The sequence below is a fragment of the Gottfriedia sp. ABJ_BB2_2 genome, from assembly GCF_055484705.1.
The window spans coordinates 1-461,373 of the sequence record NZ_JBVFKR010000002.1 but is presented as its reverse complement, the minus strand read 5'-3'; the positions used below and the strand labels follow the sequence as shown (position 1 = coordinate 461,373).

Annotated in this window: 443 protein-coding genes, 1 tRNA gene, 7 pseudogenes, 3 riboswitches and 1 other annotated feature (1 of these 455 only partly in view); of the genes and pseudogenes, 305 read left to right on the top strand and 146 right to left on the bottom strand. The window is 32.4% G+C overall.

The window, feature by feature from the left end; all coding sequences use genetic code 11:
• The 3 genes from ACX6U0_RS07235 to ACX6U0_RS07225 form a co-directional block, all read left to right on the top strand.
• A protein-coding gene (locus ACX6U0_RS07235) for a methyl-accepting chemotaxis protein (RefSeq protein ID WP_464959283.1) crosses the window boundary here: on the top strand, positions 1 to 820 show its 3' end. It extends 881 nt beyond the left edge of the window; the window shows 820 of its 1,701 coding nt (coding positions 882-1,701); its start codon lies beyond the left edge, outside the window; it ends in the stop codon at positions 818 to 820.
• A gap of 145 nt (positions 821 to 965) precedes the next feature.
• Positions 966 to 1,292 carry an antibiotic biosynthesis monooxygenase family protein gene (locus ACX6U0_RS07230; RefSeq protein WP_464959282.1) on the top strand — a complete coding sequence of 109 codons (327 nt, stop codon included), beginning with the start codon at positions 966 to 968 and terminating at the stop codon, positions 1,290 to 1,292.
• Positions 1,293 to 1,401: 109 nt separating this feature from the next.
• Complete coding sequence (locus tag ACX6U0_RS07225; protein WP_464959281.1) at positions 1,402 to 1,770, top strand: hypothetical protein; 369 nt, start codon at positions 1,402 to 1,404, stop codon at positions 1,768 to 1,770.
• A gap of 236 nt (positions 1,771 to 2,006) precedes the next feature.
• Here ACX6U0_RS07225 and ACX6U0_RS07220 read toward each other — a convergent pair whose 3' ends face one another.
• The 4 genes from ACX6U0_RS07220 to ACX6U0_RS07205 form a co-directional block, all read right to left on the bottom strand.
• Positions 2,007 to 2,162: a DUF1540 domain-containing protein gene (locus ACX6U0_RS07220; RefSeq protein WP_464959280.1), complete on the bottom strand. Its 156-nt coding sequence runs from the start codon at positions 2,160 to 2,162 to the stop codon at positions 2,007 to 2,009.
• 119 nt (positions 2,163 to 2,281) lie between these two features.
• Positions 2,282 to 4,249 carry a methyl-accepting chemotaxis protein gene (locus tag ACX6U0_RS07215; protein ID WP_464959279.1) on the bottom strand — a complete coding sequence of 656 codons (1,968 nt, stop codon included), beginning with the start codon at positions 4,247 to 4,249 and terminating at the stop codon, positions 2,282 to 2,284.
• Between the two features lie 258 nt (positions 4,250 to 4,507).
• Positions 4,508 to 4,711 carry a hypothetical protein gene (locus ACX6U0_RS07210; RefSeq protein ID WP_464959278.1) on the bottom strand — a complete coding sequence of 68 codons (204 nt, stop codon included), beginning with the start codon at positions 4,709 to 4,711 and terminating at the stop codon, positions 4,508 to 4,510.
• Between the two features lie 536 nt (positions 4,712 to 5,247).
• The gene (locus ACX6U0_RS07205; protein ID WP_087999823.1) at positions 5,248 to 5,490 is read right to left on the bottom strand and encodes a YkuS family protein; all 243 of its coding nucleotides are present in this window, start codon (positions 5,488 to 5,490) and stop codon (positions 5,248 to 5,250) included.
• A gap of 103 nt (positions 5,491 to 5,593) precedes the next feature.
• Between ACX6U0_RS07205 and ACX6U0_RS07200 the strand changes: the two genes are divergently transcribed.
• The 9 genes from ACX6U0_RS07200 (at position 5,594) to ACX6U0_RS07160 (ending at position 11,473) form a co-directional block, all read left to right on the top strand.
• Positions 5,594 to 5,722 carry a YuzL family protein gene (locus ACX6U0_RS07200; RefSeq protein ID WP_087999824.1) on the top strand — a complete coding sequence of 43 codons (129 nt, stop codon included), beginning with the start codon at positions 5,594 to 5,596 and terminating at the stop codon, positions 5,720 to 5,722.
• A 174-nt stretch (positions 5,723 to 5,896) separates the two neighbouring features.
• On the top strand, positions 5,897 to 6,811 hold the full coding sequence (locus ACX6U0_RS07195) for a DUF1835 domain-containing protein (RefSeq protein ID WP_464959277.1): 915 nt from the start codon (positions 5,897 to 5,899) through the stop codon (positions 6,809 to 6,811).
• 59 nt (positions 6,812 to 6,870) lie between these two features.
• Positions 6,871 to 7,845 (top strand): DMT family transporter, encoded by a 975-nt coding sequence (locus ACX6U0_RS07190; protein ID WP_464959276.1) that lies wholly within the window; start codon positions 6,871 to 6,873, stop codon positions 7,843 to 7,845.
• A 112-nt stretch (positions 7,846 to 7,957) separates the two neighbouring features.
• Positions 7,958 to 8,899 carry a DNA-3-methyladenine glycosylase family protein gene (locus tag ACX6U0_RS07185; protein WP_464959275.1) on the top strand — a complete coding sequence of 314 codons (942 nt, stop codon included), beginning with the start codon at positions 7,958 to 7,960 and terminating at the stop codon, positions 8,897 to 8,899.
• A 133-nt stretch (positions 8,900 to 9,032) separates the two neighbouring features.
• Positions 9,033 to 9,662 (top strand): thermonuclease family protein, encoded by a 630-nt coding sequence (locus tag ACX6U0_RS07180; protein WP_464959274.1) that lies wholly within the window; start codon positions 9,033 to 9,035, stop codon positions 9,660 to 9,662.
• Between the two features lie 220 nt (positions 9,663 to 9,882).
• Positions 9,883 to 10,233: a VOC family protein gene (locus ACX6U0_RS07175; RefSeq protein ID WP_464959273.1), complete on the top strand. Its 351-nt coding sequence runs from the start codon at positions 9,883 to 9,885 to the stop codon at positions 10,231 to 10,233.
• Positions 10,234 to 10,359: 126 nt separating this feature from the next.
• Complete coding sequence (locus ACX6U0_RS07170) at positions 10,360 to 10,701, top strand: cupin domain-containing protein (RefSeq protein WP_464959272.1); 342 nt, start codon at positions 10,360 to 10,362, stop codon at positions 10,699 to 10,701.
• An 83-nt stretch (positions 10,702 to 10,784) separates the two neighbouring features.
• The gene (locus ACX6U0_RS07165) at positions 10,785 to 11,036 is read left to right on the top strand and encodes a hypothetical protein (protein WP_464959271.1); all 252 of its coding nucleotides are present in this window, start codon (positions 10,785 to 10,787) and stop codon (positions 11,034 to 11,036) included.
• A gap of 17 nt (positions 11,037 to 11,053) precedes the next feature.
• A complete protein-coding gene (locus ACX6U0_RS07160) occupies positions 11,054 to 11,473 on the top strand; it encodes a hypothetical protein (protein ID WP_464959270.1) in 420 nt (139 codons plus the stop codon).
• Between the two features lie 41 nt (positions 11,474 to 11,514).
• On the opposite strand, the gene ACX6U0_RS07155 is transcribed toward ACX6U0_RS07160, so the two are convergent.
• Together ACX6U0_RS07155 and ACX6U0_RS07150 are read right to left on the bottom strand one after the other, a co-directional pair.
• Positions 11,515 to 13,035, bottom strand: a complete 1,521-nt coding sequence (locus ACX6U0_RS07155; protein ID WP_464959269.1) for a flavin monoamine oxidase family protein — start codon at positions 13,033 to 13,035, stop codon at positions 11,515 to 11,517.
• A gap of 255 nt (positions 13,036 to 13,290) precedes the next feature.
• Positions 13,291 to 13,431 carry a lmo0937 family membrane protein gene (locus ACX6U0_RS07150; protein ID WP_464959268.1) on the bottom strand — a complete coding sequence of 47 codons (141 nt, stop codon included), beginning with the start codon at positions 13,429 to 13,431 and terminating at the stop codon, positions 13,291 to 13,293.
• A 172-nt stretch (positions 13,432 to 13,603) separates the two neighbouring features.
• Here ACX6U0_RS07150 and ACX6U0_RS07145 point away from each other — a divergent pair, with 172 nt between their 5' ends.
• Positions 13,604 to 14,518: a sensor domain-containing diguanylate cyclase gene (locus ACX6U0_RS07145; RefSeq protein ID WP_464959267.1), complete on the top strand. Its 915-nt coding sequence runs from the start codon at positions 13,604 to 13,606 to the stop codon at positions 14,516 to 14,518.
• Between the two features lie 72 nt (positions 14,519 to 14,590).
• Here ACX6U0_RS07145 and nadE read toward each other — a convergent pair whose 3' ends face one another.
• Genes nadE through ACX6U0_RS07125 form a run of 4 tightly spaced genes read right to left on the bottom strand, consistent with a single transcriptional unit; the run spans position 14,591 to position 18,051 of the window.
• A complete protein-coding gene (gene nadE, locus ACX6U0_RS07140; RefSeq protein WP_464959266.1) occupies positions 14,591 to 15,412 on the bottom strand; it encodes an ammonia-dependent NAD(+) synthetase in 822 nt (273 codons plus the stop codon).
• Positions 15,409 to 16,041 (bottom strand): nicotinate-nucleotide adenylyltransferase, encoded by a 633-nt coding sequence (gene nadD, locus ACX6U0_RS07135; RefSeq protein WP_464959265.1) that lies wholly within the window; start codon positions 16,039 to 16,041, stop codon positions 15,409 to 15,411. Before nadD ends, nadE begins: the two co-directional genes overlap by 4 nt.
• Positions 16,034 to 17,503, bottom strand: coding sequence for a nicotinate phosphoribosyltransferase (locus ACX6U0_RS07130; RefSeq protein WP_464959264.1), 1,470 nt, complete (start codon positions 17,501 to 17,503; stop codon positions 16,034 to 16,036). The genes nadD and ACX6U0_RS07130 overlap by 8 nt, the downstream gene beginning before the upstream one ends.
• The gene (locus tag ACX6U0_RS07125) at positions 17,500 to 18,051 is read right to left on the bottom strand and encodes a cysteine hydrolase family protein (protein WP_464959263.1); all 552 of its coding nucleotides are present in this window, start codon (positions 18,049 to 18,051) and stop codon (positions 17,500 to 17,502) included. The genes ACX6U0_RS07130 and ACX6U0_RS07125 overlap by 4 nt, the downstream gene beginning before the upstream one ends.
• A 344-nt stretch (positions 18,052 to 18,395) precedes the next feature.
• Here ACX6U0_RS07125 and ACX6U0_RS07120 point away from each other — a divergent pair, with 344 nt between their 5' ends.
• From ACX6U0_RS07120 to ACX6U0_RS07105, 4 genes are all read left to right on the top strand, one after another.
• A complete protein-coding gene (locus tag ACX6U0_RS07120; RefSeq protein WP_464959262.1) occupies positions 18,396 to 18,848 on the top strand; it encodes an N-acetyltransferase family protein in 453 nt (150 codons plus the stop codon).
• A gap of 49 nt (positions 18,849 to 18,897) precedes the next feature.
• The gene (locus tag ACX6U0_RS07115) at positions 18,898 to 19,752 is read left to right on the top strand and encodes a GNAT family N-acetyltransferase (protein ID WP_464959261.1); all 855 of its coding nucleotides are present in this window, start codon (positions 18,898 to 18,900) and stop codon (positions 19,750 to 19,752) included.
• A 71-nt stretch (positions 19,753 to 19,823) separates the two neighbouring features.
• Entirely contained in the window at positions 19,824 to 20,843 is a 1,020-nt protein-coding gene (locus ACX6U0_RS07110) for an NAD-dependent epimerase/dehydratase family protein (RefSeq protein WP_464959260.1), read from the top strand.
• A 140-nt stretch (positions 20,844 to 20,983) separates the two neighbouring features.
• Positions 20,984 to 21,520: a hypothetical protein gene (locus tag ACX6U0_RS07105; RefSeq protein ID WP_464959259.1), complete on the top strand. Its 537-nt coding sequence runs from the start codon at positions 20,984 to 20,986 to the stop codon at positions 21,518 to 21,520.
• A gap of 205 nt (positions 21,521 to 21,725) precedes the next feature.
• Here the strand turns inward: ACX6U0_RS07105 and ACX6U0_RS07100 are convergent, their stop codons facing one another.
• Together ACX6U0_RS07100 and hpt are read right to left on the bottom strand one after the other, a co-directional pair.
• Positions 21,726 to 22,985: a TolB family protein gene (locus ACX6U0_RS07100; protein ID WP_464959258.1), complete on the bottom strand. Its 1,260-nt coding sequence runs from the start codon at positions 22,983 to 22,985 to the stop codon at positions 21,726 to 21,728.
• A gap of 583 nt (positions 22,986 to 23,568) precedes the next feature.
• Positions 23,569 to 24,096: a hypoxanthine phosphoribosyltransferase gene (hpt, locus tag ACX6U0_RS07095; protein WP_464959257.1), complete on the bottom strand. Its 528-nt coding sequence runs from the start codon at positions 24,094 to 24,096 to the stop codon at positions 23,569 to 23,571.
• A 169-nt stretch (positions 24,097 to 24,265) separates the two neighbouring features.
• On the opposite strand from hpt, the gene ACX6U0_RS07090 reads away from it, so the two are divergent.
• Both ACX6U0_RS07090 and ACX6U0_RS07085 read left to right on the top strand, forming a co-directional pair.
• Complete coding sequence (locus tag ACX6U0_RS07090) at positions 24,266 to 25,804, top strand: FAD-dependent oxidoreductase (protein ID WP_464959256.1); 1,539 nt, start codon at positions 24,266 to 24,268, stop codon at positions 25,802 to 25,804.
• A gap of 28 nt (positions 25,805 to 25,832) precedes the next feature.
• Complete coding sequence (locus ACX6U0_RS07085; RefSeq protein WP_464959255.1) at positions 25,833 to 26,600, top strand: SDR family oxidoreductase; 768 nt, start codon at positions 25,833 to 25,835, stop codon at positions 26,598 to 26,600.
• 414 nt (positions 26,601 to 27,014) lie between these two features.
• Here ACX6U0_RS07085 and ACX6U0_RS07080 read toward each other — a convergent pair whose 3' ends face one another.
• On the bottom strand, positions 27,015 to 27,551 hold the full coding sequence (locus ACX6U0_RS07080; RefSeq protein ID WP_464959254.1) for a GNAT family N-acetyltransferase: 537 nt from the start codon (positions 27,549 to 27,551) through the stop codon (positions 27,015 to 27,017).
• Between the two features lie 215 nt (positions 27,552 to 27,766).
• Here ACX6U0_RS07080 and ACX6U0_RS07075 point away from each other — a divergent pair, with 215 nt between their 5' ends.
• The 9 genes from ACX6U0_RS07075 (at position 27,767) to ACX6U0_RS07035 (ending at position 35,187) form a co-directional block, all read left to right on the top strand.
• Positions 27,767 to 28,192, top strand: a complete 426-nt coding sequence (locus ACX6U0_RS07075) for a cytidine deaminase (protein WP_464959253.1) — start codon at positions 27,767 to 27,769, stop codon at positions 28,190 to 28,192.
• A gap of 13 nt (positions 28,193 to 28,205) precedes the next feature.
• On the top strand, positions 28,206 to 28,649 hold the full coding sequence (locus ACX6U0_RS07070) for a DinB family protein (protein WP_464959252.1): 444 nt from the start codon (positions 28,206 to 28,208) through the stop codon (positions 28,647 to 28,649).
• Positions 28,650 to 28,840: 191 nt separating this feature from the next.
• Entirely contained in the window at positions 28,841 to 29,512 is a 672-nt protein-coding gene (locus tag ACX6U0_RS07065) for a VOC family protein (protein WP_464959251.1), read from the top strand.
• Positions 29,513 to 29,874: 362 nt separating this feature from the next.
• Positions 29,875 to 30,786 (top strand): AEC family transporter, encoded by a 912-nt coding sequence (locus ACX6U0_RS07060; RefSeq protein ID WP_464959250.1) that lies wholly within the window; start codon positions 29,875 to 29,877, stop codon positions 30,784 to 30,786.
• An 89-nt stretch (positions 30,787 to 30,875) separates the two neighbouring features.
• The gene (locus tag ACX6U0_RS07055) at positions 30,876 to 31,454 is read left to right on the top strand and encodes a nucleotidyltransferase family protein (protein ID WP_464959249.1); all 579 of its coding nucleotides are present in this window, start codon (positions 30,876 to 30,878) and stop codon (positions 31,452 to 31,454) included.
• 60 nt (positions 31,455 to 31,514) lie between these two features.
• Complete coding sequence (locus tag ACX6U0_RS07050; RefSeq protein ID WP_464959248.1) at positions 31,515 to 31,976, top strand: Gmad2 immunoglobulin-like domain-containing protein; 462 nt, start codon at positions 31,515 to 31,517, stop codon at positions 31,974 to 31,976.
• A gap of 276 nt (positions 31,977 to 32,252) precedes the next feature.
• The gene (locus ACX6U0_RS07045) at positions 32,253 to 32,921 is read left to right on the top strand and encodes a response regulator transcription factor (protein WP_464959247.1); all 669 of its coding nucleotides are present in this window, start codon (positions 32,253 to 32,255) and stop codon (positions 32,919 to 32,921) included.
• A 14-nt stretch (positions 32,922 to 32,935) separates the two neighbouring features.
• On the top strand, positions 32,936 to 34,327 hold the full coding sequence (locus ACX6U0_RS07040; RefSeq protein ID WP_464959246.1) for a HAMP domain-containing sensor histidine kinase: 1,392 nt from the start codon (positions 32,936 to 32,938) through the stop codon (positions 34,325 to 34,327).
• 398 nt (positions 34,328 to 34,725) lie between these two features.
• A complete protein-coding gene (locus ACX6U0_RS07035) occupies positions 34,726 to 35,187 on the top strand; it encodes a hypothetical protein (protein WP_464959245.1) in 462 nt (153 codons plus the stop codon).
• Between the two features lie 83 nt (positions 35,188 to 35,270).
• On the opposite strand, the gene ACX6U0_RS07030 is transcribed toward ACX6U0_RS07035, so the two are convergent.
• The gene (locus ACX6U0_RS07030; RefSeq protein WP_464959244.1) at positions 35,271 to 35,822 is read right to left on the bottom strand and encodes a DUF4269 domain-containing protein; all 552 of its coding nucleotides are present in this window, start codon (positions 35,820 to 35,822) and stop codon (positions 35,271 to 35,273) included.
• 133 nt (positions 35,823 to 35,955) lie between these two features.
• On the opposite strand from ACX6U0_RS07030, the gene ACX6U0_RS07025 reads away from it, so the two are divergent.
• Both ACX6U0_RS07025 and ACX6U0_RS07020 read left to right on the top strand, forming a co-directional pair.
• Positions 35,956 to 36,597, top strand: coding sequence for an alanyl-tRNA editing protein (locus ACX6U0_RS07025; RefSeq protein ID WP_464959243.1), 642 nt, complete (start codon positions 35,956 to 35,958; stop codon positions 36,595 to 36,597).
• A gap of 61 nt (positions 36,598 to 36,658) precedes the next feature.
• Positions 36,659 to 37,204, top strand: a complete 546-nt coding sequence (locus ACX6U0_RS07020; protein ID WP_464959242.1) for a hypothetical protein — start codon at positions 36,659 to 36,661, stop codon at positions 37,202 to 37,204.
• 58 nt (positions 37,205 to 37,262) lie between these two features.
• Here the strand turns inward: ACX6U0_RS07020 and ACX6U0_RS07015 are convergent, their stop codons facing one another.
• The gene (locus ACX6U0_RS07015) at positions 37,263 to 38,087 is read right to left on the bottom strand and encodes an aldo/keto reductase (RefSeq protein ID WP_464959241.1); all 825 of its coding nucleotides are present in this window, start codon (positions 38,085 to 38,087) and stop codon (positions 37,263 to 37,265) included.
• A gap of 237 nt (positions 38,088 to 38,324) precedes the next feature.
• Between ACX6U0_RS07015 and ACX6U0_RS07010 the strand changes: the two genes are divergently transcribed.
• Positions 38,325 to 38,888, top strand: coding sequence for a beta-class carbonic anhydrase (locus ACX6U0_RS07010; protein WP_464959240.1), 564 nt, complete (start codon positions 38,325 to 38,327; stop codon positions 38,886 to 38,888).
• Between the two features lie 39 nt (positions 38,889 to 38,927).
• Here the strand turns inward: ACX6U0_RS07010 and ACX6U0_RS07005 are convergent, their stop codons facing one another.
• Positions 38,928 to 39,707 (bottom strand): carbonic anhydrase, encoded by a 780-nt coding sequence (locus tag ACX6U0_RS07005; RefSeq protein ID WP_464959239.1) that lies wholly within the window; start codon positions 39,705 to 39,707, stop codon positions 38,928 to 38,930.
• 98 nt (positions 39,708 to 39,805) lie between these two features.
• Here ACX6U0_RS07005 and ACX6U0_RS07000 point away from each other — a divergent pair, with 98 nt between their 5' ends.
• From ACX6U0_RS07000 to ACX6U0_RS06970, 7 genes are all read left to right on the top strand, one after another.
• A complete protein-coding gene (locus ACX6U0_RS07000; protein WP_464959238.1) occupies positions 39,806 to 40,513 on the top strand; it encodes a DNA alkylation repair protein in 708 nt (235 codons plus the stop codon).
• Positions 40,514 to 40,558: 45 nt separating this feature from the next.
• Positions 40,559 to 41,065, top strand: a complete 507-nt coding sequence (locus ACX6U0_RS06995; RefSeq protein WP_464959237.1) for a GNAT family N-acetyltransferase — start codon at positions 40,559 to 40,561, stop codon at positions 41,063 to 41,065.
• 34 nt (positions 41,066 to 41,099) lie between these two features.
• On the top strand, positions 41,100 to 41,858 hold the full coding sequence (locus ACX6U0_RS06990) for a hypothetical protein (protein ID WP_464959236.1): 759 nt from the start codon (positions 41,100 to 41,102) through the stop codon (positions 41,856 to 41,858).
• Entirely contained in the window at positions 41,845 to 42,600 is a 756-nt protein-coding gene (locus ACX6U0_RS06985; protein WP_464959235.1) for a hypothetical protein, read from the top strand. The genes ACX6U0_RS06990 and ACX6U0_RS06985 overlap by 14 nt, the downstream gene beginning before the upstream one ends.
• 83 nt (positions 42,601 to 42,683) lie before the next feature.
• On the top strand, positions 42,684 to 43,199 hold the full coding sequence (locus ACX6U0_RS06980) for a PCYCGC motif-containing (lipo)protein (protein WP_464959234.1): 516 nt from the start codon (positions 42,684 to 42,686) through the stop codon (positions 43,197 to 43,199).
• A 305-nt stretch (positions 43,200 to 43,504) separates the two neighbouring features.
• Positions 43,505 to 43,888 carry an ArsR/SmtB family transcription factor gene (locus ACX6U0_RS06975; protein WP_464959233.1) on the top strand — a complete coding sequence of 128 codons (384 nt, stop codon included), beginning with the start codon at positions 43,505 to 43,507 and terminating at the stop codon, positions 43,886 to 43,888.
• 26 nt (positions 43,889 to 43,914) lie between these two features.
• A complete protein-coding gene (locus ACX6U0_RS06970) occupies positions 43,915 to 46,056 on the top strand; it encodes a heavy metal translocating P-type ATPase (RefSeq protein WP_464959232.1) in 2,142 nt (713 codons plus the stop codon).
• 49 nt (positions 46,057 to 46,105) lie between these two features.
• Here ACX6U0_RS06970 and ACX6U0_RS06965 read toward each other — a convergent pair whose 3' ends face one another.
• Positions 46,106 to 46,717: a DedA family protein gene (locus ACX6U0_RS06965; protein WP_464959231.1), complete on the bottom strand. Its 612-nt coding sequence runs from the start codon at positions 46,715 to 46,717 to the stop codon at positions 46,106 to 46,108.
• A 318-nt stretch (positions 46,718 to 47,035) separates the two neighbouring features.
• Between ACX6U0_RS06965 and ACX6U0_RS06960 the strand changes: the two genes are divergently transcribed.
• The 5 genes from ACX6U0_RS06960 to ACX6U0_RS06940 all read left to right on the top strand — a co-directional run bounded on the left by ACX6U0_RS06960 (position 47,036) and on the right by ACX6U0_RS06940 (position 50,865).
• Complete coding sequence (locus ACX6U0_RS06960) at positions 47,036 to 47,446, top strand: GNAT family N-acetyltransferase (RefSeq protein ID WP_464959230.1); 411 nt, start codon at positions 47,036 to 47,038, stop codon at positions 47,444 to 47,446.
• Between the two features lie 31 nt (positions 47,447 to 47,477).
• Complete coding sequence (locus tag ACX6U0_RS06955) at positions 47,478 to 48,029, top strand: GNAT family N-acetyltransferase (protein WP_464959229.1); 552 nt, start codon at positions 47,478 to 47,480, stop codon at positions 48,027 to 48,029.
• 171 nt (positions 48,030 to 48,200) lie between these two features.
• Positions 48,201 to 48,431 carry a hypothetical protein gene (locus tag ACX6U0_RS06950; protein ID WP_464959228.1) on the top strand — a complete coding sequence of 77 codons (231 nt, stop codon included), beginning with the start codon at positions 48,201 to 48,203 and terminating at the stop codon, positions 48,429 to 48,431.
• A 191-nt stretch (positions 48,432 to 48,622) separates the two neighbouring features.
• Complete coding sequence (locus tag ACX6U0_RS06945) at positions 48,623 to 49,891, top strand: MFS transporter (protein WP_464959227.1); 1,269 nt, start codon at positions 48,623 to 48,625, stop codon at positions 49,889 to 49,891.
• 23 nt (positions 49,892 to 49,914) lie between these two features.
• A complete protein-coding gene (locus ACX6U0_RS06940; RefSeq protein WP_464959226.1) occupies positions 49,915 to 50,865 on the top strand; it encodes an aminoglycoside phosphotransferase family protein in 951 nt (316 codons plus the stop codon).
• Positions 50,866 to 50,929: 64 nt separating this feature from the next.
• Here the strand turns inward: ACX6U0_RS06940 and ACX6U0_RS06935 are convergent, their stop codons facing one another.
• A complete protein-coding gene (locus ACX6U0_RS06935; protein ID WP_464959225.1) occupies positions 50,930 to 51,214 on the bottom strand; it encodes a YciI family protein in 285 nt (94 codons plus the stop codon).
• Between the two features lie 85 nt (positions 51,215 to 51,299).
• On the opposite strand from ACX6U0_RS06935, the gene ACX6U0_RS06930 reads away from it, so the two are divergent.
• From ACX6U0_RS06930 to ACX6U0_RS06905, 6 genes are all read left to right on the top strand, one after another.
• Positions 51,300 to 52,070: a nucleotidyltransferase domain-containing protein gene (locus ACX6U0_RS06930; RefSeq protein ID WP_464959224.1), complete on the top strand. Its 771-nt coding sequence runs from the start codon at positions 51,300 to 51,302 to the stop codon at positions 52,068 to 52,070.
• 78 nt (positions 52,071 to 52,148) lie between these two features.
• Entirely contained in the window at positions 52,149 to 52,595 is a 447-nt protein-coding gene (locus ACX6U0_RS06925; protein WP_464959564.1) for a Dps family protein, read from the top strand.
• A 254-nt stretch (positions 52,596 to 52,849) separates the two neighbouring features.
• Positions 52,850 to 53,890 (top strand): ornithine carbamoyltransferase, encoded by a 1,041-nt coding sequence (argF, locus tag ACX6U0_RS06920; protein WP_464959223.1) that lies wholly within the window; start codon positions 52,850 to 52,852, stop codon positions 53,888 to 53,890.
• A gap of 25 nt (positions 53,891 to 53,915) precedes the next feature.
• Positions 53,916 to 55,130 (top strand): argininosuccinate synthase, encoded by a 1,215-nt coding sequence (locus ACX6U0_RS06915; protein WP_464959222.1) that lies wholly within the window; start codon positions 53,916 to 53,918, stop codon positions 55,128 to 55,130.
• Between the two features lie 19 nt (positions 55,131 to 55,149).
• Positions 55,150 to 56,529 carry an argininosuccinate lyase gene (gene argH, locus ACX6U0_RS06910; protein WP_464959221.1) on the top strand — a complete coding sequence of 460 codons (1,380 nt, stop codon included), beginning with the start codon at positions 55,150 to 55,152 and terminating at the stop codon, positions 56,527 to 56,529.
• A gap of 158 nt (positions 56,530 to 56,687) precedes the next feature.
• On the top strand, positions 56,688 to 57,695 hold the full coding sequence (locus tag ACX6U0_RS06905) for a PTS sugar transporter subunit IIC (RefSeq protein ID WP_464959220.1): 1,008 nt from the start codon (positions 56,688 to 56,690) through the stop codon (positions 57,693 to 57,695).
• A gap of 81 nt (positions 57,696 to 57,776) precedes the next feature.
• Here ACX6U0_RS06905 and ACX6U0_RS06900 read toward each other — a convergent pair whose 3' ends face one another.
• Positions 57,777 to 58,400, bottom strand: coding sequence for a LysE family translocator (locus tag ACX6U0_RS06900; RefSeq protein ID WP_464959219.1), 624 nt, complete (start codon positions 58,398 to 58,400; stop codon positions 57,777 to 57,779).
• A gap of 219 nt (positions 58,401 to 58,619) precedes the next feature.
• Between ACX6U0_RS06900 and maa the strand changes: the two genes are divergently transcribed.
• The 9 genes from maa to ACX6U0_RS06855 all read left to right on the top strand — a co-directional run bounded on the left by maa (position 58,620) and on the right by ACX6U0_RS06855 (position 68,168).
• The gene (gene maa / locus ACX6U0_RS06895; protein ID WP_464959218.1) at positions 58,620 to 59,174 is read left to right on the top strand and encodes a maltose O-acetyltransferase; all 555 of its coding nucleotides are present in this window, start codon (positions 58,620 to 58,622) and stop codon (positions 59,172 to 59,174) included.
• Positions 59,175 to 59,680: 506 nt separating this feature from the next.
• Entirely contained in the window at positions 59,681 to 61,117 is a 1,437-nt protein-coding gene (locus tag ACX6U0_RS06890) for a GntP family permease (RefSeq protein WP_464959217.1), read from the top strand.
• Between the two features lie 40 nt (positions 61,118 to 61,157).
• Positions 61,158 to 61,859, top strand: coding sequence for a CoA transferase subunit A (locus ACX6U0_RS06885; RefSeq protein WP_464959216.1), 702 nt, complete (start codon positions 61,158 to 61,160; stop codon positions 61,857 to 61,859).
• A 12-nt stretch (positions 61,860 to 61,871) separates the two neighbouring features.
• Positions 61,872 to 62,528, top strand: a complete 657-nt coding sequence (locus ACX6U0_RS06880) for a 3-oxoacid CoA-transferase subunit B (protein ID WP_087999882.1) — start codon at positions 61,872 to 61,874, stop codon at positions 62,526 to 62,528.
• A gap of 20 nt (positions 62,529 to 62,548) precedes the next feature.
• Positions 62,549 to 63,334, top strand: a complete 786-nt coding sequence (locus tag ACX6U0_RS06875) for a 3-hydroxybutyrate dehydrogenase (protein ID WP_464959215.1) — start codon at positions 62,549 to 62,551, stop codon at positions 63,332 to 63,334.
• Positions 63,335 to 63,538: 204 nt separating this feature from the next.
• On the top strand, positions 63,539 to 64,984 hold the full coding sequence (locus tag ACX6U0_RS06870; protein ID WP_464959214.1) for a sigma-54 interaction domain-containing protein: 1,446 nt from the start codon (positions 63,539 to 63,541) through the stop codon (positions 64,982 to 64,984).
• A 20-nt stretch (positions 64,985 to 65,004) separates the two neighbouring features.
• Positions 65,005 to 66,195 (top strand): acetyl-CoA C-acetyltransferase, encoded by a 1,191-nt coding sequence (locus ACX6U0_RS06865; protein ID WP_464959213.1) that lies wholly within the window; start codon positions 65,005 to 65,007, stop codon positions 66,193 to 66,195.
• Positions 66,196 to 66,299: 104 nt separating this feature from the next.
• Positions 66,300 to 66,998 (top strand): hypothetical protein, encoded by a 699-nt coding sequence (locus ACX6U0_RS06860; RefSeq protein ID WP_464959212.1) that lies wholly within the window; start codon positions 66,300 to 66,302, stop codon positions 66,996 to 66,998.
• Positions 66,999 to 67,085: 87 nt separating this feature from the next.
• Positions 67,086 to 68,168: a CapA family protein gene (locus tag ACX6U0_RS06855; RefSeq protein ID WP_464959211.1), complete on the top strand. Its 1,083-nt coding sequence runs from the start codon at positions 67,086 to 67,088 to the stop codon at positions 68,166 to 68,168.
• A 72-nt stretch (positions 68,169 to 68,240) separates the two neighbouring features.
• On the opposite strand, the gene ACX6U0_RS06850 is transcribed toward ACX6U0_RS06855, so the two are convergent.
• Both ACX6U0_RS06850 and serC read right to left on the bottom strand, forming a co-directional pair.
• On the bottom strand, positions 68,241 to 69,401 hold the full coding sequence (locus ACX6U0_RS06850) for a phosphoglycerate dehydrogenase (protein WP_464959210.1): 1,161 nt from the start codon (positions 69,399 to 69,401) through the stop codon (positions 68,241 to 68,243).
• Complete coding sequence (gene serC / locus ACX6U0_RS06845) at positions 69,398 to 70,492, bottom strand: 3-phosphoserine/phosphohydroxythreonine transaminase (protein ID WP_464959209.1); 1,095 nt, start codon at positions 70,490 to 70,492, stop codon at positions 69,398 to 69,400. Before serC ends, ACX6U0_RS06850 begins: the two co-directional genes overlap by 4 nt.
• Before the next feature lie 193 nt (positions 70,493 to 70,685).
• On the opposite strand from serC, the gene ACX6U0_RS06840 reads away from it, so the two are divergent.
• Both ACX6U0_RS06840 and ACX6U0_RS06835 read left to right on the top strand, forming a co-directional pair.
• Positions 70,686 to 71,903 (top strand): lipase family protein, encoded by a 1,218-nt coding sequence (locus tag ACX6U0_RS06840; RefSeq protein ID WP_464959208.1) that lies wholly within the window; start codon positions 70,686 to 70,688, stop codon positions 71,901 to 71,903.
• An 84-nt stretch (positions 71,904 to 71,987) separates the two neighbouring features.
• Positions 71,988 to 72,896 (top strand): HD-GYP domain-containing protein, encoded by a 909-nt coding sequence (locus ACX6U0_RS06835; RefSeq protein WP_464959207.1) that lies wholly within the window; start codon positions 71,988 to 71,990, stop codon positions 72,894 to 72,896.
• 6 nt (positions 72,897 to 72,902) lie between these two features.
• Here the strand turns inward: ACX6U0_RS06835 and ACX6U0_RS06830 are convergent, their stop codons facing one another.
• Positions 72,903 to 73,832, bottom strand: a complete 930-nt coding sequence (locus ACX6U0_RS06830; RefSeq protein WP_464959206.1) for an aminoglycoside phosphotransferase family protein — start codon at positions 73,830 to 73,832, stop codon at positions 72,903 to 72,905.
• 220 nt (positions 73,833 to 74,052) lie between these two features.
• On the opposite strand from ACX6U0_RS06830, the gene ACX6U0_RS06825 reads away from it, so the two are divergent.
• The 9 genes from ACX6U0_RS06825 (at position 74,053) to ACX6U0_RS06785 (ending at position 81,028) form a co-directional block, all read left to right on the top strand.
• On the top strand, positions 74,053 to 74,469 hold the full coding sequence (locus tag ACX6U0_RS06825; protein WP_464959205.1) for a MerR family transcriptional regulator: 417 nt from the start codon (positions 74,053 to 74,055) through the stop codon (positions 74,467 to 74,469).
• A 157-nt stretch (positions 74,470 to 74,626) separates the two neighbouring features.
• Positions 74,627 to 75,946: a hemolysin family protein gene (locus ACX6U0_RS06820; RefSeq protein WP_464959204.1), complete on the top strand. Its 1,320-nt coding sequence runs from the start codon at positions 74,627 to 74,629 to the stop codon at positions 75,944 to 75,946.
• Between the two features lie 168 nt (positions 75,947 to 76,114).
• A complete protein-coding gene (locus tag ACX6U0_RS06815) occupies positions 76,115 to 76,777 on the top strand; it encodes an oxidoreductase (protein ID WP_464959203.1) in 663 nt (220 codons plus the stop codon).
• 348 nt (positions 76,778 to 77,125) lie between these two features.
• Entirely contained in the window at positions 77,126 to 77,962 is an 837-nt protein-coding gene (locus ACX6U0_RS06810) for a hemolysin family protein (protein WP_464959202.1), read from the top strand.
• A 152-nt stretch (positions 77,963 to 78,114) separates the two neighbouring features.
• The gene (locus ACX6U0_RS06805; RefSeq protein WP_464959563.1) at positions 78,115 to 78,912 is read left to right on the top strand and encodes an amino acid ABC transporter substrate-binding protein; all 798 of its coding nucleotides are present in this window, start codon (positions 78,115 to 78,117) and stop codon (positions 78,910 to 78,912) included.
• On the top strand, positions 78,899 to 79,594 hold the full coding sequence (locus ACX6U0_RS06800; protein WP_464959201.1) for an amino acid ABC transporter permease: 696 nt from the start codon (positions 78,899 to 78,901) through the stop codon (positions 79,592 to 79,594). The genes ACX6U0_RS06805 and ACX6U0_RS06800 overlap by 14 nt, the downstream gene beginning before the upstream one ends.
• Positions 79,595 to 79,609: 15 nt before the next feature.
• Positions 79,610 to 80,344, top strand: coding sequence for an amino acid ABC transporter ATP-binding protein (locus ACX6U0_RS06795; protein ID WP_464959200.1), 735 nt, complete (start codon positions 79,610 to 79,612; stop codon positions 80,342 to 80,344).
• A 147-nt stretch (positions 80,345 to 80,491) separates the two neighbouring features.
• A complete protein-coding gene (locus tag ACX6U0_RS06790) occupies positions 80,492 to 80,698 on the top strand; it encodes a small, acid-soluble spore protein, alpha/beta type (protein WP_464959199.1) in 207 nt (68 codons plus the stop codon).
• 78 nt (positions 80,699 to 80,776) lie between these two features.
• On the top strand, positions 80,777 to 81,028 hold the full coding sequence (locus ACX6U0_RS06785) for a hypothetical protein (RefSeq protein WP_464959198.1): 252 nt from the start codon (positions 80,777 to 80,779) through the stop codon (positions 81,026 to 81,028).
• A 46-nt stretch (positions 81,029 to 81,074) separates the two neighbouring features.
• Here ACX6U0_RS06785 and ACX6U0_RS06780 read toward each other — a convergent pair whose 3' ends face one another.
• From ACX6U0_RS06780 to ACX6U0_RS06755, 6 genes are all read right to left on the bottom strand, one after another.
• Positions 81,075 to 82,172 (bottom strand): ABC transporter ATP-binding protein, encoded by a 1,098-nt coding sequence (locus ACX6U0_RS06780; protein WP_464959197.1) that lies wholly within the window; start codon positions 82,170 to 82,172, stop codon positions 81,075 to 81,077.
• Positions 82,173 to 82,304: 132 nt separating this feature from the next.
• Positions 82,305 to 83,228, bottom strand: coding sequence for a PucR family transcriptional regulator (locus ACX6U0_RS06775; RefSeq protein WP_464959196.1), 924 nt, complete (start codon positions 83,226 to 83,228; stop codon positions 82,305 to 82,307).
• A 78-nt stretch (positions 83,229 to 83,306) separates the two neighbouring features.
• On the bottom strand, positions 83,307 to 84,440 hold the full coding sequence (locus ACX6U0_RS06770; RefSeq protein ID WP_464959195.1) for a YheC/YheD family endospore coat-associated protein: 1,134 nt from the start codon (positions 84,438 to 84,440) through the stop codon (positions 83,307 to 83,309).
• Between the two features lie 47 nt (positions 84,441 to 84,487).
• Complete coding sequence (locus tag ACX6U0_RS06765) at positions 84,488 to 85,843, bottom strand: YheC/YheD family endospore coat-associated protein (RefSeq protein WP_464959194.1); 1,356 nt, start codon at positions 85,841 to 85,843, stop codon at positions 84,488 to 84,490.
• Positions 85,843 to 86,928, bottom strand: a complete 1,086-nt coding sequence (locus ACX6U0_RS06760) for a YheC/YheD family endospore coat-associated protein (protein WP_464959193.1) — start codon at positions 86,926 to 86,928, stop codon at positions 85,843 to 85,845. Before ACX6U0_RS06760 ends, ACX6U0_RS06765 begins: the two co-directional genes overlap by 1 nt.
• A gap of 18 nt (positions 86,929 to 86,946) precedes the next feature.
• Complete coding sequence (locus ACX6U0_RS06755; protein ID WP_464959192.1) at positions 86,947 to 88,044, bottom strand: YheC/YheD family endospore coat-associated protein; 1,098 nt, start codon at positions 88,042 to 88,044, stop codon at positions 86,947 to 86,949.
• 273 nt (positions 88,045 to 88,317) lie between these two features.
• Between ACX6U0_RS06755 and ACX6U0_RS06750 the strand changes: the two genes are divergently transcribed.
• The 4 genes from ACX6U0_RS06750 (at position 88,318) to ACX6U0_RS06735 (ending at position 92,157) form a co-directional block, all read left to right on the top strand.
• Positions 88,318 to 88,671, top strand: coding sequence for a YlbF/YmcA family competence regulator (locus tag ACX6U0_RS06750; protein ID WP_464959191.1), 354 nt, complete (start codon positions 88,318 to 88,320; stop codon positions 88,669 to 88,671).
• A 139-nt stretch (positions 88,672 to 88,810) separates the two neighbouring features.
• Positions 88,811 to 89,680, top strand: a complete 870-nt coding sequence (locus ACX6U0_RS06745) for a Cof-type HAD-IIB family hydrolase (RefSeq protein ID WP_464959190.1) — start codon at positions 88,811 to 88,813, stop codon at positions 89,678 to 89,680.
• A gap of 127 nt (positions 89,681 to 89,807) precedes the next feature.
• Complete coding sequence (locus ACX6U0_RS06740) at positions 89,808 to 91,286, top strand: coproporphyrinogen III oxidase (RefSeq protein ID WP_464959189.1); 1,479 nt, start codon at positions 89,808 to 89,810, stop codon at positions 91,284 to 91,286.
• An 82-nt stretch (positions 91,287 to 91,368) separates the two neighbouring features.
• Positions 91,369 to 92,157, top strand: a complete 789-nt coding sequence (locus ACX6U0_RS06735) for an enoyl-CoA hydratase (RefSeq protein ID WP_464959188.1) — start codon at positions 91,369 to 91,371, stop codon at positions 92,155 to 92,157.
• An 81-nt stretch (positions 92,158 to 92,238) separates the two neighbouring features.
• Here the strand turns inward: ACX6U0_RS06735 and ACX6U0_RS06730 are convergent, their stop codons facing one another.
• Positions 92,239 to 92,424: a YhzD family protein gene (locus tag ACX6U0_RS06730; RefSeq protein ID WP_464959187.1), complete on the bottom strand. Its 186-nt coding sequence runs from the start codon at positions 92,422 to 92,424 to the stop codon at positions 92,239 to 92,241.
• Between the two features lie 334 nt (positions 92,425 to 92,758).
• Between ACX6U0_RS06730 and yhaM the strand changes: the two genes are divergently transcribed.
• Both yhaM and ACX6U0_RS06720 read left to right on the top strand, forming a co-directional pair.
• Complete coding sequence (yhaM, locus tag ACX6U0_RS06725; RefSeq protein ID WP_464959186.1) at positions 92,759 to 93,697, top strand: 3'-5' exoribonuclease YhaM; 939 nt, start codon at positions 92,759 to 92,761, stop codon at positions 93,695 to 93,697.
• A 260-nt stretch (positions 93,698 to 93,957) separates the two neighbouring features.
• Positions 93,958 to 94,161 carry a sporulation YhaL family protein gene (locus ACX6U0_RS06720; RefSeq protein WP_087999911.1) on the top strand — a complete coding sequence of 68 codons (204 nt, stop codon included), beginning with the start codon at positions 93,958 to 93,960 and terminating at the stop codon, positions 94,159 to 94,161.
• A 41-nt stretch (positions 94,162 to 94,202) separates the two neighbouring features.
• Here the strand turns inward: ACX6U0_RS06720 and ACX6U0_RS06715 are convergent, their stop codons facing one another.
• Positions 94,203 to 95,021, bottom strand: a complete 819-nt coding sequence (locus tag ACX6U0_RS06715) for a peptidylprolyl isomerase (protein WP_464959185.1) — start codon at positions 95,019 to 95,021, stop codon at positions 94,203 to 94,205.
• 346 nt (positions 95,022 to 95,367) lie between these two features.
• Here ACX6U0_RS06715 and ACX6U0_RS06710 point away from each other — a divergent pair, with 346 nt between their 5' ends.
• Entirely contained in the window at positions 95,368 to 95,451 is an 84-nt protein-coding gene (locus ACX6U0_RS06710) for a YjcZ family sporulation protein (protein WP_464959562.1), read from the top strand.
• Positions 95,452 to 95,554: 103 nt separating this feature from the next.
• Positions 95,555 to 95,641, top strand: coding sequence for a YjcZ family sporulation protein (locus ACX6U0_RS06705; RefSeq protein ID WP_464959561.1), 87 nt, complete (start codon positions 95,555 to 95,557; stop codon positions 95,639 to 95,641).
• A 307-nt stretch (positions 95,642 to 95,948) separates the two neighbouring features.
• Here ACX6U0_RS06705 and ACX6U0_RS06700 read toward each other — a convergent pair whose 3' ends face one another.
• Both ACX6U0_RS06700 and ACX6U0_RS06695 read right to left on the bottom strand, forming a co-directional pair.
• Positions 95,949 to 96,509 carry an HTH-type transcriptional regulator Hpr gene (locus ACX6U0_RS06700; protein WP_087999915.1) on the bottom strand — a complete coding sequence of 187 codons (561 nt, stop codon included), beginning with the start codon at positions 96,507 to 96,509 and terminating at the stop codon, positions 95,949 to 95,951.
• A 360-nt stretch (positions 96,510 to 96,869) separates the two neighbouring features.
• Positions 96,870 to 97,307 (bottom strand): HIT family protein, encoded by a 438-nt coding sequence (locus ACX6U0_RS06695; RefSeq protein ID WP_464959184.1) that lies wholly within the window; start codon positions 97,305 to 97,307, stop codon positions 96,870 to 96,872.
• A 615-nt stretch (positions 97,308 to 97,922) separates the two neighbouring features.
• Here ACX6U0_RS06695 and ACX6U0_RS06690 point away from each other — a divergent pair.
• From ACX6U0_RS06690 to ACX6U0_RS06680, 3 genes are read left to right on the top strand one after another with little or no spacing between them, the layout of a single operon-like run.
• A complete protein-coding gene (locus tag ACX6U0_RS06690) occupies positions 97,923 to 98,660 on the top strand; it encodes an ABC transporter ATP-binding protein (protein ID WP_464959183.1) in 738 nt (245 codons plus the stop codon).
• Positions 98,657 to 99,877 (top strand): ABC transporter permease, encoded by a 1,221-nt coding sequence (locus tag ACX6U0_RS06685; protein WP_464959182.1) that lies wholly within the window; start codon positions 98,657 to 98,659, stop codon positions 99,875 to 99,877. Before ACX6U0_RS06690 ends, ACX6U0_RS06685 begins: the two co-directional genes overlap by 4 nt.
• A gap of 12 nt (positions 99,878 to 99,889) precedes the next feature.
• Positions 99,890 to 100,621 carry an EcsC family protein gene (locus ACX6U0_RS06680; protein ID WP_464959181.1) on the top strand — a complete coding sequence of 244 codons (732 nt, stop codon included), beginning with the start codon at positions 99,890 to 99,892 and terminating at the stop codon, positions 100,619 to 100,621.
• 15 nt (positions 100,622 to 100,636) lie between these two features.
• Here the strand turns inward: ACX6U0_RS06680 and ACX6U0_RS06675 are convergent, their stop codons facing one another.
• Positions 100,637 to 101,833 (bottom strand): M20 family metallopeptidase, encoded by a 1,197-nt coding sequence (locus ACX6U0_RS06675; RefSeq protein ID WP_464959180.1) that lies wholly within the window; start codon positions 101,831 to 101,833, stop codon positions 100,637 to 100,639.
• Between the two features lie 193 nt (positions 101,834 to 102,026).
• Here ACX6U0_RS06675 and ACX6U0_RS06670 point away from each other — a divergent pair, with 193 nt between their 5' ends.
• The 4 genes from ACX6U0_RS06670 to hemY all read left to right on the top strand — a co-directional run bounded on the left by ACX6U0_RS06670 (position 102,027) and on the right by hemY (position 107,958).
• Entirely contained in the window at positions 102,027 to 104,171 is a 2,145-nt protein-coding gene (locus ACX6U0_RS06670) for a transglycosylase domain-containing protein (RefSeq protein WP_464959179.1), read from the top strand.
• 337 nt (positions 104,172 to 104,508) lie between these two features.
• On the top strand, positions 104,509 to 105,552 hold the full coding sequence (gene hemE, locus ACX6U0_RS06665; protein WP_464959178.1) for a uroporphyrinogen decarboxylase: 1,044 nt from the start codon (positions 104,509 to 104,511) through the stop codon (positions 105,550 to 105,552).
• Positions 105,553 to 105,574: 22 nt separating this feature from the next.
• Entirely contained in the window at positions 105,575 to 106,507 is a 933-nt protein-coding gene (hemH, locus tag ACX6U0_RS06660; protein WP_464959177.1) for a ferrochelatase, read from the top strand.
• Positions 106,508 to 106,536: 29 nt separating this feature from the next.
• Positions 106,537 to 107,958, top strand: coding sequence for a protoporphyrinogen oxidase (gene hemY, locus ACX6U0_RS06655; RefSeq protein WP_464959176.1), 1,422 nt, complete (start codon positions 106,537 to 106,539; stop codon positions 107,956 to 107,958).
• Between the two features lie 73 nt (positions 107,959 to 108,031).
• Here hemY and yhfH read toward each other — a convergent pair whose 3' ends face one another.
• Positions 108,032 to 108,151, bottom strand: coding sequence for a protein YhfH (gene yhfH / locus ACX6U0_RS06650; protein ID WP_464959560.1), 120 nt, complete (start codon positions 108,149 to 108,151; stop codon positions 108,032 to 108,034).
• A 177-nt stretch (positions 108,152 to 108,328) separates the two neighbouring features.
• On the opposite strand from yhfH, the gene ACX6U0_RS06645 reads away from it, so the two are divergent.
• The 4 genes from ACX6U0_RS06645 (at position 108,329) to ACX6U0_RS06630 (ending at position 113,157) form a co-directional block, all read left to right on the top strand.
• The gene (locus ACX6U0_RS06645; protein WP_464959175.1) at positions 108,329 to 109,060 is read left to right on the top strand and encodes an MBL fold metallo-hydrolase; all 732 of its coding nucleotides are present in this window, start codon (positions 108,329 to 108,331) and stop codon (positions 109,058 to 109,060) included.
• 15 nt (positions 109,061 to 109,075) lie between these two features.
• A complete protein-coding gene (locus ACX6U0_RS06640) occupies positions 109,076 to 110,065 on the top strand; it encodes a lipoate--protein ligase (protein ID WP_464959174.1) in 990 nt (329 codons plus the stop codon).
• Positions 110,066 to 110,192: 127 nt separating this feature from the next.
• The gene (locus ACX6U0_RS06635) at positions 110,193 to 111,728 is read left to right on the top strand and encodes a fatty acid--CoA ligase family protein (protein WP_464959173.1); all 1,536 of its coding nucleotides are present in this window, start codon (positions 110,193 to 110,195) and stop codon (positions 111,726 to 111,728) included.
• A 166-nt stretch (positions 111,729 to 111,894) separates the two neighbouring features.
• Positions 111,895 to 113,157, top strand: coding sequence for a M48 family metallopeptidase (locus ACX6U0_RS06630; protein WP_464959172.1), 1,263 nt, complete (start codon positions 111,895 to 111,897; stop codon positions 113,155 to 113,157).
• Between the two features lie 151 nt (positions 113,158 to 113,308).
• Here the strand turns inward: ACX6U0_RS06630 and pstA are convergent, their stop codons facing one another.
• From pstA to ACX6U0_RS06610, 4 genes are all read right to left on the bottom strand, one after another.
• Positions 113,309 to 114,184, bottom strand: coding sequence for a phosphate ABC transporter permease PstA (gene pstA, locus ACX6U0_RS06625; RefSeq protein ID WP_464959171.1), 876 nt, complete (start codon positions 114,182 to 114,184; stop codon positions 113,309 to 113,311).
• A 2-nt stretch (positions 114,185 to 114,186) separates the two neighbouring features.
• Positions 114,187 to 115,107 carry a phosphate ABC transporter permease subunit PstC gene (gene pstC, locus ACX6U0_RS06620; RefSeq protein ID WP_464959170.1) on the bottom strand — a complete coding sequence of 307 codons (921 nt, stop codon included), beginning with the start codon at positions 115,105 to 115,107 and terminating at the stop codon, positions 114,187 to 114,189.
• A 68-nt stretch (positions 115,108 to 115,175) separates the two neighbouring features.
• Entirely contained in the window at positions 115,176 to 116,051 is an 876-nt protein-coding gene (locus tag ACX6U0_RS06615; RefSeq protein WP_464959169.1) for a phosphate ABC transporter substrate-binding protein, read from the bottom strand.
• Between the two features lie 20 nt (positions 116,052 to 116,071).
• Entirely contained in the window at positions 116,072 to 117,508 is a 1,437-nt protein-coding gene (locus ACX6U0_RS06610) for a hypothetical protein (RefSeq protein WP_464959168.1), read from the bottom strand.
• Positions 117,509 to 117,761: 253 nt separating this feature from the next.
• Here ACX6U0_RS06610 and aceB point away from each other — a divergent pair, with 253 nt between their 5' ends.
• From aceB to ACX6U0_RS06585, 5 genes are all read left to right on the top strand, one after another.
• Complete coding sequence (gene aceB / locus ACX6U0_RS06605) at positions 117,762 to 119,348, top strand: malate synthase A (RefSeq protein ID WP_464959167.1); 1,587 nt, start codon at positions 117,762 to 117,764, stop codon at positions 119,346 to 119,348.
• A gap of 19 nt (positions 119,349 to 119,367) precedes the next feature.
• Complete coding sequence (gene aceA, locus ACX6U0_RS06600) at positions 119,368 to 120,657, top strand: isocitrate lyase (protein ID WP_464959166.1); 1,290 nt, start codon at positions 119,368 to 119,370, stop codon at positions 120,655 to 120,657.
• A gap of 244 nt (positions 120,658 to 120,901) precedes the next feature.
• The gene (locus ACX6U0_RS06595) at positions 120,902 to 121,477 is read left to right on the top strand and encodes a competence protein ComK (RefSeq protein ID WP_087999935.1); all 576 of its coding nucleotides are present in this window, start codon (positions 120,902 to 120,904) and stop codon (positions 121,475 to 121,477) included.
• Positions 121,478 to 121,781: 304 nt separating this feature from the next.
• The gene (locus ACX6U0_RS06590) at positions 121,782 to 122,327 is read left to right on the top strand and encodes a GNAT family N-acetyltransferase (protein WP_464959165.1); all 546 of its coding nucleotides are present in this window, start codon (positions 121,782 to 121,784) and stop codon (positions 122,325 to 122,327) included.
• 199 nt (positions 122,328 to 122,526) lie between these two features.
• Positions 122,527 to 123,123: a GNAT family N-acetyltransferase gene (locus tag ACX6U0_RS06585; RefSeq protein ID WP_464959164.1), complete on the top strand. Its 597-nt coding sequence runs from the start codon at positions 122,527 to 122,529 to the stop codon at positions 123,121 to 123,123.
• Positions 123,124 to 123,316: 193 nt separating this feature from the next.
• Here the strand turns inward: ACX6U0_RS06585 and ACX6U0_RS06580 are convergent, their stop codons facing one another.
• Positions 123,317 to 123,913, bottom strand: a complete 597-nt coding sequence (locus ACX6U0_RS06580) for a hypothetical protein (protein WP_464959163.1) — start codon at positions 123,911 to 123,913, stop codon at positions 123,317 to 123,319.
• Positions 123,914 to 123,932: 19 nt separating this feature from the next.
• A riboswitch (cyclic di-GMP riboswitch) is annotated at positions 123,933 to 124,018 on the bottom strand.
• A 656-nt stretch (positions 124,019 to 124,674) separates the two neighbouring features.
• On the opposite strand from ACX6U0_RS06580, the gene ACX6U0_RS06575 reads away from it, so the two are divergent.
• The 4 genes from ACX6U0_RS06575 (at position 124,675) to addA (ending at position 133,173) form a co-directional block, all read left to right on the top strand.
• A complete protein-coding gene (locus ACX6U0_RS06575) occupies positions 124,675 to 125,316 on the top strand; it encodes a TVP38/TMEM64 family protein (protein WP_464959162.1) in 642 nt (213 codons plus the stop codon).
• Between the two features lie 31 nt (positions 125,317 to 125,347).
• Entirely contained in the window at positions 125,348 to 125,899 is a 552-nt protein-coding gene (gene lepB / locus ACX6U0_RS06570) for a signal peptidase I (RefSeq protein WP_464959161.1), read from the top strand.
• A 64-nt stretch (positions 125,900 to 125,963) separates the two neighbouring features.
• Positions 125,964 to 129,467: a helicase-exonuclease AddAB subunit AddB gene (gene addB, locus ACX6U0_RS06565; protein WP_464959160.1), complete on the top strand. Its 3,504-nt coding sequence runs from the start codon at positions 125,964 to 125,966 to the stop codon at positions 129,465 to 129,467.
• Positions 129,460 to 133,173, top strand: a complete 3,714-nt coding sequence (gene addA, locus ACX6U0_RS06560) for a helicase-exonuclease AddAB subunit AddA (protein ID WP_464959159.1) — start codon at positions 129,460 to 129,462, stop codon at positions 133,171 to 133,173. Before addB ends, addA begins: the two co-directional genes overlap by 8 nt.
• A gap of 122 nt (positions 133,174 to 133,295) precedes the next feature.
• On the opposite strand, the gene ACX6U0_RS06555 is transcribed toward addA, so the two are convergent.
• The 7 genes from ACX6U0_RS06555 to ACX6U0_RS06525 form a co-directional block, all read right to left on the bottom strand.
• Positions 133,296 to 133,511, bottom strand: a complete 216-nt coding sequence (locus tag ACX6U0_RS06555; protein WP_087999945.1) for a spore germination protein — start codon at positions 133,509 to 133,511, stop codon at positions 133,296 to 133,298.
• A gap of 1 nt (position 133,512) precedes the next feature.
• Positions 133,513 to 133,932, bottom strand: a complete 420-nt coding sequence (locus ACX6U0_RS06550; RefSeq protein ID WP_464959158.1) for a spore germination protein GerPE — start codon at positions 133,930 to 133,932, stop codon at positions 133,513 to 133,515.
• The gene (locus ACX6U0_RS06545; RefSeq protein WP_087999947.1) at positions 133,932 to 134,108 is read right to left on the bottom strand and encodes a spore gernimation protein GerPD; all 177 of its coding nucleotides are present in this window, start codon (positions 134,106 to 134,108) and stop codon (positions 133,932 to 133,934) included. Before ACX6U0_RS06545 ends, ACX6U0_RS06550 begins: the two co-directional genes overlap by 1 nt.
• Before the next feature lie 3 nt (positions 134,109 to 134,111).
• Positions 134,112 to 134,717 carry a spore germination protein GerPC gene (gerPC, locus tag ACX6U0_RS06540; protein WP_464959157.1) on the bottom strand — a complete coding sequence of 202 codons (606 nt, stop codon included), beginning with the start codon at positions 134,715 to 134,717 and terminating at the stop codon, positions 134,112 to 134,114.
• Between the two features lie 36 nt (positions 134,718 to 134,753).
• Positions 134,754 to 134,951 carry a spore germination protein GerPB gene (locus tag ACX6U0_RS06535; protein WP_087999949.1) on the bottom strand — a complete coding sequence of 66 codons (198 nt, stop codon included), beginning with the start codon at positions 134,949 to 134,951 and terminating at the stop codon, positions 134,754 to 134,756.
• Between the two features lie 13 nt (positions 134,952 to 134,964).
• Positions 134,965 to 135,186 (bottom strand): spore germination protein, encoded by a 222-nt coding sequence (locus ACX6U0_RS06530; protein WP_087999950.1) that lies wholly within the window; start codon positions 135,184 to 135,186, stop codon positions 134,965 to 134,967.
• Between the two features lie 156 nt (positions 135,187 to 135,342).
• Positions 135,343 to 135,498, bottom strand: coding sequence for an aspartyl-phosphate phosphatase Spo0E family protein (locus ACX6U0_RS06525; protein WP_464959156.1), 156 nt, complete (start codon positions 135,496 to 135,498; stop codon positions 135,343 to 135,345).
• Positions 135,499 to 136,476: 978 nt separating this feature from the next.
• Between ACX6U0_RS06525 and ACX6U0_RS06520 the strand changes: the two genes are divergently transcribed.
• Positions 136,477 to 136,848: a DUF1516 family protein gene (locus ACX6U0_RS06520; RefSeq protein ID WP_464959155.1), complete on the top strand. Its 372-nt coding sequence runs from the start codon at positions 136,477 to 136,479 to the stop codon at positions 136,846 to 136,848.
• Between the two features lie 37 nt (positions 136,849 to 136,885).
• Here the strand turns inward: ACX6U0_RS06520 and ACX6U0_RS06515 are convergent, their stop codons facing one another.
• Positions 136,886 to 137,449, bottom strand: coding sequence for a DUF2777 family protein (locus tag ACX6U0_RS06515; RefSeq protein ID WP_464959154.1), 564 nt, complete (start codon positions 137,447 to 137,449; stop codon positions 136,886 to 136,888).
• Between the two features lie 462 nt (positions 137,450 to 137,911).
• Here ACX6U0_RS06515 and asnB (ACX6U0_RS06510) point away from each other — a divergent pair, with 462 nt between their 5' ends.
• Complete coding sequence (asnB, locus tag ACX6U0_RS06510) at positions 137,912 to 139,759, top strand: asparagine synthase (glutamine-hydrolyzing) (RefSeq protein ID WP_464959153.1); 1,848 nt, start codon at positions 137,912 to 137,914, stop codon at positions 139,757 to 139,759.
• Between the two features lie 155 nt (positions 139,760 to 139,914).
• Entirely contained in the window at positions 139,915 to 140,529 is a 615-nt protein-coding gene (locus ACX6U0_RS06505) for a class I SAM-dependent methyltransferase (protein WP_464959152.1), read from the top strand.
• Positions 140,530 to 140,579: 50 nt separating this feature from the next.
• Here ACX6U0_RS06505 and ACX6U0_RS06500 read toward each other — a convergent pair whose 3' ends face one another.
• The 3 genes from ACX6U0_RS06500 to ACX6U0_RS06490 all read right to left on the bottom strand — a co-directional run bounded on the left by ACX6U0_RS06500 (position 140,580) and on the right by ACX6U0_RS06490 (position 144,175).
• Entirely contained in the window at positions 140,580 to 140,942 is a 363-nt protein-coding gene (locus tag ACX6U0_RS06500; protein ID WP_464959151.1) for a P-II family nitrogen regulator, read from the bottom strand.
• 12 nt (positions 140,943 to 140,954) lie between these two features.
• Complete coding sequence (locus ACX6U0_RS06495; RefSeq protein ID WP_464959559.1) at positions 140,955 to 142,181, bottom strand: ammonium transporter; 1,227 nt, start codon at positions 142,179 to 142,181, stop codon at positions 140,955 to 140,957.
• A 209-nt stretch (positions 142,182 to 142,390) separates the two neighbouring features.
• Positions 142,391 to 144,175: an alpha-glycosidase gene (locus ACX6U0_RS06490; RefSeq protein ID WP_464959150.1), complete on the bottom strand. Its 1,785-nt coding sequence runs from the start codon at positions 144,173 to 144,175 to the stop codon at positions 142,391 to 142,393.
• A 213-nt stretch (positions 144,176 to 144,388) separates the two neighbouring features.
• On the opposite strand from ACX6U0_RS06490, the gene ACX6U0_RS06485 reads away from it, so the two are divergent.
• Together ACX6U0_RS06485 and ACX6U0_RS06480 are read left to right on the top strand one after the other, a co-directional pair.
• Positions 144,389 to 145,894 carry an alpha-amylase family glycosyl hydrolase gene (locus ACX6U0_RS06485; RefSeq protein ID WP_464959149.1) on the top strand — a complete coding sequence of 502 codons (1,506 nt, stop codon included), beginning with the start codon at positions 144,389 to 144,391 and terminating at the stop codon, positions 145,892 to 145,894.
• Between the two features lie 123 nt (positions 145,895 to 146,017).
• Complete coding sequence (locus ACX6U0_RS06480) at positions 146,018 to 147,061, top strand: LacI family DNA-binding transcriptional regulator (protein ID WP_464959148.1); 1,044 nt, start codon at positions 146,018 to 146,020, stop codon at positions 147,059 to 147,061.
• 476 nt (positions 147,062 to 147,537) lie between these two features.
• On the opposite strand, the gene ACX6U0_RS06475 is transcribed toward ACX6U0_RS06480, so the two are convergent.
• Positions 147,538 to 148,029, bottom strand: a complete 492-nt coding sequence (locus tag ACX6U0_RS06475) for a YajQ family cyclic di-GMP-binding protein (protein ID WP_087999959.1) — start codon at positions 148,027 to 148,029, stop codon at positions 147,538 to 147,540.
• A 120-nt stretch (positions 148,030 to 148,149) separates the two neighbouring features.
• Here ACX6U0_RS06475 and ACX6U0_RS06470 point away from each other — a divergent pair, with 120 nt between their 5' ends.
• Both ACX6U0_RS06470 and ACX6U0_RS06465 read left to right on the top strand, forming a co-directional pair.
• The gene (locus ACX6U0_RS06470) at positions 148,150 to 149,040 is read left to right on the top strand and encodes a CvfB family protein (RefSeq protein ID WP_464959147.1); all 891 of its coding nucleotides are present in this window, start codon (positions 148,150 to 148,152) and stop codon (positions 149,038 to 149,040) included.
• Positions 149,041 to 149,134: 94 nt separating this feature from the next.
• Positions 149,135 to 149,986 carry a YitT family protein gene (locus ACX6U0_RS06465; protein ID WP_464959146.1) on the top strand — a complete coding sequence of 284 codons (852 nt, stop codon included), beginning with the start codon at positions 149,135 to 149,137 and terminating at the stop codon, positions 149,984 to 149,986.
• A 210-nt stretch (positions 149,987 to 150,196) separates the two neighbouring features.
• Here ACX6U0_RS06465 and ACX6U0_RS06460 read toward each other — a convergent pair whose 3' ends face one another.
• Positions 150,197 to 150,328 (bottom strand): DUF3941 domain-containing protein, encoded by a 132-nt coding sequence (locus ACX6U0_RS06460; protein WP_335426396.1) that lies wholly within the window; start codon positions 150,326 to 150,328, stop codon positions 150,197 to 150,199.
• A 128-nt stretch (positions 150,329 to 150,456) separates the two neighbouring features.
• Here ACX6U0_RS06460 and ACX6U0_RS06455 point away from each other — a divergent pair, with 128 nt between their 5' ends.
• Both ACX6U0_RS06455 and ACX6U0_RS06450 read left to right on the top strand, forming a co-directional pair.
• A complete protein-coding gene (locus tag ACX6U0_RS06455; RefSeq protein WP_464959145.1) occupies positions 150,457 to 151,308 on the top strand; it encodes a YitT family protein in 852 nt (283 codons plus the stop codon).
• A gap of 192 nt (positions 151,309 to 151,500) precedes the next feature.
• The gene (locus ACX6U0_RS06450; RefSeq protein WP_464959144.1) at positions 151,501 to 152,322 is read left to right on the top strand and encodes a BsuPI-related putative proteinase inhibitor; all 822 of its coding nucleotides are present in this window, start codon (positions 151,501 to 151,503) and stop codon (positions 152,320 to 152,322) included.
• 61 nt (positions 152,323 to 152,383) lie between these two features.
• Here the strand turns inward: ACX6U0_RS06450 and ACX6U0_RS06445 are convergent, their stop codons facing one another.
• Both ACX6U0_RS06445 and ACX6U0_RS06440 read right to left on the bottom strand, forming a co-directional pair.
• Positions 152,384 to 152,530 carry a hypothetical protein gene (locus ACX6U0_RS06445; protein ID WP_167374466.1) on the bottom strand — a complete coding sequence of 49 codons (147 nt, stop codon included), beginning with the start codon at positions 152,528 to 152,530 and terminating at the stop codon, positions 152,384 to 152,386.
• 204 nt (positions 152,531 to 152,734) lie between these two features.
• Positions 152,735 to 153,553: a Cof-type HAD-IIB family hydrolase gene (locus ACX6U0_RS06440; RefSeq protein WP_464959143.1), complete on the bottom strand. Its 819-nt coding sequence runs from the start codon at positions 153,551 to 153,553 to the stop codon at positions 152,735 to 152,737.
• 153 nt (positions 153,554 to 153,706) lie between these two features.
• On the opposite strand from ACX6U0_RS06440, the gene ACX6U0_RS06435 reads away from it, so the two are divergent.
• Complete coding sequence (locus ACX6U0_RS06435) at positions 153,707 to 153,886, top strand: YjzC family protein (RefSeq protein WP_192601120.1); 180 nt, start codon at positions 153,707 to 153,709, stop codon at positions 153,884 to 153,886.
• A 468-nt stretch (positions 153,887 to 154,354) separates the two neighbouring features.
• On the opposite strand, the gene ACX6U0_RS06430 is transcribed toward ACX6U0_RS06435, so the two are convergent.
• Positions 154,355 to 154,543: a YjzD family protein gene (locus ACX6U0_RS06430; protein WP_464959142.1), complete on the bottom strand. Its 189-nt coding sequence runs from the start codon at positions 154,541 to 154,543 to the stop codon at positions 154,355 to 154,357.
• A gap of 149 nt (positions 154,544 to 154,692) precedes the next feature.
• On the opposite strand from ACX6U0_RS06430, the gene ACX6U0_RS06425 reads away from it, so the two are divergent.
• The 6 genes from ACX6U0_RS06425 to ACX6U0_RS06400 all read left to right on the top strand — a co-directional run bounded on the left by ACX6U0_RS06425 (position 154,693) and on the right by ACX6U0_RS06400 (position 160,742).
• Positions 154,693 to 155,418, top strand: a complete 726-nt coding sequence (locus tag ACX6U0_RS06425) for an alpha/beta hydrolase (protein WP_464959141.1) — start codon at positions 154,693 to 154,695, stop codon at positions 155,416 to 155,418.
• A 48-nt stretch (positions 155,419 to 155,466) separates the two neighbouring features.
• Positions 155,467 to 156,270 (top strand): hypothetical protein, encoded by an 804-nt coding sequence (locus ACX6U0_RS06420; RefSeq protein WP_464959140.1) that lies wholly within the window; start codon positions 155,467 to 155,469, stop codon positions 156,268 to 156,270.
• 400 nt (positions 156,271 to 156,670) lie between these two features.
• Positions 156,671 to 157,606, top strand: a complete 936-nt coding sequence (locus tag ACX6U0_RS06415) for a beta-ketoacyl-ACP synthase III (RefSeq protein WP_464959139.1) — start codon at positions 156,671 to 156,673, stop codon at positions 157,604 to 157,606.
• Between the two features lie 30 nt (positions 157,607 to 157,636).
• A complete protein-coding gene (fabF, locus tag ACX6U0_RS06410; protein ID WP_464959138.1) occupies positions 157,637 to 158,881 on the top strand; it encodes a beta-ketoacyl-ACP synthase II in 1,245 nt (414 codons plus the stop codon).
• 158 nt (positions 158,882 to 159,039) lie between these two features.
• Entirely contained in the window at positions 159,040 to 159,771 is a 732-nt protein-coding gene (locus tag ACX6U0_RS06405) for a DUF2268 domain-containing putative Zn-dependent protease (RefSeq protein WP_464959137.1), read from the top strand.
• Positions 159,772 to 159,989: 218 nt separating this feature from the next.
• Positions 159,990 to 160,742, top strand: a complete 753-nt coding sequence (locus tag ACX6U0_RS06400; RefSeq protein WP_464959136.1) for a DUF3603 family protein — start codon at positions 159,990 to 159,992, stop codon at positions 160,740 to 160,742.
• A gap of 34 nt (positions 160,743 to 160,776) precedes the next feature.
• On the opposite strand, the gene trpS is transcribed toward ACX6U0_RS06400, so the two are convergent.
• Complete coding sequence (gene trpS, locus ACX6U0_RS06395; RefSeq protein WP_464959135.1) at positions 160,777 to 161,772, bottom strand: tryptophan--tRNA ligase; 996 nt, start codon at positions 161,770 to 161,772, stop codon at positions 160,777 to 160,779.
• A gap of 92 nt (positions 161,773 to 161,864) precedes the next feature.
• Positions 161,865 to 162,094 (bottom strand) — a binding site (T-box leader).
• Positions 162,095 to 162,151: 57 nt separating this feature from the next.
• Positions 162,152 to 162,526 carry a DUF3899 domain-containing protein gene (locus ACX6U0_RS06390; protein WP_464959134.1) on the bottom strand — a complete coding sequence of 125 codons (375 nt, stop codon included), beginning with the start codon at positions 162,524 to 162,526 and terminating at the stop codon, positions 162,152 to 162,154.
• A 1,063-nt stretch (positions 162,527 to 163,589) separates the two neighbouring features.
• Here ACX6U0_RS06390 and opp3b point away from each other — a divergent pair.
• The 4 genes from opp3b to ACX6U0_RS06370 are packed head-to-tail and all read left to right on the top strand — an operon-like array spanning position 163,590 to position 167,537.
• On the top strand, positions 163,590 to 164,519 hold the full coding sequence (gene opp3b / locus ACX6U0_RS06385; RefSeq protein ID WP_464959133.1) for an oligopeptide ABC transporter permease: 930 nt from the start codon (positions 163,590 to 163,592) through the stop codon (positions 164,517 to 164,519).
• On the top strand, positions 164,519 to 165,541 hold the full coding sequence (opp3C, locus tag ACX6U0_RS06380) for an oligopeptide ABC transporter permease (protein WP_464959132.1): 1,023 nt from the start codon (positions 164,519 to 164,521) through the stop codon (positions 165,539 to 165,541). The genes opp3b and opp3C overlap by 1 nt, the downstream gene beginning before the upstream one ends.
• A gap of 21 nt (positions 165,542 to 165,562) precedes the next feature.
• Positions 165,563 to 166,612 carry an ABC transporter ATP-binding protein gene (locus ACX6U0_RS06375; protein WP_464959131.1) on the top strand — a complete coding sequence of 350 codons (1,050 nt, stop codon included), beginning with the start codon at positions 165,563 to 165,565 and terminating at the stop codon, positions 166,610 to 166,612.
• A complete protein-coding gene (locus tag ACX6U0_RS06370; RefSeq protein WP_464959130.1) occupies positions 166,602 to 167,537 on the top strand; it encodes an ABC transporter ATP-binding protein in 936 nt (311 codons plus the stop codon). Before ACX6U0_RS06375 ends, ACX6U0_RS06370 begins: the two co-directional genes overlap by 11 nt.
• Before the next feature lie 150 nt (positions 167,538 to 167,687).
• Here the strand turns inward: ACX6U0_RS06370 and ACX6U0_RS06365 are convergent, their stop codons facing one another.
• Entirely contained in the window at positions 167,688 to 167,891 is a 204-nt protein-coding gene (locus ACX6U0_RS06365; RefSeq protein ID WP_464959129.1) for a hypothetical protein, read from the bottom strand.
• A gap of 316 nt (positions 167,892 to 168,207) precedes the next feature.
• On the opposite strand from ACX6U0_RS06365, the gene spxA reads away from it, so the two are divergent.
• On the top strand, positions 168,208 to 168,606 hold the full coding sequence (gene spxA, locus ACX6U0_RS06360) for a transcriptional regulator SpxA (RefSeq protein WP_192601133.1): 399 nt from the start codon (positions 168,208 to 168,210) through the stop codon (positions 168,604 to 168,606).
• Between the two features lie 141 nt (positions 168,607 to 168,747).
• On the opposite strand, the gene ACX6U0_RS06355 is transcribed toward spxA, so the two are convergent.
• Positions 168,748 to 169,422 carry a TerC family protein gene (locus tag ACX6U0_RS06355; protein ID WP_464959558.1) on the bottom strand — a complete coding sequence of 225 codons (675 nt, stop codon included), beginning with the start codon at positions 169,420 to 169,422 and terminating at the stop codon, positions 168,748 to 168,750.
• 329 nt (positions 169,423 to 169,751) lie between these two features.
• On the opposite strand from ACX6U0_RS06355, the gene mecA reads away from it, so the two are divergent.
• The 4 genes from mecA (at position 169,752) to pepF (ending at position 175,312) form a co-directional block, all read left to right on the top strand.
• Complete coding sequence (gene mecA / locus ACX6U0_RS06350; protein WP_464959128.1) at positions 169,752 to 170,426, top strand: adaptor protein MecA; 675 nt, start codon at positions 169,752 to 169,754, stop codon at positions 170,424 to 170,426.
• 50 nt (positions 170,427 to 170,476) lie between these two features.
• A complete protein-coding gene (cls, locus tag ACX6U0_RS06345; RefSeq protein ID WP_464959127.1) occupies positions 170,477 to 172,024 on the top strand; it encodes a cardiolipin synthase in 1,548 nt (515 codons plus the stop codon).
• A gap of 220 nt (positions 172,025 to 172,244) precedes the next feature.
• On the top strand, positions 172,245 to 173,459 hold the full coding sequence (locus ACX6U0_RS06340; protein ID WP_464959126.1) for a competence protein CoiA: 1,215 nt from the start codon (positions 172,245 to 172,247) through the stop codon (positions 173,457 to 173,459).
• A 29-nt stretch (positions 173,460 to 173,488) separates the two neighbouring features.
• Positions 173,489 to 175,312: an oligoendopeptidase F gene (gene pepF / locus ACX6U0_RS06335; protein ID WP_464959125.1), complete on the top strand. Its 1,824-nt coding sequence runs from the start codon at positions 173,489 to 173,491 to the stop codon at positions 175,310 to 175,312.
• Between the two features lie 241 nt (positions 175,313 to 175,553).
• On the opposite strand, the gene ACX6U0_RS06330 is transcribed toward pepF, so the two are convergent.
• The 3 genes from ACX6U0_RS06330 to ACX6U0_RS06320 form a co-directional block, all read right to left on the bottom strand.
• Positions 175,554 to 176,441, bottom strand: a complete 888-nt coding sequence (locus ACX6U0_RS06330; RefSeq protein WP_464959124.1) for a DsbA family protein — start codon at positions 176,439 to 176,441, stop codon at positions 175,554 to 175,556.
• A gap of 220 nt (positions 176,442 to 176,661) precedes the next feature.
• The gene (locus ACX6U0_RS06325; protein ID WP_464959123.1) at positions 176,662 to 177,339 is read right to left on the bottom strand and encodes a lytic transglycosylase domain-containing protein; all 678 of its coding nucleotides are present in this window, start codon (positions 177,337 to 177,339) and stop codon (positions 176,662 to 176,664) included.
• 2 nt (positions 177,340 to 177,341) lie between these two features.
• Positions 177,342 to 177,932: a CYTH domain-containing protein gene (locus ACX6U0_RS06320; RefSeq protein WP_464959122.1), complete on the bottom strand. Its 591-nt coding sequence runs from the start codon at positions 177,930 to 177,932 to the stop codon at positions 177,342 to 177,344.
• A 131-nt stretch (positions 177,933 to 178,063) separates the two neighbouring features.
• On the opposite strand from ACX6U0_RS06320, the gene ACX6U0_RS06315 reads away from it, so the two are divergent.
• Genes ACX6U0_RS06315 through ACX6U0_RS06300 form a run of 4 tightly spaced genes read left to right on the top strand, consistent with a single transcriptional unit; the run spans position 178,064 to position 180,808 of the window.
• Positions 178,064 to 178,447 carry a UPF0738 family protein gene (locus ACX6U0_RS06315; protein WP_464959121.1) on the top strand — a complete coding sequence of 128 codons (384 nt, stop codon included), beginning with the start codon at positions 178,064 to 178,066 and terminating at the stop codon, positions 178,445 to 178,447.
• Positions 178,448 to 178,462: 15 nt separating this feature from the next.
• On the top strand, positions 178,463 to 179,086 hold the full coding sequence (gene yjbM / locus ACX6U0_RS06310) for a GTP diphosphokinase (protein WP_464959120.1): 624 nt from the start codon (positions 178,463 to 178,465) through the stop codon (positions 179,084 to 179,086).
• Positions 179,087 to 179,101: 15 nt separating this feature from the next.
• Complete coding sequence (locus ACX6U0_RS06305; protein ID WP_464959119.1) at positions 179,102 to 179,896, top strand: NAD kinase; 795 nt, start codon at positions 179,102 to 179,104, stop codon at positions 179,894 to 179,896.
• A 12-nt stretch (positions 179,897 to 179,908) separates the two neighbouring features.
• On the top strand, positions 179,909 to 180,808 hold the full coding sequence (locus tag ACX6U0_RS06300; protein WP_464959118.1) for an RluA family pseudouridine synthase: 900 nt from the start codon (positions 179,909 to 179,911) through the stop codon (positions 180,806 to 180,808).
• Between the two features lie 191 nt (positions 180,809 to 180,999).
• Here ACX6U0_RS06300 and prpE read toward each other — a convergent pair whose 3' ends face one another.
• Positions 181,000 to 181,746 carry a bis(5'-nucleosyl)-tetraphosphatase PrpE gene (prpE, locus tag ACX6U0_RS06295; RefSeq protein WP_464959117.1) on the bottom strand — a complete coding sequence of 249 codons (747 nt, stop codon included), beginning with the start codon at positions 181,744 to 181,746 and terminating at the stop codon, positions 181,000 to 181,002.
• Between the two features lie 755 nt (positions 181,747 to 182,501).
• Positions 182,502 to 183,665, bottom strand: a complete 1,164-nt coding sequence (locus ACX6U0_RS06290) for an FtsW/RodA/SpoVE family cell cycle protein (protein ID WP_464959116.1) — start codon at positions 183,663 to 183,665, stop codon at positions 182,502 to 182,504.
• Positions 183,666 to 183,915: 250 nt separating this feature from the next.
• On the opposite strand from ACX6U0_RS06290, the gene fabI reads away from it, so the two are divergent.
• The gene (gene fabI, locus ACX6U0_RS06285) at positions 183,916 to 184,686 is read left to right on the top strand and encodes an enoyl-ACP reductase FabI (RefSeq protein ID WP_464959115.1); all 771 of its coding nucleotides are present in this window, start codon (positions 183,916 to 183,918) and stop codon (positions 184,684 to 184,686) included.
• 99 nt (positions 184,687 to 184,785) lie between these two features.
• Here the strand turns inward: fabI and ACX6U0_RS06280 are convergent, their stop codons facing one another.
• Together ACX6U0_RS06280 and ACX6U0_RS06275 are read right to left on the bottom strand one after the other, a co-directional pair.
• Positions 184,786 to 185,451, bottom strand: coding sequence for a DUF2642 domain-containing protein (locus ACX6U0_RS06280; protein ID WP_464959114.1), 666 nt, complete (start codon positions 185,449 to 185,451; stop codon positions 184,786 to 184,788).
• A 680-nt stretch (positions 185,452 to 186,131) separates the two neighbouring features.
• Positions 186,132 to 186,605 (bottom strand): DUF2642 domain-containing protein, encoded by a 474-nt coding sequence (locus tag ACX6U0_RS06275; RefSeq protein WP_087999995.1) that lies wholly within the window; start codon positions 186,603 to 186,605, stop codon positions 186,132 to 186,134.
• Between the two features lie 239 nt (positions 186,606 to 186,844).
• Here ACX6U0_RS06275 and ACX6U0_RS06270 point away from each other — a divergent pair, with 239 nt between their 5' ends.
• A complete protein-coding gene (locus ACX6U0_RS06270) occupies positions 186,845 to 187,330 on the top strand; it encodes a CotO family spore coat protein (RefSeq protein ID WP_464959113.1) in 486 nt (161 codons plus the stop codon).
• A gap of 60 nt (positions 187,331 to 187,390) precedes the next feature.
• On the opposite strand, the gene ACX6U0_RS06265 is transcribed toward ACX6U0_RS06270, so the two are convergent.
• A complete protein-coding gene (locus ACX6U0_RS06265) occupies positions 187,391 to 187,936 on the bottom strand; it encodes a CotY/CotZ family spore coat protein (RefSeq protein WP_464959112.1) in 546 nt (181 codons plus the stop codon).
• 193 nt (positions 187,937 to 188,129) lie between these two features.
• Here ACX6U0_RS06265 and ACX6U0_RS06260 point away from each other — a divergent pair, with 193 nt between their 5' ends.
• Together ACX6U0_RS06260 and ACX6U0_RS06255 are read left to right on the top strand one after the other, a co-directional pair.
• Complete coding sequence (locus ACX6U0_RS06260; RefSeq protein WP_464959111.1) at positions 188,130 to 188,483, top strand: DUF1360 domain-containing protein; 354 nt, start codon at positions 188,130 to 188,132, stop codon at positions 188,481 to 188,483.
• A gap of 67 nt (positions 188,484 to 188,550) precedes the next feature.
• Positions 188,551 to 188,739, top strand: a complete 189-nt coding sequence (locus ACX6U0_RS06255; protein WP_464959110.1) for a cytochrome C oxidase subunit III — start codon at positions 188,551 to 188,553, stop codon at positions 188,737 to 188,739.
• A gap of 54 nt (positions 188,740 to 188,793) precedes the next feature.
• On the opposite strand, the gene ACX6U0_RS06250 is transcribed toward ACX6U0_RS06255, so the two are convergent.
• On the bottom strand, positions 188,794 to 191,091 hold the full coding sequence (locus tag ACX6U0_RS06250; RefSeq protein ID WP_464959109.1) for an ATP-dependent helicase: 2,298 nt from the start codon (positions 191,089 to 191,091) through the stop codon (positions 188,794 to 188,796).
• A 123-nt stretch (positions 191,092 to 191,214) separates the two neighbouring features.
• Between ACX6U0_RS06250 and ACX6U0_RS06245 the strand changes: the two genes are divergently transcribed.
• Positions 191,215 to 191,481, top strand: coding sequence for a hypothetical protein (locus ACX6U0_RS06245; RefSeq protein ID WP_464959108.1), 267 nt, complete (start codon positions 191,215 to 191,217; stop codon positions 191,479 to 191,481).
• A 75-nt stretch (positions 191,482 to 191,556) separates the two neighbouring features.
• Here the strand turns inward: ACX6U0_RS06245 and ACX6U0_RS06240 are convergent, their stop codons facing one another.
• The 3 genes from ACX6U0_RS06240 to ACX6U0_RS06230 form a co-directional block, all read right to left on the bottom strand.
• A complete protein-coding gene (locus ACX6U0_RS06240; RefSeq protein WP_464959107.1) occupies positions 191,557 to 191,988 on the bottom strand; it encodes a GNAT family N-acetyltransferase in 432 nt (143 codons plus the stop codon).
• Positions 191,985 to 192,500, bottom strand: coding sequence for a YjcG family protein (locus tag ACX6U0_RS06235; protein ID WP_464959106.1), 516 nt, complete (start codon positions 192,498 to 192,500; stop codon positions 191,985 to 191,987). Before ACX6U0_RS06235 ends, ACX6U0_RS06240 begins: the two co-directional genes overlap by 4 nt.
• A 113-nt stretch (positions 192,501 to 192,613) precedes the next feature.
• Positions 192,614 to 193,342 (bottom strand): alpha/beta hydrolase, encoded by a 729-nt coding sequence (locus ACX6U0_RS06230; protein WP_464959105.1) that lies wholly within the window; start codon positions 193,340 to 193,342, stop codon positions 192,614 to 192,616.
• A 115-nt stretch (positions 193,343 to 193,457) separates the two neighbouring features.
• On the opposite strand from ACX6U0_RS06230, the gene ACX6U0_RS06225 reads away from it, so the two are divergent.
• The 7 genes from ACX6U0_RS06225 to ACX6U0_RS06195 all read left to right on the top strand — a co-directional run bounded on the left by ACX6U0_RS06225 (position 193,458) and on the right by ACX6U0_RS06195 (position 200,306).
• Complete coding sequence (locus ACX6U0_RS06225) at positions 193,458 to 194,372, top strand: DMT family transporter (protein WP_464959104.1); 915 nt, start codon at positions 193,458 to 193,460, stop codon at positions 194,370 to 194,372.
• Between the two features lie 154 nt (positions 194,373 to 194,526).
• Entirely contained in the window at positions 194,527 to 195,843 is a 1,317-nt protein-coding gene (locus ACX6U0_RS06220; protein ID WP_464959103.1) for a potassium transporter TrkG, read from the top strand.
• Positions 195,844 to 195,855: 12 nt separating this feature from the next.
• Positions 195,856 to 196,512, top strand: a complete 657-nt coding sequence (locus ACX6U0_RS06215; RefSeq protein WP_464959102.1) for a potassium channel family protein — start codon at positions 195,856 to 195,858, stop codon at positions 196,510 to 196,512.
• A gap of 90 nt (positions 196,513 to 196,602) precedes the next feature.
• On the top strand, positions 196,603 to 197,406 hold the full coding sequence (locus ACX6U0_RS06210) for a DUF6944 family repetitive protein (RefSeq protein ID WP_464959101.1): 804 nt from the start codon (positions 196,603 to 196,605) through the stop codon (positions 197,404 to 197,406).
• A gap of 81 nt (positions 197,407 to 197,487) precedes the next feature.
• On the top strand, positions 197,488 to 198,723 hold the full coding sequence (locus tag ACX6U0_RS06205; protein ID WP_464959100.1) for a helix-turn-helix domain-containing protein: 1,236 nt from the start codon (positions 197,488 to 197,490) through the stop codon (positions 198,721 to 198,723).
• 116 nt (positions 198,724 to 198,839) lie between these two features.
• Entirely contained in the window at positions 198,840 to 200,111 is a 1,272-nt protein-coding gene (locus ACX6U0_RS06200; RefSeq protein ID WP_464959099.1) for an MFS transporter, read from the top strand.
• 122 nt (positions 200,112 to 200,233) lie between these two features.
• A tRNA-Val gene (locus ACX6U0_RS06195) sits at positions 200,234 to 200,306 on the top strand.
• Between the two features lie 128 nt (positions 200,307 to 200,434).
• Here the strand turns inward: ACX6U0_RS06195 and ACX6U0_RS06190 are convergent.
• Together ACX6U0_RS06190 and ACX6U0_RS06185 are read right to left on the bottom strand one after the other, a co-directional pair.
• Positions 200,435 to 201,424 (bottom strand): tyrosine-type recombinase/integrase, encoded by a 990-nt coding sequence (locus ACX6U0_RS06190; RefSeq protein WP_464959557.1) that lies wholly within the window; start codon positions 201,422 to 201,424, stop codon positions 200,435 to 200,437.
• Positions 201,398 to 201,514 (bottom strand): annotated as a pseudogene (locus ACX6U0_RS06185) (Arm DNA-binding domain-containing protein); the annotation flags it as partial. The gene ACX6U0_RS06190 and the pseudogene ACX6U0_RS06185, both read right to left, overlap by 27 nt.
• 319 nt (positions 201,515 to 201,833) lie before the next feature.
• On the opposite strand from ACX6U0_RS06185, the gene ACX6U0_RS06180 reads away from it, so the two are divergent.
• Positions 201,834 to 202,442 (top strand): DUF4304 domain-containing protein, encoded by a 609-nt coding sequence (locus ACX6U0_RS06180; protein WP_464959098.1) that lies wholly within the window; start codon positions 201,834 to 201,836, stop codon positions 202,440 to 202,442.
• 220 nt (positions 202,443 to 202,662) lie between these two features.
• Here ACX6U0_RS06180 and ACX6U0_RS06175 read toward each other — a convergent pair whose 3' ends face one another.
• Positions 202,663 to 203,502: a tyrosine-type recombinase/integrase gene (locus ACX6U0_RS06175; RefSeq protein ID WP_464959097.1), complete on the bottom strand. Its 840-nt coding sequence runs from the start codon at positions 203,500 to 203,502 to the stop codon at positions 202,663 to 202,665.
• 220 nt (positions 203,503 to 203,722) lie between these two features.
• On the opposite strand from ACX6U0_RS06175, the gene ACX6U0_RS06170 reads away from it, so the two are divergent.
• The 5 genes from ACX6U0_RS06170 to ACX6U0_RS06150 all read left to right on the top strand — a co-directional run bounded on the left by ACX6U0_RS06170 (position 203,723) and on the right by ACX6U0_RS06150 (position 207,580).
• Entirely contained in the window at positions 203,723 to 204,463 is a 741-nt protein-coding gene (locus ACX6U0_RS06170; RefSeq protein WP_464959096.1) for a class I SAM-dependent methyltransferase, read from the top strand.
• A 72-nt stretch (positions 204,464 to 204,535) separates the two neighbouring features.
• On the top strand, positions 204,536 to 204,853 hold the full coding sequence (locus ACX6U0_RS06165) for a hypothetical protein (protein ID WP_464959095.1): 318 nt from the start codon (positions 204,536 to 204,538) through the stop codon (positions 204,851 to 204,853).
• Between the two features lie 134 nt (positions 204,854 to 204,987).
• Positions 204,988 to 205,743: a GNAT family N-acetyltransferase gene (locus ACX6U0_RS06160; RefSeq protein WP_464959094.1), complete on the top strand. Its 756-nt coding sequence runs from the start codon at positions 204,988 to 204,990 to the stop codon at positions 205,741 to 205,743.
• Positions 205,744 to 205,811: 68 nt separating this feature from the next.
• Positions 205,812 to 206,702, top strand: coding sequence for a hypothetical protein (locus ACX6U0_RS06155; protein WP_464959093.1), 891 nt, complete (start codon positions 205,812 to 205,814; stop codon positions 206,700 to 206,702).
• A 146-nt stretch (positions 206,703 to 206,848) separates the two neighbouring features.
• On the top strand, positions 206,849 to 207,580 hold the full coding sequence (locus tag ACX6U0_RS06150; protein ID WP_464959092.1) for a hypothetical protein: 732 nt from the start codon (positions 206,849 to 206,851) through the stop codon (positions 207,578 to 207,580).
• A 2-nt stretch (positions 207,581 to 207,582) separates the two neighbouring features.
• Here the strand turns inward: ACX6U0_RS06150 and ACX6U0_RS06145 are convergent, their stop codons facing one another.
• Positions 207,583 to 207,711, bottom strand: coding sequence for a hypothetical protein (locus ACX6U0_RS06145; RefSeq protein ID WP_464959091.1), 129 nt, complete (start codon positions 207,709 to 207,711; stop codon positions 207,583 to 207,585).
• A gap of 625 nt (positions 207,712 to 208,336) precedes the next feature.
• On the opposite strand from ACX6U0_RS06145, the gene ACX6U0_RS06140 reads away from it, so the two are divergent.
• The 17 genes from ACX6U0_RS06140 (at position 208,337) to ACX6U0_RS06060 (ending at position 218,537) form a co-directional block, all read left to right on the top strand.
• Positions 208,337 to 208,858 (top strand): hypothetical protein, encoded by a 522-nt coding sequence (locus tag ACX6U0_RS06140; RefSeq protein ID WP_464959090.1) that lies wholly within the window; start codon positions 208,337 to 208,339, stop codon positions 208,856 to 208,858.
• A 295-nt stretch (positions 208,859 to 209,153) separates the two neighbouring features.
• Positions 209,154 to 209,486 carry a hypothetical protein gene (locus ACX6U0_RS06135; protein ID WP_464959089.1) on the top strand — a complete coding sequence of 111 codons (333 nt, stop codon included), beginning with the start codon at positions 209,154 to 209,156 and terminating at the stop codon, positions 209,484 to 209,486.
• Positions 209,487 to 209,740: 254 nt separating this feature from the next.
• Positions 209,741 to 210,349: an undecaprenyl-diphosphatase gene (locus ACX6U0_RS06130; RefSeq protein ID WP_464959088.1), complete on the top strand. Its 609-nt coding sequence runs from the start codon at positions 209,741 to 209,743 to the stop codon at positions 210,347 to 210,349.
• Positions 210,350 to 210,362: 13 nt separating this feature from the next.
• On the top strand, positions 210,363 to 210,761 hold the full coding sequence (locus tag ACX6U0_RS06125; protein ID WP_464959087.1) for a hypothetical protein: 399 nt from the start codon (positions 210,363 to 210,365) through the stop codon (positions 210,759 to 210,761).
• 225 nt (positions 210,762 to 210,986) lie between these two features.
• On the top strand, positions 210,987 to 211,394 hold the full coding sequence (locus tag ACX6U0_RS06120) for a hypothetical protein (RefSeq protein WP_464959086.1): 408 nt from the start codon (positions 210,987 to 210,989) through the stop codon (positions 211,392 to 211,394).
• A 74-nt stretch (positions 211,395 to 211,468) separates the two neighbouring features.
• Positions 211,469 to 212,170 carry a hypothetical protein gene (locus ACX6U0_RS06115; RefSeq protein ID WP_464959085.1) on the top strand — a complete coding sequence of 234 codons (702 nt, stop codon included), beginning with the start codon at positions 211,469 to 211,471 and terminating at the stop codon, positions 212,168 to 212,170.
• A gap of 67 nt (positions 212,171 to 212,237) precedes the next feature.
• Entirely contained in the window at positions 212,238 to 212,666 is a 429-nt protein-coding gene (locus ACX6U0_RS06110; RefSeq protein ID WP_464959084.1) for an NUDIX domain-containing protein, read from the top strand.
• A 166-nt stretch (positions 212,667 to 212,832) separates the two neighbouring features.
• Positions 212,833 to 213,192: a hypothetical protein gene (locus ACX6U0_RS06105; RefSeq protein WP_464959083.1), complete on the top strand. Its 360-nt coding sequence runs from the start codon at positions 212,833 to 212,835 to the stop codon at positions 213,190 to 213,192.
• Positions 213,193 to 213,378: 186 nt separating this feature from the next.
• Positions 213,379 to 213,615 (top strand): hypothetical protein, encoded by a 237-nt coding sequence (locus ACX6U0_RS06100; protein ID WP_464959082.1) that lies wholly within the window; start codon positions 213,379 to 213,381, stop codon positions 213,613 to 213,615.
• Positions 213,616 to 213,841: 226 nt separating this feature from the next.
• Positions 213,842 to 213,979, top strand: a complete 138-nt coding sequence (locus ACX6U0_RS06095; protein ID WP_464959081.1) for a hypothetical protein — start codon at positions 213,842 to 213,844, stop codon at positions 213,977 to 213,979.
• Positions 213,980 to 214,171: 192 nt separating this feature from the next.
• Positions 214,172 to 214,411, top strand: coding sequence for a hypothetical protein (locus ACX6U0_RS06090; protein WP_464959080.1), 240 nt, complete (start codon positions 214,172 to 214,174; stop codon positions 214,409 to 214,411).
• An 88-nt stretch (positions 214,412 to 214,499) separates the two neighbouring features.
• The gene (locus ACX6U0_RS06085) at positions 214,500 to 214,859 is read left to right on the top strand and encodes a hypothetical protein (RefSeq protein ID WP_464959079.1); all 360 of its coding nucleotides are present in this window, start codon (positions 214,500 to 214,502) and stop codon (positions 214,857 to 214,859) included.
• A 185-nt stretch (positions 214,860 to 215,044) separates the two neighbouring features.
• A complete protein-coding gene (locus ACX6U0_RS06080) occupies positions 215,045 to 215,641 on the top strand; it encodes a protein kinase (RefSeq protein WP_464959078.1) in 597 nt (198 codons plus the stop codon).
• Positions 215,642 to 215,839: 198 nt separating this feature from the next.
• Complete coding sequence (locus tag ACX6U0_RS06075; RefSeq protein WP_464959077.1) at positions 215,840 to 216,490, top strand: hypothetical protein; 651 nt, start codon at positions 215,840 to 215,842, stop codon at positions 216,488 to 216,490.
• A 146-nt stretch (positions 216,491 to 216,636) separates the two neighbouring features.
• The gene (locus ACX6U0_RS06070; RefSeq protein WP_464959076.1) at positions 216,637 to 217,437 is read left to right on the top strand and encodes a hypothetical protein; all 801 of its coding nucleotides are present in this window, start codon (positions 216,637 to 216,639) and stop codon (positions 217,435 to 217,437) included.
• A 126-nt stretch (positions 217,438 to 217,563) separates the two neighbouring features.
• Positions 217,564 to 217,854, top strand: coding sequence for a hypothetical protein (locus tag ACX6U0_RS06065; protein WP_464959556.1), 291 nt, complete (start codon positions 217,564 to 217,566; stop codon positions 217,852 to 217,854).
• Between the two features lie 239 nt (positions 217,855 to 218,093).
• Positions 218,094 to 218,537 (top strand): NUDIX domain-containing protein, encoded by a 444-nt coding sequence (locus tag ACX6U0_RS06060; protein WP_464959075.1) that lies wholly within the window; start codon positions 218,094 to 218,096, stop codon positions 218,535 to 218,537.
• 228 nt (positions 218,538 to 218,765) lie between these two features.
• Here ACX6U0_RS06060 and ACX6U0_RS06055 read toward each other — a convergent pair whose 3' ends face one another.
• Positions 218,766 to 218,927, bottom strand: a complete 162-nt coding sequence (locus ACX6U0_RS06055) for a hypothetical protein (protein ID WP_464959074.1) — start codon at positions 218,925 to 218,927, stop codon at positions 218,766 to 218,768.
• Between the two features lie 565 nt (positions 218,928 to 219,492).
• Between ACX6U0_RS06055 and ACX6U0_RS06050 the strand changes: the two genes are divergently transcribed.
• A complete protein-coding gene (locus ACX6U0_RS06050; protein WP_464959555.1) occupies positions 219,493 to 220,635 on the top strand; it encodes a YhgE/Pip domain-containing protein in 1,143 nt (380 codons plus the stop codon).
• Between the two features lie 59 nt (positions 220,636 to 220,694).
• Positions 220,695 to 221,225: a PadR family transcriptional regulator gene (locus tag ACX6U0_RS06045; RefSeq protein WP_464959073.1), complete on the top strand. Its 531-nt coding sequence runs from the start codon at positions 220,695 to 220,697 to the stop codon at positions 221,223 to 221,225.
• 117 nt (positions 221,226 to 221,342) lie between these two features.
• Here the strand turns inward: ACX6U0_RS06045 and ACX6U0_RS06040 are convergent, their stop codons facing one another.
• Entirely contained in the window at positions 221,343 to 224,837 is a 3,495-nt protein-coding gene (locus tag ACX6U0_RS06040; protein WP_464959072.1) for a S8 family peptidase, read from the bottom strand.
• A 523-nt stretch (positions 224,838 to 225,360) separates the two neighbouring features.
• Between ACX6U0_RS06040 and ACX6U0_RS06035 the strand changes: the two genes are divergently transcribed.
• A complete protein-coding gene (locus ACX6U0_RS06035) occupies positions 225,361 to 226,014 on the top strand; it encodes a PI-PLC domain-containing protein (RefSeq protein WP_464959071.1) in 654 nt (217 codons plus the stop codon).
• Positions 226,015 to 226,595: 581 nt separating this feature from the next.
• Here ACX6U0_RS06035 and ACX6U0_RS06030 read toward each other — a convergent pair.
• Positions 226,596 to 227,456 carry a metallophosphoesterase gene (locus ACX6U0_RS06030; protein WP_464959070.1) on the bottom strand — a complete coding sequence of 287 codons (861 nt, stop codon included), beginning with the start codon at positions 227,454 to 227,456 and terminating at the stop codon, positions 226,596 to 226,598.
• A 430-nt stretch (positions 227,457 to 227,886) separates the two neighbouring features.
• Here ACX6U0_RS06030 and ACX6U0_RS06025 point away from each other — a divergent pair, with 430 nt between their 5' ends.
• The 9 genes and pseudogenes from ACX6U0_RS06025 to ACX6U0_RS05985 form a co-directional block, all read left to right on the top strand.
• The gene (locus ACX6U0_RS06025; protein WP_464959069.1) at positions 227,887 to 228,753 is read left to right on the top strand and encodes a L,D-transpeptidase family protein; all 867 of its coding nucleotides are present in this window, start codon (positions 227,887 to 227,889) and stop codon (positions 228,751 to 228,753) included.
• 304 nt (positions 228,754 to 229,057) lie between these two features.
• Positions 229,058 to 230,485 (top strand): UDP-N-acetylmuramoyl-L-alanyl-D-glutamate--2,6-diaminopimelate ligase, encoded by a 1,428-nt coding sequence (locus tag ACX6U0_RS06020; protein WP_464959068.1) that lies wholly within the window; start codon positions 229,058 to 229,060, stop codon positions 230,483 to 230,485.
• Between the two features lie 115 nt (positions 230,486 to 230,600).
• A pseudogene (locus ACX6U0_RS06015) lies at positions 230,601 to 230,855 on the top strand (rod shape-determining protein); the annotation flags it as partial.
• Positions 230,813 to 231,037, top strand: a complete 225-nt coding sequence (locus ACX6U0_RS06010) for a rod shape-determining protein (protein ID WP_464959554.1) — start codon at positions 230,813 to 230,815, stop codon at positions 231,035 to 231,037. The pseudogene ACX6U0_RS06015 and the gene ACX6U0_RS06010, both read left to right, overlap by 43 nt.
• Positions 230,986 to 231,117 carry a rod shape-determining protein gene (locus tag ACX6U0_RS06005; protein ID WP_464959067.1) on the top strand — a complete coding sequence of 44 codons (132 nt, stop codon included), beginning with the start codon at positions 230,986 to 230,988 and terminating at the stop codon, positions 231,115 to 231,117. Before ACX6U0_RS06010 ends, ACX6U0_RS06005 begins: the two co-directional genes overlap by 52 nt.
• Positions 231,092 to 231,238 (top strand): hypothetical protein, encoded by a 147-nt coding sequence (locus ACX6U0_RS06000; protein WP_464959066.1) that lies wholly within the window; start codon positions 231,092 to 231,094, stop codon positions 231,236 to 231,238. Before ACX6U0_RS06005 ends, ACX6U0_RS06000 begins: the two co-directional genes overlap by 26 nt.
• A gap of 46 nt (positions 231,239 to 231,284) precedes the next feature.
• Positions 231,285 to 231,569, top strand: coding sequence for a rod shape-determining protein (locus ACX6U0_RS05995; RefSeq protein ID WP_464959553.1), 285 nt, complete (start codon positions 231,285 to 231,287; stop codon positions 231,567 to 231,569).
• 57 nt (positions 231,570 to 231,626) lie between these two features.
• Positions 231,627 to 232,328 carry a response regulator transcription factor gene (locus ACX6U0_RS05990; protein WP_464959065.1) on the top strand — a complete coding sequence of 234 codons (702 nt, stop codon included), beginning with the start codon at positions 231,627 to 231,629 and terminating at the stop codon, positions 232,326 to 232,328.
• A 72-nt stretch (positions 232,329 to 232,400) separates the two neighbouring features.
• Positions 232,401 to 232,564 (top strand): annotated as a pseudogene (locus tag ACX6U0_RS05985) (helix-turn-helix domain-containing protein); the annotation flags it as partial.
• 174 nt (positions 232,565 to 232,738) lie between these two features.
• Here the strand turns inward: ACX6U0_RS05985 and ACX6U0_RS05980 are convergent.
• Positions 232,739 to 232,900: a hypothetical protein gene (locus ACX6U0_RS05980; RefSeq protein ID WP_464959064.1), complete on the bottom strand. Its 162-nt coding sequence runs from the start codon at positions 232,898 to 232,900 to the stop codon at positions 232,739 to 232,741.
• Between the two features lie 301 nt (positions 232,901 to 233,201).
• On the opposite strand from ACX6U0_RS05980, the gene ACX6U0_RS05975 reads away from it, so the two are divergent.
• The 3 genes from ACX6U0_RS05975 (at position 233,202) to ACX6U0_RS05965 (ending at position 236,185) form a co-directional block, all read left to right on the top strand.
• On the top strand, positions 233,202 to 233,903 hold the full coding sequence (locus tag ACX6U0_RS05975) for a response regulator transcription factor (protein ID WP_464959063.1): 702 nt from the start codon (positions 233,202 to 233,204) through the stop codon (positions 233,901 to 233,903).
• Positions 233,900 to 235,273, top strand: coding sequence for a sensor histidine kinase (locus tag ACX6U0_RS05970; RefSeq protein WP_464959062.1), 1,374 nt, complete (start codon positions 233,900 to 233,902; stop codon positions 235,271 to 235,273). The genes ACX6U0_RS05975 and ACX6U0_RS05970 overlap by 4 nt, the downstream gene beginning before the upstream one ends.
• A gap of 66 nt (positions 235,274 to 235,339) precedes the next feature.
• The gene (locus ACX6U0_RS05965; RefSeq protein WP_464959061.1) at positions 235,340 to 236,185 is read left to right on the top strand and encodes a C39 family peptidase; all 846 of its coding nucleotides are present in this window, start codon (positions 235,340 to 235,342) and stop codon (positions 236,183 to 236,185) included.
• On the opposite strand, the gene asnB (ACX6U0_RS05960) is transcribed toward ACX6U0_RS05965, so the two are convergent.
• Together asnB (ACX6U0_RS05960) and ACX6U0_RS05955 are read right to left on the bottom strand one after the other, a co-directional pair.
• Positions 236,175 to 238,073, bottom strand: coding sequence for an asparagine synthase (glutamine-hydrolyzing) (gene asnB / locus ACX6U0_RS05960; protein WP_464959060.1), 1,899 nt, complete (start codon positions 238,071 to 238,073; stop codon positions 236,175 to 236,177). The two genes, ACX6U0_RS05965 and asnB (ACX6U0_RS05960), sit on opposite strands and share 11 nt — an antisense overlap.
• Positions 238,074 to 238,571: 498 nt before the next feature.
• On the bottom strand, positions 238,572 to 239,609 hold the full coding sequence (locus ACX6U0_RS05955; protein ID WP_464959059.1) for a 2,3-butanediol dehydrogenase: 1,038 nt from the start codon (positions 239,607 to 239,609) through the stop codon (positions 238,572 to 238,574).
• A gap of 300 nt (positions 239,610 to 239,909) precedes the next feature.
• Between ACX6U0_RS05955 and ACX6U0_RS05950 the strand changes: the two genes are divergently transcribed.
• Positions 239,910 to 240,500, top strand: a complete 591-nt coding sequence (locus ACX6U0_RS05950) for a TetR/AcrR family transcriptional regulator (RefSeq protein ID WP_464959058.1) — start codon at positions 239,910 to 239,912, stop codon at positions 240,498 to 240,500.
• 247 nt (positions 240,501 to 240,747) lie between these two features.
• Here ACX6U0_RS05950 and ACX6U0_RS05945 read toward each other — a convergent pair whose 3' ends face one another.
• Positions 240,748 to 241,404: a DJ-1/PfpI family protein gene (locus ACX6U0_RS05945; protein WP_464959057.1), complete on the bottom strand. Its 657-nt coding sequence runs from the start codon at positions 241,402 to 241,404 to the stop codon at positions 240,748 to 240,750.
• Positions 241,405 to 242,336: 932 nt separating this feature from the next.
• Here ACX6U0_RS05945 and ACX6U0_RS05940 point away from each other — a divergent pair.
• Positions 242,337 to 246,746: a S8 family serine peptidase gene (locus ACX6U0_RS05940; RefSeq protein WP_464959056.1), complete on the top strand. Its 4,410-nt coding sequence runs from the start codon at positions 242,337 to 242,339 to the stop codon at positions 246,744 to 246,746.
• Between the two features lie 207 nt (positions 246,747 to 246,953).
• Here the strand turns inward: ACX6U0_RS05940 and ACX6U0_RS05935 are convergent, their stop codons facing one another.
• Positions 246,954 to 247,847 carry a 3-hydroxyacyl-CoA dehydrogenase gene (locus tag ACX6U0_RS05935; protein WP_464959055.1) on the bottom strand — a complete coding sequence of 298 codons (894 nt, stop codon included), beginning with the start codon at positions 247,845 to 247,847 and terminating at the stop codon, positions 246,954 to 246,956.
• Between the two features lie 266 nt (positions 247,848 to 248,113).
• On the opposite strand from ACX6U0_RS05935, the gene ACX6U0_RS05930 reads away from it, so the two are divergent.
• From ACX6U0_RS05930 to ACX6U0_RS05910, 5 genes are all read left to right on the top strand, one after another.
• Entirely contained in the window at positions 248,114 to 249,010 is an 897-nt protein-coding gene (locus ACX6U0_RS05930) for a LysR family transcriptional regulator (protein ID WP_464959054.1), read from the top strand.
• 976 nt (positions 249,011 to 249,986) lie between these two features.
• On the top strand, positions 249,987 to 250,922 hold the full coding sequence (locus tag ACX6U0_RS05925; protein ID WP_464959053.1) for a LysR family transcriptional regulator: 936 nt from the start codon (positions 249,987 to 249,989) through the stop codon (positions 250,920 to 250,922).
• A gap of 499 nt (positions 250,923 to 251,421) precedes the next feature.
• Positions 251,422 to 254,541 (top strand): Ig-like domain-containing protein, encoded by a 3,120-nt coding sequence (locus tag ACX6U0_RS05920; protein WP_464959052.1) that lies wholly within the window; start codon positions 251,422 to 251,424, stop codon positions 254,539 to 254,541.
• Between the two features lie 610 nt (positions 254,542 to 255,151).
• Positions 255,152 to 255,427 carry a hypothetical protein gene (locus ACX6U0_RS05915; protein WP_464959051.1) on the top strand — a complete coding sequence of 92 codons (276 nt, stop codon included), beginning with the start codon at positions 255,152 to 255,154 and terminating at the stop codon, positions 255,425 to 255,427.
• A gap of 346 nt (positions 255,428 to 255,773) precedes the next feature.
• Positions 255,774 to 257,234: a spore germination protein gene (locus tag ACX6U0_RS05910; protein WP_464959050.1), complete on the top strand. Its 1,461-nt coding sequence runs from the start codon at positions 255,774 to 255,776 to the stop codon at positions 257,232 to 257,234.
• 1,160 nt (positions 257,235 to 258,394) lie between these two features.
• Here ACX6U0_RS05910 and ACX6U0_RS05905 read toward each other — a convergent pair.
• The 3 genes from ACX6U0_RS05905 to ACX6U0_RS05895 are packed head-to-tail and all read right to left on the bottom strand — an operon-like array spanning position 258,395 to position 260,070.
• Positions 258,395 to 258,739 (bottom strand): VOC family protein, encoded by a 345-nt coding sequence (locus ACX6U0_RS05905; RefSeq protein WP_464959049.1) that lies wholly within the window; start codon positions 258,737 to 258,739, stop codon positions 258,395 to 258,397.
• Entirely contained in the window at positions 258,739 to 259,872 is a 1,134-nt protein-coding gene (locus tag ACX6U0_RS05900) for a site-specific integrase (protein WP_464959048.1), read from the bottom strand. Before ACX6U0_RS05900 ends, ACX6U0_RS05905 begins: the two co-directional genes overlap by 1 nt.
• A 15-nt stretch (positions 259,873 to 259,887) precedes the next feature.
• A complete protein-coding gene (locus tag ACX6U0_RS05895) occupies positions 259,888 to 260,070 on the bottom strand; it encodes a helix-turn-helix transcriptional regulator (RefSeq protein WP_464959047.1) in 183 nt (60 codons plus the stop codon).
• A 639-nt stretch (positions 260,071 to 260,709) separates the two neighbouring features.
• Here ACX6U0_RS05895 and ACX6U0_RS05890 point away from each other — a divergent pair.
• The 8 genes from ACX6U0_RS05890 (at position 260,710) to ACX6U0_RS05855 (ending at position 270,007) form a co-directional block, all read left to right on the top strand.
• Positions 260,710 to 260,865, top strand: a complete 156-nt coding sequence (locus ACX6U0_RS05890) for a hypothetical protein (protein WP_464959046.1) — start codon at positions 260,710 to 260,712, stop codon at positions 260,863 to 260,865.
• Positions 260,862 to 261,002, top strand: a complete 141-nt coding sequence (locus ACX6U0_RS05885; RefSeq protein ID WP_464959045.1) for a hypothetical protein — start codon at positions 260,862 to 260,864, stop codon at positions 261,000 to 261,002. The genes ACX6U0_RS05890 and ACX6U0_RS05885 overlap by 4 nt, the downstream gene beginning before the upstream one ends.
• Positions 261,003 to 261,076: 74 nt before the next feature.
• Entirely contained in the window at positions 261,077 to 261,238 is a 162-nt protein-coding gene (locus ACX6U0_RS05880; RefSeq protein WP_464959044.1) for a hypothetical protein, read from the top strand.
• Between the two features lie 4 nt (positions 261,239 to 261,242).
• A complete protein-coding gene (locus ACX6U0_RS05875) occupies positions 261,243 to 262,679 on the top strand; it encodes a recombinase family protein (protein WP_464959043.1) in 1,437 nt (478 codons plus the stop codon).
• Positions 262,676 to 264,229, top strand: a complete 1,554-nt coding sequence (locus ACX6U0_RS05870; protein WP_464959042.1) for a recombinase family protein — start codon at positions 262,676 to 262,678, stop codon at positions 264,227 to 264,229. The genes ACX6U0_RS05875 and ACX6U0_RS05870 overlap by 4 nt, the downstream gene beginning before the upstream one ends.
• Before the next feature lie 422 nt (positions 264,230 to 264,651).
• Positions 264,652 to 267,192: an NACHT domain-containing protein gene (locus ACX6U0_RS05865; RefSeq protein ID WP_464959041.1), complete on the top strand. Its 2,541-nt coding sequence runs from the start codon at positions 264,652 to 264,654 to the stop codon at positions 267,190 to 267,192.
• A 501-nt stretch (positions 267,193 to 267,693) separates the two neighbouring features.
• The gene (locus tag ACX6U0_RS05860; RefSeq protein ID WP_464959040.1) at positions 267,694 to 268,935 is read left to right on the top strand and encodes a sugar efflux transporter; all 1,242 of its coding nucleotides are present in this window, start codon (positions 267,694 to 267,696) and stop codon (positions 268,933 to 268,935) included.
• An 82-nt stretch (positions 268,936 to 269,017) separates the two neighbouring features.
• The gene (locus ACX6U0_RS05855; protein ID WP_464959039.1) at positions 269,018 to 270,007 is read left to right on the top strand and encodes an aldo/keto reductase; all 990 of its coding nucleotides are present in this window, start codon (positions 269,018 to 269,020) and stop codon (positions 270,005 to 270,007) included.
• 129 nt (positions 270,008 to 270,136) lie between these two features.
• Here ACX6U0_RS05855 and ACX6U0_RS05850 read toward each other — a convergent pair whose 3' ends face one another.
• On the bottom strand, positions 270,137 to 270,547 hold the full coding sequence (locus ACX6U0_RS05850; protein ID WP_464959038.1) for a cupin domain-containing protein: 411 nt from the start codon (positions 270,545 to 270,547) through the stop codon (positions 270,137 to 270,139).
• 189 nt (positions 270,548 to 270,736) lie between these two features.
• Positions 270,737 to 271,777: an NAD(P)-dependent alcohol dehydrogenase gene (locus ACX6U0_RS05845; protein ID WP_464959037.1), complete on the bottom strand. Its 1,041-nt coding sequence runs from the start codon at positions 271,775 to 271,777 to the stop codon at positions 270,737 to 270,739.
• A gap of 300 nt (positions 271,778 to 272,077) precedes the next feature.
• Here ACX6U0_RS05845 and ACX6U0_RS05840 point away from each other — a divergent pair, with 300 nt between their 5' ends.
• Entirely contained in the window at positions 272,078 to 272,497 is a 420-nt protein-coding gene (locus tag ACX6U0_RS05840) for a MerR family transcriptional regulator (RefSeq protein ID WP_464959552.1), read from the top strand.
• A gap of 143 nt (positions 272,498 to 272,640) precedes the next feature.
• Positions 272,641 to 273,348, top strand: a complete 708-nt coding sequence (locus tag ACX6U0_RS05835; RefSeq protein WP_464959036.1) for an SDR family oxidoreductase — start codon at positions 272,641 to 272,643, stop codon at positions 273,346 to 273,348.
• 855 nt (positions 273,349 to 274,203) lie between these two features.
• Here ACX6U0_RS05835 and ACX6U0_RS05830 read toward each other — a convergent pair.
• Positions 274,204 to 275,424 carry a helix-turn-helix domain-containing protein gene (locus tag ACX6U0_RS05830; RefSeq protein WP_464959035.1) on the bottom strand — a complete coding sequence of 407 codons (1,221 nt, stop codon included), beginning with the start codon at positions 275,422 to 275,424 and terminating at the stop codon, positions 274,204 to 274,206.
• A gap of 394 nt (positions 275,425 to 275,818) precedes the next feature.
• On the opposite strand from ACX6U0_RS05830, the gene ACX6U0_RS05825 reads away from it, so the two are divergent.
• The 3 genes from ACX6U0_RS05825 to ACX6U0_RS05815 all read left to right on the top strand — a co-directional run bounded on the left by ACX6U0_RS05825 (position 275,819) and on the right by ACX6U0_RS05815 (position 286,262).
• Entirely contained in the window at positions 275,819 to 276,718 is a 900-nt protein-coding gene (locus ACX6U0_RS05825) for a LysR family transcriptional regulator (RefSeq protein ID WP_464959034.1), read from the top strand.
• A gap of 524 nt (positions 276,719 to 277,242) precedes the next feature.
• Complete coding sequence (locus tag ACX6U0_RS05820; protein WP_464959033.1) at positions 277,243 to 285,264, top strand: InlB B-repeat-containing protein; 8,022 nt, start codon at positions 277,243 to 277,245, stop codon at positions 285,262 to 285,264.
• A gap of 158 nt (positions 285,265 to 285,422) precedes the next feature.
• Positions 285,423 to 286,262, top strand: a complete 840-nt coding sequence (locus tag ACX6U0_RS05815) for a hypothetical protein (protein WP_464959032.1) — start codon at positions 285,423 to 285,425, stop codon at positions 286,260 to 286,262.
• A 240-nt stretch (positions 286,263 to 286,502) separates the two neighbouring features.
• Here the strand turns inward: ACX6U0_RS05815 and ACX6U0_RS05810 are convergent, their stop codons facing one another.
• On the bottom strand, positions 286,503 to 289,994 hold the full coding sequence (locus tag ACX6U0_RS05810) for a S8 family serine peptidase (protein WP_464959031.1): 3,492 nt from the start codon (positions 289,992 to 289,994) through the stop codon (positions 286,503 to 286,505).
• A 235-nt stretch (positions 289,995 to 290,229) separates the two neighbouring features.
• On the opposite strand from ACX6U0_RS05810, the gene ACX6U0_RS05805 reads away from it, so the two are divergent.
• The 6 genes and pseudogenes from ACX6U0_RS05805 (at position 290,230) to ACX6U0_RS05780 (ending at position 297,198) form a co-directional block, all read left to right on the top strand.
• On the top strand, positions 290,230 to 290,469 hold the full coding sequence (locus tag ACX6U0_RS05805) for a spore germination protein (protein ID WP_464959551.1): 240 nt from the start codon (positions 290,230 to 290,232) through the stop codon (positions 290,467 to 290,469).
• Positions 290,470 to 290,795: 326 nt separating this feature from the next.
• Positions 290,796 to 291,113 carry a DUF3870 domain-containing protein gene (locus ACX6U0_RS05800; RefSeq protein ID WP_464959030.1) on the top strand — a complete coding sequence of 106 codons (318 nt, stop codon included), beginning with the start codon at positions 290,796 to 290,798 and terminating at the stop codon, positions 291,111 to 291,113.
• Between the two features lie 206 nt (positions 291,114 to 291,319).
• Positions 291,320 to 292,351 (top strand): C40 family peptidase, encoded by a 1,032-nt coding sequence (locus ACX6U0_RS05795; RefSeq protein ID WP_464959029.1) that lies wholly within the window; start codon positions 291,320 to 291,322, stop codon positions 292,349 to 292,351.
• A gap of 191 nt (positions 292,352 to 292,542) precedes the next feature.
• Positions 292,543 to 293,647, top strand: a pseudogene (locus ACX6U0_RS05790) (amidohydrolase family protein); the annotation flags it as partial.
• Between the two features lie 92 nt (positions 293,648 to 293,739).
• Positions 293,740 to 294,312 (top strand): annotated as a pseudogene (locus tag ACX6U0_RS05785) (adenine deaminase C-terminal domain-containing protein); the annotation flags it as partial.
• 282 nt (positions 294,313 to 294,594) lie between these two features.
• A riboswitch (cyclic di-AMP (ydaO/yuaA leader) is annotated at positions 294,595 to 294,736 on the top strand.
• Between the two features lie 330 nt (positions 294,737 to 295,066).
• A riboswitch (cyclic di-AMP (ydaO/yuaA leader) is annotated at positions 295,067 to 295,209 on the top strand.
• Between the two features lie 84 nt (positions 295,210 to 295,293).
• Positions 295,294 to 297,198: an APC family permease gene (locus tag ACX6U0_RS05780; RefSeq protein WP_464959028.1), complete on the top strand. Its 1,905-nt coding sequence runs from the start codon at positions 295,294 to 295,296 to the stop codon at positions 297,196 to 297,198.
• 92 nt (positions 297,199 to 297,290) lie between these two features.
• On the opposite strand, the gene ACX6U0_RS05775 is transcribed toward ACX6U0_RS05780, so the two are convergent.
• A complete protein-coding gene (locus ACX6U0_RS05775) occupies positions 297,291 to 298,199 on the bottom strand; it encodes a LysR family transcriptional regulator (protein WP_464959027.1) in 909 nt (302 codons plus the stop codon).
• A gap of 455 nt (positions 298,200 to 298,654) precedes the next feature.
• Here ACX6U0_RS05775 and ACX6U0_RS05770 point away from each other — a divergent pair, with 455 nt between their 5' ends.
• The 9 genes from ACX6U0_RS05770 (at position 298,655) to poxB (ending at position 313,540) form a co-directional block, all read left to right on the top strand.
• Complete coding sequence (locus ACX6U0_RS05770) at positions 298,655 to 300,646, top strand: alkyl/aryl-sulfatase (protein ID WP_464959026.1); 1,992 nt, start codon at positions 298,655 to 298,657, stop codon at positions 300,644 to 300,646.
• Positions 300,647 to 300,768: 122 nt separating this feature from the next.
• Positions 300,769 to 302,286: an aldehyde dehydrogenase family protein gene (locus ACX6U0_RS05765; RefSeq protein ID WP_464959025.1), complete on the top strand. Its 1,518-nt coding sequence runs from the start codon at positions 300,769 to 300,771 to the stop codon at positions 302,284 to 302,286.
• A 47-nt stretch (positions 302,287 to 302,333) separates the two neighbouring features.
• Positions 302,334 to 303,542, top strand: a complete 1,209-nt coding sequence (locus ACX6U0_RS05760) for an iron-containing alcohol dehydrogenase (RefSeq protein ID WP_464959024.1) — start codon at positions 302,334 to 302,336, stop codon at positions 303,540 to 303,542.
• 92 nt (positions 303,543 to 303,634) lie between these two features.
• A complete protein-coding gene (gene menE / locus ACX6U0_RS05755; RefSeq protein WP_464959023.1) occupies positions 303,635 to 305,149 on the top strand; it encodes an o-succinylbenzoate--CoA ligase in 1,515 nt (504 codons plus the stop codon).
• A gap of 175 nt (positions 305,150 to 305,324) precedes the next feature.
• Positions 305,325 to 305,513 (top strand): hypothetical protein, encoded by a 189-nt coding sequence (locus ACX6U0_RS05750; RefSeq protein ID WP_464959022.1) that lies wholly within the window; start codon positions 305,325 to 305,327, stop codon positions 305,511 to 305,513.
• A 13-nt stretch (positions 305,514 to 305,526) separates the two neighbouring features.
• A complete protein-coding gene (locus ACX6U0_RS05745; protein WP_464959021.1) occupies positions 305,527 to 305,781 on the top strand; it encodes a spore coat protein in 255 nt (84 codons plus the stop codon).
• A 203-nt stretch (positions 305,782 to 305,984) separates the two neighbouring features.
• Positions 305,985 to 307,262: a helix-turn-helix domain-containing protein gene (locus tag ACX6U0_RS05740; protein WP_464959020.1), complete on the top strand. Its 1,278-nt coding sequence runs from the start codon at positions 305,985 to 305,987 to the stop codon at positions 307,260 to 307,262.
• A gap of 148 nt (positions 307,263 to 307,410) precedes the next feature.
• Positions 307,411 to 311,574 carry a S8 family serine peptidase gene (locus ACX6U0_RS05735; RefSeq protein WP_464959019.1) on the top strand — a complete coding sequence of 1,388 codons (4,164 nt, stop codon included), beginning with the start codon at positions 307,411 to 307,413 and terminating at the stop codon, positions 311,572 to 311,574.
• Between the two features lie 229 nt (positions 311,575 to 311,803).
• On the top strand, positions 311,804 to 313,540 hold the full coding sequence (gene poxB / locus ACX6U0_RS05730; RefSeq protein ID WP_464959018.1) for a ubiquinone-dependent pyruvate dehydrogenase: 1,737 nt from the start codon (positions 311,804 to 311,806) through the stop codon (positions 313,538 to 313,540).
• Positions 313,541 to 313,692: 152 nt separating this feature from the next.
• Here the strand turns inward: poxB and ACX6U0_RS05725 are convergent, their stop codons facing one another.
• Positions 313,693 to 315,375, bottom strand: a complete 1,683-nt coding sequence (locus ACX6U0_RS05725) for a M4 family metallopeptidase (protein ID WP_464959017.1) — start codon at positions 315,373 to 315,375, stop codon at positions 313,693 to 313,695.
• 666 nt (positions 315,376 to 316,041) lie between these two features.
• Between ACX6U0_RS05725 and ACX6U0_RS05720 the strand changes: the two genes are divergently transcribed.
• Entirely contained in the window at positions 316,042 to 317,220 is a 1,179-nt protein-coding gene (locus tag ACX6U0_RS05720) for a glycosyltransferase family 4 protein (RefSeq protein ID WP_464959550.1), read from the top strand.
• Positions 317,221 to 317,396: 176 nt separating this feature from the next.
• Here the strand turns inward: ACX6U0_RS05720 and ACX6U0_RS05715 are convergent, their stop codons facing one another.
• Genes ACX6U0_RS05715 through ACX6U0_RS05700 form a run of 4 tightly spaced genes read right to left on the bottom strand, consistent with a single transcriptional unit; the run spans position 317,397 to position 321,367 of the window.
• Positions 317,397 to 318,554 (bottom strand): Ger(x)C family spore germination protein, encoded by a 1,158-nt coding sequence (locus tag ACX6U0_RS05715; protein WP_464959016.1) that lies wholly within the window; start codon positions 318,552 to 318,554, stop codon positions 317,397 to 317,399.
• Positions 318,541 to 319,644, bottom strand: a complete 1,104-nt coding sequence (locus tag ACX6U0_RS05710) for a GerAB/ArcD/ProY family transporter (protein WP_464959015.1) — start codon at positions 319,642 to 319,644, stop codon at positions 318,541 to 318,543. The genes ACX6U0_RS05715 and ACX6U0_RS05710 overlap by 14 nt, the downstream gene beginning before the upstream one ends.
• A gap of 25 nt (positions 319,645 to 319,669) precedes the next feature.
• On the bottom strand, positions 319,670 to 321,235 hold the full coding sequence (locus ACX6U0_RS05705) for a spore germination protein (protein WP_464959014.1): 1,566 nt from the start codon (positions 321,233 to 321,235) through the stop codon (positions 319,670 to 319,672).
• 6 nt (positions 321,236 to 321,241) lie between these two features.
• Entirely contained in the window at positions 321,242 to 321,367 is a 126-nt protein-coding gene (locus ACX6U0_RS05700) for a hypothetical protein (RefSeq protein ID WP_464959013.1), read from the bottom strand.
• Between the two features lie 221 nt (positions 321,368 to 321,588).
• Between ACX6U0_RS05700 and ACX6U0_RS05695 the strand changes: the two genes are divergently transcribed.
• Positions 321,589 to 321,792, top strand: a complete 204-nt coding sequence (locus ACX6U0_RS05695; RefSeq protein ID WP_192601200.1) for a hypothetical protein — start codon at positions 321,589 to 321,591, stop codon at positions 321,790 to 321,792.
• Positions 321,793 to 322,366: 574 nt separating this feature from the next.
• Here the strand turns inward: ACX6U0_RS05695 and ACX6U0_RS05690 are convergent.
• Positions 322,367 to 323,401 (bottom strand): NAD-dependent epimerase/dehydratase family protein, encoded by a 1,035-nt coding sequence (locus tag ACX6U0_RS05690; RefSeq protein WP_464959012.1) that lies wholly within the window; start codon positions 323,399 to 323,401, stop codon positions 322,367 to 322,369.
• 239 nt (positions 323,402 to 323,640) lie between these two features.
• Between ACX6U0_RS05690 and ACX6U0_RS05685 the strand changes: the two genes are divergently transcribed.
• The 4 genes from ACX6U0_RS05685 to ACX6U0_RS05670 all read left to right on the top strand — a co-directional run bounded on the left by ACX6U0_RS05685 (position 323,641) and on the right by ACX6U0_RS05670 (position 329,110).
• Positions 323,641 to 324,735, top strand: a complete 1,095-nt coding sequence (locus tag ACX6U0_RS05685; RefSeq protein WP_464959011.1) for a CotS family spore coat protein — start codon at positions 323,641 to 323,643, stop codon at positions 324,733 to 324,735.
• Positions 324,732 to 326,426 (top strand): glycosyltransferase family 4 protein, encoded by a 1,695-nt coding sequence (locus tag ACX6U0_RS05680; RefSeq protein ID WP_464959010.1) that lies wholly within the window; start codon positions 324,732 to 324,734, stop codon positions 326,424 to 326,426. The genes ACX6U0_RS05685 and ACX6U0_RS05680 overlap by 4 nt, the downstream gene beginning before the upstream one ends.
• 463 nt (positions 326,427 to 326,889) lie before the next feature.
• Positions 326,890 to 327,789: a UTP--glucose-1-phosphate uridylyltransferase GalU gene (gene galU, locus ACX6U0_RS05675; RefSeq protein WP_464959009.1), complete on the top strand. Its 900-nt coding sequence runs from the start codon at positions 326,890 to 326,892 to the stop codon at positions 327,787 to 327,789.
• A gap of 1 nt (position 327,790) precedes the next feature.
• The gene (locus tag ACX6U0_RS05670) at positions 327,791 to 329,110 is read left to right on the top strand and encodes a UDP-glucose dehydrogenase family protein (RefSeq protein ID WP_464959008.1); all 1,320 of its coding nucleotides are present in this window, start codon (positions 327,791 to 327,793) and stop codon (positions 329,108 to 329,110) included.
• A 67-nt stretch (positions 329,111 to 329,177) separates the two neighbouring features.
• Here the strand turns inward: ACX6U0_RS05670 and ACX6U0_RS05665 are convergent, their stop codons facing one another.
• Together ACX6U0_RS05665 and ACX6U0_RS05660 are read right to left on the bottom strand one after the other, a co-directional pair.
• A complete protein-coding gene (locus tag ACX6U0_RS05665; protein WP_464959007.1) occupies positions 329,178 to 329,957 on the bottom strand; it encodes a HipA family kinase in 780 nt (259 codons plus the stop codon).
• The gene (locus ACX6U0_RS05660; RefSeq protein ID WP_464959006.1) at positions 329,950 to 331,056 is read right to left on the bottom strand and encodes a glycosyltransferase family 4 protein; all 1,107 of its coding nucleotides are present in this window, start codon (positions 331,054 to 331,056) and stop codon (positions 329,950 to 329,952) included. Before ACX6U0_RS05660 ends, ACX6U0_RS05665 begins: the two co-directional genes overlap by 8 nt.
• Positions 331,057 to 331,474: 418 nt before the next feature.
• Here ACX6U0_RS05660 and ACX6U0_RS05655 point away from each other — a divergent pair, with 418 nt between their 5' ends.
• From ACX6U0_RS05655 to menC, 5 genes are read left to right on the top strand one after another with little or no spacing between them, the layout of a single operon-like run.
• The gene (locus tag ACX6U0_RS05655; protein WP_464959005.1) at positions 331,475 to 332,332 is read left to right on the top strand and encodes a MurR/RpiR family transcriptional regulator; all 858 of its coding nucleotides are present in this window, start codon (positions 331,475 to 331,477) and stop codon (positions 332,330 to 332,332) included.
• 28 nt (positions 332,333 to 332,360) lie between these two features.
• Positions 332,361 to 333,506: an amidohydrolase gene (locus ACX6U0_RS05650; protein ID WP_464959004.1), complete on the top strand. Its 1,146-nt coding sequence runs from the start codon at positions 332,361 to 332,363 to the stop codon at positions 333,504 to 333,506.
• Between the two features lie 15 nt (positions 333,507 to 333,521).
• Positions 333,522 to 335,003 (top strand): amino acid permease, encoded by a 1,482-nt coding sequence (locus ACX6U0_RS05645; protein WP_464959003.1) that lies wholly within the window; start codon positions 333,522 to 333,524, stop codon positions 335,001 to 335,003.
• 15 nt (positions 335,004 to 335,018) lie between these two features.
• Entirely contained in the window at positions 335,019 to 335,840 is an 822-nt protein-coding gene (locus tag ACX6U0_RS05640; RefSeq protein ID WP_464959002.1) for a GNAT family N-acetyltransferase, read from the top strand.
• A gap of 18 nt (positions 335,841 to 335,858) precedes the next feature.
• Complete coding sequence (gene menC / locus ACX6U0_RS05635) at positions 335,859 to 336,965, top strand: o-succinylbenzoate synthase (protein ID WP_464959001.1); 1,107 nt, start codon at positions 335,859 to 335,861, stop codon at positions 336,963 to 336,965.
• A gap of 50 nt (positions 336,966 to 337,015) precedes the next feature.
• Here menC and ACX6U0_RS05630 read toward each other — a convergent pair whose 3' ends face one another.
• From ACX6U0_RS05630 to ACX6U0_RS05620, 3 genes are read right to left on the bottom strand one after another with little or no spacing between them, the layout of a single operon-like run.
• The gene (locus ACX6U0_RS05630) at positions 337,016 to 338,215 is read right to left on the bottom strand and encodes a hypothetical protein (protein ID WP_464959000.1); all 1,200 of its coding nucleotides are present in this window, start codon (positions 338,213 to 338,215) and stop codon (positions 337,016 to 337,018) included.
• Between the two features lie 42 nt (positions 338,216 to 338,257).
• The gene (locus ACX6U0_RS05625; protein ID WP_464958999.1) at positions 338,258 to 339,454 is read right to left on the bottom strand and encodes a DUF58 domain-containing protein; all 1,197 of its coding nucleotides are present in this window, start codon (positions 339,452 to 339,454) and stop codon (positions 338,258 to 338,260) included.
• On the bottom strand, positions 339,454 to 340,404 hold the full coding sequence (locus tag ACX6U0_RS05620; RefSeq protein WP_464958998.1) for an AAA family ATPase: 951 nt from the start codon (positions 340,402 to 340,404) through the stop codon (positions 339,454 to 339,456). Before ACX6U0_RS05620 ends, ACX6U0_RS05625 begins: the two co-directional genes overlap by 1 nt.
• Positions 340,405 to 340,807: 403 nt before the next feature.
• Between ACX6U0_RS05620 and ACX6U0_RS05615 the strand changes: the two genes are divergently transcribed.
• The 7 genes from ACX6U0_RS05615 to ACX6U0_RS05585 all read left to right on the top strand — a co-directional run bounded on the left by ACX6U0_RS05615 (position 340,808) and on the right by ACX6U0_RS05585 (position 347,627).
• Positions 340,808 to 341,212 (top strand): TIGR03826 family flagellar region protein, encoded by a 405-nt coding sequence (locus ACX6U0_RS05615; protein WP_464958997.1) that lies wholly within the window; start codon positions 340,808 to 340,810, stop codon positions 341,210 to 341,212.
• Positions 341,213 to 341,533: 321 nt separating this feature from the next.
• Complete coding sequence (locus tag ACX6U0_RS05610) at positions 341,534 to 343,234, top strand: HAMP domain-containing methyl-accepting chemotaxis protein (RefSeq protein ID WP_464958996.1); 1,701 nt, start codon at positions 341,534 to 341,536, stop codon at positions 343,232 to 343,234.
• A gap of 202 nt (positions 343,235 to 343,436) precedes the next feature.
• Complete coding sequence (locus ACX6U0_RS05605) at positions 343,437 to 344,621, top strand: CapA family protein (protein WP_464958995.1); 1,185 nt, start codon at positions 343,437 to 343,439, stop codon at positions 344,619 to 344,621.
• 210 nt (positions 344,622 to 344,831) lie between these two features.
• Positions 344,832 to 345,380 carry an RNA polymerase sigma factor gene (locus ACX6U0_RS05600; RefSeq protein WP_464958994.1) on the top strand — a complete coding sequence of 183 codons (549 nt, stop codon included), beginning with the start codon at positions 344,832 to 344,834 and terminating at the stop codon, positions 345,378 to 345,380.
• On the top strand, positions 345,377 to 345,841 hold the full coding sequence (locus ACX6U0_RS05595) for a hypothetical protein (RefSeq protein WP_464958993.1): 465 nt from the start codon (positions 345,377 to 345,379) through the stop codon (positions 345,839 to 345,841). Before ACX6U0_RS05600 ends, ACX6U0_RS05595 begins: the two co-directional genes overlap by 4 nt.
• A gap of 14 nt (positions 345,842 to 345,855) precedes the next feature.
• Positions 345,856 to 346,302: a hypothetical protein gene (locus ACX6U0_RS05590; protein WP_464958992.1), complete on the top strand. Its 447-nt coding sequence runs from the start codon at positions 345,856 to 345,858 to the stop codon at positions 346,300 to 346,302.
• Positions 346,299 to 347,627 (top strand): DUF4097 family beta strand repeat-containing protein, encoded by a 1,329-nt coding sequence (locus ACX6U0_RS05585; protein ID WP_464958991.1) that lies wholly within the window; start codon positions 346,299 to 346,301, stop codon positions 347,625 to 347,627. The genes ACX6U0_RS05590 and ACX6U0_RS05585 overlap by 4 nt, the downstream gene beginning before the upstream one ends.
• Positions 347,628 to 347,686: 59 nt before the next feature.
• Here ACX6U0_RS05585 and ACX6U0_RS05580 read toward each other — a convergent pair whose 3' ends face one another.
• From ACX6U0_RS05580 to ACX6U0_RS05570, 3 genes are read right to left on the bottom strand one after another with little or no spacing between them, the layout of a single operon-like run.
• Positions 347,687 to 348,613: a metal ABC transporter substrate-binding protein gene (locus ACX6U0_RS05580; RefSeq protein WP_464958990.1), complete on the bottom strand. Its 927-nt coding sequence runs from the start codon at positions 348,611 to 348,613 to the stop codon at positions 347,687 to 347,689.
• A gap of 20 nt (positions 348,614 to 348,633) precedes the next feature.
• Positions 348,634 to 349,509, bottom strand: coding sequence for a metal ABC transporter permease (locus tag ACX6U0_RS05575; protein ID WP_464958989.1), 876 nt, complete (start codon positions 349,507 to 349,509; stop codon positions 348,634 to 348,636).
• Positions 349,506 to 350,255, bottom strand: coding sequence for a metal ABC transporter ATP-binding protein (locus tag ACX6U0_RS05570; protein WP_464958988.1), 750 nt, complete (start codon positions 350,253 to 350,255; stop codon positions 349,506 to 349,508). Before ACX6U0_RS05570 ends, ACX6U0_RS05575 begins: the two co-directional genes overlap by 4 nt.
• A gap of 498 nt (positions 350,256 to 350,753) precedes the next feature.
• Between ACX6U0_RS05570 and ACX6U0_RS05565 the strand changes: the two genes are divergently transcribed.
• Positions 350,754 to 351,320 (top strand): GNAT family N-acetyltransferase, encoded by a 567-nt coding sequence (locus ACX6U0_RS05565; RefSeq protein ID WP_464958987.1) that lies wholly within the window; start codon positions 350,754 to 350,756, stop codon positions 351,318 to 351,320.
• A gap of 21 nt (positions 351,321 to 351,341) precedes the next feature.
• Here the strand turns inward: ACX6U0_RS05565 and ACX6U0_RS05560 are convergent, their stop codons facing one another.
• The 3 genes from ACX6U0_RS05560 to ACX6U0_RS05550 form a co-directional block, all read right to left on the bottom strand.
• Complete coding sequence (locus ACX6U0_RS05560; RefSeq protein ID WP_464958986.1) at positions 351,342 to 352,007, bottom strand: DUF2642 domain-containing protein; 666 nt, start codon at positions 352,005 to 352,007, stop codon at positions 351,342 to 351,344.
• Between the two features lie 35 nt (positions 352,008 to 352,042).
• Entirely contained in the window at positions 352,043 to 353,401 is a 1,359-nt protein-coding gene (locus tag ACX6U0_RS05555) for an arsenic transporter (protein ID WP_464958985.1), read from the bottom strand.
• Between the two features lie 264 nt (positions 353,402 to 353,665).
• Positions 353,666 to 353,998 carry a DUF1904 family protein gene (locus ACX6U0_RS05550; RefSeq protein ID WP_464958984.1) on the bottom strand — a complete coding sequence of 111 codons (333 nt, stop codon included), beginning with the start codon at positions 353,996 to 353,998 and terminating at the stop codon, positions 353,666 to 353,668.
• An 839-nt stretch (positions 353,999 to 354,837) separates the two neighbouring features.
• Between ACX6U0_RS05550 and qoxA the strand changes: the two genes are divergently transcribed.
• From qoxA to qoxD, 4 genes are read left to right on the top strand one after another with little or no spacing between them, the layout of a single operon-like run.
• Entirely contained in the window at positions 354,838 to 355,749 is a 912-nt protein-coding gene (gene qoxA, locus ACX6U0_RS05545) for a cytochrome aa3 quinol oxidase subunit II (RefSeq protein WP_464958983.1), read from the top strand.
• Positions 355,749 to 357,716, top strand: coding sequence for a cytochrome aa3 quinol oxidase subunit I (gene qoxB / locus ACX6U0_RS05540; RefSeq protein WP_464958982.1), 1,968 nt, complete (start codon positions 355,749 to 355,751; stop codon positions 357,714 to 357,716). Before qoxA ends, qoxB begins: the two co-directional genes overlap by 1 nt.
• On the top strand, positions 357,694 to 358,284 hold the full coding sequence (locus ACX6U0_RS05535) for a cytochrome c oxidase subunit 3 (RefSeq protein WP_464958981.1): 591 nt from the start codon (positions 357,694 to 357,696) through the stop codon (positions 358,282 to 358,284). Before qoxB ends, ACX6U0_RS05535 begins: the two co-directional genes overlap by 23 nt.
• The gene (gene qoxD, locus ACX6U0_RS05530; RefSeq protein ID WP_464958980.1) at positions 358,281 to 358,562 is read left to right on the top strand and encodes a cytochrome aa3 quinol oxidase subunit IV; all 282 of its coding nucleotides are present in this window, start codon (positions 358,281 to 358,283) and stop codon (positions 358,560 to 358,562) included. The genes ACX6U0_RS05535 and qoxD overlap by 4 nt, the downstream gene beginning before the upstream one ends.
• A gap of 45 nt (positions 358,563 to 358,607) precedes the next feature.
• Here qoxD and ACX6U0_RS05525 read toward each other — a convergent pair whose 3' ends face one another.
• On the bottom strand, positions 358,608 to 359,825 hold the full coding sequence (locus tag ACX6U0_RS05525; protein WP_464958979.1) for an MFS transporter: 1,218 nt from the start codon (positions 359,823 to 359,825) through the stop codon (positions 358,608 to 358,610).
• Positions 359,826 to 359,969: 144 nt separating this feature from the next.
• Here ACX6U0_RS05525 and ACX6U0_RS05520 point away from each other — a divergent pair, with 144 nt between their 5' ends.
• Positions 359,970 to 360,644, top strand: a complete 675-nt coding sequence (locus ACX6U0_RS05520) for a DNA alkylation repair protein (protein WP_464958978.1) — start codon at positions 359,970 to 359,972, stop codon at positions 360,642 to 360,644.
• A 415-nt stretch (positions 360,645 to 361,059) separates the two neighbouring features.
• Positions 361,060 to 362,274, top strand: a complete 1,215-nt coding sequence (locus ACX6U0_RS05515) for a D-alanyl-D-alanine carboxypeptidase family protein (protein WP_464958977.1) — start codon at positions 361,060 to 361,062, stop codon at positions 362,272 to 362,274.
• A 20-nt stretch (positions 362,275 to 362,294) separates the two neighbouring features.
• On the opposite strand, the gene ACX6U0_RS05510 is transcribed toward ACX6U0_RS05515, so the two are convergent.
• Complete coding sequence (locus tag ACX6U0_RS05510; protein WP_464958976.1) at positions 362,295 to 363,302, bottom strand: anion permease; 1,008 nt, start codon at positions 363,300 to 363,302, stop codon at positions 362,295 to 362,297.
• Positions 363,303 to 363,313: 11 nt separating this feature from the next.
• The gene (locus tag ACX6U0_RS05505; protein WP_088000088.1) at positions 363,314 to 363,934 is read right to left on the bottom strand and encodes a DUF47 domain-containing protein; all 621 of its coding nucleotides are present in this window, start codon (positions 363,932 to 363,934) and stop codon (positions 363,314 to 363,316) included.
• 343 nt (positions 363,935 to 364,277) lie between these two features.
• Here ACX6U0_RS05505 and ACX6U0_RS05500 point away from each other — a divergent pair, with 343 nt between their 5' ends.
• The 5 genes from ACX6U0_RS05500 (at position 364,278) to ACX6U0_RS05480 (ending at position 369,417) form a co-directional block, all read left to right on the top strand.
• Complete coding sequence (locus ACX6U0_RS05500; RefSeq protein ID WP_464959549.1) at positions 364,278 to 365,624, top strand: aldehyde dehydrogenase; 1,347 nt, start codon at positions 364,278 to 364,280, stop codon at positions 365,622 to 365,624.
• 100 nt (positions 365,625 to 365,724) lie between these two features.
• Positions 365,725 to 366,693 carry an ABC transporter ATP-binding protein gene (locus tag ACX6U0_RS05495; protein WP_464958975.1) on the top strand — a complete coding sequence of 323 codons (969 nt, stop codon included), beginning with the start codon at positions 365,725 to 365,727 and terminating at the stop codon, positions 366,691 to 366,693.
• Positions 366,690 to 367,541: an ABC transporter permease gene (locus ACX6U0_RS05490; RefSeq protein ID WP_464958974.1), complete on the top strand. Its 852-nt coding sequence runs from the start codon at positions 366,690 to 366,692 to the stop codon at positions 367,539 to 367,541. Before ACX6U0_RS05495 ends, ACX6U0_RS05490 begins: the two co-directional genes overlap by 4 nt.
• A complete protein-coding gene (locus ACX6U0_RS05485; RefSeq protein WP_464958973.1) occupies positions 367,542 to 368,345 on the top strand; it encodes an ABC transporter permease in 804 nt (267 codons plus the stop codon).
• Between the two features lie 22 nt (positions 368,346 to 368,367).
• Positions 368,368 to 369,417: an ABC transporter substrate-binding protein gene (locus ACX6U0_RS05480; protein WP_464958972.1), complete on the top strand. Its 1,050-nt coding sequence runs from the start codon at positions 368,368 to 368,370 to the stop codon at positions 369,415 to 369,417.
• Between the two features lie 33 nt (positions 369,418 to 369,450).
• On the opposite strand, the gene ACX6U0_RS05475 is transcribed toward ACX6U0_RS05480, so the two are convergent.
• Entirely contained in the window at positions 369,451 to 369,876 is a 426-nt protein-coding gene (locus ACX6U0_RS05475; RefSeq protein ID WP_464958971.1) for a MarR family winged helix-turn-helix transcriptional regulator, read from the bottom strand.
• A gap of 206 nt (positions 369,877 to 370,082) precedes the next feature.
• On the opposite strand from ACX6U0_RS05475, the pseudogene ACX6U0_RS05470 reads away from it, so the two are divergent.
• A pseudogene (locus tag ACX6U0_RS05470) lies at positions 370,083 to 370,272 on the top strand (histidinol dehydrogenase); the annotation flags it as partial.
• Between the two features lie 259 nt (positions 370,273 to 370,531).
• Here ACX6U0_RS05470 and ACX6U0_RS05465 read toward each other — a convergent pair.
• Positions 370,532 to 371,143, bottom strand: a complete 612-nt coding sequence (locus ACX6U0_RS05465; protein WP_464959548.1) for a YitT family protein — start codon at positions 371,141 to 371,143, stop codon at positions 370,532 to 370,534.
• 631 nt (positions 371,144 to 371,774) lie between these two features.
• Here ACX6U0_RS05465 and adhE point away from each other — a divergent pair.
• The 3 genes from adhE to ACX6U0_RS05450 all read left to right on the top strand — a co-directional run bounded on the left by adhE (position 371,775) and on the right by ACX6U0_RS05450 (position 376,087).
• The gene (gene adhE / locus ACX6U0_RS05460; RefSeq protein WP_464958970.1) at positions 371,775 to 374,378 is read left to right on the top strand and encodes a bifunctional acetaldehyde-CoA/alcohol dehydrogenase; all 2,604 of its coding nucleotides are present in this window, start codon (positions 371,775 to 371,777) and stop codon (positions 374,376 to 374,378) included.
• A gap of 96 nt (positions 374,379 to 374,474) precedes the next feature.
• Complete coding sequence (locus ACX6U0_RS05455; RefSeq protein WP_464958969.1) at positions 374,475 to 375,383, top strand: RluA family pseudouridine synthase; 909 nt, start codon at positions 374,475 to 374,477, stop codon at positions 375,381 to 375,383.
• Positions 375,384 to 375,394: 11 nt separating this feature from the next.
• On the top strand, positions 375,395 to 376,087 hold the full coding sequence (locus ACX6U0_RS05450) for a copper homeostasis protein CutC (RefSeq protein ID WP_464958968.1): 693 nt from the start codon (positions 375,395 to 375,397) through the stop codon (positions 376,085 to 376,087).
• A gap of 71 nt (positions 376,088 to 376,158) precedes the next feature.
• On the opposite strand, the gene ACX6U0_RS05445 is transcribed toward ACX6U0_RS05450, so the two are convergent.
• Positions 376,159 to 376,962 (bottom strand): CAP domain-containing protein, encoded by an 804-nt coding sequence (locus tag ACX6U0_RS05445; RefSeq protein ID WP_464958967.1) that lies wholly within the window; start codon positions 376,960 to 376,962, stop codon positions 376,159 to 376,161.
• Positions 376,963 to 377,307: 345 nt separating this feature from the next.
• On the opposite strand from ACX6U0_RS05445, the gene ACX6U0_RS05440 reads away from it, so the two are divergent.
• On the top strand, positions 377,308 to 377,619 hold the full coding sequence (locus tag ACX6U0_RS05440; RefSeq protein WP_464958966.1) for a cyclic-phosphate processing receiver domain-containing protein: 312 nt from the start codon (positions 377,308 to 377,310) through the stop codon (positions 377,617 to 377,619).
• Positions 377,620 to 377,888: 269 nt separating this feature from the next.
• On the opposite strand, the gene ACX6U0_RS05435 is transcribed toward ACX6U0_RS05440, so the two are convergent.
• From ACX6U0_RS05435 to phaQ, 6 genes are all read right to left on the bottom strand, one after another.
• A complete protein-coding gene (locus ACX6U0_RS05435; RefSeq protein ID WP_464958965.1) occupies positions 377,889 to 378,992 on the bottom strand; it encodes an SDR family oxidoreductase in 1,104 nt (367 codons plus the stop codon).
• 353 nt (positions 378,993 to 379,345) lie between these two features.
• The gene (gene nagE / locus ACX6U0_RS05430) at positions 379,346 to 380,710 is read right to left on the bottom strand and encodes an N-acetylglucosamine-specific PTS transporter subunit IIBC (protein ID WP_464958964.1); all 1,365 of its coding nucleotides are present in this window, start codon (positions 380,708 to 380,710) and stop codon (positions 379,346 to 379,348) included.
• A 176-nt stretch (positions 380,711 to 380,886) separates the two neighbouring features.
• Complete coding sequence (locus ACX6U0_RS05425; RefSeq protein WP_464958963.1) at positions 380,887 to 381,078, bottom strand: small, acid-soluble spore protein, alpha/beta type; 192 nt, start codon at positions 381,076 to 381,078, stop codon at positions 380,887 to 380,889.
• Positions 381,079 to 381,168: 90 nt separating this feature from the next.
• Complete coding sequence (locus ACX6U0_RS05420; RefSeq protein ID WP_464958962.1) at positions 381,169 to 381,612, bottom strand: MaoC family dehydratase; 444 nt, start codon at positions 381,610 to 381,612, stop codon at positions 381,169 to 381,171.
• A gap of 58 nt (positions 381,613 to 381,670) precedes the next feature.
• Positions 381,671 to 382,183 (bottom strand): hypothetical protein, encoded by a 513-nt coding sequence (locus tag ACX6U0_RS05415; protein ID WP_464958961.1) that lies wholly within the window; start codon positions 382,181 to 382,183, stop codon positions 381,671 to 381,673.
• A 45-nt stretch (positions 382,184 to 382,228) separates the two neighbouring features.
• Complete coding sequence (gene phaQ / locus ACX6U0_RS05410; protein ID WP_464958960.1) at positions 382,229 to 382,648, bottom strand: poly-beta-hydroxybutyrate-responsive repressor; 420 nt, start codon at positions 382,646 to 382,648, stop codon at positions 382,229 to 382,231.
• 206 nt (positions 382,649 to 382,854) lie between these two features.
• On the opposite strand from phaQ, the gene ACX6U0_RS05405 reads away from it, so the two are divergent.
• From ACX6U0_RS05405 to ACX6U0_RS05380, 6 genes are all read left to right on the top strand, one after another.
• Positions 382,855 to 383,298: a polyhydroxyalkanoic acid synthase subunit PhaR gene (locus tag ACX6U0_RS05405; protein ID WP_464958959.1), complete on the top strand. Its 444-nt coding sequence runs from the start codon at positions 382,855 to 382,857 to the stop codon at positions 383,296 to 383,298.
• 23 nt (positions 383,299 to 383,321) lie between these two features.
• Positions 383,322 to 384,062: a 3-oxoacyl-ACP reductase gene (locus ACX6U0_RS05400; RefSeq protein WP_464958958.1), complete on the top strand. Its 741-nt coding sequence runs from the start codon at positions 383,322 to 383,324 to the stop codon at positions 384,060 to 384,062.
• Between the two features lie 33 nt (positions 384,063 to 384,095).
• On the top strand, positions 384,096 to 385,175 hold the full coding sequence (gene phaC, locus ACX6U0_RS05395) for a class III poly(R)-hydroxyalkanoic acid synthase subunit PhaC (RefSeq protein WP_464958957.1): 1,080 nt from the start codon (positions 384,096 to 384,098) through the stop codon (positions 385,173 to 385,175).
• 130 nt (positions 385,176 to 385,305) lie between these two features.
• Positions 385,306 to 386,508 carry an NAD(P)/FAD-dependent oxidoreductase gene (locus ACX6U0_RS05390; RefSeq protein WP_464958956.1) on the top strand — a complete coding sequence of 401 codons (1,203 nt, stop codon included), beginning with the start codon at positions 385,306 to 385,308 and terminating at the stop codon, positions 386,506 to 386,508.
• An 82-nt stretch (positions 386,509 to 386,590) separates the two neighbouring features.
• Complete coding sequence (locus tag ACX6U0_RS05385) at positions 386,591 to 387,259, top strand: DUF421 domain-containing protein (RefSeq protein WP_464958955.1); 669 nt, start codon at positions 386,591 to 386,593, stop codon at positions 387,257 to 387,259.
• 54 nt (positions 387,260 to 387,313) lie between these two features.
• Positions 387,314 to 387,820 carry a DUF3189 family protein gene (locus tag ACX6U0_RS05380; protein ID WP_464958954.1) on the top strand — a complete coding sequence of 169 codons (507 nt, stop codon included), beginning with the start codon at positions 387,314 to 387,316 and terminating at the stop codon, positions 387,818 to 387,820.
• Positions 387,821 to 387,850: 30 nt separating this feature from the next.
• On the opposite strand, the gene ACX6U0_RS05375 is transcribed toward ACX6U0_RS05380, so the two are convergent.
• Positions 387,851 to 388,327: a spore coat protein gene (locus ACX6U0_RS05375; protein ID WP_464958953.1), complete on the bottom strand. Its 477-nt coding sequence runs from the start codon at positions 388,325 to 388,327 to the stop codon at positions 387,851 to 387,853.
• A gap of 161 nt (positions 388,328 to 388,488) precedes the next feature.
• Between ACX6U0_RS05375 and ACX6U0_RS05370 the strand changes: the two genes are divergently transcribed.
• Complete coding sequence (locus tag ACX6U0_RS05370; RefSeq protein ID WP_464958952.1) at positions 388,489 to 388,950, top strand: DinB family protein; 462 nt, start codon at positions 388,489 to 388,491, stop codon at positions 388,948 to 388,950.
• A 77-nt stretch (positions 388,951 to 389,027) separates the two neighbouring features.
• Here ACX6U0_RS05370 and ACX6U0_RS05365 read toward each other — a convergent pair whose 3' ends face one another.
• Complete coding sequence (locus ACX6U0_RS05365) at positions 389,028 to 389,378, bottom strand: DUF3905 domain-containing protein (RefSeq protein ID WP_464958951.1); 351 nt, start codon at positions 389,376 to 389,378, stop codon at positions 389,028 to 389,030.
• 90 nt (positions 389,379 to 389,468) lie between these two features.
• Positions 389,469 to 391,211: a B12-binding domain-containing radical SAM protein gene (locus ACX6U0_RS05360; RefSeq protein WP_464958950.1), complete on the bottom strand. Its 1,743-nt coding sequence runs from the start codon at positions 391,209 to 391,211 to the stop codon at positions 389,469 to 389,471.
• Positions 391,212 to 392,026: 815 nt separating this feature from the next.
• Here ACX6U0_RS05360 and mtnB point away from each other — a divergent pair.
• The 3 genes from mtnB (at position 392,027) to ACX6U0_RS05345 (ending at position 393,821) form a co-directional block, all read left to right on the top strand.
• The gene (gene mtnB, locus ACX6U0_RS05355; RefSeq protein ID WP_464958949.1) at positions 392,027 to 392,662 is read left to right on the top strand and encodes a methylthioribulose 1-phosphate dehydratase; all 636 of its coding nucleotides are present in this window, start codon (positions 392,027 to 392,029) and stop codon (positions 392,660 to 392,662) included.
• A gap of 436 nt (positions 392,663 to 393,098) precedes the next feature.
• Positions 393,099 to 393,308 (top strand): aspartyl-phosphate phosphatase Spo0E family protein, encoded by a 210-nt coding sequence (locus ACX6U0_RS05350; RefSeq protein ID WP_464958948.1) that lies wholly within the window; start codon positions 393,099 to 393,101, stop codon positions 393,306 to 393,308.
• Positions 393,309 to 393,359: 51 nt separating this feature from the next.
• Positions 393,360 to 393,821 carry a MarR family winged helix-turn-helix transcriptional regulator gene (locus ACX6U0_RS05345; RefSeq protein WP_464958947.1) on the top strand — a complete coding sequence of 154 codons (462 nt, stop codon included), beginning with the start codon at positions 393,360 to 393,362 and terminating at the stop codon, positions 393,819 to 393,821.
• Positions 393,822 to 393,841: 20 nt separating this feature from the next.
• On the opposite strand, the gene motB is transcribed toward ACX6U0_RS05345, so the two are convergent.
• Together motB and motA are read right to left on the bottom strand one after the other, a co-directional pair.
• Positions 393,842 to 394,597, bottom strand: a complete 756-nt coding sequence (motB, locus tag ACX6U0_RS05340) for a flagellar motor protein MotB (RefSeq protein WP_464958946.1) — start codon at positions 394,595 to 394,597, stop codon at positions 393,842 to 393,844.
• Complete coding sequence (gene motA / locus ACX6U0_RS05335) at positions 394,590 to 395,378, bottom strand: flagellar motor stator protein MotA (RefSeq protein WP_464959547.1); 789 nt, start codon at positions 395,376 to 395,378, stop codon at positions 394,590 to 394,592. Before motA ends, motB begins: the two co-directional genes overlap by 8 nt.
• A 313-nt stretch (positions 395,379 to 395,691) precedes the next feature.
• Here motA and ACX6U0_RS05330 point away from each other — a divergent pair, with 313 nt between their 5' ends.
• Positions 395,692 to 397,386 carry a M3 family oligoendopeptidase gene (locus ACX6U0_RS05330; protein ID WP_464958945.1) on the top strand — a complete coding sequence of 565 codons (1,695 nt, stop codon included), beginning with the start codon at positions 395,692 to 395,694 and terminating at the stop codon, positions 397,384 to 397,386.
• A gap of 43 nt (positions 397,387 to 397,429) precedes the next feature.
• Here ACX6U0_RS05330 and ACX6U0_RS05325 read toward each other — a convergent pair.
• Positions 397,430 to 397,884, bottom strand: a pseudogene (locus tag ACX6U0_RS05325) (efflux RND transporter permease subunit); the annotation flags it as partial.
• A gap of 167 nt (positions 397,885 to 398,051) precedes the next feature.
• On the opposite strand from ACX6U0_RS05325, the gene ACX6U0_RS05320 reads away from it, so the two are divergent.
• On the top strand, positions 398,052 to 398,162 hold the full coding sequence (locus tag ACX6U0_RS05320; RefSeq protein WP_219732201.1) for a DUF6254 family protein: 111 nt from the start codon (positions 398,052 to 398,054) through the stop codon (positions 398,160 to 398,162).
• 357 nt (positions 398,163 to 398,519) lie between these two features.
• Here ACX6U0_RS05320 and ACX6U0_RS05315 read toward each other — a convergent pair whose 3' ends face one another.
• Entirely contained in the window at positions 398,520 to 398,705 is a 186-nt protein-coding gene (locus ACX6U0_RS05315; RefSeq protein WP_069035503.1) for a YkvS family protein, read from the bottom strand.
• A 179-nt stretch (positions 398,706 to 398,884) separates the two neighbouring features.
• Here ACX6U0_RS05315 and ACX6U0_RS05310 point away from each other — a divergent pair, with 179 nt between their 5' ends.
• The 7 genes from ACX6U0_RS05310 (at position 398,885) to ACX6U0_RS05280 (ending at position 404,554) form a co-directional block, all read left to right on the top strand.
• Entirely contained in the window at positions 398,885 to 399,193 is a 309-nt protein-coding gene (locus tag ACX6U0_RS05310; RefSeq protein ID WP_464958944.1) for a hypothetical protein, read from the top strand.
• An 86-nt stretch (positions 399,194 to 399,279) separates the two neighbouring features.
• Entirely contained in the window at positions 399,280 to 399,474 is a 195-nt protein-coding gene (locus tag ACX6U0_RS05305) for a hypothetical protein (protein ID WP_464958943.1), read from the top strand.
• A gap of 356 nt (positions 399,475 to 399,830) precedes the next feature.
• Positions 399,831 to 400,190 (top strand): class Ib ribonucleoside-diphosphate reductase assembly flavoprotein NrdI, encoded by a 360-nt coding sequence (gene nrdI, locus ACX6U0_RS05300; protein ID WP_464958942.1) that lies wholly within the window; start codon positions 399,831 to 399,833, stop codon positions 400,188 to 400,190.
• Complete coding sequence (nrdE, locus tag ACX6U0_RS05295) at positions 400,177 to 402,261, top strand: class 1b ribonucleoside-diphosphate reductase subunit alpha (protein WP_464958941.1); 2,085 nt, start codon at positions 400,177 to 400,179, stop codon at positions 402,259 to 402,261. Before nrdI ends, nrdE begins: the two co-directional genes overlap by 14 nt.
• Before the next feature lie 147 nt (positions 402,262 to 402,408).
• Positions 402,409 to 403,377: a class 1b ribonucleoside-diphosphate reductase subunit beta gene (gene nrdF, locus ACX6U0_RS05290; RefSeq protein ID WP_464958940.1), complete on the top strand. Its 969-nt coding sequence runs from the start codon at positions 402,409 to 402,411 to the stop codon at positions 403,375 to 403,377.
• 21 nt (positions 403,378 to 403,398) lie between these two features.
• Positions 403,399 to 404,367: a quinone oxidoreductase family protein gene (locus ACX6U0_RS05285; RefSeq protein WP_464958939.1), complete on the top strand. Its 969-nt coding sequence runs from the start codon at positions 403,399 to 403,401 to the stop codon at positions 404,365 to 404,367.
• Positions 404,368 to 404,416: 49 nt separating this feature from the next.
• Complete coding sequence (locus ACX6U0_RS05280; protein ID WP_464958938.1) at positions 404,417 to 404,554, top strand: YvrJ family protein; 138 nt, start codon at positions 404,417 to 404,419, stop codon at positions 404,552 to 404,554.
• 104 nt (positions 404,555 to 404,658) lie between these two features.
• Here the strand turns inward: ACX6U0_RS05280 and ACX6U0_RS05275 are convergent, their stop codons facing one another.
• Positions 404,659 to 405,867, bottom strand: coding sequence for a two-component system sensor histidine kinase NtrB (locus ACX6U0_RS05275; RefSeq protein WP_464958937.1), 1,209 nt, complete (start codon positions 405,865 to 405,867; stop codon positions 404,659 to 404,661).
• 126 nt (positions 405,868 to 405,993) lie between these two features.
• On the opposite strand from ACX6U0_RS05275, the gene ACX6U0_RS05270 reads away from it, so the two are divergent.
• On the top strand, positions 405,994 to 406,842 hold the full coding sequence (locus tag ACX6U0_RS05270) for a DUF72 domain-containing protein (RefSeq protein ID WP_464958936.1): 849 nt from the start codon (positions 405,994 to 405,996) through the stop codon (positions 406,840 to 406,842).
• Between the two features lie 220 nt (positions 406,843 to 407,062).
• Here ACX6U0_RS05270 and ACX6U0_RS05265 read toward each other — a convergent pair whose 3' ends face one another.
• Positions 407,063 to 407,476 carry a disulfide oxidoreductase gene (locus ACX6U0_RS05265; protein WP_464958935.1) on the bottom strand — a complete coding sequence of 138 codons (414 nt, stop codon included), beginning with the start codon at positions 407,474 to 407,476 and terminating at the stop codon, positions 407,063 to 407,065.
• 150 nt (positions 407,477 to 407,626) lie between these two features.
• Complete coding sequence (deoD, locus tag ACX6U0_RS05260; protein WP_464958934.1) at positions 407,627 to 408,331, bottom strand: purine-nucleoside phosphorylase; 705 nt, start codon at positions 408,329 to 408,331, stop codon at positions 407,627 to 407,629.
• A gap of 414 nt (positions 408,332 to 408,745) precedes the next feature.
• On the opposite strand from deoD, the gene ACX6U0_RS05255 reads away from it, so the two are divergent.
• The 6 genes from ACX6U0_RS05255 to ACX6U0_RS05230 all read left to right on the top strand — a co-directional run bounded on the left by ACX6U0_RS05255 (position 408,746) and on the right by ACX6U0_RS05230 (position 414,362).
• Positions 408,746 to 409,483, top strand: coding sequence for a hypothetical protein (locus ACX6U0_RS05255; RefSeq protein ID WP_464958933.1), 738 nt, complete (start codon positions 408,746 to 408,748; stop codon positions 409,481 to 409,483).
• A 10-nt stretch (positions 409,484 to 409,493) separates the two neighbouring features.
• Positions 409,494 to 410,321, top strand: a complete 828-nt coding sequence (locus ACX6U0_RS05250) for an HAD family hydrolase (RefSeq protein ID WP_464958932.1) — start codon at positions 409,494 to 409,496, stop codon at positions 410,319 to 410,321.
• Between the two features lie 132 nt (positions 410,322 to 410,453).
• Positions 410,454 to 411,338 carry a ComEC/Rec2 family competence protein gene (locus tag ACX6U0_RS05245; RefSeq protein WP_464958931.1) on the top strand — a complete coding sequence of 295 codons (885 nt, stop codon included), beginning with the start codon at positions 410,454 to 410,456 and terminating at the stop codon, positions 411,336 to 411,338.
• 442 nt (positions 411,339 to 411,780) lie between these two features.
• Positions 411,781 to 412,914: an N-acetylglucosamine-6-phosphate deacetylase gene (gene nagA, locus ACX6U0_RS05240; protein ID WP_464958930.1), complete on the top strand. Its 1,134-nt coding sequence runs from the start codon at positions 411,781 to 411,783 to the stop codon at positions 412,912 to 412,914.
• Positions 412,915 to 413,628: a glucosamine-6-phosphate deaminase gene (gene nagB, locus ACX6U0_RS05235; RefSeq protein ID WP_464958929.1), complete on the top strand. Its 714-nt coding sequence runs from the start codon at positions 412,915 to 412,917 to the stop codon at positions 413,626 to 413,628.
• A complete protein-coding gene (locus ACX6U0_RS05230; protein WP_464958928.1) occupies positions 413,625 to 414,362 on the top strand; it encodes a GntR family transcriptional regulator in 738 nt (245 codons plus the stop codon). The genes nagB and ACX6U0_RS05230 overlap by 4 nt, the downstream gene beginning before the upstream one ends.
• Before the next feature lie 33 nt (positions 414,363 to 414,395).
• Here the strand turns inward: ACX6U0_RS05230 and ACX6U0_RS05225 are convergent, their stop codons facing one another.
• On the bottom strand, positions 414,396 to 415,178 hold the full coding sequence (locus ACX6U0_RS05225; RefSeq protein WP_464958927.1) for an HAD family hydrolase: 783 nt from the start codon (positions 415,176 to 415,178) through the stop codon (positions 414,396 to 414,398).
• A 188-nt stretch (positions 415,179 to 415,366) separates the two neighbouring features.
• On the opposite strand from ACX6U0_RS05225, the gene glcT reads away from it, so the two are divergent.
• The 4 genes from glcT (at position 415,367) to ptsP (ending at position 420,593) form a co-directional block, all read left to right on the top strand.
• Positions 415,367 to 416,218 carry a glucose PTS transporter transcription antiterminator GlcT gene (gene glcT, locus ACX6U0_RS05220; protein WP_464958926.1) on the top strand — a complete coding sequence of 284 codons (852 nt, stop codon included), beginning with the start codon at positions 415,367 to 415,369 and terminating at the stop codon, positions 416,216 to 416,218.
• 223 nt (positions 416,219 to 416,441) lie between these two features.
• On the top strand, positions 416,442 to 418,487 hold the full coding sequence (gene ptsG, locus ACX6U0_RS05215; protein ID WP_464958925.1) for a glucose-specific PTS transporter subunit IIBC: 2,046 nt from the start codon (positions 416,442 to 416,444) through the stop codon (positions 418,485 to 418,487).
• 133 nt (positions 418,488 to 418,620) lie between these two features.
• A complete protein-coding gene (locus ACX6U0_RS05210; protein ID WP_464958924.1) occupies positions 418,621 to 418,884 on the top strand; it encodes a phosphocarrier protein HPr in 264 nt (87 codons plus the stop codon).
• The gene (gene ptsP, locus ACX6U0_RS05205) at positions 418,884 to 420,593 is read left to right on the top strand and encodes a phosphoenolpyruvate--protein phosphotransferase (RefSeq protein ID WP_464958923.1); all 1,710 of its coding nucleotides are present in this window, start codon (positions 418,884 to 418,886) and stop codon (positions 420,591 to 420,593) included. Before ACX6U0_RS05210 ends, ptsP begins: the two co-directional genes overlap by 1 nt.
• Positions 420,594 to 420,715: 122 nt before the next feature.
• Here ptsP and ACX6U0_RS05200 read toward each other — a convergent pair whose 3' ends face one another.
• Positions 420,716 to 421,330 carry a nitroreductase family protein gene (locus tag ACX6U0_RS05200; RefSeq protein ID WP_464958922.1) on the bottom strand — a complete coding sequence of 205 codons (615 nt, stop codon included), beginning with the start codon at positions 421,328 to 421,330 and terminating at the stop codon, positions 420,716 to 420,718.
• A 274-nt stretch (positions 421,331 to 421,604) separates the two neighbouring features.
• On the opposite strand from ACX6U0_RS05200, the gene ACX6U0_RS05195 reads away from it, so the two are divergent.
• Together ACX6U0_RS05195 and ACX6U0_RS05190 are read left to right on the top strand one after the other, a co-directional pair.
• Positions 421,605 to 422,495: an NAD(P)-dependent oxidoreductase gene (locus ACX6U0_RS05195; protein ID WP_464959546.1), complete on the top strand. Its 891-nt coding sequence runs from the start codon at positions 421,605 to 421,607 to the stop codon at positions 422,493 to 422,495.
• A 22-nt stretch (positions 422,496 to 422,517) separates the two neighbouring features.
• Complete coding sequence (locus ACX6U0_RS05190) at positions 422,518 to 422,967, top strand: RDD family protein (protein WP_464958921.1); 450 nt, start codon at positions 422,518 to 422,520, stop codon at positions 422,965 to 422,967.
• A 227-nt stretch (positions 422,968 to 423,194) separates the two neighbouring features.
• On the opposite strand, the gene ACX6U0_RS05185 is transcribed toward ACX6U0_RS05190, so the two are convergent.
• Entirely contained in the window at positions 423,195 to 424,352 is a 1,158-nt protein-coding gene (locus ACX6U0_RS05185; protein WP_464958920.1) for an aminotransferase A, read from the bottom strand.
• Positions 424,353 to 424,567: 215 nt separating this feature from the next.
• Here ACX6U0_RS05185 and corA point away from each other — a divergent pair, with 215 nt between their 5' ends.
• Both corA and ACX6U0_RS05175 read left to right on the top strand, forming a co-directional pair.
• Positions 424,568 to 425,512, top strand: a complete 945-nt coding sequence (corA, locus tag ACX6U0_RS05180) for a magnesium/cobalt transporter CorA (RefSeq protein WP_464958919.1) — start codon at positions 424,568 to 424,570, stop codon at positions 425,510 to 425,512.
• Positions 425,513 to 425,678: 166 nt separating this feature from the next.
• Positions 425,679 to 426,986: an ATP-binding protein gene (locus ACX6U0_RS05175; RefSeq protein ID WP_464958918.1), complete on the top strand. Its 1,308-nt coding sequence runs from the start codon at positions 425,679 to 425,681 to the stop codon at positions 426,984 to 426,986.
• A gap of 34 nt (positions 426,987 to 427,020) precedes the next feature.
• Here ACX6U0_RS05175 and ACX6U0_RS05170 read toward each other — a convergent pair whose 3' ends face one another.
• Entirely contained in the window at positions 427,021 to 428,232 is a 1,212-nt protein-coding gene (locus ACX6U0_RS05170) for a DUF3967 domain-containing protein (protein ID WP_464958917.1), read from the bottom strand.
• 405 nt (positions 428,233 to 428,637) lie between these two features.
• Positions 428,638 to 428,889: a phage holin gene (locus ACX6U0_RS05165; protein ID WP_464958916.1), complete on the bottom strand. Its 252-nt coding sequence runs from the start codon at positions 428,887 to 428,889 to the stop codon at positions 428,638 to 428,640.
• A 333-nt stretch (positions 428,890 to 429,222) separates the two neighbouring features.
• Here ACX6U0_RS05165 and ACX6U0_RS05160 point away from each other — a divergent pair, with 333 nt between their 5' ends.
• Positions 429,223 to 430,128, top strand: coding sequence for a chemotaxis protein (locus ACX6U0_RS05160; RefSeq protein ID WP_464958915.1), 906 nt, complete (start codon positions 429,223 to 429,225; stop codon positions 430,126 to 430,128).
• A gap of 98 nt (positions 430,129 to 430,226) precedes the next feature.
• Here the strand turns inward: ACX6U0_RS05160 and ACX6U0_RS05155 are convergent, their stop codons facing one another.
• On the bottom strand, positions 430,227 to 430,766 hold the full coding sequence (locus ACX6U0_RS05155) for a YkyB family protein (RefSeq protein ID WP_464958914.1): 540 nt from the start codon (positions 430,764 to 430,766) through the stop codon (positions 430,227 to 430,229).
• Between the two features lie 163 nt (positions 430,767 to 430,929).
• Positions 430,930 to 431,262, bottom strand: a complete 333-nt coding sequence (locus tag ACX6U0_RS05150) for a hypothetical protein (protein ID WP_464958913.1) — start codon at positions 431,260 to 431,262, stop codon at positions 430,930 to 430,932.
• Between the two features lie 242 nt (positions 431,263 to 431,504).
• Here ACX6U0_RS05150 and ACX6U0_RS05145 point away from each other — a divergent pair, with 242 nt between their 5' ends.
• Positions 431,505 to 433,592 carry an EAL domain-containing protein gene (locus ACX6U0_RS05145; RefSeq protein ID WP_464958912.1) on the top strand — a complete coding sequence of 696 codons (2,088 nt, stop codon included), beginning with the start codon at positions 431,505 to 431,507 and terminating at the stop codon, positions 433,590 to 433,592.
• Positions 433,593 to 433,620: 28 nt separating this feature from the next.
• On the opposite strand, the gene ACX6U0_RS05140 is transcribed toward ACX6U0_RS05145, so the two are convergent.
• Positions 433,621 to 434,445 (bottom strand): metallophosphoesterase, encoded by an 825-nt coding sequence (locus tag ACX6U0_RS05140; protein ID WP_464958911.1) that lies wholly within the window; start codon positions 434,443 to 434,445, stop codon positions 433,621 to 433,623.
• A 123-nt stretch (positions 434,446 to 434,568) separates the two neighbouring features.
• Here ACX6U0_RS05140 and fadH point away from each other — a divergent pair, with 123 nt between their 5' ends.
• Together fadH and ACX6U0_RS05130 are read left to right on the top strand one after the other, a co-directional pair.
• On the top strand, positions 434,569 to 435,333 hold the full coding sequence (gene fadH, locus ACX6U0_RS05135; RefSeq protein ID WP_464958910.1) for a 2,4-dienoyl-CoA reductase: 765 nt from the start codon (positions 434,569 to 434,571) through the stop codon (positions 435,331 to 435,333).
• A 14-nt stretch (positions 435,334 to 435,347) separates the two neighbouring features.
• Positions 435,348 to 436,562: an EAL-associated domain-containing protein gene (locus ACX6U0_RS05130; protein ID WP_464958909.1), complete on the top strand. Its 1,215-nt coding sequence runs from the start codon at positions 435,348 to 435,350 to the stop codon at positions 436,560 to 436,562.
• A gap of 564 nt (positions 436,563 to 437,126) precedes the next feature.
• On the opposite strand, the gene ACX6U0_RS05125 is transcribed toward ACX6U0_RS05130, so the two are convergent.
• On the bottom strand, positions 437,127 to 437,369 hold the full coding sequence (locus ACX6U0_RS05125) for a glutaredoxin domain-containing protein (protein ID WP_464958908.1): 243 nt from the start codon (positions 437,367 to 437,369) through the stop codon (positions 437,127 to 437,129).
• 264 nt (positions 437,370 to 437,633) lie between these two features.
• On the opposite strand from ACX6U0_RS05125, the gene ACX6U0_RS05120 reads away from it, so the two are divergent.
• The 10 genes from ACX6U0_RS05120 to ACX6U0_RS05075 all read left to right on the top strand — a co-directional run bounded on the left by ACX6U0_RS05120 (position 437,634) and on the right by ACX6U0_RS05075 (position 444,919).
• Positions 437,634 to 437,867, top strand: a complete 234-nt coding sequence (locus ACX6U0_RS05120; protein ID WP_088000159.1) for a YkuJ family protein — start codon at positions 437,634 to 437,636, stop codon at positions 437,865 to 437,867.
• 136 nt (positions 437,868 to 438,003) lie between these two features.
• Entirely contained in the window at positions 438,004 to 438,522 is a 519-nt protein-coding gene (locus tag ACX6U0_RS05115; protein ID WP_464958907.1) for a ribonuclease H-like YkuK family protein, read from the top strand.
• A gap of 54 nt (positions 438,523 to 438,576) precedes the next feature.
• Positions 438,577 to 438,768, top strand: coding sequence for an antirepressor AbbA (abbA, locus tag ACX6U0_RS05110; RefSeq protein WP_464958906.1), 192 nt, complete (start codon positions 438,577 to 438,579; stop codon positions 438,766 to 438,768).
• Between the two features lie 303 nt (positions 438,769 to 439,071).
• Positions 439,072 to 439,518, top strand: a complete 447-nt coding sequence (gene cbpB, locus ACX6U0_RS05105) for a cyclic-di-AMP-binding protein CbpB (RefSeq protein WP_464958905.1) — start codon at positions 439,072 to 439,074, stop codon at positions 439,516 to 439,518.
• Positions 439,519 to 439,586: 68 nt separating this feature from the next.
• Positions 439,587 to 440,456, top strand: coding sequence for a LysR family transcriptional regulator (locus ACX6U0_RS05100; RefSeq protein WP_464958904.1), 870 nt, complete (start codon positions 439,587 to 439,589; stop codon positions 440,454 to 440,456).
• A gap of 81 nt (positions 440,457 to 440,537) precedes the next feature.
• A complete protein-coding gene (gene dapD, locus ACX6U0_RS05095) occupies positions 440,538 to 441,254 on the top strand; it encodes a 2,3,4,5-tetrahydropyridine-2,6-dicarboxylate N-acetyltransferase (protein ID WP_192601298.1) in 717 nt (238 codons plus the stop codon).
• A gap of 57 nt (positions 441,255 to 441,311) precedes the next feature.
• The gene (locus ACX6U0_RS05090) at positions 441,312 to 442,436 is read left to right on the top strand and encodes an N-acetyldiaminopimelate deacetylase (protein WP_464959545.1); all 1,125 of its coding nucleotides are present in this window, start codon (positions 441,312 to 441,314) and stop codon (positions 442,434 to 442,436) included.
• A gap of 112 nt (positions 442,437 to 442,548) precedes the next feature.
• Positions 442,549 to 443,091: a peroxiredoxin gene (locus tag ACX6U0_RS05085; protein WP_088000166.1), complete on the top strand. Its 543-nt coding sequence runs from the start codon at positions 442,549 to 442,551 to the stop codon at positions 443,089 to 443,091.
• A 158-nt stretch (positions 443,092 to 443,249) separates the two neighbouring features.
• Positions 443,250 to 443,705, top strand: a complete 456-nt coding sequence (locus tag ACX6U0_RS05080; RefSeq protein ID WP_464958903.1) for a TlpA family protein disulfide reductase — start codon at positions 443,250 to 443,252, stop codon at positions 443,703 to 443,705.
• Between the two features lie 176 nt (positions 443,706 to 443,881).
• Positions 443,882 to 444,919, top strand: coding sequence for a cytochrome d ubiquinol oxidase subunit II (locus ACX6U0_RS05075; protein WP_464958902.1), 1,038 nt, complete (start codon positions 443,882 to 443,884; stop codon positions 444,917 to 444,919).
• A gap of 248 nt (positions 444,920 to 445,167) precedes the next feature.
• On the opposite strand, the gene rnjA is transcribed toward ACX6U0_RS05075, so the two are convergent.
• Entirely contained in the window at positions 445,168 to 446,835 is a 1,668-nt protein-coding gene (gene rnjA, locus ACX6U0_RS05070) for a ribonuclease J1 (RefSeq protein ID WP_464958901.1), read from the bottom strand.
• Positions 446,836 to 446,839: 4 nt separating this feature from the next.
• Positions 446,840 to 447,052 carry a DNA-dependent RNA polymerase subunit epsilon gene (locus tag ACX6U0_RS05065; protein WP_464958900.1) on the bottom strand — a complete coding sequence of 71 codons (213 nt, stop codon included), beginning with the start codon at positions 447,050 to 447,052 and terminating at the stop codon, positions 446,840 to 446,842.
• A 350-nt stretch (positions 447,053 to 447,402) separates the two neighbouring features.
• Between ACX6U0_RS05065 and ACX6U0_RS05060 the strand changes: the two genes are divergently transcribed.
• Complete coding sequence (locus tag ACX6U0_RS05060; protein ID WP_464958899.1) at positions 447,403 to 448,311, top strand: DMT family transporter; 909 nt, start codon at positions 447,403 to 447,405, stop codon at positions 448,309 to 448,311.
• Between the two features lie 16 nt (positions 448,312 to 448,327).
• Positions 448,328 to 449,101 carry a Cof-type HAD-IIB family hydrolase gene (locus ACX6U0_RS05055; RefSeq protein WP_464958898.1) on the top strand — a complete coding sequence of 258 codons (774 nt, stop codon included), beginning with the start codon at positions 448,328 to 448,330 and terminating at the stop codon, positions 449,099 to 449,101.
• A gap of 51 nt (positions 449,102 to 449,152) precedes the next feature.
• Here ACX6U0_RS05055 and def read toward each other — a convergent pair whose 3' ends face one another.
• Together def and ACX6U0_RS05045 are read right to left on the bottom strand one after the other, a co-directional pair.
• Positions 449,153 to 449,710, bottom strand: a complete 558-nt coding sequence (def, locus tag ACX6U0_RS05050) for a peptide deformylase (RefSeq protein ID WP_464958897.1) — start codon at positions 449,708 to 449,710, stop codon at positions 449,153 to 449,155.
• Between the two features lie 195 nt (positions 449,711 to 449,905).
• Positions 449,906 to 450,007, bottom strand: coding sequence for a YjcZ family sporulation protein (locus tag ACX6U0_RS05045; RefSeq protein ID WP_464959544.1), 102 nt, complete (start codon positions 450,005 to 450,007; stop codon positions 449,906 to 449,908).
• Between the two features lie 196 nt (positions 450,008 to 450,203).
• Here ACX6U0_RS05045 and ACX6U0_RS05040 point away from each other — a divergent pair, with 196 nt between their 5' ends.
• The 6 genes from ACX6U0_RS05040 to ACX6U0_RS05015 all read left to right on the top strand — a co-directional run bounded on the left by ACX6U0_RS05040 (position 450,204) and on the right by ACX6U0_RS05015 (position 456,668).
• Positions 450,204 to 450,851: a YkyA family protein gene (locus ACX6U0_RS05040; protein ID WP_464958896.1), complete on the top strand. Its 648-nt coding sequence runs from the start codon at positions 450,204 to 450,206 to the stop codon at positions 450,849 to 450,851.
• 476 nt (positions 450,852 to 451,327) lie between these two features.
• On the top strand, positions 451,328 to 452,407 hold the full coding sequence (gene pdhA / locus ACX6U0_RS05035) for a pyruvate dehydrogenase (acetyl-transferring) E1 component subunit alpha (protein ID WP_464959543.1): 1,080 nt from the start codon (positions 451,328 to 451,330) through the stop codon (positions 452,405 to 452,407).
• Positions 452,408 to 452,410: 3 nt separating this feature from the next.
• On the top strand, positions 452,411 to 453,388 hold the full coding sequence (locus ACX6U0_RS05030) for an alpha-ketoacid dehydrogenase subunit beta (protein ID WP_464958895.1): 978 nt from the start codon (positions 452,411 to 452,413) through the stop codon (positions 453,386 to 453,388).
• Positions 453,389 to 453,508: 120 nt separating this feature from the next.
• Entirely contained in the window at positions 453,509 to 454,864 is a 1,356-nt protein-coding gene (locus ACX6U0_RS05025; RefSeq protein ID WP_464959542.1) for a dihydrolipoamide acetyltransferase family protein, read from the top strand.
• A 5-nt stretch (positions 454,865 to 454,869) separates the two neighbouring features.
• The gene (gene lpdA, locus ACX6U0_RS05020; RefSeq protein WP_464958894.1) at positions 454,870 to 456,282 is read left to right on the top strand and encodes a dihydrolipoyl dehydrogenase; all 1,413 of its coding nucleotides are present in this window, start codon (positions 454,870 to 454,872) and stop codon (positions 456,280 to 456,282) included.
• A gap of 146 nt (positions 456,283 to 456,428) precedes the next feature.
• A complete protein-coding gene (locus ACX6U0_RS05015; protein ID WP_464958893.1) occupies positions 456,429 to 456,668 on the top strand; it encodes a hypothetical protein in 240 nt (79 codons plus the stop codon).
• On the opposite strand, the gene ACX6U0_RS05010 is transcribed toward ACX6U0_RS05015, so the two are convergent.
• Entirely contained in the window at positions 456,669 to 457,064 is a 396-nt protein-coding gene (locus ACX6U0_RS05010) for a DUF1885 family protein (RefSeq protein WP_464958892.1), read from the bottom strand.
• Between the two features lie 157 nt (positions 457,065 to 457,221).
• Between ACX6U0_RS05010 and ACX6U0_RS05005 the strand changes: the two genes are divergently transcribed.
• Both ACX6U0_RS05005 and ACX6U0_RS05000 read left to right on the top strand, forming a co-directional pair.
• Positions 457,222 to 457,515, top strand: coding sequence for a DUF3055 domain-containing protein (locus ACX6U0_RS05005; RefSeq protein WP_464958891.1), 294 nt, complete (start codon positions 457,222 to 457,224; stop codon positions 457,513 to 457,515).
• A 171-nt stretch (positions 457,516 to 457,686) separates the two neighbouring features.
• Positions 457,687 to 457,809 (top strand): GapA-binding peptide SR1P, encoded by a 123-nt coding sequence (locus ACX6U0_RS05000; RefSeq protein ID WP_464958890.1) that lies wholly within the window; start codon positions 457,687 to 457,689, stop codon positions 457,807 to 457,809.
• A gap of 76 nt (positions 457,810 to 457,885) precedes the next feature.
• On the opposite strand, the gene ACX6U0_RS04995 is transcribed toward ACX6U0_RS05000, so the two are convergent.
• Both ACX6U0_RS04995 and ACX6U0_RS04990 read right to left on the bottom strand, forming a co-directional pair.
• Positions 457,886 to 458,719, bottom strand: coding sequence for a protein-glutamine gamma-glutamyltransferase (locus ACX6U0_RS04995; RefSeq protein ID WP_464958889.1), 834 nt, complete (start codon positions 458,717 to 458,719; stop codon positions 457,886 to 457,888).
• Positions 458,720 to 458,863: 144 nt separating this feature from the next.
• Positions 458,864 to 460,315, bottom strand: coding sequence for an aminotransferase class I/II-fold pyridoxal phosphate-dependent enzyme (locus tag ACX6U0_RS04990; RefSeq protein WP_464958888.1), 1,452 nt, complete (start codon positions 460,313 to 460,315; stop codon positions 458,864 to 458,866).
• A gap of 277 nt (positions 460,316 to 460,592) precedes the next feature.
• Here ACX6U0_RS04990 and ACX6U0_RS04985 point away from each other — a divergent pair, with 277 nt between their 5' ends.
• Positions 460,593 to 460,862 carry a UPF0223 family protein gene (locus ACX6U0_RS04985; RefSeq protein ID WP_464958887.1) on the top strand — a complete coding sequence of 90 codons (270 nt, stop codon included), beginning with the start codon at positions 460,593 to 460,595 and terminating at the stop codon, positions 460,860 to 460,862.
• Positions 460,863 to 461,373 lie beyond the last annotated feature (511 nt).

Below are 461,373 nucleotides of genomic sequence, written 5' to 3'. Positions count from 1 at the left end.
TATTATTTATATTGCGGAAGGTGCTGAAAAACAAGAAAAAAGTACCCAGGAAGCATATTCCGTTGTGAAAGAAATATCAGCGGGAATGGAACAAGCTGCATCGTCTATTCTAACAGTAGCTGAAAACTCACAATCAACATCAGAAAAAGCTATTTACGGAAATAAGGTATTGGATAAAACTGTAAATCAAATGAATATGATTCATCGAACTGTTAATCATACATCTGATATTGTAAACTCTTTAGGTGAAAAGTCAGATGAAATTGGTAAAATCGTAACAATCATTACAGAGATTTCAGAGCAAACGAATTTACTAGCTTTAAATGCCGCGATTGAAGCTGCAAGAGCTGGTGAGCAAGGGAAAGGTTTTGCTGTAGTCGCGGATGAGGTTAAAAAATTGGCAACTCAATCAAGAAATGCTGCAGGACAAATATCTCAACTTGTTGATATTATTCAAATGGAAGTTAATAAAGTAATTGTTTCAATGGAAGAAGGATCGTCAGAAATTAAAGATGGAATAGATCTAGTAACTGAGTCTGGTGAAAACTTTAAACAAATCGTGAAAATGATAGAGGAAGTTTCTTCGCAAACTGAGGAAGTATCAGCAATTTTTGAAGAAATCAATGCAAGCTCGCAAAGTATCATTCAGATTGTAGAAATGACATCTACAATTTCAGTAGAGGCCACGGGTCAATCTCAAAGTGTTGCAGCAGCTGCTGAGCAACAAAATGCATCTATGGAAGAAATGGCTGCTTCTGCGGACATTCTAAGTAAAATGGCAGAGGAATTACAGGATACAGTAAAAGGATTTAAGCTCTAGGTTATGACATGAATTTAAATAATTAAATATAGATTTTTTTTAAGCCATCTTACATGATGGTTTATTTTTTATATTTGTATTTCTAATCAGTGATAATCATATATGATTATCATAGCGAAAAAATCTTTTATGGAGGTCTCAAGTTATGAGTTCATTAGTAAATACACCGAATCCACCTTATTATGCAGTCATTTTTGTATCTAAAAGAACAAAAGGTGATAATGGTTATGGAAAGATGTCAGATAAAATGCTTGAACTAGCGAGTAAACAAATTGGATTTTTAGGTGTTGAAAGTGCACGTGATGAAGGACTAGGGATAACTGTATCATATTGGGATTCTCTTGAGTCTATTAAAAGTTGGAAGGAACATATGACTCATAAAATTGCTCAAGAACGTGGCAAAAAGGAATGGTATGAATCCTATTCATTAAGAGTATGTAAGGTCGAGAGGGATTCATTTTTTGAAATGTAGGGTGTTCTTGTAATGAATTTGCGTTTTATGATAAAGAACGTGATCAACCTTTAATAATTCTTTTTCAAACCGATAAATTAAGTAAGAGCATTTAAAGGGGAGAAAGAATTTGATCCTACAAGAATTAATAACCAATATAAACAAAAGTGTTGAAAGTTTAGAATTATCGATTGCAAGAAAGTATATTGAGGAAAACATTGAAATACTTAGAGAAAATAAAACGCTTTTGAATAGTAATGCTCGTGAATTATTAAAATTTATAGCAGAAAGAAGAAATGAAGGTTATGAACAATTAACAAGACGAGAATTGTTGGTTATTCAAGCAATAAATACAAGTGCAAATAAATTTGATTTGCGTGAGTTAAAAAAAATTATTGCTGATAATTCAATGCTATTAGTAAGAAAAGATGCATTAGACTTTTTGAATGCAGATGCAAAAGTGATTTTAGAAGGTATGAACGCCATTAATCAATCATGATGAATTTGTGAGCCATTTTATAATGGCTTTTTTTTATTCGTAATTGGATATAAAGACACTAATTCTTATTGTAAACATTGGAAAGTAGTACTTAAAAAAGTCCTTATATCAATGAAAAAAGTATTTTTAATGTAAAAAAATAAAATAACTGGAAAGTATTTGAATGAAAATGATAGTTATTATCAATACTATATAATAAAGAAAGGGTAACCATCTAGCGGTTACCCAGGTCTTTATTAAACTTCTGGAGCAAATGTTTTACAATCTGTTTCCTCAGTATTTGATGCTTTTTTCCCTTTATGACTTACAACATAAATAGCATCTGCACTACATTTGTTACCAGAAGCCCAGTATTTACAATTGTTAACTTCGCAAAGTACATCTTGTGCCATTGTTTAGACACCTCCTTTATTGTTATGATTAACATTAATAAGACGATTGATACTTAATTTTTGTGGTTGGATTAAATAAAAAACCTTATCGAACAATTCGATAAGGTTTTTACTATTACTTATTCAGCTGTTTTAAATGCAGCAATTTCTTCTTGTAGTTCGATTGCTAATCTCGCTAATTCTCCTACTGCTATGCTTGTTTGTTCTGTCATTTTAAGTTGTTCTTTCGTATCAGTTACTGTTGATTTTGTTGAATTGAATGAACTAGTTGCGATATTCGAAATTTCGTTAAATGATGCAGAGATTTCTTCAGTCGAAGCAGAAATCTGTTCAGATGTAGCAGAAACTTCTTGAATTTGTTTATTTACTTCAGTAATTGAATGTAATATTTTATTAAAGCTTTCACCAGTTTGTGTAATAGCTTCAAGACCTTTTAGTGTTTGTTTTTCTTCTAATTCCATTGCATTCATTAAAGTTGAAGTCTCACCTTGAATCGAAGATAGTATTTCTGAAATTTCACTTGTTGAGCGTTTTGAAGCTTCAGCTAACTTGCGTATTTCCTGAGCTACTACTGAGAAACCTTTTCCATATTCTCCAGCTCTTGCAGCTTCAATAGACGCATTTAAAGCAAGTAAGTTAGTTTGTTCAGAAATTCCTTTAATAACGTCTATAATTACATTAATTTCAGAAGATTTTTTGCCTAATTGTTGTACTAATTTTGAGTTATCTTTAACTGTGTCATGAATATTTTTCATTTCAGTAATACCTTGCTGGATGAACACATTTCCTTCATCAACATTCAGTGTAGCTTCAGTAGAAGATTCACTAGCTTCAGAAAGTTTTTCCGCAACATATTGAACACCTGATGCAATTTCCTCTGTCGCGATTGAAGATTCGTTCGTACTTGTCATTTGAACTTCTGCTCCAGCTGCCATTTGTTCCATAGAACTATTTACATTTGAAGTAATTTCACTTACTTGAGTAATAGTAAGCGCTAAATGCTCTGATGACTCAGCAAGTTTGTTTGAAGTTAAATTTAGTTTTGAAATTAATTGAATTAATGATTCGATCATTTGGTTAAAAGCTTTACCAAGTACACCGAACTCATCTTTTGATCTAATTTTCACTTTAGCCGTTAAATCACCATTACTTACTTTTTCTGTTACATGTAATAATTCGTTAATTGGTTTCATAATAATTCGGATGATGTAGAAACTAATTAATGCGCCAATTACTAAGAAAACTAATACAATAATGCCTGTAGTAAATAGAATTGGCATTGCTTCATCATTAATCTCTTTTTCTTCCATAGTACCCAATACTTTCCATCCAGTTAAGGAATTCGTATTGTATACCATGTATTTATTTTCACCTTTATAAGTATAATCAAATTTACCTTTAGCGTTCTTTTCAAGTCCAGCTGTTACATTTTTTGGTAATGAATCCCCGGCTTTAATAGTTGGATGAATAACAACTTTATTATTTGTATCAAGCATTGCTGGATATCCAGTTTTTCCGATTTTTACATTTAATACTAATTCTTTTAATTTATCTAATGTAATGTCAAAAGCAATCACGCCACTGCCATCTGGTAAAGCTTTTGCAATTGTCACAATGATTGATTTAGTAGCAGCATCCTCGTAAGGACTTGTAATGATAATTTCTCCATTACTGCCTTTTGCCTCTTTGTACCAATCCCTTGTTCTAGGATCGTATCCAGCAGGAAGTTCAACCTTTGGTGAAATATAAATATTCCCGTCTTCAGTTCCAACATAAGAAGTACTTACTTCCTCATGAGTATCAATTACATTCTGAAATTCAGTTAAAAGATTAGGTAAGTTTGCTTCTTTATAGCTCTCTTTATTAATTGTTTTAGATAATAATTCCATTAATCTATATTCACTGGAAATCGTACTAGAAATGTTATCATTAATTAAGGATACATTTTCTGATGCACTTCGTACTAGATTTTCTTTTACCTTGTTTTTAGCGCTAACAAAAGAAGAAACTCCAATTACTGCACTTGGTACGACAATAAGAATAGCTAAAAATAATAATAACTTTGTGCGAATTTTAATATTTATCATGTTTTCTCGTTCCTTTTCTCCGAAGTTGAATGTATAGCTGTTACCCTTATTTCGGATATTAAATTTAGAATTTTTACTTTTTTAGTTATTTTCCATAAAATAACATTTAAAAAGTCAAAAGAAATCAAAAAAATAATTCGTATGTGCTTTTTCTAAAGTAGTTTCAATAGTGGGATAAATTTTGTTTCTGGTGAGAGCGTTCATTTTATTTTATAAGGATATATAGTAGGAGAAAATCTGATCGATTAGGTTGTAGGTCTAGGAGTATTTCTTATGAACATTGTTTTGAAATTTATGTAATGTGATTTGGTAAATTAGCTCTAGCTTTTTTATTAAGCTATAGAAATCTTGATCCAATGTTTCTTTATGAGAAAGAATTTTGATGATGCTTTCTTTTTCTTTTTCAAGTGAAGAATAGTTCATACTTTTAAGCAAATTTTCATAATTTTTATTTACGGTCATATTTTTATCGTCCTCCAGACCTAGTTAATAACACAATTTCATATAATACACGCTAATTGTGGAAAAATCTTGTAAAAAACAAAAGTTCTATAATTAAAATTTTTCTAAATATTTAGCGCGGAAAAATTAGAATAATAATTGCTGATGGCCCTAAATAACTGTATTTTCAGGCAAATTTTGATAAGAATGGTGAAGCTTATTTTTAAAATAATGCTTTGTCGTTTAATTGAAAAGTAGAAAGAAGAGGATAAAATAAAGTAAATATAATGATGTATCCGTTTCCAAATATTTGGAAATTAGGATTGAATAGTATAGTCTTTTGTTTATTAAAATAGAGATTGAAGTCAAGTTATAATTATTCGAAAATTCTTATTAAAATTTTAGATATAATCGTAAAATAGTAAATAAGAAATAATCGGTCGAAAAATAAATATAAGTAAATTAAAAAGGGTAAGCAAAATTTCTATTAAAATTTTGCTTGCCCTTTAATTTGAATGTTTCTTCATACTTTTTAAGATGGCTGGTAGTATACAGTATTATTGGAATCTACTTTCAACTTGTTGACAAACTTCTTCTGCAGTTAGCCCGCTTGCTTCAATAACAGATCCTTGTGTTGAAACATTCTGCATGCCCATTACGTTTGAATCAAGACCTGTCACAACGCAGCAATCGCATCCATTTGCATCAGATTCCTGTTTTAATTCAATCACTTCATGACCTTTTTCACGTAATACTTGTTGTACATTTGTTAAAGATTGCTCTACTCCAATTTTCGCCATTAAAAACACCTCCTCAGAAATATAAGATTCACTTTTATTAGGAAAAATATTCTTAGAATAAAGATGTTTCATAATAGAAAAAGTAAAAATGGAGGTGTGTGAAATGGGAAAAACGAAAAAAGATCCTTCAAGAATTGGACTAGGATCATCGCATGTTCAAGGTCAAGGTACAACTACAAGTGAAACCGGTGTAGAAAAGTCATCTTCTCGAAAAAAACAAAAAAGAGATTAATACGAATTTGGATTTAAAAACCATCTGTAATCAGGTGGTTTTTTTTGTATGTAAGGTTTTGTACTTCAATTATACAAGGAATAAGGAATAGTAATGGAGAATTAGAAATTAGTCATTATAAATTGATTTAAAACTCAGTGATATCAGGAAAATTCTAATAAAGGGTGGAATCATTTGATACATATTGTTAATGGGGATGTAGTTGGAAGAAAACTAATTCATTTAGAAAAAGTAATTGTTTGGCGAGAGATGTATGACGTTGGCCCATTTAACTTAATGTGGTCAAACGAGGAGTTGTATCAACATAGAGCAAGTTTCTTCGAAAAAAAAATGAAGATACCATATTCGTTTTTTGTGAAGAATTGTAGGGATCAGTATAATCAATTAAAAGAATTATCACCTAAGGAAGAAGTCGTACTTTGGTTTGAGCATGACCGTTATGATCAAATCATAATGATTTATCTTATAAATGAGCTAACTTTATTAGGCTTCCAAGATATTTCGTTGGTAAGTATAGATCAGTATCCAGGTATTGAACCTTTTCATGGGCTAGGACAATTAACAACAAAACAATTAATGGATCTTTTACCTCATAAGAAGGCTGTAACTACCAAACAGATTGAAGAAGCAATTAAAGTATGGGAAGCTTATCAATCGAATAATCCTGAAGAATTGGAAAAGTGGATACAACATCAAAAACATGAACTTCCATTTCTCAAACAAGCAATGTTAGCAAATTTAAGTTATCTTCCTTCTTCAGAAAAAGGATTAAATGAAGTAGAACACATAGCATTATCAATTATTAGCGAAGGCAAGGTTCAGTTTAGTCATTTATTTAACAAGGTTTCTCGTTCCAGATTAAATGACGGAATTAGCGATTTTTATTTTGCTGCTTTATTAAATGAATTAATAGTTGGAAAATACCCTTTAATAACTGCAGATTCTAATTTACCTAATTATGAAAATCCAATCTCTACTGCAATGTTGGAAATAACACAAAATGGTTTAGATGTATTGAAAGGGAAAACCAGTCGATTCGATTGTATCGGAATGGATTGGTGGATTGGCGGAGTACATATAATTAGATGAAGATGTTACAATGTATACAATTTAAAAATCTGAAGTCACTGATAGAATGAGGTGAGGTCATGAGACCAGTTCTTTTAGGAATATTATCGGCATTTTTTTTCTCGATTACGTTTATTTTAAATCGGTCAATGGAATTATCAGGTGGAAGTTGGATCTGGAGCGCGTCTTTACGCTACTTTTTTATGATTCCATTTTTATTGGTTATTGTGTTCTTGCGAAAAAATAGTAAAGATTTATTTAAACATATGAAAAATCATTTAGGTAGTTGGATTTTATGGTCTTCAATTGGATTTGGATTATTTTATGCACCAATTTGCTTTGCTGCTGTCTATTCACCTGGTTGGTTAATTGCAAGCTCATGGCAAATTACAATTATATCGGGTTCACTTCTTGCACCATTATTCTTCATGACAATGAATACGCCTAACGGAATTAAGAAGATTAGAATGAAAATACCATTTAAAGGCTTAAGCATGTCATTACTAATATTAATAGGTATTATTATGATGCAAGTAGAATTAGCTACTGAACTATCGATAAAAACAGTTTTAATTGGGATCATACCAGTCATTATCGCTTCCTTTGCGTACCCACTAGGGAATCGTAAAATGATGGAACTTTGTAATGGGAAACTAGATGTTTATCAGAGAGTATTAGGTATGACCCTTGCTAGTCTACCAATTTGGATTGTTTTATCTATATACGGAATAGGTACGGAGGGGCTACCAAGTAGAGAGCAAACAATACAATCTTTAATAGTTTCTGTTTCCTCAGGAGTAATTGCCACTACTTTATTTTTCCAGGCAACAGAGCTTGTAAAGGGAGATATGCAAAAATTAGGAGCGGTTGAAGCAACTCAATCAATGGAAGTTTTATTTGCTGTAGCAGGAGAGATTGTTTTACTTTCTTCACCGATTCCTTCTATTATTTCATGGATCGGTATGTTGATTATTATGGCAGGAATGATCTTGCATAGTTATTTATCACAAAAAAACCATGTGGCACATCAAAGTAAGAAGACAGTAAATCTATAATGAAATAGAAGTTAAACAAGAAAATGTTACGATTACATTATTAAGAGACATTACTTTGAAGCAGTAGTGTCTCTTTAATGTCTTCCCAAAATTGAGATAGAAGGTGAATGTCATGAATATGGAAAATAAAAAAGCAAAAAACAATATTTTACTTGATGAACGAGAAAATATTGTCATCATAAATCCACCTGAAGATTTTAGCTTTAATGAGTGTTTAATTTTTTTAGACAGATCAAAAAATGAGGTTTTACATAGTGTAGTAGAGCATGCCTTCGTTAAATTAATTAAAATAAATAATGAAATAGTTTTAATAAGGGTTTATGAAGAAAAGGGAAATCTAATGATAGAACTCCAAAATCAATCATTTAATGAAGAAATAAAATTACAAGCAGCAAACTATATATGGGATTTATTTGATTTGGATCAGGATTTAGATCGTTTTTATGAACTTGCAAAACAGGATGATATGTTAGATTCATTGATTAAAAATTTTTATGGGCTACGTTTGATTGGCATACCAGACTTGTTTGAGGCGTTGTGTTGGGCTATTATGGGTCAGCAAATTAATTTAACTTTTGCGTATACATTGAAAAGAAGATTTGTAGAAAAATATGGCGAACAATTTAATTGGCACGATGAATTATTTTTTCTTTTTCCAACTCCAGAAGTCATTGCAAAGTTAGAAATCTCTGATTTAACAAGTCTTCAATTTACTCAAAGAAAAGCAGAGTACGTGATTGGAATTGCCAAATTAATGTCAGAAGGCAAACTATCAAAAGAAATCATAGTGAACAGTGGAAATTATGAAGATAAATGTAAACATTTAATCAGTATTCGTGGAATTGGTAATTGGACTGCTGACTATGTGTTAATGAAGTGTTTAAAAGAACCATCTGCTTTACCCATTGCTGACGTTGGAATTCATAATGCGTTAAAAATACAACTTGGGTTAAATAAAAAACCAACAATCGAAGAAATCAAAGAACTCGCTAAAAAATGGATCGGTTGGGAGGCTTATGTAACTTTTTATTTATGGAGATCTTTATATAGTTAAAAAATTTTATATGTATTTTAACTCAATAGATAAAGATAAATCATTCAAAAATGGGGAAATTTCTCTAGTAACACTTACATTCTTATTTTTTATTGTTAAAATAAGTGGAATAAGTATTTAATGGGGGAACATCATGAAGAACATGTTTATCATCATATTGATTGCAATCATTGGTATATCCGGATGTAGTCAAGAAAACAAGACAGCTCAAGCTACAGCAGGCGAACAAGTTACTGTTGAGCTAACAAAATGTATTGACGGTGACACTGCAACATTTACGAAAGTTGGAACAACTAGATTTCTATATATCGATACGCCTGAAAGTACTAGAACGGTTGAACCTTACGGCAAAGAAGCAGCAGCGTATACTTGTAAGCTTTTAAAAAATGCTAACGAGATTCAATTACAATATGATGGTCCAAAGAAGGATAAATATGATCGAACGCTTGCCTGGATTTGGATTGATGGTAAGTTATTACAAAGAGAAATGATTAAAAAAGGATTTGTAGAAAAGTTCTATGACTATGGCACATATTCTTATGAAGCTGAGCTAAGAGAATTACAAGCAAATGCAGAGAAACAAAAAGTTGGATTATGGAGCAATAAAACTGGAACAACACCTACATCTACTAACGATCAATTACAAAAATTTGCAAACTGCACTGATTTAAGAAAGGTGTACCCTAACGGGGTTCCTAAAAATCATGAAGCATATGAATCAAAGATGGACCGTGACCAAGATGGTTATGCTTGTGAAAGGTAGTAATTGATAAAAACGGGAGTAGACATTACGTATAAACCGTAATAAAGCAGATTCATTCTTAAATGAATCTGCTTTTTTTACCTTTTTTATGAAAAAGAAGCGAATACTAAAAAATCTTAATACTTTCTTCTGAAAATAAGTATCTTAAATATAGACATATTTTGATATCATTAAGCTAGGTGGAAAAATTATACAGTATTCAAAATTGGAGGATTGTGAAATGAAAATAAAAGGTTTCGGTGGAATATTTTGGAGAACACAAGACGCAAATACTTTGAAGAATTGGTATAAAGAGGTTTTAGGCATTTCAATGGGTGATTGGAATGGTACGATTGTAAAGCCAGATTCAGACAACGAAACAATATTTTCGTTATTTAAGCAAGAGAGCGAGTACTTTCCGAAAGATCAGTCAGTGATGTTAAACTTTCAAGTAGAGAATATAAAATTGTGGATTGAACATTTCAATAAAATTGGAGTAACACTTCTAAAAGAGCCTGAAGTAAGTGAGTATGGTACCTTTGTATGGATTGCAGATCCTGAAGGACGATGGATTGAAATTTGGGAGAAATAAAAAAAGAGGAAATGTTTTATATAAAAATAGTGTTTTGTTTGAGAGCTTGCAAGGAAAAACCAAAAAGGTACCGAATGTAAGTATTTAAAATAGATTTTTTAAAAGTTTCAGGTAGGAGCTAGATGTATGAAGATAAGTAATAAAAATGCAGAACACTATATTTGGGGAGACAATTGTGATGGCTGGCATCTTGTTAAAAATAATGATATTAGCATTATTCATGAGAGAATGCCACCAAATACATATGAAGTAAGGCATTATCATCATAAATCTAAGCAATTTTTCTTTGTATTAAAAGGGTTAGCAACAATAGAAGTAAATGGAGATATATTTGATTTATCACAAAATGAAGGAATTGAAGTAGCACCATTAATTCCGCATCAAATGTTTAATCATTCTGAAGAAGAAATTGAGTTTTTAGTCATATCGCAACCTACTAGTAAACATGATCGTGAAACGTTAAGTTAGGATAGTAGAACGTACATAATAAGTTTAGAACTAGAAAAATGTAGTTTGTTGAAACGTAATACTTATAAAAAAGGGGATTACATTTGGGAAATATTGATAAAAGAAATCGGTTAGATGAGGAAGTTTTTACATATCGAGTTACAAAAAATAATACTGTATTTATTGATTGGTGTGGAAAACCAGTTACGACATTAAAGGGGAAAGAGGCAGAGCGGATACTAAGTAAATTAAATTCGGCAGCCAATGAAAAAGAGATACAGCTAATTTTAGCAAAAGTTACAGGGAATTTTAAACGAGGTAATGAACGTAATTCAAAGAATAAAAAAGATGAATGAATGGAAGGATCGTAAAGATGATTCAGTATTTAAGGCAGTTATTTAGTAAAGAACCGACTGATAAACCGTCTCTTCCAATAAGGGATACTAGGACATTATCTAAAGTAGAAATTGAATATGTTGTTAATGAGCTTTCAAGTAAACAAAACAATTTTATGAATGAGATCAAGAGTGGAAACATGCTAGCAGATGAAGCTGAAATACAATTTCAACAATTAATTACGAATAGGTTAACAACTAATCTTACATACAGAATTCCATGTCTAGATATTGAGTTGGCATATTTAAATGCAATCCTTAAAGGGAAGAAGAATATACAAGTTCAATATCGTTTGTTTCATCAATTAAAAGAAAATGATACAACGGAATTAACGAATATGATTATGAATCAAGGATATTCATTTGTACCAACGGTAGGATATCTGAAAATAGGATAAAATGAAACAAGCCTGGTCAATTGAAAACAGGCTTGTTTTGTTTAATTTGCTTCATTTTCAAATTGATTAGCTTCATGACTATCTGATATCTTAGGTAAATCATTTACTTCATATGCAACTCTAATGCCTGACTCAATAGCTCCTTGTATCCAGCCCGGTGTTGTTGATGTATGATCTCCTGCAAAGTGGACGTTTCCTTGAGGTATTTGAATGTAAGGTGCAATTTCAGTCTGTTGATCTGGTTTGAAAATCGCAAAAGCACCACCAGAAAAAGGATTTTCAGCCCAGCTAAAACTTGTTCCAGTAAGATACTCATCATATATTTCTGGGCCATAGATATAGGCGAGATTTTCAAGTGAATCTGAAATTTTCTCTTCTTCAGTCAAGCTATCCCAAAGTGTTGCGTTGTCTTCCCAAGTATAGCTTGCTAATAACACACCGGGACCTTCTGTGCCAACAGATTGGCTAGGGAAATAAGCATAACGTACTGGTAAATCTGAAATCATTTTTCCACCCACGAATCCTTCTTTTTCCCAAAACCTTGTTCTAAATTGCAGTGCTATTTTTGTAGATGCTACATAGTGTAACTGTCTAATTGCTTTGTATTTGTTATATGAAAATAAATCATGTGGGGTAACTTCGACAAAGTTTAATAATGAAAATGGAATTGTAATAATTGCGAGGTCTGCTGTAGTTGTATAATGTTGAGATGTATTTGTATCAATCGTATGAATTGCCACCCCAGAATCAGTTTGCTCAATTCTTCTCATCTTTTGATTGAAGTAAATATTTTCTCTTAATTGTGGGAGAAAGGAAGCTGGAAGGTGATCGTTGCCTCCCATAATTTCATAAAATTTAAGTCCCTCTGTAAACAAAATCATAACTTCTCGAAGAAGAGCCGTAAATGAAAGTTCTGGAAACCCTTCAAGTCCAAGCATAACCTTAATCATATCGATTGCGCCAACAGATAATCTTCTACCAAATGGATTATATTTTAAATAATACTCCATAGAGAAACGATCAAATTCTTTAATGACGATATCCCAATTTTTTTTAGGATTTTTTGCGATAAAACTAGTTACTGGTTCCATAGCGTATTTGGCTAAATCATCTGCTGTTTTTCCTTTTTCACTTTCAGCAGTTGGAAACTCTAGTATGTCTGGATCTTCTTCATATTTAGATTGAATTGTACGAACGCCATTAACGTAAATAATGTCATTTGGGGTGCTATTTATGAATTCTTCAACTGGTAGGTTAAACTTTTTAATATATTCAAGAACTAGTAAATGAATTGAAGGAATCCTCATTGCACCAAGCTCAACATATTGCCCACTATAAAAAGATGCTCGATCGGTAAATATCCGTCCACCAACACGATTATTTGCTTCTAAAATAGTGACATTATGTCCTGCTTCTTTTAACAGAGAAGCAGTTACCAATCCAGAAATCCCAGCTCCGACAACGGTTATATTTTTAGGAACCAATGTTTTAGGTAATCCTGTTCGAATCGTTTGGAGCATTTGCTCCATAGTTAAAGGACTTTCCTGACTAACATCTGGCATATTGACTCCCCTTTGGAATTTAATCATATTGATAGCAGTTTATTCATTGCCAGAGGTAGATAGAAGTGAATATTTACTTATGTAATATATCTGAGCAATTACTTTACTTTCTATAAAGGAAGGGGAGTATCGTAACTTGAGTTGTCATCCTGAAATGAAAATCAACGCATACATTTTTTTAAAATAAGGGTTTTCTCAAAAAATAAGCACAAAAAAGAGCTTGTGGTTCACAAGCTCAAATAATCAAAAATTACGTTAGGTTTTTCGTCTAAATAGGCGAACTAAGAATACGATAATTGCAATGATTAATACAATATGAATTAACCAGCCTGTAATATGGAAAACAAAAAATCCTAGTAACCATAATACTAAAAGTATAATAAATAAAGCCCACATAGTATAATTCATTCCTTTCTAATGGTACTGTATTAATACCTTCTCCAATATTAATTATCATATCCAAAATTTAAAAAGAAATTTTTATCTTAATGACAATAGTAGTCTTTCTATTAAGAAAATTTTGATACAATAAAATAAAGAAATGATATAAAAATCAGGAGAAAGATGAATGAAAAGATACCCAGTGGAAGATGCATTTAACTTTGAAGATGTTGCAAATGATATTTTGCAAATGGCAAATGATTTAATTGGAAAACATGAGTTTTTTGTTAGCTTTATTGACGAGAACATATTAAAGGTATTAAAAGTAAAAAACAAAATTTGGCTAGATGAAGGAATCATAATGCCTATTGAGGAGACGTATTGTCAGTACACTCTCCAAGGGAAGGAACCAGTTCTTATTGTAAACAGTTTAGTAGACGAACGAGTAAAATTTCTGAATGCGACAATTACCAATAAAATGTGTTCATACGCTGGAGTACCAATCATATTAAAAAATGGCGTGGTATTTGGAACTGTTTGTGCCCAAAACAAAGACCCTTTTCTTTTCGATGAAAAAACAATCAGTATACTGACAAGGCTGGCAAAATTCCTTTCTTATGTTGTTGACCTTGAAACTTTTATCATAAAAGATTCTTTAACAAGTTTATATAATCGTTACTTTTGGAACAAAATGATGACACAATTAAATAGTATAAATACCGTCCATACTTTTTTAATGTTTGATATAGATCAGTTTAAAAAAATAAATGATCAATTCGGACATGAAAAAGGAGATGAAGTATTAATTAGGGTAAGTGAGGTTCTTCAAACCATCATACCAAATAATGCGTATGCCTTTAGATTTGGTGGAGATGAGTTTGGTGTATTATTTACCGATAGTAGCGTAGAACAAACTGGAGATATCATTAAGAATCTAATTGATAAATGTGAAGAAATCAGACTAGATCAGAACACTTCAGTACAAATTTCTTGTGGAATTGTTGATACAAATAAAGTAGAGTTATCAAAATTAATGGCAGCTGCAGATCAATGTTTATACGAATCAAAAAAGGAACCTATAAGCTTTGTAACAAGAGCTTAAATCATAAGAACGAAAAGCTGCCAATTAAATGGCAGCTTTATTAGTTTGCATTTTCAAAAAAAGAGCCTTTACTTAAAATGTGTCAAATACAGTGTATGGCATTTGTCTTTTATGTCGTGATTTATTAAACCATGCTTCAATTTTAGTCTTGGAATCTGCACTGATTTCTTTACCCTCTAAGTAATCATCGATATCATCATATGTAACGCCGAGTGCCACTTCATCTGCCAATTGAGGTCGGTCTTCTTCTAAATCAGCTGTTGGTACCTTTTCATATAACTTAGGAGGGCAATTTAATTCTTTTAATAGCATTCTCCCTTGTCTTTTATTAAGGCGGAATATCGGTGTGAGATCTGCGCCTCCATCACCATATTTAGTATAAAAACCAGTAATTGCTTCAGCCGAATGGTCAGTTCCTAAAACGACACAGCCTTTCATTGCAGCAATACTATATTGAACTTTCATACGTTCGCGAGCTTTTTCATTCCCTTTTGCAAAGTCAGTTAATTCAATTCCAACCGATTTTAATGTTGCTACACTAGCGTCAACGGCTGCTTTGATATTAACAGTGTACGTTTCTGTCGGTTGTATAAATTGCAGGGCAAGTTGACAGTCGTCTTCATCCATTTGAACACCGTATGGAAGTCTTACAGCTATAAATATATATTTCTTTTCAGATTGTTCTTCATTTAGTTCATTAATTGCAAGTTGTGCAAGTTTTCCCGTTAATGTAGAGTCTTGACCACCTGAAATACCTAATACAAACCCGTTTAAAAAAGGATGTTTCTTTAAATAGTTTTTAAGGAAATCGATGCTAATTCGGACCTCTTCTTTTGGATCAATCACAGGCTTTACTTTCATTTCTTCAACAATTTCTTTTTGCAATGTATTCAATCTTCATTCTCCTTTTGTTGATATAGATTGTGCTTTTTGATATATGCATAACATTCCTCAGGCAATAAATATCTAGGTTCTCCACCTTTTGCGAACTCTTCGCGAATATAAGTAGAACTAATCTCCATGGCTAAACCTTTATCTATCAGGTGAAATCTTGTACCGTTATCATTATTTCTTAACAGAGGAGAACGGGAGATTGTTTTAAGCATATCAATTCCATCACGGGCCATCACAATAAATTTGTTTTCAGATACTAATTGGTCTCCATATTTCCATTTTCCATCTGCAATGTCTTCTAAAAGATCGGCACCCATGATGAAATAAACCTCATCATCTTGGAATTTGGATTTAAAATGATTCATCGTATAATACGTAAAAACTTCCCAAGCTTCCTTATTCATTTCGTAATTATCAGCAATGAATTTTGGATTATTTTTGATAGCTAAACTCAACATATTCCATCGGTGTTCATCTGTATTATGTAGTTGCTTATCCCTACGTTTTGAAGAGCAAGGTAAGAAAATGACTTTATCTAACTTACAACGATGGGCAATTGTGCTTGCAGTCCATAAATGAACATTTGTGATAGGATCAAATGAGCTACCATATATTCCGATTTTAGCCATTCTTTAATTCCTCAGTCTTTCTCCTAGCTTCCGCTATTTTCTCCATTTTGTTATTCCAGCATTTCTCACTTAAATCTACTGGATATTCTTCGGGATTCAATGCGCGTTTATATTCTTCCCACAGTAAAGATAGGTTTTCTTCAGCAAATACTTGAACATCTTTGATATCTGGAATTGAATAGACCAATTCACCATTCTTAAAGATTTCATGATGGAGTTCTCTCGCCTCAAAATGGGTCACAAACTTACTGATATATGTATGGATTGGGTGAAATAATTTAATTTTTTCTTCTGATTCTGGATTTTCATCATCCATCGCAATATAATCTGCTTCAGCATGATGATTAATTGTATTAATAATGCGATACAGCTTTTTAAAACCTGGTGTCGTTACTTTTTCTGGATTTTGAGAGATTTTAATTGTATCAACCATTTGTCCATTTTCATCTTCAATGCTGACTAATTTATAAACTGCTCCTAATGCAGGTTGGTCATATGCTGTAATTAGTTTTGTACCAATACCCCAAGAATCAATTTTAGCTCCTTGGGATTTTAAATTTAAAATAGTATATTCATCTAAATCATTTGAAGCTATAATTTTAGTGTTTTTAAAGCCAGCTTCATCAAGCATTTTTCGGGCTTCTTTAGACAAATACGCTAAGTCACCGCTATCTAATCTAATTGCTGCAAAGTTAATCTTATCTCCTAATTCCTTGGCGACTTTAATCGCATTTGGAACGCCGCTTTTAAGCGTATCGTAAGTATCAACTAAAAAAGTACAATGATAATGTCGATCTGCGTATTTCTTAAAGGCAATGTACTCATCTCGATAAGCTTGAACTAGTGCATGAGCATGTGTACCTGAAACAGGTATATTAAATAATTTGCCTGCTCTTACATTACTTGTAGCATGAAAACCACCAATAAAAGCAGCTCTAGCTCCCCAAATGGCTGCGTCAAACTCTTGTGCACGCCTAGTACCAAATTCCATTAGTGTATCATCACCAACAATATGTTTAATACGAGAAGCTTTTGTTGCGATCAAAGTTTGGTAATTTACAATATTTAATAATGCCGTTTCAATTAATTGAGCTTCTAGTAGTGGAGCTTCAATTCTTAAAATAGGTTCATTTGAAAAAACCAATTCTCCTTCAAGAAGAGCTTTAATCGTTCCTGTAAATTTCACTGTAGATAAATGCTCCAGAAATTCTGCTTCATAACCTAGTTCATTTTTAAGATATTCTATATCCGATTGACTGAATGAAAAGTTTTGAAGATAATGAATGATTTTTTCTAAACCAGCAAAAATAGCATAGCCATTTCCAAATGGAAGCTTTCGAAAGTATAGTTCAAAGACAGCTTTTTTATTGTGAATATTGTCGCCCCAATAAGTTTCAGCCATATTTATTTGGTATAAATCTGTATGTAATGCAAGGCTATCATCATGAAAATTTGTATTCATCGTATTTCCGCCCCTAAAGTGTTTTTAAAATGACTTAAAGCCCATTCATGACCTGCTGCGTTAAAGCTGGCTACAGCATCACTATGAATGACTAATTTATACCCCTTATTATAAGCATCAACTGCTGTATGTAATACACAAATATCTGTACATACTCCGATTAAATGAAGTTCACTAATATTACGTTCTCTTAGTTTTATTTCAAGATCAGTACCTGCAAAAGCAGAATATCTCGTTTTATCCATCCAATGTACATTTGAAAAATCTTTGGACTCCTTAAGCACTTCCTGTAACCCTCCATATAAATTCCTTCCATTTGTGTGGCGAATATTATGTGGTGGAAATAATTTTGTTTCAGGGTGTAATTGGTCATCTTGATCATGCACATCAACAGCAAAAACAACAAAGTCATCTTGTTTCAAAAAGTTTTTCGTTATTAGAATGATATTTTGTTCAATTTCTTGGGCAGGTTTCCCACATGTTAATGAACCGTCATCTGCTACAAAATCATTTGTATAATCAATAATGATCAATGCTTTATTATTCATTTACAGATCCCCTAACTAATGAATATATTTGTTTGTAGAAAAGTTCACAAATTAAAAATAATAAATGCATAATAATGGAAGTGATACCATTATTTTTCAATTTAATCTTATTATAAGTTAATTCATATGAAAACAAATAAAAGTAAATTTATTAAATAAATTATCTCTATTATAGTTTCCAGTGTACAAATAATTAGTATATGAAGCATCTAGTCTTGATTAGGTGGAGCAATGAAAAGGATTCTTCTATCATTTATCGAAGTAATCATTAGTAGTATTTATGTATGCTTAGTCTATATGAGATTGATATAAAGGCAAAATGATTAGATTTAGGGGTGAAAGAAATGCGAGTTTTTCAAGCTAACAGATCAGAGGTAAAGGAAGTAGCAAAATTATTTGATCAATATCGTGTATTTTACAAACAAGAAAGCAATATTGAAGCAGCGGAAGCATTTATTACAGAAAGAATAAAAAATAACGAGTCAGTTATTTTTGTCGTTGAAGAAGGTGGCGAATTTTTAGGATTTACCCAACTATATCCTTCGTTTTCATCAGTTTCAATGAAAAGACTATGGATTTTAAATGATTTATTCGTATCAAAAACTGCAAGAAACAAAGGGGTAGCCCAATATCTGTTAGATGCTGCCAAACAATATGCGATTGAGACAAACGCTAAATCATTAGATCTTCAAACAGCTAACGATAATAAAGCGGCTCAAGCACTTTATGAAAAAAATGGCTATGAACTTGAAAAAGCATTTCGTTCCTATTCATTGATGATTGAAGGTCAATCGTAATCAGTTAGGCAAAGTTATTATTATATAAATTTGTGTAAGGTGGTTGTGAGTGAACTCATTTCAATTTACTGAAAGATTACATAGAATTTTCACAATAGCAAAAAGCTTGATAAATGAAGATGAAGCAATTCAACCAATTCATCTATTCTTTGGAGCATGTAAGGAAGGTTCAGGTGTTTGTGAAGAATTATATTTATATTTAACTCAGGAATTAGGAAACCATTTTCTCAATCAATTTAACACTAATATTCAACAAACCTATGAAAGTATTCAAATACATGGATATAATGTATCACTTTTAACTAATGAAGTCGTTAAAAAAGCAGAACAAAAGATGAAACGTTTTGGTCAAATATATTTAAATGAAGGTCATCTCTTAAGTGCGCTGTTAGAGGTAGAGAGTTCTTTCACTCAATATCTGGACCAAAATAGGATTAGAGAGATCTTAAGTATAGTAGCGTCTCCAAGAGATTTAATTATTAGCTTAGAGAACGACTTAGAGCAACAAAATACGAAAGAAGGTTTTATTGTTCGAAAAGTTACTTTAGAAGATTTTCAAATCGTACGACTATTTGTGCAGACTGAATTTGGTGATGCGTGGATTGAATCAGTTCAAAATGGCTTCAATTCAAGTGAACTACCGATATATATTGCCTTAGAGAAAGGGAGAATAGTAGGTTTCGCTTGTTATGATGTTGTGCGGAATAAAAAAGGAATATTTGGCCCCATGGGTACGTCAAGACATGCACGTTCAAGAGGAATTGGTTCAGAACTACTACATCATTGTTTAAAAGAAATGAAATCAGTTGGATATGAGTATGTGATTATTGATCAGGCTGGCCCAATAGAATTTTATGAAAAGAACTGTCATGCGCAATTAATACCGTTAACGAAGTCAGTATAAATCTAATCTTCCTAAGGTAAGAGTATATTTCAATTTAACAATAAATATTGTGTATTAAAGGAGGGGTTACGATGGATATCTTAGTTTTAGGTGGAACAAGATTTTTAGGTAGATACATTGTTGAGGCGGCGTTAGAAAGGGGACATACCGTCACGCTTTTCAACCGTGGTAATAACCGAAACTTATTTCCAAATGTTGAACAATTAATTGGTGATCGAGATGGTGACTTAGCTGCACTAAAGGGACGTAAGTGGGATGCAGTTATTGATACGTGCGGTTTTATTCCTAGAACAGTTTTGAATATAATCAAAACACTAAATCCAATAAAACATTATACATACATTTCTAGTCTATCTGCTTATAAAGAATTGAGTGAAGTTGGTGTAGATGAATCTGGTGAAGTTCATACTATGTCAGATGAAAAGCTAGAAGAAATAACTAGAGATTCTGCTGGACCATTTTACAATGAATATTACGGTCCATTAAAGGTACGAAGTGAAGAAGCCGCTGAGAATGAATTGCCTGGTAAAGTATTGGTTGTTCGTGCTGGACAACTAGTTGGTCCTCATGATTATACAGACCGACTCCCATATTGGGTAAAGCGAGTTTCTGAAGGTGGTACTATTTTGGCTCCTGGTCGAAAAGACCGCCAAATTCAAATAATCGATTCTCGAGACTTAGCAGACTGGATTATTAAAATGGTTGAAGAAAATGTAACAGGTATATTTAATGCAACCGGCCCAGATTACACATTAACAATGGAGAAATTTCTTGAAGAGTGTAAAAAAGTTTGCCAAAGTGATGCAACCTTTAGATGGGTATCAGAACAATATTTAAAAGAAAAACAAGTGGGGCCATGGGGGGAAATGCCTCTTTGGATTCCAGAGGAGTTTCCATTAGAAGGCGAAGAAAAACCATTAAAAGGATTCTTAGCGGTAGACATTCAAAAAGCAATAAATAAAGGATTAACGTTTAGGCCACTCTCGGAAACTCTTAATGATGTATTAGTTTGGGAAACAACACGTGAAGAAGGTCCAAGGAAAGCTGGTTTAGATCGACAAAAGGAAATTGAACTATTAACGAATAGCTAATATATTCCTCGTTGAATTAGAAAACTATTTACTTGTGAAAAAGATTAGCCACAAAGTTAGGTGGCTATTTTTCATGTTGAATCAATTGTCATGATTTTCGTATTCAGGTATCGAAATGATTTGTAACGAAAGGAAAATATATGGGGAAAAAATTAATTGTACTATTCGTATGTATCATTGTGGTGATTGCGAACGCCTACTATTTTACAAACTATTATGATACTAAAAAAGAAGCAGTGACTGCTTCAATAAAGTCTAATATAAATGAAAATGAACTAAGTGGAGAAAATTATCAGTTTGTAAGTCTACCAAATAGCTCTTATTTTATTTGTATAACTGATATTCCACATAGTATGTATGTTTATAAAACATCAACAATGTTTAATAAATATAAGGCTACTTTATTTAATGTAGAACATTTATATGCAGGGGATGGAGCAGGAATACATTATGTGAATAGTAAGCTTGCTTATGGTTTTACGAAGGAAAAACCGAAAGATAAAGATATCTACATTGGTCATAAAAAAATGAATGTTTTGGAATTAGGAAAGTATTTTAAAAACAGTAAGTATGAATTAATCTATAGAAATTTAGTTCTCTATTATCCCGACCAGCCAATGACTACAAAAAATAGTTCAAATTTCAAAATGGGTTTTGATGAAATTACTTATCGATAAAGTAATTGTAACTAGGTTTGAACACTCTCCATTTGAATGTCATGTAGAAATGAGGAATTATTTAGGGCAGGTGCAATTTTTATCTGAATTAAGTACTTTGTCAATTTTACGAAATGAGTTTTTTGTTGATGTCTCACATTTAACAACAAGCAAGTAAAAAAGGATGAAAAAAATTCATCCTTTTAATTATAGGCATTAACTGTGTCTATTTATTAAAAATAGAATATAATCCAACTTTTTTAATTAGTATTTTAGGGTTTTTACCATTCAAATCGGCAATCCACAAATCCCCTTCTATTTCTAAGTCACTTCTTCTTACCCATGTAATTTTATATGACGAAGTGGAATAAATTGGGCTATAGTCACCTAAATTTTTAGGAGGATTTGTGATTTTTGTTTGGTTTGGTTCATGAATATTGACTAGAAATAAAGCGGGTTTTGGTCTTTTTTTAGGATCATTGGACCACTCACTTTCAACTACACGTGACACAATTAATGTAGAATCATTACACCACGTAAATCCTAATTCAGCAAAATTAGGTGGTGTTAAATTTGTAGAAGTAAATGCTGGCATTTCAGTGATTTTTAAATCTTTATCTTTAAAACCTGCGACTAATCTTCCGCCACCAGCAATATAACCTAATATATTTTTCTGAAATGCCCATTTTGGTTCATCAACTTGAAAAATGACTTCATCTTGTATTTCAAAAATTTTTCCATCGGTTGAAATGATACAAAGTAAATTACTATCCATGGACCATGAAGCGGTTGGACTAACGATAAATGATATCCATTTTTGATTTGGTGAAAATTGAAAACTACTTGCATTAATCGAAGGGATATTTACATTTCCTTTTTTTAAATCCTTCGGAATGACAAAAAACTGATTTACATTTTCGGTTAATATTTTATGGTTTTTTAAATCATTTGGTAAAGATATTTTATATAGAATTGGGTTCGTCCAACCATCAGGGTGGAGAGAGGCGCTTGATGATGCAATAAAGCTTTTACCATCTGGGAACCAGTTAAAATCATCTACACCAAGAGCTATATTATAGAATTGTTTAAAATCAGAAACATTTAATACTCCACCATCTAAGAATGCAATGATATTTTTATTAGGTGACCATTTTGGATTAGATCCATCATTAAAAATCAAAGTATGTTTTTTTGTTTTTAAGTTATAAACCCAAATTTCGGATTGAGTAGGATAGGATTCTGTTGTACTTTGTGTAATTTCTTTTTGATATAGAATAAATTGTCCATCATATGACCACTGGGGAGGATAATGATAAACTGCTTGTTTACTTGTAATTTTTTGCTCTTTGTTATTTATTTTTATCCATAAATACCCATCCTTTACATAGGCTATCTTTAAAAAAGTGTTGTCAGTTTCTGCATGAGTTAAATTAGGAAAAAGTAAATATACAAAGATCATCATTACGATGAATATTTTTTGCTGCATTCGTTCACCTCTTTATTCAAGTTTTGAATATTTTTCCCTACTCTACATGGAAATATCAATTTAGTTGTTATGAAAGCATCCTTAAATACTTAATAAAACAAAATGATAAAAAATGTTGTTGTCGTAATCATTGTTGCTAATTAAGAGTGTGTTAGTTGATTACAACTACAGGATGCTCCCTTTCCGTGGGGCGCGAGCTAAGCCTTCCCGCATCTCCCACAGGAGTCTCGCACCTTCCGTTGTAATCAACTTTTGTCTTTATATCAATCCTAAAAGCAAAATATTTCAAAAAAAATTTATTTAGAAGCTTAATTTATCATTCAAAAAAAAGGAGGTACATCTAATGTGGATTATTATGTCTGTGGTGTTGGTCATTTTATTTTTCCCGATGTTTTATAGACAGAATAAGAGAATCAGTATACTGGAAGATGAAATTCGAGAGTTGAAAGGAATTAAAAAAATCTATTAGAAAAGACAACTATAAAGATGTTTTTTTTGTTAAAGTAGATTCCTTTACATTAACATCCTTGTAAATAAAAAAAGAACCGAATGAATCGGCTCTAATTCTTATTTACAACTGCTCTTAGTACTCTTCTACTGTTGCGATATATGGAAGGTTTCTAAATTTTTGTGCATAGTCAATTCCATAGCCAACGATGAATTCATCAGGAATGACAAATCCAACGTAATCAACTGGTAAGTCAATTTTTCTTCGTTCAGGCTTGTCCAATAGCGTACAAATTTTAATGTTTCTAGGTTTGTGTAGTTGAAGATGATCCTTTAAGAAATGTAAAGTTAAACCACTATCAATAATATCCTCTATCACAACTACATTTTTGTTTGTGATATTTGAGTCAAGGTCCTTTAATAGTTTTACTTTACCGGTAGATTCTGTTTGATCACTATAGCTTGAAACGGAAATGAAATCTACATTAATATCACTTTTCATTTCTCTAATTAAATCTGCTGCAAATACAAATGAACCTTTTAGTACAACAATCATTACAACAGATTCATTGTTAAAATCCTTTTCTATTTCTTCGGCAATTTGTTTTACTCTGTGTTTCAGATCAGTTTCAGAAATTAATGTATCTTTAATTCTATACGGCATTTGTATGCCTCCTTACAATATTAGTGGTAGTAGTATCAAACATTTATATTTTCATAAAGACAGTTTCATTATAACCAAATAGTAGTGTTAATTACTAAGATAAATGATTATTAATGAAGTGACTGCAGTTTGGTAATAATAGCCATATACTATTTATGGAGGTTATTACATGAATGAAAAAATTGACTACAATGGCTTACCGAAACATTCTAAGCCAATGTGGAGAAGTGGTTTAAATGTACCTTCCTTTCAGCCTTATACAGAAGATGAAGAATTTGATGTTGTTATAGTTGGCGCAGGAATTACCGGGATTTCAACTGCATACTTTTTAACACAAGCAGGGATGAAGGTTGCAATTCTAGACGCTAATAAAATTTTGAATGGTACGACTGGTCATACAACTGCAAAAGTTACGGCTCAACATGATTTAATCTATGATGAGTTAATACAAAATTTTGGACTAGAGAAGGCTAGAATCTATTATGAATCTCAAAAAGAGGCTATGAATTTTATAAAAAAATACAGTACTGATCATCAAATAGACTGTAATTTAGAGATTCAAGATTCAATTATTTACACAAATTCAGATCAATATGTAAACAATTTACATAAAGAATTAAAAGCTTATGAATTACTAGGCATTGACGCCTTTGGTTCTGAAAGTACAGATCTACCTTTACAATCTAAGTTTTCAATTTCAATGAAAAATCAAGCACAGTTCCATCCATTAAAATATTTAATTTACATGTTAAAGGAATCTATTGAAAAAGGATTAAGTGTATATGAGGAAACTGTTGTAATTGATTTAGAACCTGGCAAAATAGCTCAAGTCATTACGCAAAGTGGAAAGAAAATTAAATGTAAGCATGTTGTTAGTGCATCTCATTTTCCTTTCTATGACGGCATGAAACTGTTTTTTGCAAAAATGCATGCAGACCGTTCGTACGTTTTAGCGGCTAAACTTAAGTCACCGTTCCCTAAAGGAATGTATTTAAGTGCAGAAGATCCAAAGAGATCATTAAGAACAATAAAATATAATGATGAAGAATTAGTGTTAATTGGAGGTGAAGGTCATAAAACTGGCGTAGAAACTCGTACAATGAGTTTTTATGAGAATTTGAAACAATTTGGGGATGAAGTCTTTGGTATTGAAGATGTAAAATATAGATGGTCAACACAAGACTTAGTGACTTTAGATAATGTTCCTTATATTGGTCGATATTCAGAAAATCATCATAATATTTATGTTGCCACTGGATACCGTAAGTGGGGCATGACAAATGGTACTGTTTCTGCCAAATTAATTAGTAATTTAATTTTAGAAAAGGACGCTCCAAATGCAGAATTATTCTCTCCTTCTAGATTTCAAGCTAACCCTAGTATTAAGCATTTCTTAATGCAAAATATTGATGTAGCTAAACACTTAATTGAAGGGAAACTAGAGCCAGTTTCTAGAAAAATAGAAGAATTATATAATGATGAAGGATCTGTTGTATCGCTTGATGGGAAACGAGTGGGAGCGTATAAAGATGTAAATGGAAAGGTTCATTGTGTTGATACAACCTGTACCCATTTAGGCTGTGAAGTTGAATGGAATAATGGAGAAAAATCATGGGATTGTCCTTGTCATGGATCTAGATTTTCAATTTATGGTGAGGTTCTCGAAGGACCTGCTGAAAAGCCATTAAAACAAGTCTTTACCCAATAATATAGAAAAGAAATATGAGGAGAAACATATGAATCAAAATAAAATAGCAATTATTACTGGTGCTAGCAGATTAAATGGGATCGGTGCAGCCATTTGTCGTCAATTAGCTAATGAGGGATATGATATATTTTTTACCTATTGGACCTCTTATGATCAAGAAATGCCCTGGGGTATTGAGCAAGATGAACCTCAAAAACTAAAAGACGAATGCAGTGCTAAAGGAGTAAGAGTAGCATCTCTTGAAATTGATTTATCAAAAGAAGATGCGCCGAATCAATTATTTCAAGAAGTAATTAATGAACTTGGTTATCCAAGTATTTTAATTAATAATGCAGCTTATTCTACAAATAATGATTATTCTAATTTAACTGCACAAGACTTAAACAATCATTATGATATTAATATTCGTGCGACAACATTATTAAGTATTTTGTTTGCTAGACATTTTAAATATAAAAAAGGCGGTAGAATTATCAATCTGACATCTGGCCAATTTAAAGGACCAATGCCAGGAGAACTTGCCTATGCGACAACAAAGGGAGCAATTGATGCATTAACAATCACCTTGTCGGCTGAGGTTGCAAATTTAGGCATTACAGTAAATGCAGTAAATCCTGGTCCAACAAATACAGGCTGGATGACAGATGAAATCAAAGATTATCTTATTCCTTCATTTCCACTTGGGAGAATAGGTGAACCCACAGATGTTGCAAAGTTAATTAAGTTTTTAGTGAGCGACGATGGTGAATGGATTACTGGTCAAATCCTTCATTCAGAAGGTGGATTTAGAAGATAATAAGAAAGGTCATATTCACTGGATATGACCTTTTTATTTATTTATCAAAAGTATTAGCAATGAAAATAGAAACAAAAGAAGAGCCTGTTTCGTTTTTTAAAAAAATAATGTGTTGATTTCTACTCTAGGTTGCTCGCTTTCCATGGGGCGTGAGCTGAGCCTCCTCGGCCGGCAGGCCTGTGGGGTCTCAGCCTTCCCGCATCTCCCATAGGAGTCGAGCACCTTCCGTTCCAATCGCTCTGTTTTAATGTTAGGCCTCAAAGACAAGGTATTTTAATACAACTTTCATGAATAAATACATAATCTATAAAGTGAAAATTTTTTTCTATTTTTGGGATAGCCCCTATCAAATGCTTTTTTTCAAAGTTCAGTAATTCATCTCCGCATCCGTTAATCAAAATTAAACAATTCTTTTCATCTACAATATTCCATCACATAACAGTCTCTAAATTCGCCTTCATGAAATTCGTGTTTTGGTAAACATTTCACCTTTTTAAACCCACATTTCATATAACAAGCAATTGCCCTTTCATTCCATGTTTGAGGGTCCATAACGACTTTGTCTGCATTCAGTTCCATTGTTAAATAATGAATCATTGCCGAAATAAGCTGACCACCAATTCCTTTATTCCAGTAATCTACTTCTCCAATAAATTGATCCATCCCGTAAAGCTTTTCAGACGTATTCTCATAACCATACTCTCTTTTTCCGTCATCATCTAATTCATAAAATTGTATATATCCAATTTCTTTATCCTCATATTCCACCATACACATCGTTACCGACTCTTCTTTATTAAAAAAAACAGAACGAACTTTTTCCTCATTAAATGGATTATCCCTGCCTTCATAATATTGAAGAACATTTTGATCTGATAGCCATTTAACTAAAAATGGTATGTCATTTTCATTGATTAGTCTTACCTTTAATTGACCATTTTGAAAAATCATCATCATTCCCCCTATATAATAACAAGAAGTAATTCGTGTTTCGTGAAATGAAATCCTCTACAACCGATAAGAAAAAGAGGACTGTTTTTCATAATGAAGAAGTAAATAAAGAGTTAACATCCATAAGTTCCACATTTAATTATCTCTTTATAACAAATAAAAGTAACCGAAACTTATTTGCAATAACTATATTATGCAACGAAAGAAGGATTTCGATGGAAAAGTATCAACTAATACAAGAGGATTTTGAATTAATAGAAGCTGCAAAAGAAAAGATTTCTTCCTTATACGAAGATGATAAGCATCATGTCGGAGCTGCAATTCGTACAAATTCAGGAAGAGTTGTTTCAGGAGTACATATTGAGGCATATATCGGGAGGGTATCAGTTTGTGCTGAAGCCATAACAATTGGAAAGGCAATCTCAGATGGGGACAAAGGATTTGATACGATCGTAGCAGTAAGACATCCATATTCAGATGAGGTAAATAGAGAGATAAAAGTAGTTAGTCCGTGCGGAATGTGTAGAGAACTAATTTCCGATTACTCACCAAATTGCTATGTCATTATTGAAGAAAATGATGAACTTGTCAAAGTAAAAATTCATGAGCTAATTCCATTAAAATATAAAAGAGAGGTTTAATTGGAGGATAATAATGTCAATTTCAAAAGAAGTACTATTAAAGCACAATCTTCAAATGAGATTATGGGTTCATTCATTACATGAACTTTCAGAAGAAAAATGGCGACAACCAATTGCAGAAAATAAATGGACTGTTGCTGAAATCATTTCACATCTAAGCGCGTGGGATGAATACATCATTGAACATCGAATAGCCATTCAAAATGAGGATTTTCCAATTAGCCCTGATGTAGAAAAGTTCAATGCTACTGCTGCTGAATATGCTAGAAATCATTACAAAGAATCAATCTTAAATGAATTTGCAAAAAATCGTCAAAAATTGATTGAGTGTATCGAGAATCTAGATGAGCGAAAACTTACTACACCATTTTATCGAAATTTATCAATTCTTCAATATTTGGGTGGGTTTATCGAACATGATTTACATCATCAAAAACAAATCTTAGAGGTTATATAAAAGGCTTCTGAGTTTTCCCGATGCCTTTTCATCTCTTTTGAGCTAAATAATATTTAATTTTTAAAAAACTATTTAAAATATTTTTCAAATGAATGTTAAATCGAATATAACACTTCATCACTATGTAACGATTATAAAGGTCTAAATTTTTATAAGGTTAGTTTGAAAAATGGATATGAGGAGGCGTTCAAATGAAAATTAATAAAGTAACAATACATACTAGTAAACTGAATGAGACAAGGCATTTTTATGATCATGTGCTAGGTTTTCAGTTAATTACATCCAATGAAAATCAATTTGCTATTCAAGTTGGAAGTAGTTTACTAGAATTTTTGGAGACAAAAAAAGAAACAAATCCTTTTTATCATTTTGCGTTTAATATTCCTTCCAATCGATTTCAGGAGGCTAAATACTGGGCTCAATTAAAAGTTACACTTACAGTGGAAGATGGGATGAATGAAGTGTATTTCAAGTTTTTAGATGCACATTCTTGTTATTTTATAGACCCATCTGGAAACATCGTCGAATTTATTTCAAGGCACTCAGTATCGGTACAGAGTAATGATGCTTTCACGGCAAACTCAATACTAGATATAAGTGAAATCAATGTTACAACGACAGATGTTTTGTCTGTTGGAAATCAGTTAATTGCAAATGGAATAGGGGTAAGAGAGGGAGAGGAATTAACTGAGTCATTAAACTTTATGGGGAAGGAAGGCTGTTTTCTATTACTTGGTCCACAAAATAGAAGATGGATATTTTCAGATAAACGCTCAAAATGCTTTCCGGTTGTCATTACTATTGACCAGAAAAAATTAATTGAAGTTGATGAGCTTGGCAATGTAGACATTAAAGATATATAGTTGATTTGTAATTTCTAGACGTACTTTTTCATTTTGTTATGACACAATATTATGATGAAATGTTCAATTTAAATCGAGTAACATATATTAAGAAAAATCAGTAGATTAACGAAACGAAAGTATGTGTGAATAGATTAAGCATTAAGTAAATAATCACCTAAGATTAGGTGGTTATTTTGTTATTACTAAATTTAGTAGGTTTTTTGTCAGATTTTATAGAATATAAGTTAATAAGAAAAGAAAAATTAATTTTCAAATAAAATTATCGTTTGGTGAATAATGCTACTTTCACATTAAACATTTTACCAGACTATCTAATTCGATATTCCGATCACATAAGTAATTGAAAGAAGGCGTAAAAGTTGTTTATTCATTTGTTGTTGGAAGTCATGGTACCATTATTTTTTTATGTTATTTTAGGTTTTCTATTTAACAAAATTTTCAAATTGCACTTAGGCACATTAACTACTCTATTAGTCTATTTATTTTTACCTGTTGCTGTATTTATGAAAATGTATAGTAGTCCGTTATCTGGGGAGGTAGCAGGAATTGTACTGATATTTTTGATAGTTCAATATGCCTTAATGTCTTTTGTTTCACTAATAGCTTGTAAAATAAGAGGAATTGAACCGAGTATGAGAGGGGCATTTGCCAATAGTATAGCCTTAAATAATTCTGGTAATTTAGGACTACCAGTTAATGCTTTAGTATTTAAAAATGACCCATTTGCAATGAGCATTGGTGTTTTAGTCGTACTGTTTCAAAATATCATGACTTTTACTGTTGGCGTTTATAATGCGGAAGCAACTGTAAAGATGAAGGAAGCGATCGTGAAAATGTTAAAACTTCCAATCTTATATAGTGTGGCATTAGGGTTTATCCTCCAGTTATCGCACGTGGAATTATCAAGAGGAATTGTTTCGGTTTTTGATCCAATTACTGCTGCTTTTGCACCATTTGCATTAATAACTTTAGGTGCTCAATTAGCAGAATCCGGTAAAGAAATTGATTGGGCTAATTTAGGACTTAGTAATTTTTTAAGATTAATTGGCGCGCCAGTATTAGCATACGGAATCATACTGATTTTTGGATTTGAAGGTGTCGTTGCAAAAGCATTATTCATAGGAAGTGCTTTTCCAAGTTCGAGAAATAGTGCATTATTATCCTTCAAAGGACCCCACGCAAGTTTTGCGGCACAAACTGTGATTTCTTCTACGATTATTAGTAGTGTCACCTTACCAATCGTTATACAACTTTCTGGTATTCTTTTTTAAGTTCAAAGTGCTCATATTTTAAGACATCACTTTGAGCTTTATGTGTTTTTTATCAATTATGAAATGGACATGTTTAAAAGGAGTTTAGTATGGAGTGTAAAACTGAAGAAGATATTATTATGCTTATAAAAGAAGATTTATGGATGATGGACATATTAAAAATTGCTAAAACGTTAGAGCTTCCAGATTGGTGGATTTGTGCGGGCTTTGTTCGTTCTAAAATTTGGGATCATTTACACAGATTTGAAGAAAGAACTAGACTTGAAGATATTGATGTTGTTTATTATGATCCTACAAATTTAGATGAATCCGTGGAAAAGAAATATGAAGAAATTTTAAAAGATTTAAAAATGGATATTCCTTGGTCTGTAAAAAATGAAGCACGAATGCATTTAAAAAATAAGCTTCAACCGTATGAATCATGTGTAGATGCGATTTCAAAGTTTCCAGAAACTGCAACGGCACTTGGTGTAAAACTAAATGAGATGGATGAGATTATTTTAACAGCACCATGTGGAATAGATGATGCCATTAATGGAATCATAAGACCTTCACCAAATTTCTTAAAAAGTAGAGGATCAATTGAAATATTTGAAACGCGCATTCTTAAGAAAAATTGGAAGCAAAAATGGCATAAGTTACAAGTAGAACAGACCTATCAAAAATAAAGAATATGTCATAGAACTATTTTAATCAGTTTTTAATAAGATAATTAGGGGGGCAATGCAATGAAAAAACGTTTGTTTATTAGTTTGGCAGTTGTAAGTATACTTTGTTTAGCAGGCTGTCAAACAAATGACTATACTAAAAAGGATGGGAAGGTAACGATGGAAGATAAGGATAAGAAACCAACAGTTGAGGATAAAATCTTAGCTGAAAATGAAGTTTTTAAAGTTACTTCAATCGTTAATGAAGAAACAGTAAATAATGTTTTCGAAGTAGAAGGAACAGCAAGTGTATTTGAAGCGATGTTTAAGTATCGTTTAGAAGATGGGCATAATGTATTAGCTGAAGGCAGTGTAATGGCAGATAATGGTGCACCTGATTGGGGAAATTTTAAAATAAGAATCAGTCATAACCAACCATCTAGCCCTAATGGGGTATTAACGATTTATGTTGCGAGTGCTAAAGATGGCACAGCAGAACATGAATTAAACATCCCGGTGGAGTTTGCAAATTTTGAAAGATAATCAAAAGACTTTAGCAAAACGCTAAAGTCTTTTTTTGTTCAATGTAAAAGAAATTATCACAATTGAATCCAATTTTTATTACAAAACAATGATTAAAGAGTAGAATGTAAATTATTACATAAACTAAATCGTTTGGGATTATTAAAAAATTCTAATGAAACTCTAATCAAATTTTAAAATAAGTATAAGTTCGTTTTCATTTTTTACAGATATGCTTATTAAATACTAAGAATGATTTTATAAGTGTTATTATAAAAAAAATGAGGGATAAAATAAATGAAAAAAATATTAATTATAGAAGATGAAAAAGAATTAGCGAATTTTATAAGATTAGAATTGGAGTATGAAGGAAATGAAGTTCATATTTCAAATGATGGAAGAGAAGGATTAAACCAAGCAATTGAGAACGAGTATGACCTAATATTACTTGATTTAATGCTTCCAAATTTAAGTGGAATCGAAGTTTGTAGAAGAATAAGAGCTCATAAAGATACACCAATTATAATGATCACTGCGCGTGATAGTGTATTTGATCGTATTTCTGGACTGGATAGTGGAGCAGATGATTATATTTCCAAACCATTTGTTATTGAAGAGCTACTTGCTCATATGCGTGCAATTTTTAGAAGAATTGATCGTTCAACAAAAATACATTGCTTAAAATTTAAAGATTTATCTTTAGATTCGGCAGCAAGGGTTGTAAAAAAAGAAGATACAATTATTGATTTAACGAAAAAAGAGTTTGATTTACTATATTTGTTAATGAGTAATGTAAACAGAGTATTAACTAGAGAAATTTTACTAGAAACAGTATGGGGTTACGGCTCAACTATCGAAACAAATGTTGTAGATGTTTATATTAGTTATTTAAGAACAAAACTAGATGATAAGAACAATACGTATATACACACTGTAAGAGGTACAGGGTATGTAATGAGAATGTAGAGGTGAAATTCAGTTTGTTCAATAAGCTTTCTATTAGATGGAAAATAACGATTACAATCGTTTTGCTTATGGTTTTCATTTTTACATTATGTAATATTATTCAACTGTTCCTTATACAAGTCTCAATTATTAATCAACAGCATCACAGAATTGAAAAGCGATTAACTGAAACTGTAGCTTATATGGACGAAGAGTATAATAAAAAACAATCAAATGAAACCTTCTTTATGGATACTAGACATTATTTCGAAAAAATCATTCAAAATAATGAAATGATCCGATTATTAGATGCTGACGGAAAAGTGATTTATACAGTATCACAAAAAATGCCAAAAATAGATATTGATAAAAATAGTGTTGGTCAGTTTAGACAATATCGATTACACAATCAAGAGATATTGATTGCCAGTAAAGCACTGCATTATGGAAAATTTCATGGAATATTAGAAGTGGCAATAAATGTTGAAATTTTTTCTAAATTTGTGAAGGAATCCTTTTTTATTTTAATTTTTGGGACTATCTTTTCACTGATTCTAAGTATCATTAGCGGTTGGTTTTTATCCAAAAAATTATTAAAACCAATAAAAAATTTAAATCATACGATGTTAAAAATTAAAAATAATCAATTAAAAGAGCGAGTATTTGTTGGAGAAATAAATGATGAATTGTCAGAGTTAGGTTTAATTTTTAATAAAATGATGGACGAGTTAGAAGCCTCGATTACTAGACAAAAACGTTTTGTTGAAGATGCTTCACACGAGTTGAGAACGCCGCTTGCAATTATTCACGGTCATTTATCCCTTGTTAACCGTTGGGGAAAAAAAGATGAAAAAGTTCTAGAAGATTCTTTGAATACTTGTATTAATGAAACAAATCGAATGATTATCTTAACTAATGAACTGTTACAGTTATCAAAACTTGAAAAAGGTAATGAAGAGAGTATTATATTTGAACCATGTAATGTATTAGAGGTTGTACATGAGATTATAAATAACTATCGATTATTACACGAGGATATGAAGATTGAATACGTACAAGAAACTGCTAATATTGATCAAGCAAATATTACTCGTGAACATCTAATGCAAGTATTAATCATTTTATTTGATAATGCTGTCAAATATAGTAAGGATGAAACGAAAATCAATATTTCAGTCAATCAAAGTAATCAACACATTCAAATCCATGTTAAGGATAATGGAATTGGTATACATGATGAAGATCTAAAACATATTTTCGATCGATTTTATAGAGCTGATAAGGCAAGAAGCAGAGCAAATGGTGGGAATGGATTAGGACTTTCAATTGCTAAAAACCTAATTGACGACTATGGTGGAGGTCTGGAAATTACAAGTGAATATGGCGAAGGAACAACTGCGATTATTACACTTGCTGTATATCATTGAATAAGACTTGTTTAAAAACAGGTCTTTTTTTTTGTTCTTTTTAAAGATTATTGTTTTAAACATTAGAAACTTTAAATATAGAAGTAGATTATAAAGGAAGGTGCGAGACTCCTGTGAGAGATACGTGATGGCTAAAATCCCCTTTAGGGATGTGGTCTTGCATGCTTTACGACAAGACGTCGAGGTTTTAGAATGCCTACTTATCTCAGCTCACACCCCATGTAAAAGAGGGCAACCTGTAGATGTAATCAACTAACGCATTCATAAATAGCAACAAAGGATACGAAAGCAATCGTTTTATGTGTAAATGTAGAAATACATATACATAGTTTCTACAAACTGTTTATGGTACAGTTGAATAAAATGAAAATTCTTTAAATTGGAGAGGAGAAGGTTTTATGAGCCAAACAAGAATCGCAATTAATTACGCAATTATGATCGAAAGACTTCGTAGCGAAGGTGTTGAAAATAGCCAATTAATAACCGTTCTGAAAGAAGAAAATTATGAATTTCTTAACCAATTTGGAAAAGGTATGCCAGATTGGGAGGCACTAGTAAAGCTATTTAACCAAAGTGAAGATGATTTTCAGAGAATACTAAATGAAGGTTACCACATTAAGTTTTTAACAAAAGGGTCACTAATGACTTTATTAAGACTCAAGTATGGAATTGAAGCAGAAAAGAACTATGATGATAAAGGAACTGCACTTGAAGGCATCATCCTAGCAAAAGAAGCTGTCGAGACTATTAAAAACACATTAGCTCCAAACTGGAAGCTTACTACGTATGTTGATGAAAAAGACGGCTTATCGAAAGTGCGGATCGAATTACTGAAAAGTTCGGAACTGACATCTATTTAATTTATGTAACTCTTTATTAATTTTCTAATTGATAGAGATATTTCTAAAGGTTAAATGATGTAATCTAGTTAAAGAAGGCGTGACTATCTAGTCATGCCTTTTAGTTTTAGATTGAACATATTTCTACCATACTCAATTAATGAATCATACGGATCTCCATCTAAGCCTAAAACTTTACAAAAAGCAGGCTCCGTTTTATATCCTTGTTTTTTTAGCTGAATCACTTCGCTTCTCATATTTGGAAACTGCTCCATGATCAAATGCTCAATTACCATATGAATATATGCATTTTGCTTCTGAACCGGTGTTACTTGACCAAATATTTCAATCTCAAATTCTTCAAAATTGAAGTTTACTGTTATAGAAGGAATATCTCTACTATTTGTATGTGAAATATTGAAGTTATTTTGCATACCATATAAATTTCTAATCATCTTTTCGAAAGACTTAAAATCTCGTACCTCAGTAATAATATCTAAATCTGAATCTTTCATATCAATTTCAATCGGAATTGTTCCACAAAGAGTGGGATTGAATTCTCTTAAATCTTCCATGATCTTAAGGCGTGATAATGTATGATATGCCTTTTGTTGCCTAGGGTTTCCATTTATTAAGTAATCAATTGATAGAAACATATTTTCTCCTTCATTAATCTGTTCTTCACTAAGTATATCTCGTATTTATTAGTTTGATAAAGGAAAAACGAAAGATACATGGAATAGACAAACAAAGAACTTCTTTTAAATGAAGAGATAAAGGAGAATCAAAATGCCTGTTAAAAAAATATTCTGGGAAGATCCCTATTTATCATACACTTCTGCGATTGTTACAAGTGTTGATGGCCAAACGATTACGTTGGACCAAACAATCATTTATGCTTTTTCCGGAGGTCAACAATCTGATTTTGGTAGAATTGGAGGCTTCGAACTAATCGAAGCAAAAAAAGAAGGGTTAGAAATTCTATACACATTACCCGACAATCATAATCTTCAGGTAGGACAAGAAGTAATTGTGGAGATTGATTGGGAGAAAAGATATAGGATTATGAAACTTCATTTTGCAGCAGAAATTATACTTGAATTAATGTATCAAAACTTTCATCACCCTGAAAAAATAGGTGCTAATATTACTAGCGATAAAGCAAGAATTGATTTTTATTGGGATGGAAATATTTCCGAAACTTTTTCATTGTTAGAAACAAAAGCACATCATTTAATAGATGCAAATTTACCAATTAAGAGTGATTTTAGTGACGAAGAAAAACAAAGAAGGTACTGGGAAATAGAAGAGTTTGGAAATGTTGCATGTGGCGGAACACATATTAAAACATCAGGTGAGATAGGGAGGATAAAGCTGAAAAGAAATAACATTGGAGGAGGAAAGGAGCGTATTGAAATTTATTTAGCATAAAATATTACTTACATTCTATAGTATACTTTAGTAAAAATCATTTAAGTGGGAACGTGATTTAATGAAAAAAACTTTGTTAGTTCAAATGCTTTTGATTGTCTTATTACTTGGTTGTAATAATGTTCATAAAGATCTGTTAGACGTATCTAATTTAGAAAAAGTAGAACCAAAAGGAAATCTTACAGAGGAACAATTAAAAACGATTCCAGTTACATATAATGCAACCTCATTAGAAAAAGGATTAGATGCGCTTCCGTTTAAGGTGAAAATTCCAAAAGATTTTCCTTTTCATGCAGTTCCTCTCACAATTACGTCAATTGAGGATTTTCATCAAGATGGGAAAAATGTAAGAATTAATCTTATGACAACAGCGATAGATCAATCAGAAAAGATTTTTGTGCTAATTGGTGTAGATAATTTCCAGGCTGGGAATAGTGGTTCGATGGAAGATGTTCAATTAGCTAAAGACGTTGTCGCTAAATTTAACAGACATACACTCTTCTTTGAAAAAGACGGCATCAATTATACAGTTAGTTATAACAACAAAAATATTTCGCCTGAACAGCACAAAAAAGATATGATCAAAATTGCTAATCAAATGTTATAAAAATGTAAAAAGCACTGCTTCATACAGTGCTTTTTTTGTTTCATATACAACTTATCTATTAAAAATCAAAATTATCTGGGTCTGGTCCTACGCGTTTACTTGTATTAAGTGATGCAATAGAAGCCATATCATCAGTTGTCAGTTCAAAGTTAAATACATCAAAGTTTTCTTGAATACGAGAAGGAGTGATTGATTTTGGTATTGCAATAACGTCACGTTGTAAATGCCAACGAAGAATTATTTGAGCAGATGTTTTACCGTGTTTTTCGGCTAGCTCTCTAATAATTGGATTTGTTAGAGCTGCGCCTCCTTGCATTAATGGACTCCAAGCTTCAATCGCAATCCCGTTCTTTAAGCAATAGTCACGTATTTCATTTTGTTGTAGAAATGGATGAAGTTCAACTTGATCAACCATAGGTTTAATATTACGATGTGCTGCTATATCTTCTAAATGATGAATATGGAAATTTGAAACACCGATTGCTGGTACTAATTTCTCATCATATAGTTTTTCAAGTGCTTTATATGTTTCTAAATATTTATCCTTAACTGGCCAATGAACTAAATATAAATCAACGTAGTCTAGTCCTAGTTTTTTAAGGCTATCTTCATAAGCTTTTAAAGTTGTATCAAAACCTTGGTCCGCGTTCCAAACTTTCGTTGTAATAAATAGTTCTTCTCTAGCAACGCCTGATTGACGAATTGCTTCACCGACTTGCTCTTCGTTTTTATAGACAGCGGCTGTGTCGATATGACGATAACCAACTTCAATTGCAGTTCGAACTGCATCAACACCATCTTCAGGAGAAACTCTCCAAACACCAAAACCTAATTGAGGCATTTTTACGCCATTATGTAATGTGATAAATTGTGAAGTTTTCATTCATATTCCCTCCTAATTTAAGACTAAATATAGTGTACATCATATTTTTAAAAATTCAAAAAATATGATTTCAGATAAATGGAAATAATTATGTATTAGTTTGAATCTATTAATTTAATTAGTATAATAGGGTAATACTATTGTATTGAAGTGAAGCGGATAAGTTGTATATATATCACTTTTCCTACAATATAGTAATATAAATAAATTCTCTTAAGTTAATTTGGAGGGAAACAAATGTTAAATAAAATACTAGAATTTAACAAAAGATTTGTAGAAAATAAGGAGTATGAACCATATTTATCAGGTAAGTTTCCTGATAAAGAAGTTGTAGTTGTAACTTGTATGGATACTCGCTTAGTTGAATTATTACCAAAGGCCCTTGATCTAAGAAACGGTGACGTAAAAATGATTAAGACGGCGGGTGCTGTAATCAGTCATCCATTTGGATCTGTTATGAGAAGTATTTTAGTATCAATTTATGAACTAGGTGCAAAAGAAGTATTAGTCATTGGCCATCATGAGTGTGGTATGGGTAACACGGATCCTACGAGAATAAAGAAAAGAATGATTGAATCAGGTATTAAAGAGGAAAATTTAGATATTTTAAATTCATCCGGAATAGATTTAGATAAATGGTTATCTGGATTTACAAATGTATATGAGAGTGTAGGTCATAGCGTATCAATCATAAAAAACCATCCATTAATTCCAGATAATATTGAAGTTCATGGATTAGTTATTGATCCACATACTGGTAAATTAGAAGTCATTCATAGAGACGAAAAAACAGAATGCTAAAATAAAAAAAGAGTTAACCAATATTGGTTAACTCTTTTTTTACCATGATTCATACAAAATTCGGTTATTTAAAGGTTGCACTGGACGATTACTTGGATAAAAATATTTGTTTCGATAAAATTCAATTTGTTGATTTGAAAATTGAATTGGTTTTTCAAAGACAATCCATTTTAATCCCTCAGTACAAGGCGGAGTTGTAAAAGATCCATCATATGTTATTTTTTTACTATTAATAGGAATAAGGGATTGAATATTAACTGATATTGAACTGTTTTCTTTTAAATCTTTATCTTCTTTAAGTAGATTTACTATATTTTGAAAGGCTTTATTTTGTGTACCTTTATCTACAAAAATTCCAATTACAGCAATTGAATGATTACGATCTTCATGAACAAAATGAACTTCCATCTCAGATTGATGACCATTGAGTAAATGTTCAGATGGTGTATGAAAATGCAACTGCTTAAGTTCGTAATTCGTTCCTTGTAAATTTATCGTATTTGTATTACTTTCAGGGATTAATTTAATTGTCATATCTTTGATTTCTACTTTAAATTTTCCAGAATGATAGTTTATTCCTAATGGTATTGATTTTTGAGTTGCTGATTCAATATTAATTGGTGATTGTTCTTTGCCTTTTGAACACATGGCGTATCCCTCATTCAGGTTTCCCCAATTATTAGGGCCAGTAGAGCCTGTGTAAGACCAATCTTGACTATTTCCAGTTCCATTTCTTTTAGAGACAGTTTCCATAGAATCAATTTGATATGATGATAAAACAAACAGAAAAATAATTATCGTCAAAGTAATATATTTCATTATGTACTTCCTTTCAAATGGATGTATGATACGATACATTTTAGACAACGATGATACGGGACAAACATATAATGATTAAATAGTAAGGAGGGTACTGTATGAAATTAGATGAGATAATGAAGTCATTAAAAGAAATGGGTACAGAGCAAACAAAAAATACGTTTATTAGGCATGGTGCAAGAGAACCATTTTATGGTGTGAAAATTGGTGATTTAAAAAAATTAGTAAAATATGTGAAAAAAGATCAAGAACTTGCACTAGCTCTATACAATACTGGTAATTCTGATGCAATGTATTTAGCAGGATTATCAATTAATCCAAACCTTATGACAAAAGAACAATTGGAAAAATGGGCTGAAGGTGCTTATTGGTTTATGATTGCTGAAAGTATAGTTGGGGCTGTGACTGCAGAAAGCTTGTATGCTTTAGAACTTGCACGAAAATGGATGAAATCAGAAGAAGAATTAATTGAAGATTGTGGTTGGAGTACATATTCTCATTATTTATCTATCGCACCTGATGAGAATATTGACAAAGATGAAGTAAGAGAACTGTTAAAATATATTGAAAAAAATATACATAATTCGAAAAATCGAGTTCGATATACAATGAATGCCTTTGTCATAGCAGTAGGTAGCTTTGTTCCTAGTTTAAATGTAGAAGCTATGTTAGTCGGAAGGAATATTGGAAAGGTTCATGTCGATGTTGGTAATACTGCGTGTAAAGTACCAATTGCAACAGACTATATTGAAAAGGTTGAATTAAAGGGGAAATTGGGCGTTAAAAAGAAAACATGTATATGTTAAAAGTAAATTGAATGATAGTTAGACAAATCGACGGGGGCGTTTTTAATGATATTTCAATCAGAGCGACTAAGTATACGCAAGCTTAAGTTGGAGGATTTAGATCAATTGCATAAGCTACAATCGAATCCAAATGTTATGAAATATATAACAAATCGTCCGAAATCTTTAGCAGAAACTGAACAAGAATTAATAAAAATAGTAGCTTCATACGAAGAAAATCAAAGTGATTTCTTAGTATTAGCTGTGTGCCTTACTAAGAGCGACGAGTTTATTGGTACATGTGCTGTCATCAAAAATGAAGACAAACAGAGTGAAATTGGTTATAGATTACAAGAAGAACACTGGGGAAATGGGTATGGTTCGGAGTTAACAAAACGACTATTAATCTACTGTTTTGAAGAAAGAAATATTGATTCAGTTATCGCAAATGTAGAAACTAGAAATCACACTTCAGTAAAAATATTAGAAAATAACGGATTTGAACTAATTAATAAAGTGTTTGATGAGGAAATAAGAGATTTCGTTAAAACTTTTCAAAAAGATAATAAGTAATTGAAAAACTTTGGCAAACGAATAGGAGAACACTATGAACGTACAATATCATTATGATTTTTTCCAACATGTCCCTACCATCGTGGTCAGTCTATTAAACTATCTACTATTTGGACTTATCATTTATTCGATATATAAACGTAAAAAAGAAAAAATAGCCTTATGGAAAGCGATCTTAATTGCTATTATAGGTGGCATTCTCTTTTCAATTAATTTAAATATTTTTCATTCATTTATTCAAATTCCAATCTTACCAATTGGTGTATGGTTATTATATTGGTTTTGTAAAAATAGGTTTGGTAAGGCTGGCTGGGAAAAGTACCGAAGTTTTGCATGGGCAGGTTTTTATATTAAATTTATTTTTATATTTACTAGTTTTGTAGTTTATCCAATAGACCTTCTCATTTATCCAAAAGACGAATTAAAAACTTTTATTACGGATGTAAAACAACCAAGGATTATTCGTACAATTCCTAAAGTTAATGAAGTAAAACTGGAAAAATCGAAATTAGTAAATTCTGTAGAAACCTTTAAAATAAGTGAATTATATAAGGATGAAAAATGGTATGCAGGAACGTTTCAATCGGAAACAAAAATGAAACCTATTGAAAGATTTCCATATATTATGGTCGGTACAAAACCAAAGTTCGGCAGTAATGTAAAATCCATTATTTATATCGAGAAGGATGGAAAAGGAATATTCATTACAACGAAAGATCAACATTATTACTTTAGAAGTGATACAAACATTATTTCACCTGCTAGTGGAGGAAATAATCATGTTAAAAAATAAAAAAACAATATTTGGTTTATCTATTTTAGTCATTTCATTTATTGTCATTTATTGGTTTTATCTTTCTAAGCCAACTGCATTTTATTCTGAAGCAAGGATAAAGAAAATCATAAGTCAAACATATAAAGGCGAGAATGCTAAGGAGATTCAGGATATTATTTTTATTGATCAAAAACATGTATTTGTACCTTATATTTCAACAGAAAAAGGGTATGGGGTTAGTTTTTGGAAATGGCAACATCATAAATGGAAGATTGTTAATATTATTGATAAAGCTGGAACACCACGCATATGGAAAATTAACCCAAGTGATCCATCATCATATGTCATGTTTTGGAACTATAGTCCTGTTGATCAAGTGAATGAATTAAAGTTTCGGCTCATTAGAGAAAGAAATTATATGATGTCTAATGAAAATGTATATTACCTTCCAGAGATATTTCTGGAGCAGAGAGTGAGTCTACATAAAAAGACTTACGGATTTTTAAAATATCCTAGCGACTGGATTAACATCCAAAAACTTGAGGCTGCAGCAGGACCAAAAGAAAATATATTCTTCCTGAAAGAACATGGTTATCGAACCTCTTTATCTTTATCGATGACAACGTACAATAAGAATGGTAAGGAAGTGTTTCCGGAAGAGTCTATAAATGGTAATGACAACATAGTCGAGGATGAACTATTTGATTATATTATGTATACGGACGATAAGGATTTCATTGATCGAGAACGTAATTACTAATTATGTAATTTGATCAAGCATTTGTCTTTCGAACCAATAAACAATACAATCATCTTAGAGTATTAATTTATTGGAGGAAAGAAATGAATAGAAAAGTAATTGTTAACGTTTTTTCAGCATTATCCTTCTCGCTTCTTCTTGCAGGTTGCAGTAGTCATAAAACAGAAGTTAATAATGATACAAGTCATAAAGGTCATGAAAATCATGAAGAGCATAGTCAAATGAGTGATGTTCGTGAGCAAACGAAGAATAAGGAAACATTGCCTAGTTTTTTAGCAGTTAAAGAAAAACAGATGCAACAAATTTATTTAGTTGCCGCACAACACACTGATCTGTTGAAGAATATTCCATGCTATTGCGGTTGTGGAGAAAGTGTTGGACATAAAAGTAATTTAGATTGTTTTATTAATGAAGTAAAAGCAGATGGTTCGGTAGTATGGGATAGTCATGCAACTACTTGTGTTAACTGTCTTGAAATTGCATTGGAATCAGCAACATTAAAACAAAAAGGAAAAACAAATCTCGAGATTCGAAAGTATATAGATGATAAATATAAAGACGGTTATGCGAAACCAACTGATACACCGATGCCTTCTTAAAAAATACTCTGTAAAAAAATCTTGATTTAATGTCCTTTATAAAAATAACATTAATGAACCTAAAAAAAGAAACAGTGACTTTTATGTGAAAACATAAAAGTCGCTGTTTTTTTGATTAGAGAAGGGTTCGATTGTTTACACTTCACTTCAGGATACTCGCTTTCCTAGGGAGGTGCAGAGACTTCAAAATATTTTTACTAAAATTTTCTAAAAAATTTTTTGACATATATGAACAGTTGCTCATATAATAAATGTATAGAAAAAACATATGAATGATTGCTCATGTATTTATAGGAGGAATAGAGATGATTGAAGAAAAGAAAAAGAAGGATGAGGTTTGTGATGAAAGTTGTCCACAAACTGTTATGCATGAGGATACAATCCTAACTGTAAAAGAGAAGATGTTAGATATAGATGTACTAATTGGTGTAGCTGATTTATTTAAAGTATTAGGTGATAAAACTAGAACAAGAATTTTACATGCACTTAGTCAGTCAGAAATGTGTGTGTGTGATTTAGCATATTTGCTAGACATGACGCAATCTTCTATTTCCCATCAATTGCGTGTATTAAAACAAGCGCATTTAGTAAAAAATCGTAAAGAAGGAAAAGTAGTTTATTATTCTTTAGCAGATAGCCATGTAACGGAGATTTTCAATCAAGCACTTGAACATATTTTAGAGGATTAAATAAAAGTGTTTGTTTTGGAGAGGGGTTGAATATAGTGAGTACGGGGCAAAAACAAATAAATAGTGAGTTAAAATTAGAAGGATTAGATTGTGCAAATTGTGCAATGAAAATAGAGAAAGGCGTTTCTACTATTGATGGTGTAGAAGCGGTTTCAGTCAATTTTGCAACATTAACAATGACAATTACTTCAACAGAAGAACAACAAGAAGCAGTTGTGAATGAAGCGAAAAATAAAATTCGAAATTTAGAACCGCATATTAATCCTTTAACAAAAGAAGAAGTTAAATCAAAAGCTACGACTAATGAAAAATCAAGGATGAATCCTGAAACGAAAAAATTGGTTATGAAGCTTATTGTAGGTGGGATACTTCTCCTTCTTGCTCAAATACTAAATCTATCTAATCTATTCACGATGGTACTATTTGTATCTGCCTATTTAATTGCAGGTGCAGATGTTGTTATAAAAGCGATTCGAAATATATTTAAGGGGCAGGTTTTTGATGAGAATTTCTTAATGGGTGTTGCAACTATCGGTGCATTTATTATTGGGGAATATCCTGAAGCAGTTGCCGTAATGTTGTTCTATCAATTAGGTGAGCTTTTCCAAAGTATAGCTGTGAATCGATCTCGTAAATCGATTTCAAAATTAATGGATATTCGTCCAGATTACGCAAATGTTAAGGATGGTCACCACACTAGAAAAATATCTCCAGAAGACGTAAAAATAGGAGATATAATTGTCGTAAAACCAGGAGAAAGAATTCCATTAGATGGCCTTGTTCGTTTAGGTTCAACGAATGTCGATACTTCAGCTTTAACAGGTGAGTCACTTCCAAGAGATGTCGTTGAAGGTGATGAAGTATTAAGTGGATTTATTAATTTACAAGGTGTTTTAGAAATTGAAGTGACAAAAGAATTCAAGGAATCTACTGTTTCTAAAATTTTAGAGCTAGTTCAAAATGCCACAAACAAAAAAGCACCAACTGAAAACTTTATCACAAAATTTGCAAAGGTTTATACTCCGATTGTCGTAATTACAGCTGCTTTGATCGCAGTCATTCCACCATTCATCTTTTCAGGTGAATCACTATATGATTGGGTTTACAAAGCTTTAATCTTTTTAGTTATATCATGTCCATGTGCATTAGTTGTTTCTATACCGTTAGGCTTCTTCGGAGGAATTGGAGCAGCTTCAAAAGCAGGGGTTTTAGTAAAGGGAAGCAATTATTTAGAGGCATTAAATGATGTGAAATATATTGTGTTTGATAAAACAGGAACTTTAACAAAAGGGCAATTTCAGGTTAGTTCAATTTTACCAGCGAACGGAAAATCTAAGGATGAATTACTTGAAATAGCAGCCTATGCAGAGTACTTTTCAAATCATCCTATCGCATTATCAATCAGAAATGCATATGAAAATGAAATTGTAGCTGAAAAACTATCAAATTATCAAGAAATAGCCGGTCATGGTATTTCCGTTTCTTATGATGGAGATGAAATACTTGCTGGGAATGTAAAGTTGATGGAACGTCATCATATTTTATATATCCCGATTAAAGAGGCAGGAACAACAATTTACCTTGCTAAAAACAATCAGTTTATCGGGTCAATCATTATTTCTGATCAATTGAAGGAAGATGCGAAGAAAGCAATTTCAGGACTTAAACAAAACGGTGTTCAACAAACAATTATGCTTACTGGAGATTCTAAGTCGGTTGCAAATAAAATAGGCAATCTGCTTGGCATTGATGAAATCTATGCTGAATTACTTCCACATCAAAAAGTAGAGCAACTAGAAAAATTAGAGAGTAAGAAAGCAAAAAATGAAAAAATTGCATTTGTTGGTGATGGTATTAACGATGCACCAGTATTAGCTAGAGCTGATGTCGGTATTGCAATGGGTGGGTTAGGATCTGATGCAGCAATAGAGGCTGCAGATGTTGTATTAATGTCAGATGAGCCATCTAAAATAGTAGATGCAATTAAAATTGCAAAACGAACTAGAACAATCGTATGGCAAAATATTATTTTTGCACTTGCAGTAAAAGGCTTTTTCTTATTATTAGGTGTCATTGGAATCGCAACAATGTGGGAAGCTGTTATTTCTGATGTAGGAGTAACAGTGCTGGCAGTTTTAAATTCAATGAGAATATTAAGAATGAAATAAAAAAAGAACAAATCTAACATCTTAATGTTAGATTTGTTCTTTTTATTTGTTACGCAGAACGTCTTCTTTTTTTTATAAAGATTAATATCAATATACCCAATCCTACTGCTAAAATTGCGTAGATGATATTTGAATACACATCCATATACGATACGATTTTTTCCCATGAAGATCCAACTGAGGCTCCAACTGTTACTAATATTGTGTTCCATATTAGGGAACCAAGTGTAGTGAACAATAAAAAGATCCAAAAATTCATACGTGACATACCCGCTGGAATTGAAATTAAACTACGAATGAGCGGAATTAGTCTACAAAAAAATACAGTCCATACGCCATATTTTGTAAACCATTCATTAGCTTTATGAATATCCTTTTTTGTTAAACGTAGAATATGTCCCCACTTATCTACAATTTTTTCGAGTTTTTGTACATCAAGTAATGTGCCAATTCCAAAAAGTAATATCGCACCAAATACAGAGCCCAAAGTTGAAAAGAAAATAACACCTGTTTTCGTTAATGTTGAAGTTGTTGTCATAAATCCACCAAAGGTTAAAATGACTTCAGAAGGTATTGGAGGAAATAAATTTTCAAGCGCAATTAATAGAAAAATCCCTAAATATCCAAAAGAATTCATTGTTTCAATAATCCAATTTTGCATCATGTAAACTCCTAGAATTAATTTTCGTTGTTAAATAGTGCGTGTCATCACATCATAACATTGTGCAAAATATACTATGTATTTAGTATCCTTGGCAAGTTTTTTGAGGTTATATTTTGGTAAAATAGATAGGGTGAACCTTTTTAAAAAGTAGATTAAATGAAGATATCGTACGTATCTAGCAATATGAATTGAAAATCATTCATTTTAAATGAAGCGTTATCTACCATAAATACGTCATATGTTTAGAAATCATCAGAGGATTTATGAGAGGTTATCGAGAATTAGGTAAGAACAATAATAGAATAGGTGATTATAATGACTGTTAATGTTGAAGTAATAACTGAAGTACCAAGTGCAGAGGAATATGTAGCGATGAGAGTAAGGGCTGGATTAAGTCCAAAGGATGTAAAAGCTTCGGAGATTGGATTAAAAAATTCAATTTATGCTGTGTCAATTAGAGATCAATCTACATTAATCGGTATGGGTAGAATCATTGGGGACGGTGGCTGTTTTTATCAAATTGTAGATATAGCTGTAGATCCTAAGTACCAAGGTCAAGGACTAGGTAAAAGAATTATGTCTGAACTAACTAATTTTCTAGAAAGTAATGTCCCAAAAGGTGCTTATGTTAGCCTTATTGCTGATTTACCAGCCGATAAATTATATGAGAAATTTGGATTTAATTATACTTCTCCAAAATCAGTAGGAATGTATCGGACTTTTTAAAGTTATTTTTATAGAATCTGGGGGAATGCAAATGTTTAAGATTCAAATTGATGCAAATCTTTCTATCAATTTATTAACACCAAAATATGCAGAAACGCTTGTAGAGGCACTTAAGCAAAATCAATCCTCATTAAAAGAATGGTTGATTTGGGCAGAAACAATCCCATCAATCGAAGAATATCAAAAAACAATTATACCTATGTGGTTGCAGAAGTTTGCTGATAATAATGGGTTTGAAACAGGTATTTTCTATCAAAACGAATTGATTGGAATGGTTGGATTACATTTTATTGATCAAACAAACAAAGCAACAGAAATAGGGTATTGGTTAAGCGAAACGATGCAAGGTAAAGGGATTATGACCCGTGTTGTGGAGTATTTAGTTACATACTGCTTTGATGAACTAAGTCTAAATCGGGTTGTCATTAGAGCGGCAGTTGAAAATCAAAAGAGTCGTGCAATCCCACTACGTCTCGGTTTTAAAGAGGAAGGGATACTTCGAGAGGCTCAACAAATAAGAGGAAGCTTTTATGACTTAGCAATATACAGTATGTTAAAAGATGAATGGGAAACGAATAAATAAATGGTATGCGTTAGCTCTAATTGCTAGCGTTTCTTTTTTGCTTTTTTTTTGCTAAAGGAAATAGATTAGAATTTGCAAAACTATGAAACTATACTAATTGATTTAGATGGCTCGTTAACAGAACCGAAATAAGGAATCATCAATCGAGTATGCTCTGCGAAAAATGTACTGTTGGAAATAGAAGAATTTGAGCTTTTAACATTAATATGGCCACCCATTCAGCGGTCATTTTATGAACTATGCGGCATGCCAGAAAATGAAGTAGCGATAGCAGTGCATTTTTATCGCGAGTATTTTATTGAAAATGGTATGATTGAAAATAAAGCTTATAGAATCGAGAAAAAAGAAATGATTGAATGGATTTATCAAAAAAATTTGCAATTTTCAGATGTAAAGGTGTAATGATTTGCGTCGCTCTCATGATATTTTGGAGCAAATTTGTACGGGATTGAATCAATCGGTGTAACGTAGGTTTGCGGAACAGTGGAAGAATTAGAAAAAGTTAAAGCTTGTTACATTGTTTTTATTGTAGAAAAGTTAAGAACGAATTTGCGTTCAGAAAGAACAGCTAAGGTTTAGAAAGAATGGGAGGAATGACTTTGAATACAAAAAAAGTACATTACGCGTGGATCATTCTAATTGTAACTTTTTTATCCGTGATTGTGGCAGCCGTAACGAATACGATGTCAGGTGTGATGATGATTCCTTTCGAGGAAGAATTCGGTTGGAGTAGAGCATCTATATCTGGCGCATTCGCCATCTGTATTACCCTTGTAGGTTTTTCAGGTCCATTTGTTGCAGGGCTTTTTCAAAAGTTTACTGTTCGAAAAGTTTTATTAATTGGAATGGGAACTTTATTGTTAGCATTATTATTAACTACTTTAATGACGCAAATTTGGCATCTATATATCATATGGGGTGTAATAATTGGCTTGAGTGCTGGTGCATTTTTAACAGTGCTTAATACATATGTTGCAACGACTTGGTTTGAAAAAAAACGAGGTTTAGCGTTAGGACTTTTAACATCAAGTTCTGCAGCAGGGCAACTTGTTTTTTTACCTTTGTTAGCATATGTAGTAGGAAACTTTTCATGGAGAAGCGCTATATTAACAATATTTGGGTTTGGTCTAGTCATCTATTTATTAATTTGGATGTTTATGAAGAACGATCCAGCTGATGTAGGTGTATTACCGCTTGGTGCAAAAGAAAGTAACAAATTAAACGTAAAACGTGTAAATCCTGTTAAAGCAGCATTTGATGGTTTAAAAATAGGAATAAAATCGAAGGCATTTTGGTTACTAGCAGGTAGCTTTTTTATTTGTGGTTTTTCAACAAGCGGATTAATTGGAACACATTTTATTTCACTTTGTATAGGTTATGGATATAAAGAAGTAACAGCCGCAAGTTTATTAGCATTTATGGGTATTTTTAATATTATTGGTACAACACTTTCAGGTTACTTCTCAGATCGACTCGACAATCGATGGCTACTATTTTGGTACTATGGTTTAAGAGGTTTGTCTTTACTCGTGTTACCGTTTGCTTTATCTACAAACTCTGTCTTCTATTTAGCAGCTTTTGCAATATTTTATGGTCTTGACTGGATTGCTACTGTTCCACCTACCATTAAATTAGCGACAGATCATTTTGGAAAAGATAAAGTAGGTGTCATCTATGGATGGATTTATTCGGCACATCAATTAGGTGCTGGTGCGGCAGCTTATGGTGGTGGACTTGTGTATTCATGGTTTAATGCATATCAATCGATCTTTATTGCTGCGGGTATATTCTGTATTATAGCGACGTTATTTGTTTTAAACATAAAAAGGAAGACTGTTATCGATCAAAATTTATCTGCTTAATGCTTTGTTATAAGGGGAATCATATGACATATTTAAATAAAATTACAAAAGAGAAATATAGAATTATGAAAGATAAAAATTGCTATTGGGAAGGAAAAATAAAAAAAATAGCAAGTAATGAAAAATTAGAATATGACAATCTAAAACGATTTACATATGGTGGGAATATTGTTTTTAGTGTCGATGGAAAACTAGTCATAAAGCTATTTCCGGCATATGTAAATGATGAATTTATAAAAGAGAAGGCAGTGCTAGAACATTTAAATCAACAACAACTTTCTGTAGAAATTCCCAAAATACATTCTACCGGACAGTTTGAGGGTTGGAATTACATTATAATGACTGAGCTCAAGGGTACTTTATTAATTGATATTTTTGATTCTTTATCATTTGAAGAAAAATCAGAGATTGCTAAAGACTTAGGAAAATTAATAAAAGAGGTTCATAGTTCTATTGTTTCTGCTGATAAGAATGAACAATCTAAATGGAATCATTTTTTGAATGGACAGTATGAAAAATTAACTGAACATCATAAACAGAATGAATTAGGTGACGTTTTTCAAAATCAACTGTCTGAGTATGTTAAATTAGAGTCACTTAAGAGCTCAAATCAGTATGTCTTATTAACAGGTGAGTATACTCCGTTTAACTTAATAATGAATAAAGAAAACGGTATGTGGAAATTTACTGGATTAATTGATTTTGCAGATTGCTTTGTAGGTAATTCAACATACGATTTACTCGGTCCAATCGCATTTATGTTTTATCCAAACAAAGGGTTAAATAGAATGTTTTTAGAAAGCTATGGTTACAAGCCTGAAGAATTGAACGATGATTTCCAAAAAGAATTAATGACATATTTATTACTTCATCGCTTTAGTAATATCCCCTACTATCAACAAAAATCTGATTCTGCAATGAATGCAAAAAGCCTTGAAGAGCTTGAAAAAATTATTTTTAATTTTGAAGTGTAACAAAAAGGGATAAGAAGATCAATAAAATAAACTGAGAGCCTTCAAATGAATGAAGGCTTTCAGTTTATTTTAATGCAATCATAAATGGATATAATTCTGCTGTCATGACATTCTGTTTAACAGCAGGGTCGTTATTCATAATTTCTTCTGCTTGTTGTCTGTTTTCAGTAGTTAAAATGACAATACCAAATTCTGCTTGTTCAGTTCTACCCGCTAAGAAAACTGTTTTTTCATTGTTTAACTTTTGTAGATATAAAAAATGCTCTGTAACTATCCCTCTTTCTTCTTCAGTTGAATCATGTAAAAAGGTTGATCGTGTTGGCTTTAACACATAAATATAGTTTTCCAAATGAACTCACATCCAATCGTGTTATATTAATAATAATATAGCATGTATGTTTTGAATTTTGTGTGTATTCGGAGGAGAAGAGGGCATGAAAAACTTAATTTTAGAAAAACTGAAGCAAATAGAAGCCGAACATAATGTGAAGGTTTTATTTGCTGTTGAATCAGGTAGTAGAGCATGGGGATTTCCTTCTAAAGATAGTGATTTTGATGTAAGGTTTGTATACGTTCATGAAAGGGATTGGTATGTAAGCATTGACCAAAAGCGAGATGTTATTGAGTATCCGATTAATGAGATGCTTGATATTAGCGGTTGGGACGTTCGGAAGGCATTACAATTATTTGCAAAGTCAAATCCTGCATTATTAGAGTGGTTAAGGTCCCCAATCGTTTATTATGATCAACAAACACTTTCAGAGGATCTTCGAAGGATTGGAAATGATATTCTTTCTAAGAAAGCGTGTATTTATCATTATCTACACATGGCAAGAGGAAATTATCGAGATTACTTACAGCATGAAGAAGTAAAAATTAAGAAATACTTTTATGTTTTACGTCCATTACTAGCATGCATGTGGATTGAAACATTTCAAGAAATTCCACCAATCTTATTTGACGATTTATTGAAAATGGAAGGTTTAGATGAGTTATTTTTAAAAGAAGTAATGGCTTTATTAGAGCGGAAAAAACAAGGAGAAGAGCTAGATTTAGAACCTAGAAAAAAAGTATTAAATGATTTTATTGAAGATAAGCTTTCATATTTCGAAGAGTATGTGAAGGGAATTGAGGAATCAAATACAATGGATATAGAACATTTAAACAAGCTATTCCGTAAAACACTTGAGCAGACTTGGAACTAAAAGGAATATTCTATTACCATTTTGGGGAAAATTTCTATGTATTTTAACAAATAGTTGATTATCAAAATGCATAGGAGTGTGAATGGATTGGCAAATCTAGAAGGGTTATTAAATCAGCAACTTGCAAATTGGAATGTGCTTTATGTGAAATTACATAATTATCATTGGTATGTTAAAGGCCCAAACTTTTTTACTTTACATGAAAAATTTGAGTTGTATTATAACGAAGCAAAGGTTATGGTCGACGAATTGGGTGAACGTATATTAACAATTGGTGCAAAGCCAATTGCAACGCTTCGTGAATATTTAGAAACAGCTTCAATTAAAGAGGGTAATCATACATTTTCAGCAGAAGAAATGGTTGCAGACTTAATTAAAGATTACGAAAAAATAGTACAAGAATCTAGAGATGTTATTTCTATTGCTGAAGAAAGCAATGACCAAGAAACAGCAGACTTATTTTTAGGTAAAATTGCAGAAATTGAAAAAATGCTATGGATGCTTAAGTCATTTCTGGATAAATGAATAAATATTAATTTGGATGGATTGGGACACAAAATGTGTTACCAATCCATCCTTTTTTATTTGTAAAACATGCTTGTTAATTCGCTTATATTACCGTGAAAAACCCTTCTGTTAAAAGGGTTTTTAGACTATTAGAAGGATTCCTTTTAAAAAAAATAGAAAAATAGGTAAAAAATAAATTGAATAATTATTTATAGTTAAGTATAATTATGCATTATATAAGTCAGGTTAGATTCCAAAGGGGAGATGGTTAAATGAATAAGGCTTTAGCAGAAACAAATGTTAAAAAAAATAGCTTTAAACAAAAATCTTCGTGGAGTATATCAAAAAATAATTATAGTCCAGTAGATTGGTCAAATTTTAAGGATAAAGATTTTCTTACGATCAGTCAGTTTTCTTCTAGTGAATTATTATTCCTAATTGAGAAAGCATTAGAATTTAAAAACATGCAAAAGTCTGGAAAATTAATGCCATATTTAAAAAATAAAGTGTTAGGGATGATTTTTGAAAAAAGTTCTACTAGAACACGTTTGTCATTTGAAATTGCAATGAAGCAATTAGGCGGAGATGCAATATTTATGAGTAGTAAAGATTTACAGATTGGTAGAGGCGAAAGTGTTCATGATACAGCAAAAGTGATGTCACGTTATGTTGATGGTGTGATGATTAGAGCATATTCACATGAGATGGTAACAGAATTTGCTGAACATGCTTCAATCCCGGTAATTAATGGTTTAACAGATTTGCATCACCCAGCTCAAATTATGGCTGATTTATTAACAATTTTAGAACATAAAGGTAGATTAAAAGGTTTGAAGATTAGTTATATCGGCGATGGCAATAACAATGTATGTCATTCATTAATTGAAGGCTCAGCTAAATTAGGAATTCATTTGACGATTTCATGTCCACCGGGATATGAGCCGAATAAAGTGGTTTTACAGTCTATGAAGCATGTGGCAAAAACGACTGGAAGTTTAATAGAAGTAGTGAATAATCCATTGGATGGCGTAAAAGATGCTGATGTTGTTATCACAGATGTTTGGACCAGTATGGGGCAAGAAGAAGAAACAGAAAAGCGTCTGAAGATATTTAGCTCATATCAGGTTAATGATCAACTTTTGGAGAATGCAAAGAATGATTATTTATTTATGCATTGCCTTCCAGCTCATAGAGGTGAAGAAGTTACGGCTTCAGTAATTGATGGAAAGCATTCTGTTGTATTTGATGAAGCAGAGAATCGTTTGCATGCTCAAAAGGCAATATTGGTTGCATTAATGGGTACAGATTTGTAATTACATTTAGAGGGGGAAAATTAAAATGGTAAAAGAAAAAATAGTTTTAGCATATTCAGGTGGATTAGATACTTCTGTGTGTATTAAATGGTTACAGGATAAATATCAGTACGATGTAATAGCACTGTGTTTAGACCTAGGAGAAGGAAAAGATGTAGAATTCGTACGACAAAAAGCATTAGATTTAGGTGCCATTAAATCCTATATGATTGATGCAAAAGAGCTGTTTGCTTCAGATTATCTTTTACCAGCATTAAAAGCGAATGCTTTATATGAAGGGAAATATCCCTTATCGTCTGCGTTATCTAGACCATTAATCGCTAAGTTATTAGTTGATGTTGCAAAACAAGAAGGAGCAATAGCAGTAGCGCATGGTTGTACTGGTAAAGGAAATGATCAAGTACGATTTGAAGTTTCAGTTATGGCTTTAGACCCCACATTAAAGGTCGTTGCACCGGTAAGAGAATGGGGAATGACTCGAGACGAAGAAATTGAGTATGCAAATGAAAATGGCGTGCCAATTCCAGTAGATTTAGACAATCCTTTTTCAATTGATGCAAATATTTGGGGAAGAGCATGTGAGGCAGGTGTCCTTGAAAATCCATGGAATGAAGCACCAGAAGAAGCTTTTGCATGGACGAATAGTATCGAACAATCACCAGACTCGCCTGAATATGTAGAGATTGAATTTGTAAAAGGTAAGCCAGTTGCGTTAAATGGCCATTCATTGAACTTAGTGAGTTTAATTGAAGAATTAAATCATATAGGTGGAAAACATGGGGTTGGAAGAATCGATCATATTGAAAATAGATTAGTCGGAATAAAATCTCGTGAAGTATATGAAAATCCTGCTGCACTTATTTTAATAAATGCCCATAAAGAGTTAGAGTTTCTTACATTGCCTCGAGAAGTAACAAATTTTAAAATCAATATTGAACAACAATTTTCAAAATCACTTTATGATGGTTTATGGTATTCACCATTAATGCAGGCATTAGATGCATTTATTGAAAAGACTCAGGAAACTGTTACTGGTACAGTGCGCGTTAAATTATTTAAAGGAAATCATAATGTTGTTGGTAGAAAATCAGATTACAGTTTATATAATGAAGAACTTGCAACTTATTCAAAGGGAGATCTTTTTGATCATCAAGCAGCTATCGGGTTTATTAAGCTTTGGGGCTTACCGACAAAAGTATTTAGCGAAGTAACAACTCAAAAAACAGTATTCGTAAAATAATCATATAATGGAGGCTATCATGTCAAAGCTTTGGGGTGGACGTTTTACAAAGGATACAAATAAATTAGTAGAAGAATTTACAGCTTCAATTCAATTTGATCAAATCATGGCTAATGAAGATATCGCGGGAAGTATTGCACATGCTACGATGCTTGGCGAATGTGGAATTATTGATCAAAGTGATGCTGATTTAATCATTACAGGTTTAAATAAAATTTTACTTAAAATTAAGAATAACGAAGTACAATTTAGTATTGAGAATGAAGACATACACATGAATATTGAGAGTATGTTAATAGAAGAAATTGGACCTGTTGGGGGCAAATTGCACACTGGTCGAAGTCGAAATGATCAAGTTGCGACAGATATGCACTTATACTTACGAAATAAAACTGAGTCAATTATCGGGTTAATTGAAAACGTGCAAACAATGATTGTGAAAAAGGCAAAACAGCATGTGCATACAATTATGCCTGGGTATACTCATCTTCAACGTGCTCAACCCGTATCATTTGCACATCATCTTCTAGCATATTTTTGGATGCTTGAAAGAGATAAAGGTCGTTATAATGATAGTTTAAAACGAATCAATATATCACCATTAGGAGCGGGAGCATTAGCAGGTACTACATTTCCAATTAATCGCAAGCGAACTGCTGAATTACTAGGGTTTTCTGATATATATTTAAACAGTTTAGATGCTGTTAGCGATCGTGATTTCATTGTGGAGTTTCTTTCGCATTCAGCTCTATTAATGTCTCATATTTCTAGGTTATCTGAGGAGCTTGTTATTTGGTCTAGTCAAGAGTTTCAATTTGTAGAGCTTGACGATGCTTTTTGTACTGGTTCTAGTATCATGCCTCAAAAGAAAAATCCTGACGTTCCTGAATTATTACGTGGGAAGACAGGTCGAGTATATGGTAGCTTGATTGGCTTATTAACAGTCTTAAAAGCTTTACCTCTAGCTTATAACAAAGATATGCAGGAAGATAAAGAAGGTATGTTTGATACAGTTTATACAGTTGAAGGCTCATTGCAATTACTATCTGGAATTATTGAATCAATGAAAGTAAATGAAAGCAAGATGTATGAAGCTGTGCAAAAGGATTACTCAAATGCAACTGATCTTGCTGATTACTTAGTACGAAAAAATATTCCATTTCGACAAGCTCATGAAATTGTAGGAAAAACAGTGCTTTATGCAATAAAGGAACAGAAATTTCTTGGGGAATTAACAATCCAAGAATATAAACAAATAAACAATGTATTTGAGGAAGATATTTATGACGCTTTGAATCCAAAAACAGTCATGGAAGCTAGGATTAGCGAAGGTGGTACTTCTTCTAAAGAGGTTTTAAATCAACTTTTTATTGCTGAAGAAAGTTTAAAAATGTTTTAATGTTTGTTATAATTAAAAGCTCTTGGAAACGTCCAATATAAATTGGGCGTTTTTTGTATGGAATCATCGTAAATTATGTATTTCTTCGAACTTCATTCATAATTTTCGTTAAAATATGCAAATACTATAAACAGTTTCTAATAAAAGGTAGGTATATTATGAGTGGACATATGAGAAATAGTGTTTTTAAGGCGTCCGAAGGTATAGCCCATGCGGTTTTTGTGATGATTGGGATTGGTTCTTTAATTGAAAGTATTGGTAAGATTTTTCATTTTGAATCTTTTGCCATTATCGGTTTATCAACAAAGCTATTAATGGCTCCAGCAATCGGGGCAGGTATTGCAGTCCTACTAGGAGCAAATACTTTAATCATCTTTTCAGCAATGGTTGCAGCATTAATTGGATCAGGCGCATTAACAATGGTTGATACAACTATGACCATTAAAATGGGTGAACCAGTAGGTGCGTTACTCGCTGCATTAGTTGCAATTTATATTGGTAAATTAATTCAAGGGAGAACGAAATTAGATTTGATGATTGTTCCATTATTTTCAATTTTAATTGCAGGTCTGATTGGTTTATCCCTATCTAAATGGATTTCTCCAATATTAGTCACAGCAGGGAATTTTATAAAGGAATCTACTGAAGGGTCACCAATTATTTCATCGATCGTATTAGCAGTTGTTTGGGGGATTTTAATCGTTTCGCCTGCTTCTTCAGCAGCATTAGCCATTGCGCTAAATTTAGATGGCATTGCAGGAGGAGCGGCATTAGCAGGAACAGCAGCACAGTTTGTAGGGTTAGCGGTTATCTCGGCAAGGGAAAATGAACCTGGTAGTATTCTCGGGTTATTAATCATAACGCCAAAATTACAACTTCCGAATGTAACACGAAATCTAAATATACTCATACCAACAATGGTAGCAAGTGCTGTTGCAGGGCCAGTATCTGCATTTCTATTTCATATTGAAGCACCAAAAGAAATTGCTGGCCTAGGATTATGCGCATTAGTAGCGCCAATGAATTTACTATCAACCCACGGGGCAGCAAGTATCATCCCAATGATTGTTACATATATTTTAGTTCCAGGTATTGTATCTTACATCGTCTATATCCTGTTAAAACAAATGAGAATGATAAAAGATGGAGAATTGAAAATAAATTAACAAAAAAGAGTATCTGTTGATACTCTTTTTTTATATTGTGTAAAACTGGTCGGAGCTGATCAGTCGCCTCCACTTTTCTGGTTACTTATCCATAAAGAATAATTTTAATCCTATTCCTGTGAAGATAGCTCCTTGGGATAGGTTGATGATGCGGGATGATTTTTCGTTTTGTAGTAGTTTTTCTCCTAAGCTTCCTGCGAATATCGCAATGATTGAGAAGACGATTAGGGTAAGGATCATAAATGTTAATCCAAGGATGACCATTTGTAGTGGTACATATATTCCATTCTTTTCTATGAATTGTGGTAAGAATGCTAAGAAAAATAATGATACTTTTGGATTTAGTACATTCATTAAAAAACCGCGACGGTAAAGTGCTGGTAGCGTTTGTTTTTTAGGTTTTGCGAATTCACCAACTTCATTACTTGATCGAAATGCTTGGTATGCTAAGTAAAGTAAATAAAATGCTCCTAAGTATTTTAAGATGGAAAAGGCGATATTGGATTGATATAAGATGGCAGAAAGTCCAATTGAGGCAGCCAAAGTATGAATTGTTACACCTGAACAAAGGCCGAATGCTGTGGCGATGCCTTCTTTTTTTCCATATGAAATACTTTGAGCCATAACGAAAATGTTGTCAGGCCCTGGTGCGATGATGAGTAATAAAGACACGCCAATAAAAGATAGATAAATAGTTAAATCCAATATGAAACCTCCTTAAGAAATATGTTGATAGATTTTTTTATTCTACTTCATTCGTTAACTTCCTTCAATCAATATTCAATACTAGAACATGCAACTTGATTATATTGATAATGGAAACTTATTTATCATCTTATGTTATCTGTTGTTAAATAGAAATAAGAAGTAGTAAACTTTGATAGAAGAATGTATACATAATGTTTATTGAAGGGGGACGCTGTAATGACTGAAAAAGAAAAAATGATAAATGGTGAATTGTATCTTGCAGGTGATGCAGAGTTAGTAAAAGACCGTGAAATTGCAAGGCGTTTAACACGTGAATTTAATACGACTACTGAAACTGAAAGTAGTAAGAGAGAATCTATTTTAAAAGAATTATTCGGGACAACAGGTGAAAGCTTGTATATTGAACCTACTTTTCGCTGTGATTATGGCTACAATATTCATGTTGGCCAAAATTTTTATGCTAACTTCGATTGCGTTATTTTAGATGTCTGTCCAGTAAATATTGGTGTAAATTGTTTTATGGCACCTGGGGTTCATATTTATACTGCAACTCATCCTCTAGATCCTATTGAACGTGCAAGTGGAGTAGAGTTCGGTAAACCTGTAACAATAGGTGACAATGTTTGGTTAGGTGGTCGAGCGATTATTAATCCAGGCGTTACAATTGGAGATAATGTTGTAGTTGCTTCAGGAGCGGTTGTCACAAAAGATGTACCTAACAATGTAGTAGTGGGCGGGAATCCTGCAAGAATCCTAAAAGAGATAAAGTAAAAAAGAAGAGAATATTTTCTCTTCTTTTTTATATTCTCCATTTTATGAACTATGAAAAAAGGTATTTTGTAGTTTTATGGAGAAATATAATACGTGTCATTTTCTTTTAATAGAAGAAGTTCCAGATTAGAATTCGAATGGAAAGAATACAATTTCTTGAGAATTGGGTTTAAATTTCACAAAATGTTCAAAAAGTAGGGTTGAAAACAATTCCGACAATCTGGAATTTCCGAGAATCCGGAATGTAATCGAAAGTATTTTCCAGTTTTTCGGAAACTTATTTACACTTAATAGTTTGAATATTGTAAATTTACTTGGTATAGCTAGTTTTATAGATTTCTATCATTCCAAATATAACTTGGCACACTACTTGCTACTATTATGTTAGATAGTATTTTTCTAGGAAAGGAGAAATAGATCTGACAAAACTTACATACCTAATTAATTATCAGTAAATGTAAGCGTTAACAATTGTGCCAATATGTTTGTATTAAAGGGAGGGTATTATGGAAATTTTAATTATTTTATTATCTTTAGGACTTTTAATGTTTGTAGCGTATCGTGGTTTTTCTGTCATTTTATTCGCACCAATTTGTGCTTTATTCGCAGTATTATTAACAGAACCAAGTTATGTTTTTCCATTCTTTAGTAATATCTTTATGGAAAAAATGGTTGGGTTTATTAAACTGTATTTCCCAGTATTCTTACTTGGAGCTATTTTCGGTAAGGTTGTTGAAATGTCAGGGATCGCAGAATCAATTGCGAAAACAATTATTAAAGTAGTTGGAGCAAAAAGAGCGATTTTAGCAATCGTATTAATGGGTGCAATTTTAACATATAGTGGTGTTAGCTTATTCGTAGCTGTATTTGCGATTTATCCGTTCGCTGCTAACTTATTCCGTGAGGCAAATATTCCTAAACGTTTAATTCCTGGAACAATTGCACTTGGTGCATTTACTTTCACAATGGACGCTTTACCTGGTACACCTCAAATTCAAAACGTCATTCCTACTACATTTTTTAAAACAGATATTTATGCAGCTCCAATTTTAGGAATTCTTGGAGGTATTTTTGTTATCACAGCAGGTATGTGGTATTTAGAATCTAGACGTAAAAAAGCTGAAAAAGCAGGAGAAGGTTACTTAGGTTTTAATGGGGAGCTTGCTGCTGCAAACGAACCACAGGTGAACAATGAAGAAGTGACATCTTTAACGACAAATACATCTACAGTATTAAGTCAAGTTTTAGCATTTGTACCTTTATTATTAGTTGGTATTTCAAATAAGTTTTTTGTAACGTCATTTCCAAAGTGGTATCCGAATGGATTTGATTTCAAATCAATCGGATTAGAAGCTTTTGGAGTAGTTCAAATTCCAGCAGTTGTTGGTATTTGGTCTGTTGAATGTGCATTAGTTATCGGTATCTTTTCAGCTATGATTTATGGTTTCAAACGAATCCGTAAAAATCTTCAAACTGGTATTAATGCAAGTATCGGTGGCGCATTATTAGCAGCAATGAACACTGGAGCGGAATATGGTTTTGGTGGAGTCATTGCAGCATTACCTGGCTTTGGTGTAGTTAGTAAAGGAATCTCAACAACATTTACTGATCCACTTGTAAATGGTGCTGTTACAACGACTACTTTAGCTGGTATTACAGGTTCAGCATCTGGGGGAATGGGAATTGCTTTAAGTGCAATGTCAGAAAAGTACGTTGAAGCAATTAATAAATTCAATATTCCGCCTGAAGTAATGCATCGTGTTATTTCAATGTCATCAGGTGGTATGGATACATTACCTCATAATGGTGCCGTTATTACATTATTAGCTGTAACTGGATTAACTCATCGCCAGTCATATAAAGATATTTTTGCTATTACAATAATAAAAACAGTTGCAGTATTCTTTGTCATCGCAGTATTTAAACTAACAGGGCTTTATTAAAATTTATTCTATTAATCTTACTTTTGAAGGGAGCAGTATTATGAGCAAGAATAAGGTTATTACATCAGTTGAAGAGGTAGCAGCAAATATTCAAGATGGAGCTACGATTATTGTTGGTGGTTTTGGGTTATGTGGTATTCCTGAAAAGATGATTCTAGCATTAAGAGACAAGGGAACAAAAGACTTAACAATCGTTAGTAACAATTGTGGAGTAGATGATTGGGGTCTAGGACTTTTACTTGCAAATAAACAAATTAAAAAAATGATCTCTTCATATGTTGGTGAGAATAAAATTTTTGAAAAGCAGTTTTTAAGTGGAGAGCTTGAAGTTGAACTTGTACCTCAAGGAACGCTTGCAGAACGTATACGAGCTGGTGGAGCAGGAATTCCTGGCTTCTATACAGCTACGGGAGTAGGAACACCAATTGCTGAAGGAAAAGAGCATAAAGTGTTTAATGGCAAAACATATATTTTAGAAGAAGGAATCACTGGAGACTATGCATTTGTGAAAGCATGGAAAGGTGATAAGCAAGGAAATTTAGTGTTTAGAAAAACGGCACGTAATTTCAATCCTCTTGCAGCGATGGCTGGTAAAGTTACAATTGCTGAGGTTGAAGAATTAGTTGAGACAGGCGATCTGAATCCAGACGAAATCCATACACCTAGTATTTATGTACAACATGTATTTAATGGTCAGACATATGAAAAAAGAATTGAACGCAGAATGACAACTGGAGTATAGGAGGGGCTAAACATGAAAGATATTCGTCAATTAATCATTCAAACTGCTGTAAAAGAAATTCAAGATGGCATGTACGTTAATCTAGGAATTGGACTACCGACTTTATTAGCTAACTATCTTCCAGAAGGCATCGAAGTAATGCTTCAATCTGAAAACGGTTTATTAGGTATTGGACCATATCCAACTGAAGCTGAAATTGATGCTGATTTAATTAATGCAGGAAAAGAAACAGTTACTGCTACTAGAGGTGCATCATATTTTGATAGTGCTGAATCATTTGCAATGATTAGAGGTGGACATATTGACTTAGCCATTTTAGGTGGGATGGAAGTCTCTGAAACTGGTGATCTAGCAAACTGGATGATTCCAGGGAAAATGGTAAAAGGTATGGGTGGTGCCATGGATTTAGTAAATGGTGCAAAGAAAATTGTTGTTGTCATGGAGCATGTAAATAAATACGGTGAGAGTAAAGTGAAAAAAGCATGTACTTTACCTTTAACAGGTAAGGGTGTTGTTCATAGATTAATTACTGAATTAGCAGTATTTGATTTTACTGACAAAGGTATGGTTTTAGTAGAGTGTGTTGGTGAAGCAACAATTCAAGAAATCCGTGAAAAAACTGAAGCAGCATTTATCGTTAGCCCTCAGTTGTTAAACAATGTGAACTAAGGGTGAAAGGAGAATGAAAAATGCAACACATGCTTTCACAAAAGGTCGCAATAATTACCGGTGCAGGTAGTGGGATTGGTTTTGAGATTGCCAAAACATTTGCCGAGCAAGGAGCAACGGTAGTATTAACAGATTTGAATGAAAAGAACGTTCAAAATGCGGCAAAGGAATTAAAGGAATTAGGTTTTACTGCAACTGCATACGCATGTGACGTGACAGATGAAGAGCAAGTGAAAGAGGTATTCGATAAAGTAGTAGAGCAATATGGAGAACTTCATATTTTAATAAATAATGCTGGATTGCAATACGTTTCCTCAATCGAGGAATTTCCAACTGAGAAATTTGAATTGCTATTAAAAGTCATGTTAACAGCTCCATTTATTGGTATTAAACATGTTTTTCCAATTATGAAAAAACAAAATTATGGTCGAATTATTAATATGTCATCTATTAATGGACTGATTGGCTTTGCAGGAAAAGCAGCATATAATTCTGCCAAACACGGAGTAATTGGATTAACAAAAGTAGCAGCTTTAGAAGGGGCAGAGCATGGAATTACAGTTAATGCAATCTGTCCGGGATATGTTGATACACCTTTAGTTCAAAATCAATTAGCTGATTTAGCAAAAACTAGAAATGTTCCTTTAGAAAGTGTCATTGAAGAAGTAATATATCCATTAGTTCCACAAAAGCGTTTATTGACAGTACAGGAAATTGCAAACTATACGGTATTTCTTGCAAGCCAATATACGAGTGGAATAACAGGCCAAGCAAATGTAATTGATGCAGGCTATACAGTACAGTAAAGAATGAAAAGTTGGGAAGTTAGGTAAAGAGAAGGAAGAACGTAAAGTTAGGGGAATTAGTAGGATCAGCAAAGGCTATCATTCCCTTTCTTCCTCTTTGTCCTGTTTTTCCCTTTTTATTTTTTTCTGATTATTTTCAATTATTTAAGTTATAATAAAGGTAGACTAAAATTTTACTTGATTTAAAAAGTGGGGGAAACACGAATGAATAAAATGCTTCAATGCCTACCATTTAATTGGATTCAAGAAATCGTTAATTTAGCTGCCGAATGGATTGTAGTTGTAGATCGTAACGGAAAAGTACTCTATATGAACGAATCATATTGTAAATTTGTTGATAGAGATCCTGATGAAGTAATTGGTATGGATGTTCAAGATGTAATTGAGAATTCAAGAATGCATTTTGTTGCGAAAACAGGGCAAGCTGAAGTAGCTGAAATTCATCCGATAAAAAATACAGAAATGGTAGCGAATCGATATCCATTATTTATAGATAATGAATTAGTCGGAGCAGTTGGAACTGTCATGTTTAGAAATGCACAAGATTGGCTGGAGTATTCTAAAAAGGTAGAACCTCTTATCGAAGAATTAAATTACTATAAAAAAAGATTTGAAAAAGAATTAGTAAGTAAATATAGCTTCAGCCAATTAATAGGTTCTACTCCATCTTTTCATGCAGCAAAACAATTAGCTGAAAAAGTTTCGGCGAGTTCATCAGCCATTCTTTTATTTGGAGAATCTGGTACGGGAAAAGAATTATTTGCACATGCAATTCATGATGCAAGTCCAAGAAGACTATTTCCTTTTGTAAGAGTTAATTGCGCTTCAATACCTGAACATTTACTAGAATCAGAACTTTTTGGTTATGAAGAAGGAGCATTTACGGGTGCGAAACGTGGAGGAAAAAAAGGAAAATTTGAAATTGCAAATAGAGGGACAATTTTTCTTGATGAAATAGGAGATATGTCTTTACATATGCAAAGTAAACTACTTCGAGTTCTTCAAGAAAAAGAAATTGAGCGTGTTGGTGGAAATTCACCGATTTCCATTGATGTTCGTGTCATAGCAGCTACTCATCGAAACCTAGAAGATATGGTTGTCTTAAAAGAATTTCGCCAAGATCTATATTACAGATTAAATGTGATTAAAGTAGATATTCCTCCATTACGTGAACGCATTCAAGATATCCCTTTAATTGCCAATGCCTTACTGAAAAAGCTAGAAAGAAAATTTCATAGACATGGCATCCAAATTTCTAATGAAGTCTTTCAAATTTTAAAGTCACATCATTGGCCGGGAAATGTTAGAGAGTTGGAAAATGTGATAGAAAGATGTGTGAATGTTTTAACTGGTAATGTTATTACACCTGAGCAATTACCTCTTTACCTATACGAAAATCCATCAAATAAAAAGTTAATAAACCACATTGATCAATCACAATACATAAAAAATGATATGAAATTAACAAAGTCTTTAAAAGAGTTAATTGAGGAAACAGAACGAAATGCACTTATACAAGCATTGGTTGAAGCAAATGGCAATAAAATAGAGGCTGCTAAACTATTAGATATTAGTAAATCAACTTTTTATGAAAAAGTTAAATACTTTAATATTAATAGAAATGAAATTGATGAGTTTATTAAAATTTAATTAAAATAGGGGGATTAAAAATGGGTGAAAAAGTTGTAATTGTAAGCGCTGTCAGAACTGCTATTGGGAATTTTAATGGGTCGTTAAAAGATATATCAGCTGTGGAGCTAGGAGCTAAAGTAATTGCCGAGGCACTTAATCGCGCAGGTATTGGGGGAAATCAAGTTGACGAAGTCATTATGGGGAATGTATTACAATCTGGGTTAGGTCAGAATCCAGCAAGACAAGCAGCAATCAAAGCAGGATTACCTCAATCAGTCTCAGCTATGACAATTAATAAGGTATGTGGATCTGGATTAAAAACTATTCATCTAGCAACACAAGCAATATTAGCTGGAGATGCTGACATTATTGTTGCAGGTGGAATGGAAAATATGAGTCAAGCACCTTTCTTACTTCAAGGAGCAAGAGAAGGTTATAAAATGGGACATCAAAAAGTAGTAGATAGTATGATTTCAGATGGATTATGGTGTGCATTTAATGATTATCATATGGGAATTACTGCTGAGAATTTAGCAAATCAATATGAGATTTCTAGAGAAGCGCAAGACCAATTTGCAATTCATAGCCAGCAAAAAGCAGAACAAGCAATTAAAAACGGTAACTTTGTTGAAGAGATCGTTGCAGTAGAAATTCCACAAAGAAAGAAAGACCCAATTATCTTCAAAGAAGATGAGTACCCTAAATTTGGATCATCATTTGAGAAAATATCAACGTTAAGACCGGCATTTGATAAAAATGGTACAGTTACTGCAGCAAATGCTTCTGGTATAAATGACGGGGCTTCGGCAGTTGTTGTTATGAGTGAGAAAAAAGCAAAAGAGTTAGGAATCGTACCACTTGTAAAAATAAGTGCTAATAGTAGTGCGGGTGTCGATCCTAGTATTATGGGAATTGGAGCTGCATTTGCAGCTAAGAAGGTAATTGAAAAATCAAACATAGAATTAAGTGAAATTGGATTAATTGAAGCGAATGAAGCGTTTGCTGCACAATCACTTTCAGTAATGAAAGAATGTGGCTTTGATGAAAATATTGTGAATGTAAATGGTGGTGCAATTGCCTTAGGTCATCCAATCGGTGCAAGTGGAACAAGAATTTTGGTTTCGTTAATTCATGAAATGAAGAGAAGAGAAACTAGATATGGTCTTGCAACGCTTTGTATTGGCGGGGGCCAAGGAGTAGCTACGATCATTGAAAATTGTTTTGAATAAGATTTCATCAACTAATTAAGCAAAACGAGCCACTTGGCTCTTTTTTTATTACTTTCCAATTTTTAGCACATACTATAAAAAAGGAAGGTAAAGGTTGTGCAAAAGTGTATTCAAATGCAATTATGATCTTTATTTATTCAGTATTTGGATTTCTAATATTTCTTTACTTATATAAAAATTTAATTAAATACTTTGAAGAAAGTAAAAAATATATCGGCCACGGCTTTAAAATACTTATTCTATACTTACTGTTATTAATATTAACTTGGATCAGTTCATTAAAAGCAGCAAAAGTCATTTTCCCCTTGTTAGATGAAAAAGGACTACAGTATAAGTTAATTGTAGGAATGGTTATTTTTCTAATTATTGTTTTAAATACGATTTGGATCATTATTAATTTATATATTATTAACAAGCTTCCGCAATATACAGGCTATGTAAAATCAATCATATTGGGCTTATTTTTTATTTCATTAATAGTAGTGACTTCTGTTTTAATTTATGGAAATATTTATCAGGATTATAATGTTTACTATAAGGATATAGATCCATTACATCATCATGGAATATTTAAAGGAAATGAAAGAGTTTTTGGGATAACAAATCTTTTGTACTTTAGTAGCATTGTCATATTTACAATTGGCATCGATGATGTAGCTATTGTAGGTGCAGATTTAAAGTGGATTGTAATGAGTGAAATGTTCCTTTCCTACTTACTAATGAGTATTTTTGTTCCATGTTTTTTAGTTCTTTTGGACCCAAAAGATTTAAAAAAGAAAAAACAAAAAAAGAAACAATCTTAGAAAAACTGTCAAATTTTGACAGTTTTTTTATTTTGTAGTGGTATGATGAAAATAGTAGTAACATCATATTAGAGAGGGGAATATAAGATGAGACAAGCCTTTAAATTTAGTTTGACTACTATTTGCAGTACGTTACTATTATCTTCTCTTTTTTTGACAGATATTGGTAGAGTAGGTTTTAAGATTGATAGAACGGCATATGCAGCTGGAAATACAACAACGAAAAAAGCTCAAAAACCGATCACGATTACTTTAGCAGGGGATATCATGTTTGAGGGGACAATTAAATCACAGATCAATAAATATGGAGTTGACTATCCATTCAAGTATGTGAGTCCGTATTTTAAACAGTCAGACCTTACATATGTTAACTTAGAAACAAGTATCTCAAATAGAGGAAAAGCAGAAAATAAACAATTTACCTTCCGTGCAAATCCGTCAATTGTAAAAGGAATTAAAAATTCAGGGATTGATATTGTTTCACTAGCAAACAATCATTCTCTTGATTATGGAACGACGGCGTTAATGGACACAATTGATTATGTAAAGAAAGCGAATATTGGTACAGTTGGTGCTGGAAAGAATACAAAGGAAGCATTTTCTGCCCAATATCGAACTATTAATGGTAAGAAAGTAGCTATTCTCGGGTTTAGTAGAGTATTACCTGAAGCGTCTTGGTTCGCTTCAACTAATAAAGCAGGTATAGCTTCTGCATATACAACAAATCCTATGATGCAATATGTAAAGACTGCAGTAAAATATTCAGATTATACGATTATTATGATTCACTGGAATAAGGAAAGAAAAGATTACCCAGAGGAATATGCTAGAAAACTAGGAAAACAATTTATTGATGCCGGGGTAGATGCAGTTATTGGTGGCCATAGTCATACACTTATGGGGACAGAAATGTATAAAGGTGCACCTATTTATTACAGCTTAGGTAACTTTATATTTGATGGTGCAAATGACCAAAAAGGCCAAGAAAGTATGATCGTTAAACTGACGTTAGAAAATAATAAAGTAAAAAGTTCAATTATTCCTTTAAAAATATCTAATGGAATTCCACGCCCAGTTAACAATTCATATAATCAAACGATTATTAATAAATTAAATAAGATTTCATATAATACGAAATTTACTTCAAATGGTACTTTGACAAGTAAGTAATCTGACAATTAGATTAAAATAAAAAGGTAGCTCATTTAAAATGAGCTACCTATTTTTATTTATCTATTAAATTTAAATAACTCTCACACTAATAACGCCTTCAATTTGCTTAATATATTGTTCAACCTGCTCGTTAATCATGTCATCAAGGTCAATCATTGTATAGGCATATGCACCTTTACTACGATTAAGCATATCCGCAATATTTACATGGTATTTTGCTAGTAAACCAGTAATTTGACCAACCATATTAGGAATGTTTTTATGTGAAATCGTAATTCGCTTCTTACCTGTATATGGGAGTTCTACATTAGGGAAATTGACAGAGTTTTTTATATTTCCAGTTTCTAAGTAATTCTTTAATTGTTTTGCAGCCATTCGTGCACAATTCTCTTCAGATTCCTGAGTAGAAGCACCTAAGTGAGGAATCGGGATCACATTTTTCATTCCAATTACCTTTTCATTTGGAAAATCAGTTACATACACACCAACGGTTTCATCATTCAAGGCATTTTCAAGTGCAGTATCATCAACTAATTCAGCACGAGAGAAGTTTAATAGTCGACTTCCTTTTTTCATAAGTGATAATAATTTTTCATTCACAAATCGATTTGTTTCATTTGTTAGAGGTACGTGAATCGTAATATAATCGCATGTTGAGAAAATTTCTTCAAGATTATCTATGCGTTGCACATTTCTTGATAATCGCCAAGCAGTATCAACTGAAATATAAGGATCATAACCATATACCTCCATATCTAGTGCTAGAGCATCGTTGGCAACGAGAGCACCAATCGCTCCTAAGCCGATAATGCCTAATTTCTTCCCAGCAATTTCAACTCCTGCATATTCTTTTTTTCCTGCTTCAACTATTTTGGTAATATTACTTTCACCAAATAAAGAACGAGTCCATTCAACACCTTCAAGAATACGACGAGATGAGAGTAGAAGACTAGTTAGTACAAGCTCTTTTACTGCATTTGCATTTGCACCAGGTGTATTAAATACAACAATTCCTCTTGCTGTACAGTCGTCAATTGGAATATTGTTTACACCAGCACCCGCTCTTGCAATTGCTTTTACGCTTTCAGGAATATTCATTTCATGCATACTATAACTTCTTAATAAAATGCCATCAGGCTCACTCATATCGTTTTCAATTGTATAATTTTGTATTGGAAACTCATTTATACCGTTTTTAGAAATATTATTTAAAGTTTGAATTTTAATCATGATTCAATCACCTCTACGATTTTCTTTTCAAAGTTACTCATAAACTGCACTAACTTTTCAATTCCTTCAATTGGCATTGCATTATAAATGCTTGCTCTCATTCCACCGACAGAGCGATGACCCTCAAGATTTACAAATCCATTAGCAGAAGCTTCAGCTAGGAATTGTTTGTTAATCTCTTCTAAAGAGGTTGAAAACGGAATGTTCATTAATGATCTACTGTCGATTTTAACTGGTGAAGAAAACAAAGGTGATTGGTCGATAAAGTCATACAATAGTTTTGCTTTCAATAAATTATTATCATGAACTTGTTTAAGTCCACCTTGTTCCTTAATCCACTCTAGTACGAGCATAGAAATATAGATACTGAATGTAGGCGGTGTGTTGTAAAGTGAGGATGCGCCAACATGAGTTTTATAATCTAACATAGTAGGACAAAGATTGTTTGCATGGCCAATTAAATCTTCACGAATAATGACAATCGTTAATCCAGCAGGACCAATATTTTTTTGAGCTCCAGCATAAATTAATCCGAATTTAGAGACATCGATCGGTTCAGAGAGAATATTAGATGAAAAGTCAGCAACTAAAGGTGCATTTGTAGTCGGGTAAGTAGAAAATTTTGTTCCTTCAATTGTATTGTTTGATGTGATATGTAAGTAATCGATAGAAGGATCAATATATAAATCTTCTAACTTAGGAATATAGGAGTAATTTTTGTCTTCAGAGGATGCTATGACCTTAACTTCCCCATATTTTTTTGCTTCAGAAATAGCTTTTTTAGACCAAGAACCTGTATTAATAAACGCAGCGGTATGGAAATTGTTTAATAAATTCAACGGAACCATTGAAAATTGAGTTGAGGCCCCACCTTGTAAAAATAATACTTTGTAATTTGTTGGGATTTCTAAAATGTCTCTTAATAAAGCTTCACATCTTTGAATAATTTCCTCAAATTCTTTAGAACGATGACTCATTTCCATTACAGACATTCCAGCTGTACCGTATGAAACTAGTTCTTTTTGTACCCTTTCCAATACTGATACTGGTAAGACAGAGGGGCCAGCAGAGAAGTTATAAACGCGCTCCATAATATCATCCTCACCTGATTTTTTATAATATTCTAACTTTAAACCAAGGCAAACTGAAGGTCAATAAAAGGTTTGTTTTTGTCAAAATAAATTCTATTTTTACGAATTTTTTTTAAAAGAAAGCAGGAAACATTCGTGATATGGAGAAATATGCTTAAGTTAAGAATAAATAAATGGTACACAGGAGGCAAAATTGAAAAAGTTTATTGGATACATACTTAGTTTTATATTATTCTTTCAAGTATTCCCAACAGCTCAAGCTAGTGAATTAGAGGATATAAATGGGCAATACAAAGAATTGTATGCATCAGATTTGTCATATGTAAACGGTGTATATAAGAGTGAAGGAAAAAAGGTAAAAGATATTGTAGGAGTTAGCTCAGATATAAAAGACGCACTTGGTGAATGGACAGTTTCTTCTGTATCAAAAAACGGTGGATCAGTTAATGTAGGATTTGAAGCAATCGTCTTACAGAATCCAGATAAAGCAAAGAATGAATATATTATCGCATACAAAGGTTCTGCGGGTTCTTTAACGGATAAAGATTGGAAAGATAATACTGAAGCAATTTCTTCAATTCCAACTGAGTTAACACAAAAAACAGGTGTTGTGTATCATCCGCAGGATGCTGATGCAGTTTCATTTACACAAGCAATTTTAAACAAATATAAAGGTTCGAAATTTATTTTTACAGGCCATTCATTAGGTGGGCATTTAGCGCAAAGAACAAAAATAGACTTAAAGCTTGAAGGAACAAAAGTTGTTACATTCAATTCATTGGGTGTTGTAACAGAATCTAAAGTAGCTGATTATGCTAATTATTTACAAGGAAATATGAATTTCATAATTGATGGAGAATTTGTTGATAAATACAACAAACTGTACTTAATCACAAGCTTAGGTAGTAAATATACACAATTATTACCGAATGTAACATCTGATCAAGACAAACATAAATTAATTAACTTTTATACATTCACTAAAAAGACATATGCTGTCTATCAAAATACTAAGCTCTTAAAATCATTTTATAATGTAAATAATGCAAAACAATTAGCGAGTATGAATTTAAAAACAACTATAAAAACTTTAGATGGTAAAGTAGTATGGAAGAACGACAATCGTTATGCAGTTTATTTACATCAAAAACTTTTATATACTTTTACAGATCGAAAAACTGCTGACAAATTTGCTAATGTGCAGGCTGGAAGAAGAGTATTAGACTTAAAGACAAACAAAAATGTATATTTTAAAACAAATGCGAATTTTAGATATAGTGTTTATCTAGGTAAAGATAAACTTGATATATTTACTACAAGCAATGACGCGATAAAATTTGCAAAGTTAAACAGTAAGCGAATTGTAAAAGATGAGAAAACAAAGAAAGTAATCTATCCAGTTAAGAAGTAGCAAAAAAGTAGCTGATCATTTGATGAGCTACTTTTTTAATTGGGTACTAGCATAGTCTTTTCATAAAGTGGGAAATGTAAAAATATGTTTAATAAATTTTCTTTATGGTTTAATAATCCGATTTATTTTCGATATGCTTTTTTTATTCTTATGTTAATCAGTCTCATTTGCAATTATATTATTGGAGATGGGGATAATCTTTTTATTATTTACTTTGTCGTTTCTATTTTTTTAGGATTTGGGTTTTATAATCATTCACATTATATATTAATCTTGTTAACGACTGTGGTTGTTTTTTGTAGATTCCATTTTGTTCAAAGCTCTGCAAGCTTCATAAGTTATTTACTAACGTATATTTTAATTACATATACTGCTGTTGGACTTATGAAACAATATCAAAAGGTAAAAGAAGGTACACTTGAATTAATTCTTGCACTTGCAAAGGCAATGGATTCCAGGGATAAATATACACTTCATCATTCAGAAAATGTAGCAAATATAGCATATAAGATTGCTAAGAAAATGGGATTATCTAAAAGTTTATGTGACGCTGTTCACCAAGGTGGACTCCTACATGATATTGGAAAAATAGGTATTCCAGAGCAAGTATTATTAAAAGAGTGTAAATTAACAGATGAAGAGTATCAGACAATCAAAGGTCATCCTGTCATAGGTTATGAAATGATTAAACATGTGGCAATATTTAGTGAGAATGGGATATTTGATATCGTATTATATCATCATGAACGATTTGATGGGACAGGATATCCATATGGTTTAAAAGGAGCACAAATTCCTCTATTAGCTAGAATTATCACGATCGCAGATGCATTTGATGCAATGATGTCTAAAAGAGTGTATAGAAATGAATTAACACTGGATATATGTTTAAGTGAAATTAGAAAACATAAAGGAACACAATTTGATCCAGACATAGCTGATGTATTTCTTAGCTTTTACGAAAAAAGCTGCCGGAAAGAAAAAAAAGAGTAGTCTGTATCACGACAGGTTACTCTTTTTTTCATACCAAGAAGGAATCATTTGTTCAAAGTTTTGATGTTCCTCTAAGATTCTGTATACTCGTTTCCACATTTTCTCAATTAAATGTGGTGTTGTTTTATAGCTCCAAATAATATCTGATGGTATGATCATTGCAGCGTAAAGTGAGTAATATTGCCAAAATTCATCCGGGATATTGTCAGAGAAATAACCTTCTATTTGACCAATCGCAAAAGGTTTACTTACTTCACTTGTAAATAACGCAACTTTGTGAAAGTCATGATACGGATCACCCCATTCAAAGCGATCAAAATCAATTATAGCTGCTAGTTGACTATCGTTAAAAATGATATTAGATGGATGGAAATCATCGTGAAGAAATCGTACAGGTCGATTTTTTAATAAATGGATGTGCTGATTAACAAAACGTAAAATATCGTTTTTTTCAGGGAATGTAATAGTTGATTCATTTAATAATTGTATGTATCTATTATGCTTAGTTAGTTTGTAGTCTTCCCAAGTCTGTAAAGGTGAGGTTTCAGAAAGAGTATGTAGTTTTTGCAATTCCCTGCCAGCTTGATAACCTAGCTTATATTGCGTTTCACTAGAAAACTTATATAAGGATTCTTCACCATCAACACCATTTATACATGATACAATTTGAATACAAATTGAATCCTCAGGGAGTTCAATAAAATGTAATGGCTTCGGAACGAGTGAGCCGATTTGATTAAAATACGTTAAATGTTCGTAGACTAATTTTGCCGTATCCAAACGCGTCTCATCATAAATTTTTAAAAATATAGCTTCACCATTTTCAGTAATGACTTTCCATTTTTCCTCGTGAGAGAATCCCTTTGTAATCTGAGTAAATGATTTTGCAGAGGATAACAAAGGAATTTTTTGAATAATATGTTCAGTTAATCTCACATGATACACCTCCATTTTCGGTTATATAGAAATCTACTAAATCATACTATAAATAGTAAATAAAAGTTTATCATTTCTTGAGTATTCTCAATGTATTGACGAATAGTGCATTTCCTAATACGAATATATATGACAAATGACTATTTCCTTTTTAAACTGGAACGTTTGACTGTATAGTTTCTAAACTATATAATAATATTAATCTATGATGAGGGGAGGTTTGTCACTTGGGATCGAGTATCGAATTGGTGAGTTAGCTGAAATAGCGCAAGTTTCAAAAAGAACAATTGATTATTATACAAAACTGGGGTTATTGGAAGCGAAACGATCTGAATCAAACTATCGATATTATTCCAATGAGGCAATCGAAACCCTACGGTTTATTGAACATTGTAAACAAATGAGGATCTCTTTAGATGAGATAAAATCATTAATACAAAATAATTATAATCAAAAAAATTGTGTTTTTGAACAAATTCAATTGATTTCAAACCAAATTATTGAGTTGGAGTCTAAATTACAACAATTAGTACCTGTAATTTCAGATATGGATGAAAGTGAAAAAAATGCTTTAGTTAGTACTTTATCACATCATACATCACCGCTATTACAAACGCTAAAGTATTTTGTAAAATAGAATCTTTCAACAATGTTTGTTTCGGAAGGCCATGTGTCAGAGTTGAAACATGAATATTCTGACAGAATATGGTAATGTATTAGTAGTTTCATAATTTAATAATATAGATTGAAAATCTCAGGAGGTGAATACTCGAGTAAATTACTCGGGTTCGTCATTGGACATAGTTAACTTGTTTTTGATTGCAGTTTTAATCGCACTTACAGCATTTTTCGTTGCTGCGGAGTTTGCAATTGTAAAGGTTCGATCGAGTAGAATCGATCAACTGGTAGCAGAGAAAAAGAGAGGCGCATTAGCTGCGAAGAGGGTTACGGCGAGTTTGGATGAATATTTATCAGCTTGTCAATTAGGTATTACTGTTACGGCATTAGGTTTAGGGGTTTTAGGGGAACCAACATTTGAACATATCATACATCCAGTTGTTCAATATCTTGGATTAAACGGAGCAGTTGCACATTCAATTTCATTTATTCTTGCATTTGCTTTAGTAACATTTGTTCACGTGGTTATTGGTGAGTTAGCCCCAAAAACGGTAGCAATTCAAAAAGCTGAAACAATAACATTGCTTCTTTCTGCACCTTTAATTCTTTTCTATAAAATAGCTTACCCATTTATTTGGGCTTTAAATGGTTCTGCAAGATTTTTTACAGGATTATTTGGAATTAAACCAGCATCTGAATCAGAGGAAGTTCATACTGAAGAAGAATTGCGAATTATTTTATCTGAAAGCTTTGAAAGTGGAGAAATTAATCAAGCTGAATATAAATATTTAAATAATATTTTCGAGTTTGACAACCGACTTGCTAAAGAAATTATGGTCCCTCGTACTGAAATTATTGGATTATATGCAGAAGATCCAATTGAGGAACAAATTGAAACGATAAAAAATGAAAAATATACGAGATATCCAGTTTTTGGTGAAGATAAAGATGAAATTATCGGTATGGTTAACGTAAAAGACTTTTTTATTCGTTATTTAGATGGAAAAGTTGATAGCTCATACGAATTAACAAATTATACTCGACCTGTTATTCAAGTTATCGAAACAATTGCAATCCATGATTTATTACTTGAAATGCAAAAGAAACGTATACCACTTGCGATTTTATATGATGAATATGGTGGAACAGCAGGTTTACTAACAATGGAAGATATTCTAGAAGAAATTGTTGGTGAAATTAGAGATGAGTATGATGATGATGAAAAACCAGCAGTTCAACATATTACAGAGTCTCACAAAATTGTTGAAGGAAAAGTATTAATTTCTGAAATCAACGATCTGTTTGGTCTTTATGTTGAAGAAGACGATGTAGATACGATTGGTGGTTGGATTTTAACTCAAAACCATGATATTCAACAAGGTGAGTCGATCATTTTCGAGGATTATGAATTTAAAGTAGTTGAATTAGATTCAAATCAGGTGAAATTAGTTGAGATAAAAAAAATTAATGAGTTTGTACAGTCAGTAAGCTTATAACATTTCAGAAGGATTAAAGGCAAAAGTCTTTAATCCTTTCTTTGTTTGATTGGTATTGTAAAAATTTTTATAATAAGCTCCATACATAGGTATTTTTCATATGGTAAGCTTTTCACTAAAAAGATAAATGAGAGAAAGCGATCAAATTTATATAAAAGAGGTACATATATGAAAAGAAAAGCGTTAGTAATTGGTGCGACAGGTTTAATTGGTAAAAATGTAGTAAATCAGTTAATTCAGAACGAGGCTTATGAAAAAATCACAATTCTTGTTCGGAAAAGCAGTGGATTTTCACATGAGAAATTGGAGGAAATCATTGTAAACTTTGATCATTTAGAAGAATATGAGCAATATTTTCATGTGAATGATGTATTCAGTTGTCTTGGAACAACAATCAAAGTAGCGAAAACTAAAGAAAATTTTAGGAAGGTCGATTATGATTATTCAGTTAAGTCTGCCGAATTAGCAAGTAAGTCAAATGCTCAAAACTTTCTTCTAATTAGTTCAATGGGCGCAAATAGTCACTCTAATATTTTTTATAGCAAAGTAAAAGGTGAAGTTGAAAGAGATGTAAGAAAATTGAATTTTGAAGGATTATTTATATTTAGACCATCTTTATTATTAGGTGAACGTAAGGAAGTCAGACTAGGAGAAAAAGTGGCTGAAAAAATTTCTTCAATCATGCCATTTTTATTTAATGGACAATTTAAGAAATATAAACCAATTAAAGGAGTAACAGTTGCAAAAGCAATGATTAATAGTGCTTTAAATGGTACTAAAGGTGAACAAATTATAGAATCAAATAGTATTGAAAGCATTTCAAGAAAGTAATGATTACGTGGGAAAGATAAAGTGTGAAATTATTCACAAAAAAGTAACATTTTAATTAAAACTAAGCTGATTTTTATTATAAAATTAAAGCATAAGCTTGATAGTTTGATTACTTCAAAATGAAAGTAAAATGAATAATTATCAACTTTGTATCAAATTGTTTCGTACTAAACCTCATTTTCTCCTCTTGCTACTTTAAAAGTGAGGGGAAATTTTTTTGCATAATTTTTCCTGTCATGAATACATATTAATTAAATATTTGTAAAGGATTGTCGACATTTTTAAGTTTCAAAAATTCATATTAAGGGCGTGACGTGTTTGGCAGATGCTCCCTCGGGAAAAGGATTAATGGGATTTTTTCGCCTTTTTAAAAAGGAAAATGTTGATGAAATCGAAAGTAATAAACTGGAAAATCGACATCAATCAGTTCAAGACTATATCAACCAAAAGAATGAGATAAATATGTATGAAGATGAATTATTATTAAGATCTATTACATTTAAGGAAAAAATAATTAATGACATACTCACACCCCGCACAAAAGTGGTTGCAATTAATGTGAATGAAACTGTCGATAAAGTCCGAGATATATTTCTTAATGAGCGTTATTCAAGAATTCCAGTCTACAATCAGGATATTGATCACATTATTGGGATTTTGTCAGAAAGAGAATTTTTAACGAGCTTACTTCAAGAACAAGAAGTTGATATTAGAAAGTTAATCAGGATTCCTATTTTTATTATGGAAACGATGAAAATTTCAACAGTTTTAACGATGCTTCAAAAAGAGAACGCCCATTTAGCAATTGTCATTGATGAATTTGGGGGAACATCAGGAATTATCACTCTAGAGGATATTTTAGAGGAACTAGTAGGGGAAATTAGAGATGAATTTGATGAGCTAGAACATCATGAATTTACGCAGGTTAACGAAAACGAATACCAATTTCAGGCTTCTATGTCTTTGTCTAATTTTTTCCATATTGTGAAAATGAAAATGCCAAAAAGTCGGTATGTAACGCTTGGTGGATGGATCTTCGAATGCTTTAAACATGTTCCAAGTATAGGGGAAACACTGCAATATAAAAACTTAACCTTCATAATAAAAGAAATTCAAAATAGAAGAATTCAGAGTGTAATTGTTAAAATTAGTAAGCCAAATTTACAAAGTAAACTCGGTTCTTAGGAGCCGAGTTTTTTCATTGAAAAAAGTTAGAATTAAAAAGCCGAAAATAAAAATAATAATTTTATAGTAGTTTTTTGTTGTAATTTCGCAATACATGAAATATATTTAAAACAAATAATTCCGATAAGGTTAAGGGAGATTAAAAAATGAAAATTAAGAAAATTGGTTTAGCATTAGGTTCATTAGTTCTAGCAGCAGGCTTTATGGCTGGTTGCAATGCAAATAAAGAAGGCGATTCAGCAAAAGGAAAAGATTTATTAACACAAGTAAAAGATAGTGGAGAATTAAAAATTGGAACTGAGGGTACTTATGCACCTTTTACTTTCCACGATAAAGATGGAAAATTAACTGGTTTTGACGTTGATTTAGCAAATGAAGTTGCTAAACGTTTAGGTGTAAAACCAAAATACTCAGAAACACAATGGGATGCAATGTTTGCAGGTTTAGATGCAAAACGTTTTGATATGATTGCAAATGAAGTTGGAATCAAACCAGAACGTGAAAAAGATTATTATTTCTCACAACCATATATTACTTCATCAGCAGCATTAGTAGTAAAAAGTGATAGTGACATAAAAGCATTAGAAGAAATTCAAGGCAAAAAAGCAGCACAATCTTTAACTAGTAACTATGGTGATATCGCAAAAAAATATGGTGCTGAATTAATCGGTGTTGAAGGCTTTAGCCAAGCGATTCAATTAATTGAAACTGGTCGTGCTGATGTAACAGTAAATGATAAATTATCAATTCAAAATTACCTAAATGAAACTGGTGACACGAAAGTAAAAATCGCAGCTTTAGAAGATGATGCTTCTGATAGTGGTTTTATGTTCCGTAAAGACGATGATTCTTTAGTAAAAGCAGTTGATAAAGCGTTAGATGAAATGAAAGAAGACGGAACGTACGATGAGATCGTAACAAAATGGTTTGGTAAAGATGGCATTAAGTAGTTTATTACAACAAGACTGGAGTGACTCAATAACCATTGTGAAGGAATCTTTCCTTCCAATGGTTAAAACTGCTTTAACAGGAACTATTCCATTAACGATTATCACTTTTATCGTTGGTTTAGTATTGGCCTTTATTACTGCGCTTTTCCGTCTATCAGGTAATAAATTCTTAAATGCTATTGCAAGAGTATACGTTTCAATCATCAGGGGAACGCCTTTACTAGTTCAATTATTTATTATTTTTTATGGTCTGCCATCAATTGGACTAACAATATCGCCATATATTTCGGCTATTATCGGTTTCTCACTAAGTGTAGGGGCATATGCATCCGAAATTATTCGAGGTTCTATTCAATCAATCGATAAAGGGCAATGGGAAGCTTCATATTCTATTGGTATGACTTATAATCAAACACTAAAACGAATCATCATTCCTCAAGCAGCTAGAGTTTCATTACCACCGTTATCAAATACTTTTATTAGTTTAGTGAAAGACACTTCATTAGCCTCATTAATTTTAGTTACTGAAATGTTTCGTACTGCTCAAGAAATCGCAGCAGTTAACTTTAAATTTTTATTAGTTTATACTGAAGCTGGATTTATATATTGGATAATTTGCTTCTTCCTATCTATCATCCAAGGACGATTAGAAGCACGTGTTGAACGATATGTTGCAAAGTAATGGGGGAAGAGAGATATGATTAAGTTAGAAAATATTCAAAAACGTTTTGGTGAATTAGAAGTATTAAAAGATGTTAGTTTGAATGTTAAGAAAGGGACTGTTACTGCAATTATTGGTCCTTCTGGTTCAGGAAAAACAACATTTTTAAGATGTATAAACGTACTAGAGCAACCGAATAACGGTAAAATTACAATTGATGATCAAACAATTGATTTTTCAACTAAAGTGTCTAAAAAAGAAATTATTTCTTTAAGAAGTAAAACGGGAATGGTTTTTCAACAACATCATCTGTTTCCGCATTTAACTGCACTCGAAAATGTGATGGAAGGTCTAGTTACGGTACAAAAAGTTAAAAAAGAAGTAGCGAAGAAAAAGGCAACGGATTTATTGATTAAAGTAGGGCTTGCAGATAAAATCGATCTATTGCCTCATCAGTTATCAGGCGGTCAGCAACAACGTGTAGGGATTGCTAGAGCATTAGCACTTGAACCAACTGTTATATTATTTGATGAACCAACTTCTGCATTAGATCCAGAGCTTGTACAGGAAGTATTAAAAGTTATGAAGGAATTAGCAGAAGAAGGAATGACAATGATTGTTGTAACACATGAAATGAGATTCGCTCGAGATGTTGCAGACGAAGTCATCTTTATGGATGGTGGCTATATTATAGAACAAGGTCATCCAAGTGAAGTATTAGAAAAACCACAACAAGATCGTACAAAGCAATTTTTACGGTTAATACAATAATTTGAAGGTACTAGATCCAAATCTAGTGCTTTTTTTTTGTGCTTTTTTCTTTACATCCATTTTCCAAAATTTACATTGTCTTTAAATACATATGAAATCGGTTTGGAGTCATACTATCATTACACTACTTAAGGAGGTGAGACACAGATGGCAAACAACAACGGAAACAGTAACCAATTAGTAGTTCCAGGTGCTCAACAAGCTTTAGATTCAATGAAGTATGAAATCGCTTCTGAATTTGGAGTAAACTTAGGACCAGATGCAACAGCTCGCGCTAACGGTTCAGTTGGTGGAGAAATCACTAAACGTTTAGTTCAAATGGCTGAACAAAGCTTAGGTGGATTTTCTAAATAATAACAATGGCTTATAGGGATGGAGATTATTCTCCATCCTTTCTTAATGAAAAGTGTTATACATAGTGGAGGTATGATAATGGAAGGTATATGCCCGCTTTGTAATGGAATTGAACAATTAAAAGTAATTTGCCCAATTTGTGAAAATCATTGTGATGATAAGGGCAGAGCGATTGATTATGAAGATAAATATAGTCCTTATTATGATTATGATCTAACTGCAAAATATGATGGATTAACAACAGAAAATTCAAATCAATATTGTACTCATATGTTTAATTGTCCAGATTGTAACGAGGGTTTCCTAAAAATAATCAATAAAATAAAATAACGCAGTACCAATATAAATGGTACTGCGTTATTTGTTGTAATAAATATTATCGAATACGTGATTCTGTTTCTTTATCGAAGAAATGTACTTTATTCATATCAATCGCTAACTTGATAATTTGACCATGTGTGAAGCTAGAACGAGCATCTAATCTTGCAACTAATTGATGGCCTTCAAAGTTAGTGTAAAGCATTGATTCTGCACCTAAAAGCTCTGCAACTTCAATTTCTAAATCAAGAATTGTACCTTGAGAAGCTTCTAAGAAAACTGGTTCATCATGTAAGTCCTCTGGACGAACACCAAGAATTAGGTCTTTACCGATATAACCATTATCTCTTAACGTTTTCATTTTACCTTCAGGAATAGCAATTTTCTTGCTACCTAAGTTAAAGTATCCATCTTCTAATTTTCCGTTTACAAAGTTCATTGCAGGTGATCCAATGAATCCACCAACGAAAACATTTTCTGGCTTATCGTAAACTTCTTTCGGCGTACCAACTTGTTGGATGATACCATCTTTCATAACAACTAGTCTTGTTGCCATAGTCATTGCTTCTGTTTGGTCATGTGTTACATAGATTGTTGTTGTTTGAAGACGGTGATGTAATTTAGAAATCTCAGAACGCATTGCTACACGTAATTTTGCATCTAAGTTTGATAATGGCTCATCCATTAAGAATACCTTCGCATCACGTACAATAGCACGTCCTAGAGCAACACGTTGACGTTGTCCACCAGATAAAGCTTTAGGTTTACGATCTAAGTATTGCTCTAAACCTAAAATACGAGCTGCATCTTTTACACGACGATCGATTTCAGCTTTATCGAATTTACGTAATTTTAAACCAAATGCCATATTATCATAAACAGTCATATGTGGGTAAAGTGCATAGTTTTGGAATACCATCGCGATGTCACGATCTTTTGGTTGCACATCGTTAACACGTTTTCCATCGATATAAAAATCACCTTTAGAAATATCTTCTAAACCAGCGATCATTCGAAGTGTAGTTGACTTTCCACAACCAGATGGTCCTACAAAAACAATAAATTCTTTATCTTGAATGTGAAGATTAAAGTCTTCAACTGCTGTTACGTTATTATCATAAATTTTAAAAATATGGTCTAATTTTAATTCTGCCATGATTCGTTTCCTCCTAATTGTGAAATCGGTTTCATTAACTAGATTGTACAGATTAAAATGTTTTCTAACAATAGTAAACGTTTACAAAAAATAAAAGCCTCATTTGTACATATTGCACAAATGAAGCTTTATTTATGACATTTCACGTAATTCAAGCAATTGAATTGCTAAAAATATAACAAGTCCATCTTCGAAATGCTTCAAATCAATACCAGTTTGTTCAGAGAATTTATCGAGTCTATATTGAACAGTATTTCGATGAAGAAATGCTTTTTTTGCTGTTGCAGTTACATTCATATTATGTTGGAGATAGATTTTGACGGTTGAAAGTGTTTGATCATTTAAAGTCATATCATTCAACAAAATATTAGGAAGTACTTTCCTTAAATCTTCTGGAATGAATGACATAAAATAATGGAGCATTTCTTTTGAAAACCAAAGTACATTTTTATGTTTTTTTAACTGTAAAGCTTTCTTAAAGCATTGTTGTTCTATCTCAAATGCCTGTTGCAATTCTGACAAAGGAGCATAACATTTCCCTACAAAAAAAGTAACTTCGTGATATAAGTCAGCAGCAATTGTTTCTTGCATATGTTCAAGATAGGACTGCATGATTGGCTGATCATTTATTTTTTCTATAATTATGCCTTCTCTGGCAGAAGACCAAATGATGATGATCTCTTTATGGAAAAATGCCAAAATCGCTTCTTCAAATTCTGCTTTATTCGAGAAAAATTGATTGCTAAAAAAATGGATAAAACGTACTGAACTAGGTAATTTTGTTTCATTTTCATTCGTAAATGGATTTTGTTCGTTATCAGTGAATAAGTAGTCAAACCATTCATTATTGATGGTAGGGATGAAGAGGGCTTCTCTATCTAAAGCTGTGAATATTCCGGTTAATAGCTTCTTTTGTTCATCTTGAAGACTTTCGTTTTTGATTCCAAATAATTCTTGGTGATCTGAGAGGAACCAAGTGTAATCTAAGTATGTGTTTTCATCAGGTATAACAGATACAGAATTTGAGCCAAATAACTTTATTATTTTTTCAATCATATTTTTGTACCTTTCCAGATTCTTTCATTTCATTTTATCATTGTTAAAGAGAATAAAAAAGAAACCATAGTACGTTTACTATGGTTCGAAGTTCGAAAGTTCATAAAACAGGTGTATTAAATTTTCTAAACCTTTTTCTTTTATCTCTACTTCATCAAAAACCATTGGTTTTGAATTGATTTCAAAAATATAATAATGACTATCTTGAAGTCCAATATCCATAGAGAATTCATAGAAATGACCATGTTGTTTATTTAATGCTTCACCAGTGAGTTGAACAATCTTTTCAAGTAGATGTTCATTTAATTGAATGGGAAGTTCTTCAAGGGATATAATGGTCCCACCTCTAGGAACATGGGTAGTAATTCCACCAAGTGTGCCAACTCTTACTCCAATACCGGAAATGATAAATTGTTTTTCTTTTTTATGAACTAGGACTCTTAAATCAAATTTCCTGCCATCAGGTAATTTACTATCAATTCCTTGCTGACATATAAATGGTTCATGTAAAGAAGAGATAAATTTCCAGCATTCATGGATATCTTTGTTAAGTTCAACATGAAAAGCATTTCGGATAGTCACTGTATTATTCGCTAATATTGAAATTTTAAAAACGCCCAATCCTTTAGCGGAATGATGCTTCTTAATGTAGATGCAATTCCATTTATTTAAATACAGTCTAAGGTCTTCTTCTGTGTTTAAATCAATTGTTTCAGGGATGTATTTTGATAAAAATGGATCAGATGAGAGGAGAGTCATTGTTCCGATTTTAGATAAATAAGATTCATTAAAAAAAGGAATGTTTAGCTCAAATAATTGTTTGCGTAAATTTTTGTATTGTTCATTGGATTCATATTGAACAGATGGAATACGATTATAAATGACATCTGGCAAAGGTGAAAATAATTCAATCCATTTTTTAGTTTGAAAACAAAATGTATAACATTTAAGGGAGGTCCCAGAAAATGCAGATGGTGTAAAGATAACTGGGATGCCACCCTCGGAGATGACTTTTTTGCAAATTCTCTTAAAGGTTCTTATATTGCCACTAAAAGGAAAACGATCTTCATTTGTTAAAATGCCAATAATTGGACCAAAGTGTTGCTGATTCTTTTTTACTTGAAATGTTAAGGTGCTTTTGCCTTGATCTTGAATTGAAATATGGTTAATGAATAGGCGATTATGACCGAGCGTAACTTTAGTGCGATTCATGTCATTATGGGACCATGTATTTGATTCAAGATGATAAAAAACGGAAGTCATTTTATCATAACCTTGGACTTAGTACTTTGCTTAGACAGATGCGTTGCATATTCCAAAAATAACTTTTTAATTGTTTTGTCGTGTTCTCGGAAGTTTGGATTCGTAAAGATTGAGCGCCCAGGTTTAGAATTCGCTTCAAATAACCATACTGTTTCGTTCTTATCAACACCTAAATCAAATCCAATTTCTCCTATATGGCCTTCTAATTGTTTGTCTAATACTTCGCTAATTTTAAGTGCAGCTAATGATAATTTATCATGTATTCTTTTTGCTTTGTCGCTTTCAAAGATTTCACTAAGTGTTTTAACCCGTCCGCCATTATTTAAATGGGTCGTAGTACTACCTTTACCAGCAATTTTTGCAGCTATTACTGTTACATGCCATTTTCCATGTGCATCTTTATTTGTATGGACCCTGAAATCAACGGGCTGATGTTCATAACGGATTAAAGGAATACCTTGTTGGACAATAAAATCATGTAATCGCGTTTTCTTAAATACGCGATTAATTAATACATTTAGTGATGAGAATTTTTGAAGTTTATTTACGCCATCTTCTCGGTAACGACAATAATAAATTTCTTCTTCTCGGTGATAACGGATGACAATAACCTTTGAACCTAAACTGCCATTTTCAGGCTTGATATAGACGAATTGATGCTGAGAGAGTAAATGTTCAATTGTGTCTAAATTACTAAACTTTGCAGTTACTGGGAGATAATGCTTTACTGATTCTTCGTTTTTTAACTTAACATATAAATCCCACTTATTGAAAAATCCAGGATTAAACCAAGGGATTTTATAATCAGTCTCAAGTCGAGTTCGAACTTTCTTAATTAATTTATGATCCTCAATTTTTCGATTAGGTAGACGATTGTAAATTACAGTTGGAAATGGGACAACTTCTTTAACCCATCTTTTTTCAGTAAAGAAATAACCTTGAATCGTTTCTGTCTCCCAGTCAATTCCATGCATTCCAAATATAAAAATAAAGCTATTTTGCTGATTATTTTCAGCCATTAAGTTTGCGAACATAAAACTACGATCGCCAATCGGTCGAAGTAGTGATTCAGTAAAGCCAGCTGTGAATATGCCAATTAATGGGCCTAATTGAAGTGTATCTCCAATAATAATTGGTTCAATATTTCCTTCAAATGGAATACATAACATCTCTTTTAACTGTTCAGAAATTGAGATGACATCATGAAGTGTATTCATCGTGACGAGTTGACAAGGGTACTTTTTTTGACCAAATGCAATATATTCAATATTTCTAGTAGAAGTTAATGCTTCTGGGACACAGACTAAGTCTTTACTCTGTCGATGTGTAACGATTTTCACAACTTCATTCATTATTTGATTTCACTTCTTTCATTTTTAGATTTAGATTGTAGATGGAGGCAATATTGTATTGGTGCAGAGTAAAGTTTATGTTGAATTGAAGGATCAGATTGAAGTAATACTTTTCTGCCTGGTTTCGAATTGACATCTAAAATCCATACAGCTTGATTGGAATCAATTCCTAAATCTAAGCCAATTTCAAATAGAGGAAGAAAGTTTTTCTCTAGTACGAGCGGTAATTGATTGCAGATTGTTTCAATATCTTCCTGTAAAATTAGTGCAGTTCTTTGGTTAAATTGCTTAATCCACTCATCAAATGGTAGAACATTACTTCCAGCACTCAAATTGGAAATAATTGAATTAGGCTGACCGACTCTAATACCTTTTCCAACTGTATCCCATTTACCCTTATCGTTCTTCTGTAATAGTATTCGTAAGTCAAAAGCTTCACGAGATTTCGTTTTTAAATCTAAATAACTTTGATAAACATATCCTTTAGACTCAACGATGGGTTGTAACCATTCAAAAAATTCATCTCGAGTTTCATATACCGTCTCAACAACTTCTTTTTGCTTTTGCGTTGATACACTAATTGAATAGGCATTTAAAGTAACAAAGTATATATTGATCCCTCTAGAACCATGAATTGGCTTAATCACTAATCTACGGGATTTTCTTAACTCTTCAAAAAATACAGCTAGATGTAACAATTTTTTCGTTTTAGGGATATATGGATTTAAGCTTTCATCCGTTGAAATGGCTTGATATGTTTCCCACTTTCCAGGAAGACCATAACCTAAAAATGTAATATCTTTACGCTTTTTTAACCAATCTACAATTGGTTTTGCTTGCTTACTTTTTAAGTTTGGAGAATAGAAACAACGATCGTATATATAATTAGGAATTTCAAAAGATGTTTTTTCCCATTGCTCAGTTTCAGGAATGTACTTCCATCCAACAATTTCTTCAGTGGAAGGTTGGATGCTAAATGGTGTAAATTGTACAAATTCATATCCAAGTTTACTTGCTTCCTTTGCCATATACTGAACGTATTCACCTTCTTGCCTTTCTTTCAGAGATAAATATCCAATTCTCATCTTCTTCACTCCTTGTACTTATAAATATGATTGAACAAGCGAAAAAATAGCTTTTGTTGAAGGTCTTATTTTATGAAATGGATCAACTAGTTGTAAGTCCTTTGATGGCTTAGAATTTAATTCAATTACCCACGGGTTAAATTGATTATCTATAGCAAGGTCCACCCCAAATTCAGCAAATAATCCATCAAAGGAGATATCTATGCATTTACAGCATTCTACAGCTAACTCAGTAAGTAATTTTTTAAAGTGAACTCTCTCTTTTTTGGGCAAGTATTGACTTAGAAACTCATCTATTTTTTCAAGATCTCCACCACGAGCAATATTGCTAACGAACTGTGTTGGATGACCAATCCTTGCAACGGTTGATGTTACTTCCCATTTGTTAAATTTATTTTTATGGCAAAGAAAGCGAAAATCAACGAGTCGATTATCTTGCATAATTAATGGCAAGCCTTCTTGAATGATATAAGTTCTCCTTTTTAATTGTGGTCTAATTGTTTGAAATAGTTGATGGATCGTTTCAAATTGTTTTTCTTCATCTGCATTTTGACTATTTTGTAACCGATAATGCTCTGTTTCTTTTGTTACTTTAAGAATATTTCGACCTTGGCTACCATGGATTGGTTTAATAAAAACGTTCTGATACTTTTGTAAAAAGGTGTTTAATTGTTCCTCAGAAATGCATTCTTCTGTATATGGCACGTAGGGCTTTAAATACGGTGATTCAATAAAGGATTTAAAAACTTCAAGTTTATTTAAAAATCTTGCATTAAAGAATGGAATATTTTGATTTGATAAAGCTGAACTTAATTGCTTAAACTCAGGTGAGCGTTCTAATTTTCTCGAATGAATTCTGTTGTGAATTATAGAAGGGGGGGAATTTACTTCTGTTAAAAACCAACCATCTTCATTCCGCTTATATCCAACTAACTCATTACTAATAAGCTTTTGAAAAGTAGTTACATAGAAATTCATTTCATGCTCCTCGCATAAATCAGTAAACTCTTCACAAAGGCTTGTAATGGAGCCAAGCGGTTGTATGGATTTTTCATTTATCGAATCTGTTAATATCACAAACGATTGTGGTTTTGAATCTTTAGGAAAAGATTGCAATAACTCTCCTCCTTTCCAAATTATTATCGTTGTATCATATGTGATATCCGCCTAGTTGGTGAATGATTCTTACATGAATCGTTCGATTTTCATATTTAAAGTTAGTCCAAAATAATTAAGATTTTTTTAGAAGCTAATATTTAAAGATCGACAATAAAGTTGAGATAGTTCAAATTATGAATAGGAGAATAAATAGTTTTACGACTGAAAAACTGACATATAATAGAATGTTTGCTATAGTGTTAGATACAAAGTAATTAGGAGGTTAGAAATATGACAGTAAACATTCATGATATTGCATATTCACTACAAAATGCGCTAAATGAGCACCCAGATTTGAAAAACCTACAATCTTTATATGCACAAATATTAGCTGATCCAAATGCTAAACCTTTATTTTCGGAGTTTCAAAACTTTCAAATGACAATGCAGCAAAAAATGATGCAAGGAGCGCAAATCTCTCCAGAAGAAAGTGCACAAGCTCAAGCACTTATGGCAAAGGTTTCACAAAATCCTTTGATTTCAAATTTAATGCAAGCTGAACAAAGAATGAACTTAGTTATACAAGATTTAAATAAAATTATCATGAAGCCATTAGAAGATTTATACGGTAGCTTAAATCAATAATGAAGAAGAAGACTCCAAGCAAATGGAGTCTTTTTTTGATGAGAATTGGAAATAATAACAAACTACTAAGTGTTCTATTTAATGTAAGCATGTCATATGTTTGAATATCGGTATTCTTGGTGAAATGGGGGAAATCTTAATGATTTATAAGTTACTTGCGATTAATATAGATGGGACATTATTACAATCAAATGGGAAGCTCACTAAAGAGACTAAGGAAGCAATCGAGTATGTTCAAGATAAAGGTATATATGTGACATTATTTACGAGTAGGAATTTCCAGGCAACTAAAAAAATAGCAAAAGCATTAAAAATTCCTTCCTTATTAGTCTCTCACTCTGGTGCTTTTATTTCTTCTAAGCTTGACGAACCGTTTTTTGAAAAGAGAATAGAAGAAGAAGAAGCGTATGATATCGTTAAGAAATTAGAAAAATATGACTGCAATATCCGTTTGTCTCACGAGCATTTTTCAATCGGAAATAGAAAAAAATTACAGTCAAATTTAGTAGCTAAGGCAGTTTTAAATAATGCTGACCCTGTTTTTTATCCAATCCAATTTGTTGAATCTCTATCTGATAGTATTTTAGAGAATTCAATTTCTCCATTAAAAATAGAATGTCATTTTTCAGATGAAGTAGAAAAAAATAAAGTAAAAATAGAAATCAATCAAAAATATCCACATTTAGATTGTTTATGTGATGAAGAGAAGAAAATTGAAATCGTTCGAAAAGGTGTTTCAAAATATTCTGGTTTAAAACGTTTAGGAGAACATTTGGGTGTATCCTATCATGAAATGGTTGTCATCGGAGACAATTACAGTGACTTACCATTAATTGAGCATGCAGGTTTAGGTGTTGCGATGTCTAATGCACCAGTAGAAATTAAAAAAGTAGCTGACTGGATTACACGTTCAAATGATCAAAATGGTGTTCCTTATATGATTAAAGAGCATTTTAGAAAACAATTCCCACTTCCATTCTTAAAATCACATTTGAAAATAGAAAAATAATATATATCCTGGTTTTCATTGAGATGTAATCATTGGAAACCAGGTATTTTTATGACAAATTTTATTAATTGACCTGTATTGTCTTTAATTTTATACTTAAGTGATAAATTTACAAAGGTGATAAAACATGAAAATATATATTAAAGGATTAGACGATCAGCGTTTCCAAAGACCATTAGAATTACTATCTCAATTATTCTTTGAAGATTGCAATGTTTCTTTAGAAGAAATAGAAGATGCAGATTTAGAAATACAGTTTTATTTAAATGAGCAAAACAAAGAGGTATCAGGTGAATTAGGAAAGGATATTCATGCTGATACTACTTATGTAGAAGGAAAAGATGAAAAAGAATCTTTTAAATTTAAAAAGAAAGCCGTTAATTTCGTCTTTTTAACATTGCTACAAGACTATACTAAAATAGAGCAAAAATGGGGAATTTTGACTGGGATTAGACCGACAAAACTTCTTCATACAAAATTAAAGAACGGCATGACGAAAGAAATGGCTCATCATGAATTACGAAATGATTATTTAATCCATGAAGAGAAAATTCAATTGATGCAGTCAATTGTCGACCGTCAACTTAAAGTCATACCTGACCTATATAACCTTGAAAATGAAGTTAGTATTTACATTGGAATTCCATATTGTCCTACGAAATGTGCTTACTGTACTTTCCCTGCTTATGCAATTCAAGGTAAACAAGGTGCGGTTGATTCATTCTTATATGGCTTACATTATGAGATGGAAAAAGTCGGTGAATTTCTAAAAGAACGTGGCATTAATATTACGACGATCTATTATGGTGGAGGTACGCCAACGAGTATTACAGCCGAAGAAATGGATTTGCTTTATGCTAAAATGCATGAATCTTTTCCGAACATGAAAAATGTACGTGAAATCACTGTTGAAGCTGGAAGACCAGATACAATTACACCTGAAAAACTAGATGTATTAAATAAGTGGAATATTGACCGAATTAGTATTAATCCACAGTCTTATCATCAAGAAACATTAAAAGCAATAGGCAGACACCACACTGTTGATGAAACAATCACGAAATTCCATTTAGCGAGAGAAATGGGTATGAACAATATCAATATGGATTTAATTATTGGTTTACCTGGCGAAGGATTAAAAGAATTTCAACACACTTTAGATGAGACTGAGAAATTGATGCCTGAATCTTTAACTGTTCATACATTATCATTTAAAAGAGCATCAGAAATGACTCAAAACAAGCAAAAATACAAAGTTGCTGAACGTGAAGAAGTACAGCAAATGATGAATGAAGCTACGGTTTGGACCGAAAATCATAACTATCATCCATATTACTTATATCGTCAGAAAAATATATTAGGTAATCTTGAGAACATTGGATATGCTGTAGATGGTCAAGAAAGCTTATACAATATTTTAATAATGGAAGAAGAACAAACAATTATCGGATTAGGCTGTGGTGCATCGAGTAAGTTTGTTCATCCAGGTACACGTCAAATTACTCGATTTGCAAACGCGAAGGATCCAAAATCGTATAATGATGGTTATGAACATTATACAAACGCTAAAATTAAAATTTTAGATGAGTTATTTTCAAAAAAGTGAATGACAATTCAATAAAATAAAGGAATTTCCCCTTTCAATGTTTAATGTTTAAAATAAACATAAATATAAAGGGGATTTTTTTATGACAATTTCTAATACAACAGATCACATTTTATTAAAAAAAGAAGGTCGTGTAGCAACAATTGTTTTTAATCGACCTGAAGTACTAAATGCAATGAACGAAGAAACATTTAGACAGTTTAGAGATGCTTTAGATGAAATCAATCAATCTGAAGTAGATGTAGTTGTCCTTTGTGGAAATGGCAAAGGTTTCTCATCAGGTGGGGATTTAAAATCAATGTTAAGTAACACTGACGAATCTGCATTTGCACCTGTAATGGATTTAATTTCAGAACTAGTTATAAAATTGTATACGCTACCAAAAATTGTAATCAGTGCAATTCACGGACCAGCAGCGGGAATTGGTTTAAGCCTAGCGTTAGCAAGTGACTATGTATTAGCCCACGAATCTGGCGTATTAGCAATGAATTTTATCGGAATCGGACTAATCCCTGATGGTGGTGCACACTATTTCCTTGAAAAAAGAATAGGTGAATCAAAAGCAAAACAACTAATATGGGATGGACAAAAACTAAATGCAACAAACGCGCTTGAAATTGGATTAATTGATGCAGTTATTGCAGGTGATTTCGAACAAGAAATCAAAAATCGCGTAAATGGAATCCTACAAAAACCAGTAAGTGCCATGATCCAAACAAAAAAGATATTCAACGAAAATAACCTAGAAAAACTAACTAAAGTATTAGCAGCGGAAAAAAATGGACAAGGACTAATGAGAAAAACTGCAGACCACAAAGAAGGCGTGCAAGCATTCCTACAAAAAAGAAAACCGGAATTTATTGGGAAATAAGAAAAGCGGAAGGCGTTCGCTCAGCCCCGACAGATAATACGTTCACATAAAAAAAGCTGCGAAAAATTGTTCGCAGCTTTTTTATGGATGAAATAAAAGTAGTTTTCCAGTTGGATTGATGCATCGGTGAGTTTTATCAAGTGCACCGAGTATAACAAGTTTTTCTTCTCCGATTTTTTTCGCTTCTAAGTCAGAGCTAGCTTCAAATTGTTCGTCTACAATAGATTCTCCACTTTTCTCAAATGCAGTAATACGATAGAGTGCCATGATTTTTCCTCCTTGAAATTCTCTATAATTCTTATTTTGGCATAAAAAGAAAAGAAGTGTAAAGTAATAATTTGAATAATTAGAAAGTTGTAAATTCAATTTTAGCGAATATCTTAACCATTTGTTACATTATGTCTTATTTTTTGTACCAACATTGTTGGGATAAGAGAGTATTTTAACGTATAATAGTTTACGTGATATAACAAATACATAATACGTAATTGTTTTATTTGTTGGGGAATTGAAATATTTTTCTTCATTTATGTTTACTATTTTATAGATGTTGTAGAGGCTTTTTGAACTAGAAGAAAAATAGACTTGTTGGAGGTACATGATGGATAAAAAAGTATATGAATATGAAGTTGGCGAACGCTTTGTGACGTTTTTATTTTTAAAGGCTGTTACAAAAGGTGTAGCAAGTAATCAAAAATCATTTTTATCTTTGACATTACAGGATCAAAGTGGAGATATTGAAGCGAAACTTTGGGATATTTCTTCAGAACAAGAAGAAGCGTATGTAGAAGGTGCTGTTGTAAAGGTTGAAGGGGAGCTTCATGATTATAGAGGAAAGCTTCAACTAAAATTACGTCAAATTCGTCCTGCGAAGGATTCTGATGAAGTAAATCCTGAAGATTTTTTTGCAAGAGCTCCAGTAGCGAAAAATGAGTTGTATGAAAAGATTACTTCTTATATTAATAATATGGAAAATGAAAAACTTAAAAAAATTACCGAATACTTAGTATTAAAAAATGAAGACGATTTTCTTGAGTTTCCAGCAGCTACAAAAAATCATCACGAGTTTGTATCCGGTTTAGCATATCACGTGTACTGTATGTTGAAATTAGGCGAATCAATTGCGAATTTATATCCTTCAATTAATAAGGATTTATTATATGCAGGTATTATTTTACATGATTTAGGAAAAGTTCGTGAGTTATCTGGTCCTGTATCAACAAAATATACTGTAGAAGGAAACTTACTTGGACATATTTCATTAATGGCAATTGAAATTGGAAATGCATCTATAGAACTTGGAATAGAAGGGGAAGAAATCACTGTTCTTCAACATCTAGTTTTAAGTCATCATGGTAAATATGAGTATGGAAGCCCTAAACTACCATTAATTAAAGAGGCAGAAATCTTACATTATATAGATAATATTGATGCGAAAATGAACATGTTAGATCGAGCTCTTGAACGTGTAGAGCCAGGTGAATATACTGAACGTATATTCCCACTTGAAAATCGTAGTTTCTACAAACCTAAGTTTTAATCATTGGTGAAAAGAGTACGTAAAGGTAGAGCTTTTCCGTGACAAAAAAGTCACAGTTCAGAACGTAAGAACTGTGACTTTTTTGTGTAATCAATTCGCTTTAGCTGGTCAGATCTCTCCCAATTGAGAGTGTTAATACTGAATTTGAAATAAACTATATAAACAGATTTCTAGAAAACAAAATACTAAAATAATCATACTTTCTCTGAAGTGACCATATAATGAAGCAAATGCTTGTCTACTAAGGAGGATAAAAAATTATGTTATTATTGCCATTCTGGATGTATATTGTCATTTTAGGAATATTTGTGAGTGGGTTTATGGTGTTGTATACTTCAAAACAAGATAGAGATGCAGATGAAGCTTTCATTGAAAAAGAGGGAGAAATATATTTGCAAAGAATTAAAGAAGAAAGAGAAAGAAGAGAGCAATTATTAATTAGCTCTGAGGTTTCTTCAAATTAATAAAAAACTGCCTAATTCAAATTAGGCAGTTTTTTTATTAATTATTTCTTTTCTTGTTTTTCTAAGTCTTTATCTTCTACTTTGAAATCTGCTTTTTTAAGTAGAGAGTCTGAAAACGCTGAGAAGTTTTCTTGTGTTAATTTAGAAGCAGCAAGTTTTTCACGAGCTTCTTTTTCGTTTACTTCTTTTTTATCAATTACTTTAATAATGTGGTAGCCAAATTGTGATTTTACTGGTTCACTAATTTCGCCAACTTTTAAGTTATATGCAGCTTCCTCAAATTCAGGTACCATTGCACCTTCGCCAAAGTAGCCTAAGTCTCCACCTTTATCTTTTGAACCAGTGTCAGTAGAATATTTTTTTGCAAGTGCCGCGAAATCTCCACCAGCATCTAATTCTTTTTTCACTTTTTTAGCAGTAGCTTCATCTTTTACTAAGATATGGCTTGCTTTAATTTCTGGTTTGTAATTTTCAATTTCCTTTTTAGTAACACTTTCTTGAGCAGCTTTTTCAGTTAATAAATCAATCTCTACTCGCTCTTTAAAAGCTTTTTCATCTTTAAAGCCATATTGAGTTAAGAATGCTTCAAACTGATCACCGTTTTGTGTTTTATACTCATTGAACTTTTTATCTACTTCTTTATCGCTTACTTTAAAGTTTTTACGTAGATAATTTTCAATAGCCATTTGTTTTAGCATTGCTAAGCCAGCTGTATCTTTCATTTTATTATATAAGTCTTCTGTTGTAATGTTTCCTGAATTTGTTTTAGCAACTACGTCATCACCAATACTAGATGATCCACAAGCTGCTAGTCCAAATACCGATGTAGCTAAAACTGCAGATACGATTAACTTTTTCATTTAAACAACTCCTAATAAATATTTAGACTTTATTTCTTCGTAAAAGAAAAATTACCTAGCAAAGTATGTATAACTGTTTTCCAATACATTTCTAACTTTCTAATAACTGGAAATAACTTCACTTAATATATCATATTTTCCTTCAATGTGACAAAGTTTATCCCAAAAAAGAAGAAATTGGCACGTATTTTATAAAAAATTTTATTAAAAAGTAGCTTGTTTATGATTGTCTTCAAAAAAAAATAGGCATTTGTTTAAAAAACAGCCTGCCAATCGTGACATTCGCACAGTCATTTGTAACTTTTGTTTATATATTATATAGAGTTACTTTTAGGAGGTTGGAAAAATGGGAGCTAGTTCATCACATGGCTTTGTATTAATCGTCGTTTTATTTATCTTATTAATTATCATAGGGTGTTCTTGTCTATAAGTAGATGACTATCTTTGAAATTAGGATAGGATTAGGACAGTTGCCCAGACCGTTTTATGATACACGCATAAGATAAGGTATGTAGCTAAAGGAGGTGTATATGATGGGCACAGGATTTCATGGTGGTGGTTTTGCTTTAATCGTCGTACTGTTCATCTTATTAATAATCGTTGGAGCAGCTTGCATATAATATGTAAATAAGACAAATATTCAACCGAAAGCTAAATGCTTTCGGTTGAGTTTTTTAGAAATTAGAAGGAAATACATAGAAGAAAGAAATGGGTTAGTAAGAAAAGAATAAATATGAAGTTTTGTAAGAGGGGAATTATTGTGAATCGTTGAACAAAGTGGGCTAAAAACAAAAAGCGGAGGATATGAAATCTTTGACCCGCTTCTTTTTGGTTGAGCAATTGTCAAATCCTTAAAATGTTAAGTTTGTTGCTCGTATTTAGAAAGGATACGCTTTCAAAGAAAAAAGAATGAAAACGATTCGTGATTTAAGGTTTCTTAATCAGACGATTGTCTTCTTCGATGAACTCTTTATCGATATTATCTAAAGTTGTTTCAAAAATATCGATGAAATCTTTACCATAGATATTTCTTAAAATAGCCATGATTTCCATATTCTCAGGGAATTTACCATAAAATTCTTTTAATGGCAGAGTACCTTGGAATACTGAATTTGTTTCTGGATCGAATTCTTCTAATATATCTAATAACATGTTTTTGCCTTTTTCAGTTAACTCAATATAAGTATTTCGCTTATCTTCAACTTTTTTAGAAAATACTAATAGACCACGTTCTTCTAGCTTTTTAGAGAAATTAAAAGCTGTAGATACGTGCATTACACCAAATTTAGCAATTTCAGAAATTGAGGCACCCTTTAAATGGAAGGCGATCATTAAAATATGATGTTCATTGATATTTAAATCATAGGGTTTAATCCATTGCTGCCAGTCCTTTTCAACTGACTTCCATAATGCTTTCGAAATTTGGGCAATTCTTTGACTAAAAATCAAAGCTTCTTTCATTGTGTACATCTTTTGTTCAGTTTTCATCAATTCACCTTCTTTTCTATTTAACTATCTATTTATTATTATGCCAATAATATCTGAATAAATAAAGAACTTTTAGTTAGAATTTTTAAAAATTTTCACAAAGTAGTTGATAAAATTCTACAATTTTATATTATAATAGAATGTTACAAGTTAAAAAAGATATGTTTGTATAATGTTGTGTCGATCTGATTTAAGGAATCATAAAATATTTTAATAAATAGTTATATAGTAAATATATACTATGTTATCTTGAAAATATAGTGAAAATAAAAGAAAATATTCAATATCCATGAAATGGAAAATAAAAAAACAGGAGATCTAGAATCTCCTGTTTTTTTATTTGGTACTACTCGTTATTTATTATTGTTTAATAATATTATTTTCGATAGTTTTTGCAATCTCTTGAAGTAGTTCGTTTGTGTATTTTTCTGAATTGGTCTGCCATTTCACATCAAATCCATCGTTTTTTCCATATCGTGGTAAAATATGCATATGATAATGAAATACAGTTTGACCAGAAACTTCTCCACTGTTATTTAATATATTTACACCATCAACATCAAATGCTTTTTTTATTGCGTTTGCAATAAGAGGAACTTTACTAAAGTATGTAGATGCAGTTTCTTCACTCATTGAGAAAATATTAACTACGTGTTCCTTTGGAATAACCAAAGTGTGCCCTTTTGTAACCTGGCTTAAGTCTAGAAAAGCCATAATATTCTCATCTTCATAAACTTTTGAAGATGGGATTGAACCTTCTGCAATTTTACAAAATATACAATTAGAATCATGTACCATCGTAAATAGTCATCCTTTACATTTTTTTCCTATTTTAACATAAAATCACCATTTTTACAGATAACAGACAATAAAACAAGAAGCAACTAATAGTTGCTTCTTGCTGAAGGAGAAAGATGTAATTTGTTAAATTGCTTTAGTTAAATTGTCTTTAACTGACACCTCATTTGCTATAATGTTCAATTAATTTGTACACCTTATATTAATAAATATATGCTCTGCTCGAGACACCTCATTTACGAGTTGGTATACTAATGACCTTTGTGTTTAATGATATTGTTCAAGCGCACCATCCCCTTAGATTTTTTCACTGCTGTTTATACAACGATGTTTTTATCTTTCGGAGATACCTCATTTCACTTTAAACAGTTATCTAACAATGGTTTGAACGCAAACTTGATTTGACTCTTTAACAAACACCTCATCTCAAAGTGGTTAAAAACCGGAAAAGAGAGTGTTTCTTTCCCTTCAAGAATTATAATACCCTTTAGCAGAAATAGTATTCAAAAAAAGCAGGATTTTTTTTTGGAGGAAGATAAATATGATATTAAGGAAGTTAAAGTTAATATTTGTTACAATAAAACTGTAAAGTACTTTCGAAAGGATTTGTAGATAATGACTTTATTACATGTACAAGATGTATCAGGCGGTTATACAAGACAGCCTGTTATTAAAGATGTTTCATTTACGATAGAAAAACATCAGCTCGTAGGCTTAATAGGGCTAAATGGAGCAGGTAAAAGTACAACAATTAAACATATTTTAGGACTATTAAAACCATTAAAAGGAGAAATCCTTATTAACGGAAGTAATTTTGATGCTGACCCGACTGTTTACCGTTCAAGCCTATCTTATGTTCCGGAAACACCGATGATTTATGATGAGCTTACATTACAAGAACATTTAGAAATGACAGCTCTTGCTTATAACATTTCTGAAAAAGATTTTAAGCAACGAAGTGAAGAATTGTTGAAAACATTTCGTCTTTATGAAAAAAGAAATTACTTTCCATCCACCTTTTCAAAAGGGATGAAACAAAAGGTTATGATTATTTGCTCATTAATCGTACAACCACAGTTATACATAATTGATGAACCATTTCTTGGGTTAGATCCAATCGCAATAAATGATCTTTTAGAGATTCTAAAAGTCGAAAAAGAAAAAGGTGCCGGTATTTTAATGTCAACACACATATTATCAACCGCACAAATCTATTGTGATTCCTTCATAATATTGCATGAAGGTGTGATCATTGCAAAAGGTACTTTAAGTGAGCTACAAAAACAATATAATTTGCCAAATGCGTCTTTGGATGAAATTTATATTTTTGCTACAAAGGAAAAAACAATATGAGATCGGTTAAGCAATTATGGTCGAGTAGATATAAAAGCTATCTTAAAGAAATTAGTAAGTATGGACGATATATCTTAAATGATCATATTAAATTTGTTCTTGTTTTTGGATTTGGTGGGGGAGCATATTACTATCAGCAACTATTGAAAACACTCTCTCTAGACTTTCCAGCTGTATTATTTATTTCAATTGTTTTTGCTTTGCTAGTGACTTCTGGGCAAATTACTACATATTTTAAAGGGCCAGACTTATATTATTTATTACCTTTAGAAAAAAGAATGAAAGGATACTTTGTTAGATCTTCTTTCATAACTTTTTTAGTGCAAGCTTATTTGCTTTTAATGTTTTTGGGTGTGATTTATCCAATTTATAAGAAGTTTATGTTAGGGGAAACAACAAGCTTTATTGTGTTCATTATCATTATTTTCTTATTAAAGGCATACCATTTATTTGTATCATTTTTACATACTTCCAATAAAGGGATATTAAATCGAGGTCTAGATTATGGTGTTAGATCCATTGGTTCATTTTTCTTTATTTATGCTTTATTAAGTAAATGGAACAATTTCATTGTATGTATTCCGATTATTTGTTTAGCAGTTTATGCAATTTTAATTCAAACAATAAGTCAGAATAAGAGGGTACAGTGGGAAAGAAATGTTAAACTTGACACTTCTCGCTTAGCGAGTTTTTACCGTTTCGCGAATTTGTTTACCGACGTTCCTTCAATTCAGCAACAAGTAAGACGACGTAGATGGGCTGATCCAATTTTAAAGAAAATTAAAACGAAAAATGCAGCTGATTATTTATTAGTAAGAACATTTATTAGAAATGGGAACTACTTAAGCATGTTTATTAGACAATTATTTGTTGGTGCATTTGTTGTTTACTTGGTGCCTACTGTAATTGGTAAATTAATAATTGGCGTCCTTTTCTTGTATATGATCGGTATTCAAAATATGGCGATATTAAAACAGTATAATTATCATTTATTATGGAAAATTTATCCTTACACAAATGAAGAAAATAAAAAATCCATTTCAACTCTTTTGTATATACTACTGATAATATGTAGTGTAGTTTTTAGTGTAATTGTACTATTTAAGGGCATGTCAGCATTAAATGTTCTTCTGCTGTTCGGCATCTATATGGTATTTTTAGTTTGGTTTATAAAATTTTATGTTTCAAAAAGGTTGAGCCAATCACAAAAAATGTAAAGGGTGAACCAAATGGATTCTTATGAACTACGAATTCAATACGAGTTATCAAGATGGAAGCAAAAAATATTAACTGATTCAAACGTATTTAAAACATCTGCTAAGAAAATTCAATTAAAAATACAATCGTTACTTCCAGAGCAAATTCAAGAATTACTAACTCAATCAATTAAAAATATGATGACTTTATTTATCGGAGGATCATCAGTTTTTAGTGGTGGAAGTGAAGAGTATGATGCTTTAACTTTAAGAGAACGTGATGATATTTTAGATAAAAAATTGAATGAATATAAGAAAATTTCTGCAGTAGAAGGAGCAGGAACTGGTGCTGGAGGTATCTTATTAGGACTTGCTGATTTTCCATTATTAATGGGAATTAAAATTCGTTTTTTGGTAGAAGCTGCAAAAATTTATGGATATGCACCAAAAGATGAAATTGAACGCCAATTTATGTTGTATATCTTTCAGTTAGCCTTTTCGAGCGATGAACATCGAAAAAAGACTTTACATGTGATTGAAAATTGGGAAGATCAACTAGATCAAAATCCACAAATTAATTGGGAAAAATTACAACAAGAATATAGAGATCACATTGATTTAGCGAAGTTACTACAATTAGTTCCTGTTATAGGTGCGCCTGTAGGAGCGTATGTGAATTATCAGCTTCTTGAACAATTAGGTGAAACAGCGAAAAACGCGTATAGATTAAGACATATAAAGAAGAAAGGAGAACTTATTAAATAAAGTTCTCCTTTTTTCTTATTTTTGTTCAACTAATTTATGTGAACTCATTAACGACTTTAATGATACTGATCCAAGCGTTTTTGCAGCAATTAACATTGCTTTTTCGTCAAAATCGAATTTTGGGTGATGATGTGGGTAAACTTCTACAGTTTTTGGAGATTTTGCCCCAGTAAAAAAGAAGGTACCAGGGACTTTTTGAAGATAATATGCAAAGTCTTCTCCGCCCATTTTTGGATCCATCTCTTTAACGTGTTTAACTTCATCAATAGAAGCAGCGACTTGAACTAATAACTCTGTTTCTTTTTCATGGTTTACGACAGGTGGATAGCCATCATCGTATGTAAATTCATAAGTTACGTCATTTGCAAAACAAATCCCTTTAATAATTCGATCCATTTGCTCTTTTACTTTTACTTGCGTTTCTTTCTTAAATGTTCTCACTGTTCCAATTAAAGTTGCGCGATCTGCAATCACATTAAAAGCATTTTTAGCTTCGAAACTTCCGATAGATAATACAGCTGTGTCAATTGGATTTGTTTCACGGCTTACGATTTGCTGAAGTGCCATAACTAATTGACTTGCAATAACTATGCTATCTTTTGTGCGGTGAGGTTCAGCTCCATGACCTCCTTGACCTTGGATTGTTATTGAAAAACGATCCGCCGCTGCCATTATAGGCCCACTTCGGTAACCAATTGTACCCAATTCTTCAATTGCCCATAAATGAGTTCCATATATTTCATCTACTCCATTTAGACAACCATCGGCAATCATTGAGACTGCTCCACCAGGTGCATATTCTTCAGCATGTTGATGAATCAACACGATTTTTCCATTCCAATGTTCTTTTATTTCATTTAATGCCTTTGCTAAGTACAATAATGTCGCAGTATGCCCGTCATGACCACACGCGTGCATTACCCCAGGAACTTTAGAGGCATAAGGTACGTTTTTTTCATCCTGGATTGGTAAAGCATCAAAGTCAGCTCTTAATGCGATTGTTTTTCCAGGGTTTCGACCATGAATTGTAGCAACTACGCCATTTCCGCCAACATTTGATTGATATGTAATACCTAATTGCTTATAAAAGTTTTGAATGAATTTGGCAGTTTCGTATTCTTTAAATGAAAGCTCTGGATGCTCGTGTAGGTATCTCCGAGTGGAAACCATTTCTGGAAAATATGATTCTAAAAGCGTAAATAAATCAGACATTCTTTCATTCCTCCTACTATGTATCTATCATTACCTATTCAAGAAATATATCGGTATTCCTTTAAAAAAATGCTAACGAATATATTGACGAAAAATGTATTTCCAAGGAAATAAGTAGCGAAAAAAAGAAATCGGTGACTAATCCATGGGAAAATATGGATATACTATGATGGAAATGGTATGAGAAATGTAGGTGAATGCTTTGAAAAAATGGGGATATTTAGCAATAGGGCTGTTAAGTGTCCTATTAATCAGTTTTATTGGATTTTTACTCATCGTTTTTTTAGGAAACTATGTAATAGATGAAGAAAAGCTTGTTATTCATTCTTCATCAGAAATGGTTGATCTTGAAGGGAACTTTGTTTCGAAATTATATAATGAAAACCATCAAATTGTTTCAATAGATGATATACCTGAATATACACAGCAGGCGATTGTTTCAATAGAAGATGAGCGATTTTATAAGCATCACGGAATCGACGTTCAATCAATATTTCGAGCAATCATACATGACTTAAAGGCATTTAGTAAAGTTCAAGGTGCCAGTACACTTACTCAACAACTTGCCAAAAATGTGTTTTTGACAAATGATAAAACATTTATGAGAAAAACAAAAGAGGTTATTATTGCAATTAACCTTGAAAGAAAATATACAAAGGATCAAATTTTAGAAATGTATTTGAACCAGGTGTATTTTGGGCACGGCGTATATGGTATTGGTGGTGCATCAAAGTATTATTTTGGGAAGGATATAGAAAATCTAACATTAGAAGAAAGTGCTTCTTTAGCTGCATTGTTAAAAGCACCTTCACATTATGATCCTGTTTCTCAGCCAGAGAGAGGGCTAGAACGTAGAAATTTAGTCTTATATAAAATGTTAGATAACCATTACATAACAGAGGCGGAATATCGCAAAACAAAAGCTAAGCCTACGGAGTTGGATATAACTGAGCAAAAGTTTGAAAATGGCTATGCAACATACATTGACATGGTTATTAAAGAGGCTAAAGATAAATACGATATTTCATATGATGAGTTGTTAAATGGTGGTTATAAAGTAGTCGTACCAATTCATAAGAAAACACAATTAACAGCATATAAGTATTTTAAAAATGGCAACTACTTTCCTGGGACTGATGAAAATGCAGAGGGTGCATTTGTTTTAATTAATTCAAAAACTGGTGGAGTTGAAGCTGCTATTGGAGGAAGGAATTATTACTTCCAAGGATTAAATCGAATAAATGTTAAAAGACAACCAGGGTCAACAATTAAGCCATTATTAGTATATTCACCAGCACTAGAGACTGGTAATTATAATCCATATTCATTAATACCAAACGAACAAAGTGCTTTAGGTGATTATAAGCCTAAAAATTATAATAATGAGTATTCAAAGAATATGACAATGTATAAAGCAATACTTGAATCTGCAAATGTTCCAGCAGTTTGGTTACTTAACGATATTGGCATAGAGGTTGCTAAAAATTACTTAGAGAAAATGAATATAAGTATTCCAGATAGAGGATTAAGTATGGCATTAGGTGGACTTAAGAATGGGGTAACGCCATTAGAACTAGTTAAAGCATATAGTGCCTTTGGTCACGAGGGAGATGCATTAGAACCATTCGTCATAAATGCTATCTATGATCGAAACAATGAATTAATAGCAAATGCGAAAATTAAAGAGTATAAAGTTTTTTCATCACAGACTTCTTGGTATATGACAAAAATGCTAAGTGGTGTTGTAAAAGAAGGTACAGCAAATAAGGGGATATTCGAAGGAGATTTAGCAGGTAAAACAGGGTCTACTAATATTCCTGGTCAAACAAATGGAAATAAGGATGCTTGGTTCGTAGGATATACACCAGAAGTAATTGGTACAATATGGATGGGTTATGATAAGACCGACTCAAAGCATTTTTTACGAAATGGTAGTACATATCCAACCATTTTATTTAAGAAGATCTTAAGAGAAGCAGGAAGAGAACCAACTACCGAATTTGAAAAACCCAAAAATATCTCAGACTTAGATTCTCCTATTGAACTTGAACCGATAAGTAAGATGAAATCGAAAGTAGCTTTTTCACCATTTGGATTATTCTCGGTGAAATTAACTTGGAAAGCTCCAAATGATGAAAGACAACAGTATCATATTTACCGAGTCAAAGATGGAAAAGAAAAATTAATTGATACAGTGACAGGTGTTGGCGAATATCGTGATACTTTTGTAAATGTATTTAATGTTCCTTCATATTATGTAGTTCCTTATAATCCTCAAACAAAAGAAGAGGGTGAGAGGTCTAAACTTGTCAATCCAAACATAAGAAATAAAGAATAGACATTTTAAGGCTCTCCTTCTTATCTAAAGATTTGAAGGAGAGCTTTTTATTTGTGTATTTATGGTGAATATACAATTAACATTATTCAATTAAACGTTTATTAATTATAATAATTATTAAATAATAAAAATTATATAGTTAATTATTCGATATTTACGTTATATTTTGATATAATTTTTATGGGAAAAGACAAATAGTTCAATCGACCTAGTAATTGATAAAATATGTAAATTAAGTGAACATTATGTGTCATTAATCAAGTTATCTATACAATTCAAGGTCCAATCAGTATATTTAATAGTAGAGTTTGGAAAAGTGAAAGGGAGACTTTTGAGGATGAAAAAAGATTTTAACGATACATTTCTAAGAGCGGCAAGAGGAGAATCAGTAACGCATACGCCAGTTTGGTATATGAGACAAGCAGGACGTTCTCAGCCAGAATATCGAAAAATTAAAGAAAAATACTCATTATTTGAAATTACTCATCAACCAGAATTATGCGCTTATGTAACAGCGCTTCCAGTAAATCAATATAATGTAGATGCTGCAATTTTATATAAGGATATTATGTCACCACTTCCAGCGATTGGCGTAGATGTGGAAATTCAATCAGGTGTAGGTCCAGTTATTAGTAATCCAATCCGTTCTTTAGAAGATGTGAAAAAGTTAACTGATATTCATCCAGAAGAGCAATTACCTTACATCTTTGACACGATTAAATTACTTACAACAGAAATGCTTTCAGTACCGTTAATAGGATTTGCAGGCGCACCATTTACGGTTGCAAGCTATATGATCGAAGGTAGACCTTCTAGAAATTATAATAAAACAAAATCGTTTATGTATTCAGAGTCAGAAGCATGGTTTGCGTTAATGGATCACCTAGCAGACATGACAATCAAATATATAAAAGCTCAAGTTGATGCAGGGGCTAGTGCAGTTCAATTATTTGATTCATGGGTTGGCGCATTAAATGCTGCTGATTATCGTGTTTATATTAAACCTTGTATGGAGAAAATCTTTACTGCTATAAAAGCATTCAATATCCCGACAATTATGTACGGTGTTGGAGCAAGTCATTTAATCCATGAATGGAACGAACTTCCTATAAATGTACTTGGTTTAGATTGGAGAACATCTATCACGGAAGCACGTTCACTAGGAATTACAAAAACGCTTCAAGGAAACCTAGATCCATCATTCTTATTAGCTCCATGGGAAGTAATTGAAGCTAGAACAAAGGAAATACTAGATGAGGGCATGGCAAATCCAGGTCATATCTTTAACTTGGGTCATGGGGTATTCCCAGAAGTAAATCCAGATACTCTTAAACGTTTAACTAGCTTTGTACATGAGTATTCTTCAAGGGTACAAGTTTAAAATAAAGGACTATGGTGATGACATGAAAGAGAAAATTGGTTTATTAGTTATGGCATACGGTACGCCATATAAAGAATCAGATATTGAGCGATATTATACAGATATTCGTAGAGGTAGAAAACCTACCCCTGAAATGTTAGAGGATCTTACTGATCGTTATCGTGCAATCGGTGGAATTTCTCCACTTGCCAAAATAACGTTAGAACAAGCGAAGGCTTTAGAAAACGATTTAAATGAAATACAGGACAAAGTAGAATTTAAAATGTATCTTGGTTTAAAGCATATTGAACCATTCATTGAAGATGCAGTTGACCAAATGAAAAATGATGGAATTACAAAAGCAATTAGTATTGTTCTTGCTCCTCATTATTCTACTTTTAGTGTGAAATCATATAATGAACGTGCAACAAATCACTCAGAAAAGATTGAAGGCCCAATTATTACACACGTAGATGATTGGTTTAGAGAAGAAAGATTTATCCAATATTGGGTTCGCGAAGTTGAAGAAATTCTTGAAACTATGAATGAAAATGAAAAAGAACGAACAGCTTTTATTTTCTCAGCGCATAGTTTACCAGAAAAAATTCTTACTTATGGTGATCCATATCCAGAGCAATTAAAGCAAACAGCTGAGTTAGTTGTAGCACAGTCAGATATTAGACATTATTATCTTGGCTGGCAAAGTGCAGGTAACACACCTGAGCCATGGCTAGGACCTGATGTACAAGACTTAACTTACGAATTAGATGAAAAATATGATTTTGAAACATATGTATATTTACCTCTAGGATTTGTAAGTGAGCATTTAGAAGTACTTTATGATAATGATATAGAATGTAAGTACGTAACAGAGAAAATACAAAAAAGATATGTTCGTCCAGCAATGCCGAATACAGATCCGTTATTTATAAGTGGGTTAAGTACGGTTGTTTTAAGAAAGTGGAATGAACAATAAATAGTGTTTTCTAAATAGGAGGTTTAGATATGAAAAAGAAGGTTGTCATTATAGGCGGAGGAATTACTGGTCTGACAGCTGCCTACTATTTGAAACAAGAACAAAAGAATCATAACCTTCCAGTTGAAATTCAGCTAATTGAAGCATCAACGAAGCTAGGTGGGAAAATACAAACAGTTAGAAAAAATGGTTTTGTCATTGAACGAGGACCGGATTCGTTTTTAGCTAGAAAAAAAAGTGCATATCGTTTAGCAGAAAATCTTGGTATTCAAAATCAGATTGTTCATAATACAGCAGGTAAAGCCTATGTATTAGTAAACAATCAGTTATATGGAATGCCAGAAGGTTCAAATATGGGAATTCCAACTCAAATAAAGCCGTTCCTATTCTCTGGACTTTTTTCGCCAGCAGGAAAGATTCGTGCAGGACTTGATTTTGTACTTCCGAAAACTCAAGTTGAGGGTGACATGTCTTTAGGTGCTTTTTTTAGAAGAAGATTAGGAAATGAAGTAGTTGAAAATTTAATTGAACCATTATTATCAGGTATTTACTCAGGTGATATTGATAAGATGAGTTTAATGGCAACTTTCCCTCAGTTTTTTCATCTTGAGCAAAAATACCAAAGCATTGTTCGTGGTATGCAAAAAGAAATGCCAGTGAAAAAATCAAAAGGTCCTAGAAAAGGAATTTTTCAGACAGTAAGTACTGGATTAGAAACGATTGTGGAAAGAATTGAACAAGAACTTAATCCAAATGAGATTTTAAAAGGTGTACAAGCAATAAAAATTGATAAAAAGAGTAATATATATGAAATTACTTTAAGTAATCAATCAATCATAGAAGCAGATTCAATTATTGTTGCACTTCCACATCGCGTCATTCCAGATTTATTTAATGAAGATACAGTCTTTGAGCCTTTCCGAAAAGTACCTTCAACTTCTGTAGCCAATGTTGCACTTGCTTTTCCTGAAAGTGCAATCAAAAAGGATATCAATGGTACAGGTTTTGTCGTTTCAAGAAATAGTGACTTTAATATTACAGCATGTACTTGGACACATAAAAAATGGCCACATGCTTGTCCGGAAGGCAAAGTATTGCTTCGTTGTTATGTAGGGCGCCCTAATCATCAAGAAATTGTTGATAAAACTGATGATGAGCTAGTTAAAATCGTATTAGAGGATTTAAGGAAAACAATGGACATCTCAGAAGATCCAGAGTTTTATGTTGTTTCAAGATGGAAGGAAGCAATGCCTCAATACACAATTAATCATCAAGAACGTACGAAACATATGCAGCAGTACTTACAAAATGAAATGCCTGGTGTATCTGTCATAGGCTGTTCATTTTATGGGTCAGGGTTACCTGATTGTATCGATCAAGGTGAGAAAGCAGTAGAAGATACAATTCAATATTTATTTAGTGGACAAAAAGAAGTAGTTCCAAGTTATTGATATGAAAACAGAGCAGTCTATAAGTTGATTTAAGTAGTATAACTTGAATCAACTTTCGACTGCTCTTTCTATTTTAGAAGCTATCTTTTAAACAGTTAGAACAAGTATTACTGTAGCAATCATGTTGCTCTTCAATCGACGAATTACATTGTAAACATTTTTTCTTCGGTAAAAGTTTCAAAAATTCGGACATTTTAACAAGCACGCTACCCACTCCTTTGAGTTATCTTATTAGCATTGTATTACTACAATGTATTAAATGTCAATCTGTATTAGTACAATTTTAAAAATAATATAAATACCTACTCGTTAATAAAACTAATAAAGTAGTTTATCCAAGGTATAATAAAATTGAAGGAGTGAACAATTCATGAAAGTAACTGTCATCGGTTATTGGGGTGGTTATCCAGAAAAAGGAGAAGCTACATCATGCTATTTATTTCAAGAAAAAAATTTCTCATTATTAGTAGATTGTGGCTCTGGCGCATTAGCAAGCTTGCAAAATTACATTGACTTAAAAAGCTTAAATTGTGTAGTAATATCACATTATCATCATGACCATATAGCTGATATTGGTGTACTACAATACTATAAAATTATTAATGCCGCAAATGATGGTTATGCATTACCTATTTACGGACATGGACTTGATCAGGAAAAGTTTCATTCTTTAACGAATAAGCAAGCTACGATAGGATACGAGTATAACCCTAATGAGGAACTAAACTTAGGACCATTTACCATTCGCTTTTTGAAAACAAAGCATCCTGTAGATTGTTTTGCGATGAGAATTGAAACAACAGATAGTACAGTTGTTTACACAGCAGATTCAAGTTATATAGAAGAATTTATTCCTTTTTCTAAAGATGCAGATTTACTAATTTGTGACTGCAATATGTATGAAAATCAAGACGGTACAAAGGCAGGACATATGAATAGTAAAGAAGTGGCGACGATCGCACAACAATCAAATGTAAGACAACTGCTTTTATCACATTTACCTCATAGTGGAAATACAAATCATTTATTAGATGAAGCTAAAAAGTATTATAATGGTCCTATTCAGATTGCTTATACTGGATTTGAATGGAGATCAATTTAATATAGGAGGATTAACATGCTTTTTTTAGATAATAGAGGGATTACAGATCCATCATTAAACTTAGCAATGGAAGAATATGCTTTAAAACACTTAAATCCCGAAAATACATATTTTTTATTTTATATTAATGAACCATCTATCATCATCGGGAAGAATCAAAATACGGCTGAAGAAATAAATGCAGCATATGTAAATGATAACAATATACATGTTGTAAGACGATTATCTGGTGGTGGAGCGGTATATCATGATTTAGGTAATTTGAATTTCAGTTTTATAACGAAAGATGATGGAGATAGTTTTCATAACTTTAGAAAGTTTACTGAGCCTGTTATAGAAGCACTTAAAGAACTTGGAGTGAATGCAGAGCTTAGTGGACGCAATGATATATTAGCAGAAGGTAGAAAAATATCTGGAAACGCTCAATTTTCAACTAAAGGCAGAATGTTTAGCCATGGGACATTACTTTTTAATAGTAATATAGACGAAGTTGTCAATGCATTAAATGTAAAGCTTGATAAAATTCAATCAAAAGGTATTAAATCAATCAGAAGTAGAGTAGCTAATATTAAAGAATTTCTTAAAGAAGATTTAACAATTGAACAATTTAAAGATTTGTTATTACAATCTATTTTTAAAGAACATGGCTCAATTGAGCGATATGAATGGTCTGATGAAGATATTAAAAATATTAAAGAGCTTGCAGATAGCAGATACCGTTCATGGGATTGGAATTATGGAAAATCTCCTAAATGTAATATTCAACAAAGTAAAAGATTTGCTGCGGGACAAGTTGATATTCGCTTAGAAGTAAATAAAGGAGTCATTGAAACTGTCAAAATTTATGGTGACTTTTTTGGTGTAGGAGACGTATCAGAGTTAGAGCAAACGCTAGTTGGAACAAAATTCGATCAACAAGAAATCGAGCGTAAATTGGAAGAAATCAATTTAAGTTATTATTTTGGAAATGTATCGAAAGAGGAATTTTTAAGTTTATTCGTTTAAAAAGAGTGGATCTCCACTCTTTTTTTTTGCTTAAAAACAAGTAATATTTCTATCTTGTCAGAAATGTTTTCTAGCAATATAATATATTTAGAATATTTTAAATTATTTTTAAAAAGGGGGTAATTTCTTGAATTTAGTTCATACGCTTTCACAAACTGCATTAAAACATCCTGAACATACTGCTGTTAATTTTGAGGGGCAATCATTTAGCTATGCACAATTGAATACATACATAACAAAGTTTGCTAGCGGTCTTTCAAAATTAGGAATTGAAAAAGGGGATAAAGTTGCATTAGTTGTTGGTAATTCTCCACATTTTATTATTGCACTATATGGTGCATTAAAAGCAGGAGCGGCTGTTATTCCAGTTAATCCTTTATATTCACCAGACGAATTAATTTATATTCTAACAAATGGTGATGCGAAAGCTGTCATTACATTAGATCTATTTCTTCCACTAGTTGAAAAAGCTTCACCTATTCTTCCTAACATTGAACACTACATTATTTGTGAAACAAAGCAAGAACATCCATATGATTTTTCAGAAAATAAATTGAAATCGTTTACAAACGTAGTTGGCCTTGGAGATGTAACATTCGAAGGACCCGAACTACTTGAAGAAGATCTAGCAGTTATTTTGTATACATCAGGTACGACAGGTAAACCAAAAGGTGCGATGCTTACTCATAAGAATTTATATTCAAATGCGATGGATGCTGGTCATTTCTTAGGTTTTACTAGCAGTGAAAAGGTTATTGCAACACTGCCTGCTTTCCATGTTTTCTGTTTAACGGTAGCGTTAAACGCGCCATTAATGTATGGTGCAACTGTCATACTTGTTCCGAAGTTTAGCCCAAGTGAGATATTTAATATCATTCGAACGCAAAAAGCAACTGTATTTGCTGGCGTTCCGACAATGTATAATTTCTTATATCAATTTCCAGAAGGAAAAACAGAAGATTTTGAATCAATTCGCTTATGTGTTTCTGGCGGATCATCACTGCCGGTAGCATTATTAGAGAACTTCGAAAAGAAATTTAACGTAATGATTTCAGAGGGTTATGGATTGTCAGAAGCTTCACCTGTAACGACATTTAATCCTTTAGATCGCCCTCGAAAAGCTGGATCAATCGGCACAAATATTAGCAATGTAGAAAATAAAATTGTTAATGAGCTGGGTGAAGAAGTTCCGGTTGGTGTAGTTGGTGAGTTAATTGCACGTGGTCCAAATATCATGAAGGGTTACTATAATATGCCAGAAGAAACGGCAATGACAATTCGTGATGGTTGGTTATATACTGGGGATTTAGCACGCAGAGATGAAGATGGCTATTTCTATATCGTAGACCGTAAAAAAGAAATGATTATTGTTGGTGGGTTTAATGTTTATCCACGTGAAGTAGAAGAAATCCTATACAATCATCCTGAGATTGTAGAATGTGCAGTAATTGGCTTGCCAGATGATAACTTTGGAGAGAGTGTGAAAGCTTACGTTGTTTCCAAAAACCCTTCATTAAGCGAAGAAACATTAATAGAGTATTGCAAAGCGCACTTAGCGAAATACAAAGTGCCAAAATCTATTGAGTTTATTTCAGAGCTTCCGAAGAATGCAACTGGTAAAATTCTACGAAGAGCATTAAAGGATTCGATCACACAATCATAAATATTTAATTTGAAAGGTACTTCCTATTATTGAGGATGTACCTTTTTTTGATAGAAAGCATACATACAAGTTGTTTGATTTCATAAAATGAAATAGAGAGAGTGAATTATGTTATTATGTTCTATAATTTTGGACAAAGTTGATAATATAGAAGTGGGGGGATTAAATGAAACATTCTAAGAAATCAAAAGCATCAAAGTTTATTTTGATTGGTTATCTCGCATATATCATTTTTGTATTATTATACTTTTATGTTTTCACAGATTCTAACTTGCCAGTAAAATACAAAGGTACATTCGTTGATCCAAATACATTTATGGATCATAAAGAAGCAAAGATTAGTACAAGTTATAGTACCCTTAAAAATGTATTGTATTTTATAAGCATACCATTAGATTGGATCGTTCTTACGCTTTTATTGTTAAGTGGTTTTATTGGAAAATTAGGTGAATCATTAAAGAAGCTGACTCGATTTCACTTTATTCAAGTATTCCTCTATTTCTTTTTTATTTCAGTCTTAACTTATTTAATTACATTACCGCTAGACTTATATCGTTTTAAACTTTCTACAAAATATGGATTAACAGTGCAATCATTTAATAGTTGGATGAAAGATGAGATTATTGGTTTTTGGGTAAATTTCGCAATTACGTATTTTGTCATATATGTTGTGTATCTCTTAATCAAAAAACAGCCAAAAAAATGGTGGATCACAACATGGTTATTGAGTATTCCGTTCACTATATTTCTTACATTTATTCAACCAGTTATCATTGATCCTTTGTATAATGATTTTTATCCATTAAAGGATAAGAAATTGGAACAGAAAATTGTATCTTTAGCAAAAGAAGCAAATATACCAGCACATAGAGTCTATGAAGTGAATATGTCTTCAAAAACAACTACATATAATGCTTATGTCACTGGAATTGGTAAAAACGCTAGAATCGTTCTTTGGGATACTACATTAAAAGGGCTAACAGATGAGGAAATCTTGTTTATCATGGCCCATGAAATGTCTCACTATGTTAATAAAGATATTTATAAAGCAATGTTTGGAACATTAGCCGGCAGTTTAGTCGGATTATTTATCATTGATCGATTAATGAAGCTTACTCTATCAAGGAATAGAGAATTTAATTCACCTGAAAAAATGATGATAGTGTTAACTTTATTTTTATTATTTAGTGGAATCATTGGATTTATCTCAGAGCCTATTTCGAATACAGTTTCTAGGCATGCCGAGAAAAAGGCTGATTTATATGCTGTTAAGCTAACCGATAATGCAGAAGCAGGTATCATAGCTTTTCAAAAATTATCAAAAAATAGCCTAACCCAAGTCAATCCACCATTTTTAGTAAAATTTTTCCGATATGATCATCCTACTATGTTAGAAAGAATGAAATATTTGGAGGAAGCTAAAAAGTAAAATGCTCTTAATGTAGTCATTCAAATTTGTGAAGAATGATTGGAGAAAACTTACCATTTCTTAGAAATCTTATTGTGATTGTTTAATAGCATAGGTATGTAGAAAAAACACTTGGTAATTTCCAAGTGTTTTTCTAATTTTGATTGTATGTTTATTTTTTCTGAAACATAAAAGGAAGTCGTAATATGATCGATAAACATAAAATGATTACAACAAGTAAAGCAGCTGATTGATCAGCAATTTTCATGGCATCTTCAACTAAGGCTTCAGATTGAATATACCAAAGCTGAACAGGTAGGGTAGCGCCTGGACCAGTTAATGAAAAGTCCCACATTTTATCAGAGGCACTTGTACCACCAGCAAGGAGAATAACAGCTGATTCACCTAATGCACGGCAAGCTGTTAATGAAATACCAGTAAATATACCTTTTAATGCTGCAGGAAGTATGATTGTGATAATACAAGTTGCTTTTGATGCCCCTAGTGAATAAGACGCTTCGCGATAGCTTAAAGGTACATTGCGAATCGATTCTTCAATAATTCGAGTAAGTGCTGGTAAATTTAAGAACGATAGTGTAATCGCTGCTCCAATAACAGTTAAACCAACATCAAATACTTCTACAAATAATACATAGCCAAATAATCCAAAAATAATTGAAGGAACGGATGCAAGTGCTTCAACGCATGTACTAATCCAATCAGTTAACTTATTTTGTTTTGCATATTCTGCTAAATAAATACCTGCACCAAGTCCGATCGGAATTGAAATAACGAGTGAAATGAGTAAAATATAAAATGTATTAAATAGAAAAGGACCTATGCCTCCACCAGCATCTATTTCCTCAGGTAAGCCTACGAGAAAATGAAAATCAATCGTTGTTAATCCTTTACCGAGAATCTTCAATAATAACAAAAGTATGATTCCGAAAGTAAAAATAGTGATCGATGATAACAGGATTTTCATAACTTTATTGATTGCTCTATTTTTCTTTATGCTTTTTTCAATATTGATAGGAGTCCTAATCATTTTCATGCTCCTTTTTTACGTAAGTTACGGATGATTATAATTAATAATAGTGAAATACATAGTAAAATAAATGCCATCATATACAATGCGTAATTCCAAGTAGAGTCATAGGATACATTTAAAATTTCCATTACGATATTACTTGTGAGTACAGATGTTGGCATTGTTAAAGATTTTGCTATTTGGGCAGTGTTTCCAATTACCATAACGACAGCCATTGTTTCACCGATTGCTCTTGCCATTCCAAGAATAATTGCAGTTGTAACGCCAGAACTAGAAGCAGGAATCAGAACTCTACGAATCATTTGAAAATGAGTACTTCCAAGGGCATAGCTTGCATCTTTTAATTCATTCGGAACGGCCATAAATGAATCTTCGGAAATTTTTACAACAGTTGGAATACACATCAAGGTTAGAACGAGTGAAGCGGCAAGTAAGCCACTGCCTAAGCCTGTCTGAAATGTGTCTCTGATGAATGGAATCAATAAAGTTAATCCGATATAACCATACACAATGGATGGAATCCCAACTAAAATATCTAATGATAATGCTAGAAAATTACGTAGCCATACTGGAGCAAATTGTGTATTAAAAATCGCAATACTTAATGAGATTGGAACCGTAAATAGTAAAGTCAATGCTGTTAAGCTCAATGTACCGATAATGAAAGAACCAGCACCAAAGTGGTTTTCATATGGTTCCCACTTAAATGATAAGAAAAATTCTTTAAATGAGACATCATGAAATACATGGATTCCGGTTTTTCCAATAAAATAAACAATTGTAAATAGTATGATACCTAAGATTAATGAACTACAAAAACAGGCTAATAGAAAAGAGCGATTAAAGATCGTAGATTGAAATGTAGTTTTCTTTTGTGTTTGTCTGAAAACTTGAGATATTTCAACTTGTGGGATAGCCATGAATGTCCTCCTTTTCAAAAAACAAACCCCACAAATAGGGGGCTTGTTTTTGCTTTCCTTTTAAATCATTATTTCATCTCATTAACAGGAATGAATTTTAAGCTTTTAAGCGATTTGTTTTGGAATTTGCTACTTTGCATAAATTTGATGAATTTCATATTTGCTTCTGAAACATTACTTTTTGTAATTAAATATCCGTATCCCCAAACAGGGTATTTTTTCGCTTTTACATTTTCAACAGTTGCCTTTACTCCGTTATAGCTTAATGCTTTTAACCCACTAGAAGGTGTGATGTAAGCTAAATCAATATAGCCGATTCCATAATCGTCTCCAGCAACTTTAGATTTCATTAATCCACTACTTGACACTTTTTCAACGTTTGATCCAGAATCCTTAATATCTTCACCTTTTAATGCCTTTTTCTCAAAGTTTACACGTGTACCTGAACCAATACTTCTTGTGTAAACATTTATTTTTTTATCAGGACCGCCAACTTGTTTCCAATTTGTAATTTTACCTGTGTAGATATCTTGTAGCTCCGAAGTTGAAAGATCATTTACAGGATTATTTTTACTTACAACAGCTGCAAATGGGATAACAGCAATTTTATAAGCTTTTAAATCAGAGAATGTAGGTAAACCTGTTACTTTTTCAGATGTTGCATCCCAGTCAGCAGCTCCAATCGTTGCTGAACCTTTTTTTACAGCCTGTGGACCAGCGATAGAAGAAGAACCAGATACAGAAATTTTAATTTTAGGATTTGATTTTTTAAATTCTTTAGATGCTTGGTTTGTTAAAGGAAGTAAAGCAGTAGAACCAGCAATAACGATTCGATTTTTATCAATTGCAGCTCCAACGTTTTCTTTTGTAAATGTATTACTTACACCAAATGCAAGAGCAGTAGTTAATACAGCGATAGATAGTTTTTTTGTCATCTTTTTCATGTTAATTTCCCCTTTATTATTTACTTAGTAATGTAAAGTACTTTTCCATTATTGACGAAGGCTGTTTTTTCTTCTCCATCATCACCATAAGTGAAGGCTAGCTTAGTTGTAGAAATGGCAGTAATTGTGTTGATTGTTTTATTTGTTTTAAAAATCGGTTTTAACAAGCCACTTTCTGTTAATTCAAAAACCTGATCCCCTGTTGAGAACGACTGTGCAAGTAAAACTTTTCCATCCATTGTTTTCGTTAATACATGAAATTGTTTTCCGTTAAATAGTGCCATCGTTTGGTTATTTAATGTGTTTTGAACAATCAGTTTTGTTAATGCATTTTCATCATCCGTATTTTGAGATAAATAACTAATGAAGCCACTTGGAAGAACCGTTGGATAAATTTTGTTATTATCAGGTGTATTTGTTAATTGCACAGCGGTTGCTGTAGCGACTGATGTATCAATTGACCATAGATCTTGGCTAGCAGTTGAATCATCAATAACTGTCGTTTCCCCTGTTTCAGGGTCAACTGTAGAAGTCGCTGTTTTCGTAACGGAATAAACAAATTTTAATGGTGCTTCTGAAGCAATCACTAAATCTGATTTATTTTCAACTTTGTCAGCTGCTAATGTTTTAAATTCACCTGAAGTTAAATCAAGTTGAGAGATTGTTGTATTTTTGTCCCCTTCAATAAAGAAAATCTTCTTAGAATCGAAAGACCAAATTAAACTAGTTTTTGGTTCTACATTTTTATCGAACTTTGATACTTTAAATGTTTTTAAATCAATTGTGTTAATGATTCCTTCATCATCAACGAAAACAGCACTATTACCATTTTTTGAAACAGTTAAATCTTGGTATGGTAATGTCTTTTCTATTTTCAATGAAGTTGGATTAAGAATATAAGATTGTAATGAATCTTCTGTATCACCAGTTACTAATAGCTTTCCATCTGCTATAAATTGTGTTTCATATGTATCAGCTTGGATTAGTTTTGTTGAACTGATATATAAGATAGAAGCATTTTCCGTTTTTAATACTTCTTTTCCAAAAATAGTAGCAAATATATTCGGATCAGCGAAAGGAACGCTTTTATGATTTACGATTGATAATTTGAATTTCTTATTGTTTAACAGAGTTGAATTTGTTTTGAAATTGAATAGTAAGCTTGTTTTTGTTTTACCGGAGACCGATTTATATTCAATGGAGTTTGTTTTCTTGTTGAGGTTAGATGTAATGTTTAAAGCCGCGCTTAATTCTTTTAATGAATATAATACTTTGCTACCTTGTTTAATCGTAGCAATGTTTTTTAATGAACCATCAACTGATACCTGTTTTTTTGCTGTTACATAATGTATTGATGATACTTTTGACGCAGCGTGTACAGAGTCATGAAGGTTAGGTATTACTTGGCTCGTTATGATTGTAGAAGCTACAACCAGAGCTGGAATTACTTTCTTCATTTTCTTTCCCCCTAGGAATTTAGTAATGTTTATTACAATGTTAATCCTACATTTGAAATGTTGAGGAAATATAAAGAAGTCAGAATGTTTTGTAAAAAACTGGTAAATAGTTTGTGAACATTCTTTTTTTCTGATTATTGTTGTCGAAAATTCTTTGGAAAAATTTTCTGAATTTAATATCCATTTCGAATCTTCTGTTATATAATAAATCAAGAAAGTAAAAACTGTTATATAACTGAAACGGAGGAAGTGTATGACTACTGAGCTATCGGGAATTAAAGTACTTGGTAATCAAGTAGAGAACTCAACTGACATTTTGACAAATGAAGCATTACGGTTTCTACAGGAGCTACATGATCAGTTTGAAAACCGTAGACAGCAACTACTTTTAAGTAGAAAAGAGAGAATGAATGTTTTACAAAATGGAGGAAAGCTTTCTTTTTTAGAGGAAACAAAGCATATTCGTGAAAGTGCCTGGACAATTGCTCCATTACCTTCAGATTTACAGGACAGAAGAGTAGAGATTACAGGTCCTGTTGATCGAAAAATGATTATTAACGCATTAAATTCAGATGCATTTGTTTTTATGGCTGATTTTGAAGATGCAACTTCTCCTACATGGGAAAATATCATTTCAGGTCAAGTTAATTTAAGAGACGCAGTGAACAGAACAATTTCACTTGAATCAAAGGGAAAAACCTATTCTTTAAAAGAGAAGCCTGCTGTACTAATTGTCAGACCAAGAGGATGGCATTTAGATGAAAAACATATCACTGTAAATGGTGTTTCAATGTCTGGTAGTTTAGTTGATTTTGGACTTTATTTTTTCCATAATGCAAAGCAGTCGATTGCAAATGGATCAGGACCATATTTCTATTTACCGAAAATGGAAAGCTACCTAGAAGCTCGACTTTGGAATGATGTATTTGTATTTGCTCAACATAAATTAAATATTCCACAAGGAACGATTAAAGCAACTGTATTAATTGAAACGATTGCCGCATCGTTTGAAATGGAAGAAATTTTATATGAATTAAAAGAACATTCAGCAGGATTTAATTGTGGTAGATGGGATTATATTTTTAGTTTTATTAAAATGATGCGTTATGACAAAACTATGATTCTTCCAGACCGATCTGTTGTCACGATGGAAGTTCCATTTATGCGCGCTTATTCGCAAAAAGTAATCCAAACTTGCCATAAGAGAAATGCTCCTGCAATTGGTGGAATGGCTGCGCAAATTCCAATTAAAGATGATATAGAAAGAAACGAAATTGCATTTGAAAAAGTGAAACGTGATAAAGAACGTGAAGCAAGAGACGGACATGATGGAACTTGGGTAGCACATCCTGGTCTTGTGCCTGTCGCATTAGAACAATTTAACCGCTACATGCCTACACCAAATCAAATTCACCGTAAACGTGAGGATGTAAATGTAACTGAGGCTGATTTAATCGAGCTACCTAGTGGGGGAATTACTGAGCAAGGACTTCGCACGAATATAACTGTGGCCATTCAATATATTGAAGCTTGGTTAAGTGGTCGGGGTGCAGTGCCACTTTACAATTTAATGGAAGATGCTGCGACTGCAGAAATTTCACGTGCCCAGATTTGGCAATGGATTCGTCACGAAAAAGGTGTGTTAGAGGATGGTACAAACATAACGCTTGAATATGTTGATTTGTTAAAACATGAAGAAATGATGAAGCTAGAACTTGAGCTTGGCAAGGAACAATTTGAACAAAAACAATTTCAGAAAGCAATTGAATTATTTGATGATCTAATTAGTAATGATGAGTTCGCTGATTTTCTAACTTTAAAAGGATATGACTACCTATAAATCCAAGGAGGAAATGAAAATGACAAATAATCGTGAGAGACGTATTGTAGAATTACAAGAAAGCTGGGAATTTGACGCAAGATGGAATGGTATTACTCGTCCATATTCAGCAGCAGAAGTCATTAAATTAAGAGGTTCAATTGATATAGAGCATACTTTAGCAAGACGAGGCTCTGAAAAACTGTGGAAATTATTAAACGAAGAAAATTATGTAAACGCATTAGGTGCTTTAACTGGAAACCAAGCGATTCAACAAGTAAAAGCTGGCTTAAAAGCAATTTATTTAAGTGGTTGGCAAGTAGCTGCTGATGCAAATTTATCTGGTCAAATGTATCCTGACCAAAGTCTATATCCAGCGAACTCAGTTCCTGCGGTAGTAAAACGAATTAATCAAGCTTTCCAACGTGCTGATCAAATTCAATATGTTGAAGGTGGAGAAGAGTTAGATTACTTTGCACCGATTGTTGCTGATGCAGAAGCTGGCTTTGGTGGACAATTAAATGTATTCGAATTAATGAAAGGCATGATCGAAGCAGGGGCAGCAGGAGTGCATTTTGAAGACCAATTATCTTCAGAGAAAAAATGTGGCCATTTAGGCGGAAAAGTATTATTACCAACTCAAACTGCAATTCGCAATTTAATTTCTGCTAGATTAGCAGCTGATGTTATGGGGGTGCCTACAATAATTGTTGCACGTACTGATGCGGATGCAGCGGACTTAATTACGAGTGATATCGATCCTGTTGATCAACAGTTTATTACTGGAGACAGAACACCTGAAGGATTTTACCGAACGAAAGCTGGACTGGACCAAGCAATTGCACGAGGTTTAGCATATGCTCCATATGCGGACCTAATTTGGTGTGAAACGTCAGAACCAAATTTAGAAGATGCTAAACGATTTGCAGATGAAATTCATGCTCAATTCCCTGGTAAACTTTTAGCATACAATTGTTCTCCTTCATTTAACTGGAAAAAGAAATTAGATGATGAAACAATTGAAACGTTCCAACAGCAAATTGCTGAAATGGGTTACAAATTCCAATTCGTAACACTTGCTGGTTTCCATGCATTAAACTTCGGCATGTTTGAATTAGCTCGTAAATACAAAGAAAGAGGAATGGGTGCATATTCAGAATTACAACAAGCAGAGTTTGCTAGTGAACAATACGGTTACACTGCAACTCGTCACCAACGCGAAGTTGGTACTGGTTATTTTGATGAAGTTGCTCAAGTTATTACAGGCGGAACTTCTTCTACTACTGCGTTAAAAGGTTCTACTGAAGAGGAACAATTTACAGAAAAATAATAAGTAAAAAAAGCCACTTATATCAGCTTTAAGTTGAAATAAGTGGCTTTTTTGTTATTAAACTTTAGTAAACTTCGACAATATTGTTAAAGGTTTCACAAAAGAGTTTTTTGCCCTATGAATTATGATAATATACTCCTAGCAACCTAGTTTATACATAATTTCTACTTAATAATATTGTAATCTTGTATTTCATCGCATGAAGCACTGACTATTTTAATGAACAAAAAGGAGGAATCAAAGAATGAATCATGTGAAAGGTAAGGTAAAAGTATTAACTGAGTACGAAATTAATAAATCGACTATGGCAATCATACCAGAGTATACAGTTGATTTAGCAGTTGTTTCTAAAATTTATGAAACAGATGATAATTTCTATGTATTAATGAAACCGATCGAAATAATTGAAAGAAGCTGCGCTTATTTTGGCTCAAGCTACAAAGGGAGGCGTGAAGGAACCAAACAAATGATATCAATTACACACAAGCCACCAATTGCCATAAGTGCTATGAACCAAATTTTCTTTTTCCCCACTTCCTCATCACTAAAAATTGAATGCTCTTGGATTTCCTACAACCATGTCTCAAACTTCAAAGGTGGAAAGTACAATCGTTCAATTGTCCAATTTTTTAATGGAGTAGAAATACCTCTAGAAATATCCCGCGGGTCTTTTGAAAACCAATTATACAGAACAGCACACTTACGAGCCATCTATGAAGATCGTTTAAACCCTGAAAACATTCAACAAAAAACATACAAGCTAATCCCAGACAAAGAAATAACTTCTTACTTAAAGGGTGAAATGATTCACGAAAAATGATCTTAAATGAGAAAAGATTAAAAACTACTTTAAATAAAGTAGTTTTTTATTTTGGTACCAGACGATCACGAGAGAAAAATTATTTAAATATTAAATAGCAACACAGCAGTAAAAGATGAATTGTAAAGCACATAGTTCAAAATAAGGAAATGTTCGAAAGGAAGGAAGCTCTGTTAAAGTCGATAGCTGATTTTCCTTATATAATTTAATGACAGGTTAGTACAATAATATTTTAAGTGATTGAAGAAAGCTTTTGAAATACACTAATAGTAATTAATTGTAAAAATTATGGGGTGGAAACTTAATGAAAAATGGATTTACTGAAACTAATAGAATAAAGTTATTACCAATTTCACTAGAACATTCAAAAGAGTTATTTAATGTATATAGTGATGATTTAACTACTCAATATGTACCTAGAAAAAGACATGCTAAATTGATAGAAACTGAGGAATTAGTATTAAGATTTCTAGATTTAGTTCAAGAACAAAGAGGACTTGTCTATACTATTATCAATAAAGAAGAACAATCAATTATTGGGAATGCAGGTATCTATGGATTAGATTTAAAGAATAAAAAGGCTTTTTTAGGAGCTGTTATTCATAGTAATTATTGGAGCAAGGGTTTTGTAACAGAAACGCTTAAACAACTACTTGAAATTTGCTTTAGGGAGTTAAACCTAGTTAGAGTTGAAGGGAGTTGTGCTGAAGACAATATTGCTTCAGAAAAAATAATGAAGAAAATTGGAATGACCTTCGAAGGAACTTTAAGGTCAAATATGATTATTAATGGGAAAAGAACAAATTCAAAAGTTTATTCTATTTTAGATAATGAATTTCTATCGAACTAACGAGCGCGTTAGTTCTAAAACTTGAGTCACTAATGTTGCTCTTTTTTTTAGTAAATGGCAGTAAAGTGTAAAAAAAGAAAGTGCTATTTTCAGGAAACCAAGGAATAAAAATTCCCCCAATTTACTGAAAAATTAAAAAAAGGTACACTAAGAATATAGAATTCTTTAAGAATTAAATTGCAAATATAAAGGAGATTGTATGATTAATTACAAAGGGACGCCAATGATTGAAACAAAAAGACTTATTTTAAGGAAAATGGCAATGAATGATGCAAATAGAATGTTTGACGTCATATTCTCAGACCATCGCGTGATGGATAATTTAATCAAAGGACCACATAAAACTATTTCTGAAACAATCAGTCGACTGACTGAAATTACTAAGCAATACGAAAGCGATAAGTTTTGTTATTGGGGAATTGTCTTAAAGGATAGTAATGAATTAATCGGTACAATTGACCTTTATAATATCAATGAAGATACCGAAAATTGTGAGGTTGGATATGACATAGGCTTTAATTGGTGGAATCAGGGTTATGGAACAGAAGCATTGCAGGCTGTTGTTGAATTTGCATTCCGCTTAATGAATATTCATAAGATATCGGCAACACATGGTATCGATAACCCTGCATCAGGTAAAATTATGTTAAAAGTAGGGATGAAACGAGAAGGCATTATTAGACATATGATTCGAAAAAATAACCAATACAAGGATTGTGGAATCTATGGCATTCTCCAACATGAGTACTTACAACAGAATTTGTCTAATTCAACACAAATATTGAACGAAATATAATTAAGGACTTTCCTCAAAATTCCTGTTTTTAGGTGATAACAGTTTAATTACCTATTGATGATTTCTTATAGAACTAATGCTAGATTTTGTTGAAGATTAAGAGCTGCTTAATTGCGGCTTTTCAAAAGAAAGCCAACATTCCATGAATGCTGGCTTCTAAAGTCAAACTTGCTTTGTATCTAATATTACTTGTTCATGTAGTTGGTTGTGTTGGTTCAATCGTCGGTTCAGTTGGCTCACTTGGTTCTGTTGGCTGAGTTTCTTCATCTGTAGTTGTTTTTGGACTTGAAGCCTCTTCTGTTAACGTTTTAATTCGTATAATTTCATCCGCTGCCAATTTCTGAAGTTCTTTTGACTTAAGGTCTAGAGCTTCCAATTCCGCAGAAATTGATTTGTATTTTTTCTTATCTCCAGCAAGCTGTTTGTCAAATGCACGTAACTTATTAATTTCCGCATTAAGTTTTCCTTTATAGCTATTGTAAAGGGATGAAGCACTCTTCTTACTTAATTCTTTATCTGTAGTACCATCCTCATTTACACCGAAATAAGCATTTATCGACTTTGTAATTTTATTTATAGTAGCTTCTGAAGTTTTTAAACGCTTTTCGAGGTTTTTTCCCACATTTGATTTAATAACAACTTTTTTCTTTTGTTGCTCATGGTCTTTAGCAGGTTTTTCTTTTGATTTACCGCCTTCTGACCCCTTTGCACTTGCAATAGACATTGAACCGAAAATCAATGTTACAGCAAATAAACTGCTCATTACTTTTGAAATCCACTTAATTTTCATTACCTTTCCTCCTCTTGGTAACGGTAGCTGGCTGGCATAGATTAATCATCCTTAGCCCCGATAGCTTTGTGAGATCAGATTTCCCTGATTGTACCTTTTTAATTGTATTGCTTATTAATCTATCGGATAAAAAATATAAAAAGTTAAGTTGAAAATTACAATCTAACACCAATTGACCTAAGACATATTTATACTAATTTACTTGGCTTAAGGAAATTCTAAAGACTGCCTAAATGAGACAGTCTTTTTCAGTTCGAAAATTAACATATTCATTTAACAAAACCTAATAATAGAACAAATATCAACACAGCATTATACGAAAGGTCGAAAAACACATTTAAAAAAAGATAAGATTGAAACTAAAAGGAAGCTCGACTCCTTTGGGAGATGTAGGAAGGGTGAGACCCCGGAGAATAAAAGGAAGGCATGCTAAAACCACGACGTCCTGTCGTAACGCATGCATGGCCCACATCCTGTGTGCCTAGGCTCACCTCCTACCCCATGGAAAGCGAGCATCCTGCAGTGGAAATCAAGAGATTCTTATATCATTAGAAAAGAAGTAGTCACAAAATAATTTAGCAACATATATGTAATATTTACCAACGAAAAAAGTAAATAATAAACTGTTAAAGTTATATAAAAATATTTCTACAAAAATAAGCCTCATAATGATTTATTATTATTGAATAAATAGTTATATGTGATAATGTTAACAGTAAGGATACAATTTTGAAAAATGGCTTAAGGAGATTCACATTTAAATGAACGTTTATGATATAAAGTCTTTTTTTACAGAAGAACACTTTCTACATCTTATCGAACAATATAAAGACTATGGACCATTAATTGGAATATCAATCCCTTTCATAGAAGCAATATTTCCAATTCTACCTTTGGTCGTTTTTGTTTTTGCAAATGCCGCCGCTTTTGGACCACTAGTAGGATTTTTATATTCATGGATAGGATCTTGCTTAGGTTCAATTTTATTATTTTATATTGTTAGAAAACTTGGACAGAAACGATTTTTTTCATTTATAAATAAACATAAAAAAGTTAAATCATCAATTGGATGGATTGAAAAAAGAGGCTTTGGACCAATCTTCATTATGTTTGCCTTTCCATTTTCACCTTCATTTTTGATTAATATTGTAGCAGGTTTATCAAGAATGAATATATCTCAATTTCTAATCGCTTTAGTATTAGGTAAATTTACAATGATTGCCATGATAAGTTATTTAGGAAAAGATTTAACTTCAGTGTTTGACAATCCAATTAAAGCATTGTACATAGGTATTTTTATTTTTGCATTATGGGTCGTTGGAAAAGTGATTGAGAAACGCATGAACATCCACGAAAAATCAACTGAGAATAAAGGTATGCCTCAACCGTCTGACGAGCAATAATTTTATTATTTCTCTAAGGGAGCGAGCTACTATGTTAAAAAAACAAGTTTTTGACTGGGGTAAAGCGATAATTTTAGGAGTTGCAATTGCCTTTATTGTACGTACTTTTTTATTTTCCACTTATGTAGTTGACGGAGAATCAATGATGCCGACGTTAAAGGATGGGAATTTACTAGTCATTAATAAGTTTGGTTACCAACTAGGTGATATTAAACGTTTTGATGTAATCGTTTTTCATGCGAATGAAGAAGAGGATTATGTAAAACGTGTAATTGGCTTGCCTGGGGATTCGATTGAATATAAAAATGATTATCTTTATATCAATAATGAAAAAATGAAAGAACCTTATTTGAATGAGTATAAAAATGTCTTAAAAGGTGTTCCGTTTACTGGTGATTTTAATTTAAATGAAATTACAGGTAAAACAAAGGTTCCACCTGGATATGTGTTTGTTGAAGGAGATAATCGACCTAAAAGCTATGATAGTCGATTGTTTGGTTTTGTAAAAATTGATAAAATTGTGGGGAAAGTAGATTTACTTTATTGGCCACTTTCAAATATGGATACGAACTTTAACAAATAAGCTCCTTAGGGGGCTTTTCTTTATAAGTAAAAATGAAAATAAATTGAAGGAGGTTACCTAAGATATGGCATTTCAGTTTATTTTAGGCCGAACAGGTAGTGGGAAGACACATACAATTTTAAATGAAATGACTGAAAGAATGAAAAGTGAACAAAGAAATATGATTTTAATTGTTCCTGATCAAATGACGTTTCAGATGGAATATGAGCTTGTTAAAAAACAAGAAAAGAAAGCATTATTAAATTCACAAGTATTTAGTTTTACGCGTTTAGCTTGGAAGATTTTACAAGAAACTGGTGGGATTAGTCGTATACATATTGGTGAAATAGGGATCTCAATGATACTCCGTAAAATCATTGAGGAACGAAAAGAAGAATTGAAAATTTTTCATCATGTAGCTGATCAGCAAGGCTTTTACAAAGAACTATCTTCATTAATCGCAGAGTTTAAAGGTTTTCAAGTTTCATCGGAGGATTTAGTTACTGCCATTGGAAGAATGGAAAATGAATCTTCAAATGACAAAACATTTATTCAACAAAAAATTAATGATGTTCAAATCGTGTATGAAGCATTTTCTAATTATATGAAAGATAAATACCTTGATTCTGAAGATTATTTAAATCTACTAATTCAAGAAATTCCAAAGAGTAATTACGTAAAAGATAGCATCATTTATATAGATGGTTATTATGATTTAGCACCTCAAGAGAGAACTGTAGTGGAAACGTTAATGAATCATTGTTTTGATGTGAAATTTGCATTGACGATTGACCGTCCATATGATGATATCTTACCTAATCAATTAGATTTATTTCATAAACCAGCTATTTTGTATCAGCAAATGAAACAAAGTGCTTTAATTAGTCAGCAAACAATCGAGGCACCAGTCATCTGTCATCATAATCTAAGAAGTAAAACGAAAGCATTACTTCATCTTGAGGAACATTTTGATAGTAGACCAATTAAAGCATCTTTTGAAACAGATGGAATCGAAATAATATCTGCAACAAATAGAAGAGCAGAAGTACAAGCAATTGCCAGAGATATCATCAAAAAAGTACGTGATGAAGGCTATCGATATAAAGATATAGCCGTTTTTTTAAGAAATGGTGAATCATATTCGCATCTACTATCAACTATTTTCCATACTTATCAAATTCCTATTTTTATTGAAGAAAAACGTTCGATGATCACGCATCCTCTATTTACTTTACTTCAGTCAACATTTGATATTATTCAAAAAAATTGGCGTTACGAAGCAGTATTTAATGCTTATAAAACGGAGTTAATCTATCCTTATGAAAGTAACTCAAGCAAAAATAGAGAGAGACTGGATTTATTTGAAAACTATTGTATTGCTTATGGGAAACAAGGTAAAAAGTGGACAATAGATGAAAGATGGCAATATCGAAAATATCGTTCCACGGATGGAATAAACAAAGGTGTAACGAATGAAGAATTAGAATTCGAACAACTAATTAATGAAGAGCGTGATTTATTAGTAAAGCCAATTCTAACATTCCAAAGTGAATTAAAGAAAGCAAGTAATGTAAAAGAAATGTGCGTAGCTTTATTTCAGTATGTCGAGTCATTAGAAATTTCTCGTAAGCTCCAACGATTAAAGGATGAAGCAGAAAATCGTTCAAACTTAATTGAAAGTAAAGATCATGAGCAGGTATGGAAAGGTTTCATCCAACTATTAGATGAATGTGTTGAGTTAATCGGAAACGAAAAACTCTCTAGGAAAACATTTTTTGAAATTCTACAGACAGGATTTATCTCACTTCAGTTTGCAAACGTACCAGCTTCGTTAGATCAAGTAAATATTGCTAATTTTGATCATTCTCGATTACAGCACGTGAAATGCGCATATTTAATTGGAATTAATGAGGGCATTATTCCGAGAAAAGTAAGTGAAGATGGATTATTAGGGGACGTAGCTAGAGAGTATTTACAATCTTTTGGTGTTGAAGTTGCACCAACTAGTAAGCAACAGCTATTCGTAGAGAACTTTAATATATATGTTGGATTGAATCGGGCAAGTCATAAGCTAATTATCACCTATCCACTAACAAGTGACGATGGAAAAGTTCTTGCGCCATCAAGTATTGTACAAAGAATCAAATCACTTTTCCCAACTATACGCACACGTTTTGAGAGTGGCGAGTTATCATTCATCTCAGCAGAAGAACAGATTGCATTTATCACGAACACTGAAACTGCAATCTCGAATTTGGTGTCACAAATCCAAAGCTGGTCAACCAATTTGTTTGAAAAGGATATGGATTTATGGTGGTCACTTTATAATTTACTCAGAGATCAAAATGAAGTGAAAGAGAATCTTTATAAAGTATTAAACAGTGTTATATATAGTAATGTTGCTCCTGATCTTGGAGAAGAATTAAGCACAGAATTATACGGTGAAGAATTAAAAGGTTCTGTTTCACGAATCGAATTGTTTCATCAATGCGCGTATGCTCATTTTGCTCGTTATGGTTTACAGCTTCAAGATCGTGAAGTATATAAATTCGAAGCATTTGATATGGGTCAGTTATTTCATAGTGCCTTAACAATAATTGGTGAGAATTTACTAAAAGAGGGGAAAAGCTGGAGCAATTTAACTAATGCTGAATGTGATGAGCTAGCAGCAAAAGTTGTAGACGAAATATCTCCTAAATTCCAACGCGAGATTTTATTAAGTTCAAATCGATATTTGTTCTTAAAAAGAAAGATGAAGGATGTTATTTCAAAGGTGTCTTCCATTTTGAGCCAACAAGAAGGTGCGGGTCAATTTATTCCGATAGCACTGGAAGTTCCTTTTGGTACAGGAAAGCAACTAAACTCATATGAACTGCCTATAGATCAAAAGAAAAAGATGGTATTAAATGGGCGAATTGACAGGATTGATAGAGCATCTAGTGAAAAAGGTGATTATTTACGAATACTAGATTATAAATCCACTAGTAAAGAGTTAAAGCTATCTGATGTTTATTATGGATTAGCTCTACAGTTGCTCACATATCTAGATATTGCTGTTGCCAATTCAACAAATTTACTTGGCAGACCGGCAGATCCTGCAGGTATCTTATATTTCCATGTCCAAAATCCAATAGTAGATGTAGGAAATAAGCATGATATAGAAGAAATTCAAACAGAAATATTTAAAAAGTTTAAAATGAACGGTTTATTACTGGCAAATAGAGATAGTAATGTTTTAATGGATGAAGTCTTATTGGAAGATGGGGGCTCTTCGAATATTGTTCCTGTTTCAATTAAAAAAAGTGGAGAATATACAGCGAATAGTAAAACTGTCAATCTAGAACAATATCCGATGATGACAACTTATATTAAGCAAAAGTTTACACAAGCTGGGGAACAAATATTTAAAGGTTACGTTGAAGCAAACCCTTATCAGCAAAAAGATAAAATTCCTTGTACTTATTGCTCTTTTCAATCAGTATGTCAGTTTGATCAAAATGTAAAAGGCAATGAATACCGTGTTTTACCTCCTTTAAAAGATGATGATGCATTACAAAAAATGATAGAGGCGGTGAAAGTCGATGAGTAAGGAAGAGACTAAAACGGTAAAGACAAAATGGACAACTGATCAACAAAAAGCTATTGATAAGGAAGGCTCTGATATACTTGTGGCGGCCGCTGCAGGCTCTGGTAAGACTGCCGTGCTTGTTGAACGAATGATTCAAAAAATAATACGAGACGAAAATCCGATTAATGTTGATGAGTTGCTCGTTGTAACATTCACAAAGGCAAGTGCACAAGAGATGAAAGAAAGAATTGGTATCGCATTAGATAAACAGTTGGAACTAAATCCAAGTTCTGATCATTTGCGAAAACAATCTTCATTATTAAATAAGGCTTCCATCTCGACAATCCACTCATTTTGTACGGAAGTAATTCGATCTAATTATTACTTATTAGAATTAGATCCTAATTTCAGAACAGCTGAAGAAATAGAAATTAAACTTTTAATGGATGAAGTATTAGAAGAATTATTAGAAGCGGAATATAGTAATGAAGCAAATGAGCATTTTTTTGATTTCGTTGATCGATATACGAGTGATCGAGATGATTCAGATTTACCATCATTGATTTTAAAACTGTATAGGCATGCTATTTCTAATCCAAATCCTAATGAATTCTTACAGTCCTTTGTGAATCAATATGATGTAATAGGTAAGGAAATTGATGAAATTCCTTTTATAAAGGATTTAAAGAAATATATTCAAGATGATATAACGACTTGTATAAATGGTTATAAACAGGCAATTGAATTAATAAATAGCCCAGATGGACCAGAAAAATATGCGGAGTTATTCACACAAGAATATTTTGCTTTAGAAACATTATTTCATGCGAGTGAATTATCATGGGAAGAAATTCAAAAAGGACTTCAAAACATTTCGTTTAATCGACTTCCAACGATAAAGAAAACTGAAGGTGATCAGCGGAAGAAGGAGCTAGTAAAATCCTTCCGAGATCAGGCGAAAGCTACTATTGATGATGTAAAGAACAAATATTTTAGTCGAAGTATTGAGGTTCACTTAAAACAAATACATGAGCTTAAGCCATTGTGTGAGAAGCTAATTTCACTTGTTGAGCAATTTATACACTTATTTAAACAAGCTAAGTTAGAAAATGGAATTCTTGATTTCAATGATTTAGAGCATTATGCTTTAGAGATTTTAATGGAGAAAAACGAAAATCATGAATTGATCCCATCTTCTGTTGCAAAGGTTTATCAAGAAAAGTTTACTGAGGTTTTAGTAGATGAGTACCAAGATACAAACTATGTTCAAGAATCGATTTTAAGACTGATTACTAGAGGGATTGGTGCTTCAGGTAATCTATTTATGGTTGGTGATGTGAAACAATCAATTTATCGATTCCGTTTAGCAGAGCCGCAATTGTTCATATCAAAATATAATACTTTTGAAAAAGAACAAAATGGACATACAGGCTTGCGTATCGATTTATCTAAAAATTTCAGAAGTAGAGCAGAAGTGCTAGATGCGACTAATTATATTTTTAAACAAATCATGGGCAGAGAACTTGGTGGCATTGAGTATGATGAAGATGCAATGTTAAAGCTAGGTGCAACTTATCCTGAATACTCAGACTGTACTTCAGAATTAGTTTTATTAACGAAAGAGAATGAAGATACCCCACAAGAAAATGAAACGATTGTAGAAGAAAAGCTAGAACGTATTGAAGCTAGATATGTTGCAAATCGAATGAAAGAATTGGTGGAAAGTAACTATTTAGTGACGGATAAATCAGGTGTTATGAGACCAGTTAAATATAGTGATATGGCAATATTAGGTCGCTCATTGTCAAATGCTGATTTATATATTGAAGAATGTAAGGCACTGGGAATCCCGCTATATGCAGAAAAATCACGTGACTTATTTGAAACAATCGAAGTATCTGTGTTTATTAATTTATTAAAAATTATCGATAACACAATTCAAGATATTCCTTTAGCATCTGTATTACGTTCTCCAATAGTAGGGTTAACAGAGCGTGACTTAACGAAGATTCGACTGAATGGTAAAGGATCATTTTATGATGCATGTCATGCATTTCTCAATAATATCGAGAATATGAATCAACCATTGATGAATAAGTTAAACGATTTTTTCCAACAATTGACGAAATGGAAGCAATACGTAAAAAGAGAGTCACTTTCGATTTTTATTTGGAAGGTCTTAAAAGAATCTACCTATTTTGATTTTGTTGGTGGACTACCTGGTGGGAAGCAAAGACAAGCTAATTTAATCACTATATTTGACCGCGCTAAAGCTTTAGAAGAAACGAATTATAGAAGTTTATTTCAATTTTTACGTTTCTTAGATCGCATGAAGGATAGAGGCGAAGAACTAGGCGAAGTCCGTATGTTAAGTGAACAAGAAAATGTTGTACAAATGATGACGATTCATAAAAGTAAAGGTTTAGAGTTTCCTATTGTATTTGTTGTGAATACGTCTAAACAGTTTAACATGCAAGATCTATCTGCAAAATTCATACTTCAAAAAGAACTAGGACTTGGTATGAATTATGTTCATCCGGTTTATCGTACGACAAATAGTACATTGCTTAAGGAAACGATTAAGCGAAAAGAACGTGAAGAACTAATTTCAGAGGAATTACGTATTCTGTATGTTGCATTAACGCGTGCAAAAGAAAAGTTAATATTAGTCGGTAGAGTAAAAGATGTAGTGAAAACAATTGATCAGTGGCGAGAAATTGAAAATTATAAAGATTGGTTATTACCTTTAAATATTATTGGCGGAGCGAAATGTTATTTGGATTGGATTGGACCGTCCATTATACGTCATGATTCAAGTAATGCGATTCGTACCGAGGATGATTTGTGGAATACTACGAATGAGATTCAATTTTATCCATGTAGATGGAGCTATTCAATTGTAAATGCGTCAACGGTTCAAGCATTTGAAGAAGAAGAAGAAATTACTAACAAATTCACAGTATATCAAGCGATACAAAAACAAGAAGCGATTCTCGTACAAAGCGAACACTATAAAGAAATACTTGAAAGTAATTTAAACTGGAAGTATGGTTTCGAACAAGCTACTTTACACCGTCCAAAGCAATCAGTTACGGAGCTAAAAAGAAAAATGCAAGAAGAAGACCCGTATAATCAAACATATCGCTCATCTAAGAGCTTTCCTTTAGAGAGACCTAAATTCATGTCTGAGAAGAAGATGAATCAGGCTGAAAAAGGGACAGCAACTCATGCAGTCATGCAAAATATAGATTATCAGTTTGTATCTACTCTACATGAAATCCAGGAACAGATTGATCAAATGGTCTTAAAAGAGTTAATCACAAACGAGCAGGCTGCTGCAGTTAATAGCACTGAGATCTATCAGTTCTGTCAATCAAGACTAGGAATCATTGTCCAAAATGCAGCTCAAAAAATGCGAGAAGTTCCTTTTAGTTACGGTGTTTATACAGATGAAATCTATAAGGACTGGAAGGAAGAAAAAGAGATTGTCCTTGTTCAAGGGATTATAGATTTACTTTTAATTGATGGTGAAGAGGTTATATTAGTAGACTATAAGACGGATCGAACACAATCTTTTACAAGTACCGAAGAGTTGAAAACTGAGGCAATAAAACGATATGGTATTCAGTTAGATTTATATACAAGAGCAATTGAAGCGAGTATGGATAAAAAGGTAGCTTCTAAGTTTTTATATTTCTTTGATGGTGGACATATAATTGAATTATAAAATTTGAAATGAATAGGAAGACAAATGAAAAGGCAACTAATTAAATTGTTAATTAGTTGCCTTTTTATCATTGGATTAGTGGGACTTAGGTAGGCCCTACATCGTAATTCGAACGATTCAAACTAAAGAGTAGCAACATCGTTTTGATCAGCAATATCTGCATCAATCGTGTTAGTAGCACTTGCACCATTAAAAGTAGCAGGGATAAATCCAGTGTTACCCGAACCTGAACCGTTATAAGCTTTTGTAGCTGATTTTGGAGAGATATTATTTAAATCTCCCGTGTTTATATTTCCAGCATTTGTTTGGATAACGATTGCACCAAGAAATGTAGGCATGTTAATTCTCCTTTCTATGAAGTGGTGGGGCAGTTTGAGGATATTGATCAAATTGCCTAATTTGACGTACTCTTGACATCATTGTTGCACTATGAACAGATCCAACAACAGATACCCCAGATGTACTAATACCGTTAAAGGTTACTCTTTGTACTTGGATAGTCGGATTCAAATTTACACGATTTAATATAACTGGATAGACAGGTTCGTGGGTTGGTTTCTTTTTATAATAAGGAATCATTTCAAAAGGATCTTTTTCCATTTCAGTAAAATTTGCGGTTTGTTGTTGAACGGCAAGTGCGTTTGATTCAGCTGTAATGCTAAAAACATCACCAAATTGAAGTATGCTTGATGTGATGGCAGAATTCACTTCAAAACTTTCCACGGAAGCTAATCTAAAACGAGGATCTATCGTAAACATTAGCTAATTGATAAAGGAACAAATGGCCCAATAATTAAAGACTCTGGTGGTGTATCAAAAATTGAAGATAATGTAATGTTATGAGCATCTCCTATCAGAAATAAAGAAGAAGAAGAAACTGCTGCGAATTTAATTTCATCTACTTGTAAATTACAATTTGTTACATTTAAATTCATTCCTTACCCTCCCTTTTGAATATTATTTGGTAGGTTATTTAAGAAAGCAGTATAAGCATTTTTTATATCTTGTAGCATATGCAAAGTTATTTCTTCTGCATACTTCATTGGATTTTCATCAAAGTTAGGTCGATTTTTATAAAGGTCAATATAATATGGTAATCTGATATCCATTTGATTTCGGATATCATCAATCATCATTTGTCGGTAATAATCATCTACAGTACATCTTAACTCGGCCTCTAATTGATGAATTGTGGAAATCGCTTCTTTATCTAGATGATAATGAATTCGCTTCCCAATATAATCCTTTAATTCTTTTATTTGTTCATTTGATTTAATGGTAATTTGTTGATTTTCAACAGTAAGGTCCTCAAAACTAGGAGCTTGTAATGGATTTAAGCCGATACTTAATGTGCCATTTAAATTTTCTACTTTTAATTGATCGAATTTGTATTCAATCTTTTCAATTGTAGTTTCTGGACGATTAGCCAATTCTTCAACAGTTGCCTCAAGCTGTGCAACTCTACATTTGAGTTGATCAATTAATTGAGCTTGCTCAAATAGTAATTGTTCAATTTGGGCGTATCTAAGTTCTAATTGATTCATTTCATTCCCTCGCTTTCAATTTGCAGCAGGAATTAGTTAAGTCGCTTGAGAAGTCGCAATAATTTGGCCGTCCTCTGATAAAATCGGTGCGGGTTCAGTATATTCTCCAGTGTTATTCGTAACTGTCTTTGCGTTAATATTTCCTGAGGTACCTATTTGAAAAACAGATGAGTTAACAATTCCACCTGTTTTTAGTTGATTAATGATAATTGTTTGATGTATATAAATATTCATGAGACTCCCTCCTTTACATATTTCCAATCATTGGTTGATCAATTTGATCTTGATCGTAAACATTCGAAATACTCTTGTTATTATAAACGGTAACAGAATCACCAGTATTAAAGGAACCAGCACCAGCATATGTTTGTGCAGTACTCATAGGTTTAATGCTATATGCGTCTCCGACATTAACAACGGCACTACTTCCGATACTTACAATATTAATAACTCCAACATAAGCAGGCATGATTGTACACCCTTTGTTCTTTTTATGATTATGTATTATATGGCTAAATGACCCAAAACGTGATAATTGTGAAAGAAGTCCATCTGTTTCATATGTATAAATAGAAAAAAAAAAGCTAGTGCAATTAGAAATGAAATTCGTAATTGCAACTAGCTATTATGCTCTCTTTTTTGAAATTGTTGAGATTGATATCATATTCATGAGCTTGTCCAGTTCTTGGCTGCACGAGACAGTTCTCTTGTTAGTAAAGCCATATCGTCCCGCAAAGTAAACCATACGAGCGCGCTTTTTCTCTATAACATGAAGTAGCAATTTAGTCACCAACTTTGTTCAAGAATAGGGAATTGTGTCTATGTCTCACGATGTATGTAATGCTATTATACAAAATCATTTTCATATGAAAAGCGATTCGCTAAAAGAAGTGTAAATGTTACAAAAAACTACACTATACTACACTATTCAACTAGTTTCATCATCAGTTTAGTAGTAATCTAATAGAATTTGTAGTATAAAAGGAGCCTGTTGTCGAATGATTAAAAGGAGTAGTGCTTTATATGTATATTTCGACAGTAGATTACATTCCTATATTATTAATATTTAAAAATAATATAAATGCATCATAAGTCTTATTTTTAGCACTTGGTATTATAGGTATATTCTCATGTTAAATTAGTGTTTAAGCGATTTCATCTCGTTGAATTCTGACAAAAGGCAATTTAACCTAGTGTAGATTGTTTTTATCTAGTTATATTGATAGAGGAAACCCTTTAATGTAGACCTAGAAAAATAGGACAATCTCAAAAATAACTCATATTTTAATGGATAGTTAATTTATTTATTTTTTTAATTTTATAGTTTGTTATTTATAAAGAGGAACTTAAAGTAAATATACGGATCATTTCTAAAAGAAGATTATGGCTATTTGGATTTGATAGGATACAAACAGAAATTGATTAGAACAGAAGGTGCAAGACTCCGGTGGGAGATGCAGGAAGGCAAGGCTAAAGACCCCGCAGGATGTGGATCCATGCATTACGTTAGCACGTCGTGATTTAAGCATGCATATCATTTACTCAAGCATTCGTCTTACGGAAAGGGAGTATTCTGGAGTTATCATCAACGAACGAATTTTTAATAAAGCTATTGAATACGGATAAGGAATTTTAATCAAACGACAATTCATTTACATACTTGTTCATAAATCGTTCAAAAAGTATGGCTAGTAAATTTATCAATTTGCTAGAGAGTGTGATATGATATTTTAGAAACTGATTTTTGGGAGGAAACAAAATGGTTCACTTACATATTACTTCGTGGGTATTGGCGATTATTTTAGCCCTTTATGTAGGACATTGCTATAAGAATGGTCAAAATGTAAAAGTTGCACACATGATTTTACGATTAGTATACTTTGTTATTTTAGGTACAGGATTGTATATTTTCATCGATCTACCTAAAGACAACATGCCATCAGATTTAAAAATGCTTTACAATATTAAAATGGGACTTGGTATTATCATGCTTGGAGTATTTGAGTATTTCACAGTTTCTTCAAAGAAAAAACGTAAAATGCTTGTTCCAGTTACAATTTTTACAGTTCTTATTTTAGCTTTATTATATTTAGGTTTTAGATTACCACTTAATTTTGATTTCTTTGCTTAATACAAAAAAACTGTCACATTAATTTGTGACAGTTTTTTTATGATAATTGTGTTAATAAATAACGATTACCAGTTGCTTTTGTTAATTCAAACCGATGATTTTGTTCCTCAGGTGAAATTTTAAATTGATGATAGACTGAACAAACAAGTTCTTCATTGTCAAAAACGATAAAATTTACACCTTCAGTTGGGATGTTTTCTGGTTGGAATGAAAGGAAATTATGACAGTAAAGACAATCATATAATGAAAAACCATGGGTATTCAGTAAGTATGCTAAAGAAAAAAATGATTCATCACTTAAATTTTTTAATAGTGAATCAAAGCTATATAAAAGTTTCTTTTGAATTCGTAATACATCCCCGTTTTGTAATTTTTTCTTTTTAGAATGGAATATAAGATATGTTCCATCTTGAAATGAAGCTGGTGTCCACTCTTCATTAATAGAAACTTCAAAGTCCTTTTCGATTAGTTCATCGAGTATAAATGCTTCGTCAGTTTCATCATCAAAGAAGACCCACTCATCATTAATCTCTTCTATTGATCCAATTGTAAAAGCACGAGGTTGCTCTTTAAATAGTTGTGATCGGTGCTTATAATGCATTAAGTAACCTCCAGTTACGAACGTTCTGTATCATTACGTGAATTTGACAAATATTGATTTAATGGAAAATTAGTGATTTGGACATTAAGAATTAACATAAATATAGAAGGAGTATATAAATAAAATAATTTCCTTCGAACCATTTATTAACTTTCGAATATTGTTTTTTTATGGATTAATTTTCAATCAGAAATTGCCTGAAGTAGGCGTAATATCCTTCATAAGTTTTCAGCTGATTTTATGTTTTTAGGTACTTGATAAAATATAGCTGCTACTTTTTTCATTTATTGACATAACTTAACTATTTTATAACTATGCAAAAATTCAAAAAGCGTATGGACAAATAAGGATAGCTACACAATTTTTTTTATTAATAATTGCACGTATCAATATTGGTGTTAATAAGATATAGAATTAACTTTATTTTTCTAGGGAAAAAGCCCAGAAAGGAGAAAATAAATTATGTGCGGTATAACTGGGTGGGCAGATTTTCAGCAAAATTTATTAAATGTAAGTGCTACAGTAAAGAAAATGGCTGAAACATTATCCAAAAGAGGTCCCGATGATACAAATGTATGGACTTCGAATCATTGTAGTTTTGGTCATAAAAGATTAGTAGTTGTAGATCCAGAGGGTGGAAAGCAACCGATGAGAAAATCAAAGGTAAACTCCAATTATACTCTCTGTTATAATGGTGAACTTTACAATACCGAGGATATACGAAAAGAACTATTAAAACGTGGATATACATTTCAAGGGCATTCAGATACAGAGGTTTTACTTACTAGTTATATAGAATGGAAGGAAAGCTGTGTAGAACGATTTAATGGAATTTTTGCATTTGCTATATGGGATGAAGAGAAAGAAAGCTTATTTGTTGCCAGAGACCGGCTAGGTGTTAAACCTTTATTTTATAAAGAGGATTATAAACGATTATTATTTGCATCAGAAGTAAAATCGATCTTGGCCCATAAAGATGTAAAGGCAGAATTGACGGAAGAGGGATTGTCTGAAGTATTTGGATTGGGTCCATCTAGGACGCCTGGAAATGGTGTGTTTAATGGAATCAAAGAACTTCGTGGTGGGCACGCAATGACCTTCTCTCGCAACGGATTAAAAATATGGAAATATTGGGAAGTAGAAAGTAAAATCCATACAGATTCAATAGAAGAAACAGCAGAAAAGGTTCAATATCTTGTTAAAGATGCAATTGTGAGACAGTTAGTTTCTGATGTACCACTTTGTACGTTTTTATCTGGTGGCGTTGATTCTAGTACGATTACAGCGATCGCTGCAAACCATTATAAAAAAGAAGGTAAGGGTCAATTAACAACATATTCAATTGATTATGAAGAAAATGATAAATATTTTACTTCAAGCGTTTTTCAACCAAATTCAGATGCACCTTGGATTGAATTAATGTCAAAAACATTTAATACAAATCATCAAAGATGTGTCATTACAAATGAAGAGCTAGTACACTATTTAGAAGAGGCAACAGAATGTAGAGATTTACCAGGGATGGCGGATGTTGATTCATCATTATTATGGTTTTGTCAAAAGATTAAACAGAATTTTGTGGTAGGACTTTCAGGAGAGTGTGCCGATGAAATCTTTGGAGGATACCCTTGGTTTCATCGAGAAGACGACTTGAATAGACCGGCATTTCCTTGGATGAGGTCAACTGAATTACGCCAGAATCTGCTAAAGGATGAATGGAGTAAGAAGTTGAACTTAGCAGCATATGTTCAAGATCGATACGATGAAACAGTAAGAGAGACGCCGATTCTTGAAGGTGAGAGTCCGCTAGAGGCAAAAAGACGACAATTGTTTTACTTAAACAGACAATGGTTTATGGCACAATTATTAGATCGTAAAGACAGAATGAGTATGGGAGCAAGTCTGGAAGTTCGTGTACCGTTTGCGGATCATCGATTGGTAGAGTACGTTTGGAATATACCATGGGAAATTAAAATGTATGGTAATCGCGAAAAGGGAATTTTAAGAAAATCCCTAGAAGGATTATTACCAGATGATATATTGTACCGTAAAAAAAGTCCTTACCCTAAAACGCATAATCCAGTCTATACTAATTTAGTAGTGCAAAAGCTAAAAGAGAGTTTAAGTGATAAAGGTTCAGCACTTTATGAGTTTTTTGATAAAGAACAATTAAATAGTTTGGTTGAAAGTGAAGGTACTGCATTTAAAGTACCATGGTACGGTCAATTAATGTCCGGACCACAATTATTGGCTCATTTATACCAAATTCATGTTTGGTTTAAAAAGTACAATATTAATATTAAAGCTTAAAAGTAAGAGGTGAAATTTCACCTCTTTTTTTATTCATTTATTTGTTAAATAGCTATAGATAACAGTTGTTTAATAAAATATATTGGAGTAGCATGTAAGATGAAATTGTTAAAAATCTTCAGTTAGAATGATAAAGTTAATGTTGGAGGTGCCAGTTGAATAATTCGTGGAATCGTATAATTTATAAAGTTTGGTCTCCTATATATGATCGCATTTTTAATTCGGGGATATTTTTAGAAGCTAGAAAACGGGTGTTCGAAGGGGTTTCGTTAAAAGGAGGTCAGAAGATATTATTTGTTGGAGTTGGTACAGGAGCTGATTTAGAGCTAATCAATTTAGAAAATAATGAGGTCACAGCAATTGACTTATCCTTTGATATGTTGAAAAAGGCCAGCTTAAAGAACTCAAATTCTTCAATTGAATTTATACAAATGGATGCACAAAATTTACTTTTTAAAGACGAATCATTTGATACAATTATTGCTAGTTTAATATTATCTGTTGTTCCAAATCCTGAGCAATGTTCAAAAGAGATGGAGAGGGTTTTGAAGAAAGATGGAAGGATCATTATTTTTGATAAATTTGCACCGCAAGAAAAACAACTTCCCTTATCAAAAAAACTATTGAGACCTGTTGTTCGTATGTTAGGGACGGATATTGGTTTACATTTCGAGAGTTTATTTCAAAAATTTAATAATATACTTACGATTGAAAATGATGTTCCGGTTATGTTAAATGGTATGTATAGAAAAATAATGATTAGAAAGTGAATATGTACATAAAAAAACCTAGTCTTAGGAAATTGACTAGGTTTTTCTGATTAATAATCGTTTTGAAGGGCATCGCGACCTTCTTCGCCAGTACGGATTTTAATTGCATTTTCAATTGGGTAAATAAAAATTTTCCCATCACCTGGCTTCCCTGTTTTTAAAACTTTTTTAGCCGCATCAATCACAGATTGAACAGGGACATCGCATACAACGATTTCGACTTTGATTTTTTCATGCAAGTTAATCGTTCTTTTCGTGCCACGGTAAACTTCAGTGTAGCCTGATTGCATACCGCACCCCAATACATTAGTGACAGTCATGCCAGTAATCCCTACTTTTGCAAGGGCATCTTTTAATACATCAAATTTATCAGGTCTTGTAATGATTTCAATTTTCGTTAATTTTGCAGTCATGTTATTGCCTCCTTATATACTTGCATCGTGATAAGCTTTTTCGCCGTGTATCGCTAAATCTAGTCCTAAGTTCTCTTCTTCTTGATCTACCCTAACGTTAACAAAGAAGCCAATCACTTTTATGATAAGGAAGGTAACAACTCCTGCGAATACGTAAGTCGATCCAATTGCAATCAATTGTTTAAGTAATAAAGAAGCATCGCCATAGAATAACCCGTCTGCTCCAGCACTATTTACAGATTTTGTTGCAAATAAACCTGTTGCAATTGCACCCCATGTACCACCAATACCATGACATCCAAATGCATCTAAAGCATCATCATATCCGAATTTGTATTTTAAGTATGTGACAGCTAAGAAACAGATAATGCCACCTAAGAATCCGATTAAGATTGAAGATAACGGTGTTACAAAACCACAGGCAGGCGTGATCGCTACTAATCCAGCTACTGCTCCACTTACACCTCCAAGTATGGTTGGTTTTTTATTTACATACCATTCAACCAATACCCAGCCAACTGAGGCAGCGGCAGCGGCAGTATTTGTATTAATAAATGCTGTAAGAGCTACATCGTTTAAAGTAAGTGCGCTCCCAACATTAAATCCGAACCAACCAAACCATAGTAAACCTGCCCCTAACACTGTCAAAGGTAAATGATGAGGTGAAGTAGTTCCAAAATCTTTTCGTTTACCTAAAAGAAGAGCTAATACTAAACCTGAAACCCCAGAAGAAATATGAACGACTGTTCCGCCAGCGAAGTCAAGCGCCCCTAAGTTTCGAAGCCATCCATCAACACCCCAAACCCAATGTGCTAACGGATCATATACAAATGTTGTCCAAAGTAAAGTGAATAATAAGAATGCAGAAAATTTCATTCGTTCAGCAAATGCGCCTGAAATAAGAGCGGGAGTTAGAATTGCAAACATTAGTTGAAACATCATGAAAAGATTATGAGGTACTGTTGCGCTGTAATTTTCATTTGGAGTAAAGCTAACATCCTTTAATGCTGCCCAAGAAAAATCACCAATTAAATGCTTTACATCTGGACCAAATGCTAGTGAATAACCAATTAATACCCATTGTATTGAAACAATGGCCATTGCTGCATAGCTGTGCATTGTTGTACTTAAAACGTTTTTACTTTTAACCATGCCACCATAAAAAAGAGCTAAACCAGGTGTCATAATCATGACAAGTACTGTTGAAATAAAGAGAAACACACTATCAGCCGCTTGAATACCGTTCATTTTCATTCCCCTTTTCTGATATGTTATATTTTATAACATCAAATGTTATATAAGTTATCATATTCAGAATATATGCAAAATTCAATGATTATTTCATAAAAAAATAAAATATTTTTCAAAAAATCATATGAAAACGCTAACAAAATGAAATAATGTTAGAAAAAATAACATAGATTATACGACTGCATAAAAATACAGACTCAAGTCGTTGAGTCTGTGGATTCAAATTTTAATATGAAAAAATCAACTGGCGGTATTTCAATTAAAATAGAATCAGTTTCAGCAGCAAATTGAGAATAATTCCATAAATTTGTGACCCGCTTATTTCTCATATTGATTGGTAAGGTTACAGAAGCTTTTTCATGAGAAGGATTGATGAAAACAAAAATTGACATTTCATTACTACTTCTTTCAAAAATCAATGTTTGATTCTGTTCGTCAATTGGATCAATCCATTTAAACTCACCTTCGTTTCCTAAAACTGGATACAAGGCTCGTAAGGAAATTAACTTTTTTAACGCATTGTAAATAAATTGATTTTGACCTGAAGAGTCCCAGATCATACAACTTCTGCATTCTGGATCATTCCCACCTGTAAGTCCAATTTCATCACCATAATATATACAAGGTGTTCCAAAAAACGTAAAAAGAAAAACATATAATAATATCACTTTTTTATCCTGTTGATGCGATTGAGTTAGGATCCTCGGAGTATCATGAGTTCCAATTATGTTAAATAGAACTTTTATTACTTGAATTGGATATAAAGAAATCATTTCATTAATTGAATGCTTGAACTGAACAGTTGAAATAGATTCGTAGGAAAAATAAGAAAGTAAGGACTTTAATAAAGGGTAATTCATGACAGAATCGAATTCATCACCACGTAACCAAGGCATGGCATGATGCCAAATTTCCCCGACTATAAAAATATCCGGTTTTAATTGCTTCATTTTTCGATGAAACAGTTTCCAAAAATAATGGTCGATTTCGTTTGCGACATCAAGCCGCCAGCCATCAATGTTAAATTCCTTAATCCAATAGGAACCAATCTCCAATAAAAAGTTTTGGACATCTTTATTTTCTGTGTTCAATTTAGGCATTTCTTTAACAAATGAGAAAGTTTCATATGAAGGATTCCCATTGTTTGATACATCTGAATGAAAATGAAACCAATGATAATATTTAGAGCCCTTTCCATTGACTAATACATCCTGAAACGGAGGAAAGGAATGGCTAGTATGATTAAAAACAGCATCTAGCATCACTCGAATATCAAGTTCATGACATTTTTGAATCAGTCTTTTTAAGGTAGTTTCGTCACCAAACGAAGGGTCAATTTTAAAATAATTAATCGTATCATATTTATGATTTGAGTTTGCTTCGAATATTGGCGTTAAATAAATTCCGGAAACACCTAAATCCTTCAAATAATCAATTTTTTGGATAATCCCTTCGATGTCTCCTCCATAAAAGCTTGTGTTAGTGGGTGGACTATTACCCCAAGCCAATGTGTTTGTTGGGTTATTTAAATGATTGCCACTTGCAAATCGGTCCGGAAAAATTTGATACCAAACAGTTTTCTTTACCCAATGAGGAGGAGATATCAACTCATTTTTATGTAAATATGGCAGTGTAAAACTATTTGAAAGATCATAAGCATTAAACTGATCTGAAAAACCAGCTTCACCGTAAAAGATTGAAAAATGGTCATTCTTAAGAAAAAATTGATATTTCATTCGCTTATAAGGTGGAATTACTCTGGCTTCCCAAAAATCAAACATTTCCGTAGAAAATGCTTTATACATCGGAAGTGGTTCTTCAAAACTCCATCTTGACTCATTGAAATGAAAAGGGTCTCCATAATATAAAACAACCTCAGTACAATCTCCTTTTTTTGTACGTAATCTTAAGCAATATGTCTGATTATTCATTGCAAAGGCATATTGATCATAAGGTTGATGGAAGATGGATTCTTTTTGCATACAATCATCCTTACGTTAAAAATGATAATAAAATCTTAATATAAGAAATTACCTTGCTATATAAACTGTAACCAGTATAATAAAAATAGCTTGTGCAATCGCTTCCATTTCTATTAATTTAATAAAGTATTTGTATTTCATTGTAATATTTTGCAAAATAATGATAGAGATTGAAAAATGTACATGCACAAGACGTTGCAGGGGGAGAAATGAATGAAGCGGTTTAGTTATTTATTAATTGCGATTGTATTCATATTGAATACGATTCCGAATAAAATTTTTGCAGAAAAAACGCCAGATTTAAAAAACGATATGGTCTACAGGGTCCTAGTTGACCGATTTAATGATGGGAACCCTAGGAACAATAAAGACACAAATCCAAACGACTTAAACAAATCGCAAGGTGGCGATCTTGAAGGGGTTACAAAAAAGCTTGATTATATTAAAGAATTTGGTTATACCACAATATCATTATCACCGATATTTGAAAATGATCCAGATTCTTATGATGGATTTTCAGTTATTAATTTTAAACAAATAGATCCTCGATTTGGTACGATGAAGGATTTAAAAAAATTAATAAAAGAAGCACATAAACGTGATATGAAGGTGATTTTTGATTTTGTTTTAAATAATGTTTCACCGAATAGTGAACTAGCCAAAAATGATCAATATGAAAACTGGTTTAATCAAAAAAATAGTACAAGTGAAGAAGAAAAGTGGGTTAATGATTTACCTGATTTAAATCAAAAAAATAAAGATGTTGAAAATTATTTTCTTGATTTAGGTAAATGGTGGATCAATGAAGCTGATTTTGATGGTTACAACTTACAGGATGTAAATTATGTTCCAGTTTCATTTTTAGAATCTTTTACAAAAGAAATCAAAAGTGAAGACTCGAATTTTATTGTTTTAGCAGACATCAATGAAACAAGTGATGTTCAAATGGAGAAATATCAAAATATAGGTTTTGATGCAGTTAATAATGTAAGTTTATTAAATAAATTGAGTGATTCATTTGCATCTCAAAACGAATCAATTACTGATTTATATAATACTCATAATGAATTATCAAAACAATTAGGTTCAACTAAAATCGTTAATTATTTAGACAATGAAATGACTGAGAGATTTGTTTCAACTGCACAAAGAAAAGGAGAGTATCCTCCATCTAGATTAAAATTAGCACTTGTTTATTTATTTTCAACACCTGGTATTCCAATGAATTATTATGGGACTGAAATTGCAGTAAATGGTTCGAAAATCCCTGAGAATCGCAAAAGCATGGATTTTAGAACGGATGAGGATTTCTCAAACTATATTATAAAATTAACTGAATTAAGAAGTACGTTACCATCTTTAACAAAAGGTGATTTTGAAGTAATCTATGATAAAAAAGGAATGACTTTATTTAAAAGAAGCTATAAAAAGGAAACAACATTTATCGCAATTAACAATACTTCTTACGATCAAAAGATTCACTTAGACTTTGATGTAATTAAAAATACAAATGAGCTAAGAGGACTTCAAAATGATGATTTAGTTAGACCAAGTAAAAATGGTTTTGATATTGTATTAAAACGTGAATCATCAAATATATATGCAGTTGCGCCAAAAACAAATTTAAATTTAGGTGTTATAATCGCAATCCCATCAATATTTATTGCTTTTATCATATTTTTGTGGGCAGCTAAACGTCGTCAAAGTAAAATAAACTAACTTTAGTTAAGCGCTTTTGAAGGTTACTGTGTCATTTATTCATTTAAGGCTAGTTTCTTTAGCGCTTAACCTTTAAAATTTAATGAGAACGGTTACAAACTCAATGAGGTAAGGGGTATAAAAATGACTATTACAATAAAGGACGTTGCGAAACTTGCAAATGTAGCACCATCAACAGTGTCACGTGTTATTTCAAATAGTCCTAGAATTAGTGAAAAAACAAAGCGTAAAGTCCGTAAAGTAATGGATGAATTAAATTATCATCCGAATTTAAATGCAAGATCATTAGCGAACCGTTCAACAAAATCAATTGGTTTAGTCTTACCGCCAGCATTAGATGCATCTTTTCAAAATCCGTTTTTTGCAGAAGTAATAAGAGGTGTTACTGCTTATTCAAATCAAAAAGAATATTCATTATACTTTATTACGGGTAAAAATGAAGAGGAAGTTGAACAAACTGTTAATAAGACAGTAAGAGGTAGACGAGTTGACGGCATCATATTACTTTATTCGAAAGAAAATGATAAGATTATTGATTATTTAAGCGAGCATAATTTTCCGTTCGTATTAGTTGGTAAACCGTATCATTATATAGAAGATATTACGTATGTAGATAATGATAACTATGCAGCGGCACGAGAAGTGACGAATTATTTAATAGATCAAGGTCATAAACGTATTGCGTTTGTTGGAGGAGAAAGTAGTCTACTTGTAACGAAAAACCGTTTACGCGGCTTCCAGGACACAATGCAATTAAATGGTCTATCGGTTAAAGAGGAAGAAATCATTTTTACTTCGTTTACTAGAAATGGTGGTAGAAAAGCAGTAAATCAATTATTGGAACTAACTGAGTTGCCTTCAGCAATCGTCGTAACAGATGATGTATTATCACTTGGAATCATCAGTGTTTTCCAAGAGCATGGCATTAAAGTACCAAATGATATTTCAATTATCAGCTTTAATAATGCTATTCTCGCAGAACTTGCAAATCCACCATTAACGTCGGTAGATATTAATATTTTCCAACTAGGTTATGAAGCAGCAAAAAATATTATCTCTAAAATTGAAGAGCCTGATGGATCAGAAAAAAGTATTCTCGTTCCTTACAAATTAATTATTCGAGACACTTGTATGAAAAAAGAAGATTTAGAATTAGTGAAAAGCTAGTTTGATGAAATGTTTTACCCTGAAAACTTAGGGTGTTTTCTAGTCAAAATATAAAAAGGATGACATTAGTCATCCTTTTTTCAGTGTTTTGAAAAATTTAAGTGTCAATAAGGAAAATAAATGATTATTGAACAATTTTATACTAAGAATCATATTACTTATCTGTTATTGGTTTTCATTAAATTTGGTCAAATACGTTTATAAAATTCTTTTTTAAGTTAATAGTTAGAGTTAAGTTTAATGGAAAATCTTTTTCATAAGATTAAGTTGATTGGAACGGATGTTGATTGACTCCTGTGGGAAGTGCGGGAAGGCTGAGACCCCGGAGGCTCGCCGAGGAGGCTCAGGTCTCGCCCCTCGGAAAGCAAGCATCCTGAAGTGGAAATCAACCAGATACTCCTTTTTAATGACAAGTTTATATCTCAATAGCGTGAAAAAGGATGACATTAGCGTCATCCTTTTTACTATGTAATGCATTAACGATAATTTAAAAATTGTACGTCAATTGGTAAATCAGCAGCTCTTACAGCTGAAATAATTGCTTGTAAATCATCTCTGCTCTTAGCTGTTACTCTGATTTGATCATCTTGAATTTGTGATTTTACTTTTAGTCCACTATTTTTAATGATCGTATTGATTTTTTTTGCATTATCTTTATCAATACCTTGAACTAATTTTGCTCTTTGTCTTACAGTACCACCAGATGCACCTTCTACTTTACTGTAATCTAAATTTTTTATTGGTACATTTCGTTTTACTAATTTACTAATTAGCACATCTTTTAATTGCTCTAATTTGAAATCATCATCAGAAACTAAAACAAGCTCTTCTTTTTCTAATGAAATTGAGCTTTTACTACCTTTAAAATCATATCGAGTAGCAATTTCTTTTGTAGCAAGTTGGATTGCATTTGAGACTTCTGGTAAGTCTACCTTAGAAACAATATCAAATGAACTTTCTTTTGACATAGATAGAATCCCTCCAAATCGTTAATACTTGTATTATAGTGTATGATTGACGAACTAACAAACTTTGTATTTGCATGATATAATAATTTTTAGTTTGAAGTTAAGAGAGGATGTAACAAAATGAGTTTACAAGCAGGTGAGATTGTCACGTTAGTGTGCAGTCGTGAAACTGATATTGGATATATGCTTGTCCAAGATCAAGAAGAGGTATTTTTACATAGAAATGAAACTGCTGGAGAAATTGAATTAGATCAAGAAGTAACAGTGTTCTTATATCATGACTCAAAAGGTCGATTATCTGCAACAATGTCAATGCCACATATTACAACTGAAGGATATGGATTTGCAAAAGTTGTTGATAAATTAGATGGAATTGGTGTTTTTGTTAACATAGGAATATCAAAAGATATCCTTTTAGAAAAGGGAGACCTACCACCTCTTGAGGAAGTATGGCCACAAGAAGATGATGAAATCTTTTGTACATTAAAACGTACGAACAAAGGTCGTCTGTTAATTAAATTAGCAACAGAACCAGTTATGCAAGAATATTCTGTTCGAGCTGAAGAAAGTATGCTAAATAAAAATGTATCGGGAATTATCTATCGTACTCTACGAGTAGGTTCATATATTTTAACTGATGAACGCTTTATTGGATTTATTCATGAATCTCAACGAAAATCAGAACCAAGAATTGGTCAAAGAGTAAGCGGTCGTATAATTGATATTAAAGATGATGGAAGTATTAATGTTTCCCTTTTACCTAGAGTACATGAAGGTATGGATCAAGAAGCTTCAGAAATATATGAATATATTATGAGTCGTGGTGGAGCTATGCCTTACTGGGATAAGAGCGATGCAGAAGATATAAAAGTTCGTTTCGGAGTTAGTAAAGCATCGTTTAAACGTTCAATTGGACGCTTAATGAAAGAGGATAAAGTCTACCAAGAAGGTGGATGGACATATGCAAAAGAAATGTTTGAGAAAAAGGAATCAAAAGAATCAGAAGAATAAACTAAGTAACCACTTCGTTGAGAAGTGGTTTTTTTTGCTATTTTTTTCTAACTTACAGGCATACTAAGGATATAAATGTGTAGGAGGCAAGTAAGTGGAGGAGAAGAAAGAGTTATTAATTAAGATAATTGTTGTAACCTTAGGTGGTTTGTTAAATGCATTTGCGATGAATTGCTTCTTAATTCCTGTAAGTGTCTATTCAAGTGGATTTTCTGGACTTGCACAATTGCTTTCAAATCTGACATCAGATTATACATCGTTCAATTTGTCCACTGGAGTATTATTAGCAATCCTAAATATACCTGTTATTATACTAGCGTGGAAAAAAATTGGTCCATCTTTTACGTACTTTACAATTTTAAGTGTTGGAATAACGACTTTATTTTTAGAATTGATTCCAGTAACCCCTTTATTTTCAAAGGATATATTGTTAAATTCTGTTTTCGGTGGACTGATTGTAGCTATCGGGATTGGATATACATTAAAATATGGTGCATCAACGGGCGGTTTAGATATTATTGCTTTAGTATTATCTAGGTCAAAAGGAAAACCTGTAGGAACTTATTTTTTTCTTTTCAATGCAGTCATTATTTTAACAGCAGGTTATATTTATGGAATGGAAAAAGCACTTTATACATTGATAAACTTATATGTAACATCTAGATTTATTGATGCAATTCATACGAGTCATATAAAAGTAACCGCATTTATTGTAACGACAAAAGGTGACCAACTAAGAAAAGAAATTCATTCCAAATTAGTTCGTGGAATAACAGCGATTAATGCTAAGGGTGCATTTACGAACCAAGATAAACAAATATTGATGATGGTATTGTCTAGATATGAGTTATATGATTTATCTAGAATTATCAAATCGGTTGATGAAAAAGCATTTACAAATGTCGTTCAAACAGTAGATGTATTTGGTGAATTTAGAAAAATATGATGATAAAAAAAGAGCAATTCATACTTCAATTTGTCAGAAGTAAATGAATTGCTCTTTTTTTTGAATCTTATTAATAATAAGGCTTTTTAATGGAACAAAAATTTTTGTTGTCTTTCATAAGGAAATAAATATACTTAAACTATTGGCTTACAATATTGCTAAATTAAGCTAATAAATCTAACAAAAAAACATGTGATTTATGAAGGTAGTTTAAAGATGATCGACGCTTTTTGAAAATGATTTTTTACCAGCTTTTGCATTTTTTCTTTCTAGTTCATTTTTCTTTTCTTGAACTGCATTATTATCTTTAGCTTTTTTATCATTATCACTAGTATGAGGCATAGTTAAGCTCCTTTTTTATTGAATATAATTATATTTTTGCCTTTATTTTTGGAAATATGTATTCGTTCTTTTATTACTACTTTATATAGATAAAATGTAGTTTTTAATTTGGGGAGGTTTGTTGAGAGTTGGAAAGAAATAAAGAGCTTATCATTAAGCTAGTAGTTGTGATAATTGGGGCATTCTTAAATGCATTTGCCATGAACTGTTTTTTAATCCCAGCCAATATTTATTCAAGTGGATTTGCGGGTTTAGCACAGTTATTTGCAAATATTATTACAGGCTTTACACCGTTTACTGCAACAACAGGGATTTTATTAGCAATTTTAAATATTCCAGTTATTATTTTAGCTTGGAAAAAAGTCGGGCGTTCTTTCACTTACTTTAGTTTTCTAAGTGTTGGAATCATGACATTTTTCTTAGAAGTATTACCGGTTGATCCAATATTTTCTGATGATATTTTACTCAATGCTGTATTTGGTGGACTGATTGCTGCTGTTGGTATTGGGATGACTTTAAAATTTGGTGGATCTACAGGTGGGTTAGATATTATTGCCTTAGTGTTATCTAAATCAAAAGGAAAACCAGTTGGAACATATTTCTTACTGTTTAATGCGATTATTGTCATTACAGCTGGCCAACTATTTGGGATGGAGAAAGCTCTCTATACATTAATTAACTTATATGTAACAACTCGTGTAATCGATAGCGTTCATACTAGCCATGTTAAGCTAACTGCCATGATTATCACAACAAAAGGTGAAGAACTAAGCAAACAAATTCACTCTAAACTAGTCCGCGGTATCACAAAAATGGATGCACGTGGTGCCTTCACAAACCAAGACAAAGACGTTTTAATGATCGTTCTATCAAGATACGAGCTATACGACCTAGAACGAATTATCAAAAAAGTAGACCCAAAAGCATTCACAAACGTAGTACAGACTGTAGACGTACTAGGTGAATTTAGAAAAATGTGAATTGAAAAGTGGAGGCGACTGTTCAGCTCCGACAAGCAATTACAAAGTCGGCAAAGTGCAGCTTTTTCAACATTAACTTAATCTTAAACTGACCAAAGGTAGGACTTCCCTACCTTTTTATTTATTTTTAAACCTATTTTTCAGTTTTTTGGTATAATTTAGGTCTAGGATATAAAAAAGGTGGAGATTATTTTGAAAAAGAGATATGTTCTCTTGTTTGCTTGTTCACTTCTACTTTCAGGTTGTGGAGCAAATAGTGAAAAAGAGATAAAGCCAACACCAAGTACTAAACAAACAATTGAACAAAATAATGAAATTGATTTGAAGAAACTTTCGACTAAATTAGAAGTGACGGAAGCTAATGGGCTAGTAACAATGAAGTATTCGCTGAGAAATTCAGATGATATTCCGGCAAACTTTACGTTCCCTTCAGCACAAACAGTTGAGTTTACAATTAAAAATGATAAAGGTGAAGTAGTTTATCAATCTTCAAAAGATATGTCTTTTGCACAGGTAATAACGAATATCGAAGTTCCAAATGCAAGTGCTAAAGTTTGGGAAGAGCAAGTAAATTTCGCAGATAAAAGTATTCCATATGGAAACTATGAAGTTTCAGCTGATTTTGTAGCAACTGCTGTAAATGACAAAAAGTTGAATGGCGAAATCACACAATTAACTCAACCTCTTTCTTATCATAAGTTAACTACGATCAATGAAAATGGATCAAAGGTAGTTATTAGCGGAGAAAATGGTCATTACGAAATTAAAGGAACATACTTATCTGAGCAAGATGAAATTTTCTACTCAGTAGAAGATGGTCATAATAACTTAATTGATGAAACAAGTCTACCAATTAAGATAAAAAGTGGTTCTGTTAATTTATTAGATTTCAGCCTAGATATTCCAAAGGAAAGTTTACCGAATAATGGAGTTGTAACTCTTATTATTTATGAAAAAAATAAAGATGACCAAGTAACAAATTCAATCAATGTTGCACTTCAACAATTTGAATAATATGTAAAAAAACAACCATAGGTAAATACCTATGGTTGTTTCTTTTTATGCTTGATTTGGCTTAAGCATTATAGTTGTAGCTTTGACTATTAGCTTTTCGCTCTTCAGCCTCAGCTAAAGTAAAATGATAAGGGAACTTTTCAGAGTATTTCGTAACAGAATCAGAACTTTGTTGAATAAAGCGCTTAGACTTATTACTTTTGCCCATGATGAATTCCCTCCCTGATAGGAAAGCTTAGTTGAAATCTTCATAGTAAAATCCAAATAGAATTGATCTAACATCAAAAAGTGGAAGTTACTCTATTGAAGAAGTCCTTTTTAGATTGTACAATTTTGAAGTTGTTATAACTGGAACATATTCTCTTGTATGTCATTTTTTCCATATGACTGTTTTATCCTGCAATAATAATGATTAATTACGTTTTAATTGAAAGAAATCTTCCAAGAAGATAGCAATACCGTCTTCTTGATTAGAATGAGTTGTATGCTTTGCAAGTTTTTTTAGCGGTTCAATTGCATTTTTCATCGCCACACCATGTCCAGCATATTCAATCATTTCTAAGTCATTATCCTCATCCCCGAAAGCAATAATATTTTTCCGAGGAATATTATAATAAGATGCAACTTTTTGTAAGCCAACTGCCTTATTCATTCCAGCTTTTACTACCTCAATTATATGATGTGGTGCCGCCCATCGTCTGTGATCAATTACTTCTGCATGTACGTCCGATAAATGTTCACGAATACTTGAAACATGGGCTTCATCACTATCAATTAATAAGCAGGTAGGTGGGTGTTGTAGATTTGAAAGTAAATCACCGTGAATGATTTCATCTTTTACATATTCAAACATTGGCATAATGTGTTCCTCATGCATATCAGCATATACATCATCTAAAACTTCAGCATAAAGATTTTTTAATGCATATTCACGACATGAGCTAATTACTTCCTTCGCAACTTCAAGTGGTAATGACTCATGATATACTCCCCAAGAGTTATCTAATGGATGGTGAACATAAGCTCCATTAAAATTAACAATAGGTGTAGTAAGCTTTAGTTGATCATAATACATTTTGCTCGCTCGATAAGGTCTACCAGTGGAAATAACAATTTCATGGCCAGCAATTTTTAATTGTTCAATTGCTTTTAATGTTCTTTCAGAAATGATTTTTTCATCAGTAAGTAATGTACCGTCTAAGTCTAGTGCAATTAAATGTTTCGATTTCATCGTTATCTCCTTTTTTCTTTTATTGTGGACTATGTGAATGAAAATATATATTTGGATAAACATCCAATAATTACTAATACTACCATCTTTTTAAAAGAAAAATCTTTTATTTTAGAGGGACAATAATAATCAATATGGAAGGAGGAGATTAGAATGGGACAACCACATCAATTTCGCCCGGGAGAAAAAGCCCCTAATAATGGCGTTTATATTGAAATTGGCGAGACAGGAAGCAACGTAACTCGACCAAAACAAATCAGACTACAAGCAGGAGAAGTTTTCCCTGAAACCCAAAATCACAATAGAAAATGGACATACAAACGTAAGCCATAACGAAAAGTGGAAGCGGCTCGTTCTGCCCCGACAAGCATAAGACGAAGAACGATGAAGGTTGCTTTTTAACCTTCGTTGATCTTTGGCTTATGACCTCGAGGGGCAAGACGCTGGAACTAGACACAAGAAAAGTGGAGACGACTGTTCAGCTCCGACAAGCATAAAACAAAGAACAATGAAGGTTGCTTTTTAATCTTCAATGGGCTTTGACTTATGACCTCGAGGAGCTAGGAGCCGGAACTAGAGACAAGAAAAGTGGAGGCGACTCGCTCACCCACAACATAAAAAAACAAAAATAAAAAGAAAAAAAGCGCTATTCGAAAAATTCGAGGCGCTTTTTTTATGCGTTTACAAAAATTAAATTACAAACTATTTAGGATGTATTTTAAATTTCGTTTTAATCGATATTCTTTCATATGTATACTGTCGAACGTTTTTGGGTTCTCTTACATATGTTAAATATAGATTTTAGTGGTGTTTTGCTACAGGTTCATTTGGAATTACTGCTTCGCTTAAAATTGCAATAACTACAGTAAAGGCAACTGCCATTAATGAAGCACTAGTGAAATTGTATTCTCCACCAGTCATTGAACTTAAAACATAAGCTCCCATATGAGATAAAATAAAGCACCAGATAAATGCCATAATTACGCGCACCTATATCACTCCTATCTAGTTGGTTCTTATCATATTATATACCTAGAAATTTGATAATTGAAGTTTTTATTAAAAAAATTTAACTTTGAAACGTCACTTGACTATTTTATTATTCCCAAAATACTAAATTTGACAATAAGGTGATAAGAATGCCAGTAACAGAAAGGTATTTCAAACAAGAAAATCAATATGCGGTAATTCACTTACCGATCAAACCAAATGGATTTGGGGTTCTATATATTGGAGGAAATACTCATTATGTAGATGAGGAACAAAGTTGTTTACTACAACATTTTGATAAGAGAAAGCTTCTTTCTGCTTTAACAGAAGAGGGGTATACAGTATTCACTTCGAATTTATATGGTAAAAATTGGGGTAGCGATGATGCAGTTGAATTAGCAGAAGTTTTATATCATTCGGTGATGAGAAAAGAAATATTGAATCCATCAATTCATATTATTGGAGAAGGTACAGGTGCATTAGTTGTTTGTAAATTATTAGCACATTTAAAAGAAAAAGTCAGAAGTATTTGTTTATTAAATCCTTCTTTAAATTTAAAAAATGAATTAGATCTTGAAAGAGAAAATAAACTTTTTTATAAGAGGACAGTTCATGAAATATTAAAAGCTTATAAAACGACGGATATTTATTATGCGATTGGTCGAACTTGTTATTTTTATGAAACGATTTCCCCGATTAAAATTTATTCGACTACAAGAAATCACTTTAAGTGGAAAAGAGATATTCGCCTGTTAGAAGAAGAAAGAAATAGAAATAATTTACCGATTTCTATTTTAATTTCTTTAGAAGAAAAAAAATATGAATGTGGAAAAAACTTAGTGAAATTCTTAAAAAAATATCAAACAGTTTTATAAATAATAGAGAGAATGATTTTAAAATCATCTTGAAGGAGGAGGGCTTGAGTGAAAAAATGCGCGGTGATTGGTGCTAGTGGATTTATTGGATATGAATTAGTTTGTCAGTTAATGGAATTTAACGATGTTACTGCGGTTGTCACGGAAAAAGGTAATGAAAGTGATGTAATAAGTGAAGAAAAGATTTTTTCTATCGGAAGAAATGCTAAGGTAATCTTTGTTGATGAAGAGCAGTTTACAACAGAAGATGAAAAATACGATAATATTTTTGTTTGTCATTATTTCGATGAATTAAGGTTAAACGGATCAGTAGATTTGAAACATTTTGAATCAATATATAAAATGATTAGTGCAAAAAGTAAGGAACTCATTTTTCTGACATCAACAACAAAAGAGCTTTCTTCAATTGAAAAAAAAGTAGATGAGTTAAATAATGAAGCAGATACGAAAGTAACCTTTATTGAAATACCGGCATTGTATGGTCCGTGGGAACCTTCTTCTGGATTGATTCATGAATTAATAGTCTCTGAATTAGGGAAGAAGAGAACAACCTTTCATAACGTATATGGACCAAACGAAATCTTATATGTTGAAGACGTCGGAAAAGCAATCAGATTAATAGCCGAAAAGGAATTAAAAGAACAAAAGTACACAATAACAGCGAAACAAAGTGTGTATTTACCAGAAAAAAGTGATTTTACAGGGATTACCCAGCTGTTGAATGAATTAAAGGTTTCTAGAATGAAAAATTCAATCGATTCAACTCCATTTGTCATTATTCAAACAACTTCAATAGAGAATGGTGTAAAAAAACAAAAGCAACAAATTCAACAATATTTTCATCTTTATTAATTCTTTGCGTTTTAGAGTACGATAGTTGATTTCAACTACAGGTTGCTCCCTTTCTTCCGTCGTAACCAGCTTTTATCTTTAAAACTTTTTTATATAAGATAATAATTGTAACTGCTTCTCGAAGTTTAAACAAAAATATTTTAAAAGGCCACTAATGTTAAAAAATTAGTGGCCTTCTTTTATGGATTGATCTATAAGTACTTCCACTTCAATTCTTATTTTGTTCTTTTTGATTTCGGATACGTTTTAATGGCGTAGTCTCCTTTGTTTCCAATTTTTTTTATGAGTGATTTACATATAAAAAGATAAAAATGTAGACAAAAAGCTTTTAATTTCATAAAATTAGTACCAGATAATAATAATAAGTTATAAAATATATGAAAGTTAGGCGGGGATATTAATGAACGCTGGAATTTTAGGGATTGGCTCATACGTACCCGAAAAAATCTTATCAAATAGTGATTTAGAACAAATGATGGATACATCAGATGAATGGATTGTAAGTCGTACTGGAATAAAAGAACGCAGAATAGCAAGTGATGAACAGGATACTTCTCATTTAGCATATGAAGCAGCAGTTGAGGCTTTAAAAGATGCGAATGTTTTAGCTGAGGAGCTAGATTTAATTTTAGTTGCTACTGTTACGCCAGATATGTCATTTCCATCTGTAGCTTGTGTAATCCAAGAAAGACTTGGAGCAAAGAATGCAGCAGCAATGGATATTAGTGCTGCTTGTGCAGGTTTTATTTATGGAGTAGTTACAGCAACACAATTCGTGAATACTGGGACTTATAAAAGAATACTAGTAATTGGTGCAGAAAAATTAACGAAAATTGTTAATTGGGAAGACCGTAATACTGCTGTATTATTTGGTGATGGAGCTGGAGCTGCAATCATTGGACCTGTTAGTGAAGGAAGAGGGATTCTTTCTTACGAATTAGGTGCAGATGGTACTGGTGGAAAGCACTTATATAAAGGTGGAGACCATCTTATTATGAATGGCCGTGAAGTATTTAAATTCGCTGTGCGTCAAATGGGCGATTCATGCGAAAATGTTTTAAAATTAGCTGGTTTAACAAAAGAAGAGGTAGATTTCTTAATTCCACATCAAGCAAATACGCGAATTATGGATGCTGCAAGAGAAAGATTACAACTTCCTAAAGAAAAGATGAGTGTGATCATTGACCGTCACGGTAATACATCTTCTTCTTCTATTCCGATTGCTTTAGTTGAAGAATATAAAAAAGGAAATGTTAAAGAAGATGATGTCCTAGTACTTGTAGGATTTGGTGGAGGTTTAACTTGGGGCGCGATTACACTTCGTTTTGGAAGATAATAAGATCATGTTAGAAGGGAGTAAATTCACATGAAAAAAAGAGTCGTAATTACAGGTTTAGGTGCGGTGACGCCTATCGGAAATGATATTGATACTATGTGGGAAAGTCTGATGAACGGGAAAAGCGGGATTGGAGTACTAACACGTAAAGATCCTGAGAACTTCCCAGTAAAAATTGCTGGAGAAGTAAAAGATTTTGACCCAGAAAAATATATTGATAAAAAAGAAGTAAAACGTATGGATCGTTTTACTCATTATGCAATAGCTGCATCAAAAATGGCTTTAGAAGATGCAAATTTCACGATTACTGAAGAAAACGGACCAAAAGTAGGTGTTTGGATTGGTTCTGGTATTGGTGGAATGGAGACTTATGAAGAGCAATTTAACACTTTTCAAACAAAAGGTGCAAGAAGAGTAAGTCCGTTCTTTATTCCAATGCTGATTCCTGATATGGCTTCAGGTCAGGTTTCAATTATGACAGGTGCAAAAGGTCCAAATGGTTGCACAGTAACTGCTTGTGCTTCTGGTGCAAGTTCGATTGGTGATGCTTTTAAAATTATTCAACGTGGTGACGCGGTAGCAATGATTACGGGTGGTGCAGAAGCGCCAATTACTGACATGGGTCTAGCTGGATTCTGTGCTGCTAGAGCATTATCATTAAATCCTGATCCAGAAACTGCATGTAGACCATTTGACAATGCGCGTGATGGATTTATCATCGGTGAGGGTGCTGGTATTGTATTCCTAGAAGAGCTTGAACATGCTTTAGCACGTGGTGCTAAGATTTATGCAGAAATCGTTGGATACGGTACAACAGGAGATGCACATCACATTACAGCCCCAGCTCCAGGTGGAGAAGGTGGAGCACGTGCAATGAGAATGGCAATTGAAGATGGTGGTTTATCAATTGAAGACATTCACTATATCAACGCACACGGAACTAGTACAGAATTAAATGATAAATTTGAAACAATGGCAATCAAAGAAGTATTTGGTGAACATGCATACAATGTACCAATTAGTTCTACTAAATCAATGACAGGTCATATGTTAGGTGCTGCAGGTGGGATTGAAGCGATTATTACAGCTTTAACAATCCACAATAAAGTGATTGCTCCGACAATTAACCATCAAGAAACTGATAGCGAATGTGATTTAGATTATGTACCAAATGTAGCTAGACCATTTAATGTTAAGGCGGCTATATCAAATTCATTAGGATTTGGTGGTCATAATGTTACGCTAGCATTTAAAGAATTTAACAAAGAAGCTTAATATCATTTTTGAAAGCCTAGGATTATTCCTAGGCTTTTTTATTGATACAAGTAACGGAGTCCAAGGTCTCATCATAATTTATAGTAAATTGAGGTGATTGACTTGGGATAATTGCGACATATAAATGGATCGATAGTTTTGATAATCCGACGGCAATGATGAAAAAGCTACTGCCATATTTTCCTAGACACGATGAAAAGAGCTTGTATGAATATCTTCAAACGCATGGGCTTGCGAGGCTTACAAAAGACAGTAAGGAAGATATGAAGCAATTCATTGAACAAAACATCTTCAAGCGTTTAAGTAGTGAATTTAATGTATTAAGAAATGAATTGAATGGACCTGATATACCGATTATTATTTTGCCTTGTCATTCAACTAGAGGGATCTTTCAAAAGGTGAGTTACCATAGAGGCGGAATTGCCTATAAAAATTGTATTTGTTTATTTTTATCTCCATTAGAAGGAATTTTGCAACACAAAGCAGTATTATTACATGAGTATCATCATATCGTTAGGTTGAAGAAACTTCATAAAAATAATAAAGTCACGCTATTAGATGCAATGATATTAGAGGGACTAGCTGAAACTGCAGTCTTAGAGAAATACGGAGAAGAAGTACAGGCTCCATGGACTACATTGTATTCTTCTTCACAATGCGAAATGTATTATGAAAAATATTTAAAAGATAAACTAAAGATTACGAATCATGATGAACAATTTTCTAAATATTTGTATGGTGGAAATGGAATTCCAAAATTATTGGGTTACGGTGTCGGCTATGATATTGTTAAAAGTTGTTTAGAGCAAACGGAATGGTCTTGTGAAAAATTAATCCGAACTTCAAGTGAGAAAATAAAAGACAATGCACTAAATTATGTTGCATTTTAACTGCAAGCGATTTCATATTATTTGTCATTTTTAAATATAGATAAGTAGATGATTCAGTTCTATAATCTTGTGAAAGTATCGATTCAATTTTTAGAAAATAGAAGACTAAACATCCTGTTTTAAGAACACTTTTTGTAATTCAGTGGATAATTGGAATAATTTAGTGAATCACTGACCATACTGAAAGTTACATACAGTTGTGAAGTGAGGGGTAGTAAATGTTGTATTTACATGATGTATGGGTTAATTGGTTTGAAGGTGAAGAAAATGGTTACAATGTCTGTCACTTTTTCGAATGGAGAAAAGATGACAGTGTTGAATTATTAGACCAAGTTCCAATCATTAAAGTTACTCCAGAGTTATTTCAGTATATTGAAAATGATTTATTAGAGCTTCCATCCGGTCTATTAACAGAAGTATTTCAAAAGTCTTATGTAAGAAAAAATCATGAACGCATCCAGTTAGATTATTGCTTTGTTGTAACTGATGGTAATGGAATTATTGCTGTTGATACAATTGGATACAATATTCCAATCAGAAAAAGTCGCCTAATTCCAAGGCAGGAACAAATGGTATATGATATGACTGCAGAGGTAGAAGGGAATAGTTATAATCTTCAAAGCTTCTTAAATGAGGAGCAAAAAGAGCATCACATACTTTCTCCTTCGCCAGTGATTATGAGCGGGTTAACTCGAAAAGAAAGACAATTAAAGCAATTATTATTTATGGCTTTAGACCAGCTTCATTCGTCTAAAAATCCTTCCGAAATCAGGTATTGGTATACTGAATGGAATCCAACTTCGTATCAACATATACAAGATTCTACATTTGAAGATATTTGGACTCAATTGTACGAAGAGATTAAAAGCGGATGGTCTGAACGTCATGAACAACTTTGTGGCCGAATTGTAAAAGGTCAGCCATTTTTTGAAAAACTATGGGAAATGGAACATGAACAAAAAGTAAATTAAAAAAGCTGCTAATATAGCAGCTTTTTTATTTGTACTATTTTCTTTTTCTACCTAGGCCCATAGCATTTTCCATTTTTTTAATCATTTTACTTGCAACTAGATTAGCTTTTGAAGCCCCGTTATCTAATATTTCATCTAATTCAGTTGAATTAATAATTTCTTTATAGCGCTCTTGTAATGGTGTTAAACCTGCTACAACTACGTCTGCAACGTCTTGTTTAAATTCACCATAATTTTTTCCAGCATATTTATTTTCTAATTCTGAAATTGATTCACCAGTAAATGCTGAGTAAATGCTTAATAAATTTGAAATACCTGGTTTATTTTCTTTATCATACTTCACGATGCCCTCTGAATCTGTCACAGCACTTTTTATTTTCTTTTCGATTAACTTAGGTTCATCTAATACAAAGATTGTTGCTTTTTGATTTTCATCAGATTTACTCATTTTTTTAGTTGGATCAGCAAGACTCATAATTCTTGCTGCATCTTTACTAATTCTAACTTCAGGAATTGTAAAGATATCGTTATATTTCTTATTAAATCGCTCAGCAAGGTCTCTTGTTAGCTCTAAATGTTGTTTTTGATCATCACCTACAGGAACTAAGTGTGTTCCGTATAATAGAATATCTGCTGCCATTAAAGGTGGGTATGTTAATAGAGCTGCTGACACACCTTCTTTACCAGATGATTTGTCTTTAAATTGTGTCATGCGTTCTAATTCTCCAATGTAGGAAATACATTGCATCATCCATCCAGCCTGCGCATGGGCAGGTACTTCAGATTGAATAAAGATTATAGACTTTTCAGGGTCTAAACCAGCTGCAACGTAAATAGCTGCTAAACTTTGTATGTTTTTTCGAAGAGCTAATCTGTCTTGAGGGACAGTTATAGCATGTTGATCAACAATACAGAAATAACAGTTATAGTCATTTTGTAATTCAATAAATTGTTTTACTGCTCCTAGATAATTACCTAATGTAATACCACCACTTGATGTAGGTTGAATACCACTAAAAATTGTTTGCATGTAAATATGCCTCCTATTTGCCTATTAAAAAATATCAATCATGAACACTAACAAAGCCATAAAATAAAAAAGCGGCATAATCTCTCTATTAAAATAGAGACGATTATACCGCGGTACCACTCTAGTTATTCCAAATCAGGGAATCACTCACGCATGAAAACATGCTCTCTTTTATCGTTAGAGTTACGTCGAAGCCTACTTTTGTAACTGTTCGGTTCGAAGCTCAGAAGTCCATTCCATCAGATTACATGGCTTGTTTGCACCATCCACAAGCTCTCTATACATGTAAATTCTGTGTACTACTCTTCGTCATAGCTATACTATTCTTTCTATTGATAATATCTTAATTATACTCAATTTTCAAGATGTTGATACATGATTAAGAAATAATAATGAAAGTAAATGCAAATGACAAAATGATTAATGTAATTGATGCCATTAATAAAGGTTTCGTAGAAGAAAATGAATAACGTTTATATAACATCTCTTTCTTTACTGTTAATGTTTCGTCACCAGTCATTTTGGCAATTTTTTCTTCTCTTAAGCCAAATACTTTTCTAATTCCGTATCTGGTTATGTTGAAAAAACCGCTTTGTACGATTAGTAGAAATCCACCTACGACAAATAATATTAGTCCAATATAGAAAATGGTGTTTGTCAAATGAAGGAAAAAATCAGCTGTTCCTTGGATAAAAGTTAGGATTATCGCTAAGATAATCGATGAAAATAGGGATAAAATATAGTGTTTGGACATGTTTGTTCATGCTCCTCCTTCAAATAGAAAAAAATATTGTACGGTGTATAATGTTATATTATAATAATATTGTAAGCCATTACAAATTAACTTTACAATAAAATAATAAATAGTTAACATTTTTATGAGAATTCAGCTAATTTTAACAAATTATTAAATTTTGTTTGTCAAAATTGTTGTAAAAATCAATTAAAAATGTATAATAAAATTTGTAGAAAATAATCGATACTTATCGAAAATTCTACTACAAAATGTCAGAATTGTATATTAATTGCTTACAATATAAACCAACATGGAATAGCATCTAGGAGGTTTACAGCATGAACCATAAGAGTAAAAATTGAACAAATGCAATTTCATTTGAGGTAATGACAAATGTAATGGAAGGATTATATAGATTAGATAAAAATGATCAACCAATAGATGGAGTGGACGAGCAATATGAGGTAAGTAAGAAGGTGAAACCTTACTTTTCATATTTGTGATCATGCCAAAAGGTCTAATGGTGATTTAGTGTCTGTAAAAGATTTTGAATATTCTTTGAAAAAATCTATTGACCCAGAACACGGTTCAGAATACGCTTACATTATGTGTGATTTTAAAAATGCTGAAGCTATTAATAAAAAAAGTACCTATAAATCAGCTAGGTGTTAAAGCAATTGATGACAAATCGATATAAATACAGTTAGAAAGTCCAGTACCTTATCTCTTAAATCTTGTTACTTTCCCAACTTTTTACCCGTAAAATGAAAAGTTTATCGAGGAACAAGGTAGAAAATTTGAATTAGAAGCCAATAAAGGAACTTACAATGGGTCATTTTCATTAGCAAATGGAAACACGATGTAAGTTTTATGTTGACTAAAAAAATCAATATTGGGATAAAAGTACTGTAAAATTTAAAGCACCAGTTTGGTTGGTGGAGTTACACATATTAAGTGGTCGTAATGTTTTAAATGAAAGAAGTAGTGCTGGAGAGTATAGGGTAAGTCCGCATACTCTCCTTTTATAGAAAGAATTGTCAAAAAAAACAAAACTTTTTAAAATTTACAAGGGGGTGCTGTTGTGGGACGTTACGTGCTACAAAGATTTATTTACATGTTTGTCACACTATTTTTAATTTGTACTGTTACATTTTTCTTGATGAAGTTATTACCAGGTTCTCCTTTACGAAATGCGGAGAAACTTACACCTGAGCAAAAGCAAATCATTTTTCATAAGTATGGGTTAGATAAGCCTGTACCAGTTCAATATGCGAACTATATGAAGAATCTAGCAAAAGGTGATTTAGGAGTTTCATATAAATACGACAATCGTCCAGTAACTGATATGATTGTTGGCCGTATTGGTCCATCTGCTCAATTAGGAGCACAAGCTTTATTATTAGGTACATTTATGGGGTTAATTTTTGGTATTGTTGCCGCACTTAAAAACAATACAATCTATGATTATAGTGCAACTGTTTTAGCAGTAATAGGAATTTCGATTCCATCATTCGTTTTTGGTGCAATTCTACAATTATATTTAGCTGTAAAATTCCCAATCTTCCCAGTAGCATATTGGGAAAGCTTTGCTCATACGATCTTGCCGACAATTGCATTGTCAGTATTCGTAACAGCAAACGTTGCTCGTTTCTCTAGAACTGAGTTAATCGAGGTAATGAACTCTGAATATATCGTAACAGCGAAAGCTAAAGGTATTTCACAAGTAGGAGTTATCATCAAACACGCATTACGTAATGCATTGATTCCAGTTGTAACAATTTTAGGGCCAATGGCTGTAAACTTAATGACTGGTACATTAGTTATCGAAAATATGTATGCTGTACCTGGACTAGGTTCTCAATTTGTTAACTCAATTGTTACAAATGACTACACAGTTATCATGGGTACTACCATCTTCTATAGTGCTTTATTATTATTAGTTATTTTCTTAGTAGATATTTTATACGGTGTTATTGATCCACGAATTCGTTTAGCGGGAGGTAATAAATAATGAGTAACAACACTGCAAAAAAAATACCATCAGATTTATTCCAACCTGCCGAATTGGATTTAACGAATGCTGAAAAAATTTCTAGACCTTCAGATTCATTTTGGAAGGATGCTAGAAGACGTTTCCTTAAAAACAAAGGTGCAATGTTAGGATTTACGATTTTAGGTATCTTACTAATTTTCGTATTATTCGGGCCAATGATGAGTGGTCACAAATATGATGATCAAGATTTAAAAAGAGCTAAATTACCACCAAAAATTGGTGTATTAGAAAATGTTAAATTCTTACCATTTGATGGCGTTGACCAATATGGTGTTGACCAATATGAGAAGAAAAAGGTTACTGAGAACTTCTGGTTTGGTACAGATGATCTTGGTCGTGATATCTTTACTAGAACATGGGCTGGTGCTCGAGTTTCAATCTTAATCGGTTTATTAGCAGCTACTATTGATATGTTAATTGGTGTAACTTTCGGTGGTATTTCTGGATTTTACGGTGGTAGAGTCGATACGATTATGCAACGTTTTGCAGAAATCCTAATGGGTATTCCATATTTAATCGTAGTTATCTTGTTTATCTTAATTTTCAAAAACCCTGGTATCCTTTCAATCGCTTTAGCGATGGTAATAACAGGTTGGGTAAGTATGTCGCGTATTGTACGTGGTCAAATGTTAAAGTTAAAAAATCAAGAATTCGTATTAGCATCTAGAACATTAGGTGCAACAAATGCAAGCTTAATTGGAAAACATTTAATTCCTAACATTATGGGTCCAATTATCGTAATGATGATGTTCACAATTCCAAGTGCGATCTTTGCTGAAGCATTCCTAAGCTTTATCGGTCTAGGTATTGCTCCACCGAAAGCATCATTAGGTTCATTAGTTAGTGACGGCTTTAAGTCTTTACAAACTTTCCCTCATATGATGATTATTCCGGCGATTGTAATCAGTTTACTAATTTTAAGTTTCAACTTAATTGCAGATGGATTACGCGACGCTTTAGATCCTAAAATGAGTAAATAAAGATTGGAAGGAGAATGAACTATGAGTAAATTATTAGAAGTAAAAGATCTATGTGTCTCCTTTTATACTCATGCTGGTGAAGTCCAAGCAGTACGCGGAGTTTCATTTGATCTTAAAAAAGGTGAGACATTAGCAATCGTAGGTGAATCTGGTTCAGGTAAATCAGTTACATCTAAAGCTTTAATGGGGTTAATTCCGAACCCACCAGGTAAAATTAAATCAGGTGAAATTTTATTTGATGGAAAAGACTTAGCTAAACTTAGTGAAAAAGAAATGCAAAATATTCGTGGAAAAGAAATTTCAATGATTTTCCAAGATCCAATGACATCTTTAAATCCAACGTTGACAATTGGATATCAAATTATGGAAGGTCTTCTTAAGCACCAAAAGATGAGTAAAACTGAAGCGAAAAAAATTGCTTTAGAATTAATCAATCTAGTTGGTATTCCGAAAGCTGAAGAGCGTTTCAAACAATATCCTCACCAATTCTCTGGTGGTATGAGACAACGTGTTGTTATTGCGATGGCATTAGCTTGTAATCCAAAGTTATTAATTGCCGATGAGCCTACAACAGCTCTTGACGTTACAATTCAAGCTCAAATCTTAGAGCTTATGAAAGATATTCAAAGAAAAACTGAATCTGCAATTATCTTCATTACACATGATTTAGGTGTAGTAGCAAACGTTGCAGATAAAGTAGCAGTTATGTATGCAGGAAGAGTAGTTGAATTTGGAACTGTTGATGATGTGTTCTATAACCCTCAACACCCATATACTTGGGGACTTCTTGCTTCAATGCCAGATTTAGATAACGAACAAGGTCAGGAATTAGTAGCAATCCCTGGTACACCACCAGATCTATTAAATCCACCTAAAGGTGATGCATTTGCACCACGTAACCCAAATGCTTTAAAAATTGATTTTGAAATGGAACCTCCAATGTTCAAAGTGTCTGATACACATTACGCTGCTACATGGTTATTACATGAAGATGCACCAAAGGTATTACCACCTGAGGCTGTTCAGAAGCGTATCCGACGAATGAAAGAAGGTGAAGTAAATGTCAAATAAAGCAGAAAAATTAGTTGAAGTTAAAAATTTAAAACAATATTTTAATACAGGTAAAACAACTGTTAAAGCAATTGATGATGTTACATTTGACATTTATCGTGGTGAAACTTTTGGTTTAGTAGGTGAATCTGGTTCAGGTAAATCTACGACTGGACGTGCAATCATTCGTTTATACAATGCGACAGACGGCCAAGTAATTTTCGACGGAGAAGATGTACATGGTAAGAAAAGTCGTAAAGAGTTAAAGAAGTTTAACCGTCGTATGCAAATGATTTTCCAAGACCCATACGCTTCATTAAATCCACGTATGAAAGTCGCAGATATCATTGCTGAAGGTATTGATATTCATGGCTTAGCTAGTAACAAAGAAGAGCGCATGAAAATGGTTTATGATTTACTTGAAACAGTTGGTTTAAATAAAGAACACGCTAACCGTTTCCCACATGAATTCTCAGGTGGTCAACGTCAACGTATTGGTATCGCTAGAGCACTAGCTGTACAACCAGACTTTATTATTGCCGATGAGCCGATTTCAGCTCTTGATGTTTCGATTCAAGCGCAGGTTGTAAACTTAATGAGAAAGTTACAACAAGAAAAAGGATTAACATATTTGTTTATCGCCCATGACTTATCAATGGTTAAGTACATTAGTGATCGTATCGGTGTAATGTACCACGGTAAAATCGTTGAATTAGCAGATAGTGATGAATTATATAATCATCCAATGCACCCTTATACAAAATCATTATTATCAGCGATTCCACTTCCGGATCCTGATTATGAGCGCAATCGTAAACGTATCGTTTATGATCCAACTCAACATGATTATACAAATGAAGAGCCACAATTACGTGAAGTTCGTCCAGGACATTTCGTACTTTGCTCTGAAGCAGAATTTAAAAACTATCAACAACTTTATAAGTAAAAAAGAACCTAGTGAATTTTCACTAGGTTTTTTGTTATACAAAAATTGTACAAGTTAGATGAACTAGAAATGTTATGAATGATTCGTTAGTTCAAATGGCTTAAAAAGGCAGAAAAAAAAGGAATAAGATTGATCTTATCCCTCGTTTGGTTAATATGTTTTTTTACGGAAGTTTCCTTTGCCACCAACTTGTTTAAAATTGGCTGACATTTTGTTAGACATATCAACAAATTGACTTTTTTTATTTCGACCAAATATTTTTTCGCCAATAGCGTTAGTAAATACACCATTTAATGCAGTGATTCCAATCACTAATACTGCAACGATTGAAAGATCAATAAAATATTCGAACATTAGATGTGCCTCCTAAAAATGTAAGCGTTACTACTATTGTATTAGAAAGTGAAAGAATAATAAAGGGGTAATCGCGTTATTTAGTTTAATAATGAGTATATTATTAAGTTTTAAAATTTACTGAAAATTGTACACCTTTTGTATAAGTTTTTTTAAATTTTTTTACAAATTAGTCTATATTTCTAACGTACAATACGGTATAATGTGAACATATAGTGATAGATTAAACTTATTATAAATAACAAATTCTTATAAATAACATCATAATAACTATATAACTTTTTCATAAGGATAAAATAGTTAGGGGGAGAGCAATATGGTAATTTTATATAATTCACCAAGTTGTACGTCTTGTCGTAAAGCTAAAATGTGGTTAGAAGAGAATCATATTCCATATAAAGAGAGAAATATCTTTTCAGAGCCATTATCAATCAATGAAATTAAACAAATTTTACGCATGACTGAAAGTGGAACTGATGAAATTATTTCAACGAGATCTAAAATTTTCCAAGAATTAAATGTAGATTTAGAAAGCCTTCCATTGCAAGATTTATATGAAATCATTCAAAAACATCCTGGTTTATTAAGAAGACCAATTATCATTGATGAAAAACGATTACAAGTTGGGTATAACGAGGATGAAATTAGAAGATTTTTACCACGTTCAGTAAGAACATATCAATTACGAGAAGCTCAACGCTTAGTAAATGAGTAAAGTTATAAACTGAATTGTGAAAAAAGATACAATTATTGATTTGTATTCTCAATCATATCGAACAAATATTTACTCATAAAATAATAAAAAGCTGTGAAAAGTAACATGGGTACTTTTTACAGCTTTATTTTTTTAACTACATTATGAAGGCTTTCTTCGATATCTTATAGAATTAAAATAAAAACCGATCAACAGAGTGATTAAAACGCAGATCGTGCAAAAGATTAATTCTAGGTCTGTTCTCCCGTTAATGTATTGGTAAATAAGTGGTTCCTCAATTAACATCTTACTTGCCGTAATTACTAGTACTGATGCACCAACAAAGCTTAGGATTGGATAACGTTCTAATAACCATAGAACAATCTTACTGCCCCAAATGATAATTGGAATTGAAATTGACAGTCCTAGAATCACAAGAGATGGATTTCCATTAGAAGCTCCAGCAATTGCTAAAACATTATCAATACCCATCACCAAATCCGCAAATACAATTGTTCGTACTGCATGGAAAACAGTATAGTTTTCTTTAACAGCAGATAAATTGTCGTCTTCTTGAATAATTAGCTTACATGCTATGTATAAAAGTAATATTCCGCCGATTAAATGAAGGAAAGGAACTTTTAAGACATAAATTGCTCCAACTGTTAATACAATTCGTAAAACGATTGCGGTAACACTACCAAAAATAATTGCGATATTACGCTGTTTTAAAGGCAGCTTCCTACACGCCAATGCGATAACTATCGCGTTATCTCCACCTAATACGATGTCAATCGTGACAATCATAAAGATGGACCATATGTACGGTAGATCAATCATGAATTCACCTCTCTTAATAATGTCTCTTAAACTGATTGTCCTAATAATAATAGGTATATGATGATTTTAAAAAAATAGGTGAATTTTATTTCCATAAATTGAATTCATATCATAAAATATAATTGTAGTTACTATTCGCATTTACTATTTTTTCATGGTAAGATAGATAAAAATTTACCTTTTAGGCTAATTTTTTATCTAATGCTTATCTAAATTACTATTTCAATATTTTATATTTTTGTCATAAATACATGTACATTCATTAATGTATGTAATCCATTTCGTCTAACGCAATTACTTGTTGTTCAATAAGGAGGGGGAAAACAATGGAAATAGAAAGAATCAATGAAAATACGTTTAAGTTCTCCATATCCTACTTAGACATTGAAGAAAGAGGATTCTCGAAGGATGAAGTCTGGTTAGATCGAGAAAGAAGTGAAGAACTATTCTGGGAATTAATAGATGAAGCACATTTGACAGAGGAATTCATTGCTGGTGGCCCCCTATGGATTCAGGTACAGGCACTAGACAATGGTCTTGAGGTTGTCGTTACTAAAGCTGTCATTTCTAAAGATGGCAAAAAAGTTGAAGTAAATTTAGGTGAAGGTGAAAAGAATTTAGAAATACCTTTTCTAAACGTAGATGATGATGAAGACACAGAAGATGATGATGAAGATGACGATATTTTCGAAGTGATGGATGAAGAAGATTATGAACTCATCATGTACTTTAAAAGCTTAGAGGATTTTATCTCATTATCTCATGCAATTGAGCAAGAATCATTTGAAAGCACATTATATTCACATCAAGGTAATTACTATCTATTTGTGAAGTTTGACGATAGTGCTTACGATGAACAACAAATAGATTATTTATCATCAATGTTACTTGAATACGGACATCGTTCTAAGGTAACTATACATGTATTAGAAGAATATGGTAAATTAATTCACCAAAGTACAGCGATACCACATTTTAAATCTATTTTTCCATTACTGTAATAGCCGATGCCTTAGGGATCGGTTTCTTTTCTTTTAAAAGGAGATTATTTATGCAATTTAGACTTAAAATTTTAATATTTTTATCAATAGTACTATGCATAATATACTTTGCTTCTCCATCGATCAAATTTATATGGCTAATGAATTTTGCTTTTTTTGAGAAGTCTACTGTATTTCGAACGATTAGTATTCTTTTTTCATTAACTGCAATAGGCGTATCAATTATTATTTTCCTCGAGAATAGAAATCCTGCAAGAACATTAACGTGGATTGTCATTTTAGCGATTTTTCCTGTCGTAGGTTTCTTCTTTTATCTACTTTTTGGACAAAATTATCAAAAAAAGAGAGTATACCGAAAAAAAGCAATTAATGATCAAAATGCATCTGAATTATTAAGACAATCCAACAATCAAGAGGTAAAAGAATTCTTAGCTAATCATAAAAGGATGGAGTATTTAATTAATATTGCATCTAAGCAAAGTAACATACCAGTCACAATGAACACACAAACTAAGGTTCTTACTAATGGAAGCGAAACATTTCCCAAAATAATTGAAGAGCTAAAAAAAGCCAAACATCATATTCATATTGAATTTTATATTGTAAGAGATGATGATATTGGACAGAAAATAAAAGAAATCCTAATTGAAAAAGCATTAAATGGGGTAAAAGTACGATTCCTGTATGATGCAGTTGGGAGCTGGAAATTATCTCGATCATTTGTAAAAGATTTAAAAAAAGCTGGTGTTGAAATTTTACCTTTTTCACCCGTTACTGTACCGGTATTAAACGATACAATTAATTATCGAAATCATCGTAAGATTATTGTAATTGACTCTAAAGTCGGATTTGTCGGTGGCTTAAACATAGGTGATGAATATTTAGGTAAGGATCATTATTTCGGTAAATGGAGAGACACTCATTTATATTTACATGGTGAAGGTGTTAGATCTTTACAGTTTATATTTTTACAAGATTGGTATTATATGACAAATGAATTTATTGATGATCTAGAGTACTTTGAAGTCCCAACCGAAAATATAAAATCAACTGGTGCTATACAACTAGTATCTGGTGGACCTGATCGAAAACAAGAAGTGATTAAAGATTTATTTTTTGCAATGATTACAAGTGCAAGGGATAGTATATTAATTGCATCACCTTATTTTGTTCCTGACGATGATCTTTTAACAGCACTTAAAGTTGCTGCAAATGGTGGAGTTAAAGTCAAGATACTAATGCCAGATAGACCAGATAAAAAAATTGTATTCTATGCTTCTCGTTCATACTTTCCAGAATTATTAGAAGCAGGTGTAGAGATTTATGAATATAAACAAGGTTTCTTACACAGCAAAATATTAATTGTGGATGGAGAAGTTGCTTCTGTAGGTACAGCCAATATGGATATGAGAAGTTTTCATTTGAATTTTGAAGTTACTGCATTTTTATATTTAGAAGAAAGTATTAATCACTTAGTCAAAGACTTCCAGCAAGATCTATTAGATTCGGCCCCGATTCTTTTAAAGGAATTTAAAAATAGACCAATTTATAAGAGAATAATGGAATCGTTATCAAGATTAATGGCACCATTACTATAAAGAAACCTATTACAAGATGAATGTTTCATTTTGTAATAGGTTTTTTTCTCAGGGTTCTATTAAAAACGACTTACATTGCGTGGTCCCAGGAAGTTCATCACACGCCTCGCGGAAAGCTATCAAAAAACAAATATTAGAGCAATAGAAAATTCAATTTTAGTGATTTTGCAGGAGGAATTTAAGTAAAGGAGGAACTATGTAAGTAGAAAGGAGCGATAGTATGATTATTGCACTTGATCAATATGAGAATCAAATTAATCTATTTGAAATGAAAAGTAGTTCTGATTCATTTGAGGTAAAAAAATTAGGACCATTTAAATGTCCGATATGTAAAAAACAAGTCTTACTAAAGTCAGGATTGAGAAGAAGAGCCCATTTTGCTCATATTAGTGTAACCGAATGTGATAATGCTCGAAAAGAAAGTAAAGAGCACTATGACGGCAAATATGACCTTTATGAATACTTTAAGAGTAAAGTAGGAAAGGTTTATATTGAAAAATATCTTCACTCAATTCAACAACGTCCTGATATTCTAGTAGAAGCAAATAAAAATGTAATTTGTATTGAATACCAATGTTCAATTATTCCTTTACAGCAAATCATAGATCGAACTAATTCTTATCATGATATTTCTTTGAAAGTGCTATGGATTCTTGGCATGAACATGTATTTACAAAAATCTAAATTTACATATTCTATCAATTCGTTAGCAATCTATTGTTTAGGAAACTCCAAACATTTAACCCTCAGTTTTTACGACCCTTCGAAAAAGACATTTGTGAAACTATCCTCACTAATTGCCTTTTCTCCAACCATTTTCGTAGGTATGAAAACGAGTTATAAATTTGAAAATTGTAATCCCTCACAATTAATTTCTCAAGTAATAATTGATAAAAATGATTTTGTCATCACATGGTGTGCATTAAAAAGGAGCTATCGCCAAAAGCAACATTTATATTATAAAGATAGCTTTTATCCACTCAAGGAACAGTTGTATAACCTTCGAATAGATTATTTACCAGCAGTCATAGGTGTACCGATAGAGAGCAATTTCTTATTAAATGAACATTGTATTGTCTGGCAAGGGATATTATTTCTCAATTTTATTCATGCTAAGAAGATTGGAGAAATGATTTACGTAAAAGAAGTAAAGGATTTTTTCTTGCAACAAATTGAGGCCGGAATATGGAGAGTAAATATAGTTAGTCATAAAGATTTAAGTAATTTGGAGAACTGTGTAGAAAATTATATTCATTTTTTAGAGCAAATTGGAATCGTAAAACAGATAAAAAATGGTAAAATAATGAAGATAGCGGATGCTATTATTCCAAAATCATTCCAGCATGCCCTGGATGAAGACTGTCTGGCAGCAAGTACAGCATTTGAATTGCTGTTTCACACTGTAACTGATAATCAGACACTGGAATGTTATTAATAATAATAATAATTTTAGGGGGATCAGTCATGCTAGAACAAAAAGCAGTTAAAAAATTACCAACTAGAAATGAAGTTCCAGTAGAATTAACATGGAAATTAGAAGATATTTATGAAACAAATGAAAAATGGGAGGAAGAATACAAAAAAGTATTAGAATTGATTCCTACTTTTGCTGAATTTAAAGGTAAGTTAGGTGAATCTTCATCTGTACTTTTAGATGCATTAAAAAGACAAGATGAAATTTCTTTCTTATTAGGAAAATTGTATACATACTCTCATATGCGTTATGACCAAGATACGACAAATTCAACATTCCAAGCATTAGATGATCGTGCGAAAAATTTATATACGAAGGCTTCAAGTGCGATGTCATTCTTTGTTCCAGAATTATTAACGATTAAAGATGAGACATTAAATGCTTATTTAGAAGAAAATGAAGAATTAAAATTGTACAAGCATTCATTAGAAGAAATTTTAAAACAGAAGCCACATGTCCTTTCTGCTGAAGAAGAAGATATTATGGCACAAGCTTCTGAAGTATTGTCAGCGTCTTCAAATACGTTTGGGATGTTAAATAATGCTGATTTAAAATTCCCTACAATTGAAAATGAAAACGGTGAAGAAGTAGAGATTACTCATGGCCGTTATATTCAGTTTTTAGAAAGTAGTAATCGTACAGTTCGTAAAAATGCTTTTGAAGCTGTTTATAACACTTATGATGCTTATAAAAACACGTTCTCAAGCACTTTAGGTGGTTCTGTTAAAAAGAACAATTTTAATGCAAGAGTTAGGAAATATGATAATGCTCGTCATGCTGCATTAAGTAACAATGCTATTCCGGAAGTTGTTTATGATCAATTAGTTTCGACTGTAAATGAGCACTTAGATTTATTACATCGTTATGTAGCACTTCGAAAAAAGGTTTTAAAATTAGATGAAATCCATATGTATGATCTATTTACGCCTTTAGTAGAAGAAGTGAAAATGGAAGTAACGTATGATGAAGCAAAGGATATTTTATTAAAAGCTTTAACTCCACTTGGAGATGAGTATATTGAAATATTAAAAGAAGCATATGAAAACCGTTGGGTCGACGTAGTAGAAAATAAAGGTAAACGTAGTGGTGCATATTCGTCTGGTGCATATGGTACAAATCCATATATCCTTATGAACTGGCAAGATAATGTAAATAATTTATTTACTTTAGCACATGAATTTGGCCATTCTGTTCATAGTTATTACACTAGAAAGAATCAGCCATATATTTACGGAGACTACTCAATTTTCGTAGCAGAAGTAGCATCAACATGTAATGAAGCAATTTTAAATGAATATATGTTAAAAAATACAGAAGATCCAAAACAAAGACTATATTTACTAAATCACTATCTAGAAACGTTTAGAGGTACTGTATTCCGTCAAACTATGTTCGCTGAGTTTGAACATACAATTCATCAATTAGCTCAAAATGGTGAGGCTTTAACACCGGATTTATTAACAAAAACATATTATGAATTAAACCAAAAATATTTTGGTGACGAAATTGTAATCGATGAATTAATCGGTTTAGAGTGGAGTAGAATTCCACATTTCTACTACAACTATTATGTATATCAATATGCAACAGGATTTAGTGCAGCAACAGCTTTATCAAAGCAAATCTTAGAAGAAGGCGAGCCTGCTGTTGAAAGATACTTAGGATTCTTAAAGTCAGGAAGCTCTGATTATCCAATTGAAGTATTGAAAAAAGCAGGAGTTGATATGACTTCTTCACAGCCAATTGTAGAAGCATTAAAAGTATTCGAAGAAATGTTAAACGAAATGGAAGAGTTATTGTTTAACCAAAATTAAGTGTTTAGAAAATGGTGCAATTAATTTGCACCATTTTTTTTCTATACTAGAATAGAATGTGTCTAAAATGTGAAATATTGTTCAAACGGTTGCCAAAAGGAATAATTAATTGTATTATTAGGGTGTGAATTACTTCACAAACACAAATACCCCTTTGTTGAACGTGAAAATTTCTCCCATCCCCTTGATGTTAATTTTAACATCAGAAAGAGGACCTAGCGAAAGCTAGGTCCTTTTTCGTTTATACAATAGATTGAGATTCAAGGTATTGATAATAGACATTTTCTTCTTGAACTATTTTCTTAACCTTGCGGAGTAGAATTAGTTTCTTTAATTCTAATTCGATTTGTTGATTTGTTTTTTCATATATTGTACTTAGTTCCTTAATCGTAACAAATGGCTGGAATTTAATAAATTCAAGTAAATCTGGAAGTTCTCTTTTAATTAACTTCTCCCTATGCATTAATTGTAAAATCTTTACATAGGTTTGATAGCTTTCAAAACCATTTATTTTTAAACCTTCTTCTTCAATATTTTCATTAAAGAATACGATACTTGGAATTTCAGTAATATTCATCTCTTTTGTAACTTTAATATCACATTGAAAAGCCTTTATGGAGAGAGGACTATGTAAATCCTCGATAAATTCATTAATATCTATATTAATATCTCTTGCGCATTGTATTAGAACTTCTTTATCTGTAATATCATAATCCAATAAAAAGTAATACTCTTGTAATTTCTTTAGATAATTTACCCCAGCTACACGTCCTTGAAGCTCCGCAGCTTTAATAGCAATCGCTGAATAATAAGGATAAAGCTCTTTATTATCAAACCATAAATGATCATCACAAAGAATATCAGATCTGCTTGCTGTTTTTTCCCAGACGAAAGAAAGATGGGAAGGACGTTTTTCCAACAATTTTTTAGTTGTATAGTATCGATTTACTGGAACATAAGTAGATGAAAAATATTGACCATACTCTAAATGAAACTTTTTTAGAAGTGTACTAAAATCCCAGCACGGCTTACAAAGTGGATCTATGAATACATACAATTCAATCGATTTTTTTGTACAACTCTGCTTAGGATGTATGATTGATTCAGTTTTATATTGTTTGTCATTCATATATTTCACCCTTATTGCTATTCCTTATATCCGTTCTATAACAGGACTGGAATTTGTTATCTAAGATATAACACCTATATTCTCTAATCGTATTGTAGCAACGGTACGGTAATATTTCAAATATGATGTACTATTATGTGTCATTCTTTATAGAATTAACAAAAAAACGATAAATAAAATAAAAAACCATATCATTTGAGGATATGGTTTAGGATCCTATTTATGCTAAGTAAGACTCAGTTACTTTACGTACATAGTTTTGTGTTTCTTTAAATGGTGGAATTCCACCATATTTTTTTACATTACCGCTACCAGCATTATAAGCAGCCAAAGCAAGTTCCACATTTCCATTATATTGACGTAGGTTTGCTTTTATCATTCGTGTACCAGCTTCTATATTTTGTTTTGGGTCATATGGATTTGTAATGCCATATGCTTTAAAATTTAATGGCATGATTTGCATTAATCCTTTTGCACCAGCATGGCTTGTCGCATTAGGATTATAATTTGATTCGTGCTGGATAATTGAATGAATTAACTTTGGATCTACATCATATTTCTTTGCCATCTCATTAATAATGCCATCAAACTGACTCTTCGTATAATCAGATTTACTGTTCGTAGGTGAGATGACTGTAGATAGTTGATCAATGACAGGCTGAACAGCTGTTGATATATTTTTACCTAATAATTGAACGACAGTTTCACCATAGCTTAAAGTAGGTTGAGGTACATTAATAATTTGGTTCAAATTTGAACTTGAACTTACATTATTTAATTCATTTGTAAACAATGAGCTAAATAATGAGTTATTGCTATCCTGTTTTGATGATGATAACTGACTAACATTATTAAGTGCTTGAAGTTGAATTAACTTCTGGATGATACTTATATCCATTTTTATTTCTCTCCCATAAACCCTTGTTTAGCATTAAAAAAGCGTTTGATTTTATTTAAAGTTTGACGTTCTGGAATCTCGTATTTTCGTAGAAGATTGAAAAAATGATTTTTACCAATCAATTCATCTGTTACTTCATATTCTAATTCATAATCCTCATTATTTAAATAAGTACTATGGTCTAAAACTAAGAGACCATTTTCATAAGGAACTTCCACTCGTCTTGTCGTTAAATCTCCTAATAATGCTAAATTTTCAATTATAATATTCTCTGCGTTCAGAAAGTCTTTTACTTCTCCATCAGGTATTTGACTCGTTTCGAGTATTTTCATTGCTTCACTCTCAGACAATTTTTGATGGACTTCTAAATGACCGATTGCTTGTTTCATTTTTAAAGTCAGCACAAATGAATGGGACTTTTGTCGGATTCTAAGCGCACCACCACTATTTTTTAATGAAAATGAAGGTGTTTCAAAATAATAGTTTGTTTGTTCTATGAACATTGTTTCAGTAATATGAAATACCTGCTGAAGTTTTATAAATTCGTCCTTAGTTAATAAATTTTTAAATTCTATTTCAAGCTCTTTTGCCATAATAATCTCCTTAGTATATGTAGAATGTTTTCTGCTGAACTCACTAGTCGTCTAATTTATATTTGATATGTTACAATAGATATTGTCAAAAATGAATAAAATACATACATTAAAAAGGTTGAGGATTTACGATGAGAAAAATGGTTCAAATTAATGAAATTACATTTAATAATGAAAATGCAATGATGTTAATAATTGATAATCATGCTTTAAATTTGGCTAATTGTCATGAGGTTGGTACGATGATTGCAGATTCTGAACAAAGTTCATTACTGTATATAATAGAAGAAAATGAAGAGTTTGTATATGTTACTATGCCAATAGAATATTGGTCAGAAATGAAAAAAGCTTCTGATCTAAAAAGTGAGGTATTTTTACAAGCTGGTGAAGTGAAAATTCCACTTGAAAATTGGCAAACCGAACTAACATTTTTAGTTGAAAATGTAGTTGGTAATTTTAATTATGGAGAAGAATTTGTGAAGCAAATTCAAAGTGTATTTTTAGAAGAGAAGTAAGTTGGTGGTGATTTTATGAATGGTCAATGGGAAAGTTTTTTAGCACCATATGAACAGGCAGTAAGTGAATTGAAAATTAAATTAAAAGGGATTCGTAAGCAATTTGAAGAGTCTAATCAACATTCACCGATTGAGTTTGTGACGGGTCGAGTCAAACCAATCCATAGCATTGTAAATAAGTCGATTCGAAAAGGAATTCCACTAGCTAAGCTGGAACTTGAACTACAAGATATTGCGGGACTACGAATGATGTGTCAGTTTGTTGAGGATATTAAAACTGTGGTAGAGCTCCTGCGTACACGTAAAGATTTTCAAATTATCGAAGAACGAGATTATATTACAAATAAAAAAGAGAGCGGTTATCGTTCATATCATGTAGTTGTCGAATATCCAGTTCAAACAATTGAAGGTGAAAAGAAAGTACTTGTAGAAATTCAAATACGTACACTAGCAATGAATTTTTGGGCGACGATTGAACATTCATTAAATTATAAATATAAAGGGCAATACCCTGCAAACATTCTCGAGCGATTACAAAGAGCAGCTGAAGCAGCATTTTTACTTGATGAAGAGATGTCGCTAATTAGGGGAGAAATACAAGAGGCACAAGCTGTATTCTCGAAAAAAAACGACCAATAAGGGAAGGACGAGAAAATGAAATTCGCAATTATGTCAAAGGGTGACCAAGAATCGAATAGTCATACAAAGCGCATGAAGGATTATTTGGAAAGTTTTCATTTTAAGTACGATGAGGTTGAACCAGAAATAGTCATATCAATCGGTGGTGATGGTACATTACTACATGCATTTCATCAATATACACATCTACTTGATAAAGTTTCGTTTGTTGGTGTTCATACAGGGCATCTTGGATTTTATGCGGATTGGGTTCCTGCTGAGGTAGAAAAATTAGTGATTGCAATTGCAAAAACGCCTTTTCAAGTTGTTGAGTATCCCTTATTAGAAGTTAATATTCGATACAATGACGGTAGAAAAGAATTGCGAACACTCGCTTTAAATGAATGTACTATTAAGGGTCTTGAAGGCACTTTAGTAATTGATGTCGAAATAAAAGGTCAGCACTTTGAGACATTCAGAGGTGATGGACTATGTATTTCTACACCATCTGGGAGTACGGCATATAATAAAGCTTTAGGCGGGGCAATTATTCATCCTTCTATCGAGGCGATTCAAATTGCAGAAATGGCATCCATTAATAATCGGGTATTTCGAACAATTGGATCACCACTCGTTCTGCCAAAGCATCATACATGTTTATTAAAACCTGTTCGTAAATCTAATTTCCAAATTACATTAGATCACAAAACAATTGTACATCAAGATGTTAAATCGATTCAGTGTAGGGTTGCCCATGAAAAAGTGCGTTTTGCTCGATTCCGACCTTTTCCATTTTGGAAGCGTGTTGTCGATTCGTTTGTAAAAGAATAAAGGTGAAATAAGATGAAGCAATTTCATTTAAAATGGGAAGTAAAATCAGAACATAATGGCTTATTACTTAGAGAGTTTCTACATTTAATGGAACTCTCTAAACGAGCGTTAACAGATATTAAATTTCAAGGTGGAAAAATCTTAGTTAATGATGAAGAAAAAACTGTTCGTACGGTTGTGAAAGAACATGACGTAGTAACTATCTATTTTCCGGTAGAAAAACCTAGTGAAGAACTGGTGCCGCAAGCAGTCCCATTTGAAATTGTATATGAGGATGAAGCAATACTAGTTGTAAATAAACCATTCGGGATTTCAAGTATTCCATCTAGAGAACATCCAAATGGTACATTAGCAAATGGCGTCCTTCATTATTATCAACAAATTGAATTGCAATCTACGATTCATATTGTAACGCGTCTAGATAAGGATACATCGGGTTTAATGTTGATTGCTAAAAACAGATATATACATTATTTATTTTCAAAAAATGAATTAAAAGATGTAAATCGAAAGTATAAGGCAATCGTTCAAGGCGAAATGAAGGAAAGTACTGGCATCATAAATGCAAGGATTGCTAGGAAACGTGATAGTATTATTGAAAGAGAAGTATCAGAAGAAGGACAAGAAGCGATCACATACTTTAGAGTCGTAAAAAGCTTTAAGGATTTCTCGATTGTAGAATTACAACTGGAAACCGGTCGAACGCATCAAATTCGTGTTCATATGTCTTCTATTAATCATCCACTCGTTGGAGATGATTTATATGGAGGATCTACGATTTCATTGAAAAGACAAGCACTTCATAGCTATTACTTATCTTTTATCCATCCAATTAGTAAGGATGACATGTCATTTGAAATAAATCTCCCTGAGGATTTAATAGATTGGCTAGATCAACAGAAACAAAGCTAAGAGACAAGATAGATTGTCAACAGCAAAATTTGTCTAATGTTTGGATATTTCATTGACATTATTAGATTAATAGATTAACTTTATATTTGTAGTGTTTCTACCATGGGGATGGAAGAAACTAAAATATCTGAAGAGCGGGTGACGCTCTTACAGTAAAGTAGGTTCCGAAATGGTACCTACTTTTTGTTTTACTACTGTTCATAATAACTAAATTTTTCTTCGATTAATGGCATTGAGGAGGGGACTTGAGTAAATACATGTTCTGGATAGGAATATGCTGTTAATTTACCTCCAAACACTGCACCTGTATCGATATTGATTGTATTATTTAATTCTCTTGGCTCTTTAATTGGTGTGTGACCGTAAATAATTAAAGCCTTTCCACGATACTCTTTTGCCCAATCTTTACGAACAGGCATACCATTTGGGAGAACATCTCCATTTATATCTCCGTAAAGCACAAAGGTTTTTACATTATTTGAATGCTTACCGATCATGTCTTCACGAATTCCTGCATGACTAACAACTAATTTTCCGTTATCTAATACTTGATATAAAGGCGAGGATTCATACAGTTTGATAAATGAGTTTTTATAGTGCTGACGTTCTTTTCCTTTTATTGATTCTAGTTCTGCTACTGTTGTTTCAAGTCCATGTTGAATTTTCACATTTCGTCCTAAAAAGTAGCGGTAGAGCTTATTACAATGATTACCTGGTGAATAATGGGCTTTTTTGTGCTTCATCACTAAATCATAAACTACCTTCATGACTCCTAAAGAGTTTGGTCCTCTATCTGTTAAGTCTCCTACGAAAACAAGCTTTCTTTCCTCTGGATGAAGTGGAACATCTTTGTCCCAGTGGTAACCCAATTTCTTTGTTAACTCCACAAATTCATCATAACAGCCATGAATGTCCCCAATTACATCATACTTGCTCATTAAATCATTCCTTTAAAAAATGCTTGAACCATGTAATGGCCCAAGCAATGTAATTTTAAAAATAGTATGTGTAATTACGTTTAAATCATTCTGAATTAAGTAACAAATAAAAAAACAGTTAAATAACACTATGGTGATAATACATAGGGACTGTCTGATTAGGCTAACTGACAAAGACGTCTCTTTAGCATTTATAAAATAAGAACGCATTGATTTCCACTGCAGGATGCTCGCTTTCCATGGGGCGGGCGCTGAGCCTCCTCGTCGCATTCGCTTCTGTGGGGTCTCAGCTTTCCCGCATCCCCCATAGGAGTCGAGCATCCTTCCGTTTCAATCTTTGTGTGATAATAGTTAAACTCTTAGAGGCTGTTTAAATGCTTCTAGTGTTTGCATGTGATAAATAACAATCTTTTAAATGATAGAAGATGACTTTGTTCGTCAACTCCATGTTAACCTCGTCTAATGCTTGTCTGGGCTAATCAGTCCTCTCAGTTTTACTTGCTATCTAGTTACGGTCCCTAACTTCTCTTTGTTATAAATCAAGGACCAGTAAAGGTAAAAAAGCAACCTCCACTGGTCCTCGTTTATGATTATGGGGAGGGGCTGAACAGTCGCCTCCACTTTTCGTGATGTCTAGTTCCGGCTCCTAGCCCCTCGAGGTCATAAGCCAAGGACCAGTAAAGGTTAAAAAGCAACCTCCACTGGTCCTCGTCTTATGCTTGTCGGGGCTAAACAGTCGCCTCCACATTTCTTGATTAGTTAAACATATATTTATTTGTTCTTGATCTTACGTTTAGGATGAAGCCTATTGCTAGGAGGTTGGTTGCTAGTGAGCTTCCTCCGTAGCTGATAAATGGTAGGGTAATACCTGTGATCGGTAGTAGTCCGATTGTCATCCCGATGTTTTGGAAGATTTGGAAGGTGAACATTCCTACAACACCTGCGCAAATATAGCTTCCGAATTTGTCATTACTTTCTAGTGCGATATGGATCATGCGGTAGATCAGCAGGAAGAAGAATGAGATGACTACGCTGGCTCCGATAAAACCATATTGTTCGCATATTACTGTGAAAATGAAATCTGTATGTGGTTCAGGGAAGTAAGCTTCACCGTTGTGGAACCCTTTACCTGTTAGCATACCTGATCCTGCAGCCATTAGAGCTTGAGTTAGCTGGTATCCTTGCGTTGGATATTCATATGGCGCTAACCAGCCGTAAAAACGATTAAGTTGGTATTCTTGTAGTACATGAGCTGTGAAGAATTCAAAATGGAATAAGAAAAGGTAAACCATGAATGATCCTAATGCAACTGTAATACCAACTAAAGCAAGAATGTATCGCCAACGAATCCCAGAAACCAATATCATTGTTGCAATAATTGCACACATAACCATTGTGTTCCCTAAATCAGGTTCTTTCGCAATTAGTAATAATGGAGGTAATGAAATCCCCATGATTTTAAATAGTAAAAATAAATCTTCTTTTTTTCCACGAACCGAGTACGTTTCATTATGTTTAGAGATTATTGTTCCAAGAATAATGATCATAAATATTTTCATTAATTCAGATGGTTGGAAATTCCCTACACCGGGAATACTGTACCATGCAGTTGCACCTTTAATTGTTAATGCACCTGGTACATTAAGCTCTAATCCAAGTAGTAAAAGTAAACCAACACCATACATATACCAAATTACATTTTTATAACGATCGAAGTCAATGATCATAATGACGGCAATTCCAACAAATCCAATGATATACCATTTAATTTGTTGAGCTGCAAAGTTTATACTTCTAAGATTTTCAGGAAGGCTCGGTTGTGCACTTGTAATTGCAAGATAACTAATCGCAGCAATAGAAAATAGGATAAAAAGTAATTTAAAGTCAATTTGAAAGGGAGATGTACGGTCTTCCTTCATGTCCTCACCTCTCTATAATATGTTTTATTAGTATGCATTTTAAATAGCATTTTTAAATGCCGACAATCATCATTATAGTTTATTTTTGTTATTAAAGGAATTCAAAACTATGAACTCATGATAATTTCATCATTTATTTCTATAATCTTCAAAAAAACCGGTAGATAACTTTACTATTTCCAATTGAAAGTATTTATGCTACTATTTTAGTATCTACTACTAATAACTAATATTAAAGGAGTGCGGATCTATGATTTCATTAAAAGGTAAAACATTTGTCGTGATGGGAGTTGCAAACTTCAGAAGTATTGCGTGGGGTATTGCACAATCACTTCATACTGCAGGAGCAAATTTAATTTTTACTTATGCTAATGAGAGACTTGAAAAAGGTGTTCGTGAACTAGCTGATAGTTTAGAAAATCCGAATACAATTCTTGTTCAATGTGATGTAACAAGTGATGAAGATTTAGCTAAATGTTTTGCTTCAATTAAAGAGCAAGTTGGTTCAATTCACGGTGTGGCACATTGTATCGCTTTTGCTAATAAAGAAGATTTAAAAGGTGAATTTGTTGATACAAGTCGCGCAGGATATTTATTATCACAAGACGTTAGTGCATACTCATTAGTTGCAGTTGCTCGTGAAGCAAAAGCAGTTATGGCTGAAGGTGGAAGTATTGTAACGTTAACATACTTAGGTGGAGAGCGCGTAATGCAAAATTACAATTTAATGGGCGTTTCCAAAGCTGCATTAGAAGCTTCAGTTCGTTATCTGGCTAATGACTTAGGTAAGTATAATATCCGTGTAAATTCAATTTCAGCGGGACCGATTCGTACACTTTCAGCTAAAGGTGTAGGAGACTTTAATTCAATCTTAAAAGAAATTGAAGAAAAAGCTCCATTACGTAGAAACGTAACGCAAGAAGAAGTTGGAGATTCTGCTGTATTCTTATTCAGTGATTTATCAAGAGGTATTACTGGTGAGAATCTTCACGTTGACTCTGGCTATCATATCATGGGATAAATTAATAAAAGGTGCCTTTTGTGTTAAAAAAGGCACCTTTTTATATTTGTTTGCTGAAAATTAATTTGTCCATTTAATTTTTCTCTATGATCCTTTTTATTATGGAATGAAGATTGATTTTAAATGACGTAGACCGACTAATCTAATCTCACCCTTTGAGGTAATTAACTGAATAAAGTTGGAATCAATTGAATCTAATTTACCTATATATTCATTCCGTTCACCACTATTGATGACAACTAATTCACCATTTAATTTGTTTAATTGTACATCTAAAGTTCTTGCTAATGGTATATTTGAAGGGTTTACTGGAAGCAAGTTATTACTTAGCGTGTACGGGGTTTGCTCTGTTAGGTAAGGGATGAGCCATTTCAGGTGTTGAAGTGATATATACATTACTTTATAAACGGGTGAGTAAAATACAAAATAATTATTCATGATTGTTGTGATATAACCATGAAAAGAATGAGAATTTGAAACTTTTATTTCTACAAATATTCCCTTAGCAGCTGTTAAAACTTTTCTAAGCGATAATTCGTCTTTTTCATGTTCTAACTCTTGCAATGAAGGAACTGTACCATATGACTCCTTATTTAAACTCTCACTTACATTTTGAATGTGAAGAAGGGGAATATAAAGAAAATTCTCTCCATTGAATAGGACTAATAAATCATTCCCTACTTCTAATAAAATGCCTTCTACAATATTTTTACCGGAAACTTCTATTGTAACTTGCATATTGAGAAAATGTTTAAAGCTTGCCATTATTTTCTCCTTTCTTGAAAGATAAACCGTAAGAAACATTCATTTGTTTCTTAACCTGAAGATTGATTTTCTCAAGTTTTATGATGAGCTGTGTTAGTTATAAATCGAGGCTTTGTAAAAGGCTCATTTCCTTTTGCTGGAATTCTCAGTAGGCGATCAGTAGTCCTCTTGGTGCACATATGCACCTGTGGGGTCTCAACTGTCCCGTTACTGGCATAGGAGTCTCGAACTTTCTACTTCAAAAAAGCGTTTTCCCATAAAGCCTGTCTAACATCAGCAATTTTTAAAAAAGTTTTCAATACATGTCAACAACGATCATTGACCGAGCATAAAATAAACAAAGTTTGACAATGTGAAGCCTTTATTTATTCATGTCATTCAGTCATTTTGGTGCCTGTTTGAAATGAAAGATTAGTAATGATTAAAAATAAATTCCTAATCTTTGTTTTGAAGCAATCTTCATCTTTATTTATGGAAGTACCACTCAAAATTAAGTATTGTGAAAAACAAATAGTGTATATCATATGAAAGTTAAATGATCTAAACAAAAACATTTACTTAGATCGATAGAACATAGTTAAGTATGAATGTAGTTGCTTTAACATAATTAGAATGGTAAAAGAGAATGAATGTTTAAAAAAAAGGGTCGTTTTATAAGAATAAAACGACCGATCTAAACATTATTTTCTTCTTCTTAATGTTTGGCTTGTCGTATTACTTCTTTCATAAACTTCGAATTTTTCTCCGAAACTTACACTTTTAATATGATAAGTAGCAATATAAACTAGTTCATCGTTGAAAGAAATTTCAACATAATCATTGTTTGCATCAAGAAGAATACCTTCTACTTTGTCATGGCCACCACGATTGATTTTTACCCATTGTCTAACTTGTGAATTTAATAAGTCCACGAAGCTTTCATTTGGTAAAAGCTCAATTGTATTAAACATTTCATTATAGTTAAGTTTACCTTTTGCAAATGAAGTTACGCTTTTTAAATGAGAGTATGGGAAGTAAATTACACCTTCAGCCTCTGTAAAAAGAGCAATATGTGTTCCATATGCACCAAGTAGTAAACCTTCTTTTGATTCGTGACCTCCTCGACCAATTCTAACTCCTTTACCTACGAATACTGAGAATAACTCTTTATTCACTTTTTCATCGCTCCTTGTTTTTTCTGTGCGGTTACAATGTATTTATATGTGCCCTGTCAATTGTTTGTACTAGGATATTTGTCCAATTTCTACAAATATATATAAAATTAGTCAATTGTCGATAGGAAAACGAACTAGAAATCGTATAGGAATGCTTATTTACACCAAAAAAATCTAACATGAGAACAATTGTCCTCACATATATTTTATAAGAGCACACATGTGAGGGAGGAACAGCTATGGCACGAAAAGAATCACAAGAAGGAGTAAAACCTTTGTTATATATTGCTCAACCTGACCTTGAAGAAGCCAAGCTAAATATACAACATTCCTATGTAGTCAAAGTTAACAAGCAGGAAAAGAAAGCGAAAAAAAGCGATTATGTAGAGTCACATTATGAAGAAGTTGAAGAGGTTGAAGAGGTTGAAGAGCTTGAGGATACTCAGGAAGAATTGGAGAGCCCAGAAAATCAAGTGCAAGAAGATAAAGGTTGGGTAAAAAAACCTTTTAAAGCAATGACGAATGAAGAAAAGGTGTATTTTATGGTTAATAAACCACATTATATTCCTAAAGTTGAATGCCGTATACGGACAAAAAACGATTTGTATATTGGATATATATTAGCGTATAACGAAGGTAAAGTTGCGGTGAAGATCACATCAAGTATCAATAATATTGAAATTCCATTAGAAGACATTGTTAGTATTCAAATGGTTGGTATATAGACACTTAAAAAGGTGGTAGATATAAGAATCTACCACCCATAGTTTTTTAGTTTACATGAATTATAAATTGTTAACGTGAACGTCACGTAAGCATTGGATTGCAACAAAAGCATCTAAATCAACTGTGATACATGTGTTAGAAGCAACGAAGAAATCAGCATCAACTAGGTCACAGAAATCTTGGCGATCGCGATCCTTGTTGCTGTTATTTTTGTCGTCGTCTCTGTCAGCTCCAACTAGTGCTCTTAATACTGCACAGTCATCGTCTACACTTTCAACACGGAAAACAACTGAATCTTGACAATTATTTCGTCTGTTTTTGTCATTTTTATCATTGTCATCGTTTCTATTGTCGTTTCTGTCTCTGTCTCTCATGTTGTTTAGAAAAGCAGGTACTCTAAATAACTCACCATTTGGTAAATATAGTAAGAAAGGGCGAGTATTTGCAAGTGGTACATTTGGATTAGCGCCTAAGAAAGGAACATCACAACCTGTTGGGCAAGTGTTTGTTGCGCAATCTTGTAATTCATTAATGAATTTTACTACGTCGCTAACACAATTGTTGTCTTTATTTCTTTTGTGGTTATTGTTGTCTTTGCAACTCATCTTTTTCACTCCTTATCATTTAAGATGGATATTACATTAATATGATATTAACGAGGAGGGAATCGGTTACTGTTGATTTTTGCTTTTTAAAGAAATGGGCTTAGTGTAGGTATCATGTGGAAAAGATGTAAGGGTTAAGGATGCATAAACAGATTTAAATGTGGATGAATAAGAGTAGAGTGAGGCTGTTAAGATGATAAGTATGTCGTGGTTATTATTAGTGCTCCTTACTTTAGCAAGTTTTCGACTGACCAGATTAGTAGTTCATGATAAGATTACATCGTTTATTAGAAGGCCATTTATCGATGAAATCACAATTGAAGAAGAGGGAATACCCGTCACTTACACAAAGATTAAAGGTAAGGGTATTCAATATTTTATTGGAGAATTACTTAGTTGTACATGGTGTAGCGGAATTTGGTGTACTGCCTTGTTACTACTAATATATGTTCTGTTCCCAGGAGTGGGAGAAGTCATCATCATCTTATTATCAATTGCAGGAGCAGCTGGTGTAATTGAGGCATTGGTTAATAGATTAAGTTTGTGATATTTGTCTGAACGATTATCTTATTCCTTCATATACTATCATGAAAAAATTTTTTAGGAGGGAAGCTATGTACAATCGTCAACAAGGACAACAATTAACAAGTCAACAATGGCAACAACTTCAACAACAGCAATGGCAACAACAAATGCAACAAATGAATCAGCAACAATATGTAAATCCTTATGCACAACAAGGTCAGCAGACAGGTTATGTAAAAAAATCTGGCTGTGGATGTGGAAGAAGAACTCCTCGTTAATTACGAACAATCATAAAAAAGGGTGAGCTATATTTGGCTCACCCTATACTTATTTTATTTAATTGATTTCGTTAAAAAGCGTTTGATTAATCTTGATGGATAGGCTTTTTTTCCTCTTCTTTTTTGAAGAATAGATAAGTATAATAATTTTCTTGCTCTCGTACAGGCTACGTATAATAAACGACGTTCTTCTTCTAATTGATCCATCGAACCATTTTTTAATGATTCCAACGCATAATCATGCGGGAAGCCACCATCGACAGCACCTAAGATGTAAACAAAATCATATTCTAAACCTTTAGAACGATGGGCTGTTAGAAGGGAGATACTTCCTGTTTGATTATTTTTTTGTTGTTTATATTCCTTAAATTTTGCAGCGATATGAAACGCGTGCTGGGTCAGTTCTCGAACTGTCTTAAAATTTCTGCTGACTACCTTCAAATCCCTTAAATCATCAGATGGTCGTTCAATTTTATTCGATTCATTTCCACGTTTTTTAATATAATCAGTAAACGCAGGACTTTCCTCAATTCTTTCGATTGCTTCAAGAGGTGAAGTCGTTTTTAAATGGCGGAGAACTTTTATCAATTTCTCAATTTTTTTAAGCTGAAATGGTGCAGCACTATTAATTGTAGTAAACGCTTCTAAAAACGAAAGATTTTGTAGAACACTATTCATTTTTGCCTCTTGAAATGCTTGCTGCTTTAGGAAAAATACAGGTAAGATTTCTTTTAATGCAGCTTGATGATCCTCATCTTCTATTAATAATAAAAAAGAAATCATCTTCCGAATAATAGGACGATCATAAAATGAGTCTCCATCTTGATCTATTGTAAATGGTAAACTCGTCGCGATTAACCGTTCAAACAGTGCTCTAGAGGCAGTATTCGTCCGATACAAAATAGCAAATTGTGATGGATTCGCACCATTTTTAATTTTTTCTTTCATATCATTAACGATCATCGTAGCTTCTTCTTCTTCATCAAATGGGAAGAAGAAAGATGGAACTTGTTCGTGATCATATTGTGCATGCATTGATTTAACAAATCGATTCTTATTTGGTTTAATGACTTCATTTGCTAGAGAAACAATACCATGAGACGAACGATAATTTTCATTTAAATGATAAATTTTTGATCCAGGAAAATGATCTTTAAATTCTAAAATAAAACTAGGGTCGCTACCACGGAATGCATAAATAGACTGATCATCATCACCAACAGCCGTAACATTTTGTGTATGCTGAAAAAGGATTTTTAAGATTGAAAATTGTATTTTATTAATATCTTGAAATTCATCTACTAACAGACATTTAAAGCGATTTTGATATTGACCTAGTAACTCAGGATAATCATTTAGCATTTCAAAGCATCCTAGAAGCATGTCATCAAAATCAAATTGTCCGTTTTCTTTTTTTATTTCTTCATAGCCTTCATAAAGTGATGCAACTTGTTCTTCCCAAGCATCGTTTGGACGAATTTCGTGAGGATAAACACACGAATTCTTCCATAATCCAATTTGTTGGATCGCTTGATCATATGCAAAAGATTTTTCATCAATTTCAAGCCTTCGACCAACTTGTTTCAACATAATTTCCTTTTGGAAGTCAGATTTTATAAGTCTTGAAGAGTCCCACTTTTCACGGTCAAAGCGTAATAGCATCTTGTAAAATATACTATGAAACGTACCAATTTCCATTTGTTGAATCGAATATCCAAGTTTCTTCATTCGTTCTTTCATTTCTAATGAGGCTTTTGAAGTAAAGGTAACAAGCATCATTTCATGTGGTTGGATTCCTAAATTCATTAAATGCATTGCACGGGTTGTAATAACTCTAGTTTTACCACTACCAGCTCCAGCAAGTACAAGTAGAGGAGAACCAGTGTGAGTTACTGCATTCCATTGCTGTTCATCCAATGTTATTTGATTCAACACATGCTTAGTCGTATTTTGAACAGCACTTTCATAAGGTGGAATATGATAAAAGGGTAATCTAGCAGTAAATGTATTTTCTTCACTTTTTTCAATAGTTGCCAAAGAAGATATAGCTCTCTTTTTTGGAAGTTTAATGACACTATCTTCTATATTTGTATCAATCGTTGTACTTTCGATAGAGTTTGTTTTGAGCGTTTTTTCAAATTCAATACTTAGTTGTTTACATTCTAGGTTTTGTTCTCTATTCGTATGATAAAAATAAGGAGTTTCATAGATTGATAAAGTTAAAAATATGTTTTGTTGACAGTGTACACATTTCACTTCTCCACGAATACTAGCTTGATAAATCTCCTCATATCTTGACCTGGGGAAATCTGGTAAATAGATTGTTTGATTTTGATAGTTTGCAGTGTTCATCATGTTCCCCCTAAAAATTAAAAGCAGACTCATCTATGTTACCAAAAAGTATTGTATACGAAAAGTGAATTCATTTAATTGGAAAAATGTATATTATGCAAAAGGATAGAGGAGATGGATGACATGGGATATATTCCACCTTTACATTACTCGGCTTATCATCATTATATTTCACAAAAAAATGGGTACGTGCATATACCTTTTATGTTTACAGAAGTCCAGAAAATTAAACCATTTAAAGAGCATCAAAAGCTAAATGCGAAAAAAGCTTCTAATCATTATCGAAAAATGAAATCAGATGTTGCACTAAATAGTTTACAGGATGCTTCTGCACAAAAAGTGTTCAGTGAGTTGACTGGTATCGGAAGATTGATTAATGTGTTGATCTGATCATAGAGCAGTAATCATATAGGAATAAACGTAAAAAAGCTATGATTCAAAAAAGAATCATAGCTTTTCATCAAATTAGATTAATGTTAATTTCATTTCTGCATGAGGAATTCCTGCTTCATAAAAAATGTCAGATGAAATATGATATCCTAATTTCTCATAAAATGGAATTGCGGATTCTTGAGCGTGTAATACCAATTGATGAATGCCATTTTCCTTTGCAGTTTTATGAATTAAGTGCATGATGTCATTCCCGATTTGTTTCCCGCGATAGTCTTTTCTTACACATATTCGTTGTACTTTGCCTGTGGAATCGATTTCTCTAAGACGTCCAGCTGCGATTGGTTGTTCACCATCATATGCAACAAAATGAAAGCTTTCATCGTCTAAACCATCAAATTCTAAGTCTTTTGAGATTTGCTGTTCCACTACAAAAACTTCAGTTCGAATCTTTAATGCATCTTGGATTTGTTCATCCGTTTTTGCAACGATTGTTTCAATGGTCATTGTTTAGCTCCCAATTTAAATGTTTCATAAACTTCCCAAGCACCATTTTCTAATTGGTAAACTAATTTAATGCTATCAACTAGTTCATTGTATGAGAATTGAATCATGCTTAATTGTCCTAGAATATCACCGAACTCAGCATCTTGCAGCTGCTGACCAATTGTAATATGTGGTACAAATGCATACTCTTTAGTTTTCGGAAATGCACCAGTATGCATTTTCTCATGAAGCTCTTTTAGAGCATCAACAGGTGTAACTTTTAAATAAATGACATTATTAACAGGTGCAAAAGAGCTTACTTTATTTATTTCCAATTCAAATGGCTCAATTTTACTAGCAATCTCATTTAGTTGAGAAATAATTGTTGGAAGTTGATCTTCATTCAACTCAAAACCACTACGTATTGTTACATGAGGAGAAATTAAAGTATAAGCTGGATCAAAACGTTTTCTAAACTCATTTGCCTTATCTTGAACAAATTTTGATGGAAAAATAACCACGCCACATTTCATAAAAATTACCTCCTGTTTTCGATACTTTTATAGTTAATTTTAAAAAATTAACGAGTTTAAAGATTCTAATTTCAATTATATCAAATTTTTGAAAAATCGATAAGTTTGACGAATTATTTTGCTAAACTAATTTTTAATAAGTCTTCTAATTGCTTCTCCCAATTCGTCCAAGTGTGATCTCCATCATACTCTGCATAATGTAATTCAACCGGACATTTCGATAAAAACTCTTTTAAACGTAAACCATCTTGAATAAAATTCACCCATTGTTTGCTAGGCGTAAACACATTATCTTCCTGCGTTCCAACAGTTTGTAAAATTGATAAGGTCGTTGATAAAGGTTTTTGTTCTAAAAATTGAATGACATCATCATTCACAAAAGGTGACTGCATAACGACTTTTCCAAAAGTATTAGGGTATGTAAAGGCTGCTTGTAATGAAACAGTCCCACCAAGTGAATCTCCTATTAATGTTCTACTATGAGCAAGGCCAAGAAGCGGTAAGTGATCATCTAAATAAGGTAGTAATTCTTCAGCTAAAAAACGAATATATTTTTTTTGGCCATCTTGTGATGGATGATAAAGTGAAAATCGTTCTTTTGGGCTTGAATATGGAATACCAACAATAATAGTTGGTTGAATTGTGCCTTCTTTTGTTAATTTTTCAACGACACGATGAACTTTTCCTAAATTAAAATAATCTTGACCGTCTTGGGCAAGTAATAAATGATGTTTTATTAAAGGAGTATATTGACTTGAGTAATAAATAGTAAATGTAACTTCCTTTTGAATATGAGTACTATAAAGGGTATGTTCTTCTCTAGTTCCATTTGTTTGAATCATAAATGTCTCCTCTTCTTTTCACTAGGATGATATAATTAGATGTTACTTCATTGAAAAAATTAAGAAAAGCAAAATGTGTTACGCTTACATAAAAGTTTAGTTAAAGAGGTGAAACATGAACACAAAACAGCCTAATGCAATGATCTCATTATTGATTATTTCAATCATTGCAATTTCAACATCTGCTATTTTAGCAAAATGGACAAATGCATCTCCATCTGTATTAAGTATGTATCGCCTCTGGTTTACGTGTATCTGGATGTTACCTTTTGTTTTAAAGCGAAAAACTGAATTAAAAGCTTTAGACAAAAAACAATATAAATCGTTTGCATTAGCTGGTTTAATGTTAGCCATTCATTTTATCCTTTGGTATGGTTCACTTGTCTTTACATCAGTTGCAAGCTCGACAATTATATTAGCGCTCCAACCATTAGTAGCCATGATATTAGGATTTTTTGTGTTTAAAGAACGAACATCTGTTACGTCTAAAATCTGTATGATCATCGCTATTATTGGTGTGTTCCTAATCGGCTTTGGAGATATCGGTTTAAGTATGACAGCATTTAAAGGAGATATTCTTTCATTTTTAAGTGTAATTGCAGCAGTTCTATATTTAATGGTTGGACAAACAACCGTAAAAAATACGTCACATTGGGTATATAGCTTTTTTGTTTTTGCATTTTCAGCTTTATTTTTAACAGCTTATAATATCGTTACATTTGATAACTTTTTTGACTATCAATCGACTGACTGGCTTATTTTTATCGCTTCTGCTATTATTCCATCATTAGCACATATCATTAATAATTACTTATTAAATTATGTGAATGCAACGACAATCTCAATGAGTATATTAGGTGAACCAGTTGGTGCGTCTATTTTAGCCTTTTTCTTGCTACAAGAAATGCTTTCATCATTTCAACTTGTAGGTGGTACGATTGTAATAGTGAGTGTTGCATTATATTTATATCAACAACAAAAGGAAAACACTGCATTGAAAATGGAAGCAAATAATTCTTCATCAGCTTAATCCAAAAAAATGATCATTTCAAATAAACTTTCTAATCAATATGAACAATTGATTGGAAAGTTTTTTATTTTTTGGAAGAAAATAGGTAGAATATGTAATATCAATAAATATTTATGGCCAGTACTGAACTCAATCTAAGGAGAAAAAGCAAAAAATGAAAAAAAAGAAGAAGAAACCTAAAAATCCCCTTCACTATATTTTCATCGCATATATACTGATAACAATCGTATTTTCATGCTTATATTTAATGCCATTTACAAGAATTGCTGAGCTCTCATTCATTGACAGCATTTTTGTATCTACAAGTGCGATTAGTGTGACCGGTTTATCGACAGTCAATTTAGTTGAAACCTTTAGCACATGGGGGAAGCTTTTGTTAATGATTCAAATGGAAATTGGCGCAATTGGAATTGTTGTATTTATTAGCTATGGATTTATGATGCTGGGTAAGAAAATAACGATTTCTAATTTACTTGTTTTATCTAAAGATCAAAATCAGAGCAGTATTAAATCAATAAGAAAATTAAGTTTGTCTGTATTATATACGTCACTAGTCTTTCAAATAATTGGTGGAATCTTTTTTTATGGTCAATTTAGGGAGCATTTTCAAACCAGTAAAGAAACATTACTTGTAACTGCATTTCATTCAATCGCAAGTTTTACAAATACTGGTTTTGATTTATTCGGTAATAGTTTATATTCATTTCAAGAAAATGCACTGGTTTTATATGTAACAGCTGCGCTTATATTTATTGGTGGGTTAGGTTATCCCACGATTATGGAATATATCTTTTCATTTAAAAAGAAAAAATCCTTATTTACAAAAATAAATATGAGACTTCATTTTTCTTTTGTGGTGTTAGGAACCATTTTATTTTGGTTATTAGAAAAAAACCACGCATTTAGTCATTTAGGTACATTTGATCTAATAACAAATTCAATCTTTTTATCAGTTACGACTCGAAATGGCGGCTTTGCAACTTTAGACATTGCGAATCTTACACTTCCTGCCATTTTGATTATATTAGTTCTTATGTATATTGGTGGAGCTTCGTCGAGTGCTGCTGGTGGAATCAGATTAACAACTGTTTCTGTGTTAGTCGCAAAAATGATTGCAGTCATTAAATCCCAAGAGGATACTGCAATTTTTAGAACAACTGTTAAACGAAGTGTAGTTGACCGTGCCTTCGTTATTGCAATGAGCTTTTTATTACTAATTTTACTTTCTACGATCATCATTTCAACGATTGAGCCATTTGCATTAGATTTAATATTACTAGAAGTTATTTCAGCAATCACAAATACTGGCCTATCATTAGGAATTACGCCAAACATACATAGCTCTACTAAATTTATTTTGATTTTACTTATGTTTATTGGAAGAATCGGTATTTTTACAATGATTTATTTCGTACTTAGAGTTGATAAACAAAATTTAAAATATATTGAGAAAGACTTGGCAATTGGATAAGGAGGAATCACAATGGCAAAACAATTTTTAGTCATCGGTGCAGGTAGATTTGGCCGTGGAATCGTAAAGGAACTAGACAGGTTAGGGCATGAGGTCGTTGTATGTGATAAAGAAAAATCTACGCTTGAAGAGCTTGAGGAATATACAGAATATGCTGTTATTGGCGACTTACGTGAAGAAGCATTGCTAGAGGATTTAAATGTAAATCATTTTGATGTGGTGTTTGTCGCAATTGGAAGTGATCCATTAGCTTCAATCTTAATAACACGTAGATTAAAGGAAAGAAATGTCACAAGAATAGTCTGTAAAGCAAATAACCGCGAAGTTGGAGGCATTTTAGAAAGCATTGGAGCGGATCTTGTTATTTATCCTGAAGAAGAAGCAGGCCACAAAGCGGCTAGACGAGAAGCGATGAATGGAATTATCGAGTACATTGAAATAACGAAAAAAATTGCTGCGGTTGAAACGGTGATCCCAGAGATATTGATTGGAAAGACGTTAAGAGAAATAGGCTTCTCCGTAAAATATGAAATTACTGTCGTTTTAATCATCCGAAATGGCGAACCAATTGTAACAAATATTGGTGATGTGCGTTTTGAAAGTGGAGATTACATTTTTATTGTAGGTGAAAAAACGAAAATTGAACATTTCAAAAAGAAAGTCGGCTAATCTTAATCCTTGATTACACTTAGGAACCTTTAAACATCATCGTTGAATATACTATCTCAGGTTGATATTCAAGGATTGGTGGTTAAAAAGGTGACGAATGAAAGGATAGAAGTACTTGGGTCATGGATTACCGCTATAGGTACAATCGCGTCCGCAATAGGAAGTACACCTTTGAGACGCCTGCAAGGTGAAGACAAAAAAAAATGGGACGACATTAGTGAACAATTAGATTTTGGTGGAAATGCATTTCAAGCGATCGGGAATATTGTTGAGGTAGCTGGAACTGATGACTTTACATTAGAAGTAGCTGGTGAAATCATTCAAGCATCCGGAAATGTAACTGTCTTATTTAGTATTTTGACAGAAGATAATGAAGTAAAAAAAATAAACTTAAATATAGTCGGAAATGCGCAGCAAGCATTTGGAGGCTTCTTAGCGGTTATCGATGAAATTGGAGAAATCATTGAACAAGGTGGCGGTGATCCGACAAATGCCTTTGGAAATTTACTTCAGTCAATAGGTAATACCCTTCAAGCAATCGGAGGATTGTATGACCTTGAGATCGTTAGGGAAAAAGAAGCCCTTGGAATTGACGGTGATGGTGAAACTGAAGTTGAGGTTTCTGAAGAAAGTGTGTCTAATCCTCTCAGTGAACAAATCAAAATAAATGGAGATATCAGTGAACTTTTAAAATACAGTGGAAGCTGGATTCAAGCAGCTGGATCAATCATGACAGCAGTAGCCGAGCAAAGAGTACTAGTAAAGCAAGAAGCAAAAAAACGGGAATTGGAAGACAAGAAAAAGCAGATAAGGAAGAAGAAGAAAAAGAAGCGAAATTCAAGCCATCCAGAAAGTAAGGAACAACAATATACAGAATTCAAAAAAAAGAGCTAACAAGCTTGATGGATATTCGGGTGTTAGTTCTATACATAAAAGCTATGTAAAACAGATGTAAGATGAAAATGGGGTTAGTTAATGAAGGAACTAAATGGTTTAATTCAAAAAGAAAATCTTACAATATTGGGTTCAATTATTAAAATCAATCGAATAAATCAGAATATGAGCCAGCAAGCTTTAAGTGAAGGTATTTGTGTCCCGTCGTATTTGAGTAAAATTGAAAATGGTGAAGTAGTACCTAGCTTAGAAATGATTCGGTTATTGTTTGGTGAGTTGAGCATTATTTATCAAGATAATGTTGAATTTTTACAAGAAACAAGAAATCAACTTGAATTATTTTTTGAAGAATTAAATTTAAATGGTTTTATCAAATCAGGTGAGATTTTCAAACAACTAGAGCAAAATGAAGAGCAATTAATACATTCACCCCTCATTATTGATTACTACATGGCCAAGCTAGCTTTTTATTGTGGGAGAAAAGAACAAGACCGATATATGAGCGCAAAGAAGACAATCCAAAACGTTGAAGGATTACTGAATCGTGTTCAAAAACATAGATTCCATTTTTATGAGGCCATTAATCTTTTTATCATCGAAAAAAACTTAAATCGATCGAAAGCAGAATTAATGCTAGCGCAGCAGTCCATGGAAACAGGTCATTTATATTATTTTTTAGCAAATGTTGAATATAAGTTAGGCAGTTATTATGGAGCGGTCATCTATGCAGAAAAAGCATTACACTATTATTTAGAAGAAGTAAATATCATCAATGTGAGCTTAACTCATCAATTTCAGGGATTATTAATCTATCAATTAGGGACGAAGGACTTATATGAGGGCTCTTTTGAAAAAGCAATCAACTTTGCCAAGAAAATTAATAGAAACGATATTTTATTATCAACTCAAGTTCTTTACACATATATCTTAATAAAAGAGAAAAATTTAAATGCAACAGAGCAAATAAAGCAAATTTCGAATATCGTAATGAATGATGAAGCGGAATCTGAATTCAAAAGATACTTGTCATTACTTGAATTACTGCATCTAAATTGGACGGGTCATTCACCTGTGACAAGTGTAGATTTCGAAAGTCAGAGTCCATTTTTTCAAAAACTATATCAAACTTATGAAGAATTATTTGTGACGAATACAGTAAGAAAAGAAGCTTATGAAGAGCTAAAAGAGTTATATGAAAGTATTGGACATCAAAATTTGTTCTTTGATTGTTTACTAGAAGATTTATGGATTTCTTTTGTTGAAAATAATCGACTATATAAACAAGCCTACTTAAAATTGAAAAAAGATAGAATGTGAGAAACTAATCGCTAATAATGTATTTTAACGTATGAATGAAGCGAAGTATTTCTCACAGTCGCCGCATATCAAAGAACCTTGTCGTGCTCTATAATGAGTTCGAGGGGGTGAAGGAAATGATTCAAATACTAAAAAATAAGAATTTCTTTTATTTTTTTAGTGGTACATTTGCATCAAGCATTGGCGATGTGCTGTTTAATTTTGCAATTGGACTCTATATCTTACATTTAACCCATTCAGCATTTCAATTATCATTATACGGTATGATTGGTGCAGTCACTTGGTTAGTCTTAACGCCAATAGGTGGAGTTTTTACTGATCGCTGGAATCGAGTAAAGATTATTTATATGACTGAATTTATTAGAGGAATAGCTGTCTTAAGTTGTGGAATAAGTATGATTTTGCTAGAAGATCAACAATTGATTCTCTATATATTATATGTAACGACATTCATCATAGCAGTAAATGGTGCGTTATTTGCACCAGCATCTCAAAGCTTAGTACCATCTATTGTAAAAAAGGATGAACTATTAAAAGCAAATTCATTAATGTCTTTAACTTATAGCATAAAGGATGTTTTTGGAATCTTATTAGCAGGCGTCATGTATGCATTATTAGGACCTACGATTTTGGTCATCATTAACGGCGTGTCATACTTACTCTCAGGCTTTGCAGCACTTTTCATTAAAGTAATTGAAAAACAGGAACAAGAAGTAAGTAAGAATAATGTGTTTAAAGATTTAAGGGCTGGTATTACCTATATCGTTTCAAAAAATAAACCGATTTTATACCTACTAGTGATGGTAAACATCATTAATCTAGCAAATGGACCAATTCAATCTGTATTACTACCATTTTTAATGAAAGAATATATTAAAGCACCAGAAATGCATCTATCATATCTTTACTCTGCATCCGCACTAGGTGGGGTATGTGGTACAATTGTCATCTCAAAATTAAACATATCAAATCAACCATTTAAACTATTAAAAGCGTCATTTGGATTAATGTTCATAGCCGTCATCAGTCAATTTATATTTTTCCTATTATTTAAATCAAATATATTAATCTATCCACTATACATCGTACTTTTAATCGTCGTATTCATCGGCAGTGGAATGATCAACGTTTGTATGATGATCCCTATGCTAACATATGTACAAAAAGTAGTGAACAAACAATACTATGGTAGAGTCATGGCAATCTTCTCAACACTATCAGCCATCACAGCACCAATTAGTATGATGCTAGGCGGATTTTTAATCGACCGATTTAGCATAAGCACCTTGTATATCATGTCGACTAGCATTCTACTTCTTGCGATTATTTTAAGTCGATTCTTTAATGAAACGGAAAAACTAAGCGTAATGGAAGAGCGGACAATATAAAAAGAAGCAAGCTTTTGAAAAATGACCAAAAGCTTGCTTAATATGAAAATGCTAAAAATGTCAGAGAAAATAGTTTGACTTCATAATTACCAAAATTTATAATATATTTACATTCATATCACGATTCCATAGCTCAGCTGGGAGAGCACTACCTTGACAGGGTAGAGGTCAACGGTTCGAACCCGTTTGGGATCATTTAATTTAGAAGGCTCAAACCTAAGTGTACCAAGGGTTTGGGCTTTTTCTCTATTTTCATTTATTTCCATTTTTTGTAATGAATATTATTCATTGCACAAAGACTGCACACAAACTTCACGAGCACATTAATTTAAACCAAATTTCTCATCAAATCGATCAGCTGTATTCCTCTGCATTTCTTCATTGGAATGTGAGTAAATACCAAGTGTTGTTTCAACTCTTGAATGACCTAATCTTTCACTAACAATTTTAGGATTCTCGCCCATTCTCATTAAAATTGTGGCATGAGTGTGGCGCAAATTATGAAATGGAATTACGGGTAAATTTGCTTTTCGAATGAGCTGTTTAAATTTACGAATCAAATTTCTAGGCTCAAGGTAATTTCCATTCTTTGCACAAACAACTAAATCAAGATCTTTAAAGTTTTTTACTTTTGATCTTTTTTTAATCTGTGAGGTTTTATACTCTTGTAATGATTTAATGACACTATCTGATATAAAGATTTCTCGAAATGAATGGTTTGTTTTTAGCTCTTTTATAAGAAGACCTTTATTTTTAGATCGTACTAAGTTTTCTTCAACGTAAATAACTCCTTTTACTAGATCAACGTTACGCCATCTAAGAGCTAAAATTTCACCGCGACGCATTCCAGTAAAAATGGCTAATTGAAATGGGATTAAATAATTATCACGTGCGCAAACTTCTAAAAAAATTTTTGCTTCATCAACAGTCCAAGTTTGTTTTCTTGTCTTTGAAATTCTTGGAGGTGTAGAATCTTTTACCGGATTTGTTTTTATCATTTCCCACTGCAATGCCTTCTGAAATGCTTTAGATAAAATATTGTGCATAATTTTTACATAGGCATTTGATAAACCTTCATTTAATTTTGAGGCATAAAACTGATCAATGTCATAAGTTGTAATCTTTGGTAAAGGTGTTGATTGAAAATAAGGAACTATATGGACACGAATTATTGTTTGGGCCTTTTCAAAACTAGTTATTTGAACCTCACTTTTGTAGGTTGAATTGACCCAGTTTGTAATGAAGTCATTAAATAGTTCTTTAGTAGGTTCAATGAAATTTCCTTTTGCAATTTCATTTTTAAGTTTGATCATTTCTTCTTGTGCTTCACGACGCGTGTTAAAACCACTACGATAAACTTGTTTACGTTTACCAGTTTTTTGATCAGTACCTGCATCGATTCGGAAAGCCCAAGAATTACCTACTTTTTTAGTGACATAATTGCACCTCCAATAATTTTTGGAGGTAGGGTGTAATTATTAGGATTCACTTTTTCAATTTATATATTCAAATATCGGGTACTCATCATAATCGCCGAAGAATAATAAAAATATGTGCTTGTCCATTGCTTACTAAATTAATAATAAAATAAATCCGTTTTACTAGGAATCTTAACTAGTCACTAACTAAATTAGTTACATGATTGTTTTTATATATTTAATAAAAGGATTCTGACCAATTAGGTGTAATGAAATAAAAGAAGATAATGTGGGGGTGGAACAATTGGAGAAGACTTATAGAAAAATTATTAATGAAATAATAGGACCGCAATTCATTTCGAATGGGTTTAAAAAGAAAGGAGACACATTTGTTAAAAAAAATTCAGACTTTTCGTTTGTTGTAAAAATTTATGATGTCTGGAAAGAGGCTGATGATGTATCTTTTACTTTAAGAACAGGTATCTTTTTAGAAAGTTTATTTGGTATTTATTTTATGAAGAGATTACCTAAATTTCCCATTTTAGATGATTCGATTTATCAGGTGAATATTTCAAATTTAGCTAATCGCTCTCATGAATGGTATAAACTAAATTCGAAGACCAATATAGAAGAATTAAGAAAACAAATCGATGATGATATTAACTCCTATATATTCCCACATTTTAATTCAATAAGTACTATTGATAATCTAATAAAGTCCATGGAGAATGAAGAAGGTTTTTTATGGAACGAATCACCTCATTTCTTAACTATTTTGTATCAAAAGTATGGTTATTTTCAATCCGCTTATGATAGGATGAATAAGGTTTATAAGAATTGTGAATATAATGCACAAAAAGAGTTTACAAAAAAAATTGCTGATCGTTTAGGAATAATAATTGAATTCCAGTAAATTTAATATTTCATAAATTACGTTTTTCGTGGGTTGAAAAAACAGAGTATCAAATTAAAGGATCCTCTGTTTTTTTCAATTAAAGACCTTTATTTTCTATAGTTTCTTATTCAACTAAATGGCAGTTTAGTTTAAGTGAAGAGGTTCACAAATATTTACATATTTTATTATTTGTAAATCCTAAATTAGGAATGTGAGTAATTTGCTTTTAAGTCCTATTTTAAAAGAATTTACTATAATGCTCATGACGTTGTTTTCCACTTAGTTCGGCATAAATACGTGTTGTTTCACTTTTTTCATGACCTAATAAACTTTGGATTACTTCAAGAGGAGCCCCATTATCCATTAAATGAGTTGCGTAACTGTGTCTTAGTTGATGTGGTGAAATTTCTTTATTAAACTCGGAACGTAAAGAAACATTTTTAATGATATATCGTGTTTGCGCGATACTTAATCTATGTGGGGCTCTATCTGTTACAAATAATGCGGCATCTTCGTCTTTTCGCTCATTTAAATATCTATTTAACCAAATTTCAGATCGAACATTGAAGTATACTTCCCTTTCCTTATCACCTTTCCCTCGTACAACTACAGAGTTATTAGACCAATTTAAATCTCTTCTATTAATTAATACAATTTCACCTATCCTACATCCTGATGAATACATAAATTCAATTAATGCATGTTCTTTTGCTGTTTGACATGCTTCACGAAGGTGTTCAATTTCTTTTTCAGTTAAGAACTTAGGGATTCGAGTTCCTGATTTAGGTTCTTTTAGTTTTGAGGTAGGATTTCTTTGGATTTTACCTTCTTCATGCGCCCAACGGAAAAAAGATTTAATAAAGCGCACGCGATGTGCCAGACTTGCAGGCTTTAAGGTTACACCTACCTTTCCAAGATACTGTTTTAATCCTTCAGTTGTAATTTGATCAATAGCGATATCACCAAAATGTTTTATTAATAGATTCGATTGTAACTGATATGCTTGTAATGTGATTAATGAGTATCCTTCGATTATTTTATCATTATAGTAACTTTGCCAAGTAGTGGATAATAACATTTGGAAATTCCCTCCAATAATACTTTCATATAAATATTATTGACTAAAATATTGATTAAAAGCATGTATGAACAGCCAAAGGTTACTTTTTTTTTATTTAAGTATATGGGGTCCTAATTGAATAAGAGGAATTAAAAAGATGAATTGGAAAATATTTTTTTGAATGGTAAGATAATTAAGAATTATTAATTTATAAGTAAGGGTAACAGGTGGTGCAAGAATGGTTGATTACTACGGGGAACTATGTACAAGAATATATGAAAGTAATAAGTCAATTGCTGAGGGGAAGGAACTCGATTTTTTTCTTTCTTTTGTGAAAGACAAGAACATGAAAGTGTTAGAACCAATGTGTGGAAATGGACGAATGTTGATTCCATTTATGCAAGAGGGGATAGATATTGAAGGATTTGATATCTCAGAGGATATGCTGAAATTATGTAAGGAAAAATGTGGGGAATTAAATCTTTTTCCCATTATTTTTAATGAAAAAATAGAGGAATACAAAAGCGATAAAAAATATGACTTAATCATGATTCCATTCGGCTCATTTTCTCTACTACCAGATCACTTGGTTGACCAGAGTTTAGATAATATGAAATCGATGTTAAAGAATGATGGGAAATTACTTTTAACGATAATAACCAAGAAGAGTGAAGCTGAAGAAATTTTTAATTGGGTTCAAACGAATTGTGTAAAGTTTCATGAAGAAACAATCGTGGAAAATAAAAAAGTCCAGTATGATCCAGTAAAAAAAATGTTACATACGAAGCTGAAATATGAACTGATACAAAATGATTTAATTATTAAGACTGAAATAATGGATTTTCCAATGCGTCTGTATGAAAAAGGTGAATTTGAAAATGCATTAAAAATTAATGGACTTCAAAAGATTGTTATTCATGAGGTCGCAAATGGATATGGAACAGGAACTTCCTTTAACGTTTATGAGTGCAGCATCTAATTAAACAGCACGAAATACTAACTTAGTTTGATTATTGCAAAAAGTAATATCTCCTGAGATAGGATGATTAGATTGAAAGAAAAAGAAGTATATACTGAATTGCAAATTAGTTTTTACTCCATTATTTCCTTTATTAATTATTATTTTATGATTATTTTAATTGCCATTTTATATGATGTAAACGAACAGTTAGCCGGCGGTCCAGCATCAATGACGGCCATTGTATTTGGACCATTTATTGCTATATTTCTAGCAATAATAACGTATTTACTATTAATGACGTTTAAGAGAAAAGGAAAATTAAGATTATTAGAAGTAGGAATATTATTTCATCTTATTTTTATCTTTGTAAATATAGCTATTATTCTAGTAGTACTCCTAAGTGACTAAATAAATAATATTTTAATTCAAATTATGTGAACATCATAAAAGGCTTATTTCGACCTTTTTAAATGCCAATTTGTGGGATAGTACAATAAGAAAAAAGCTATGGAATTAATTTGAGATTATATGGAGTTGAACATATGGATGAAATATTAAAAGTAGATATACTAAATAGTCACTCGTTTAAGATAGTAAAATGTGCAACTGAATATATAAATATTGAAGAGAAAGATTCAATTAATGAAGAAAACTTGGTAAATGAATTGAAAACTTTAATTAATCAAAGTATTAATACTCAAGTTAAACGAATCGGCGTATTCATTAACAAAGCTTCAAATCAATATTTAAGTTGTTCAAGAATGTTAATTGAACTTGGATTTGATTTATATACATCCAAAGTTGAAGTGTTTAGATCATTAAATGATATCTGTAGTACATGTGTTGATTATGAGTGGCATTCTATTGGAGATAAATTTTTTTCAGAAGTTGATTTCAAAGTGCTTTGGAAACAATGTATGGAAGGTTCTCTAAATAGAAAGCCATCTCTTTCGATAGAGGAACAACTAGATTCTGTGAAAACTCTATTGGGATCAAATTGGTACAAATCTTGTATAGTCATATATGAAGGGTGCAAACCAATTGGAATCACTATTCCTCATTTAGAGCCTGGAACAAAAGAGGAAGGAAGGCTATTCTATTTTGGACTATTACCTGATGAGCGTGGTAAAGGTAGAAGTGCTCAATTACACTATCAAGCATTGTGTATTTTAAAACAAATGGGAGCGACTTTTTATAAAGGAAGTACTCATGAGACAAATATAAAAATGCAAAATGTGTTTTATAAAAACAATTGTTCAATTAAGTCACATACTGAATCATATTATAAATATTTCTAACTGGCGCTTTAGTTGTTCAAATTATGACAAAGAGGTAGAAATAGAAGTGTTTTTTTGAGGGGGAAACAATGGATTTTTCAAAGTTTGGAGCTTTCATGATTCAATGTAATAAATGTACAAGAGGTTCATCGGTTTCTGAGGAAGATTATGAAAAAGAATTTATAACTTGTTCGGATCCGGAGTGTGGTAGTGAATTTACAATTTACGAAGGAATAAAAAATGGTTTAAAAAAGGTCGAAGACCATATCACCCCAAATTTCTTCTTGGCAAATGATATGTTTAATAGTGTTATTGATGTTAAAATCGGCTATACCGACCATGTTGAACTTCCTGAAAATATTAAGAAAATATATAAAATTATGTTGTTTCCAACAGGTCCATATCTTGCCGGTTCTACAAATATTACAAATAACGGTTTTGATATTTTTACATCATTAGATAATAGCAGTGATCCATCTATAGTTGGTGAAACTGGAAAAGTTATGATTATGGTTAATTATAAAACAGAAGATTATGAAGTACCCTGGTTACACATGCTACAATATGCATTTGACCAACTGCGATCTAATGACTACCTTACAAGTATATTGTTGTCTGAAATAGCATTAGAAACATTTGTTGATTCAACTATCACAATGGGATATTCACAGATAGGGCTAGATGAAGATAGTATATCAAGAATATTAACTGCCACTGAAATACCTGTAAAAGTAAATCCATTAATGCATAATTTGTTTGGTGTTAAATTAGCTTCATCATCTGCTTGGAAAGTTTGGGAGAAGAAAGCTCTTAAGTGGAGAAATGAAATAGCACATGGGACGAAGGTTAACGCATCAAAAGAAGAAGCAGTTTTAGTATTTGAAACGGTTATTGACGCGATCTTCCATTTTATAGAAGGGGTAGACAATCACTTAAAATTAAAGGGTTATAAACAAGGCTTATTTTTTAGAAGCGAATAGAATCAACTTAAAGAGCTCATTTTAGGGTCTTTTTATTTTGCAAATGGAGGATAATGTGCATTAAATACCACTAATACAGTAGGCGTATTTTTTATTAAAAAGGGTTCATCCATTAAATGGAGAATAATATTATACGAGGTGAAAGCATGGCGGAATTTTTAAGTACATTTATATTCATTTTACCTGGAATTATGGCTTATTTTTGGTTGCAGGTATTTGGCCTAAGTCCTACTGTTAAACATACTGCGCCTGAATTATCAGGTATTGCTGCAATGTTGTGGTTGCCTGTAAGTTTTATCACATTGCTAGTATTGAATACCTGGAGTGCTTTAATAAAATTAGATTTACTATCTGTGGATAAAGTATGGACTGTAGAAGCTTTAAGTAAAGCTACTGCTGATATTAAATATTTAGTGTTATTTTTGGTAGTCAGTTTTATAGTGAGCTTCCTTATTTGTTGGTTTTGGAGTTTATGGGGGCATGAATTCATTAGAAATAGAATTAATTACGTGAGAAAAACAAGAAATATTGCTCCTTTATCCTCTAGTTCATCTGTTTGGGAAGAATTTTTCATAAAAGTTAATGAAAAACAAGAAGAACAGGAAAATGAAATAAGTGGTAAAAAGGCAGTTTTTATTATATATAAGATTGATAAACCTGAAGAATTTATAGTTGGATCTATGACAAAGGCATCAAGACCACTTGAAATAGATAAAGGATTAGTATTAGAAGAAACACAAGAGTGGAAAGATTATTTAAAAGACAAAAACTATACAATTATTAGATCTTATGTTGATACTAAATCAGGAATGGTTGTTGAAGAAATAGATTATAAATCATTGTTAGCTTCAGATACCATTCCTGAAGAAAGTAATTAACTTTATCCTTTTTTTGGTGGCGGTGATACTTTAACCCCATCTACTGAACCTTTAACTCTACCACCGGGAGACCTTGATATAGGTTGTCCAGAGTTGGACTTAGATGATGGGTTTGGATGTTTTTTTTGCAAACAAGTTCATCCTTTCAAGTGAAATATGCACTCTATTTTCGAGGGGTGGGTCTAGATGGTGGAGATACTTTAACTCCGTCTACCGATTCATTTAGTTTTCCGTCAGAATTAACGGTTTGTTGTTTAGTCATGTTACAACTCCTTATATCGAATCTTTTAGTCTATTTTTTGGGATTTGGAGGTGGTGAAACTTTGATACCGTCTACAGACCTTGTTTCATCAGAATTTCCATTTGTTTTCTGATATATATAAAGACCAAGTGACATAGAACATTCCTCCTTAGTGAATTTAGACACAACCAATTGATATATTTCGACGTAAGGAGAGATTATCCTTTAATTGAAACTAATACTAAAAAACCATAGTACTATTTTAGGAATATTTTTTATTCTATGTGACAAAAGTTAAGCCCCGAACCCCAAGTCTACTACGTACAATTGTTTTTCAACTAACTGGCGTGTTAGTTGAACAAAATCACGAGTCACTTCAGTGACTCTTTTTTTGTTTAATTAAAAGATAGTTTAGTTCAAGAAAGGATTGAGGAAAGAAAGAAAATCGCTATTTTTCAATTAGAAAATAAGGCATAATTATCATTAGAATATTTACATATGAAAGGTAGATTTTTATGGGCAGAAAAAGGAGAGAATTAACGGTAGATTTTCCGCATTGGAATGAGTTTCACCCGTCATTTTTAGAAAAAATGGTAAAACAACTCGATGAAAGTGGCAGTAAATTATTAGGAGAACCTCTCATTAATTGCATATGCGGATTTGTTATTGATGGAGCTGATGTTTTGTTTGATAATGAAGGAAATGGCTTTACATTAATATCTATTGTGGCTTGGAACAATATGAGCGAAAAAGTCACAATTAGATGGAGTTCTCCAATGAATGAGAGAATTTACCCCATTAGTAATGTTAAAGAATTGGATATCACATTTAACTGGTGTACAGATTTTCCAATAGACGAATTAAAAAGAGTAACCAAGAAAAAAACTATCGTAGTTGACTCCGAAACATTCCCGTTTGATGTTGAGTATTCGGGTTATATTGATGCAGACATACTATTCGAAGTAGCTTTAAATAATCAAGGAAGTGATGAGGAGAAACAGCAAATAGTTGATACGCTAAAGGGTGCTTATGATTGATGGAACATTGAAGCAGAAAAAAATAACACTCAGTTTATTAAATTTATGAGGTATTTTAGAAAAATAAGAAATAAGTATGTTTTTTACTTTGATATGGGTAGTAGTGGTATTGATGCAATACACTTTCTAATTCAATCATTAGTAAGTAACAATAATTTGTCCATTTCAAAAGTATTCATAAAGCAGGCATAACTTTAAACTAAATTCGCGTATTACTTTAGCAAGTGAACTTCAACTAACGGATGCGTTAGTTGAAGTTCTTCATTTTAAATTACGAGTTAAAAGAGGAGCCTTTATGAACAAAAGAATTAGAAAGAAATTACATAAAAATCATTTAATTGAAGTAGTGTATAGTGTTAGCATATCTCCAATATGGAGAGAAAAATTATTTAAATCAGTTAAGTGCAAAAAATACATTATTGATAAGAACCATTATGAAGGGATAACTAATCAACTTAATAAGGTCATATTTAATAGGAATCTAAGATATTTCGTGTCTATTATTCCTCAACATGAGGCATATGGGTGGGAGGATTGGGATAGTACTCAGATTTATTTTAAATTTGAGTCAATTGAATTTCCTAATTTAGTAGATTATTCAGCAAATAATCCTGAAGTAATAGAATAAAAAGATTTGTTTATTACATTTTGTAAAACTTATTGAACTAACTGGCGCGTTAGTTACATAAGAAAACTATAAAAGTCGATTTCCTAATAAGGGAGTCGTTTTTTTATAAGGTAATTCGCTCAACTGTTTATATGCAAATATTGAAAAGCCTAACAAAATTGTCACATAAAAACATAAAATGTCATTTGAATCGATGGCTAATCACTCTATCTCCCATTTAAGATATAGAAAAAGAGATAGGATGGTGGCTAGATTTGGATCTTTCTGAAGTTAATATTGCATTATTTAGATTAATTAATGACTTAGGAAAAGAGTATACATATTTAAACCCTATTTTCAGTTTTATTGCTGAGTATATGGTTTTTTTACTTGCATTGGGTGTTCTTATTATCTGGTTTACACGAGACAAAAACAGTAGATTAATGATCCTATGTGCAACAATCACTTTTATTTGTGCTTTTATTATCGGTAAAATATCTGGTGCATTTCATTTAAATTATCAACCATATGTAGAATTATCAGATGTAAATAAGTTGATCGAGAAAGAAAAAGATAATTCCTTTCCAAGTGATCATACAATCCTATTCTTCTCATTTTGTAATTCATTTTGGCTTTTCAAAAGAGGTTGGTCAATCTTATGGATCTTCTTAGCTATTTTAGTTGGTATCTCCCGTATTTGGGTAGGTGTTCATTATCCATTTGATGTTATAGCAGGTATACTAATAAGCTTTGCAACTGCAACCATGATATATTTCACATTACCCAAATTAAGTATTACAAGAAATATTTTAATGTTTAATGAAAAATTCGAGGACAAATTTTTTCAACCATTAAAAAAGTCAAAAGAAAACAAAAACTACTAATTAGGGGATAAACATGAAAAAAATTTTAGTTGTAATTACGATTATGATAATAGGATTAGTAGGGATAAAAGGTTATGATCTTATACATGGTGGATTTGAAATTAAAATAAAAAATCAGACAAATAAAGAACTATCTGGTTTATATTTGACCTACGATAATATTAAATCAGATATTAAGATACCCTTAATTGATTTAAATAAAGATTATAAACTTAACGTAAATCCCTCTGTTGATATTGGTGAGAGTTCGATGAAGCTTCATTATAAAGATAACAAAGGTAAATTACATACAGAAACTGTTATTGGCTATTTTGAAGGTGGTTATTCTGGTGATATTTTAATTAAAATAAAATCAATTGATGCAGATGGAAAGCTTAAATTCAATATTAAAGAAAATATTTCTTTGTATTAATATGTGCAATACTTCATCATTGATAGAAACCAATTTTTAAAATACCTAATTCTACTAACTGGCGCGTTAGTTACATTAAATTAAGTATACTTATAATTGAATAAGCCGTTTTTATTAGAACTAAAAAGACGGAATGAATTCACATGCGAATTCATTCCGTCTTTTTAATTGGTAATAACATATGATTTGTAAAATATGTAAAAACTATTGGTTGAGGTGATTTAAATGTTTCTGTTAAAAATATATCTAACTGTAGGGCTTATAAATGGATATGCTTCCCTAAGTAACCAACCAGATATGATAAAAGAGCCAATCATCAAAAGTTTTAAAACGAATTATCCAATGGAAGGTAACTGGGCAAAAATTCCAAAAGGAACAAAGAGAATAACGTTTCAGGTCCAAGCTGAAAATACCGAAACTGTCTTATTCTGGCTCATACCAACTGGAACACAGACCTGGACCGAAAGAAAACTTATTGGTTATGATATAAAGGAAAGTGAAAATGATAATAAATTTTCACTTACATGGAATATAGAAAGACCCTATTTGCATGACCATCTACATATTCAAGCACTGGGTAATGGTATTGCGAATGATTTAATAAATTTATCTATGAATCGAAACGGAAAGTAAAATAATAACTTCCTTGTTGAACTAAAATGCTCGTTAATTGGATAAGGAATAGCCTACTGAAAGGTAATCAAACTATGAAACTTTTTAAGAGTAATCATAATTATTTTCAGACACAAAATTGTAACTCAGTTATTGATACACCTTTCGGAAAAATTGTTTTTGAATTAAAGGTTGATGAATACAATTTTTCTAATATCAATTCAAAAGTAGATTGTTTAAAGTTATCTAGCAGTGGCACTTTACTAAGTTATAACCACAATAAATTCATTGCTGAATTAGTTATTTGTGAACCTACTCATACAATTCCTAATCATATGAATGTTGAAAAGGTAGTTGCTGGAGTTTGGAGAATAAAACCTTTAGTTAATAATCTAAAATGTATAATTGAAACTAAATTAATACCAAAGAATTTAAATGATTTAGTTAGTGGACCTAATAGTGGCGAAGGATTTGATGCCATAACATTTGATTATGAAGAAAATCGAATGACATTAGGTACTGAAGATGGATTAACATTAATAAATCGATCAAATGATAAGGATTTAATGGCAAATCGATTTAGTTCTTTTAATCATGAATTTCCAGATTACATTATTGAGTATATAGATGAATACAAAGGACTTTCTGTGCGACTTGACGAACTTGATGAAAATGAAATTTCTCAAATTCACTTTGTAGTTGCCTGGAATAATAACGTTGAAGAATATGATAATTCGACATGGTTTACCGTAGACATGTCAGGTGATGAGATTCTAACTAAAGAAGGATTAATATAATAGCTTATTCAACTAACTGGCGCGTTAGTTAAATAAGTGTAATTTTCGATTATCGTGAGGTGAAACATTGAGTAATAGATCAAGAGCATTTGCAGCAATAATTGAGAATGATAATATCCTTATGGTTCACATAATTAAAGGTGAAAAGCACTTTTGGACATTGCCAGGTGGTGGACTTGAAAACCATGAGACATTCGAAGAAGCTGTAATTAGAGAAGTACAAGAAGAAGTTAATTTAAAGGTCAAGGTAATTAAACATTTATATACAAATAATTATGAGCATGGTGTTGAAAAGTGTTTCTTGGTACAAACACTAGAACGAAATTCAACACCTCAGTTAGGCTTTGACCCTGAATTACCGTTAGAACAGCAAGAGTTGAAAGAATTTAAATGGCTACCGATTAAAGAAATGGCAGATGATATCCAAGTGTCAGAGGTAATTAGAACTTTGGAATTATTGGTAGAGTGGTTAAATTCGAGTTTCTTATTGAACTAACTGGCGCGTTAGTTATAAAAGTATTAATACTAAATTACAGTATATTCTTACTAGTCGTTAAAGAAAGATGATAATTATTTTACAGTACTCCTATCCCGTAAATAGAAACTATATTATAATTTAGACTTCATACAAGAAGTCTTTTTTTTATTTGGGGGTACTTATCATGTCAGAAACATTAGAACTTAAAATAGAAAGTATTATAAAAAGCTTTGAACATAGAGTTACTACACTTCATGAGGAATATAAAAAGGAGCTACAGTTTGAAATAGAAACGAACTTAAATTTGGTGGACTTAACTGTATTTAGTTGGCAGGGAATTTATGCCTTAGAGATATCTGCTTTTTATGAAGTAAAAGAATTTAACATAAACGAAAATGAAGTGATAGAACACAAAATTGTCGAAAATACACTATTCAATAAATCTTCTGATTTAAAATGGATAAGGAATTTGGCTAAACAAGTTGCAATCATAATAAAAGAGAATCACGGTTTCGAATGTGATATTGATGAATTTATTAATTAATAGAATTTACCTTAGAATATCCTATAACAGTAAAGCGACTTCTACAGGACCAATTCAACTAACTGGCGCGTTAGTTGAAGTTCAAGAGCAGCCATTGACTGATTTATTATTTATGTATGTGGCAGGATAGTCGAACAAGGAATGTTATAATAATGTAAAAAAAGAGGGAATCATAGAGGAATCAACATGACTATTTTAATGATTATTTTTGCTATTTTTTCATTTATAGGTTTGCTATTTTTTTCATTTAAAAATAAAGAGTTTTATCAAAATGAAACTAGCCATGCAGATCCCGGTGATGTTTTAGGGGAAATATTTTTATATATTATTAATTTATTACCGTGGTATTTAAAAAAGCTATCTATGATGCTACTTTCCCTGGGTTTATGCATACTATGTATATGTTATTTTTTTAATGAGTAACGGATGGTTTAAGTGGGTTATAAATGAAGAACTTATGATCCTCACTCTAATACAACTAACTGGCGCGTTAGTTGATGAACAAGAGTCACAAATGTGGCTCTATTTTTGTTTCACTAACTGGCAAGATGGTTCAATAAGAAAAGGGATATTTAAATAATTAGTTGAATAATAAATTAAAAGAAACTTCCGCGGAAGAAAAAAGAGCGAAGTAAGGTGGTAAATTAATATGGATGAAAAAACATATAGAATTGTTAAAACACTTTGTTTATTAGTAGGCGTTGGTGCTTTATTTTACATAGGATCACAATTAAGTGATATTAAACAACATCTTTCAGATATAGCAAGTTTAATTGCAAACCAGTAAAAAAGACAGTTCATAATAAAGTATCTTATACAACTAACTGGCGCGTTAGTTGAACAAAGTTGGACTGCTTCGGCGGTTCTTTTTTTATTGCACTAAGAGCAGTTCAGTGGAATAAGAAAGTGTTATAATTATAACGAAATAGTGAAAAGAAATAACTAACTACTTGTTGGTGAAAAAAGGAGTAGAGATATAATGGAAGTTGGGAAAGGAATACTTATTTCAGGAGCAGTACTATTCGCTCTTGCATTTCCTATGGCTTTCTTTATAGGTGGAATGGCAACCGATGACCCTTATGGTCCTTGGTGGGCCTATTGGGCTGGATTCTTTTATATTGAAGGAATACCAACACTTATAATGTTAATTGGTATAATTATCATTGTTATTATTAAATGGAGGAAAAGAAAGATAACTATAGATAACAATTTGAACTAACGGATGCGTTAGTTCAATATGGATTAGCGTCTGTTAGATATTAAATAGATAAAATATTTTTTTGTAAATAAATAATAGGGGATAAAAAATGAATAGGTATGAAATCTTAGAATCAATAGTTACTAGTGTGGGTTTAATTATATTTTTAACTTGGCTTAAACTAGCTAATTCAACTTCAATAGAAATGTTGTTATTGGCTTTACTAATCTTCATTCTATTCGCAATACTAGTTAGTAGATTCTTTAAATACAATGCGAAGAAACAAAACATTGAACGAAATGAAAAGTGGTATATTTCTCTTTTTATATTTTTCATTGTAATTTTGTATACTGGACTGTTAAATAAATTTATATTAGGCTATACATTTTTTCACGATACATCATGGCTTGTTCCTGGATTTATAGGGGCATCAATTGGTTCATACTTCCGTAAAAAAAGATCGAGATAGTTAAATCATAGTTGGATAAGAAAATTTACTAATTCAAAATCAAAAATTTTCTTATTTTACTAACTGGCGCGTTAGTTGAACTACCTTAGAGCTGATTATTCAGCTCTTTTTTACATTCAAACAGGATATTCCTAGCAAATATCGAAGTAAATTTGTAAGATGCTTTAATTTAGAGGTGGATTCAAATGAATACTGAAATTGTCCAGAAATGGAATAAATATTGTGTAAATAAGAATTTCATTGGTTTAGGCTCAACGCGAAAGGTTTATCGTTTTGGTGATTATGTTATTAAAGTTAATGTTCACGCTATTGGATATCAACAATCTATAAGAGAACTTCAAATTTATGAACATATGAGATCTATTGGCTATGAACATGTATTAGCACCAGTATATTTTGTAAATGAAGAAGTATGTATTCAACAATACTACAATGAATTGCCTTTGTATGATAATCAAACCTTTGACATTAATGATAAAGAAGGATGGTGGAATTTTCCTAAACAATACAAGGAATGCTTGGAAGTACTCGACAAAAAGTTTGATTCATTTGATCTAAAAGATAGCAGTAATTATGGCTTAAATGATAAAAATGAATTAGTGTTGATCGATTACGGGATGAGTAGGAAAATATATAATCAAGAATGGGTACCAGCTGTTGAAAGAGGTGAAATCCCACAAATTGAAATACATGTATGTGTTAAATGTGAAATAAAGAAAGAAATAAGAATGTATGGTGAAAACGATACAGATAAGCGATGTATAATGTGTGGAAAAGAGTAGTTAATATTAACTTTTTACTACTTGGTTTATACAACTAACTGGCGCGTTAGTTGAAGATCATTCTGCTTAATTGCAGCTATTTTTTTTTGTAATATTAGGGTAAAAAAACTTAAATTCTAATAACCTAATTCTTCATATTTTCTATATAATTAAGTAGGTTATAAGATTAATGAACTTAGCGTTAAGGAGATTTACTAAATGCAAAAAAACATGATTTTACTTATTGATGGTGATAAATTACCGTCAAAAAGACATGTTGATAAAATAATTAATAAGTATGGATATTACTATCAACTTGAGCGTGTTAAAGATAATTTTAATGAAGCTGACTTTTTAAATATCACAATAGAAGAAAGGTATACGGGATTAGAACCAAGAAAAGGAATTTTTGGAACCACTGTACCTGTAAGAAAAATATATTTAACTAAATTCCTTAATATCTTCAAAACATTAAATTGTAATTTGTGTTTATGTAGGGATAATCATGAACACCCAATGGCAGTTATTCACGATAAAGAATTTGAAGGATATTGTTATTATTTTTCCCAAGAAAGAAAAAAGATTATTTTCATTGAGGACTACGGATTAGAAGAAAATAGTGTAAATATAGACGATTTATATAAAAAATTATTAGAAATGCCAGATATCGATATTCACAATGAAGAGTCATTAAAAAAGGTAGATTGGAACAAATTTTTACCAGAGAATAAACGGTATAGTGTTGAGAATCTCGAATGGTATAGACAAGCACCTAAAGAAAAACGATTTTTGATAATAGACGCTAATATCAATTCAAATAAAGTATTCAAACAATGGCTCAAGGAACTTATGAACTCGGGAAACAAGTAAACATTTTTATGTACTTAAGATAAACAGAAGTTATTGAGACACTTAATCTTTCTTTAAATTATAATGTTAATTTCTAATTGAACTAACTGGCACGTTAGTTCAATAAGTAAATGGTAAAGTGACAACAATGGAAGCGATGGTGCAGCATGGATACTATTGAGAATAAAAAATGGACAATTAATGGTTCAAAATCAGCAATCTCATTTGAAACGACTGGTGGAGGCGGTTGGAAAAAGTGGGATAGATATATTGCTATTGATGGAAAAAAAGCTTTTCATATTGGTAATATTTGTGGGACTTGTTCTTTTTTCTTTGAAAAGTTAGAAGGAGTAAATAAACCCAATCAAACATTAACTTCTCAAATAATTAGCACTACATTCCAAGAGGGTTTAACTCAATTAGAAGATGATTTTCTTTCAAAGGTATCTTTAATTCTTCCAAACGGAGAATATATAGTCTCCCTGAAAGACATAAAACCTAAATTTATTGAGTTAGGTTCAGATCAAGATTACTTCCACAATGAACAAGTTCAAGTATGGGGGATAGACAGCTTTTATGGATTACCACATTCTCCAAATATTAATTACTATCGTGGCATATCTAAAGAAATATCAAATACTTCCATGTTATTTGAGTTTTTTGTTCCTACGTTCCCCAAAAATTGGTTAGATGAAGATACTATAAAAAAATATAAATCAATTATTGCAGATGATAAGAAGCCAACAGCATTATCCATATCGGTTTTAGATATAAAAGAACCAGCTGACTTTGATGAAGATATAACACACACAGAACATTGGTGTTTAACACATTATATTATTGATGGTCATCATAAGGTGTACTCAGCATCTATACAAAATAAGCCAATTACATTGCTTTCTTTTTTAGCAAAAAAAGAATGTATTGCAAATAAAGGTGAGATAACAACCTTATTTAATTATTTATAAAAGTTTTTTTACAAATTAATTGAAAGTCTTGTTCAACTAACTGGCGCAATAGTACAATAAGCAATCAGATTGAGTGTTTAATTAAAAAACAAGAAAAGGGATGAAATATTGGATAAATCAAAATGGATACCATTGTCTAATATCAAAGATGATGAAGAAATATGGGCAGGGGCAAGAGTAAGATTATACGATGTTGGATTGAATTCAAGTGACAAAGAAAAAGATTACTATGAATTTATAATTTCTTACATTTACGATAATAATGACCATCTTCAATTAACCAATTTAACACCAGGCAAAGCAGGATATGTAACATTTGTTTTAGAAAAAGATTTACCGAATAACTTTGGATTAGGTAAAACTTTAAAATATTTGTTAGGTTTAGAAAATGCTTATATTAAATTTGAGTTTGAATAATTAAAAACTAAGGGAAGCACCTACTTTAATGTGTTTTCCTTAGTTTTATAGAATTTATCAACATTAAAGTTTAATAAAGAATAGTAAAGTTCTTGTTTAACTAACTGGCGCGTTAGTATGAACAACGATCGACGGCTTCGTCGGTCTTTTTTATTTTCTATTTGGAAGAATAGTTCAACAAGGGAATTAGGTATTGTAAGAAGAAGATAATTGTATAATTTAATTTAGGAGGTTGTGTTATGAATAGGCCTTTACTAAGAGCAGAAGGAATAATTTCAAATAGAGATAAAACAAAATTTCTTGTACAGTGCGACTTAGAAGAAACTTTTTATCGTCTACCTGGAGGAAGTATTGAATTTGGAGAACAAGCTTCTGATGCAATTATTAGGGAGTTAATAGAGGAATTTGATTTACAGGTATGTGTAGATGAACTTGTTTGTGTTAATGAGAATATTATTGAATATGAAGGTAGGAAAAGACACAACTGTACGTTAATTCATTGGTGCTCAATAAATAAGCAATTTAATTCTGTTATAATTCATAAGGAACTTAATGACGTAAAACTAATTTGGCGTACATTAGACCAATTAAAATTAAAACAAATTTATCCTGAGGGTATTCTTGATGTTATTGCTTCAAATAAAAATCATATTACTCACATAGTAATCGAAAAAGGATATTAATAACTTTCTTATTCAACTAAAGAGAGCAATAGTTCAAAAGCTGATCGGCTGCTTCGGCAGTCTATTTTTACGATTAGTCGATGGATATTTTTGAATTAAAGTGACGGTGAAAAATTCAACTACAACGGACATAAAAAAACTGTATCAAGAATTACTTAGTTAGTAATCAGTGATACAAGCTTTATATTTAGAAAAACGATGTCATATATATTTATTGTTTAGTGGTTTTTAATCTCGCATTGCTCCTGCCTCTTGGGAAGTCATTGCACCTTGTCCTTCGCTTACATTTGTTTGAATTTCTTGTTTTACTTTTTGTGCATCATCAGTTTTAGCGAATTCTGGACTCGTAATAGAATTCAATTTCTCTTTAGCTTGTTGATTCTGTTGCATAAAAGTCCTCCTTAATTTATCATTTAACAATCTTATTATGTACAAATAAACACTCGGTATACACTCAAGTACTTGAGCGAATTGCACTTAAAGTAAAGGAGGTTGATTATTATGAGGTTGATACTGGAGTTGCTGGCTTTTATTTTCCCCTTTAAGTCACTAATTCTTCAAGGCAGACAAAAAATAAAAACTCCTGTTGTCATTAAGTTGGACAATGGCGTATATAGGATGAACACTCGATCATCCTTTATGTAAAAATAGGGCAGATTAGTAGAAATAGAAACGATATATGTAAAAAGCATCACACCACACTACTTAGTAAAACAACAAAAATTTTTTATAATGTCAAAAAAGCATATGACATAAACGTTTAGAAATCTTAAAATCGACTAAATAGTCGATTTTTTTATTGCAATAAATACGCTAGTAGATGAATTCTTAATTGACAACGACTTTGAAATTAGTTATATTAACATTGTTAATATATACATTGTTAATATTGTTAGTGATGATATTATTATATAGATAATCTACGGTATAAGTAAATAATAGGAGGGGAACCAAAATCAGAAACCTATACGTAACCATATTAAAAACACCGAGTGTTATTATTGGTTTAATAACAGCAATAATTTTTCAGGTTCTGTTTAGCATTATCTGGCTTACAGGGTATGACCATGTTACTGAGCGAATTAATAAATTTAAAATTATTATTGTAAATAATGACTCAAAAGTTGGAGTTCAAATAACAAAGAATTTAGAAGAAAACTTAAAATTTAAAGTCACTCAGTCGTCAGATATAAAAAGTGCCATAAATAAGCTAGATGATCGTAAAGTTCAAATGGTTATTAATATACCTGAAGATTTTACTGTCACGCTTCAGAATAAAGAGAAAGCAAAAATTATTTATTCTTTAAATGAATCAAATCCAAGTATGCTCAAGGGAGTAATGCAAACAGTACAGGATAATGTAACGGCTACCCTTAATAAGGAAATGGTGAAGTTGGGATTACAAATTACTTTTGATCAAATGAATCTACCTTCAGATAAGTCTAATGAATTAGTTCAAGACCTTTCAGATCGTGTACATCCGGTTGTTAATAATATTAATAAGGTATCAAATTTTTCAAGATTGATGGTTCCAATGATGTTAGTAATGGCATCATTTACTGGTTCAATGTTATTTATTTTAGAAATGAATAAAGCGTTTAAAGCTTACAAAAATTTATACAATCGTTGGCAAAGGTTTGGGACAAGAGTTCTTTTAATAATAACGGCTACTATCCTGATTTCTACTTTTGGAACTATTATGGTTAATTTAATGGGAGTACATTCGAATCAAGGGTTTTTCACAATGTGGTTTTTTCAAATAATGTATGTACTAACTTTCTTATTTTTAGCCCAAGTTCCATTTTTTATTGTGAGTGATGCAGGTGGATGGGTAAATATCGCTATGTTATCGATTCAACTATTATCGTCCGGTACAACCATCCCAAGAGAATTATTATCAAGTTTTTATCAGACTATAAGTAACTTTTTACCAGCAACTTATGCAGTTGAAGGAATTATGAAACTGGTTACTGGTGGATCGTCTATTACTAGTGAAATAATTATGCTTTGCAAGATATTAATGGTTATTATTGTAATTACTTTAATACTAGTAAGTCTTCAAAGGGAGCATAAGAAAGAAAAAACTTTAACAGTATAAAAGTGGTATATGTTAATTTTAAAATTAGAGAAAGTTCAGAAATATTTGAGGTGTAAAAAATGAACATACAAAATGTTATTCTGGGATTTTTATTCGAAGAACCAATGAGTGGATACGATATTAAACGGATAATGCAGATATCTGTTGCACATTTCTTTGATGCTTCTTTTGGAGCTATTTATCCAGCTCTTAAAAGAATGGAGAAAGAAGGATTTGTTAAAAAGGAAATTATTCAACAAGAAGGGAAACCGAATAAAAATTTATATGTGATAACAGATAAAGGAAAAGAAGAATTTATAGAGTATTTGGAAAGTCCTATAAATCCAACTATTATGAGATCAGATTTTTTAATCCGATTATTTTTTGGAAAATTTACGAAGAAAGAAAATATAATTAAATGGATGGAAAACGAAATAAAGCATTTAAAACAAGAATTAGAAAATATATTAGATGTGCAAACAAATTCACCTGATACCGATAAATTTAAGAAAATAACAATTGAGTACGGTGTGGAATATTCAAAAATGACAATAAGTTTATTAGAAGCAAAAATTAAGATTTTAAAAGAGGAAGATCAAGTAAGATTGTAAAAGCAAATTTTGGTATGGATTCGACATACAACTTCAATTCTATGATAGAAGTGAACGACAAAACAAAAATTGAATCTAATAAAAAGTGGTTGGTACAAATACCAACCACTTTTTTTATTAATTAAGAATTAGTTTATATGGCATTGCGCTTGCATTTCCGTTAGAATCTTCAACTTTAATGTAGTAGTTTCCTTTTTTGAGGTTAACATTAAAGATTTCGTAGTCTCCATTGCTGTAATAGTCAGAAAAGGCGACTTGTTTTCCTTTTGAATTGTAAACTGTAATGATTCCGTCAAGATCAAATGGGACATCTAACTTGATTGTTCGTTTGCCATCACTTTTTTGAACTAATTTGTAATAGTCGGCATCCCCTTTGTTGTTAGTCATGTTAATATAGCCTACATTTGAATACTTGCCGGACTGGAATTTTAAGGAAAGAGGTTTAGATGGTACATTGTTTTTTACAATAGAACCAGCATCCTCATCTTTTGTTACTACTTCTTTTAATGTAAACGTATAAGGAATAAGACTTGTTGCTCTATTATCCCAGTTTCGTATTTTAAAGAAGTAGCCGCTTCCTTTTTTCGCTCGGAAGGAACCAATTTCAGGTTGATTATCGTATGAGAAATCTACGATAGAAACGTTATCTTCCTCTTTCTCTTCAAGTTTTCCATTTCCATTCGTGTCCTCGTAAATAAGGAGCACGGAGTCGAGGTCTCTTTTCAATTCTGTATGAGCCTTATTATACTTAATAGGAAGTGAACCAGGTTGTTCAATAGCACTATAAATACTTGTTTTATCTGGCTTGAAATAGAATGTATCAATATCACCAATGGATGATAAGTTGCCTACTATAGGTTTAGTAGTTATCCTCTTAGCTGTTTCAAATGTATCGTTATGCTCAAAGTTATCATTTGTATTTTTAAATGCAGTAGAAATTTTGAATTCATACGGATCAAAACTTGATCTGTATGATGATTCATTTAAAAGGATGTAGTATGTTTCACCTTTTTTTAGACCAATATTGAATGGATTTTTCCCTTTCAATCCTGTTCCATCAACCGAGTTCGTATCCAAGCTTGAGTATATAGTATCTAGATCATTAATTCGATCACTGTACTTATGAACAAGGGAAATTGGAACATTATGTCCTTCTTTATCTGTAAATTTCATTTCAAAAACAGAGTTATCTTTTGGTGTGAATTTAAACCAATCTTCATCGCCTCTGTACTGAAAAGAACCTTTATATGTTTTATCTGATTCAATAGGAATCGCTTTATCTTTTACCAAATCAAAATAACTTGTTAATTTATTAAATTTATAGTCCGGTTTTATGAATTTATCATAAATTTCCTTGTACTTATTAAAAAATCCATTTTCTTGTGATTTGGTATTTTCGTTTCTTTTTCCGGCTTGTGGGAAATTATCTTCATCCGGCGTAATATCTTTGATTTCAAAATCAACTTGATATGGTTTTTGAGAAGTATAGCTTCGTGTGAAATCAATCTCTTTCCCGATAAGTTGATCGTATTCACTAAGTAAAGGCTTGTTCGTCACCTCTAAAATATATTCCATCCCAGGAAGAGCGGTCATTGAAGCTGTCTCTGATTCACCGTATCCAAAAGATTTAAATTGATCAACAACATTAATACTTTCATGGATTGAGCCATCCTCGTTTACAACCTTATTAACCATATGTAGCCTAAAGGATGAATCCATACCTTCAACAGCAGATACGTGGAATTTTAATACTTTTTCTGGTTCCCCAATATTTCCGGGCACCTTAAAACGATAATAATCAGAGTCACCAGGAATAGGATTTTCTAGTCTTGACACTGAAGTCGATAATTCATCAGTGAAGTAGTTAGTAAGCGATGTTTTAAATGGAAGTGAGTCTAAGATAAAGGGATTTTCCATTGTATTACCATCATCATGAAGTTGATCTTTACGGCTTACAGTAAGTGAGTATTTAGATTTCCCATCTTCATTGTATTGTCCAAAGGAGTCTTTTAAAGCAATTACAATCGTACCTTTTTTCGGTGCTTTGAAGTATGAACCTTCAGCCATTCCAGCCTTACGATCATTAACATCTAGTCTATACTCGGGTGAATTTGCTCCTTCCGGATAAAATTGTAATTCGTATTTCAAATCATATTGAGTTTCACCTTGAAGACTTATCTGGACATTCTGATTCTTATCTACAGTAAACTTATAATAATCAATTTGTTCAAGTTTATTCAAAGCACCCGTAACTGTTGTTTCAGTTGATATTGTAAGGGGTTTTGCTTTTTCTAAAATCTGATCATCCTTTACAATAGATTGACCCGGAATCTTTTTAGGGTCAAAAGATAGAAGTTTAACAAGGTCGATCATTCCGTAACCATATTTTGCATCGAACCCTTTTTCCCCTAAATCTTTTGCAGTATGCGTTAAAATATAATTTACTTGATAAGGTGTGAGCTTCGGATATTTAGATAATAATAGGGAAACCGCACCTGTAACCATTGGAGCCGCCATAGATGTACCGCTCATATGGACAAATGTTGATCCTTTATCAGGTGAATAAACTGTCGAGTAAATGTTATTTCCAGGTGCTGTAACATCTACAGACGGACCGTATGTTGAAAAATTAGCCAATTTATTGTCCTTATCTGTAGCACCAACGCTTATGACACCATCATAGGCTGCTGGATATTGTAAATTTTCTGTCCCAGTGTTACCTGACGCAGCAATAATGACAATACCCTTATCAATTGCTTTTTCTACGGCATCTTTTAAGATAGGTGATGGACTAATAGAACCTAAGCTCATATTGATAACGTTAACATCTTGTCTAATTGCTTCTAGTATACCTTCAGCTACAACATAGTCAGTACCAAAATCAGATTTGTTAAACACGTCTATCGTTACTATTTGAGAATTTGGTGCGATTCCAAAGCCGCCTATACCGTTATTTTTTTCACCAGCAATTATCCCAGTAACATGAGTACCATGGGAATCAGGTATTCCTTTTTTAATAGGGTTCATTGCATTTTTATTAGCGATAATTTTATTAACAAGTTCAGGATGTTTCGTATCAATTCCAGTATCTATGACACCGACACGAATTTTGTTTTTCCCTGCTAATTTTTGTGCTTTGTCAACATTAAGATTATTTAGATGGTACTTTTCAGAGGCTTTTAAATCTACTGTTCCCAATCTTTTAAAAAGAGCACTTTTGGAGATTGATGTAACTTTTGGTAGCTTCGCATAGGCTTGGACTACTTTTTCAAGATCTTCAACATTCTTTACTTCAATCACATCATAGCCTAATGATGGTATTCTTTTAATTAGGCTACCACCGGACTTGCTATGCTCACTCTCAGAAATCGGCGAAGTATAGCTGATAACAAGTTGATTTTCAGAAAATTTCTTATCACCTTCATCAAATGAATTCACTGAATTGGAATTTTTCTTTATAGAGTTCCGATCCTTTACTAAAAGATCTAAATTTTGTTTCTGATTACCATGAACCTTTGTTTCAGCAAATGAAGCCATAGGTAGCTGAGCGGAAAGAGCTAGTGTTGCTGACATGCTGAGTACTACTAAGGTGTTAAAATTTTTCTTCTTCACAACATTTACCTCCTTGATTTTTTAAATAGGCCGCTAAATTTAGAAGGATGTTCGGAGAGATTGAGTATTACGTTTTTAATATTAATAATTTTCAGCCTATTTATGAATTTATAATACAAGGCTAACATACGACTATCAATACTCCATTTTTGATTAAAACAATCAATGTTTTTCCTTTTATAAAAAGTTTACTTATACCAATATGCGACATAGGAAATGAAATGTTGGTAGGATTTTTGAATATTCTGTTCAGGGATTATTTGAAATGCAGTTTAAATTAAATGCAATAGATAACGCAAAATATATCGATTATTGAAGTATATTAGGACAAATCAAAAAGAAAAATTGATTAATTTTTTATACCATTACTCAATTTGTTTTCATTTTGTAAAATATTTTACTAATTATATTAGTCATGTAAAAAGATTAAAAGGTTTGTAAAGAATTCTGTCATTTGATTGAAATTTTAGTTTTTTCATCTAGTATAAAGTTGGTAATTTACTATTTTGGGAGGTTAGAAACTATGAAAAAATGGATGGCTGTTTTAACTCTAGTGGCTTCTGTTTTCATGATTACGTTTACAGATGCTTTTGCCGCAAGTACAGGTAATTTATTATTCTCGAACCTACAATCTGTGGTTCCTCTTGCGAAAGCACACGCACATAATGATTACGAACATTCTCGTCCATTAATGGATGCACTAGAGCACGGATTTACTAGTGTAGAAGCTGATGTTTGGCTTATTGATGGAGAATTGCTTGTTGCACATGACAAAGAGGATATACGACCAGATCGAACATTGAAATCCTTATATCTTGACCCATTAATGGAACGAGTAAAAGAGAATAATGGATCTGTTTATTCAGGATATGATAAAGGGTTTACACTATGGATCGATGTGAAGTCTGAGGATGAATCAACCTATAGTGTTATCCATGAACAACTTAAAAAATATCAAAATATACTTACTAAGTTTTTACCTTCAGGAGTGAATCAAGGAGTCATTACTGTTTATATTTCAGGTAATCGACCGAGGGGGTTAATGGAAAATCAGCCAGTTCGGTATGCAGGTTATGATGGACGAATGAGTGATCTTGGATCAGATGCTTCCAATGAATTTATTCCAATAATAAGTGATAGACTTAGAAGGTTTACAGATATTCTTAATGAAAAATGAATCAAAGCTATCTGAAAATTTTAAAACCCCAAAAAATAATATTAAGTAATAGATAAAAGATAAATATTTTTTTCAGTGAATTTTAATAATATTACTTAGTTAAACTTAACTATATTTTTAAAAATTGAATTGCCAATACATAAAGTTTTTTGTATTACCGTATGCGTTGGTTAAACATCACACTTCTTCGGTAACTGCACCCCAATTGTTGAAACCACTAACATTTGGAGGTGCAGTTTTTATCTGTTTTTTTGAGGAATAATGACCTAGACACCTTTATTAGCAAGAAAAATATTCGCTCTAGCATGTCTAGAAAAGGTTTTAAATAATGATTTTATGAAAATTTCTTTAGCCATTTTAAAACAGAACTAATGTATATATTTTTTAAAAAATTAACCTTGAGGTTATCCATGTACTAATTTAATAAATACACTATATTAATAAAAATGAAATGTTTAGACAAAAAAGAAAAACGCAGCCGGAATGAGTGCCGAACTACGTTTTTTGCTAAGGTGATTTAGGTTAGAACTTTTTTACCAACTTCTCAACTAAATATATACAATACATGCGAAAACAAAAAATTAGTTATTGATTGATTTTAATGTCACAACAACTATTTCTGGTCGATTAAATATTCTTAGTGGAATGATACTGTTTCCAAGTCCTCTGCTAACAATCATAGTAGTTTGATCTAAAATATATTTTCCAGAAGTGTACTTTGGAAATAATCCCTGATTTGGGGCAACTAAACCACCGATAAAAGGAATTCTTACTTGACCTCCGTGTGCGTGACCTGACATTACTAAATCAAATTTATACTGTGCATAAAGCGAAAATAATTCTGGTCTATGTGATAATAAAATTTTAAAGTTTTTTCCTTCATCGAGTCCTTTAATCGAGTTCACAATAGCATCTTCTGTTACTCCTCTTTCGCTATAACTCTCACTTATTTTTGCTGGGTCATCAATTCCTACAATATTAATTACATCATTTCTATTTTTAATATGATCTGTGGTGTTTCTCATTACTTTTACACCTAAATTGATTAATTTACTTTCCAATGAGCTGAATTTTCCAGACCACCATTCGTGATTTCCTGTTACATAATAAATGGGAGCAATTTGAATTAATTCTTCCATCAATTTTAGACTTGCTTTTGCATTATACTTTTCAGAGTCTACCAAATCACCAGTAAATACAATTAAATTAGGGCTAATATTACTAACTTTTTTGACTAGCGTACTTTGATTTTTTCCAAAGGACTTACTATGTAGGTCAGATAATTGAACGATAGTAAAATCGTCAAAACCTGCTGGTACTTTTGCAGAATTTATAGTGGTTTCTGTTATAACAAGAGAATTATTCTGAAAATAAATGAAACATATCAAAAAAATAACTACAGTAAAAGTAATTGACAATCTATTTTTTATTTTCTTTTTCAATACTTCACCTCATTAATGTATTTTAGTCTAAATGAATATACCAAAGATTTAAGTTATGTTTTATGGATTTCGTAATATTTGATAAAAAAGACTCATTTATTTCATTTCTCTTCCTATTTCAAAAAGTGAAATATGTTATCTGTTTTTCCATTATCTGTAAATGAAATGGCAAATTAGTATTTTTTAAGACGACTTCTTAATAAAAAACAGCAACTTATTGTGTATAGCAAATAAGTAGCAATTTTGAAAGGCACTTAACGAGTGCCTATTTTATTTTTGTATGTTATTACTCAATTTATAAAAATATTGTCAATCTCCATACTTTCTACAATTTTGTTTTGTACATTTGTATTAGTTATTCAGACATTAGATTTTACGACCACGAATTTTGGTCAATTAATCTAAATTAATATAAACAAGGAGAGAGAAAATGGCTAAAAAAATACTAATTGTAATTTTTCTAGGGACGTTTTTATTCCTTTTACCTATAGCTAATGCATCAACTTTATCATCAAGTATTAGTAATCCTGAATTATCCAATTATATAGATAAAAGTAAAAATCAAAGCGGTTCTGTCAATATTCGGGTAATAGATCGAACTGCTCCAGCTATTCCAAAAGTTTTCTCTGTAAATGAAAAGGCAAATGAAATTAGTGGGAAAACAGAATCAAATGCTGTTGTAAAACTATATTTTAATAATAAATATGTTTCTAAAACGAAAGCATCTAAAAATGGAATTTATACGTTTAAGGATAGAAAGTTAAAAGCATTTATGGCTATTAAAGTAATCTCGGTTGACGCAGCGGGGAATCAAAGTAGACCTGCCTATAGTGAGGTCAAAAGCAACAGGCAAATTTCAAAGGGACAACTAATCATTATAAATTCCAAAACGAATAAACTCTCTTACTATAATAAAGGTATGCTTGTAAAAACTTTCCGTGTTGCTACAGGGAAAACATCAACTCCTACTCCTACCGGAAAGTTCGTCATATTAAATAAGGTAAAAAATAGACCATGGTACAAAGGAAATATACCTGGAGGTGCTCCGAATAATCCACTTGGTAAACGTTGGATGGGTTTAAGTGTTGGTAATTCTCCTGGGAACTCGTATGGAATTCATGGAAACAATAAACAAAGTTCGATTGGAAAATCAGTCAGCGCTGGTTGTGTTCGTATGCATAATGATGAAATTCAGTGGTTGTTTGATCAAATAAAAGTTGGGACAACCGTAATTATAGCTAAGTCTTCAAATTCAAATGGGCAAATCGCTCTATCATATGGTATATCAATTGCTTAGAATTCGAAAAACTCACTTTCTTCTTAAAAATGATTCTTTAACTGGTATCCACATTTAGCAAACCATTAAATGGTTTGCTTTTTTTGACATTCTAATTTTCCTTAATTTTCTATTAATGTAAGTGAGTATCGAATAGTGATTTATCTTGATTTATATTGTTAACTTTCAAACTTCATATTTTCTACAAATTTATTTTGTAACATTTGTAGTAGTTAATCAGACAAGAACACGTAATTGAAATATGAAAAGTAAACAGAGTAAATACGTGTTTAGTCATAATACGATTCAAAGGAGTTTGCAAAAAATGAAATTAAAAAACCTTTTAGATAATACAGATCAAATTTGTTTAAATGATGTTTTAGCAAATATGGATATAGCAGGGATATCCACAAATTCTTTAACTATAAAGCCTAATGAGATATTTGTTGCTATACCTGGATATAAAATAGATGGACATGAATTTGTCAACGATGCGATTGAGGGAGGTGCAATTGTAGTTATTGGTGAAAAGAAGCTAGAGAATTTATCTGTCCCATATATTCGTGTGAAGAATAGTCGATTAATTCTTGCAAAGATGGCTTGTCAATATTATGGAAATCCTTCTAAAAGTAAAATTATGATTGGCATTACAGGGACAAATGGTAAAACAACTACATCTTACATGATTAAAAATATTATAGAATCCTCTGGTCGTACTTGCTCACTTATAGGAACAGTAATGAATGTCGTGAATGGTGAAATATTTCAAACGAAAAATACAACTCCTGATGCAGTTGAGCTCCAAAAATTACTTGCATTAAGTAAGGATGAAGTAGTGGTAATGGAAGTATCTTCGCACGGAATTTCGCAATTTAGAGTTGCAGGAATAGAATTCGATTACTGTTTATTTACAAACTTAGATCACGATCATTTAGATTACCATCAAAGTATAAATGAATATTTTGCGGTAAAGAAAAATATGTTCAATCAATTAAAACCTAACGGAAAAGCCATTATCAATCACAATAATGCATGGGGGAGAGAACTAGCAGAACAACTTAAGTTAAATGGAACAGAACTGTATATAGTAGGTGACAATAGTGAACATGACCTTCAAATAGGTGAAAATAAAAATTTGAAAACCGAGATATTTGAAAAAGATACTCGCTTTGATCTTTTTATTAACATGCTAGGTGAACATAATGTACAAAATGCATCAATGGCTTATTTAACTGCACGGAAGTTAGGAATTCCAAGTAATGAAATTATTGAGGCACTAAAAACTTTTCCGGGAGTACCGGGTAGGTTCGAAATAATTAAACATCCAAAAGGAGCAAATATTGTTATTGATTATGCTCATACTCCTAATGCATTTTATGAATGTTTGCAAACAGCCAAGAAAAATGGTGCAAATAGAATTTTTCATATTTTTGGTTTTAGGGGAAATAGAGACAAAATGAAACGCAGATTTATGATTAATATCTCTAATATTATTAGTGACGTAAGTATCGTTACTCTAGATGACTTAAATGAAGTTTCATACCAAGAGATGGAAAAAACTTTAGCTAACCTTAGTCAAGATAACATTGTAATTCTTGATCGAACAATAGCGATAAAAACAGCATTGGCACAAGTTGATGAAGGTGATTGGGTTTTTATAACTGGTAAAGGACCAGAGACCTATCAGCAAAAATTCAAGTTGCCTACAAGTACTGATAAAGAAACAGTCCAATATTTAATTGGCACAAGTTGAATGCAACATCAAGGTACTGAATTAATTCGTTAATTACTAAAAACATTAAGAGAGGGGAGATAAAATGCTTGGGTTTATTGTAAAAGATATCGGAATTGATTAGGGTACATTTAATACAATTGTGTTAATCAAAGGAAAAGGGATTATCGTCAGAGAGCCTTCTGCTGTGGCAATAGATTTATTTACAAAAAAACTATTGCTGTTGGTAAAGATTCAAAAAAATGATTGGTAGCACACAAGAAATGTTGTTACAATACGCCCAATGAAAGGCGGTGTAATTGCTGACTTTGAAATGACTACAACTATGATTAAACACTATTTTAATGAATCTCAAAAACAAGGTGTTTTGGTAAAAAGCCAAATATTTTAGTAAGTGTACCTTTTGATATTACTGCTGTAGAGAAACGAGCTGTAATTAATGTAGCTAAACAATCTGGAGCAAAAGAAACTTACGTAATTGAAGAATCACTTGCAGCTGCATTAGGTGCTGATTTACCAGTTTGGGAGCCTACCGGAAGTATGGTTGTCGATATAGGTGTGGTACTACAGTAGCAGTTATTTCGCTAGGTGGATTTGTTTCGAGTAAATCCATAAGGGTTGCTGGTGATGAAATGGATTTGGCTATTCACTAATTTTCTTAGAAAACATTTAAATTTAATGAGTGGTGAGAGTACAGCTGAGAAAATTAAAATTGAAATTGGCTACTCGGATGAAAAAGATAGTATTCAATTCATTGATATTAAGGGGGCGTGACCTACTTACGGGTCTTTCTAAAAAAAGTTAAAATTAGCTCTGAAATATTCGAGATGCACTTTATGATCATGTATTAGCTATCATATATGCAATAAGAAATACTTTGGAAGAAGTCCCACCTGAATTAGCAACGGATATCCTAGATAGGGGAATTATGTTGACTGTTGGTGGAGCATTGTTAAAGGGACTGAATAAAGTAATTCGTGCTGAAATACAAATGCCAGTCTTTATAGCAGAAATGCCACTCGATTGTGTTGGTATTGGAACAGGTAAGGCATTTGAAAACATTCATTTATTTAATAAAAATACCAAATTGACAAAAAATTTTTAATAATAGGAATTAAAGCGACTTGATTTTACTAATAATTCTGTTAATAGGAGCACTCTTATGAAAAAAATATTAATTGTTGAAGATGAAAAGGATATGCTGAATTTGCTCAGCACTCATCTAGCATATGATTATAAAGTAATTGAAGCAAAAGATGGTGCAATTGCGTTAGAGCTTCTTAAAGAAAATACTTATGACTTAATTATTTTAGATATTATGCTCCCTTACGTTGATGGCTGGACGATTTGTAAAAAGATTAGAGAAAAAGATGATACTCCAATACTCATGTTATCGGCGAGAAGTGAACTTTCTGACAAAATTAAAGGTTTAGAAATCGGATCTGATGATTATTTAGTTAAACCATTTGATATTGGTGAACTGAAAGCAAGAATAATGGCCCTATTAAGAAGAGCAGAAAGAATATATAACCATTCTTTGAAAAGACATATTTCATATTTGAATTGTGAATTTGTATTACATTTTGAAAGTCGACAGTTATATATCAATCAACAAATTGTTGATTTGACCTCTAAAGAATTCGATCTAATTACTTTCCTTGTATCAGCTCCATCTCGTGTATTTACAAGAGAGGTTTTATTAGCTCATATTTGGGAATCAAATGAAATTAGGGATCTTAGAATTGTTGATACTCATATAAAAAATATTCGAACTAAACTAAGGAGAGTTGAGAAGGATATTAAGTTTATTCAAACAGTTTGGGGAGTTGGATATAAAATGAATATCAATGAGGAACTGGCTTGAGGTTAAATAGAGTTGAACGAAATAAAGATTAAGAATTAAAGTAAAATGATTTCTAAGATAAGGAAGAAGAATGAATCATTAATTACTCAAATTTGGGGATATAATTATGATGGATTTGACTTTACTTTAACAGCACATATGCGAAATGTCCGTCAAAAATTGGGTAGAAAATCAAAATACATTACTACTTTACTACTGTTGTTCGTGTAGGTTATAAATTTGAGGTTGGGAATTAATGCAAAGGAAGATTGTTTTCCAACTATCTTCTCTTACATCTTTTATGCTGTAAGATAATTGCTATTATGTTCATAAGACAATTTTTTGTTATCCAATATTTTTGATTCTGTTTCTTTAACTATAGACTTACCTTTGGATGTTTTCCTTAATTTCTACAGGCTTTGTAAGTCCACTTATTTTATCTCTACAGGCTTTGTAAGTCCACTTGTTTTAATCTCTACAGGCTTTTGAACTTTATTAACAGATTCTTTTGGTGTTTGTGAAGCGTAAGCACTTCCTGTACCCGTAAGTATTATTGCTGAAACACAGAATAATGCTATCCTAGTTTTAAGCATTCTTTTCACTATCCTTTTATTTATTTGTGTTGCACATTTAAAATAACAAAATTGTATAAAGAAAAAATTAAGTTGAAATAAAGATAATATAAAGATGATATAAAGAATTTAAGTATTGGTATCCAATAAAGCATGACCAACAAAAAGGAATTTAGAGGAAATACAAGGAGAGAAATTACATATTAGAGTTGGTTATGAAGGAGAAAATGCAGAACTTTCAAATTAACAATTAATAGAATGTTAAATCTTGGTAAAGATTATAACTAAGACACAATATTAGGGGAGAAGAAGGGTTTAAGAAGTGAAAACTATATTAATTGTAGAAGATGAAATGTACATGCTGAATTTGTTAAATATTCATTTAAGTAATGAATATATAGTTGTAAATGCTAAAGATGGTGCAGTTGCTTTGCAGTATATTAATGAGCATTTGTATGATTTAATCATTCTGGATATTATGCTTCCATATGTAGATGGATGGAAGCTTTGTGAAAAAATAAGGGAGAAGAGTGACACACCTATTCTTATGCTTACTGCTAGAACAGAGTTATCTGACAAGGTTAGAGGCTTAGAAATTGGTGCTGACGATTATTTAGTCAAACCTTTTGAGTTTGATGAATTAAGGGCAAGAGTTAAGGCGTTGATAAGAAGGACACAGCAGAATAAGAATAAAACAGATTCTAAAGAAATTGTACTATATGAAGGTTTACTCCGTTTAGATCTAGAAAGTAGACGATTATTTATTAATAATCAATTTGTTGAGTTGACTGTGAAGGAATTCAGCCTTTTATCTTTACTTGCCTCTTCTTCTTCTAGGGTATTTACAAGGGAAATTTTGTTGGATCAAATTTGGGAAGATAACGAGATCAGGGATTTACGTATTGTGGATACGCATATTAAAAATATAAGAACGAAATTAAAAAAAGTTGAAAAAGACATTAAGTTTATAAAAACAATTTGGGGTGTTGGGTATTCATTACAAATAAAAGAGGAACTAGTATGAAACTTAATAGTATCGGAATAAAAATAGGATTAACCATTATGCTTCTATTTTTAGTTGTTCTTTTGCCGCTTGGATTTTTTATTGATCGGATTTTTCTACAAACATATTCCTCACAGGTTCATCAAAAAGTAAATGAACAATCCCGAGATTTAGTAGAGCAGCTAAGCAAACTACCTGAGTCTGATCCCAACTTTTATAACTTTTTAAGCATTATCGTGGGCCAAGAAATTGTAGTGTTTAATTCCGAAGGTAGAATCATTTCTAATTCAGTTTTTGATTTTAAAAAAGGGGCGCTTATTCCTAAAAAATTACTTAATAAAGTGAGGGAAGGGAAACACTTTGAACGGGATTATTACAAACAGGGAACAAATGATCATTACGTTTTAATTGGCCGACCCATTATTCAAAATAGGAATTTCAATGGTGGATTATTAGTTTTTTCTACTATTAATGAAATGCCTGACATAAGAAATTGGATTATTAGGTCAATTGTTGGAGCCATTATACTTGCCTTAGGGGTTACCATTTTTGTATCAAAAAGGATGTCTAAACCACTGATTGAAATGGAAAAAGCTACAAGAGAGATTGCTAAAGGAAATCTGAAAACTAAGGTGCAAATCAAATCAAAAGACGAAGTGGGTTCGTTAGCACAAGCAATAAATGATTTAAGTATAGAATTAAATAATTATCGTACCAATCGAAGCGAACTTTTAGCTAATATTTCACATGAACTACGTACCCCAATATCTTATTTAAAGGGTTATGCACAATTAATTATTAGCCATAATTATCGGGATGACAATGAGCTTGAAGAATACTCGGGAATAATTGTAAAAGAATCGGACAGGTTAGCGAAGCTAATCCAAGATTTATTTGAGCTTTCCAAGATGGAAGAGGGCCAAATTAATTTGTATCTTCAACCTATCGATATTGAAGATATTATCGAATCGATCCTACAGAAAGTAAAACTAAAGGCATTGAAAAAAAATATAAATCTAGTATTTAATGTAGTAAAGGAATTACCATTAATTGTCTCAGATGGTTCAAGAGTAGAACAAATCATCATAAATCTTTTAGAGAATGCAATCAATTACACCGAAGCAGGTGAAATCGTAGTTACAGCCACATATACAAAGAATTCGATTACTGTTTCTATAAAGGACACAGGAGTAGGCATTGCTGATGAGGATCTTCCTTTTATTTTTGATAGATTTTATAGGGTTGAAAAGTCGCGATCAAGAGAAATGGGGGGCACTGGCTTAGGACTTGCCATAGTGTCCCAGTTGGTAAAACAACTTCAAGGTGATATTACAGTTAAAACCGAGCTTGGAAAAGGTACTGAGTTTCTTTTATCATTACCTTTAAAGTAGTGTGAGAATTACCGAAATTAAGTATAGGAACAGGAAAAAATTATATACTTATGTGAGGGATAGTGAGTGGATGATAATTTAATTTTCTTATTCTCTATTATTACAATTGTTCTTGGCTTTTTAATCTTATTTGTAAATTTTCAAAAGTTAATAAGTTACTACTTATTAGCAATCTTTTTTATTTCTTTTCTTTTGTTTGGATATGCAATTTTGAACACGCAAAGTATAAGAAGTTCCTTATTGAAACATGAAATAAATAAAGAAACTAGTTTAGATAACCCAAAAGTTTCGCAGAATGTCTTAAAGGATACTGTGTTATTAGACATTCCGATCATAGCTCAATTACCAGAGTTACCCAGGGGATGCGAGGTAACTAGTTTAGCTATGATGTTACAATATGCAGGAGTCAAAGTGGATAAGTTGGAATTGGCAGATAGTATTAAGAAGGATTCAACGCCTTTTCAAGTTATTAATGGCATTGTAAACTTTGGGAATCCGAATATTGGTTTTGTAGGAGATATGTACGCATTAAAAAATCCTGGTTATGGAGTTTATCATAAACCAATCAAAGAACTTGCTGACATGTATTTATCTAATTTAGTGGTTGACTATACAGGTAGTGATTTTAGTAAGATAGAGACTATGTTGTCCAGTGGAGTACCAGTATGGATAATTACCAATTCCAGGTACAAAGAATTACCTCCTGAACAATTTAAAAAATGGAATACACCTGAAGGGGAACTTAATATAACCTACCGTGAACATTCTGTTTTGATTACTGGATATAATGAAGATTATGTATATGTGAACGATCCATTAACAGTTGAAAAAAATAAAAAAATACCCAAGCAAGATTTTATAAAGGCTTGGGTACAAATGGGAAGTCAAGCAATTTCATATGTTAACTCGTAAGGATTGCTTGTCTATGTTTATTACCGATATTATTAAAATTATAGGCATTTTCTATAAAAACTTGATGCCATACCATAAAAGCGATTATGGTCCACAATTTTCTACTATTATCCTTTTTGTTTGTTACATGCTCTTCTAATAATTTCAATACTTCTGCTTTTTTAAATAGATAGTCGGTAGGGCTTGTATGAAATAATTCCGTTACCCAATCGTATATTTCATCTTTTAACCAATGTCGGATGGGAACCGGAAACCCTAATTTCTTTCGGTTCAATACATGATCTGGAACTATGCCTTCTGCTGCTTTTCTTAGAATATGTTTGGTCGTATTGTTGGTTATTTTGTGATTTGTACTAATTTTTGATGCAACATTAAATACTTCTTTATCTAGAAAAGGAACTCGAAGTTCAAGTGAATTAGCCATAGTCATTTTATCCGCTTTAAGAAGGATATCTCCTCGTAACCAAGTATGGATATCTACATGCTGCATTTTTGTGACTGCATCAAATGACTGGGCTTCTCTAAAAATAGGTGCTGTTATTGTGGTATAGTCCAATTGGTTCTGATAATCAGTTAGTATTTTCCTTTTTTCTTTTTCTTCAAACATTTTCGCATTTCCGATATATCTTTCTTCCAACGGGGTTACACCACGTTCCAGAAAGTTCTTTCCTTTTATCCCATCAGGAAGAATTTGGCTCATAACCCTTAAAATACTTTTTATGGGAGCAGGAATATGGTTAAACATCCTAAGAGAATGCGGCTCTCGATAGATATTATATCCTCCGAATAGTTCATCTGCACCTTCACCTGATAAGACAACTGTTACATGCTTTCGTGCTTCCCTAGCAACAAAGTATAGAGGGACTGCTGCTGGATCAGCAAGTGGATCATCCATATGCCAAATTATCTTTGGTAATTCAGCTAAATACTCCTCAGGAGAAATGATATAACTAATATTTTCTATATTAAGTGCATTTGCTGTTTCCTTTGCTACATCCACTTCACTGAATCCATCTCTTTCGAATCCAACGGAGAATGTTTTTAAATTTGGATTCAATTGTTTAGCTAATGAAACAACAAAAGAGGAATCGATGCCTCCAGATAAGAATGAACCAACTGGGACATCACTTCGCATATGGACATTCACAGAATCCGTCAGCGCATCACGAAGTTCTTTTGTTAATTGATCTTCTGATTGATTCATTGGCTGAAACTGTGGTTTCCAGTAACTACGGATGATCATTTTACTTCCAGGTTTTTTAGTGAAATAATGGCCAGGCTCCAGTTTTTTTACGTTCAAAGTCATCGTGTGAGGTTCTGGTACGTATTGAAAACTTAAATAGTGTTGCACAGACTTAGGATCAATCCCTCCATCAATAGCTAGAAGGATACTCTTTTTTTCAGATGCAAAGTATGTTGTATCTTCATTTTCAGCATAAAAGAAAGGCTTTATGCCAAAGTGATCTCGGGCTCCAAATAAGTTCATTTCTTCTTTATCCCAAATTAGTAGCGAAAACATGCCTCTTAATTTTTGAACAGCTTCCTCTTTATATTCACTGTATAAGGCTAAAATCACTTCTGTATCAGATTTAGTAACAAATACATGTCCTTTATTCGTCAATTCTTCTCGTAATTCAATATAGTTGTAAATCTCACCATTAAAGATAATCCAATATCGATCATTTTCATAGGGTAGAGGTTGATGCCCATTATCGATATCAATAATACTGAGTCGTCTAAATCCAAAATTTATATAATTATCAAAATAGTAACCTTCATCGTCCGGTCCTCTATGAGTAATCATCGAGTTCATTTCTTTAATTTTATTTTTATTAAACGAATTTAATAATTGAGGTTTATTATGCAAACATCCTACAAATCCACACATATTTTTCACCAACCTTGTTGTATTTTATTATGAATTTTAGTGATATGATCAGTTAATTAAACTAATTGATTAAATCTACAATGTTAGTATAAACTCTAAATATGTAGAAATTATGGAGATGTAAAGTTTAATTTGGTATTTTCTAGAAGTAAGAAATACTTGTGCAATAATAGTCATCGTTTAATATTAGAAAAAGAATTAATCAATAAAAAAATACCTGTATTTATAAAAAAGGGTAACAAGGAAAGTATGTTTCTTAAAGGAAACTAATTAGAATATGTAATTTTGAGATGACTTATGTGAATTTTTTCTTAATATCTTGTGTTCAAGAATTTAATGACAGTAAGATGGATAGAAATAGAAGTAACAGTTTTGGCAAATATGGTTATTTATAATTAGTAATGTAAATTGAGAACAAACAATGTACAATAGAATAAAAGAATGAACCTACTCCTTGAATTTAGAAGGAGTAGGTTCATTCTTTTATTTGAGATAGAATTATTTAAGATTTTCTACTTTAGGTGTTACAAGAATTTTACATTGAGATTTATCGTTTATTAATGCTTCAAATCCTTCGTTTATAATATCATCTATAATAATTTTCTTAGTGATTAATAATTCTGGATTAATTTTACCGCTAGAGAATAAGTTTATAACTTCCGGAAAATCATCTGTATAACAGAATGATGTTGAGATTTTCTTTTCATTAATAATAAACCAATTGGGTTGGAATGAAACTTCTTTTTCGTATATTGCAACAATCATTAATTCACCAGACTTTCTTAAAGCGTCAATCCCTGCTACAAAAGTTGGCTGTACTCCTGCTGCTTCAAATGCAACGTCTGCACCAATCCCGTTTGTCAGTTCCATTATTTTCTTTACAGGATCTTCCTCGATTGGATTAATTACATGTGTAGCACCAAGTTCTAAAGCTTTTTTTCGACGAGGTTCAGACATTTCTACAACAATTACTTGTTTTGCTCCTTTTACTTTAGCAATAGCGGTTACAAATAGCCCGATAGGTCCAGCTCCAAATACTACACATGTATCACCAGTTTTTAATGTACTACTTTTTACAGAATGATGAGCTACTGATGCTGGTTCAACAAGTGCAGCTTGTTCAAAAGTAAGATTTTCAGGTAATATGTGTACATTTTCTTTACGTACTAGTATATACTTTGCATAAGCTCCATCTGCTGTAAAACCTTGAATTCCAAAATCTACACAAAGATTTCGACGACCTTGTTGGCAGTAGTCACATTTTCCACAAGTCAACATATTCTCTCCTGCAACACGATCGCCAACTTTAACATTTTCAACTCCTTCGCCAATTTCAGCAATTCTACCTGCATACTCGTGACCCATTACCTTATTCCCATTAATATTTATCGGCCCCGCAACATATTCATGTAAATCACTTCCACATATTCCGCACCACTCTACTTCAATTTTTACATATCCAGGTTTCACATTTACTTCTTCAACATTTTCTATACGAATGTCTTTGGCGTTATAAAATTTTGCAGCTTTCATCATAGTTAAAGCCCCCATACGTATTTTATATTTTTTAAAACAAATAATAGTGCTTACCATTATTGTTTTGTAAGCGCTCTTAAATATTAAAACGTTTAATAAAATCCAACAACCGACAGATTTTAATTGTTTGTATTATTTCCAACAAAAAGTAAAGATATGTCTAAAAAAACTTTGAAAAGTAGATATTAGTAAAGATTTAAAGTTAATTGTATTTGAAGTATTTTCAAATGTAATATATATTATATAGTTTATTTGCTGGATTTTATAAAACCTATAAATACATATTTGAGGTATGATTAGATGGATCGTCGTGTAAGAAAAACAAAAGCAGAGATAAAAAATGCACTATTCAAAGTTGCCGCTATGAAAGGAATCGAAAATGTTACCGTACAAGATATTATTCAAGGTGCAGATATTAATCGAGCAACATTTTATTATCATTACAAAGATAAATTAGAATTAATAGAAATCATTGAAAATGAAACCCTTGAAGGATTAATACAAGATTTAGTCTTTCCAAAACAGGTCAAATCTTTTGCAGATATTGTTTATCCTCCAATTCTTGCATCACTAGAGCATGTAAAAAGATATGAAGAGGTTTACTCAATGTTATTGAGTAATAAAGGAATCACTGATTTCCGATGGGAAATGTTAAATATCATAAAAATCTCTGTAAGAAAAAGTATTGAGCACCTTCAACGGAACAACAATATTGAAATAACAATTGATAAATCTTTTTTAGAAAATTTCATTGCAGGAGCACATGTATCGGTAATTATTGATTGGGTTAATAATGGTTTAGAGAGTGAACCAACTTTAATTGCTAATCAATTAGCGAGTGTTTTAACAAATGGAGTTTATAAAGAATTCAGTAAAGATTTCGAAAAATGAGAATTTAATTTGGTTGATTAAAAGAATATATATTTTACTCTTGTTCAACTAATGCAGATAGGTATATTTTAGATTCTAAAAAATCTTTAAGTAATAGGGGATTTTGTAGTGCAAATGGAACTAAAAGGATAGAATAGCAGACACTTCTTCTGCTTTCCTATCCTTTTTACTTTAAAATATATGATAAATAATACACTTATTTCTAACTGTTCTATTAACTATGTGCATCTATCAATATAAACTCAATTTAATCATTTGGCTCCCTTTTAGCAAGCTCCTTTAACATTTCTCCGATTGCTTCTACTAATAATTTAGGCGCTTTCTTTGGAGAACCAGTATCAAAAGGTGGCTGAGGATCGTATTCCAAAATCAGTTGGACTCCTTTGCTTACATCTTCTCCCATTTCCCATGCTAATAGTTGAAGTGCCATATCAATTCCGGCGGAAATACCTGCTGCTGTAACGATTTTATCTTGACGAACAACTCTCTCATCAGTTGGAATAGTACCAAGTGATTTTAGTAGATCGAAGGATCCCCAATGAGAAGTTGCAAGTTTCCCATTTAACAAGCCCGCTGCGCTCAAAATCAATGACCCATTACAAACTGATGTTGTCCACTTAGTTGTTTCATCCATTTGGCGAATCCAAGTTAACGTTTCCTCGTCATTCATTGGAGTTTTATAATTTGGTGGACAGCAACCTGGAACAACTAGAACGTCAGCTGAACTAACCTCAGAAAAACTATAATCGGCATGCAAATATCCCATACCCGAGTCCAGTTTAATTAATCCTTTTTCTTTTGCGACAAACTTCACTTCACATTTAAGTGAAGCTGAAAATACTTCGTATGGACCAATTGCATCTAATGCTGTGATTCCATCATAAAGCATAATTGCGATTTTCATGTTGAATTCTCCTTTATAATTAAATTGCAACTTACATTCAAACATATACATACCTATCAAAGTATTGGTTGTGATTTGTGAACCAATGAGCAAAAATAAACTTTACATCTAGGATCTGGATAACTATAGAATCTTTTAAAAGTATGTCCTCCTAATTTTCACATCCTTTACAGGAGTGCTTTTAATCTTAAATATTCTAATCAAAATGAATATCTATTATTATTTTAAAACCTCATTATTATTAAAGTAAAATTAATAATAGTGAATTTAAATTAAGTCCGACTTAAATATGGGCTAATAAGTATTTTGAACAATTGAAATAGATTCTTAAAGTTGCTAAAGCAATTAGAACCAAGTTAATAAAATATCCATAACTTTTAGCCTAATTACATAAGGTTATTTTTTATATTTACAAACTGTATTCTAAATATTTGGAGTTTACTATTGTAGGTGATTCAGGAGTAAGTCCATAAGAACAAGATATCAGGAGAAAATGACTTACTTAGGACCAAACTCGAAATAACACAATCTTTCACAAGTGTTATCAGCTGGCGAAATGCGGGGAACACTTGTCCCGCTGCTCATTTATTTTAAGATAAAAATGTTAGAGTGGTTAGTTCTAAAAATAAATTTAATGCTAAAGACTTAGTTACTATCTTTCAACATATTTTCATCTTAATTTTTCAATCATTTTCATCAAAAATCCGGTATTGTTAACTTTTCTAAATACTTATAACATTAAGAATAGTTTTCCGAGTATTATGCGAAGGTGGGATAGAAAAGATGATTTAATATTAAATTTTTGAGGAAAGTGGAGGACGATGAGGATATAAAATAACTAAAATATATTCCGATTGTAAAAGTTTCCTTCTCTTATTAATGTTTTATATCCGCTATACTGAAGTACAATTTTTGAAAGAGGTGGTAATTAAATGAAAAAAAGAACTAAGTGGATTAAAGAAAGAACCGCAATTTGCATTGTTACTTCAACCCTAGTAATCACTAATGCTAAACTTACTTTTGATTTACCAATTGGTAATGCTAAAGAAACTAGTCAGGATGATACGATGACACGTGTCGTGGTCGAGATGGAAGGCGCACCTGCTATTCGATCCTTGCCGAATTCAGAGCATTTAAGAGAGACCTCCAAATCTACTGAAAGAAAGTTAAAAGAAAAAATTGAGAGTTTAAAACAATCACATGGGATTGTGTTGCAAAAGATAAAAGAAAAGGGGATTCCATTCAACAAATCTAATGAATATACGTTCACATTTAACGGGATGTCATTACAAGTTCCAAAAAATAAAGTGGATGAAATGCGTTCCCTTCCAGGTATAAAAGAAATTTATCTTGATCAAGAATATCATGCAAACTTAACTAAAAGCGTTCCTTTAATAGGTGCTCCAGATGTTTGGTCTAAACATGACAATAATAATCAAGAAGTTACTGGTAAAGGAGTCACAGTCGCTGTAATTGACACAGGCGTCGACTATGATCACCCAGACCTTGGCGGGGCGTTCGGACCTGGGCATAAAATTGTTGGAGGATATGATTTTGTGAATAATGATATTGATCCTATGGATGATCAAGGCCATGGTACTCATGTGGCAGGAATCATAGGAGCAAATGGAAATATGCAAGGGGTCGCACCTGACACTTCGATTACAGCATATAAAGTCTTGAACCAAGATGGTTCAGGTAATACATCCGATATCATTGCTGCTATTGAAGCTTCTATCTCACCGGACAACCCGTACCCAGCAGATGTCATTAATATGAGTCTGAGTGGTCCTGGGGATGGTACTGATCCCATCTCCATAGCCTCACAAAATGCGGTAGATGCCGGGGTTGTTGTTGTTGCCGCAGCCGGAAATGATGGCCCTAGTTACGGGACTATCGGTGCTCCAGCTATTGCCGAGGGGGTACTTGCTGTTGGAGCAAGTGTAAGTGGTATTAAAGTTCCTGACGCGAAAATGGTTACCCCTGTTGAAGGGAATTTGTCCGTTACCCGCCTTGGATTTACAGCAAATCCTCCTGAAGCGGCCATCACACGCGAGCTGGTAGACGTTGGAGTAGGGGGACTAGAAAATTACGAAGGTCTAGATGTAAAAGGAAAGATTGTACTTATTCAATCGCCTCAAGGTGTAGAACCAATGCAACATTACTATAGGGAGGCAATTACAGCACAAGAAAAAGGGGCGGAGGCCGCGATTTTTTTTGCGCCTGAGCAATCTGGACCTGTTTTTAAATCAGGAGATACTATGCAATCTCACTATTCATCCTATCCTAATGAAAAGTTAAAAGCACAGCACCAATTCCTGACAGGTTCATCTATGGATGGTCGACTGGAAAATCTGGTAGCTATGCAAATTGACTATACAAAAGCTGAGGAATTAAAGTCCACCTTGGCCAAGGAAACTGTCAAAATAATGATTACAGGAATAGATGCAACAGATCAAATTGCTGACTTTAGTTCACGTGGTATTTACGACGTCGGTGCAAAGCCTGATTTAGTCGCACCAGGTGTGGAAATAAATTCAACTTACATCAAGAGTCAGAATAATGAGTCTGGTTATGAAAGATTAAGTGGAACAAGCATGGCGGCCCCTCATGTGGCCGGTGCAGCTGCCCTTCTGAAACAGCTCAAGCCGACATGGAATGGTAGTGATATTTCAAGTGCTTTAAAAGAAACAGTTAAACCACTATCATCAATTGATTTACTAACACAAGGGGCAGGAAGATTGGATGTAAAGGCTGCTGCGGAAACCAATGTGGTCGCCTCACCTAATTACTTAAATTTTGGAATAGCTGATTTAAAAGATTCAAAGATTCATAGAAGTGCTTCATTATCATTAAGCAATTACGGTGATAAGTCAGTTGATATAGATTTCACTGTAAAAGACGATACAAAAACTGATGCATCCGTTACTGTAAATCCATCTAATATTCATTTAGAACCAGGTAAACAGGTCAATGTTGAGGTAAATATTAACATGAATCGACCAGATCAAGATACGGATATCTCTGGTTGGATAGAAGGTAATATTCAATCTGGGAAAGAATCACAACATTTACGAGTGCCATACAATTTTATTACGAGGCATTTCCAAATTACTGCGTCACCTGATCCAGTGGCATCAACAGTAAGTGAAACAACAGGTTATATATTTAGTCCGACTCACCTGACACAAGCTCCTAAAGTGACGGTTAGAACGCCAAGTGGAAAAACAAAAGAAGTGACGGCCATTTTTGATCATGATCGTTGGTGGAAGGTGCCCGTACAAACTGATGAAGTGGGAGTATATCGGATTGATGCAAGTTCCACAATAAAAGATACGAATAATATTGAATCTACAATAATAGGTTCTGGTTTTCTGGAAAAATTGGCTGCAGTTAAAGAACACGCTTCAACCTGGAAAACTATTGGCCCATACTCTAATACAGGACTGATGAATTTTGACTTAAAAAATTCTAATAGCATGACAGTTTTACCGTCATTGAGTCTATCATTTTTCCGTTCTGAAGATAAGGCAGAAACTTGGCATGAATATCGAAATTTCCCTGTAGCAGGAGGATTACCTCGTGATATAGCAGTTGATCCTTCAAATGAAGAAAATTTATATGTAGCTATTAATGCAAGAGGTCTTGATCTTACTTATGAGGGTAAGATTGTGGCTAGTAAAGACGGGGGAAAAACATGGAAAACCTTAGCATTTCCGAACATAGGGATAATGGATCTAGAGATTGATAAAACCGGACAGAAACTAGTTGCTATTTCGCGAAACGAGGTATATGTCAGCACGGACAGAGGAATAAATTGGGTGAAGATGCCTGGAAATTGGTCATTTCTTAATAAAGTAAAACTTCTGAATAATGACCTTTATGTTTCAGCAAGTGAAGATGGTATTAACTTTGGTATTTACTTGTTTAAAGATGTATTCTCTGGGTTTTCTAAATCTAATTTATTGTTTAAAGCACCTAGATTTTTAGCTACTAAACAGATTGATGGCAACGAGGATATTTTAATAACAGGGACTGATAGTACAGGACCGAATCATGGAGTGTTCGCTTCTTACAACAAAGGTAAAGATTGGAAAGAAATAACACATAATAATATACCATTTAAAAGTATAGCCCGAATAGAAATTCTAGATGATGAAATTTATATTGGGACATTTTATGATGGGATTTGGAGAAGTAATGATAACGGTAAAACATGGGAATTAATGGAAAAGCCACTTCCGGGAAGTAACTCACTAGAAATAGATTTTGCATTGGGTGCAAAGTCTTCTCCTAAAGGGATGCGACCATTTTATGTATCTTCTGAACAGGCAGGGATCTATCGAACTGAGAATAAAGGTGAAACATATAAACGAATTGGTATTCCCGGAGCGAATGTGTATAGCCTGGCTATTTCGCGAAATTCTAAAGGATATCAGTTACTTGCAGGGACTGACTCAAACACGTACATGACAGCGTTACCAAATCAAAAAAAGGTTGATTCCTCAATATTAGAGTGGGGAGCGGCAGAAGGTGAAGGTAGAACAGGAGAAAGTGTGTATGAAATAGCTACTTCTCCATCAGATCCTAATGTTGTTTACAAGATACGCTATAGTGTTTGGACTGGAATGTATGTTTACCGAAGTAATGATGGAGGGAATAAATGGGATCTGAAATTTGAAGAAGGAACGGTCCCGTTAGCTATGCATATTAGTCCAACCGACTCCAAGCAAATCATTATTTCTTATAACAATGCTGATGGACCGGGTATCTATATAAGTAAAGATGCCGGGGAGAATTGGAAAAAGATTAAACAAAAACAACCATTTACATCTATAGTAGCTGCTGATCCTAAGAATCCTAATCGAATTTGGGCCGGTGGAAATGAAGGTCTATTCTTGTCCGAAGATATGGGTCAGACTTTCAAAAAAATGCAAAACATTCCTGTGAGCAGTATTGCGGTTGACTCACAAAATCTAGACCATTTAATTGTCGGAGGAAACTATTTATATAGAAGCACAGACGGTGGTAAATCATTCGAAAAAGCAATGGTTGCAGGTAGTAATGAGCTCAACATGTTTATAAATGATATTATTGTTTCCCCTAATAATGGTAATATCATTTATGCAGCCGCGGGTTCTTTTAGAAAAAGTGGACTTATTAAAGGAGGTCGAGGTGTGTTAATCAGTATTGATGGAGGGAAAACTTGGACTAATGTATCCGAGGGACTAGAGAATAAAAATACTACAGCACTTGAACTTTCTCCAGACGAAAAATATTTGTTTGTAGGCACACAGGGTGGCAGTGTTCATAGAATGGAATTAAACAAAAAACACCATTAAAAAAATTTTCCCCATTCCGCTTCATGGAGTGGGGAATTTTATCCAAAAAACGATAAGGCGCAACTGTGAAACTTAGTGAAGTTGTAAAAATTTTTACTGAGTGTGATACTAAATTATGAAAAATACATAATTCAAAATGTCTAATTCTCTAACAGCTAGAGAATTAGTAAAAAAATCACAACCGATAATGGTTGTGATTTTTTAATACTACTTTAAGAAATCTTCGGCTAAAAATATAGGATTTGGATATTTATAGAATCCTTCACCTGCTTGTTTTCCAAGTTTTCCTTTATCAATAAATTCTCTTTTCAAATAATCCGCTATTTTAGCACCTTCTTCATTACCTTGATCTCCTAAGGATTTACCAACGTTATATGCTGTATTAATTCCAATAATATCTAGCCAAGCAAAAGGGCCAAATGGTGCACCTGATGTAAGCATCCAAGTTTTGTCAATTGATTCTGGATCAGAAATTCCGTTTACAAGCAACGTTTGTGCTGCTAGTAAAAACGGAATAAGAAGCGAATTCATCACATATCCTGGTTGTTCTTTATGAATCGGAATTGGAACCATTCCAATTGCTTTAGCAAATTCGATGACATCTTGAAAGATTTCTTCTTTTGTTCCAGAGTGTTTCATAATTTCTGCGACATTAAATTTCCATATTTCATTAGCGAAATGCAATGCTAAAAATTTTTCGGGTCTACCTGTAAATTCGGCGAATTGACTTGGTAACAAGGTTGAAGAATTAGAAGCAAAAACAGTTTTATCTGGTGAAACATTTGCTAAGTTTTGATAGAAATCTTTTTTTATTTCAAGCAATTCGGGAATCGCTTCAATTACTAAATCTGCATTTTCAACTGCTTTCGATAGATCGGTATATAGTGTTATACGATTGTATGCCGCTTCTACTTCTTTTTGATTGGCACTGATATCTTCTTTGTAACGTTCCATGTAATTTTTTAAACGTGTATCTGCCATTTCTATCGCGTTTTCATTTATGTCATATAAGGAAACTTCAAATCCCTTAAAAGCTGTTTGAAATGCAATTTGACTTCCTAATACTCCTCCACCAGCAACTGTAATATTTTTATAATTCATATATATTGCCCCCTAAATTTTATTAACGTGATTGTTCCCTTTTTTATTATCCCCCAACAAACTTGCACTTATATTACTTAGAATAAACAATCTTCCTTTAAAAGATAGAGTTTGATAAATATAGTAGTTTCTTTAGTTTTTCAATTACTAACTTAAAATATATTAATCAAGATGATCATTTGTATTTATTTTATTATTTCATTAATATTAAAGTAAAATTAATCCTAATTAAATAGAATTAAGCTCAACTTAAATTGGAGGTAACTATGTATTTAGAACAATTAGAATATATTCTTGAAGTTGCCAAAACAGGTTCGATTATTAACGCTTCAAAAAATCTGCATGTATCTCCATCAGGAATTAGCCAGTCAATATCGCAATTAGAAGACGAATTTGGAGTGAAAATATTTAGTCGATCTAGGGGACAAAATGCTGTACCAACGTATGAAGGCGAATTAATAATCAAACAAGCCATTCAGATTATGATGAACCTCCATAAGCTTCATGAAATGGTTGCTTCTTTTAGCTCTCTGAATAAGGGGGGGATGAAGGTAGCAGCTATAACCGGTGTTATGCCATTCTTGCTACAAGCAAGATCAAGTCTTAAGGTTGATTATCCTCAGATTGATTTACAAATAACTGAAAGTAGTACAGAAGATATTATTCACGATGTGAAAAAACATAACATTGATATAGGATTAATTGCTGTAAATGAGTTGATTATTGATAGTGATTTAAACAGTGAAGTGTTATTAGAATCGAAAATTAAGGTTTATGTAAATAAAAATTCTTTGTTAGCTTGTAACAAAAGGGTAATGCCTCAAGAACTAATGAAATTTCCTTTTATTATATATAAGGATGACTATTATAATTGGTTAACTCAGGAATTATTCCGTGATTTAGGAAATATTGAAATTGTATTTACATCGAGTAATGTTGATGTGATTAAAAGTGCTGTTGTAGAAGATATAGGTATAAGTATAGCACCGGATTATTACATGAAAAATGATCCATACATACTAAATGGAATGTTAATCCCTCTCGAAATAGATGTGAATAACAAAATTACTAATATTTCCATTCAAATGGTTTGGTCAAAAGATATACATTCATCCAACTTGATCCATAAATTTGTAAAATATTTGAAGGCAAGTTTACAGTAACAGTCCATGTTGATTATTTCATAATAATGTAAGAGTAATGATTAATTCAATTCTGAAAATTAGTAATCAAAACTAGAACATTACTCTTATTCCAACAACGATAAAAACAATAAAAAGAAATGAGTAAAAATTTTATATAGGAAGTCGATACGATATTGCGTTAAAAGATATGACCTGCTCCTAACCGGGCAGGTTTTTTTGAATAACTTTTTTATTTGATCGACACTTTTAATTTATTTGAAGATTTGAATGAAATTCTATTGTTGCTATATTAAGTGGGTTAAGAGGTGAATAAAATTAACTACCTTAATGAGGAAACCATTTTAGTGAATTAAATATTATCAACTTATATTTAAGGTGTACTTAATTTTATTTAACTACTATTAATTTTACTTTAATAAAAATGAAACTATAAAATAAACATACATACCTTTAATAGTAAATTTAAGTTAAATAATTAAATTTACTATTTTGTGCATTTCCAAAAGTTCTAAATGGCTATTCCATCATTAAAGGAGGTTTTGCTTATATTGCGATAAAGGAGAACTTTTAATAATCGAAAATTTTTATTTGAAAATGGCACATTTACACATGAGCAGGAACAGTAGTAAATAATTCTTTACCTGTAACTGTTAATCGAATCACCTCTAAATAATTCATTCACAAAAGAATCTGTTATTGATGTATAAGGGTATGCTGCTGTATCAAGTAAAGAATGAAATCATTCAAAATAAGGGTAAAGACTATGGATATGGATTTAGCAAAGAAGATAGTTCATTTACAATCCGGATAAAATTATTAAAAATAACTAATTTCATACAGATATACATAGTAATTGTTTCAAATATCAATAGTGTTCAATAAAACTTACAAGGTGTTCGACATGTTTGACCGTATGTTGATCAACTTATTATTAAATAGGTTGTAGTAGATTAAACACTAACTGATGATGAATATGACAAAGATGGTGAAAAACATGGAGTTGAAACAATTAGAATATTTTATGGCAATATGTGAAGAAATGCATTTTACAAGGGCCGCAGACAATTTAGGAATTGGACAATCTGCTTTAAGTTACCAAATCAAAACCTTGGAAGACGAACTTGGTATTCCACTTTTTGACAGACTGGGTAAAAAAATAGCAATAACTGAAGCTGGCAAAATTTTTATGAAACACTGTCATAATATTTTAGACTCGATTAAAAGCGCTAATAATGATTTACAGGAATTGCAAACGCTTAATAGAGGACGCTTAATCATTGGTGCACTTTCTGGTGATTTAAGCCATATTGCTTCAATGACATTATTAGAGTTTCACTCTATCTACCCACAAATACAATTGCAATTTTTGGCTTTGGATAATGTCGTTAAAAAAATAAAACAAAATGAATTTGACTTAGTATTAACAATTATTCCACCTGAAGATGACCAATTAAAAATGATCCCACTATATGAGGAGGAATTTTACCTAGTTGTACATGATGAACATGTATTAGCTAACCAAAACAATGTAGAATTAAGAGATTTACAAAATATACCTCTAATATTAAATCCAAAAGATCATTGCTTCAGACATTGGTTTGATGCAGTGTGTGGTAAACAAGGGATTTTTATCGATCCGATTATTGAGTCGACCGATATAAAATCAATTATCAACCTAGTTTTGGAAGGGAAAGGCGCAACTATTTTATCTAGTAGGCTATTTAACCTGGAAAATAATGGGCAATTAAATGCTATTAAAATAAAACCATCTCTCATTAGAAAAGTAGCAATTGTCCATCATAAGCAAAAACATATTGGAGCTGCAGCAAATGCGTTTAAAACTTTATTAAATTCCTACATCGAAAAATATAGTCTGGAAAATAGTGAGGGTACTAACGCTTCTAAAGAAAATATTCCTAATGCAATCTAATAAGGTTGTTCTATGATTATTTAATTTATAAAAATATGATAATAAACTATAAGAATAATTGATTCAAATTGTTTAAATGAGTGATACCCAATAAAAAGTAGTATTGGGCTTTCAATTAAAAAATCCTGAATCCTTACAATTTGTTTAAATTATTAGTAAATTAACAAGTAATTAAACAGTGAAATATGCAAAGTCTTATGCAAAGAAACCCCATAATGACTGAAAAATATCCCCTTTGAAAATTATCTCGAAGGGGATTGTTTATGTGTTTTATTTATAAATAACTGCATTACCTTAATCATCAAAATTTTTAATCATTTCGTTCGGGAATCTAGCATTGATAACGTTTTCGTATACTTTTATCATTAAGGAAGTGATAGACCAATTTAGAGATAGTGAGATTTTTAGGAATTTATATTTATCTAGAAGGACTGATAATTGATATTAACAGACTGTTAATACAGTTGAATTAATATAAAAAAAATAAGGAGGAAAATAAATGAAAAAAAAGGAGATTAATCGTATCACAGTAATGTCAATTATTTTCAGTTTATGCCTATCACTGTTTAGCAATCTAACATTTGCATCAATTAAAACGAACAGTGATTCAACGAAATTGCCAGATGGTCAAATTGTAAAGCTTCAGCCAAGTGAACCAATTGTATCTCTTAATCTATCTGAAGAAAAAAAGATTAAAGTTGAAGCAGAATTTAAGGATGGTACACGAAAAGATGTAACAAAAGAGGGTCAATGGATTTCTTTAGATGAGAAGATAGTGAGAGTAATTGACGGAAATTTAAAAGCGGTTTCAAAAGGAACGACGAATGTTCAATTTAACATTGGTACAGCCGTAACAATCATTGAGGTAACGATTTCTTCAAATAGTTCAATACAACATGAAAAACCAAAGCCAAATGCACCGAAAATTGTATCTTTAATGCTTTCAGCCTATAATACTACCTATTTAGAACAAGGTGAAAAAAAATTAATTCAATTGAAAGCGTTATACAGTGACGGTTCTGTCAAAAATGTGACGAAATCTGCTACATGGAAGTCGAGAGATACTTCCGTTGTTCTAGTTTCAGATGGTGAGATTAAAGGAATATCACCAGGGGATGTTTCGCTAAATGTGAAATATTCGAGTTTTCCAGAGATTAATTTCTTTGTTTCTGTAAAAGAAAAATTAGTGGAGGAAAAAAGCTTACTACTTTCTGCAAGTCAGTTAAGATTAGAAACAAGTGATGGACTAACACAGGTTAAGGCATTCATTAGAAGCAATATTACAGGTTATAAAGATATAACACAAGTTGGAATCTGGAGTACAACAAATGCTAAAGTTGCTGAGATTAATAGTAGTGGACAAATCACTCCAGTTGGGGTCGGCGAAGCATATATTTATTTTAAGTACGATAATATGATTGGTACAATTATAGTAAATGTTGTTAAGCCAATAAACCTTGTTTCAGACACACCAATTATAGAGATTTTACCTAATGAGTCTGTTGGGGCAATTTTGAAGGAAGTTTTTAACGATGGTAATTCAAAAGATGTAACGAACGATGCAAAGTGGACAATTGAAGACGATAGCCTTGCAACAGTAACAGATCAAGGTGTAGTCAATGCTAGAGGGAAGATTGGTAAAACAAAACTTATTGCATCTTATCGAGCTGAGGTTCATAGTCCAGTTGAAATTGAAGTAGTTATTACAAATAAATTAACAAAACCTAGAGTAATCGGTCTTACAGCTGCATCGTATGAATATTTTTTAGGAATTGGTTATGAGAAGGAAGTTTCAATAAAGGCAGTATACAGCGATGGAACGATAAAAGATGTAACAGATTCTATTGAATGGATTTCTTCTAATCCTTTTCCAATCATTTCAGTGGAACTAAATAAAATTTACGGATTAATGAAAGGTAGAACAGAATTAACTGCGAGCTATGAAGGAAAAAGTGTGCAGATCCCTATTACAGTTTCAGATAAATATGGTCCTGCTAAACCTCCAATCGCAAAATCAATTTCAGTCACGCCGAATGTGACAAATATGATGGTAAATGAACAGAAACAATTAAAAGTTGAAGTGTCTTACACTGATGGATCTGTGATAGATGATACACGTTATGCAATATATAAGTCTGATAATTCAAGTGTAGTTTCGATTAATCAGGATGGCCTTCTAACGGCTGTTGGGACAGGCACAGCGAAGGTAAGTGTATATATTGCGGGTTATACGGAAAGATTTACGATTGAAGTAACTGAAACACCTTCAAAAGATGGTCTTAAGCAAATTGTTGATCTTGTACCGAATGAATCGGATATTTCATTTACGTTAAATGAACGTACATATCCGTACAAGATTAAAGCAAAGTATCAGGGTGGGGAAACTGAAGATGTTACATTAAAATGTAGAAGTACTTCTTTAAACCCTGATGTTGCAACTGTTGAGAATGGTGAGATAACGGCAATAGCACCAGGGACTACTCAAATTCTAATCAATCATGGTAATAAAATAGAAATTTTAGATGTTACAATTCTTCCAGAGTTTTCTTCACCCGAACAAGAATTAAAAATGGAATCATTACTCTTCAACACATTTGATGTTGTCGTCCAAAAAGATAAGCTATTTCCTTTACGAATTTCAGCTCAATATAATGATGGTGCTCAAAGAGAAATTACAAAAACGGTTCAATGGACTTCAAAGAATCCATCAATTGCTGTGATTGAGGAAGGGAAAATTACTGGTAAGGCAAAGGGAAAAACGACTATTATTGGTAAAATTGATGGTTTTCCTGCTTTTAAAATTCCAGTTACTGTAAATGAAGAGAGTGGTTATGGTAATTTAGTAGGGATTGATTTAAGTGAGGGCATGTTAATGATGCAGCCAGGTGATGAACCTGTTGATGTAATTGCCTTTGCGGAATATACAGACAATAATGTAGTTGAAGTTGATACGGATGGAAACTGGGAGTCTACAGATGAAAGTGTAGCAACCGTTGATAAAAATGGGAAAATTACACCGGTTGGTCCAGGAGAAGCGTATATATATTTCCGTTATCACCATGGGTTGAACGATGCAGTTTGGGTAAGAAATATTAAGCCACATGCATTGAACCCAAGTATGACAGACGTAGCATTAGAACCAAATGAGTCGATGATAGTTTCTATAGATGCAGTATTTGGTCCACGCGATATCTTTGATGTCACAGACAGTGTAGAATGGTCAGTAGCTGATAAATCAGTCGCAACAATTACAGATGCTGGACGAATAGTTGGTCTGACAATAGGAAAAACCACTATAACCGCTACTTATATGGGAATCACAGTAGAAATACATGTTGAGGTAGTTGAGAAACATGCTACCTATGTTTTAGGGATATTTGCAGCTCCAGATTATATTGTTAGCTCTGCAGGTAAAAATACAAATATGATCATAAATGCAATATATAGTGATGGTACAATAAAAGATATTACTTCAAAAGTATTATATAGATTATCCAACCCTGACATTGCTAAAACAACAACCCAAAATGAAATTTTAACTGTATCTGAAGGTACTGCAATTGTAATGGCTGAGTATGAAGGCCATTATACAATTATACCTGTAATTGTCAAACCATAGTCGAGTATAGCCTAATTTACTTTAAAGTATCTATATAATTGTAATATCCCTTACTTTGATAACAATGGGAAGCAACATCTTCACTTTTTTTCTAATGAGGAAATATGAAACAATGCAACTCGAATAGAAAATATTGTTCAAAGGATTTCCGAAAGTAGTGTTCTTTAAAATGTTTAAAGAAAGACTACTATGAGCGACATTAAATTAGTAGAAAAATATTTGATAATAAACAAAAGATTAATTTATTAAAGAGTCGGAGGGCGTACTAACTTGTATGCAATTCGATTCTTTTTTTATTATAGAAACTCAAAATGGAAAGTATTACTTCTATATTTAGGATTAATACTGAGGCATTTTTGTGTTTTTTTTACTAGAGGATTGTCTCATTTCACTTCGGGAATAATATATCTATTGTTGTATAAGTGATCTTTAAAATGATGTTTCTACCTGTCCAGCTATAATATTCAACGATTAAAAGAAACAGAATTACGACTTGGACATTTTACTCATAGTAATCTAGGTTTGAACGGGGATAACTTACTATTATCAAAAAAACAAGCGAAAACTAGTATTTTTTAAAAAATCGTAAGTTGTAAGTGGGGGATATTTGATGAATTGGTTTAAAGTGTTGGAAGAGAATTTTATTCGTCAATTGAATTTTTTAGCAAATGCAACTCCAGAAGAAAAATTAAACGTTATAAATGCTCAAATCAACGAGTTGGAAAAAGAATTTGGAGGTAGTTTCGAAAAGCTTTTTTCACAAATGTCTGATTATGAACTGGATGCAAAAAATCGTGTATTGGACTTATATAATTTTAGGGATTTAATCGATGCTCGTAATTATCTATTAAAAGAAGTTGAAAAAAACCATTATCATGACAAATAAAGAATAGAAGTTATAATAAACCGATCAGGAGACTTAACAAGGAAGTGAGTGCGATTGCAATTGTCATCATTGAGCAATTAAACGTTTGGAACTAACTAATTGGATATTAGAAAAGTAAACTTCTTTATTTACATCTAAACATAACAAGATCTTTAAAAATACTTACCAGGAAGTTATTAATTTCACTTTTGATATTTTTTTAGTTTTTTGATTCCATCTTAGAGAAGCATATTTAATGAAAGAAGAGAGGGGGAAATTTATTTCTTCTTAATCTACCAGAAGGCGGGCTAAGTAAATGTATTTTTTTATTGAAATTTACTAATTCTAACTTTAAGGGGGAAGAAGGATGCCAGACATAGAAATTCAAAAGTACCTTAAAGATAATATAATAAATCTAAAGAATGCTTTTTATGATACATCAGACCTTATTGTAAGAAATATAAAGTTAGACTCCAAACATGTTGTCGAAATAAATATTGTATATCTTGATGCAATAATTGACTTAGAATTAATACAGGAATATGTCGTTAAGCCTTTATTAGAACCATTTAATTTTACAGGAATAAAGGATTCATTAATTAATCAAATAATTGAAAGAATGATTGAAACAGCAGATATAAAAATCACTTCAAAGTTTAAAGACTTAACTGATGCTATCGTACAGGGAAATACTGTTTTACTAATAAATGAATATTCAAAAGGAATAATTTTACCATTTCCAAAGTGGGTTGAACGAAGCGTTGAAGCCCCAGTAGGAGAATATTCGGTAAGAGGATCTCAAGTTGGATTAACAGAAAAAATGAAAACAAATATTAATATATTACGAAGTTCAATAAGGACTCGCGATTTTCATGTAGAAACATTAGAAATTGGATCAGTTTCACCTACATCAATTTCTATATTATATTTAGAAAGAGTTGTTGATAAAGAAATTTTAAAAGAAGTTAAAAGAAGGATTGAAAGTCTTACAATAGATTATGTTCTTAGTGAAAGAATATTTGAAGAAATCATAGAAGGTAAACCAAACTCTGTTTTTCCACGAGTAAGACATTCAGAAAGAATTGATGGAATTGTATCATCATTGTTTGAAGGAAGAGTGGCCGTTATTGTAGACGGGAACCCTTTCGCAATCTTAGCGCCGGCATTATTTATGGAGTTTTTTCAAGCTCCTGATGATTATCATGTATCAACAGGTAGGTTTACTAACCGAATCCTTCGATTGTTAGCTTTTATCCTAGGTATTTATCTACCAGGTGTTTATATTGCTCTTGCAAATTTTCATCAAGATGATATACCAAACAAAATTTCAAAAGCTCTCATATCCAAGGATGAACTATTACCTACTTTTTGGGAAATTGCAATTCTGTTGTTTTTGATAAAAATATTAATAGAAGCTTCGTTTCGTATTCCGAAAAGTGCTGTAATTTTAGTATCTTTAATAGGAACAATTGTAATTGGTGAGACAGCGGTTACTGCAAAATTAATCCATCCATTCACCTTAATAGTCACAGGGATAACTAGTATTTGTAGTTTCTTAGGAGCAAACAGAGGTCTAGTGGCAGCTGATAATACTTTAAGACCTCTAATTTTAATTATCGCTTATTTTTTTGGCTTTAAGGGGATTATTATTTCATCTACAATTTTGATTATTTATATGGTCAGTCTAAAATCAATAGGTGTACCCTATATGTCACCCATAATTCCGTTTAATTTGCAAGAATTCAAAGATACATTTTATAGAGCTGATCTTCAAAAACTTAGTAAGAGCAAACATACGTATAGAAAAAATAGAAAATGGAATAAATAGAATTTATAATATTATTATAAATTAATACTAAAATGTAATAGTTTCTATTGAATAATAATGTATATAATAACATACTTCAAAATAAGTTAAATAATTAATTAACATACAAAAATTACAATATGATGTTCTTCCAATGACTACATTTCAACAAGACCTTATTCTAGCTTGATCTGAATATCACCAATGCTGCCTACTAGATCATATCTCTGCAGGAGTGACGAAAACAAATGAAGGTTGCCCTATGACAATTAACGTTGAAAAAATTGTTATGCACTTCAGCATAATGTTAGAGAAATTTTTGTTAAAAATAAATGACGAATGGTTTCCGAAAATAATGTGTTCACTCCAGAAGGCAACCGAACAGGTTACTCGAACAATTGTAACTGATCATACTAGTCGTGGGAAACTATTGTTTGTAGAGAGGATTTACGCTGGTGAGATGAGAATGATGAGGAAGAGATGGGTGAACTTGCTCCATACCTTGTAGAAACTGAATTTAAATCAGGAATAGATGAAAAGGTGAAAATCCAAGTTCTTAAGATAGTTAGTTTTAAAAATCCCTGTAATTTTTTAAGTAAAATCCTTATGTAACTAACTGGCGCGTTAGTTGAATAGAATAATCTTCTCTCCATTAGGAAATAAAGTAAAAATAATCGTATTGGAGGCTAATGATGATGAAAAAAGAAATGCGCAGTCTACGTACTATCTCAATCACTCCAGCAATCATTGAAGAACTGCGAAAGGAAATTAAAACGCGCAGCTGAAGGACTAGCAACTCTTAAAATCCGAAACGATTCAATTATGAATAACAAAAACGACTAGCTTATTAGCTAGTCATTTTTGTTATTTGGAAAGATTCTCTACAAATTCCATAAATAATTTGTCTGTAACGATGTAAGGTAGTCTATTTTCTTCAAAGACCGTGATCTCTCGGTCAATAGTGTTCGCTATGAAGCCAATATAGCGATCCGGACATTGAATTTTGTACATATACCGATGAATCATGTAAACTGTGAATTTTTTCTTCCGGCATATGTTTCGAATATGATAAAGTTTAGCGAAATAGCAAGGATCTTCCATAAATATCGTCCAATCTTTTAATATTATTATGGTATCCCTGAGTCAAGATATACTTAGAAGATATTACCAAGCAAGTAAGATTACAATTGTTCTATGAATGTAATCAGGTTATTATCAGGATCAATTAGGTTAAATTTTAGAAATCCTTTGGAGTGATGATCTAATATTGAATCTTGTTCAAGTAATCCAAGTTTTATTAATTTAGCATGTAAAGTCTCTAAACCATTTATTTCTATTTGACAACTTGATAAGCCGTCATTTTTATATTCATCTGCACTCCAAAGATGAATCTGTACTTTTCCACTTGAAAGGACTGTGAATGATTGATCGAGGTATTCGATTGTAAAACCAATTTTCTTATAAAAATTTGTACTTGTTACTATATCCGTAACTGGAAAGGCAGGTATCGAAAATAGCATTTGCATTATATATGCTCCTTTTTATGATTAATGAATAAAGAATCTAAAGATTCAGTTGCACGTTTTTGAATCTCTAAGTCAGTATGAGAGTAGATACCTAAAGTAACTGCTACATTTGAATGACCAAGTCTTTCGCTAACTATCTTTGGATTTACACCTTTTTTCATTAAGAGGGTAGCATTTGTATGCCTTAGCCCATGATATGGGATCATAAATAAACCTGCTTTTTTAGTAGTTTCTTTAAATTTACGAACTAGGTTACGAGGATGAATTGGCTTTCCATCTATTGTGCAAATTACTAAATCATTTACGTGGTAATTTTGCCTCATTCGCTGTATTAAATCTTCTTGCTCTTCTTTTAATTCCTTCAATATATCAACTAAAGAATCTGGAATTAGAATTTTTCTAATAGAGCTATTTGTCTTAGGTTGTTTAAAGAATAAACCAAGTTTTTTTGTATATGCGAGTGCTTCATCTATGAAAATAGACTTTTCTACAAAATCAACCTTATTCCATTTCAAGGCTAATAATTCCCCTCTACGAATTCCAGTATTAATAGCCAAGCTGAATGCTACTCTCCAACGAGTTTCTAAACAATGCTCGAGAAATTTCTTTATATCAACTGCATTCCATGTTTCCTTTGAGGTTCTTTTAATTGAAGGACTTTTAACCCCATCTAACGGATTTTTATTAATAATTTCCCAAATAATTGCTGTCTTAAATGCTTTGTTTAATATATTATGCATTGTTTTCACATAAGAAGGAGAAAGACCCTCTTTTAATTGTTTGGCAAAGAATTGTTGGAGATCAAATGGTTTTATTTCATTGACAAGTGAATATTGAAATGCAGGTAAGATTCTATAATTAACAATTCCAAATGTTTTCTCGAAAGTAGTAGATTGAACTTCATTTTTATAAACAATTTCTAGCCAACTTAATATAAATTGCTTAAATGTTTCATTTGATGGTGAGAAATATCCATTTGAATTGACCTTTGTTAGAAATTCAGCTTTAGCATATTCAGCGGATTTTTTAGTTGGAAATCCCCCACGATAAACTTGCTTACGCTTACCTGTTGAAGGATTTTTACCAACATCTACCCGGTAAGACCATACTTTTCCAATTTTTCTTACAGACATGTAATCACTCCTCAATTAATGACTTGAATTATTCATATTATTTTTTAACCAAGTTTCAAATTCATTTGCAATTACCCGTTTACATCTCCCAATTCGGATGAGAGGGAAGTCAGGTCTGTCCATAATTTCATAGGCTGTTGCTCTTGAGACTTTGAGTATTTTCATAATGTCTTGCGCGGTGTAAATTGCGATGTTCAATAAATTTCGCCTCCATCAGTATTCAATGATTTTGTTAATTTAAATTTCAAATTTTTATCACTTGATCACCTCTAATTTCCTTCTTATTAAAATGTAGCGAATCTCCTTTTTTGATTGGTATATTATGAAGTTTCCAATATTAATAGTAAAAAGATCGATAAATAAGTGAGTTTTTATGGTAATTCACTTCTGAAAATTTAAGATTTTTACTTTGAATGGATATGTCGGGAAGAGAAAGGTTCAATCTTAGAAGCCCGGTAAAAAAGGAGTAACGGAAAGCCCGGTAAAAAAGGAGTAACGGAAAGCCCGGTAAAAAAGGAGTAACGGAAAGCCCGGTAAAAAAGGAGTAACGGAAAGCCCGGTAAAAAAAGGAGTAACGGAAAGCCCGGTAAAAAAGGGAGTAACGGAAAGCCAGGTAAAAAAGGGATGAACGGAAAATCATGTAGAAAAAAGTGATCAGATCATATCGAGTCAATGTTCTACAAAAATTTCATAGGAAAAAATTATAGTTACTTGGGTTAATTTCTTTGCTTTGCAGTTAATTGTAAGTAATTGAATTTTTAAAAAAGGATTTTTCAAGAATAAATGGGATAAGTATTACCCGGAAATTCTCGGGAATACATTTTAGAGGTGATCTTATTGAAAAACGAATTGGAACTTCCATTTTCTATTGAGCAGTTATTGGAGATTTTAGAAACAAACGGTGAAAAGTATCAAATTTCGGAACCATTTATTGATCGGTATAGAACTTCATTACAAGTTCTATACCTAAAATTAAGGGGAGTAGAACAATGAAATCAGATTTAAATAAAGGAATTAATCTATTTGATACAAAAACTATCATTGTAGTTTTTAATGGAGAAAAAGATGATCATTTTTATGAACAAATTGATTTTGAAGAAATAGACGTTGATGAATTTGAAGAAGAATAGTTTGGTATAAAATGGATGAATAAAATTTTCCCTCCAAGTAGAATCTATTAAAAATTCCACTTGGAGGGAAGCGTATGAGTAACAAAATAATTTTAAATGTAATAGATGAAGAGAATAACATGGGGCAAGAGTTTGTAAATAGGATGTTACTTAGAATCTTTATGCAAGAATTGAACATCCCATTGCATATACAAGGAAATGTAATTGTTTCAGTTGACGTTCAAAGTGGAGAGTGACTTTATGAGAAATAGAAAGATAAGAATTGAGCAAGTACATGCGCAAAAATATGTTGTTATATATATACGAGTAAGTAATGAAAAGCAAGATTTAGAACTCCAAATTAAAATGGCAAATCAATTCAAGAAAAGATATGAGGAAGAGGGATATGAAGTATTAATATTTAAAGATGATGGTAAATCTGCAATGAAACTACCAATTCATCAGCGAAAAGGTTTATCAGACTTTTTAATGCTAGTAAGACAAGGAGCTGTCAAAACACTTCTAGTTTATGAGCGTACCAGATTAGCAAGATGGTTTTTTGAATATTGTATTATTGCAAAAATACTAATTGAACATAAAGTTGAAGTTGTTTTTACGATTGGGAACAACTATGAACAATTTTCTTTAGATTATAGCGCTGAATGTGTACAAGCAGGAAGAGTACATGGAGAAAGCTATAATTTATATTCCAGGCTAATTGATAAGAATTATTATAATCCAAGCAAAAAATATGGATATATAAAGAGAGAAGACAATGATGGAAATAATATATTTGAACCTGAACATGTTCAATCAGAAATTATAAAAGAGATGTTTAATGATGCAACAACAGTTGCAAATAAAGGTGAATTCATCCAACTTGTAAAAAAATTCAAAAGTATTACAGGGAAGTCTAACAAAGACATTATTAGATATTTAAAGGACACTTTTTATACATCTTACCTTTTTTATGGTAAGAACGAACGTCGAGTAAAAGAGTCTAATATAACACCTATTATATCAGTTGAGCAATATGACCAAGCGCTGAAAAAAGTAGGTTCATATATAACAGAGTTCGAACAAGCTGTAGAAAAACGAACCAAGTATAATTTCATCAATCCCAAATGCTCAGAATGTAATGAGTATATGAAACTCGAATATTGTGGCCTTGAAGATTACGGGCGATATATATGTAATAGAAAAGTTCACAAGAATGTAAAAATTATTATCGATCAGGATAGATATAATAGTAAGTTAATAATTGCTCTGAAAACAATTCTAGTTAAAATGCTTTCTTCTGAGAACGAAAAGCTCTCTAAAGTAGAAATAAATAAATATTTTGCTGAAAATAAAGTTTTATTGAATAAATTGAAGATTTTAGAAAAGGACCTATCAAGAAGTATCGCACTTGAAATGGATCAAAAAAAGTTAAAAAAGAAAGTGGAAGAATTATTTAGTTTGCAAGAAAAAATAGAGAATGTTCATGCTGTTTTAACAAAGATTGAAAAAGCTAAATTGATGTTAAAACAATTTAAAGAAAAGATAAATCTTCAAAATCTGAATTACTTAGCGGATTTAGAGCTTTTATTAGAAGCACATTTGCTTTTCAAAGATGTTTTTTTGACACCTGAGCACAATATGAAAATAGATGTTTATTTCAATTGGTTATTACAAAAAAGTGAGGTAATTAATATATGAGCAATCAGCAGCTTGGTCAATTAATTAATAGATTACCATCTATTGTAGATTTTCAAGATAATCAAAATATTGAATTTGCTACAATCCTTTGTCGTACAAGTGATAAAAAACAAAGGAATAATTCATCGTTGGAAACTCAACTAAAGGTTTGTATTAATTGGGCAAAAGAAAAAGGAATTACAGTGGTTAAAGAACTTATATATATTGAAAAAGAAACATCTGCTTATAGAAAAAAGATATTAGATAGGTCTTTAATGGCTAATATGAAAACAATGATCTTAAAAGAATATCGCATAACAACATGTTATTTCTGCAATATTGACAGGCTTGATCGAACAGGTGATGAATTTCTAAATTTTGTTTTATTGCCTATTCAGAGAGTTAATCGTAGAGTTGAGTTTATTGATGTGAAAAGTGGAGAGAAAATCGACCCACTTGATCCTATGATGATTCAAAAATTTGTAGCAGCAAATAGTGAATCATCAACTAAAAGTAAAAATACCTTGGCGTATATGCATTTAGAAATGATTGATGATGATAAAAAACCATCGTTAAAATTACCTTATGGATATAAAAAGGACAAGGACGAAAGCATTATTATTAATTATGAACAAGCTGGAATCGTCAAGTTAATTTTCCTATTATATTCAAGCGGGCATAGTATGGAAGACATTGCAATGATATTAAATGATGCAGAAGTTCCTACAGCTACAAATGTAGGTAAAAAATGGGAAAAGCAACAGATTAAAGACATTCTAAGTAACGAAATTTACCTTGGTACATTCACTCGTACATTTAAAAAAGGTGAACATGAAGGAAAAAAATTTAAAAAACTAAACTTTACAGATGAAATTATCCCTTCTTATATAAAGGATTTAGTGGGGAAAATGAAAGAATTAAAAGATAGGTATGGAAAATTAAAAACACCATTTTTATTATCTAATTTTCTTTGGTGCGAACAGTGCCAGCAATACTTGCAATCGGTAAATAATACACCTAAAAGTGCAAAGAAAAAGTATCAATTATATCAATGTAATTGTACAGATAAACAAATTAAGAAGGTTCATACTATCACAATTGAGCAAATTCACGAGGAAGTAATAAAAATCATTGAAAAGAAATTAAACAATGTTAGAAAAAATAATTATAAAAGCATTAAAGTGGATTTAAAATTCTTATTGGAAAAATTAAGAGAGCTTATTATTGTTAAAGAAAATGAACTAGAGATATCAAAATCGAATTTATTAAATGCTACTAAGATGGATAATAGTAGTTTAATTAGTATTATTAAACACGAACGTGAGTTAATGAATAATGAATTAGAACTACTTTACTATCAAATTAATAAGGTTGAAGAATTACTTAGTGGAAATGATGAGAGCAATTTTATGGAATTGTTCAATATAGATTTTCGAAGACTTTCTTCAATGGAAAAACGATTGATGATTGTGTTATTTGTTAAAAGAATTAAAGTGAAGTTTGGAGAGCTTAAAGAGAATCCAGTGGTAACAGCGGAATTTGATCTAACAGCTGGATCATTCTTTTTTTGAAAATGGGAAACAAGAGCTTGTATCTGTACGAGCTCTTGTTTTTGTTAACAAATTTTATTAATTTACTTAAAATCGAAATTACTGTGAATATTTATATTTGATTTACTAAAAATCGAAAGGGGTATTTTTAACTTTTGTTTAATCAAATGGATTTTCGAAGAATCCCTATAAATCAAGCGGTTTTTAAAGATAGAAATTCGGTAATAAGTAAGGTTTAGGATCCTAAAGATTACTTATTACCGAATCATATTTGTTAAATTTACTAAAAATCGAAATAAAACTATTTTGTATTGTAGTTACAATTGGTTAGTATTTATGGAAAAATTATGTAAAATTTGAAATTATTGTAATATTTTGTGTTAAAATGTTGAATTAGATAAATCATGAAATGTGAATTTTTACCTATTGAAAGGAGTAATAAAATGATTATTAATGTTGATGGGTATAAAATGATTTTTTTTCTTGAAAATTTAATTAGAGAATATATATCATTTTATTCTAGTATTGAAGATATGAATAATAGTTTAAAAGAGAAATTGAAAGAAACTGCTTTAGCAAATGGTGAAGACAGCGTTGAAAGTTTTGAAACTCTATTAAAATATTCACACATTGGTGAATTAGTCGATTTTGTAAAAAGTAAAAAGTTTAAACAAAAAAAATATAATTACACTGAGAAAATCAATATTAATGTTCTTATAAAACATAGAAATAATATAATGCACTCTCGATCAATCACTTCAGAAGAAATGGAACAAATTACTGCTATATGTAACACGTTTATCAAAGGATTAGAAGATAGTAGTTATGAAACAAAATGGAATGGTTTTTTAGCAAATGATATTAATGAATTTTATATACCTAGAGTGTTTATTGAATATCCGGTAGGTAAGAACTTTGATCGACTCATTGGTCGAAACAAAGAACTAAAGGAACTTAAATTTGAAATTACAAAACCTACACCTGTTTCTATTGTTGGTCACGGTGGACTTGGTAAAACTGCGTTAGTTCTTCAATTAATAGAGGACTTAGTATATTCACCAGACCAACCATTTGAAAAAATCTATTTTATGAGTTTTAAAAATACTGTTTTTGAGCATGGTGCGATTCGTAGGTTTGAAAAGGTAATTAGTAACCATAAAGATTTAATATATAGAATGGCTTCGTTCATGGACATTGACATTAAAGATAAAGAATTTAGTGAAATAGAAGAATTAGTTTGGAAAGAGATTTTCTCTACAAAATCTTTGCTTATCTTAGACAATTTAGAGACCGAGACTGTAAAGAGTAATTTATCTGAGTTTACTGGAATTGCCCAAAAATTTATAAATAATTTCACTAAACCTTCAAGATTAATAATTACGAGCCGCTATGGACTTGGTGATAGGGAAGCAAAACTACCACTTTTTCAATTCAATCTTGAAAATACTAAAGATTTAATTGAGAGTTATCTAAATGCAGATATTCTCTATGAGAAGAAAATTACATTGGAAGATTGGGATTGGATTCAGAGATATACAGAAGGGAATCCGGGACTAATTATTGCTTTCTGTAATAGCTTAAAATCGACTAGAAAAAAATTATTAGATATAAGAGTAGAATACGAAACAAAATATACTACTGAATCAAGAGAACTACACGATCAAAGAGAAGAATTCTTAGTATTTTGTTTTGAAAATACAATTGAAAGTATGTCAGAACAGTCTCAAATATTTTTATCAATTTTATGTTATATATGTTCAGAAGCAAATATAAGTGAAATAAACGAAGAAGTTCTTACATATCTAAGAGATGAATTGGGTTTAAAAAAGCTAGGTGAACACAATTTAAGATCTACACTTTTTACCAATATCGGATTCTTGCAACCAATTCCATCATCTGATCGATACTATGTTAATGAATTATATATTGAATATATGGATGGGAATTACGCAACTGAAATTTTTAATGTATTCAAATTAAAAGATTCAGAATGGTATCCAAAATTAGAAGAATTAATAGATCATATTAATGAAATCCAATTTGACGAAGAAGTTTCATTAGGAAAGTTACTTTCAGAACTTTATCTTTCAATATATAAAAAGAATAATGATAAAAAATATTTAATAAATGCATTCTTTTGTGAACCAGATTTAGATAAACTTCTTAAGATTTTTGCCAATTTAAATGATACTGATTTAGTTAGTCATATTGAATATTTAGATAAAGTCCAAAACCAATTAAAAGATCAAAGAGAAAGAAGTAAACAAGAACGTATAATATTAATAATTTTACGCGCCCTTCTTAGTATTAATAAAAAGATACTAAACAGAAAAATAAATAAAATTAGGCAAAGAGATCTATTCAGATACTATGAACATTTGGAGAAAAGGATCCCAATATTAAAAAATGGTGACGTAAACATTGAAATTAAAACTTCAGCATGTATTTTACTTACTATTTTAAAAGAATATGATAAAGTTGATTCATTCACACATAATGAACCAAAACTAATTAAACAAAGGTTTAACTCTTTTACTAAACGAGTTGGAGATTTATCCGGTAAAAATCGAGAAGAATGTTTAGAATATATATATAAATGTAAAGAAATATTAAAATTGCATCCAAGAGATATAGATTCTTATTTAAGAGCTCAATTTAATTTATATTCTTCAAGGTATTTTAAAAAAGACAATCCAGAAGAAGCATTGAAATTACTTAATAATTATGAACAATATTTTACTAATAGTAATACTCAACTTTTCATCTTTACAATGGAGTCATTATTAATTCGTATGGAATGTCTAATGAAAACTGGTGGAAATATATCAGAAATTAATTTATACAAAGAACGATTTAGAAAATATTCATCAATGCAAGAATACAAAGGGATTTTCATAACCAAAAAGGATAGTATAGAGCAAAGTTTTAATCATATAAAACAGGAAATTCAACGATATGAAAAAGAAAAACACCCTACCTCTTGATAATTTTTAAAATTATCATTGCACAAAAATTGCACAGACTTATTAGAACAAATAGAAATAAAAGAATTACAATGAATAAAATTTCATCGACCTATTGATTTACCGGACTCTATTGACATAAAATATTCAATAATACTGAATAATCTTATGCCCCCATAATTGACAGGGTAGGGGTCGCTGGTTCAAGTCCAGTTGGGATCATACCGTTAAAAAGGCTCAAACTCTTTGTATAAGAGATTGGGCTTTTTGTTTTTTCAGTTATTTCCTTTTTTGTAAAATATAATGACGCCCATTAGCGTGTGAATAAATATTGAAATTACGTGACTTATATAGACCGTTCGATATAATTTCTTAATTTATACTAATCGGTTAACATATAACATATATAAATAAATGGTGACTTACATAATAAATGAAACGAACTCTAGAGATAAAATATTAAACTATAGCTCATTAAATGTGGATTAGATTTTACATGTTTAAGAGAAATGGAGGGTAGTTATGGAAAGGTTTTATAAATTATTTTCAATTAATGGGTTTACTATATTTGTTTTTTGTATGTTATTAATGGGAATCAGTATCTCTATCACGATTCCATTTCTATCATTATATGCTACTCAAGAGCTTGGCATGAGCACTGGTGCGTTTGGTATATTTATGGCGGTAAGCTCTTTGAGCGGCGTTTTCGTCAATACAGCTATCGCAAAAAGTTCTGATGGTAAATTAGATAGAAAATGGATTATTATCATTGCCATGATTTCGTCTTCATTCAGTTATTTAGTTTTTGTGATTTTTCATCAGTATTTTGTTCTCCTGATTACAGTCACTTTTTTTGGTGGGATTGGTGCAGCCTCAATGCCTCAAATATTTGCTTATGCTCAAGCGTCTGCAAATGCAAGTGAATCAGATGATATTACTTTTGCAATGTCTACCTTAAGATCGCTATTTTCGTTAGGATTTTTAATTGGACCTTTATTAGGCACAATGATATTAAGTGCCATGGACTATGAGGGGTTATTTATTTGTACTGCCCTCATATTTTTGTTAATTGCATGTCTAGTTTACTTTTTTCTTAAAAATAGTAAGACAATCTCAAATCCGAATCCAGATTCAATCAATAAGATAACAAATTCAAAAACGTATTCCATTAAAGATAAAATTATTGCTCTTCCATTTTTAGCTTTTATTTTACTATTTGGTATTAATAATTTAAATGGTATCAATACGCCACTTTTTATTGTTAATGATTTAAATGGAACGCAGACGGATGTTGGGTTTGTTGCTAGTATTTGTGCTGGATTGGAAATTCCAATTATGATTATACTCGGTGCTTTAGGTAAAAAAGTATCTAATTTAACTCTTATTATATCCGCATGTTTTATCGGCATGAGCTACCATCTGTTGTTAGCTTTTTCAAGCTCACCATGGCATGTAATAGTCTTACAAATAATTCAAGCTATACAAGTAGCAATTGTTATGGGGAATGGACTAAGTTATTTTGCAGAGATTTTTCCTAACGCACCTGGGATTGCTTCAACCTTTTATGCAAATGGGCAGACGCTTGGTAAGCTTCTTGGCACGCTTGGTGGTGGATTCCTAGCGCAATTACTTGGTTTTCGCTATGTAAATATAGCGTGTATTATGATCCTGCTGTTTGCTGTAATAGCGCTTTGGCTCACTAAAAATCACAATTTATCTTTAGCTGAGAAAGAAACGTCCAATAACTCAGAGTGGGGGGCTTAAATGAAAAACTTCTAATTGCTTAAGCTGAAATAACTTTTATATTTTAATTCGTTTACATATTTAGAAGGTGAGGAATATTCAAATGGATTATATAAAATTTGGACATACAGGATTAGAAGTTTCTAGACTTTGCCTTGGTTGCATGGGATTTGGAGATGCAAAACGTTGGATTCATCCATGGGTCATTGATGAGGAAAGTAGCCGAAGTATCATTAAAAAAGCTCTTGATGTAGGGATCAATTTTTTTGATACGGCAAATGTTTATTCAGACGGTACTAGTGAGGAATTTTTAGGTCGAGCTATAAAAGATTATGCCAATAGGGATGAGATTGTTCTTGCCACGAAGGTTTACTTCCCAATGCATAAAGGTCCTAACGGATCGGGTCTATCACGTAAGCATATTATGAGTGAAATTGATAAAAGTCTTAAACGCCTTGGGACAGATTATGTTGATCTATATCAAATCCATCGTTGGGATTATCATACACCTATCGAAGAAACAATGGAGACTCTTCATGATTTAGTAAAAGCTGGAAAGGTAAGGTACATCGGTGCTTCTGCCATGTATGCATATCAATTCTTAAAGGCTCTACATGTTGCTGAGAAAAATGGTTGGTCGAGATTTGTTTCAATGCAAAATCATCTCAATCTCATATACCGTGAAGAGGAAAGGGAAATGCTACCTTTATGTAAAGAAGAAAAAATTGCCGTTATTCCATATAGTCCACTTGCGTCTGGAAGATTGACGCGGGATTGGTCAGAAACGACACTTCGTTCGGAAACTGATGATATTCAAAAATCTAAATACGGAGCCACTGAAAATACAGATCGACTTGTTGTAGAACGAGTAGCCGAAATCGCAGAAAAGCAAGGGGTAACAAGATCTCAAATCGCACTTGCTTGGTTACTTCAGAAAGAGCCCGTCGCTGCGCCTATTATAGGTGCAACAAAAATTTCACATCTTGAAGACTCTGTAGGAGCTTTATCTGTTAGGCTAACTACTGAAGAAGTTGCCTATTTGGAGGAGCCTTATGTTCCTCATCCAGTCGTTGGTGCGCTAGGTTCAAATTAATGTTTGTAGCCTCTTGTTTATCAAGAGGTTTTTTACTAGATAATCAGACATTTTAATCCTTTGGAATACAAAATAATGCTTTGGACATTAAAAGAGCCCTTAGAACAGGGCATTTTCTTTTCTTAACTATTATTTTAATTTGTTATATTCCTCGTCCGTTACTGGTTCCAACCACTCAGGCGTACCAGCAGTGATTGCAATGTGCTCAAACCAGCTGTCCTTTGTAGCCCCATGCCAATGTTTTATACCATCATGCGTGACAACTACATCACTGGCTTTTAAGAACTGAGCAGCTTTTCCTTCTTCCTGGTACCAACCTTCACCCCCTGTTACTAATAAAAGTTGAAATCCATTATGATGTTTATGCCAGTTATTTCGGCAACCTGGTTCGAAGGTAACATTTCCAACACCAACACTTACTTTAGGGTCAGCAATTAATGTTTTAAGATAGCTTTGACCAACAAAATATTGTGCATATGCTTCATTTTTCTCACCAACTGGGAAAATAACGCCATTTTTGACTTCTTCATGTTTTGCCATTTCAATACCTCCAATAAACTGTAAGTTATATTAACTTGTATTGTTAAATTTTTATGTAAATACAACCTTTGGTGTTGAGTACCAAATATGATTAAACATACTACGATATGATATATAATAAGATGTCCCAAAAGCTATGCTTTTAGGACATCCACGATATTACTATATACTGCTGCTTATTTGCACGTATCAAATTGTACTCGTATCAATTACAAATCGATACTTAACATCAGAAGCTAATACACGTTTGTATGCTTCATCGATTTGATCGGCAGAAATCACTTCAATAGAAGGAAGAATGTTATGCTTTGCGCAGAAATCTAACATCTCCTGAGTCTCACGAATACCTCCAATCATTGAACCTGCAAATGAGCGGCGATGACCGATAAGCGATATCACATTTAGTGACATTGGATCTGCTGGAGCACCGACATTTACTAATGTACCATCAAGAGAAAGTAGTCTTAAATAAGCATCCAAATTGATCTTTGCACTTACTGTGTTAATAATTAAGTCAAATGTTCCTGCAAGTTTCTCAAATGTTTCTGGATCATTAGTAGCATAATAGTGGTTTGCACCAAATTGTAAACCGTCATCTTTTTTGTTCAATGTCTGTGATAATACAGTTACCTCTGCACCCATTGCATGTGCAATTTTGACTGCCATATGACCAAGACCACCTAAACCAACAACTGCAATTTTCTTACCTGGACCTGCTCCCCAGTGGTTTAAAGGAGAGTAAGTAGTAATTCCTGCACATAGTAAAGGTGCTGCAGCATCAAGTCCGATGTTATCTGGTATTTTAACTGCAAAATCCTCAGTTACAACAATATGAGTTGAGTATCCACCCTGTGTTGGCTCGCCGTATTTGTCAACACCAGCATAAGTTGGTGTATTTCCTTTGAGACAGTACTGTTCTTCACCCTTACGGCAGTTTTCACAATCACCACATGAGTCAACCATACAACCAACGCCTACTCTGTCACCAATCTTATATTTTGTAACATCTGCACCTACATCCGTAACTATACCGGCAATCTCATGCCCCGGAACAAGTGGGTAATGCACAGGACCCCATTCTCCATGTGCAGTATGAATGTCAGAGTGACAGATTCCAGCAAATTTAATTTCAATTAGAATATCATGCAAATCAAGATCACGTCGTTTAATTTCAGCTGCTCGAAAAGGTTTGTCTGGACCATCTACAGCTCGTGCTTTAGCAGTTATCATGATAAAACCTCCAATAAATATATTATGTTTCAAGAAAAAGCTTCTAGGTAAACGAAGCAATTAAGTGCATGCTACATTCGTATTTACCCTCCAACTTTTTCTCTTGCACCAAAATGATATTCCCTCTAGTTAACTCTAGGTCAAGTGATTAATTCATATTTTTAAAAGGAAATATATTTCAATAAACAGAAGCATTCTTTAATTGCCTTTAAGGTGACATACAATAAATAACGTGATAAAATCCCTAAAATAACAATAGAGTTAACTCGAGGTCTAAATCATAAAAAGGGGAGATCAATGTTGAAGACATATTCTATCGGTGAAGTAGCAAAAGAATTAAATCTTACAGTATATACATTGCGATATTACGACAAAGAAGGACTTATACCTTTTGTAGAAAGGTCAGCTAATGGAACTCGTTTGTTTAAAGATTCCGATATTGAAGCATTAAAAGTTATTGAGTGTCTGAAATCAACTGGGATGCCAATTAAGGAAATTAAACATTTTATTGAATGGTGTTCTGATGGTGACTCCACATTACAACAAAGATACGACATGTTTTTGGAAAGAAAAGCAATTGTAGAGGCGCAAATGGATGAATTAAGAAAGACAATGGATGTTATCGAACATAAATGTTTTTATTATAAGACTGCTTTGGATGCGGGAACGGAAAACATATTTAAAAACAATCATCAAAAAGAGACTTCAATTTCTAATTAAATATAAAACTACATATCATTCATAAAAGTATATATGGGATTAGGTGGTTTATATTGCTTCACTTTTTCTATGATTCTCTTGGTGATTTTCTTTTGTCTTATATCACCTGTTCAAGTTAAGTATCCGAAATTGGAGGAGTTAAGATGTCAAAGGATAAAAAAGTAGCACTTGTTACCGGTGGAAATCGAGGAATAGGATATGAGTTGGTGAAACAATTAGCTCAGAAAGGATTTAAGGTCATATTGACAAGTCGTGATTCAGAGTTGGGACATAATGCAGTACAGAAGTTAATAGATTTACATCTTGATGTCTCTTTTATGAAGATGGATGTAGACAACCTAGAAAGCATCAGTCAAGCCGCGACCCAAGTAAATGACCAGTTTAAACGGTTAGATGTATTGATTAATAATGCTGGTGTATATGCAGATGAAAATAAAAGCTTATTGTCAATGGACCCTTCCATTCTTGAGAGAACAATGGCAACAAATTTCTACGGGGCATATCACGTAATCCGTTTACTTATTTCAATGATGGAAAAGCAAGGATATGGGAGAATCATTAATGTTTCATCGGAATATGGCGCATTGAGTGAGATGGTCTATCCTGGAGAAGGAGCATATAAGTTATCTAAACTTGCATTAAATGGTTTGACACAATTACTAGCTACAGAAATTAAAGGAGATATCAAAATAAATGCGGTCGATCCTGGTTGGGTAAGTACAGATATGGGCGGACCATCTGCTCCAAGAACTCCAAAGGATGCAGCTGAGTCTATCCTTTGGTTAGCTATGACTGGACCAGATGGACCAAATGGGGGATTCTTTAGAGATGGGAAACGAGTTGATTGGTAAAAAACTTAGGGTTTCAAATTCAAAGCTAGCATAGCAATACTTACGTGTGTTTTGGATTTTAAAATCCATCATAAAAGATTACTAACTGCGAAGAATTCCTATAAAGATATAACCTTAGCCGATAAATTAACTAAGTTAGGTTTAACAGAATCCTAGTAAAAGAGAAGCCAATTTTGGTTTCTCTTTTTGGTTAATATGGAATAAAACATCAAAATTAAATCGTAGATAGTGTTAATAAGAATAGAATTTTTCTAATTACCCCAATTTAATTGATGAATTTTATTTTTCGAAGTGCCATTTCGACATGAACAAACTTTTATTTCGAGTAAAAATGATAATTTTCTTCATTTTTCTTTGTTTTTACATGTAAATTGAGTCTTTTTGATAAAACTCACTCGAATTTTGGCGTGTGAATTCCTTATGATTACCCCAATACACATTAATTATGAGCAGCTGTAAAATTATATTATGACAAATAGAGCTATGATTAAAGTTTCACTTTACACATAAAAATCTGAACGAACTAAACTGCCAAAAAAGTTAAATAAAGGAAGGAAATCAAAGTAAAATTGTGATGAAAGAGCGATTAAAAAGGTTTGGTATACAAATAAAGTCGCAACAGGTTATGATTGGGCCGACCATGATACATGTGTTATTTCAAGGTGAAATGATAATCTTAATGGTACACATGTTTCTGATAAAATGGCTGCAATTGGGGACGAATCAAATGGTCGTATTAAAGGGATTACAACAGATATTCAATTATTAGTAGAGAAGGTATTAAAGATAAAATATATTAGCAATTTTCATGCATGCAATCACAAAAAACAAGAATACGTTTACGCATTCTTGTTTTTATGTGGAGATTAATAGCTTTGCTATTTCTAGAGCTTGATCTGGTAAGTTCATCTTTGAATAATAATTAAATAATTCTTTTTCAGATCTCTTGATTAAAAATGAAAATCCATATTTTACATACATGGGTAAAGCTTTTTTTGCTAAATATTGATGGTATTCCTTACATTTAGCTTTTAATAAATATAAAGTTAGTCTAAATAAATGAATATATAATAATTCATTCAGTCTAATTGCGACGACTAAGCCTTCTTCTGCAAGTTTTATTAATTTATCGGTTGGCATTAGCTTTCCGTCAAACGCACATCGAATATAGTTTTCGAAAGAGAGTAGGTAGGTAGCCGATTCTGGAATTTTAAGTGTCATTGATTCTCTAAAATATCCAATTGACAGTACATAATTTTTTCTACGGTAATACTCATATGCCAGATTATGCAGTACTTTAGCTTTTCGATCTGGTGCATTACATAATTCACAGCTTTTGATTAAATTCTTAAAGCGAGAAATAATTTCTTCATGATTACCGTCATCTGTAATTTGAATAATCATAATCATTTCTGCGTCAATTACTCTAAGATAATTGTTAATATCTTTAAAAAATTTATGCGATTTTTCAGCATAATAATAAGCTAGAACAGGAGAATGGATTGTATGATAGGCAATTGCTAAATGATAGTAATATTCAGGGTTATGATAATCCTCAATTTGTATTTCTTTTAATGTTTGAATGGCTTTATTATGATTTTGTTTAGATAAATAATAAATTCCTAGAACATGTTTAAGGAGATTTGTTTCATAATCTGAAAGTTCGTTTTCTATTTTTTGGATTTTTTTTATGATTTTTTCAGCTTCTCGAGTATGGTTATGAATAAGAAGATATCTAACCTTAAGAAGTTCATATAAGTGAATATAATCAGATATCATGATTAGTTCATCAGACTCAAGTTCTAAATTAATTTGCTCAATTTCATTATTTAACTGCATGATGATTGCTTCATGCCATTGTGATAATCTATTTTTTATATTTATTAACTTTTTGATTTCATCTACTATATTTATTCCTAGTCGCTCAGATAATAAAGAAATAATTTCATTATTATAAGCCGTTCGGTTACACTCTATTTTACTAATATGAGTAATCGAACAAATATCTTTTCCAAGTTGCTCTTGGGTGAGTTTTAATTTTTCACGATAGAATTTAATGATTTTCCCCTCATACATAACTAATTCTCCTTTTTCGATGTTCGTTTAATACTGCAAGTAGTCCTATTTTCGAATTTCTAGACGATGATCAGTTATGAGTTTTTTAACACTATGGAAGTACTAAAATTGGCAACTAATATTTAATTAAAATATTACAATTTTCGATAAATTAAGTACATTTAGGGAAATCACGTAAGTTGTTAAGTAAAACTTAACATGGAAATGAGTAATAAAAGCTAAAATATCTTGTTCTAATTAAATTTCCTGACTAAAAAAAGAAGGATACGACTAAACAAGTTATAGGTAAGAATGACTATTCAAGTTATTTTAGATTGAGTTTTTAGATTTTCTTGCATAAAATCATAATTAGACTGTTTAAAAACAAAAGAATATTTTTTACTGAGGTGAAATAATGAATTTCGAACAAATGGAATATATTGTGAACGTTGCCAATGAAAGATCCATTACAAAAGCAGCTGAAAAATTATTTATATCACCTTCAGGAATGAGTCAATCAATCACGCAATTAGAAAATGAGCTTGGGATTAAAATATTCAACAGGTCTAAGCATGGGGTTACTCCTACATTCGAAGGAAATATTGTCATTTCAAAAGCAATTATTTTACTAAAAACCATTAAAGAAATTAAAAATGATATAAATCAATATAAAAATACAAATCAAAACCATATGAAAATATTAGCTGCACCAACTTTTTCATTTATTCTTCAGGAAACACTAATAGAATTTAATTCCAAGAATGAGGATGTTACTTTTGAGTTCAAAGAGGAAAATCCTTCAAAAATTATTCAGAATTTTAATAAGGATAATTTTGATTTTGCGGTTGTTTCGGCAACAAAAGAGGAATTAAAAAGGGAAAAAAATATTTGTTATGAGCACTTAACGCGGGGACATTATTGTATCGCAGTAGGTAAAAAGTCACCTTTTTATTCTTTAGAATTTGTAACGCCTAAAGATTTGATGAATGCAAAAATAGTAATGTATAAAAATTCAGATTATAATAAGCTATTAAAAATTACAAAAATGAATCTTAAAAACGTAATTCTTACGTCAAATAGAACAGGTCTTATTTTTCAATTAATTAAAGAAAGTCAAGCTGTATTCTATCTTTATGATTTTACAATAAAGAATCGACAATCCGTTTTAAACGGTGATATAAAAGTGATTCCTATAAAAGAAGAAGGCTTTTTTGAACTAGATTTTTGGTTAATGTATTTGGAAACAAAAGGTTTATCACCATTAGCTAATGAATTTATTGAGGATTTTAAAAATCATTTGAAAAAGCATAGTTAAAGAAGCACATGAGAAGGAGTTATGTCATTATATAGTTGCTTTATATATAATACAAAACTTAAGAAAACGAAAAAATATATTCTTAATTAGATTATGAATTAACGATAGACGCAATCTTATGACAATTGTTATAGGGGTGCGTTTTTAATTTGACTAGAAAATGCATTGCTACTCAATTTAATATGTATTTAAAAAAATTACCGTTAGAAAAAAGGCACTCTTTCAGTTTCATTTCAATTTTTTTTGCAAAAAACTCAAGAATAGCCCAAATATAAACAGTTAAAATATGACGTGAAACAATTAAATTTGTAAAATTTTCCCAAATTCATGATTCTATTTTCCTGACATTCTGTAAAATATTACTGTTTATGTCGAAAGAAGTCAGTGGTTTTAGTTCTGTATTTCCCCAATACACGAAAATTGTAGATTACAGTAAAATTATTTTATCGTTTAATATCAGGAAAATTCCTAATATTCATGCGAATTAAAAAAGAGTGCTGTAAGTATGATTCAGGGGGGAAAACATGAAGCAAAATAAAAAGTTTATCAGTAAGAGAAAAACAAAGAGAATGTTATCGATCTCTGCATTGAGTGTAATGCTACTAAACTTTGCACTACCTCAGTCATTAACACATGTATATGCGAGTGGGAAGCAAAATCAGAAAAGTCCATCCAATAAATCCTTTAATGCTGAGGAAGTAAACCGAATTCTTGATGGACTAACTTCTGAACAAAAAAAGAACATTAATAAACTTACTGGAGCAGAAATTGGTCAAAAAATCCATGTGGATCAAAAAGATTTGAAAAGTTCAAAGAATATTAATGTAATTGTTCAATTTAAAGATGATCCAGCTAAGATTCAAATCATTAAGCAATCGTTGTCAAAGGGTAGAGCAAATAAAAATGCTCAAGCTTTTGCAAACGAATATTCAGATGCAGAAAAAAAGGTTCAGGATTCTCATGTAAGATTTAAAAGCTTTTTGAATACGCAGCCTAAAACACAAGTAATCGGTGGGAAATCTGTTAAAACGCCTATGAGTATTACGAGAGAGTATACTGATGCTTTTAATGGAGTGGCTTTAACATTACCTTCTAAATTAGTTGAAAAAATTGCTGATAATCCAGATGTTGCTTCTATTTGGTCTCAAATAGAATATACGGTTGCAAAAGAGTCTACACCAAAAGCTTCTGTGACTACTGAATCTTTAGGAAAGCCTACTACGGGACTTACTTTATTAGGAATAGATAAACTACAAGCTGAAGGTCACACTGGTGTGATTAAATCAGGTCCACGTGCTGGCCAAAACATAAAAGTAGGTGTATTAGATACTGGAATTGACTATCATCACCCAGATTTAAAGGATGTTTATAAAGGTGGTCACGACTTAGTAAATAATAAGGGGATAGATGAAAATGGAGTTGTCATTTATGAGGATGACAATGATCCTATGGAAACAACTTATGATGATTGGCTAGCTGCGAAGGAGAGTCCAGATGCAATTGTTGGACCACCACCTGCAGATTATAAGCAGTATATTACATCTCATGGAACTCACGTTTCTGGAACAATTGCTGCTAATACGACAAGTAATAACGATGTTTATTCAGCAAATGGTGTAGCGCCGGATGTAGACCTATATGGTTATCGTGTACTAGGACCTGGCGGACGTGGTACATCAGACTCGGTTTTAAATGGTATCGATCAAGCAGTTAAGGATGATATGGATGTTATCAATCTTTCACTTGGTGCAACAATTAATGATCCGCTATACCCTACAAGTATCGCTATCAATAATGCTACTTTATCTGGAGTTGTGTGTGATGTTGCAGCAGGAAATAGTGGTCCTGGGGCAGCTACTGTAGGATCACCTGGAACTTCTGCACTAGCGATAACAGTAGGAGCAAGCTCAATTCCTGGAGAAATTCCGGTAATGACAATAAATAATGGTGCAGCTTCTTATCAGGCTCGTTTGTTTGGTAAAAACTTTGCTCAATCAGATGATGCATTTAAAGGGCAAACCTTTCCAATAATAGATGTCGGCTTAGGTAGTGCTGCAGATTACAGTGGGTTAGATATGTCTGGCAAAATTGCACTTGTGAAACGAGGCGGAGAATTTTTACAGACTAAAATGGCAAATGCACATAAAGCAGGCGTAGCAGGTATGATCATTTGGAACAATACTGCCGATGAAGATAACCAGGGTTATATCTCAAGCTTTTTAGGTGTAAGTATGGATAATGTGTATTCTGTTTCGTTGACACAAACGCAGGGACAAGCGCTATCTGATGCTATTTTTAAGGACCCTAAAAATACAACGATTACGTTCCCAGCAGCACTTGATGCACCAATCGCAAAAAAGGGCGACGAGCTGGCAAACTTCAGTTCAACAGGACCAGTTAAAGATTGGACAATCAAGCCGGATGTTGTTGCACCTGGTGTTGATATTTCGTCAACAGTACCATATGACGTTTGGGCGCCACAAGATGGAGTAAGTGTTGAAGAACGAGATTATCAGTATGCATATGAATTAATGTCAGGAACTTCAATGGCGACTCCTCACGTTGCAGGTATTTCAGCATTGATTTTAGCTGCAAATCCAGATTATACTCCTGCAGACGTCAAGTCGGCATTAATGAATACAGCAAAGGATATAAACACAGATTCAAAGACTTATAGTGTATACCAGGTAGGTGCTGGACGTGTAGATCCTGCACGTGCGATTAAAGAGAATGTAAAAATCCAAGTTTTAGATAAAGCATATACTGTTGATTCTGATTCAACGTTGAAACAAGTTGATAACCTTACAGGAAGCATGTTCTTCGGCTTTAAAGGTAGAGGAGAAGGAGCAACGAATGGTTCGGATGATGTGGTATCATCAAAAGACTTTAACGTTACTAACCAAGGAACTAGCAGTAAAACATTAAAAGTAAGTACTCAATTTATTTCAACAAAATTTGCTGCCTCTAATAAAGTTGGTCCTGGCACAGGTAATGATGTCAAAATCGACTTTTCTACAGGCGGAACAGACGTGACATCAATTAATGTTGGTGGAGGCAGTACTGTTAAAGCAACAGCAAAAATTACAGTTCCATCAAATGCATTAGAGGGCACTTACGAAGGTTATATTAACCTAGTAAATTCAGCAGATTCATCAGAGTCTTATCGCGTTCCGTTTACAATTACAGTTGCGGAAAAAGGTATTAATAAATTCCAAGTCGGGATCAAAGCGACTGCAGTAGGAAATCTATCATCATATTATTTATCAGTAAACAATGAAATGGAAAACCTATATATTCTCATAAAAGACAAAGACGGTAAATATATTGGGGTAGCAAGCTCATTAGCTAATGGTAGTAATATCATACCTGGTGTGCAATACGGTCCGCAAATCGTACTATTTAATGGTTGGTATCTTCCATTTACAAAGGCATACGATGGAACGTATGATCAGTCTGGCATTTCAAAAGAAGTTCAAGTGTTACCAGAAGGTTCATACTCTCTTGAGATGATTGCAAATGGTAAAGACGGACAACGTTACACTGCAGAGGATACATTATATGTTGACGGTACACCGCCAACTATGACAATGGATAGTGACTCCAAAGGTGGGATTTATGAAATTGATCCGACAGGATATCTACCTGGACAAGAAATTAAAGGATTCTCTGGTACAGTTTACGACTCGAACATAGACGTAATGAAAGCTAACGGGGAAACGTCCGTGCCAAGCCCTAAAGATGGTATTACACCAGTTCCTGTTGATCAAGGCTTAAACAGTGTTATAGGTTATCAAGACAGTTTGTTCCCAACAGTATTCTTCAGTACCAATTCAAAAGGTCGTTTCCATTTTGGTGTGACTGCTGAAGACCTTAAAAATAAATGGGGAAGTGAATTTATTATTAATCCGGTTGATTATTCCGGTGACAGTGATTTTGATCTAAACAAACAAACCTATTATTTTATTAAAAAAGGAAATCCGTATGTTACTTTAACTTCATCTAATGGAGTAGACGCTGGTCCAGGTAACGAAGATAAAGTAGTTGTTGATGCGAATAAACCATTCAAAATGACAATGACATCACGCTATGGTGTTGGAATGACTGGCGGTAAATTTTTACTGAATGATAGTAAGGTTTACAAATTCAGTAATATCCGATTAACTGACGAGTATAAAAATTACCTTATTAGTAAAGGGGTAGATCCAACTAAGGTTCTTACTGTAGGTCAACCTTATGTTCATCCAAACTGGCAAAGTGGACTAACAACAGATTTGACCCTTTCTAATATAGGAGCAGCAGGTGCACTTGACCATGATATGCCAATATTAGAAGCAGATGTGACCTATTCAAATCCTGATCCAATTACTGGACAAGTTCCATTACAATTAATACAGGCGAATTTAACATTATCAGGTGAAGATACAAAAATAGCATGGTTCCCAACGAATGAACCTTATGTAAGACAAGACATTTCTGTAATTAGAGGACGCGTGGCAGCGGAATCTTTCGCAAGAAATAACGTAAACAACAATTACCCACAATTTACAGTTGATTCAGGTGCGAAGGTAACTGCGACGGATGATCAGGGCAAAAAGTTTACTACGGATCAACCGACATCTTTCAATAACACAATGGCTTATACGTTTATTAATCCTTATTATGCTTTGACAACTAACGTAAGTGACAAGCCATATTCTCTTGAAGCAAGTGTACCAGGACATTTTAAAGGATATGCAAAAACACCAGTAATTGGTGAAAACAAATTCGGTTATCAATCAGGTACTGTAAAGGATCTTCCAGGTCTATTCCCAATCCTATTAGGTGGAGATGTAAATGGCGATAATGTCATTGACATGAAAGATTTACTGAAAGAAATCGATGTTTATTACCAATATCAAAACTTAAACAATTTTAATAATCCTGCGAATACATTAGCTAACAAAACTGCATACTTAAACACGAATCGTGATGCAGATATTTATTGGATTAAGCCATCTGGCTTTGGTTTCGGAATTGATTACAATGACTTTTATTTCATCTTTAAAAACTTTGGTAAGCAAAATCAAAATGCAATTGATGCAGGAGTAAATGTTCCAACTGCACAAACAACAGTAGATCAAGATACAACTATTACAACACAGTACGCAGGTTCAATCACGTTAAATAAAGATGATACAGTACAGCAAGTTATGCAAAAGCTTAATTTTAAAGCTCCAGGTCAAACAATTGTATCAACACCAAAGCTACAAGACTTACAAAATGGAGCAACAATCTCACTTTCTCCAACAAGCTCAGTGTTTGTAGATGATGTAGTGTGGAGAAATTCAATTACAAAAATTATGCTTGGTTCAACTGATGTAACAAATTTAGTAACAATTAATCCAGCATATACGTATTATGATGCACTAGGTCAAGCACAAACTATGCCATCTAAAATAACGTTTCCTGGATCGTTATTCCCAACGGCAACGAATTACACAATGACAATAAAGGCGACAGGTTACCAAGATGTAACTAAATCTTTAACAATTTCATCTGTTCCAATTCCGACGCCAGCGATACCAATCATTACTGATCCAACAGTTGCGCATATCGGTAAAGATTTAACTTTAAATTTCACTGAAGATGCGAAATGGCGAAATGGAATCAATAAAGTGATTGTGACAACAAATAGTGGTAAAAGTATGGATATCACGAATTTGATTAATCCAGACACAAATCAAAAATATTATGACATTAGTCAACCAGGTAAAATTACGTTTAATGCGAAAACCTTTATGACGGATTCTACGCTTAATCCAAATGATGGTTCAACTTATAATAAAGCAACTGTAAACCCAGGCGGAGCAAATTATTTGCCACAACTTTACAGATTTACAATAAGCTCACAAGGTGCAGATGGTACTGTTTATCCTGATGTAATTGCTGGTTATGATCCTGTTTACACTGGTCAACAACCAGTTGGATATAGTGTTACGTTCGACAGTCAAGGTGGAACGCCGATTAGTCCGATGGCGGTAGGATACATTCCGAATTCAAGTAGATCGAATGGTCCAAATAGTGATTTAATGTCATATATGTCTCCTGTACCAACGAAACAAGGATATAAGTTCCTTGGTTGGTATACTGATAAAACTTATAGTACACTAGCAATGCAAGGACTTCCTTTAACTGGAGACATTACTGTTTACGCAAAATGGCAAATGAATACGACTCAAAGCTATTCACCTGTTGATAAATCGAATCCGAATGGAGCGAAATTCGACCCAAGTAACCCAAATGCAAGTGGTAACGGTTGGGTGCTTGGAGAAGGCGATTTAAAAATCAACATTCCAGATTATTTAACAAATGTTTCTTGGTTAACTGGAAAAGATAAAATTGCAACGATTGAAGCAACTTTCTATGGAATGAAGAGCGATGGCACAACAGATACAACACCAACGAAGTATACGTTAGACCCAAGTACTTATAACTTATCGTCTAACGGAAGTAACGGTATTCTATCTTTCACAACGGCTACGCATGATCAAGCTGTTAAAGCAGGCCAAACTAACCTAGGTGAAAAGTTTGCTTTCAGTGAAATGCCAACTCTTGGAAACCTTGGAAATATTAAAGGATACAACTTAAAGATAACTTCTACAACTGGGGAGACAGTTACAATTCCAAATGTGCTTCTTGGTTATAGACGCCATATTGATTTAAATGGCGGTACGTTAAAGAATGCAACTGACATATTCTTTGCTGATGCATTAATTAATGGAAAAACATCAGTGCCAAATATGTATGCAGGTGCTACACATGTAATTAATGGAGCTTTAACGATTAGTCCAGACCTTTATTTGGATGCAGCGAATTCAAGTGACAAAAAGTCAGATATTACTACTAATCCAAAAGTTTTAACAGATAGTTCTACATTCTATCTATGTTGGATGAAAGTTCCACCAACAGTGAATAAAGACGTAGCTGGAAACATTGTTGGAAGCGACATTACGTTACCATTTACTGATGATGGCACATGGAAAAATAATATCAAAGCTGTGAAAATTGGCGCGAAAACATTAGAACTGAACAAGGATTACACAATCACTGATAATAGCATCGTCCTAAAAGCTTCTCTATTCACAGTTGGACAAAAAGTCAATGTGACGATTGTTTCTGAAGGGTATAAAGATGTTGTGGTGGTTGACCAAGTTATTGGTTATACAGTTTCATTTGAATCAAATGGTGGAGATCCACTTTCTGCTCAAATCGTAGACAGAAATGCAACAAAACCAGTTGATCCAACAAAAGTGGGTTACAAGTTCTATGGTTGGTACTTGGACAAAGATTTAACAATCACATATGATTTTGATAACATTGTGACAAAACCAATCACTCTTTACGCGAAATATGCATTAGCTGGTTCAGTTGTAACAGCTGATACAACTGATAACGCAGTAGGCAATGATATGGTATTAGAGTTCAGCAACAAAGATTGGGCTAATGCAATTACTGGCATCACGATCAATGGAATTACGGTAGATGTATCGAAATACACTGTGGATAAAGAAAACCGTACGATTACTCTAGATAAGAGTCTATTTACAAGATCTAGAGATTATACGATTTCAATAAAAGCTAAAGAATATGCTGATGTGACATTAGTACAAAAATTGGTAAATGGATATAATGTACATTTCGTCATTTCAAGTGATGCGCCTACATTGATCAAAGATGCAACAAAAGACCGAATCGTAGTACGCAGAATCACCGAACCAGTTGCTTATGGTTATGATTTAACTTGGTTCGCAGATGAAGCATGTACGATTCCTTGGGATTTCACAAGCTCGATCTATTCTGCAAAAACACTTTATGGAAAATGGTCACTTCAAAAGTTTACCGTTCTTTTCGATAGACAAGATGGTGGATTAGTCGAAACGAAAACAGTAGATTTTAATACTACGATTACAGAACCGACACCACCGCAAAGAGCAGGTTATACTTTTGTTGGTTGGTATAAGGATGCACAAGGTCAAACTGCATGGAATTTTGCAACAGATAAAGTAACAGAAAATACGGCGCTTTATGCGAAATGGAAGATTAACTCGTATACAGTATCATTTAATAGCCAAGGTGGTAGTGCAGTAGATGCAAAAACAGTTGACTATAATACAACTGTAGGAGAACCAACTGCACCAACTAGAAAAGGTTACACATTTGCTGGTTGGTATATAGATGCTGCAGGTCAAACTGCATGGAACTTTGCAACCAATAAAGTGACAACTAATGTAACGCTGTATGCAAAATGGATATTAAATAAACCAGTGATTAATCCAATCGACGACAATGATTCCAAGATAACCGGAACAACGATTGCAAATGCGACGATTATTGTAAAAGTCGGTAATGAGGTCATTGCATCAGGAAAAGCTGATTCTAATGGAATATTTAGTATCAAGATTAAACATCAAAAAGCAGGAACAGAGTTATCTGTATATGCTATAGATGATGCTGGAAATCAAAGTGCTATTACTAAAATCAAAGTTTTAAATCGTAAATCACAATAAGCCCATTAAATAAAAAACAAGAATACTAATAATAGTATTCTTGTTTTTTTAGTTACTACTTTATTAAATAGTATGCCAACTTGAATCATAAATAAAAAATAGCATAATGAGATTGTGGTATATTTTAAAGGATACTACAAAATTTGAGGTAATATTACATGGAAAACTTAAAAATAAAAGACACCATACCTTATTTTCTGATGTTCCCAGCTATAATAATTGGAATATTAGCGATGATATCGTTTGGAGTTTCTTTAAGTATTTGGATACAAAATATAGTAATCTGGATTTTAGGATCTATTTTAGCTTGTGTTTTTTTTACAAAAACAACGCAAAAACAAGTCAGTAAATTTAATAATAGACTTACTATACTAATCATAGCAATATTGTTAACGCCTTTTTGGTTTAATGGCATAGACGGTATTCATCGCTGGATCCAATTTGGACCATTAAATTTTTATGTAGCAAGTATATTTTTGCCACTAATATTGATTTATATTTGGAATCTAGTAGAGAAAAAACAATCTATTTATGCAATTGGATTAAATATTATCGTTCTTTTCATATTGCTTCTACATCCAGATGCAGGTCAAGTAACAGCATTTGCATGTGCTACGACAGTACTTTTTTGGAACAAAGTGAATAATAGATTATTAAAGTTCTTAAACTTAATTTTTACAATTACTATAGTTATCTTGTCTTGGATTTTTCTCGATAATTTAGCACCAGTTCCTTACGTAGAACACATTTTATATTTAGTTAAAGAGATGGGGGGAATATGGTTCATATTCGCTCTAATGTCACTTTTATTGTTATTATTTCCTTTCTATTTTTATTGGAAAGCATCAATAATCTCTTATACTTTTGGCGTTTATTTTCTAGTCATGATGCTTGTAACTATTTTTGGACATTTCCCAATGCCAATCATGGGGTATGGGATATCACCGATTATTGGATATATAATTGCTATTACTTATCTTAATAAAATAAATAGATAACACGAATTCATAGTTGTCATAATTGATAAATCAAACTACTGTTAAATGTATCTGTTAAACAGTATGAGTAATGAATCTACTATGAAAAAAAGGTATTACCAATAGAAAAAGACTAGCCGATTTCACTAGTCTTTTTTTATAATTCGTTTTTTAGTTAAAATAATCTTCAACCTTGGAGTCAATCTTTACATTTTTTTAAAACTCCATAACCGATAAAAGCCGGAATCTGGTAAGCTATTTTTAATTGTTTTCATATGAAACGATGGAACGAATCATAGGATTTTTTGCATCGTCAATTACTTGCCCAGGTAAAACCTTTATCCAATCCCCTTTGTAAAACCTCCAAAAGCGGTCTGAGAACGGGCTGTAATCAAAACCAAGGCTTGGCACATATGGATCTGGTGCTTGGGTACTGAATACAAGGAAATAATCTTTTGGTACGTAAATGGAGTAAGGGCTAAGATCAACTTTGACCCAACCAGGAACATCATCTGATTTTGCAGCAATTGATTCCGTTAATTTCTTACCCGGGCCACCATCAGGTCCAGTTGCGTCATATACATCAACTTGGAAATTTCTCCCACCTGGGTTATACCAGTGTGGATCGACATAAAACAGGCCAGCGGTCAGTAATGCTTGTTCCTGTCCAGTCTTCAATGACATTTTTACTGCGATTTCGTCAGTGCCAGCGACCAACAAGACACTTTCAGCAGTGCCATCATCATATCCGATTTCACCTTCTGTACCTATATAAGGCTTTAATTGTATATCAATTGAAAGGGAGGAATCGCCTTTCATTTCAATCTGTTTCCTATAAGTATGAAAATAAGGGGCACTCACTTCAAGTGTATATGTTCCTATATAGGAGTTAAGAGAGAATTTGCCGTTTGAGCCTGTTTTATCCGGTGCGACAGCTGCGTCTTCAATGAGTTTCACAGTAGCTCCCTTAATCGTTTTCTTGGTTACACTATTCTTAATTGTGCCTTTAACGTTACATTTATCTAATGGGGATAACTGTATATCAACATTGGTTGATACATCTTTCGTTACTCTCGCTGTTTGAATTTTGTTGTTAAAGCCATAGGCCTCGGCTAGTAGGTGATATTCATCTGCTGGTAGCTTCGTGCTGAAGCTGCCATCTGTTGGATCGGTCGCTAAAAGTCTTCCATTTTCGACAATCTGTATATGCGCGTTTAGTGGGACGAGAACTGGTTTTTCATGGCTACTTTGTAGACTCGTAGTCTCCTCTAATGGTTCAATTACAGTCGTTGATTGAAATGGCTGATATACGTCGCCAGAAGGCTTGGCTTCTATGGCTACATCATCTAAATACCACCCTAAATTTGTATCAATACTATCAGTATGGAATCGGTAAGCTACATAAACAGTTTTCCCTGAGAAGGAAGATAAGTCGACTGAAATGGCTTCCCACCTTGTCTCTAAATGCCCTTCGTTTGTTTTCGCTAGATGCCAGTTCTTCATGTCTTCGGAAACGAGCACTTGACCCCAATCATCCGTCCCAAGGGATGGCCAGAAGGGAAATCCATAGGTCTGTTTAAAGTTAAGGAATACTGATTCTCCTTTCTTGACTTGGATAGGAGGCATAGTTAGCATAGATTCCTCGTAATTGTTATAACTCCAGTAATAATCATTTTTTCTCCAGTCAGGGTTCGCGGTCGCGTAGGCATTGATTCCAGAAGGTACCTTCAGGACGGGTGTCAATACCTTTCCCCAATTCCATGAACTGTTTCTTCCCGTACCGTACCATCCAACTGGTGATGTTTCAAAGTCTGTTTTATAACCGACCGATACACCTTCCTTCAGTGGTAGGTGAACAGGGGCGGTTTTCGTACTGTTTCCAGCATAGTCAGTAATTTTCCAGTAATAAGTAATTATGTTACCCCTTACTTTTTCTAAAGGAAGTTCACATGAATAGGAACCTTTTTTTAAGTTACCTTCAAACAGTTTTCCGGTTACTGTTTGCTCTGGTGCACTGTCGACTTGATAATAAAGTTCCACTGTGGAAACTGCAAAATCATCAGAGGCTTGAATAGATAGTTTTAAAGGTGCATTAGCAAAAGCGTACGGAAGAGGCTCATGACTTGCTACTGGTTTCTCTTTATCGACAGCTAGATAACCTACTGATCCTTGTAGACTACCAACACCGTTATAACCGCTCTTTACCATTTGTGTTAGGTCAAGCAACCCTCTGCCATAGGCATCATTTGGAGTAGATGGATAGTTTGAATCGGATAACGGAATCAAACCGGTATATATGGATTCTTTCTGTTTGTCGATAGACATGTTTGGCTGCATTTGCTTTAAAATTGCAATGGCACCTGTCACATGTGGTGTTGCCATAGAGGTCCCATCTGACAATCCGTATTCGTTATTTGGGAGTGTCGAAAGTATCCCTTCACCAGGCGCAACCAAATCCGGCTTTATTTCATTTCCGCCATAAGGAGAAGGACCTCTTAATGAAAACCATGAGATTCGGTTAGCTGAATCAGTTGATCCAACTGCAATGGTTTCAGGATAATTAGCTGGATTGGTTATAGAACCTGGTCCGACTGGCGTCCATGGAGTGTGGTTCCCTGCGGCAAAAACAGGGGTAATGTCGGCTGCGGACCATGCCTTCACAACCGATCTAAACCATTCATTTATGGTAGAACTGCTAGCCCATGAGTTATTAATTATGTCTGGTGCCATCTCTGGATGAGGCGTTCCCTTTTCATCCAGTGGGGCAAGAAGCCATTCTCCTGCTTTTAGCAAGTCTGTATCAAGTGCGCCGTTTTCTGAAAATGCGCGAACTGCGATCCAGCTTGCGCCCGGTGCCACTCCAGTATGAGTGTCTGTTTCCGGGTCATAGCCAACAATTGTTCCTGTCACATGAGTACCATGTCCATATGAGTCAACTGGTGTAGGACTATCCCCCACCAAGTCAAGCCAATTGTAGGTGTGGGTATAGGTGCCATCTGCATTGAGTCCTCTGTATTGATTTTTAAGCGATGGATGGTTTACGTCCACTCCAGTATCAAGCGTTGCGACCACGACGCCTGTTCCATCTAACCCTTTTTCCCAAGCTTTATTCGCCTGGATTTTTTCCAGGTTCCAAGGTAGCTCACTTGTTAATTTTTGGACTTCAGTAGTCTTCGGTTTCGGCAAAACATGACGCTCGTTTAGGTAAATATGTTTGACTTCCGGAAATGCCGCTATTTCCTGCAAAACTTCTTCCGTAGTTGTAAATGAAACAGCATTTAGGATGTAGTAAAATTGATCATCCTTCAGTTTACCTTCTTCTTTCTTTTGAAGGATAAAATTCTTGATATGATGCTGTGTTTGTTCAGCATTCGTTTGTAGTCCAGATACGATAGATGAACGAACGCGAAGTTTCTCTTGATAGAGGGTAGCCTTCACCTTCTTAGCCTCTTCCCGAGCTTGATTTGCAATTTGTTCAACATCAGCTTGGTTTATTAACTCGACAATCACATTCGTATATTTGTTTTTTTCAAAGGTCTGTATTACCTCAGGGTCAATCTTTCCTTCCATTAGGTTTGAATTCGATACTCCGTTTTGAACCGAACCACCTTTTACTTGGAAGCTTGTTCCGGGATTATTTGTTTTATTACTATCTATCGCAAGTACGTAGTTCGGAAGGAATAGGTTAAAAAAGAGAATAATAGATAGTAGGATGCTTAACATTATCTGACTGACTTTTACATTTTTTCTCAAAAAAAAATCTCCTTTCAAATACAATCTTTTACAACAAAACTATCAATATGGTAGATAACCAAGCTAAACACTAATACCTCCTTGTGTAATGAATGACTGGTTTAATGTTATAAGTGTTCAGAATATTTAACAATACAGGATTTTTGATGATTATGATTGGAAAATTAAATGATAAGGATATTCTTAAATTGATAGAGTCTTCCTTGGGGCCAGTGTTATACTGAGGGACTAACTTATAAAAAGAGATAAAGTATGTTCATTACTAGCATCCGGTGCTTTTCCAGCTACGATTATCGTTGATGACTACCTATTTTTATTTTTAGGAAATTTCCTAGGTATTACAGGATTATGTATTGGCTTAGTAGTACTAATTATTCATTTATCAAAACATCGATCAGTAAGCGTTCAGAATCTAGCATCTATTGATTACAAAGAATTTAAGGATGTTTTTTATCGAGGTAAATTGGGAAGATAATAAATTGCCCTCAAAAATTTAGTTATATATTTTAAAGGAAAGGCTGTTATATCAGTGAATCTGGTGATGAACAGTCTTTTTTTTATTTAAGATTTTTTGAGGCAATAAGGTTTCATTTCTTCATAGTAAAAAAGTAAGGTGAAAAAGTTCTGTCATAATGCTTTTTTACTGTAAATGTAAAAATATAAAACTGAATATTCATAATATATTGTAAAAATTATTTTGGTGTACTATGATTAAATGTAAGCGAATACATATGCCGTTGCTCATTCCATCCTTTTTCGGATTGAATCCCGCTCGGTATACCTTGTTCGGGAGGAAATGAAGTGTATAGTAAGGATACAATTTATATTATTGGTGATTCAAAGACTGCATCTAATAATCCAATCATGCAGCAATTTAATGCTTTCTTTATTGGATTGGTTGTTGATCGAACGTCTCATTTAATCGTTGATGCTGATTGTTCAGCTACTATTTCTTTGACTTCATCTTTTGTGAAGCAATTATTCGTCGGCCATTCAATGTTAGATATGGATTCGATTGTCAATGAAATTAATACACGTTACTTTGGTTCGTCACAAAAAGCTCTGACAGTCGCGTTTAAAAATGCACAGATTAAATACAAGCAAATCATTGAGTCATAATGCTGCTTTATCTATTATCGTAGATGAAATCCAGCTATTAGCAGGGCGTGCCCTTTCTAATAGTTGGATTTTCATTTTTTTACATGAGTAAAGACGATTATTGTTTGCCTTAATTAGATTGATAGTTTCAATGGTCATCAGGGATACCTAGGCTTCACCGAAGATGCTTTAGAAGTCTTCGTTAAAATAGGGAGAGGAGCTTTAACATGAAAAAGACAAAAAAATGGGTTTTGAGTTTATGTGTAACAGGTACACTACTATCAACAATGACATTTCAAGCATTGGCAAATTCACCGGAAGAACTTCATCCAGGTGAGACTGCATATGTAGATGTGTCAGTCTCAACTCAGTGGACAACGAATGGTAGATTCCAAGTCAGAGATATTGATGCACCTTCATTAAGTAATCCTGTGGATCCGTGGAAATGGTCAGCAAATATGCAGGATAGCGAGGTTCGTCGTTGGCTAACAGGAAAACTTGAAACTCAAGCGGTATATGGATCAAAAGTAGTTATTCTACAAGAAGTTGGTGACTGGGTGCAAGTGGCAGTAGAAGGTCAGCCTACTCCGCGGAATCCTTTAGGTTATCCAGGCTGGATGCCAAAAAGACAGTTAACGGCGGATGATCGATTAGAGAATTTAAATGCTGAGCCATTTATTATGGTATCTAGTCCAACAGCTTGGTTGTATGATGGAAAATCTTTACAGAATCAGTTTATGGAAATTAGCTTTAATACTCGCTTACCTGTAGTGAAGGATTTTGGAGATGTTGTGATGGTCGCAACGCCTGATGATGGAAATAAATTTATCAAGAAAGAGGATGTTGCAATCTATCAAAACGAAAACGAGTTTCCGAAAGCAACTCCTGAGGAATTAATTAAAACAGCGAAGAAATTCCTTGGCTTACGATATTTATGGGCAGGCGTATCAGGATTTGGATTTGATTGCTCTGGATTTACTTATTCGATACATAAGGCATATGGTATAACAATTCCAAGAGATTCAGGTCCTCAATCTAAAGCAGGTAAGGTAGTCAATAAAGACGAAATCCAACCTGGAGACCTACTATTTTTTGCATCAAATAATGGAACTGGTTCTGTACACCACGTCTCAATGTATATTGGAGATGGTTTAATGATTCATGCGCCAAATGCTTCAAAGAATGTTGAAATCATCCCATTAAAAACTCCAGGCTACATAGAGGAATTCTCTGGTGCACGACGCTATTGGGGAGAATAATATCATTGTAAATTAATAGAATGGTTATCAAAATATCTTTCATTTTTGGTTATGTGGGCTACATTAGTAGTCCACTTTTTGCTTTTTACTCTCGTTAATTTTACATTTGAATAGGAGCTCCAGCCCAGCTTGAGTCACAAAAATGTAGTAATATAAAAGAAAATCATTTCAAAAGATAAGGGGTAAGCGCATTGGAAAAGAGTCAGTTTAGATGGAGTAATGAACAATTACGAGAGCATGTTAATATACTAGATGGCAATAGCGCTCCACATATTTTATTAACAAATGCAACTTATTTAAATACATATATACGGGAATGGGTAAAGGCAAATATTTGGATTTATGAGGATCGAATTGTATATGTAGGGGAAAAACTACCAGATCAAACTGATGATTGTGAAGTAATTGATTGTGAAGGTCAGTTTTTAGTACCTGGATATATTGAGCCGCATTCGCATCCATATCAATTATATAATCCAATTACATTAGCAAAGCACGCGGCACAAGCAGGTACAACAACTTTAATTAATGATAATCTAACCTTTTTTCTTCAACTTCAACGAGATAACGCTTTTTCACTGTTAGATGCTTTTCAAAATATAAACACAAGTATGTATTGGTGGTGTCGTTTTGATGGCCAAACAGAGACTCCAAACGATAAACTGATTTTTAACAATGAAGACATTTTAGCTTGGATACGGCGTAAAGATGTTCTGCAAGGTGGCGAATTAACAGCTTGGCCAAGTCTTTTAAATGGTGATGATCAAATGCTATCTTGGGTACAAGAAACGAAGAATTTACACAAAAAAGTTGAAGGACATTTTCCTGGAGCTTCTGAGAAGACATTATCAAAATTAATGTTATTAGGAGCTGATTGTGATCATGAAGCAATGACAGGAAAAGAAGCATTAACACGTCTAATGCAAGGCTATACCGTATCACTGAGAAATTCTTCAATTCGTCCAGACTTAGAAATTTTATTAAAGGAATTATTAGAGCTAGGCTTAAAGCAGTTTGATAAATTTATCTTTACAACAGATGGATCACATCCTTACTTTTATGAAAACGGTATGACTGATGCGATGATTGCTATCGCAATTGAGAAAGGAGTACCTGTAGTTGATGCATATAATATGGCAAGTTATAATATTGCTCGTTATTATAATATGGAAAATCTACATGGTTCGATTGCTACAGGTAGAATTGCCAATATTAATGTTTTGGAAAGTAAAGAGAACCCTACACCAATCAGTGTTATTGCAAAAGGAACATGGGTCAAACGTGATGGGATAAACATGAATGATCCATTAAACATCAAATGGGAACAATTTCAAATGTCGCCAATACAATTTAACTGGTCTTTACATATGCATGATTTGGATTACACAAATCAAAATGGGATTGAATTAGTAAATAATGTAATTACTAAGCCCTATGTAAGTGAGATAAATTTAGACTGTGTAGAACTTTCAATTAACCACGATGAATGTTTTCTCATGCTGATTGCTAGGGATGGCACTTGGAAAATCAACACGATGATAAGAGGCTTCGCGAACCGTCTACAGGGCTTTGCAAGTTCATATTCTACAACTGGTGATATCATACTCATAGGAAAAAATAAGGTAGATATGATGAAAGCATTTGATAGACTGAAAGAAATTGGTGGAGGAATCGTACTAACCGAAGGAATGAGGACCTTACATGAGATACCATTACCATTGTCAGGTATCATGTCTAACTTAAATATGCTCTCCTTAATACAAGAAGAAAAAATAATGATAAAGTTGCTTCAGGAACGAGGTTATCGCTTTGATGATCCTGCTTTTACACTTTTATTCTTTTCTGCAACACATCTACCCTTTATTAGAATAACGCCTAGTGGATTATATGATGTGAAAAATAGAAAAGTATTGATAACTCCAGATATGAGAATAAGTACTAGTGACGAAGTAAAAAATTAGTTTCATTTTACTTCTGTCAGATTTGAAGGATTTATTTTTTACATTTCTTTATTAACGGTTATTTTTGTTATTTAGGTAAAGCTTTTTCAAGAGATAGTTTAAAAACAGGGTGAATTTGTTTTATATAACCCCAAACTAGTTATTATATTTAGAAAACATATTCACTGAAAAAATAACAAGAATTTCACCCGAGTTATATTGGTTTGAAAATAAATTATAAAAATTTTCGTTTACAAATTCAAATTGCAGTAGTATATTAACCAACATAATAAAAAATTAAATGACCTATGATCGCTTAATCTTTTTAGAGCGGGGGAACCAAATTTGTGCAAATGCACTTGGGGTGAATCCTTTAGTAAGGTAGGGCTACTCTTTAAAGCCCGAATCCGACAGCTAACCTCGTCAGCGTGTTAAGAGAAGGTTCCTATTTGTGCGTAAAAAGACACTAGGTATCCTCCTTGTGTCTTTTTTGTGTTCAAAAGGATTTTCGACCATAGTCATATGGAAGAAGGGGTTAACTTATAAGGGGAAAACGAATTTCTGTTAATGTTGTCAGTAAGTAAATTTGTGAAATAGTTTATTAGTTTACAAGTTGAAATGATGTCATTTTAGTTACCTTCTAATGTAACTTCTAATACATTAGAAAATAGAAACATAAATTTAATAACCTACGATCGCTGAGTTTAATTAAGAAACAATGGTGTCAAACTCCTCGTAAACAAAAAAGATAATCTAATGTTTAACGGGGCTGGATATGGCAGAAATGTTTTCTTAATTGAAGCGGGGGAACCAATTTTTTTGTGCAAATGCACTTGGGGTGAATCCTTTTTAAAAGGTAGGGCTACTTTTTAGGCCCGAATCCGACAGCTAACCTCGTAAGCGTGTGAAAAGGAGGTTTCCTTAATGATGTCTTTTTTAGGCACTGGGGATTCTCCAGTGTCTTTTTGTTGTGCCTTAATATGAAAACAAGGGGAGAAAAATATGAAACACCCATCTGATTATATGGAAATTGGATTATTTATTTTAGCAATTTTAGCAATATGGTATTCTATTTCAAACTTTAGTAGTATCAAACGATTCTTTATTGGTAGACCTATGAGGACTTCTGAAATGAATGCACAGCATAATAAATTGATTTGGTTTATCGCTTTACCAATCCTTGCTGCAGATCTTTATTCATCCGTCTCATACGGTCCCGAGGCAGGAATAACCGAGCTAATGGGACTTGGTTCAAAAGCAAGTTGGTTTATTATACCGATCACAATCGCAACAGTTATCCTACTTGGCATTCTAATTATTTCATACATTATGGGAATATTAGCATATCCAAATGGCGGGGGAGCATATGCAATTGCTAAAGATAATTTTAAACAACGATGGGTTTCACTCGTCGCTTCAAGTGCTCTTTTAGTTGATTATATTTTAACTGTAGCGGTTTCAGTTTCGGCTGCACTTGAGGCAGTATCATCGGCGTATCCAAGTATCGCGCATTATGAAACGGTTTTAGCTATATTTTGTGTTTTTATCTTATTAGTTGTAAACCTTCGTGGTGTTGCGGAATCGGCAAAAATATTTGCATGGCCAACATTTGGGTTTATGCTCTGTATGTTACTTTTAATATTTACTGGCTTTTTTGATGAATTTCAAAATGGTTTTGTTCAGCATCATACACCTACATTTGGTACAGTTCCAGAAGGGCTAAGTATATTAATCGTACTAAAAGCGTTTAGTTCAGCTTGTTCTGCCTTAACTGGTATTGAAACGATTTCCAATGCAGTTCCAATATTTAGGGAACCAAGACAAAAAAATGCAATTAAAACATATATAGCACTTGGGGTCATTACATCGGTTACATTACTTGGATATGCCTACCACTTATATGTGAATGGAATTACTCCTGATCCAAACGATACAATGTTATCACAACTGATTCAGGTTTACTTTGGACACGGAATACTGTATCAAATTATTATTTGGTTTACGTTTATTATTTTAATTTTGGCGGCAAATTCAACGTTTACTGGATTTTCACAGTTAGCGGCAATTGTAGCTGCAGATGGATTTTTACCAAGAGGACTAATGAACAGAGGGGATCGCTTAGGTTATTCTAACGGTATTATTGCACTTGCAGCAGGAGCGAGTATTCTCATTATTGCATTCCAAGCTCATACAAACTCTCTTATCCCACTATATGCAATCGGTGTGTTCCTTTCATTTACGATTGCACAATTTGGATTAACGAGAAGATGGAAACGAGTGAAAGGACCGAATTGGCAAATAAAATTAGCGATTAATGCAGTTGGATTATTTGTTACTTCTATTGTAACGATTATATTCGCAGTTACTAAGTTCTCAGATGGCGCATGGGTTGTGTTGGTCGTTATACCGGGTATCATTTTATTTTCATTGGCAATCTATAAACATTATCAAAATGTAGCAAATGAATTACGAATTGATTTAGATACTTTTAAGCCAGAAACGAATAAAGTCGTAACCATTGTTTTAGTGTCAGGTACACATCGAGTAGTTCATAATACGCTTTCTTTCGCAAAAAGTGTATCTGAAGATCTCATTGCGGTTTATGTAGGCTTCGATGATGAATCCATTGAGAAGATGGAAGAAAAGTGGGAAGAATGGGGAACTCCTTGTCGACTGGTTGTGCTAAAAAGCCAATATAGATCAGTTTTAGAACCGCTATCAAGGTTTATTAAACTAGTTGAAGCAAAAGAACCAAGTAGTCATATTCAAATTGTGATACCACAATTTATTCCAAAAAAATGGTGGCATAATCTTTTACACAATCAAACTGCACTATTACTTCGATTATGGCTAATTAGACAAAAAGAGGTTGTCATTACGACAGTGCCTTATCATTTAAGAAAGTAGTGAAAAAACAGCATGGAGTGTATTCCATGCTGTTTCTATTTTCAAAAAATGTAATTACTGTATCATTTCCCATCCAAATCTATTGTAAAAGATTAATTTATATAATATTGCAATTCAGATTTAAGAAATTTAATAAAATGCTTTTCAATTTTAGTAGGTCGTCTATTCTTTGTGTAAATTAACCCGAGTGAAACATTTATAGGTTCATAATTCAAGATATCAAGCTCAATAATTTTTCCTTCTAATAAATAAGTATTATTTTTTATAGCAAAGTCAGGAGCAAAAGTGATGGCCATGTCTGTTGAAACTGTTCTTGATAGTTCTTCTGTTTGATTGGAAGAAAATAATATATTCATTTTTCCAAAAGAATTTTGAAAATGATTACTGAACCATTTTACATAATCCCCATTATACAAAACAATATCTTGCTGTAGGATTTCTTCTGGTGTGATCGATTTTTTTAAAGCAAACGGTGATTTACTACTTACATAAACCTTCATGGTTCCTTCGAGAATGTGATCTACATGTAAATTCTCTATATTTTTTAATAAATCCTCATAAATACAAATTAAGCCGATTTCGGCTTTATTCTGTTGAATATATTCAACTGTTAGTTCAGTAATATTTTCTGACATTTCAACAGTTAAATTAGTGTACAAATTCTTAAATTCCATTAATGGTTTTATTAAATGTGTCATAAAAGCTGGAATAGTAGATACCCGAAAGTTACCAGAATGTATATCTAATATTTTTCTTGCCTCATCAATTAATTCACCATATTTTAACAAAACTTCATTTGCTTTAAGAATAATTTTTGAACCTTCATTTGTTTGTACGACGCCAGAGCGAGATCGTTCAAAAATTTTAACCCCTAGTTCTTCTTCAATCTTTTTAATATCTTGACTAACGCCAGATTGGCTTATATGAAGATTCTGCCCAGCTGTAGAAAATGATCCCGTTTTAGCGACTTCAACAAGTACTTCTAGTTTTTGTATGTGCATACTGTGACCACCTTTTTTACATAAACCCTTAATTAAGTAATTATGTTTCATGATGAAAAAACCTCTAAAATTAAGTATTAAAATTTGTGGACTTCCTATTACAAATTCTAATTTTACTATGGAACTTCCGAGTAATACAATTAATTCTAATATTTCTTAATTTTCAAAATAAATGGAAGGGGTGAAATTCAACAAATTATTCAATACATAATGTTCTCTTAATTTTTTATGTTTTGCAAGCGTTTTCTTGTTTATCCACATTGTTAGAAATAATTTTATAAAATGTGAAGTTGAAAGCTACTAAACATTCTTCATTCTTTTAGAAAAGAGCATTTTAAACAGTTAAAGTTAAACATACTACTAGTCATTAAGTTGCATTGGAGCGGAATACAACAAATCAAAGAAATAATAAATTCCTTTTACAAATTTAATTCATTTATCGAGGTGGAAAGCACATGTCAAAAAAGTTTTTGTTCACTAAAACAGTACCTGTTGCACTTACGTTGATGTTAAGTACATCGATCTCAGATGCCGCAACAAATACTGCTCCCTTATCGGCGACAAAAATAACAACACAAAAGAATAGTTCGGTTTATAAAGAATTAAACTTTGCAGATAAGCAAGATTTTGTAGATGCACATAGAGGATTTATTGCACCACTAAACAATAAACCAATAAAAAATGCAACTGGGCAAGTAATTTGGGATAGTAATCGATATTCGTTTATAAAAGAGGACAAATTTGCGGCGGCAACAGTTAACCCAAGTTTATGGAGACAAGCTCAATTACAAAATACAACTGGTCTTTTTAAGGTAGTTGATGGGGTTTACCAGGTACGTGGGTTGGATCTATCAGTCATGACAATTGTCGAAGGAAAAACAGGATTAATTGTGTTGGATACAATGTCAACAGTTGAAACTGCAAAAGAAGCGATGGAATTGTATTTTGCACATAGACCAAAACAACCTGTAAGTGCAATAGTAATCAGTCATAGTCATGCAGATCATTTTGGTGGCATTAAAGGAGTTGCCCAGTATGCAACAGATCCTACTAAGGTTCCAATCGTAGCTCCAAACGGATTTAATAAAGAAGCATTAAGTGAAAATGTACTTTTAGGTAATATCATGTCCCGTCGTGCTGGTTATTCATTTGGTAATCTGCTACCAGCAAATGAGAAAGGATTCGTTACAGCAGGTATTGGACCAGGTTTAAGTACGGGAACATTCAGCTATCTGCAGCCAACTATTGAAATAAAAGACGATGTCCAAACAATGCAAATAGATGGTCTTACATTTGAATTTTTATTAACTTTTGATACTGAAGCCCCTGCTGAAATGCATTACTACATCAAGGATTATAAAGCATTAGTAGTAGCAGAAAATACAGGACATACATTACACAATATTTATACATTAAGGGGAGCAAAGACAAGAGATGCCCTTAAATGGACAGAAGCACTTGATCAAACAATTGATTTGTATGGTAAAGAAGATATTGATGTAATGGTAACTGCACATAGCTGGCCGTTATGGGGTAAGGACCGAGTAATTGAGCAATTAACAAAACAACGCGATGTATATAAATATATTCATGATCAAACGATACGTATGGCAAACTTAGGCTACACTGCGGATGAAATCGCGGATAAAATCAAGCTCCCACAAAGCTTAGACAAGTATTGGGCTAATCGTGGTTATTATGGGAATATAAAACAAAATGTGAAGGCTGTATATAATTTTTATCTAGGTAACTATAGTGGAAATCCTTCAGATTTAGATCCACTTCCTGAACTAGAAGCTGGAGCTAAATATGTGAAGTATATGGGCGGAGAAAAAAATATTTTGAAATTGGCTAAAGCTGATTATAGCAAAGGTGAATATCGCTGGGTAGCTGAAGTATTGAAACATGTAGTGATGTCGAATCCGAAAAATACTGAAGCAAAAAACTTACTTGCAAATGCATACGAACAATTAGGTTATCAAGCAGAGTCTTCAGTATGGCGTAATGTCTATCTTACTGGTTCACAAGAGCTTAGAAAAGGTGTTGTAAAAGATGACTCTAAACGCCCGAATCCTATGAATCTAGATATGCTTATGAATATGCCAGTTGAAGATTTTATGAATTTCTTCTCAATAAAACTGAATGGGACGAAAGCGGAAGGTAAACAGTATGTTTTTAATGTGTCATTAACAGATTTAAAAACGAATTACTTAATCAATGTAGGTAATTCAGTTGTGAACTATAAACAAGGACAACAGGCTACAAACCCTGACGCTACATTAACAGTTGATAAAGTAACATTTTACTTAATTGCGCTTGGTTTGGCTGACATAGATAAGATGGAAGCAGCCGGTAAGATTTCTATTTCAGGAAATAAAGATAAATTTAAAGAATTATTGTCAATCATGGACAAGTTTGATCCATGGCCAAATATCGTTACACCTTAATTAAAGAAACATTAGGTAATAAAGTTTAATCTCTTATATTTAGACTCTGTTAAAACAAGATTGTTATACAACATGTTCAGTTTAACAGAGTCTTTTTAAAAACTATTTTAGGAGGGCTTTTTATGCAAACAGCTGTAAAAGTATTGGAATTTCCACTTTATATTGATGGGAAATGGACGCCTGCAATAAGCGGTGAAACTTTTAATGTGAAAAATCCGGCAACTGGTGAAGTGATCGCTAAGGTTGCAAAAGCTGGAAAACAAGATACAGAGTCTGCAATTGCTTCTGCTCGTAAAGCCTATGATTCAGGTGTGTGGGCAAAAAAATCACCTAAAGAGCGCGCACAAATTTTAATTAATTTTGGAAATAAAATTGTAGAGAACTCTCAGGAACTAGCTTTCTTGGAAGCAATTAGTTCAGGCGCAACTGTAAGAAGAATTTCAAATCTTGATATTTTGTATTTAGTAGATTTACTTCAACAAACTGCAAAATTTACGATGGAATATCCGTTTGTAGAATCTTTACCAGTTATTCCATTCCCAGGTCCAAGCAATAATCAAGTTTGGCGTGAATCAATTGGTGTAGTAGCTGCAATTACTCCTTGGAATCTTCCTATGCTTTTAGCAATGTGGAAAATTGCACCTGCACTTGCAATGGGTAATTCAATTGTCGTAAAACCTGCTTCAAATACACCGCTATCTACTCTAAAACTAGCTCAGTTAGCAACTGAAGCTGGAGTTCCAGCGGGTGTATTCAATGTACTATCTGGGCCTGGGGCTACAGTTGGTGAAGTATTAGCGACTCATCCACACGTAGACAAAATTGCTTTTACTGGTTCAACAGAAGTAGGTCGCCATATTATGCAAATGGCATCTGAAACAGTTAAACGAGTGACTTTGGAATTGGGTGGTAAATCACCATCAATCGTTTTACCAGATGCTGATTTAGATATCGTGATTCCAGGAAGCTTATTTGGATTCTGTCTACACTCAGGACAACTTTGTGAATCTGGTACAAGACTTTTAGTTCATGATTCTATCTACGATGAAGTTGTGGAAAGACTTGGTAATCTTGCATCTTCTATTACAATTGGAAACCAGCTAGATATGAAAAATGGTATGGGTCCAATGGCTTCTGAACAGCAGCTTAATACCGTATTATCCTATGTTGAGTTAGGAATCAAAGAGGGTGCACGTTTAGTTTGCGGTGGAAAACGATTAACTGGTGAAGGTTATGAAAACGGATATTTTATTGAACCTACAATTTTTGCTGATGTTAATAATAAAATGAAAATTGCTCAAGAAGAAATTTTTGGACCAGTCCTGTGTGTCATTCGCTACTCAACGATTGAGGAAGCAATTGAAATTGCAAATGATACGATCTTTGGATTGGCAGCTGGAGTCTGGTCAAAGGACGTAAACAAGGCACTTCAAGTTTCTCGTGAAATAAAAGCAGGAACTGTCTGGATTAATGACTGGCATATGCTTAGAAGTGATGCGCCATTTGGTGGATATAAACAAAGCGGATTTGGTCGTGAGCTTGGAAAATATGCATTAGATGAATACACACAAGTAAAACATGTTCATGTTTCATTAACCCCGGAACTAAGTCAAAAACCGTGGTACGGAATTTTATTATAAGAAAAATAGATTTTTAATTAAATAAAATAATAGAAAAGAGTGATTCTATGGTAACTTCATTTTTTCAATTTTCAGTTCGAACAGTTGTCAATAGTGGAGCAGGAGCGCGTTCGTTATTACCTGAAATGATTAAAGGGCTAGGAGGTAAAAGAGCTGTTCTTTTTGTAGATAAAGGGATTACTCAAGCTGGGATTACAAAAATAATTAAAGAGTTATTTGAAATTGTTCCTGGTGCTGTACAACTTGTTGGCGTATTTGAAGACATTGAACAAGATGCCAAGGGAGAAATTATTAACCGAGGAGCTAGGTTCTTTAATGAATGTAATGGTGACACATTAATTGCTGTAGGTGGAGGTAGTGTACTTGATACTGTTAAAGCGATCAAATGGATGTTACATAAAAAAGTAAACGATATCCGTGAAGTTCTTCTTGTAGGTAATAAAATGGAATTTTGGCCAGATGCTGAATATATTCCAATTCCGCACATTGCAATTCCAACGACAGCTGGAACTGGAGCAGAAGTATCTCCTGTTGCAGTCATTTTGAATGAAATTGCAGGCATAAAAACGAATCTATTAAACCCATTTATTAGCGCAGATATGGCAATTTTAGATCCTGAATTAACGGTTGGATTACCTCCGAAAATCACTGCATTTACAGGATTTGATGCATTAACTCATGCAGTCGAAGCGTATTTCTCACCACAATCGAATCCAATGGCAGATGCATATGCGATTCAAGCAATTCGAATGATTGTAGACAACTTACAAACAGCAGTTCATGAAGGACAAAATGTAACAGCAAGAGCGAATATGTTAATGGCAAGCACAATGGCGATTTCAGCTTTTAGTCTATCACTTAACGCGATTCCAGTTCATAATATGGCTCACGCACTAGGTGCAAAATTTAATATTCCTCATGGACTAGCCAATGCTGTATTATTACCAAATGTTATGGAGTCACTTGCACCTTTCTATTTAAAAAGAATCCATGGTTTTGCTGAAGCACTTGGATTAAATGATGTTCCATCAAAAGCAGAGGAATGTCTAGAAGAAGTAATTTCATTCATTCGTGATCTTCGTAGTAAAGTAGGATTACCAGATACATTTGCTGATTTTAATGTGGATGTAGAAAATATGACTTATATTGTAGCCAAAGTCCATAGTGATCCAAGTGGAATATTTTTTACTATTCCTCCTGAAGTAATTGCAAAAGTTTCAAAAGAAGTCTCAGGTACTAGTTTAAGCGTTTCATAAATTTATTTAAATGTGAGGCATCATCAATTTTATGGTGGTGCCTTAAGTCTAAAAATTGAAATCTTTTTTAATTAATAGGAGGAAGAATATTAATGGATTGGAATTTAAATGAGAGATTGAGAAAAAGTGCTCAAACTGATCCAAATCATTCAGCTATATTATTTGAAAATGAAAAAATAACGTATAGAGAATTAAATGAGTATGTTGATCGGTTTGCAAGGAGTCTAGCATCTAGTGGAATAAAAAAAGGTGACAAAGTTGCAATTATTTTGGGGAATTGTCCTGAATTTATCATCTCATATTTTGGCATTCTTCGTGCTGGAGGTGTTGTAGTACCGATCAATCCAATTTATAGTCAAGAAGAGATTTCATATATACTTGTTAATAGTAAAACGAAACTTGTTATCGCACAATCTATGTTAGAAACAATAATTGTGTCTCTTGTGAAAGAGGTGAATTCGATAGAACATGTTTATTACGTAGAAACGAATCATTTAGAATTAGCTTGGGAGCAATTGATTTTAGAAAAGAAAAGTAATAATGATTTACCATCTACGACTGAAGAGGATCTTGCGGTCATTTTATATACTTCTGGAACGACAGGAAGACCTAAAGGTGCAATGCTTTCACATAGAAATTTATCTTCAAATGCAGAATCAATAGCAAAATTAACAGAATTTACATCAGAAGATCGGATATTAGCAGTTCTACCAATGTTTCATATCTTTTGTATGGCTGTCTGCATCAATACACCTATATTATGTGGGGGGACAGTAGTCATCTCAGAAAAATTTAGTCCAACTGATGTCATTCATACAATAATGACTGAAAAGGTAACTCTTTTTGCGGGTGTACCTACTATGTATAGCATCTTATTACAATTAGAGGGTTATTCTGCTGACCAATTTAAAACACTACGTATCTGTTTATCAGGTGGAGCGTCTTTACCGATCCAGGTCCTTCAAAGATTTGAAGAAAAGTATAAGGTCAATATATTGGAAGGGTTTGGTTGTACAGAAACAGCTCCTGTTACGGCTTTCAATCCTTTAAAAGGGATTAGAAAAGTTGGCTCTGTTGGAATAGATATTCCAAATGTAACGAATAAGATTGTTGATCCCGATGGAAATGAAGTACCAAGAGGAGAAATAGGTGAATTAATAGTAAAAGGGCCAAATGTTATGATTGGTTACTTAGGAATGCCAGATGAGACATCCGCTTCAATTAAAAATGGTTGGTTTCATACTGGAGATTTAGCGAAAATGGATGAAGATGGATATATTTATATTGTTGATCGAATGAAAGATATGATTATTGTAGGTGGGTATAATGTTTATCCACGTGAAGTAGAAGAAGTACTCTATAAGCATCCTGCGATTGTAGAAGCGGTTGTAATTGGAGTACCTGATCCGATTTTTGGGGAACAAGTTAAAGCTTACGTTGTTCGTAATGATCTTATACTAAGTACTGATGATTTAATCATATTTTGTCAAAATCAATTAGCAAAATACAAAGTTCCTAAGGAAATAGAATTTATGAATGAGATGCCTAAAAATAGTACAGGTAAAATTCTACGAAGAGAACTCCGCACCTATAGCAAGACTAACTAGATATTATATATAGATTACGAAAAGTAAGAGGATATTTCTCTTGCTTTTTTTGTTCAATTTGAAAATATAATGTTAAAAGGAATCGTGTAGTTTGTACCAAATCTTATTTTCACGAATAGATTTTCCACATTTAGGAAAATTAATAGAGTATTATGCTTTGAAAGGAGATGGAAGTATGAATCAATCATTAACAGAACTTGAAGTTGAAAATCTGCGTCATATTATCGGAGGACATAGTACGATCGCTACTAAATTAGAAACATATGCAGATCAATGCACTGATCCTGAATTAAAGGCAATGCTACAAAGAGATGCTCAATCTGCAAGACAATCACGTCAACAACTACTATCGTTCTTAGGGTAAGGAGGAAAGAATCATGTTACAGGATAAAGATATGGTAAATGACTACTTAGCAGGACTTAATGCAAGCTTAACGGGTTATGCAGGATATATAAGTGAATCCAATAATACAGAATTAAGACAAACTTTAATTCAACTTAGAAACCAGGACGAAGCACGTCAAAGAACTTTATACAATTATGCGTTAAATAAGGGCTACTATAAACCAGCTGCACCAGCTCAACCTGAAATCGTTCAGCAAATTAGAACTGAGCTATCTTCGAATCAGTAAACAGTTTCTTTAGTGGAAAAGTTCAAACCAAATTTTGGTTTGAGCTTTTTTTATTGATTCAATGACAATTGAACTATGCAAAAATTACTTCTATTACATCTAGATTATCTTTTCATTAATTAAGAGGATTTGGACAGTTTAAATGGAATGTTTACCTAATTAAAAAAACATTTAACGATGACATAATATAGTGAGGTATCCTAATGAACCAGATTCTATTATATGAATTTCTCAATTTAATGGAAGTGAAAAATTGGAATAAAGTAGACTTAGCGAAACATTCAGGGATTCATATAAGTGATATCAGTAGAGTTTTTAATAATAAAAAACCCCTATCATTGCATTATTTGGATGCTCTGACCAAAGCATTTGGTCTTGATGAAGGAACTTTTTATGGATTATATACTCAATTATGCTTTAATCAAAATCGATACTTGGATAAACGCAGAAGTGTAGCTTTTATTTATAAATGTGCTATTAACGGTTTTAAGGTAGAACTAGAATTTATGATTACAGTTATGCTAGAGGAAAAGTCAAAAACAATTCGCACAAAAAATCTACAAAATTTATTTCATATCGCTGAAAAGTTATTTTTGGAAGGGAAAGAAAAAGAGGCATTACCTTTGTATGAAATCATTATTCACCATATGCCTGATCCAACCTCTGAAGAAGTAGCAATCAGTTATTTTAGAAAGTATTATGTAAATAGACTAACGGAGGAAGGGCCATCCACGCTCGTTCATGTATTAGAATATGTAAGCTATATGCCAGCTGAGTTTCAAGAATTAACATTTTTATATATTACAGCAACCTACTATATGTTAAATGATTGGGACAAGGTTCTCCATTACGCAAAACGTTTAGAGAAAATCGCCAGTCTTGATAAATATTATGGCTATGGTCTAGTTTATCAAGGCTTCGCTTTAACTAGATTAAGTCATTCGTTAAAAGAGGTATTAAACGTAATAGACAAATATGAAAAGGTGAATCAATATTTTGCAGACATTGCAATTGGCAACCGATTTGTTGCAAGGATAGATTTTGGTGAATTACATTGTGCTGATGAATATTATGAATGGCTAAAAGATAGAGAAGATTTGTTTGTAGGATTACCTAGAATCATAGAAGCATATGTGAAATTAGGAAGATTTGAAAGTGCATGTCAGTTATTAAAAAGACATGAAAAAGAGATTTTTGATATGGCGAATAGTTCAAATCTATTTCAACAGCAATTATATTTAGATTACTGTTATGCAACTGCTCTCTTAAAATGTGAACTAGAGGATTACAAGAATGGATTAAATGAATTAATCGACGTTGCAATAAAAGTAAAAAATGCCGGAATACTTGAGAAATTTAAAAAATGCCTTTTAGCTATTTGGCATTATAGGGGTCAATTAACAGATGGATTAGATGAAAAATATATGCAAATGTTAAGTGATGAAAAAAATAATGATTATAAAGAAGTCGCGAATGGATAGAGCTGATTACAGCTCTTTTTTTGTTGGATTTGTCGAAGTTTGACGAAGATTTTTTCGTCAATTGATAGAATTTTTAGAAAAATAAATTCTGTCAAATCTCCTTATAATCAAGTCAGAAAGATATTATTGGCAAGAAGGGGAGAGAAGAATGAATCGTTTTATAAAAGGTACAGCAATATTAACTTTAAGTACTGGTGTTTTATTTAGCTCAATTCCAGTTCAACCTCAACAATCAATTGTAAAAGCAGCTTCATCTGCTACTATTGAAGAAATCCTTTCAACATTAACGGTTGAACAACGCGAGGCTCTTCAAACATTAAAAGCTACTAGTCAAGAAGGTTTACAATTGCCAGATTCGGTAGATTTAGAGAGTACAGATAACTTATCAGTTATTGTTGAGTTTAAAGATAAGCCAGCAAAAGTTGCAGTCATTGAAGAAGCAACAAATGGAAATAGTCTTTCTATTTCAGAAGCTGAACAAAATGCAAAAGAAGCACAAGATACGTTTAAAAATGATCTTGAGTCAATTTATAAAGAAGATTTAAGTGAAAATAAAAATGTATTCAAAATCAAACATAAGTATAATAACTCGCTAAACGGAGTATCGATTGAGCTTCCTGCAAATAAAGTGAAGTCATTATTAAAATCAAAAGTTGTAAAAGCTATATGGCCTAATCAGGTTATTAAAGTTGAACCACCTACTAAAACAGACAGCAATACAGAAGCAAAAAAAATAGCAAATGAAGTATTCCCAGGAATTAATAAGTTACATGATGAAGGATTTACTGGCAAAGGGATTAAGGTAGGTGTTATTGATACTGGTATTGATTACAATCATCCTGATTTAACAGACGCATACAAAGGATACCGTGCACAAAAAGGAGTAGATCCGAAATCCATTTCGCCAAGCTCAGTAAAAGGATGGGATTTTGTAGATAATGATGCAGATCCAATGGAGACTACATATGATGATTGGAAGAAATCAGGTCTAGCAGAAAGAGATATACTTACAGGGTCAACTTTTTATACAGAGCATGGTACCCATGTATCTGGTATCATTGCTGGAAGTGGAAAAAATAATGCAGATTACGCAGTAACAGGTGTAGCACCAGATGCTGACCTTTATGTGTATCGTGTTTTGGGGGAATTTGGTTCAGGGTCAACTGAGAGTGTGTTAGGTGGAATTGATAAATCGGTTGCAGATGGAATGGATATTATTAATTTATCGCTTGGAAATTCGAGTAATGACCCAGAGAATATCGAAAGTATCGCAGTAAATAATGCTGTGCTTTCAGGTGTAACGGCAGTAGTAGCTGCTGGAAATGCTGGAGATAGATCCTACACATTAGGTGCTCCAGGAGCATCAGCTTTAGCAATTACAGTTGGTGCCAACGATACGAAAACTGAGATTGCAACTTCAAAAGGAACTTTCCATGGAACTGCAGATGTTAAATCAGACATGAAACTATTAGGTAAAGGCTTTGGTGATAATGTAGATAGCCTTTTAAGTAATCAGTTGCCGATCATAAAAGTTCCAAATTCCGGCACAGATGCTGACTATAAATCAATCGATGTTAAAGGTAAGATTGCATTAGTAAACAGAGGAGTTATTGCACTAGTCGATAAAATTAAATTTGCTAAAAATCATGGCGCAGTTGCAGTCATATTAGTCAATAATGTACCAGGTGAAGGATTTATTCCAACATACATAGGTGCAAGCTATGGATTAGTACCAACATTCTCAATGTCTTATGAACAAGGAACTGAGGTTGCTTCAAAACTAGGTACAACGCCGACATTTTCTTTTGATGAAATGGGTAAAGTTGTAGACGAGGGTAGTAAATTAGCGACTTTCAGTTCTCGTGGGCCAGCTCGAATCACTTATGATATTAAGCCTGAAGTTACTGCACCGGGTGTTGCTGTATTTTCAACTGTCCCATCTTATATGCACGGAGCAGATCAAGTTGGTAAATATGAATACGCATATGATAATTTGTCTGGTACATCAATGGCTACTCCAAATGTGGCTGGTGTTGCAGCATTATTATTACAAGCAAATCCAAACTTAACGCCTGCACAAATTAAAGAAACATTAATGAACACAGCAGATCCTTTAAATGGAAATTATAGTGTTTTTGAAACAGGAGCAGGTCAAGTAGATCCATATGAAGCAATTTATTCTAAAACAAGAATTGAAGTAATGGATGAGACAAAAGGTAGTACTGATAAAAAAGGAAACCTAAAAACAATTAAAGACTTAACAGGTGCACTTTCATTCGGTGTATTTGCACCAGCTGGAACAAATGTTAGCGATCAACGCACTGTAAATATCTATAATAATAGTAATCTAGCAAAAACATATAATGTAAATGTTTCGTTCCAAACTGACCGTCGAGGTTCATTAGATGCAGATGATAATGGGGTCATGATTGTTACTGAGAAGTCAATTAAAGTTGATGCCAACTCAAAAAAGAAATCTACTGTTGCGATAACAGTTCCAAAATCAGCGAAATTAGGTATTTATGAAGGATTTGTAACATATACAAATCAAAATAATCCTGATGAAACCTTCCAAGTTCCTTTTGCGATTAAAACAGTAGAAGAAGGGATTAATTCTCTTGCTATGAGCCCTCAAGCATTTACTCAAGTATTTGATTCAGCTTATAGTGGTCAGTTAATTTATACAAATGCATTAATGAGCATTAAATCTCATATGCGTACACTTGATATTGTTCTTGTAGACGGTAAAACAGGTCAAGACTTAGGATTTGTTGGTACGATGAGTGGTTTAGGAATGGATGAAAATATTACGTATGGCATTTCTAAAGTATTTAATGGATACTATTACAAATTTACTGGTGATGAAAATCAACCAATTGCCTATAACCAAGATCTAGCAAAACCAGGTTATTATAAGTTGAAAATAATTGGTACAAATGATGCAGGAAAAACATTCTCACAAGAAGCACCGTTCTATTTTGACAACACAGCACCAAAAATGACAATCAATAGTTCTGACGTTCTCGAATATAAGAATGGACAATCTAATGTTACGATTACAGGTTCGGTTTACGATAAGGAAACGTTAGAAATGCAAAAGCTTGGAATGAACTTTAATCAAGGAAGTACAAGAGTATTCTATCAAGATCAATTAGGTGGAAGAGCGGTATCAGTACCTGTAAATCCAGACGGTACGTTCACAGCTACAATTCCAACAAACCCAACAAGGGCTATGTTACTATCATTCTATGCAATGGATGCAGCTTCAAATAAAACGTTTAAAGAAGGTCGAGAGATTTTTGTAACACGTGATGATGTAACTTATGGATTTATGCAACCTGAAAAACGTACTGCTAAAATGGGTGAAACAGCTCATGCAACGTTAAATTTAAATAAAGCAAGTGGTGTAAAACAAGTAGTTTATAAATTCTATCATTATAAAAACGTAGCAACAATGAATGTAACTCCACACCAAAGTGTAGCAGATAAAGTGAATATTACTGTTACGGATAAAGAAGTTAGTACTGGTTCAAATACAATTGAATCAACAGTAACAATTACATCTAAAGATGGGTTTACTCCTTTATCTGGTGACCTTAAGCTAGCCGACTTAGAATTCAAAATGGGAAGTGAGTATACACCATTCCCTGTAACTTTCCCAGCTTATATGTCGAGTGTTATAGTTACAGATACGAATAATACCTCAAAAGCAGTTCCAAGTGGAAACCCATCTATTTTCTACATGGAAAATACCAGTTCATTATTCCGTGGTAGTAAAAGTGCTGAGGCTTTCTTAGATCCAAATGGATCTGCAACGGGATCTATTGATTACTCAAAATTAGGCGTTAACGTAAAAGCAACTAGTTCAAATGGAACAGTTTACAATGGGAAAAATAATTCTTCAGTTGTTTTCGAAATACCAAATTTACCATTAACTGATGATCATTATGAGTTTACACTCGATTTCCCTGGACACTTTACAGTTCACAAAGACTTTACAATTGGATTCCATGAAGATGGAAAAGTTACGAATCAAAACCTTTACTATCGATTAAATACAGCGATCGCAGGGGATGTAAATAAAGATGATGTTATTGATGTATTGGATGCGATCTATTTACAAACTTATTGGGGAACGAATAAACGAGCAGCAGATATTAATTTTGATGGTGTAGTTGATGGAAAAGACATGGCATTTGTTGAAAAGAATTATTTAATGCAAAATCCTACAATTAACAATGCACCAGCGCCTAAGAAAAAATATAAATCACATACATTAGAAACGGTGAAAAGTTCACTTGGTATTCAATAAAAAGTTCAGGAACAACTACGAATCATGTAGTTGTTCTTTTTTTATTTCAAATATCATTCATGACAAATTCGTTTTGAATAAAATTCCAAATAGAACCAGAAATTGAAATTTATGTATATCACTCTGGACAATCGTAAACCATAAGTTTAGTAAAATGACAACTCACAATCTGAGCTGATTCTTTTCTATTAAAGAATCGGTCAACATTTATTTGGATAAGGAGAACTATATGAGGAAGACAATTGCTGATTTATTAATCGAATCTTTACTGCAAGCAGGTGTTAAACGAATTTATGGTATTGTGGGAGATTCACTCAATGCAGTGTTGGATTCCATTCGAAAATCTAAAAAAATAGAATGGATTTCAGTTAGACATGAGGAAGTTGCTGCTTTTGCGGCAGGTTCAGATTCTTTATTAAGCGGAAGTATTGCGGTATGTGCTGGTAGTAGTGGACCTGGAAATCTGCATTTAATTAATGGACTGTATGACTGCCATCGTAGTCGAATACCTGTTCTTGCAATTGCAGCTCATATACCAAGTGTTGAAATAGGTGGAGAGTATTTTCAACAAACAAATCCAGAACAATTGTTTAAAGAGTGTAGTCATTATTGTGAGACAGTTACTAGACCAGAGCATATGCCCCGATTGGCCACGATTGCGATGCAACATGCCATTTCACGTAAAGGTGTTTCAGTACTTGTACTACCAGGTGATATTGCAGCACTAGAAGATAAGGAATCGATCCCTGAACAAGTGATTCATGTTACGACACCTGTCATTAGGCCATCCAAACTAGAGCTAGAACGACTAGCAGACTATTTAAATGAAGATAAAAAAATAACACTGCTTTGTGGAGCAGGGTGCGAGGGTGCTCATTCACTTTTAATGCAGCTTTGTGAAAAGTTAAAATCTCCTATGGTAATAGCGCTTAGAGGAAAAGAGCATCTTGAATATGACAATCCATATAATGCCGGATTAACGGGACTTATCGGTTATTCGTCAGGATATCATGCGATTATGGATGCCGATATTTTGTTAATGCTTGGGACAGATTTTCCATACAGGCAGTTTTATCCAAAGGATGCAATTATTTTACAAGTAGATATAAGAGCAGAGCATTTAGGAAGAAGAGCAATGGTTACTTATGGTTTATGCGGTGATGTATCTGAGACAATACAAGCATTGTTACCTCTATTAAAAGGAGACCGAGATCCAGAGCATCTAAATAAGTATGTATCTGCATATGAGAATGTTCGAAAAGATTTAGATAGTTTTGCAATTGGTAAACCAGGACGAAAGCCGATTCATCCGCAATATTTAACAAAAGTAATTAGCGACCTAGCAAGTGAAGATGCTATCTTTACTTGTGATGTTGGAACGCCTACACTTTGGTCGGCAAGATATCTTCAAATGAATGGTAAAAGAAGATTACTTGGTTCTTTTAATCATGGGACAATGGCAAATGCCCTACCTCAAGCTATTGGTGCTCAAATTGCAAAGTCGGCAAATCAAGTAATTGCTTTATGTGGAGATGGTGGTTTGTCCATGCTAATGGGGGATTTATTAACTTTACATCAACATCAATTACCTGTAAAAGTAGTCGTTTTTAATAATAGTGCTCTTAGTTTTGTTGAACTAGAAATGAAAGCAGCGGGATATTTAGAGACAGGAACTAGTTTATCAAATCCTAATTTTGCAAATGTTGCTCAAGCAATGGGAATTGAAGGCATTCGAGTTGAGGATCCGGCGGAATTACAATCTGCTTTACAACGTGCCTTTGAACATAATGGCCCATTCTTGGTGGATGTAGTTGTAAACCGTCAAGAATTAGCAATGCCACCAAAAGTAAGCTTAGAACAGGCACATGGTTTTACATTGTGGACCCTAAAAGCTGTTTTAAACGGTCATGCAGATGATGTCATAGATCTTGCGAAAACCAATTTATTAGATCGTTTTCATTTATAAATCAACATTTTGACTGTCTATTCATTTGGACGGTCTTTTTTATTAGTTGAAATATTGATTAAAAAAAGCCGATTTCCATTGCTAAGGAAACCGGCTACTCTTTATAGAGAAGGGGAAAGTATTTACATTTTACGCATGTTGTTTAAGGGATATTAATTAATACCTACTGCACTGAAAGAATTTTTAACTGCAGTAACTTCAGCAGAACTTGCACCATATAAATCTGATGCTGATTGAACTAATGCAGCGCGCGCTTGGCTAAAAGTTGAAGATGCTGTTAAGTAAACTGTATTTGCACGGTAGTAAATTGCACCTAACTTATCATTGCCGATACCTGTTACTGTTACCCCAGAGAAAGTGCCACCTTTTGCTAATAGGTATGCCTGTTTATTGATGATTCCGCTATTTGTATGAACCCCACCATAGTCAGCAGTTCCTGTGTAACGTTTAGAGTAATGATCAGGATCACCGTATTTTGTTGGATCACTCATAGAACGTAAAGCATCATTAGCGATCGAAGGAGTATAGATATCTTCACCAATTTCATAATCTGGACTACTGTTCGTATAGAACTCAACTAATGTTCCAAAAATATCAGAAATTGCTTCATTTAGAGCACCTGATTCATTTTGATAAATTAATTCTGAAGTTGTGTCAGTCACAGCATGTGTTAACTCATGTGCCACTACATCAACAGAACCTGATAATGGGATGAATGTAGAGCCATCTCCATCTCCGTAAACCATTTGCGTACCATTCCAAAATGCGTTATTGTATCTGCTACCATAGTGAACGCTAGATTTTAATACGCCACCATTACCGTCATAAGAATTACGTCCGAAAACATTTTTATAATAATCGTATGTTTTACCAGCATAGTAATGAGCGTCAACGGCTGCTCTATCATATGTAGCATTTAAAAGTGTGTCAACACTTGACCATAAAGAACCAGACAGACGAGTACGATTAGCTGCATCATATGTGTAAATACCATTTCCTCTCGTATTATCTTGTAAATAATAATAAGATCCAGAAAGTAGCATATTTAATGGTTTTGAATCACCCAGCACCCCATAACCTGTTCCACTTACATTTGTTCCAGTTAGCGTACCTCCTGGTTTTGCAGCAGCTGCTGTTTGAATATTTTGTTCGTTTTTACCATGTACTGAATCAATACTATTGTATTTATTTAAAATCTTACCTGATGACGCTTCAATAAAGTAGTTATAATTACCAGGTTCAGGTGATAGGAAGTTTAAGTTAACGTGATAAGCATATGTAGCTTCGTCACCATTTACGTAAACAACTAAATCAGCTGTTGGTAATTTTTCATATTCAGGAATAAAACCAAGATCATCTTCAGCAATCGAGATAGACTTATTCTCGTTTACTTTCTTTTCTGATTTCAGTCCTTTTTTTGTTTCTAGGTCAGGTGCTACTGTTCCCGAGAAAGTAGTTAAGACACCATCTTCATTAACAACAGCTGCTTGAGTAGATCCCCATACAGGTACACCATTATACACTTGTTGTAACTTAACTGAAGTATAACCAAGATTGTCTTTAGCTTTTGATTTAACAGTGAATGATTCAGTTGAATTTTTAGAACCTAATTTAAATTTGTCTTTGTTTGCGTTTACATAGTCATAAACAATCGACTCAGCACTTTTTGCTGATGGCTTTGTTAAATTACCTGATACGAATTCTGGAGATCCAACTTTCTCATTGTACTTGTAATTTGATAAAACATTCTTCGGTTGTGCAAATGCAGATGATACTGATAATGAACTAACAGCTAAACCAAAAGATAATCCAATTGCTAATGTTTTTTTGTTCACTAAAATTCCTCCTAAGGTTAACATTTTTGACTCAGGAAACCATCGTACCATCATAATTTACATTGTTCAAACAATTTTTAATATTAAGAATATTGTAAAAGAGTGTCGTAAAACAGAGACATTTTACGTGTGTAAATTGTTTCATTCCTTAAATAGTCACGAATTAAAAATGGTCAATTTGAAATGCTTGAGCTATTAGTTCTATTTAAAGGGGGGGTAATACACAAGTGATATATCAGTATTCATAATAGAATGCATCTTAAAAATGGTAATATATTACCAATTAAAATATCTTTTTTATAAATTCATAAAATGATAATTAGACAGATTAAGGATGAAAACAGAGTAAAAACTACAATTTTTGCAAAGGAGAATGCGTAGTGTTTTATAGTCTATCTTTGTAATTTCAAAAAGATTTTTATGTAGCAAAGTAATGAACAATAATTTAATAGAAGAATTAAGAAGAAAACTAGCAAATGCAAAACTCAATTCTAATAATATGTTAAGCTCCTTTATTTTGTAGATTTTGTCTTTATTAATTAATTGTTAAAGTTAGTTATTTAGTAGAATCGCCGTTTCTAAATATGTTTACCATCATAGATTACAAAGAGGACATAGATTATCGTTAGTTGTTTTTCTTTTTAGTGTCAATGAAAGGAGTGGTCTATAATTAAAATTGCGTTAATTTGTACTGAGAAGTTTCCTGTACCGCCTGTAGGAGGAGGGGCAATACAAGTTCTCATTGATGGAGTAACCCCTCACCTAAATGCTCACCATGAATTGACAATTTTCGGAATTACCCACCCAGATCTTCCAGAACGAGAAGTTGTGAATGGTGTTGAATATATTCGTGTTCCAAGGCTAAATTATGTATTTAATATTGGTATTGAACTTTCTAAAAAGCTAGCAAATCAAGAGGTTTACGAATTAGTCCATGTATTTAACCGGCCCCGTGATTTACTAGTTTATAAAAATTCAATGCCAGAGAGTCGTTTCGTTTTAAGTCTTCATAATGAAATGTTTAAAGAAGGTAAAATTTCTCTTGAAATGGGAAATTTAGTTATTCAAGCAGTTGATCGAATCATGACAATTAGTGAATATATAGGACAAACAGTCATTGATCGTTTTCCTCAAGCAAAAAGTAAAATTAAGGCAGTCTATTCTGGTATCGATTTGAAAAGGTATAAACCAAACTGGGATAAAGCAGTACAGGAGAAAAGAAAAGAGCTTAGACAAAAATTTGGAGTAGAAGATAAAAGAGTTGTTTTATTCGTAGGGCGACTAAGTGCAGTAAAAGGTCCAGATGTTTTAATTGAAGCAATGAAGAAAGTAATTAGTGAGTATAGTAATTCAGTACTAGTCATAGTTGGAAGTAAATGGTTTAGTGAAGATCGAATAGATGCCTATGGATTAAAACTCAAACAGCAAGCTGAATTATTAGGTAAAGATAAAGTGATTTTTACCGGATTTGTACCGCCGGATGACATTCCCTCACATTTTTTAATTGGTGATATTTTTGTATGCAGTTCACAATGGCAAGAGCCTTTAGCAAGGGTTCATTATGAAGCGATGGGGACAGGCTTACCAATCATTACTACAAACAGAGGTGGTAATGCAGAAATTATCAAACATATGCAAAATGGGTATGTAATAGATGATTATACAAATTCAGATGCTTTTGTTGAAGCCATTTTATTCTTATTTTCCAATCTGGAAGCAAAAAATGCCTTGGCTAAAGAAGGACGAGCTTTCGTGGAATCCAACTTTGAATTTTCACATGTATCTCATCGGTTAGAAAATTTGTATACTGCTGCAATCAATCATCATAAAGAATGCGGAGTCTAGGCAACAGTTTTCGCATATGTCGTAAAAACTTATTAAACTTTTAGTATAAAAAATATTGATTAAGAAAAAACTAATCATTTAATTAAATTGGGTAGAATTAAATTTTGATCCTTCTTGGAATAATTTAAAGCTCAAACATCTAACCAATAGAGTTTGAGCTTTTTTATTTTGGACTTTTATTTATTACTTTTTTTGCCTAGCATTCCGTAATCTTTTATTGTTAAATCAACCTTATAATGAATGCTTGCTTTACTGAAATCTTCATCCCAATGATCTTTCATTTTATTAAAAAGCTTAGGTTCTTTAATTCTTAATTGATTTCCAAATCCAACAACATCCACCTTTAATTCTTTTTGAGTTTTTTTCATTACATTTTCAATTAATCTTTGCACTTCTTTTTCAGCTGCTTTTTCCATATTTTCTACATTTTTTTCATCGAAGGCACTTTTAAAATGTGGATTCCAATATTCTGCAATTCTGCCTTCAGATTCAATCAAAACATCAAATGAAATATTCTTACCTTTAACATATGGCTTAATTTTACTTTTCATCGTTACTATCTGATAATATGTTGGTTTATCTTCCTCTTTCAGATATGCTTTAACATATCCACCTTTTCCTTGTCCTTTTAACCAGTTAATTCCTTGAACTTCTTCCTTATTTAATGAACCAATCAATTTAGACGAGCTTCCAATCACAGCTGCCCCATTAAATGACACTTCACCAGAAGAAGAATCTAACATTTGTAGAAGGAAGCTAGAACCTGAATTCATCATTCCCCATATTTTCATAAGCGTGGAATCCATTAATACTTCTGTCGTAAACGATTGTGTTGCAATTTCCGCTATCCGTAATGCTGGAATTACATTTTGTTCTTTCGTTTCTAGCGTTTGATCTGCTCGGCCTTTTGAAATGAAAATATGCGTACTTCCACGAATATCTATATCTCTATAATATAAATCCATTATTTGTCTTAATGGCGTTTCACGAGCAATTTCTTCACTAACGACAATTGATTTTTGATGGGGTCCAAATATGATACCTTCTCTCTTTAATGTTGTTTTCCATCCTGCAGGTTCCAATGAGTTTGCAACTGCAGACACATTAATATATGGCTTTTGCTCAGAGCTTGAACCACCTGCTTTTTTTGACATTGCTTCTGGAACCACATACTGAAGAGTAGATTTTATTTGTTGATTCTGATCTTTATCAACCGATGAACCAATTATTATGTTAAGTTCTTCAATCGGTTTATTACTCCAACAACCAGTTAATAAAACCACAATTGAAAGCAACAAAAAGGTCAACAGTAGAGTTTGCTTACATTTTCCCATTTACTTTTTCCTTCACAAATGAAATAAATAATAAAAAAATAGTTAGCGCTCCAAATGTATAAAATGAAAAATTCCCTAATAAATCGCCCATTTTAAAGACACCATTTATATCCTCTGGAATCATTGCTATTAGGTATATAAATGGAATAATAATAAATAAAAAAGGATGGAAACTTTTTTTATTAAATATTTGGGCCATTCCAATTGCTGCAGCAAAAAATGAAACGATAAAAGTGGCGAAGATTTGCATAATCCATATAACAAGTAAAATTGAATCAAATCTTTCAAAAAATAAGCCTGCTATTTCATAACTTCGAACAAATGTGAGTACTGGCCATGTTTGAGATACAACACCTGATACTGAAAAAGATCCTACAACTGAAATAACAGTAATCGTATAGAATACTAACGGTATCCCAATTCCGAAGATTGCTGCTTTCGAAGCGTTTTTTTTCTCTTTCATAAACATATATATAACTAGCATAATTTCGAATCCAGCAAATGAAAGAGAAGTTGTTGTTAATCCCTTTAATACAGGTTTAAAGCCCATTCCTAGCACTGGTCGTAGGTTATCAATTTCAAAAATCCCAATACCTAAAAAGATAACGAGCAAAAAACATAATACTGTAATTGGAAATATAATCTCTAACATTCGAGCAATCGAATTGATTCCACCAATTACTAAATATAGCCCAATCCATAAAAATGGCATCATAACCGCCCATGTTGGAGTTCCTTGAAGTAAATACAGCATTGTTGTTTCGGCCATCGATCTTACTTCAAAAGCAGAAAGGCAAATATAATATATGATAATAACCATACTAATAATGATGCCAAGCCATTTTCCAACCAATTTTTGACTAAATTGATAAAATGATTCGTTCGGAAATTTTTTACAAAGTCTGACGATCAACAATGCAATCAAGATAATGAGTAATCCACTTAAAATAATTCCAATCCATGCATCAGGAGTACCTACTTTTTCGGTTAACGTTCTAGGTAATGTTAAAATACCAGCTCCTAGGATGAAATTGGCTAGAAACATAATGACTTGATAGGTAGATATTCGATCTACAGGATTTGAGTTCATAAAAGGTTAACCTCCAATCTATTGACTACTTCTCTCTAACCGAATTTTTCGGTTGTAAAGTTTTTGGTCGACGTTTCATCAAGAACAATGGGCCTCTTATAATGAAATCCTTCCAATCTGCAAAGCGAAATGGAGCAGAAGGGCTTAAATATGGAACGCCAAAGCTTTTTAGTTTTACTACATGGCTGCAAAGTAAAAGAGAAAATAAGACAACCCCATATAATCCAAATACACTTGCGAATAACATAGAAATGAAGCGGAGCATTCGAAGTGCAATGCCAACATTATATTGTGGCAACGTAAATGATGATATCGCTGTAACTGCTACAACGATTACCATAATAGAACTAACAATTCCTGCTTCTACTGCAGCTTCACCGATGATTAATCCACCAACAATACCAAGAGATTGTCCAATTGGTTTTGGTAATCGTAATCCAGCTTCTCTTAGAACTTCGATTGAAACTTCCATGATTAAGGCTTCAATCAAAGGAGGAAATGGTACGCCACCTCTAGTTACTGCGATGTGAAATACAAGCTTAGTGGGAATTAACCCTTGATGAAACGATATAAATGCAATGTATAATGATGGAGCAAATAAAGAAATAAATGAAGCGACAAAACGTAGAACCCTAATTAATGACGCTGCAATCCATCTTTCATAATAATCTTCAGGTGATTGTAATAACATCTGAAATGTAACTGGTACAATTAAAGCAAATGGTGAACCGTCTAAAATTAGAGCAACTCTTCCTTCCATTAATGCGCTCATCACTCGGTCCGGTCTCTCAGTGCTTTGCACTTGTGGGAACGGACTTAAATAGTTATCCTCTATAAGCTGTTCAATGTATCCGGAATCAGGGACGGAATCAATTTTAATTCTTTTTATTCTTTTCTTAACTTCTTCAATTAATTGCGGTTCGGCTATGTCTTGAATGTACGCAATAACGAGTTCTTTTTTTGAAACCTCTCCTACTTCAAAGCCTAAAATAGATAAATTTTGGTTTCTTCCGCTACGTCGCAGTAAGGCAGTATTATCACATAAGTTCTCAACAAATCCTACTCGGGGTCCACGAACTAAAGCCTCAGAGTCTGGTTCAGCAATCGCTCTTGATTTAGTTGATGCTTCACCTAATAAAAAGCATACGGACAAACCATCTACCAATAATCCAATTGAGCCGAATAAGATGCCTGTTTTTAATTCATCAATTGTTTGGACTTCCTTCAAAGTACACACGGATAAAGATTGATTCTTAATATACCTACGTAAACGCTCACTTTGACGTTCTATGTCTTCTTCTAATTGCTGCTTTGTTGCTAAAGATGTTAATCCTAACATCAATCCGCCCATTATATGAGTTTGAATCAATTCAATATCACATAGACCATCAATAAAGATAACAGCAACTTGAACAGTTGTATCACCTAATTGAAATTCACGGAATTTCACATCAGAATTATGGCCGATTTCTTTTTTGATAACTTCTAAATCGTATGTAAGATTACCCGATAAGTTTTTATCTGATGATGTAGTATGATTTGGCGTATTTTGCTCTTGCTCTTGATTAAATTTTGATCTCCACCGTTTCATTTTTTATCACTCTTTCTCCATTAAATGAACCCATTTAAAAAATTTCCAACATGCGAAAGGAACAATAAATGTGATAAACGCTTGGATAAAAATCATGTAATCAGGAATGAATGAAAGTACTTTTTTTAACATCATTTGTTCCCCCAAAATGAGTAATAAAATATAAGGGTATTATTTCCTAAAGTTGGTAAAATAACCATTTTGAATATAGATCATTTCTAAAAAAAGATTTTCATTTATAAACATGAAAATTTTCACTTGTCATTTACGACTGGAATTAGTTACTGATAAGAGGCAGGCACTTGTAGAACAAATTTTCATATCGTATAGAAATTGATTGAGGGGGAAGAAGGATGGCTTGGCAACAAAATTTACAATATTTAATTGGCAGACCAGTCGGGGTTTCATTAATGAATGGTCAAGGCATTTCGGGTATTTTATGTAATGCATATGGCGGAGAAATTTATGTTATGGAATACTTATACAAAACACAATTTGCTATGAAACATTATCCATTTCAAATGGTTCAAGATATAAACCCATTCCCTAATTGTTAAAAGATAGGGATTTTGTTTTACAAAAAGAATGCGTTGATTTCCACTCCAGTATGCTCGCTTTCCATGGGGCGGTCGCTGAGCCTCCTGGAAAATGGTAGGCATGCCCACGACGTCCTGTCGTAACGCATGCATGACCCACATCCTTTGGGCCACCTGTGGGGTCTCAGCTGTCCCGCAGCTCCCATATGAGTCGAGCATCCTTCGAGTTCCAATCATAGTGTCTTTATGTAAGGGCTCTAATAAAACCATTTATAATACTACTAGTAAGTTTTAAAAGTCATAATCTTTCATGGATTCGGGGAAAAAATACAAAATAGACATTGAAAAAACATATATAAAGTAAAATCTTGAAAAATATAACATAAAATAAACAATCACTACTAAATCTACTTAAACCCATTTATAGCATAAAAATAGGGGAGTCTCATAAGTCTATTTCCATAGAGACGTCTCTATTATTTAAAAAAAGTCATATTCTTACTAAGTCATAATAAAAACAAGAAGACCAAATCATAAGCGATTTGGTCTTCTTAAATTCTTATGAAATTATATTCTGAAACCCAACCTATTCTTGTTAAGGTTTAATATTTTTATAGTCTTTAAACCAGTCTGTAAATTTAATTAATCCTTCCTCGATAGAAGTTAGAGGTCGATATTTTATGTCATTGACTAATTGCTCAATATCAGCATATGTTTCAAGAACTTCTCCGGGATTCATTGGCAATAACTTTAATACGGCTTTTTTGCCTAATTGCTCTTCTATTAATTGAATAAAATAGTCTAATTTAACAGGTTTATGATTACCGATATTATAAATTTTATAATACGAATCAGATTCCTTAGGTGGACCATTATCTACTATCCGCATGACAGATTCAACTACATCATCAATGTACGTAAAGTCTCGTTTCATATTTCCATAATTATATACTTCGATTGGTTGTTGATTAATAATTGCGTTAGAGAATTTAAAGAGTGCCATATCGGGTCTACCCCAAGGTCCGTATACTGTGAAGAATCGTAGTCCAGTAGTTGGTAGTTTAAATGAATGACTGTAAGTATATGCCATTAATTCATTCGCTTTTTTTGTTGCTGCATATAAACTAATCGGATGGTCTACACGGTCATATATTGTTGAGGGAAAGTGTTTATTATTTCCATATACTGAACTTGATGATGCATAAATAAGGTGATTGATTTTGTGTTGCTTACAACACTCAAGTATATTTGCAAATCCAACGAGATTTGATTGAATATATGACTCGGGATTTTCGATACTATATCGAATACCTGCTTGTGCAGCTAAATTGATCACAATATCAAATTTATATTGTTCAAATAGACTTTCTACTAATTCTTTATTGTCTATAGAACCTTTTACAAAATTGAACTTTTCGTATTTCTTTAGCATATCTAATCTATCATATTTTAATTTTATATCGTAATAATCATTTATATTATCAATACCTATTACATGGCACCCTTCCTCTAGGAAGCGACGAGATAGATGAAATCCAATGAAACCTGCACAGCCAGTAATAAAAATGAGTCTATTAGCATTTTGATTGATCTGAATTACCTCCTTACCTAATAACCGATAACATATCATATGTAGTTTAAAGGACGAGGTTCTACCACTTGGAAAAATATGCAAATAACTATAATTGCACTATTTAGGCTGTGAAATTTTTTTTATAAAAGGATTTAGCCCTCACAACACTTGTACTAATTCATATTATTACATTAGGTCTATACTGGCTTAGAGCTCATAAAGAGTTTAGAAAAATAAAACATTTCACTTTGAAATGTTCATTTTTTAATGGGCTTTAATTAAGTAGGAGGGAGAATTTGGAAAATTTAATAATTGAACCATGGGACGTCGATGAACTAACTCATGAGTTTTATGTACCTGAGTATATAGAAGCAATTGGCGTTGAAGTATTAAAGGAATATGATCTTCAAGTTAACAGCATGCAAGTTGTTACTACAAAACCTGATAAAGGTGGAGCAATTTGGAAGATAGAGACAAATGCTGGTCCAAAAAGTTTTAAGCTTTTACACAGAAGACCAACTAGAAGTATGTTTAGCTTGGGTGCTCAAAAGTATTTAGTTGAAGAACAAGAGGCTAGAGTCCCAGCTATCATTAAAACAAAAAATGGTGAGGAATATGTAGAAGCAGGTGGGAAATTATGGTTTGTTGCAGAGTGGATTGAAACATTAGCACCAGTTTCAAAAGACTTAATTGGAGCAAAACAGCTATGCTACGCTTTAGGTGAATTCCATCGTTTAAGTAAAGGCTACGTCCCACCAAGTCAGGCTGAAATTGCGTCAAGATTACACAAATGGCCAAAAAGTTATGAAAAAATATATGCAAAAATGAATTGGTTCCGAAATGTGGCATTAGCTTATGAAGAAATGCCAGCAAGTCAGGCATTATTAAATGTAGTTGATATGTTCCAAGAACAAGCGAAAAAAAGTATTGAAGATCTAAATCAATCTCAATATTTTGAGATGGTAAGTGAAGGAACCGCACATTGGGGATTAGTTCATCAGGATTATGGTTGGTCAAATGGGCAAATGGGACCAAATGGTATGTGGATTATCGATCTTGATGGTGTAGCATTTGACTTGCCTATTCGTGATTTAAGAAAGTTAATTTCAGGAACAATGTCAGATTTATTTGGATGGGATGTTACTTGGGTTCGAGAAATGATTCAGTCATATCATGAAGCGAATCCTATATCTCCAGAGTTATATGAGGTATTAATGATTGATTTCTCATTACCAAATGAATTTTATAAAAATATTAAAGAAGTACTATATGAACCAGAACTTTTTTTAACTGAAGGTACAATTCAATTAATTCAATCGATTGTTGATCTGGAGCAGTCAAAATGGGCTACATTAAGTGAAATACGAAATGACTGGAGTGATCAATCATGAGAATATTAATGGTTTGTACTGAGAATCTTCCGGTACCTCCAGTTTTAGGGGGGGCGATTCAAACCTATATTTCAGGAAGTTTACCTTATTTAAGTAAAAGTCATGATATAACAGTTTTGGGAATAAATGACCCGACACTGCCAGATGAGGAAACAATTGATGGTGTGAAATATATTCGTGTTCCTGGAAAAGTACTTGAATTGTATCGTGAAGGTGTCGTTGAATATATAAATTCAAATCAATTTGATTTAATCCACATTTTTAACCGACCTCGATTAGTATTGCCAATTCGAAAAGTCGCTCCAAATGCAAAAATAACATTGAGTATGCATAACGATATGTTTAATCTAGGTAAGATTGATCCAGAAGAAGCTAAAATGGTAATTGAAGAAGTTTCCAATATTGTAACTGTCAGTGATTATGTAGGGAATGTAATTCGTGAACTTTATCCTGATGCTTCTAATAAAATTAGAACAATTTATTCAGGGGTAGATTCGGAAAGATTTTTACCTGGAAATGATCCGAAAATGAGTGGAATTAGAAATACACTGAGAAGAGAATATGGCCTAGAAAACAAAACAGTCATATTATTTGCGGGAAGACTTTCTGAAAACAAAGGAGTAGACCGCTTAATTAGAGCCCTACCACAGCTTTCAAAAACATTTAAAGATTTAGCATTGGTAATAGTAGGAAGTAATTGGTTTAGCCAAAATAATGTAACAGATTACGTTGCATATATTAGAGCAATATCAAAAAAACAGGAAGTTCCGATTGTTACAACTGGATTCGTTTCACCATTTGAGATGCAAAACTGGTTTGCTGTTGCTGATATATTTGTCTGTACTTCTCTTTGGCAGGAACCACTTGCTAGAGTTCATTATGAAGCAATGGCAGCAGGGCTTCCTATTGTAACAACAGCACGAGGTGGTAATCCAGAAGTTATTACACCTGGTCAAAATGGATTAATTGTTGAAAATCCAGAAGACCCTAGTGAATTTGCGGCAAAGATTACAGAAATTTTATCGAATAAATCATTAATGAGAAGTATGAGTCAAAAAGGAAGAGATCTTGCTGTTTCTAAGTATCGCTGGAGTCGAGTAGGAAATGAAATCTTAGAAGTTTGGAATCAATCAGAATTTGCATCTGCTATTACTTCGGAGCAATTAGAACAATATGAATCTAAATTAGTCTTTAAAACAGCAGCTCCTGTACAAACGAACAATTTACTTCCAACAGCGTCTGAGGAAATACAAGTTAACGAGAATAACGAAATTGAAGAAATCAATATTGAAAAAGAACTAGAAACAGTTGGAATACAACCTATCCAGGAAAAAGTCATAGAAACAGTGGCAAAACAACTTAATCAGGAAAAAGTCATGGTAACAGATACAATACAATCTATCCAGGAAAAAATCATCGATGCATTAGTAAAGCAATCTGTTCAGGGCAGAAAGGTAATAGGGAAGCAGACAGTTCATATCCAAGATCTAACAAATGGTATGCCAAGAACATTAAGAAAAATCAGAAGCGTAACAGAACGAACAAATACAAATATGAACGCAGCTTTCGAAGTGAAAGATGCTATTCCAAAAAATGAAACAAATGTTGAACTTAAACCACAAATTAACCAACCAAATAGACTAAGAAAGATTTCGAGTGTAACGGAACAACATAAGAAATTTATTTCTTAGAAAATATAAAGAGCTTGTATTCTTACATGCTCTTTTTAATATGTTTAAAAATCTGTTTATACTATTTAGATTATGGTCGATCATGCCATTTTACAATAATAGGAAGAATGTACATATAGTAAATAAACAGTAAAATGACAATAACTGCCATTGGCCAGCTTTTTTTGAGCATAAATATCACCTCATTACCTTTAGTATGCAAATCTTTTTACACAATTATTCAATTCGTCTCATTTTGACGTGGATATATAACAAAAAAGTTTTAATGTGAATAGTAATCAGGCGAATAAACTATTAACTTTATTTCGTAGTAGGTATTTGAAATAGTAGATTATTTGTCCATATATGAGAAACGTCTACTAGGTATATATTGAACTTTCAATATTAATAGGCTTATATGGTGTCCAAAATTCCAAATTTACATATACAGTATTATTGAACAAAGATTTGGAGGCAACCATAGATGAAAATCCGAAAGGCTATTATTCCCGCCGCCGGTCTCGGGACACGTTTTTTGCCGGCAACGAAGGCACAGCCGAAGGAGATGCTACCAATAGTTGATAAACCAACTATTCAATATATTGTAGAAGAAGCAGTCGCATCAGGTATTGAAGAAATCATAATTATAAGTGGTAGAGGAAAAAGATCGATTGAGGATCATTTTGATAAATCTTATGAGCTAGAAGAAGCACTACTACGCAAAAACCAATTAGAAGAATTAAAGGAAATTCAGAAAATATCAAGCATTGTAAAAATCTTTTATGTCCGTCAAAAGGAGCCTAAAGGTTTAGGAGATGCAATCTTATGTGCAAGAAGCTTCATAGGTGATGAACCATTTGCTGTATTATTAGGGGATGACATTGTATTGTCATCAACCCCATGTTTAAAGCAAATTATAAATGTATTTGATCAACATCATAGCTCAGTTATTGCTGTTCAAAATGTAGCTGATGAAGATGTTAGTAGGTATGGCATTATTAAACCAAAAAATATGGGAAATGATGATGATTTATTTCAAATTGAATATTTAGTGGAAAAACCGAAAAAAGAAATGGCGCCTTCAAATTATGCGATTATGGGTCGATACATTCTAACTCCAGAAATTTTTGAAATATTATCGAGACTTCCTGTTGGACAAGGATGTGAATTGCAGCTAACGGATGCAATCAATGAACTGAATAAAGAACAAAAGGTTTTGGCATATAACTTTGAAGGAAGACGCTATGATATTGGTAATAAAATCGGATTTATTATGGCGACGATTGATTTTGCAATTCATAGAGATGAAATTAAAGAGGAAGTCATTGCATTCTTAAAAGACATAAATGAAAAAGAATACCTCCTAAATAGGGGGACTGAATAGTATGAATATCGCAATTTTGGGTACGGGCTATGTAGGTTTGACGACAGGTATTTGTTTGTCTGAAATCGGCCATTACGTTACATGTATAGATATTAACGAACAAAAAATAAGGAATCTTCAGGCTGGAATCTCACCAATCTATGAACCTGGACTAGACGAACTACTTGTTAAAAATGCTTTAGAAGGAAGATTATTTTTTACTACGTCATTTAAAGAAGGATTGGCTTCAGCAGAAATCATTATTATCGCAGTGGGAACGCCGCAAAGAAATGATGGTGCTGCAGATTTATCATATCTTGAAGGTGCTGCCATTCATATTGGAACTTATATTCAACCAAATACAGTGGTTGTTATTAAAAGTACAGTTCCTGTTGGGACAAATGAATATATAAAAGATTTAATTCAAAAAAACTGCCCAAAAGAGATTTCGTTTGAAATCGTTTCTAACCCTGAATTTTTAAGACAAGGTTCTGCGATCCAAGATACAATGAAAGCCGACCGCATCGTAATCGGAAGTGAAAACGAGCAAGCTAAAGAGAAGATTAAAGAAATGTACAAACCGTTAAATGTACCGTTTATCATGACGGATATTCGAAGTGCTGAAATGATTAAATATGCTTCTAATGCCTTCTTGGCAAGTAAAATTAGCTATATTAACGAGATTTCTAATTTATGTGAAGCTGTTGGAGCAAATGTTGAAGATGTTGCAAAAGGGATGGGGAAGGATTTTCGAATTGGTGAAGCTTTTTTACATGCAGGTATTGGGTATGGTGGATCTTGTTTTCCAAAGGATGTAAAAGCATTACTTTATACAGCGAAGTTAAATGGTATAAACTTTGGATTTTTAAATGAGGTTATTAAAATAAATGAACATCAACATGAGTTACTAGTTGAGAAAGCCTTAAAGCGTTTTGGTTCATTAAGTGGAAAGAAAATCGCATTATTAGGTTTATCATTTAAACCAGAAACAGATGATATGAGAGAGGCTCCTTCTATTAAAATATCACGCGCTTTACGGACACTAGGTGCAAAAGTCAGTGCTTATGATCCAGTTGCAACTGAAAATGCAAAAAGTATATTAGGTGAAACGATTCATTACGCATCATCTGCTATAGAAGCGGTGACAAACGCAGATGCAGTTTTCATTGTTACTGAATGGAATGAATTTAAACAATTTAATATAAAGAGTTTAACAGAGAGCATGAACAATCCAATTATTTTTGATGGTAGAAATTGTATTCTGGAATCTAAATTAAGAGAATGTGAAACAGTAGAATACTATCCAATTGGAAAACCATCGATTTTGATAAATGTAATGTAAATTCTATTGCGACATAAAAACTAAACGACTTCTACTAATTGTGAGAAGTCGTTTTTGTTTGAATAATTTATTGATTATTTTTAATGGGGCGATATATATTTTTTATAAATTTTCTTAAAAGTAGAGGAAGGATTTTTTTTCGTCTGTTAACGAGTCTACCAACAATCGCTTTTTTTTCTTCCTTTGTAACCATCCAATCTTCAGGAATACATTCTACAATTTCTTCTAATAATAGGACTGGAAAAGTTTGAATAATGTTTAAATGATGTTTAAACTCTATCTCATCTTCAATGAAACCTGCCATTAATTGGTGTGTAGCACTCTTCATAATTTTCTGAGGCAATGTTTCAAGCTCCGGAATTAACCAACTGTAAGAACCAAAAATCTCCGCGTGATCAATCATCCATAAGTGGAAGTTATTTGAGTCTTCTTCACGCAAAAGAATATTTTTTCGAGTACGGTCTTCATTACAAAGCCAGTAATCAAATAATATGATTCCAGCAAGACTTTTTGAATTTACGATTTGCTGAATTGTTGGAACTTGATGCCCATCTTTGCAGTGCGGTACATATAATGAGGCGAATTGATACTGTGAATTATCGATTACTTCTTGAGTTAAATCAGGAATTTTTAATGAAAATTCAACTGGAATTTGGACGATTTGAGCGAATGGAATGGGTAAATCTAAATATCTTGCTATACAGAATGCAATCCATTCATTGGGTAGTGCTTTTTCGAATCCAGTGTGAAAGTACTTAACTACATAATCTCTTCCATCATTAAAAGTAATTAAATATGAGTTTGATTTACCTTCCAGTTTTTTGACAAAGGAGACCGGTTCAATCATCGTACTTCACCTCATCTTTTTTTTGCCCAATTTGCAAAAGTAATTGAAGATAAATATCGGCAACTTTTTCAATTGCAAAATGACAATCAACGTGACTTTTTGCTGCTTGAGACATTTTTTGGTGAAGAATGGTATTGTCTAAAACTGAATAAATCTTCTTTACAGCATCTTGTACATCATGGCCACGAAATAACAATCCAGTTTCTCCATTCAAAACTAGTTCCGAGATTGGCATAATGTTTGAAGCGACTACTGGAACGCCACATGCCATTGATTCTATAAATGTATTTCCAAATGATTCTGATTTAGTTGTAGCTAATGAACAGCCTCCAGATTGAAGCACTTTTGCATAAACATGAGGCATTTGTTGATACGGAATGACTGGGAACCATTTAATGATATCTGTTAGATTTTCTTCATTCCATGTCTTGGCAAATTCCTCTCGTTGTACACTTTGTGCACCTCCAACCAGCCATATTTCAATATCAGACCGTTCACTTTTCATTTTTTTCGCTATTTCTATGAGCATTGGCCAATTTTTACGCTTATCAACTCTACCAATCCAACAAACAACTTTTTTATCTTTAGGTAGAATTGGTTGGTTTTCAAAATCTATTTCATTTTCCTCTAGTGGACGAAAAAAAGACGTGTCAACGCCATTGTAGATGACATTGATTGGGATATTATCTGTTAAGATAGAAACTAATCTCCTTTGATAATTAGATGGAACAATAATGGAAACAGGCTCGATTGTTCTAAACTTTTTTAAATGTGGCTGTAGTTTTATTAACTCTGGTGTCCGAGCTTCAACGATCACGGGACCGTTATAATTTGCTTTTCGAATCCATCTATAAGCTGCACCAGTGTCTACAACAATGATTGCATCATAAGCATTGTCCTTTATGATATTAATAATCTTAATTTCATCTTTCGTTAAATAAACAGTAGCGACATCTTCCATAATGTGAAGTCCACCGTGGTCTGTTGTATAAAGAAATTCCGTATCAATTCCATATTTTTTAAAATATATTGCCCGGTTTCTCCAACCAGCATTTACTCCCCCAACTGTTAAAAGGCGCCAGATTACAAGGACTTTCAAACTTTTCCCTCCTCATTTAACTGGTTTCAATTGATCTATGATTGAACAGTACCAGTATGCGATTCTGTTTTTGAATGTTTTCAAACTATATTCTTGTTAACCCATTGTTGTTGAGCAATTCTCTACCAACTGCGGGCTATTTAAATTGCATAGAAGTCCTAATTTATTTAATTCAATTTTTATCAATTTGTAAGGGCATGTGACTAAAAAAAAGAAATTTAATCAACGAATGTACTATGTTTTTATCTTTCAGTGATACGAAGATGGATTACAAACTAATCTGACAAACAATAGTCTGAAAATTTAAAAATGTGTTTGTTTTATGTATTAATTATGTTAATGTATAAATAATGATGAAGTATAAACTGCAAAATATTATATAAATGAAGTTCAAACTTCATAATGTGGAAGGATTACGATGATGGAACAAATCTCATTTAAATTGTTAATGAAAGAAAAATTCTCTCAGCTTTCACCTGGACAAAAGAAAGTGGCTAATTATATGATCGAGCATTTAGAAGAAAGTGCTTTTAAAACTGCTTATCAAATTGGTAAAGAAGCAGATGTTAGTGAAACAACTGTCATTAGACTTTCATATGCGCTAGCGTTTGAAGGCTTTAGCGATATGCAAATTAATATTCAAAAGCAATTTCTACAAATGAATAAAACTGATAACACGAATGGGGAATCGAAGAAAGAGGATCAACACAATGAAGATCCATTTAAAAAAGTTATCGAGAATGAAGTAAATATTTTAAGAAATTTATTGGAACCGTCGAATGTACAAGAAGTATGGAAAGCTGTTGATGCGTTAATGAATGCTGATCAAATATTAATTGTTGGTCATCGAATATCCCATGTAGCTGCTTATTGGTTTTCTAGCACCTTAAGCTCATTAAGAGAAAATGTATATTTATGTACACCGGCAGGAGACTTTTATGAAAAATTTAGTAATTTAACGAAACAATCAGTTGTCGTTGCATTTTCTTTTCCGCGATATGCAAAAGACACACTTACAATTTGTGAATGTACGAAAGAGCACGAAATTCAACTGATTTCGGTTACTGATCGATTATTGTCTCCTATTGGACGGATTGCTGATATTGTCCTAACTACTGAAGAAAACGTTGAAAGTGGAACAAATTCGATTGCTTCAGTCATCAGTTTATTAGATCTAGTGATTGCAGGGATTTATAAGAAAGATCGAAGAAAGGTTCAATCATATCAACAAAAATTAGAAAAGCTTTATTCGAATTATGAGGTATTTATTGAATAGAGCTTTTAAAGGAGGAGGCTATTAATATATGAATCCAATTGACTATATCGATCAACATAAAAATGCCATTCTAGAAACATATCATGATTTACATTCACTAGCCGAACCAAGTTGGGGTGAAGAAAAAACCTCAAAATATATTAAAAATAGATTAATAGAAGCGGGTTTCCATGTACAGACTTTTCAACTGCATTATGGTTTGATGGCCGAACTAAAAGGTGAATTAGAAACAGTCGTTGCGATTAGAGCAGATATGGATGCTTTAGTACAAGAAGTGGATGGAGTGATAAGAGCTAATCATTCTTGTGGTCACGATGCGCATAGCACTATGGTCCTTTATACAGCACTTGCACTCGCTTCAAGTGGCATAAAGCCGAAACATACGATTCGGTTTATATTTCAACCTGCAGAAGAAAAAGGTGAGGGAGCACTTCAAATGATGGAAGATGGGGCCTTAGAGAATGTCATTTCATTATTTGGAATTCATGTTCGTCCAAAGACTGAGGTACCGTTTTTACATGCATCTCCAGTCATTATACATGGATCTGCTGAAACAATTAGAGGCACATTTAAAGGTCGCCAAGCACATGCCTCTCGTCCCCAAGATGGGATTAATGCAATTGAAATGGCTACTTTACTTGTCATGAAATTAAAGGATATACAAATTGAAACAGACACTCCTTTTTCAATTAAGATGACGCAGCTTCAAACAGAAAATGAAGCGTCAAATGTCATACCTGAAACAGCTAGATTTACACTTGATGTCCGTGCGCAAACAAATGATGTGATGGAAGCACTAAACAATATTGTAACGGATATTTTTAGCGAAATCATGGATGAGACGGATGGGACGATAACATGGTCAATGGAAGAATTTGTTCCAGCGGCTGTTGTTCATGAAGGAGCTACAGAAATTGTTGAAAGAGCGATTGCTCAAATTCTCGGTGCTAAAAATGTTGTTCCTAAGTGTATCTCAAATGGTGGTGAGGATTTTCACTTTTATACGAATCGATATCCTAACATTGCAGCAACAATGATTGGATTAGGATGCGATCTTAATTTTGGTCTACATCATCCACAAATGAATTTTAATTTAGATGCACTTCAATATGGAACCAAAATATTAGTTCAAGCTTTGTTATTAGCATTAGAAGAAAGCACGATTTCAATCTAAAAAAGAGGTGTAATGATGCAAAATGGAACAAATATGTCTGAAACAAGTTTGAAAACAACAACGGTATCAAATCATTTAGATCGTAAATTAAAAACAAGACATCTTTCTATGATTGCAATTGGAGGAACAATTGGTACAGGATTATTTTTGGCAAGTGGATCAATTATTCATACAGCTGGACCTGGTGGCGCGTTAGCAGCCTATTTAATTGCTGGAATAATGGTTTACTTTTTAATGACAAGCTTGGGAGAAATGGCAGCATTGATTCCGATAACGGGTTCATTTAGTACATATACATCAAGATTTGTGGATCCAGCTTTAGGCTTTGCGGTTGGATGGAACTATTGGTATAACAATGCAATAGTTGTTGCGCTTGAATTGGCCGCGTCTGCCATTATTATGAAGTATTGGTTTCCATCAGTACCAGGAATTGTATGGAGTATCATTTTCCTTCTACTAATTTTTGGTCTCAATATTTTAACTGTAAAAGGGTACGGGGAATCAGAATTTTGGTTTGCAATTATAAAGGTTATTACCATTATTATATTTATTGCTGTTGGACTTCTTATGATCTTTGGCATTATGAATGGGCATACTTCAGGCTTTGATCATTTGACGAATGGCGAGGCTCCATTTAAAGGAGGATTTTTATCAATCATTAGTGTGTTTATGGTTGTTGGATTTGCTTTTCAAGGAACAGAATTAGTTGGCATTGCTGCAGGAGAAAGTGAAAACCCGAGAAAAAATATACCCAAGGCAATCAAACAAATTTTCTGGCGTTTGCTTTTATTTTATGTTCTTGCAATTTTTGTAATTGGATGTCTTGTAAGCTACAATGACCCACAATTATTGAGCTCTGACATTGAAGATATTGCTATGAGTCCTTTTACACTTGTTTTTAAAAATGCTGGGATTGCAATGGCTGCTTCAGTCATGAATGCTGTTATATTAACGTCTGTACTGTCAGCTGGAAATTCCGCATTGTATGGTGCGTCAAGAGTGGTTTGGGTTTTAGCAAAGGAAGGGAAGGCACCTGCATTTCTAAAAAAAGTAAATGCGAATGGCATTCCTACTAATGCAATCTATATATCTACAATTATTGGGATGGCTGCTTTTCTTACTTCACTTTTTGGAGAAGGTACTGTATATACATGGTTATTAAATGCTGCTGGATTATCAGGTTTTCTTTCTTGGTTAGGAATTTCAATTACGCATTATCGTTTCCGAAAAGCTTACATAGCGCAAGGTAGAAAATTAAGTGATTTACCATATGTATCAAAATGGTATCCATTTGGACCAATCGTAGCAACAATTCTTTGTGTCATCGCAATACTTGGTCAAAACTATTCTGCATTCACTGGTGCACAAATTGATTGGTATGGTATTTTAGTTTCTTATATTGGTTTACCATTATTTCTATTAGCTTATATAGGTTATAAAATGTTAAAGAAAACAAAAATCGTTCCTTTAAAACAAGCGGACTTTAGTCAAGAATAAAAGGGGGTTATCTTCATGACTAAAACAAATCAGATTACCATTCGTTCCCTACATTTCATTGAAGAACTTGAAGAAGTTAGAAAACTAGAATCCTCGATTTGGGGAGAAAATGATTCAATTCCTACACATCAAACGTTAACAGCTGTAAAGAATGGCGGACTTGTATTAGGTGCCTACGATGATCAGAAACTAGTTGGATTTCAATATAGCTTTCCTGGATATGATGGAAACTCGGTGTACCTTTGTTCACACATGTTGGGGATTGATCACTCATATCGAAATAAAGGGATTGGAAATCTTCTTAAAATTGCACAACGTGAAGAAGCGCTTAAACTTGGTTATTCCCTTATCACATGGACTTATGATCCATTAGAAAGCGTTAATGGTTATTTAAATATTGCAAAGCTTGGTGGAGTCTCTAGTCATTATGTAGAGAATTGTTATGGAGATATGGATGATTTACTGAATAATGGTATTCCATCAGACCGTTTCCTTGTGGAGTGGCATATCAGTAATGATACAAAAACTGGTGAGAAATTATATGAAATTGATTTAAATCAAGTGATACTTGAGTCAATCATACAATGGGAGCAAAACGAAGAAGGATTTCCAGTACCGAAAAGACAGTTAGCGTCCATAGAGAATGAGCTAGCATTTGTTGCCATTCCGAAAGATTTTCGATCAATTAGAGATCAAAATAGTCAACTTGCGCAAGAGTGGAGAATGATAACGAGGTCTATATTCACGAAGTTATTTTCGAATGGTTGGAAAGTCATTGATTTTCATAAGAATAACAAGACCGAATTACCCGTTCAATTTTATGTATTAAGTAAATAGAATAGGAGAGTTTACTCTATGAAAATTAAACAAGTTATTTTACGCCATATGAAGCTAGATTTATTACATCCATTTACAACAAGCTTTGGGACTGAATATGACCGAGAATTTATTTTAGTTGAAGCAATTAGTGAAGAAGGTATTTCTGGTTGGGCTGAATCAGTTGCAATGCTCGATCCTTTATATAATGAAGAAACTGTAAAAACAAATTGGCATATTCTTGAAGATTACTTAATTCCAATAGTATTACAGAATGAAATCTCTCATCCTAATGAACTATCAGAAAAATATTTTGCTCATATACGTGGGAACTATATGGCGAAGTCGGCAATTGAAGGAGCGGTTTGGGATCTATATGCTAAGCAGGAAAATATTTCACTTTCAAAAGCACTAGGTGGAACTAAGAAAGATATTGAAGTTGGAGTCAGTATTGGGATTCAAGACAGTATAGATGCAACGTTACATATCATACAATCTCGTTTAGAAGAAGGCTATAAGCGGTTTAAACTGAAAATAAAGCCAGGCTGGGATGTTGAACTAATAGATAAAGTACGTAAAGTCTATCCGGATATTCCTTTAATGGCTGATGCAAACTCGGCATATACGTTACATGACCTTGAACATCTAGCCCAATTAGATCAATACAATTTAATGATGATCGAACAGCCATTAGCGTATAATGACATTATTGATCACGCTGAACTTCAAAATAGAATGGAAACGGCAATTTGTCTTGATGAAAGCATCCATTCATTAGAGGATGCGCGCAAAGCTTTAAAATTAAAAAGCTGTAAAATTATTAATATAAAGGTAGGACGAGTAGGCGGTTTAACACAAGCTAAGAAAATTCATGATTTATGCCTAGAGAATGGCATACCTTTATGGTGCGGTGGGATGCTAGAATCTGGTATTGGAAGAGCACATAATATTGCAATTACCTCTTTACCAAACTTTGTCTTACCTGGCGATACAGCCGCGTCTTCACTATATTGGGCAGAAGATATAATTAAACCCGAGGTAACAGTAGAAAATGGCATGATCAAGGTTCCTACCTCACCAGGAATTGGATATGAACCAGACATTGAAAAAATTAATAAGTATACAATCTCAACAAAATATTTTTAGTCTAAAAAACAAGGGTTAAAAGTTTTTAAACTTCTAACCCTTGTTTACTTTTAATTTTTCTTGTTTTTATCCTTGGTTCTGTCTTTTATTACTTGTTTTAATGTTTGAAATTCCTTTTCATAATATTTTTCATTTTGCGCTAAAATCCCATTTCCATATCGAACTTGCTCATATGCATATAAGAGGTCTTGATGTTCTTGAAACTCAGCACGTTGAAACCATTCATTAATAGTTTCGTGTTCATGCCTACCAAGATCATGTTTGAGTGCAAATTTTTGAAGCTGGAATATTAATTTCCGAATATGCTCTGGTGGGGCAGAATGATTAAAAAATCGCCTTTTTATTTTTATGTTTTCTTTAATTGATATTTGCTCAATTTCTAGAGGTAATTGTTGAAAATTTTGTTCAATTCTTATGAATTTAAACTTATATAAATAAATGCCAATCAGGATACAGATTAAAATAAAAATAATCAGCCAAGACCAAGATGGTATGTCGGATAAGAAGCCATTAACTTTGTGAGTCTGAGGTATTTTAACAAGATTTTGACTTAGTTCTTCTTCATCGCCTTTTGGTTTTGGTTGAAGCTGAATAGTTTCAACGAGGTTGAATAATGGGGATGCGATAAACCCTATAACAGTGATCAAACCATCGAGTAATTTAAAAATCCCCCACTTCACCGTTGGAATAAAGACTGTTACAAATGCAGCTAAAATTATCGCTATTGAAAGGGCTCCGAATAAGCCATGAACATTCTTTAAAGCATTTTTATGAACAGCCTGCTGCAAAAAACGTCCAAAGCTAAAAAGGATTGTAAATCCAATCGAAATCCCATATAGCACATTCATATATGAATAATCGTCAATCCAACCAAAAAACAGTATGACTAGACCACTGCAATAGAATAGAATTTGAAATTTATCGCGTTCTTCTATCCAAAGCGATGAATCTATTGAGAAGGTCTTCAACCGAAAAAAGAGAAAGCAAGCACATATAATAGCTGTCATTTGATTTAATCCGAAAAAATATCCGATTCCACCTGCAACAATCCCTGTGAGGAAAGGAATAAATTGTGTTATTTGTTTCTGCTTTAGAATGAAGAATAAACTGATATTTCCTACCAAACATACACAAAGAAAGCCGAATAAAGGTGGAAGTTGATTTGCTGAAAAATAAAATAAGCATAAAAGAAAATATACATATAAGCATTCTAATGAAAAATAATAATTAGGAAGTATACGTTTGATCATAATGTACCTCTCACTTTTCTCTTACTTAAAACAAAACGATAATCAAAGTGATACGATTGAAGGATGTTGTTGATCATCCTGAAGATAATAGACTTTTTGTCCTCTTTTTTGCATTTGTGCGAAATATCGATCACCCTCACTTCCAAATGGACCGCATAAGATTACGACAGGTGACTTAAGTTGTTGCTTCTCCACAAAATGTAATAGTTTGGAAATCGGTTGTGTACTTCTTTCACGATTTATTCTAGCAAGTATTTCAAAGGTTTTTCCTAATTGAGTTGATCCTCCACCAACAGGCAAGTGATAAACTGGTACACCACTTTCCATGTTCAAATTTAGAACAATTTCATAATCAATATTCTTCGAAGTAGCATACCTAGCCATATAAGCTATATTACTAGCAATCGAATCAAGATTTTCTATCACATTCATACGATAATTCGGTAAGTCAATATCACGTAAATTAATGATGAAAGTCCATGAGTATTCAGCGGTTCTCTCAAAGACCTTTGTTTGTAAACTTTGAGCCTTTGCACTTTGTTTCCAGTGGATTCGTTGAAAAGGATCAGAATAAACATAGTCTCTTGTGCCAATTGGTGCTAACACATCTTCAAACATACTTGAAGAGGAAGGAAAATAGCCATATGATTTTGTAGCGATTAGTTGTTCGATATTAGGAACCGGTATTAATGCAGGATATATGACAATTTCTTGATGTAAAAATGGGATATATAATAGTTCTACATAACCTATTCCAAAGAAATTCGTAACAGTGATTTCCAGTGACTTCACTCTAGTAACGCCTCTCTTTATAGCGTTAAGTGGAATTGAAACTTGTACACTCTCTTTCCCCTTAATTTGAAAAGGTATTGTCAATTCTAAATCTCTTTTATCAGAGCTTGAGCTTGAATGTAAATTTGGACCTTCTATAATTGGTTCTAGTTTAATCCGTAGAGTTGCATGTATGATTGGTAGTCTACTAAGCTGAGTGAATGTAAGTGGAAGTTTAAATTCTTCTCCAACAGATACTTTAATTGATTCTTTGTTATTTTCAATAACAAGTTGATCTGAAACATGCTGTAAATAATATCTACCCATCCAACTCATTACAATTAAAAGAGTGCCTAAAAACATTAATAAATATGAAGATTGATAGAAATTGATAATCAGAAAGATGATACCAATTACAGATAATCCATCTAAAGAACTTCTTCCAAAGACTTCCTTTTTCCAAACCATTATTTATTCGCTCCGACTTCAACAGGAACAGCTACATTTTTTAAAATAGAATCCAACACCTGGTAATTATTCTTTTTCAATGAGCCTTCTAACGTTAATACTAAGCGGTGTGCCAACATATAAACTGCAACATCCTTTACATCTTGAGGAGTTACATAGTTTCTATTATTTACAAATGCTCGTCCTTGCGCGCATCTCATCAATGCGAGAGTTCCACGGGGACTAACCCCCATTTGTATATCTTCATGTTGACGAGTTTCATGAACAATACTTAAAATGTAATCTTCAACCTCATCGGAAATATTGATGTTTTTTACTTCTTCTTTAATTTGAGTAATTTCATCTATTGTAAAAATTTGATTCAAGCTAGAAAAAGGAGTGCTTGTTCGATGTGTTTGCATCATTTTCTTTTCTTCTTCAAAAGTTGGATAATCAAGTTTAATTTGCATGAAGAAACGGTCCATTTGAGCTTCTGGTAATGCGAAAGTACCTTGCTGAGATTCAATAGGATTTTGTGTTGCAATGACAATAAAAGGTGTAGGAAGTGAAATCGTTTCTCCATCAATTGTAACTTGGCGTTCTTCCATCACTTCTAGTAGGCTTGATTGAGTTCTAGGGGTTGCACGGTTAATTTCATCTGCTAATAATATATTTGTCATAACAGGTCCAATTCTAAGCTGGAATTCTTGATGTTTTGGATGAAAGAATTGAATGCCTGTAACATCACTAGGTAATAAATCAGGTGTGAATTGAATTCTTTTAAATAATCCATTAATCGTTTTAGCAAAGCTCTTTGCTAATTGAGTTTTACCAGTACCTGGAACACTTTCTAGTAAAATATGTCCATCATTAATGAGCGCAATAAATACCATCTCTACAACTTCATCTTTACCGATGATTACTTTACCTATTTCACTTTTTAGCTGCGATAATTTTTCTGAAATATTCATGATATTCTCCTTCTATCTTCTTTTTCTTATCTTTAGAACAGCTGATTAATTATACAAAATATTCCAATTTTTATTTCTTAAATATATTGTATAGCTATTTTGAAAGGTAGTCTATTTAATTAATATTTCATGTGCGGTAGAACAGTCATCTAAAATACATTTCAAACGAAGTAATATAGGCGTTATGTTAAAAAGATTGAAAATAATTAATAAAAGTTGTACATTTTTAATTGGTAAAAAAATTGGAATATCTTGCCGATAATAATATTGATTCATTCTAAGGCACGGAAGTTTATTGAAGAATCGATTCATACATTTCAAATCACATAAAAGTTAATTCTGTTAAGTAATCTTCCAGTTTTTTTTAAAATAATTGTAAGACTTTTATTGGAGCGAAGATCATATGAACAACCCTATTAATTGTGCAAGGTGCTTTTCTTTAACGGTTCAGAATGGTAAAAGTAAATTATGTCAAAAATGTCAGAAGATAGACAATGCTTGGTTAGAGATTGTACTAGATTATTTAAGAAAAAGAGAAAATCGAACTGCGACAATCGTGCAAGTTTTGAATGCTACACTTGTGAATGAAGAGTGGATTTACGAGTGGGTTAGAGACGGGAAGATAATGCAGAGACATTTTCCGAATATTGGATTACCATGTCCAAAATGTGGTGAGAATTTGACTGATGGTGTTTCGTTATGTCAAAGCTGTTCAGGGAATTTTGTAAAAGGCTTGGAGGAAGTTAGGGAAATTGAAGGACTTCAAGGTGATAAACATACAGCTACTTATCTTAAAAGACATGAGTGATTTTTTTTAGAGTCTATTATAGGCTCTTTTTTTATTTTAAGGAGCTTTCTGGGGAAAAAGAGTGTTGCATTCCACTGCAGGTGCTCGCTTTCTTCTGTTCTATTCAACTTCTTGCGATTAAAAGAAAAATATATTTGTATAATACTGGAGACTTAGTAGTTTTGATAAAAAATTAGAGAATTATATATAATATTTGTTTTAAAAATTCTAAATTAACAGTTAATTGTTATTCTAAGATTATTACTTTAATTTTTTGAATATTCGCCGATACATTTAAATGTAAAAGTAGATAGATATTAGTGTAATTAGGGGGAAGTATGGATGAAATGGACGATTGGTAGAAAACTAATATTTTCGTTTATTCTAATATTAGTTATTATTTTAACGCTTAGTGCTTTTTCAATTACAAGTACGTTTAAACTCAATAATAATACAAAAGAAGTAAGTGAAGAAGTTTTACCAAAGGTAGAGTCAATTGGTGAAATCAATTATATTGCAGAACATATTTTAAGTACGACTCAAAAGCATATGTTAAGTGATGATGAGTCATACAAAAGAAAGTATGAGTATGAATTAGAAGGCCAGTATACTTTGATTGATAAGGCGTTCTCAGATTATAAAAGATTACTAGAAACAAAAGAAGAAAAAGCATTGTACGAAAAACTACATACTGAATGGAATGATTTTGTAGAAAAGAATGCGGAAATTCTTGAGTTAAGTAATAAAATGGATACAAAAAATGCTGTTTTGACATCATTTAGTGGAACAGCTCTATTTGATAAAATGCATACAGATTTGGATTCATTGATAAAAATGCACCAAAAACAAGGTAAGCAAATTAATGAAAGCAGTAATAAAGAATTTACAAATGTTACTTACACAACTTTAATCAGTGTGGTCGTTGCGTTTGTACTGACAATATTAATTGCAGTTGTGTTAATTAGAAGTATTAGAAAACCTTTAACGAAATTATCGATGCAAGTGAAGGAAGTTGCAGAGGGTAATCTTGTATTGGATCCATTAGATATTAAAAATAAAGATGAAATTGGTGAATTAGCAAGTAATGTTAATACGATGACGGCTAATCTAAAAGAATTAATTGAAAGTGTTGTTTATAATTCTCAATTAGTTGCTTCAACATCAGAGGAATTGTCTGCAAGTGCAGAAGAAACAAGTAGGGCTTCTGAACAAATTACAAGCTCGATTATAAACATTGCAGAAGGTGCTGAACAACAAGAAAAAAGTAGTTTAGAAGCTTTCACGGTTGTAAAAGAAATTTCAACAGGAATGGAACAGGCTGCTTCGTCAATTCAAACAGTAGCAGAAAATTCGCTTTCTACATCTGAAAAAGCAGTTTATGGAAATAAAGTTTTAGTAAAAACAGTGAATCAGATGAACATGATTCATGATACGGTAAATAACACATCAAATATTGTTAATTCACTTGGTGAAAAATCTGATGAGATTGGTAAAATTGTTACAATCATCACAGAAATCGCTGAGCAAACAAATTTATTAGCGTTAAATGCTGCAATCGAGGCTGCTAGAGCTGGTGAACAAGGGAAAGGATTTGCTGTTGTTGCAGATGAGGTTAAAAAACTAGCTGAACAATCTAGATCAGCAGCAGGACAAATTTCTGGATTAGTAGGATTTATCCAAAACGAAGTTAAAAAGGTAATTACTTCGATGAATGAAGGCTCAATAGAAATTAAAAACGGTATTGATCTTGTTTCTGAATCAGGGGAAAACTTCAATCATATCGTCAAAATGATTGAAGAAGTATCAGCTCAAACACAGGAAGTGTCTGCTATTTTTGAGCAAATTAATGCAAGTTCTCACAGTATCATTAGTATTGTAGAAAGAACTTCAGAAATTTCAGCAGAGGCATCAGGTCAGTCACAAAGTGTGGCAGCAGCTGCAGAACAACAAAACGCTTCTATGGAAGAAATGTCTGCATCAGCAGATATTCTTAGTAAAATGGCAGAAGAGTTACAAGATACTGTTAAAACCTTTAAAGTATAATACAAATCACAGTCACTCATTTTCAAATGGGTGGCTTTTTTTGTGTTTCATCAGATTTTTCATTTAATAGCTTTACGAAAAATGAAAGAGAGTCGATAATAAGAGGTGACAAATGAAATAAACGGTACTATAAACCGGTAACTTAATTGAAAGAATCTAGTAAAAACAAAAAATAGAATCTACTAAAACTAGGAGAATCATCTTGAAAAAATTACTTCTTATGAGCGCATTGTTACTTTTTATCCTCATTTATATAAAGAAAGAATATTTTTCGAACCAGCCAATTCAGAACCAAACTATTCACAAAGAAAAAGAAATTAAAAAAACACCAACTACTGTGCAAAAGCCTGAAATTGAAAAACCGATTGTATCAAAAGCTACGATTGGAGCAATAGGCGATATTCTGATACATAATGAAGTTTATGAAGATGCAAAACAAGCAGATGGTTCATATAATTTTCATAAAATGTTCAAAGAGGTTAGTGCGACAATGCAAAAGCCAGATATTCTTGTTGCCAACCAAGAAACGATGATTGGTGGAAAAAAGTTAGGGTTATCTACCTATCCAGCCTTTAATAGTCCCTATGAAGTTGGTGATGCTTTAAAATCAGCAGGCGTGGATATTGTAACTCTTGCCAATAACCATTCTCTTGATCGAGGAGAAGTGGCCATTAAAAGTGCAATATCTCATTGGGATCAAATTCATATGCCGTATACTGGGGTTTATAAGTCAAAAGCAGATCATGAAAAAATTAGAACTTTAACAAAAAATGATATTCGTTTTGCTTTTCTTTCATATACTTACGGGACAAATGGTATTCCAGTTCCAAAAGGGAAGGATTATTTAGTAAATTTGATTGATAAGAAGAAAATTCATCAGGATGTGCAAAGAGCGAAGGCAGTATCAGATGTTGTTGTCGTCTCGATGCATTGGGGAAACGAATATGAACGATTACCAAATCAATTTCAGAAGGATTTAGCAAAGGAATTAGCGGATATGGGCGTTCAAATCGTAATTGGAAATCATACGCATGTTTTACAACCACCAGCATGGGTAACAGGTAAAACAGGTAATAAAGCATTCATATTATATTCATTAGGAAATTTTTTATCAGCGCAGGATGAGTTATATGAATTAATTGGTGGAATCGCTTCTATCGAAGTCGTGAAAACCAAATATAAGGATGTTGAAAAAATAGAATTATCAAATCCGGGTTTTACACCAACTTATAATTACTACTACAAAAATCAAAACTTTAAAATATTACCGTTACAAAATATAAGTGATTCCCATCTTGTATACGGGGAGGGAAGGTATAAGAAAATTAAAGCCCACATGAGAACTTATATAAAGGATTTACAATTTGTGGAGCCCGTTCATAAATAAAATAGAAACATAAGGTTAGTTTAAATCAATTGGAAAATCTATTTTGACTTGTTCCATTCAAAATAGATTTTCCTTTTTTATCGAATAAAACTCTATTTATCATGCATTACTAAATCAATCTCAAAAAAAATAAAAAAAAATTATTTTTTTTTGCAGTGTTTTAAAAAAAAGCTTCGTCTAATGTTATGTAGAGGAAAAGAGGTGATACAAATGGAGTCAGATGAGCAATTAGTAGAAAGTATATTAAAAGGCAATCAACAACAATATAGAGAACTAATCCTGAGGTACCAGTCTCGCGTATTAGCAGTAGCCTTAAAAGTTACAAATAATCGAAAAGACGCAGAAGATATCTCACAAGAAGTCTTTCTCCAATTGTATCGTTCCCTCGGAAACTTTAACGGAGATTCTAGTTTTTCAACTTGGATATATCGAATAACGATGAACAAAGCGATTGACTATAAACGAAAACAAGATAGGCAACTCGAACAAGAACCAGAGGATCTTATTGCATCATTACCTGAAACGAATAGTTTATCGCCTGAAGAAGCGTTATTAAAAAATCTAGATAAAGAACTAATTCATTCATATTTAATAGAATTGCCACCAGCTTATCGAGATGTATTAAAGTTATATTATTTTGATGAACTGTCTTATAGTGAGATTTCGATGAAATTAAATGTTGCAGTGAAAACAGTTGAATCTCGTTTGTATCGAGCCAAACGTTTAATAAAAGACAAGCATAGAGGAGGGATTATTTGAAACACTTAACAACTGAACAAATTATTTCTTATCAATTAAAAGAGTTATCAAACAAAGAATCTCAACTTCTAGAACAGCATTTAGAGAGCTGCTTAGCATGTCAAAATGAATTAATCTTAATTGGCGAGCTCCATGAAGAATGGATGAAGCCGACAAATTTAGTGCTCTCAGATGAATTGCTTGATGAAATAATGATAAAAACAGAAGAAGTGAAAACTGAGCAACATTCAAAACAAAATCATAAAAGCCATTCAAACTCTAAAATTGTACGACTAGTTCATTTATCGCTTGCAGCAGCAGCAACGTTTTTGTTTTTCCATTTTCAATTAGAAAAGCAAATTACTAAATCTAATCAACAAGTCGTTCAAACAATTGAACAAACATCTAATTTATTAGAAAAAAGTGAAAAAATGAAAATAAATTTCACCATACCTAAAATTTGGAAAGGAATGAGTAAATAGTGGAGGAAAAAACTTTGAAAAAACGTAAAATGGGGGTTTATATTTTATCCTTTATACCAGGACTAGGACATTTCTATTTAGGATTAATGCAACGTGGATTGCAATTCATGCTACTTTTATTTGGAGCTATTTTTATGACACATTTGGTTGAAATGTTTGCATTCTTTATTCCAATCATTGTGTTTTATAGTTATTTTGATGCACTACAATATCATAGTAAGTATCGTGAAAATGAAGAACTAATTGATGAGCCAGTATTTAAACAAAATATAATAAGAGTAAATAAAGCAGTAATTGCTTGGATTTTTATCGGGTTTGGTGGTTTATCTTTATTGGAAAACTCAGCAGATTATTTACAATTGAGTATCGATTTTAATATTTTATATAAAATCATTGTGAGTGCAGTATTTGTGATTATCGGGATCAGAATTTTAATGGGAAAACCTAAGGAGGAAGTATGAGGAATTGGAAAGTCGGCTCTTTAACCGCAGGAATCCTATTAATAGCAATTGGATTACTTTATTTTCTTCAGAATTTTATTTCTCTTCCATATACAAAAATACTTCTCAATGCATGGCCGATTGCTTGCATTTTATTAGGCATCGAGATTTTAGCCTTTCATTTCATTAGAAAAGAAGAATCGCTTAGATTTAGTTGGTTAAGTATCATATTATTAATTTTCGTAGTGTTTGCATCAATTGCTTTTAATTTCGGTCATATTGCAATAAAGCAGCTAGGAATTAGTGTAAACTCTAAAACTGTTGATATAAATGAAGAGCAGAACATTTCCAATGATATAAACGAAATTATCATTGACGCACCGGATGGAAAAGTAAATGTAGTTGGTACAAATTCACAAGTTTTAAAAGTAAACGGTAATATGAGGATACCAACTGACAAGAAAAAGGATCAGAATAGCCAACTTGCAGATTACTTCTCTATTAAAACAATCGGACAAAAATTATATGTAAAATGTAAGGAAGAAGAATTTTCTGTGATAACATTTCATGATTCGGAGGCAGAGTTAAACATAGAACTTCCGAAAAACATAAGTACAAAGATAAACGTTGATAATGGATCGGTTGATATTCAAAATAAATCAAATAAAACAGAAGTTGAAATTGATGATGGGGAAATGAAAATTGAAGACATTTCTGGATACTTAATTGCTAATGCAAATAATGGATCAATTTCTGTACAAAATGCGGAGTTAAGTGATAACAGTAAAATAACTACTGATGATGGTGTTGTTGATATTGAAGACATTAAAGGAAAACTAGATGTAAAAGTAGCAAATGGATCAATTTCAGTAAATAAAGCAAATGTAACAGAAGATAGTCAAGTTACGACTGAAGATGGCAATGTTTCAATCGTGAATATTGTTGGATCTATTGATATGACATCGAGTCAAGGAACAATCACGCTTAGCCAAGCAAACTTAAAGGATCGAAGTAAAATTAAGACAGAGGACGGAAATATTGATATAGATGATTTTATTGGTGAACTATATGCCCAAACAAGTAATGGTTCAATTACAATAGACGAAGCTAATTTAATTGGTAATAGTCAGGTTACCTCAGAAGATGGTAATATTCAAATAAACATGAAGGAACAACCTGATATTACAATTAAGGCAGAAAAAGAAGATGGTACTTTCAATGGGAATATAGGGTGGAAATCTAATAAAAATGAAGACGAAAACCGAAAACAAACAATCACTTTAGGTGAAGGTACAAATCAATTATCTTTAAAAACATCAAATGGAAATATAACTGTTAATAAATGATAGATAATTAGGTTTTAGATTCATAACAAAACCCCCAAGCATATAGCTTGGGGGTAATTTTATTTGTTTAACGCCTCAATAATTGTTTTTGTATTCCATTCCATCATTTTATAATAAGTGTCGCCTTCTTCACCGGGTTTACCTAATGAATCAGTAAAAACTGTACCTACGATTGGGGCACCAGTTTCTCTAGAAACTGTTTCCATGCTTCTTGGGTCGACACTTGTTTCCACAAACAATACAGGAACTTTTTTAGCGTTGATTAAATCTACTACATTTTTTATTTGGCTTGGAGTACCTTGACCTTCAGAGTTGATCTCCCAAATATAACCAGACTGTAAATTGTATGCTTTACTAAAATATTTGAAAGCTCCTTCACTTGTAATGAGGAATCTTTTTTCCTCAGGAATTTTATTTAATGCTGTAATTGTTTCAGAATGAAGTTTTTCAAGCTTTGCAATATATTCGTTTGCATTTGATTGATAGTAGTCTTTATTCTTCGGGTCCTCTTTTATTAAACCATCTCGTATATTTTTGGCATAGATAATTCCATTTTGAATATCTAGCCAAGCATGTGGGTCTGTTTCACCTTCAAGTCCATTTGATTCTAAGTAAATAGGTGTTACGTTTTTACTAACCATATAAACTGGTGAATTCTTATCAGATTTATTTGAGCTTTTTAATAGTTTTTTAAACCATGAATTTCCTTCCTCTAAGTTTAATCCATTATAAAATACGATATCAGCATCAGTTGTTTTCATTAAATCCTTAGGAAGTGGATCATATTCATGAGGATTTGAACCCACTGGCGCTAAGCTATGAATCTCAACCTTGTCTCCACCAATATTTTTGACAATGTCATAAATAATTGAATAAGTAGTCACAACTTGTAGTTTTTCCTTACCGTTATTCGTGTCCTTTCCACAAGCTGTAAATGCTAGAAGGAAAATTAGAAGTAATGGTAAAAATAATTTTTTAATTTTCAAGACTGATTCCTCCTTTTTGATTACTTATCCATCGATAAATTTGTTTTATTTTTTCTTGCTTTCATTAGCTTCCAAATTAACCCTTGTGAAGGAGAGAAGAAGAAAGCCATTGCAAATAAAAATGCTGCTACAAGTACAATTGTTGCACCAGATGCTAGATTATAGGTAAAACTAAAGTAAAGTCCAATGACTGAGCAAATAACACCGATTGAAGCTGATAAGTAAATCATGACCCAAAGACGGTTTGTTAATAGATAGGCGGTTGCAGCGGGTGTAATTAACATCGCAACAACTAGGATGATTCCAACAGTTTGTAGTGATGCAACTGTAACTAGTGTAAGAAGCACCATTAAACCATATTGAATCCATTTGATTGGCAGGCCATAACTTTGAGCCATTGTTGGATCAAAAGTTGAAACAAGTAATTCCTTATAAAATAAGTAGACAAGACTTACCACAACAATCCCAATACAGATCGTAATCCACATATCAGATGAACGAACAGATAGTACATTACCAAATAAAATGTGGTACAAGTCTGCACTGCTCTTCATAAATGTAACTAGTATAATCCCAACAGCAAACACTGAAGTAAACATAATCCCAATTGCCATATCATGTTTTATTCGGCTGTTTTGACTAACAAATCCAATGCCAATTGCCGTTAGTAAACCAGTTGCAACGGCTCCAATAAAAAAGTTAAATCCTAACATATAAGAAATTGCTACGCCCGGTAATACCGCATGAGATATTGCATCTCCAATCAATGCCATCCCTCGTAGGACGATAAAACATCCAATTACTCCACAAATAATTCCTACAATAACCGATGTGAGTAAAGCCTTTTGTAAGAAATCATATTGCATAATGGCTTCAATAAAATTTAAAACGCTCATGATAAACTTACCTTTGCCCTTTCTTTAACATAAAATGTTTGGTTAGAATATGCTTTTGAAATCACTTCTGGATCAAGTACTTCGTTTACAGTTCCATATTCTACTAGACTACGATTCAGTAATAGTAAATCATCAAAATACATTTCTGCTTTACTTAAATCATGGTGTACAACAATAATTGTTTTCCCAGAATTTCTAAGTTCTTTTAAAATTTTGATAATTGTTTCTTCACTTGACATATCAATTCCGACAAATGGTTCATCTAAAAATAAGATGTCAGTATTTTGTGCTAATGCTCTTGCTAAGAATACTCGTTGCTGTTGACCACCTGAAAGTTCACCTATTTGACGATTTTTAAAACTTTCCATTCCAACTTTTTTTAAGCATTCAACAGCCCAATCTTTATCTTCTTTTTTAGGTTTCTTAAAAAATCCAAGGTTAGGATAAGTACCTAGTAAAACAACATCTAATACAGTGATTGGAAAATCCCAATCAATATCACTTCTTTGTGGGACATAGGCAACAAATTTTCTGAAATTGCGTATCGACTGACCAAAAATATTAATAAGCCCAGTATCTCTAGGAATTAATTCAAGAATCGCTTTCATTAATGTAGATTTTCCGGCACCATTTGGACCGATAATTCCAACTAATTTTCCTTTTTCCACTTCGAAGGAAACATTTTGAATAACTTGATTTCCTTGGTAGGAAACGTAAAGATCTTTTATAACTAATGCTTTATTCACTATAAAATCCCCCTTTTTTGACCTCGTCTATCTATTTTGCACTAATGCAACTTTTTGAGTAAAAAAATTTGTCCTTATAAAAATAATGTTGATAAGAAGAATATATTCGATTAAGAAAAAAACATGCGTAAAAAGTTGCGTTAAGGAAACTTTTTTATGTTTAATGAAATTTTAATTGTTATTTATGACTTTGTAAAGCAATTAAATTCATAATGAACCATAATTTTAGTTTAATAGGTTACTACACTTAAAGTTTAAATATATTTTAGCTTGAATCAGGTTAGGATCATCTATTACAATTTATACAATTAGAATATTCTAAATTAAAAAACTAATCTTTTTTTAATCTATAAAGAATCATATGAGAATCAGAATCAAAATGTGCTTAAAGGTTTTTAAAAACTAAGTATTAGACCTTGGCTAATATTGATATTAGCTTTTTCTACATATTTTTTATTTTGTTATTAGATTAAAATGTAAGATAAAGGGGACTGCTATTTGTATAGAGAAAATAATCTTGTCATTCGTCCAATTATAGAAGAAGACTTAAAGAGACTTTGGGAATTAATGTATAAAGAAAATTCTCCTGAGTGGAAAAAGTGGGATGCACCATATTTCGAGCATAAAGCAAAAACATATAATGAATATTATTCAACAAGGTCAGACGAGCTGAATCAAGACACAAAATGGGCTATTGTAATTGATGGGAAAGTAATAGGTACTGTTAGTTATTATTGGGAGCATAAACCTTCTAATTGGCTCGAAATGGGAATAGGGATATATGATTCGGATTACTGGAGTGGTGGGGTAGGAACAAGAGCACTTCGACTTTGGATCAATCACTTATTTGATACAATGCCCCTTGTTAGAGTAGGATACACAACTTGGTCTGGTAATTACCGAATGATGAAAGTCGGAGAAAAACTAGGAATGACCTTAGAAGCAAGATTGAGGAAATGTAGATATTACGATGGGGAATACTATGATTCTATTCGAATGGGAATTTTAAGAGAAGAGTGGGAAGAATTTGTAAAAAATGAAGCAATAAAAAAAGAGTCAACGTAAGGTTGACTCTTTTGATTTATTTTAAGGCAAGTGTACCGATTTTATATGAGAAAGTTTCAAATGGACAACCTCACCACTAGCTACAAATAGTTTGATGATATTATTTTCTACTTTATTTAATAGACCGATCTTCATCGGGTCAGTCCCACCATCAAATACGACAAGTTTTCCTTCTTCTTTTCGAAGCTGGTTATCAAAAGAACGATGTGATGAAGTATTAGAGGGATTTACAGGTAGACTTTCATTCGAAAGATTATAGGGAATCACTCTATGATTGTATGGAGTGATCCATTTTAAATGGGAGAGTGAGATATACATTGTTTTAAAGACAGGCGAGTAAAAAACAAGATAATCACTTAAAACGCTTATAATATAACCATGAAAAGTAATATTTCCAGTCACGTAAATTTCAGAAAAAATCCCTTTAGCATTTATTAAAATCTTTCTATAAGAGATTGATTCTAATTCCTCACCAATTGAAGGTTCAATTGGTTCTTCAATTTTTTCTTTTAAATTTGGACTTAGATACATCATATGAACATGCATCCAAGGGATGTAGTAATATTTCATACCATTAAATATCACTATTACATCTTGACCCAAATCTGTTAATATTCCTTCGAAAATTTGGTCTCCGGATAATTTTACTGTAACTTTTTTCCCAAGCAATGTTGCAACATCACTCATGATAATCTCCTCCTAGAGGTAAAAACGAAATTCTTTTAATGTGCGAAGATTAATTGTACCCAATAAAATAATAGAAACAGTGTTACAAGTGTAGTAATAGGGATAACAATTATTGTAACGCTTATATAATCCTTCCATTTTACTTTAATTTTATTTTGTTTGAGAATATGCATCCAAATTAATGATGCAAGTGTACCAATCGGTAATAATAATGAGCCCATATCACTTCCGATTATATTAGCGAGATAGATTGTTTTTAATGTAACTGGATCTAGACCCATTTCTGTTAAGGTAATTGTGCCAATCATTAGCGCTGGGTGATTATTGAATAAATTTGATAAGAATGAAACTAAGCCACCCATAATAAAACTTGCTTGGAATAATCCCTGGTTGACAATCGGTTCACAAATGCTGACTAAAAATGATGTTAGACCGGCATTATGCAGACCATATATGATGACGTACATGGAGAAAGCAAACAGTAAAATTTGCCAAGGTGTCTTTTTTAGAATATCGATTGGGTTTGTGCGTAAATGGTACCATCTCCAAATTAATAGAATGAGTGAACCTAGTACAGCTACAATCTCTATTGGGATTGACAGAAAGGATGCAACAAATAATAGACATCTCATCAAAAATACAAAAGCTAGTACTTTTAACATAAATTTTGTACGTTTTCTTTTTGTCTCAACCGAGATTTTGCCTTTTAGTGGATGGAAATTTTTGATGAAAAATGATTCTTCGATATCATCTGTTGAAGTTGGTAGATTGTCGGGTAATTTATGTTTTAAGACTAGATACATAATAAAAGACATAAATAGTAAGCCTAAAGTTGCAGGTACAAACATCATCGCTGTATGCATGTAAAGGGTCATGTGTACAATTTTCAATGCGATTAAATTGACGATATTACTAACTCCGATTGGAGCACTTGAAGCGGTAGCGATTAATGCACCACTAAGTAGATAAGGAATTTGTTGATGTGGTTTCAGTCGAAGGTTTTTTAATAAAAGGATTAATATAGGAGTAGTTATTAAAATGCTTCCATCATTATTAAATAGTAATGTCATCAAAAAACATAATAATTGTATATACCAATATAGTCTGTGTCCTGAACCTTTTGCTAAGGTTGCTAATCTTGCAGCAGACCAATGAAAAAAACCGAAGCTTTCTAAAATAACCGCCATAACAATTGTTGCAATGATGGTAATTGATGCTCCGCCAATTTTACTAATGATATCAAGTAGGTCATTACCAGTTACAATTCCTGTTGCTAAAATGATCAACGCTCCAATTGTTGCAGGCCATGCTTCATTCATTCCTTTTGGCCTCCAAAATATGACTGCCATCGTCATGATAAATACAAAAGCAGTCACTACAATTTCATAATTCATTTTTATTCACCTTTCTTTACTCGGTAGTTTTGTTTTGACACCTACTTGTCCGATTAATATACTAATATTCAATTTTAGCAATCTGGTACTTAGTTACTTGTCTAATTTTCAAAGATTGTATGTTTGTCCAGATAGTATAAATACCTCATAAAGATACATGTCTATTGTGTGAAATGCCTAGAAAAACTGTAAAAAACACAAAAACCAGACTAGTCAGATAGGCTAGTCTGGTTTTTGATGATTTTATATCGAAATACTATTTAATTAATCAAAACATCTTTTTCCGTTTACATAGTAACTGTCTTCCCGAAATGTAGAAAATGCAATTTCAAATTCAGGTATTTTTAAAGTTTGGATATATTTTGCGATAGCTGCTGAAAAAAGATCTCTCGTTTCTAGACCTCTTTCAAACCATTTTACTTCAATAAATGGGAAAGTTTCTATGACTTTACCATCGAATATTGAAGTAGAATGAAGACATTCAAGAATAAAGTTATCGGTTCCACACTCACATATTTCTGCTAATTCATCTACTAAAGGTTTGCTAATTTGGCAAATATCATCTACGTTAAATCCTCTAAATAATAGTTGGGGCATAGTCATACTCCTTATTTTTTATATTGAATTCATTATAACGAAAAAAAGTAATGAAAAGCTAATGCTTTAAATGAAATTGTATTTTGTGGTGTCTAGATCGAAACAAAATTGCCCGCAGGAGTTTGGATTTTCTTCAGTTATCGACACTGTGTTAATTGAATATACAAAATCAATCTCTATATAAAAGTAGATTTATAAAAGAAAAAACATAATTGCTATTGATAATCATTTTCAATTATGTTATTCTAATCTCGTAAAGAAGTTTTAAGTATAAGCCATTGTTTTTTTATGTTCTTAGATTGGATTCAAATTTTGGATCCAATCCTAGAGCCCCCCAAACCCTATAGAAGAGGAAAATGTGCTAGGACATCTATTTTCCTCTTCACCCTATATGCCTGTACAAAAACGCAGATAATCTGCGTTTTTTTTATTTGCAGAATTTTAAGTTCGATTTTGAAGAAAAGTCATCATCATTAAATTTGTCTAAATATTATACTAATTTATTGTTTTTAAGCTCTTAAACTTTAGAATAAAAATTTAATGTGAATCTAATATTTGTCTAAAATGTGAACGTTGTGAAAAAGGTAACATAATGGTTGAACACTTGATATATATAGGATTAAGAAGGTTTTCGTTGAAAGGAAATATGTCTAAAATGTGAACTCTTATTTTTTAGGTTTAAATTGCTAATTAATTGTTTGTTTTTTTATTTAAAGTATTTTACTATAACTGTGGATATTGTTTGTCATTACAGTGACAATTTATAAACATACTTAATTAGAATTCTATTTTAGAATCGTTTTTGAACTTTTACTTAATTTAGAGGAAGGAAGAATGAAATGAAAAAATTTCTAATGAGCATCATGGTTATGATGGTTGCGGTCATTATGGGTGCTTGTGAAAAAATAGCCGTTCTTGATCCAAAAGGACCTGTTGCAAAAACACAAGCAGATACAATTATTTTTTCGATGTTGATGATGTTAGGGGTATTATTAGTCGTTTATATTCTATTTATTGTCATTATTAATAAATATCGTGCTAGTAAACTACCAGAAGATTATGAGCCTCCTCATGAAGAAGGAAGTAAGTGGCTTGAAATTATTTGGACAGTTATTCCAGTCGTAATCGTAACTATCTTATCAGTTGTAACCGTTAAAACTACAACGGCTGTAGAGTCGGTACCAAAAGGACATGAAAATGATAAAACACTTGTCATTTATGCTAGTTCATCAAACTGGAAATGGCACTTCTCATATCCAGAACAAGGAATTGAAACAGTCAACTATGTGAATATTCCTACAAACAGACATGTAGAATTCCGTTTATATTCTTTCGGACCAATCACAAGTTTCTGGGTACCACAACTAGGTGGTCAAAAATATGCAATGAGTGATATGGTTACAAAATTGAATTTTGTTGCTTCTAGTGAAGGTTCATTCATAGGGAAAAATAGTAACTTCAATGGAGAAGGCTTTGCTGGGATGGAATTCGAAGTATTAGCAATGAGCGATAATGAATTTAATAGCTGGGTTACTGATGTAAAGGAAACAGCACCTGCGCTAACAGAAAAAGAGTTTGATAAATTACTAGAAATAGAACATTTAGGTAGAAAAACATATACTTCTACTCATTTAGAATTTAGACCAGCTCCAGAAGGTGAAAATGCTGGCCATCATCATGGTTCATCAGATAGTGAAAGTGGTACACATGACCACCACGAGATGGATATGGACATGGAGGGGGATAAATAATGGGTTTCAAATGGGATCACTTTTTTGTAACAGGTGAACCAATGATCTATGGAGCAATGGTGAGTATTGTTTTAGTATCACTTGCTATTGTAATTGGTTTAACCAAATTTAAAAAATGGGGTTATTTATGGACTGAATGGTTAACAACAGTTGATCATAAGCGTATTGGTGTTATGTATATATTATGTGCACTATTAATGCTATTCCGTGGTGGAGTTGATGCATTATTAATGCGAGCTCAACTTGCGGGTCCAGATTTAAAAATTTTAGATGCTCAACATTATAATGAGATTTTTACAACACATGGTCTTATTATGATTCTTTTTATGGCAATGCCGTTCATTATCGGTTTAATGAACATTGTGATTCCTCTACAAATTGGGGCAAGAGACGTAGCATTTCCATATTTAAATGCAGTTAGCTTTTGGTTATTCTTTGCCGGAGCAATGTTATTAAATGTAAGTTTCATCATCGGTGGTTCACCAGATGCAGGTTGGACAGCATATTTCCCATTAGCGGGTAAAGAATTTAGCCCTGGTGTTGGAAATAACTATTATGCAATTGCACTTCAAATAGCTGGTTTAGGTACATTAATGACCGGTATTAACTTTATTGTAACAATCTTAAAAATGCGTGCACCAGGTATGACATTAATGAAAATGCCAATGTTTACTTGGAGTATCTTAATCACAAACGTTATTATTTTATTCGCATTCCCAGTATTAACAGTGGCTCTTGCTTTGATGATGTTTGATCGTATGTTTGGAGCTCAATTCTTTACAATGGCGAATGGCGGAATGGATATGCTTTGGGCGAACTTGTTCTGGATTTGGGGACATCCTGAAGTATATATCGTAATTCTTCCAGCATTCGGTATTTATAGTGAAATTATTTCAACCTTCTCTAGAAAAAATCTATATGGATACAAGAGCATGGTTGTTAGTATGATAGCAATTTCAGCGTTAAGCTTCGTTGTATGGGTTCACCATTTCTATACAATGGGTCAAGGCGCAATGGTTAATGGTTTCTTTAGTATTACAACAATGGCAATTAGTATACCTACGGGTGTGAAAATATTTAACTGGCTGTTCACAATGAGAAAAGGTAAAATCGAGTTTACTGTTCCGATGTTATACGCATTAGCCTTTATTCCAATCTTTACAATTGGTGGGGTAACGGGCGTTATGCTTGCAATGGCAAGTGCGGATTATCAATATCATAATACGATGTTCCTAGTAGCGCATTTCCATTATGTATTAATCCCAGGTACTGTATTTGCGGTAATTGCTGGATTCTACTATTGGTTCCCAAAAGTATTTGGATTTAAATTAGATGAAAAAATCGGTAAGATTACGTTCTGGTTTATTACGATTAGCTTTAACGTTACATTCTTCCCATTATTCATATTAGGATTAAAGGGTATGACTCGTCGTACGTTTACTTATAGTGCAGAGTCAGGTTTTGGTCCATTAAATCTAGTTGCAACAATCGGCTCAGTTGGATTAGCAATCGGATTTATCTTACTTGTTTACAATATTTATTACAGTGTACGTTATGCACCAAGAGAAACAAACGGAGATCCATGGAATGCTAGAACATTAGAATGGTCTACAAGTAGTCCAATCGCTCCTTATAATTTTGCTGTTATTCCAACAATCGATTCATTAGATCCATTCTGGAAGAGCAAGAAAGAAGGTACATCTCTCCTAAAAGGTGAGATCAAAGATATTCACATGCCAAGTAATAGTGGGATACCGTTTATTTTAGGTGCTGCGTTTATGGCATTTGGTTTCTTCTTAATATTTGAGTGGTGGGTACCAACAATTATCTTCTCAATTCCAATATTGATTTGCTTAATAGCTCGTTCATTCCAACGAGATCATGGATTCCACATTCATAAAGAAGAAGTAATAGAAACAGAGAAAAAATTACGAGGTGATCAATATGAAGAGCAAGCCTCTGTATAGTTTAGGTGAAGAAAGTTCTAACCGTATTTTAGGTTTTTGGTTATTTCTTGGAGCAGAAATTGCTTTATTCGGTACACTATTTGCCGTTTATTTAACATTAGCAAACAATACTGGTTCTGCACCGACACAAAAAGAATTATTTGAAATGAATGGTGTGATGATCGAAACTTTCGCACTATTAACGAGTAGTTTTACAATTGGGTTAGTTGTTAATGCCATTAAACTAAACCATAAAAAGGCATTTATGAGTTTCTTAATCATTACTTTAGCATTAGGTGCACTTTTCCTAGGTGTTGAGATCATGGAATTTTTCACTTATGTACATGAAGGAGCAACTCTTCAAAGTAGTGGGGCACTATCTAGTTTATTTGTTCTATTAGGAACGCACGGTGCTCACGTTACGTTCGGTATGTTCTGGGGAATTGCAATTTTAATTCAGACATATCGTGAAGGAATTACAGAAACTACAGCAAATAAAACATTTATTTACTCGTTATACTGGCATTTCTTAGACGTAGTTTGGATCTTTATCTTTAGCTTTGTTTATGTGAAAGGACTGATTGGATGAGTGCTCTATTTCCAAAGCAACAAGTGGTTGGCTTCATCCAATCACTTGTGCTAACAATCATTGCATTAAGCGTATATTTTTTAGACATTCCTTATCGAATTTCATTAATCATTTTAATCGTAACCGCATTATTACAAGGTGGATTACAATTGATTGTTTTCATGCATATGGGTGAAAATGAAGATAAGTCTGTACTATATCTTAATTTAGGTTATGCTATATTTGTAGCCGTAACAATCGTATTTGGTACACTTTGGACATTGCTCTGGGGTTGGTAAGAAAAGTAAAAAAGCTCTTCTTTTATAGAAGAGCTTTTTTGCATATTAATTTGTTATTTTTTTCTCGTTGTCATTAGGAAGCATAAATGCTACTAATCCTAGTAAAGGTAAGTAACTACATAAATTCATTACGAAGTTCAAGCTTGTTGCATCTGCAATAACACCTAGTAAAACAGCACCTAATGCACCCATACCAAACGCTAATCCAACAATTAATCCACTAACTAACCCTACTTTACCAGGTACAAGTTCCTGAGCATATACTACGATGACACTGAACGAACTTGAACTGATGATTCCAATTAAAAATAGTATTGGAATGACTGCAATTAACGAAATATGAGGAAGTAAAAGTGCTAATGGGAAGGTCCCGACTAAAGAAAATAATATCATATTACGTTTTCCAAATCGATCAGCTAAAGTTCCTCCAATAAATGTACCAATTACACCAGAAATCATAAAAATAAATAAATATAATTGCGTACTTTTAATTGATAAACCATAGCTTTTAATTAAGTAAAATTGATAATAATTACCGATTCCTGCAGAATACCAAGAACGAGCAAAAGTAATAAAAATTAGTAGGATAATTGCAAATTTAACAGCTTTCGTAATAGAAGTACCTTCAGTTTTGATTTGAGCTTTACTCTTTTTGGGAATAAAGTTTTCATTTAACTTATTTCGATACCACATTGATACATAAATTAATACGCATATACCAATACCAGCCAAAATAGTAAACCATGCAGCACCTTTTTGACCAAGTGGTACAAATATTAATGCTGTAAAAATAGGAGCAAGAGAATTGCCCGTATTCCCACCTACTTGATAAATGGCTTGTGATAACCCTCTCTTGGAACCAGAAGCTAAATAAGCTACTTTAGAACCTTCTGGATGGAAAATAGCAGAACCAAGCCCAATTAATAAAACCGATAATAATACGAAAATTAAATTTGGTGCAAATGCTAAACAAAGCATACCAATTAAGCTAGAAGCCATACCAATCGGAAGTAAAAACGGCGAAGGTTTTCGATCAGAAAATATCCCAAATACGGGTTGCATAACTGAAGAAGTCATATTAAGAACGAAGGCAATGAAACCAATCTCTGTATAGGTTAGGTTCATTGTCTTTTCTAATATCGGAAAAATGGCTGGGACTACAGCTTGCATAGAATCATTTAATAAATGACCTAAACTGATTGCAAATAAAATTTGATACATAGTAGATTGACTAACAACATTTGTCTTAACTGCTGGTTGCATTTTAACCCTCCTTTCGTCTGAAATAATCATAAACTAATCTTCATAAAATTAACACAATTTTGCATTCGGTAACTTCCATTCAATATGATGTCACATTATAATAGAAGGAATGAAAGCGGTGACAAACGGTATAAGGAGATAAAGATGGAAAAATATACGAGGGATATAAAAAATTATATACACGAGCACAAAAATGATATCAATCGACCAGCTATGGAAGCTTATATGAAACATAACTTTCTATTTCTAGGTATTAAAGCACCTGAAAGGGTCCAATTAACAAAGCAATTTATAAAAATGAACGGGGATCCAACTGACCTGAATATAATTCGAGAGATTTGGGAATTAGAGGGCAGAGAATTTCAATATATTGCTTTGGCCTTACTCGACCGCCAATATAAAAAAGCAGAAAAAGAACGAATTATATTTTATGAAGGTTTAGTTGTAGATAAATCATGGTGGGATACTGTTGATACACTAGCAGGAAGGTTAATTTGTTTTCATTTTCTAAAATATCCTGAGTTAATTGAAGAATATGCAGAGAAATGGATTCAATCTGAAAATCTGTGGTTAAATAGAGTTGCTATTCTTTTTCAGATGAAATTTAAGGAAAAAACTGATCAAGAAAGACTATTTAGATACTGTCAATTAATGTCTCATTCAAAAGAGTTTTTTATTCAAAAAGCAATTGGATGGGCTTTACGAGAGTACTCATACATTAATAGTGATGCTGTTGAACATTTTATTCAAAACACAGATTTAGCACCATTAAGTAAAAGAGAAGGCATGAAGAATATTGATAAATTAAGGAAACAATAATCTGTCGATTTTCCGGGAAATATCTTAATAAGGTAATTTCTTTTTGTTCAGTTAAAAGATTATTGCTTATTAAATTTGAAACTAAAAATTAAGAATGAATTAATTACATCGGAAAGTACTAGACTCCAGTGATATATGCTTGAAGGCTTAGACCCCTAGGCTTGTCGAGGAGGTTCAACTTAACCCCGCGGAAAGGGAGCGAGCTGGAGTTAATGAACTAACACATTTTTATATTACAAAAGTATATACGAAAACAGCTTAATTTACTTTTGTAGGATTTGTATAATCGACAATTTACTTAATGGCATTTACTAAAATAACGTTACTAAAGTCAGGTTGAGTCAAGTGAAAGAAAAAGTTATAATAAATTCATTCTTGAGATGAATACAAATTAAAGGGAATTTAGGGAGAAAAGATGAAATTGAGATTATTAAAAGTTATAAAGTGTAGTCTCTGTATTTTGTTACTAAGTTGTTTTTCCATTCAAAAAAATGCTGGGGCTCAGGAAATTAATTTATTTAGTGATAAAGCGATAACAATCCTTGCTGATACTGGAGAAGTAATTTATGATAAGAACGCTAATATAACTGATTTTCCGGCGAGTACTACAAAGGTATTGACTGCAATTCTTATGATGGATCATTTGAAGGAAAATGAAGCAATAACGATGTCCGCAAGAAGTTTGCAGGAAGAGAAGAGTAATTCGCAAATTCTTTTTTCTGAAGGAGAAAAGCTGGATCGTAATACCGCATTAAAGACAATGATGATTTTGAGCGCAAATGATTTAGCCTATGCAATAGGTGAAACAGTTGCGGGAGATATGAATTCATTCGTAAAAATGATGAATGATAGAGCCAAGAAAATTGGGGCTAACCATACTCATTTTACAAATCCAAATGGATTGCATAACGATCAGCATTACACAACTGCATATGATTTAGCCTTAATTGCGAAAGAAGCTTTAAAATATCCTTTAATTATTAAAGCCATGGGTACAAAAGAAGCACATATTACGACTTCCAAACAAATGAATATGTATATATTCAATAGAGGGAAGATGTTTACAAATCCGTATTTCTTAGCTGGAAAAACTGGGTATACAAATACGTCTAGAAATACGTTAATTGAAATTGATCAAAAAGATGGTCAAAAAATTATTAATATATTACTGCGGTCATCAAAGCCGGAATATTTAAATGATATTAAATTATTAGATGCTTATGCTTTTCCGCGAATTTATAAAAAGGTTGTTATGAAAGAAAGTGAATGGAAAAAAGAAATAACAATTAAAGACGATGTAATTGAAACAAAAATAAGTGAAGATTTATCGTTTTTAACTGCAAAAAATCCAAATACGAAATACGAAGTTAGTGTAAAAGAAGTTAATGGACTAGCCACTGATTATAAGAAAAATGGTTTTCATAAAAGTCAAAAAATTGGAAAAGTTGAAGTTTGGTCTGATGGGAAATTAGTAAAAAAGACAGACTTATTAACTGCAAAATCATACGACCGGCCAACATTTTTCACCTTAAACACAATATTAGTTGCAGGAATTATTATTATCTTTTTATCAATCGTAATATTTACAAGACCAAGAAGGAAAAGAGTATATATAAAAAGTCGAACGTAATATTACGTTCGACTTTTTTATTATAAGAACAAATTAAGTATTTGATAAAATATTGCGGCAACAGTAGCTGAAATTGGAATTGTTATAACCCAAGTGATTACCATTCGTTTTGCTGTGCCCCAGTTTACATCTTTGACACGTTGAGCTGAACCAACACCCATAATAGATGAAGAAATAACATGTGTCGTACTTACTGGTAAATGTAAAGCTGTAAATGTGAAAATAATTGCTGCAGAAGATAAATCAGCTGCTGCCCCATTGATCGGACGAATCTTCATAATCTTACCGCCAACAGTTTTAATGATTTTCCAACCACCTACTGATGTTCCTACAGCCATTGCTGTAGCACAGGCAATTCGTACCCATAAAGGAACATCTGAGTTAGCTCCAACCTCGTTAGATGCGATTAACGCAATCATGATAATCCCCATTGCTTTTTGCGCATCATTTGTACCATGTGTGAATGATTGTAATGCAGCAGTGAAAATTTGAACAATCCTAAATCCTTTATTTGTTTTAGCAAGGTTTGAACGTTTGAAAATAAAAGCTAATACTGTCATAACAATAAATCCTATTGTAATTGCAATAACTGGTGAAATTAATAGAGCTTGGATAATTTTTACGAAACCTTGTGCTTCAATTGCTCCAAAACCTTTTGCTGAAATAGCCGCACCTGCTACTGCACCAATAATTGCGTGAGAAGAACTACTTGGAATTCCATAATACCATGTTAATAAATTCCAAAATATTCCACCCAATAATGCTGCTATCACGACTACTAGTCCATTTGTACCTTCAATCGTTACAGGATCTACGATTCCAGTTGTAATTGTTTTAGCAACACCTGTGAAAGTAATTGCACCGATAAAGTTCATACCAGCAGCTAACAAAATAGCTGTTCTAGGCTTTAGTGCTTTTGTCGATACTGATGTAGCAATTGCATTTGCTGTGTCATGGAAACCATTAATAAAATCAAAGGCTAATGCAAAGATGACAACTAGTACCGTAAGTAAAAATAAGTGTTCCATATTATTTCTCCTTACGCATTACGCATGATAATTTGTTCAAGTGTATTAGCTACATCTTGTGCACTATCAGCAATAGATTCTAACATTTCGTAGATTTCTTTATATTGAATAATTTTAATTGGATCTTTTTCATTCATAAATAATTGCTTAATTGAAGTACGTAATAACTCATCACATTGTGATTCATAATCTTTAATTTTAATCGCGTGTACTCGGATTTCTAATAGTTTTTTATTAGAAAGTAATTTTACAGATTCTAAAATTTCCTCAACAGCTTTATGTAAGATGTTAACGAATTTTACCATGTACTCGTCTGCTCCTGTAATTGAATACATTTCAAAGCGCGCAGAACAATGTTCAAAGCCATCTAAAACATCATCCATCATCATTGCTAATTGAAGAATATCTTCACGCTCAATTGGAGTAATGAAAGTCTTGTTTAATTCAACAATTAGTGAATGAATGAATTTATCACCTTTTGTTTCATATTCTTTCATTTCTTGTGAAAATTTCTTTAAGTCGCTTGCATTCTTGATTTTAAAGTCAACGTAATATTTTGAAGATATGTGCAAGTTATCAGCAATACCTAAAAGCTTCTCAAAGAATACATCCTTTTTTTGTCCAAAAAACATTATGATTCCTCCAAATAAAACATATAGTTTATTAATTACCTTCACGATACTCATTAATAGTATGACTAATTTAGCAATGAAAAATGTCGAATAAAGTAAAGGCTACGTTAATAATAATAATTGGTTTTAGAAATTAATCAATTAAAAAGATATATTATATTTACAAATTTACAATATCTTTACAATTCCTTAACAAACTTAATAATTAGTATTTACACTATTATTGACTTTATTATTGGTATTCATTAGCATAAAATTAATGAATAATGTACGTTCGGAAAAGGGGTGTGTTGGTTTGGTTCAATCGGTAGTGGATGAAGAGGGGAACGTTAAACAATTAGTAATGAAACAAAGAACTTATTTTCATTCAGGTTTAACAAAAAGTAAGGAATTTCGAATTTCGCAGCTAAAGAAACTATACAATTCAATTGTAAAGAATGAAGAAAAAATAAAAAATGCACTACAGTTAGATTTAAACAAATCTGAATTTGAAGCTTATTCTACTGAGATCGGTTTTACATTGAAAGAAATATCAGAAGCAATTAAAAATCTTGAAAAATGGATGAAACCGATTAGTGTAAAAACACCGATTACCCATATTGGCACAAAAGGTCGAATTTATCGAGAGCCTTATGGTGTTACTTTAATTATTTCACCGTGGAACTACCCTTTTCAGTTAACAATGACGCCGTTAGTGGGTGCGATTATTGGTGGAAACACAGCGATTATTAAACCTTCGGAACTTACACCAAACACATCAAGCTTAATTGATCAAATGATAGGTGAACTCTTTAATGAAGAATATGTTGCCGTTGTTCAAGGCGGGGTTGAAGCTAGTACAGAATTACTGAAACAAAATTTCGATTTCATCTTCTTTACTGGAAGTGTACAGGTTGGCAAAATTGTGATGGAGGCTGCTTCTAAGCACTTAACACCATTAATCCTTGAATTGGGTGGAAAAAGTCCAACAATCATTCACCATGATGCAAATATTAGCGTTTCAGCTAAAAGAATAATATGGGGGAAATTTACAAACGCTGGCCAGACTTGTATTGCACCCGATTATATATATGTACATGAAGATGTAAAAAACCAATTAATACAAGCGATGAAACAAGAAATTGTTCAATTTTATGGAAATCAACCTCTTGAAAATAAAGAATACACAAAAATTGTAAGCGAAAAACATTTTAATCGTTTAGTAAACTTTTTAAAAGATGGTAAAGTAGAGCACGGTGGTCAATTTGATCTTTTTTCACATAAAATTGAACCGACAATAATTTCTGATGTTTCTTGGGAATCGCCGATCATGGATGAAGAAATTTTTGGACCAATCTTACCTATACTTACGTATCAAGATCTAGATGATGTAATCACAGAAATTAATAAACATCCAAAGCCGTTGGCGCTATATGTATTTACCGAGAGTAAAGCTATATCAAACCAAATCATTGAACAAGTACCATTTGGCGGTGGATGTGTAAATGATACTTTATATCATATGGCTACTCCGTATTTACCATTTGGTGGCGTTGGAGAAAGCGGTAGTGGTAGCTATCATGGTGAATATAGTTTTAAAGCTTTTACACATGATAAAAGTGTACTGATACAAACCACGAAAATAGACCTAAAGATTCGATATCATACAACAAAAAACGCTTTACGGTTTATTCGTAAATTGTTAAAATAATAAGTAATTACACTTCGTTTTTAGCTCCTTGCAATAAGGGGCTTTTTATTTGTGTCGAAAAATTTACTTACTAAAACGACTTGTTAGATTGGACGGGAAAATGAATAATATAATCGAAATTGATCAAGTAGTAAAAGAATTTAATGATAATAAAGTCATATCACCTTTATCTTTAACGATTTATTCTGGTGAATTTTTGACGATACTTGGCCCAAGTGGTTGTGGAAAAACAACTCTTCTACGTATGATTGCCGGTTTTGAAGAACCAACAACTGGTGTGATTAAGCTCAACGGGGGAGTAGTGAATAATTTACCACCATATAAAAGGGACATGAATTTAGTATTTCAGCACTATGCTTTATTCCCCCATATGAATGTTGAAAAGAATATTCAATTTGGTCTGAAAATGAAAGGAATTTCATTAGCAGAACAAAAAGCTCGAGCTGAAGAAGCGATGAAATTAACTCAGTTGACAGAGTTTAGAAGTCGCAAACCGCATCAGCTTTCAGGTGGTCAACAGCAAAGGGTTGCAATTGCCCGTGCGATCGTAAACAATCCAAAAGTATTGTTACTAGATGAGCCACTAGGAGCTTTAGATTTTAAATTAAGAAAAGACTTACAAAGAGAGCTTAAAAATCTTCAAAGAGAGTTAGGGATTACATTTATTTATGTAACACATGATCAGGAAGAAGCAATGAGTATGAGTGATCGGATTGTAGTGATGAACAATGGTGAAATTGAGCAAATTGGAACGCCTAAAGAAATTTATCAAAATCCGGCAAGTAAATTTGTAGCATCCTTTATTGGTGAAAATAATTACTTCCAAAAAGATGATCAGTTAATAGCTGTCAGACCTGAAAATATTAAAATTTCACAATCACCTGTTGGAAAATACAAAGGGATCATCAAAGATGTTGAGTTTGTAGGTACACTTAATAAAATTTACGTTGAATTAAAAGATGAAGAGAAAACGGTAATCGTTTATCAAATGCCAGATCAGACAAATCTATCTCGAAATGAAGAAGTTTACATTCATTGGAAATTGGAAGATGAGGTGATTATGTATTGAAGTTTGGAAAATACATTATTACACCACCAATCATTTGGCTTGTCGTCTTCTTTCTAATTCCGTTATTGTTCATTTTTAAATTTGCATTTATGAAAAACGGAATGTATGGACAAATTGAAAACGTCATTACATTTGAAAATATATTAAAAGTTTTTGACCCATTATATTTAAAAGTATTATGGACAACTTTTTGGATAGCAGTAGTTACAACAATCATCACTTTAGTAATTGCCTACCCGTATGCCTATACTGCTACTGTTGTAAGTCAAAAATGGCAGAGGATGTTATTACTATTAATCACAATTCCATTCTGGATTAATTTTTTAGTACGATCTTATGCACTGATCGTGATTTTTCGTTCTAAAGGAATTATTAATACACTACTATTAAAACTAGGGATCATAAATGAACCTTTACAATTACTTTATAATACGCCATCTGTCATAATGGGAATGGTCTATACATTATTACCATTTATGGTTTTACCGATATTTGTAGCGATCGAACAATTAGACCATCGCAAGTTAGATGCAGCAAATGATTTGGGTGCGACGCCGTTTCAAACGTTTTTCCATGTAACATTGCCTTTAACAATGAAAGGGATTTTCGCTGGAAGTATATTAGTATTTGTCGCTTCATTTGGAATGTTTGTCGTTTCTGATGTAATGGGTGGATCAAAGGTTGCTTTAATAGGTAATGTCATCCAGAATCAGTTCTTAGGTGCAAGAAACTGGCCTTTTGGATCGGCACTTTCAATTTTCTTAGTGTTATCATCAATCGGATTAATTGGCCTTTACTATTTAGCAACTAAAAATATTGGTGCTGAAAAAAGTGGAGGTGAGAAATAAGTGAAAAAAAAATTACTGATAGGATTTTCTACAATTGTATTAGCTTGCTTGTATTTACCTATTTTGGTCTTAATTCTTTTTTCTTTTAATAAATCAAGAATAAATGCTGAGTGGTCGGGGTTTACTTTTGATTGGTATATTCATTTATTTGAAAACCCACAAATTGTTGATGCGTTTATCAATAGTTTGTTAATTGCAGTTATTACAACGATTTTGTCTACTGTGCTAGGTACGGTTTGTGCTTTAGCATTACATAGATTTAAGTACAAATTTTCTAAATTAATTAGTGGTCTAATTTATTTACCAATTGTAGTACCTGATATTTTAATGGGTATTGCATTATTAATTTTATTTACTAATTTCCATTTTGAATTAGGAAGTTTGACAATTATTATTGCTCATGTAACGTTTTGTATATCTTATGTTGTTATCATGCTAACAGCTAGACTATCAGGTATGTCAAAGGAGTTAGAAGATGCGGCAAGTGACTTAGGTGCAACTCCATGGCAAACATTTAGATATATTACCTTGCCTTCTATAATGCCCGGTATTATTGCTTCAGCACTTCTTTGTTTTACGTTAAGCATTGATGATTTTGTCATAAGCTTTTTTGTGTCTGGGCCAAGTTCAACTACATTACCGATCTATATTTATGGAATGGTTAAAAAAGGTGTCACTCCTGAAATTAATGCGATTTCTACGATATTAATCGTTACAATCATTGGATTAATGGTTCTGTCTGAGGTTTTTCGTACAAAAGGCATGAACACAGAGAATACAAAGAAAAAGTCTTATATAGTTTAATATAGATAAGGAGATTATCTAAGTGAATAAATTTAAAAAAGCGGCTAGTTTACTTATTTCGTTTGGATTAACAGGTTTATTATTGTCAGCTTGTTCAGCTGGGAAAGAGGAACTGAATATTTATAGCTGGGCAGATAACTTTGATCAAGAAGTATTAGAGTCATTTGAAAAAAAATATGATGTCAAAATTAATTATCAACAATTTGCGAGTAATGAAGAATTGTATGCAAAATTGAAGGCGGGTGGATCTAATTATGATGTGATTCAGCCTTCAGATTATATGGTAAAACTAATGATACAACAAGATATGTTGGAAAAATTAGATAAAGATAATATGCCAAATCTAAGTAATATCGCGCCGGAGTTTACGAACCAAGAATTTGATCCTAAAGGTGATTATTCAGTTGTTTATACTGGTGGGTTAACAGGCATTGCGTATAATCCTAAATATGTAAAAGAGGAAATTGATAGCTGGGAAGATTTATGGAATCATAAGTATAAGGGACATACCACATTATTAAATGATAACCGAGAAGTATTTGGGATGGGCTTAATAAAAAATGGATATTCCAATAGTTCATTAAATGAAGATGAATTATTAACAGCATTTAATGATTTAAAAACGATAACACCTAATCTTTTAGCATTTGATACAGATACAGTTAAACAAAAGTTTATAACTGAAGATGCTTGGATTGGCCAAGTGTGGTCTGGGGATGCAGCTTATATTCAAAAAGAGCTTTCAGACATTAAATGGGTAGTCCCAAAAGAAGGATCATCTAGATGGGCTGATACGTTTGCGATTCCAAAAGGTGCAAAGCAAAAGGAATTAGCAGAGAAATTTATTAATTATATGTATGATCCTAAAGTTAGTGCGAAAAATTATGAGTCAATAGGTTACTCTGATCCAAATATGAAGGCAGAACAATATCATTCTGAAGAATACAAAAAGAATCCTTTCATTAATGTAACGGCAGAAGAAACGAATCGTACAAATTGGATTAAAGATGTAGGAGATCAGACTGAACTATATGATAAATATTGGACTGAATTAAAAACTGGTCAAAATTAAAAAGAAGGCTATCTCATCGGAGATAGCCTTCTTTTATTCTGAAAATATTTTGTTCAATAAAAAGCGAAATTGTTCTCTTTCAGACACTGTAAGTTTTTCAAAAAGTGAAACCCATAAAACTTGTCGAGTTGCAGAGATTTCCTCAACCATTTGGTTTCCCTTTTCCGTTAACTCAAGCCAGGTTACCCTACGATCCCGGATATCTCTCTTTCTTTTAACTAACTCATTAGAGACCATTTTATTTATTGCTGTAGTAATTGCGCCAGATGATAAGCCAATTTGCTTGCCAAGTTCCGATGCTGTCATTTGTTTATTTTTATTTAAAAGATGTAACAATAAATATTTTGGTGGAGTTAATGAATTGGTAGATTCTTCACCAGCTTTTTGCCAATTTTTTCGAACTCGTATTAATAGCTTCGTTAGGTCATCAACTAAAAGCTTGTCATGTTCATTTAACATATTGCACTCCAATTCCTTTATCTTTACTATTAATAATTAAAAATTTTGTCATAAAGTTTTACGAATAGGTTACCAATATATAAGTGAATTTGCAAGGAACAAGCACGATAATTATGATTTTATAAAATTTGTCAAGTATTGGTTGTATATTAACTATAGTAATTTGTAAATAGTATGATAAAAGACATTGGTAGGGGTGAAGTACAGTGTTTAAGTATTTTAAGTTTAAAATAAATGATACTGTTCAATTTGCGAAGAACGATGGTCATTTCTACCGAGTAATCGGATATCGAATAGAAAAAAGTATTTATTTAAATGACGAATACAATAGCATTATATACGAACTTTTACGTGAGTTTGACGGGCTTCAGGTTGATGCTGAAGAAGATGAATTAATAAGCGTTTCAAATTTTGATGAATTTTATGGATCAATGTTTGAGAAATTAGGAACTTTTACAATTAAGTTTGCAAAGAAGCATGAAGAAACCAGTAAAGCAAATGAAGTATCGGCAAAATCGGTAGATGAGTTATTGGATAAGTATAATGATTATCGTAGACTTGCAATGCTTTTTAAAGATTGTTTATACGATTTAGCTGCTGAAAATGTCTTAAATGAACTAGCTGATTACGCTGAAACAAAAAAAGATTACATGCACTAGGCATGTAATCTTTTTCCATTTGTGGTTTTAATCGATACGGACCTTTTAATATAATTACTTTCATAAACAATTTCAGTTACTTTTGCACAAATTCCGACTGATAATATTGTATATCCAACTTCATTCCAAGATAGGTAACTTAATGAAAAAAGGAGGATACAAGCATCAAAGATAAAGTAAACTTTCCCAATTGAAATGTTTGATTTCTTACTCATTAAAATTGTTAATAAATCATCTCCACCAGTCGCTCCACCGAACTTAAGGATTAAGCCAAGACCAAAACCAGCAAATACCCCCCCTAAAATTGCAGGAATATAAAGATGATTTTCGAATTGTAAGGTGATTGTTGATGTTTTTTCGATGATTGAGTAAAAAATTGAAAAAGAAACAGCACCAATAAATGTATTAATCAGTAGTCTTTTACCGAGAAAAAAACCAGCCATTAATATAATCGGAATATCTAAAATTAAAGTTGTTATTGATGGTGAAATATTGAAAGAATTTTTGACTAATAGCGCAATTCCTAAAAAACCACCTTCAGATAAATTGTTTTGAAAATGAAAATGGAATAAAGAAGTTGCTAAAATAAATGAACCAATCAAAATCATTAAGGTCTCACCCAAACGATTGTTTATCATTGTTATTTCCTCTTTTCGTAGTTAGTAGTTTAAAAAGTTCAATACTTAAACTAACTACGTACAAATAGCTTTTCGTAGTTAGTTTAAAAACTCCCTAACTACTACGCTATATGTCATTGAAGAAATAACATAATCGCCTGTCAACCATAGTTTCGCCTACCTTCAGTTTTATTTTAGAGTTCTATTCGTTCTCTAAATAAAAACTGCTAAGTGTAGGATAGATCTTTACGTTGCCAAATGCTCCTTCGAGCAATCATGGTTACACGTCCTTTTTCCCAGTTTTGTTAGAAATAATCTAACAGATAACAACAAGTTCAATTGAACTTATTCTTAATCTTATCATATGTTGAAAATATTGAAAAAAGAAAAGATTTTACAAAAACTTAAAATGATAAAATAATTGTAAAGAATGTTTAAAATAATATAATGTGAAATATTTCACAAATTGTACATAGCATTTTCATAAGATGAGCGTTATATTGTAGGTGTGAAGGTTGAACAAATTAATTTATGTGAAATTATTCACAATTATTAGCTTGATATTGGGACGTATTTAGCTCTATATAGACTAAGACAGACCACATTTGAAGGAGGAATATTGATGGCCGTTCAAGAGAAAGAAATAAAAGAAACGCTTAACGCTTCATCTATTGTAAATGAATTAGTCATAAAAGGACAAACAGCATTAAATGAATTTGAACAGTATAATCAAGATGAAATTAATAAAATTGTTCATTCCATGGTTCTCGCTGGTTTAGAGCAGCACATGACATTAGCTAAAATGGCTCTAGAGGAAACTGGGAGAGGTGTATATGAAGATAAAATTATTAAAAACTTGTTTGCAACAGAATATATATGGAATTCAATCAAAAATAATAAAACGGTTGGCATCATTAATGAGGATAAACAATTAGGGATTATAGAAATAGCTGAACCTGTAGGAGTAATTGCTGGTGTTACGCCTACCACGAATCCAACATCAACAACTCTATTTAAAGCCATTATTGCGATTAAAACTAGGAATCCAATCATATTTGCTTTTCATCCTTCTGCACAAAAATGTAGTCGAGAAGCAGCTAGAATTGTCCTTGAAGCAGCAGTTAAAGCAGGTGCTCCGAAAAATTGTATTCAATGGATTGAAGAGCCATCAATTGAAGCTACTAAAAACTTGATGAATCATGAAGGGGTTGCACTAGTGTTAGCCACCGGTGGAGCAGGAATGGTAAAATCAGCTTATAGTACTGGCAAACCTGCTTTAGGAGTTGGTCCTGGGAACGTACCTTGTTATATTGAAAAATCAGCAAATATAAAATGTGCAGTAAATGACCTAATCCTTTCAAAAACATTTGATAATGGAATGATTTGTGCATCTGAGCAGGCAGTCATCATTGACGAGGACATTTATGATGTAGTAAAAAATGAACTGAAGGATCACAATTGTTATTTTGTCTCAAAAGAAGAGAAGAAACAATTAGAAAGTCTTGTAATAAATGCAAATACATGCGCAGTTAATGGTGAAATTGTAGGGAAATCTGCTTTTGAAATTGCAAAGCTAGCAGGAATAGATGTTCCAGTCGATACAAAAATTCTGATTGCCGAATGTTTTACAGTTGGTGAAAAAGAACCTCTAACTAGGGAAAAGTTAAGTCCTGTATTAGCTGCTATTAAAGTTAAAGGATACGAAGAAGGATTTGAACGATGTGAAGAAATGTTAGAGTTAGGTGGATTAGGACACTCTGCTGTTATACATAGCGAAAGTGAAAATCTTCAAAGAAAATTTGGATTAAAAATGAAGGCTTGCCGAATTATTATTAATTCACCATCTTCACATGGCGGGATTGGAGATTTGTATAATGCTTTTATTCCTTCACTTACGCTAGGTTGTGGTTCTTACGGTAAGAACTCAGTTTCATCAAATGTATCAACAGTACATTTATTAAACATTAAAAAATTAGGAAGACGAAATACAAATATACAATGGTTTAAATTGCCCCCTAAAATTTACTTTGAAAAATATTCAACAGGGTATTTAGAAAAAATGCCAAATATTAAGAAAGCCTTTATTGTGACAGATGAAGCGATGGTCAAATTAGGGTATGTTGACATTATTAAATATTATTTAGAAAAACGGGAAAATAATGTTCAGATTGAAATATTTTCTGATGTCGAGCCTGACCCTTCAGATCATACTGTTTTTAAAGGTGCAGAAAGAATGCAATTATTTCAACCTGATACAATCATTGCATTCGGTGGTGGTTCTGCAATGGATGCTGCAAAAGGTATGTGGATGTTTTATGAGTATCCAAAAACTTCATTTGATGGACCAAAACAAAAATTCTTAGATATTCGTAAACGTGCATACCGATATCCTAAATTAGGTCGTAAGGCGAGCTTTGTCGCAATTCCAACAACTTCTGGAACAGGCTCGGAGGTCACTCCATTTGCCGTCATAACGGACAAAGAACAAAATATAAAGTACCCATTAGCAGACTACGAATTAACTCCAGATGTAGCGATTATCGATCCGCAATTTGTATCAACTGTTCCAAAAAGTATTACTGCAGATACAGGGATGGATGTTTTAACACATGCGATAGAAGCATATGTTAGTGTTTTAGCAAATGATTATACAGATGGCTTAGCCCTTCAAGCGATCAGATTAGTATTTAACTATTTACCACGTGCATACCATGATGGTTCAGATTTAGAAGCGAGAGAAAAGATGCATAATGCTTCCGCAATTGCGGGAATGGCGTTTGCCAATGCTTTCTTAGGAATCAATCATAGCTTAGCACATAAAATTGGAGCTGAATTCCATATACCGCATGGGCGAGCAAATGCTATTTTAATGCCACATGTCATTCGATATAACGCAAAAAAACCTACTAAATTTACAGCATTTCCAAAATATAAGTATTTTGTAGCAGACAAACGATATGCTGAAATTGCCAGAACCTTAGGACTACCTGCTTCTACAACTGAAGAGGGAGTTGAAAGTTTGATTACTGCTGTTTGTAGTTTGGCAAAAGAAATAAATATTAAAATGAGTATACAGGCTCAAGGTGTGAATGAAAATGAATTTACTGAAAAACTTTCTTATTTAGCTGACCGAGCTTTTGAAGATCAATGTACAACAGCGAATCCAAAACTTCCATTAGTAAAAGAGCTGGAAGAAGTGTATTTGAATGCATTTATTGGTATGTAACTATAAGGATATATGGAGCTTACAAAATTTTGTAGGCTCCTTTTGTGTGGACTGTTCATTTGATATAATGTCTTTATCGAAAGAATGGTGAGTAATATGAATGGAAAAATACATGATTCATGGTGTGAAACGATTATAACCGAAAAAAATAATAATCAAACAATCGAATACTATTTAAAGAACTTCTGGCATTTCCCTAAAAAATTATTACATGAATTACGAATGGAGAAAGGCGTAAAACTAAATGGTGAGCCGAAAGCTTGGAATACATTGCTTTCTACTAATGATCGATTAGAAATCAATATCTTTAAAGAAGAAGAGTATGGTGTAATACCTCAAAATCAATCAATAGAAATCTGTTATGAAGATGACCATTTATTAATTGTAAATAAACCTTATGGTGTGGATACACATCCAAATGAAGCTGGACAATTACATACATTAGCAAATGGAGTGGCCTATCATTTTGAACAAATTGGTTTTAAAACAAAGGTTCGTCATATCCATCGTCTAGATAAAGATACAACTGGTGGAATCGTTTTTGCAAAGCATGCATTAAGCAGTGCAGTTCTTGATGGGATGTTAAGCCAAAGAAAGATAAAACGTACATATACTGCAATTGTAAGTGGAAATGTTAAATTAAATGAAGGCACAATTAATGAGCCAATTGGTCGAGATCGTCATCATCCGACAAGGAGAAGGGTTTCATTAAAGGGTGATAAAGCGATTACTCACTTTAAGAAAATTAACTATCTTTCAAAGAAAAATATAACAATTTTACAGTGTCAGCTAGATACTGGTAGAACACATCAAATCCGTGTTCACTTAAGTCACTTAGGGTATCCAATTGTAGGAGATACATTGTATGGTAGTAAATCTAAATTGTTAAATCGTCAAGCATTACATGCAAGTAATGTTCAATTAATTCATCCATTTACAAATGAAAATCTATCAATTGATATTCCTTTTCCAAATGACATAAGACATATACTAAATGATAAGTGAGATGAGTGAATATGATTTTAGAAGTTATTGCAACAAATGTAAAAGATGCTATTGATGCACAGAAATTTGGTGCAGACCGAATTGAACTAGTTAGTGGAATTGCTGAAGGGGGATTAACTCCAAGTTATAGCACCGTTAAGAATGTTTTGAAACATGTTACTATTCCAGTTCATGTAATGATTCGTCCACATAGTCGCTCATTTACTTATGATCAATACGATGAAGAAGTTATTTTAAGTGATATTGATATATGTAACGAGCTTGGTGCTAGTGGTATTGTATTTGGTGCATTAACAAAAGAAAAAAAGATTGATGAAAAGCTATTGAAAAAAGTCTGCAAACGCACAAATGGAATGAATTTTACGTTTCATAGGGCAATTGATGAAGCGAATGATATTATCGAAGCTTTACATATATTGAAACAATATCAAGAAATCACACATATTCTTACATCGGGCGGGATGAACAGTGCTATTGATGGTGAAGAAGTGATTAAGCAAATGAATGAAATAACAAAACAAACAAAAATTAATATTTTAGCGGGAAGCGGTTTATCTATATATAATGTAGCTAAGTTTATTGATGATACGAATGTAAAAGAAGTGCATTTTGGTTCAGGCGTTAGAAAAAATCAATCATCAATTGAAAAAATTGATTCTTACATGATGGAAAAACTAATTGAGCAATTGAAGCATAATAATTAGGAACACTATGTACATAATAAAAAATAGTCCACTAGTAAAGTGGACTATTTTTTATATTAACGTTTATAATATTATTTACCGATGAATTGTTGAGTCCAAGTGTTTGCTCTTGAATCATAACCAACACCAATTTGAGTTAAGTTAGGATTTAAGATATTTGCACGGTGACCAGCACTGTTCATCCAAGCAGTTACAACTTCTTCAGGAGTTTTTTGACCTTTAGCAATGTTTTCTGCTGCATAGTTATATGAAATTCCGAATTTTTTCATCATATCAAATGGTGAACCGTAAGTCGGACTGTTGTGATCAAAGTAGTTTTTATCAGTCATATCTTGTGATTTAATACGAGCAACTTTTGATAATTCTACATTTAAAGTAAATGGTTTTAAACCATTTTTAGTACGCTCAACGTTTGTTAATTCAAATACTTTATTTTCATAAGCATTTAAAGCTGTTGATGTCGATGGTTTTTCAGCTGGTGCTGCAGGTTTTTCAGCCGGTGCTGCAGGTTTTTCAGCTGGTGTTGCAGGTTTTTCAGCAACTGGTGGTGTCGTTGGTTTAGCCGGTGTAGATGGCACAGTAGGTTTTGTAGTTGAGTTATTTGAACCTGTAGTTGGTTTTTGTGCTGCTACTTGTTGCTTAATTGCTTCTTGTAACTTAGCCATATCGATACCAAATTTTGATAAATCAATTTTACCATTAGTAGTATTTAAGCTTGGTAGATTAAAGTAACTAAATAATACATTATTTAAATCAATAGTTTGAGTATATGGTTTTGTTTCCTTAGTTGTAATTGTATCCGCGTTTACTGCAGTTACAGGAGCACCCACTAGTAGAGTAGCAGCCACTGTTGATAATGTAATAACTTTTTTCATGTTCTTTCTCCTCCATTTGTTTGGTTATTGTCTCGCTGTACAAGTAATACTTTAGCATGAAAACGTATGACATAATTATGGGAAAAAATGGTGAGCTCAAAATGAGGATTTTTTTGGAAAGAAGAAAAAGAGGACTTTTTGGACTAAATGCCTAATTTAATAACTATCTTAGTAGAATCATAAACTCGATAAATCAAAAAAAATGCATAATATTTCCACGAAAAAAATGAGGAATTGCGAAAACGCCTGATTTCATCGTTACAATAGTGGAAGGGATATCCAATTTTGTTTTAGTTCAGTTACGATTGTAATCATTCTGTAAAATATGTATTGAGGGTGAATCAATTGAAATTGTTTATTGATGATACAAGGACAGTACCTTACGGATTTATACTAGCTAAATCAGCTGATGAAGCAATATCATTATGTGAACAACAACGTTTTGAACAAATTTCGCTTGATTTTAATTTAGGATTTAGAAAAAAGACGGGTTTAGAGTTTATGAAAGAGTTTATTGAAAGAGGATTATATGTTTCACATATCAATATTCATAGCGATGATCTAATCGGTGTACGTTATATAATAGAAGAAATCAATCATGCCATTTTTGAAGGAAAATTAAATAAAGAGATTATGATCACAAGAATTAGTTATTAAAAGGACACTTTAAGGTGAACTGCAGCCCCATTGTTAGAAACAACTAACATTAGATGTGCAGTTCAAAACAAAGTGTCCTTTTATATAGAAGAAATTATTTTAGGGATTTGATTGAGATTCGTCAGGAATGTAAAAAAAATATGTTAAAAGATGTAAAAAGAGAGATATCCTAGTTGTTACAGTGGGAGTAGTGATACGCAAATAGATTATCTAATACCGCAGGGATTGTGAGTCAATCTGCCCAAAAATGTGTTTGTTTTCAAAATTGTTTATTTAACAAGAACATGCTTTTCATTAATGTGTTCATGTTCTTGATAATATTTAGTTAGCGTAGGTAAGATTTTGATAAAGTCAGGGCATGAAATATTTGATCCTTTTAAATCTTTTAATGTATTTGAGCAATCGTAATCTGAATAGCAATTAAAATAAGAAAGAACTTCTTTTTCTACTTTGAGCATTTTTCTAATCTTTGAAAAGGAAAGAATCGGACTAACGATTCCAAGTGGTATCGTACCAAAAGTGGACTTATTTAAATAGATAGAGAGCATTTCTTTATAAATGTCTTGAACGGGATATGGTGTTGGGTCAGTAACTTGATATGTTTTATTTAAACCGATTTCTTGATGACTTAAAAAATACACTGTATCAATTAAGTAATTAATTGGTATGAAGTTGCCTGTAGCGTTATCTTTTCCTAATTGTGGGATAAAGGGTAAGAATCGAAGCTTTGAAAAGAAATTTAAAATAAAATAAGGTCCATCAAATTTACTTGTTTCTCCAGTTTCGGAATGTCCAACTACAATCCCAGGTCTAATAATTGTAATAGGTAGTTTGCCTTTTAATTTCTCCACTTCAATTTCTGCATAATATTTAGTTTCCTCATAGTAGTTTTTAAAGGATTGGTCCATTTTCAATTCTGATTCAAGAATTTTACCTTCTCGTTTACCTGATACATAACTCGTACTAAAATACGTATATCTATAAAGATTTTTTAAAGAAAGTGCAAATTCATTTACATTTATTGTTCCTTGTACATTCACTTCATATGCAATTCTTTTAGGAACAGCCAAATCATATATTGCAGCTAAATGAAATAAATCTGTCACTTCTTCGTATAGTTGATTCAGCTTAGTTAAATCAATTCCTAGATGTTGCTTAGTAATATCACCTTCGATCAGTTCGATTTTTGAAAGCTGTAATGATGGAAGTTTTTTATGTAAATCATTTAATACGTTTTGACTATGGTCTAACATGCTTGGGAGGATTAAAAGGTAAACTTTATGAAACGAAGTATCTGATGTAATTATTTTCTGAACCAAGTTTTGCGTAATAAAACCAGGGAAACCAGTAATAAAATAGCTTTTTGTAATCATAAAAACCTCCTAGTCAATTGGAATCATTAATATCATAATTCGCATGATAATAGAATTTTCCTCTAAATTTATTCTTTAATATAAACTGCGGTAAAATAAAAAGAAGCTCATCCATAAGGACCAGCTTCTTTTTTAGGCTTTTTTCTAAATGTTTCTTATTGAATTGTAACTATATAGACAGAAGTTGATTACAACGGAAGGTGCGAGACTCCTGTGTGAGTAGCAGGAAGATTGAGACCCCGCAGGCTTGCCGAGGAGGCTCAGCTCTCGCCACACGGAAAGGGAGCGACCTTGAGTTGTAATCAACTAAGACATATAGAATAGCTACAAAATATTAGAATTCAACCTTTTTATTATTTTACAGATTTCTTTAAGTCTTCTGCTACAAACTCTACATTTGTACCAACAACGACTTGAACGTTTTTATCATCTAATTTAATAACCCCACGAGCACCTGCTTTTTTAAGAAGTGACTCATTAACTTTTGAAGCGTCTTTTACTTGTAAACGTAAACGAGTAGTACAGTTATCAATATTTACTAAGTTTTCTTTACCACCTAAACCTTGTAGGTATAAAGAATCACCAATTTCAGTTGTTACTTCGTCAGTTTCAACTTCCTCATCTTCACGACCAGGTGTTTTAATATTAAATTTAATAATTGCAAAGTAGAACACGATGAAGTAAATTACTGCAAAAACTAAACCGACTAGAATTAGTAAGATCGGTTTTTGTGAAATATTAAAGTTTAGTACATAATCAATGAAACCTGCTGAGAATGTAAATCCAGTTTTAATTCCTAATGCATTAACGATACCCATTGATAAACCAGTTAGAATTGCATGGAATGCATATAAAACTGGAGCAATAAACATAAATGCGAATTCGATTGGTTCAGTAATACCTGTTAAGAATGAAGTTAAAGCAAGACCTAAGAACATACCAGTTACAGCTTTACGTCTTTCAGGCTTCGCTGCAGCAATCATTGCGAATGCAGCTGCTGGTAAACCAAACATCATAATTGGGAAGAAACCAGTCATAAATGCACCTGCAGTTTTATCACCAGCAAAGAATCTGTTTAAGTCACCATGCACTAATTTACCAGCTGCATCTGTAAAGTCACCTAAGTTAAACCAGAAAATTGTATTTAAAACGTGATGTAAACCTAATGGAATTAAAATACGGTTTAAGAAACCAAATACTGCAGCTCCAATTGCACCAAGATCGATAATCCAGTTACCAACTGAGTTAATTGCATCTTGAATTGAAGGCCAGATATATCCAAATAAACCAGCTAAAATTAACATGACAGCGGATGTAATAATTGGAACGAATCGACGTCCACTAAAGAATCCTAACCATTCAGGTAATTTTATCGCACTAAATCTGTTGTAAAGTAGACCAGCGATAACCCCGGCAATAATACCACCAAGAGCAGCCATATTAATATCTTTATTAATAGAAGTTGCACCAGCAGTCAGTACAAAGTAACCGATGGCCCCTGCTAGACCAGCAGCACCATTTCCATCTTTAGAAATACCAATTGCAACACCGATTGCAAATATTAATGCTAAATTAGAGAATATCGCATTACCGGCAGCAGCCATAAATGGGATATCAAGTAAATCAGGTTGTCCAAAGCGCAGTAATAAACCTGCAGCAGGAAGGACAGCGATTGGTAGCATTAGTGCTTTACCAATTCGTTGTAAAAAACTAAGCATAATTTCTCCTCCAAATTTTAAAATATTGTTTACGCTTTCATTATAAACGCAATCCTATAAAGTTGTCTATACAACTAGATAATATTATTTTTACATTTTATGGAAAAAATGTAAAAATAAATAGGGAAGAAAAAACTCTCCCCTATATTAAGCCATTTTATATAATTTTAATTTAATTAAACACCTTTTAAATGACTTTGCGCTTGCGCAATTAGACGTTTTGTAATTTCTCCACCTACAGAACCATTTGAACGAGCAGTTGTATCAGATCCTAATGTAACGCCAAATTCATTAGCAATCTCATATTTGAATTGATCAAGTGCTTGTTCAACACCTGGAACTAATAATTTATTATTTGAACGTGCCATGATTTTCACCCCTTCTGTAAGTAATAACTTACATTCATATATTTTACTATTGGGGTTAAATCATGCTTGGAAAATACAGTCATATTAGGATTAAGTTAACTTTTTGACTAAAGCAGATCCTTCAACTACCAAGATATTTTCCTGATTATATACATTTGTCTCGAGTGTTAATAACTTCTTATCATCACGTTTTTTTAGTACTTTTACAGAAACAGTAATTGTATCGTTAATTCTTACTGGTGCTTTAAAGGATACTTCTTGTGATAAGTAAATCGTATTCTTGCCTGGAAGCTTCGTACCAAGTACGGCAGATATAAAACTACAAATTAACATGCCGTGTGCTATTCTTTCTCCGAATATACTTTCCTTTGCAAAGTCATCAATCAAATGGATTGGATTCACATCTGTTGAAATTGCCGCATATTGTTCAATCATTTCGGCAGTTATTTTTACTTGAAAATTAGCTTCGTCACCAACTGAAATCGAATCAAAATGAATTTCTCGTACATTTTTTGCACTTTCAAAAATATTCATTTTGTTTCATCCTTTCTTAAGTTGAAATAACCACTATTTCAAGCGAAGTGCTGCAAAATTATAATTTTGAAAATGTGAAATCTTTAAATTGTTTCGCCCAATCTTCCTGACTTTTTTGGAATTGTTGTTGCAAATAATTTGTCCAGTTAGTCAAGTTTGGAGTCTCGAACGGTTGTTTAAATAACTGTTGGAAATATTGCTGTTGTTGGTTAGAAATAGTATTCATTGATTGGAAAAAAGATTGGTATGGGTTTTGATTTACGTTCGACCAATAAGATTGAAATGGGGCAAATTGCTCAAATAGTTTTTTCCAAGTTTGATCATATGCGTCTTGAGTGATAGTAGGTTTAATTTCGTTTACTAATTTAACCATTTCTTGAAACTGTTCATAAGATTTTTTTTGTTGATTTTGTACTTGTTCATTTAAGCTTTCCCATTGCTTTGCTTGTTCTTGTAATAGTGATTCTGTCCATTGCTGGATTTGCAGTTGGTTATCTAATAAATACTGAAGCATTTTTTGAAAATTCTCAGCTGCTTGTTCCAATTGAAGATCGATTGTTTTTTCAGTCATTACGATATTCCTCCAAAAATTTATTATTGAATGCAAAAAGCATGTTCAATCTTTGTTAAATTTTTCATCAGAATTGCTAAATGGGAAAAAAGAACTTGTATAAATCGAGAAGAAAGTTTGAAGCATTTGCTGATATTGAGTAAAAGAAGAATGGCAAGTTTTTAAATACTCTTCACCAGCTTGTGTAATGGAATAAATTCGCTTAGCAGGACCATCATTTCCATGCTCCCAACTTGATTGAATATAACTTTCTTTTTCTAATTGTCTTAAAATCCGGTAAACATTGCTCGAGTCAAGCGTTGTAAATCCTAAATCGAATAGAACCTGCATTAATTTATATCCATGCATATTCCATTGCTTAAGACTAAGAAGTAGAAAGGGAACTAAAAAGTTTTTTGGTAAAGTGATTGGATCAACAGTTTCTTTTTGGTTTTTATTTTTTTTGTCTTGATCATTTGTTGTCATAAAGTAATGTCCCCCTCTATAACGTAGTAAGGTAATCGTACCTTAAGTGTAATTTACACTTAGTACAATTTATTGTCAATATTTTAAGAATATATCGAATTTTAAAAACAAATTTCGACAGTCACTGTAGAAAAATCACGAAAATATTGAATTGTTTGTCAATAATTTGTTTTCTATACTTAAAGATGAGTGAGGAGGATGAACTTATGTCAGATCAAAACATATCTGATCCATTAAAAATGTGGAAACAGTTATATGATGTCAACGAAAAATACTGGGGAAAAATGATGAACGATGTGGTCCAAAAAGAAGAATTTTCTGAATGGATGGGATCTGTCCTAGACTTTAATCTTTATTGTAAAAAAGTCATGAATGATCAATCGAAAACATTTTTGGAAGCTTCAAACATAGCTTCGAAGGAAGATATCGCAAATGTTGCAAGCTTGGTCATTAATTTGGAGCAAAAAGTTGATACAATTGACGACCAATTATTTGATCAAACTGGAAATGAATTAGATACGAGTGCATTAAAAAAAGATATCACAAAATTGAAGTCTGAAACAAAAGCGATACATCAACAAATTAATGAATTGAAAACATCTTTGACAAGCATTGAGAAACTTTTACAGCAATTAACAACAAATAAATAATTGGGTAAAAAGGAGAATGATTCATGGATTTAGTAAATCGTGTAGCGATCGTAACAGGTGGAGCAAAAGGTATTGGGAAGGCTATTGCATTTTCTTTGGCGAGAAAAGGAGTCAAGGTTGTTATTAATTATAATAGCAGCGAGCAAAGTGCAAAAGCAGTCGTAGATGAACTAGCATCAGAAGGATATGAAGCACTAGCTGTTCAAGCAAATGTGGCTGAATTTGAGCAAACAAAAGCACTAGTTGAGCGCACGATTGATCATTTCGGACGTTTAGATATTATTGTAAATAATGCAGGTATCACAAGAGACCGTACTTTCAAAAAACTGAGTGAAAATGATTGGCATGAAGTAATCAGTGTTAATTTAAGTAGTGTATATAACACTTGTAACGCTGCATTACCACACTTATTAGAATCTGATAATGCAAGAATTATTAATATTTCCTCAGTTATTGGTCAAGCAGGTGGTTTTGGTCAAACGAACTACTCTGCTGCTAAAGCCGGAATGATTGGATTTACTAAATCATTAGCTATTGAATTAGCAAAATCAAATATTACTGTTAATACTGTTTGCCCAGGTTTTATTGAAACTGACATGTTAAGTGAAGTCCCTGAAAATGTAAAAGAACAAATTAAAGCTAAAATTCCAAAAAGACGATTTGGCACCGCAGATGAAATTGCGAAAGCAGTTATCTACTTATGCCAAGACGGTGAATATATAACTGGTCAACAAATTAATGTTAATGGTGGCCTATACGTATAATTTCTCGATTTTACTAGAAAAAGGGGGAATAGTGTGTTTAGTTCACAGCGATTAGAAGCGACAACTGAATCATTACCGCAAGGCTTGAAAGAGTCTTATAAACGATTAAAAAGAACGGCTGATATCCTTATAAAAGATGGTGAACCATTAGTTGGTCAATCACCTAAAGAGGTTATATGGACGAAAAACAAAAGTAAACTTTATCATTATATTCCAACAACGAAAAAAGTGAAAAAAACACCTATTCTATTAGTGTATGCATTAATCAATAAACCATATATACTCGATTTAACAAAAGGAAACTCTTTTGTAGAATATCTAGTAAATGAAGGTTTTGATGTATATTTATTAGACTGGGGAACGTTTGCTCACGAAGATCGTCACTTGAAGTTTGATGATATCGTGTATGACTATATTGCGAAAGCAGTAAAGAGAGTACTTAGGTTCTCTGGAGCTAGTGAATTATCAATCCTTGGCTATTGTATGGGTGGTACGTTAACTAGTATATATGCTGCACTTCACGAGGACGCTCCAATTAAAAACTTAATCTTTTTAACGAGCCCTTTTGATTTTTCTGATACTGGTTTATACGGTTCATTTTTAAATGAAAAGTACTTTGCGCTTGATAAAGCAATTGATACTTTAGGTAATATTCCACCAGAGATGATTGATTTCGGTAATAAAATGCTGAAGCCAATTACGAATTTTGTTGGTCCATATGTTACTCTTTTAGATCGTTCAGACAATACTGCTTTTATAAAATCCTGGCAATTAATGCAGAAGTGGGTAGCTGATGGTATTCCATTCCCAGGTGAGGCTTATCGCCAATGGATTCGTGATTTTTATCAGCAGAACAAGTTATTAAAAGGCGAATTAGAAATTAGAGGGAAACGGGTAGATGTTTCAAATATTAAAGCAAATGTACTGAACATTTCTGCTACTAAGGATCATATTGCGATGCCTTGTCAGGTTGAAGCATTAAATGAACATATTTCAAGTAAAGACAAACAATATGTATCGATACCTTCTGGGCATGTATCAATCATGTTTGGTCCTGCTTCATTAAAAACAACCTATCCGACAATCGGAAAGTGGCTTAAAGAACGATCTTAATCGAAGAAGGCGTTTACAAAAGTAATGATATATACGTATTGTAGTAAAATCTCACTTAAAAAAGTGGGATTTTTTTCTGTGTTTTGACAAAAACTAATTTTTATGATGTTAGTGAAGGGAGGGGGTTCAATTGAACGTAAAAAGCGGTTTATTATATTGGCCAACGACATTCCCTCATAATCATTTGGAGTACGGTCAGTTAGAAGAAAATATAGAATGTGATTACGTAATAGTAGGTAGTGGTGTTTCGGGGGCTCAAAGTGCATATTTTTTAAGTAAGTCAGGCGCAAGTGTTGTAGTGGTGGATAAACGTAAAATTGCTCATGGTAGTACAATTGCAAATACTGGTTTAATTCAATATACAAATGATAAGCCTCTATTTGCATGTATTGATTCATTTGGTAAAGAAAACGCAGTCCGCTTTTATCAACTTTGCCTCGAAGCTGTAAAAGGCGTCGAACAAATTTCAAAAAGCCTTGAAATAGACTCAAATTTTTTGAAAAGAAAAAGTTTATATTTTGCGAGTGATCAAGCCGGTAAAAAGATGCTCGAGGCAGAATATAAAGCATTAGTAGAATATGGATTTCCGGTTGAAAAATTTTCAAAAGAAGATATTAAAAAGAAATATCATTTTGAAAAAGAATTTGCATTATTTACTTCAAATGATGCAGAAGTAAATCCGTTTAAATACGTTCATGGAATACTTCAACATGTGACAAAGGGTGATGTAAAGGTATTTAGTGAAACCGAAGTAAAAAGCTTGATCGGTACAAACAATGGTGTTGAATTACTTACAGATAGACATTTTTCAATCAAAGCAAAAAAAGTAATATTTGCAGGTGGTTATGAGTCATTGGAATTAAAAAATGATAAAAACGCAATATTATCTTCTACTTATGCAATTGTAACTGAATCTTTTTTAAAAAATGAGGCATGGTATGAGAATAGTTTAATTTGGGAGACAAAAAGACCCTATTTATATTTGCGAACAACAATTGATGGAAGGGTAATCGTTGGGGGGCTAGATGAATTTACAGTTATTCCAGAACAACGAGATGCCATGTTACATCATAAAAAAGACCAACTATTAAAAAGTTTAATTGAATTATTTCCAATATATAAAGATATTAAGATTGAATATTACTGGACTGGTTTATTTGCTTCTACTCATACGGGGTTGCCAATGATTAGAGAGTATCCAGAATATCCAAATAGTTATTTTTTAATGGGATTTGGTGGGAGTGGTATGGTCTACTCTTATATTTTTGCAAAAATAGTAAGTGATTTGGTTATGACCGGGTTTAACCCAGATGCCCATATATTCATGAAGTAAGGACAATTTATGGTAAACATGAATAAAAAGCTTGAGATAGTAAGAAAATTTAATAGGTACTAAAAATACAGGAGTGTAAAAAATGGGATACCTTGAAATATTAAATGAATTATTCTTTGGGTATATTGCTCTTTTTATAGTCGTTAAAATACTTGGTAAAACGCAAATTAATCAAATAACTCCATTTGATTTTATCTCAGCTCTTGTACTTGGTAATATTTTGGGAGATGCAATATATGATGATAAAGCAAATCTTCCTCATATATTATTTAGTATTTTTACATGGAGCGCATTAATATTTATTACTGAAATGATTACACAAAAATCTCGTCGAGCAAGAAAGGTCCTAGAGGGAGATCCATCAGTCGTCATCAAGCAAGGGATTATACAATGGGAAGAATTAAAAAAAAATCGTTTAGATATCGATCAGCTATTACAATTACTTAGAGCAAAAAGTACATTTTCTGTTAACGAGGTTGCATATGCAATTTTGGAGAACGATGGTTCTATTAGTGTATTAAAAAAGTCGAGCTATGATGTTGCAACGAAGCAAGATTTAAAAATAAATTCAGACAAAGCTATCATGCCAATGGTCATCATCAGTGATGGCAAGATTGTTGAAAGATCACTACTTTCATTAAAAAAGGATGAAAAATGGGTATATAAAAAATTATCAGAAGCAAACTTATCATTAAAACAAGTTTGCTTTGCGGAATGGGATTCTAAACAACTACATTTACATACGTATTAAAAAGGTAATGGGTGAAATTCAATTTTTGAATCAAAAATAAAGGAATGAACTGACATGAAATATTATATTTATAACTGTTTTGGAGGTACACATTCTTCACCTTTAGCTGCAGCATATCATTTAAATCAATTACCTAAGGATCGAAAACCAACCGAAAATGAAGTTAAAAACGTTTATTTATTTAATAAATTAAAGCCAAAAGATGGAGGGAAACTATATTACCATGGTGAGGATGAAAATGGTGATAAAGTATACACTGTTGCAAGACGATATACGAAAAATGTTAATGCAGCCATTGAAAGCTTAGGTATGCTTTTATTAAATAATGATGACAAAATTATTCTTTCTAATACCTCACCTACAGTACCATTAGCTATGACTTTAGGTGGTTTTACATCTAGATTTTTAAAAATTGATTTTATTGGTGTACCTTTACTTGTTTTAGGTGCAAAGCAAACATATATAAATTTAATTAAATTAGTAGAAAACACAAAGAATTATCAACATTTGGCGGTTGAAAAAGTAACGACTTTAGATAATAAAAATTTTAATAAGGATTAAAAAATGGACGTATTCAATACGTCCATTTTTTTATGAAGGCATATTTAAAACATCGATGGCTTTTTTGACATCATTTTGAATTAAGTCATTTATTTTATATGCAGAATACTGCCCTTTTTTAGCTAAGAAATTGAATATATTTGTGTGCCAATCAATAACTGACAATAAATGTTTTACAAATATTTCTCTAAGCTCAGAAGTGGCAGTTTCAGTAATTGCGTGTGCATACATTTTAATTAATACTTTAGATGCAGATAATAAGTCCTCAGCAGCCATTTCACTTGCATACTTATTTTCTGTATCCCTTTCTCCAATTGTAAGATTACTCATAAACTTTAATAAATCACGAACATGATCTTCTAATTTACCGATAGAAGATATATATAATTCCTTTAATTCTTTGTCCTTTATATCCTTTGCATGACTTTTTAATTTGAAAAGATAATATGTTGATGCGGCTAGGATTTCATGTAATTCTAACGTTTCATGCCAAGCTAATGTTTTCATATTGTCCCTCCTTCCTGAGTACCAATCTATATTTATTATGAAATAGGAGAAAAAAGAACTAGAGATACAATATATAAAGACGAAAATGATAAGTGTTGAGGAGTATAGTAAGTAGAGTTTGGATTTGATAATATGGAAGAAAAAGACGAGGGATTAGTTGTATGTATATTGAAAGTATCATTCATCAATTAAGATTTTCCGTAGATAGTGTAATTTATATGATTGATTGTTTAAGCGACGATGACCTACATTATCGACCAATGGAAAATAAAAAATCAATTGGAGAGTTGGTTCAACATTTATGTGAACTAATTTCAGCTGATTTATTAATTAGTAGTGAAGCAACAAAAATAGAAATGGATGAGTTTTATGATTCAGTAAAATGTCATACGATTGTAGATTTAAAAGATTTGTTATTGAATGGTATGGAGAAGCTGATCAAAACTTATGAACCTTATAATGAAGAGGACTTAATGCAAAAAAAGTCGTCCTACTGGGGAGTAGAATATACTAGATTTGAATGGATGCTTGAAATATTAGTCCATTTTACGCATCACAGAGCGCAATTACATACATTAATCGTAATGAAAAATGGAGATATGCAAGTTTCTTTATTTGAGTAGTGAATGGAGATAAATAACGAAAACAAACAAGGAGAGGGGAAATTGTGTAACGTCATCCAATTCCCATCCCCACATTTTTAATCTCTTGTTTCGTGCTGTGGGTGCATAAATTGTTTTCCAGGTTCTCTATTTAATTTTTTTGATTCAATGATAGCTGTATTTTCTTCTGTCGCCCACCCAATATCATTTGTTGGATGGACCCATTCATCCCCAGCCATTACTGCAGGATCAACCTCATCGGACCAATTATTTAAAGGAGAATTAGGTGAACTGTATTTACTATCACCTATGACGACACCTTTTGAATTGATGAATGGTTCTTCCATTTTTACATCAGTTCCTTTAAAAGAAGGAAAGTTTGAAATATGCGGTAAAGTCTCATTTAATACTGGAGATTCAATTTTTTCATTATCTTTTTTTCTGCTCATTTTTATCACCTCGACTTACAATTATTATTAGCTTTTAAGTGAATTCAATACAAAAAGACAATACCAATAAAAATGGTATTGTCCTTATCGTTACACTTCCAAAGTGAAAAATGATGGTTTTAAGGTCTTTGGTGAAAAAAAGACTAACATTGCATATGAACCAGTTCTATATTCATTCGTTTGTAAGAAATGTTCGATATCAAATGAAATTGGTTCAATCATTGTATGTTTGTATAATTCTTTTTCATTTAAGTTAAGTTCTATGAATTCTTGACTTAACCATTCAGGCTGTTCAATTATTTGTTTATATATTCTTTTTGTAAAATCAATGTCAGTATGATCATCCCACCATGGTTTTCGAGGTTTGTATTTATGATTTAAGTAATAGTCTACTTTCATAATATCCTTGGTTAGCTTTACATTCTTAGTTGAATAATGGTTTAAAAACTCATTTAAACGTATAAATAAATCTTCAAGCTGATGACCTATTCGTGACCATCCACGTTCTTCCCAATAAGAGCCAAATAATTGGAAGAAATCAAATGGGCTTTCGAATTCATTTTCGATTAAGTACTCAATTGTATTGTTTGTTCTGTGATCATTCCAATATTTTTCAAGTACGTCCTCTACTTGCTTGATTTTCACGATATCTTCAAAAGATAGAATATTATTACCTAACACCTCGTAAGGAGCATAATCCATATAAACATAGTCATGTTCATGAGCTCTTAAGCGTACACCAGTACCGCGAAGCATTTTTAGGAACCCAAGTTGAAGTTCTTCCGGACGTAATGCAAAAACATCATTAAACGTTTGTCTGAATGAATGATAATCTTCTTCCGGTAAACCTGCAATCAAATCTAAATGTTGATCTATTTTTTCGCCATCTCTAACGAGTGTTACTGTTCGACATAATTTTTCGAAGTTCTGTCTTCTCATGACAAGTTCATTTGTAGCATCATTCGTAGATTGAACACCAATTTCAAATCGGAATAAACCTTTAGGCGCATTTTCATTTAGAAATTCAATTACTTCAGGTCTCATAATATCGCCTGTTATTTCAAATTGAAATACTGTACCTTCAACATGCTCATCAATTAAGAATTGGAACATGTCCATCGCATAGCTTCTACTGATATTAAATGTTCGATCAACAAACTTAAATACTTTTGCACCATTTGCCATTAAATAACGAATGTCATCTTTAATTACTTCACGATTGAAGTAACGAACACCTACTTCAATAGAAGATAAACAAAACTGGCAATTAAATGGACAACCACGACTCGTTTCAATATATTGAATTCTTTTTCCTAGATAAGGTAGATCCTCCTTAAAACGATAAGGCGATGGAATGGTTGTTAAATCTAGTTTTTCAGTTTGAGGTTTAATAATATTTAACCCATCTGCTCTGTAACCAATTCCACTGATTTTTGAAAAATCTTCTCCGTTATCAATCGCTTTAATTAAGTTTTTTACTGTAATTTCGCCTTCCCCAATAACAATTACATCTATTTCCTTTACTCGATCTAACCAGTATTGGACATCATAACTTACTTCAGGTCCACCGATAAAGATTGTTACAGTTGGGTCTATTTTTTTGTACATTTGAATGACTTCAATCGTTTGCTCGATATTCCAAATATAACAACTAAATCCAACTATTTTTGGTTTTTTCTTATATAAATCAGTAATGATATTCATACTTGGATCTTTAATTGTATATTCAGCAAGTTCAATATTATATTCCGGCTGAGCGTAAGCTTTTATATATCGAATTCCTAAATTTGTATGAATATATTTTGCATTTAATGTTGCTAATACGACTTTCATTTACATACCTCGTTTTTTATATTGGCCCCACATCTGTCTTATGCTTTTTGTTTGTAGCGGGTTCATAATTACCATAAGTATTAAACAGTCAAACATTTAGAATAGAGCCTTATTTTTAGTCGTCTTATTTTATCATAAAATGAAAGAATCTCTAAATGTAGATAATGTCAATTTATGAAAGGATGATATGGTTTATTGTTACTTTATGTTAAAACGGAAAAAGACAAAGTTGAATACAACGAAGGTGCGAGACTCCTGTGGGAATAGCGGGAAGGTAGAGACACAAAAGGCGTAGGCATGCCAAAACCACGACGTACTGTCGTAACGCATGAATGTTCCAAATCCTATGGACCCGAGGCTTAACCTTAAGCCCCAAGGAAAGGGAGCATCCTGAAGTAGAAATCACTAACGCATTCATTAATATCAACAGTAAAAAAACAATATTTTTATTACTTGAAAATTTATACAATCAACTACGGAATTATCACATTTGTAACATGATTTCATATAATTTACTAAACACAAAAAAGTTTCCCTAAGGAAAGAAAGGACAAAAATAATGAATCGAAAAATAGTGTTTTTTACAATCTTATGTAATAAATTTGGGGTATTGTCAAAACAAGAAGTAAAAAAAGTATTAAATCAATAGAGCTTATCAAAAAAAGAATATTGATGTAAATTATTGGAGTTTGTTCATTTATTTAGAACTATTGACAATGAAGTTGGATGCATGACATAATTTTAACAAATAGTAAGAATAGTTTGAATCTTTAAAGGCATGCCAATAGATAGTCTAACTAAATGGAGGTGTAAGAATGAGTTTATTCTTAGAACAGTGGAAGAAACTTGCGAATATTAAATGTGACTTGGCAAAGCGGGATTGGTTTTATGGTACTAGTGGGAATTTATCAATGAAAATTTCTGATGATCCATTATTATTCCTTGTAACAGCAGATGAAAAAGATAAAAGAGCGCGTTGTGATGAAGAATTTATTGTAGTTAATAACCAAGGGGAGCCAGTTTTTGATACAGTATTAAAACCCTCCCTTGAAACATTAATTCATGCCAATATTTATGAAAAGACGTCTGCTGCATGTGTGTTACACGTACATACGGTTGACAATAATATAATTTCTGAACTGTTTGGAGATGAAGGGAAAGTAGAACTTGAAAATAATGAAATGATTCATATCGTAACAGGCACTTATGCAAACAATAAAATTACGGTTCCAATCATTGAAAATGCACAGGATATGGAAGCGTTTAAACGCTCCTATACACCATTTTTAATGAATGATTATGGAGCAGTCCTAGTTAGAAACCATGGAATAACTGTTTGGGGAAGAACGCCTCTAGAGACGAAGAAATGGTTGGAAGGAATTGAGTTCCTTATTAGCTTTAAAGTTAAAATGATGATGATACAGGGACATAAAATTAAAGCTGGAAATTAAAATTGTAAAGCTAAAGATGTAATGATGTAGCTCATTATATTTTTAGCTTTTTTATTATATAATGAAAGATATAAAAACTCCGAAAAATTGTAGAGAAATCTGTAAAACCTTTGTTTAAAAAGTATTGAAATTTAATCTAAAATCAACAAACTTCTTTATTTATAATAAAATTTAATGTTTTTTTGAATTTATGGTAAGATTATATCAAATTTAATCAATTTAAGAAGGAATTCGTTGAAAGTCGTCTAATTAATAAATAAGAAGAACTAATATATATAATTGTAGAAAAAAACCTACTAAGTAAGTAAACTTAGTAGGTTTCATCTTGTATCACTTAACTGAATATGAGATAAAATGATGATTAGACAAAAAAATAATTCTTTCTATTATTCAGTATAGTTATTATTAACAATCCTGCGGAAGGGAAATAGTGTAAATGAATGAATCTCAACTCAGCCATTTATTATTATCAATCTCATTAAAAAGAGAAGAAATGGTATTTTTTGCGGAAACTAGAGGTTTGAATGAACAAATTACATTAAGGGCCAGTCAAGAATTAGATGAGCTTATTATTTCATACCAGAAAAACTCGGGGGGATTATCAAGCTGTATATTATCTTCGAAAAACCGTAATATGAAACAATAATACGTTCATAAAATAGATAGAGTATTTAATTGGAATTAAAGGAGTATTAGTATGAATGAGACAAATAGAGATGAAATAGAGCTTTCATTAAAACTATTTATTGTATTATCTCGAGCGCATAGAAAAATAAACGACTCTGCCAATAGATCGATTGCAGAATTTAATCTAAATCCGACTGAATTTGCTGTTTTGGAGCTACTGTACCATAAAGGGAATCAGCCCCTTCAGCATATTGGTGAGAAGATATTAATTGCGAGCGGAAGTATCACTTATGTTGTTGATAAGTTAGAGAAAAAGGGGCTTGTGGTACGAAATCCATGTAGCGCTGACCGAAGAGTTATTTATGCAGAAATTACAGATAGTGGTAATACATTAATGGACGAGATTTTCCCAATACATGAACAATTTTTACATGAACAAATGAGTGACTTGTCAAACGAAGAGAAAAATTTCTTAATTCACTTGTTAAAGAAAATAGGATATCATGAATCAAATGAAAAAAGCTCACTTTAGGTGAGCTTTTTTGATTGTCTTTATTTCGTATTTGGATTCGCGTTACTTGGAAGAACTAAAATTTCAACTCGTCTATTTTTTGCTCTACCTTTATTTGTATGGTTACTTGCAATTGGTTTATATTCTCCGTAACCTTTTGCACTAAATGATTGTGGTTTTAATTTTTTATTTTCTAACATGATTTTCATAAAGTTTACAGCTCGCGTAACACTTAGATCCCAGTTGTCTTGAAATAATTCATTTTTAATTGGGATGTTGTCAGTATGCCCAGAAATAATAACACTTAGAGGCGGGTTTGAAATCAGTAGATTAGAAATTTGTGTTGCAATGCTTCGTTCATTTGTTCGAACAATTGCGCTACCTGAATCAAATAAAACGTCATTCGTAATTGTAATTAATAAGCCTTCATCAGTTAATTGAGTTTTTAGACTGCCTTGAAGTTTACTATTCTTAATGTATTGGTCTACCTTTTCTTTTACTTCTTGTAGTTCTTTTTGAGTAGTTTCTCCATTACCTTTATTATCTTTTTCATTTGAATTCCCTTTTGTATTTTCTTGAGGGATTGTTTCAGCCGGGTAATTCATAACGCCAGTCCCACCATTGAAAATGGTTGTAAAGGAATCAGAGATTTGTTTAAACTTAGTTGCATCAACACTACTTGAAGCAAAAAGAACGATAAATAGTGCTAGTAATAAAGTTAGTAAGTCCGCGTAAGGAATTAACCAACTTTCATCAATATGCTCCTCGTGATCCTCATGTTTTTTCTTTTTACTCATCAGCTTTCTCTCCTGAGTTGATTAACATACGCTCTTTAATAGGTAAGTAAACTGCTAATTTTTGTTCTATTAATCGAGGAGGTTGACCTTCTAGTACTGATAAAATACCTTCAATCATAATTTCTTTTCTTTTAACTTCAGCTTTAGATTTTCGCTTTAACTTATTTGCAAAAGGATGCCATAAAACATATCCAGTGAAAATACCCATTAATGTTGCAACGAAAGCAGCTGCGATTGCATGTCCTAATAAATCAGTGTCACTTAAATTACCAAGAGCGGCAATTAATCCGATTACTGCTCCTAAAACTCCAAGTGTTGGGGCATATGTTCCTGCTTGTGTAAAAATTAAAGCACCAGCGTGATGACGTTCTTTCATTGCATCTATTTCTTCGTCAAGGACATCTCTAATATATTCTGGCGATTGTCCATCTATTGCTAATGTTAAGCCTGACTTTAAGAATGTATCTTCAATTTCATTTAATTTTGCTTCTAATGCTAAAAGTCCATCTCTTCTAGCTACAACAGCTAAATCAGAAAATAATTGGATTACATCTAAAACACTTTCTTTTTCTTCTTTACCAAATAAAATTTTAAATAATGCAGGTACTCTTTTTAATTCACTCATAGGAAATGCGATTGCTACTGCTGCAATTGTTCCAAGAATGATAATTAAGATGGCTGCTGGGTTCGCTAAAACAGCAGGCGAAACTCCTTTTAAAACCATCCCAACTCCAACTGCAATAAATCCTAATATGATACCTATAACCGAGCTTTTATCCATAGTCCCCAAAATTCCTCTCTCTATTAAATCTTTATGTTAGTTGTAGAATCATGTCAGTAAATCTGTTTTATTGTATAAAAATGTTACTTTTCATTTAGATTTATTGTAAATATTCAAATATAAAACGAAAAGGTCATATAGTATCATTTTTTTTACAACAAAACTCATCCTCTATATTACTATCGGATAAAATTAATACTTATCTAGTCATACGTTAATAATTTTAAATTTTCAGAAATTAGTTTAAGTTTTGGTTTTTTTACTAGACTTTTTTTTATATAATAGCAATATCACACAAAATGGAGGGATAATCATGAGTTTTAAAGATTACCAATACATTCGACCAAATATAAATAATTTTGGAGAAACGTTTAAAAAACGATTACAAGATTTTTATGATGCTTCAACAGTTTTTGAACAAGAGTTAGCAATGAATGAAATTAATGACTTAAGAAATGAATTTTCTACAATGGAAAATATTTGTGCAATTCGTCATTCTATTGATACGAATGATAAATTCTACGAAGAAGAGCAAGCATTTTTTGATGAAAATACGCCAATTGTTCAATCCTATGGCCAACAATATTATAAAGCCTTGATCAGTTCACCATTTAGAGAGCAACTAGAAGAAAAATATGGACAGCAATTATTTTCATTAGCAGAATGTGAAGTGAAAATTTTAAGTGAAGAGGTAATCCCAGATTTACAAGAAGAAAATAAATTAACGACCGAATACGGTAAATTAGTAGCTGCAGCAAAACTACCTTTCTATGGAGAAGTAAAAACATTAGCACAAATTTCAGCTCATTTCGAGGATAAGGACCGAGAAGTAAGAAAAGTTGCTTATGATACATACTTTGGTTATTTCTCAGAAAATCAGGATAAATTTGATTTGATTTTTGATAAATTAGTAAAAATACGTTCGAGTATAGCAAATAAACTTGGCTTCTCTAACTTTGTTGAATTAGCATACGCTCGTATGTTAAGAACAGATTATAATGCAAGCGATGTGAAAAAGTTTAGAGACCAAGTTTATGACACGATTGTACCAATTGCTACTGAATTAAGAGAGCGTCAAGCAAAGAGAATTGGTGTCGATCAGCTTTACTATTTTGATGATAAATTCGAGTTTGTAACAGGGAATGCAACTCCAAAAGGTAGTCCAGAGTGGATTATTGAAAACGGTAAAAAAATGTATGATGAGCTATCAAAAGAAACAAGTGAATTTTTCCAATTCATGCTTGATGAAGATTTATTAGATTTAGTTGCGAAAGAAGGTAAGCAGGGAGGAGGATATTGTACTTATATCCCAAACCACAAAGCACCTTATATCTTTTCTAACTTTAATGGAACTTCGGGAGATATCGATGTTTTAACACATGAAGCTGGCCACGCTTTCCAAGTTTACGAGAGTCGTAAGTTTAATACGCCAGAGTATTACTGGCCAACATACGAAGCTTGTGAAATCCACTCAATGAGTATGGAATTCTTTACTTGGCCATGGCAAGAAAATTTCTTTAAAGAGGATACTGAGAAATATTACTTTACTCACTTAAGTAGTGCCGTTACATTTATTAGTTATGGTGTTGCAGTTGACGAATTCCAACATGCAATCTATGAAAAACCAGAATTAACACCAGAGGAAAGACATAGTCTTTGGAAAGAACTAGAATCCAAATATTTACCGCATCGCGTAAATGATGGCAATAGCTATTTAGAAAAAGGTGGCTTATGGCAAAGACAAGGTCACATTTATCAATCACCATTCTATTACATCGATTATACTTTAGCTCAAATTTGTGCATTACAATTCTGGAATAAAATGCATGAAGATCGAGATGCAGCTTGGTCAGACTATGTTGGCTTATGTCAATTAGGTGGCAGTAAATCATTCTTAGGTTTAGTAAATGAAGCAAACCTAGAATCACCGTTTAATGAAGGATGTATTGAAACAACATTAGCACCGGTTAAAAAATGGTTAGATGGAGTTAATGATCATAACCTATAATAGGAAAAATCCGATTCGCACTTTGGAATCGGATTTTTTTTTGTAAACCACCTATTACTGTAATCGCTCCTTTTGAGATTAAATTCCCGTTGAAGTTGTCAGTGCTAATGGTAATAATGCTGCAATTGTAGCAAATGCTGTCATCAAAATCGGACGAAGTCGTGTTTTACCACCTTCAATAATAGCCTCACGAATAGGCAATTGTTTTTGATCAATATTTTGACTGATTCGATCAACTAATACAATTGCATTTGTCGTAACGATACCAATTAACATTAACAAACCAATCATTACACTAATTGACAATGGCTCACTGGCAATAAACAGAGCAACAAACGATCCTATCGGAACAAAAACTAATGCAGAGAGAATGATAAAAGGAATTCTAGCCTTACCAAAAGCAATTAACATGGTTAAATATACTAATCCGATAGCTACACCCATTGCAACTCCTAAATCCTTAAAGGTTTGCATTGTATCATCACTACCGCCACCACCTTAGGTGAACCAGCAAAAAACATAACATCATGTAATCTAGACATTACCTATTTTAAAACGCTATTTTCACATATGAATTTTGCATAAAATATGTAAAAGTGAAAATTACATATTTTATGCAATTTAGTGAAAGGATAAAAAACGAAATTACTTAAGGGGGTGGAATGATGACAAAATCAAAAAGTGAAAAAGAACGTTTTTGGAATGAAAGAAAAACGAACCAACAACCACATGAGAAAGTAAAATCTTTTAAAGAATTGGACAAAGAAACGAAATAGTAGAGAATTGCTCCTTTCAATTTTTTTAGTTTGCTTCATGTCCGAATTCTGAAAATTTTATCCAATTTACTCACATTAACAAATGTAATCATAAAAAAAAGTCCCGTGATGCACACGGGACTTAAGGATGATTTGAAAAGCTTATTATTCTACAATTTTCAAAAAAATGTAGAAGTATGTATTTAGATGGAAAGTATTGTTTCTATTAATTTTTGTCATTCTCTAAATTACAACAAAGCTTTACAATTTATTATTTGTTTAGCTAGTCTTTACAAGACGTAGCAACATCAGATTCATATTAAATTTAAACGTTACATTTCCAAGATATCCACTTGTCGAACGTCTTCTATTGATTATTTATTCTGCGGTTCTGACAATTTTATAGTTTTTATGGTTTACGACTGTTAACGGTTCCATTTCTAAATCTCTAAAGTTTTCCATTATTGAAATGTCTACTATGACAGAATTTTTATTCACTTTTTGAACTCTTCCTTTTAACCCTTGTTTAAACTCAATGATATTTCCAGCTTCTGCAATTTTCATGAGCGTATCTCCTATTAAAAAAGTTTTCATTTTACACCTTCTATAATGCATGAAAACGCTTTAAAGGTAAAGAGAAAATTCGATTTTTTTTACAATTTTGTCAATTTTAATGCAAAAATATGTTTAAAAATTACAAGAAGGGTAAAAAATGGATGTAGCACTTTTTGGAGGTTAGTTTGTTGAAGAAATGGATTGAGGATATTCCGTATGATTTAGAAGAAGAAATAAAAGAATTTGTTGGCAATAATACTTTGATTGGTGATCCATTTTTATTTTTTGATCAGATCATTGTCATTCCATTTTTTGAAATGCTCGTTCTACTAGGAGAGGGACATGCAAACGTTCAATTTGATTGTCTCGGTACTGGGTTAGAATTAATACCAAAAGCATTTTTAGTAGTAATAGATGGAGAAAGTGAAGTCATTTTAGTGAAGAATGACGATTCTAAGTTATTTGTCACCGAGAAAATATTAGATGTAACAATTTAGTTTTCATATAGTAACATCTTTGATAATGTTAGATGGGAGCTTTTAAACCGTAATCAAGATTAGATCTATTATTAAAGGGTGAGAATATGGAACAAAATGATATGTTGAATGCTATTGAGCAACTTATAAACGGTGAAATTAAACAAATCTTTATTAGTAAAGGAGATTTTTTAACCTTTAGACAAATTATTGTAAATCGAGAGGACTTTAAACATTTCCGAGGAATTGCTCAACATGGTGGAGATGTAATTTATACATATATAGAAGAAGCTAGAAGTTAACAAATATTTAAAAATATATAACTTTTTAAGAATTACTCATGTAACCACGTGCAAAAAAAAAAAGTTTTTTTGACTTTTTTGTTGTTTTGCAAGGTGTTATTGAGTATTTTTTTTATGTTTTTCGGTATGGTTCAATTGACAAAAAAATCGTTTTACACTTTATTGCACTCTTCTCCATAATTTGTTAAATTTCTCTTATTGTTTCATTATGAGTGAGTTTGTCGAAATGTTTATTTTTATATTTAGGAAACTATATATTGTGTTTGTTCTAAAAAGGTAATACAATATGTAGGTATATAACATGAGATTTTTCAATATTCATAAAATATTCTTACATATTAAATGAGGGTGATCCTATGGTGATAGTTTACAGTTCAATGACAGGCAATGTTAAGCGTTTTGTCAATAAAATTAGAATGCCGTCAATTCAAATAAAAGATGGACTAAAAATCGAAGAACCTTATATTCTTGTAACCTATACTACTGGATTTGGAAGTGTTCCAGACAATGTACATCATTTTTTGGAAAAAAATTCTAATTACCTAAGAGCAGTAAGTGCAAGTGGCAATAGAAACTGGGGAGATTCATTTGCAGCCAGTGCAGATAAAATTGCCAAAACATATAACGTACCGATCTTGTCAAAATTCGAAATGTCAGGGACAAGTCGTGATATACAATATTTTCTTGAGGGAGTGGAAAAGCTTGAGACATATTGAGCTAAATAATGAATTAACAATTAAAAAAGATGGTTTTTTTGATCTTGAAAAAGATAAAGAAGCGCTACTTTGTTTCTTAAAAGAAGTAGAAGATAGAAGAATACAATTTTCTTCTGTTAAAGAACGCTTACAATATATGACTCAAGAAAACTATTATTATCAAGTAGAATTAGAATACTCCCTAACAGAGATTGAAAGAATGTATGAACTAGTTTATCAAGCTGGATTTACTTTCCAATCATATATGGCAGCTTCTAAATTCTTTAAAGACTATGCATTAAAAACAAACGATGGAAAGTATTATTTAGAAGGATATGAAGATCGAATTGCAATCGTTGCTCTCTATTTAGGAAGAGGCAACATTGATAAAGCGTTAAACTTGGCGAAAATGATGATTCAACAAAACTATCAACCTGCTACTCCGACGTTCTTAAATGCTGGAAGAAGTAGAAGAGGGGAAATGGTTTCATGTTTTCTGCTTGAAATGGATGATAGTTTAAACTCTATCGGTTTTCAAATTAATACAGCAATGCAGCTTTCAAAAATTGGCGGTGGCGTTGCACTGAATTTATCTAAGCTTAGAGCACGTGGAGAACAAATCAAAGAAATTGATAACGCTGCAAGTGGTGTTGTTCCTGTAATGAAGCTATTAGAAGATTCATTCTCATATGCAAACCAGCTTGGCCAACGTAAAGGTGCTGGTGCAACATATTTAAATATTTTCCACTGGGACGTAATTGAGTTTCTTGATACGAAAAAAATTAACGCCGATGAGAAAAGCCGAATTCAATCTTTATCGATTGGCTTAATTGTTCCAAATAAATTCTTTGAACTTGCCGAAAAAAATGAGCCATTCTATGTATTCGCTCCATATACGGTTTACAAAGAATATGGCATTCATTTAGATGATATTGATATAGATGAAAAATACGATGAACTTTTAAATAACGATAAAATCAAAAAGAAAAAACTTGATTTATCAGCTCGTGATTTATTAGTTAAAATAGCTGCTATTCAACTTGAATCTGGTTATCCATATTTAATGTATAAGACAAATGCGAACGACCAGCATGCTTTAAAAGATATTGGCGAAATTAAAATGTCAAACCTATGTACAGAAATTTTTCAATTACAAGAAACATCTGAGATCAACAATTATGGTTCAGAGGATGTTATTAATCGCGATGTTAACTGTAACTTAGGTTCATTAAATATCGTCAATGTAATGGAAAATAAAGCAATTAGAGAGTCAGTTCATGTAGGAATTGAAGCATTAACAGCAGTATCTGATATGACTGAAATTGAAAATGCACCTACTGTTAAAAAAGCAAATGATGAACTTCATTCAGTTGGCTTAGGTGCAATGAATTTACATGGATATTTTGCAAAGAATGGAATTGCTTATGAAAGTGAAGAAGCAAAGGACTTTGCACGTACATTCTTTATGATGATGAACTATTACTCAATAGAGAAAAGTATGTTTATTGCAAAAGAAACTGGAAAAACATTTAAAGACTTTGAGAAAAGTGAATACGCAAAGGGTACTTATTTTGATAAGTACAAAACACAATCTTTTGAACCGAAAACAGAAAAAGTGAAAGAATTATTTAATGGAATTTATATTCCAAATGAATTTGATTGGGTTACATTAAGTAAGCAAGTACAAGCATATGGTTTATACAACAGCTACCGCTTAGCAATAGCTCCTACACAATCAATTAGCTACATTCAAAACGCTACTTCTTCAGTTATGCCAATTGTAAATGTAATTGAATCTAGAACTTATGCAAATTCAACAACTTATTATCCAATGCCTTATTTATCACAAAAGAGCTTCTGGTATTACAAATCAGCTTACGATATAAATCAATACAAATTAATCGATCTGATTGCTGAAATTCAACAACATATTGATCAAGGTATCAGCTCGATCTTATATGTAAATAGTGATATTTCAACTCGAGAACTAGCAAGATATTATATTTATGCTAATAAAAAAGGCTTGAAAAGTTTATATTATACGCGTACAAGAAAATTGAGTGTGGAAGAGTGTATAAGCTGCTCAGTCTGATCAATCGTCAAAGCGCAAATTATATAGAAAATAGAACGTAATATAAAATTTAATGAGTAAGTCTATGGAAAGCTCGTATATAGAGAATGTTAAAGTTACTACTTCTATATTTTCGGGCTTTCTTTAGTGAGTAGGGGGTCATTATAGATGAAAGCTGTTAACTGGAATAAAAAAGAGGATGATTTTAGTTTAGTATTTTGGAAGCAAAATTTATCGCAATTTTGGACTGAAGAAGAAATTGTAGTTTCGTCTGATAAGAATACGTGGAATACTCTTACTAAGGAAGAGCAAGATACTTTTATAAAAGTGTTAGGTGGATTAACTTTATTAGATACAAAGCAAGGTGGAGAAGGGATGCCACTAATTTTAGTACACTTAAAAAATTTACAAGCAAAAAGTGTACTAGCTTTTATGGGGGCAATGGAAGAGGTCCATGCAAAAAGTTATTCACATATTTTTACAACGCTAGCAACTGAAGATGAAATTGATCAACTTTTCAAATGGATTGATGAGCATCCAATCTTAACGAAAAAATCTGAGTTAATCTCTTCATATTATTTAAATTTATTAAAGCGCGATGTAACTTCAGAAGAATTATATATGGCAATGGTAGCAAGTGTGTTTTTAGAGAGTTATTTATTCTATAGTGGATTCTTCTATCCGTTGTACTTAGCTGGCCAAGGAAAAATGACAGCAAGTGGTGAAATTATTAACTTAATTCTACGTGATGAAAGTATTCACGGCGTATTTGTTGGTATACTTGCACAACAAATTTATGATGAATTTTCAGATGAACAAAAAGCTCGACTATATAAAGAAACAATGTCATTATTAGTTCAGTTATATGATATTGAATTACAATATACTGCTGAAATTTATGAATCAATCGGTTTAGTGGACGAAGTAAATAAATTTATTCGTTACAATGCAAATAAGGCATTAATGAATTTAGGATTCGAAGCATATTTTGATGATGAAGATATTAATCCTATCGTCTTAAATGGACTAAAAACTGATACAAAGAATCATGACTTCTTCTCTGTAAAAGGAAACGGGTATGTAAAAGCAGTTACAGTGGAAAAATTGTCAGATGAGGATTTTATTTTTGAATTTTAAATACGTTGGGAAGTATGGAATATGAAGGCTTTAGTTTTTAGAGAATTTGGTACGTCAGATGTTTTAACGTATGAGGAAATCGCTAAACCAACGATTTCTGATGATGAAGTATGTATTGAAATGAAAGCTGTTGGCGTTAATTTTGCAGATATTTATCGTCGCAAAGGAAATTATCATTTAGCGGGGAACCCACCTTATATTTTAGGATATGAAGGTTCAGGTATCATATCTGAAATAGGATCATCAGTTACAGGATATAAGGTTGGAGATCGCGTAGCATTCGCTGATGTTCCATATGCTAATGCAGAGTATGTTGTAGCAAAAGAAACACATATTGTACCAATTCCAGATGAAATTAGTTATGAAATAGCAGCTTCTGTTATGCTTCAAGGTTTAACAGCACATTATTTAATTAATGACAGTTATCAAATCAAACCAGGCGATACTGCACTTGTTCATGCCGTTGCAGGTGGGGTAGGTCAATTACTTACTCAGATGATTAAATTAAAAGGTGGAGAGGTTATCGGATTAACTTCTTCAAATGAAAAAAAAGAAAAAGCACTTTCTATTGGTGCAAATGAAGTACTACTATATAACGAAGATTGGGTTTCATTAACAAAAGAATTAACGAAAAAGAAAAACGGTGTAGACGTAGTATACGAATCTGTTGGTTCTACTATTATGAATAGTTTTAAAGCAACAAAAATACACGGAACAGTTGTTTTTTATGGTATGGCTGGTGGAGACCCAGTTCATATCGACCCTAGAATGTTAATGGATACTTCAAAAACATTAACTGGTGGAGATCTTTGGAATATCCTTATTTCGAAAGAAGAAAGATTAAGTAGAAGTAAAGAGTTGTTTAATTGGATTGCAAACAAACAAATAATTGTTCAAACACCAACTATTTTCCCATTGAAAGATGGAAAGCTTGCGCATGATTTATTAGAAAGTCGAAAATCAACTGGTAAAATCATTTTAACAGTCTAAAGAATTTTTTCATTTTCCCCTTATATGTAAAGTAAAGGGGGAGGAAAAAATGGAAATTTGGATGAGTATGATAAAAGAAGTTGGATTTCCAATCGGAGTGACACTTTATTTACTATATCGTATAGAACAAAAACTAGATCATGTGATTCTATCAATAAAGGAATTACAAAAATCAGCTGTACCATAAATAAAGAATTGAGTTTGCCATTTTGCTTTTGCAAAGTGGCTTTTTCATTTTTAAATTTTAGAAAGAAAAAAATAGCATCAAATGACGCTATTTTTTGGTTGTATTTAATTGGTTGGTAAAGAAATGGTAAATGTTGTTCCATTACAACTACTAGTAGCAGTTATGAATCCACCGTGATTTTGTATTATCTTTTTTGTTAGTGATAATCCAAGTCCAGTACCCTCATCCTTTGTAGAATAGAAAGGATCGAATATAAAAGGTAAAACTGTCCTAGGTATACCACAGCCATTATCCTTAAAAAGAATCACGATTTCATCATCGATTACATGAGTTTCGATTGTAATCAGTAAATTTCCGTCTTTTTTAGCATCCAATGAGTTATGGAAAAGATTTAGAAATACTTGAACGAGTTGATTTCGATCAAAGAAAACTTTATATTTATGTAAATCTTCAGAGAGGTTATATTTAATATCTACATTATTTATAACCGTTTCACTAAAAAATAATTGCTTAATGTAGTTTAAAAGAAAATCGTTTAAGCAAACAGGCTCTGGTTTATAAGGTGCGTTTTTAGTAATCGATAAAAAGTCAGTAATGATGCCATTCGCACGATCTAACTCAGGGATTAAAAGGTCATTAAATAATTGTTTAATTCGATCGGGTGCTTCTTCTTGAACAAATTGTAGATACCCTCTAACAGTCGTTAATGGGTTACGAACCTCGTGTGCAATGCCAGCAGCTATCCTACCAGAAATGGCTAGTTTCTCAGAGTCTCTAGCATCATTTAAAAAATGAAATATACCAATAACACTTTCAATTTGATTATTTACATCACGAAGAATTCTAGTATTAACGATTCCATAATTCTTATTTAAAATCTCATGATGATAAATTTCTTTTCCTGAATAAAGCGTTTTAAGAAGTGCAATTTCCTTATCTTCAATTCTTAGTAATTCTCTAATATGTTTACCGACGTATTCATCAATATCTACTTTAAAGTCTCTGGCACATTGATCATTATAAAATTGAATGATACCATTTTGATCAATAAATAGAATATGATGAGGAATTGCGTCAAAGATTTTTTGAAGAATTGCTTTATTTTTTAACATGAATGAAGAAAAGGTAACTGTAAGCTCATCTAAAAAGTCGGGTCCATTGTGTGATAAAGAATTATTATTAATTAAATTTAGGTAATTTTCTGAAAAAAACGAACCTGGTGTAATAGAAGAAAAAATCTTTTCATACATCTCTACTTTTTCCTCTAATTTAGCTACTTTAGCTTTTAAATCTTTTACGGTGTCCGTATTCATTTACACTATACTCCTATTTCTACTAAAATAAGTTTATACTAAACAGTATTATATCAAATAATTCTGTTTATTTTAATGGATATTAGTAATAATTATATAATAAAAAATGTTTTATGGGAGCGGTTTATGGAAATTAAAATTGGCGTGACTGGATGGGGTGATCATGATAGTTTATACCCTGAACGTATTCATTCATCAAAAAAACTCCGACAATACTGTAATCACTTTCCGATAGTAGAAATTGATTCATCCTATTATAGTATTATGCCACAATCTAATTATCAAAAATGGGCGAATCAAACAACGGCTGATTTTTCATTTATCGTAAAAGCATACGGAGGAATCACTGGACATGCTAGACAGAATTATTCAAAGGAAGAACAAATAAAATTATTGAAGCCTTTTCTTGATTCAATTCAGCCTTTGATTGAAAACAATAAATTGAAGGGCGTTCTGTTTCAATTTCCACCATGGTTTAATTGTAAAAAGGAAAATGTTGAATTTTTAAGAACAATAAAAAGTGAGATAACATCTGTTCCAGCAATATTGGAATTTAGAAATCAATCATGGTTCTTTCCACAATTTGCTGAACAAACTTTATCATTTATGAAAGATGAAGGATGGATTCATTCAATTTGCGATGAGCCTCAAGCTGGAATGGGAAGCATACCAACTGTACTAAAACCAACAAACAAAGACTTAACATTAATTCGATTTCACGGAAGAAATGTATACGGTTGGAATCACAATGGCCAAGAAAATTGGCGTGAAGTTAGATATTTATATCGCTATAATCGAGATGAACTATGTGAATGGGTTGATAAACTGGAAACTTTATCAAGGGATACGAAAGAGGTATGTATCCTGTTTAATAATAACTCAGGTGGAGATGCAGCAGATAATGCGAAGGAATTAATGAAGCTGCTAGGTATTGAATTTGGTCCATCCTCAACCGAGCAGCTTAAATTATTTTAATTTGCTATTCTGTATAAGATTGTTGCTTTTTAGATTAAAATACAAAGACAAAAGTTGGTTACAACGGAAGGTGCGAGACTCCTGTGGGAAATGCGGGAAGGGTGAGACCCCGGAGGGCACCGAGGAGGCTCAGCTCACGCCCCACGGAAAGGGAGCAACCTGGAGTTGTGATCAACTAACACATTCTTAATAAACAACAATTGATACAAAAAACAATCTTTTAATTAGTTTTACGTAATAAATAAATAGCGCTTATGTTAATCAGTAAGAATGCAACAAAAGCTAACATTGGAATTGTAATAAAGCCAAATAAATTTAAGTAATCACCTGTACAAGGAACTGGTCCACATTGCGTGGCAGTTTCTTTCATAGCTGGTACTTTCTGGATCAGAATATGATAGATCGAAATGAACATACCAATTACTGATAATGGTAAGATATAAACAATGTCCTTGACTTTATTTTTATAAAAAGCAATTCCAATTATAAAAACAATAGGATACATGAAAATACGTTGATACCAACATAAAGAACAAGGGGTCCAGTGATTAATAATTGAAAATGATAAACTACTAAGTGTTGCGACAATGCTTACAATCCAAGCAAAAAATAATATTGATTGATTTTTTTTCATAAACTACCTTCCTAAAATTAAAATTGTTAGTACTATCATTGTACAATCGTTTATGAAAAATGTGGAATAAAACAACATATAAATCATTCATAAAAAGGACAAATAAAAAAACCTGGAGTTCATTTCCAGGCTTTTTTTAATTCATTTTTATTATGCGATAGCAGCGTCTAATGCGATTCGAATCATATCATTAAACGTTGTTTGTCTTTCTTGTGCTGAAGTTTCTTCACCAGTAAAGATATGGTCACTTACAGTTAATACAGTTAATGCATCAACATTATATTTTGAAGCAATTGTATATAATGCAGTCGTTTCCATTTCAACTGCTAATACACCATAATCACCTAATTTTTGAACCATATCCATGTTTTCTCTATAAAAAACGTCAGCTGTTAACACATTACCAACTCTAACGTTTAATCCTTGATTTACTGCTCCATCATATGCTTTCTTTAATAAATCGAAGCTAGCACATGGTGAAAAGTCAAAACCAGGGAATGTTAAACGATTCATATTAGAATCTGTACATGTTGTCATTGCAATAATAACATCACGAACTTTAACATCCTTTTGGATTGCACCACAAGTACCTACACGAATTAATTTCTTCACTCCGTAACTATTAATTAACTCATTTACGTAAATACCAATTGAAGGAATCCCCATTCCAGTTCCTTGTACTGAGATTCTTTCACCTTTATATGTACCAGTAAATCCAAGCATTCCACGAACTTCATTATAGCAAACTACATCTTCTAAAAATGTTTCTGCAATATATTTAGCTCTTAATGGATCCCCAGGTAATAATATTTTATCGGCAATTGCACCTTGTTCTGCTCCGATATGTACACTCATCGAAAAACCTCCTAATAAATCATAAAATAGATAAACTATCTGCACACTTATTTAGTTTTTACATTTCAAATAAAAAACATTCTCAATTGAACTGATACTTAAAGGAAAAAAGATAGATCACGTAGTACTTATTAAGTATAGAATATATGAAAAACAAAATAATCCAGTTTAGATAATTTATGGGAAAGTTTTATTATTACATAAGTAAGAAAATAATGAAAGAGGTTACAAAAAAAAGTCACTATTCAGTGATTATGAGCTTAATTAGCAAGGAAAATATAAAGTTTGGGTGAAACCTGAGTAAAATTGATTACATGAAGAATAAAGAAACATACTGTTTACTATTTAAACTATTCATACTAAATATCTTGAGAAAAAGCTAGAGTCTAGTTCTATATATAAAGGAGACGAAAAATGAAATTTAGATATATAGCAACTTTATGCGTAGGTATATTAGTTTTCTTAATTTTAGGTAATAGTTTATTGAAAGGTAATAGTCGTTTTTCTAATGGTAATAGTAAAACCAGTGAAATACATGTGGAAAAAGTAAAATGGGATTTAGGTGTCGGTAAAGAATCACAGGAAGTAAAAATTTATGCCAAGTCAATGAGTATCGCGCAGCGAGAGAAAATTAAATTTTATATTAGTTCAGATCAGCTTAATACTTATAAAATTATTGAGCCTGTATATAAAGGGAATAATCGTTTTGCTTTTAAATATCCTTTTAAAAAAAAATCAACATATTATATTAGTGCTTACTTAGATGAACAAACAATCGATACAAAAATATTTCAAGACGATAAAGAAGTAAATTTAGAGTTATATCCAACTTCTATTTTAACGTTGAAACAACCAAAGTATCATGTTACTTTACTGTTTAACTCGTTACAAACAAAAAAGAATAATGTCCTCACTTTCGATTTTAAGCAGTTTAAAAGTCATCATCCTAGATTGAAAAATCATCAAATTTATGTAATAGGTGAAGATGGGTTATTTTTTAAATCCCTTACAAACTCTTCTCAAAAAAATAAGCTAAAATATGAATTAACCTTCCCAAAAGAAGGAATGTATGTATTATTTTATGAATTTGAACTAAACAATAAAAAAGAGAACTTTCAATATATAATAGATGTAAAAGACAAAGTTAATTAAGGAGTCTACAATGCACAACATATTAAAAAATTCTAAAGTATTCGTATTTGATTTAGATGGAACATTGTATGATGGAACAGATCATTACGATTACTATGCAAATCTTTTATCGAAAGAAATTAGCGAAGATAAAAGGGAGTTTTTTCTGAAGGATTATCAAAAAATAAAAGATATGGATCATGCATTAACAATAGGCAAGGTGTATGATTCAAAATTGGATACTATTATTACGCTAGACCCTATCACGATGAAACCGATACAAGTCCATACTTGGGAAGGCCAACTCTTATCAAGAGAGAAATTACCAATTGATTATAATGAACAAAACCTATTTGATTTACCGTTTATTCCGGTTGGTGATGGTTGGTGGCTACCACTTGTAACTAGTTACCATTACGGTGCAAGAGATGTGTATCATTGTTATGATCAAACAAAGGAATATATGGCCACAAGCGAATTTGTGATACCGTATATAAAAGGATTAAAAGAAGCTTTACTATCAGTTAAACATGAAAAGAATTTAGTGTTGTTAACTAATTCGGATCGAGCGGATGTTACAAGATTACTGGGACTATTAGGACTTACAGATCTTTTTGATTTAGAAATTACGGATGGAAAAAAGCCATTAGAAACTGAGAATCATCTTAAAAATATCTTGAAAAAATATAATGTATTACCACATGAAGTTGTTTCAATTGGTGATAACTTTATGAATGAAATTTCACCTGCATTAAAACTTGGAATGCATGGAATTTATATTACAAATCAGCCATTTGAACAATTTAGTGAGACATTGCTTGTTGTTAATCGGTTAGAAGACATCTTTAAAACGCTGTGATAAATTCCAGCGTTTTTTTATTTTACTTAATCTAGTTTAAAGTAAATGTATAGAAAAATTTATCAAATTGTTAAGTAGAATGATACATACTTTTGTTTTTACAATGAGAAAATAATAGTAGGAGGAAGTGAAATGGACATGAAAAAGAATTGTTACTCTCTACTGTTATGTATATTAGTCCTTTTTACAACTTTTTTAGGTGGAGTAAAAATTGATGCCAGATCAGTGAATTATGGATATATTACTCATCCGTTACTAGTCTATTTTTTTGATGTAGGTCAAGGCGATAGTATTTTTATCAATCTACCTAATGGAAAAACTGTGCTGATTGATGGTGGAGATGTTGAACATGGCAATGCAGTAATTAAGAAGCTAAAAAAGCTACATATTGATAGGATTGATTTATTAGTCAGTACACACCCCGATATCGATCATATTGGTGGTTTATTAAAAGTAATGAATCAAATAAAAATTAATTCGATATTAGATAGTGGGAAAAAGTATAATTCACATTCGTATTACCTGTACAAGAAAGAGGCATTTCAAAAAAATATTCCGATACAGATAGCAAAAACGAACGACAAAATAGAACTAGATCCTAATGTTGATATGACTGTATTAAATAGTGGTAAGCCATCAAGAACAAATAATGATAGTTCAATTGTCTTAAAAGTGGCTTATGAAGAAATCTCAATCTTATTAACTGGTGATATTGAAAGTAAGGCTGAGAAACGATTAATCAAAAATGAAAATATAGATGCACAAGTATTAAAAATTCCACATCATGGTTCTCGAACGTCAACGTCAGAATCATTTCTTTTTGCAGTAAATCCATCTGTAGCAATTCTTTCGTACGATAAATTCAACTTATTTGGACATCCTCATCGCTCTGTCATGAAACGTTTAAAGCATTTAGGAATCAAACAATTCGCCACAGAAGATTATGGTGATATTGAATTATCAACAAATGGAAAAAAATTATATATTGAAAAAGAAGAAGTATTAGTGAATCCATAGTGGTTTAATCGGTACTTTTTCTTTTTTTTGTTGGTAGTAAGTATTCGTCGACTGTGAGCTGAGCCTCCTCAGATGGCCTCCAGGGTCTTAGCTTTCCCACATTTCCTATGGGAGTTTCGCACCCTTCCGTTGTCATTAACTTCTGTCTAATCTAAATAAAAAAGCATTATTCTATTTGAAATAAACCAAATGAAAACAAGTTCAATGGATAAATCAAATTATTGAGTTGATATACAAGTTAGGAGCCGAAATATTCTTAATATAACATTAACTACATAAACTTGTTATGTAGTATAGACAACTAGGTGTATATATCATAAAATATAAGTAAGCAAGGAATCAATCAAACTAAAACGAATCAGAATGTGATTTAGGAATAAGCAAAGACTATTTTCTAAATGAAATGATGAAGTACTTCCCTCGAAAAGGAGGAGGAAATGATTTGAAGTCAATTATTAATGTGAAAATTTATACTGGTAAAGAGGTAATTGAAAGTGGATTTATTCGGTATGACGAGAAAATAATGAATATCGGTCATATGGAGAATTTTGTGGAGCAAGGTGAGACAATCGTCGATGGAACAGGAACAATATTGATTCCAGGTATGATTGATGTTCACATTCATGGTGCATATGATGTAGATGCGATGGATGCAAACCCTAGTACTATTGTAAAGATGAGTAAAGAAATGTTGAAAGAAGGAGTTACGACTTTTTTTCCAACAACTATGACTCAATCTCATTCAAATATTAAAAATGCTTTAAGTGCTTTAAAAGAAGCAAAAGAACTTGGTGCTCACTTCGAATATATACACTTAGAAGGACCATTCGTTAATAAAGAAAGAGCAGGAGCACAACCTCTTGAGTATATTGTAAATCCTGATGTGGATTTATTTAAAATGTGGCAAGAGGCTGCAGGTGGACTGATTAAATTAGTTACTTATGCACCTGAAGTAGAAGGAGCAAATGACTTAGAAAAAGAATTCCAAAAAACAGGTGTCATTGGTACAGTCGGACATTCTGATGCCATTGGGGCAGATTTTGAAGGTAAAAAAATTACCCATGCAACACATTTATACAACCAAATGAGACCAATGCATCACCGTGAGGTCGGTACAGTCGGTCATGTTTTACTAGATGATGAGGTAATGGTGGAAGTTATTCCAGATGGCATTCATATTCATCCAGATATGGTTAAACTTGCATACCGTTTAAAAGGTGCGAAAAAAATTAGTGTCATCACCGATGCAATGAGAGCCAAAGGCTTAGCTGATGGTGAGTACGAATTAGGTGGCCAACCGGTATTTGTAAAAGAAAATAGTGCAAGATTAGCCGACGGTACATTAGCTGGTAGTATTTTAAAAATGGATGATGCATTTAGAAATATAATGAAATTTACAGGCTGTACTCCTGAAGAAGCAGTTCAAATGACATCGGTTAACCAAGCTGAGGAATTTGGATTAGTGAACAAAGGGGCATTAGAAATTGGTAAAGATGCTGATTTTGTTCAAATGACAGCTGAATATAATGTAATTGATACAATAAGACTTGGTAAATCTATGGATGAGGTGAAATAAATGAACGTAATCGTCGTAAAAAATGCAGAAGAAATTGCGAAAGTTGCATATGAAAAAATAGTTCAAGCTTTTGAAGGTAAACAGGAATTCACATTAGGTTTGGCAACGGGAGGATCTCCTCTTGGTATTTATGAATTATTCCGACAACACAAACCAAATGTTTCACATGTAATGACAGTTAATCTTGATGAGTATGTAGGATTAGCAGAAGATGATCAAACGAGCTATCACACATATATGGCAGAACAACTTTTTAATCATTTAAACTTTAAAGAGAATCATTTACCAGATGGAAATGCAAAAGACTTAGATGAGTCTTGTCAAAAATATGAAGAATTACTACTAAAACATCCAGTGGACTTACAGTTATTAGGTATTGGTGAGAATGGACACATTGGTTTTAATGAACCAGGTACACCATTTGATACGCCTACACATATCGTTGAGCTAACAGAATCTACTCGAAATGCTAACAAAATATACTTCGAAAATGAAGAGGATGTGCCTACTCATGCTGTAACAATGGGGATTGGTTCAATTCTTCGTGCGAAAGAAGTTGTTCTTATTGCATCAGGTATAAAAAAGGCAGAAGCGGTAAAAGAGATGATTCACGGAAGAGAAGATCTAAACTGTCCAGCAACTGCACTTCAAAAACATAGCAATGTAACAATAATTGTTGATGCAGAAGCATACTCACTTTGTGAAAATAAATGATGTTAGATAAAAATTCGCCTCTACCGATTTACTTTCAAATACAAGAGTTTCTTAGAAATAAAATTAGCTCAGGGGAATGGTTACCTGGAGAACGTATTCCTTCTGAGCAAGCATTAAGTGAGATGCTAAATGTAAGCAGGATGACGATTAGACAGGCATTAAATAATCTTGTTAAAGAATCACTAATCAGTCGAAAGCGCGGAATAGGAACGTTTGTATCTGTAAAAGATGGTATTGAAGTAGAGGAATCATTAAAGTTTCTAAAAAGTTTTTCAGAAGATATATCTTCAATTGGCTTAACGCCAACAAATCAATTATTAGGTTTTTCAACAATGGAAGCTGATGAGTATTTAGCTGAAGTTTTATCGATTGATATTGGTTCTGAAGTTTTTAAAATTGAACGTTGTCGTTTAGCAAATGATCAACCAATTGCAATTGAAACCACATATATTCCAAAAAACTTAGTAAATAGAATTGATGAACAGGTGTTTAACCATTCTTTATATGAATATTTTGAAGTGTCATTAGGTTATTCAATTGAAAAAGCGACGAAATGGATAAAAGCTTCGTTAATGACAGATAGTGATGCCACGATCTTAGAAGTAGCTGAGGATTCTCCTGCTTTAGAACTACATCAAATTACGTATATAAATGGCGACATACCGTTGGAATATGTAAGTTGTATTTATCGTGCAGACCGTTACCGGTTTACGATAGATATCGAAAGAACATAATAAAAGGGTGCTTATTAAAAGCACCCTTTTTCGTTATTTAATCTGTAATGCTATTTTTACTGCTTCAGAAACAGAAGGAACAACATAAGCTGCGTGTTGTTTAACAGCATCATCAGCATTTTCCATTGCAAAGCTGTTTGGTGTTAATTCGAACATTGAAATATCATTATAGGAATCACCTACACAAGCAATTTCTTCTGGTTTAATGTCTAATTTATCAATTAAAATTTGAATTGCTGATCCTTTACTTACATTAGCAGGAACAATATCTAAACAGTTTTTTGCTGAAATAAATGAAGTAATATATTCTGGAAGTTCTTTTTGTAGCTCAGCTTGTAATTCAAGTAGATCATCATCTTCACCAATTACTACATATTTTTTAGGTGTAATACTATTTCCTAATTCTTCTTTTAATGTTTTTAGTTCAACGGCTTTCATGCTTGAATTTTTTTCAATCTCGTGAACAAGATCCGTTTTTTCTTCGATGTAATATGTAGTATTGTCAGCAACATAACGTAAAAATTTATTCGAAGTGATCATATCATAAATTTTACCAACTACAGTTGGGTGGAATGTTGCATCTAATAATGCCTCTCCGTCGTTTGAATAAATATAAGTTCCATTCATACTAATTCGATGGAAATTACCTTCTAATCTTTCCATAATCTCGACGATTTCATAATCTAATCGACCTGAGGCAAAACAAAGAATAACACCTTGATTGACAAGTTCCTTTAACGCCTCAACATCGTGTTCAAAGAGTTTTCCGTGATGGAACATTGTACCATCTAAATCACTTACAAATAATTTAATCATCGTTTTTAAGCACCTACTTGTTATTTTTTTTACTTTTATATTCTATCCTACTATATTAAAGATGCAAAACATTTGAATATTTTTTGTATAAAAATTATTCTTTTAACTCAATTTTTATTTAAACTATTTTTTTTAATATTGTGTTATGATAATAAAGCTAATTTTTAAAATGGGGGTGGTATAAAGAAATGTCGGAGTTCTATACAATTAAAAAAGTTTTAAATAATAACGTTCTTATTGCTAAAAATTCAGACCACCCAGAGGTTATCCTATTAGGTAAAGGCATTGGTTTTAATAAGGCAAAAGGCGATCAAATATTAGATGGTGTAGTTGAGAAAATGTTCGTCTTAAAAGATGAACAGAAACAAAAACAGTATAAATCTTTAATCGGCATAATGGATGAAAAATTGGCCGGTACATTACAACAGGCTATTTACATCATTGCAGAGAAGACAGGAAGTACGTTAAATGAGCAAATACACATTGGATTAACTGACCATTTAATATATGCGATTAAAAGAATTCGTGAGGGTTATATTGTTGAAAATCCATTCCTACAAGAAACAAAAGCAATGTATCCTGAATATTTTAAGATTGCTGAAGAAGTAATTGAATTAATCAATAAAGAAATAGATATCAATTTACCGGTAGAAGAGGTTGGCTTTGTTACACTACATATTGTAAGTAACTTATCCAAAGAAATCGTATCAGATGTAAATAAGTTTTCTCAGATCATTAAAGAATTAGTTAAGTATATAGAAGATTATTTGAAAATTGAAATTGATAGAAATAGTATTCATTATTCTAGATTAGTGCGTCATTTGCGGTTTCTAATTGACCGTATTTCACATGGTCAATCTTCAGATGAGTCACCAGCACTCGCCATTATTCTAAAAAAGGAATATCCCGTTTGCTATGATTTAGCATGGAAAATACTAAAATCAATTGAAAGTTCTTTAAACCAAAAAGCTAGTGAAGCAGAAGTAATTTATTTAACAATACATTTAGAAAGACTCGTTCAAAGCAAAATAAAAAAATAAATAGTACTTTATGCTTGTATTTTTTTTAAGACGTAGATATAATGAAAGCGAAATCATAACAAATAACTGAATAAAGTACACATAATACGTGTTACTGATTCGATCAGGCATGAGTAGAAAAGATGTGAATGAATTAATCCGGGTAGGGGAAACTATATCCAGATTATGTTTCAATCACTTTTCTAACTCATGCCTTTTTGTTTTGGATAAAAGGAGGATAACAATGTTTAAGAAAATCTTTGGCGTTTTACAAAAAGTTGGTAAAGCATTAATGTTACCAGTTGCAATTCTACCAGCTGCCGGATTATTACTTGCATTTGGTAATGCATTTCAAAATCCGCAAACATTAAAGTACTTACCATTTTTAGATGCATCATGGTTCCAATTAGTTGCAAGAGTTATGGAACAATCTGGTGACATTATTTTCGGAAATTTATCACTATTATTTGCAGTAGGGGTTGCTGTTGGACTTGCTGGTGGTGAAGGCGTAGCAGGTTTAGCTGCAATTGTTGGTTACTTAATTATGAATAAAACAATGAGCGTGTTCAAAGACGTTGGACAGTACATTGTTTTAGATAAGACTTTAAATATTGCAAAATTTGATGATCCATCTTATGCATTTGTATTAGGTATTCCTACATTACAAACTGGCGTATTCGGTGGTATTATTGTCGGTATTCTTGCTGCATGGGCATATAACAAATACTTTGAAATTGATTTACCTTCATACTTAGGATTCTTTGCAGGTAAGCGTTTTGTACCAATTGCTACAGCAGCATTTTCAGTTTTACTTGGTATTTTAATGTGTTTCATTTGGCCACCTATTCAACACGGACTAAACACATTTTCACATAATATGATTGATGCGAACTTAACATTATCAGCATTCATTTTTGGTGTCATTGAACGTTCGTTAATACCTTTTGGTTTACATCATATTTTCTATGCACCATTCTGGTTCGAGTTTGGTTCATACACTGATAAAGCAGGTCTAGTTGTACACGGCGATCAAAAAATCTTCTTTGCTCAATTAAAAGACGGTGTAGAATTAACAGCTGGTACATTCATGGTTGGTAAATTCCCATTCATGATGTTTGGTTTACCAGCAGCAGCTTTAGCGATGTATCATGAAGCAAAACCAGAAAATAAAAAAATCGCTGGTGGTATTTTAGCATCAGCAGCATTAACATCATTCTTAACAGGTATAACAGAACCAATCGAGTTCTCATTCCTATTCGTTGCACCAGTATTATTCGGTATTCATGCAATCTTTGCTGGTCTATCATTTATGATTATGCAAATATTAAATGTTAAAATCGGGATGACTTTCTCTGGTGGTTTAATTGATTACTTATTATTCGGTGTTCTACCTAATAGAACTGGCTGGTGGTGGGTAATCATCGTCGGTTTAGTACTAGCTGTAATTTACTACTTCGGTTTCCGTTTTGCTATCAGAAAATGGAATTTAAGAACGCCTGGGCGCGAAGAAGCTGTAACAGAAGAATCAACAAGCAATACACCTGCAAGTGAATTACCTTATGAAATTTTACAAGCACTAGGTGGAAAAGATAACATTGCTTCATTAGATGCATGTATTACTCGCTTACGTGTTCAAGTAAATGCAAAAGATGAAGTAAATAAAGATCGACTGAAAGCATTAGGTGCTGCAGGTGTACTTGAAGTTGGAAATAATATTCAAGCAATCTTTGGTCCTAAATCAGATACATTAAAAACACAAATTAAAGATATTATGACAGGAAAAAGACCTGTTGTGACGAATGAAGATAATAAAGTAGTTACAAATAATCCATCAACTGATGAAGAAATAATTAATCCGATTGAAGGTGAAATCATTCCGATAACTGAAGTGCCTGATCAGGTATTTTCTGGAAAAATGATGGGTGATGGTTTTGCTATTATTCCTTCAGAAGGTACTGTTGTTTCTCCAGTAGATGGTGAAATTGTTAATGTATTCCCAACTAAACATGCGATCGGTATTCTATCAAAAGGTGGAAAAGAAATCTTAATTCACATTGGTATCGATACTGTTAAATTGAATGGTGAAGGCTTCGAAGTGCTAGTTGCACAAGGAGATAAGGTTACAAAAGGTCAACAATTAGTAAAAGTTGATTTACACTTTATTCGTGAGAATGCACCATCAACAATTACACCTGTTGTATTTACTAATTTATCTGAAGGACAAGAAGTTGTTATTGAAAAGTCAGGTAAGCAAGGTAAAGGTGAAGTTGGTATTATCAAAATTAAGTAAAATTATCGAAAAATGTTAACAAATTGAAAGGGGTTGTATAGTTGACACTATGCACCCCTTTTAATAAAATATTCTTAGTAGGCCAAATGTCTATACCAAAAATGTAAAATGTATCACAAAGGAGATAAATATAATGGAAAAAACGTTTAAAGTAACAGCAGATTCAGGAATTCATGCACGTCCAGCTACATTATTAGTAAATGTTGCAGGTAAATTTAACTCAGATATCAATCTTGAGTACAATGGCAAAACAGTTAATTTAAAGTCAATCATGGGTGTAATGTCTTTAGGAATTCAACAAGGTACTGAAATCAAAATTACTGCAAACGGTGATGACGCTGATCAAGCTCTAGCTTCAATTGAAGAAACAATGAAAAAAGAAGGCTTAGGCGAGTAATGTCTTTACATATCAATGGAATCGCAGCTTCTAGTGGTATTGCGATTGCTAAAGCATTTCGCTTAGAAAATCCTGAATTAAACATTACAAAGAAACAAATTTCAGATGTTGATGCTGAAATTTCACGCCTTGATAATGCAATTCAAATTTCGAATACCGAATTAGAGAAAATTCGTGATCATGCGAATGCTGAACTTGGTGAAGATAAAGCGGCAATTTTTTCTGCTCACATCCTAGTATTAAATGACCCAGAACTTGTTAACCCTGTAAAAGACAAAATTAAGTCAGAAAATGTTAATGCAGAATATGCAATGAATGAAGTAGCTTCAATGTTTGTTCAAATGTTTGAAAGCATGGACAATGAATATATGAAGGAACGGGCAGCTGATATTCGTGACGTAACGAAACGTGTAATGGCACATATTCTTGGCGTTACAATCTCAAATCCTGCGAATATTACTGATGAAGTGATAATTATAGCTGAAGATTTAACACCATCTGATACAGCACAATTAAACCGTAAGTTCGCTTTAGGTTTTACAACTGATATCGGTGGCCGTACTTCACATTCGGCAATTATGGCTCGTTCACTTGAAATTCCTGCTGTTGTAGGTACGAAAGAAGTAACAAGCAAAATCGAGAATGGTGTAACAGTAATTGTAGACGGTTTAGATGGTCAAGTTATTGTTGATCCTTCTGAAGAAGAACTTGCAGAGTATAAGGCGAAAAAAGAAAAATTCGAACTTCAAAAGCAAGAATGGGCTAAATTGAAAAACGAACCGACAGTTACAAAAGATGGACATCATGTAGAACTTGTTGCGAATATTGGTACACCAAACGATGTTGAAGGTGTTATCAATAACGGCGGTGAAGGTGTAGGTTTATACCGTACTGAGTTCCTTTATATGGGAAGAGACAATTTCCCGACCGAAGAAGAACAGTTCGAATCGTATAAAACAGTTCTTGAAAGTATGGGTGAAAAACCGGTAGTTGTTCGTACATTAGATATCGGTGGAGATAAGGAATTATCTTATTTACACTTACCAAAAGAAATGAATCCATTCCTAGGATACCGTGCAATTCGTTTATGTTTAGATCAAAAAGAGATTTTCCGTACTCAATTACGTGCATTATTACGTGCAAGTGTTTATGGAAACTTAAAAATCATGTTCCCAATGATTGCTACTCTTGATGAGTTTAGAGCTGCAAAAGCTGTTTTATTAGAAGAAAAAGAAAAGCTTGTGTCTGAAAATGTAAATGTTTCAGAGTCAATTGAAATTGGAATGATGGTTGAAATTCCTGCATCTGCTGTATTGGCTGATGTATTTGCAAAAGAAGTAGACTTCTTTAGTATCGGAACTAACGATTTAATCCAATATACAATGGCTGCAGACCGTATGAACGAACAAGTTTCATACTTATATCAACCATATAACCCATCTATTTTAAGATTAGTTAAAATGGTAATTGATGCTGCAAACAAAGAAGGAAAATGGGCAGGAATGTGTGGAGAGATGGCAGGAGACGCTCTTGCAATTCCATTATTAGTAGGACTTGGTTTGCATGAATTCTCAATGAGTGCAACTTCAATCCTTCCAGCTCGTAGCCAAATGGCAAAATTATCAAAAGCTGACATGGAGAAATTAGCTGAAAAAGCTTTATCACTGTCAACTGCAGAAGAAGTTGTTAAATTAGTAAATGAAATTTAATTAAAAAACAACAGGGAAGCCTGTTGTTTTTTATTTGCATAATTTAAATAGTTTCATAACAATCATCTGAAAATAAATAAGCTTTAGGGACCCTGATTAATCAGGATCCCTAAAGCATTACATTAAATCCAAATTGACATTTCTTCTGCTGAGAATCGAGAAGTTGGATGTCCAGGTACTTTTTCTTTACCGATTGCGATTAACATTGTTGGGATATAACGAGTATCAGTTAGGAACGTTTCTTTAAATGCTTTCTCGTCAAACCCACCGATTGCGCATGTATTCCAACCCTTAGCAGTAGCAGCAAGAATTAACTGCATGCCAGCTAATGATGAGTTAAGAATGCCTTGTTCTCGATTACGTTGTTCTGTAGAATATGCACCGATTACATTTGCTTTTAACTTATCTTTTGCTTCCTGTGTCATATATCCTGCTTTAACAGCTGGGTCAAAAACTGGATCTACATTTTTTGCTGAGTCTGTATCTGCTAATACTGCAATAACACATGACGCATCTTTAATTTGATTTTGATGGTATGCAACAGGTAGTAATTTACCTTGCGCTTCTTCTCCATGGAATACAACGAATTTCCAGTGTTGTAAATTCCAAGCAGATGGTGCTTTCATTCCAGCATTTAGAAGCTCTGTAATTTCACTCTTGCTAATTTCTGTAGTTCCATCGAATGCACGAGTAGAATTACGTTCTTGAATCATATCAAAAAATTTCTCATTTTTCATGTATGGTTTCCTCCAAAATTCATTATGTATGTTGTATTAAAATGTACTTTATTTAATATAGAGACTATCAATATTAGAGTCAACAAATTAGCTTGGAATTAGTCTAGAATTTATATTCTAATTAAAAAAGTATAGGATTTTTTAATATGGATTTAACATTAAATAGTTTTGTAAAATGAAGGCAACTTTCTAAAGTGTTTCAGCTTTTGTATTCACTAAATTTATGTTAGTTTTATGAAAGGAATAGAAAAAGGAGAGATATGAAATGAACGAAATGAGACTAAATGATCTTCATATTGGCTTTATTGGAATTGGTGTAATGGGGAAAAGTATGGCAAAACATTTAATTCATGCAGGTGCTAATTTACATATTTATAATCGAACAAAAGAAAAAGCTCAGGAATTAATAGACTTAGGTGCAAAGTGGTACGAAACGCCAAAAGAATTAGCACCTAACTGCGATGTTATTTGCACAATGGTCGGATACCCTGCAGATTTGGAAGAAGTCGTTTTTGGAGAAAATGGTTTTATTCAATCAGCAAACCAAGGTACGACGTTAATCGACTTTACAACTTCAACACCTACATTGGCTAAAAAGATTGAAGAGGAAGCGATTACACGAGGTATGAAGTCATTAGATGCGCCAGTGTCGGGTGGTGATTTAGGAGCAAGAGAAGCTAAATTAGCGATCATGGTTGGTGGTGAAAAAGCAACCTTTGATGAGATGATTCACATTTTCAATGTACTTGGACAAAATATTGTATACCAAGGTAAGTCTGGTAGTGGACAGCATGTAAAGATGTGTAACCAGATCGCAATTGCTTCAGGTATGCTTGGCGTGTGTGAAGCACTAGCTTATTCAACAGCGGCAGGATTAGATGGTGAAAAAGTATTAAGTAGTATTTCTACAGGTGCAGCAGGAAGCTGGTCGTTAAGTAATTTAGCACCACGCGTATTAAAAGGGGATTTTGAGCCAGGCTTTTATATTAAACATTTTATAAAAGATATGGGTATTGCGATTGAAGAAGCAGAAAAAATGAAATTGAATCTTCCTGGACTTTTACTTGCTAAAAGTTGTTATGAAGAACTTTCTAAAAAAGGACTTGATGAAAAAGGAACACAAGCATTGTATATGTTATACGATCCATCACATCACGTACAATAATTTTACGAATTGAGGTTTACAAGTGAAAAATTTTCAACTGGCAAAGTTTTATCAAAGATTAAGTGCATTTATTTTAGATACATTTATAGTATCTATCTTATATGGAATCATCATCGCAATCATTACAATGAAACCTGCCAATATTTTAAATAGATTTAACGCTACTTCAGGAAACTCAACAATTGATATTTTCATTATTTCAATGTTAATGATCATACTGTTTGTCATCATTCCGAAGTTTAATAAAGGAATGACATTTGGTCAAAGATTTTTAGGAATAAAAATGATAAAAGATAACTATGAAGAAACAAATATTGGGATATTTCTACTTCGTTTCATTTTTATTTTTGTGTTCTCAGTGGCATTTTTAGGAATACCATTACTTGTTAATGTGTATTTAATGTTATTTAGAAGAGACAATAAAACAATCCAAGACTTGTTATTTAAAACTAGTGTCATTCAAACTAAATAAAGAACTGATTTTTAATAAATTAAAAATCAATTAGTTGATATAACTAGATAATAAAAAAGGGGATATAATTGCAAGTGATTATGTCCTCTTTTTTTGTTGATTTTTGTATAGATAAGTGGCTCCAAAATAAACATTCCATTACTGAAGTGAATAGAGAAAAGGCCCTCTTAGTCAAATTGACTTATGAGAGCCTCTTATCAAAATTAAATAGATATTTAGTGAAAACATCATCTTAAAGTTGTTATAAATGCCTCTAAACGATCGCATGCTAGTTTTAATTGTTCCATTGAATATGCATATGATAAACGTATAAATGAATCACCATACTCAGAGAATGCTTCACCAGGAATAACAGCCAAATTTTGTTGCTCAACTAGTTTTAATGCAAATTCCATAGAAGGAATATTAAATTCCTTAATGGATGGAAATAAATAAAATGCTCCTCCAGGCTTAATACAAGGCAATCCCATTTGTTGTAATCGTTCTAACATATAATCTCTTCTATTTTGATACTCCTTTGCCATTTCAATAGGCGAATCAATACACTCAGTTAAAGCATTAATTGCAGCAAATTGAGAGATTGAAGTAGCACATGATACATTATATTGATGAACCTTTACTATTTCTTGAGCTAAATATGTAGGCGCAAATAAAAATCCAATTCTCCAGCCAGTCATAGAGTGAGATTTACTCAGTCCATTAATAACGATTGTTTTATCTCGCATACCTGGGAAACTAGCAATTGATTGATGTACTGTATCAAATGTCAGCTCACTGTATATTTCATCAGATAAAATGAAGATATCTTTTTTAGCCAAATAGGTTGCTAAATTTTCTAGTTCCTCTTTCGTCAATGTTACACCTGTTGGGTTATTTGGGTAAGGTAATACGATGCATCTAGTATTTTTATTAATATTTTGTTCTAACAGTTCAGGTGTAATTTTAAAGCCGTGATCTGATGTGTCAACAAATACTGGTTTTGCACCACAAGTCGTAATGATTGGTGCATAACCAGGGTAAATAGGAGCTGGTAAAATCACTTCACAGCCTTCAGTTAAGATCGTACGAAATGCAACATCAAGAGCTTGACTTGCCCCAACTGTTACGATTACTTCATTGGATGAATCATATGTCAGTCCATATTTTTGCTTAACATAATTTGATGCTGCTTCTCTAAGTGCCGGTAAACCAGCGTTAGGAGTATAAACTGTTTGATTAGACGAAATGGCTTCCATTGCTGCCTTTTTGATTGGCTCAGGTGTTTGAAAATCTGGTTGTCCCAATGTTAATGCAATTACATTTTCATATTTTTCAATTAGTTGGGCAAATTTTCTAATACCAGAGATTTGTATTTGTTTTACATTATCGTTAATAAAACTTTTCATTTTAATCCCTCTACTCATATAGTTTTATATTAAAATAAATCATGCGTTTAATAATATCAATGAAATTTCCTTCATTTTACCATATAATGTTTAAAAGCATGGCCGTTTTTGTTTACAATCTTGCCTGCGTTACTTGAATACAGACTAAGTAAATCATTTACTATAAAGTATTACTTAAGTCGTATTATTGATTCATTAAAAGAAGGTGCTTACAAATGCTACAAATTATTGGAATGAATAAAAATAAGATAATAGAAAGAAATATTTCATTAGAAGAAGCTAAGTCAGCAAAATACTCATGGTTTTGGGTGGATATGAACGAACCAACTCAGGAAGAGATTCAATTGCTAACGACTGAATTTAAATTCCATCCACTAGCGATAGAAGATTGTTTGGAATATGTTCAAAGACCTAAGCTAGATTATTATGAGGGCTATCATTTTTTAATCTTACACGAACTACAAAAGTTGGACTTAGAAGAAACTGAAATAGACATATTTGTCAGTGATCATTTCGTTGTGACATTTCATATGCACCGAAGTCCGATTATTTCTCAAGTTTTAGAAAGTATACATACAGACCGTAGGGCCACAAAAAGTCCACTACATTTAACACATCGAATCATTGATGAATTAGTAGATAGTTATTTTCCACTAATGTATCGGTTAGAAGATGAGTTGGCCGATTTAGAAGTCGATCAAATGAAAAAGCAAGTACATAATGCAGTAGAACGATTATATGATATTCGAACAGATTTATCTAAATTAAGAAGAACAATTTTACCAACAAGAGACTTATTATATCGAATATTAAATTCTAACCGTTTTAAAGATATAATAGAACATCGCATTTATTTTGAAGATATCCATGATCATTTAATGAAATTATCAGATATGATTGAAGCAAATCGTGATTTAGCATCTGATATTCGTGAAAGCTACTTTTCATTGAGCTCAGAAAAAATGAATGGGATTATGAAGACGCTTACCCTTATTTCCTCTTTCTTCTTACCATTAACATTTATTGTAGGTTTATATGGAATGAATTTTCATTTTATGCCTGAACTGACTTGGAAATATGGATATTTATTTGTATTAGTGATTATGGGAATCGTGACGCTACTAATGTATATATTTTTTAAAAGAAAAGGTTGGTTTTAAGTTGCTGAGTAGGGATACTTGGCGACTTTTCTTATATTTTAGGATACTTTGTAGGAATGTGACATTCTATGTAGAAATCTTTTTTTGAATTATTTGTATTAATAATTAGAAGTTTAAATAACTATGATATAATTTGTTGAAAGAAGGCTTATGGAGGTCGCGGTTCATGCTGCAATTAAAAGATTTATTAATTCAATTTGCAATCATCATCATTCCGGTCTTTTTATATGAAATGTTTTGGTTAAGTAGATACCATAACACTAGTCCGAAACAAAATAGATTACTAGTTGGATTATTATCCATTTTAAATATTTTCATTTGTTTGATCTACCCTATTCAAATCAGTGATAGTATGGCAATCACATTTAGTATTTTATTAATGTACTCAGCTATTTTATATGGTGGTAGAGTAATTGGTATTATCGTAATATTTGCTAAACCATTATTCATGTATTTACTTTACGATATATCAGTATTGAAATGCTTTCCGTTTGAACTCATTTCATGTATTTTACCTTTAATAGTCTCCCCACAATGGGTTAGTTTTTCTAGACGTAAAAAATTTGCTTTAAGTATATTAATGCCTATTTTATATGCCATCTGTATCATCTGTTTACTGTACTATGAAGCTACAGTTAATGGCGTAAAAGAATATCAATCTGATCAAACAATTCTTTCGGTTTGTATATTTTTTACAGTTTTAACGATTACAATGTTATTCCATGTCTATTTAAGAGAGTTTTTATTTGAAAATGCTGAAATTCGTGTTCAAATGCAAAAATCTGAGAAATTAAATATGGTTAGTGAGCTTGCGGCAAGTGTAGCACATGAAGTCCGAAATCCATTAACAGTTGTAAGAGGATTTATACAATTAATCGAAAATCAAGAAAGTGGTACAAATCGAGAATATATGAAGCTCGTTTTAACAGAATTAGATAGAGCAGAAAATATTATTTCTGATTATTTAAATCTTGCTAGACCTCAAATAGAAGAGAAAAAAATTATTAATATGACTGAGCAACTAAATGAAGTTACGACCTTAATGTCTACATATGCTTCTTTACAGGGTGCATTTCTACAAGTCAATGTGACAGAAAAAATGTTTACGATCGGAGATAGAGCAAAGATCAAACAAGCCATTATTAATATATTAAAAAATGGTGTAGAAGCAATAAAGGAAACAAAAGGATATATTAAAATTGAAGCAAGTATAGAAAAAATGAGAGATCGTGAATATATTCGGATTGTTGTTAAGGACAATGGAGTAGGCATGTCTAGAGGACAATTGGATCGATTAGGACAACCTTTTTACTCATTAAAAGAAAAAGGAACAGGACTTGGATTAATGGTTACCTTTAGTATCATCGAAGCTCATAAAGGTACAATCGAATATTTAAGTGAAGAAGGAAAAGGTACAGAGGTTCATATATTATTACCAGCTTATCATATGGAGGAAGAAACTTCGGAAGAGTAAAAAGAGAAGGAAAAAACCTTCTCTTTTTTTATACCTATTTAATTGCTTTTGGTTTAATAAAAAATGATTTTAATGAGCTTTTCCAATCTTTTTCTTTAGAGGCAGCAACCATTTTTTTAGTTTCTTGCATTTCTCTAATTACTCTCATTAGTTGTGCATCGCGGCTAACTTCTCTAACTTGTAATTCCTCAAACATTTGTTCAAGTTTTTCATCTTTTTCTTCAATTACGGAAGCAAGTTCTTGAAGTTCGTCGCTTTTTTCTTCAACAGAATGCAGGATTTTTTCAAGCTTTTGATCTTTCAAGAGATTTTGTTGAATTAATGTTTGATTTTGCTGCAAAATTAACTCATTTTGTGTCGCTAAATTTGATATTTGAGACATGAATTCTTCAAACATAATTTGATTAGAGTTGGGTTCTTCATTTACTTGAACTAATTTATGGGAATCTGCTTGAACATTAATTTGTTGTAAATCTGTCTCGTTAACTGCAGCATGAAACGAATGATCGATCGTTTCATTATGAAATACATCGTTATTGTAATCACTAGTCGTATCAATAGTGGAGACAGCATCTTCATTTTTTGAAGATGTTGAAACAATTTGCTCAACAACTTCTTCGTTAGTTGAAGAAACTTCTATTGCTTCAACTATTTGATCATGGTTAGAAGGAGGTTCGATGTGATCATTGGTTTCAATAAGATTAGAAATATCCTCGTTTTGAACTCCGATGTCATGACTGTTTGAAAACTCTTCATGTGTGCTTTCTACAACATTTGGATTAACCTCGAGATGATTAGTATCAACATTGACACTTTGTAAAGAAAGGTCGATTGAATTAACGTTTTCAATAGTGTTTAAAGAAGCTTCAGGATTGATAACGACTTCTTTCTTAAATGTTGATTCTTCAATCTGTCCGGAATGATCAAGATTATTTGAACCTGTTACAAGTTGAACAGCTACTTCATTAGATTCCTGGGATGTAGGAACTTCTTCATACGTTTCTTCTGCATTTTGAGAAAAGTTTTCTAAACCGTTTTGTACGGCCAAAGGAAGATTTTGATGTTTGTTATAATTCTCTAGCACTATTTGAAACAGTGTGTAATCTTTTTCTGAATACATGCGTGTATTTTGATTTTTAGTAAACTGATAAGCTTCTTTTTCTAATTGTTTACTAATTTCTCTTACTAGAGATTTTCCGATTTTTAGCTTTTTAGAAATGTCCTTGCTTGTTAAAATTACTGACATTTGTAATCCTCCTGAAAAATATGTGTTTTAAGAAGATTCAATAAACAGTTAAAATTTTCCTACTAATACGTTTTAAAATAATTCTACAATCTTTAACAAAGTATTAACGTTTCTTAAAATTTGAATCAGTATATGGTGAAAAAAAGAGAATATTAGAATGAAAATAAAAAAAATAGTAGGTTCAATAGAAGGTTGACTCCAAAATTAATCATATTTTTAAGAATTGTGGTGTGTGTAATAAAAAGAGAGTTAGTGAGAAACTTCTAAGGGTTTTATTTAAAACAATAAATTGTACGAAATTAATATGTTAGCTAAATAAAAGAGGCTGTTTCTCATGTAAAATCGAGGATTGAGAAACAGCCTCTTTTTGTGAAACTAAACTTTCTTAGAAAAAAACATTAAAGACTATTTTGTCTTTTTAGATTTTTCTAATCCAGCTTCTTGTAATAAAGCTTTTTGAGCTTGTCCTTTTTTACCAAGATAATTATGTTTAGCACCAAAATACAAAATAAATAAAAAGGACGCTACATTAACGACTGCATCAATTTGCTCATTGTTAAGAAATTCAAATCCAAATGATTTTAATAATAATTGAAGTGAAACTAGGAAACCAGCAAGATATCGTAAAATGTCTTCCATATTATTATTTTCAAACATATGAATCACCTCCTATTATTACCTTATGAAAGACTTGTCCTAATGGTGAGAAAATATCATTCAATTCTATCAAATAGGCAGGAATTCCTATTGAAATTAAGGTGATTAGGTGATTTTTAATCTAGATGAGTTAAGATTCGCGAAACTGTTAAACTTTTATTTAATTTTCTATTAAAAAAGTACCAAAATAAACCGATTATTTAAGTGAATAGTAAGTATTTCATTGAATCTACTATTTTTAAAAAGGAATTGTTAGAATGAATGTTTTATATTAAAAAATTCAATTTCCAATAGTATTTATAAATAAATTCAGTATAGGGAAGGTTGACTGTCATGGAACAAAATCATGGAATTTTAATGGACAGCGGTACAAATGAATTAGAAATCGTTGAATTTACAATTGGTCAAAGTAAATTTGGGATTAATGTAATAAAAGTACGTGAAATCATTAATCCATTACCAATTACCCCAGTGCCTAGATCTCATCCAAATGTTGAGGGGATTATCGAACTAAGAGGCGAAGTATTACCTGTAATTAATGTAGCGGATGCGATCGGTTTTCCACCATCAAATGAGCCGGCATACGATAAATATATCGTTACGGAATTTAATAAGACGAAAATGGTATTCCATGTTCACACCGTTTCTCAAATTCACCGTATTTCATGGGCTCAAATTGAAAAGCCAAATGAAATGTATCAAGGTTTAGAAACGCAAATTACTGGCGTTGTTAAACATAAAGGTGAAATGATTCTTTTATTAGATTTCGAGAAAATGGTAGTCGAAATAAATGAAGAAACTGCTATTTCAAAGAAAAAATTAAATAATCTAGATCAAAGAGAAGTATCGAAGAAGCCTATTTATATTGCAGAAGATTCACCTTTACTACGAACTTTAATTAAAGACACTCTAAAAGAAGCTGGATATGTAAATACATTATTTTTTGAAAATGGTAAAGATCTATTTGAAGATATTTCAAGCAATATTGAAAGCGGAAAGAAATTAACTGATTTTGTAAAGTTAATCATTACTGATATAGAAATGCCACAAATGGATGGACATCACTTAACAAAGAAAATTAGAGAAGATAAGGTTTTAAGTGAGTTACCGATTATCATTTTCTCTTCATTAATTACTGATAGCTTAAAACATAAAGGTGATCAAGTAGGTGCTACAGCGCAAGTAAGTAAGCCTGAAATAGGTGAACTTGTTCAATTAATTGATAAACATATCCTATAAATAAAAATGGGAATCAATATAGAACCTATTATCTAGGTATATATTGGATTCCCATTTGATATATTTATTTCTTTTGCTACATTGTAATCAAAAGATGATTACTTATCGAGTTTGCCTTTGTTTTTACGTATTGGTTCACTTGGAAATGTAAACGTCGAATTACTTAAAAATGCTGAAGGTCTGAATTGTTGCCCGGGGTTATTTCTTCGATGGTTATATCCAATCTTCAAATCGCTATTAGTTTTAACCTTTACGATGCCTAAGTAATGATGCAGAATTTTTTTAGCATAGCTTAAAGACATAGATACTTTTGGGTTTCGATGAGAATTTTCTAAAACGCCTAAGTGTGGAAGAAGTTTAAAGTCTTCTTTTAAAGGTGGGATATGAAAGAAAAAATCTCCACATGCAATTAATACATCAGATTGTTGTTTACTTGACCTGGGGTTATTTGAAAAATGCAATCCTACTTTCTTAGCAATCCCTTTTTCAATTAGTTTCAGTATAGCTTGTCTTTTTAATGAATAAAGTTCACTAGGATCTAAAGCAGTCTTAGCATGCTTATTTACAACAAATATTGCCTGAAATATTTCTTCATTTGAATAAACTGGTTTATTCAGGCTTGGTTCTTTCGGTTTCATGCTTCTGTATAACCTCCAATTAATAAATATGTTTATATTATATCCTTAGATTTGATTTTTTCAAAATTTATCAAGAAATGTTTTAATGAATAAACATAAAAGCTAACCGTATCAATATTCGATACGATTAGCGTTTTACCTTTATTTGCATTTTATATATTTATTAATATGGATATGCACCTATATTACCGGGGTTATTCCCAGGTAAGTATGCATTGGAGTTAATTGGTGGATATGGTTGTTGATATGGTGGGAAACCGCCATAAGGTGGATACTGTCCGTAAGGAGGGAATCCTCCATAAGGTGGGTATGGATAGTATGGTGGTCTAAAAGCTAGTGCACCTAAAGCAAAACCTCCTGCTAAACCTCCGAGCAGAGGTATGAGTGGGAAAAATGGGACGAAACGCTGTTCATGTCGGTTGTAATAGTATGCTGGGGCATGACCATTTCTATATAAATAATGCTGATCTATATGTGGAAAATGTTGATTATACAAGTCTTAACCTCCTCTCTAGTCTTCGTTAACAGTGTATGGAGTTTGTCAGGAACTTGAGCAAGTACCCAAAAAAATAGGTAACCAACCTAGGCAAATCTAATGAAATACATTTCGCCTGAGTTGAATTACCTATTTTCACAAGATAATAAATGGAATATAGTAAGGATATAGAATAGGAAAAATGACATCATTTGAGATATTTCATCAGGATTCTTTAAATTTTTTAAAAAAGGATGCATATGATGGACACTTCTGTAAAAACAAATAAAATTCAAAATTTAGATCAATCAATGATTAACGCTTTACTAACATCAATAAATGATCTTCTTTTCATCATGAAAGTTGATGGTGATAATTTTTTATATCATTATGCAAATGATCAAGCTATAAAACACGCTGACCTTTTTAATAGAAATTTTATTGGAAAAACCATCCAAGATGTCATGCCAAATGAAATTGCAAAGAAGCTTATCGAAAGCTACCAAATTGCCAAAAGGTCAAAACAAGCGTTATGGTACAACGATCAGCTAATGATAGAAGATAAAAAATTATATTTTGAGACCGTATTATCACCAATTTTAGATGAAGACGGTCAATGTAAATTTATAGTCAGCGTAACGAGAGACGTTACACTATGGACTGAAGAAACAAATGAAAAGCTTGAAAATGAATTAAGATATCGTTCTTTATTTGAGCATAATCTTGACAGTATTCTCATGCTTGATAGTAATGGATATATAAAACAAACAAATATGTCCACATACCATGTGTTAGGATATCGAGATAAGGAACTAAAAGGTAGACATATTTCAAGTTTGATAGATCGTAAAGACTCTGATGAACTTGAAAGAGTACTTACCTCAACTTTACTAGGTGTATCAACTGAAATTAAAAACACCGTACTTGTTAATAAAAATGGCCATTATTTAAAAAGCCATATCAAGTGTATTCCGATTATGTTCGATGACGAAATCAAAGGAATATATTTAATTATTAGAGATACAACATCTGTAAATGAAAAAGAGAATTATTTATTCTTCTTATCACAAAGAGATCAACTAACTGGTTATTATAAACGTGATATGTATACAAGTCTCATGAATCAAACGATTCATGATAGTGAGATATTAAACAGCGGTGTTGCATTGTTAATTGTAAATATAGATCGTCTTAAAATTTTTAATGAATCATACGGATATGAAGTTGGCGATTTTATTATTGAATTAGTTTCAAAAAGAATCACTTCAATTGTTGAAAAAACGACTGATAAAAGTTGTCCGTTAATTCGTCACAGTGGTGATGAATTTATGATTATTTACGAAACGAAATCAAAAGATAAAATAAAACAGTTAGCTGAAAGAATAATCGAGGGTATTAAAGTTCCTATTAAAATTCCAACTTATGATGAAAAACTAATTATTTCCTCAACCATAGGGATTAGTTCTTATCCAAAAGACGGAGTTTCTAGCGATATTTTATTAAGAAATGCTGAAAGGGCTTTACTTGCATGTAAAGAGAATGAACGTGGATCATATTCTTTCTACGATAAAGCTTATTCCACGATTACACAAAAGAAATTAAATCTAGAAAACTTACTTAGACAATCATTAGAAAAAGATGAATTAGAAATTGTGTATCAACCTCAGATATCATTACATGATCAAAAATTAATCGGTCTAGAGGCGCTACTTAGATGGAAGCATGATAAATTAGGTTATATACCACCAAGTGAGTTTATTCCAATCGCAGAGCAGTCACATTTAATCCTCGATATAGGGAATTGGGTGTTTAAACAAGTTGCTAAACAAATCAAAGCTTGGCTAGATCAAGGTTTTGATGTTAAAAAAGTAGCTGTTAATTTATCTGCAAAACAATTTTATACAGGTGAAATCGAGCAACATATTTCAGAATGTTTGAAAATTTATGAAATTCCTGGCGAGCTTTTGTCAGTTGAAATTACAGAGAGCTCAATGGTAAACCGTGAGCAAACTGCATCGATTCTACAAAAACTCAAAAACTTAAAAATTAAAATCGCAGTTGATGATTTTGGAACAGGATACTCTTCATTAAGCTATTTAAAAGATTTTCCAGTAGATATGTTAAAAATCGATAGAAGCTTTATTCAATCAGTCGTTCAAGATAATCGAAACGCAGCAATCGTTACAACTATCATTAGCTTAGCGCATTCTTTAGGTATCGATGTCATTGCTGAAGGTGTCGAAACAATTGAACAAATTGAATTCTTAAAGAAAAAACATTGCTTAAAAGCTCAAGGCTATTACTTTAGTAAACCAGTAACGCCGAGAGAGATTGAACAAAAATATTATTAATAAAAGAGCGTATTAAGATTAAACTGTCTTAATTCGCTCTTTTTATTTCGATGGAGATGATTTCGGGAGGCGTTAAAAATCGAAATGGTAGTTTGGTTGTACCTACTCCATTTGATACGACTAAATTTCGTTCAAATTGTTCGGATAGCTGATATACTCCACGATTATATTTTTTTGCATATGGAGGCATCAGAAATGATTGGAAAAAAGGTATATATAACTGACCACCGTGACTATGTCCAGAAAGCTGTAAATTGATAGGGAAGTTTCTTGTTATTGTTGCAATATCAGGTTCATGTGCAAGAACAATTGTAAATGAATCTTTTTGAATGCTATTCAGTATTTTTGTATATTCTTTATCTCCTAGCATATAGTCATCAAGTCCTATAAACGAGATCTTCTCATTTTGAAAATAAAAGCTCTTTTCTTCGTTTTTTAATAAAATAAACTCACTACTCTTTAAAAGTTCTTCATATTGTTCGGTAAAATAGCCACCATGATCGTGATTACCATAGACTGCTAATTTTCCTCTTGTTGCTTTCATTTCTTTTAATAATGCTAATACTTCTGTCTCATAAGAAAATTTACGTATATCACTTATAAGATCTCCTGTAAATACGACGAAATCTGGCTTCAATTTATTTACCTTCGTGACAATCTTTCTTAATTGGTTTATATCTTTTTTATGACTTAAATGAGTATCTGAGATTTGAACTATTTTTATCGTAACATCATGATTAAGTTTATGAGGAAATGTATAATGTTTTGTTAACAAAACATTCGGTTCTATAAAAAGCCCGTAACTAACCAAACAAATACATACCAAGAATATTTTTACTGTTTTAGTAAACAATTGGTCACTACCTCTTTCAAAGAAAAATAAGCTACTTACTATATTAAATAGTTTAATAGTTAAAAATATTCTCAAAATAAATAAATGTTGTTACACTAGAGAAAAGAGATAGGAGGAACTAATTTGAAGGATAAAGTTGTCATTGTTACTGGTGGCTCAAGTGGTATGGGAAAAGCGATGGCCACACGTTTTGCGAAAGATGGCGCAAAAGTAGTGATTGCTGGAAGAGATCTAGACCGATTAACTGTAGCTAAAAGTGAGATTGAACAATTTGACGGACAAGTTTTACCTGTCGTAATGGATGTAAGAGAACCTGATTTAGTAAAAAAAATGGTAAATGAAGTTGATACAACGTTTGGTAGAATTGATTATTTGGTTAATAATGCGGCTGGTAACTTTATTTGCGCAGCAGAAGACCTATCAATCAATGGCTGGAACTCAGTTATTAATATCGTATTAAATGGTACTTTTTACTGTAGCTCAGAAGTAGGTAAATATATGATTCAAAAAGGCATTAAAGGTGCAATGACGAATATAATTGCAACTTACGCATGGGATGCAGGACCTGGAGTCATTCATTCAGCTTCAGCAAAGGCTGGTGTTCTAGCTATGACACGAACACTAGCTGTAGAATGGGGTAGAAAATATGGTATTAGAGTAAATGCAATTGCACCAGGACCAATTGAAAGAACTGGTGGTGCAGAAAAGCTATGGGTTTCTGAAGAAATAGCAAAAAGAACAATCAATAGTGTACCATTAGGAAGACTAGGCACACCAGAAGAGATAGCAGGTCTTGCAGCATATTTATTTTCAGATGAGGCTGGCTATATTAATGGTTCATGTTTTACAATGGATGGAGGTCAATCATTACATCAATATCCTTTCTAAAAAGGAGGTAGTTTATGGATCCTTTAGATGTAATCAGTAATTTAGATAAAGTTATCCCTTACTATCAGCCGATTTATGGTGCTGATACACAGAGCTGTGTTGGAATTGAAGTCGTGGGGAGAATGAATTTAGATAATATACATAGTCTAGAATTTTTCTTTTCCAATGATTTAGTTCCAGATGATTATCTTCTTGAAGTAGACAATCATATTTTAATTCAATCATTAGAAGAAGCTGTTCGATCTAATTTTAAAGGCAGTATATTTATTAACCGTCACCCATCAGCATTATTAACTGATGATCCAGAAAGCTTGCTATCAATTTTCCAAGCTTATGAGGCGAAAGGGATTAAGTTAAGTAATATTGTGATTATATTACAACATCAGTTATTTTATGGTTTTGAAAAGGAATTAAAAAATCTCATTACATATTACCAAACCTATGGTATAAAATTTGCTATAAATAGTGTGAACGATAAGTTAATAAACTTGGAAAAACTTCGCTATTTATCGCCTGATATTATTAAGATAGACTTTAAAATGGTTCAACAATTACACACATCATCCTTCCAAGATTTATTACATTCAGTCATTTATGTTGCAAGGAAAATAGGTGCATCAATGTATTATGATGGAATCATTGATTCACTTCAATTAAGGAATGCTTGGAAAAATGGTGGTAGGTTTTATCAAGGGGCATATTTATGTACTCCACAACCTACGATTAAGAAACTGAATCAAGAAAGCGAACAATTGAAAAATGATATCGTGAAATATATTCATGGAGAAAAATCAAAATTAATTGCTTTAAGAGACATGACAAATTTAATTCACCAAAGAGTCGAAGTTGCAATTAATAAATATAATATTGACTCAGATTTGGATGCATTTTTAGTCAAGATTTCTAGTGAATTGAATTCATTTTGTTTTAGAATGTATATTTGTGATGAAGATGGCTTTCAACAGTCTTCTAACTTGTTTAAATTGTATAGTGAACAATGGGAGCTCCAACAGAAATATCGAGGTAGGAACTGGAGCTGGAGGCCATATTTTTTAGAAACAATCTTAAAAATGCAGTCAAACGATCGAGGAATTTTATCAGATATGTATCGTGATATAGAAACTGGTGAAAAAATAAGAACATTTTCATACCCATTGGAGAATGGTAGCTATATTTACATTGATTTAAGTTATGATTTCTTATTCAAACATAATGAATTACTTTTTTAAGGAAGACTCAATTAAAATTAACGGTAGATATTTTGCAAAAGACATATTCTAAAAATAGTTAATAGACATTGTGGTTTTAGGCAAGCTACCGCTTGGAGTCTCAAGCTTAGCTTAATGGAAAGCGAGCATCCTGAAACAGAAAATCAATATCCGTTTTTACGGAGAAATAAAGAAAAAAGTGACTGTCTAAATTTAAGGAGTCACTTTTTTTATTTTTGGGATGATATTGTTTGATTTATTCTAAAAGAATCATATCGTGGCTTTGAAGATAGCTTGTCAACTTTTGTAAAAAAGAACCGAACGAAAATTGTAGTGAAAAGGTTTTCATGGATGTTACGATTATGTAAAGAATATTAGATGAATGATTGAGGGAGGATTTAGTGTGAAGGGACTAGTATCAAAAGTTCTGATCGTATCGTCCATTATGTTTTTTGCATTCCACTATATCGGAGTAGGATAATCCATAATACCTTATTTTATTTTTCATTAAAATATATCTTTAACAAAACATGAAAAAAGACCATTCCTAAAAACTAGTTAGACTAATTTTTAGGAATGGTCTTTTTATGACTTAGTGATTTTTTGCAAAGCAGCTTCAATTTGTTCCATTTGTACACCACGTATAACTTCATTCTGAATGATTAAAGTTGGTGTTGAAAACGAATCTAGCTCAAACATCATTCTTTTCTTTGCCGATTCATCTTTTGAAACATTATATTCCACATATGAGATGTTTAATTCTTTCAAGTAATTTTTGAGAAATTCACATGGTGGACAGCCATCTTGAGTAAATAATTCAATTTGCATAAACTTTCATCCTTTTAATAGTTATTTTTACTTAAATATTTAAATTTAATCTTAATATTACATATAAAATTAAAAGATAGAAAGAATTTTGTTTTAACACTGTGTGAATCATGTAACTTTAAGCTTGTATTTATTTACAAATACAAGTATCCTTATTAGTGGACACTTACATAACTAATATCTATTGTAAAATTTTTGGATAGAAATTGTAAGAAAGTATAACCTATATTTAGGGAATGACACATGGTAGAAAGGAGTTCTAATATGTCTTTATTATCAGGAATTTTAGAACGCTTAGAAAGCTTAATACAACAATCAACGAACGGTGAAGTTGCACAGAGATTTTTTGAAGTAAATGGTGAAAGAAAATGTAGTGTAAAGTATTCAGAAAAAAATGCTTTTGAATTAGAAGTATTTAGACAAGGTGAAAAACCACAAACGTTTCCATACGATAACATCGATATGCTAGCGATTGAAATATATGAACTGATTTCTTAATATTTGTCATGAAAAAACAAGCGAAAGCTTGTTTTTTTTATGTTGTAAAACATATTGAAATAGATAGGTCGTGCTAATCCCAATTCAAGTTGAATACATTATTATGTATTGATAATGAAAAAGGGAGGTTATGATTGTGAATGAAGATCAGTATAGATTTTATAATGTTAGTGAAAGAAACTTAAGTTTTGATCAAGTCGTTTCCAGGCTATATCATTTTGTAAAATGTGATCCAAATAAACAATACCGCCTTTCGATAGGGACCGATTCACAGGTGCATAGTAATGGAACAAAATTTATTACAGCCTTACATTTACACAGAGTTGGAAATGGGGCTTGGGGGTGCTTACATACTTGTTGGCATCAAAGGAAAATTAGAAATTTAAAAGAAAAGATATTTCTTGAAACAATGTATAGTCAAGAAATTGCATTTCTACTAACTCCATTTCAATTAGAAAAAATCTTTAGTCCACTCCATGAAAATGCTAATTCAAATAACTTTAGTTTTGAGATTCATTTAGACATTGGTACCTCAGGATTAACAAAAGAATTTATTCAAGAAATGACGTCAAAAGTTAGTGCAATGGGGATCATTCCAAAGATCAAACCTGATTCATATACAGCTTTTAGTTATGCAAATAAATTTACAAAATAATAAGTTTAAGATGAATAAACATTGATTAAAATGAAAATTAGGAGGGATTGATGAATGCAAAGTGAACAACATTTCACAGAGGACGAGTTAAATTTATTGGTTGATACTGTAATGAAGCAAAATTATGCGATTGAACTTATTTCATCTCAAATAACTGATATAGAAAATGGACTAATGGATGCTGGTGATGACCAATATAAGAGACTTATTCATTTGTATCAAAAACTAAGGGATTTGGGTTTATGAATTATCATAGAATTAAACGTATCGATAAATCATTATATTTATCGATACGTTTTTTTTATTTTTATGGTATCCTTGTTGCATTGGAATGCACCTTCAAATCTGATAAGATAGTATTTGGGACTAGTTAATCATTGTCCTAGAATATAAAATGATGTAATCGTTTGGAAGATTAGGTTAGGACGTTTATCTCTATTTCGTTAAGTTGAGATTTTCAATGATTAACAAGTCAATAAAATGACTAAATCCTTTCTGTTTGAAAGGTAAGAAAAGTACTTAGTACTTTTAAAATAGGGGGACGATCTTTTGATTAGTATTGATGGACAACAATTTTTTGAACATAAAGTTGAGGAAGTTATCATATCTAGTGAAAAAGTTGCGCATGTTCAAATAGGAAACAGCCTAGAGCATGCCTTATTAGTACTTACAAAATCAGGATACTCTTCGATACCAGTATTAAATCCAAAATTTCAATTACAAGGATTAGTTAGCACAGCGATGATTTTAGATAGGATTTTAGGGTTAGAGAGAATAGAGTTTGAACGATTAAGTGAGATGAAGGTAGAAGAAGTAATGGGAAAAGAAATTCCTTTACTATATACTACCGATACATTAGCAAGGGGTTTAGAATTGGTCATTGATCACCCGTTTGTTTGTGTAGTAGACGAAGAGAATACATTTGAAGGTATATTAACAAGAAGAGTCATTTTAAAACAATTAAGCAAAAACATTAGAAGATATAATAAACAATAATTTTCAAAAAAGTAGGTCATCAAGGATTGACTTACTTTTTTTATCATGTATCTAGTTCGAGGTGAACAATGCAAATAGATGATATTCGTTTAATGATTACATTAGCAGAAGAAAAGAATATGAGAAAAGCTGCAGAGCGATTATTTGTTTCACAACCTGCTCTTAGTCAAAGACTACAAAATTTAGAGAAACAAATGGGAAGTGAACTGTTTATTCGTTCTCAAAAAGGTTTGATTATTACTGCATCTGGAGAGATTATATTAAACTATGCTAAGAGAATGGAAGAAACATATCAAGGTATGTTAGAACAACTTCAAATATTAAAATCTGATATTTCCGGTACTCTAAAGATTGCCGTTTCTTCAGTTGTAGCACAGTATTGGTTACCGCCAGTATTAAAACGATATGTATCACAATTTCCTGACGTCCAAGTTTCATTATTTACAGGGTGGAGTAGCGAGATTACGAATCGTTTATATGAAAATGAGGTCCATCTAGCAATTGTAAGGGGTAATCAAAATTGGTTTGGTGAAAAAGAATTGTTATTTTCAGATGAACTATTATTGGTAGACACAATCAAACATGAGCTAGCAGATTATAAAGAAATCGGGCGACCATTTATTCAGTTTAAGAGTAACTCTAATTACTATCAATTAATCCAATCTTGGTGGTATGAACACTTCAATTCCTTGCCTAAGCATGAGATAGTTGTTGACCAAATTGAAACATGTAAACAATTCGTCTTAAACGGTTTAGGTTTTGCAATTTTACCTTCAACAGTATTACATGATGTGTTTGATGAAAATATTATCAAAACACCTTTATTTACAAAGGAACATACACCATTATTTAGGGATACATATTTATTATATAATAGAGATGCAATGAAATTAAAACAAGTAGAAGGTTTTATCGAGTCAATCCGAAAAAAAAATTGAAGATAAGTTCACAAAATCTTGCTTGTTAGATACTAGTTTTGATAGAGTAATCTTATTGAGATTCTTAAGGAGGCAACAAAAATGAAATTAATGGATGCAAATGAAATTATTGCTTTTATTGCGAATAGTACAAAGAAAACACCTGTAAAGGTTTATGTAAAGGGTCAATTAGACAAGCTTACGATTTCTGAATCTGTACAAGCTTTTATTTCTCAAAATTCAGGCGTATTATTTGGAGAATGGGATGATGTAAAAGTTATTCTTGAAGGACAAAAAGAATACATAGAAGATTATGTAGTAGAATCTGATCGTCGTAACTCAGCAATTCCTTTATTAGATTTAAAAGGAATCAAAGCTCGTATCGAGCCAGGTGCATTTATTCGTGACCAAGTAACAATTGGAGATAATGCAGTTATTATGATGGGTGCTGTAATTAACATTGGAGCGGTTATTGGAGAAGGTACAATGATCGATATGAACGCAGTGCTTGGAGGCCGTGCAACAACAGGTAAAAACTGTCACGTTGGCGCAGGAGCTGTTTTAGCAGGCGTTATCGAGCCACCATCAGCAAACCCAGTTATTCTTGAGGATAATGTATTAATCGGTGCAAATGCCGTTGTATTAGAAGGAATTAGAGTTGGAGAAGGCGCTGTAGTTGCTGCAGGTGCAATTGTTACAGAAGATGTTGCACCATATACTGTAGTAGCAGGAGTTCCAGCTAGAAAAATTAAAGATATTGACGATAAAACGATTTCAAAGACTGAAATCATTCAAGCTTTACGTAATTTAAATCAATAAGGTGATTATGTTAGTTGGATAAAGCGTAGAATATTGATTCTACGCTTTTTTTCGGAGGTGTTGTTGATGGAAACATTCGTAAAAATAAGAAGAGATTTACATCTAATTCCAGAATTAGGGTTTCAGGAATTTAAAACTCAAAGCTATTTACTAGAGTATTTATCAACGCTAAATCAAGAGCGGATCATCATTCAAACTTGGAAAACTGGTATATTTGTCCGAGTAAAAGGAACAAATCCAAGTAAGACAATTGGCTATCGAACTGATATTGATGGCTTGCCAATGAATGAAGCAACAGGATTGCCTTATGCATCTACTCATGAAGGTAGAATGCACGCTTGTGGTCATGATGTACATATGAGTATTGCTTTGGGCGTTCTGACGAAGCTTGTGAATCATCCGATCAAAGATGATGTTGTGTTCATTTTCCAGCCTGCAGAAGAAGGTCCTGGTGGAGCGGAGCCTTTACTAAAAAGTGAAGAATTTACTTTATTTAAGCCTGATCGTATTTATGCCTTACATATCGCACCAGAGTATACAGTTGGCACGATTGCCACAAGACCGGGTATGTTATTTGCACATACATCTGAACTATTTATCGACTTTCATGGATTAAGTGGTCATGCAGCATTTCCACATTTAACAAACGATATGATTGTTGCCTCAAGTCATTTTATTACTCAAATCCAATCAATTGTTTCAAGAAATGTGAATCCTTTAGATAGTGCGGTTATTACGATTGGTAAAATTACCGGTGGTACGGTTCAAAATGTAATTGCAGATCATGTGAGAATTGAAGGTACTATGAGAGCGTTAAGTGAAGAAGCAATGAAAAAATTAAAAGATAGAATTCAAAGTCTTGTCAATGGATTTCAAGAGAGCTTTCAGTGTAAAATAGAAGTAGATTTTGGAAGTAATTACTATGGAGTCATCAATGATGAAACGATTACGAATGAATTTTTTGATTTTGCGAGACAATATGACGGTATTCAAGCTGTTGAATGTAACGTAGCAATGACTGGAGAAGATTTCGGTTATATGACAAAAGATATTCCAGGGATGATGTTTTGGATTGGTGTTGATTCAGAGTTTGGATTACATCATCAAAAGTTAAATCCGAATGAGGATGTCATTCCACTCATGATTCAATTCATTTCAGACTTTATTGGAAAAAAAGCTTGAAAATTGTTTTCATTTAATAATAATTATTATTAAATATTGACTTTAAAAAGGTAGTTTAATATAATATCATTTGTATGATCATTAACTACATAAATTATTGGAGGTAAATATAATGGCAGAACGTTTAGTAGGAAAACAAGCTCCTCGCTTTGAAATGGAAGCAGTATTACCAAACAAAGAATTTGGTAAAGTAAGTTTAGAAGAGAACATGAAAAACGATAAATGGACAGTATTATACTTCTATCCAATGGACTTTACATTTGTTTGTCCAACAGAAATCGTTGCTATTTCAGATCGTTATGATGAGTTCGAAGATTTAGATGCTGAGGTTGTAGGTGTATCTACTGATACAATCCACACTCACTTAGCTTGGATTAACACTGACCGTAAAGAAAACGGCTTAGGTCAATTAAGATACCCATTAGGTGCTGATACAAACCACGTTATTTCTCGTGATTATGGCGTTTTAATTGAAGAAGAAGGTATCGCATTACGTGGATTATTTATCATTAGCCCAGAAGGCGAATTAATGTACCAAGTAGTTCACCACAACAACATTGGTCGTGAAGTTGATGAAGTATTACGTGTACTTCAAGCTTTACAAACTGGTGGACTTTGCCCAGCTAACTGGAAACCAGGTCAAGCAACTTTATAATCAATTAATAATGTAATACAAATGAAAAGGTCTAACATATTGTTAGGCCTTTTCAATACATAAACAATCAAAGTGCAGGCGATTAAGCCTAACCACGGATAATCCTAAGCCTAAAACTTGGGATTACTTTGTTACGAATTAGTTAGGAGGAAGAATCAATGAGATTACGTTCACCAATGCCAGATTTAAACGGTGCGACAGCAGTATTAAATAAAGAGGTTCAAAAAGAGGATTTAATCGGTCAACAACCAACACTTATTCATTTTTGGTCAGTAAGTTGCCATTTATGTAAGGTAGCTATGCCAAATATAAACGCATTCCGTGATGAATATAAAGATCGATTAAATGTTGTTAGTGTACATATGCCAAGATCTGAAGACGATTTAGATATTGATAAAATTAAAGAAGTTGCAGAAGAACATGGCATTACACAAACAATTTTAGTGGATAACCAACATACAATTACGGACGCATTTGAAAATAAATATGTTCCATCTTACTATGTATTTGATAAAACTGGTGCATTAAGACATTTCCAAGCTGGTGAAGGTGGAATGCCGATGTTAGAAAAACGTGTTAATCGTGTATTAGACGAAGCGGCTAAAGTTGAATAAGTTGAAAAAAGAGACTTTAACGAGTCTCTTTTTTTTGTGAAAAGGTACTGGTCATTTGTAAGGTCAAATGCAACAGACGTGATAAAAAGTAATTATAAATAGATGTTATTGTCTTTTATCGGTATAATAAGGAGAATAACGATTATATCGTGGAAGTTTTTTAGGAGGAAATGATTTTGGAAATACAAACGATCGCAATTTTTATATTATGGTTGTTTTTATATGCCTACATGATTATTGCTTCTATAGATTTTGGTGCAGGGTTTTATGCCTTTTATGCTATTTCAACGAAAGAAGAACCTAAGTTGATTGGTTTAATCAATCGTCATTTATCATCGATATGGGAATTGGCCACATTATTTTTTATTTTCTTCTTTGTAGGTGTTGTAGGAATATTTCCTCGAGTTGCATATTATTATGGAGTGCCTCTTTTAGTACCTGGAAGCGTAGCAATGATCTTATTAGCGATTAGGGGATCGTTTTATACGTTTCAACAATACGGTGGGAAGAAGAGTCAATATTTCTTGTTGTTATACGGTGCTACTAGTTTATTAATACCAGTTACTTTATCTACGGTTCTAACGATATCTGAAGGCGGTTTTATTATCGAAAATGGTACAGATATTCGTTTTTATCCATTAAAACTAATTACGAACTTTTATTCTTTATCTGTAATGCTATTAGCTGTATGTTCAGTATTGTTTATCAGTGCGATGTTTTTAATTTACTCTGCAAAACTAGTAAACGATTCTGAGTCTGAAAATAAATTAAGGAAATATGTTCTTGTTTGGTCGATACCGACAATTATTTCAAGTATTATCGTATTTGCATCTATGAAGCTACATAATAGTGTTCACTTTGAAAGAATGCACAATGTTTGGGGATATTTTTTAATTTCACTGATTTGCTTCGGAATTGCAATACTATTCATCATAAAAAGAAAGCGATATGGATTGGCTTTTATATTAGTGTTAATGCAATATTTCTTTGCTTTTTTTGGATACGGAGTGAGTCATATGCCTTATATACTTTATCCTTATCTACGAATTGAAACGAGTTTTGCAAAAAGTAGTTTGGCGTTTATATTAATTATTTTCTTTGTATTATTTTTATTCATCATTACAATTTATTTTATCTTTTTAATGATGAATAAACCAATTTTCATGAAACTGTATTTAAAAAATCATGATAAAAATAATGTAACTGAGAAATAAAATGAAGCTTACTATTTTGTTAACAAATTCTTTATATGGAGAAATATATTATCTTGTTTTAAATACATTTTAAATAGTAATAAAACCGTATAAGGGGCTGTCTCTTATGTCAATATGACACGAGGCCACCCCTTTTACATTATCAATTTCGTACATTTAAAAATACTTATGAGAGATATCAAAAATGGCAACTAATTAATTGATTAATTAGTTGCCATTTGTTTTATTATTCAAATGCTTTTGTTTGTTTATACTTCCATAATAATAGGAAGGATCATAGGTTTACGCTTAGTTTTTTCGTAAAGAAATGGAGATAATGTGTCTGTAATTTCATTTTTAATTTCAGACCATTGAGATGTTTTACGATCCATTATTTTATTTAAATGAGCAGAAATCATCGCTTGTGCCTCATTAATTAAATCGCCACTCTCTCTCATGTAAACGAAACCACGTGAAATAATATCAGGACCAGCTGAAATTTTAAATTCTTTCATATCAATACTTACGACAACAATAACAAGACCTTCTTCAGATAGAATTCTTCTGTCGCGTAAAACGATATTTCCAATATCTCCGATTCCGCTTCCGTCAATATAAACGTTTCCTGAAGGTATTTTACCAGCAACCATAGCTTCATCAGAACGTAGGGCTAATACTTCACCGTTATCCATGATGAAACAATTTTCTTCTGGTACACCACAGTCCATTGCTAATTTAGCATGCATACGTTGCATTCTATATTCACCATGAATTGGCATGAAATATTTAGGTTTCATTAAACGAAGCATAAGCTTTTGTTCTTCTTGGCCACCATGACCACTTGTATGAATATCATTTAATGAACCATGAATTACTTCTGCACCTGCGCGGTATAAAAGATTGATTGTACGGTTTACGCTCATTGTATTACCTGGGATTGGTGAAGATGAGAAGACAACTGTATCTCCAGGAATAATTTGAATTTGACGGTGTGTACCGTTTGCAATTCTAGATAAAGCTGCCATTGGTTCACCTTGGCTACCAGTACATAAGATGACGATTTGATTCGCAGGAATTCGATTGATTTGCTGTGCATCAATAAACGTATCTTTTGGACATTTGATATAACCTAGGTCATGACCGATGTCAATATTAGCTTCCATACTACGACCGAAGACTGCTATTTTACGACCTGTAGCAATCGCAGCCTCAACAACTTGTTGAAGACGATGGATGTTTGAAGCAAAAGTAGCAAAAATGATACGACCATCAACCTTACGGAAAATTTCATTGATCGTGTCACCAACTTTGCGTTCTGACATTGTGAAGTGAGAAACCTCACTGTTTGTACTATCAGAAAGTAAGCATAATACGCCATCTTTCCCGATTTCAGCCATCTTTGTTAAATTAGCTGAATCTCCAACTGGTGTGAAATCAAACTTAAAATCTCCAGTATGGACAACTTGTCCTTGAGGAGTTTTCACGACAATACCATAACAATCAGGAATACTATGTGTAGTACGGTAAAACGTAACACTAGTTTTTCTAAATTTAATGATGTCATCTTCTTTAATTTCTATTAACTTAGCTTTACGTAATAGACCGTGCTCTTCTAGTTTATTTTTAATTAAAGCTAAGGCAAGTTTACCACCATAAATAGGTATATTTAATTCTCTTAATAAATATGGAATACCACCAATGTGGTCTTCATGTCCGTGAGTGATAAATAACCCTTTAATTTTTTCCTCATTTCGAACTAAATAGGAATAATCAGGAATTACATAGTCTATCCCTAATAGCTCATCTTCAGGGAACTTGATGCCGGCATCGATTAATATAATTTCATCTTGGTATTGTACTGCGTATGTATTTTTTCCAATTTCCCCTAAGCCACCTAGTGCGAATACGGCAGCTTGATCATTTTTAAGAAATTTCATAAATTTACACTAACTCCAGAACTTTAAAGTTTTCACTTTGTTTTTCAAATTCAAGATGAGCACCGGTTAAAGCTTGAACAAGCTCAATATTATAATTGAAAGGTAATAATTTCGCACGAACTTCTCTTTCACTATCTGCTTCCACATAAACCGTCTTTGTTTTCTCTCTTACAGGCGCTTCTAAAAGCACTTCCTGATAGTATACTTTAAAAATCATTTAAATCTCTCCTTGTCAATTCTCTATCTTCTCAATATTATAAGGGATTTTCTATATATTTTCATTCTTTTTATTGCATATTGCCTAAAATAGGCTCATTTTAAAAATTTATTTGAAATTATAGAGATATATTTCTTCTTTCTTAATAATTGTTTTAGCCGTTTTTTTAATTTATTTCTAAGTCTCTTTAACATTAGTTTTCCCTCCATTACTCGAAATTAAACTCGTATGTAACGAACACGGACATTGGATTAGTTATGTATAGTATTTATCGAAAAAACATTTTCATACAATATAGAGGAAAAAGAAGATAGAATAGAGGTTATCTAACATGTTAAGGAGAGAATGCTGTGAAGAAATTATATGTGGCATTATTTTTACTAAGCATCATTTGGAGTACTTCATTTTTGTTTATTAAGCTACTTTTAAATGAAATTAGTCCAGAGGGGATCGTATTTTATCGATGTTTTTTCGGTGCGATCACATTATTCATCATTATGTTACTGAAAAAAGTTAAGATTGATTTTAAAAATCTACCTAAAATGGGTTTAATCATTGCAATATCGCTTTTTAATCATGCGATTCCATGGTTATTTCTTTCTTTCAGTGAGACACATCTTCAAAGCAATGAAGCAGCAATCTTAAATGCATTTACCCCTATTGCTACACTCGTAATTGGACTTTTTTTCTTCTCCCAAAAAATTGTTACAAAACAATGGATTGGACTTTTCGTAGGTATTATTGGCGTAATGATTATGATGAATATCAATCTATCAACAATCTTTTCCAATAATATATATTATTCTTTATTAATGATTTTTGTTACTTTCTGTTATGGGCTTGGTTCTCATTTAACAAAAAAATATCTACAAAAAATTGATGTGTTAATCGTGTCATTTTTAACACTAGGTATTTCAGCCTTTTTCGGATTTTTATATATGGTATTTGCTGGAAAAGGTACAATTAAACCGTTTGTTAACATTGAGGTGTTTGGTGGATTACTAGGTCTTGGTGTATTGTGCTCAGGCTTGGCATATTTATTATTTTATTATATGGTTAAAGAGGGTAGTGCAGAGTTTGCAACAATGGTCACTTATATTGTTCCAGTCTTTGCTTCTGTCTGGGGATTTTTCTTTTTAAATGAACCAGTAACTCTTAAAATGGTTGCAGGATTACTAATTGTATTATTAGGCGTTTTTATTACAAATAGTAAGAAGAATTCAAAGATCAAAAACACAAATGCTAATGCGGCCTCATAAGTAAGGAGAGAAGAGTATGTCAAAACCAATCGTATTTTTTGATATAGATGGCACAATTTTAAATCATGATAAACAGATTCCAAAGAGTACAAAAGAAGCTATTTTTGAGCTCCAAAATAGAGATATACATGTAGCAATTGCTACTGGAAGAGCACCTTTTATGTTTCAAGATATTAGAGAAGAATTAAAGATTAATAGTTTTGTCAGTTTAAATGGTCAATATGCAGAATTTGAAGGTAAAACAATTCATAAGCATGCTTTACATTCAGATCAACTTCACTTGTTTACAGAAAAAGCGAATGAATTAGATATTCCCCTTGTTTATTTAAATAACGAAACGATGAAAGCTTCAAAGGATGCTCATCCTCATATTCTTGAAGCAATGACTTCTATTAAGATGAGTCATCCAGAGGTTCAGAGTGATTTTTATCAAGGCCGTGATATTTACCAGGTTTTACTTTTCTGTGAAGAACATGAGGAATCTAAATTAACAAATGGATTTGAACAATTTAATTATATTCGATGGCATGATTATTCTTCTGATGTATTACCAATTGGCGGTTCAAAGGCAAATGGAATACAGCAGATGGTTAATCATTTAGGGATAGATATGAAGAATGTATTTGCCTTCGGTGATGGATTAAATGATTTAGAAATGATTGAGAATGTTGGTACTGGTATTGCAATGGGAAATGCAGTTGAGCCATTAAAAAAATTGGCTAATTATGTTACTACTAATGTAGAAGAAGATGGTATTTTAAACGGCTTAAAGTGGGCTGGATTACTATAATTAAAAAAGCAGAATTCGCTAGAGCGATTTCTGCTTTTTATTTTATTTAAACTAGTTTCTTTCTAATGGAGAAGCCCCTTCAGGAGCAGAAAAAGGATTATTTTTATTAATTCGATCATAAAACATGATTCCGTTTAAGTGATCAATTTCATGCTGGAAGCAAATTGCCGGTAACCCTTTTAAGCGAATTTTTACTTCACCTAATTTTGTATCGAATCCAGTAACTGTAATTCTAGCGTATCGTGGAACATATCCTTGAACATCTCTGTCGACTGATAGGCAACCTTCACCTGCAGATAAATATACTTGCTCGACAGAATGACTAATAATCCTAGGGTTTAACAATGCATAACTGAATAAATTGCCTTGTAAATCCGTAACATGTACTCCAATTGCTCTTTTTAAAATGCCAATTTGAGGCGCTGCTAATCCAATCCCTGAACGTAAACTGTATTCATTTGATATTTCAGGATCTTGACTATTAATAACATATTCCAATAAAGAATTTGCTAAGTTGATATCTTCAATACTTGGCGGTAAATTTATTTCTGCTGATACTTCCCTTAATCTAGGGTCACCTTCACGGATAATATCTTTCATTGTAATCAAACAATCTCACTCCTTACATTGCTTCATATTAAATTATATGTAATTTTTATTAGTAATAATAGTCTAACAAATCTTCATGGAATTGTCAGTAAAGCGAAGTCTTATAGAAATTGAAAAGGAGCGAATAAAAACATTCGCTCCTAAAGTTTGTGGTTATACATAAATATAGAGTGTTTTAGCGATGTAACTAAAGAATTAGCAAATGAATGCCGCACCAACGATGATTAATAAAATGAATAGAACAACGATTAATGCGAAACCACTTCCGTAACCACAACCGCCATATCCAGGGCCAATACCGCCTTTACCATATCCTCCGTAACCGTACATAATATAACCTCCTTTTAAGGGTGTTTCCGCATGCAGCGGATACTATAAATTATGAAAAAGTAGCTAAAGTGTGTGGGTATGTGACTATGTTTATATTGAATACGCATAAAAAGTCAGAAAAGATGCATGATGAACATAATACAAAAAAAATCAGGTGAAAATCATGTATAAAAAAACAATGCGTTATTTATTGGTATTTTCATTTCTCGTATTCGTAAATACAGCTTGTCAATCTGAGTCAAAACAAAAGGATTCTGTTATTGAAAAGTTAAATAAAATTACTGACATGGAACAAACATTCTTTAAGGCTGGCGAGCAAATTCAAGAATTAGAAATCCAAGAGTTAGAATGTTATGAAAAGATATTTTCATTCAAAGTAAATGAAATTGATAAAAGGCAAGCTACTGCCAAAAAAGCAATCAGATTATTAAATGAGAGAAAAGGGATGATTGAAGAGGAATCAAAATTAATTCACAAGATAGACATAAAAATCGAAGAACTTCAAACAATAAACATTGAAACAAAAAATGATGAGTTTCGAAAAGATGTGAATGAGTTCATACTGACTTGGAAAAAAAGAACGAATAAGTATGATCAATTAAATAAGAAATATAAAGAAGCAATTAAAATAGACCTTACAATTTACAATTTACTATCTCAGAAAAAAGTTGAATTAAAAAATGTTAAGAATAAGACAAAGAGTACAAACGTTGTTTATAAAGATGTCATAAAAATAAATGATCAACTAAATCTTTATACTCAAAAATTAAATAATCAAAGAAAAGATATCTATGAAAAATATGGAAAATAAGTAAATTTTAATAGGGTCTAACAATAAAAAGTCGTTGTAGTACAGCTTGGTATTCTGGTAAAAAAAATACGAAAATTCGCTATTGAAGTATAATTTATGGGAAGTTCTATTATTGTATAACAGATAGGTGTTTCATGGGTAATACAGATTAAAATGAAACCCGGATTTTTTTCGTTAAATCATGTTTAAAATAATACAACAAAATATTTGACGAGTTTGTGAACGTGCGATAAACTGTACTAGTATTGAACCTTGTACTAATGTAATACACTATAATAATAAGTACAGTTTTTAATTGTAAGTGAAATCATCTCAAACAACTTATAATTACTACCTAAAATACTAAAGTGGATATTGTTGATAAATGATAGCCTCCATAATTAAAGAAGGGTGTGGGTTTAGTGGCAACTACTACTAAGAAAGTAGAAGGAAAGGAAAAAACAGAAATGAAGAATAATCAAACTGTTTCTGAATTAATGAACCAAATGCTTCAATTTGGTGATTCAGTAAGTACTCTTCAAATTTTAAACGAAGAGGGCGAAATCGTTAATGAAGCAGCAATGCCTGAATTAACTGATGATCAATTAAAAGAATTAATGAAGCGTATGGTATGGACTCGTGTACTTGACCAACGTTCAATTTCATTAAACAGACAAGGTCGTTTAGGATTCTACGCACCTACTGCTGGTCAAGAAGCTTCTCAATTAGCGAGTCATTTCGCTCTTGAAAAAGAAGACTTTATCTTACCTGGTTACCGTGATGTACCTCAAATGCTTTGGCACGGTTTCCCATTATATAAAGCATTTTTATGGTCACGTGGACATTTAGTAGGAAGTCAAATTCCTGAAGATGTAAATACATTGTTCCCACAAATTATCATTGGTGCACAAATTATTCAAGCTGCAGGTGTTGCACTTGGTATGAAATTAAAGGGGCAAAAATCTGTTGCCATTACATATACAGGTGACGGTGGTGCTTCTCAAGGTGATTTCTACGAAGGTATGAACTTTGCTGGTGCTTACAATGCTCCTGCGATTTTCGTTGTTCAAAATAACAGATATGCGATTTCAACTCCTGTTTCTAAGCAATCAAAAGCTAAAACAATTGCTCAAAAAGCAATTGCAGTAGGTATTGCTGGTATTCAAGTTGATGGTATGGATCCGTTAGCAGTTTATGCAGCTACATCAGAAGCTCGTAAACGTGCTATCAATGGTGAAGGCCCAACATTAATCGAAACTTTAACATTCCGTTATGGACCACATACAATGGCTGGTGATGACCCTACTCGTTACCGTACAAAAGATACAGAGAATGAGTGGGAAGCAAAAGATCCAATCGTTCGTTTCCGTAAATTCTTAGAGAAAAAAGGTCTTTGGACTGAAGAAGAAGAAAATGCAATTATCGAAGAAGCAAAAGAAGCAATCAAAGAAGCAATTAAACTTGCTGACCAAGAACCTAAACAAAAAGTTACTGATTTAATGGAAAATATGTTCGAAAAGAAAACAAATAATATAGAAGAGCAATATGCAATTTATAAAGAGAAGGAGTCGAAGTAAGTCATGGCGCAAATGACAATGATTCAAGCTATCACAGATGCATTACGCGTTGAAATGAAAAACGATCCAACTGTAGTAGTATTCGGTGAGGACGTTGGATTAAACGGTGGTGTATTCCGTGCAACTGAAGGTTTACAAGCAGAATTCGGTGAAGATCGTGTATTCGATACACCACTTGCTGAGTCAGGAATCGGTGGATTAGCAATCGGTCTAGGAACTCAAGGCTTCCGTCCGGTACCAGAAATTCAATTCTTCGGATTTTTATTTGAAATTATTGACTCAATCGCTAGTCAAGCTTCTCGTATGCGTTACCGTACAAGTGGTCGTTTTACGTCACCAATTACTTTCCGTTCACCATTTGGTGGAGGAGTGCACACACCAGAAATGCATGCGGATAGTTTAGAAGGATTAATGGCTCAAACTCCTGGTTTAAAAGTAGTTATTCCATCAACACCTAAAGACGCAAAAGGACTTTTAATTTCATCTATTCGTGATAATGATCCAGTTATCTATTTAGAGCACATGAAATTATATCGTTCATTCCGTGAAGATGTACCTGAAGGTGATTACACAATCGAATTAGGCAAAGCTGATGTTAAACGTGAAGGTAAAGATGTATCTGTATTTGCATACGGTGCAATGGTTCACGCTGCATTAAAAGCTGCTGAAGAATTAGAAAAAGAAGGGGTTTCAGTTGAAGTTGTAGACTTACGTACTGTTCACCCATTAGATATCGATGCAATCGTAGCATCTGTTGAGAAAACTGGACGTGCAGTTGTTGTTCAAGAAGCACAAAAACAAGCTGGTATTGCTGCAAATGTAGTGGCTGAAATTAATGATCGTTGTATCCTTTCATTAGAAGCACCAGTTGTACGTATTACGGCAGCTGATACTGTATTCCCATTCTCAGAAGCGGAAACTGTTTGGTTACCAAACCATAAAGATGTAGTTGAAGGTATTCAAAAAGTATTAAACTTCTAATAAGAGTGTAACAAAAATAGTGAAAGGTATTTGATGAATTCATCAATACCTTTCTTACATTATAGATGGAAATTTAAAAATATTAACTTTGTTCGGAGGTAGAAATCTGTGTCAAACTCAGTGGCAAGTCTATTTGAATTTAGATTACCAGATATCGGTGAAGGTATTCACGAAGGTGAAATTGTAAAATGGTTTATTAAAGCAGGCGACGAAGTAAATGAAGATGATATCATTTGTGAAGTTCAAAACGATAAATCAGTAGTTGAAATTCCATCACCTGTAAAAGGTAAAGTGTTAGAAGTATTAGTTAGCGAAGGAACAGTAGCAGTTGTTGGTGATGTTCTAGTACGATTAGATGCACCTGGTTACGAAAACATTAGCTTCAAGGGTCAACATGCAGAAGAAGCTCCAACTACAACTCCAGTACCAGAAGCTGCTGAAGCAGTTCAAGCAAAAGTACAAGAGTCTTATGAGCAAAGCGAACCAAAAACAGAAACTGCACCACTTTCACCAGTTGCTGCAATTGAACCAAAAGCTCATGTAATTGCAATGCCTTCTGTGCGTAAATATGCACGTGAGAAAAATGTAGATTTACGTATCGTACCAGGTTCAGCTAAAAATGGTCGTGTAACTAAAAAAGACGTAGATGCATTCTTACAAGGTGGAGTTGCTCCAGCTGCTGCAGCGCAAACAGAAGTTGCTGTTGAAGTTGTGAAAGAAACTCAAGTTGCGGAACAAGAAGCTCCAAAAGCAATGCCTATTCCAGAAGGTGCATACCCTGAAACTCGTGAAAAAATGAGCGGAATTCGTAAAGCAATTTCAAAAGCAATGGTTAACTCTAAACATACTGCTCCACACGTAACATTAATGGATGAAATAGATGTAACGAAACTAGTTGCTAGCCGTAAAAAATATAAAGAGGTTGCTGCTGCTCAAGGTATCAAGTTAACATTCTTACCTTATGTTGTTAAAGCTTTAACTTCAGCATTACGTAAGTTCCCAGCTTTAAATACATCAATTGATGATGCTTCTAGCGAAATCATTCACAAGCATTACTATAACATCGGTATTGCTGCGGATACTGATAAAGGTTTATTAGTGCCAGTTGTTAAAGATGCTGATCGTAAAGCAATCTTCTCAATTTCAGCAGAAATTAACGAATTAGCAACAAAAGCTCGTGATGGTAAATTAGCTCCTGCAGAAATGAAAGGTGCTACATGCACAATCACTAATATCGGTTCAGCTGGTGGACAATGGTTCACTCCTGTAATCAATCACCCTGAAGTAGCTATTTTAGGAATTGGTCGTATTGCTGAAAAACCTGTAGTATTAAACGGAGAAATCGTTGTAGCTCCAGTATTAGCGTTATCATTAAGCTTTGACCACCGTATTATTGATGGTGCAACTGCTCAAAACGCTTTAAACCACATTAAACGATTATTAAATGATCCAGAATTATTATTAATGGAGGCGTAAGATAAATGGTAGTAGGAGATTTCGCAATTGAACTAGATACGGTCGTTATCGGTGCCGGTCCTGGTGGATATGTTGCAGCTATTCGTGCAGCACAACTTGGACAAAAAGTTGCAGTTATTGAAAAAGGTAACCTAGGTGGAGTTTGCTTAAACGTTGGTTGTATTCCTTCAAAAGCATTAATTACTGCCGGTCACCGTTATGAGACTGCAAAGCATTCAGAAGATATCGGTATCACTGCTGAAAATGTAAAAGTTGACTTTTCAAAAGTACAAGCTTGGAAAGGCAGTGTTGTTAATAAATTAACTGGTGGTGTAGCTGGTTTATTAAAAGGAAACAAAGTTGAAGTTATTAAAGGTGAAGCATACTTTAATGATGCAAACACTCTTCGTGTAATTACTGAAGATTCAGCTCAAACTTATACTTTTAATAATGCAATCATCGCAACAGGTTCAACTCCAATCGAAATCCCTGGTTTCAAATGGAGCAAACGTGTAATCGATTCAACAGGTGCTTTAAACTTACCTGAAATTCCAAAAAAATTAGTTGTTATTGGTGGCGGCTATATTGGTATGGAATTAGGTACTGCTTATGCAAACTTTGGTACACACGTAACAATTTTAGAAGCTGGTGATGAAATCTTAAATGGTTTCGAAAAATCAATGAGCTCAATTGTTAAACGTGGATTAAAGAAAAAAGGCAATGTTGATATCGTAACAAAAGCATTTGGTAAAGGCGTTGAAGAAACTGCTGATGGCGTGACTGTTAAATTCGAAACAAACGGAGAAATGAAAGAAATCGAAGCTGATTATGTTTTAGTAACAGTTGGACGTTTCCCTAACTCTCGTGATATGGGCTTAGAAAATGTCGGTATTGAAATTAACGAACGCGGTGTAATTGGTACTGATAAACAAGCTCGTACATCAGTTAAAAATATTTATGCAATTGGTGATGTAATTGCTGGACCTCCTTTAGCTCATAAAGCTTCGTATGAAGGTAAAGTAGCTGCTGAAGCAATTAGTGGTTTATCAAGCGAAATTGAATACCTAGCGATTCCTGCAGTTGTATTTACTGATCCAGAATTAGCAACAGTTGGATATACGAAAAAACAAGCTACTGATGAAGGCTTAGATGTAAATGTTGCGAAGTTCCCATTTGGTGGAAATGGTCGTGCATTATCTCTTAACGCTACAGAAGGTTTTGTTCAATTAGTATCACGTAAAGAAGACGGTGTACTTGTTGGTGCTCAAGTAGCTGGTGTGAATGCATCTGACATTATTTCTGAACTTGGTCTTGCGATTGAAGCATGTATGAGTGTAGAAGATATTGCTCAAACAATCCATGCTCATCCAACATTAGGTGAAATATCAATGGAAGCTGCTGAATTAGCGATGGGACACCCAATCCACGTATTGAAGTAATCTGACATACTGAATTGGTATCAACCATTATTCATAATAAAAAACCTCCTAGTATTAGGAGGTTTTTTTGCATTTTAAAAGTATGTACCGCATAACGTTGTAGAAAACAACATTTTTATTGGAATGTAAATGATGGTGGTGTAAAAATGCGTAAACAATTAATGGTATTATTTATTCATCAATTCTTTTGGGTCGGATTTTCGTTTGTCATGTATTTATCAAAAAGAGACCAATTGTATGCAAAGTTAATATTATTTTTAGTGTTTTTTTATCAATTGTACTTAATTGCTAAATTTGTTGGAAACACAAGAAAAGCAAGTATTATGATTACTTGCTTCTACGCTAGTTTATTTTTCTTTTGTCAATTGATCGTTAACTTATTTTAATTATCGTTTATAGAAATACATGATGCGATTGTTAAATAGTTCAAGTTTACCTTCTACTTTTTGAGCTAAGAATCGACACAATTCATTAGCTTTACCTTTATCGCCATAAGTAGAATTTGGTAATAATGTGATAACGATATGTTTGTCATCTTTTATTGAAACAACAAAATGATTATATCGTGAATCATTGCTTTTTAAATATAGTGCATCTTGTTCATCTAGCTTTTTATTTGAAACGTTATAAGGAAATGAAGCCCTTTCATAATTCCAGTCAACTTGTTGTCCTATTTTTGTAGATGATTGTATGTATTCGTTAATTAAGTTTTTTAATAAATCTAAACTTGCCTCTTGATATTTTGATTTATCCATTAATTGAATGGTAGCTTGTTGAACCATTTTCATATCCCCCTAAGTTGTCTTTCCAGTTAAAAATCACTTTTTTTCTTTTTTATCATAACATTATTTCAAATTTTTAGACAAGTATTCGGAATGAATTTTACGTTCACTTCATATGTATTAATTTACAACACAAATGTGAGGAGTGGAAAATGATATGTTTGAAAAATTATATGATGATCATGAAAATGTTAGAGTAAGATTTGTTGGTTTTATTGCAAACGATGTAAGGTATGATATAGGCATTGTATATACGAACATGTTTTTTGGGAAACCACTCGTCATCTGCATGCAGTCTAGACAATGTATCGTTCTAGATCGTCAAGATGTTTCATATCCAAATCAATTAAAATTCCTTTGTAAATTGAAGAGTGATGAGGAAGCGATGCAGCTTGCAGATTATTTAGCTGATTGGTTACCACATCCTAGGATGGAAGAGAGCTACGAATAAGTTGGAAATTAATGTGTCATACTAAATGCTTCGTTAATACAATGAATTATGAAATAAATAGTTTGAATACTGTTTTATTGAGTTATACTTATTTACCTATTGCGTAAATAAGTATAACACTTTATAATGAAGTTACGTTAATTGATACAACATTATGAAAGGGGTTACAAGATGGGAACGTTCGTATGTAAATGTTGTGAAAAAACAGTAGGTCATTTCGAGGATGAAAAAGTTACGACTTTATATGTAAAAGACTGTGAGCAATGTGAACCGTCAATTGAAGAAACTTGTTAATATAATTTAATATGAAACATCATAAAGAGGGTACTTTATTTAAAAGTACCCTCAATTTTTATTTGTTTTACAGTATTTAAGCAATTTGGTGCTGATCTCCAATTCTAGCAGTAATGACATCACCTGATTCGTCTCTTGTATTGACAGGAATCAGTTTTGAATCATCCGTTAAATAATTAACCATTTCATTTGCATCGATACGTGTATTTAAATTTGTTAAATACGCTGAAATCATAGCAAATGGATATCTATGCATATTTAGATGAAAGATGATTTCCGGTAAAGTACGAATACCGATACCATGTCCATAATAGAAATTACTACCCATATACACTGTGTTCTCACCTTGCCACTCCGGGGTAATAGGATCTACTTGAGGATTTTTTATATATACGACATCTCCAGGTGCTGGTCGATCAATTTCCGCAGTACGAATAGCTAATTTTGAATCATAATTCCAAGTATATAAGTACATTCCTCGATTGAATAATTGGTCAAATACTTCATAGCCGTATAAATCTAAGAGGGCTTTGTAGAAAACAATTACGATTGCCGTTGCACACTCAGTAGCATAAAATTGTCCGTTGCTAAAAATGTCATATATACCAGCAGACGGTCTTACACCAGGTCGTAAACGAAAGCCACCTTGACGTGTGCGAATCCAAAACATAGGGTTGCAGTAAGCTCTTCTAAAAACTCTAAATTGCATATTACTTGCTAACAATTGTTTCGAAGCTCTAATAATATAAGTACGTAACGTTAAATCAAATGATAATTCTCGATCAGATTTATAAATATTTGAATGTCGACTGTTTGATAAATTTTTTATAATTTCTTGTACTAGTTGATCATTCCAGTCTCCACTTTCTTTTAATGAAGCATGAACAATTTTATTATTCACGACTATCACTAGGTTCACATCCTATCATAATAGCTTTATTATAACTATTCTCTAATTATTTACCTTAGCTATCATATGCCTAATTAAATTGAATGTGATACATAATAAAAAAACTAGGGAAATTTTTCCCTAGTTTTCGTTTTCACATATAGATTATTTAATAACTTTTAGCGTATATAAATCTTCATCTTCAGGTCCTTGTACAGGTAGACCAGCTTCAATATTCTTTTTAATATATATTAAATTTTCAAGTGTAATTTCTTCACCTGGTAAGAAAATAGGGATACCTGGTGGATAAACCATAACGAATTCAGCAATTATACGGCCAACTGATTCTTCAAGTGGGACTGACTCTGTTTCAGAATAGAATGCATCCCTAGGTAAAACAGCTAAATTTGGAATCGTTGGGATCGTCACATTATAGGCTTTATAATGTTCTGACATCGGAAACTCTTCTACAAGAACTTCAAATGCATGAATTAATTTCTCGATATCTTCTTTACTATCTCCTGGAGTTAAAATACAAAGGACATTATATAAATCAGACATTTCAACTTCGATATTAAAACGTTCGCGTAACCAAACCTCAACGTCATGACCTGTAATTCCTAATTTTTTAACACTTATTAATAATTTCGTTGGATCAAAGTTGTGTGTTGCTTCTTTTCCAAGTAGTTCATAGCCTGGACTATATAAACCTTCTATATTATTAATCTTAGTTCTAGCATCATTTGCTAGTCTAATAGTTTCTGTAATTAATTCCTCACCAATTGTAGCCAAACGTTTTCGTGCAACGTCAAGAGAGGCAAGTAAAATATAAGATGTCGAAGTTGTCGTTAACATACTCAAAACAGATTGCACTCTGTGGACGTTTACAATGCCTTCTTTGACATTTAAAATTGAACTTTGAGTTAGAGAGCCACCAAGTTTATGAACGCTTGTAGCAGCCATATCAGCACCAGCTTGCATCGCTGATATTGGAAGTTCATCATTAAAATGTATATGTACACCATGTGCTTCATCAACTAAAACAGCAATTCCGTGTGAATGTGCTAAATCTACGATACTTTTTAAATCAGCAACAAAGCCGAAGTACGTAGGATTAATCACTAAAACCGCTTTTGCATCTGGATGATTTACGATCGCTTCTTTTACAGCATTTGTTGTAATTCCATGTGAAATTCCTAATTCATTATCAATTTCTGGATGAACAAAAATTGGCATCGCGCCAGAAAAAATAATAGCTGATAATACCGATTTATGAACATTTCTAGGAACAATTATTTTATCACCAGGACCACAAACACTCATAACCATTGTCATGATGGCCCCGCTAGTACCTTGCACTGTAAAGAAAGTATAATCAGCACCAAACGCTTTTGCAGCAAGATCTTGCGCTTGTTTTATTTTACCTTTTGGATGATGTAAATCATCTAAAGGAGCAATATTGATTAAGTCGATTGACAATGCGTTATCGCCAATAAATTCCCTAAATGTTGGATCCATTCCATTCCCTTTTTTATGTCCTGGGATATGAAACTGAATAGGGTTCTTCTTTGCATGTTCTAGTAAAGAAGTAAATAACGGCGTTTCATTTTGGTTCATTTAACATACACCCCATTTATGAATAATAGTGTTTTTCGGAAGTGGTATGTTTGTAAACAAATCAAATATGTTTACTCTCATTAAGTTATAAACTGTTTTACCTTCATTTGAAAAACAAAAAAATTATATCATTCTATGAATTTTCTGTATAGAAAAAAATGCTAAAGTTATGAAATATTATTCATTGAAATGAAATTATATCAATATTTAATAGAAGAATTGAAATTGAAAAATGTGATAAAATGGTAGTAGTAACATGAAATAGGAGTGGATTTACATGGATTATCAATATCCGATACTTTTCGATTGGAGTACGAATGAAACAATCGAAGTTATACAATTTTACACATCAGTTGAAAGAGCGTATGAAAAAGGTATTGAAAGAGAAGAGTTAATGTTGGCTTATAAGCAATTTAAAAAAATAGTTCCTAGCATTGCTGAAGAGAAGAAGCTATGTGGTGAATTAGAAGAAATCTCAGGCTATTCGGCATACAGAGTCATGCAAAAAGCGAAAAGTGCTGCACCTGGAGATAAAATAAAAATGTAAAAGAAAAGGCAATTGATATCCGAAAGGGGATCAATTGCCTTTTTTATAATGCCAATTTCTTCCATTAATAATGTGAACTGAAAAAAACTTTTTTAAATGTCATTTGTCTAATGCTTGTCGGAGCAAAACAGTTGCCTCCACTTTTCGGTCTGTCTAGTTCCAGGTGTTTGCCCCTCGAGGTCATAAGCCAATGCCCAGTTAAGGTTAAAATGCAACCTTATCTGTTCATCGTCTTATGCTTGTCGGGGCAGAGCGAACACCTTCCACATTTCGTGATGTCTAGTTCCGGCTCCTAGCTCCTCGAGTCATAAGCCAAACCCCATTAAAGGTAAAAAGCACCTTTATTGGTTTTTGTCTTATGCTTGTCGGAGCTAAACAGTCGCCTCCACATTTCGTGATGTCTAGTTCCGGCTCCTAGCTCCTCGAGTCATAAGCCAAACCCCATTAAAGGTAAAAAGCACCTTTATTGGTTTTTGTCTTATGCTTGTCGGAGCTAAACAGTCGCCTCCAC

Coding starts and splice junctions, on each gene's coding strand:
- ACX6U0_RS05445 (WP_464958967.1), bottom strand. CDS start 376,962: ATGAAAAAAGTTATTACATTATCAACAGTGGCTGCTACTCTACTAGTG.
- ACX6U0_RS05185 (WP_464958920.1), bottom strand. CDS start 424,352: ATGAAAAGTTTTATTAACGATAATGTAAAACAAATACAAATCTCTGGT.
- ACX6U0_RS06200 (WP_464959099.1), top strand. CDS start 198,840: ATGATTCAAATACTAAAAAATAAGAATTTCTTTTATTTTTTTAGTGGT.
- ACX6U0_RS06260 (WP_464959111.1), top strand. CDS start 188,130: ATGATAAGTATGTCGTGGTTATTATTAGTGCTCCTTACTTTAGCAAGT.
- ACX6U0_RS06735 (WP_464959188.1), top strand. CDS start 91,369: ATGACAATTTCTAATACAACAGATCACATTTTATTAAAAAAAGAAGGT.
- qoxB (WP_464958982.1), top strand. CDS start 355,749: ATGGGTTTCAAATGGGATCACTTTTTTGTAACAGGTGAACCAATGATC.
- ACX6U0_RS06470 (WP_464959147.1), top strand. CDS start 148,150: ATGAGTTTACAAGCAGGTGAGATTGTCACGTTAGTGTGCAGTCGTGAA.
- ACX6U0_RS07215 (WP_464959279.1), bottom strand. CDS start 4,249: ATGATAAATATTAAAATTCGCACAAAGTTATTATTATTTTTAGCTATT.
- ACX6U0_RS06045 (WP_464959073.1), top strand. CDS start 220,695: ATGAACATACAAAATGTTATTCTGGGATTTTTATTCGAAGAACCAATG.
- ACX6U0_RS05210 (WP_464958924.1), top strand. CDS start 418,621: ATGGAAAAAACGTTTAAAGTAACAGCAGATTCAGGAATTCATGCACGT.
- ACX6U0_RS06815 (WP_464959203.1), top strand. CDS start 76,115: ATGAAAAGAAAAGCGTTAGTAATTGGTGCGACAGGTTTAATTGGTAAA.
- mecA (WP_464959128.1), top strand. CDS start 169,752: ATGGAAATAGAAAGAATCAATGAAAATACGTTTAAGTTCTCCATATCC.
- menE (WP_464959023.1), top strand. CDS start 303,635: ATGGATTGGAATTTAAATGAGAGATTGAGAAAAAGTGCTCAAACTGAT.
- ACX6U0_RS06765 (WP_464959194.1), bottom strand. CDS start 85,843: ATGAATGAAGTTGTGAAAATCGTTACACATCGACAGAGTAAAGACTTA.
- ACX6U0_RS06705 (WP_464959561.1), top strand. CDS start 95,555: ATGGGCACAGGATTTCATGGTGGTGGTTTTGCTTTAATCGTCGTACTG.
- ACX6U0_RS05830 (WP_464959035.1), bottom strand. CDS start 275,424: ATGTATGAGGGGAAAATCATTAAATTCTATCGTGAAAAATTAAAACTC.
- ACX6U0_RS06290 (WP_464959116.1), bottom strand. CDS start 183,665: ATGAAGGAAGACCGTACATCTCCCTTTCAAATTGACTTTAAATTACTT.
- ACX6U0_RS05405 (WP_464958959.1), top strand. CDS start 382,855: ATGTCAGATCAAAACATATCTGATCCATTAAAAATGTGGAAACAGTTA.
- ACX6U0_RS06270 (WP_464959113.1), top strand. CDS start 186,845: ATGGCACGAAAAGAATCACAAGAAGGAGTAAAACCTTTGTTATATATT.
- ACX6U0_RS06980 (WP_464959234.1), top strand. CDS start 42,684: ATGAATAGAAAAGTAATTGTTAACGTTTTTTCAGCATTATCCTTCTCG.
- ACX6U0_RS05955 (WP_464959059.1), bottom strand. CDS start 239,609: ATGATGAAAGCTGCAAAATTTTATAACGCCAAAGACATTCGTATAGAA.
- ACX6U0_RS05850 (WP_464959038.1), bottom strand. CDS start 270,547: ATGGCAAAACATGAAGAAGTCAAAAATGGCGTTATTTTCCCAGTTGGT.
- ACX6U0_RS07120 (WP_464959262.1), top strand. CDS start 18,396: ATGCGAGTTTTTCAAGCTAACAGATCAGAGGTAAAGGAAGTAGCAAAA.
- ACX6U0_RS06330 (WP_464959124.1), bottom strand. CDS start 176,441: ATGAATGACAAACAATATAAAACTGAATCAATCATACATCCTAAGCAG.
- ACX6U0_RS05650 (WP_464959004.1), top strand. CDS start 332,361: ATGAATCCAATTGACTATATCGATCAACATAAAAATGCCATTCTAGAA.
- ACX6U0_RS05315 (WP_069035503.1), bottom strand. CDS start 398,705: ATGAAAATTGCAGAAGCTGGAAATATCATTGAGTTTAAACAAGGGTTA.
- ACX6U0_RS06190 (WP_464959557.1), bottom strand. CDS start 201,424: ATGATCAAACTTAAAAATGAAATTGCAAAAGGAAATTTCATTGAACCT.
- ACX6U0_RS05645 (WP_464959003.1), top strand. CDS start 333,522: ATGCAAAATGGAACAAATATGTCTGAAACAAGTTTGAAAACAACAACG.
- ACX6U0_RS05230 (WP_464958928.1), top strand. CDS start 413,625: ATGATGTTAGATAAAAATTCGCCTCTACCGATTTACTTTCAAATACAA.
- ACX6U0_RS05420 (WP_464958962.1), bottom strand. CDS start 381,612: ATGAATATTTTTGAAAGTGCAAAAAATGTACGAGAAATTCATTTTGAT.
- ACX6U0_RS05500 (WP_464959549.1), top strand. CDS start 364,278: ATGAAACAAAGAACTTATTTTCATTCAGGTTTAACAAAAAGTAAGGAA.
- ACX6U0_RS05130 (WP_464958909.1), top strand. CDS start 435,348: ATGGATCCTTTAGATGTAATCAGTAATTTAGATAAAGTTATCCCTTAC.
- ACX6U0_RS07180 (WP_464959274.1), top strand. CDS start 9,033: ATGAAGAACATGTTTATCATCATATTGATTGCAATCATTGGTATATCC.
- ACX6U0_RS05910 (WP_464959050.1), top strand. CDS start 255,774: ATGCCAGACATAGAAATTCAAAAGTACCTTAAAGATAATATAATAAAT.
- ACX6U0_RS07145 (WP_464959267.1), top strand. CDS start 13,604: ATGAAAAGATACCCAGTGGAAGATGCATTTAACTTTGAAGATGTTGCA.
- ACX6U0_RS06390 (WP_464959134.1), bottom strand. CDS start 162,526: ATGTCCAAACACTATATTTTATCCCTATTTTCATCGATTATCTTAGCG.
- ACX6U0_RS05225 (WP_464958927.1), bottom strand. CDS start 415,178: ATGATTAAATTATTTGTAAGTGATTTAGATGGTACAATGTTCCATCAC.
- ACX6U0_RS05515 (WP_464958977.1), top strand. CDS start 361,060: ATGAAATTGAGATTATTAAAAGTTATAAAGTGTAGTCTCTGTATTTTG.
- ACX6U0_RS06810 (WP_464959202.1), top strand. CDS start 77,126: ATGGGATTTTTTCGCCTTTTTAAAAAGGAAAATGTTGATGAAATCGAA.
- ACX6U0_RS06890 (WP_464959217.1), top strand. CDS start 59,681: ATGGAAATTTTAATTATTTTATTATCTTTAGGACTTTTAATGTTTGTA.
- trpS (WP_464959135.1), bottom strand. CDS start 161,772: ATGCAAACAATTTTTAGTGGTATTCAACCTACATCAAGTGGTGGTATT.
- ACX6U0_RS05165 (WP_464958916.1), bottom strand. CDS start 428,889: ATGTTTGAAAATAATAATATGGAAGACATTTTACGATATCTTGCTGGT.
- dapD (WP_192601298.1), top strand. CDS start 440,538: ATGAAATTAATGGATGCAAATGAAATTATTGCTTTTATTGCGAATAGT.
- ACX6U0_RS07185 (WP_464959275.1), top strand. CDS start 7,958: ATGAATATGGAAAATAAAAAAGCAAAAAACAATATTTTACTTGATGAA.
- ACX6U0_RS05245 (WP_464958931.1), top strand. CDS start 410,454: ATGGACATGAAAAAGAATTGTTACTCTCTACTGTTATGTATATTAGTC.
- ACX6U0_RS06960 (WP_464959230.1), top strand. CDS start 47,036: ATGACTGTTAATGTTGAAGTAATAACTGAAGTACCAAGTGCAGAGGAA.
- ACX6U0_RS06225 (WP_464959104.1), top strand. CDS start 193,458: ATGAACACAAAACAGCCTAATGCAATGATCTCATTATTGATTATTTCA.
- ACX6U0_RS06555 (WP_087999945.1), bottom strand. CDS start 133,511: ATGCCTACATTTCTTGGTGCAATCGTTATCCAAACAAATGCTGGAAAT.
- ACX6U0_RS05175 (WP_464958918.1), top strand. CDS start 425,679: ATGCTGCAATTAAAAGATTTATTAATTCAATTTGCAATCATCATCATT.
- nadD (WP_464959265.1), bottom strand. CDS start 16,041: ATGGCTAAAATCGGAATATATGGTAGCTCATTTGATCCTATCACAAAT.
- ACX6U0_RS05865 (WP_464959041.1), top strand. CDS start 264,652: ATGATTATTAATGTTGATGGGTATAAAATGATTTTTTTTCTTGAAAAT.
- ACX6U0_RS05280 (WP_464958938.1), top strand. CDS start 404,417: ATGGAAATTTGGATGAGTATGATAAAAGAAGTTGGATTTCCAATCGGA.
- ACX6U0_RS07065 (WP_464959251.1), top strand. CDS start 28,841: ATGAAAATTAATAAAGTAACAATACATACTAGTAAACTGAATGAGACA.
- ACX6U0_RS05400 (WP_464958958.1), top strand. CDS start 383,322: ATGGATTTAGTAAATCGTGTAGCGATCGTAACAGGTGGAGCAAAAGGT.
- ACX6U0_RS05920 (WP_464959052.1), top strand. CDS start 251,422: ATGAAAAAAAAGGAGATTAATCGTATCACAGTAATGTCAATTATTTTC.
- ACX6U0_RS05010 (WP_464958892.1), bottom strand. CDS start 457,064: ATGGTTCAACAAGCTACCATTCAATTAATGGATAAATCAAAATATCAA.
- ACX6U0_RS06790 (WP_464959199.1), top strand. CDS start 80,492: ATGGCAAACAACAACGGAAACAGTAACCAATTAGTAGTTCCAGGTGCT.
- ACX6U0_RS07070 (WP_464959252.1), top strand. CDS start 28,206: ATGTCAATTTCAAAAGAAGTACTATTAAAGCACAATCTTCAAATGAGA.
- ACX6U0_RS06080 (WP_464959078.1), top strand. CDS start 215,045: ATGAATACTGAAATTGTCCAGAAATGGAATAAATATTGTGTAAATAAG.
- qoxA (WP_464958983.1), top strand. CDS start 354,838: ATGAAAAAATTTCTAATGAGCATCATGGTTATGATGGTTGCGGTCATT.
- glcT (WP_464958926.1), top strand. CDS start 415,367: ATGTCGGAGTTCTATACAATTAAAAAAGTTTTAAATAATAACGTTCTT.
- ACX6U0_RS05860 (WP_464959040.1), top strand. CDS start 267,694: ATGGAAAGGTTTTATAAATTATTTTCAATTAATGGGTTTACTATATTT.
- qoxD (WP_464958980.1), top strand. CDS start 358,281: ATGAGTGCTCTATTTCCAAAGCAACAAGTGGTTGGCTTCATCCAATCA.
- ACX6U0_RS06850 (WP_464959210.1), bottom strand. CDS start 69,401: ATGATTAAAATTCAAACTTTAAATAATATTTCTAAAAACGGTATAAAT.
- ACX6U0_RS05740 (WP_464959020.1), top strand. CDS start 305,985: ATGAACCAGATTCTATTATATGAATTTCTCAATTTAATGGAAGTGAAA.
- ACX6U0_RS06700 (WP_087999915.1), bottom strand. CDS start 96,509: ATGAAAACTGAACAAAAGATGTACACAATGAAAGAAGCTTTGATTTTT.
- ACX6U0_RS05980 (WP_464959064.1), bottom strand. CDS start 232,900: ATGCTTAAAACTAGGATAGCATTATTCTGTGTTTCAGCAATAATACTT.
- ACX6U0_RS05695 (WP_192601200.1), top strand. CDS start 321,589: ATGGCTTGGCAACAAAATTTACAATATTTAATTGGCAGACCAGTCGGG.
- ACX6U0_RS05700 (WP_464959013.1), bottom strand. CDS start 321,367: ATGTTAAAAAAAGTACTTTCATTCATTCCTGATTACATGATTTTTATC.
- ACX6U0_RS07205 (WP_087999823.1), bottom strand. CDS start 5,490: ATGGCGAAAATTGGAGTAGAGCAATCTTTAACAAATGTACAACAAGTA.
- ACX6U0_RS06370 (WP_464959130.1), top strand. CDS start 166,602: ATGTCAAATAAAGCAGAAAAATTAGTTGAAGTTAAAAATTTAAAACAA.
- ACX6U0_RS05015 (WP_464958893.1), top strand. CDS start 456,429: ATGCGTAAACAATTAATGGTATTATTTATTCATCAATTCTTTTGGGTC.
- ACX6U0_RS05160 (WP_464958915.1), top strand. CDS start 429,223: ATGGAACAAAATCATGGAATTTTAATGGACAGCGGTACAAATGAATTA.
- ACX6U0_RS05795 (WP_464959029.1), top strand. CDS start 291,320: ATGAAAAAGACAAAAAAATGGGTTTTGAGTTTATGTGTAACAGGTACA.
- ACX6U0_RS05425 (WP_464958963.1), bottom strand. CDS start 381,078: ATGGCACGTTCAAATAATAAATTATTAGTTCCAGGTGTTGAACAAGCA.
- ACX6U0_RS06780 (WP_464959197.1), bottom strand. CDS start 82,172: ATGGCAGAATTAAAATTAGACCATATTTTTAAAATTTATGATAATAAC.
- ACX6U0_RS05770 (WP_464959026.1), top strand. CDS start 298,655: ATGTCAAAAAAGTTTTTGTTCACTAAAACAGTACCTGTTGCACTTACG.
- ACX6U0_RS05195 (WP_464959546.1), top strand. CDS start 421,605: ATGAGACTAAATGATCTTCATATTGGCTTTATTGGAATTGGTGTAATG.
- ACX6U0_RS06975 (WP_464959233.1), top strand. CDS start 43,505: ATGATTGAAGAAAAGAAAAAGAAGGATGAGGTTTGTGATGAAAGTTGT.
- deoD (WP_464958934.1), bottom strand. CDS start 408,331: ATGAGTGTACATATCGGAGCAGAACAAGGTGCAATTGCCGATAAAATA.
- ACX6U0_RS05040 (WP_464958896.1), top strand. CDS start 450,204: ATGTATAAAAAAACAATGCGTTATTTATTGGTATTTTCATTTCTCGTA.
- ACX6U0_RS05855 (WP_464959039.1), top strand. CDS start 269,018: ATGGATTATATAAAATTTGGACATACAGGATTAGAAGTTTCTAGACTT.
- ACX6U0_RS05275 (WP_464958937.1), bottom strand. CDS start 405,867: ATGAATACGGACACCGTAAAAGATTTAAAAGCTAAAGTAGCTAAATTA.
- ACX6U0_RS05870 (WP_464959042.1), top strand. CDS start 262,676: ATGAGCAATCAGCAGCTTGGTCAATTAATTAATAGATTACCATCTATT.
- lpdA (WP_464958894.1), top strand. CDS start 454,870: ATGGTAGTAGGAGATTTCGCAATTGAACTAGATACGGTCGTTATCGGT.
- ACX6U0_RS06940 (WP_464959226.1), top strand. CDS start 49,915: ATGACATATTTAAATAAAATTACAAAAGAGAAATATAGAATTATGAAA.
- motB (WP_464958946.1), bottom strand. CDS start 394,597: ATGAGTAAAAAGAAAAAACATGAGGATCACGAGGAGCATATTGATGAA.
- ACX6U0_RS05990 (WP_464959065.1), top strand. CDS start 231,627: ATGAAAAAAATATTAATTGTTGAAGATGAAAAGGATATGCTGAATTTG.
- ACX6U0_RS06125 (WP_464959087.1), top strand. CDS start 210,363: ATGAAAAAAATTTTAGTTGTAATTACGATTATGATAATAGGATTAGTA.
- ACX6U0_RS07010 (WP_464959240.1), top strand. CDS start 38,325: ATGTTAAATAAAATACTAGAATTTAACAAAAGATTTGTAGAAAATAAG.
- ACX6U0_RS06955 (WP_464959229.1), top strand. CDS start 47,478: ATGTTTAAGATTCAAATTGATGCAAATCTTTCTATCAATTTATTAACA.
- ACX6U0_RS05925 (WP_464959053.1), top strand. CDS start 249,987: ATGGAGTTGAAACAATTAGAATATTTTATGGCAATATGTGAAGAAATG.
- ACX6U0_RS07005 (WP_464959239.1), bottom strand. CDS start 39,707: ATGAAATATATTACTTTGACGATAATTATTTTTCTGTTTGTTTTATCA.
- hemH (WP_464959177.1), top strand. CDS start 105,575: ATGAAAGAGAAAATTGGTTTATTAGTTATGGCATACGGTACGCCATAT.
- ACX6U0_RS05825 (WP_464959034.1), top strand. CDS start 275,819: ATGAATTTCGAACAAATGGAATATATTGTGAACGTTGCCAATGAAAGA.
- ACX6U0_RS06230 (WP_464959105.1), bottom strand. CDS start 193,342: ATGATTCAAACAAATGGAACTAGAGAAGAACATACCCTTTATAGTACT.
- ACX6U0_RS05350 (WP_464958948.1), top strand. CDS start 393,099: ATGAATGAATCTCAACTCAGCCATTTATTATTATCAATCTCATTAAAA.
- ACX6U0_RS06205 (WP_464959100.1), top strand. CDS start 197,488: ATGAAGGAACTAAATGGTTTAATTCAAAAAGAAAATCTTACAATATTG.
- ACX6U0_RS06595 (WP_087999935.1), top strand. CDS start 120,902: ATGAATCATGTGAAAGGTAAGGTAAAAGTATTAACTGAGTACGAAATT.
- ACX6U0_RS07210 (WP_464959278.1), bottom strand. CDS start 4,711: ATGACCGTAAATAAAAATTATGAAAATTTGCTTAAAAGTATGAACTAT.
- ACX6U0_RS06255 (WP_464959110.1), top strand. CDS start 188,551: ATGTACAATCGTCAACAAGGACAACAATTAACAAGTCAACAATGGCAA.
- ACX6U0_RS06855 (WP_464959211.1), top strand. CDS start 67,086: ATGAGACAAGCCTTTAAATTTAGTTTGACTACTATTTGCAGTACGTTA.
- ACX6U0_RS06415 (WP_464959139.1), top strand. CDS start 156,671: ATGAACGCTGGAATTTTAGGGATTGGCTCATACGTACCCGAAAAAATC.
- ACX6U0_RS05820 (WP_464959033.1), top strand. CDS start 277,243: ATGAAGCAAAATAAAAAGTTTATCAGTAAGAGAAAAACAAAGAGAATG.
- nagE (WP_464958964.1), bottom strand. CDS start 380,710: ATGCTTAGTTTTTTACAACGAATTGGTAAAGCACTAATGCTACCAATC.
- ACX6U0_RS05415 (WP_464958961.1), bottom strand. CDS start 382,183: ATGACTGAAAAAACAATCGATCTTCAATTGGAACAAGCAGCTGAGAAT.
- ACX6U0_RS07170 (WP_464959272.1), top strand. CDS start 10,360: ATGAAGATAAGTAATAAAAATGCAGAACACTATATTTGGGGAGACAAT.
- ACX6U0_RS07130 (WP_464959264.1), bottom strand. CDS start 17,503: ATGAATACAAATTTTCATGATGATAGCCTTGCATTACATACAGATTTA.
- ACX6U0_RS06630 (WP_464959172.1), top strand. CDS start 111,895: ATGAAACATTCTAAGAAATCAAAAGCATCAAAGTTTATTTTGATTGGT.
- ACX6U0_RS05145 (WP_464958912.1), top strand. CDS start 431,505: ATGGACACTTCTGTAAAAACAAATAAAATTCAAAATTTAGATCAATCA.
- ACX6U0_RS06445 (WP_167374466.1), bottom strand. CDS start 152,530: ATGGGCAAAAGTAATAAGTCTAAGCGCTTTATTCAACAAAGTTCTGAT.
- ACX6U0_RS05255 (WP_464958933.1), top strand. CDS start 408,746: ATGAAATTTAGATATATAGCAACTTTATGCGTAGGTATATTAGTTTTC.
- ACX6U0_RS05475 (WP_464958971.1), bottom strand. CDS start 369,876: ATGTTAAATGAACATGACAAGCTTTTAGTTGATGACCTAACGAAGCTA.
- pstC (WP_464959170.1), bottom strand. CDS start 115,107: ATGGCTATCCCACAAGTTGAAATATCTCAAGTTTTCAGACAAACACAA.
- ACX6U0_RS06985 (WP_464959235.1), top strand. CDS start 41,845: ATGTTAAAAAATAAAAAAACAATATTTGGTTTATCTATTTTAGTCATT.
- ACX6U0_RS06730 (WP_464959187.1), bottom strand. CDS start 92,424: ATGGCACTCTATCGTATTACTGCATTTGAGAAAAGTGGAGAATCTATT.
- ACX6U0_RS05375 (WP_464958953.1), bottom strand. CDS start 388,327: ATGAAAACATTAGCTTGGCATGAAACGTTAGAATTACATGAAATCCTA.
- ACX6U0_RS05450 (WP_464958968.1), top strand. CDS start 375,395: ATGATTTTAGAAGTTATTGCAACAAATGTAAAAGATGCTATTGATGCA.
- ACX6U0_RS06020 (WP_464959068.1), top strand. CDS start 229,058: ATGAAATTAAAAAACCTTTTAGATAATACAGATCAAATTTGTTTAAAT.
- ACX6U0_RS06740 (WP_464959189.1), top strand. CDS start 89,808: ATGAAAATATATATTAAAGGATTAGACGATCAGCGTTTCCAAAGACCA.
- ACX6U0_RS06220 (WP_464959103.1), top strand. CDS start 194,527: ATGAAAAAAAAGAAGAAGAAACCTAAAAATCCCCTTCACTATATTTTC.
- ACX6U0_RS07015 (WP_464959241.1), bottom strand. CDS start 38,087: ATGAAAACTTCACAATTTATCACATTACATAATGGCGTAAAAATGCCT.
- ACX6U0_RS06520 (WP_464959155.1), top strand. CDS start 136,477: ATGGTTCACTTACATATTACTTCGTGGGTATTGGCGATTATTTTAGCC.
- ACX6U0_RS07155 (WP_464959269.1), bottom strand. CDS start 13,035: ATGCCAGATGTTAGTCAGGAAAGTCCTTTAACTATGGAGCAAATGCTC.
- ACX6U0_RS06025 (WP_464959069.1), top strand. CDS start 227,887: ATGGCTAAAAAAATACTAATTGTAATTTTTCTAGGGACGTTTTTATTC.
- ACX6U0_RS06690 (WP_464959183.1), top strand. CDS start 97,923: ATGACTTTATTACATGTACAAGATGTATCAGGCGGTTATACAAGACAG.
- lepB (WP_464959161.1), top strand. CDS start 125,348: ATGTTAAAAAAACAAGTTTTTGACTGGGGTAAAGCGATAATTTTAGGA.
- ACX6U0_RS07000 (WP_464959238.1), top strand. CDS start 39,806: ATGAAATTAGATGAGATAATGAAGTCATTAAAAGAAATGGGTACAGAG.
- ACX6U0_RS05085 (WP_088000166.1), top strand. CDS start 442,549: ATGGCAGAACGTTTAGTAGGAAAACAAGCTCCTCGCTTTGAAATGGAA.
- ACX6U0_RS05005 (WP_464958891.1), top strand. CDS start 457,222: ATGTTTGAAAAATTATATGATGATCATGAAAATGTTAGAGTAAGATTT.
- ACX6U0_RS05600 (WP_464958994.1), top strand. CDS start 344,832: ATGGAGTCAGATGAGCAATTAGTAGAAAGTATATTAAAAGGCAATCAA.
- ACX6U0_RS06770 (WP_464959195.1), bottom strand. CDS start 84,440: ATGAATCGCACTAAAGTTACGCTCGGTCATAATCGCCTATTCATTAAC.
- ACX6U0_RS06715 (WP_464959185.1), bottom strand. CDS start 95,021: ATGAAAAAGTTAATCGTATCTGCAGTTTTAGCTACATCGGTATTTGGA.
- ACX6U0_RS05780 (WP_464959028.1), top strand. CDS start 295,294: ATGAAACACCCATCTGATTATATGGAAATTGGATTATTTATTTTAGCA.
- ACX6U0_RS05875 (WP_464959043.1), top strand. CDS start 261,243: ATGAGAAATAGAAAGATAAGAATTGAGCAAGTACATGCGCAAAAATAT.
- ACX6U0_RS07055 (WP_464959249.1), top strand. CDS start 30,876: ATGGAGTGTAAAACTGAAGAAGATATTATTATGCTTATAAAAGAAGAT.
- ACX6U0_RS06240 (WP_464959107.1), bottom strand. CDS start 191,988: ATGACCATTGAAACAATCGTTGCAAAAACGGATGAACAAATCCAAGAT.
- asnB (WP_464959153.1), top strand. CDS start 137,912: ATGTGCGGTATAACTGGGTGGGCAGATTTTCAGCAAAATTTATTAAAT.
- ACX6U0_RS06175 (WP_464959097.1), bottom strand. CDS start 203,502: ATGTTATTATCCACTACTTGGCAAAGTTACTATAATGATAAAATAATC.
- ACX6U0_RS06325 (WP_464959123.1), bottom strand. CDS start 177,339: ATGGATATAAGTATCATCCAGAAGTTAATTCAACTTCAAGCACTTAAT.
- ACX6U0_RS07105 (WP_464959259.1), top strand. CDS start 20,984: ATGGGGAAAAAATTAATTGTACTATTCGTATGTATCATTGTGGTGATT.
- ACX6U0_RS06640 (WP_464959174.1), top strand. CDS start 109,076: ATGCTTTTTTTAGATAATAGAGGGATTACAGATCCATCATTAAACTTA.
- ACX6U0_RS06545 (WP_087999947.1), bottom strand. CDS start 134,108: ATGAATTTAAATGTAACAAATTGTAATTTACAAGTAGATGAAATTAAA.
- gerPC (WP_464959157.1), bottom strand. CDS start 134,717: ATGAATCAATTAGAACTTAGATACGCCCAAATTGAACAATTACTATTT.
- ACX6U0_RS05360 (WP_464958950.1), bottom strand. CDS start 391,211: ATGAAAGTCGTATTAGCAACATTAAATGCAAAATATATTCATACAAAT.
- mtnB (WP_464958949.1), top strand. CDS start 392,027: ATGAGTTTATTCTTAGAACAGTGGAAGAAACTTGCGAATATTAAATGT.
- ACX6U0_RS05555 (WP_464958985.1), bottom strand. CDS start 353,401: ATGAATTATGAAATTGTAGTGACTGCTTTTGTATTTATCATGACGATG.
- ACX6U0_RS05760 (WP_464959024.1), top strand. CDS start 302,334: ATGGTAACTTCATTTTTTCAATTTTCAGTTCGAACAGTTGTCAATAGT.
- ACX6U0_RS06500 (WP_464959151.1), bottom strand. CDS start 140,942: ATGACTGCAAAATTAACGAAAATTGAAATCATTACAAGACCTGATAAA.
- ACX6U0_RS05880 (WP_464959044.1), top strand. CDS start 261,077: ATGAGTAACAAAATAATTTTAAATGTAATAGATGAAGAGAATAACATG.
- ACX6U0_RS06945 (WP_464959227.1), top strand. CDS start 48,623: ATGACTTTGAATACAAAAAAAGTACATTACGCGTGGATCATTCTAATT.
- ACX6U0_RS06120 (WP_464959086.1), top strand. CDS start 210,987: ATGTTTCTGTTAAAAATATATCTAACTGTAGGGCTTATAAATGGATAT.
- ACX6U0_RS07200 (WP_087999824.1), top strand. CDS start 5,594: ATGGGAAAAACGAAAAAAGATCCTTCAAGAATTGGACTAGGATCATCG.
- nrdF (WP_464958940.1), top strand. CDS start 402,409: ATGAAAGCTGTTAACTGGAATAAAAAAGAGGATGATTTTAGTTTAGTA.
- ACX6U0_RS06105 (WP_464959083.1), top strand. CDS start 212,833: ATGTCAGAAACATTAGAACTTAAAATAGAAAGTATTATAAAAAGCTTT.
- ACX6U0_RS06150 (WP_464959092.1), top strand. CDS start 206,849: ATGGCGGAATTTTTAAGTACATTTATATTCATTTTACCTGGAATTATG.
- ACX6U0_RS05775 (WP_464959027.1), bottom strand. CDS start 298,199: ATGCACATACAAAAACTAGAAGTACTTGTTGAAGTCGCTAAAACGGGA.
- ACX6U0_RS06300 (WP_464959118.1), top strand. CDS start 179,909: ATGAAGCAATTTCATTTAAAATGGGAAGTAAAATCAGAACATAATGGC.
- ACX6U0_RS05905 (WP_464959049.1), bottom strand. CDS start 258,739: ATGCAAATGCTATTTTCGATACCTGCCTTTCCAGTTACGGATATAGTA.
- ACX6U0_RS05900 (WP_464959048.1), bottom strand. CDS start 259,872: ATGTCTGTAAGAAAAATTGGAAAAGTATGGTCTTACCGGGTAGATGTT.
- ACX6U0_RS06055 (WP_464959074.1), bottom strand. CDS start 218,927: ATGCAACAGAATCAACAAGCTAAAGAGAAATTGAATTCTATTACGAGT.
- ACX6U0_RS07230 (WP_464959282.1), top strand. CDS start 966: ATGAGTTCATTAGTAAATACACCGAATCCACCTTATTATGCAGTCATT.
- ACX6U0_RS05845 (WP_464959037.1), bottom strand. CDS start 271,777: ATGATAACTGCTAAAGCACGAGCTGTAGATGGTCCAGACAAACCTTTT.
- ACX6U0_RS06995 (WP_464959237.1), top strand. CDS start 40,559: ATGATATTTCAATCAGAGCGACTAAGTATACGCAAGCTTAAGTTGGAG.
- ACX6U0_RS06530 (WP_087999950.1), bottom strand. CDS start 135,186: ATGCCTGCTTATGTTGGAGTTATTAATATTGTAAGTATCGGAAGTAGT.
- ACX6U0_RS05640 (WP_464959002.1), top strand. CDS start 335,019: ATGACTAAAACAAATCAGATTACCATTCGTTCCCTACATTTCATTGAA.
- ACX6U0_RS06140 (WP_464959090.1), top strand. CDS start 208,337: ATGGGCAGAAAAAGGAGAGAATTAACGGTAGATTTTCCGCATTGGAAT.
- serC (WP_464959209.1), bottom strand. CDS start 70,492: ATGGAGCGCGTTTATAACTTCTCTGCTGGCCCCTCTGTCTTACCAGTA.
- aceB (WP_464959167.1), top strand. CDS start 117,762: ATGACTACTGAGCTATCGGGAATTAAAGTACTTGGTAATCAAGTAGAG.
- ACX6U0_RS05710 (WP_464959015.1), bottom strand. CDS start 319,644: ATGAACTCAAATCCTGTAGATCGAATATCTACCTATCAAGTCATTATG.
- ACX6U0_RS05435 (WP_464958965.1), bottom strand. CDS start 378,992: ATGATTACAAAAAGCTATTTTATTACTGGTTTCCCTGGTTTTATTACG.
- yhfH (WP_464959560.1), bottom strand. CDS start 108,151: ATGTCCGAATTTTTGAAACTTTTACCGAAGAAAAAATGTTTACAATGT.
- ACX6U0_RS07025 (WP_464959243.1), top strand. CDS start 35,956: ATGCCTGTTAAAAAAATATTCTGGGAAGATCCCTATTTATCATACACT.
- ACX6U0_RS06170 (WP_464959096.1), top strand. CDS start 203,723: ATGGTTGATTACTACGGGGAACTATGTACAAGAATATATGAAAGTAAT.
- ACX6U0_RS06215 (WP_464959102.1), top strand. CDS start 195,856: ATGGCAAAACAATTTTTAGTCATCGGTGCAGGTAGATTTGGCCGTGGA.
- ACX6U0_RS05320 (WP_219732201.1), top strand. CDS start 398,052: ATGACAAAATCAAAAAGTGAAAAAGAACGTTTTTGGAATGAAAGAAAA.
- ACX6U0_RS07110 (WP_464959260.1), top strand. CDS start 19,824: ATGGATATCTTAGTTTTAGGTGGAACAAGATTTTTAGGTAGATACATT.
- ACX6U0_RS05550 (WP_464958984.1), bottom strand. CDS start 353,998: ATGCCCCAACTATTATTTAGAGGATTTAACGTAGATGATATTTGCCAA.
- ACX6U0_RS05000 (WP_464958890.1), top strand. CDS start 457,687: ATGGGAACGTTCGTATGTAAATGTTGTGAAAAAACAGTAGGTCATTTC.
- ACX6U0_RS06115 (WP_464959085.1), top strand. CDS start 211,469: ATGAAACTTTTTAAGAGTAATCATAATTATTTTCAGACACAAAATTGT.
- ACX6U0_RS06000 (WP_464959066.1), top strand. CDS start 231,092: ATGAAATGGATTTGGCTATTCACTAATTTTCTTAGAAAACATTTAAAT.
- ACX6U0_RS06245 (WP_464959108.1), top strand. CDS start 191,215: ATGGGATATATTCCACCTTTACATTACTCGGCTTATCATCATTATATT.
- ACX6U0_RS05365 (WP_464958951.1), bottom strand. CDS start 389,378: ATGAGCAGAAAAAAAGATAATGAAAAAATTGAATCTCCAGTATTAAAT.
- ACX6U0_RS05120 (WP_088000159.1), top strand. CDS start 437,634: ATGTCTTTATTATCAGGAATTTTAGAACGCTTAGAAAGCTTAATACAA.
- ACX6U0_RS06075 (WP_464959077.1), top strand. CDS start 215,840: ATGCAAAAAAACATGATTTTACTTATTGATGGTGATAAATTACCGTCA.
- ACX6U0_RS05930 (WP_464959054.1), top strand. CDS start 248,114: ATGTATTTAGAACAATTAGAATATATTCTTGAAGTTGCCAAAACAGGT.
- poxB (WP_464959018.1), top strand. CDS start 311,804: ATGAGGAAGACAATTGCTGATTTATTAATCGAATCTTTACTGCAAGCA.
- pdhA (WP_464959543.1), top strand. CDS start 451,328: ATGAACCAAATGCTTCAATTTGGTGATTCAGTAAGTACTCTTCAAATT.
- ACX6U0_RS06315 (WP_464959121.1), top strand. CDS start 178,064: ATGAGAAAAATGGTTCAAATTAATGAAATTACATTTAATAATGAAAAT.
- ACX6U0_RS06435 (WP_192601120.1), top strand. CDS start 153,707: ATGGGACAACCACATCAATTTCGCCCGGGAGAAAAAGCCCCTAATAAT.
- ACX6U0_RS05370 (WP_464958952.1), top strand. CDS start 388,489: ATGTATATTGAAAGTATCATTCATCAATTAAGATTTTCCGTAGATAGT.
- ACX6U0_RS05330 (WP_464958945.1), top strand. CDS start 395,692: ATGAGTTTTAAAGATTACCAATACATTCGACCAAATATAAATAATTTT.
- ACX6U0_RS06745 (WP_464959190.1), top strand. CDS start 88,811: ATGATTTATAAGTTACTTGCGATTAATATAGATGGGACATTATTACAA.
- ACX6U0_RS06590 (WP_464959165.1), top strand. CDS start 121,782: ATGAAAAATGGATTTACTGAAACTAATAGAATAAAGTTATTACCAATT.
- fabI (WP_464959115.1), top strand. CDS start 183,916: ATGATTTCATTAAAAGGTAAAACATTTGTCGTGATGGGAGTTGCAAAC.
- ACX6U0_RS06100 (WP_464959082.1), top strand. CDS start 213,379: ATGACTATTTTAATGATTATTTTTGCTATTTTTTCATTTATAGGTTTG.
- ACX6U0_RS05270 (WP_464958936.1), top strand. CDS start 405,994: ATGGAAATTAAAATTGGCGTGACTGGATGGGGTGATCATGATAGTTTA.
- corA (WP_464958919.1), top strand. CDS start 424,568: ATGCTACAAATTATTGGAATGAATAAAAATAAGATAATAGAAAGAAAT.
- ACX6U0_RS05065 (WP_464958900.1), bottom strand. CDS start 447,052: ATGATTTTTAAAGTATACTATCAGGAAGTGCTTTTAGAAGCGCCTGTA.
- ACX6U0_RS05655 (WP_464959005.1), top strand. CDS start 331,475: ATGATGGAACAAATCTCATTTAAATTGTTAATGAAAGAAAAATTCTCT.
- rnjA (WP_464958901.1), bottom strand. CDS start 446,835: ATGAAATTTCTTAAAAATGATCAAGCTGCCGTATTCGCACTAGGTGGC.
- ACX6U0_RS05670 (WP_464959008.1), top strand. CDS start 327,791: ATGAATATCGCAATTTTGGGTACGGGCTATGTAGGTTTGACGACAGGT.
- ACX6U0_RS06675 (WP_464959180.1), bottom strand. CDS start 101,833: ATGTCTGATTTATTTACGCTTTTAGAATCATATTTTCCAGAAATGGTT.
- ACX6U0_RS06250 (WP_464959109.1), bottom strand. CDS start 191,091: ATGAACACTGCAAACTATCAAAATCAAACAATCTATTTACCAGATTTC.
- hemY (WP_464959176.1), top strand. CDS start 106,537: ATGAAAAAGAAGGTTGTCATTATAGGCGGAGGAATTACTGGTCTGACA.
- ACX6U0_RS06550 (WP_464959158.1), bottom strand. CDS start 133,932: ATGTTTACGATAGATCCTCGTTTTAGATTAGCTTCCGTGGAAAGTTTT.
- ACX6U0_RS06490 (WP_464959150.1), bottom strand. CDS start 144,175: ATGCAAAAAGAATCCATCTTCCATCAACCTTATGATCAATATGCCTTT.
- ACX6U0_RS06880 (WP_087999882.1), top strand. CDS start 61,872: ATGAAAGATATTCGTCAATTAATCATTCAAACTGCTGTAAAAGAAATT.
- ACX6U0_RS06760 (WP_464959193.1), bottom strand. CDS start 86,928: ATGAGAATTGGATATTTATCTCTGAAAGAAAGGCAAGAAGGTGAATAC.
- ACX6U0_RS06235 (WP_464959106.1), bottom strand. CDS start 192,500: ATGAAATGTGGCGTGGTTATTTTTCCATCAAAATTTGTTCAAGATAAG.
- ACX6U0_RS06425 (WP_464959141.1), top strand. CDS start 154,693: ATGCCAGTAACAGAAAGGTATTTCAAACAAGAAAATCAATATGCGGTA.
- ACX6U0_RS05745 (WP_464959021.1), top strand. CDS start 305,527: ATGTTACAGGATAAAGATATGGTAAATGACTACTTAGCAGGACTTAAT.
- ACX6U0_RS05455 (WP_464958969.1), top strand. CDS start 374,475: ATGAATGGAAAAATACATGATTCATGGTGTGAAACGATTATAACCGAA.
- ACX6U0_RS05610 (WP_464958996.1), top strand. CDS start 341,534: ATGAAATGGACGATTGGTAGAAAACTAATATTTTCGTTTATTCTAATA.
- ACX6U0_RS06160 (WP_464959094.1), top strand. CDS start 204,988: ATGGATGAAATATTAAAAGTAGATATACTAAATAGTCACTCGTTTAAG.
- ACX6U0_RS05765 (WP_464959025.1), top strand. CDS start 300,769: ATGCAAACAGCTGTAAAAGTATTGGAATTTCCACTTTATATTGATGGG.
- ACX6U0_RS05305 (WP_464958943.1), top strand. CDS start 399,280: ATGGAACAAAATGATATGTTGAATGCTATTGAGCAACTTATAAACGGT.
- ACX6U0_RS07125 (WP_464959263.1), bottom strand. CDS start 18,051: ATGAATAATAAAGCATTGATCATTATTGATTATACAAATGATTTTGTA.
- ACX6U0_RS06305 (WP_464959119.1), top strand. CDS start 179,102: ATGAAATTCGCAATTATGTCAAAGGGTGACCAAGAATCGAATAGTCAT.
- ACX6U0_RS05705 (WP_464959014.1), bottom strand. CDS start 321,235: ATGAAACGGTGGAGATCAAAATTTAATCAAGAGCAAGAGCAAAATACG.
- ACX6U0_RS06930 (WP_464959224.1), top strand. CDS start 51,300: ATGAAAAACTTAATTTTAGAAAAACTGAAGCAAATAGAAGCCGAACAT.
- ACX6U0_RS05170 (WP_464958917.1), bottom strand. CDS start 428,232: ATGTCAGTAATTTTAACAAGCAAGGACATTTCTAAAAAGCTAAAAATC.
- ACX6U0_RS06710 (WP_464959562.1), top strand. CDS start 95,368: ATGGGAGCTAGTTCATCACATGGCTTTGTATTAATCGTCGTTTTATTT.
- ACX6U0_RS07085 (WP_464959255.1), top strand. CDS start 25,833: ATGAATCAAAATAAAATAGCAATTATTACTGGTGCTAGCAGATTAAAT.
- ACX6U0_RS05535 (WP_464958981.1), top strand. CDS start 357,694: ATGAAGAGCAAGCCTCTGTATAGTTTAGGTGAAGAAAGTTCTAACCGT.
- ACX6U0_RS05680 (WP_464959010.1), top strand. CDS start 324,732: ATGAGAATATTAATGGTTTGTACTGAGAATCTTCCGGTACCTCCAGTT.
- ACX6U0_RS06990 (WP_464959236.1), top strand. CDS start 41,100: ATGAACGTACAATATCATTATGATTTTTTCCAACATGTCCCTACCATC.
- ACX6U0_RS06885 (WP_464959216.1), top strand. CDS start 61,158: ATGAGCAAGAATAAGGTTATTACATCAGTTGAAGAGGTAGCAGCAAAT.
- ACX6U0_RS05385 (WP_464958955.1), top strand. CDS start 386,591: ATGGGATACCTTGAAATATTAAATGAATTATTCTTTGGGTATATTGCT.
- ACX6U0_RS05585 (WP_464958991.1), top strand. CDS start 346,299: ATGAGGAATTGGAAAGTCGGCTCTTTAACCGCAGGAATCCTATTAATA.
- ACX6U0_RS06405 (WP_464959137.1), top strand. CDS start 159,040: ATGAAAAAGCTACTGCCATATTTTCCTAGACACGATGAAAAGAGCTTG.
- ACX6U0_RS07050 (WP_464959248.1), top strand. CDS start 31,515: ATGAAAAAACGTTTGTTTATTAGTTTGGCAGTTGTAAGTATACTTTGT.
- asnB (WP_464959060.1), bottom strand. CDS start 238,073: ATGTGTGGATTTGTAGGATGTTTGCATAATAAACCTCAATTATTAAAT.
- ACX6U0_RS05615 (WP_464958997.1), top strand. CDS start 340,808: ATGAACAACCCTATTAATTGTGCAAGGTGCTTTTCTTTAACGGTTCAG.
- ACX6U0_RS07190 (WP_464959276.1), top strand. CDS start 6,871: ATGAGACCAGTTCTTTTAGGAATATTATCGGCATTTTTTTTCTCGATT.
- ACX6U0_RS06680 (WP_464959181.1), top strand. CDS start 99,890: ATGGATTCTTATGAACTACGAATTCAATACGAGTTATCAAGATGGAAG.
- galU (WP_464959009.1), top strand. CDS start 326,890: ATGAAAATCCGAAAGGCTATTATTCCCGCCGCCGGTCTCGGGACACGT.
- ACX6U0_RS06135 (WP_464959089.1), top strand. CDS start 209,154: ATGAACAAAAGAATTAGAAAGAAATTACATAAAAATCATTTAATTGAA.
- ACX6U0_RS05625 (WP_464958999.1), bottom strand. CDS start 339,454: ATGGTTTGGAAAAAGGAAGTCTTTGGAAGAAGTTCTTTAGATGGATTA.
- ACX6U0_RS06585 (WP_464959164.1), top strand. CDS start 122,527: ATGATTAATTACAAAGGGACGCCAATGATTGAAACAAAAAGACTTATT.
- abbA (WP_464958906.1), top strand. CDS start 438,577: ATGCAAAGTGAACAACATTTCACAGAGGACGAGTTAAATTTATTGGTT.
- ACX6U0_RS07160 (WP_464959270.1), top strand. CDS start 11,054: ATGATTCAGTATTTAAGGCAGTTATTTAGTAAAGAACCGACTGATAAA.
- ACX6U0_RS05665 (WP_464959007.1), bottom strand. CDS start 329,957: ATGATTGAACCGGTCTCCTTTGTCAAAAAACTGGAAGGTAAATCAAAC.
- ACX6U0_RS06485 (WP_464959149.1), top strand. CDS start 144,389: ATGAAGCGGTTTAGTTATTTATTAATTGCGATTGTATTCATATTGAAT.
- ACX6U0_RS06610 (WP_464959168.1), bottom strand. CDS start 117,508: ATGAAGAAAGTAATTCCAGCTCTGGTTGTAGCTTCTACAATCATAACG.
- ACX6U0_RS06480 (WP_464959148.1), top strand. CDS start 146,018: ATGACTATTACAATAAAGGACGTTGCGAAACTTGCAAATGTAGCACCA.
- ACX6U0_RS05630 (WP_464959000.1), bottom strand. CDS start 338,215: ATGATCAAACGTATACTTCCTAATTATTATTTTTCATTAGAATGCTTA.
- ACX6U0_RS05510 (WP_464958976.1), bottom strand. CDS start 363,302: ATGGAACACTTATTTTTACTTACGGTACTAGTTGTCATCTTTGCATTA.
- fabF (WP_464959138.1), top strand. CDS start 157,637: ATGAAAAAAAGAGTCGTAATTACAGGTTTAGGTGCGGTGACGCCTATC.
- pepF (WP_464959125.1), top strand. CDS start 173,489: ATGCTAGAACAAAAAGCAGTTAAAAAATTACCAACTAGAAATGAAGTT.
- ACX6U0_RS06750 (WP_464959191.1), top strand. CDS start 88,318: ATGACAGTAAACATTCATGATATTGCATATTCACTACAAAATGCGCTA.
- hemE (WP_464959178.1), top strand. CDS start 104,509: ATGAAAAAAGATTTTAACGATACATTTCTAAGAGCGGCAAGAGGAGAA.
- pstA (WP_464959171.1), bottom strand. CDS start 114,184: ATGATTAGGACTCCTATCAATATTGAAAAAAGCATAAAGAAAAATAGA.
- ACX6U0_RS06365 (WP_464959129.1), bottom strand. CDS start 167,891: ATGTTCGAATATTTTATTGATCTTTCAATCGTTGCAGTATTAGTGATT.
- ACX6U0_RS06685 (WP_464959182.1), top strand. CDS start 98,657: ATGAGATCGGTTAAGCAATTATGGTCGAGTAGATATAAAAGCTATCTT.
- ACX6U0_RS05620 (WP_464958998.1), bottom strand. CDS start 340,404: ATGAATATTTCAGAAAAATTATCGCAGCTAAAAAGTGAAATAGGTAAA.
- ACX6U0_RS05380 (WP_464958954.1), top strand. CDS start 387,314: ATGAAATATTATATTTATAACTGTTTTGGAGGTACACATTCTTCACCT.
- ACX6U0_RS07100 (WP_464959258.1), bottom strand. CDS start 22,985: ATGCAGCAAAAAATATTCATCGTAATGATGATCTTTGTATATTTACTT.
- ACX6U0_RS07080 (WP_464959254.1), bottom strand. CDS start 27,551: ATGATTTTTCAAAATGGTCAATTAAAGGTAAGACTAATCAATGAAAAT.
- ACX6U0_RS05835 (WP_464959036.1), top strand. CDS start 272,641: ATGTCAAAGGATAAAAAAGTAGCACTTGTTACCGGTGGAAATCGAGGA.
- ACX6U0_RS05575 (WP_464958989.1), bottom strand. CDS start 349,509: ATGAGCGTTTTAAATTTTATTGAAGCCATTATGCAATATGATTTCTTA.
- ACX6U0_RS06615 (WP_464959169.1), bottom strand. CDS start 116,051: ATGAAAAAGATGACAAAAAAACTATCTATCGCTGTATTAACTACTGCT.
- yjbM (WP_464959120.1), top strand. CDS start 178,463: ATGAATGGTCAATGGGAAAGTTTTTTAGCACCATATGAACAGGCAGTA.
- ACX6U0_RS06905 (WP_464959220.1), top strand. CDS start 56,688: ATGAGTGGACATATGAGAAATAGTGTTTTTAAGGCGTCCGAAGGTATA.
- spxA (WP_192601133.1), top strand. CDS start 168,208: ATGGTAATTTTATATAATTCACCAAGTTGTACGTCTTGTCGTAAAGCT.
- ACX6U0_RS05250 (WP_464958932.1), top strand. CDS start 409,494: ATGCACAACATATTAAAAAATTCTAAAGTATTCGTATTTGATTTAGAT.
- ACX6U0_RS06035 (WP_464959071.1), top strand. CDS start 225,361: ATGAAAAAATGGATGGCTGTTTTAACTCTAGTGGCTTCTGTTTTCATG.
- ACX6U0_RS07090 (WP_464959256.1), top strand. CDS start 24,266: ATGAATGAAAAAATTGACTACAATGGCTTACCGAAACATTCTAAGCCA.
- ACX6U0_RS05125 (WP_464958908.1), bottom strand. CDS start 437,369: ATGCAAATTGAATTATTTACTCAAGATGGCTGTCCACCATGTGAATTT.
- motA (WP_464959547.1), bottom strand. CDS start 395,378: ATGGATAAAAGCTCGGTTATAGGTATCATATTAGGATTTATTGCAGTT.
- ptsP (WP_464958923.1), top strand. CDS start 418,884: ATGTCTTTACATATCAATGGAATCGCAGCTTCTAGTGGTATTGCGATT.
- ACX6U0_RS06280 (WP_464959114.1), bottom strand. CDS start 185,451: ATGGCAAGCTTTAAACATTTTCTCAATATGCAAGTTACAATAGAAGTT.
- ACX6U0_RS07075 (WP_464959253.1), top strand. CDS start 27,767: ATGGAAAAGTATCAACTAATACAAGAGGATTTTGAATTAATAGAAGCT.
- argH (WP_464959221.1), top strand. CDS start 55,150: ATGTCAAAGCTTTGGGGTGGACGTTTTACAAAGGATACAAATAAATTA.
- ACX6U0_RS06870 (WP_464959214.1), top strand. CDS start 63,539: ATGAATAAAATGCTTCAATGCCTACCATTTAATTGGATTCAAGAAATC.
- ACX6U0_RS05885 (WP_464959045.1), top strand. CDS start 260,862: ATGAAATCAGATTTAAATAAAGGAATTAATCTATTTGATACAAAAACT.
- maa (WP_464959218.1), top strand. CDS start 58,620: ATGACTGAAAAAGAAAAAATGATAAATGGTGAATTGTATCTTGCAGGT.
- ACX6U0_RS06785 (WP_464959198.1), top strand. CDS start 80,777: ATGGAAGGTATATGCCCGCTTTGTAATGGAATTGAACAATTAAAAGTA.
- ACX6U0_RS06375 (WP_464959131.1), top strand. CDS start 165,563: ATGAGTAAATTATTAGAAGTAAAAGATCTATGTGTCTCCTTTTATACT.
- nrdI (WP_464958942.1), top strand. CDS start 399,831: ATGGTGATAGTTTACAGTTCAATGACAGGCAATGTTAAGCGTTTTGTC.
- ACX6U0_RS05945 (WP_464959057.1), bottom strand. CDS start 241,404: ATGAAAATCGCAATTATGCTTTATGATGGAATCACAGCATTAGATGCA.
- ACX6U0_RS07030 (WP_464959244.1), bottom strand. CDS start 35,822: ATGTTTCTATCAATTGATTACTTAATAAATGGAAACCCTAGGCAACAA.
- ACX6U0_RS04985 (WP_464958887.1), top strand. CDS start 460,593: ATGGATTATCAATATCCGATACTTTTCGATTGGAGTACGAATGAAACA.
- ACX6U0_RS07045 (WP_464959247.1), top strand. CDS start 32,253: ATGAAAAAAATATTAATTATAGAAGATGAAAAAGAATTAGCGAATTTT.
- ACX6U0_RS06645 (WP_464959175.1), top strand. CDS start 108,329: ATGAAAGTAACTGTCATCGGTTATTGGGGTGGTTATCCAGAAAAAGGA.
- ACX6U0_RS06835 (WP_464959207.1), top strand. CDS start 71,988: ATGTTTAATAAATTTTCTTTATGGTTTAATAATCCGATTTATTTTCGA.
- cls (WP_464959127.1), top strand. CDS start 170,477: ATGCAATTTAGACTTAAAATTTTAATATTTTTATCAATAGTACTATGC.
- ACX6U0_RS05495 (WP_464958975.1), top strand. CDS start 365,725: ATGAATAATATAATCGAAATTGATCAAGTAGTAAAAGAATTTAATGAT.
- ACX6U0_RS06320 (WP_464959122.1), bottom strand. CDS start 177,932: ATGGCAAAAGAGCTTGAAATAGAATTTAAAAATTTATTAACTAAGGAC.
- menC (WP_464959001.1), top strand. CDS start 335,859: ATGAAAATTAAACAAGTTATTTTACGCCATATGAAGCTAGATTTATTA.
- ACX6U0_RS05815 (WP_464959032.1), top strand. CDS start 285,423: ATGGAAAACTTAAAAATAAAAGACACCATACCTTATTTTCTGATGTTC.
- ACX6U0_RS05345 (WP_464958947.1), top strand. CDS start 393,360: ATGAATGAGACAAATAGAGATGAAATAGAGCTTTCATTAAAACTATTT.
- ACX6U0_RS05100 (WP_464958904.1), top strand. CDS start 439,587: ATGCAAATAGATGATATTCGTTTAATGATTACATTAGCAGAAGAAAAG.
- ACX6U0_RS06460 (WP_335426396.1), bottom strand. CDS start 150,328: ATGCCTCATACTAGTGATAATGATAAAAAAGCTAAAGATAATAATGCA.
- prpE (WP_464959117.1), bottom strand. CDS start 181,746: ATGAGCAAGTATGATGTAATTGGGGACATTCATGGCTGTTATGATGAA.
- phaQ (WP_464958960.1), bottom strand. CDS start 382,648: ATGACAACAAATGATCAAGACAAAAAAAATAAAAACCAAAAAGAAACT.
- ACX6U0_RS06580 (WP_464959163.1), bottom strand. CDS start 123,913: ATGAAAATTAAGTGGATTTCAAAAGTAATGAGCAGTTTATTTGCTGTA.
- aceA (WP_464959166.1), top strand. CDS start 119,368: ATGACAAATAATCGTGAGAGACGTATTGTAGAATTACAAGAAAGCTGG.
- argF (WP_464959223.1), top strand. CDS start 52,850: ATGAATAAGGCTTTAGCAGAAACAAATGTTAAAAAAAATAGCTTTAAA.
- ACX6U0_RS06775 (WP_464959196.1), bottom strand. CDS start 83,228: ATGATTGAAAAAATAATAAAGTTATTTGGCTCAAATTCTGTATCTGTT.
- ACX6U0_RS05265 (WP_464958935.1), bottom strand. CDS start 407,476: ATGAAAAAAAATCAATCAATATTATTTTTTGCTTGGATTGTAAGCATT.
- ACX6U0_RS06340 (WP_464959126.1), top strand. CDS start 172,245: ATGATTATTGCACTTGATCAATATGAGAATCAAATTAATCTATTTGAA.
- addA (WP_464959159.1), top strand. CDS start 129,460: ATGAGTAAGGAAGAGACTAAAACGGTAAAGACAAAATGGACAACTGAT.
- ACX6U0_RS06865 (WP_464959213.1), top strand. CDS start 65,005: ATGGGTGAAAAAGTTGTAATTGTAAGCGCTGTCAGAACTGCTATTGGG.
- ACX6U0_RS05505 (WP_088000088.1), bottom strand. CDS start 363,934: ATGTTTTTTGGACAAAAAAAGGATGTATTCTTTGAGAAGCTTTTAGGT.
- yhaM (WP_464959186.1), top strand. CDS start 92,759: ATGGATAAAAAAGTATATGAATATGAAGTTGGCGAACGCTTTGTGACG.
- ACX6U0_RS06800 (WP_464959201.1), top strand. CDS start 78,899: ATGGCATTAAGTAGTTTATTACAACAAGACTGGAGTGACTCAATAACC.
- ACX6U0_RS06575 (WP_464959162.1), top strand. CDS start 124,675: ATGAACGTTTATGATATAAAGTCTTTTTTTACAGAAGAACACTTTCTA.
- ACX6U0_RS05525 (WP_464958979.1), bottom strand. CDS start 359,825: ATGCAACCAGCAGTTAAGACAAATGTTGTTAGTCAATCTACTATGTAT.
- addB (WP_464959160.1), top strand. CDS start 125,964: ATGGCATTTCAGTTTATTTTAGGCCGAACAGGTAGTGGGAAGACACAT.
- ptsG (WP_464958925.1), top strand. CDS start 416,442: ATGTTTAAGAAAATCTTTGGCGTTTTACAAAAAGTTGGTAAAGCATTA.
- ACX6U0_RS06090 (WP_464959080.1), top strand. CDS start 214,172: ATGGAAGTTGGGAAAGGAATACTTATTTCAGGAGCAGTACTATTCGCT.
- ACX6U0_RS06475 (WP_087999959.1), bottom strand. CDS start 148,029: ATGTCAAAAGAAAGTTCATTTGATATTGTTTCTAAGGTAGACTTACCA.
- ACX6U0_RS06965 (WP_464959231.1), bottom strand. CDS start 46,717: ATGCAAAATTGGATTATTGAAACAATGAATTCTTTTGGATATTTAGGG.
- ACX6U0_RS05520 (WP_464958978.1), top strand. CDS start 359,970: ATGGAAAAATATACGAGGGATATAAAAAATTATATACACGAGCACAAA.
- ACX6U0_RS06440 (WP_464959143.1), bottom strand. CDS start 153,553: ATGAAATCGAAACATTTAATTGCACTAGACTTAGACGGTACATTACTT.
- ACX6U0_RS06535 (WP_087999949.1), bottom strand. CDS start 134,951: ATGAATATTTATATACATCAAACAATTATCATTAATCAACTAAAAACA.
- ACX6U0_RS05200 (WP_464958922.1), bottom strand. CDS start 421,330: ATGAAAAATGAGAAATTTTTTGATATGATTCAAGAACGTAATTCTACT.
- ACX6U0_RS06915 (WP_464959222.1), top strand. CDS start 53,916: ATGGTAAAAGAAAAAATAGTTTTAGCATATTCAGGTGGATTAGATACT.
- ACX6U0_RS07175 (WP_464959273.1), top strand. CDS start 9,883: ATGAAAATAAAAGGTTTCGGTGGAATATTTTGGAGAACACAAGACGCA.
- ACX6U0_RS06720 (WP_087999911.1), top strand. CDS start 93,958: ATGTTATTATTGCCATTCTGGATGTATATTGTCATTTTAGGAATATTT.
- ACX6U0_RS05030 (WP_464958895.1), top strand. CDS start 452,411: ATGGCGCAAATGACAATGATTCAAGCTATCACAGATGCATTACGCGTT.
- ACX6U0_RS05935 (WP_464959055.1), bottom strand. CDS start 247,847: ATGAATTATAAAAATATTACAGTTGCTGGTGGAGGAGTATTAGGAAGT.
- adhE (WP_464958970.1), top strand. CDS start 371,775: ATGGCCGTTCAAGAGAAAGAAATAAAAGAAACGCTTAACGCTTCATCT.
- ACX6U0_RS06095 (WP_464959081.1), top strand. CDS start 213,842: ATGGATGAAAAAACATATAGAATTGTTAAAACACTTTGTTTATTAGTA.
- ACX6U0_RS05055 (WP_464958898.1), top strand. CDS start 448,328: ATGTCAAAACCAATCGTATTTTTTGATATAGATGGCACAATTTTAAAT.
- opp3C (WP_464959132.1), top strand. CDS start 164,519: ATGAGTAACAACACTGCAAAAAAAATACCATCAGATTTATTCCAACCT.
- ACX6U0_RS05750 (WP_464959022.1), top strand. CDS start 305,325: ATGAATCAATCATTAACAGAACTTGAAGTTGAAAATCTGCGTCATATT.
- ACX6U0_RS07035 (WP_464959245.1), top strand. CDS start 34,726: ATGAGCCAAACAAGAATCGCAATTAATTACGCAATTATGATCGAAAGA.
- ACX6U0_RS05080 (WP_464958903.1), top strand. CDS start 443,250: ATGAGATTACGTTCACCAATGCCAGATTTAAACGGTGCGACAGCAGTA.
- hpt (WP_464959257.1), bottom strand. CDS start 24,096: ATGCCGTATAGAATTAAAGATACATTAATTTCTGAAACTGATCTGAAA.
- ACX6U0_RS04990 (WP_464958888.1), bottom strand. CDS start 460,315: ATGAACCAAAATGAAACGCCGTTATTTACTTCTTTACTAGAACATGCA.
- ACX6U0_RS05735 (WP_464959019.1), top strand. CDS start 307,411: ATGAATCGTTTTATAAAAGGTACAGCAATATTAACTTTAAGTACTGGT.
- ACX6U0_RS06070 (WP_464959076.1), top strand. CDS start 216,637: ATGGATACTATTGAGAATAAAAAATGGACAATTAATGGTTCAAAATCA.
- ACX6U0_RS05970 (WP_464959062.1), top strand. CDS start 233,900: ATGAAACTTAATAGTATCGGAATAAAAATAGGATTAACCATTATGCTT.
- nagB (WP_464958929.1), top strand. CDS start 412,915: ATGAACGTAATCGTCGTAAAAAATGCAGAAGAAATTGCGAAAGTTGCA.
- ACX6U0_RS05915 (WP_464959051.1), top strand. CDS start 255,152: ATGAATTGGTTTAAAGTGTTGGAAGAGAATTTTATTCGTCAATTGAAT.
- ACX6U0_RS05155 (WP_464958914.1), bottom strand. CDS start 430,766: ATGAAACCGAAAGAACCAAGCCTGAATAAACCAGTTTATTCAAATGAA.
- ACX6U0_RS07220 (WP_464959280.1), bottom strand. CDS start 2,162: ATGGCACAAGATGTACTTTGCGAAGTTAACAATTGTAAATACTGGGCT.
- ACX6U0_RS06085 (WP_464959079.1), top strand. CDS start 214,500: ATGAATAGGTATGAAATCTTAGAATCAATAGTTACTAGTGTGGGTTTA.
- ACX6U0_RS07150 (WP_464959268.1), bottom strand. CDS start 13,431: ATGTGGGCTTTATTTATTATACTTTTAGTATTATGGTTACTAGGATTT.
- ACX6U0_RS05285 (WP_464958939.1), top strand. CDS start 403,399: ATGAAGGCTTTAGTTTTTAGAGAATTTGGTACGTCAGATGTTTTAACG.
- ACX6U0_RS05715 (WP_464959016.1), bottom strand. CDS start 318,554: ATGGGAAAATGTAAGCAAACTCTACTGTTGACCTTTTTGTTGCTTTCA.
- ACX6U0_RS05690 (WP_464959012.1), bottom strand. CDS start 323,401: ATGATATGTTATCGGTTATTAGGTAAGGAGGTAATTCAGATCAATCAA.
- ACX6U0_RS06400 (WP_464959136.1), top strand. CDS start 159,990: ATGTTGTATTTACATGATGTATGGGTTAATTGGTTTGAAGGTGAAGAA.
- ACX6U0_RS07020 (WP_464959242.1), top strand. CDS start 36,659: ATGAAAAAAACTTTGTTAGTTCAAATGCTTTTGATTGTCTTATTACTT.
- ACX6U0_RS05560 (WP_464958986.1), bottom strand. CDS start 352,007: ATGAGTGATGTTGCAACATTGCTTGGGAAAAAAGTTACAGTAAAATTA.
- ACX6U0_RS06875 (WP_464959215.1), top strand. CDS start 62,549: ATGCAACACATGCTTTCACAAAAGGTCGCAATAATTACCGGTGCAGGT.
- ACX6U0_RS05940 (WP_464959056.1), top strand. CDS start 242,337: ATGAAAAAAAGAACTAAGTGGATTAAAGAAAGAACCGCAATTTGCATT.
- ACX6U0_RS05950 (WP_464959058.1), top strand. CDS start 239,910: ATGGATCGTCGTGTAAGAAAAACAAAAGCAGAGATAAAAAATGCACTA.
- ACX6U0_RS06695 (WP_464959184.1), bottom strand. CDS start 97,307: ATGGTACATGATTCTAATTGTATATTTTGTAAAATTGCAGAAGGTTCA.
- ACX6U0_RS06265 (WP_464959112.1), bottom strand. CDS start 187,936: ATGAGTTGCAAAGACAACAATAACCACAAAAGAAATAAAGACAACAAT.
- ACX6U0_RS05465 (WP_464959548.1), bottom strand. CDS start 371,143: ATGATTTTGATTGGTTCATTTATTTTAGCAACTTCTTTATTCCATTTT.
- ACX6U0_RS06515 (WP_464959154.1), bottom strand. CDS start 137,449: ATGCATTATAAGCACCGATCACAACTATTTAAAGAGCAACCTCGTGCT.
- ACX6U0_RS06060 (WP_464959075.1), top strand. CDS start 218,094: ATGAATAGGCCTTTACTAAGAGCAGAAGGAATAATTTCAAATAGAGAT.
- ACX6U0_RS06155 (WP_464959093.1), top strand. CDS start 205,812: ATGGATTTTTCAAAGTTTGGAGCTTTCATGATTCAATGTAATAAATGT.
- ACX6U0_RS06795 (WP_464959200.1), top strand. CDS start 79,610: ATGATTAAGTTAGAAAATATTCAAAAACGTTTTGGTGAATTAGAAGTA.